Origin of the sequence: Pseudomonas sp. CIP-10, assembly GCF_020911845.1 — a bacterium.
Lineage (GTDB): Bacteria > Pseudomonadota > Gammaproteobacteria > Pseudomonadales > Pseudomonadaceae > Aquipseudomonas > Aquipseudomonas alloputida.
The window spans coordinates 1,646,539-2,107,911 of record NZ_CP087160.1; the positions used below are offsets into that span (position 1 = coordinate 1,646,539).

The following is a 461,373-nucleotide window of genomic DNA, read 5'->3' on the forward strand; positions in this document are numbered from 1 at the left end:
GCCGTGCAGGCGCCGGACGGCAGCGAAGCCTATGTGCGTACCGGTAGCCTGAACATCGATGCCCTCGGTGTGCTGCGTGCCGGCAATGGCATGCCGGTGATCGGCAACGGTGGCCCGATCGCCATCCCGCCGGAGCAGAAAGTGGAAGTGGGTGCCGACGGTACCATCAGCATCCGCTCCATGGGTGAAGACCCGCGGGTGATGGCCGAGGTCGACCGCATCAAGCTGGTCAACCCGGACACCAAAGGCCTGACAAAGGGCCTGGACGGCCTGATCCATACCGCCTCCGGTCAGCCGGCCGATGCCGACGTCAACGTGCGGGTGGTGGCTGGCTTCCTGGAGGGCAGCAATGTCAACGCTGTCGAGGAAATGACCTCGGTGCTGGCGCTGTCCCGCCAGTTCGAACTGCACGTCAAGATGATGAATACGGCCAAGGAAGGCGACGAAGCCATGGCTCGGGTTTTGCAAATCGGCTAATCACTTTTGAACGGGTGCCGTAAAACAGGCGCACGAGGAGAACTCACATGCTTCCGGCTCTTTGGGTCGCTAAAACCGGCCTGTCCGCTCAGGACACCAACCTGACGGTCATTTCCAACAACCTCGCCAACGTCTCGACCACCGGCTTCAAGCGTGATCGCGCCGAATTCGCAGACCTGCTCTACCAGATCAAGCGCCAGCCTGGCGCCCAGTCGACTCAGGACAGCGAGCTGCCCTCGGGCCTGCAGGTCGGTACCGGTGTGCGTATTGTGGGCACCCAGAAAAGCTTCGTCGCCGGCAGCCTGCAAACCACCGAAAACCCGTTGGACATGGCAGTCAACGGCCGCGGTTTCTTCCAGGTCCTGCAGCCGGACGGCACGGTGTCGTACACCCGTGACGGCACCTTCCACCTGAACTCCGATGGCCAGATCGTCACCGCCAACGGCTACGCCCTGGAACCTGCCATTGTCGTGCCTAACGACGCCCAGACCTTCACCGTTGGCCAGGACGGCACCGTGTCGATCACCACCGCCGGCAACCCGGCTGCACAGGTGATCGGCAACATCCAGACCGCCGACTTCATCAACCCGGCTGGCCTGCAGGCGATCGGCGACAACCTGTTCCTCGAGACCGCCGCCAGTGGTGCACCGCAGGTCGGCACCCCAGGCCTGAACGGTTTTGGCACCACCTTGCAGCAGACGCTGGAGAACTCCAACGTCAGCACCGTGGAAGAGCTGGTGAACATGATCACCACTCAGCGTGCCTATGAGATGAACTCCAAAGTCATTTCCACGGCCGACCAGATGCTGTCGTTCGTTACTCAACAGCTCTAAGCCCTGTCACTCAGCTGCGCCCGTGAGGTAAGTGTCATGAATCGTCTGTTGTCCGTTTTCGCCCTGGGGGGGGCGGTGTTGCTGGCAGGTTGCGTCGCACCGACGCCCAAGCCTAACGACCCGTACTATGCGCCGGTGTTGCCGCGCACCCCGTTGCCGGCAGCGGCCAACAACGGTTCGATCTACCAGGCTGGTTTCGAGCAGAACCTGTACAGCGACCGCAAGGCGTTCCGGGTGGGTGACATCATCACCATCACGCTCAATGAGCGCACGTCCGCCAGCAAGAACGCGGGCTCGCAGATCGCCAAGACCAGCAAGACCGACATTGGCCTGACTTCGCTGTTTGGTAGCACGCCCAACACCAATAATCCGTTCGGTGGCGGTGACCTTTCGCTGGAGGCCGGTTATAGCGGCGATCGCGCGACCAAGGGCGACAGCAAAGCCACCCAGGGCAACACGCTGACCGGTTCGATCACCGTCACCGTGGCCGAGGTGCTGCCCAACGGCATCATCGCCGTGCGCGGCGAGAAGTGGCTGACCCTGAACACCGGCGAAGAGCTGGTGCGCATTGCCGGCATGGTTCGCGCTGACGATATCGCCACCGACAACACCGTGCCGTCCACCCGTGTGGCCGACGCGCGCATCACCTACTCCGGTACCGGTTCGTTCGCCGATGCCAGCCAGCCCGGGTGGCTGGACCGCTTCTTCATCAGCCCGCTTTGGCCTTTCTGAGTACGGATGACCATGTTCAACGTAAGGCAGCTGATTGCCACAACCCTGCTTTTGTCCTGCGCCTTCGCTGCCCAGGCCGAGCGCCTGAAGGACATTGCCAGCATCTCTGGCGTACGTTCCAACCAGTTGATTGGTTACGGCCTGGTGGTGGGCCTCAATGGCACGGGTGACCAGACCACCCAGACGCCGTTCACCCTGCAAACCTTCAACAATATGCTGTCGCAATTCGGCATCAAGGTGCCGGCCGGTTCCGGCAACGTGCAGCTGAAGAACGTTGCCGCAGTGTCGGTGCATGCCGACCTGCCACCGTTCGCCAAGCCGGGCCAGGTGGTGGACATCACCGTGTCGTCGATCGGTAACTCGAAGAGCCTGCGCGGCGGCAGCCTGTTGATGACCCCGCTCAAGGGTATCGACGGCAATGTCTACGCCATTGCCCAGGGCAACCTGGTCGTGGGCGGCTTTGATGCCGAAGGTCGTGACGGCTCGAAGATCACTGTCAACGTGCCGTCGGCCGGTCGTATTCCGGGTGGTGCCAGTGTCGAGCGTGCGGTGCCGAGCGGCTTCAACCAGGGCAATACCCTGACCCTGAACCTCAATCGTCCCGACTTCACGACCGCCAAGCGCATCGTGGACAAGGTCAACGACCTGCTCGGCCCTGGCGTGGCCCAGGCCGTGGATGGTGGTTCGGTACGGGTCAGCGCGCCGATGGACCCAAGCCAGCGCGTGGATTATCTGTCGATCCTCGAAAACCTCGAAATCGACCCGGGCCAGGCGGTGGCCAAAGTCATCATCAACTCGCGTACCGGCACCATCGTCATCGGCCAGAACGTCAAGGTGTCGCCGGCGGCGGTGACCCACGGCAGCCTGACCGTGACCATCACCGAAGACCCGATCGTCAGCCAGCCGGGTGCCTTCTCCAATGGCCAGACTGCCGTGGTGCCACGCTCGCGGGTCAATGCCGAGCAGGAAGCCAAGCCGATGTTCAAGTTCGGCCCGGGCACCACGCTGGATGAAATCGTCCGCGCGGTGAACCAGGTGGGCGCAGCGCCCGGCGACCTGATGGCGATCCTCGAAGCCTTGAAGCAGGCCGGCGCCTTGCAGGCCGACCTGATCGTGATCTGAGGACGGCGCGGATGAATATCAAAAGCCAGGTATCCGGTAGTGCCGACAGCGGCGCCTATACCGACCTCAACCGCCTGAGTGCCCTCAAGCACGGCGACCGCGACAGCGAAGCCAATGTGCGCAAGGTGGCCCAGGAATTCGAGTCGCTGTTCATCAGCGAAATGCTCAAGGCCTCGCGCAAGGCCAGTGACGTGCTGGCCGACGACAACCCGATGAACACCGAAACGGTCAAGCAGTACCGCGACATGTACGACCAGCAGTTGGCCGTGAGCATGTCCCGCGAAGGTGGCGGCATCGGCTTGCAGGACGTGCTGGTGCGCCAGCTGACCAAGGGCCGCAGTGCGTCGATCAATACCAGCCCGTTCCCGCGCGTCGATAGCAGTGGCCCGGCATTGTGGGGCAACAAGGTGGCGGAGCCGGCGCATGCCATGGCCTCGTCCACTACGCGAAATGACGTTGCTGCACTCAACGCGCGGCGCCTGGCCCTGCCCAGCAAACTCACCGACCGCCTGTTGGCCGGTATCGTGCCGTCGGCGGAAACTGCCAATAACGCCGCCGTGCCTGCCCGTGACGGTCAGCCAGTCGCCAAGGCCTTCGCCGTGCCGGACAACGGCCTGCGCATTGTCGGCCGTGCCGTGGCCCAGCCACCGCTGGCGCCGAACAAGGCTTTCACCGACAGCGACGCCTTCGTCGCCACCATGCTGCCAATGGCCGAGCAGGCCGCCAGGCGCATTGGTGTCGACCCGCGCTACCTGGTGGCCCAGGCCGCGCTGGAAACCGGTTGGGGCAAGTCGGTGATGCGCAACAGCGACGGCAGCAGCAGCCACAACCTGTTCGGCATCAAAGCCACCGGCAACTGGCAAGGCGAGCAGGCGCGGGCGATCACCAGCGAATTCCGCGATGGCCAGTTCGTCAAGGAAACCGCGGCGTTCCGCAGCTACGACTCCTACCAGGACAGCTTCCACGATCTCGTTACCTTGCTGCAGAGCAATACTCGCTATCAAGGTGCGCTGGATGCGGCCGATAACCCTGAGCAGTTTGCAAGAGAGCTGCAAAAAGCAGGTTATGCGACCGACCCGGGCTATGCGAAGAAGATCATCAGCATCGCCCAGCAAATGCAGTCAACCCCGCAATACGCCATGGCTGGCAGAACCACGAACTTATAAAAGGACTAAATCATGTCGAGCCTGATTTCCATCGGCCTGAGTGGCCTGAGTGCCAGCCAGGCGGCCTTGTCGGTAACCAGTAACAACATCGCCAACGCCGCGACCAGTGGCTACTCGCGCCAGCAGACGGTTCAGGCGGCGGGGCCTTCGCACAACATAGGCGCAGGGTTCCTGGGTACCGGGACCACGCTGGCGGATGTGCGTCGCATCTACAGCTCCTACCTGGACAACCAGTTGCAGACGGCCACCTCGTTGCAGGCAGACTCGCTGACGTTCCAGGATCAGATCACCAGCGTCGACAAACTGCTGGCCGACCGTGACACCGGCATCAGCTCGGTCCTTACCGCCTTCTTTTCGGCCCTGCAGACTGCGGCGGCGAAACCGGGTGACGTTGCCTCGCGTCAGCTGCTGCTGACCCAGGCGCAAACCCTCAGCAACCGTTTCAACGCGGTGAGCACCCAGCTGACCCAGCAGAACGCCACGATCAACTCCCAGCTCGACACCATGGCCGGCCAGGTGAACAAGCTCACCGCCAACATTGCCGAGTACAACAAGCAGATCACCGCCGCCAGCGCCTCCGGCAACACCCCCAACAGCCTGCTGGATGCGCGCAGCGAAGCCGTGCGCCAGCTCAACGAGCTGGTAGGGGTGACGGTGCAGGAGCGTGATGGCAACTACGACGTGTACCTGGGCAGTGGCCAATCGCTGGTCACCGGAACCAAGGCCAACACCTTGTCGGTGGAGCCGGGTGTGGCCGACAAGAGCCAGGTTGCCCTGCGCATCAACTATGACTCGTTCAGCTCGGACGTGACCTCGGTGGTGTCTGGTGGCGCCATTGGTGGCCTGTTGCGTTATCGCCAGGACGTGCTGACGCCGTCGATGAACGAGCTTGGTCGCGTTGCCCTGGTCGTCGCCGACAGCATCAATAGCCAGCTGGGGCAGGGCCTGGATGCCAACGGCCAATTCGGCAGCTCGCTGTTCTCCAGCATCAACAGCGCCACCGCCATTGCCCAGCGCAGCCTGGCCTCGTCGAACAACAGTGCCGGCTCTGGCAATCTGGATGTCACCATCGCCAACAGCGGTGCGTTGACCACCTACGACTACGAGGTGAAGTTCACCAGCGCCAACCAGTACAGTGTGCGCCGCTCGGACGGCACCGACATGGGCAGCTTCGACCTGAATACCGACCCGGCACCGGTAATCGATGGTTTCAGCCTGGCGTTGAAAGGCGGCGGCCTGGCGGCCGGCGACAGCTTCAAGGTCATCCCCACCCGTGCAGCTGCCGGGAGCATTACCACGACCTTGACCGATGCCAACAAGCTGGCCTTCGCCGGCCCTGTCAGCGCGACCTCGGGCAGTGGCAACAGCGGTACTGGCACCATCACCCAGCCGACCCTGAGCGAGTCGCTGGACATCTACGGCGGTGCCGATACCGCGCTGATCCAGCAGTCGATTCGCGATTCGATGCCGGTGCGCGTGGTGTTCGATGCTGCCAGTGGCGGCTCCCAGGGCTACAAGCTGTTCGATGCCAAGGGCACCCAGATTGGTACCGGCAGCGTTGTACCCGGTACCGACAACAAACTGTCGGTGACCGTACCGATGCTCGATGCGGCCGGCGACCCGATTCTGGATGGCAGCGGTAACCCGCGCACGTTTGCCGTCGAGACCACCATCGGCGGCAGCCCTGCGGCCAATGACAGTTTTACCCTGTCGTTCAATGCCGACGGCAAGGCCGATAACCGCAACGCAACGGCACTGCTCGACCTGCAGACCAAGTCGACGGTGAACACCGGTTCCGGCGGCGGTACCAGCTTCACTTCGGCCTACGCCTCGCTGGTCGAGCGCGTGGGTGCCAAGGCGAACCAGGCGTCCATCGACAGCACTGCGACCGAGGCGGTGCTCAAGTCCGCCAGCGAAAGCCGCAGCGCGGTGTCCGGGGTCAACCTGGATGACGAAGCGGCCAGTCTGGTCAAGTTCCAGCATTACTACACGGCGTCCTCGCAGATCATCAAGGCGGCGCAAGAAACCTTCAGCACCCTGATCAACGCTTTGTAAGGAGTAGACTATCGTGCGTATTTCCACTGCTCAGTTCTATGAGGCCAGCGCCAGTAGCTACTCCAAGAACTTCTCCAGCATGAACAAGACCAACGACCAGGTGACGTCGGGTATCCGTATCCAGACCGCTGCCGATGACCCGGTCGGTGCTGCGCGCCTGCTGCTGCTGCAACAGCAGCAATCGTTGCTGGACCAGTACAGCGGCAACATCAACACCGTGAGCAACTCGTTGCTGCAGGAGGAGAGCGTGCTCTCCACCATCAACGAGGCCATGCAGCGCGCCAGCGAGTTGGCGATCCGTGCCGGTGGCGCCGGGGTGACCGATTCTGACCGCGTGGCCATCGGCACCGAACTCAAAGAGATCGAGGCCAACATCTTTGGCTTGCTCAACTCGCGCGATGCCAACGGCGATTACATGTTTGGAGGCTCCAAGAGCACCACGCCGCCCTATGTGCGTAACTCCGATGGCACCTACAGCTACCACGGCGACCAGACCCAGCTGAGCCTGCAGGTATCCGATACCCTGAGCCTGGCCACCAACGACACCGGTTTCAGCATCTTCGACTCGGCCAGCAACAAGAGCCGCACCCAGTCGACCCTGCTGGTGCCGGCGACTGACGACAGCGTGGTCGGGGTGTCGTCCGGTCTGCTGACCTCAAGCACCACCTACAACAACAGTTTCACGGCAGGCCAGCCCTACAAGCTGACCTTTACCAGCGCGACGCAGTACACCATCACTGACGCCAACGGCAATGACATCACCTCGGAAACGCCCACCAACGGTACCTTCGACAGCAAGACCGAAGGTGCCAACAAGATTGCCCTGCGTGGGGTGGAATTCGAAATAACCGTTACCCTGGAGGAGGGTGCCGATGCCGACGCCGCCGTGGGCGGGCGCGAGTTCTCCTTGGAAGCACGCCCGGACTCGTTCAATACCACCCGTAACGGCAGCAATACCTCCAGCGCTCAGGTCACCAGCAGCAGCGTCACCGACGAGGCCGCCTATCGCAGCACGTTCCCCAGTAATGGTGCGGTGATCAAGTTCACGGGGCCGGGCGCTTACGAGTTCTATGCCCAGCCGCTGACGGCCGACAGCAAGCCGGTCGCCAAAGGTACCTTTTCGGCGCCGTCGTTGACGGTGGCCGGGGTGACCTACCAGGTGTCCGGTTCGCCGGAGGCAGGCGACCAGTTTGCGGTCACGGCCAATACTCACCAGAACCAGAACGTGCTGGAAACCCTCAGCCAGCTGCGCGCGGCACTGGAAACACCGGTGACCGGCGCTGGCGCGGCGAATGCGCTGAAAGATGCGGCGGCCTCGGCCATTGCAAACCTGGCCAGTGCCCGTGAGCAGGTCGATATCACCCGTGGTTCGATCGGTGCTCGCGGCAACTCGCTTGAGATTCAACGCCAGGAGAACACCAGCCTGGGTCTGGCCAACAAGACCACCCAGAACGCCATCGGCAACACCGACATGTCGCAGGCGGCCATCACCTTGACCTTGCAGCAGGCCATGCTGGAGGCCTCGCAGCTGGCCTTCTCGCGTATTTCCCAGCTGAGCCTGTTCAACAAGCTCTGATCTGCCTGCCTGATCCTGGGGCCGCTTTGCGGCCCTTTCGCGACACAAGGCCGCTCCCACAGGTCCTCCTCTCTCCTGGAGGTGGCGTATTTGGGCTGCCCCCCAAGGGTTGGATTGATGTCCAGCTTCTTGGGGCATTCCAGGTCCTCCTTTCTTCTGAAGGTGGCGTTCGTGGGAGCGGCCTTGCGTCGCGAAAGGGCCGCTAAGCGGCCCCATCGATATCTGCTGCGAAGCTGATCATTCGGGGTCCAGTGCCCGCCCGGTCATTCCGCAAATTCCCCAGTCCCCACACCCTCGCCACGGCTTTCGTAGCATTTCAATGTGACCAATGAGTCAAAACGCTCATCTTCCCTGTATTCTATGCAGCAGCTGTTGCAGCATTTTGTTACCGGTGCGCAGGCGAGCCCTGGCTACAACCCCTGGCGGTGGCCGCTCCGGTATTTGGCGCCCTCAATTCATCGAGTGGTGGTCTTTGGCTGTTTTCATTGGGAAGCCAGAATGATTGGCATCAAAAGCATTGCGAGTTACGTGCCCACCGCTGGCCTGGACAACTATGTTCAGGGTGCGAAGTTCGGCAAGGACGAAGAGTTCATGTTCGGCAAGATCGGTGCGTCGTTCTTGCCGCGCAAGGCCGAAGAGCAAGAAACCTCCGACTTGTGCGTAGAGGCCGCCCAGGCACTGTTCGCCAGCAACCCCGACCTTGATCCGCAATCGATCGATGCGTTGATCGTGGTCACCCAGAACGGCGACGAAGAAGGCCTGCCGCACACCGCAGCCATCGTCCAGAGCAAACTTGGCCTGTCTACCCGCGTGGCGGCGTTCGACGTGTCGCTGGGCTGCTCCGGCTATGTGTATGGCCTGTATGCGATCAAAGGCTTCATGGAGGCGGCAGGCCTGAAGAACGGCCTGCTGATCACCGCCGACCCGTATTCGAAGATCGTCGACCCGGAAGATCGCAACACCACCATGCTGTTCGGCGACGCCGCCACCGCTACCTGGATGGGTGAAAACGCGGTGTGGAACCTGGGCCAGGCGCGTTTCGGCACTGATGGTTCCGGTGCCGAGCACCTGAAAGTCAGCGACGGCAAGTTCTTCATGAACGGCCGCCAGGTATTCAACTTCGCCCTGATCAAAGTGCCAGCGCACCTGCACGAGCTGCTGGACGCCAGCGGCCTGAAGTCGTCGGATATCGACGCCTTCTGCATCCACCAGGGCAGTGCGGCGATTGTCGACGCCGTGGCGCGACGCTTTGAAGAGCAACACCCGGAGAAGTTCGTCAAAGACATGCTGGAAACCGGCAATACGGTGTCCTCCAGTGTTCCGCTGCTGCTGCAGAAGCACATGCTCGATGGCAGCTGGAAGCGCGTGGCGATCAGTGGCTTTGGCGTGGGCCTGTCGTGGGGCTCGGCCATCCTGTACCGCGACTGATCCCAGTCAGCCCCTAAAAGCGCCCGGCGGCCACCGCCCGGCGCTTTTTTTCTGCCGAAAATAAACTTCTGCCTGACGCAGCCCGTCGTAGGAGCGGGTTCACCCGCGAAGAAGGCAGCTCGGTCTATGGCACCGGCTTCGCCGGTGTTCGCGGGTGAACCCGCTCCTACAGACGGGATGAGGCATTCAGCCCCAGTTCGAACAGTTTTTGACGCCAATAAACCGCCCTTAACCCCTTGATTTCTCAGGGCTGGCCCCATGCCAGTATTTTTTTTTTGAAAAAACCCTCAAGCAACCCGCGCACCCGACGATAACCATTACGAAGGTTCTCTAGGCCAATCCGGCGGTTGCCAAGGCCGGAAGCCGCAGTACCCATCCAACGAGGATTTCGTCATGGCTTTAACTGTAAACACCAACATTGCGTCGATCACCACCCAGGGCAACCTGACCAAGGCCAGCACTGCCCAGACCACTTCGATGCAGCGTCTGTCCTCGGGTCTGCGCATCAACAGCGCCAAAGATGACGCTGCTGGCCTGCAGATCAGCAACCGTCTGACCAGCCAGATCAATGGCCTGGGCCAGGCTGTGAAGAACGCCAACGACGGTATCTCGATCGCCCAGACCGCTGAAGGCGCAATGCAGGCTTCGACCGACATCCTGCAGAAAATGCGTACCCTGGCTCTGTCCTCGGCTACTGGCTCGCTGAGCGCCGACGACCGTAAGTCGAACAACGACGAATACCAGGCTCTGACCGCAGAACTGACCCGTATCTCGCAAACCACCACCTTCGGTGGCCAGAAACTGCTGGACGGCTCGTACGGCACCAAGGCCATCCAGGTCGGCGCCAATGCCAACGAAACCATCAACCTGTCGCTAGAAAACGTGGCAGCCAACAACATTGGCTCCCAGCAGATCAAGAGTGCTACCGCTACGCCAGTAGTTGGCGGCCTCGTAGGTGGTAACACAATCACCGTTACTGGTAACGGTCAGAGTGAAGACTATGCCGTTGCTGCTAAAGCCTCTGCAAAGGATATTGCCAAAGGTTTGAATGGCCTGATCGGTGGCCTGACCGCATCGGCTAGCACCGAGGTGAGTTTTGCTGTTGACGCTACCAAAGCCGCTGTATCTGCTGTCGGTTTCACTTTGGAAGTAGGTACCCAGAAGGTAGATATTCTTGGGGTTACCAGCAACTCGGGTCTGGCTGACCAGTTGAAATCCAACGCCGCGAAGCTCGGTATCAGTGTTAACTACGACGAAACTAACGACACGCTTTCGATTAAATCCGACACCGGTGAAAACGTTGCGTTCTCTGCTTCGGCGGGCGACACTACCGCTCTGGATATTGCTACTAAAGGCGCTGACGGTAAGTACAGCACCACAGCCAAGCTTGCTGATGGCTTGATTGCGAACGGTGCGGTATCGCTTGACTCTGCGAAAGGCTATGCGCTGACAGGTACCGGCGTGGCTGCGGTATTTGGTACTAGCACAACCTCTCAAAAAACCTCCATTGCACAGACTGATGTAACCGACGCGACCAACGCACAGAATGCTCTGGCCGTTATCGACAAGGCCATCGGCTCCATCGACAGCGTCCGTTCGGGCCTGGGTGCTACCCAGAACCGTCTGCAGACCACCGTCGACAACCTGCAGAACATCCAGAAGAACTCCACAGCTGCCCGCTCCACCGTGCAGGACGTGGACTTCGCTTCGGAAACTGCCGAGCTGACCAAGCAGCAGACTCTGCAGCAGGCTTCGACTGCGATCCTGTCGCAGGCTAACCAGCTGCCATCGTCGGTCCTGAAACTGCTTCAGTAATTCAGGCGCTTGAGTGAAGGGTGAAAGGGTGCGTTTACGTGCCCTTTCACCCTTTTTGACATGAGGAGTTCGAAACATGGACATGAGTGTCAAGCTGAACCAGGTGTATCCAACCGTGTTACCCCAGGTGCCAGGAGCTGATCGCGAGCGGGACCCGGCTATGCCTGCCAAGGTGCAGGAAGCCGCTGCTTCCGATAATCAGCCGCACTCGCGCGAGGACCTGGAAAAAGCGGTTGGCGAAATTCGTGATTTCGTCCAGTCGAGCCAGCGCCAGCTGGACTTTTCCATTGATGATTCCACGGGCCGGATTGTAGTCAAGGTGATTGCTACCCAGTCCGGTGAGGTAATCCGGCAACTTCCCTCGGAAGCTGCGCTGAAATTGGCGCAGAGCCTCAGTGAAGCCAGCAGCTTGCTGTTCGACGGTCAGGCATAGGCTGGCATGATTTTTGTTGCTGTCGACTATTTGATGGATTTATCCGCCAAGGATCCGGCAGCTACTGAACAAGGAGAGCAATGATGGCAGGTACAACAGTCAGCGGTATTGGCTCGGGCATCGATACCCAGGCGATCGTCGAATCCCTGGTGGCCGCGCAGAAGGCGCCGAAGCAGGCGCAGATCAATACCCAAACGCTGAAGGCAACCACCACGTTGTCCTCTATTGGCAAGATCCAGGCGGCCCTCGATGCGTTCCGCGGCGCCTTGACCAACATGACTGATTCCAACAGCTTTGGTGGCCTGAGCCTGAAGTCTTCGGATGAAAAAGTCGCGACCGTCACCATGGGGACTGGGGCGGCGAACGGCTCGTTCAAGCTGATCGTCGACAAACTGGCGACTGCGTCAAAAGTTTCGACCAAAGTGTATGCAGATGGTGCGGGATCGGTAGTCAATAGTGGCAGTACACCGACTACGCTGACCATCAGTCAGGGCGGCAAGGACTTCGATCTCAGTGTGCCCGCCGGCGCCACATTGCAGCAGGTACGCGACAGCATCAATAGCCAGTTCGGCGTGGCGGGACTTAGTGCCAACGTGCTGACGGATGCCAATGGTTCTCGCCTGATCGTCACCTCGACCAAAATGGGTGAAGGCTCCGACATTACCCTTTCGGGCAATTCGGGCATCGATACTGATTATACCGTTGTCGATGAGCCGACGGACGCCGAGTACACCCTGGACGGCATTGCCATGAAGTCCAAGTCCAATGACATCACCGATGCTGTCAGTGGTCTCAATATTAAGCTGGTGGGTGTTTCACCGATCAACGCTACCAGTAGCGAGCCTACGGCGACCATCCTCTCCCTGACAACAAGTCCCACAACTTTGAAGTCGGGCCTCAAAGGTTTCATCGATACCTATAACGCATTGTTGACGGTGATGAACGCCGAAACCAAAGTGACCAAGAATGCTGATGGCACCATGACGGCTGCGGCGCTGACGGGTGATGCCACCATGCGCACGTTGATGACCTCCATTCGTGAGGAGCTCAATGCGGTAGCGGGTAACGGCACCTTGAAATCGCTCGCTGCCTTTGGTGTCACTTCGGCCCAGGATGGTGGTGCGCTTAGCCTGGACGACAAGAAGTGGGAAAAGGTCGCCTCCACCAACGCGGCAGACCTGACCAGTATTTTCAATGGTAAGGATGGCTTGCTGGCACGCCTGCAAAAAGTCACTGATCCATTCGCCAAGGCCGCAACCGGCACCCTTGCCGAGCGCTCCAAGGTCCTGAGCGAAAGCCTGACCAAGCTCAAAACCGAGCAGGATACTCTGGATGCCCGCATGGAAGCCCTGCAGAAGAGCCTGCAGGACAAGTACAACAACATGGATACCCTGGTCACCCAGCTGCGTCAGCAGCAGAACTCAGTGCTGAGCACCCTCAACGCACTGAACAAGGCGAACAGCGAAGATTAATCCGTGATCCTTGCATGAAGTCCGTGCAAGATGCCGGGCTTCATGTCATCGGTCGGTAAAGTTTTTCGCCACCTGCCCGATATAAGGAATATCTCCCCCTTAAGCCTGCCCGTCACGAGGTCGCAAGATGAATCCCATGAGAGCCCTTCGTCAGTACCAGAAGGTCAATTCCCATGCCCAGATTTCCGAAGCCACGCCCCATCGCCTGGTGCAGATGCTGATGGAAGGCGGCCTCGATCGCATGGCGCAGGCCAAGGGGGCGATGGCGCGTGGCGACATTGCGGAAAAGGGCCTGATGCTGGGCAAGGCGATCGACATCATCATCGGCTTGCGCGATGGCTTGTCGCCTGAAAAAAGCGAAAACCCAGAGTACGTCGAAAAGCTCGACGCCCTCTATGTCTACATGACCAATCGCCTGATGCAGGCCAATGTGGACAACGATGCCAGCATTATCGACGAAGTTGCACAGCTGCTGATTACCGTGAAAAGTGGCTGGGACGGCATTGTCGACGCCCAGCCTGCCAGCTGATGGCAAGGAGATTACCGTGACCGCACTGCAACGCCTCGATGACACCTGCGATGCCCTGATCGGGGCCTTGGGTGAGCGTGACTGGGAGGCCATTGCCAAGCTGGATGTGGCGTGCCGCGCGTGCATCGACGAGGTGCTGGAAACCCATGCGATGGATCAGGCGTTGCTGCGCGAGAAGCTGGAAGGGGTGCTGCAGGTCTACCGCAACCTGATCGATGTGACAACCGGTGAACGCCAGGCAATTGCCGAAGAGATGATGCAGATCAATCAAGCGAAAAATGCATCGAAGGTTTACCATCTCTTCAGTTAAGATGCGCACAACTTAACAAAAGGCGCCATAAATTTGACTGTTAGGGCCTTTTTGACTTTACTAGTGGCTGTTTTCGAATTTCAGACGTCCGAACACTGACCATTCAGTCGGAATGATGTCGAGCACGCCCCTGCAGGGCGCCGATATGACTAGGGAAGTTGCTATTGCATGTGGCGTGAAACCAAGATTCTGCTGATCGATGACGACAGCGCGCGCCGCCGCGACCTTGCGGTGGTGCTGAACTTCCTCGGCGAAGAAAACCTCGCATGTGCCAGCCATGACTGGCAGCAGGCGGTCGAGCCATTGTCCTCGAGCCGCGAAGTGCTGTGCGTGCTCATCGGCACCGTGAATGCTCCGGGCAATCTGCTTGGGCTGCTTAAGACAGTGGCTACCTGGGATGAGTTCCTTCCGGTTCTGCTTTTAGGTGAAATTTCTTCTGCCGAGCTGCCGGAAGACCTTCGCCGCCGGGTGCTGTCCAACCTGGAAATGCCGCCAAGCTACAGCCAGCTGCTGGATTCGCTGCACCGTGCCCAGGTCTACCGCGAAATGTATGACCAGGCGCGCGAGCGCGGTCGCCAGCGCGAGCCCAATCTGTTCCGTAGCCTGGTGGGCACCAGTCGTGCCATTCAGCACGTGCGGCAAATGATGCAGCAAGTGGCGGATACCGACGCCAGCGTGCTGATCCTGGGTGAGTCAGGCACCGGCAAGGAAGTGGTGGCGCGCAACCTGCATTACCACTCCAAGCGCCGTGAAGCGCCGTTCGTGCCGGTCAACTGTGGCGCGATCCCGGCCGAGCTGCTGGAAAGCGAACTGTTCGGCCACGAGAAGGGCGCCTTTACCGGGGCCATCACCAGCCGTGCCGGGCGTTTCGAGCTGGCCAACGGCGGTACCCTGTTCCTCGACGAAATCGGCGACATGCCGTTGCCGATGCAGGTCAAGCTGCTGCGTGTGCTGCAGGAGCGTACCTTCGAGCGCGTGGGTAGCAACAAGACCCAGAGCATCGACGTGCGCATCATCGCTGCGACGCACAAGAACCTCGAAACCATGATCGAGGACGGCACCTTCCGCGAAGACCTGTACTACCGCCTAAACGTGTTCCCTATCGAAATGGCACCGTTGCGTGAGCGGGTGGAAGACATCCCGTTGCTGATGAACGAGCTGATTTCGCGCATGGAGCACGAGAAGCGCGGTTCCATTCGCTTCAATTCCGCCTCGATCATGTCGCTGTGCCGTCACGGCTGGCCGGGTAACGTGCGCGAGCTGGCCAACCTGGTCGAGCGCATGGCGATCATGCACCCGTACGGGGTCATTGGCGTGTCGGAACTGCCGAAGAAATTCCGCTATGTCGATGACGAAGACGAGCAGATGGTCGACAGCCTGCGCAGCGACCTGGAAGAGCGCGTGGCGATCAATGGCCACACACCAAACTTCAGCAACCACGCCATGCTGCCGCCCGAAGGCCTGGACCTCAAGGACTACCTGGGTAGCCTGGAGCAGGGCCTGATCCAGCAGGCGCTGGACGATGCCAACGGTATCGTTGCGCGCGCGGCTGAACGTTTGCGTATTCGCCGTACCACCCTGGTCGAGAAAATGCGCAAGTACGGCATGAGCCGCCAGGGTGGCGAGGAACAGGCCGAGGATTGACGCCTGGCGGTTGCCTGTGCCGGCTTCTTCGCGGGCACGCCCGCTCCCACAGGATCGATACACATCTTCAATTCGGTGATATCCCTGTGGGAGCGGGCGTGCCCGCGAAGAGGCAGGTACAAATCCCTATCTCCGGCACGGCTATTGCTACATCGCTGGCAACACACCGTTTTTATGACGGTCAGCCACGCGAGAGAGCACGATGCCCCAGGCCGCCCACGTATCCCGAGCCCCCGAACAGCAGGGGCAAACCCCGGTCGCGCAGGACAGCGGCCAGGGTATCGCGCAGGCCTTCGCCCTGTTCAATCAGGTGTCCAGCCAACTGAGCCAGTCCTACAGCCTGCTCGAAGCCCGGGTCAGTGAGCTCAAGGGCGAGCTGGCCGTGGTCAGCGGCCAGCGCATCGACGAACTGAGTGAAAAGGAACGTCTGGCCAACCGCCTGCAGAACCTGCTGGATTTGCTGCCCGGCGGGGTGATCGTGATCGATGGCCAGGGCCTGGTGCGCGAAGCCAACCCGGCGGCTTGCGAGTTGCTCGGCGAGCCGCTGATCGGCCAATTGTGGCGTCAGGTAATCGCCCGTAGCTTTGCCCCGCGCAAGGACGACGGCCACGAGGTCTCGCTGCGCGACGGTCGCCGCCTGTCGATCGCCACCCGCTCACTGGATGCCGAGCCTGGCCAATTGGTGCTGCTCAACGACCTGACTGAAACCCGTCGCCTCCAGGACCAGCTGGCTCGCCACGAGCGGCTGTCGTCGTTGGGGCGCATGGTTGCCTCGCTGGCCCACCAGATCCGCACGCCGCTGTCGGCAGCCATGCTGTATGCCGGCCACCTGGCCGACAACGAGCAAGCGCTGAGCGCGCAAACCCGTCAGCGCTTCGCCGCGACCTTGAAGGAGCGCCTGCACGAACTGGAACACCAGGTGCGCGACATGCTGGTGTTTGCCCGTGGCGAGTTGCCACTGGGGGACCGGGTGACCCCGAAAGCGCTGTTCCAGGCCCTGCAACAGGCGGCCCAGGCGCATGTGCAGGGGCACGCCGTGCGCTGGCAGTGCGACAGTCATCTGGGTGAGCTGCTGTGCAACCGCGACACCCTGGTCGGTGCCTTGCTCAACCTGATTGAAAATGCCCTGCAGGCCAGCGATGGCCCGGCACGGCTGAAGGTGCACCTGTACCGCCGCGAACGTAGCTTGCACCTGTGCGTCAGCGATGCCGGCAGTGGCATCGATGCAGGCTTGCTCGGCCGTTTGGGCGAGCCGTTCCTCACCACCAAGGCCACCGGCACCGGCCTGGGCCTGGCCGTGGTCAAGGCGGTGGTGCGTGCGCACCAGGGCACGATCAACCTGCGCTCGAAGGTCGGCCGTGGTACCTGCGTGCGGGTAGAGCTGCCATTGATCGACGGGCAATTGGCGGAGGGGGTGTAATGGCAATCAAGGTGCTGCTGGTCGAGGATGACCGCGTATTGCGCCAGGCGCTGGGCGATACCCTGGAAATCGGCGGTTTCGCCTACCAGGCCGTGGGCAGTGCCGAAGAAGCGCTGGAGGCCGTACTGGATGACGCGTTCAGCCTGGTGGTCAGTGACGTCAACATGCCCGGTATGGACGGGCACCAGTTGCTGAGCCAGCTGCGCCGCCAGCAGCCACAGTTGCCGGTACTGTTGATGACGGCGCACGCTGCCGTCGAGCGTGCGGTCGAGGCCATGCGCCAAGGCGCCGTCGACTACCTGGTCAAACCGTTCGAGCCCAAGGCGCTGCTCAGCCTCGTGGAGCGGCATGCCGCCGGGCGTGTGACCGGCGAAGAGGGGCCGGTGGCCTGCGAGCCGGCCAGCCGCCAATTGCTGGAACTGGCGGCCCGTGTGGCGCGCAGTGACTCGACCGTGCTGATTTCCGGCGAGTCCGGTACTGGCAAGGAAGTGCTGGCGCGCTACATTCACCAGCAGTCGCCGCGTGCGGCGCAGCCGTTCGTGGCGATCAACTGCGCGGCGATCCCCGACAACATGCTCGAGGCCACCCTGTTCGGCCACGAGAAGGGTGCCTTCACCGGTGCTATCGCGGCTCAGGCTGGCAAGTTCGAGCAGGCCGAAGGCGGCACCTTGCTGCTCGACGAAATCTCGGAAATGCCCATGGCCTTGCAGGCCAAGCTGCTGCGTGTGCTGCAGGAGCGCGAGGTGGAGCGGGTAGGCGGGCGCAAGCCGATCAGCCTGGACATTCGGGTGCTGGCCACCACCAACCGCGACCTGGCAGGCGAAGTGGCAGCCGGGCGCTTCCGCGAAGACCTGTACTACCGCCTGTCAGTGTTTCCGCTGGCCTGGCGCCCGCTGCGTGAGCGGCCGGGCGATATCCTGCAGCTGGCTGAGCGCTTGCTGGCGCGCCATGTGGCCAAGATGAAGCACGCCCCGGTGCGCCTCTCGCCAGCGGCGCGGGCCTGCCTGCAAGCCTATGCCTGGCCGGGCAACGTGCGCGAGCTGGACAACGCCCTGCAGCGGGCGTTGATTCTGCAGCAGGGTGGCGTGATCGAGGCGGCGGATTTTTGTCTGGCAGGCGCCATTCCATTGTCAGCTGGCACCGAGCCATCTCTCGAGGTGGTTGCTGATGCCGGCGGCCTGGGGGATGACATGCGTCGCCACGAGTACCAGATGATCATCGACACCCTGCGCGCCGAGCGCGGCCGCCGCAAAGAGGCGGCCGAACGCCTGGGGATCAGTCCGCGGACGTTACGCTACAAGCTGGCGCAGATGCGCGATGCCGGGTTTGACGTCGAGGCCAGCCTGTTCGGCTGACAGGCCAATCATCTGCAACTGGCGCGGACCTCCGTGGGAGCGGCCTTGCGTCGCGATAGGGCCGCAAAGCGGCCCCGGCGATCTTTGCGGCGGAGCTGAAGTCCTGGGGCCGCTTCGCGCCCCTATCGCGACGCAAGGCCGCTCCCACAGGAATTGTGTGAGCCCTGGGAAATGAGTCGCGAAGGCTGGCACCTTTGTTGCTTTAGGTAGGTCATTCGCCGCATGAGTGTCAAAAAAATGCGGCCGCAGGAGAGAGAAGGGTCATGAGCCAAGGTGTTGAATTCAATCGTCTGATGTTGGACATGCGGGCCATGCAGGCCGATGCCATGTCGCTGCCCAAGGTAACTGCCGCCCCCGAGCTGGCGCCAGGGCAAAGCACCTTCGCCGACATGCTCGGCCAGGCCATCGGCAAGGTGCATGAGACGCAGCAGGCCTCGACCCAACTGGCCAACGCGTTCGAAATCGGCAAAAGCGGCGTCGACCTGACTGACGTGATGATCGCTTCGCAAAAGGCCAGCGTGTCGATGCAAGCCATGACCCAGGTACGCAACAAGCTGGTCCAGGCGTACCAGGACATCATGCAGATGCCGGTTTGAGGACGGATGTAACCCATGGCTGAAGCAGTCGTCGAAAACGCCCCCGCCAAAGCTGGCTCGCCAGCGGCCAAGCCGCCGCTGTTTGGCATGGCGTTTCTGGAAAACATCTCGCAGATGCCCATGCTGCGTCAGATCGGCCTCATGGTCGGCCTGGCGGCCAGCGTGGCCATCGGCTTTGCCGTGGTGCTGTGGTCGCAACAACCCGATTACCGTCCGTTGTACGGCAGCCTGTCGGGCATGGACACCAAGCAGGTCATGGACACCCTGGCTGCTGCTGACATCCCCTATAACGTGGAGCCCAACTCGGGCGCCCTGCTGGTCAAGGCCGACGATCTCTCCCGTGCGCGCCTGAAACTGGCAGCCGCCGGCGTGGCGCCGAGCGATGGCAATGTCGGCTTCGAGCTGCTCGACAAGGAGCAGGGCCTGGGCACCAGCCAGTTCATGGAAGCCACCCGCTACCGCCGCAGCCTGGAAGGCGAACTGGCCCGTACCGTTTCCAGCCTCAATAACGTCAAGGCCGCGCGCGTGCATCTGGCCATCCCGAAAAGTTCGGTGTTCGTGCGTGATGAACGCAAGCCCAGCGCCTCGGTACTGGTCGAGCTGTACCCAGGCCGTGCACTGGAAGCCGGGCAGGTGATGGCCATCGTCAATCTGGTCGCCACCAGCGTGCCGGAACTGGACAAATCCCAGGTCACCGTCGTCGACCAGAAAGGCAACCTGCTGTCCGAACAGATTCAGGATTCGGCGCTGACCCAGGCCGGCAAGCAGTTCGACTACAGCCGCCGGGTGGAAGGCATGCTCACCCAGCGTGTGCACAACATTCTGCAGCCGGTGTTGGGCAATGACCGCTACAAGGCCGAAGTGTCCGCCGACCTCGACTTCAGCGCGGTCGAGTCCACCTCCGAACAGTTCAACCCCGACCAGCCGGCGTTGCGCAGCGAGCAGTCGGTCGACGAACAACGTGCCAGCAGCCAAGGCCCGCAAGGCGTGCCTGGCGCGCTGAGCAACCAGCCGCCAGGCGCCGCTTCGGCACCGCAGACCACTGGTGGCGCGGCTACCCCGGCGGCTGCCATTCAGCCTGGCCAACCGCTGGTGGATGCCAATGGTCAGCAGATCATGGACCCGGCCACCGGTCAGCCGATGCTCGCGCCGTACCCGTCAGACAAACGTCAGCAAAGCACCAAGAACTTCGAGCTGGACCGTTCCATCAGCCACACCCGCCAGCAGCAGGGGCGCATGACCCGCCTGTCGGTAGCGGTGGTGGTGGACGACCAGGTCAAGATCGACCCGGCCACTGGCGATACCACGCGGGCGCCATGGGGTGCCGAGGACCTGGCGCGCTTTACCCGCCTGGTGCAGGACGCAGTCGGCTTCGATGCCAGCCGTGGCGACAGCGTGACGGTGATCAACGTGCCGTTCGCCGCCGACCGTGGCGAGGAAATCGCCGATATCGCCTTCTACCAGCAGCCGTGGTTCTGGGATATCGTCAAACAGGTGCTGGGCGTGGTGTTCATTCTGGTGCTGGTGTTCGGCGTGCTGCGGCCAGTGCTGAACAACATTACCGGGGGCGGCAAGCAGGCTGCCCCGGACAGCGACATGGAGCTGGGCGGCATGATGGGTCTGGATGGCGAACTGGCCAACGACCGCGTCAGCCTGGGTGGCCCGACAAGCATTCTGCTGCCTAGCCCGAGCGAGGGTTACGAGGCACAGCTCAACGCAATCAAAGGCCTGGTGGCCGAAGACCCGGGCCGTGTGGCCCAGGTCGTGAAAGACTGGATCAACGCCGATGAGTGATAACCGAGCCGTTACCGCCAAGCTGAGCCGCGTCGACAAGGCGGCGATCCTCCTGCTCTCGCTGGGCGAGACCGATGCGGCCCAGGTGCTGCGGCACATGGGCCCGAAGGAAGTGCAGCGGGTGGGTGTGGCCATGGCGCAGATGGGCAATGTGCACCGTGACCAGGTCGAACAGGTGATGAGCGAGTTCGTCGACATCGTCGGCGACCAGACCAGCCTGGGCGTCGGTTCTGATGCGTACATCCGCAAGATGCTCAACCAGGCCCTGGGCGAGGACAAGGCCAACGGCCTGGTCGACCGCATCCTGCTCGGCGGCAATACCAGCGGCCTGGACAGCCTCAAGTGGATGGAACCGCGTGCCGTGGCCGACGTGATCCGCTATGAGCACCCACAGATCCAGGCCATCGTGGTCGCCTACCTCGACCCGGACCAGGCCGGTGAAGTGCTGAGCAACTTCGACCACAAGGTGCGCCTGGACATCGTCCTGCGCGTGTCATCGCTGAACACCGTGCAACCCGCGGCGCTGAAGGAGCTGAACCAGATTCTCGAGAAGCAGTTCTCGGGCAACTCCAACGCCGCGCGTACCACCCTGGGTGGCATCAAGCGGGCGGCCGACATCATGAACTTCCTCGACAGCTCGGTGGAAGGCGCACTGATGGACGCGATCCGCGAAATCGACAGCGACCTGTCGGAGCAGATCGAAGACCTGATGTTCGTCTTCAACAACCTGGCCGACGTCGACGACCGGGGCATCCAGGCGCTGTTGCGCGAAGTGTCCTCCGACGTGTTGGTGGTGTCGCTCAAGGGCGCCGACGAGCGGGTCAAGGACAAGATCTTCAAGAACATGTCCAAACGTGCTTCGGAGTTGCTGCGCGACGATCTGGAGGCCAAAGGGCCGGTACGGGTCAGCGACGTGGAAACCGCGCAGAAAGAAATCCTCACCATTGCCCGGCGTATGGCCGAGGCCGGCGAGATCGTGCTTGGCGGCAAGGGCGCCGAGGAAATGATCTAAGGTATTCGCGATCCCATGGCCGACGCCGCCTTTTGTAGGCGCGGGTTTACCCGCGAAGGCGTCGGCCCTGGCAATCGAGGTTGTCGCTGCCGACGCATTCGCGGGTGAACCCGCTCCTACAAGGGACCGTGTCGGCCGAACATGGTTTGAGAACATGACAGCATGCCCACCAAAGAACACCACCCCAGCGACCTGATCCGCGCCCGCGACCTCGAGGGCGTGGACGTGTGGACGCTGCCCAGCTTCGACCCGGAACCGGAGCCTGCGCCCGAGCCAGAGCCGGAACCCGAGGTCATCGCGGAAGAAGTCGAGGAAGTGCCGCTGGAAGAAGTCCAGCCACTGACCCTGGAAGAGCTCGAAGCCATCCGTCAGGAGGCCTACAACGAGGGCTTCGCCACCGGGGAGCGCGAGGGCTTCCACAGCACTCAGCTCAAGGTTCGCCAGGAGGCCGAAGAGGCCCTGAAGGCCAAGCTGGACAGCCTCGAGCGGCTGATGGCCAACCTGATGGAGCCGATCGCCGAGCAGGATACGCAGATCGAGAAAAGCCTGGTGCACCTGATCGCGCACATGAGCCGTCAGGTGATCGGCCGCGAGCTGCGCAACGATTCCAGCCAGATCACTCAGGTGCTGCGCGAAGCGCTCAAGCTGCTGCCCATGGGCGCGGACAATATCCGCATCCACCTCAACCCGCAGGATTTCGAGCTGGCCAAGGCCCTGCGCGAGCGCCATGAGGAGAACTGGCGGCTGCTGGAAGACAGCGCGCTGCTGCCGGGTGGTTGCCGCATCGAGACGGCCCACAGCCGTATCGATGCCACCATGGAAACGCGTATCGAAAAAGCGGTGGCGCAGCTGTTCGACCAGTTGCACGACCATTCCCTGCACCCGGCGGCGCCAGACATGACGATAGACCTGGACGCGCCGGCCGAGCGTGCCGTGGACAGCCCAGATGCACCTTGAACGCACCAGTTTCGGCAAGCGCCTCGGCTCTTACGCTGAGGCCATCGAGCTGCCTGCCCAGCCCATCGTCGAAGGCCGCTTGCTGCGTATGGTTGGCCTCACCCTGGAAGCCGAAGGCCTGCGCGCAGCAGTGGGCAGCCGCTGCCTGGTGATCAACGATGACAGTTATCACCCGGTGCAGGTCGAGGCCGAAGTCATGGGCTTTGCCGGGCCCAAGGTGTTTCTGATGCCGGTGGGCAGCATCGTCGGGATTGCCCCGGGGGCCCGGGTCGTGCCGCTGGATGACGGCGGCCGCCTGCCCATGGGCATGAGCATGCTGGGCCGGGTGCTCGACGGCGCCGGCCGTGCGCTGGATGGCAAGGGCGGGATGAAGGCCGAGGACTGGGTGCCGATGGACGGCCCGGTGATCAACCCGCTCAACCGCGACCCTATCAGCAAGCCGTTGGATGTGGGCATTCGCAGTATCAACGGCCTGCTTACCGTCGGCCGTGGTCAGCGGCTGGGCCTGTTTGCCGGTACCGGGGTGGGTAAATCGGTGCTGCTGGGCATGATGACCCGCTTCACCGAAGCCGAAATCATCGTGGTCGGCCTGATCGGTGAGCGGGGGCGCGAGGTGAAGGAGTTCATCGAGCACATCCTCGGTGAAGAGGGCCTCAAGCGCTCGGTGGTGGTGGCTTCGCCGGCCGACGATGCCCCGCTGATGCGCCTGCGCGCCGCCATGTATTGCACACGCATTGCCGAGTACTTCCGCGACAAAGGCAAGAATGTGCTGTTGCTGATGGACTCGTTGACCCGTTTCGCCCAGGCCCAGCGGGAAATTGCCCTGGCCATCGGCGAGCCACCGGCCACCCGGGGTTACCCGCCATCGGTGTTCGCCAAGCTGCCCAAGCTGGTGGAGCGGGCAGGCAATGGCGAGCCTGGCGGTGGTTCGATCACTGCGTTCTATACTGTGCTGTCTGAAGGCGACGATCAGCAAGACCCGATCGCCGACTCGGCGCGGGGCGTGCTTGACGGCCACTTTGTGCTGTCGCGTCGGCTGGCTGAGGAGGGCCATTACCCGGCCATCGACATCGAAGCGTCGATCAGCCGGGTCATGCCCCAAGTGGTCGATGCCGACCACTTGCGCCAGGCGCAGAAGTTCAAGCAACTGTGGTCGCGCCTGTCGCAAAGCCGCGACCTGATCAGCGTGGGGGCTTACGTGGCCGGCGGTGATCCGGAGACCGACCTGGCCATTGCCTTGCAATCGAAGCTGGTTGAGTTCCTGCGCCAAGGCCTGCGCGAGAATGTGGGCATGGCGCAGAGCCGCGAACAGCTGGGGGCAATTTTCACGCCCCCGGCAGGTTGATAAGCCATGGCGCTGCCCGGACGTGCCGCGCGCCTGGCGCCGGTGGTGGACATGGCCGAAGAAGCCGAGCGCAAGGCGGCTCAGCGCCTTGGTCATTTCCAGCAGCAGGTGGCCACGGCCCAAGCCAAGCTGGCCGAGCTGGAGCGCTTTCGCGAGGATTACCAGCTGCAGTGGATCAACCGCGGCGGGCAAGGGGTCAATGGCAGCTGGCTGGTCAATTATCAGCGTTTTCTGGGGCAGCTGGAAACGGCCATGACCCAGCAGCGGCAAAGCCTGGTCTGGCACCAGAACAACCTCAATAACGCCCGGGGTACCTGGCAGCAGGCCTATGCCCGGGTGGAAGGTTTGCGCAAGCTGGTACAGCGCTACCAGGACGAGGCCCGGCGCGCTGAAGACAAGCGCGAGCAGCGCTTGCTGGATGAGCTGTCGCAGCGCCTGCCGCGGCAAAACCAGCTATAGGTGTTCGCCGCAGGCCTTGCAGCGGAATAATTGGCCCGAAACGAATGAGAGGTCTTGCCCGCGAATGCGGTGGCGGCTGCGACGGTGTATGACCGGGTATATTGGCTGGCAGGTCCGGCCTATTCGCGGGTGAACCCGCTCCTACCACGGTATTGGGCGACACCACCGATTGATTGTAGGAGCGGGTTCACCCGCGAAGAGGCCGGCACAGGCCATCAACGCCCTGAGCCTGCATCCGCTTGCCTCCCCCACCATCGCCTGCTAAACCTTAGAGCAGTTGCATCCGCCATCATCGAAGGAATCGCTAGCATGGCAGTCGAGACTGATTTTTCGCAGGACGGGAAAAAGCTGACCATCAAGATCAAGGGGCGCTTCGATTTCGGCAAGCATCAGGAGTTTCGCGACGCCTACGAACGCCAGCCCAGGCGGCCGGATTCGGTGGTCGTCGACCTGAAGGACACCACCTACCTCGACAGCTCCGCGCTGGGCATGCTGCTGTTGCTGCGCGACCACGCGGGCGGCGACGAGTCGGATGTGCGGGTAGTGCATGCCAGCTCCGACGTGCGCAAGATTCTCGCTATCTCCAATTTCGAAAAACTCTTCGATATCAGTTGAGCGCCGACATGCCGGCCGAACAGGCGTTGACCGTGCTGGTCGCCGAAGACAGTGCTGTCGATCGCCTTCTGCTTGCGCAGATCGTGCGCCGCCAGGGGCATCAGGTATTCACTGCGGAGAACGGCGAGCAGGCGGTAGCGCTGTACCTCGAGCGGCGCCCGCAACTGGTGCTGCTGGACGCCTTGATGCCGGTCATGGATGGCTTCGAGGCGGCGCGGCAGATCAAGGCATTGGCTGGCGAGGCGCTGGTGCCGATCATTTTCCTGACGTCGCTGAATGAAGAAGAAGGCCTGGTGCGTTGCCTGGAGGCGGGGGGCGATGATTTCATGGCCAAGCCCTACAGTGCGGTGATCCTCGCTGCCAAGATTCGCGCCATGGACCGTCTGCGTCGCTTGCAGGCAACGGTACTGGAACAGCGTGACCAGATCACCCGGCATCACCATCACCTGCTTAACGAGCAGCGGGTCGCCAAGGCGGTGTTCGACAAGGTGGCCCACTCGGGTTGCCTTTCTGCACCCAACATTCGCTACCTGCAATCGCCTTACGCGCTGTTCAATGGCGACCTGATGCTGGCGGCATTTACCCCGGCCGGCGACATGCGTGTGCTGCTTGGCGATTTCACCGGTCATGGCCTGCCGGCGGCGGTCGGCGCCATGCCGATGGCTGAGGTGTTCTACGGCATGACCGCCAAGGGCTACGGCATGGCGCAGATCCTGCGCGAGATGAATGCCAAGCTCAAGCGCATCCTGCCGGTGGACATGTTCTGCTGTGCGCTGCTGCTCAACCTCAGCATGCAGCGCGGCTCGGTGGAGGTGTGGAATGGCGGTATGCCCGATGGTTATCGCCTGTCGGTGGATGGCCAAGTGCTGTCTGCACTGAGTTCGCGGCACCTGCCGCTGGGCATTCTGGCCGCTGAGCGCTTCGATGACAGCACAGAGGTGTTGCCGCTGGCACCGGGCGAGCGCCTGTTGCTGCTGTCAGACGGTGTGCTCGATACCGCCGACGACCAGGAGCGCCTGTTTGGCGTACAGCGCCTGCGAGCGGTGCTGGCCGACAACCACGACCCCGTGCAGTTGTTCGATGAGCTGATGCTGGCCCTGGAGCGTTTTGGTGGGCAGCCACGCGATGACATCAGCTTGTGCGACATTCGCATGTTCACTGCCGAGGAGCGGGTGCCGGCACCGATGATCTACTCTGATAGTGGCCGCTCCAGCCCGCTGGACTGGTCGCTGAGCTTCGAAGTGCGGGGCGAAAGCCTCAAGCGCTTCAACCCTGTGCCTTACCTGGTGCAGTTGTTGCAAGAAATTCATGGCCTGCGCGCGCGTACCGGCAACTTGCACAGTGTGCTTAGCGAGTTGTATGCCAATGCGCTTGAGCATGGTGTGCTGGGCCTGGACTCACAGCTCAAGCGCGATGTGCAGGGCTTTACCGACTATTACCAGGAGCGCGCCCGGCGCCTGGGCTCGCTGACCGAAGGCTTTGTAAGCATCGATTTCAAGGTTGAACCGCATGGCGGCGGTGGGCGTCTGATGATCGAGGTGCGCGACAGCGGTGCCGGCTTCGACGTGCAGCAAGTGCTTGCGCGGCCTTCGCTGGATCAGGGGCTGAGCGGTCGCGGTCTGAATCTGGTGCGGCAGTTGGCCAGTGACGCGCGCTGGAGTGAAGGCGGGCGTTGCGCGCATGTGGAGTTCGTATGGTGAGCCACGGGTTGGCTCGGGCATAATCTGGCTTGATCAAGGAGTGAACAAGTGACTGACATGCATATTGACCACAAGGTACTCAGTGACCTGCGTGAGGTCATGGAAGATGGCTACCTGCAGTTGGTGCAGACTTTTCTCGACGACTCAGAGCGGCGTCTTGGCCAGCTGCACGCGGCCAAAAGCGCCGAGGAGCTTGGCGCGGCAGCCCACAGTTTCAAGGGCAGCAGCAGCAACATGGGCGCGGTGGCCTTGGCCAGCCTGTGCCAGCAGCTCGAAGAGCGCGCACGGCGGCCTCCGTTATATGGAATTGAAGACTTGATCAGCCGCATCGACATGGAATTCGTCGTGGTGCAGCACTTTTACCGTGGTGAGCAGCAACGTATTTCCGCAGGCTGATACGCGAGTTGGCGCGAGTTTTGCCTGTCTCTGCCCCGATGATTTTTGTTTCTGGCGCGGAGACCGCTCGATGCCTGTCGCACCCAACCCTTTGTTGCAAGCCAATGCCATTGCCAAGACCTCGCGTTCGGCCACCGTGCAGGCGGACAAGCCGCTGCAGGCGCTGGGCGACAAGGGCGATGCCTTTGGCCAGGTGATGGCCAAGCAGGGCCGCGACAAGGTTACCGGGCAGGACGACAAGGTTGCTCAAGCCAAGCCCAAGGACAAACCTGATGCGGCAGCCGGCGGCAAGAAAGACCCGGCTGGCAAAGCTGCAGTTGCCGATGACGGCAACAAGTTGCCAGAAGAGGATTCGGCCCAGGCCGATACGGGTGTGCGTGATGCCAGCCTGGTGGCCGGTCAGGTCACTGATGCCCAGCCCGGCGCGCAATTGATCCAGGCTCAGGCCGAGGCGGTGGCGCCGGTGCTGCAGGCGGCCACGGCGCAAACCCAGGTCGCCGCGGCACTGCCTGAAGAGCCGTCCGCCGAGGAGGCCTTCGATCCGGATGCTGACCCCCTGGCCAATCTGCCAACCCTGCGCCTCGCGCTGGAGCACAGTGCCCAGGCCAAGGGTGGCACCTCGGCACATGCCCTTGATGCTGCCCAGGCTCAGGGCGAGGAAGGGCAGGCGGCCGTCAATACCTTGGCGAATTTGGTCGAGAATACCGATGGCGAAAGCGCCGAATCCGGTGACAAGGCCTTTGGCAGCTTGCTTGAGGACGGCCTGAAAGACACCAAGAGTGCCAGCAGCGACACCCGCATCGATGATTTTGCCAACCGCCTGGCCAGCCTGACCCAGGCGGCCACGGCCAAGACCGCCAATGCCGTGCCGGCCAATGCGAACCCGCTGCATCAGCCATTGCCAATGAACCAGAACGCTTGGGCCGAAGGCCTGGTCAACCGGGTCATGTACCTGTCCAGCCAGAACCTCAAGTCGGCTGATATCCAACTGGAGCCGGCAGAACTCGGTCGCCTCGACATTCGCGTCAATGTTGCGGCGGACCAGGCCACCCAGGTCACCTTCATCAGCGGCCACGCCGGCGTACGTGATGCCCTCGACAGCCAGGTGCATCGCCTGCGCGAACTGTTTGCCCAGCAGGGGTTGGCGCAGCCGGATGTCAACGTGGCTGACCAGTCGCGCGGGCAGCAACAACAGCAGGGGCAGGCGCAGGGCAGCAACCTTTCCGGGGTGGCGGCGCGCCGCTCCGAGCAGGGTGGGGTCGAGGCGGTCGATAGCGCCCGGCCTTTGGAGCAGCAGGTGGTTGTCGGCGACAGTGCGGTCGATTACTACGCCTGATAACGGTTGGCCTGGGCTGGCTTCTTCGCGGGCGAGCCCGCTCCCACAGGCATTTCGTTGATTTCGAACCCTGTGCGGTAGCTGTGGGAGCGGGCGTGGCCGCGAAGCAGCCAGCACCGCAAAACCTGCTGGAATCCATCCCCTGCGAAATCTGGCATAACACTTGCTCAAGCCAAGCCATCCTCCCTTGAACCCCCCGATGGACGACGGATTATTGGCATGGCGAAGAGCGAAGCAGTCAAAGACCCCGCCACTAAAGGCAAACTCAAGCTGATCCTGCTGGCCGTCGTCGGCCTGCTGCTGGCGATCGGCCTTTCGGTGGGCGCTACCTGGTTCATCATGCACAAGAGCGAGCCCGCTCCGGCCGCCGAAGCCGCTGCCAGCAACGTCAAGCCAGCGGCGATCTACGAGGCGCTGACCCCGGCCTTCGTGGTCAACTTCAACCAGAACGGCCGCCAGCGCTACATGCAGCTGAGCATCACCCTGCAGGCGCGTAACCAGGCCGACCTGGATGCCCTCAAGGTGCACATGCCGGTGATCCGCAACAACCTGGTGATGATGTTCTCCGGGCAAGGGTTCGACACCCTCGCCAGCAGCCCGGTAGGGCAGGAGATGCTGCGTCAGAAGGCCACCGCGGTGGTCCAGGAAGTGGCGCAGAAGGAAGTCGGCAAGCCGGTCATCGACCAGTTGCTGTTCACCAATTTCGTATTGCAGTAGGAGTCCGCAATGGCCGTACAGGACCTGCTGTCCCAGGATGAAATCGATGCCCTGTTGCACGGTGTCGACGACGGGCTGGTGCAGACCGAGAGTGCATCCGAGCCTGGCAGTATCAAAAGCTACGACCTGACCAGTCAGGACCGTATCGTGCGGGGTCGCATGCCGACCCTGGAAATGATCAACGAGCGCTTCGCCCGCTACACCCGTATCAGCATGTTCAACCTGCTACGCCGCTCCGCAGACGTGGCCGTGGGGGGCGTGCAGGTCATGAAGTTCGGCGAATACGTGCACTCGCTGTACGTGCCCACCAGCCTCAACCTGGTCAAGATCAAGCCGCTGCGTGGCACTTCGCTGTTCATCCTCGACGCCAAGCTGGTGTTCAAGCTGGTGGACAACTTTTTTGGCGGCGATGGCCGCCACGCCAAGATCGAAGGGCGTGAGTTCACCCCGACCGAGCTGCGTGTGGTGCGCATGGTGCTGGACCAGTGTTTCGTCGACCTCAAGGAAGCCTGGCAGGCGATCATGCCGGTCAGCTTCGAGTACATGAACTCCGAGGTCAACCCGGCCATGGCCAACATTGTCGGCCCCAGCGAGGCGGTGGTGGTGTCCACCTTCCACATCGAACTGGACGGCGGCGGGGGCGATCTGCACGTGACCATGCCGTACTCGATGATCGAGCCGGTGCGGGAAATGCTCGACGCCGGTTTCCAGTCGGACCTGGACGACCAGGACGAGCGCTGGGTCAAGGCCCTGCGCGAGGACGTGCTGGACGTGGCCGTGCCAATGACCGCCACGGTCGCCCGACGCCAGCTGAAGCTGCGCGACATCCTGCACATGCAGCCGGGTGACGTGATCCCGGTGGAGCTGCCCGAGCACCTGGTGCTGCGCGCTAACGGGGTGCCAGCGTTCAAGGCGCGGCTGGGCTCGCACAAGGGCAACCTGGCCCTGCAGATCATTGACCCGATCGAACGCCGCTGACGGTGTGCCGGTCGCTTACAACGAATTGAATGCCTGTCGAGGAAATCATGGCTAACGAAAACGAGATCACCTCCCCAGAGGACCAGGCACTGGCCGATGAGTGGGCCGCAGCGTTGGAAGAAACCGGTTCTGCCGGCCAGGCCGACATCGATGCACTGCTGGGCGGGGACACCGGCAGCAGCGGCCCGGGCCGCCTGCCGATGGAAGAATTCGCCAGCTCGCCGAAGCCGAACGAAAATGTCAGCCTCGAAGGCCCGAACCTGGACGTGATCCTGGACATCCCGGTGAACATTTCCATGGAGGTGGGCAGCACCGAGATCAACATCCGCAACCTGCTGCAGCTCAACCAGGGCTCGGTGATCGAGCTCGACCGCCTGGCCGGGGAGCCGCTCGACGTGCTGGTCAACGGTACGCTGATCGCCCATGGCGAAGTGGTCGTGGTCAACGAAAAGTTCGGCATCCGCCTGACCGACGTGATCAGCCCCAGCGAACGTATCAAGAAGCTGCGCTGAGTGAAGGGCACGATGCGCGCCATCGCCGTGGCAGCGGTGCTGTTCGCCAGCCACGCCTGCCTGGCTGCGGCCACGCCAGCGGCCACCCCGGCGGCTCAACCTGGCAGTCTCGGCGGGCAGCTGGCGCAGATGGTCTTGGGCCTGCTGCTGGTGGTGGGCCTGATCTTCTTCCTGGCCTGGCTGCTGCGGCGCCTGCAGAGCACCGCTGTGAAGGGTGGGCAGGTGATCGAGATTGTCGGCAGCCGTGCCATCGGCCCGCGTGACCGCCTGCTGCTGGTGCAGGTGGGCAAGGAGCAGATCCTGATAGGCCATACCCCCGGCACCATCGAGGCCCTGCACGTACTGGCCGAACCCGTGGAAGTGCCGGCAAGCGTCCGTCAGGCGACGCCGGAGTTTGCCCAGCGGCTGATGGAGCTGATGGGCAAGGACCCTAAGGACAACAAGTGATGAGCGGCGCGCTGCGTACGTTGTTGACTCTGGCGCTGCTGCTGGCTGCGCCGCTGGCCCTGGCCGCCGACCCGCTGTCGATCCCGGCCATCACCCTGTCCAACACCCCGGACGGGCAACAGGAATATTCGGTCAGCCTGCAGATCCTGCTGATCATGACCGCGCTGAGCTTCATCCCGGCGTTCGTCATTCTGATGACCAGCTTTACCCGCATCATCATCGTGTTTTCGATTTTGCGCCAGGCCCTGGGCTTGCAGCAGACGCCATCGAACCAGCTGTTGACCGGCATGGCGCTGTTCCTGACCATGTTCATCATGGCGCCGGTGTTCGATCGGGTGAACCAGGACGCGCTGCAGCCGTACCTGAAGGAGCAGATGACTGCCCAGCAGGCGATCGACAAGGCCCAGGGCCCGCTCAAGGACTTCATGCTGGCGCAAACCCGGCAGAGCGACCTTGACTTGTTCATGCGCCTGTCCAAGCGCACCGACATCGCCGGCCCCGACCAGGTGCCGCTGACGATCCTGGTGCCGGCATTCGTCACGTCGGAGCTCAAGACCGCGTTCCAGATCGGGTTCATGATCTTCATCCCGTTCCTGATCATCGACATGGTGGTGGCCAGTGTGCTGATGGCCATGGGTATGATGATGCTGTCGCCGCTGATCATCTCGCTGCCGTTCAAGATCATGCTGTTCGTGCTGGTCGACGGCTGGGCGCTGATCATGGGCACCCTGGCCAGCAGTTTCGGCGGCGTCTGACGCCGTCAAGGAGAGCCGCCGATGACACCTGAAGTAGCTGTCGACCTGTTCCGTGATGCCCTGTGGCTGACAACCTTGATGGTTGCCGTGCTGGTGGTGCCGAGCCTGTTGGTGGGCCTGGTGGTGGCGATGTTCCAGGCGGCCACGCAGATCAACGAACAGACCCTGAGCTTTCTGCCGCGCCTGCTGGTGATGCTGATCACGCTGATCATTGCCGGGCCGTGGCTGGTGCAGAAATTCATGGAGTACATCACCACGCTCTACACCAACATCCCGCAGCTCATAGGTTGATGCGGCGATGCTGGAACTGACCGACACGCAGATCGGCACCTGGGTCGCCACCTTCATCCTGCCGTTGTTCAGGGTGACCGCGGTGCTGATGACCATGCCGATTTTCGGTACCCGCATGTTGCCGGCGCGGGTGCGCTTGTACGTGTCCGTGGCCATCACCGTGGTAATCGTGCCGGCACTGCCGCCACTGCCTGAATTCGACCCGCTGAGCCTGCGCGGTTTGCTGCTGTGCGCCGAGCAGATCATCGTTGGCGCACTGTTTGGCCTGGCCTTGCAGTTGTTGTTCCAGGCTTTCGTGATTGCCGGGCAGATTGTTGCGGTGCAGATGGGCATGGCCTTCGCCTCGATGGTTGACCCCGCCAACGGGGTCAACGTCACGGTAATCAGCCAGTTCATGACCATGCTGGTGAGTGTGTTGTTCCTGTTGATGAACGGCCACCTGGTGGTGTTCGAGGTGCTGACCGAAAGTTTTACCACCTTGCCGGTGGGGAGTGCGCTGGTGGTCAACCACTTCTGGGAGCTGGCCGGGCGCATGGGCTGGGTGTTCGGTGCCGGCCTGCTGTTGATTCTGCCGGTGATTGCCGCGCTGCTGGTGGTGAACATCGCCTTTGGCGTAATGACCCGCGCAGCGCCACAGCTGAATATTTTCTCCATCGGCTTCCCGCTGACCTTGGTCATGGGCATGTTCGTCTTCTGGGTGGGCCTGGCCGATATACTGTCTCACTATCAGGCATTGGCCAGTGAAACGCTGCAGTGGCTGCGTGAGTTGGCGAGGGCGCGCTGAACATGGCAGAAAGCGAGAGCGGTCAGGACAAGACAGAAGACCCCACCGAAAAGCGCAAACGCGATGCCCGCGAGAAGGGCGAGGTCGCGCGCTCCAAGGAGCTGAACACGGTGGCGGTGACCCTGGCGGGCGCTGGTGGCCTGCTGGCATTCGGTGGTCACTTGGCCGAAACATTGCTGGCGTTGATGCGCATGAACTTCAGCCTGACCCGCGACATCATCGTCGATGAACGGGCCATGGGGGCCTTTCTGCTGGCCTCGGGCAAGATGGCTATCTGGGCGGTGCAGCCGGTGTTGATCCTGCTGTTCGTGATTTCCTTCGTGGCGCCCATCGCGCTTAGCGGCTTCTTGTTCTCGGGCAGCTTGCTGCAGCCCAAATTCAGCCGCATGAACCCGCTGTCGGGGATCAAGCGCATGTTCTCGATGCAGGCCTTGACTGAATTGCTCAAGGCGCTGGCCAAGTTTTTCGTGATTCTGGTGGTGGCGGTGGTGGTGCTCTCCGGTGACCGCCAGGCCTTGCTGTCGATTGCCAATGAGCCGCTGGAGCAGGCGATCATCCATAGCTTGCAGGTGGTGGGCTGGAGTGCCTTGTGGATGTCGGCCGGGCTGTTGCTGATTGCCGCGGCAGATGTGCCGTTCCAGCTGTACCAGACGCACAAGAAAATGAAGATGACCAAGCAGGAAGTGCGCGACGAGTACAAGGACAGCGAGGGCAAGCCCGAGGTCAAGCAACGTATTCGCCAACTGCAGCGCGAGGTGTCGCAGCGGCGCATGATGGCGGCGGTACCGGATGCAGATGTGATCATCACCAACCCGACGCATTATGCGGTGGCGTTGCAATACGACCCGGAGAAAGGCGGTGCGGCGCCGTTGCTGCTGGCCAAGGGTAGCGATTTCATGGCGTTGAAGATTCGTGAAATTGGCGTGGAGCACAACATCCAGATCCTCGAGTCGCCGGCGCTGGCGCGGGCGATCTATTACTCCACCGAACTTGAGCAGGAGATCCCGGCGGGGCTGTACCTGGCGGTGGCGCAGGTGCTGGCGTATGTGTTCCAGATTCGCCAATACCGCGCCGGCAAGGGCAAGCGCCCAGAGCCGCTGAAGGACGACCTGCCGATCCCGCCGGACCTGCGCCGCGACAGTTGATCTTGTGTCACGGCTTCTGGCTCTTTCGCGGGTAAACCCGCTCCCACGGTGGGCACATGTTGGTGATTGGGGCATAGGCTGTCGTAGGAGCGGGTTCACCCGCGAAAGGGCCGGGCCTGCTGGCCAATTTCCACCCGCCGCTCACCGTTGCCGCCGCTACCGTATTCGCGGGTAAACCCGCTCCTACACCTATCGGGGGTGGACACACATTGGTGTTTGGGCACAGCCCGTCGTAGGAGCGGGTTTACCCGCGAAAGGGCCGGTACCAGCAACATAAATCTCTCGCCGAGCAAAGTTGGAAAGCTTCTTGCAAAGCCACGCCCAGGCGCCCCCTGGGCGTCAAAGTTTTGCATCAAGAGGACTCGCGGTGGATCGCACTCAGTTAATCAGCAACGCCCGCAACAACCTGGCCGGGCTCGGCCGGGGCAACCTGGGTGTGCCGCTGTTGCTGCTGGTGATGTTGGCAATGATGATGTTGCCGATACCGCCGTTCCTGCTCGACGTGTTCTTCACCTTCAACATCGCCCTGTCGATCGTGGTGCTGCTGGTCTGTGTATACGCCCTGCGCCCGCTCGACTTTGCGGCGTTCCCGACCATCTTACTGGTGGCCACGTTGTTGCGCCTGGCCCTGAACGTCGCGTCCACCCGTGTGGTCATGCTGCATGGCCAGGAGGGCCATGGCGCTGCCGGTAAAGTGATCCAGGCCTTCGGTGAGGTGGTGATCGGCGGTAACTACGTGGTCGGTGCCGTGGTATTCGCCATCCTCATGATCATCAACTTCGTGGTGGTGACCAAGGGTGCCGGGCGTATCTCGGAAGTGAGTGCGCGTTTCACCCTCGACGCCATGCCTGGCAAGCAGATGGCCATCGACGCCGACCTCAATGCCGGCCTGATCGACCAGGCCCAGGCTAAGCACCGCCGTGCCGAGGTGGCGCAGGAGGCCGAGTTCTACGGTTCGATGGACGGTGCCAGCAAGTTCGTGCGCGGCGACGCCATCGCTGGCTTGCTGATCCTGTTCATCAACCTGATCGGCGGCATATTGATCGGCATGATGCAGCACGGTATGAGTTTCACGGAGGCCGGCAAGGTGTACGCCTTGTTGACCATCGGTGACGGTTTGGTGGCGCAATTGCCATCACTGCTGTTGTCCACTGCCGCCGCGATCATGGTGACCCGCGCGTCGGGTTCCGAGGACATGGGCAAGCTGATCAATCGGCAGATGTTCGATTCGCCCAAGGCCCTGGCGGTGTCTGGCGCGTTGATGATCGTCATGGGGCTGGTGCCGGGCATGCCGCACATTGCCTTCCTCAGCCTCGGCCTGATGGCTGCCGGCGGCGCCTACCTGGTGTGGAAGAAGCAGCAGCAGGCCAAGGTCAAAGCCCAGCAAGAGGCGCAGCGCCAGCAGGACCTGCTGCCCTCGCCACAGCGCGCGCTGGAAACCAAGGAGCTGGGTTGGGACGACGTCACCCCCATCGACATGATCGGCCTGGAGGTCGGCTATCGGCTGATCCCGCTGGTCGATCGCAACCAGGGCGGCCAGTTGCTGGCGCGGATCAAGGGCGTGCGCAAGAAGCTGTCGCAGGACCTGGGCTTCCTGATGCCCACCGTGCACATTCGTGACAACCTCGACCTGCAGCCCAGCGCCTATCGCCTGACCCTGATGGGGGTGATTCTGGCCGAGGCGGAGATTTACCCGGACCGCGAACTGGCAATCAACCCTGGGCAGGTGTTTGGCACCCTCAACGGTATTGCCGCGCGCGACCCGGCGTTTGGCCTGGAAGCGGTGTGGATCGACGTCGGCCAGCGCTCACAGGCGCAGTCGCTGGGTTACACCGTGGTCGATGCCAGCACCGTGGTGGCCACCCACCTCAACCAGATCCTGCAGAAACACTGCCACGAGCTGATCGGCCACGAAGAGGTTCAGCAACTGCTGCAGGTGCTGGCCAAGGCATCGCCTAAACTTGCAGAAGAGCTGGTGCCGGGTGTCATTTCCTTGTCGGGGCTGCTCAAGGTGCTGCAAGCCCTGTTGTCGGAACAGGTGCCAGTGCGCGATATTCGCAGTATTGCCGAGGCTATCGCGAACAACGCCGGCAAGAGTCAAGATACCGCCGCACTGGTGGCGGTGGTGCGCGTCGGATTGTGTCGCGCCATCGTGCAAAGCATTGTCGGCGTTGAGTCGGAGCTTCCAGTGATTACCCTGGAGCCAAGGTTGGAACAGATTTTGCTGAATAGTCTGCAAAGGGCCGGGCAGGGTCAGGAAGATGGTGTTCTTCTGGAGCCTAGCATGGCCGAGAAGCTGCAACGTTCGCTGATCGAGGCGGCCCAGCGCCAGGAAATGCAGGGTCAGCCGGCCATCCTGCTGGTCGCCGGCCCGATCCGCGCCATGTTGTCGCGTTTCGGTCGCCTGGCTGTACCGAATTTGCATGTTCTGGCGTATCAGGAAATACCGGACAACAAGCAAGTCACCATCGTTGCCACCGTGGGCCCTAACGGCTGAGGTAGGGGATAATGCAAGTTAAGCGATTTTTCGCCGCCGATATGCGTCAGGCCATGAAACTGGTCCGTGACGAGCTGGGCGCCGATGCCGCAATCATTGGCAACCGCCGCATTGCCGGTGGTGTCGAGCTGACGGCCGCGCTGGACTACAAGCTGTCCGCCCTGGCCCCGCGTGTGCCCAACGCCGAGCTGGAAGAAGAGCTGCGCAAGACCCACACGCGCATTGCCACTGCCCAGGCCGAGCTGGACCAGCGTCAGGACAGCAGCGACAACAACCGCCAATTGTTCGCCGGGCAATCTTTGACCGCTGCCGAACCATTGATCGAGCCGCACGTCGATGCCCCTGAGGCCGCTGCCGTACCGGCTGCTGCGCCGGTTGACCCGCGCCTGTTCGATGCCATGCGCTCGGAGCTGTCGGGCCTGCGCGAGCTGCTGGAAGTGCAACTCGGTTCGCTGGCCTGGAATCAGCTGCAGGGCAGCAAGCCGCAGCAGGCCAACCTTTGGCGCCGCCTGCAGCGCATCGGCCTGTCCGGGCCGATCGCCCGCGAGCTGCTGGACCTGACCGCCGAGATCGAGGAACCGCGCCAGGCCTGGCGCATGCTGCTGGCTCACTTGGCGCGGATGATCGAAGTACCTGAAATCGAGCCGATCGAAGAGGGCGGGGTGATCGCCATGGTCGGCCCGGCGGGCATGGGCAAGACCACCACCCTGGCCAAGCTGGCCGCGCGCTACGTGCTCAAGTACGGCGCGCAGAACCTGGCGCTGGTGAGCATGGACAGCTTCCGTATCGGCGCCCAGGAGCAGCTCAAGACCCTGGGCCGCATCCTCAACGTGCCGGTGACTTACGTCGACCCGGGCCAGTCGCTGGCAGCAGCGCTGGAGCCACTGCTGCGCAAGCGCGTGGTGCTGATCGATACTGCCGGCCTGCAGGCCAGCGACCCTGCGCTGCGCATGCAGCTGGAAACCTTGGCCGGGCGTGGCATTGCCGCGAAGAACTACCTGGTGCTGGCCACCACCAGCCAGAAGCAGGTGCTGACCGCCGCCTACCACAGCTACAAGCGCTGTGGCCTGGCCGGCTGCATCCTGACCAAACTCGATGAAACGGCAAGCCTTGGCGATGTGCTGAGCCTTGCCATCAGTCATGAACTGCCAGTGGCCTATCTTACCGATGGCCCACGCATTCCTGACGACCTGCACCTGCCAAGGGGCCACCAGTTAGTCACGCGGGCGGTGAATGTGCAGCAGCAGGACGAGCCCAGCGAAGAGGCCATGGCCGACATGTTCGCTGATCTCTATCACAACCCACGGCGAGCGGGTTGACCATGAAGCGTGTGCAAAGTCGCTATGCCAAGGGGCACGCAGAATTGCCCTACGTGTGGCCTGAGTCCCAGCGAGACAAGGTAAAGAACAGACATGGGTAGCATGCATCCCGTACAGGTGATCGCCGTGACCGGTGGCAAAGGTGGCGTCGGCAAGACTAACGTTTCAGTGAACTTGTCCCTGGCGCTGGCCGAGCTTGGCCGCAGGGTCATGCTGCTGGACGCCGACCTGGGCCTGGCCAATGTCGACGTATTGCTGGGCCTTACCCCCAAACGTACCCTCGCCGATGTGATTGAAGGGCGTTGCGAGCTGCGTGACGTCATGCTGCAGGGCCCCGGCGGTGTGCGCATCGTACCGGCAGCCTCGGGCACCCAGAGCATGGTGCATCTGGCCCCGGCCCAGCATGCCGGGCTGATCCAGGCGTTCAGCGAGATCGGCGACAACCTCGATGTGTTGGTGATCGATACCGCTGCGGGTATCGGTGACTCGGTGGTCAGCTTCGTTCGCGCCGCCCAGGAAGTGCTGCTGGTGGTGTGTGATGAACCTACCTCGATTACCGACGCCTACGCGTTGATCAAGCTGCTCAATCGCGACTATGGCATGAACCGTTTCCGTGTGTTGGCCAACATGGCGCAGAGCCCGCAGGAAGGGCGCAACCTGTTTGCCAAGCTGACCAAGGTCACCGACCGCTTCCTTGACGTTGCCCTGCAGTACGTGGGTGCCGTGCCGTACGACGAGTGCGTGCGCAAGGCGGTGCAGAAGCAGCGTGCCGTCTACGAAGCCTTCCCTCGCTCCAAGTGTGCGCTGGCCTTCAAGGCGATTGCCCAGAAGGTCGACAGCTGGCCGCTGCCGGCCAATCCGCGCGGCCATCTGGAGTTCTTTGTCGAGCGCTTGGTGCAACCCACCAGCGCGGGACCCGTACTATGAACGCCAGCGGCTTCAAGATGTACAGCCGGGCGGCGAAGGACGCCCAGTACGAGCTGATCGAACGCTACGCCCCGCTGGTCAAGCGCATCGCCTACCACCTGTTGGCGCGCTTGCCGGCCAACGTGCAGGTCGAGGACCTGATCCAGGCCGGCATGATCGGCCTGCTGGAAGTGGCCAACAAATACGACGCCAGCAAGGGCGCCAGCTTTGAGACCTACGCCGGCATCCGCATCCGCGGGGCCATGCTGGACGAAGTGCGCAAAGGCGATTGGGCACCGCGTTCGGTACACCGCAACACCCGTATGGTCAGTGATGCCATGCGTGCAGTTGAGGCCAGAACAGGCCGTGACGCTAAAGATCATGAAGTTGCTGCCGAACTCCAATTGAGTCTCGATGATTACTACGGGATCTTGAACGATACCCTGGGCAGCCGCCTGTTCAGCTTCGACGACCTGTTGCAGGACGGCGAGCACGAAGGGCTGCATGAGGATGGCGCCAGTGGCCAGGTCGAACCTGCGCGCGGCCTGGAGGAGGAGCGCTTCCAGGCTGCCCTGACCGAGGCTATTGCCAACCTGCCGGAGCGTGAGCGCCTGGTGCTGGCGCTGTACTACGACGAAGAGCTGAACCTCAAGGAAATCGGTGAGGTGCTGGGTGTCAGCGAGTCGCGGGTCAGCCAGTTGCACAGCCAATGTGCCGCGCGCCTGCGCAGCCGCCTGGGGGAATGGCGGGCGCGTTGAGCCCACTGTCGTTGCAGTCGTTTTCCACGTTGTACCGAATTGAATGAGTGCGTGCTCGGTAGGCCGAGCGCGTTTGAGACTGCTTGGAGGTCTAATTGGACAAGAACATGAAAATCCTCATCGTTGACGACTTTTCGACGATGCGGCGGATCATCAAGAACCTGTTGCGTGACCTGGGTTTCACCAACACCGACGAAGCCGATGACGGCACCACGGCGTTGCCGATGCTGGAAAACGGTCACTACGACTTCCTGGTGACCGACTGGAACATGCCGGGCATGTCCGGCATCGACCTGCTGCGTAAAGTGCGTGCCAGCGACAAGCTGAAAAGCATGCCGGTCTTGATGGTGACCGCTGAAGCCAAGCGCGACCAGATCATTGAAGCGGCACAGGCCGGCGTCAATGGTTACGTGGTCAAGCCGTTCACCGCTCAGGTGCTCAAAGAGAAGATCGAGAAGATCTTCGAACGCGTCAACGGCTGAGTCACGTCAGGGGGGCGCGTCATGGATTCATCACAAACGTCTTTGGGCGAGTTCGAGTCGACCCTGAAGAAGCATGCCCAGGAGTTGGTCGAAAGCCTGGAGCGGGGCCGTTTCGGCGAGGCGGTGCAGTTGATTCACGAACTGAACCAGACCCGCGACCGCGGCCTGTACCAGGAAGTCGGCAAGCTGACTCGCGAGCTGCACAGTGCCATCGTCAGTTTCCAGATCGACCCCACCATGCCGCAGGCAGAAGAGGTGTCGCAAATTACCGACGCCACCGAGCGCCTGTCGTATGTGGTCAAGCTGACCGAGGGCGCGGCCAACCGCACCATGGACCTGGTCGAGGAAAGCACACCGGTGCTCAATGAGCTGGCCAGCGAGGCCAAGGCCCTGAGCACCGACTGGCAGCGCTTTATGCGCCGCGAAGTGGCTGCGCCGGAATTCCGTGATCTGGTCAAGCGAGTCGACAGTTTCCTGACGCACAGCGCCGAGGGTAACCGCAAGGTTTCCGGGCACCTCAATGACATTTTGCTGGCCCAGGACTATCAGGACCTGACCGGCCAGGTGATCAAGCGCGTCACCGCACTGGTGACCGAGGTGGAAAGCAACCTGCTCAAGCTGGTGCTGATGGCCAGCCAGGTCGACCGCTTTGCCGGTATAAAACATGACCACGATCAATTGCGTGCAGAAAAAGATCGAGAAAAACATCCGACTCGGGGTGAAGGTCCGCAGATTCATGCCGATAAGCGTGAAGACGTCGTGTCCGGTCAGGACGATGTCGATGATCTGCTGTCCAGCCTTGGTTTTTAAGGAGCACGTTTGATGAGCTTCGGCGCCGATGAAGAAATCCTCCAGGATTTCCTGGTAGAAGCCGGCGAAATTCTTGAGCAATTGTCCGAGCAACTGGTCGAGCTGGAAAGCCGACCTGACGATGCCGACCTGCTCAATGCGATCTTTCGCGGTTTCCACACTGTAAAAGGGGGCGCCGGCTTCCTCCAGCTGAACGAGCTGGTGGAGTGCTGCCATATCGCCGAGAACGTGTTCGACGTCCTGCGCAAAGGTGAGCGCCGGGTCGATGCGGAACTGATGGATGTGGTGCTCGAGGCACTGGATACGGTCAACAGCATGTTTGGCCAGGTGCGCGAGCGTGCCGAAGTGACACCGGCCACCCCCGCACTGCTGGCGGCGTTGTCGCGCCTGGCCGAACCTGGCGCAGCCGAAACTGTTGCAGCGCCTGCACCGGCGCCGGTTGCCGACGTGTCGGTTGCCGCGCCGGCCGAGACCGAGGAGCAACACCAGGACATCACTGACAGTGAATTCGAGCAGTTGCTCGATTCGCTCGATGCGATCAAGGCGCAAGCGGCGGCCGACGAGCAGATGCAGGGCGAGACTGTCAGCGGTGCGGGTGATGAAATCACCGACGCCGAGTTCGAATCGCTGCTCGACCAGTTGCACGGCAAGGGCCAGTTCAATGCCGAGGTTGCCGCGCCGCCGGTGGCCGTCAGCAGCGAAGCGGTCAGTGATGAGATCACCGACGCCGAATTCGAATCGCTGCTCGACCAGCTGCATGGCAAGGGCACCTTCCAGGCTGGTGCCTTGCCAGCCGCCCAGGCACCAGCGCCTGCCGCACCCGACAACAGTGCCGCCAGCGATGAAATCAGCGAGCACGAGTTCGAAGCCCTGCTGGACCAGTTGCACGGCAAGGGCAAGTTCGGTGGCGATGTTGCCGCTGTTGAGGCCCCGGCTGCTGTCCAGGCGCAAGCGCCGGCTGCCGCCAAGGCCGAAAGCCCGCCAGTGACCAAGCCCGCTGCCGCGCCAGCGCCTTCGCCGGCCAGCAAACCTGCCGCGGCGCCTCGCGCGCCGGCCCCGGCCGCTGAAAAGCATGCCGCCAGCGAAGCGGAAACCACGGTACGCGTCGATACCGCGCGCCTGGACGAGATCATGAACATGGTCGGCGAACTGGTGCTGGTGCGTAACCGTCTGGTGCGCCTGGGCCTGAACAGCGGCGACGAGGCCATGTCCAAGGCCGTGTCCAACCTTGACGTGGTCACCGCCGACCTGCAGACCGCGGTGATGAAAACCCGTATGCAGCCGATCAAGAAAGTCTTCGGCCGCTTCCCGCGCCTGGTCCGCGACCTGGCGCGCCAGTTGAAGAAAGAGATCAATCTGGAGCTGGTCGGCGAAGAGACCGACCTTGACAAGAACCTCGTAGAAGCCTTGGCCGACCCGCTGGTGCACTTGGTGCGCAATGCGGTCGACCACGGTATCGAGATGCCCGAGGAGCGTGAAACGTCTGGCAAGGCACGTACCGGCCGCGTAGTGCTGTCGGCCGAACAGGAAGGCGACCACATCCTGCTGTCGATCTCGGACGACGGCAAGGGCATGGACCCGAACATCCTGCGCGCCAAGGCCGTGGAAAAGGGCCTGATGGACAAGGACGCCGCCGAGCGCCTGAGCGAGTCGGACTGCTACAACTTGATCTTCGCCCCTGGCTTCTCGACCAAGACCGAGATTTCCGATGTGTCCGGGCGTGGCGTGGGCATGGACGTGGTGAAAACCAAGATCTCCCAGCTCAACGGCTCGATCAACATTTTCTCGGCCAAGGGCCAAGGCTCCAAGATCGTCATCAAGGTGCCGCTGACCCTGGCGATCATGCCCACCCTGATGGTGATGTTGGGCAACCAGGCGTTCGCCTTCCCGCTGGTCAACGTCAACGAGATCTTCCACCTCGACCTGTCGCGCACCAACGTGGTCGATGGCCAGGAAGTGGTGATCGTGCGCGACAAGGCGCTGCCGCTGTTCTACCTCAAGCGCTGGCTGGTCCAGGGCCAGGTGCACGAAGAGCAGCACGAAGGCCACGTGGTGATTCTGTCGGTCGGCACCCAGCGCATCGGTTTTGTCGTTGACCAACTGGTGGGCCAGGAAGAAGTGGTCATCAAGCCGCTGGGCAAGATGCTGCAAGGCACCCCGGGCATGTCCGGGGCCACCATTACCGGCGACGGTCGCATCGCGTTGATTCTCGACGTCCCGAGCATGCTCAAGCGTTACGCCGCGCGGCGTATTTGATTTCGGTGGCGCGCCCTGGCGGGTTGCGCCGCCTAATGGAGTGTTTATGGCAGTCAAGGTCCTGGTGGTGGATGATTCTGGTTTCTTCCGCCGCCGTGTCTCGGAAATCCTCTCGGCGGATCCAACGATCCAGGTAGTGGGTACCGCGACCAACGGCAAGGAAGCAATCGACCAGGCGCTGGCGCTCAAGCCCGATGTGATCACCATGGACTACGAAATGCCCATGATGGATGGCATTACCGCCGTGCGGCACATCATGCAGCGCTGCCCGACGCCCGTATTGATGTTCTCGTCGCTGACCCATGAAGGCGCCCGCGTCACCCTCGACGCGCTGGATGCCGGCGCAGTGGACTACCTGCCGAAAAACTTCGAGGACATCTCGCGCAACCCTGACAAGGTCAAGCAGTTGCTGTGCGAGAAGGTGCACACCATTTCGCGCAGCAACCGCCGGATCGGCAGCTATGCCAGAACGGCGCCGGTCGCCGCGCCAGCGCCGGCCAGCACCTTCGCCAGCCAGGCGCAGACGCGCCCGGCAGCACCTGCCCGTGCTGCGGCCCCGACACCGGCGGCCTCGCAGTCGCCGGCACCCAAGCGCAAACCCTACAAACTGGTGGCCATCGGTACCTCCACGGGGGGGCCGGTGGCGCTGCAGCGGGTACTGACCCAGCTGCCGGCCAATTTCCCGGCGCCGATCGTGTTGATCCAGCACATGCCGGCGGCGTTCACCAAAGCGTTTGCCGAACGCCTGGACAAGCTGTGCCGCATCAGCGTCAAGGAAGCCGAAGACGGCGACATGCTGCGCCCGGGCCTGGCCCTGCTGGCCCCCGGTGGCAAGCAGATGATGATCGATGGCCGTGGCACAGTGAAGATCCTGCCCGGCGACGAGCGCCTGAACTACAAGCCGTGCGTGGACATCACCTTCGGTTCGGCGGCCAAGTCGTACGGCGACAAGGTGTTGTCGGTGGTGCTCACCGGCATGGGCGCCGATGGCCGCGAGGGCGCGCGCCTGCTCAAGCAGGGGGGCAGCACGGTGTGGGCCCAGGATGAAGCCAGCTGCGTGATTTATGGCATGCCCATGGCCATCGTCAAGGCCAACCTGGCGGATGCCGTGTACAGCCTGGATGAAATCGGCAAGCACCTGGTGGAGGCGTGCGTCTGATGGACGTCCTCAGCCTGATCGGTTTGATTCTGGCTTTCGTTGCCATCGTCGGTGGCAACTTCCTTGAAGGCGGTCATGTCGGTGCTCTGGTCAATGGCCCGGCGGCTCTGATCGTGCTGGGTGGCACCCTGGCGGCGGCGTTGTTGCAGTCGCCGCTGTCGTCGTTCAAGCGTGCCTTGCAGATTTTGCGTTGGATCCTGTTTCCGCCGCGGGTCGATCTGGCGGGCGGCATCGACCGTGTGGTGAACTGGAGCCTGACCGCTCGCAAAGAAGGCCTGCTGGGCCTGGAAGGGGTAGCGGACAGCGAGCCCGACCCCTATGCGCGCAAGGGCCTGCAACTGCTGGTGGATGGCGCCGAGCCGGAAGCGATCCGCAGCATCCTTGAGGTCGACTTCCTTACCCAGGAAGGCCGTGACATCCAGGCAGCCAAGGTATTCGAAAGCATGGGCGGCTATGCGCCGACCATCGGCATCATCGGGGCGGTCATGGGCCTTATCCATGTGATGGGCAATCTGGCCGACCCGTCGCAACTGGGCAATGGCATTGCCGTGGCCTTTGTCGCCACCATTTACGGTGTGGCCAGTGCCAACCTTGTGCTATTGCCGGTCGCCAGCAAGCTCAAGGCCATCGTCATGCGCCAGTCGCGCTACCGTGAAATGCTGCTCGAAGGCCTGCTGTCGATTGCCGAAGGTGAAAACCCGCGCTCGATCGAGCTGAAGCTGCAAGGCTTCATGGAGTAACCCATGCGTCGCCGTCGTCATACCGAGGAACACGAAAACCACGAGCGCTGGCTGGTGTCGTACGCCGACTTCATCACGTTGCTGTTCGCCTTCTTCGTGGTGATGTATTCCATTTCCTCGATCAACGAGGGTAAGTACAAGGTTATTTCCCAGGCTTTGCTAGGGGTATTCAACGACCCCGAGCGCAGCATGAAGCCGATCCCGATTGGCGATGAGCAGCCGCTGAGCGTTCGCCCGGCCCAACCGCTGGTCAAAGACAGCGAGCAGACCGAAGCGGGCCTGGCGGCGACCAATGTCGACCCGTTGAAAACCATCAGCGATGACGTGCGCGATGCCTTCGGCGACCTGATCAACAGCGACCAGATGACTGTGCGCGGCAACGAGCTGTGGGTGGAGATCGAGCTCAACTCATCGCTGCTGTTTGGCAGCGGTGATGCGATGCCCAGTGACAAGGCGTTTGCGATCATCGAGAAGGTGGCCAACATCCTCAAGCCGTTCGCCAACCCGGTGCACGTCGAAGGCTTCACCGACAACCTGCCGATCCGCACCGCGCAGTACCCCACCAACTGGGAGTTGTCCTCGGCGCGCGCGGCCAGCATCGTGCGGCTGCTGGCCATGGAGGGCGTCAACCCGGCACGCATGGCTTCGGTAGGCTACGGCGAGTACCAGCCGGTGGCCAGCAACGATACCGCCGAAGGGCGCGCACGCAACCGCCGGGTGGTGCTGGTGATTTCCCGTAACCTGGAAGTGCGCCGCAGCCTGACAGGCTCGGGCAGCGCCAATGCCACACCGGATGCCGCATTGCGCCGTGCTGGCACACAAAGTGCACCGGCAACACGAGCAACAGTGGCGGGGCAGTGATACGTCAATTCCCCGTCGCCGCTGTCCCCTGCAGGCGCGGGTTTACCCGCGAGCCGGGCGACGCGGTGTATGGCACCGGTTGCACCGGTGTTCGCGGGTAAACCCGCTCCTACATTGATTGCGCGAGCTTTCGAATTTTGAGCAAGGCAGTGTCCCTGCCAAATCAATAGATAGAGTTTGCTTGATGAGAGTCTGGGCAGTAGCCAATCAAAAAGGTGGTGTCGGCAAGACCACCACTACCATTGCCCTGGCCGGCCTGCTGGCCGAGGCCGGCAAGCGCGTGGTTGTCGTCGACCTCGACCCGCACGGCTCGATGACCAGCTACTTCGGGCACAACCCGGACGCCCTGGAGCACAGCTGCTACGACCTGTTCCTGCACAAGGGCACGGTGCCCGAAGGCTTGCCCGGGCAACTGCTGCTGCCCACCAGCGATGAGCGCATCTCGCTGCTGCCGTCGAGTACCGCCCTGGCGGTGCTGGAGCGCCAGTCGCCAGGGCAGAATGGCCTGGGCCTGGTAATCGCCAAGAGTCTGGCGCAGCTGTGGCAGGATTTCGACTATGCCCTGATCGACAGCCCACCCTTGCTGGGTGTGCTGATGGTCAATGCCCTGGCCGCCAGCCAGCAGCTTGTGATCCCGGTACAAACCGAGTTCCTCGCCGTGAAGGGCCTGGAGCGCATGGTCGGCACCTTGGCCATGGTCAACCGTTCGCGCAAGCAGGCGCTGCCGTACCAGATCGTACCGACCCTGTTCGACCGTCGTACCCAGGCGTCGCTGGGCACCCTCAAGTTGCTGCGTGACACCTACGGGCAGCATGTGTGGCAGGGCTACATCCCGGTGGATACCCGCCTGCGTGATGCCAGTCGCAAGGGCGTCACGCCCTCGCAGTTCGACAGCAAGAGCCGTGGGTTGATCGCCTACCGGGCGCTGCTCAAGCACCTGCTCACCTACAAGACCGCAGTGCAGGTGGCCTGATGACTCAAACCCGGCAAACCAGCACCCGGCCCCAGATGGCCCTGCAATCGTACCTGGACGGCCTGCTGCAGGAGGCCACCGAGGCCGAAGACCTGAGCGAGCAGCCGGCAGTGGCGGATGAGTTCGCCGAGGCGGTGCGCGAGGAGCAGGCACGCGATGCCCGGCAGCCAGCCCGGCCTGAGCCCGCCGAAGCCGCCGCCGCCAGCTTTGCCCCGCGGCCGTTCGCCGAACCCCGTCTGGCGGTACTGCCCAGCATGATGCCGGTGGAAGCCCCGGTGGTGACGGTGGTCGAGCAGGAGGTCGTGGCCGAAGCCAGCATCCCGGTACTGGTCGAAGAACAAACCGTGGAACCGGCTGTGCCGCTGGTCGATGTGCATCTGCCGGCACCCAACCTGCCCGTACCCCCGGCCACTGTCGACGGTCGTCCGGTGTGGGCGGCCGAGCCGTTCGAATGCCTGCTGTTCGACGTTGCCGGCCTGACCCTGGCGGTGCCGTTGGTGTGCCTGGGCTCGATCTACACCCTGGCTGGCCAGGAGCTGACGCCACTGTTCGGCCAGCCCGACTGGTTCCTCGGCATCCTGACCTGCCAGGCCGGCAACCTGAAGGTGCTGGACACTGCGCGTTGGGTAATGCCCGACCGCTACCGCGATGATTTTCGCCAGGGCCTGCAATACGTGATTTCGGTGCAGGGCTACGAATGGGGGCTGGCGGTGCATCAGGTCAGCCGCTCGCTGCGCCTGGACCCGTCGGAGATCAAGTGGCGCAGCCAGCGTGGCCAGCGCCCGTGGCTGGCCGGCACCGTAATCGAACACATGTGCGCACTGCTCGACGTCGCCGCACTGGCCGAGCTGATCGCCAGCGGTGCGGTCAAGCAGATGCACGCCAAACAGAAATGACACAGAACATACCGCCAACGGCGGATTTTGAGGGTAGGGGAATGAAAAAGTCGTCTGCACAAGGTTCCGAAGATCCGATCCTGCAGTGGGTTACCTTCCGTCTGGACAACGAGTCCTACGGCATCAATGTGATGCAGGTGCAGGAAGTCCTGCGCTACACCGAGATTGCCCCGGTGCCGGGTGCGCCGAGCTACGTGCTGGGCATCATCAACTTGCGCGGTAACGTGGTGACGGTGATCGACACGCGTCAGCGTTTTGGCCTGATGCCGACCGAAGTGACCGACAACACCCGTATCGTCATCATCGAAGCCGACAAGCAAGTGGTCGGCATTCTGGTCGACAGCGTGGCCGAAGTGGTTTACCTGCGCCAGTCCGAAATCGAGACCGCGCCGAACGTGGGTAACGAAGAGTCGGCCAAGTTCATTCAGGGCGTGTGCAACAAGAATGGCGAACTGCTGATCCTGGTCGAACTGGACAAGATGATGACCGAGGAAGAGTGGTCCGAGCTGGAGAACATCTGAGTTGATTCTACAGGTTGCTGTCATCTTCCTGGCGCTGGCCTGGGCGCTGAGCCTGTGGTTTTTCCTCAACTACAGCAAGCGCCAGCGCGAGCTGGCTGCGCAGCAGGCCGAGGGCGATGCGCTGCGTGACCAGCGCATCAAGGACTTGGCCAAGCGTCTGGATGACTACCAGAACGGCACTGTGCGCATGGGTGAGGCCATCCATGAGCTGCGTGCGACGGTGGCTACCCTGCCAGACCGGCTGGAGCGCCTCGAGCAGCGCGACCCCAGCAACGTTACCTTTAGCCAGGCGGCCAAGCTGGTGGGGATGGGGGCGAGTGTCGATGAGTTGACCCAGAGCTGCGGCCTGACCCAGGCCGAGGCGGAGTTGATGAGCAAGGTGCACCGGGCTCCTTGACGGGGGCTGACAGGTAGCCTCGTTAGCAGGCTCGTCACCTGGGACATCGAGCGGCGCCCATGCGTCGCTCGATCTGAAGGGCGCCGCCAGGCCCGTTCAGTTCCCCATGCATTTCAGTTGCGAACCCAGGAGTGATTGCCGCCGACGCCGGCAAAACGGTTCAGGGGCAGCAATTGCTTCAGGGCAGCATTGGCCTGTGAGGCGTCGATGAATGGGTAGGTGTTGACGCGTGGCATGATGTGCAAGTTGATGATCTGGCGCAGGGTCCGCAGCCCGGGTAGATGGCGATCGACCATCTCGGTGAGCAGCGCCGGGCCGGTGAGGTAGCTGAGCTTGTTGGCATAGCGGTAGAAATTGCCAGGGTCCTGTTCCAGGCTCGGTCGGCTGTCGTAAAAGTCTGCATGGGTCTGGTAGCGTGTGAGCATTTCATCGGAGATCGCATCCAGCACCGGGTTGCCTGGGTGGCTACCTATGAGGCTGGTGTTGTACAGGCAATTCATGCTCATTTTTTCGTTGCACATCGGCGGTGGCAGCAGCAGCCCATCGGGCGGGGTGTGCAGCTCGACCTGGTCGATCGTTTCGCCCTTGCCGTCCGGCAGCAGGAAATCGTCTACGTCCATGTACAGCCCACCCTCATGGTGCAGCATTCGGTAGCGCAGCACATCCGTCGCCGACGCGTAATTGGTGGCGATGCCACCGTTGCCATCCAGTGCTGCATCGTACTGTGCGTAATAGCGGCTCTGGCGGAAGGCCCGGAAGAAACCTTGCTCTTCAAGCGGCAATACCTGAAGCCCCGGCGCCCGGGCTGCCAATAGCCTTGCGTTCTGTTCGTAGGCGGTAGGCGAAGCCTTCGACAGAAACAGGCGCATGCTGTATTCACTGTCGCTCAGGCGCGCTGCGTTGGCGGCAAGGTTGGCCAGCAATGGCTCGCCAAGGACGTTGTTGCCGACCCAGAGGCTGGATATGAGTTTTGGGATAGGTGCGCTGTCCGGCGCCCGTGTCGGTATTTGCACCGGCAGGGGCAGGTCGACACCCAAGGCGCGCAAAGTGCGCGTGCGCATGGCGTCGGTTACCGGCCGAGGCATGTCGAGCGCCACCAGGTCACGGCTGCCGGGGACTGCCACGTAGGCTTGCGGATCGACCTCGTTGACGTCGTCCTTGAGGATGAACGCATTCCGCTCCATGTCATAGACCACCCGCGCGTTGTAGGTTTCGATGCTGCATTCCAGGTCGTCCAGTTCGCCATCGTAGTGGGGCAACCGTATCACCGCGCCGGCAACCTCCGGGTCGCCGTCATCAAGGGGTGCAATGGGCTCGTGGTTGTGGAAGTACTCCGCGCCTTCTGGCTCTGGAAGCCGCGGTGGGCTGGTCGGGCTCAACGGATAGCCGAGCTGCCCGTTGACCTCGCGCGGCATGACAAAACCATCGCTTTTGAACTCGAACAGGGCCTTGATGCCTGCTGTGCCCTCCGTTGCCAGCGGTACGGCGTTGAACAGCCCCCAGGCGATGTCGCCCACCCCATCCTGTTTGGCTTTCAGGCTGTGGCCGTTGATCACCTGATCCAGGCCCAGGCCCAACTGGGCAATGCCACCGAGCGCCAGCAGGGGCGCCAGCCCCGGCACCACCAGGCACAGTGGCGCTAGCAGGTTGAGCGTATTGGTGAGGTAGCCTCGCCATTTGGCTTTGGTAACCTGGCTATCGGTGGTGATGACAAAATCGGCATCGTCGTAGCTGCGCTGGCGCTGGCGCTCGGTCAGGGCTGCGAACATATCCCCGGTCAGTTTGGGGTTGTACTTGCCAGGTTTGTAGTTCACGTAGGTTCTGGGGGGCCAGACGCCATCATCGTTGAAATAACCATGTTCAGGCGGCAGCCGGTGCCGAACCGGATAGTCGCCAAGGCCCTCGAGCGCGGTGTCCAGGCCGCTGAAATCGAGGCCCTGAGGGCGGTCGGCGAGCCTGAAGTGTTGTTTGAGTGCCTCGCGTCGGGCGGGGTCCTTGCACTGATCGCCCACCCAGTCCTTGAGCAGGTTCTCGCTGGCGAATTCGAGCAAGGGCGAGCTGTTACCTGGCATGTACAGCAGGGTCAGATCGCTGTGGGGGGCATTGATGTACAGCAGGTCGGTGGCCGCATAGCCATAGATGCTCAGCGTGCTCACCCGTATCTTGAAACGCTGCGGCATCATGCCGGCGGCTTGCCATGCCAGCTCCCTGGCGGCATCGCTCAGGCGCCCCTGGCTGACCTGGGCGTTGCAGGCGGCGATGAAATTGAGCTTGCTGGCCAGGCGGTGACTGTCCTGATGCTCCTGCCAGTACGTGTCGAGCATGGCTTTGAACGGCCTGTGAAAATCCAGCGCTTCTATGAAACGCTGGAAAGCTTCAGCCGGTACCTGAACGTGGGTCGAGGCATCGTAACGGGCAGGGGACGATCGCTGGAACAGGCCGTTGTACACTTCGAAGGCTGCGCCCTGATGGCCAAAGCCCAGCGCTGGCAGGCGATCGACCAGCTTCAACGGCCCTTGGGGGAAGGTGCCTGCCCAAGGGTTGGCGAACAGTGCGCCGATGAGGTTGTTATCGGACTCCCCTTGCCAGTTGCCCAGCAGCGCCTGGGTCATGCTCTGGGTCTGCTGGACCGCTGCCACATACCCTTGGTCATCCGGCCGGTAGTGCAGGGTGACCACATCGACGCGATCGGGGTCGATATGCACACCTTGCCCGGCAAGCCACTGCCGGATCAAGCGATGGGCTTCGCGGTCCGGGCGTGGGATGTTGGCCAGATGGTCTACTACGAACTGCACGCCTTTGGCGTTGATTCTGCTGTCGATCATGACGGTCACCTTGTACGTGGGAAGCCGACAAGGTTGGGCGCATTGAGGGGGAGGGGGTGGTAGATAGTTACTGGCCAGTGCCGGGCAGCGGGGGCAATGGTGGGGTGATATCGCGTTCTGTCGGGCGCGGATCATCGAAGCCGGCGGGTACCTTGCCGCGCAGTTGCCAGGCGAAGGCGATGATTTCGGCAATGGTCAGGTACAGTGCTTCGGGTATTTGATCGCCCAGCTCCAGCCGCGCCAGCAGGCGCACCAGCTCGGCGTTTTCGTAGATCGGCACTTCGTGTTCGCGGGCGAGCGCAAGGATGGCCTCGGCCAGGTCCTCGTCGCCCTTGGCGGTGAGGGTCGGTGCCTGATGGCCGTCGTAGTTCAGCGCTATGGCTTGGCGTGGTGTCGTATCGTTCATGCGGTTTCGTCCACCCAGCGTTGTTCCATCCGTGTGCGTGGCCCCTGCGGCGGGATGCCCGGGTGGCACTCCAGGTCGCCGACTTCCAGGCCCCGGGCCACCAGGCGCGCGCGCAGCGCGCCAAGCTGGGCGTCGATCAACCGCGCGGTCTGCTCGCGCTCCGCCCATAGCTGCCCGCTCAGGCGGCCCTCGCTCAGTTGCGCCTGCACTTGCAGGGGGCCGAGCGGGGACAAGTCGAAGGCCAGCTCGATGCGCCACACGGCTTGCCGAGGGTTTTGGGCTTCATGTTGGCGGTCGGCCTGTTGTTGTGGGGTTTCTTCGCGCTGCAGTTTGACTTGCAGCGGGATGAAGTCCTGGCCGTGGCGGATCGGCACTTCGGTTTGCCAGGTGGTCTGCAGGTTGCCGTTTTCCAGCGTGCCGGTTTGTTGCAGGCTGCTCATGGCGTGGCTCTGCAAACGTGAAACAGCAGCGGCAGCCAGGCGCAGCAGCTGTTGCAGGTCGCCTTCCTCTTCCAGGGCCTTGAGCAGGCGCGACGGTAATGGGAACGCGCCCGGCTGCGGCTTGGGGCTGACCCGCTCAAGCATGCCCAGTGCGCTGCGCGCCAGTATCGGCATGGTCAGGGCCAGGTTGGCGGGGCTCAGAGTGGTGGCCCCTGCCGGGAGGGCAGGGGCCTGGGCCATCAGCCGCAGTAAATGTGCTTTGAGGTCGGTGTCAACGCTGGCGGTGGACCCACTCAGCAGCTTCGCTTCGAGAAAGCTGCCGCTGTTGTTCAAGGCCTGGGCCACTGCCTTGGCGTCGCCCAGTTGTCGGGCGTCCGGCAGGCCGGCCAGCAGGCGTTCGGCGCTGGCGCGCAGCTCGCCATCGACGCCTGGGTCGCGGGTGAGCTGTTGCAGGGTGTTGAGCAGGCCGGGCAGCGAGGCTTGACGGTTTTGCTGTGTCAGCAGCTGTTGGGCAATGCTGAGTTGGTCCTGCCTGCCGCTGAGCGGCACGAAGCGCAATGACTGATCACCCTGCACCAGGGCGCTGAGCAGGCTGCCAATGGCCAGCGGGCGCGGGCTGTCGATGCTCAGCGTGGCACCGGCCTGGGTGCTGTTGAGCAAGCTGACCAGCGCCCGGTACACGGCCGGTTGGCCGGGTGCCTGAGCCAGCGGTTGGTTGGTCAGGACCTTGCCTTGCAGCAAGGTGCCGACCGGCACCTTGCTGGTGTCCAGCTGGGTGAGGGTGGCGACCTGGCTGGCGCTGGCCTGTTGCAACATGATCGCCAGGCGATTGCTTTCGGTCTGGCTGACGGTGATCTGGCTGCCTTGGGGCAGCGGCTGGCTGGCGTTGGCCTGTAGTTGGGTCTGCACGCCGTTGGCCTGCATCAGCCTTAGCACCAGCTGAAAGTCCTGGCCCGCCTGGCGCAACGATAAAACCTCGGCTTGCGCGGTTTCGCCGGGGGCCAGCAACCCGGGCTGTGCCTGGATAAGGCGCAGCAGTTCGCCGGTCGTGCCCGCCTTCATGGCTTGGCTGTTGATCGCGGTTTGTGCGCCGAGACTATTGATTTCAGTCATGATTGTATACAACCTGTCGAGCCCGGCCTCTTGGCAGCGCGGCGGCGCGTGTAATAATGCCGAGCGCCCGTGGTTGCCAGTATAACGGCAGCGCGAGGGGCGACTTGAGACACAAGGGTTCTGGAGTGGTGTTGGCTGCTTCAAAGCCCTACTGAAGATAAGGCGAAACCGTGACCCTTCACCTCCAAGCCGCGGGCCTGGCCTGCGAGCGCGACTGGCGCCTGTTGTTCGAACAGCTCGATTTCGAGCTGGGCGCCGGTGACATGCTGCAGATCAGTGGCCCCAACGGCAGCGGCAAGACCAGCCTGTTGCGCTTGCTGGCCGGGCTGATGCAGCCGACGGCCGGGCAGATTCTGCTGGGTGGCAAGCCACTGGCAGAACAGCGTCATGCCCTGGCCAGCGCCCTGCTGTGGATTGGCCACGCCGCTGGCATCAAGGACTTGCTCACCGCCGAGGAGAATCTCACCTGGCTGTGCGCCTTGCACCAGCCGGCCAGCCGCGAGGCGATCTGGGCGGCGCTGGAGGCTGTCGGCCTGCGCGGTTTCGAAGACGTCCCCTGCCATACCCTGTCGGCCGGCCAGCAGCGCCGCGTGGCGCTGGCCCGGCTGCACCTGGCTTGCCCGCCGCTATGGATTCTCGACGAGCCGTTCACCGCGCTCGACAAGCAAGGCGTGGCGCAGCTTGAAGCGCACCTGGCAGCCCACTGCGAGCGGGGCGGCACGGTGGTGCTGACGACTCACCACACACTGGAACGCAAGCCCTCCGGTTACCGAGAACTGAACCTGGGGCAATGGGCTGCATGAGCGTATTCATTTTGCTGCTGCGCCGCGAAGCGCGCCTGCTGTTCCGTCGCCCGGCCGAACTGGCCAACCCGTTGGTGTTCTTCGCCATTGTCGTGGCCATGTTCCCGCTGGCGGTCGGCCCGGAAAGCCAATTGTTGCAAACCTTGTCGCCGGGCCTGGTCTGGGTGGCGGCGTTGCTGGCCGTGTTGTTGTCGCTGGACGGCCTGTTCCGCAGCGATTTCGAAGACGGCTCGCTGGAGCAATGGGTGCTGTCGCCGCACCCACTGGCGTTGCTGGTGCTGGCCAAGGTGCTGGCGCACTGGATCTTTTCCGGGCTGGCGCTGGTATTGTTGGCGCCACTGCTGGCACTGATGCTGGGGCTGCCAAGCCATTGCCTGCCGGTGCTCCTCGGTTCGCTGCTGCTGGGTACGCCGGTATTGAGCTTGCTGGGCGCGGTAGGTGCGGCACTGACAGTCGGCCTTAAACGCGGAGGTTTGTTACTGGCGTTGCTGATTCTGCCGTTGTATATCCCTGTATTGATCCTGGGCAGTGGTGCGTTGCAAGCGGCGTTGCAAAATATGCCGGCAACCGGCCATCTGCTCTGGCTCGCCAGCCTGACGGCCCTGGCCGTTACCCTGGCACCCTTTGCGATAGCGGCCGGCCTGAAGATCAGCGTCGGCGAATAACGAGTCCCGGGCTCTCAAGCCCGGCAAATACCCTGGATGTACCCTGATGAAAATAAGCTGGACGTGGTTCCACAAGCTGGGCTCCCCGAAATGGTTCTATGCCATCAGCGGCCGCATGCTGCCGTGGCTGGCCGGTGCTGCCGTGCTCCTGCTGCTGGTCGGCATCACCTGGGGCCTGGCCTTCGCCCCCCAGGACTACCAGCAAGGCAACAGCTTCCGCATCATCTATATCCACGTGCCGGCGGCGATGCTGGCGCAGTCCTGCTATGTGCTACTGGCGGTGGCCGGGGTGGTGGGGCTGGTGTGGAAGATGAAACTGGCCGACGTCGCCCTGCAATGTGCCGCGCCCATTGGCGCCTGGATGACCGCCGTGGCCCTGGTTACCGGCGCCATCTGGGGCAAGCCGACCTGGGGCAGCTGGTGGGTGTGGGATGCCCGCCTTACGTCCATGCTCATCCTGCTGTTCCTGTACTTCGGCATTATTGCGCTGGGCCAGGCGATCAGTAATCGTGACAGTGCAGCCAAGGCCTGTGCGGTGCTTGCGATTGTCGGTGTGGTGAATATCCCGATCATCAAGTATTCAGTGGAGTGGTGGAACACCCTGCACCAGGGCGCCACCTTCACCCTTACCGAAAAGCCGGCGATGCCGGCCGAAATGTGGTTGCCGCTGTTGTGCACGGCGCTGGGTTTCTACTGTTTCTTCGGCACCGTACTGCTGCTGCGCATGCGCCTTGAAGTGCTCAAGCGCGAAGCACGCGCCAGTTGGGTCAGGGACGAAGTATTGAACAGCCTGGGACGGAGGGCCGCACAATGAGCTTTGCCACCTTCGGTGACTTTCTCGCCATGGGCCACCATGGCCTGTACGTGTGGTCGGCCTATGGCATCTGCCTGGCGGTGCTGGCGCTGAATGTCGGTGCGCCACTGCTGGCCCGTCGTCGCTATTTGCAAGAAGAGGCGCGCCGTTTGCGCCGGGAGAACAACCAGTGAATCCGCAGCGCAAGAAACGCCTGTTGCTCATCGTCGGCCTGCTGGTCGGCGTCGGGGTTGCCGTCGGCTTTGCCTTGAGCGCATTGCAGCAGAACATCAACCTGTTCTATACACCGACCCAGATCGCCAACGGCGAAGCCCCGCTGGACACGCGCATCCGCGCCGGCGGCATGGTGGAGAAAGGCTCGGTGCTGCGTTCGGCCGACTCGCTGGACGTGCGTTTCGTGGTAACCGACTTTAACAAGTCGGTACCCATCACCTACCGCGGCATCCTCCCCGACCTGTTCCGCGAAGGGCAGGGCATCGTCGCCCTTGGCAAGCTCAATGCCGACGGTGTGGTGGTAGCCGATGAAGTGCTGGCCAAGCACGACGAGAAATACATGCCGCCCGAAGTCACCAAGGCCCTGAAGGAAAGCGGCCAGGCCGCTGCCGGCGGGGAGACGAAGCCATGAACGCAGCACTGGTAGTCCCCGAACTGGGCCAGTTGGCGATGATTCTGGCCATCTGCTTTGCCGTCGTGCAGGCCAGTGTGCCGTTGCTTGGCGCGTGGCGTGGCGACAGCCTGTGGATGAGCCTGGCGCGGCCGGCAGCGTGGGGGCAGTTCGCCTTCCTGGCGTTTGCCTTTGCCTGCCTGACCCATGCCTTCATGACAGACAATTTCTCGGTCGCCTATGTGGCCAGCAACTCCAACAGCGCCTTGCCCTGGTACTACAAGTTCAGTGCGGTGTGGGGCGCCCATGAGGGTTCGTTGCTGCTTTGGGCGCTGATCCTCGGCGGCTGGACCTTTGCCGTGTCGGTGTTCTCCCGGCAGTTGCCGCAGGTGATGCTGGCCCGCGTGCTGGCGGTAATGGGCATGATCAGCGTGGGCTTCCTGAGCTTTCTGATCATTACTTCCAACCCGTTCCAGCGCCTGCTGCCGCAGGTGCCGACCGATGGCCGTGACCTCAACCCGCTGCTGCAGGACTTTGGCCTGATCGTTCACCCACCCATGCTCTACATGGGCTATGTGGGCTTCTCGGTGGCCTTCGCGTTCGCCATTGCCGCCTTGCTCGGCGGCCGGCTGGACGCTGCCTGGGCGCGCTGGTCGCGGCCGTGGACCATCGTCGCCTGGGCTTTCCTGGGTGTTGGCATCACCTTGGGGTCGTGGTGGGCCTACTACGAACTGGGCTGGGGTGGCTGGTGGTTCTGGGACCCGGTGGAAAACGCCTCGTTCATGCCTTGGCTGGTGGGCACCGCACTGATCCACTCGCTGGCGGTGACCGAGAAACGCGGGGTATTCAAGAGCTGGACGGTGCTGCTGGCAATTGCCGCATTCTCGCTGAGCCTGCTGGGTACCTTCCTGGTGCGTTCCGGGGTGCTGACCTCGGTGCACGCGTTTGCCGCCGACCCGTCGCGGGGTATTTTCATCCTGTTTTTCCTGCTGTTCGTGGTCGGCGGGTCGCTCACCCTGTTCGCCCTGCGCGCACCGGTGGTCAAGAGCCAGGTCGGTTTCGCCCTGTGGTCGCGTGAAACGCTGCTGCTGGCCAACAACCTGGTGCTGGTGGTCGCGGCGTCGATGATTCTGCTCGGTACCCTGTACCCATTGGTGCTCGATGCCCTGACCGGGGCCAAGCTGTCGGTCGGCCCGCCCTATTTCGACGCCTTGTTCCTGCCACTGATGGCGCTGCTGATGGTGGTGCTGAGCGTGGGCGTGGTGGTGCGCTGGAAGGACACCCCGGGCAAATGGTTGGTCAGCATGATGACCCCGGTATTGATCGGCAGTGCCATCCTTGCCCCGGTTGCCGGCTTTATCGTCGACGACTTCGACTGGCCGACGCTGACGGCCTTCGCCCTGGCCGCCTGGGTAGTGCTTGGCGGGCTGCGTGACATTTTCGACAAGACCCGCCACAAGGGCCTGGTCAAAGGCCTGCCGGGCCTGGGCCGCAGCTACTGGGGCATGCAACTGGCGCACCTGGGCCTGGCGGTGTGTGCGCTGGGCGTGGTGCTGTCCAGCAACAACAGCGCCGAGCGCGACCTGCGCATGGCGCCGGGCGAAAGCGTGGAGCTGGGTGGCTACCACTTCCTGTTCCAGGGCGCCAAGCACTTCGAGGGGCCGAACTTCATCTCTGACAAGGGCACCATCGTGGTCAGCCGCGATGGCCGTGAAGTGACCACACTGTACCCGGAGAAGCGCCTGTACACCGTGCAACAGTCGATGATGACCGAAGCGGGCATCGACGCCGGCTTTACCCGCGACCTGTACGTCGCGCTTGGCGAGCCACTGGAGAATGGCGCCTGGGCTGTGCGCGTACATATTAAGCCTTACGTCCGCTGGATCTGGCTGGGCGGTCTGCTGACCGGCCTGGGCGGGTTGCTGGCGGCCCTCGACCGGCGCTACCGCGTCAAGGTCAAGACCCGGGTGCGTGATGTCCTGGGCGTGTCTGGAGCAGCTGCATGAAGCGTTGGATCATGGTAGTGCCCCTTGCAGTGTTCCTGCTGGTGGCGGTCTTCCTCTACAAGGGGCTTTTCCTCAAGCCCGACGAGCTGCCTTCGGCAATGATCGGCAAACCGTTCCCGGTGTTTTCCCTGGCGTCGACACAGGGGGACCGCACCCTGACTCAGGCCGACTTGCAGGGGCGCCCGGCACTGGTCAACGTGTGGGCCACCTGGTGCCCGTCGTGCAAGGTCGAGCACCCGTACCTGAACCAGCTGGCACAGCAGGGGGTGGTGATCCATGGGGTCAACTACAAGGATGACAACGCCGCCGCGCAGAAGTGGTTGGCCGAGTTCCACAACCCCTATCAGCTGGATATTCGTGACGAACAGGGCAGCCTGGGCCTGGACCTTGGGGTGTATGGGGCGCCGGAAACCTTCCTGATCGATGCCAAGGGCATCATCCGCTACAAGCACGTCGGCATCGTCGATGCCACGGTCTGGCGTGAACAGCTGGCGCCGTTGTACCAGGGCCTGATTGATGAGGCCAAGCCATGAGGCGTTGGCTGGCAGCTGCGGTGCTGGGCATGAGCCTGGCCGGTGTGGCCAAGGCGGCTATCGACACCTACCAGTTTCGCGACGAGGCCGAGCGCGAGCGTTACCAACAGTTGACCAAGGAACTGCGCTGCCCCAAGTGCCAGAACCAGGATATTGCCGACTCCAACGCGCCGATTGCTGCCGACCTGCGCCGAGAAATCTTCCGCATGCTCGGCGAAGGCCAGAGCAACCAGCAGATCATCGACTTCATGGTCGACCGCTATGGCGACTTCGTGCGCTACAAGCCGGCGCTCAGCGGGCGTACCTGGCTGCTGTGGTTTGGCCCGGGGATCTTGCTGGCCGGTGGCTTCGTGGTGCTGGCGGTGATCGTACGCCGGCGCCGTGCTACGGCCGTGCAGGGCGCCGATGAGTTGTCTGCCGAAGAACGCGAGCGTCTCGCCAAACTGCTGGAAAAAGAACAGACCCATGATTGAATTCTGGCTTAGCGCGGGCCTTCTGCTGCTCGCTGCCCTCAGCTTTTTGCTGCTCCCGATCTTGCGTGGCCGCCGTCGCCAGCAGGAAGAAGACCGCACGGCCTTGAACGTGGCCCTTTACCAGGAACGTGTCGCCGAGCTGGCGGCCCAACAAGCCGCCGGTGTGCTCGATGAGGCGCAGATGGCCAAGGGCCGGGACGAGGCTGCCCGCGAGCTGCTGGCCGATACCGAAGGCGCTGAGGCCCCGCGCCAGGGGCATTTGGGCAAGGCCCTGCCGCTGCTGGCTGCGGTACTGGTACCGCTGATGGCGCTGGGGCTGTACCTGCATTTCGGGGCGGCCGACAAGGTGGCGCTGACCCAGGAGTTTGCCGAGGCTCCCAAGTCGATGGAAGAAATGACCACGCGCCTTGAACGCGTGGTGCAGGCCCAGCCGGATTCGGCCGAGGCCATGTATTTCCTTGGCCGGGCCTACATGGCCGAGCAGCGCCCGGCCGACGCCGCGCGTACGTTCGAACGGGCCGTGGCCCTGGCTGGCCGCCAGCCCGAGCTGCTGGGGCAGTGGGCCCAGGCCCAGTACTTTGCCGCCAACAAGCAGTGGAGCCCGCAATTGCAGGCGCTGACTGACGAAGCGCTGAAGGCGGACCCCAACGAGGTGACCAGCCTGGGCCTGCGCGGTATTGCCGCGTTTGAAGGCGAGCGCTATCAGGAAGCGATCGACTACTGGAAGCGCTTGCTGGCGCAGTTGCCAGAAGGTGATGCATCGCGAGCGGCGTTGCAGGGGGGGATCGACCGTGCCGCCGAGCGCCTGGGTGGCGCGCCAGTGCAGGCTACTGAGCCTGCACCTGTGGCGGCTCGCCTGAAAGTGCGGGTGGAACTGGCGGCTGCCTTGAAGGACAAGGTCCAGCCGGACGACACGGTGTTTATCTTCGCTCGCGCCAGCAATGGCCCGCCGATGCCGCTGGCGGCCAAGCGGGTGACCGTGGCGCAGTTGCCGATCGAGGTGGAGTTGTCTGATGCTGATGCGATGATGCCGCAGATGAAACTGTCGCAGTATGCCGAAGTCCAACTGGTTGCACGTGTTTCACGCGCGGGTCAGCCTACCCAGGGTGAGTGGATTGGCCAGGGGGCGCCGTTGTCTAGCGCCACCCAGGCTACCCAGCGCCTGACCATCGACACTCCAGACCAGTAAGAGAGCAATGCCATGCACAGCACCGTCCGCCTGACCCTGATTACCCTGGCCCTGGGTTTGTCTGCGTGTACGGTGCATGAGCCGTACGAGCAGCCCGCGCCACCGATCGAGCGTGTGCCGCCGTCTGGGCCGGTGGTCAAGCCCTTGCCGGGCAGGCAGCCTTCCACTTCGCCGAGCAAGCCAGCGGCGATACCCAAGCCCATGCCGCGTACCTCGGCCAGCTTTGCGCCACCGCCTGGCGGGGCAAGTCACTGGGATCCCAAACTGGGTGTATATGTGTTGGAGAAGCAGCCCAATACCTTCTACCGGCAGCGTACCTACTATCGGTTTGATAACGGCTGGAGCTGGTCGTTGAGCCCGAATGGGCCTTGGCAGGAAACTGACAGCAGTGGTGTACCCGGTGGGTTAGGGCGCGCGTTCGCGCAGTAACGCTGTTTCTGTATCTGCTTATTCTGCTTCTGCTTCTGCTTCTGCTTCTGCTTTTGCTTGTAAGCGCGCGGTAGTTCAGGCGACGCAGATTGCGACTTCAGGAGGCCGAGCGCAGGGCTTGCGAAGGGAGGTGACGGGCATGGATGCCCGTCAAGCGCTGAGGCCCCATGGATGGGGCCTGCAGCGCGTACTCCCGGGAGCAAGACCGTAGCGAGGGAACCCCGGAGCGTAGCGCAGGGGCCGTATGATAGGAGCCAGCGTTTTTTGGTTACTTTTTGTCGCGTTTGACAAAAAGTGACCCGCCGTAAGGGCGGAAAGGTGACTATGCGCCACGTGCGTGAATGAATACCTACTCGATGTGAATGCCCACATCCAAGAAGCAAGAAGCAAGAAGCAAGAAGCAAATTCGTCTGTTTTGACTCAGCGAACAGTCCATTCGCGATGGCGACGCTGACTCACCTTTTCGCCCTTACGGCGAGTCACTTTTTGTCAAACGCGACAAAAAGTAACCAAAAAACGCTGCGCTCCCATCATCCGGCCCCTGCGCTGCGCTCCGGGGTCCCCTCTCTCCGGCCTCGCTCCCGGGAGGACCGCGCTGCAGGCCCCATCCTGGGGCCCAGCGCTTGACGGGCATCCATGCCCGTCACCTCCCTCCGCAAGGCCTACGTTCGGCCTCCTGAAGTCGCGAAGATCAAGATCAACAGCAACAGCAACAGCAACAGCAACAGCAACAGCAACAGCAACAGCAACAGCACAGTACAGTTTTGCCTTGTTATTTCCATTGACTGTACCGGCCGGTGACTCCGCATAATGACGCCTCGAATTCACCCGGAGGTGGCATGAGCAAGACAGTCCTGGTACTGGTGGAAACCGTCGACGATTACCTGCCCATGCTGGAGCAGGCCGGTTACCACCTGATCCGTGCCCCTTCGCCGCAACTGCGCGCCGATGCCATTCATCGCCACGCCGAAGAAATCGATGCGGTACTCACCCGTGGGCCGCTGGGGCTATCCGCCACCGAAATTGATGCATTACCCAGATTGCAGATCATCTGCGTGATCGGCGCCGGCTACGAGCAGGTCGACCTGGCCGCCGCCGCCGCACGCGGCATAACCGTCACCAATGGCGCCGGGGCCAATGCCGCAGCCGTCGCCGACCACACCCTGGCCCTGCTGCTGGCGCTGCTGCGCGACATTCCTCGTGCCGATGCCAGCACGCGGCGCGGTGAATGGAACCGGGTGATCAGCCCCTCCGTGAGTGGCAAACGCCTGGGCATTCTCGGCCTCGGCGCAGTGGGGCTGGCGATCGCCAAGCGGGCCCACTTGGGCTTCGACATGCCCGTCAGCTACCACAGCCGCACACCACGCCAGGATGTGCCCTATGCCTGGTACGACAGCCCTCGGCACTTGGCTGCAGCCGTCGACATCCTGGTGGTGGCCACCCCCGGTGGCGCCAACACCCGGCATCTGGTCGATGCCCACGTCCTTCAGGCCCTGGGCGCTGAAGGCTATCTGGTGAACATCGCCCGTGCCAGCGTGGTCGACACGCAGGCCCTGATTGCCGTATTGCAGCGTGGCCAGCTGGCTGGCGCCGCGCTGGATGTTTTCGATGACGAGCCAGCAGTGCCTGATGCACTCAAGGCCTTGCCCAACACTGTGCTCACACCCCACGTGGCTGGCCAATCGCCAGAAGCCGCGCGCGACACGGTGGCCTTGGTGCTGCGCAACCTGCAGGCGTTCTTTGCCGGTGAGCCAGTTTTGACCCCGGTACGCCCGTAGCCCTTTTCCAGATATCTGCCTGGCAGCGCCCAGGTAACAAGGAGTGTGTGCATGCAACTCGAAATCTTCCAGGTCGATGCCTTTTCCACTGAACCGTTCGGTGGCAACCCGGCCGCAGTGATCCCACTGGAAAGCTGGCTGCCGGACGATGTGCTGCAGCGCATCGCTGAAGAAAACAACCTGTCAGAAACAGCCTACTTCGTGCGCAAAGGCGAAACGTTCGACCTGCGTTGGTTCACCCCCACCGTGGAAGTCGACCTGTGCGGCCATGCTACCTTGGCCTCGGCTTACGTGCTGTTCGAGCAACTGGGTGAGCAGGCGCAAGTACTGCGCTTCAACACCCGCAGTGGCGAGCTGCGTGTCAGCCGCGGCACTGATGGCCTGCTGGCCATGGACTTCCCGGCCAAACAACCCGTAGCGGTGGACACGCCGGCGGGCCTGCTGCAGGCGCTGGGCTTGAGCCAGGCGAAGGCGGTGTACCGTAGCGACGATTATGTGGTGGTGATCGATGACGCCATGCTGCTCGAAACGTTGAAACCCGACTTTGTTGCGCTGTCGGCCTTCGACGTCCGTGGCATTGCCGTGACCGCGGCAGGGCGTGGCTTTGACTTCGTCACCCGCTGGTTCGGCCCGCGGGTTGGTGTGAATGAAGACCCGGTAACCGGCTCGGCGCACACTTCGCTGGCACCGGTATGGGCCCAGAGTCTGGGCAAGAACGTGCTGAGCTGCGAGCAGGGCGGGGCACGCAAAGGGCAGTTGCAGTGCGAAGTGCCGGGCAATGGCCGCGTAATCATCAGTGGGCGGGCGGCGTTGTACCTGCGTGGTACTGCGTACATCTAGCCGTGAGTGCGATGCCCTGTAGCAGACAGCCAGCCCTTTTGGGCTGCGCTGTCTCGCAGAGTACAAAAGCAGCAAGCAAGCGGCTTTCGCGGCGGGCTTCTATAATTGCAGGCCCATCTTTGCATTCGAGGAGCCACCCATGGCCCTGGAAAAACAAGGCACCTGCCTGTGCGGCGACACGCGGCTGACGGTCACCGTCGACAATACTCATATCAGCGCTTGTCATTGCAGCATGTGCCGCAAGTGGACCGGCGGCCCGCTGCTGGTGGTGCACTGCAGCAAGCCTCCGCTGATCGAAGGGCGTGCGCCCAGCGTCTATGATTCGTCCGACTGGGCCCAGCGTGCTTTCTGTGGCCGCTGTGGTACGCACCTGTACTACCGGCTCAAGGCCAACGACTTCCATGCCGTGCCGGTCGGCCTGCTCGATGGCGACCAAGCCTGGGATTTCGACCTGCAGATCTTCGTCGAAGAGAAACCCGCGTGGTACTGCTTCGCCAATCAGACCAAGGAGCTGTCCGGCCAAGAGGTGTTCGAGCAGAACAGCTGATTCAACGTCATGTCTGTACGGAGGCATTCCGTCGGCGAATGCCTCCGGACATTTCTGCGTGAACTTGCCAAACCGGTGCATTCCTGAGAAAAGGGCGGTTTTGTTTTTCAGCGTTTTGGAGTGTACCCGTGAGCCAAGAACTGCAGATCATCGACCTGGTCGAGGGAGACGGCAAAGCCGCCGTCAAAGGTGCCCTGATCACCACCCAGTACACCGGCTGGCTGGCCGATGGCAGCGAGTTCGACTCGTCCTGGTCGCGCGGTAAGCCGTTCCAGTGCGTGATCGGTACCGGCAGGGTAATCAAAGGCTGGGATCAAGGCCTGATGGGCATGCGCGTAGGTGGCAAGCGCAAGCTGCTGGTGCCGGCGCACCTGGGGTATGGCGAACGCAGCGTGGGGGCGATCCCGCCGAATTCGGACCTGACCTTCGAGATCGAACTGCTGGAAGTGCTCACGCGGGATGATTGAGTGGGCACGTTGCAACCCGAGGTTCTTGCACCTTACACAATTGCGCAACACCCAGCCCCTAATCTAGGCCTTGCCTAGGGAACGGCATCCACCTCCAGGGAGGAACCAAACGGGTTCGGGGCACTCTGACCCTGACGCGTTGCCAGGGATGGCATTCACTACACGGGCGCCCTGCAACTGGCCGGGCGATGTGGCGGGTAAACCCGATTTTCTCTGCCACACGAGCCTGTCTTGATGAAGTTGCCAACATTCTTCCGTCGTCGCCGCCACTTGCTGCTGAGCCTGGTGCTCACAGCCGTCGCCGTACCATTGGCCCTGGAGGCTGTCGAAAGCCGGGCACGACCGGTGGATGGCACCCAGACGCTGGTGTTTCTGCGTCATGGCGAGAAGCCGGGCGAGGGGCTCGGGCAGTTGAATTGCCAGGGCCTCAACCGTGCGCTGGACCTGGCCACTGTACTGCCCGAGCGCTTCGGCAAGGCCGACTATGTGTTTGCCGCCAACCCCACGCGGCATGTCGAGGAAGGCAGCCGGGATGAAAGCTACAGCTACATACGCCCATTGATGACCATCACCCCCAGTGCCATCCGCCTCGGCTTACCGGTGAATATCGACTACGGCGCCAACGACACCGCTGAACTGGCCGATGAGTTGCTGAGCGACAAATACCGCAATGCGACCATCTATACCGCCTGGTCCCACGGCTACCTGCCGGAACTGATCAACACGGTGGCCGGCAAGGCCTTGGGGGAGGAGCGGGTGATCACCGAGGACTGGAGCGGCGAAGACTTCGACACCCTCTACGTACTGACCCTGACCTGGCACGATGGCAAGGCCAGCCTGTTGAGCCGCAATGTGCGTCAGGGCCTGAATGACGGTGCGCATAGCTGCCCGACCTGATCCGCTGGTACTGTTTGGCAAGGAAGCCGGAACAGGGATGAGCGATGAAGCAGCGGGTAACGGTGATCGGTGGCGGAGTGGTGGGCCTGGCGACGGCTTACGCGCTGGTTCGGGAAGGGTGGTCGGTTGACCTGATCGAGGCCCGCGACAGCCTGGCGTCGGCCACCAGCTTTGCCAATGGCGGGCAATTGTCTTATCGCTATGTGGCGCCGCTGGCTGATGCCGGGGTGCCGTGGCAGGCGCTGGGCTGGCTGTTGCAGGGCGAGTCGCCATTGCGCTTGCGCTTGCGCATGGACCCGGCCCAGTGGCGCTGGCTGCTGGCATTCACCCTGGCTTGCAGGCGTAGCGTCAATCGCCGTAATGCCGGGCACTTGCTTGAGCTGGCGCTGTACAGCCAGGACGTTTTGGCGCAGTGGCGCGAACACCAGAACCTGGGGGATTTCGCCTGGCGGCGCAATGGCAAGCTGGTGGCTTTTCGCAGTGAACGGGCCTTTGCCCAAGGCCGGGAACAGTTGACGGACCCGGCCAGTCAGCAGGTGCTGGCGGCTGCCGAGCTGCGCGGGCTGGAGCCTGCCCTGGATGGCGCACCGTTTGTGGGGGGCGTGTTCACGGCGGGCGAAGAGGTTGGCGATTGCCACGTGTTTTGCTTGCGGCTGGAGGCGCTGTTGCGTGCGTCGGGCCAGTGCCGTTTCCTGCTTGGCCGGCCAGTGACGCAATTGGTTCAGCGCCAGGGCCAGGTCGTGGCACTGCAACTGGGCGATCAGCAGCTGGACGTGGAGCAGTTGGTGCTGTGTGCTGGGCATCGCGGCCCAGGCTTGGCATTACCGGGGGTGCAGATACCGGTTTACCCGCTGAAGGGCTACAGCCTGACCGCACCGATCAGCGCCGGGCACCTGCCCCCGGAGGTGAGCCTTACCGACTATGAGCGCAAAATCGTCTATGCACGCCTGGGGCAGCAGCTGCGGGTAGCGGCGATGGTGGACATTGTCGGCTTCGACGAGTCGGTGGACATGCGCCGTTTGCAGAGCATGCGGCGGCTGGCGCTGGAGACGCTGCCGAGGGCGGCGGATTATGGCCAGGCGGTGGAGTGGGCGGGGATGCGACCAGCGACACCTACCGGGGTGCCGATCATAGGTGGGACGGTGTACCGCAACCTGTGGCTGAACCTGGGGCATGGGGCGTTGGGGTTCACCTTGGCCTGTGGCAGTGCGCAGCGTTTGGCCAGGATGATGCGTTAAGCGGGCCGGCCTCTTCGCGGCTAAAGCCGCTCCTACGAGGACCCCACGGTATTCAGGCTTGCGCTGGTCCGGTAGGAGCGGCTTTAGCCGCGAAGAGGCCGGTACAGGCGAAGGATGTCTAGCGGCCGAAGCGCATCGGCCAGCCCACCACTTTCTTCGCCCGTGGCGTCGCATAGGTGCGCACTTTGGACGTGCTCAAACCCATGCGCACCAGCGATTCGGCAATGGTCACCGCTGCACTCACACCATCCACCACCGGCACGCCGGTGCGTTGGCGAATCTGCTCGTCCAGCCCGGCCATGCCGCCACAACCCAGGCAAATCACCTCGGCCTTGTCGTCACGCACGGCGCGTTCGGCCTGCTCGACAATCGCCTCCACGGCCCGCAGCGGGTCGGCTTCCAGTTCCAGCACCGCCAGTCCGCTGGCTCGCACCGAGGCGCAGCGGTCATACAGGCCCGAGAGCTTCAGGCGGTCCTCGATCAATGGCACGGTGCGGTCAAGCGTGGTTACTACGGAATAGGCGTGGCCCAGGTACATTGCCGTGCTGGCGGCGGCATCAGTAATGTCCACCACAGGCACGTTGAGCAGTTCCTGCAGGCCTTCGCGGCCATGTTCGCCATAACCGGCCTGGATCACGGCATCGTAGGGCCCTTCAAAGGCCAGGACCCGGTCCATCACCGCGATGGCCGCCAGGTAGCTCTCGAAGTTGCCCTCCACCGATTCGGCTCCGAACCAGGGCGTGAGGCCGACGATTTCGGTACCGGGTGCGGCCACCGCACGGGCCTGCTCGGCAATGGCCTGGGTAATGGCTTCGGTGGTGTTGACGTTGGCGATCAGAATACGCATGGGCAGTCCTCCTTGATTAGTGGCCGCTGTGGTCGACGGCGATGCACTCGCCGCTGACGTCGTGGTAGTGGCGGTTACGTGGCGCGATCAGCAGGTACAGGGCGGCGGCGATGCCGGCACCGATCAGCCAGGAGAACGGCGCGATACCCTGGAAGTTGGGCACCAGGGCCAGCACGATGGCCAGCAGTGCGGCCGGCACGAAGGCGGCCACGGCGCGCAGGTTGATGCCCTTGCTGTAGTGATAGGCGCCGGCCGGGTGCTCGGTATACAGCTCTGGCACGTTGATGCAGCCTTTGCGCAGCAACCAGTAGTCGGACATGATCACGCCGTACAGCGGGCCGAGCAGGGCGCCCAGGCCCGACAGGAAGTACACGATCACCAGCGGGCTGTTGTACAGGTTCCAGGGCAGGATCAGCACCGCCAGGGTGGCACTGATCAGCCCGGCACGGCGGAAGTTCAGGTGGCGCGGTGCCAGGTTGCTGAGTACGAAGGCCGGGGCGACGAAGTTGGCCATGATGTTCACCGCCACGGTGACGATCAGGAAGGCCAGGCAGCCGAGCACCAGGAATGGCGTGCTGGGTATGGCGGCGACGATCTGCGTCGGGCTGTCGATGATCTGGCCGTTGATCTGGAATTGCGCGCCGCACAGCACCACGGTGATCACGGCGAACACCAGGATGTTCACCGGCAGGCCCCAGAAGTTGCCGACGCGGATGGTCTTGCGGCAAGGCGAGGAGCGGGCGAAGTCACAGAAGTTCAGCACCAGGGTGCCGTAGATCGCCAGCCACAGTGCGCCGCCGGCGAAGATGTTACGCCACATCTCGTAGCCGGCCAGCGGGGTAGCCACCGACCAGGCAATGCGCGCGTCGGCCTTGAAGTACATGAACACCGCCAGGGCGGCGACGGTCAGCAGGATCACAGGCCCGGCAAAGGCCTCGTAACGGCGCACCATCTCCATGCCGTAGGCCAGGATCACCAGCTGCACCAGCCAGATCGACACGAAACACACCCAGCCCAGGCTCGACAGGCCGAGGATGCTGTCGTGGTCGTAGGCTGCCAGTTGCGGCCACACGGCGGTGAGCAGCACCCGCAGCACCACCGATGCCAGGTAGGTCTGGATGCCGAACCAGGCGATGGCGATGATGGCACGGATCAGCGCCGGGATCTGCGCGCCGTGGATGCCGAAGGCAATGCGGCTGATGACCGGGAACGGTACCCCGGTTTTCTGGCCCATGTAACCCGACAGGTTCATGAAGAAGTACACCAGTGCCGCGCCGATGGCCAGCGACAGCAGAATTTGCCAGCCGCCCAGGCCGAGGGCGAACAAGCCCATGGCGAACGAATAGTTGGCGATATTGTGCACATCGTTGGTCCACAGCGCGAAGATGCTGTAGCCGCCCCAGCGACGGCCTTCCATACGCGTGGGCGCCAGGTCGCGGTTATGCAGGCGCGGGCTGAGAACAAGGTCCGGCTGGTGGCCGGCAAGCGTGGACGCGGGGTGTGTGCTGGCGACGGATTGTTCAGGGGCAAGGTCGAGGCTGCTACTCATTCCGGCGGGCTCCTGATGCACATGGACTGCGATGAGCGGGCATGCGCACGGGCTCGCCATCTCGTCGGTGCAGCGTTGGCATCACAGGGTTGTGGGCGCGGCGGCCGACATTGGGTCGGCGTCGCGGATTCTTGTGTATCTATGTTTTGTTTAAGTTGTATACAAAACACGAACACACAAAAGCGAGTTCCATGCCAAGGGAAGAGCAGGTTTCAATAGCTGATCATTTCGAACTTATCTTGTTAAAAGGTAAGTTAATGAAATACAGAGAATATAAGTTGACCAAATGAACAAGTTATATTTTTTGAAAGATTGATTAGTTGATCATTTGGTCAAAATAACGGGTGGAAAGTGTGTAACGAATTGGGGCGCTACTGAAGAAAGTGCACACAAAAATGGCACCTATGGTTACGTTTTTGTGTACAAAAAATAGTCAGCTTTTCCTGTGCTGGCCTCTTCGCGGGCACGCCTGCGAAGAGTCCAGCACAGAAGCCAATCAATCCATTGGCGGCAACCGCCGCTTGACCGGGGTCTTCTTGATGATCGCGGTATTGGTCTCGGCCAGCACATTCATGAGGTCGAGCAGGGTGTCCAGCTGCTCCATCGAGCGCACATGCAGTCGGGCGACGAAGCAGTCTTCGCCAATGACCTTGTCGCATTCGGTGAATTCAGGGATGGCAATGATCTGGCGCTCCACCTCCTGCAGCTTCCCCGGTAGCGGACGGATGCGCACGATCGCCTGCAACTGGTAGCCAAAGGCGCGCGGGTCGACCTCCACGGTATAGCCGCGCAGCACGCCACGCTCTTCCAGCCGGCGCAGGCGCTCGCTGACGCTGGGTGCGGACAGCCCGCTGACCTGCGCCAGCGCCTTGAGCGAGCGGCGCGAGTCCTCCATCAGTGCGTTGATCAATAATTGGTCAATGGCATCGGTCATGCTCACCTCATCAGGTAATTCGTGTTATCTGCCTTGATAGTAAAGGCAGGTTGGCGAAAATGCCTTGGTTATCCGCTGGATGGCCAGCCTGCAGCCTTTGCATACTGTTGCCATTATCAAAGGGAGGTTTGAGATGGACAGTTCATTGCGCCGTGGCTCGCTGGAAATGGTTGCCGCCATGCTGATTTCCGGGACCATTGGCTGGTTCGTGCTGGTGTCCGGCCAGCCGGTGCTGGATGTGGTGTTCTGGCGCTGCGTGTTCGGTGCCGTGACCTTGCTGGCGATTTGCGCCGCGTTTGGCTTTCTGCGACCGGGCGTGATCAGCCGCACGGCATTTTTGCTGGCGATTGCCAGCGGGGTGGCCATTGTCGGCAACTGGCTGCTGTTGTTCGCTTCATACGCACGGGCGTCGATTGCCATCGGCACGGCGGTGTACAACGTGCAGCCGTTCATGCTGGTGGGGCTGGCGGCGCTGTTTCTGGGCGAAAAGATCACCTTAGCCAAGGTGACCTGGCTGAGTGTGGCGTTCCTCGGCATGCTGGCCATCGTCAGTGCCCATGGCGCTGGGCAAAGTAATGGCGAGGACTATCTGCTGGGGATTGCCCTGGCGCTGGGGGCGGCGTTTCTGTATGCAATCGCGGCCTTGATCATCAAGCGCCTGAGTGGCACGCCCCCGCACCTGATTGCGTTGATTCAGGTAACCACGGGTGTGTTGCTGCTGGCGCCATGGGTCACGCTTGGCGGGTTGCCGGTTGAAGTGCCGGCGTTGGCCAGCTTGTTGACACTGGGCATGGTGCACACCGGCCTGATGTATGTGCTGTTGTACAGCGCCATCCAGCGTTTGCCCACGGCGTTGACCGGTGCGCTGTCGTTCATTTACCCGATTGCGGCAATTCTGGTGGACTGGGTGGCGTTCGGGCACCGCCTGGCGCCGCTGCAGTGGCTGGGGGTGGGGTTGATCCTGCTGGCGGCGGCGGGGATGCAGCAGGGGTGGTGGTTCCGCTCGGCTCGGCATCCTGTAGGCGCGGGTTTACCCGCGAAGAGGCCCGCAAGGTAGAATGCCGCTTTTTGCCAGCCTGCGATCCGCCATGACCTCGCCCATCGACACCCTTGAGCAACACCTGCTTGCCGCCCTCGACCCTGCCCCACAGGAAACCCGCCGCCTGTTTCACGGCCGCGGCCGCTGCTGGCAGGGCCTGGAGCAGGTGACCGTCGACTGGCTGCAGGGCGTGCTGTCGGTCGCCTTGTTCCGTGAGCCGGCCGAAGGCCAGCTCGCCGAACTGGAAGCCATGCTGCGCAGCTTGGCCGAGCGCCCGCAGTGGACGGGGCAGGCGGTCATCATCCAGCACCGCTACCTGCCCGACAGCCCGGGCCAGTGGCTGCTGGGTGAGCCGTGCCAGCAACGCGAAGTGATCGAGGACGGCCTGACCTACCTGCTGGACTTGGGCGTGCGGCAAAACAATGGCCTGTTCCTCGACATGCGCTATGGCCGCCGCTGGGTGCGCGAGCAGGCGGCGGGCAAGCGCGTGCTGAACCTGTTCGCTTATACCTGCGGCTTTTCCGTGGCAGCGATTGCCGGTGGCGCTGAGCAGGTGGTGAACCTGGACATGGCCAAATCTGCCCTGTCGCGGGGCCGGGACAACCATCGCCTCAATGGCCACGATGCATCACGGGTGGCGTACCTGGGGCATGAACTGTTCAAGTCGTGGGGCAAGGTGCGCAAGTACGGGCCTTATGACCTGATCATCATCGACCCACCAACCTTCCAGCGTGGCAGCTTTGTGCTGACCCAGGATTACGCAAAGATCCTGCGGCGTTTGCCGGAGTTGTTGAATGCGGGGGGAACGGTGCTGGCGTGTGTCAACGATCCGGGCATCGGGCCGGAATTCCTGATCGAGGGGATGGCGGAGCAGGCGCCTTCGCTGGCGTTTGTCGAGCGGTTGGAAAACCCGCCGGAGTTTCCGGACGTTGACCCGGCGGGGGGCCTGAAGGCCTTGGTGTTCCGCCGGGTTTGATGTTGCTTATGCGTTACTGACCGGTATAGATCTGGTCAAAAACCCCACCGTCATTGAAGTGGGTCTTCTGCACGGTACGCCAGTCACCGAAGGTTTTCTCCACCGACAGGAAGTCCACTTTCGGGAAGCGGTCGGTGTACTTGGCCAGTACCGTTGCATCACGCGGGCGCAGGTAGTTGTTGGCGGCGATCTCCTGGGCTGCGGGTGACCACAGGTACTTCAGGTATTCCTCGGCCACGGCCTGGGTGCCTTTCCTGTCCACTACCTTGTCGACCACCGTCACCGGTGGCTCGGCTTCGGCCGATACGCTTGGGTAGACCACTTCGAACTGGTCGCGGCCGAACTCGCGGGCGATCATCTCGGCTTCGTTCTCGAAGGTGACCAGCACGTCACCGATCTGGTTGGTCATGAACGTGGTGGTGGCGGCACGGCCACCGGTGTCCAGCACGGGTGCCTGTTTGAACAGCTTGCCGACGAAGTCGCGGGCTTTGCTTTCATCGCCGCCTTGCTTGAGTACGTAGCCCCAGGCCGACAGGTAGGTATAGCGGCCATTACCCGAGGTTTTCGGGTTGGGCACGATCACCTGGACACCGTCCTTGAGCAGGTCGGGCCAGTCTTTCAGGGCTTTCGGGTTGCCCTTGCGCACGATGAACACAGTGGCCGAGGTGAACGGCGCGCTGTTGTTCGGCAGGCGGGTTACCCAGTTGTCGGGCACCAGCTTGCCGTTGTCTGCCAGGGCGTTGATGTCGGTGGCCATGTTCATGGTGATGACATCGGCCGGCAGGCCATCGATCACTGCACGTGCCTGCTTGCTCGAGCCGCCGAAGGACATCTGCACGTTGACCTTCTCATTGTGCTCGGCTTCCCAGTGCTTCTGGAAGGCCGGGTTGTAGTCCTTGTAGAAGTCGCGCATCACGTCGTAGGAAACGTTGAGCAGGGTGGGGGCGGCCTGGGCGAGGTTGCCCAGGGCCAGGCCTGCGGCGAGCAGCGAGGCGGTGAAGAGTTTTTTCACATTGCTTCCTTGTTCTTGAAGAGTGTTGGTGCAGATTGCCAGCGACTATAACGGGTGGGTTTATACGGGTTAAAGAACAAAAAATGCTTTGGTTATGCTTCTGCCTGTGCCGGCCTCTTCGCGGGTAAACCCGCTCCTACGGGGACCGCGCACGGTCCGGGCCTGTTGTAGGGGCGGGCTCACCCGCGAAGAGGCCGGCGCAGGCGCTGTCACGCTTTGGGAAACAACCCATTCCCACAGCGAGAACAGAACGCCGCCCCATGCTCGTGGGTCTTCTTGTGGCAGGTCGGGCAATCATGCTGCAGCTGCTCCCCTCGCATGGCATTGGCCAGCTCGGCGGTGAAGATGCCGGTCGGCACGGCAATGATCGAGTAACCGGTAATCATCACCAGCGACGACAGCACCTGCCCAAGCGGCGTCTTGGGCACGATGTCGCCAAAGCCCACGGTGGTCAGGGTAACGATGGCCCAGTAGATGCCTTTGGGGATGCTGGTAAAGCCATGCTCAGGCCCTTCGATCACGTACATCAGCGTGCCGAACACCGTTACCAGCGTCGATACCGTCACCAGGAACACGATGATCTTCTGCTTGCTGCCGCGTAGCGCCTCCATCAGGTAATGGGCCTGCTTGAGGTACGGGCTGAGCTTGAGTACACGGAAGATCCGCAGCATCCGGATGACCCGGATGATGAGCAGGTACTGGGCGTCGCTGTAGTACAGCGCGAGGATCCCCGGCACGATCGCCAGTAAATCGACCAGGCCGTAGAAACTGAAGGCATAGCGCAACGGCTTGGGCGAGCAGTACAGGCGGGTGATGTATTCGGCCAGGAAGATCGCGGTAAAGCCCCACTCGATGCCGGCCAGCAGGCCGGCGTAGCCTTGGTGCACTTCGTCGATGCTGTCGAGAATGACGGTGACCAGGCTGGCCAGGATGATCAGCAGGAGGATCTTGTCGAAGCGGCGGCCGGCTACGGTGTCGGTCTGGAAGACCATGATGTAGAGGCGTTCGCGTAAAGATTGCGGGGTGGACATGTGAAGGGGATTCCTTGGCCTTGATCTGCAAGCGTAGAGGGTCTTCGCCGGAGCTTGCAACGCGAAAATTCGGAGCCGACCTAATAAAAATGCCAGTTTCCTGCATCCTTCATTCGATGCAGTATGGGACTAATGGAACTACGGCTAAGGAGTTAAAATGAGATGCTTACTTGAGTTGCCCAGAGGGGCATGCGGAAGGTTGGCTTATTCAGTATATGGCTACTTGGGATGCAGTGAGCGTAGTGCTCGATTGGCATTTAATGGCCAGTTTTTGGATGGTGCAATGCGCGGGTATTTTCTGGGTAATGGGCATCGGGTTTATAGTCCGGTTCTAATGCGGTTTAATAGTCCGGATACGTTGAGTCCATTTGGAAGCGGTGGGATCAACGCTTATGCGTATTGTGGAGGTGACCCTGTCAATTTCAGCGACCCCGATGGTCAAACCCGATTTTCCAATAATCCGTCGGTGTTCGACCCGATCTTCGCGTCCATACGGAAAAAGAATTATCGTGTTCAGGGGTTTTCTTACAACCCTAAAGCACCTTCAGGTGGGCGGATCAGCCGCTTTAGGGCAAAAGATATTGATGGTGTGCCTCTTGAACGTGAAGACCCAACTGTAAGTACAAGTGGGTGGTTTTATGTGAACAAAGATCGAACTCTATTCGTCAGGGATGTGCTTGTCCCTACTGAGGGTATTGAGATGAAGTCATTGGAGGCTTTCGCCAGTGAGTTCATCAAAGCGGGTTTCACTTTGATGAAGGTTAATCCAACTCATGCGAGAATAAGCGGTAACGGTCAAGTTATGTACGATTCCGACGTGATTTTAATTAGTGAGTCAACGATGACTGATTTTTCAAAGCAGGACCTGAGTATGCCTGGGCTGGGCGCGGCAATCCGCAAGGGACGTAAGAAGTTTAGAAGTTTTTTTGAATGAATCAGTGATGTGACATCTAACTGCGCAGACTCTTGGTGTTGGAGCGTTCGCCTACCTGCTTCAAGTGGCCGCTCAGGTGCATCAGCCAGCAGGCGATGACGAAGGGCGCCGTCAGGCCAGGTATCGGAAGCAACTTGAACGGCGGTTGCAGCAGCAGGGCCAGGGCAATTGCTAGCAACGTCACCCATGGTTTTTCCCTCTGGCGGCTAAACGCCAGTGCCGCCAGCGCGGCATTGAAGCCATACAAACCCAGCCACGCTGCCTGTGCCTGGTCGGCGAGCAACGCCACCCCGCCGCCAATGGCCGAGCCGATCACCGCCCACAGCGCCGCATAGGGATTGGCGATGAACATGCCGACGATGATCAGCAGCCCGGCCAAGGGTTGATCAAGCAGGAAGATCTGGCCCACGCCGCGGGCCAACGCGTACAGCGGGTCAGCTTCGACGAAGCCGCTTGGTGAGGGGCTGACGACTAGCAGTGTGCCCCAGCCCAGCAGCACGAATGGCGCGGTATAGGCGACCAGCAACTTGCCGCCGCGCTTGCGCCACTGGTGGGTGATGATGCTGGACAGGCCGCCGGCGGCGATGATCAGGGGGGGCAATATGACCGACCAGGGCAGCACGGCGCTGATCAGAATGCCGATCAGTACGCCGTTGTAGCAGTACAGCCCGGCCTGGCGGTCGGCACGGTCATAGCCGCGTGCCTGGGCGGTGAGCAGGCCGGCCAGGGCGCCAAGCAGCGCGCCGCCGACCAGGTTGGGTGCGGTCAGCAGGATGGCCAGCAGGCAGCACAGGCCGCACAGGGGGTTGCGCAGCAGCAGCACCTGGCTGAAGCCGTTGAGTAACGCCGTGGCCCAGTCGGGGCACGGGTTGACGAAATTTTTGGTGTACATGGGGCAGTCAGTGAGGTTGATGGGGGAGCGGTGGGCCTCTTTGGGCCTCGGTTTTCCGCGGTCGGGTAGAGCGGTATTCGGGGAGGGCTTTGCCCTCCAATCGCGACACGAGGCCACTCCCACAGGGATCGCATTCCCTTGTGCCAGCGTGGCCCTGTGGGAGCGGCCTTGTGTCGCGAAAGGGGCGCAACGCGCCCCCGGCAATCTCAGATCAAAGTCTCGATCCGCAGCGTGTTAGTCGTACCCGGCTTGCCGAAAGGCACGCCAGCGGTGATCAGCAGCGTGTCGCCACGGCTGGCCATGCCTTGCGCCTGGGCAATCTCCAGGGCAGTGGAAACCACCTCGTCCACCTGACGCAGGCGGTCGTTGACCACCGAATGCACACCCCAAGCCACGCTGAGGCGGCGTGCGGTGTTCAGGTTCGGCGTCAGGTTGAGGATCGGTGCCCGTGGCCGCTCGCGTGCCGCGCGCAGGGTCGAGGCACCCGACTCGCTGTAGTTGACCAGCACCGCCACTGGCAGGATGCCGCTGATGCGGCGGATCGCGCAGCTGATGGCGTCCGACACGGTGGCCTCGGCCTTTGGCCGGCCGACGTCGAGCTGGGCCTGGTAGTCCGGGCCGTTCTCAACCTGGCGGATGATCTTGCTCATCATCTGCACGGCTTCCAGCGGGTAATCACCCGAGGCGGTTTCGGCCGACAGCATCACTGCATCGGCACCTTCGGCCACCGCGTTGGCCACGTCGGTGACTTCGGCACGGGTTGGCGCTGGCGAGAAACGCATCGACTCGAGCATCTGCGTGGCCACCACCACGGGTTTGCCCAGCTGGCGGCAGGTGCCGATGATGCGCTTCTGGATCTGCGGCACGCTCTCGGCCGGTACTTCCACGCCCAGGTCACCACGGGCCACCATGATCGCGTCTGCCAGCTCGGCGATGGCTTGCAGTTGCTCGACGGCCGATGGTTTCTCGATCTTGGCCATCAGGTAGGCGCGGTCGCCAATCAGCTGGCGCGCTTCGACGATGTCCTCAGGGCGCTGCACGAACGACAGGGCGACCCAGTCCACACCCAGCTCCAGGCCAAAGGCCAGGTCGCGGCGGTCTTTTTCGGTGAGCGGGGAGAGGTCGAGCACCGCTTGCGGTACGTTGACGCCCTTACGGTCGGAAAGCTCGCCACCGTTCAGCACCTCGGTGTCAATCGCGTCGCTGTGCTTGGCGGTCACGCGCAGGCGCAGTTTGCCGTCGTCCAGCAGCAGGTCCATGCCGGGCTCGAGGGCGGCGATGATTTCGGGGTGCGGCAGGTTGACCCGGCGGCTGTCGCCCGGGGTTTTGTCCAGGTCCAGGCGCAGGGCCTGCCCGCGTTGCAACTGCACTTTGCCTTCGGCGAAGCGGCCAACGCGCAGCTTCGGCCCTTGCAGGTCCATGAGGATGCCCAGCGGGTAGTTCAGTTGCTGCTCGACTTCGCGGATCCACTGGTAGCGCAGGGCGTGGTCGGCATGCTCGCCATGGCTGAAGTTGAGGCGAAAGATGTTCACCCCGGCTTCGACCAGCTGGCGGATATCGTCGATGCCGTTGATCGCAGGGCCAAGGGTGGCGAGGATCTTAACTTTTTTATCAGGCGTCATGATTGGGCAGTCTCGAGGATCAGGATGGCGCGGAAGTCGTTGACGTTGGTGCGGGTCGGTTCGGTGACGATCAGCGCATCCAGCGCGGCGAAGTAGCCGTAGCCGTTGTTGTTGTCCAGCTCGTCGCTGGCCGACAGGCCCAAGGCTTCGGCGCTGGCGTAGCTGGCCGGGGTCATGAAGGCGCCGGCGTTTTCTTCCGAGCCATCGATGCCGTCGGTGTCACCGGCCAGGGCGTACACGCCCGGCAGGCCTTTCAGGCTTTCGGTGAGGCTGAGCAGGAACTCGGCGTTGCGCCCGCCACGGCCATTGCCGCGCACGGTCACGGTGGTTTCGCCACCCGACAGGATCACGCAGGGCGCTTTGAGCGGCTGGCCGTGCTGAACGATTTGCCGGGCGATACCGGCATGCACCTTGGCCACTTCGCGCGATTCACCTTCCAGGTCGCCGAGGATCAGCGGGCTGAAACCGGCCTGACGGGCTTTGACCGCGGCGGCCTCGAGCGACTGCTGGGGTTTGGCGATCAACTGGAAGTGGCTGCGGGCCAGGGCCGGGTCATCGGCCTTGACGGTTTCCGAGGCCGGGTTGTTCAGCCAGTCGATGACCGCTTTGGGCGCTTCGATGTTGTAGCGTTTGAGGATGGCCAGGGCGTCGGCCGAGGTGCTCGGGTCGGCCACGGTGGGGCCGGAAGCGATGACCGTGGCGAGGTCGCCCGGTACATCGGAAATAGCATAGGTGTAGACCGTGGCCGGCCAGCAGGCCTTGGCCAGGCGCCCGCCCTTGATCGCCGAGAGGTGCTTGCGCACGCAGTTCATCTCGCCGATGGTGGCGCCGGATTTCAGCAGTGCCTTGTTGATCTGCTGCTTGTCGGCCAGGGTCAGGCCTTCGGCAGGCAGGGCCAGCAGCGCCGAGCCACCGCCAGACAGCAGGAAGATGACGCGGTCTTCTTCGTTGAGGTTGCTGACCAGTTCCAGCACGCGCTTGGCCACAGCCAGGCCGGCAGCGTCCGGGACCGGGTGGGCGGCTTCGACCACCTCGATCTTCTGGCAGTTGGCGCCGTGGCCGTAACGGGTCACGACCAGGCCGGAGACTTCGCCCTGCCAGCTTTTCTCGACCACTTCGGCCATGGCAGCTGCGGCCTTGCCGGCGCCGATGACGATAACCCGGCCGCTGCGATCGGCGGGCAGGTAGGGTTCGAGGACTTGACGGGGGTGGGCGGCGGCGATGGCTGTGTCGAACAGTTCGCGGAGAAGTTTTTGCGGATCGACCGACATGGCAGGCTCCCAATTATTGTTGTTCTGCAGAATCAAAAACGCCCCTGGAACTGCCTCCGTGCAGGCCGAACCAGGGGCGGGTGTTGCTCGATGCCACCATTGGGCCTGTGGTCGCAGGTTCAACGGCGTTGGCTTCTTCGCGGACAAGCCCCGCTCCTACATGCACAGCTCTGAGCGATTGTGCGGTCTTTGGTAGGAGCGGGTTTACCCGCGAAGAGGCTAGTGAAGGCTAAAAACGACTTATTTGTCGTCGCGGATCGAGAAGTTGGCCATGTGCTCCAGGCCTTTGATCAGCGCCGAGTGGTCCCAGTTGCCGCCGCCCAGTGCCTGGCAGGTGTTGAACACTTGCTGGGCATTGGAGGTGTTGGGCAGGTTGATGCCCAGTTCCTTGGCGCCTTGCAGGGCCAGGTTCAGGTCCTTCTGGTGCAGGTTGATGCGGAAGCCTGGGTCGAAGGTGCCCTTGATCATGCGCTCGGCGTGCACTTCGAGGATTTTCGACGAAGCAAAGCCGCCCATCAGTGCTTCACGCACCTTGGCAGGGTCGGCGCCGTTCTTGGCGGCGAACAGCAGGGCTTCGGCCACGGCCTGGATGTTCAGGGCGACAATGATCTGGTTGGCGACCTTGGCGGTCTGGCCGTCACCGTTGCCACCGACCCGGGTAATGTTCTTGCCCATGGCTTCGAACAGCGGCAGGGTGCGCTCGAAGGCTTTCGGGCAGCCACCGACCATGATGCTCAGGGTCGCGGCCTTGGCGCCGACTTCACCACCGGACACTGGCGCGTCCAGGTAGGCGGCACCGGTAGCCTTGATTTTTTCGGCGAAGGCTTTGGTAGCGGTAGGGGAGATCGAGCTCATGTCGATCACCACCTTGTTCGGGCCAACGCCTTCGGCCACGCCGTTTTCACCGAACAGGACGCTTTCGACCTGCGGGGTGTCGGGAACCATGACGATGATGAATTCGGCTTCCTGGGCAACTTCTTTCGGGTTGGCCAGGGCCACGGCACCGGCGGCGATCAGGTCGGCTGGCGCGGCGTCGTGGTGGGTGGAAACGAAGATGCTGTGACCTGCTTTTTGCAGGTTCTGGGCCATGGGCTTGCCCATGATGCCGGTGCCGATGAAACCGATTTTAGCCATGAGAGATTACCTCGTTGTATTTGTTGAATCTCGATGGAGCAGGCTGCACAGGCCCGTTGTTGGACACAGAATTCTGTGGGAGCGGGCTTACCCGCGAAAGCGGCAGTGAAGCCAACGTCGCATTCGCGGGTGAACCCGCTCCTACAGGGTCAGGCATGTGTCACAGGACCTCGATCAGCCTTAGATTGCGTTGTGGGTTTTCAGCCAGCCCAGGCCTGCTTCGGTAGTGGTCTTGGGCTTGTACTCCGCGCCCACCCAGCCCTGGTAGCCAATGCGGTCCAGGTGTTCGAACAGGAAGCGGTAGTTGATCTCGCCGGTGCCTGGTTCATTGCGGCCGGGGTTGTCGGCCAGCTGGATGTGGTTGATCAGTTTCAGGTTGGCTTCCATGGTGCGAGCCAGGTCACCTTCCATGATCTGCATGTGGTAGATGTCGTATTGCAGGAACAGGTTGTCGCTGCCCACCTCGGCCTGGATTTCCAGGGCCTGCTGGGTGGTGTTCAGGTAGAAGCCTGGGATGTCGCGGGTGTTGATCATTTCCATGACCAGGCGAATACCGGCGCCCTTGAGCTTGTCAGCGGCGTAGCGCAGGTTCTCGACGAAGGTCTTGCGCACGGTGGCGCAGTCCGGGCCTTGTGGGCGGATGCCGGCCAGGGCGTTGACCTGGGTGTTGCCCAGCACCTTGGCGTATTCGATGGCCTTGTCGACACCCGCGCGGAATTCCTCGACGCGGTCAGGGTGGCAGGTGATACCGCGCTCACCTTTGGCCCAGTCGCCGGCCGGCAGGTTGAACAGCACCTGGGTCAGGCCGTTGGCCTCCAGCTGCTGCTTGATTTCAGCTGCGCTGAAGTCATAGGGGAACAGGTATTCGACGCCGCTGAAACCAGCATCGGCGGCAGCCTTGAAGCGGGCCAGGAAGTCCTGTTCGGTGAACAGCATGGACAGGTTGGCAGCGAAGCGAGGCATGAGTTGTCTCCTTGCGATGAAGGCCCCCAGGGCGTGCCTGGGGGCGTCAGGCGATCAGTCCAGCAGCGAGATGGCGGTTGGCGCGTCGTTGCCGACCAGGGCCAGGTCTTCGAATTCGTTGACCGCGTTGATCTCGGTGCCCATGGAAATGTTGGTCACACGCTCGAGAATCACTTCAACCACCACCGGCACGCGGAACTCTTCGGCCATCTTCTGTGCCTTGATCAGGGCAGGGGCGATTTCTGCTGGCTCGAACACACGGATGGCCTTGCAACCCAGGCCTTCGACCACGGCGACGTGGTCGACACCGTAGGTGGCAGCGTCGGTCGAGTTGATGTTCTCGAACGCCAGTTGTACACAGTAATCCATGTCGAAGCCACGCTGCGCCTGGCGGATCAGGCCCAGGTAGGCGTTGTTCACCAGTACGTGAACGTACGGCAGGTTGAACTGCGCACCCACCGCCAGTTCTTCGATCATGAACTGGAAGTCGTAGTCACCCGACAGCGCCACAACCTTGCGCTTCGGATCGGCTTTGACCACGCCCAGTGCAGCAGGGATGGTCCAGCCCAGCGGGCCGGCCTGGCCGCAGTTGATCCAGTGGCGTGGCTTGTACACATGCAGGAACTGCGCGCCGGCGATCTGCGACAGGCCGATGGTGCTGACGTAGCAGGTGTCTTTGCCGAACACCTGGTTCATTTCTTCGTAGACGCGCTGCGGCTTGACCGGCACGTTGTCGAAGTGGGTCTTGCGCTGCAGGCTCGACTTGCGCTCCTGGCACTCTTCCAGCCAGGCCTTGCGGCACTTGAGCTTGCCGGCCGCTTTCCACTCGCGGGCCACTTCCAGGAACACGTCCAGTGCCTTGCCAGCATCGGAAACGATGCCCAGGTCCGGGGTGAACACGCGGCCGATCTGGGTCGGTTCGATATCGACATGCACGAACTTGCGGCCTTCGGTGTAGACATCGACGGAACCGGTGTGGCGGTTGGCCCAGCGGTTACCGATACCGAATACCAGGTCGGACTTCAGCAGGGTTGCGTTGCCATAGCGGTGCGAGGTCTGCAGGCCAACCATGCCGACCATCTGGGCGTGGTCGTCCGGGATGGTGCCCCAGCCCATCAGGGTCGGGATCACGGGTACGCCGGTCAGTTCGGCGAATTCGACCAGCTTGTCGCTGGCGTCGGCGTTGATGATGCCGCCACCGGCTACCAGCAGTGGGCGCTCGGCGTCATTGAGCAGGGCCAGGGCTTTCTCGGCCTGTACGCGGGTGGCGGATGGCTTGTTGACTGCCAGTGGTTCGTAGGCATCGATGTCGAATTCGATTTCGGCCATCTGCACGTCGAACGGCAGGTCGATCAGCACCGGGCCTGGGCGGCCGGTACGCATTTCATAGAAGGCCTTCTGGAAGGCGTAAGGCACCTGGCCTGGCTCCAGAACGGTGGTCGCCCACTTGGTCACTGGCTTGACGATGTTGGTGATGTCGACAGCCTGGAAGTCTTCCTTGTGCAGGCGGGCACGTGGCGCCTGGCCAGTGATGCACAGAATCGGGATGGAGTCGGCCGAGGCGCTGTACAGGCCGGTGACCATGTCGGTGCCGGCAGGGCCGGAAGTGCCGATGCACACACCGATGTTGCCCGGGTTGGCGCGGGTGTAGCCCTCGGCCATGTGCGAGGCACCTTCGACGTGACGAGCGAGGACGTGATCGATGCCACCGACTTTCTTCAGGGCCGAATACAACGGGTTGATGGCAGCCCCCGGGATGCCGAACGCGGTATCTACACCTTCACGGCGCATGACCAGAACGGCTGCATCGATTGCTCTCATTTTGCTCATGGTTTGTGCCTCATCGATTTTGTAATTGTATACAACTTGCTTTGCGACAGAGTGTATTCACGCCTGGCGGCTCAGGTCAATGGGTTTTCATCGGGTGGGCTCGCTTTCGTCAAAGCGGCCGTGAAAACGGCTATTTGCGCCATCGCATACGATCGTTTCAAAATATTGTATACAAAAATACATCTCGTTGTGTTCTATTTGCTCTATCGGTTTTCAACTGCCCTTAGGGCTTCTCACAACAAGAAGAGGACCTTTCCATGAACGTCTTGAACCTGAAAATCGCTGTCAGCCTGGTAAACGCCGCACTGGCGGCAGGCCGCAAGATCAACGCCGCGCCACTGACCGTTGCGGTGCTGGATGCCGGCGGGCACCTGCTGGCGTTGCAGCGTGAGGATGGCGCGAGCCTGATTCGGCCTGAAGTGGCCACTGGCAAAGCCTGGGGTGCGATTGCCTTGGGCAAGGGGTCGCGCTTGCTGGCGCTGGATGCGCAGCAGCGGCCGGCTTTTTTTGCCGCGTTGAACGGGATGGGTGAGCGGCCGGTGGTGCCGGCGCCAGGTGGGGTGCTGATTCGTGATCAGGACGGCAAGGTGCTGGGTGCCTTGGGGATCAGCGGCGATACGTCGGATATCGACGAGCAGTGTGCGATCAGTGCGATCGAGGAGGTGGGGTTGCGGGCAGATGCCGGGGTAGCGGCGTAAGGCTCAAGTCAGCTGGGGCCGCTTTGCGGCCCATTCGCGACACAAGGCCCCACAAGGACTGCGCCAGGCTTTAGATGTGTACGGCGACTTTCAGGGCTTCCAGCGCCGGCTCGACCTTGATGCCCAGCGCTGCACCCAGCTCCATTACCCAGGGTTGATGGGCGGGTTTGCGGTGATGATGTTTCTCGACACTGCGCTGGGCTGAGGCTGAACACCGGCCTGTGGGAGCGGCCTTGTGTCGCGAAAGGGCCGCGAAGCGGCCCCGGCATTATTTGCATCGACGCTGAAGCCCCGGGGCTGCTGTGCAGCCCTTTCGCGACGCAAGGCCGCTCCCACACGGATCGCGCCAGCTTTTAGAAATTGAGCAAGACGGTTGCTCCCACAGGGGCGTGCGACCCCAGTGGAATGCGGTCCCCATTGGCCATGTCAGGCCACCTCTGGCTCACAACCCTTGAGCACCATGCGGATAATGGTTTCGGCCGCCGCGTCATAATCACTGTCGGCCAGCTTGGCCTTGCCGGTCACCGCAGAAATCTGCCAGTCGAAGTCGGCATAGGTCTGGGTCGCCGCCCAGATGCTGAACATCAGGTGATGCGCGTCCACATGGGCGATCTGCCCGCGGTCGATCCAGCGCTGGATGCACTCGATGTTGTGTCGGGCCTGTTCGTTCAACTGCTCGACCTGGTTCGGAGACAGGTGCGGCGCGCCATGCATGATCTCGCTGGCGAACACCTTGGACGCATGGGGCAGGTCACGCGAAATGCGAATCTTCGAGCGAATGTACGCACTCAGCACTTCCTTCGGGTCGCCGTCTGCATTGAACGGCGTGGATGCCTGCATGATCGGCGCGATGATGCTTTCCAGGACCTCGCGGTAGAGATTGTCCTTGGACTTGAAGTAGTAATACACGTTCGGCTTGGGCAGGCCGGCCTTGGCCGCGATATCGCTGGTCTTGGTGGCGGCGAAGCCCTTGTCGGCGAATTCCTCGCTGGCCGCGCGCAGGATCAATTCCTTGTTGCGCTCGCGAATGGTGCTCATGGTCAGGGATCTTCCTCGTGTCTGGCCACCTCTAAGGGGGATCGGGCATGGTAGCACCGGGGTCGACGGGCGCTCAAGGCAGCGGCTTTGGGCTAGAATCCGGCACATTGACTTATTTGGATACAAGCAAACATGGCAGGAAGCAGTCTACTGGTACTGATCGACGACATCGCCACGCTGCTGGATGACGTCTCGCTAATGACCAAAGTCGCGGCGAAAAAGACAGCGGGTGTGCTGGGTGATGACCTGGCGCTGAATGCCCAGCAGGTCACCGGCGTGCGCGCCGATCGCGAACTTCCGGTCGTGTGGGCGGTGGCCAAGGGGTCGTTCGTCAACAAGGCGATCCTGGTTCCGGCCGCGCTGCTGATCAGTGCGTTCATACCGTGGGCGGTTACGCCGTTGTTGATGCTGGGTGGCGCGTTCCTGTGCTTTGAGGGTTTCGAGAAGCTGGCGCACAAGTTCCTGCACAGCAAGGATGAGGACGACGCGCAGCACAAGGCTCGACAGCAAGCCGTGGCGGACGCCAATGTCGACCTGGTGGCCTTCGAGAAGGCCAAGATCAAGGGCGCGGTGCGCACCGACTTCATCCTGTCGGCCGAGATCATTGCCATTACCTTGGGGATAGTGGCGGATACGCCGCTGCCGCAACAGATCATCGTGCTCTCGGGCATAGCCATTGTCATGACCATCGGGGTATACGGGCTGGTCGGCGGCATCGTCAAGCTCGACGACCTGGGGCTGTGGATGACCACGAAGGCCTCGCGTCTGGCTCAGTTGGTTGGCAACGGCATCCTCCGGGCTGCGCCCTACATGATGAAGAGCCTGTCGGTGATTGGTACTGCGGCGATGTTCCTGGTAGGGGGTGGGATCCTGGTGCATGGCATCGAGCCGCTGCATCATGCCATCGAGGCGTTCAGCGAAGGGCGTGGCGGGGCGTTGACCGGGGCGTTGCTCAACGGCGGGGCCGGAGTCATCGCAGGTGCTGTGGTGCTGGCGGTGGTAAGCGTTGCGGGGAAATTGTGGCGGGCGGTTCGGCCAGCCAATTGAGGCGTGTGGCCGGGGCTTTGCCCCGGTTCGCGGGTGAACCCGCTCCTACAGGGGATTGCTTGTTTCTGCAGGAACGGGCTTGCCCGTGAGCACCGGCAACGCCGGTGCCATCGCCGGATTGCAGGTCTACTGTTCGGCCACCGCCCCTTCCTCCTGCGGCTTCCAGGCCAGCAACCCCTTGCTGAAATCGTTGGCAGCACTTTGGTAATAGGCAATCGCCCGGCGGATCAGCGGGTTGTCACTGTCTGCACTCATTTCCCGGCTGTTGCCCAGGGCATCCTGGTGCACCCGCATGCCGCCGCGTGGGCTGAGGATCGCCAGGTCCTTGCCGTCGAACAGCCCCAGATGCTGGTAGTTGCCGATCAGTACCCGGGGTGGCAACTGGTTATTGCGCAGCAGGTCGCGGCCGAAGAAGGTCGAGGTATAGCTCAGGTTGAGCAGGCCGAGCAGGGTGGGTGCCAGGTCGATCTGGCTTGCCAGTTGCGGATCCTCGCGCGGGGCGATCAGCTTGGGTGCATAGATCCACAGCGGAATCTGGTAATTGCGCACCGGCAGGTCTTCCACCCCGGCGCTACCGGCGGTGTGGTCGGCGACAAACACGAACAGGGTATTGTCGAACCATGGCTTGCCCTTGGCTTCCTGCAGGAACTGCGCAATGGCATGGTCAGTGTATTTCACCGCACCTTCGCGGCCATCGCCCGAAGGAATGTCGATGCGGCCGTCCGGGTAGGTGTAGGGGCGGTGGTTGGAGGTGGTCATCAGTTGCAGAAAGAATGGCTGCTGCCTGGCGTGGCCGGCATCGGCCAGCCTGAGGGTCTGCCGGTACAGGTCCTCGTCGGCCATGCCCCAGGCGTTCTTGAAGCTGATTTCGTTCTCGGGGACGCTGCTCTGGTCGACGATGCGATAGCCGTTGCCGCTGAAGAACGCGTTCATGTTGTCGAAGTAGCCACGCCCGCCATAGACGAACACTGCGTCATAGCCGACAGCCTTCAACTGCTGACCAAGGCTGGCATAGCCGCTTTCGCGGCCGATGCGCTTGACGATCGAGCGGCCGGGGGTAGGGGGGATTGACAGTGTGATGGCTTCCAGGCCCCGGTCGGTACGGGTACCGGTGGCATAGAAGTTGTTGAAGTACAGGCTCTGCGTGCGCAGTACGTCCAGGTTGGGCGTGAGGTTGCGCGGGTCGCCGTTGCTGCCCATGTACTTGGCGCTGAAGCTCTCGATGGTGACCAGGATGATGTTGGGCTTGCGTGGTGCGCCGCTGGCGTTGATATGACGGCGAATGTCCTCAGGTTCGCTGGCTTTGAACTGCGTGTTGGGCTCGGCCAGCTCTTGATGCATCTGCGCTCCGACTTCGCTGGCGTTGAGGCTGGCGTAGAACTGGGTGTAGTCCAGCTCGTTGTTCCGGAACGCGGCAAAGAACTGGTACGGGCCGTTGCTTGCCAGTTCGCGCTGATAGGCGTTACCGCCCTGCCCGCGGGGGAACTGCTGGTCGATCAGGAGTACGCTGAGCCCGCCCAGCACTGCCAGCAGGGCAAGGCCGCCAAGGCGCTGGCGCAGGTTGGCGCTGGGCGCAGCGAGTGCACGGGAGAGCGGTTTGCGCAGAATCAGTGCGAGCAGCACGGCCACCAAGGCAATGCTACCCAGCAGGGTCGGTAGCGGGTACGACTCGCGTATATTGTCCAGCACTTCTTTGGAGTAGACCAGGTAGTCGACGGCGATGAAGTTGAAACGCACACCGAATTCGTCCCAGAACAGCCACTCGGCCACGGCGACGAACAGCATCACGAACAGGCTGACGATGAGTGCGCCGCCCATCAGCCTGCGATGTAAGGCCGTGCGCCACAGTGCGGTCGGGCATATCGCCAGGTACAGCCCCAACGGCAGTGCAGCGTAGGTGAGGAAGCTCAGGTCGTACACGGCACCACTCAAGAATAATGAGAAGTAGTCGCCATGTACTTCATCAAGATGGGTGACCAGTAATACCAGGCGGGTCAGCAGGAAGATGCCGAACCAGAGTGAGCAAACTAGCATAAGATACCGCCACGGGGCGGCGAGGTGGGTGCGCATTAAGTAGGCCTGTTTTCTTTTTGGAATGGTGCGAAGAAAAGCAGATTAGTTCAGGCTATGCAAAAAAAATGTCAAAAGTTTGAGCGGTGGCCATGAGGCGTTCTGCGCGTGGCCAGCAGACGCCACCACAGGGCTGCGTCGCCGCTGCCAGGCAAAACGTCGCACCAGTGGATAAATGCCTGTGAGCGTGTAAGTTAAAGCTGATTTTTTACTGCGTAACAGCGCCGCTACATAACGGCGCTGTTAACTTTTCAGTGCGTCAGAAGTGCACTTTCACCAAGAAGCTCATGGTGTTCTGGTCGGTTGTAAAGGCATCGCTGTCCTTGATACCGTACTTGTTCTTCCAATAATCGTACTCCACACCCACATACAACTGCTTTTCGCCCAGGTGCAGCGCCTTGCCCAGGTCATACTTGATCTGCGGGTTGAAGTGCAGGTTGGCCTGGTAGGTGCCGCGGCGGTTCTCGTCGTTGTCCACCACCCAGTCCATGAAGCCGTCGATCAGCACGTCGGAATCGCCGACCGGAATGGTGTACGACCACACCGGGGTGATCTGCCACACGTTGTCGCCAGCGCGGCTGCCGTCGGTGGTGCGGTTGTAGAAGTTCAGCTGGAAGTAGTCGAAGCCCGGGATGGCCAGGTCGAAGCCCGGGCCGATCAGGTAAGACTCGGTGTCACCCTCGCCAAACTCGTAGGTCATCGCCAGCAGCACGTCCTTGACCGGGCCCAACTCCAGCTTCTGGTCGAAGATCTTGCCGAACGACAGGCGTGGGCTGAACTCGCCATAGTAGGTGTTAGGGCCGTTGCTGGCGTCCTTCTTGCCTTGGTAGAAGATCTTGTCGACGAAGAAGAAGTTATCGCCGTACTTCCACGCGTCGGCGTGTTCGAAGGTGAATGTTTGCTGGGTCTCGGGGTTGACCTTGAAGTTCTTGCCCCACAGGTAGGTCAGGCTGTTGTTCTGCCATTGCAGCAGGTCGCCGCCGAAGGTGGTGCCGCAGGCCAGCAGGCCGCCGGCAAGGATCAGGCTGTTGATGGTACGCATTGCGAGTGTCGCTCCCTTGATTGATCTGTTGTCAGCGCTCGTTGTTGGCGCTTTTTTGTCTTTTAAGTCAGCTTTTTTCGATAGGCCACAGCTGTTTGGCAAGGGTCGAGCCAACTTTTCCGGGTTGGCAAAACCTTCCTGCTCGACTTCGTTCTGAACGGATGAAAAGGGTCTTTCAGGCTGGCAACACGTTGGCCAACCGCCCGTATTCATTGACTGAGCGGTCAGTAAACGCAGGCAGAATCCGTTCTGCCCTGATCGAGGGGGCGCGCAGATTACTGGCTTGCGCGCCGCGCCTCAAGTGCTCCGTCCTGGAGCGGGGTGATTCAAACTTGTGCGTTTGGTCAACTTCCTAGAAGTGCACCTTGATCAGCGCACTGGCCACGCTCTGGTTGCTGTCCAGGTTGCCGCGGCTGTCAATGCCGTACTTGTCTTTCCAGTAGCTGTATTCAAAGCCGACGTAGAGCTGCTTGGCGCCCAGGTTCAGCGCCTTGCCCAGGTCGTATTTAACCTGCGGGTTGAAGTGCAGGTTGGCGTGATAGGTGCCACGGCGGGTCTGGTCGTTGTCGGTAACCCAGTCCATGTAACCGTCGATCAGAATGTCTGACCGGCCGACAGGGAGGGTGTACGACCAGCCGGGGGTAATCTGCCAGACATTGTCACCGGGGCGGCTGCCTTCGGTGTTGCGCACGTAGAAATTGAGGGTGAAATAGTTGAAGCCGGGGATGTTCAAGTCAAAGCCTGGGCCGATCAGGTAGGCCTCGTTGTCGCCTTCACCGCGCTCGTAGGTCATGGCCAGCAGCACGTCCTTGATCGGACCGAAGGCAAGCTTGCGGTCGAAGATCTTGCCCAATGACAGGCGTGGGCTGAACTCGCCGTAGTAGGTGGTCACACCTTTGCCGGGGTCGGCCTTGCCGTTGTAGAAGATCTTGTCGACGAACATGAAGGTGTCGCCGTACTTCCATTTGTTGGCGTGCTCGAAGGTGATGGTCTGCTGGATATCAGGGTTGACCTTGAAGTCCTTGCCGTACAGGTAGGTCAGGCTTTCGCCGTGCCATTGCAGCCATTCGCCTGCGTGCGAGGGTAGGGTGGCCAGCAGGCTGCTGCCCAACAACAGGGACGTGGTGATGCGCTTCATGTTGTGATTCCCGGACTTATTGTTTTTGTTGGCGGTTTTTTTGGCGCGCAGGCGCCCCGGGCGACCCATTCCGGCGGGTCGACGGCGTAGCGGTTACTGCAGAGGTGATGAGGGGCGGTCATGCACCGCCCCTTTTGGCTCAATGCTGGTGACAGACGTCGTTGTGCATTGCGCGGTCGGCACCGCCAAGGATGTTGAACAGAACGTTCAACACCAGGGCACAGACCGTGGCCATGGCGATACCGCTGTGGGTGATGGGTTCCATCCACTGTGGCATCTGGGCAAAGAACTCCGGACGCACCACGGGGATCAACCCGAAGCCGACGCTCACGGCAACCAACAGCTGGTTGCGGCGGTCGCCGATGTCCGCCTCCTGAAGAATCTTGATCCCGGTGGCGGTGACCATGCCGAACATGGCGATGGACGCGCCGCCCAGTACCGCAGGCGGGATCGAGGCAATCAGGAAGGCCGCCTTGGGCAGCAGGCTGAGCAGGATCAGCAGTGCACCGGCCACGATGGTGACATAGCGGCAGCGCACCCCAGTCATCTGCACCAGGCCGATGTTTTGGGCGAACGAGGAGTGGGTGAAGGTGTTGAAGAAGCCCGCAATAAACGACGCACCGGCATCGCACAGCAGGCCGCGACGCAGCATGCCAGGGGTGACTTCGCGATCGGTCACCTTGCCCAGGGCCAGGAACATGCCGGTGGACTCGACGAAGATGATCACCACTACCAGGCACATGGACAGGATCGGCGCCAGGCTGAAGGTCGGCATGCCAAAGTGCAGCGGGGTGACCACCTGCAACCACGGTGCTTCATTCAGACCCGACAGGTCGACCATGCCGATGGAGCCGGCCAGGATGTAGCCAAGGCCCATGCCCACCAGTACCGACACGTTGACCCAGAAACCGCGCATGAAGCGGTTGATCAGCAGGATAACGGCCAGTACCAGGCCGGCCACCAGCAGGTAGATCGGCGAGCCGAACGTTTGAGCGTCTTGGCCGCCACCGGCCCAGTTGACGGCCACCGGGAACAGCGACAGGCCAATCGAGGTGATCACCGTACCGGTGACCAGTGGGGGGAAGAAGCGGACAACCTTGGACATGAACGGCGCGATCAGCATGCCGAAGAACCCGGCAGCGATGGTCGCGCCGAAGATCCCCTGCAGGCCCACGCCGGGCATGCCGGCCATGGCCACCATGCTGCCGACGGCAGCGAAACTGGCACCCATCATCACCGGCATGCGGATGCCCACCGGGCCGATACCGAACGACTGGATGATGGTAGCGACGCCAGCGACCAGCAGGTCGGCGTTGATCAGGAAAGCGACTTCTTCACGGGACAACCCGGCGGCCTGGCCGATGATCAACGGCACGGCGATCGCGCCACCGTACATCAGCAGAACGTGTTGCAGGCCAACCAGGAACAGTTGGAACAGGGGCAAGGGTTCTCGCGGCGGCGCAATGGGGATATACGCCTTGCGTGACTCGGACATGCAGCACCTCGAGTTTTGTTTTTATTCTCGGATCCAAGCGGCAGGCCTCATGCCTGCGCGCTCGATGCTTGCTTGTTGCGTAACACATGGAGCTTGAGGCCGGGGCTTCCGGCCTCTTCGCGGGCAAGCCCGCTCCTACAGGGGAAGGTGATTCCCTTGGGGGGGGCGGGTTGCCTGGCGAGGTGCTGTCAGTTGACCTGGGCGCCTTTGGCGATCCAGTCGCCGACGAGCTTGCGCTCTTCGGTGGTCATCTGGGTGATGTTGCCCAGCGGCATGATCTGGCTGGCAACCGCTTGCGCCTGAATGCGCGCGGCCTGGGCCTGGATCTGCTGCGGAGTGTCGAACATCACGCCGGCAGGAGCGGCGCTGAACAGTGGGCTGGTCGGCTTGGACGAGTGGCACACGGTGCAGCGTTCCTGGATGACATTGTGGATCTTGTCGAAGTCGCCACCACCGGCCTGGGCAGCGGCCTGGGCCGGTGCCTGCGCAGGTGCGGCGGGTGCTTCGGCAGCCTTGGCGGCGTCCTCGGCACGCTGCTCGGCAGCGGTCTTGCCGCCTACGGCAGTTGCCGGCAGCGGTTGGTAATCAATCTTCGCTGCGGCTTGCTCAGGGCTTACGGCCATCGGTTTCGGGCCGGTAACGTAGGCCAGGCAGATCATCGCCAAGGCGCCGACGGGCAGGGTCCAGGCGTACTTGTTGCTGTCGTGGCGGGTGTTGAAGTAGTGGCGGATCAGAACCGCGGCTACTGCGATACCGGCCAGGATCAGCCAGTTGTACTGGCTACCGTAGGTGCTCGGGAAATGGTTGCTGATCATGATGAACAGCACCGGCAGGGTGAAGTAGTTGTTGTGACGCGAGCGCAGCAGGCCCTTGGCCGGCAGTACCGGGTCGGGCGTCTGATTGTTCTCGATCGCCGCCACCAGCTGGCGTTGGGCCGGCATGATGATGCGGAACACGTTACCGACCATGATGGTGCCGATGATCGCGCCGGTGTGCAGGTAGGCACCACGGCCGCTGAACACCAGGCTGAAGCCCCAGCAGGCAGCGATGATCAGCACGAACAGCACACCACCGAGCAGCGCTGGCTTCTTGCCCAAGGGCGAGTCGCACAGGAAGTCATAGATGAACCAGCCAGCGATCAGCGAACCGATACCGATAGCCACGCCTTCGGCACCGCTCAGGGTGCTGCCAGGCGCCAGCAGGTACAGCGCCGGGTTCCAGTAGAACACCACGCACAGCAGGGCGATACCGGACATCCAGGTGAAGTAGGCTTCCCATTTGAACCAGTGCAGGTTCTCGGGCATTTTCGGGGGGGCGAGCTTGTATTTCTCCAGGTGGTAGATACCACCGCCGTGAATCGCCCAGAGATCACCCGACAACCCATCGCGCGGGTTGCTTCGGTTCAGGTGGTTCTCCAGCCAGACGAAGTAGAACGATGCACCGATCCAGGCAACGCCGGTGATCATGTGAACCCAGCGAATGCTCAGGTTCAGCCATTCGTGAAGGTGTGCTTCCACAGTATGTACCTCTGCCAGTCACCGAGAAGATGACTGACCTTTTCTTATTGGTGGGGATTGAGGATCAGCATCTGTTCCTCGGTGAAGTAATGCTCATCGCAGTTGTTGCCAGAACCACTGCGATCAACCACCAGGAAATCATCCCGCTTTTCGATCGTCAGCACCGGGTGGTGCCAGACGCCGCGATGGTAATTAACGCCCTGCCTGCCATTACTGCGGAAGGCTCGGACCAAGCCTGATACAGGTGCATCGCCAACGGGCGCGACCACGATCAGAAAGGGGTTGCCGAGCAGCGGGATAAAAGCCTGGCTGCCCAGCGGATGGCGCTCCAGCATGCGCACGGTCAGCGGCATGTCCTGCGCGTCGGCGCGGAAGATGCTGATGATCGCCTTGTCTTCAGGCTCGGCGGTTTCGACCGTGGCGAGCTTGTGAAAGCGCATGGTCGAGCCGTTGTTGATCATGAAGTGGTCGCTGCCGTCGGTTTCGATCACGTCTCCGAACTGGGCGAAGGCTTCTTTGGTCAAGGGCTCGATCATCAGGGTGCGCATGCGGTTATCTCTTCTATTGTTCGTTTTCTGAATAAGGTTCGGCTGTTGCTTACAGCTGCAGCAGGCGGAACAGGGCGATCAGGTTGATCTGCGCCAGGGCTTCCTTGAATTCGGCATCGGCATCGTTGTGGATGCGTTTTTCAAAGGCGGCGAGAATCTGGTGCCGGTTACTGCCCTTCACCGCCATGATGAACGGGAACTGGAACTTGGCCTTGTAGGCATCGTTCAGTTCGGTGAACCGGGCGAACTCTTCGGCGGTGCACTGGTGGATACCGGCACCGGCCTGCTCGTTGGTGCTCGATTCGGTCAGTTCGCCCTGGATGGCGGCCTTGCCTGCCAGGTCCGGGTGAGCATTGATCAGCGCGAGCTGGTCAGCGTGGTTGGCGCTGAGCAGGATGTCGCTCATGCGCTGGTGCAGCGCCTCGATCTCGTCCAGCTCGCCCAGTTGGCCCAGGTCATAGGCTTTTTCGGCAACCCACGGCGAGTGCTCGTAGATGTCGGCGAAGGCCTTGACGAAGGCGTCGCGGTCCAGGGCGGATGGTTTGAGGGTATTGAAGGCGGTCATCAGGCGTTCTCTTTCTTGTACGGGTGGGTGGTGTGCCAGTGGCGGGCGATATCCACGCGACGGGCGAACCAGACCTGGTCATGACTTTTTGCGTAATCGACGAAGCGCTTGAGTGCAGCCAGGCGTGCCGGGCGGCCGACCAGGCGGCAGTGCAGGCCGATGGAAAGCATTTTCGGTGCTTCGGCGCCTTCGGCGTACAGCACATCAAAGGCGTCTTTCAGGTACTGGAAGAACTGCTCGCCGCAGTTGAAGCCCTGTACCTGGGTGAAGCGCATGTCGTTGGTGTCCAGGGTGTAGGGGATCACCAGGTGCGGCTTGCCGGTGGGGTTGTTCGGCTCCCAGTAGGGCAGGTCGTCGTCGTAGGTGTCGCTGTCATAGAGGAAACCACCTTCCTCCATCACCAGGCGGCGGGTGTTCGGGCCGGTACGGCCGGTGTACCAGCCCAGCGGGCGCTCGCCGGTGAGTTCGGTGAGGATACGGATGGCTTCGAGCATGTGCTCGCGCTCCTGGGCCTCGTCCATGTTCTGGTAGTCGATCCAGCGGTAGCCGTGGCTGCAGATCTCGTGGCCGGCTTCGACCATGGCGCGGATCACGTCGGGGTGGCGCTGGGCGGCCATGGCCACGGCGAAGACGGTGAGTGGCACGCCGCTGTCCTTGAACAGCTTCAGCAGGCGCCACACACCGGCACGGCTGCCGTATTCATACAGCGACTCCATGCTCATGTTGCGCTGGCCCTGCAGGGGTTGGGCAGCGACCATCTCGGACAGGAAGGCTTCGGATTCCTTGTCACCGTGCAGGATGTTGCGTTCGCCACCTTCCTCGTAATTGAGGACGAAAGACAGCGCGATGCGGGCGTTACCCGGCCATTGCGGGTGAGGAGGGTTGTTGCCGTAACCGATCAGGTCGCGAGGGTAATCAGCGCTCACTGCAGTCTTCCTTCTTGTGCGTTAGTGCGGGGGGGTGGGCGGGCCGCGTCGGTATGTCGCACCACCGGATGGGCTGATTGTATACAACTTCTGAAATCTTTTGTAAGCCTGTTTTTCCGCATTTCTTCCCTTTTGTCGCCTGACAGCGACCTGGAAATACAGTGCAAGAAACCTGCCTGTTTGGTCAGCTAATGAGGTTGGCATCGTTATGGTGCGTGTATTTGCGACCGATGGGTCGTTTATGGGCAGCAAAGGGAGGGTGTGACAGAGGGGATCAAAAAATTGTGTACAATCCTTGGCTGGAATGTCTTAATAACGTCATTCCCGCCTGCCGCAGGCGCTAAGCTGGTGCGATGGCTGAGTATTTTTTGCCCACAGATTGAACAAGAGGCGACACGCAATGGGACGTTTGACCACACACGTACTGGATGCCGCGCATGGCTGCCCGGGTAGCTCGATCAAGGTCGAGCTGTACCGCGTCGAAGGCCAGCAGCTGGAGCTGGTGAACACCGCCCTGACCAACAGCGATGGCCGCGTCGACGCGCCGCTGTTGCAGGGGGACGATTACCGCACTGGCGTTTACCAGTTGCAGTTCAGCGCTGGGGATTACTACCGCGCCCGTGGCGTGCAATTGCCGGCCCAGGCGTTTCTGGATGTTGTCGTGCTGCGCTTTGGCATCGACGAGTCGCAGGAGCACTACCACGTGCCGCTGCTGATTTCGCCGTACAGCTATTCGACCTATCGTGGAAGCTAGTTGGTCGCTAGAAGAATCTTCGTAGGTCCTTTGGCCCGCTCTCACACTGGCGGGCTTTTTTTCGTCTGCTGTTTTTGCGTTGGCTGTGCCGGCCTCTTCGCGGGTGAGCCCGTTCCTACGACGGCCTGCGCTCAATCACCGATGTGTGTCCACCCCCGATCAGGTGTAGGAGCGGGTTTACCCGCGAATACGGTAGCGGCGGCAACGGTGAACGGCGGGTGGAGATTGGCCAGCAGGCCCGGCCCTTTCGCGGGTGAACCCGCTCCTACGGCGGGCCTGTATCCAGCTGTCCACCACCGTTGTAGCAGCGGGTTTACCCGCGAATACGGTGGTGGCAGCAATGGTGAACGGCGGATGGAGATTGGCCGGCAGGCCCGGCCCTTTCGCGGGTAAACCCGCTCCTACGGGCGACCGCGCAGGCCTTTCAAATGTTGAGCAAGGGCGCCATATCGTGGCGTCCCAACAAGGCGTTCGCGCGTCCCTCGCAGGCATTAATGGGCCGGAACAAGCGTAGGAGCGACCTTGCTCGCGATGCGCCGCGCGTGCGGCGCTCGATTTCGAAAACACTGGAAATCTAAAGCCAAGCGCCCTTGCTCAGAGGAACACGAACTTGGCAATGAAGATTGCGCACAGTACCCACAGGCTGGCCGAGATTTCCTTGTACTTGCCGGTACCTGCCTTCAACGCGACGTAGGTGATGAAACCCAGCGCGATACCATCGGCAACGGAGAAGGTCAGCGGCATCATGATGACCGTGACAATCGCCGGAATGCTGTCGGTGGCTTCGTCCCAATGGATGTGCGCCATGCTGCCCATCATCAGCATTGCCACGTAGATCAGTGCGCCTGCTGTCGCGTAGGCCGGGATCATCCCCGCCAGCGGGGCGAAGAACATCGCTGCGACGAACAGCAAGCCGACCACCACGGCCGTCAAACCGGTACGGCCACCTGCGGCGACACCTGCGGCACTCTCCACATAACTGGTCACTGGGGGCACGCCGACCACAGCACCGAATACGCTGGAAGCACTGTCGGCCTTCAAGGCGCGTGACAGGCCTTCGATACGCCCGTCCGGCGCTACCAGGTTCGCTCGCTGGGCAACCCCCATCAGCGTGCCGGCAGTGTCGAACATGTGCACGAACAGGAACGCCAGCACCACGCTGATCATGCTGACATTGAACACGCCAGCCACGTCCATGGCCATCCAGGTCGGTGCCAGGCTTGGGGGCATCGACATCACCCCGCCAAACTTGACCAGGCCCAGGCCCCAGCCCGCCAGGGTGACACCAATGATGCTGATCAGGATCGCGCCGAATACTCGCTTGTAGCTGAGGATGGCGATCAGCAGGAAGCACACGGCCGCCAGCAGCGGCCCCGGCTCATGCAACGAGCCCAGCTTGATCAGGGTGGCGGGGCTGTCGACGATGATGCCTGCGGTCTTCAGGCCGATCAGCCCGAGAAACAATCCGACGCCGGCCCCCATGGCATGGCGCAGGCTGACCGGGATGCTGTTGAGCAGCCATTCGCGCACTTTCGACAAGGTCAGGAACATGAACAACACGCCGGAGACGAATACCGCCCCCAGCGCCGTTTCCCAGTTGTAGCCCATGGTGCCGACCACGGTGTAGGTAAAGAAAGCATTGAGCCCCATGCCTGGCGCCAGGCCCACCGGCCAGTTGGCGTACAGGCCCATCAGCAGGCAGCCCAGCGCGGCGGCGATGCAGGTGGCGACAAAAGCGGCACCATGGTCGATGCCGGCGTCAGCCATGATGTTGGGGTTGACGAAAATGATGTAGGCCATGGTGATGAAGGTGGTCACCCCAGCGATCATTTCGGTTTTGACAGTGCTGCCGTGCTGCTTGAGTTTGAAAATCCGCTCCAGCCAGCTCGTTTCGAGCGGCGGAGCAAGATCCAGCGTAGGGGCTTCGGATTTGCGGCTTTCCACAGCGGGTACTCCTCAAGTCTTTCTTGTTGTTATGGAGCCAGTTTCCTGCGCAATGCACTTGGCGGCTCCGCGAGGGAAGGCAGACGTCTGACCTTTTTGTTGACTCAAGGGTCAAGAAGTTGCTCGATGGATTATGCTTTTGTGTACAAATAAAGCAAATAATGTTTTATGTTTTGTATGCGCAATGCGTCGTACAACGGCTATATAGGTAAAACGCCCCCTGCGGAATCGCCTCAGCCTGTGTACAATGGCGCCATACTTTCTCTTCGTGCCTCGAGAGCCCATGAACGAACAGCTGCAACCTCTGAAAAAACCTGCACGAGTCGGCAAGGCCGGCCGCAGCGGTACCCAGGACGACATCGTCTACGCGCATATTTTCGAGGCGATCCTCGAGCAGCGTCTGGCTCCGGGCACCAAGTTGAGCGAGGAAGCGCTGGGCGAGATCTTTGGCGTCAGCCGCACCATCATCCGCCGCGCCTTGTCGCGCCTGGCCCACGAAAGCGTGGTGCTGCTGCGGCCGAACCGCGGCGCGGTGGTGGCCAGCCCGACTGTAGAAGAGGCGCGCCAGGTGTTCTTCTCGCGGCGCATGGTCGAACGCGCCATCACCGAGCTGGCGGTGCAGCATGCCACCCCCGATCAGCTTAACGAGCTGCGGCAGATGGTGCGTGAGGAGCGCGACAGCTTTTCGCGCGGTGACCGGGGTGCCGGCATTCGCCTGTCCGGTGAGTTCCACCTCAAGCTGGCCGAAGCGGCGGGCAATGCACCGCTGGTAAGTTTCCAGCGCAGCCTGGTATCGCAGACTTCGCTGATCATTGCCCAGTACGAAAGCGGCAACCGCTCGCACTGCTCTTACGATGAGCACATGCAGCTCATCGATGCCATCGAGGCGCGCGATGCCGAGCAGGCCGTGAGCCTGATGATGCATCACATGGACCACATCGACAGCAAGCTGAACCTGGACGAGGAGAGCGCCTCGGACGATTTGCATGCGGTGTTCTCGCATTTGCTGAAAAAGCCCAAGGTTTCCGTCAAGGGTTGAACGTTTGCCGGTGTGATCGAGGGGCTGCAAATCAGCCCCTCGCCACTACTGGCCATAACCCAAAGGTCTGCTAAATTCTTGTGAGCAAACCTTCATCAAGCAGTTGGGCTTGCGCATTCGTTGCGTTCAACTTCTTGAGGAATGGGTTCATGAGCATGTCCCTCGGTAAACGCATGGGTGCCGAACTGATCGGCACCTTCTGGCTGGTCCTTGGTGGCTGTGGCAGTGCGGTACTCGCAGCCAGTTCCCCTCTCGGCATCGGTGTGCTCGGTGTCGCCTTCGCCTTCGGCCTCACCGTACTGACCATGGCCTTTGCCATCGGCCATATCTCGGGTTGCCATCTAAACCCTGCCGTGTCGTTCGGGCTGGTGGTCGGCGGGCGCTTCCCGGCCAAAGAGCTGCTGCCTTATGTGATCGCCCAGGTGATCGGTGCCATCCTGGCGGCCGGGGTGATCTACCTCATCGCCAGCGGCAAGGCCGGGTTCGAGCTGTCTTCGGGGTTGGCTTCAAACGGCTACGCCGACCATTCGCCCGGTGGCTATACGCTGGGTGCAGGCTTTGTCAGTGAAGTGGTGATGACGGCGATGTTCCTGGTGGTCATCATGGGGGCGACCGACGCCCGCGCACCGGCAGGTTTCGCACCCATCGCCATCGGCCTGGCCCTTACCCTGATCCACCTGATCTCGATCCCGATCACCAATACTTCGGTCAACCCCGCGCGTAGCACGGGGCCGGCCTTGTTCGTCGGTGGCTGGGCCCTGCAGCAGCTGTGGCTGTTCTGGGTGGCGCCGCTGATCGGTGCTGCAATCGGCGGCGCGCTGTATCGGGGCCTGGCGAAAGAACCTTAGCGCTGGTGCACGCAGCGCCCGGCGGCGTAGGTTTCACGCACGGTACGGTCATCGCCCAGGGTGGTGAGCACGAACAAGGTTTCTTCGATGCTGTTGGACTGCTGGATGCGGTAGTCCAGCAGTGGTGTGGCCTTGTAGTCCAGCACCACGAAGTCGGCATCGTTGCCTGGGCGCAGGCTACCGATACGGTCGTCCAGGCGCAGTGCGCGGGCGCCGCCGAGGGTGGCCAGGTACAGCGATTTGTACGGATGCAGGCGCGCGCCTTGCAGCTGCATCACCTTGTATGCCTCGTTCAGGGTGTTAAGCAGAGAGAAGCTGGTGCCGGCGCCAACGTCGGTACCCAGGCCCACGTTGACCTTGAACCGCTCGGCCTGGGGCAGGTTGAACAGGCCACTGCCGAGGAACAGGTTGGAGGTGGGGCAGAAGGCCACGGCCGAGCCGGTTTCGGCCAGGCGCTGGCACTCGTCGTCGCACAGGTGCACGCCATGGGCGAACACCGAGCGCTCGCCCAGCAGCTCGAAGTGGTCGTAGACGTCCAGGTAACCCTTCTGCTCGGGGAACAGCGACTTGACCCAGTCGATTTCCTTGAGGTTTTCCGACAGGTGCGTGTGCATGTACACGCCGGGGTGTTCCTTGAGCAGTTGGCCGGCCAGGGTCAACTGTTGCGGCGTGCTGGTCGGGGCGAAGCGCGGGGTGACTGCATAGTGCAGGCGGCCTTTGCCGTGCCAGCGCTCGATCAGTGCCTTGCTTTCGGCATAGCCGGACTCGGCGGTGTCGGTCAGGTAGTCTGGGGCATTGCGGTCCATCATCACTTTGCCAGCGATCAGGCGCAGGTCCAGGCGCTCGGCCTCTTCGAACAGGGCGTTGACCGATTCCGGGTGCACGCTGCCGAATACCAGCGCAGTGGTGGTCCCGTTGCGCAGCAGTTCCTTGAGGAAGATCTTCGCCACCTGGTCGGCGTGGCCTTTGTCGGCGAACTGCTTTTCGCACGGGAAGGTGTAGGTGTTCAGCCAGTCCAGCAACTGCTCGCCGTACGAACCGATCATGCCGGTCTGCGGGAAGTGGATGTGGGTATCGATGAAGCCCGGGGTGATCAGCGCGTCCTGGTAGTGCTCGACCGGGATGCCGGCATCCAGCGTCGGCAGCAGTTCACTGGCGTGCCCAACGGCGCTGATGCGGCCATCGTCGACCACCAGCAGGCCGTCTTCGTAGTATTCATGGGAAGCCTCCAGGCCCACCTCGGCCGGGTCGGCAATGCTGTGCAGGATGGCGGCACGGTAGGCTTTGCGGGTAACGGTCATAACACACTCGTCAAATGGCTTGGCTGCGGCGGGAGGGCGGCAGCAATTGGGCAATGGGGCCGGCATTGGCGGCAGCGTCGTGCTGGCCGAAGCAGGCGTTGTAAGTGGCAATGATTTCACCGGCGATAGACACGGCGATCTCGATGGGCAGCTTGCCCTTGACCTCGGCCAGGCCCATCGGGCAGCGCATGCGTGCCATGATGGCCTCGTCGAAGCCTCGCTCGCGCAGGCGGTGCTCGAACTTGACCCGTTTGGTCTTCGAGCCGATCAGGCCGAACCAGGTGAAATCGTTGCGCTTGAGAATGGCGGCGGTCAGTTCCAGGTCGAGCTGGTGGTTGTGGGTCATGACGATGCAGTAGCTGCCGGGCGGCAGGTCTGCGACTTCGTCGACCGGCTCTTCACTGACCACCTTGGTCACCCCGTTGGGGATGAGCTCGGGGAATTCCTGTTCACGCGAGTCGATCCAGCGCACCCGGCAGGGGAGCGCCGCGAGCAAGGGTACCAGAGCCCTGCCGACATGGCCCGCGCCGAACACGGCGATCTGAGCCTGCACGGCGGCCATGGGTTCGAACAGCAGCACGGTCACGCCGCCGCAGCACTGGCCCAGGCTGGCGCCGAGGCTGAAGCGCTCAAGGTGCGGCGTGGTGCGCTGCGCTTCGAGCATTTGCCGGGCGATGTGCAGCGCCTTGTATTCCAGGTGGCCGCCGCCGATGGTGTCGAACAGACCGCTGGCGCTGACCACCATCTTCGAGCCGGCATTGCGCGGTGTCGAGCCGCGTTCCTCGATGATGGTCACCAGCACGCAGGCTTCGCCACGGGACTGGTGGTCGGCGAGGGCGTTGATCCATTGGTGCATGATGCAGATCCTCTTCAGGTCAACGCGGTCCGCTTCTTTGTGGGAGCGGCCTTGTGTCGCGATAGGGGCGCGAAGCGGCCCCAGAATATTTAAAGCAACATACATATTTGGGGCTGCTGCGCAGCCCTTTCGCGACACAAGGCCGCTCCCACAGAAAAAGCGGAGCGCGGCGTTACTGGGTGACGGTTTCCAGCTCCGGTTCTGCGGACTGAGTGGCAGCCACCGCCTTGCGCATCTGCTCACAGCCCCACAGCACCCGCTCCGGTGTTGCCGGCGCGTCCACCTGTGGCTGCACGCGGTAGTTGGCGAGGCTGGCCACGGCATCCTTGATCGCGCACCAGGCGGCAATGCCCAGCATGAACGGCGGCTCGCCCACGGCCTTGGAGTGGAACACGGTGTCTTCCGGGTTCTTGCGGTTTTCCACCAGCTTCACCCGCAAGTCCAGTGGCATGTCGGCCACGGCCGGGATCTTGTAGCTGGCCGGGCCGTTGGTCATCAGCTTGCCTTTGGCGTTCCACACCAGTTCTTCGGTGGTCAGCCAGCCCATGCCCTGGATGAAACCGCCTTCCACTTGGCCGATGTCGATCGCAGGGTTCAGCGAATCGCCCACGTCGTGCAGGATGTCGGCGCGCAACATCTTGTATTCGCCGGTCAGCGTATCGACGATCACTTCCACGCAGGCAGCGCCAAAGGCGAAGTAGTAGAACGGCCGGCCGCGTGCCTGGCTGCGGTCGTAGAAGATCTTCGGCGTGCGGTAGAACCCGGTGCTGGACAGCGACACCTGAGCGAAGTAAGCCTGCTGCACCAGTTGCTCGAAGCTGACGATCTGGTCGCGCACCCGCACATGGCCGTTACGGAATTCGACGTCTTCCTCGGTCACCTGATAATGCCGTGCGGCAAACTCGGTCAGGCGTTTCTTGAGGATTTCGGCCGCGTTCTGCGCCGCCTTGCCGTTCAGGTCGGCACCACTCGACGCTGCGGTTGGCGAGGTGTTGGGTACCTTGTCGGTGTTGGTGGCAGTGATCTGGATGCGGCTGAAGTCCACCTGGAAGATCTGCGCCACCACCTGGGCCACCTTGGTGTTCAGGCCCTGGCCCATTTCGGTGCCGCCGTGGTTCAGGTGAATGCTGCCGTCGGTGTAGATATGGATGAGTGCACCGGCCTGGTTGAGGAAGGTGGCGGTGAACGAAATGCCGAACTTGACCGGTGTCAGTGCCAGGCCTTTCTTCAGGATCGGGCTGTTGGCGTTGAAGCGGCGGATCGACTCGCGGCGTTCGGCGTAGTCGCTGCTGGCTTCCAGTTCGGCGGTCATCTCCTCGAGCATGTTGTGCTCGACGGTCTGGTAGTAGTGGGTGACGTTGCGTTCGGTCTTGCCGTAGTAGTTGGCCTTGCGCACGGCCAGTGGGTCACGGCCCAGATGACGGGCGATATGGTCCATCACCTGCTCGATGGCGACCATACCCTGTGGGCCGCCAAAGCCGCGGTAGGCGGTGTTGGAGGCGGTGTTGGTCTTGCAGCGGTGGCCGTGGACGGTGGCATCGCCCAGGTAGTAAGCGTTGTCGGAGTGGAACATGGCACGGTCGACGATCGAACCGGACAGGTCGGGCGAATAGCCGCAGTTGCCGGCCAGGTCGAAATTGATACCGTGCAGCCGGCCGTTGTCGTCGAAGCCCACGTCATACTCGACGTAGAACGGGTGGCGCTTGCCGGTCATGGTCATGTCTTCGACCCGCGGCAGGCGCATCTTGGTTGGCTGGCCGGTCAGGCGCGCGACTACCGCGCACAGGCATGCCGGGCTGGCGGCCTGGGTTTCCTTGCCGCCAAAACCGCCACCCATGCGGCGCATGTCCAGCACCACCTTGTTCATCGGCACGTCGAGCACTTCGGCGACCAGTTTCTGCACTTCGGTGGGGTTCTGCGTGGAGCAGTAGACGATCATGCCGCCGTCTTCGGTGGGCATGACCGAGGAAATCTGCGTTTCCAGGTAGAAGTGCTCCTGGCCGCCGATGTGCAGGGTGCCCTGAATGCGGTGCGGGGCGCTGGCCAGGGCGGCAGCCGAATCGCCGCGCTGGTGGGTGTGGCTATCGAGCACGAAGTGCTTCTTGCGCAGCGCCTCGACCACGTCCAGCACCGGCTCCAGGTCTTCGTACTCGACGATGGCGGCCATGGCCGCTTTGCGTGCGGTTTCAAGATCGCGGGCAGCGACAGCGAGCACCGGCTGGCCGAAGAACTCGACCTTGTCGATGGCCAGCAATGGGTCGCCGGCCACCACCGGGCCGATGTCTTTCAGGCCGGGGATGTCTTCGTGGGTGATGGCAATGCGCACACCCTCGAAGGCATAGCACGGCGTGGTGTCGATGCGCAGGATGCGCGCATGGGCGCGGTCGGCGGTGCGGGCGTAGACGTGCAACTGGTTGGGGAATTCCAGGCGGTCGTCGATGTACACAGCCTCGCCGGATACATGCTTGTCGGCGCTGTCGTGCTTGACGCTGCGGCCGACCCCGGTGGTCAGGTCCTGGCTGAACAGTTCGGCCATCTCGGCCTGGCTCTTGGCTACGTGATGGTTAGACATAAGCGGTCACCCGGGTTTCGATGTGCGGCGTTTGCTGTTCGATGAAGTACTTGCGCAGCAGGTTCTGCGCGGTCAGCAGGCGGTATTCCTTGCTGGCGCGGAAGTCGCTGAGCGGGGTGAAGTCCTCGGCCAGGGCCTGGCAGGCGCGCTCGATGGCGGCCTGGTTCCACGGCTTGCCGCGCAACGCTGCCTCGCAGGCACGGGCGCGCTTGGGTATCGCCGCCATGCCGCCGAAGGCGATCCTCACACCGCTGACCACACCGTCTTCGATGCTCAGGTTGAAGGCTGCGCACACGGCCGAGATGTCGTCGTCCAGGCGTTTGGACACTTTATAGGCGCGGAACGCCCAGTCACTGGAGGCGCGCGGTACGATGATCTTCTCGATGAACTCGCTGTCCTGGCGAGCCGTGATGCGGTAGTCGATGAAGTAGTCTTCCAGTGGCATCACCCGTTGGCGTTCACCCTGGCGCAGCACCACCTGCGCGTCCAGGGCGATCAGCAGGGGTGGCGAGTCGCCGATTGGCGAGGCGTTGCCGATGTTGCCGCCGAGGGTGCCCTGGTTGCGTATCTGCAGCGAGGCAAAGCGGTGCAGCAGGGCGCCGAAGTCGGGATATTCCTCGTTAAGCGCGCCATAGCAGTCGGTGAGCGGGGTGGCGGCGCCGATTTCCAGGTGGCTGGCGGTTTTCTCGATGCGCTTGAGCTCGGCCACGTGGCCGACGTAGATCATCACGGGCAAGGTCTTGTGGAACTGGGTGACTTCCAGCGCCAGGTCGGTACCACCGGCCAGCAGCCGCGCTTCGGGGTGCGAGCTGTACAGGTCGGCCAGATCCGCCACGGTCAGCGGCACCAGGCAGCGCTTGTCGCCGCTGTTCAGCTCGCCGGTCTGCGTCGGGGCAATGGCCTTGAGGCGGCTGATGGTTTGCGCCTGCTGGGCATCGAACTGGTCGCGGCAGGGCTGGCGGCAGCTCTGCTCGGCGGCGTCGAGGATCGGCCGGTAACCGGTGCAGCGGCACAGGTTGCCAGCCAGGGCTTCCTGGGCCTGGTGCAGGTCAGGGCCGCTGCTGTTCTTTTGCAGGGCGAACAGCGACATGACAAAGCCGGGGGTGCAGAAGCCGCACTGCGATCCATGGCAATCGGCCATGGCCTGCTGCACGCTGTGCAGCTGGCCTTGGTGCTTGAGCCCCTCGACGCTGATCAGTTGCTTGCCGTGCAGCGACGACACAAAGGTCAGGCACGAATTGAGGCTGCGGTAGCGCAGGCTGTCGTTGCCTTGGTCGTCCTGGCTCAGTTCACCGACCACCACGGTGCACGCACCGCAGTCACCACTGGCGCAGCTCTCCTTTGTGCCGGGTTTGCCCAGGTGCTCGCGCAGGTACTGCAGCACTGTCATGTTAGGGTCCAGGGCGTGCTCACTACGCAGCTCCTGGTTGACGAGAAACTGGATCACGGGGATGGCCTCGCAATGGTTTTATTGTTGTTGGGCGGACTCTAAGCAAGACCTGTCTGGCAGGTCAATATTTTTCTGACTCAAAGGTCAAGAAAATGCACGTATCCATGCCCAGCCGCACACACTGCCTCTATTCCAAGCATAGATCGCGCCGGGCGCGTGGCTGTCTGAAAGGTCAAATAAACCACCTGGCCCCTCTGCGCGATTACCGCCCAAGTACGCTACAATTCGCCCCTTGTGCCCAGTTCAATGATTTTGAAGGAAAACCATGACGTTCAAGGCCCCGGACAGCCTCTCCGAGCAGATTGCCGATTACCTGGCCGAACGCATCATCCGCGGCGAGCTGGCGCCGGGCGAACGTATCCAGGAGCAGAAGGTTACCCAGGCGCTCAACGTCAGCCGCGGCTCGGTGCGCGAAGCACTGCTGATCCTCGAACGCCGCCATCTGGTGGCGATCCTGCCGCGACGTGGTGCCCATGTCACCGAACTGGACGAACGCAGCGTTCGTAGCCTGTGCTCGCTGATGGGCGAGTTCTACATCCTGCTGGGCAATGCGGTTGCGCAAAAATGGCGCACCGAAGCCGACCTGCGCCCGTTTCTGGAGATCCAGCAGCGGCTGCAGCGTGCCCATGACCAGCTCGACATCAAGACCTTCGTCGCCGACAGTTTTGCGGTCATGCGTGCGGCCTATCCGTTCGCCGACAACCCGTTCCTGCAGGAAACCGTGGAAAACCTGCAACCGGCCATGAGCCGTGCCTATTACCTGTCGCTGGACCAGCGCCAGGCCAACATGATCGACTATCTCGACCTGTTCGCCCGCCTGCTCGAAGCCGTGGTCTCCCGCGACCTGCCGCGCATTCGCGAGGTGCTCACCGCCTATGGCCAGCGCAGCTGCGAACTGGTGCTGGCGGCACTGGCCAGAGGCTGACCGATGCGCCTGAAGTGCATTCGCCTGGCCGGGTTCAAGTCGTTCGTCGATCCGACCACGGTCAACTTCCCCAGCAACATGGCGGCCGTGGTCGGCCCAAACGGCTGCGGCAAGTCCAATATCATCGACGCGGTGCGTTGGGTGATGGGCGAGAGTTCGGCGAAAAACCTGCGCGGCGAGTCGATGACCGACGTCATCTTCAACGGCTCCAGTGGCCGCAAGCCGGTCAGCCAGGCCAGTATCGAACTGGTGTTCGACAACAGCGAAACCACCCTGGTCGGCGAGTATGCCGCCTACGCCGAGATTTCGATCCGCCGCAAGGTTACCCGCGACGGGCAGAACAGCTATTACCTCAACGGCACCAAGTGCCGCCGGCGTGACATCACCGATATCTTCCTCGGGACGGGGCTGGGGCCGCGCAGCTACTCGATCATCGAGCAGGGCATGATCTCCAAGCTGATCGAGGCCAAGCCCGAGGAGCTGCGCAACTTCATCGAGGAAGCGGCGGGCATTTCCAAATACAAGGAGCGCCGCCGCGAAACCGAGAACCGCATCCGCCGCACCCAGGAAAACCTGGCGCGTCTGACCGACCTGCGCGAAGAGCTCGAGCGCCAGCTGGAGCGTCTGCATCGCCAGGCCCAGGCCGCCGAGAAGTACCGTGAGTACAAGGCTCAGGAGCGGCAGATGAAAGCGCGCCTGTCTGCCTTGCGCTGGCGAGGCCTGGACGAACAAGTCCGCCAGCGCGAATCGGTGATCGGCGACCAGGGCGTTTCTCACGAGGCGCTGGTGGCCGAGCAGCGCAATGCCGATGCCAGTATCGAACGCCTGCGCGACGGTCATCACGAACTGTCCGAACGCTTCAACCAGGTGCAGGGCCGTTTCTACTCGGTGGCCGGTGACATCGCCCGGGTCGAGCAGAGCATTCAGCACGGCCAGCAGCGCCTGCGCCAGTTGCAGGACGACTTCAAGGAAGCCGAGCGCACACGCCTGGAAACCGAATCGCACCTGGGGCACGACCGTACCTTGCTGGCAACCCTGAGCGAAGAGCTGGTCATGCTCGAACCCGAGCAGGAAATGACCCTGGCGGCTGCCGAGGAAGCCGCTGCCGCGCTTGAAGAGGCCGAGCTGGGCATGCACGGCTGGCAGGAGCAGTGGGACAGCTTCAACAGCCGCTCCGCCGAACCGCGCCGCCAGGCCGAAGTGCAGCAGGCGCGCCTGCAGCAGCTGGAAACCAGCCTTGAGCGCCAGGCCGAGCGCCAGCGCAAGTTGGTCGAGGAGCGCGAGCAACTGGGCAGCGACCCGCAGGATGCCGCCATGTTCGAACTGGCCGAGCAATTGGCCAGCAGCGAAATGCTGCTGGAAGAACTGCAGCTCTGCGAAGAGCAGGTGATCGAGCGCCTGGAAAGCGCGCGCGAGCAACTGCAGCAGGCCACCCGGGCGCAACAGCAGGCACAGGGCGACCTGCAGCGCCTGGGCGGGCGCCTGGCCTCGCTTGAAGCCTTGCAGCAGGCCGCCCTGGAGCCGGGCGCAGGTGCTGCGCAATGGCTGCACGGCCAAGGGCTGGAGCAACAGCCGCGGCTGGCCGAAGGCTTGCGGGTGGAGCCGGGTTGGGAGCTGGCGGTAGAGACGGTGCTTGGCGCCGATCTGCAGGCTGTGCTGGTGGACGATTTCAACGACCTCGATTTTGCGGGCCTGGAACAGGGTGAGCTGCGCTTGCTGCTGGCCGTCGGCGCGGGGGCGACGTTGCCCGGCAGCTTGCTGGAGAAGGTTGAGGGCCGTATCGACCTGGCGCCCTGGCTGGGCCAGGTCAGGCCTGTGGAAGACCTGGCTCAGGCACTGGAGCAGCGCGGGTCGCTCGGCGAAGGGCAGAGCCTGGTCAGTCGTGATGGCTACTGGGTCGGCCGGCACTTCCTGCGGGTACGCCGAGGTGGCGAGGCCGAAGGCGGCGTGCTGGCGCGCGGCCAGGAAATCGAACGCCTGGGCCAGGAACAACTGGAGCAGGAAGCGGCGCTGGAACAGCTCGATCAACAGTTGCAGGCGCTGCGCGAGCAGCAACTGGACCTGGAGGAGCAGCGCGAACAGTTGCGCCGCCGCACACAGGATGAAAACCGCCTGCACGGCGAGCTGAAGGCCAGTCTTTCGGCCAGCCGCGCGCGCGCCGAGCAGGTCGAGCTGCGCCGCCGCCGCCTGCACGAAGAGCTGGGCGAGCTGGAAGAGCAGCGCGCCCTGGAACACGAGCAACTGGGCGAAGCACGCCTGCTGCTGCAAGAGGCTCTGGAGCTCATGGCCCAGGACACCGAGCAGCGCGAACAGTTGATGGCCCGCCGCGACACCCTGCGCGAAAGCCTTGACCGGGTGCGTCAGGAGGCCCGCCAGCACAAGGACCACGCTCACCAGCTGGCGGTGCGCCTGGGGTCGTTGCGTGCCCAGCACGACTCCACCCGCCAGGCGCTGGAGCGTCTGGAGCAGCAAGCTGCGCGCCTGACCGAGCGCCAGGAACAACTGAGCCTGAACCTGGAGGAGGGTGAAGCCCCGCAGGAAGAACTGCGCCTGAGACTGGAGGAGCTGCTGGAGCGGCGCATGAGCGTCGACGAGGAAATGCGCCTGGCTCGCCTGCACATGGACGAAGCTGACCGCGAACTGCGCGATGCCGAAAAACGCCGTACCCAGGCCGAGCAGCAGGCCCAGCTGCTGCGTGGTCAACTGGAGCAGTTGCGCCTGGAGTGCCAGGGCCTGGATGTGCGGCGCAAGACCCTGCAAGAGCAGTTGCTGGCCGACGGCTATGACCTGCAAGGCGTGCTCGCCACCCTGGAAACCGAGGCCAGCGAGCAGGGTACCGAACAGGAACTGGAGCAGCTTGAAGCGCGCATCCAGCGCCTGGGGGCGATCAACCTGGCGGCCATCGAAGAATACGAGCAGCAATCCGAGCGCAAACGATACCTGGACGCTCAGGACGCCGACCTGGTCGAAGCGCTGGAGACCCTCGAAAACGTCATCCGCAAGATCGACAAGGAAACCCGCAACCGCTTCAAGGATACCTTTGATCAGATAAATGCCGGATTACAGGCACTTTTCCCAAAAGTTTTCGGTGGTGGCAGCGCTTATCTGGAACTGACGGGCGAAGATCTACTCGATACAGGGGTAACGATCATGGCGCGACCGCCGGGCAAGAAGAACAGCACCATCCATCTGCTGTCCGGCGGCGAGAAGGCACTGACCGCTTTGGCGCTGGTGTTTGCCATCTTCAAGTTGAACCCCGCACCGTTCTGCATGCTCGACGAGGTCGATGCGCCGCTGGACGATGCCAACGTCGGGCGCTACGCGCGTCTGGTCAAGGAAATGAGTGAAAGCGTGCAGTTCATCTACATCACCCATAACAAGATTGCCATGGAGATGGCGGACCAATTGATGGGGGTGACCATGCATGAGCCGGGATGTTCACGCCTTGTTGCAGTTGATGTGGAGGCGGCCATGGCCATGGTCGACGCTTGATGCACGACGATAGGGGCACATTCTGCAGCGAAATGCCCCGCCGTGTGCGACAGACGGTGTAAAGTTGTCTTTGGTCGTGCTAGCTTAATGTCACTCGTTTTTTGCGTGGGTAAAACGCCTGTCAGAACATAGAGTTGGCGCCACGTGTTAAAGGGCTTTGAACCCTTTGTTTTCAAGCATATTTTTATAGAGGCACGGGATTACATGGAAATCGGTCTGCGCGAGTGGCTGATCCTCATCGGCATCATTGTTATCGCCGGGATTCTTTTCGACGGCTGGCGCCGCATGCGCGGCGGGAAAGGCAAGTTGAAATTCCGTCTGGATCGCAGTTATTCCAACCTGCCGGACGAAGAGGGTGGCAGTGCCGAAGTGCTCGGCCCGTCGCGAGTGCTCGATACCCACAAGGAGCCTGAGCTGGACGAAAGCGACTTGCCGTCGCTCAGCGCGTCTGCGCGTGATCGCGAGCGTGAGCCCAAGCCGGTCAAGGCCAGCAAGCGCGGCAAGCGTGCCAGTGCGGCTGCCGATGTGCAGCAGGGTGACCTGAACCTGAGCGCCGAGCAGCGCGAGCCCGACCTGTTTGCCGACAGCGATGACGACTTTGCCGCCGACAACAACCGTAGCAGCGGCGCAGCGCCTGCCAGCAGCAGCGTCAAGGAGTTGCCACCCGCCGAAGAGGTGCTGGTCATCAGCGTGATCTCCCGCGACGAGGGTGGCTTCAAGGGCCCGGCGCTGCTGCAGAACATCTTGGAAAGCGGCTTGCGCTTCGGCGAAATGGACATCTTCCACCGCCACGAGAGCATGGCCGGTCACGGCGAGGTGCTGTTCTCGATGGCCAACGCAGTCAAGCCTGGCGTGTTCGACCTGGACGACATCGATCACTTCAGCACTCGCGCTGTGAGCTTCTTCCTCGGTTTGCCGGGCCCGCGTCATCCGAAGCAGGCTTTCGACGTGATGGTTGCCGCGGCACGCAAGCTGGCCCACGAACTGAACGGTGAGCTCAAGGATGACCAGCGCAGCGTGCTGACTGCCCAGACCATCGAGCACTACCGCCAGCGTATCGTCGAGTTCGAGCGCCGTGCGCTGACCCAGAAACGCTGACAGATCCAGACGAAAGAGCAGCCTGAGGGCGTGCTGGCCGGTTCGGGTATCGTCGTTGCCTGTGCCGGCCTCTTCGCGGGTAAACCCGCTCCTACAGGTACATCACCGCCCTAGGGCATGTGACGCCCTTGTAGGAGCGGGTTTACTCGCGAAGAGGCCGGCACAGTCAACAGACACCTGATACCCCACGCACCACCCCCAAGCTGCTCTTTTGCTTTGCAAGAGAAGACAAATCCCATGACCGCCGAAACCCGTATCCTCGAACTGCGTGCCGAGCTCGATCAGCATAACTATCGCTACTACGTGCTCGACGAGCCCAGCGTGCCTGATGCCGAATACGACCGCCTGTTCAACGAGCTCAAGGCGCTGGAAGCCGAACACCCGCACCTGGTAACCCCCGACTCGCCCACCCAGCGCGTTGGCGGCGCTGCCTTGGCTGCGTTCAGCCAGGTGCGCCACGAAGTGCCCATGCTCAGCCTGGGCAACGCCTTTGAAGAAGCCGACCTGCGTGAGTTCGGTCGCCGTGTGGTAGAAGGCCTCGATCAGCCGGGTGCGGTCGACTACAGCTGCGAACCCAAGCTCGATGGCCTGGCCGTGAGCCTGCTGTACCGCGACGGACAGTTGGTGCAGGGCGCCACCCGGGGCGACGGCACCACTGGCGAAGACATCAGCGCCAACGTACGCACCGTGCGCAACATCCCGCTCAAGTTGCAGGGTAAGGGCTGGCCGGCAGTGCTGGAGGTGCGCGGCGAGGTGTACATGAGCAAGGCCGGTTTCGACCGGCTCAATGCCGCCCAGGCCGAGGCCGGTGGCAAGACCTTCGCCAACCCGCGCAATGCCGCTGCTGGCAGCTTGCGCCAGCTGGACTCGAAAATCACCGCCAGCCGCCCACTGGAGTTCTGCTGCTATGGTGTCGGCCAGTTGTCCGAAAGCATCGGCGACAGCCACATCGGCATCCTCGAGCAACTCAAGGCCTGGGGCCTGCCGATCAGCCGCGAGCTCAAGCATGCGGCGGGCATCGAAGAATGCCTGGCCTACTACCGCGACATTGGCGAGCGGCGTAACAGCCTGCCGTATGAGATCGACGGTGTAGTGTTCAAGGTCAACAGCCTGGCCGCCCAGCGCGAGCTGGGCTTCCGCGCCCGTGAGCCGCGCTGGGCGATTGCCCACAAGTTCCCGGCCATGGAAGAGCTGACCGAGGTGCTGGACGTTGAGTTCCAGGTTGGCCGTACGGGTGCCGTAACGCCTGTGGCGCGGCTGAAGCCGGTCAAGGTGGCCGGTGTGACCGTGTCCAACGCCACCTTGCACAACATGGACGAAATCGCCCGCCTGGGCCTGCGCATCGGCGACACGGTGATCATTCGCAGGGCCGGCGACGTGATCCCGCAGGTGATGCAGGTGGTGCTGGAGCGTCGTCCGCAAGACGCCCGCCCGGTAGAAGTGCCAAGCGAGTGCCCGGTGTGTGGTTCGCAGGTCGAGCGCACCCAGCTGGTCAAACGCAGCAAGGGCAAGGAAACCACCAGCGAAGGTGCGGTGTACCGCTGCGTCGGCCGCCTGGCCTGTGGCGCGCAGCTCAAGCAGGCGATCATTCATTATGTGTCGCGCCGTGCCATGGACATCGACGGCCTGGGTGAGAAGAGTGTCGAGCAGTTGGTGGATGAAGGCCTGATCGGCTCGCCGGCTGACCTGTACAAGCTGCAGTTCGAGCAGGTCGTCGGCCTTGAAGGCTTTGCCGAGGTGTCGACCCAGAAGCTGCTGGATGCCATTGAAGCCAGCAAGCGCCCGAGCCTGGCGCGCTTCATCTACGCGCTGGGCATCCCGGATGTCGGCGAGGAGACTGCCAAGGTGCTGGCCCGCTCGCTGGGCAGCCTGGCGCGCGTGCAGCAGGCATTGCCGCAGGTGCTGACCTATTTGCCGGACATCGGTCTCGAAGTGGCCTACGAGATCCACAATTTCTTTGAAGACGAGCACAACCAGAAGGTTATCCAGCAGCTGCTCGACAGCGGTATGCAGTTGCAGGACGAAGGTGAGCTGGCTGCCGAATTTGCCGCCAGCACCACCTTGGCCGGGATGATCGCCAAGCTCGACATTGCCTCCGTCGGCCCGACCGGTGCCGAGAAGTTGGTGGCCAAGCTCGACAGCCTGGACAAGATCATCGCCGCCGACGGCATTGACCTGCGCCAGGCCCTGGCGGCCAAGCAGGCCGACGCAGTGCGTGAGTTCTTCAAGGATGAAGCAAACCAGAAACTGGCCCGGGACATCGAAGCGCAGTTGCTGGCGTTCGGCATGCACTGGAGCAGCGAGAAGAAGGTGGCCGAAGGCTTGCCGCTGGCCGGCCAGACCTGGGTGCTGACCGGTACGCTGGAGCGCATGAGCCGCGACATTGCCAAGGACAAGCTGGAAAGCCTGGGGGCCAAGGTTGCCGGTTCCGTTTCCGGCAAGACCCACTGCGTGGTGGCAGGGCCGGGGGCAGGTTCCAAGCTGGCCAAGGCTGCTGAGCTGGGTGTGAAGGTACTGGACGAAGATGCCTTCGTCACATTCCTGGCCGAACAGGGCATAGCGGTCTAGGCATCCGTGCCCCCCTGTGGGGGGCAACTGCCTTGCTCAAAACTCGAAAAGCCTGCGCGGTCCCCCGTAGGAGCGGGTTTACCCGCGAAGAGGCCCGTCCAGGCCGTCTCGCCCCTGACAAGTCATTGAGAAATGATGACTTTTTCTGCCGCAGTGGTTGTATCTGCCCCAAAGACCGGTACAATGGCGCCACTCGCTGCTCAGCGAGGCATGTAGTGGTGGCCCCATCGGTCCCCCCGCATTGATTACCCGTTAACCTGGTCAGGCCCGGAAGGGAGCAGCCATAGCGGGAACATCGAGTGCCGGGGTGTGGCTGGTGGGGCCGCCTCCATTACGCAAGTCCTTAATTCTAAAGGACTTTTCTCTCTCAAAATCTCGAAGTGGAACAGTGCTTAGGTACACCGTAGTGGTGCACGTCAGCGGTATGCTACCGTCAGCTTCATTACGATTCCAGTCTCTCCACGTACCATCCCTCCGTTGATCTAGTGCTTGCGAGAATCCACCTGTTGCCAGTGATGGCCATACGGTGGCGAGTAATCTAATATCGGCCATCCTTTTCCGTTCGCCAATGAGTACGGCATGGCTGTTAACTCGTCCGCTCAAGAAAAATTTGAAGACCATGAAATTGTCGATTCCGAACGGACAGTCGTTGGCCACATAAGGGTCAAGCCTAGCGCTGTGCTTTGGTCACCAAAGAACGGTATGGCATAGCTTGGTGTCACGCTCGCCGAGTTTGCCTTTATGGAGGCTAAGGGCGACAAGCAGCAAATATGCTTGACTGCTAGGGTAGCCCCCTGTGATTCTGCGTTTGAACCGGCATATGAACTGGTGATAATCGGCACGAAGTATCACCGGAGGACGCTAGCTCATATAGCCTGTTGCCCCGTCCCCCCTCCTTCGATAGGGTGCCAGTTGTATGAAAAATCTGCGTGTGCTTTATTGGGTTTTCAGAGCCATTTTGCTCAACATGCGAAGGGGCTGAGTCGTAAGTTTGGTGTCGAGGAATATAGAGGTAGAATAATGAAAAACAGGAAGTTGGCGGACCTGCTCGCGTTGAAAGCGAGTCTATTTGAAATGTTTGTGATGGCAGTTCTCGTTGCTTTGGGGGTCAACATACTATCCTCTGGAGTTACTGGCTATTTTAATTTGAGTTATGTTTCTTCCGTGGTGGCGGGTTGTGTGTTGATTGTTGTCGGGGTTTTGATATTAATCAGAAATCTTAGGCCTCAAAATAATGGTGTTTACAGTGTTAGTGGTGTAGTCTGCATAAATGATGAAACTTTCGAAATGATATCTATCGAAGGGTATGAAGTGTCTGAGGAGATTGATCAGGCAGTCGTGGCTTTATGCTCAGAGAATAAGGCATTCAAGAAGATTTGGTCCGAATCACCTGTTGGTAGTGAAAGTTCCTCTAGGCGAGGGGCTGTTAGAAACTCGCCTCCGAAATCCAATGCGCTACTGAGGGAGGCGATTGAGTATTATGCTCTTAATAAGCTTTCCATGCATCTTGAATCTTATTTCAATAGTCAGGCTTTTGTTTCGAATGATGAACTGGTTACGCTGGAAAGAAATGAGATTTCTCAGGTGCTACTGGATAACCGTTTTTTGGACTTGTTTTCAAGGCCAATGGAGGAGCGTGAACCATTTACGGCACACGGTTTTGACTCTACAGAAGGAAAAGTTGTTTATGCTTTTGGGCCCGGTGGGGCTATCTTTGACCATTTTGAAATAATGTTGCCGAAAGGTAGTTCTATAAGTCGTGATGATTCTGGCTTGGTTATAAAAACGCCCCGTTTTTCTTTGACGATTGAATCCAGATTCAGGGGTATGAATGCCGTTTTGCCGCGAAGATTTGAAGAGTTATATCTCGGTGCTAACTCGCGGGCGGTATCTGTATACAAGATCGGTCTTGGTCTAACTGTGAATTTCTATCCGGCATCGCTGCTCACGGCGAGGGGGTGGGATTATTACTGGTGGTTGGATTCATTCTTGAATGAGATTGAAGAGTCATTTTCAAAAGATAAGTTTCTCGCACGGATATCTTGGGAGCAAAATGCGGCACTCATACTCATGAATGAAAATGCGATGAATGATCGAGGATGTGATTTCGAACGTGCTGATGGATAAGTTTTGTCAGGGCACGGAGATTGGTAAAGGCGAGCGTAAGGCGGTCGAGGTTAAGAACTCATCCAGTGCACGGTGCAAGGTGCGGTGGCTGTTTTTAAAATATCGCAGGCAAAAAGCCCCGCTAACAGGGCTTTTTGCGAATGCGTTCTATCGATGAACGGATGGCATCGGCGGTGGCGTCAAGTGCCTGTAGCGCTGTAATCGCGTTCTGAAACGTGTTCTCTGATCCCCTGGCTCGTAACCACAAGGCGATTCCTTCAACGCTAGCCCGTATGGCTTGCTGGTTCATATGCAGCGCTTCAAGGGCGTCCGCGATTGCTTCGTTCCGGTCTTCCATGGTGTGCTTGCTCTCGAACTGATACCGCAGCGTAGTGGCTTACAGCGCCTTGTTTCACTGGTGTTGGAATGTAGCTTCCTCACTCCAGGGATACTTGTCCGGCTTTCTCCAAGGCCTCTTTCTTGTCCATCCATGACTGGTAATCCGCTTCTGTGAGGTCAGGGCCGTTAGGCATTTAAGATTGTTCAATCTTCTCATCGAGGATTTCGTTTTCCCTCCTGAACGCCTCGTGTGCCGCCTCCAGTGCGTTTAACTTAACCTTCTGCACAGTTGTGGTACTACACTTCAAGAGCTCGGCCACCTTCCGGATGCTCTTTCCGTCTGCCAGCAGTTCACTAACCCGCTTGTGCAGGTCAAGGTTAGCTGGACGGCCTTTGTAGGCTCCTTCTGCCTTGGCTGTAGCGATCCCTTGGGCCTGACGACGGCGACGGTCTTCGTAATCTTTGCGCGCTACCACGGCTAGTATGTCCAGCAACATGCCGTTCACAGCTGCAATCATCCCCTTCGTGAAGTCGTCCATTCCATCGGCGGGCTTCAAGACCGCGTGACTGGTGCTTAGGTCGAGGGACACTACAGTTACCTTCTTGGCCGCTATTCTGGCCTTCAAAAGTGCCCAATCATCCTGACTCAGCCTGGATAACCGGTCTACCCCTTCGATCAACAGCACGTCACCTTCGTGGCTGTCATCCAGAAGGCGGAACAACTGTGGGCGTTCAAGTTTGGCGCCGCTAGCGTTCTCGATGTAGAAGGCTGCGATCTTATGGCCTTGTTCAGCAGCGAAATCGATCAATGATTGCTTTGCCCGTGTCGCGTCCTGTTCGGAAGTCGATGCCCGAAGATAAGCACGGATGAACATAGTAGGTTGCTCTGTGACAGTTTGGGTGTGTCATATACTACTGTGTCACATAAGGTCGGTAAAGGTATTTAATGGCACGAATGCATGGGCGCTTTGAGCGGGTTTCCAGCCACTTCGTTTGTGGTGCATGAAGCACACCCTAAACCACACAGTGAACAGTAGGTCGTGGATGTGCTAGAACGCATCAACCTGGCAAAAGGAAAGGAAGCATTCTCATGAATGTGCATAAAGCACTTCTAGCTGTTGCCATCGCTCTACCAGGCTATGTCCACGCGGGTGGATTCAGCTCTGATCAACTCTGCAAGGCAGCGATAGCGATGGAGATGGGCCGACCAGCAGACAACATGAAAACTATGCGACGGGGTGATATGCCCGAAATAAGCTATAGGCGCCCTGATGGTGATCGTTTTCGTTACAGATGCAAGGTAGTCGGGGATCGGATCATCTGGTCAGCCTTCTTTACTGACACTGCCAGTTGGGGGCGTTGGCGTGAAGGTGAGTGGGATGCTGCGCTAACGTTCCAGGTGGCGGGTGAAACCCTCTATGTAACTTCGTCTGAAACAGGCCTTACTCAAACCTTTACCAAGACTGACTTCTGAAAGCAGCGGGTAGAGTAGCAAGTAAGTACCGCATAACCATGTTTTTTCTGTGGTTAAAGGCTAGCGGGGGCGTATGGCTAAACCCAATCCTCCGCAATGCCAATGAATTCAGGGCGTGCGATGAAAAGTGCTGGTCGTAGGGGCGCATGCTGCCAGTACCGACGGTAGTTAACTGGTAGTTACCGAATTAGTTTTTGACCGAATCACAGGCCTTTAAACAGGGCTGAAATACTCACGCCCAGGGCGTCAGCTAACACCTTGATGGCATTGATGGATGGGTTGGCACCACCCGTTTCGATGCGAGACATGTAGGTTCGGGCGAAGCCGCACCGATCTGCGAACGCTTCCTGGCTCATGCCCATAGCCATGCGGAGCACCCTGACTCGGGTGCCGAATTGCTTCTGGAGCGCTGGTGAAGGGGGAGGTGCAGGCATTCCCCAATGGTCAGCGAGTGTGCTTTAATCGTGAACACACTAATCGTGACATGCAGGTCAGTTAGGCATCCAAAGCGGTGCCCCACACGGACCCTCTAAGTCAGTCCACGGTGTACGGCGTCGATGCCCAGTCAAAGGCAGTCGTCGGGTAAGTCAGCGAGTCCAGTTAGTCGGCAAGTCCAGCGAGTTGAGCAAGTCCCGCAAGACCCAAAACCATGCTTATTCAACAAGCTGCTTAGCAGAGGACGACTCATGACTGATCAAAATGTAGCCAATGACCAAACGGTTTGTGTTCCACGATACGCATTTGAGGCATTGGCGGCGTACAGCGCCCTGAACGAGGATAAGGTGGCAGTGATGCTCCTTCTCCTGATGCGTATGGACAGTAACCGTGCGGTGAGTGTCGACACCACGCTGCTACCTGATTTTCTTACGTTCAGGGAGGAGCGGGTGCACCGTGCAATCTCAAGCCTCATCGAGTACGGCTGGGTGGAGTCGGTTGATGAAAAAGCACTGCGGCTTGGATTTCTCAAATGCGTAGTCCATTCGGCATTCACTAACTCGGATTTCCAGACTTTGAAACAAGTGCTCGCTAACAACCGGTTTTCGTTTGGGGTTTGAGAGGTGCACCCTGACTTGCCTCGGCAATATGGGGTAGCCAGATAAGCAGTATCCAGCAGTGGCTATGACGTCTCCGCAATGGAGTATTGCCAAAGCCATTGCTGGCTTAATTCCCATCCCGTGCTCACGACGAAACCGTTCCATTAGTGCCTTACGGTACGGCAGGCACGAGCGTTGGCGAGCCTTCGACAATACACAGGAAGTAAACGATGAGAGTGACGTTCCAAAGCGTGTTTGTGGTTGGTGCACTGCTGCTGTCAGGTTGTGATGATTCAACCTCCAAGGCGCGTATTGCGTTGGAGGCGCAGATGACTGACCCCCAGTCCGCTCAATACCGGAACGAGCAGGTGAAGCCATGGGGTGTTGTATGCGGTGAGGCAAACGTAAAAAACTACGCTGGCGGTTACATTGGATTTACTCCGTATATTGCGTTTCCAATGGATGGGGATGATTGGGAGGCGGTGGTTATGGATGATAAGAATTTTTATTACGTTAGTCCCCTATGTGCAAAGTCACCGATTGAGTTGTACAGGGCAGAAGTCTTGCCAGAGTCGGAGAAGGGGTGGTATGTCATGCTGCTGCCATCACCAGATGACCATGGCGTCCTGAACCTCGAGGATGTAACTAAGCTGAATAAGCTAGGCTACAAGGTCATAGTTTCGAAGGCAGGTAAGGGATACCTGGGTCCGTTCAAGGATAAGAAGTCTACTCAAGTTGTAGGTTACTCAATGGCAGTGGTGGCTGGTATAAGTTGGTTTTCCTCCCAGTGGATGTTCTAGTAGAGGATGCAGTGTAAAGTCTAAATTGAATGGTAGGGGTGGTTGGGGCACGTCCGCCCACCCTGATTGAGTTGCAACGTACCGTTGCGGGTACACATTAAGTATTAAATTAACTTTGTGTTGGAGGGTGTGGGGCAGGAGCCAAAGCCCCACCATCTTTCTGGATTGCAAATCTGAGTATGTTAATTGTGACGCAGTGCGTCACGGATCAATTTGTTCAAGTGGGTTAATCTTGAGGTGGAGGAGGGGGTATCACCCTCCTTCCCCTGCTTAATGTAACGTTATGCGATGTGCCTGCGGCACAGGTTAACTTCGTCGTGACGTGCGTCACGGTTAATACGTTAAATTGATTTTATTTTAAGGTGAGGGAGGGGTGCTGCCCTCCGTCTCCTGCTAGATATAAAGTTGTTCAACGTGCCTTCGGCACGGGTTTGTTTTATTTTGGCATGCGTGTTACATATAGTTAAATAAAGCTCGTAAGTTTCAAGGGTGAAGGGGGCACCCTCCATGCTCTGTATGACCATGTGCTGAGATGGGGGCTATAAAAATTGGATCGTGCTTGGGGTGTAACCTTTCCTAAGAAGTCTTTTAGGATATGTTACAGGTCACGCTGCTTTAAGGGCGGTTTTTATTAGAGCAATTTTTGCCCTGGAAACACCAGTTGCTTTGTTGATTGCTACGGCGCTTTCATTTAGTTCTAGACGCCTCTGAACCTCTGTTTCTTTTTTCTTGCAGAGTGTTCTCCCGTCACTTTGCATGGGTATCGAGTCTGCTAGGGACCATTCAACAGTGGCTCCTGGAAAGTAAGTGGACTTAAAGTATTCTGCAACTCGGTAATCAGGGACGTAAAAGGTGATCTCATCGGTGTTGCTCGGAATGCGTACAGCTGAGCGAGCCGCTGCTTGTAAAGCTGGCTCCAGCAGTCTGGTAGTGATAAATGCACTTTCGAACTCAATTCCGTATTTGGTTTCCAGGTATGCTATTCCTTTGCTGTCCGATGGGCTTGGATTGCCTCCGAACATGATGATTGCTTCTGTGGCATGTGTATACTGGTTCAGGCCTCTGCAATCTTTGGGCAGGTAGCAGACATCGGGTGTGTGTTCTAGTTTGGCCCATTTATTTGCTAAGAGTAACGGGGTGGACTTGACGTGTTTCATGATTAGTTTGAGTGCAATGTTTATTTTCGTCTCATCATTGTGGGGGTAAAGCATTTTGGCTTTGCTGAAAATTTCTCCCTTACGCATAATGGGGTAGATTTTAATCCTGCATTTGTAGGGCAAATGGTCGGGTGTGAGGGGTGAATCTGCAAATTCAAAGTTATTGGCCTTGGCAAGCACATGGAACTCAGTCTTCAATACATTGGCGGCAAGAATGTGACTCTCTCTAGCTGATGTGAAAATACTCCACCAGGACTTAATTTCCTCCACTGCCCGTACATGTCGCTTTTTATTGTGCTGCATCTCATCAATGAAAACTTCAACACCCATTAGTAACAGGCGGAATACTTGTGCTCCTGAGTTTCCAAGTGTCGAGCAGTCTGTGCCATTAGCGTCTGACCTGTTTGTTGCTAATTGCTTTTCCACCTTCTCCTTCTCGCCCTCTTTGATAAATAATCGTCCGCCTTTTTCGTAAAGGTAATCAAATAGGCGTTTAAGCTCTAAAGGGTCCAAGGGGTAGTCGTGGTACTCGACGACCTTTGGAAGTTCGTCAACGATAACCGTCCAGCAAGCTAGTAACTTTGGGTTCGCCTTTTTTAATGATTCTTGTGTGCATATGATAAGGTAATCGTTCTTTTCCCATAGTGCCTGCTCTAGGCAATCAACTACGCGAGTATCGCAACCATGGTAAATGGCTTGGTATGACAGCCCGGCGTTAGATGCTCGAAATGCTACTTCCTTGATTAAAGCGATGGTAGGTAGTGCGAGGACTAGCAGCTTTCCATCTAGGGTTAGTTTGGGGATGTTGTCGAGAAGTTTTTGCGTTTTGCCTGAGCCTGGTGCTGCGATAGCGGTGTAAATGATTTTTTTTACTTGCATATTGTATGGGTGCGTGTGATTTCGTGTGGTTCTGTAATCTGTTTTACGTGTTCTTTAGGTGAGGTCTTTCCGCAATGCCTGGTGGGCATGGGGTGAATAATGAATCTAAGTGTGGGGCGGGACTTAAGTGCGGTAGTCCTGTTGGCGCTGATGATACGGGTTTGGTTTTGGGCGTCAACAAGAATCTAATGGTGTAGTTGCGGCCTGAATGTGAACATGTAAAGTTATTACTTTGGTCTGGCTTTAATGTTTATATTGGTTTTCTGACGGCTGATTAGCTGCATTGGTTGTGTCATGTGATTAGATTTCTGGTGTTGTCATGGGGTGGTTTATCTCTGTCTGGTTGGGACCGGCAGCGCCGCTGTGGGCAGCCAGAAAAGCCGACGTTCTTGGTATCGGCGCCAGCGGTTTCCCATCATTTACCTAGCGGGATTCGCAGCTAGGAAGCCGCCACCGCTATGTCATACGCCAGTGAGCGTTACAAGCTGATATGCGACAACGCTTCCAGCATCGCCCTGATGGGGTTACGGCTCCCATAGACGCTGAACGTCACCGCTGCATCTTCGTGTCCAGCGATACGTTTGATTAGAGAATCCTGCACCCCGGCATCCCGTAGGTCATCGATAAGGGTATGGCGGAAGCTGTGGAACGTCTTGCGACCATCGGTGACGCCCTGTTTGGTCTTGTAACGACCAAACCACTTTGATGGGGCATGGCCCAGCTTGCCTCGAACGGCTTCCAGTTCAGGAAACACCCGATCAGCACCGGTAGCCTTGACCGATTCAATGTGCTGGAGCAGGCCCATATCTAGCAGGCTAGGGTGTAAAGGAATCACGCGACGACTGCTGGCGTTTTTGAGGTTTTGGCCCGCACCGTTGTCATCAATGCGGATGCACTGGATTCCCTGTTGTTCGATAAAGTCATCGACACGCAATTGGCAGAGTTCTTCCAATCGCGCCCCCGTGGCTCTCCCCAGCAACGGAAGCCAGTAGCGCCAAGGATTCTTGCGGGCTTCTTTTCGCAATGCCTCATGATCCAGTAGGGCTACCAGGTCGTGGCGGTCAAATGACAGGCGTGCTTCCTTTGCCGATCCCGTCATGACCTTCATGCCAGCCAGAGGGTTGTCAGTAACGTACCCGTTCGCTTTGCACCAGTTCACAAAGGCGGTGAGCTTGCGTAGTCGGTTGTTCACCGTGACGGCGGTGATGGTCTTGTAACTGCTACCCGATTCGACCACTTCTCGCAGAGTCTTCCCCTTGAACTCGGGGCGTAGCCCGAAGTATTGGGGGCACTGGCTCAGCCGCTCTTTTAGTAGGCGAGCTTGTTGTGGATCGAAGGCTGCCGCAGGCATGTCACCCATCAGCTCGAACAGGTCGGCTAGTGCACGTTCCACATCGTCGATACTGCCTTGCCGCCATGTACCACCGCGTTTGCCTTCCTCTATATAAAGCTTGGAAAGGGTTGCCAGGGTAGGACCGCTACTTGCTGGCTTCGCTGTGGGCGCCACAGCTTGCTTTGATGCAGTGCAGGGTAATGGCCTGGGGGATGAGTCGCGCCATTGCACGCAAAGCACACGCAGCGTTTCAGGAGGCGTTAGGGGGTGCTCGTTCAAGTGGCTGCTCACTCGCTGAGCCAGTGAGGTTGCAAGGTACAAAGCTGCCTGCCGCTCTCGCACTCGCAGGGAAATACGCAGGGTGTGCCGGTTGGGGAATAGGTGCTTTGGCAGTCGAAGGTTGAGGTAGTAAACGGACTGGCGGCGGACGATGTAGGCCATGAGGGAACACCAGAGTGGACCAGTAAAGTGGACCAATTGAGTGGAACAATTCTGGTCACACCCCGAGTCTTGAGCGAGCGTACTTGGTGTTTGCATGGGTAGATGGCGATCTACCTCATCAGCCTGAAACCCTTGCCCCATAAGGCTCGCATTGATTCCCGAGCATGCTTGCATGCGTACCTGGTCAGGCCCGGAAGGGAGCAGCCATAGCGGGAACATCGAGTGCCGGGGTGTGGCTGGTGGGGCCGCCTCCATTTCTGGGGTCGGAAAACCTCAATCTGTAACGAACGTCTTCGTTCTTTTCTGCTTTTCGCCCAATGCTCCTGCCGCCGACAGCTTCATCAGCTGCTGGAATTTCGGGCATGTCAGATGATCTTTCTCAGGGCATTGCGCGGCATGCCGCAACCCCTTGCTCATCGCCTGCAAGCGCTTGATCCGCGCATCCAGCTCGTCCGCCTTTGCTATCAGCATCTGCCTGTCGACCTGCAGGTCCACCAGCATCGCCCCCACTTCATCCAGCGAAAACCCCGCAGCCTGCCCCAGGGCGATCAGCGCCAGCCTGTCCGCCACATCGGCTGCAAACTGTCGACGCTGACCGTGCCCGGCAAGCGACTTGAGCAAGCCTTTCTTCTCGTAGTAACGCAGTGTCGATGCAGGTACGCCTGTGCGTTTGGCGACGTCGGCAATGTCCATTTCGGGCCCTTGACTTGAAGTTGACTTCAACTTCTATGCTGCGCGGCATGGGTAATGACCGTCAACTTTCGAGGGCTTGTTCAATGACGTTTACTGCGATGTTTTTAGCTGCATTGCCGATTGGCATAGGTGCCACTGTAGTGATGGACCTGTGGGGGCTGCTGCTGAGGCGGTTGGGTGTGGCAACGCTGAACTTTGCCATGGTCGGGCGTTGGGCGGGGCACTTGCTAGGTGGGCGTGTTTCGCACCAAGCGATTGCCAAAGCGGAACCGGTGCGAAATGAGTTGGCGTGGGGATGGGTGATTCACTACGCCACCGGCGTGCTTTTCGCGATGCTGCTGCTTGTGATCGTAGGGGAGGGCTGGTTGCGGTCGCCTACTCTTTTACCTGCAGTAGTTGTGGGTGTGGGTACAGTCGTGGCGCCGTTTTGCCTCATGCAGCCGGCGATGGGGGCAGGGTTCTTTGCGTCCAGAACGCCGACACCTGCGCGGAACTGTCTGAAGAGCCTGGCCACGCATTTTGTGTTTGGTGTGGGGTTGTTCTTGAGTGCGTATTTACGGGCTTTGGTGTGAAGACAGGGAGCCCGATAACAGTAAGCACATGATCAGAGTGCCCACTTTAAGATAGGTCTGATAACAGTCTAGGAAAGCCCCTACACGTCAGGCAGGCATAGCGAATTATCCTACGTGTTCCGTCGACTCCCGTCTGATTGTCCCGGTCAACCTCGCCCACTAGGCTTTCGCGGTCGCTGTCAGTTCAGCGATCGGGTGTGGAAGCCTGGGTGGTTTGGCGGCTGTCGATATGACGGTTGTGCGTGGGAGGCCTTCGGGCCTGCCGGGTTTGCCATACCCCTGGTCTTCCACCCCGCGTACAACTGTCACCTTAAGTGTGGAAGCGAAAGGGTGCTCTCAGCCCGGTATGGTGAACTCATGAAAAAACGGGTCCCCGATCCGCCCCACGTCTTCGATCTTCCCCAAGGCAAATCCCTTTCCCGCGCGATCAGCGAAGGCATCGTCCCGATGGAGTTCGCGTTGATGAATGTTTCCCACTACCTGATGTTCGCATACAGCGATAGCCGGCGGGCGCTTGAGCGTATTCAGGACGAAGAAACCAGGCAGTTGTTGGAGCATGGTTTGCGGGCCATGCAGATTGCCTGGGGGCAGGCGGATGCTGTGGCATTGGCGTTTGAGCGGAGAAGCCATTGATTCCGGCCTTGGAGCAAGTAGAGATTGCAGGGATAGCGAATAACCCTGTGGGAGCGGATTCACCCGCGAAGCAGGCGACGCGGTGGATGGCACCGGCTTTTAGAAATTGAGCAAGACAGTTGCTCCCACAAGGGGCGCGCAAGCTTTGCGAGGGTTTGCCTTCCATCAGGCTACTGGCTAGGGCTGGGTCAGCGACATAGAGCCGGAGTCGCTCACCCTTCCATACCGCTGCAAAATCCGCTCGATCTCCCCCGACTGCTTCATCCTTACCAACGCCCGCAACAGCCCTTGTGTCGGTATCGCCGGATCGTTGCGCACCATGCACCCCAAATCCTGTTCGTCCAGCACTGCCAGCGCTTGCAATTGCTGCTCCGCTGGCAACCCTTGGTTGAACCACTGCAACGACAACTGATTGCTCACCGCATGGCGATACCAGCCTGCCTGCAGCTTTTGCAGCACCAGCAACTGGCTGCGGCTGTCCTCACGGTGCAGCTGGCCGTGGTCCAGCAGCGGTTGCAGGGTTGAATAGGTGTAGCCAAGCACCGTGCCGATCGCCTGGGGTGGCAGTTGCTCCGGGGATATCGGGTTGCTGTCGCCGGCGCGGCCGACCAGTACGTCACGCTGATGAATCAGCGGGATACTCCACACAAAATCCCTTGGGCGGTCGTTGAGCCATTGGGTACTGACGTAGCAACGGACATCAATGTCGCCGCTGCTCATGGCCTCCTCCAGGCGCAGGCGGGCCATGACATGGAACTCGGGGCGAGCGCCCACTTGCCTGGCAACGGCTTGCATCAGGTCGTAAAGCAATCCCTCCACTGGCTGATCGCCTTCGATGCGTACCAGCGGCATGCTCCAGCTCTCGGCGACGGAAAAGCGCAGCACCGGCTGGTCAGCCAGGCTGTTTGTAGACCACAGCAGTAACAGGGCCAGCAGTCTTCGCAAAGGCAATCCTCCCTGGACAATGCGCCATTCCAAGCTTAGACGAGTTGCGCAGGGTGCAATTTTGCCCCCGCTCCGCTAGCATTAGCGATCTTCCGCTCGATCAGGCTACGATGGTTTTTCGATGAGTTATCAGGTTCTTGCACGAAAATGGCGTCCGCGCTCGTTCCGCGAAATGGTCGGCCAGACCCATGTGCTCAAGGCCTTGATCAATGCCTTGGACAACCAGCGCCTGCACCATGCCTACCTGTTCACCGGTACCCGCGGCGTGGGCAAGACCACCATCGCCCGTATTATCGCCAAGTGCCTGAACTGTGAAACCGGCATCACCTCCACGCCCTGTGGCACCTGTTCGGTGTGCCGGGAAATCGACGAAGGCCGTTTTGTCGACCTGATCGAGATTGACGCCGCCAGCCGTACCAAGGTCGAGGACACCCGCGAACTGCTCGATAACGTGCAGTACGCCCCTAGCCGTGGGCGCTTCAAGGTCTACCTGATCGACGAAGTGCACATGCTCTCGACCCACTCGTTCAACGCCTTGCTCAAGACGCTGGAAGAGCCACCGCCCTACGTCAAGTTCATCCTCGCCACCACCGACCCGCAGAAGCTGCCGGCCACTATCCTGTCGCGCTGCCTGCAGTTCTCGTTGAAGAACATGAGCCCGGAGCGGGTGGTGGAGCACCTCAGCCACGTACTGGCCGCCGAGAACGTGCCGTTCGAGGAAGATGCCCTGTGGCTGCTGGGCCGTGCGGCCGATGGTTCCATGCGTGATGCCATGAGCCTGACCGACCAGGCCATCGCCTTTGGTGAAGGCAAGGTACTGGCTGCCGATGTACGTGCCATGTTGGGTAGCCTCGACCATGGCCAGGTGTATGGGGTCTTGCAGGCACTGCTCGAAGGCGATGCCAGGGCTTTGCTGGAGGCCGTGCGTAACCTGGCCGAGCAAGGGCCGGACTGGTCGGGCGTTCTGGCCGAAATGCTCAATGTGCTGCACCGTGTAGCCATTGCCCAGGCGCTGCCCGAAGCGGTAGACAACGGCCAGGGTGATCGCGAGCGGGTATTGGCGCTGGCTTCGGCGCTGCCGGCCGAGGATGTGCAGTTCTATTATCAGATGGGCCTGATAGGCCGCCGTGACCTGCCCCTTGCGCCGGACCCGCGCGGTGGCTTCGAGATGGTGCTGCTGCGCATGCTGGCGTTCCGCCCGGCAGACACGGACGATGCACCGAAGCCGGTGCTAAAGCCAACGGGGATCAGCCAGGCCACAGCTGATCCTGCAGGGCAGGTGGCAGCCGCGGCGCCGGTCGCGCTTTCATCGCCTGTCGCGGCTGTGCCGGCGGAGCCTGTAGCGCAAGCCCCGCAGCTGGAGGTGCCTGCACCCGCGACGGCTGATCATGAGCCGGAGGCCGAGGCAGATGTTGAGCTGAAGGCCGAAGCCGAGGCCATCTCCGTACCTGAGCCTGTTGCCGAAGTGGTCGACTTGCCGTGGGAAGAGCCTGCCGTTGCGCCCGCGCCGTTAGCGGCTGAACTCGCGCCCGAACCGGCACCCGAGCCCGAGCCTGTTGCCCCGGTGGCGCCCCCACAGGCCACCCCGGCACACGACGAGCCGCCTTTCGACCCGTCTGCCTACGCTGCCGTGGGGATGGAGCGCGACGATGAGCCGCCGCTTGACGAAGACTACTACGGTGGCGAAAGCGACCCGGCAGGCTTCAGCTACCTGGACGAGCTGGCCGAGCATGTTCAGGAAGATGTGTCCAAACCGGCGGCCGAACCGTTGCCGGCAGCCAAACCAGCCACCGGTCTGGCCCTGCAATGGCTGGAATTATTCCCACAGTTGCCTGTGTCCGGGATGACAGGCAACATCGCGGCAAACTGTACGTTGATTGCCGCCGATGGCGACGACTGGTTGCTGCATCTGGACCCGGGCCAGGGTGCGTTGTTCAACGCCACCCAGCAGCGGCGCCTGAACGAAGCGCTCAACCAGCACTTGGGGCGCACGCTGAACCTGCGCATCGAGCTGATCCTGCCCGAGCAGGAAACCCCGGCTCAGGCCGCAGCGCGCAAGCGTGCCGAGCGTCAGCAGGACGCCGTCGCGTCGATCGAGCAGGATCCGTTGATCCAGCAGATGATCAAGTTGTTCGGCGCCAAGGTGCGGCAGGATACTATTGAGCCTGTAGAAGCCCTGGTCAGTCAGGGCCAGTAACGGATAACCATGCGGCTGGCCCGGTGCCGGGCCGCATCACATGACCCAATCGAGGTATACCCCATGATGAAAGGTGGCATGGCCGGCCTGATGAAGCAGGCCCAGCAGATGCAGGAAAAAATGCAGAAGATGCAGGAAGAACTGGCCAACGCCGAAGTCACCGGTCAGTCCGGTGGCGGTCTGGTGAGCGTGGTGATGACCGGTCGTCATGACGTCAAGCGCGTCAGCATCGACCAGAGTCTGATGTCGACTGATGAAGATGACAAGGAAGTACTGGAAGACCTCATTGCCGCTGCGCTGAACGACGCCGTGCGCAAGGTTGAGCAAAGCAGCCAGGAAAAGATGGGCGGCATGACCGCCGGCATGCAGCTGCCGCCAGGCTTCAAGATGCCGTTCTAAGGCATTGAGGTACTCAAAAACGCCGCTGATATCAGCGGCGTTTTTTTTTGCGTAGATTTCACCCGGCTGCGGTCTGCTCTTTATGTGGGGGCGGCCTTGTGTCGCGAAAGGGGCGCGAAGCGGCCCCCGGATTCCAGCTTTGCAGCATAGAGTGCCGGGGCTGCTTCGCAGCCCTTTCGCGACACAAGGCCGCTCCCACAAAAAAGCAGACCTTGCAGGCTTTGGGCGAGGTGATTTGACGCCACCGCCCCCGCTGGGTATAAACCGCCTCTTATTGAATTGTCAGGCCTTTCCCATGAGCTTCAGCCCCCTCATCCGCCAACTGATCGACGGCCTGCGCATCTTGCCAGGCGTTGGCCAGAAAACCGCCCAGCGCATGGCCCTGCAACTGCTCGAGCGCGACCGCAGTGGCGGGCTGCGCCTGGCTCAGGCCTTGACCCAGGCCATGGAAGGGGTAGGGCATTGCCGCCAGTGTCGCACCCTCACCGAGCAGGAGCTGTGCCCGCAGTGCGCCGACCCGCGCCGTGACGACACCCAGTTGTGCGTGGTCGAGGGGCCGACCGATGTGTATGCGGTGGAGCAGACGGGCTACCGTGGCCGTTACTTCGTGCTCAAGGGGCACCTGTCGCCGCTGGATGGCCTGGGGCCTGAGGCGATCGGTATTCCGCAGCTGATGGCGCGGATCGAAGAGCAGGGCACCTTTACCGAGGTGATCCTGGCGACCAACCCGACGGTGGAGGGGGAGGCGACGGCGCATTACATTGCCCAGTTGCTGAGCGAGAAAGGCTTGGTGGCGTCTCGGATTGCCCATGGTGTGCCGCTGGGCGGTGAGCTGGAGATGGTGGACGGTGGTACCTTGGCCCATGCCTTTGCAGGGCGCCGGCCCATTTCGCTCTGATTCATTGGGGCCGCTTGGCGGCCCATTCGCGGGTAAACCCGCGCCTACAAAAAATGCGCGGCCTTTGTAGGAGCGGGTTTACCCGCGAATGGGCTGCAAAGCAGCCCCAAAAGCCCACTCAGTACTCGCTGAGGGAAAACTCGGTCAGGCAGAAGGTAGGCACCCCGGCCGCCTGCAACCGACGCGACCCGTCCAGTTCCGGCAGGTCGATGATCGCTGCCGCCTCGAACACCTGCGCCCCAGTACGACGCACCAGGTTGGCCGCCGCCAGCAGCGTACCGCCAGTAGCAATCAGGTCATCGAAGATCAGCACCGAGTCGCCTTCACACAGGCTGTCGGCATGCACTTCCAGGAAGGCCTCGCCGTACTCGGTCTGGTAACCCTCGCTCAACACGTCGGCCGGCAGCTTGCCCTGCTTGCGGAACAGGATCAGCGGCTTGTTCAGCTGGTGGGCGATGATCGAGCCGATCAGGAAACCCCGCGCGTCCATGGCGCCGATGTGGCTGAATTCAGCCTCGACATAGCGCTCGATGAACTGGTCGGCCACATAGCGCAGCCCGCGTGGCGACTGGAACAACGGGGTAATGTCGCGGAAGATCACACCCGGTTTGGGGAAGTCCACTACCGGGCGGATCAGGGCTTTGAGGTCGAAGGCGTCGCTGTGCATTGTTGCGGGTATCCTGGGAAAACGAATGCCCAAGTATACCCGCTAAAGACCAGCGTCAGGCCTCGATTGCACCACCGGCCAGCGCGCACAGCTGGATCGGGTCGAGGATGTGCACTTCCTTGCCCTCGGCGCGCAGCAGGCCGTTCTGCTGGAAGCGGGTGAACACCCGCGACACGGTTTCTACCGCCAGGCCAAGGTAATTGCCGATTTCGTTGCGCGACATGCTCAGGCGGAACTGATTGGCCGAATAGCCGCGGGCGCGGAAGCGCGCCGACAGGTTGACCAGGAAAGTGGCAATGCGCTCGTCCGCGGTCTTTTTCGACAGCAGCAGCATCATTTGCTGGTCGTCGCGGATTTCACGGCTCATTACCCGCATCAGCTGGCGGCGTAGCTGTGGCAGTTGTACCGACAGCTCGTCCAGCCGCTCGAAGGGGATTTCACACACCGAAGTGGTTTCCTGGGCCTGGGCCGATACCGGGTAGGCTTCGGTATCCATGCCTGACAGGCCGACCAGTTCGCTGGGCAGGTGGAAGCCTGTGATCTGCTCTTCGCCGCTGTCGCTGAGGCTGAAGGTTTTCAGGGCCCCGGACCGTACTGCGTAGACCGAGCCAAAACTGTCACCCTGGCGGAACAGAAACTCGCCTTTCTTGAGCGGCCGCCCGCGTTTGACGATTTCATCCAGTGCGTCCATGTCTTCCAGGTTCAGCGAAAGAGGCAGGCACAGGGGGGCCAGGCTGCAATCCTTGCAATGGGCCTGGTTGTGTGGGCGCAGTTTGACTGGCTCGGACATTTGAATCGATCCTTGTGGGAAAGCACACATAAGTCGTAAGGGTAACTCACGACACAGGGTGTAGGCCAGTGTGCGCGGTGATGGTGCGCGCTGGCGAAACCCCGGCAGGTGGCCTGCCGGGAGTCCTTGTGTGCTCATAGTGTGCCTGACAAGGAAGCTTGTCCATGCGGTTGAACGCCTTGTTTTTCAGATCACTCGCGAGAAGCGCTGGCGGTTGTGCATCGCCAGATAGGCGTCGAACACCATGCATACCGAGCGCGCCAGCAGCCGGCCGGCGGGCAGGATGCGAATGCCCTTGTCGTCCAGGCTGATCAGGCCGTCGCGCTGCAAGGTCAGCAGCTCGGGCCAGAGGTCGTTGAAGTAACCGCGAAAATCCAGAGTGAAAGCCTGTTCGATGGGTTCGAAATCCAGCTCGAAATGGCAGATCAGTTGCTGGATCACTGCCCGGCGTATGCGGTCGTCGTGGTTGCACAGCAAGCCGCGCTGGGTGGCCAGCTGGGCGTTGGACAGGCTGTCCTGGTAGGTGTTGAGGTCACTGCTGTTCTGGCAGTACAGGTCGCCGATCTGGCTGATCGCCGACACGCCCAGGCCAATCAGGTCGCAGTGCCCGTGGGTGGTGTAGCCCTGGAAGTTGCGCTGCAAGGTGCCTTCTTCCTGGGCAATGGCCAGTTCGTCGTCGGGCAGGGCGAAGTGGTCCATGCCGATGTAGCGGTAACCGGCGGCGGTCAGTTGGTCGATGGTGGCGTGCAGCATCTCCAGCTTGGCGGCCGCGCTGGGCAGATCGTTGCTGTCAATGCGCCGTTGCGGCATGAAGCGTTCGGGAAGGTGAGCGTAGTTGAACACCGACAGGCGGTCGGGCTGCAGGCGGATCACCTCTTCGACGGTGCGGGCAAAGCCTTCCGGGATTTGCTTGGGCAGGCCGTAGATCAAGTCGAGGTTGACCGAGCGAAACTGCAGCGTGCGCGCAGCCTCGATCAAGGTGCGGGTCTGTTCCAGGCTCTGCAGGCGGTTGATCGCGCGCTGCACGGCCGGGTCGAGGTCCTGTACACCCAGGCTGACGCGGTTGAAGCCCAGTTCGCGAAGCAGGCCCATGGTCGACCAGTCGGCTTCGCGAGGGTCGATCTCGATGCCGTAGTCGCCGGAATCGTCGTCCAGCAGGTGGAAGTGCTGGCGCAGGGTGGCCATCAGCTGGCGCAGTTCCACATGGCTGAGGAAGGTCGGTGTGCCGCCGCCAAAATGCAGCTGTTCAACACGTTGTTTAGGGTCCAGGTGGCAGGCGATCAGCTGGATTTCCTGCTCCAGGCGCTGCAGGTAGGGCGCAGCGCGCGCACGGTCTTTGGTGATGACCTTGTTGCAGGCGCAGTAGTAGCAGATGTTGGCGCAGAACGGCACATGCACGTACAGCGACAGCGGGCGCACGGCCCGTCGGCTCTCGCGCAGGGCGTTGAGCAGGTCGAACGAACCCACCTCACTGTGCAGTTGCACGGCGGTTGGGTAAGAGGTGTAGCGTGGCCCGGCGAGATCGTAGCGGCGGATCAGGTCGGTATCCCAACGGAGGTCGTCGAGCATGAGGGTAGTCCCCGGAAAGAGCAGCAGTGCACCGGAGTCTATGGCCGTCTGTAGGAAACTGTGTTGATTTGTATCAAGGGCATTGGGGCTGCTTTGCAGCCCCCGTCAATGCCCCATCAGCCAGTGCTGGTGTGGGCCCGGCAGGGTCCAGACACCGAATAGCATCACCAGCACACCGCCCGCCACGCGCACGCTGCGTCGCCGCAACAGGGCGTTTACCCGTTCGGCAGCCAGCCCGGTTGCCAGCAACACCGGCCAGGTGCCCACCCCGAACGCGAGCATCAATACCGCGCTGTACCCGGCGTTGCCCTGGCTGGCGGCCCACAGCAGGGTGCTGTACACCAAACCGCACGGCAGCCAGCCCCACAAGGCGCCCAGCAGCAGCGCCCGGGGCAGGCTGGACACCGGCAGCAAGCGCGACGCCATCGGCTGGATATGCCGCCACAACCCGCGGCCCAGCGCCTCGATACGGGTCAGCCCGCTCCACCAGCCGGCCAGGTACAGGCCCATGGCAATCAGCAGCAGCGCTGCAGCCACCCGCAGCGCCAGCGCTGCCGGGCTGCTGGCCACGGCCCAGCCGGCCAGGCCCAGCAACAGGCCGGCGCAGGCATAGCTGAAAATGCGCCCCAGGTTGTACGCCAGCAACAGGCGCAGACGCTTGCCGCGTTGTTCGGGGGGGATGGCCAAGGTCAGTGCGCCCATCAGGCCACCGCACATGCCCAGGCAGTGACCGCCCCCTAGCAGGCCAAGGACCAGTGCCGAGCCCAGCAGCGGAAGCAGGTCAGGCACGGGGTGGTGGTTCCTTGTCGGTGTCGGCTGCGGCATCGTCAGGCTTCACTGCCGCCTGGTGGCGCGGGTCCTGATCGTCGAACAGGATGCTGTGGGCGGGGCCTTCAAGGTCATCGTACTGACCGCTGTCTACCGCCCAGAAGAAGATGTACACGGCCACGCCGACCAGCAGCAGCGCTGCCGGGATCATGACATAGAGGGCGGGCATGGCGACTTCCTCCCGGGTAAAGGGGCTTCGTGGGGCAGCGGGCCCGAGGCCACGGGCATCCGGGTCAGGCGCAGGGCATTGAGCACCACGATCAGCGAGCTGACCGACATGCCGATGGCGGCCCACACCGGCGTGATCCAGCCGAGCGCGGCGAACGGCAACATCAGGCCATTATACAGGGTCGCCCACAGCAGGTTCTCGAGGATGTTGCGGCGGGTGCGGCGGGCCAGCTCGAACGCCTGCACCAGCGCTTGCAGGCGGTTGGACAGCAAGACGGCGTCGGCACTGGTCTTGGCCAGGTCGGTGGCGCTGCCCATGGCGATGCTGATATCGGCGGCGGCCAGTACCGGTACATCGTTGACCCCGTCGCCGAGCATCAGCACCTTGCGCCCGTCAGCCTGCAGGGCTTTCAGGCGGTCCAGTTTGTCATCCGGGCGCAGGCCGCCTATGGCCTGCTCGATACCCAGCTGCGCGGCCACTTCGGCAACCATCGGCGAGCTGTCGCCCGACAGCAGCAGGGTGTGCCAGCCCCGCGCCTTGCAGGCAGCGAGCAGGGCCGGGGCATCGTCGCGCAGGCGGTCATCCAGGCCGAACCAGGCCATGGGGCCCTGGCGGTCGCCCAGCAGCAGCCACTGGCCGCGAGGCTCGGGCACAGCGGGGATTTCCGCACCACTCAAGGCGCAGACGAAGGTAGCCTGACCAATGCGCAGGCGCTGGCCGTCGACCAGCCCCTCCAGGCCCAGGCCGGGTACGCTCTGTACGTCATCGGCAGGCGTGGCGGTACGACCAAAGGCGCGAGCGATGGGGTGTTCGGAGCGGTTTTCCAGCGCCGCGGCCAGGGCCAGGCAGCGGTCGGCGGCCTGGCTGCCGAGCGGGCGGATGCTGCGCAAGGTCAGGCGGCCTTCGGTCAGTGTGCCGGTCTTGTCGAAAATCACCGTGTCGATGTGGTTCAGGCCTTCCAGCACGTGGCCGCGGGTGACCAGCAGGCCAAGCTTGTGCAGGGTTCCGGTGGCGGCGGTCAGTGCGGTTGGCGTAGCCAAAGACAGGGCACAAGGGCAGGTGGCCACGAGCATGGCCAGCACGATCCAGAACGCCCGTGCCGGATCCAGGTGCCACCACCACAGGCCGATGGCTACCGAGGCCAGTAGCGAGAACAGCAGGAACCACTGCGAGGCGCGATCGGCGATTTCCGCCAGGCGCGGTTTTTCAGTCTGGGCGCGTTCCAGCAGGCGGACGATGGCCGACAAGCGTGAGTCATGGCCGAGGGCTTCCACTTCCACATTCAGCGCGCTTTCGACGTTCAGCGTACCGCCAGTGACCCGCTCACCCACCCGGCGTGGTTGCGGCAGATACTCGCCGGTCAGCAGCGATTCGTCGACGCTGGAGCGGCCCTCGACGATGCGCCCGTCGGCAGGAATGACCGCGCCGGGCAGCACCTGCACGGTGTCGCCGCACTGTAACTCGCTGAGCAGGATGCGTTCGCTGCGCCCGATGGCGTCCAGGCGCAGGCATGAGGCGGGCAGCAGGTTGACCAGCTGCGCAGTGGCCGCCGCTGTGCGCTCGCGGGCGCGGCGCTCCAGGTAGCGGCCGGTCAGCAGGAACAGGGCGAACATGCCCACCGTGTCGAAATAAAGCTCGCCGCTGCCAGTGATGGCTGTCCAGATGCCGGCGCCGAACGCCAGGCCAATGGCCAGCGACACCGAAACGTCCATGGTCAGGTGGCGCGTTCGCAAGTCGCGCGCCGCGCCCTTGAAGAAGGGCGCGCAGCTGTAGAACACGATGGGAATGGTCAGGAACAGCGCCACCCAGCGCAGGATCGTGTGCAACTCGGGTGTCAGGTCGATGTTGAATTCCGGCCAAGTGGCCATGGTCGCCATCATCGCCTGGAACCACAGCAGCCCGGCCACGCCCAGGCGGCGTAGGGCGCTGCGGTTTTCCCGGGCCAATTGCTCGGCGGCCTGGTCAGGCTGGTAGGGGTGGGCGGCGTAGCCGATCTGGCGAAGTTCGGCGAGCAAGCGTGACAGCGGCAGCTGCTTGTCGTCCCAGTTCAGCGCCAGGCGGTGGTTGGACAGGTTCAACCGGGCTTCGGCGACACCGGGCAGGTTGCGCAAGTGCTTTTCGATCAGCCAGCCGCAGGCGGCGCAGCTGATGCCCTCGACAAGCAAGGTGGTTTCGGCCAGCTCGCCCTGGTGGCGGACGAAGGTTTGCTGCACGTCGCTGCGGTCGTATAGGGCCAGTTCGTCCTGCAGTTGCTTGGGCAGGGCTTCGGGGTTGGCGCTGTTGTCGCTGCGGTGCTGGTAGTAATGTTCCAGGCCACCCGCGACGATCGACTCAGCCACCGCCTGGCAACCGGGGCAGCAGAACTGCCGCGGCTGGCCGAGGACCACGGCGGTGAAGCGGCTGCCGGCCGGGACGGGCAGGGCGCAGTGGTAGCAGGGGGTGGGCTGGGTCATTTTGGAACAGTCTTATGTCGTGAGATCGCCGGGGCTGCTTCGCCGCCCTTTCGCGACGCAAGGCCGCTCCCACAGAAGCATGCGTTCTCCTGTGGGAGCGGCCTTGCGTCGCGAAAGGGGCGCAAAGCGCCCCCATTCATACCAGGAATCATTACTGGTGTTCGGCGCCTTGAAGGGCTTCGTCACCCAACTGCAAGGTCACACCATGCGCCACTTTTTCCTCTTCGAACAGGCGCCACACCTGGCCCCCTTCGCTGCCCAGCAGTTCCACAAAGCGCCGCCCGTCGACCTTGTCCTCCAGTTGTCCCACATAGCGCCCTGCTTCGACACGGCTCAGCAGCACCTTGCGGTCCTTCTCTGGCTGGGTCGGCGAAATCAGGTTCAGCTCCAGGTTTTGCGGGCCACTGCTACCGGTCAGGCGCAGGTCCACTTCGCCGGTCAGTTCGTCCAGATGCACGCTGGCTTTCAGGCCCAGCTGCTGCGCCAGCAGCTCGCGGTCCAGCGAGCGGTTGATGCCCTTGCCGGCCTCGTAGTAGTTGTCATTCACCAGGTTGTCCGGGTTGTGCACGGCGATGCTGACCATGGTCAGGCTCAGGCACACCGAGGTGGTGAGAATGCCGATGATGATCCAGGGCCAGAGGTGCTTGTACCAGGGGCTGGCGGCGGTGGCGGCAGGCATTGTGCGTTATCTCTCTTAGCGGATCTGTGGGCCGATGAAACGGCTCTTGGCTTCAACCTGGGCGTCGCTGTCGTCGGCGCTCTTGAGGATGAAGGTGATTTCGTTGGTGGTCGATGGCAGCTTCTCGGGGGCAACCGACAGCTGCACGGGAAGGCTGACGATGTCACCGGCGGCCACGCGGATCTCGCGCTGGCCTTCGAGCTTGAGGTCTGGCAGGCCGGCGGCGTCCAGCACGTAGACGTGATCGCGCTGATCCTTGTTCATTACCTTCAGGCTGTACACGTTCTCGATCCGGCCCTGGGCGTTTTCGCGGTACAGCACGCGGTCTTTGCTGACGTCGAAACCGACCAGCGAACGGGTGGCGAAGGCCGTCGCCAGCCCGATCATCATCACCAGCAGTACCACGGCATAGCCGATCAGACGCGGGCGCAGCAGGTGGGTCTTCTGCCCGGACAGGTTGTGCTCGGTGGTGTAGCTGATCAGCCCTTTGGGGTAGTTCATCTTGTCCATGATGCTGTCGCAGGCGTCGATGCAGGCTGCGCAGCCGATGCACTCGATTTGCAGGCCGTCACGGATGTCGATGCCGGTCGGGCAGACCTGCACGCACATGGTGCAGTCGATGCAGTCACCCAGGCCCTGGGCTTTGTAGTCGGTATCTTTCTTGCGCGGGCCGCGGGTTTCGCCACGGCGCGGGTCGTAGGACACGATCAGTGTGTCCTTGTCGAACATCACACTCTGGAAACGTGCATACGGGCACATGTACACACACACCTGTTCGCGCAGCCAGCCGGCGTTGCCGTAGGTGGCGAGGGTGAAGAAACCGACCCAGAAGTAGGCCCAGCCATCGGCCTGGCCCGTGAAGAATTCGACCACCAGCTCACGGATCGGCGAAAAGTAGCCGACAAAGGTCATGCCGGTGACAAAGCCGATCAGCAGCCACAGGCTGTGCTTGGTGAATTTGCGCAGGAACTTGTTGCCGCTCATGGGGGCTTTGTCGAGCTTCATGCGCTGGTTGCGGTCACCCTCGGTGACCTTTTCGCACCACATGAAAATCCAGGTCCACACGCTTTGCGGGCAGGTGTAGCCACACCACACCCGGCCGGCGAACACAGTGATGAAGAACAGGCCGAAGGCGGCGACGATGAGAATGCCCGAGAGCAGGATGAAGTCTTGCGGCCAGATGGTGGCGCCGAAGATGTAGAACTTGCGTTCGGGCAGGTTCCACCACACGGCCTGGTGCCCTCCCCAGTTCAGCCACACGGTGCCGAAGTACAGCAGGAACAGTGCGGCACCCCCAACCATGCGTAGGCGACGGAACAGGCCGGTGAAGGCGCGGGTGTAGATCTTTTCCCGGGAAGCGTAGAGGTCGACGGAATCCTTCCCTTTGCTGGCAGGCGGGGTGACATCATGTACCGGAATTTGCTTGCTCATCATCAAGTCCCACGGCAGTGGAGAAACGCCGCGGCCTGTGCGTGCGGGCCGCAGTCTCGCGCAATCTGCTAGCGCTCTGCGGTCCATGATACGCCGCTGAGGGCGGTACGGGATCGCACTGCGACCTTTAGTCGCGTTGGGTTCGTGGTATGAAACGTGTTATGGCGGGTGTCAATTGATCCAGGTCATCAGCCTGCGAGAAATGCTGTGCCAGTACCGGCCTCTTCGCGGGTAAACCCGCTCCTACAAGGATCCTGTGTAGGAGCGGGTTTACCCGCGAACAGGCCAGGCCTGCCTTACTCAGCCTTGGCCGGCTCAGCCTGGTGCGACAGGCTGTACACATAAGCCGCCAGCAAGTGCACCTTGTCGTTGCCCTGCAGCTGTTCCTGGGCCGGCATCTGCCCCTGGCGGCCATAACGGATAGTCTGCTGCAATTGGGCAAAGCTCGAGCCGTAGATGAACGCCTGCGGGTGGGTCAGGTTCGGTGCGCCCATGGCGGGCGTGCCTTTGCCTTCCGGCCCGTGGCAGGCCACGCAGTTGGCTGCGAAGATCTTCTGCCCGTTCTCCACATCGGCCTTCGCACCCTCAGGCAGTGTGCGGCCATCGAGTTTGCTGACCACGAATGCAGCCACGTCGGCCACGCCCTGGTCACCTATCACTTCGGCCCAGGCCGGCATCACGCCATGGCGACCGCCCATGATGGTGGTCTTGATGGTGTCCGGTTCGCCGCCCCAGCGCCAGTCGTTGTCGGTCAGGTTGGGGAAGCCGAAGGCGCCCTTGGCGTCGGAGCCGTGGCACACCGAACAGTTGGAGGCGAACAGCCGCGCACCCATTTTCAATGCCTGTGGGTCCTTGGCTACGTCTTCGATCGGCATCGCCGCGAACTTGGCGAAGATCGGCCCGAAACGGGCGTCGGCCTTGGCCATTTCCTTTTCCCATTCGTGCACGCCGGTCCAGCCCGGCTGGCCGTTGGAAAACTCGGTCTGCTTGTCGTTATCCAGGTACGAATAGCCCGGCAGGACGCCTTTCCAGTTGCCCAGGCCCGGGTACAGCACCAGGTAGCCGAGGGCGAAGATGATGGTGCCGACGAACAGCCAGAACCACCATTTCGGCAGCGGGTTGTCGTATTCCTCGATGCCATCGAAGGCATGCCCGACGGTTTCGTCGGTAACCTCTTCGCGCTGGCCCTTGCGGGTCGACAGCAGCAGCCAGGTCAACGAGAAGATGGTGCCCAGGGTCAGGACGGTAACGTACAGACTCCAGAAGGTTGTCATTGTTGTTTGCTCCCAGAAGCTTTTGCTTGCTCGACGTGCCGAGTGGCCTCGGGGTCATCCGCGAAGGGCAGTTGGGTCGCTTCGTCGAAGTCCTTTTTACGCCGTGGGTTGAACACCCACAGCGCCAGGCCCACGAAGGCCACCATCACCACGACGGTGCCCAGGCCGCGAATCATCCCGATATCCATCAGCGTCACCGTTTGCTCTTGATGATGGTGCCAAGACCCTGCAGGTACGCGACGATGGCGTCCATTTCGGTCTTGCCCTTGACCGCGTCACGTGCGCCAGCAATGTCGGCGTCGGTGTACGGGGTGCCGAGTGTGCGCAGCACTTCCATCTTCTTCGCGGTGTCTTTGCCGTCGAGCTTGTTCTCGACCAGCCACGGGTAGGACGGCATCTTCGATTCCGGTACCACGTTGCGCGGGTTGTACAGGTGCGCACGGTGCCAGTCATCGGAGTAGCGGCCGCCGACGCGGGCCAAGTCCGGCCCGGTACGCTTGGAGCCCCACAGGAACGGGTGATCCCACACGCTTTCACCGGCTACCGAGTAATGGCCGTACCGCTCGGTTTCGGCACGGAACGGGCGGATCATCTGCGAGTGACAGCCTACGCAGCCTTCGCGGATGTAGATATCGCGGCCTTCCAGCTCCAGCGCGGTGCGCGGCTTCATGCCCTCGACCGGCTTGTTGGTGACGTCCTGGAAAAACAGCGGGACGATCTGGGTCAGGCCACCGACGCTCACGGCGATGACCATGAAGAAGGCCAGCAGGCCTATGTTCTTCTCGACGGCTTCATGCTTCATCAGTGCGCTCCCACAACGACGATCTTGGCGGCCTCTTCAGCCTGTGCCGGGTTGGCGGCACGTACGGTACGGAACACGTTGTAGGCCATCAGCAGCATGCCGCTGGCGAAGAACGCACCGCCCAGGGCGCGGACGATGTAGCCGGGGTGGCTGGCCTGCAGGGCTTCGACGAAGGAGTAGGTGAGGGTGCCGTCATCGTTGATGGCGCGCCACATCAGGCCCTGGGTGATGCCGTTGACCCACATCGAGGCGATGTACAGTACGGTGCCGATGGTGGCCAGCCAGAAGTGCGCGTTGATCAGGCCGATGCTGTGCATCTGCTCGCGGCCGTAGAGTTTCGGGATCATGTGGTACACGGCGCCGATCGAAATCATTGCCACCCAGCCGAGGGCGCCGGCGTGGACGTGGCCGATGGTCCAGTCGGTGTAGTGCGACAGTGAGTTCACGGTCTTGATGGCCATCATCGGGCCTTCGAAGGTGGACATGCCGTAGAACGCCAGCGACACCACCAGGAAGCGCAGGATCGGGTCGGTGCGCAGTTTGTGCCAGGCGCCCGACAGGGTCATCATGCCGTTGATCATGCCGCCCCAGCTTGGCGCCAGCAGGATGATCGACATCACCATGCCCAACGACTGCGCCCAGTCAGGCAGGGCGGTGTAGTGCAGGTGGTGCGGGCCAGCCCAGATGTACAGGGTGATCAGCGCCCAGAAATGCACGATCGACAAGCGATACGAGTAGATCGGCCGCTCGGCCTGCTTGGGCACGAAGTAGTACATCATCCCCAGGAAACCGGTGGTGAGGAAGAAGCCCACGGCGTTGTGGCCGTACCACCACTGGATCATCGCGTCGGTGGCGCCGGAGTAGGCCGAGTACGACTTGAACAGGCTCACCGGCAGCGAGATGTGGTTGACGATGTGCAGCATCGCGGTGACCACGATGAATGCACCGTAGAACCAGTTGCCGACATAGATGTGCTTGGTCTTGCGCTTGACGATGGTGCCGAAGAACACCAGGCCGTAGGTAACCCAGACGATCGCCAGCAGGATCGCCAGCGGCCACTCGAGCTCGGCGTATTCCTTGGTGGTGGTGTAGCCCATCGGCAGGGTGATCAGCGCGCCGACGATCACGGCTTGCCAACCCCAGAAGGTGAAGGCGGCCATGCTGTCGGAGATCAGCCGGGTCTGGCAGGTGCGCTGCACCACGTAGTAGCTGGTGCCGAACAGCGCACAGCCCCCGAAGGCGAAGATCACCAGGTTGGTGTGCAGCGGGCGCAGGCGGCCGAAGCTGGTCCAGGGAAGGTCCAGGTTCAGCTGCGGCCACACCAGCTGCGAGGCGATGAAGACGCCGAGGCCCATGCCAAGGATCCCCCAGACCACCGTCATGATGGCGAACTGGCGGACGACCTTATAGTTATAAGCAGTCGGACTGATTGCTGTGCTCATTCTAAGGTTCCACGGTTTTGATGTTCTTGTTGGTCGAAAAATCGGCGCCAGTATTGATAACCAGCAAGGTTACCGCAACGCAACTTTGGTACGCCGACCCGTGTCCAGGTCCGATCACTGATGTCCCGCAGGGATCGGGTCTGGGCGATTGTACACAAATAAATATTTGTAATGTGTACCGTTTTTCACCTTTTTCTGATCGATCGGTCAAGCTTTTTCGGGGCGGCGTCAGGCTACGCGCCGTGTCTGCATCGGTCCTTTCGGAGCGAAGCCCACTGAGGCAACAAGCTTAGTTCTGTTCGGTGGGGGTGCAAGGGAAGGGGACTGAGGCTGGTAGTGGGCGGGGGAGTGTAAGGCTTGAGGGTTATGGGGGCGGGTTAGGAATGGGGGTGTGGTGGGGCGGGGGGGTAAGGTTTGGGTGTTGTGGTGGGGCGGGGGGTAAGGTTTGGGTGTTGTGGTGGGGCGGGGGTGTAAGGTTTGAGTGTTGTGGTGGGGCAGAAATCGAGCGCCGCCCGCGCGGCGCTTCGCGGGTAAACCCGCTCCTACGTTTGTTTCGGGCCAATCCCTCCTGTGCCAGGCGCGCGCGACCGCCTTGTTTGTAAGACGCGATATCGAGGCGTGCGCCAGGGGGCTCGCGTGCGCATCCCACAGGAATAATTGGCCTGAAACAAATGTGGGAGCGGCCTTGCGTCGCGATGCGCCGCGCGGGCGGCGCTCGATCTCACAGACGCCGAATTTCTCCCGGCGAACTCACTGGGCAGTCACAGATTCAGCAGCAGTATCTTGCGACAGGCTATACACGTAAGCCGCCAGCAGGTGCACCTTGTCATTCCCTTGGATCTCGGCCTGCGCCGGCATTTGTCCCTGACGACCATAACGAATGGTCTGCTGCAGCTGGGCAAAGCTCGAGCCATAGATGAACGCCTGCGGGTGGGTCAGGTTCGGTGCGCCCATGGCAGGCGTACCTTTACCTTCCGGCCCGTGGCAGGCCACGCAGTTGGCTGCGAAGATCTTCTGCCCGTTCTCCACATTGGCCTTCGCCCCCTCAGGCAGTGTGCGGCCATCGAGTTTGCTGACCACGAACGCAGCCACGTCGGCCACGCCCTGGTCACCGATCACTTCGGCCCAGGCCGGCATCACGCCATGGCGACCGCCCATGATGGTGGTCTTGATGGTGTCCGGTTCGCCGCCCCAGCGCCAGTCGTTGTCGGTCAGGTTGGGGAAGCCGAAGGCGCCCTTGGCGTCGGAACCGTGGCACACCGAGCAGTTGGAGGCGAACAGGCGGCTGCCCATTTTCAGCGCCTGCGGGTCCTTCGCCACTTCTTCTACGGGCATGGCGGCGTATTTGGCGAAGATCGGACCGAACCTGGCATCGGCCTTGTCCATTTCCTTCTGCCATTCGTTGGCGCCAGTCCAGCCATTTTCATAGCCCGGCAGGATGCCTTTCCAGTTGCCCAGGCCCGGGTAGAGGATCAGGTAGCCGACCGAGAACGCCAAGGTGCCCACGAACAGCCAGAACCACCACTTGGGCAGCGGGTTGTCGTACTCCTCGATGCCGTCGAAGCTGTGGCCCATGGTTTCGTCGGTGGTGTTGTTGCTCTGGCCCTTGCGCGTGGCGAGCAGTAGCCAGGTCAGGCCAATCAGGCTACCGATGGTCAGTACGCTGATGTACGTACTCCAGAAGGTGGTCATTGCCCGTTACTCCTTTTTGCAGCAGGCTCCTGCCCGGCAGGGGGCAGGCGGTCGTCGACGAAGGGCAGCAGGCGCGCTTCGGCGAAATCACGGTCGCGGCGGCGGTTGAAGACCCACAGGGTGAGGCCGATAAAGGCAATCATCACCACCAGGGTGCCCACACCGCGGATCATGCCGATGTCCAGTTCCATCGCACTCACCTCTTGTTCTTGATCGCGGTGCCGAGCACCTGCAGGTAGGCGACCAGTGCGTCCATCTCGGTCTTGCCTTTGACCGCTTCACGGGCGCCGGCAATGTCGTCGTCGGTGTACGGCACGCCCAGGGTGCGCAGGGTGCGCATCTTGACGTCGGTGTGGCTGTTGTCGACCTGCTGGGCAACCAGCCACGGGTAGGACGGCATCTTCGACTCCGGTACCACGTTGCGCGGGTTGTACAGGTGCGCACGGTGCCAGTCGTCCGAGTAGCGGCCACCGACCCGGGCCAGGTCCGGCCCGGTGCGCTTGGAGCCCCACAGGAACGGGTGGTCCCACACGCTTTCACCGGCCACTGAGTAGTGGCCGTACCGCTCGGTTTCGGCACGGAACGGGCGGATCATCTGCGAGTGGCAGCCCACGCAACCTTCGCGGATGTAGACATCGCGGCCTTCCAGTTGCAGCGCGGTATAGGGCTTCATGCCTTCGACCGGTTTGTTGGTGACGTCCTGGAAGAACAGCGGGACGATCTGGGTCAGGCCGCCGATGCTGACGGCAAATACCATCAGCAGGGCCATCAGGCCGACGTTTTTCTCGATGACTTCATGTTTCATCAGGCGTTTCTCCTCAAGCCAACTGGGCGTTCGCAGGGGCGACGTCAAGCGCTGGCGAACGCACGGTGCGCCAGGTGTTCCAGGCCATCAGGAACATGCCGCTGAGGAAGATCGCGCCGCCGACGAAGCGCACGACGAAGCCTGGGTGGCTGGCCACCAAGGTTTCCACGAACGAGTAGGTGAGCGTGCCGTCGCTGTTGACCGCGCGCCACATCAGGCCCTGGGCGATGCCGTTGACCCACATCGAGGCGATGTACAGTACGGTACCAATGGTGGCCAGCCAGAAGTGCGCATTGATCAGGCCGAGGCTGTACATGCGTTCTTTGCCGAACACTTTGGGAATGGTGTGGTACAGCGCGCCGATCGAGATCATCGCTACCCAGCCGAGGGCGCCGGCGTGGACGTGGCCGATGGTCCAGTCGGTGTAGTGAGACAGGGCGTTGACCGTCTTGATGGCCATCATTGGCCCTTCGAAGGTGGACATGCCGTAGAACGCCAGCGACACCACCAGGAAGCGCAGGATCGGGTCGCTGCGCAGTTTGTGCCAGGCGCCCGACAGGGTCATCATGCCGTTGATCATGCCGCCCCAGCTTGGCGCCAGCAGGATCAGCGACATCACCATGCCCAGCGACTGCGCCCAATCGGGCAGGGCGGTGTAGTGCAGGTGGTGCGGGCCGGCCCAGATGTACAGGGTGATCAGCGCCCAGAAGTGCACGATCGACAAGCGATACGAATACACCGGCCGTTCGGCCTGCTTGGGCACGTAGTAGTACATCATCCCCAGGAAGCCTGCGGTCAGGAAGAAGCCCACCGCGTTATGGCCGTACCACCACTGCACCATGGCATCGGTGGCGCCTGCGTAGACCGAATAGGATTTGGTCAGGCTGACCGGCAGCTCCAGGTTGTTGACGATGTGCAGCAGCGCCACGGTCAGGATGAAGGCGCCGAAGAACCAGTTGCCGACGTAGATGTGTTTGGTGTTGCGCTTCATCAGCGTGCCAAAGAACACGATGGCGTAGCCCACCCAGACGATGGTGATCAGAATGTCGATCGGCCATTCCAGTTCGGCGTATTCCTTGGAGCTGGTGTAGCCCAGCGGCAGGCTGATGGCCGCCAGCAGGATAACCAGTTGCCAGCCCCAGAACGTAAACGCGGCCAGGCCCGGTGCGAACAGGGTGGTCTGGCAGGTGCGTTGCACCGAATAATAGGAGGTGGCGAACAGTGCGCAGCCGCCGAACGCGAAGATCACCGCATTGGTATGCAGGGGGCGCAGGCGGCCGAAGCTGGTCCAGGGGAGGTCGAAGTTGAGGGACGGCCAGGCGAGCTGGGCGGCGATGAAGACGCCGAGCCCCATCCCGACGATTCCCCACACCACCGTCATGATGGCGAATTGGCGGACCACCTTGTAGTTATAGGCGGTACTGCTGGTTGTGTTCATGTATGGGTTCCCATCCACGGTTATTTGGCAGGCTTTACAGCGAGGCAAGCATGATTAATGGGCAAAGTGCCGGTATTGACGGGGATCAATGGGCGAAGGTCGCAAATGTCCCAGGCTTGCGCTGCGATCCTCCGCGGGTTGCAGGTCAGGATGACTACAAGGGGTGCCTGATTTTGGCCCATGGCGCGGGTGCGCCGATGGACAGCGGGTTCATGGACGAAATGGCGCAAAGGCTTGCGGCGCTTGGGGTAGCGGTAGTGCGCTTCGAGTTCCCGTACATGGCCGAGCGCAGGGTTACCGGTGGCAAGCGGCCGCCGAACCCGCAGAAGGTGTTGCTTGAATGCTGGCGCGAGGTGTACCGGCAGGTGCGACCTTTGGTCGCGGGCAAGCTGGCCGTGGGTGGCAAGTCCATGGGCGGGCGCATGGCGAGCCTGCTGGCCGACGAATTGGGCGCGGATGCGCTGGTGTGCCTGGGCTATCCGTTCTACGCGGTGGGTAAACCCGAGAAGCCACGGGTAGAGCACCTGGCCGAGTTGAAAACACCGACGTTGATCGTGCAGGGCGAGCGGGATGCGCTGGGTAACCGCGAGGCGGTGGCGGGGTATGCGTTGTCGCCGGCGATCGAGGTGAGCTGGCTAGTGGCGGGGGACCATGACCTGAAGCCGTTGAAGGCTTCGGGGTTCAGCCATGAGCAGCATTTGCAGGCGGCGGCTGAACGTGTTGCTGATTTCCTGAAGGATTAGTGCTGGATTCTTCGCGGGTAAACCCGCACCTACAAGGACCGCACACCATCGAAGGTCGGCTCAGCACCCTGTAGGAGCGGGTTTACCCGCGAAGAGGCCGGAACAGGCCGGCGCTTAGTCGCGGTATTCGCACAGGTAAGCGGTATCCACCTTCACCTGCAGCTGGAACTTGCTGTCAGCCGGCACGTTGAACTTGTCACCGGCGTTGAAGGTTTCCCAGTTGTCGCTACCCGGCAGTTTCACGGTCAGCGCGCCCGATACCACGTGCATGATCTCACGCTTGGCAGTGCCGAATTCGTACTCGCCCGGAGCCATGACGCCGACAGTGGCCGGGCCTTCTTCGCCCGAGAATGCGATCGACTTGACGGTGCCGTTGAAGTACTCGTTGACCTGGAACATGGGCGACTCCTGAAAAGAGGTGCTGAAAAAGGGCTGGCCAGTATGCCCAAGGCCACAGGCCTCGTCATCTGCTTTCAGGGGCTGTGGGCGGGCAGGGTCAACGGTAATAGCCGCGCCGTGTTGCGCGCATCTTCCAGGGCCCTGTGCTGTTGCCCGCAAAAGTGCATGCCGGCCAGTTGCAGGGCGCCGTTCAGGCCGGTGGGGCGCTGCAGGTGGCGGGCCTTGGCAAAGCGTTGCTTGAGGTTGATATGCGGCAATGTGCGCAGCAGGCTGTCGAGGCCGTGCTGCTGCCACTCCTGGTGCAATTGCTGGCGGTCGTAGTCGCCCCAGCTGACCCAGGCCTGAAGCTGCCCGCGGTGGTGCTCCAGCCAGCGCTCGAAGCTTGCCCACACCTCGCGAAACGGCGCGGCGTTGTCCACGTCGGCCTGGCTGATGTGGGTCAGCTCACGGCAGAACGGGGTCAGCTGCGGCCGCCGCCGTGGCTTTACAAAACGCTGGAAATGGTCGACCTCGCGGCCTTCGCGGGTCACCAGGCTTGCGCCGATTTCAATGATTTCCATCTCTGTGACCGGCCACCCACCATCGTCGGTGGTGGCTTCCAGGTCGATCACCAACCAATGGCCCATACCAGGCTCCCATGCAGATCCTGCTAGAGCGTAGCCAATGTACGGGCATACGGCATCCTATGGCATTTTGCCGCCTGCTTTGGCACAAAGAGCAGACGCCAGTAGTTGTGCCGCCCCTGGAAAACGCCTAGCTTAAGCGCATACAGGCATAAACCGTGATGAGTGTCCGTCTTGACTCCAGCGCCCGGCCTCAAGGCCTTGTCCACCCTGATGCTGCTGGCCGTGTTCTGGTTGGCGGCACCGGTATGGGCTGGCGAAGCGGTTGAAGTGAAGATTGGCGCAGCCCATTTCCCGCCTTACACAGTGCGCCCCGAGCAAGGTGCCGATACCGGTTTGCTGCCGCAGTTGGTCGATGCACTCAACCGGGCGCAGCAGCACTATCACTTCGTTCTGGTACCTACGTCTATCCAGCGGCGCTTCGGTGACTTCCAGCAAGGCCGCACCGACATGGCCATTTTCGAGAACCCACAATGGGGCTGGGAGCAGATTGCCCATCAGACCGTGGACATGGGCCTGGAAGATGCCGAAGTGTTCGTCGCCCGCAAGGAAAACGGCAGTGATCCGCGTTACTTCGACAACCTGCGCGGCAAACGCCTGGCCTTGTTCAACGGCTACCACTACGCGTTCGCCAGCTTCAACGCTGACCCCGATTACCTGCGCAAGACATACAACGCGACCCTGACCTATTCCCACGACAGCAACCTGCTGATGGTGCAGGCCGGCCGCGCCGATATCGCCCTGGTCACGCGTTCCTACCTCAGCGATTTCCTGGCACGCAACCCGGCGAGCAGGGCGCAGCTGGTGCCTTCGCAACGCATTGACCAGGTCTATCACCACTACGCCTTGCTGCGCCCGGGGGCGCCTATCGGCGAGCAGACGTTCGCTGCACTGCTGCGTGGCCTGCGTGACAGCGGTGAACTGGCGCGGATTTTCGAGCCCTACCGCATCACAGTCAGCACGCGCAGGCCTTGATCCCCGCCCGACGGCCTCGCCAATGTTCTCGAAGAATGACTCAGACCTGCCGGTTGGCGGTCTTGCGGCAATGCACCAGTGCATCGCGGATCATGAAGTTGACCAAGGTCGGCGACACCCCCAGTTCCTTGGCAATGTCCTTTTGCGGTACCCCATGCAGGCGGTACATCTCGAACGCATAGCGGGTACGTTGCGGCAGCTCGTTCAGCGCTTCGGCAATGTCGTCCAGCGCGGCAAGGTTGATATGGGTGGCTTCGGGCGAGGCGTTCTGGATAACCACCTTCAGGCCTTCCTCCTCGCTGCCGGAGTACTTCAGCTCCATCGTCTGCTTGCGGTAGTGGTCGATCGCAAGGTTGCGCACGATCTGGAACAGGTAGCTTAGTTGCGCCTTGAACGACGAAGTGATCTGCGGGGCAGCGCCGAGCCGGAAGAAGGCGTCTTGCACCACATCCTCGGCGCGGGAGCGGCAGCCAGTGATGCGGGCAGCAATCTTGACCAGGATGCTGCGGTTGTCGACGAAGGCCTGCAGTAATGGTGAATCGCACTTACTTGTGGATAGTTGTTCCGCCATGGAAATCACCTTGTCACAGAGGGGAAAGGAGGCGCCCAGGGGTGGGTCGCTTCCTACGACGTGCGACAAGCTATTCAGAATGATAATGATTGTCAAATGCGAAACTAAATTATTATTGGGTGTTTCTGTTCTAAGGGGGCATACCTCAAGGTATGCCCCCAACCTTGACGCAGCGCAAAACCCTCACCCCCGCTAATTTCTGCCCCCGTCCATCCGTTCCCCTGTGTACATCCCCGGTCGCCGCTCGCTGCCCGCCCATGTTCGCGGCGTAGCCGGCACGCCCTAACAGACACTGGCAGGAACACCCCATGACGGACGCCTTCGAACTCCCGCTCTCGCTGGTCCAGGCCCTGGCGCAACGCGCCGCGCAGACCCCGGACAGGATTGCCCTGCGCTTTCTCGCCGACACCCCCGGCGAGCAGGCCGTGCTCAGCTACCGGGACCTCGACCAGCGTGCACGCACCATCGCCGCTGCCTTGCAGGCGCGCGCCAGCTTCGGTGACCGTGCCGTGTTGCTGTTTCCTAGCGGGCCAGACTACGTGGCGGCGTTTTTTGGCTGCCTGTATGCGGGCGTGATCGCAGTGCCGGCTTACCCGCCGGAGTCCGCGCGGCAGCATCACCAGGCGCGTTTGCTGTCGATCATCGCCGATGCCGAGCCGCGCCTGCTGCTGACCGTGGCGGCACTGCACGACAACCTGAACGGCCTGGAGGCACTGGCGGCAGATAACGCGCCCGAGCTGCTTGCCGTGGATGGCCTGGACCCGTTGCTGGCCTCGAGCTGGCACGCCCCCGAGCTCCAACGCGATGACATCGCCTTCCTGCAGTACACCTCCGGCTCCACCGCGCTGCCCAAGGGGGTGCAGGTCAGCCATGGCAACCTGGTGGCCAACGAGCAGCTGATCCGCCAAGGCTTTGGCATCGACCTCAACCCCGACGATGTGATCGTCAGCTGGCTACCGCTGTACCATGACATGGGCCTGATCGGCGGCCTGCTGCAGCCAATCTTCAGTGGCGTGCCTTGCGTGCTGATGTCGCCGGGGTATTTCCTGGCCCGGCCGTTGCGCTGGTTGCAGGCCATCAGCGAATACGGTGGCACCATCAGCGGTGGCCCCGACTTCGCTTATCGCCTGTGCAGCGAGCGGGTCAGCGAGGCTTCGCTGGCCGGGCTCGACCTGAGCCGCTGGCGCGTCGCCTATTCCGGCTCCGAGCCGATCCGCCAGGACAGCCTGGCCACCTTTGCCGACAAGTTCCAGGCCTGCGGCTTCGACCCGCAGAGCTTCTTTGCCAGTTATGGCCTGGCCGAAGCCACCCTGTTCGTCAGCGGCAGCCGTCGTGGCCAGGGCATCGCTGCACTGGAGCTGGACGCCGAAGCCTTCGCTGGCAACCGTGCCGAGCCAGGCAAAGGCAGCGTGCTGATGAGCTGTGGCTACCCGCAGCCCGGGCATGCGGTACGCATTGTCGAGCCGCAGCACTTGCAGGTGCTGGGCGACAACCAGATCGGCGAAATCTGGGCCGGTGGCCCGAGCATCGCGATGGGTTACTGGCGCAACCCTGAAGCCAGCGCCCGTACGTTCGTCGAAATGGACGGCCAGACCTGGCTGCGTACCGGCGACCTGGGTTTCATGCGTGAGGGCGAGGTGTTCGTTACCGGGCGCCTGAAAGACATGCTGATCGTGCGCGGACAGAACCTGTACCCGCAGGACTTGGAAAAAGCCCTCGAGCGTGAAGTCCAGGTGCTGCGCAAAGGCCGTGTGGCAGTGTTCGCCGTCGAGCACCAAGGCGAGGAGGGCATCGGTGTCGCGGTGGAGATCAGCCGCAACGTGCAAAAGGCACTCAAGCCCCAGGACCTGATCAAGACCCTGCGCCAGGTCATTGCCGACGCCTGCCGACAGGCCCCGGCCGTGGTCCTGCTGTTGAACCCCGGCGCGCTGCCGAAGACCTCCAGCGGCAAGTTGCAGCGCTCTGCCTGCCGCCTGCGCATGGACGATGGCAGCCTGGACTGCTATGCCCGTTTCCCTGAGGTGAGCGAAGCCGGTACCCGTGCAACCGCTGGCGATGAGCTGCAAGCACGCATCGCCGCTGTGTGGCGCGACATCCTCAAGGTAGAGGCGGTGGCCGCGCACGACCACTTCCTGCTGCTGGGCGGTAACTCCATCGCCGCCACCCAGGCCACAGCGCGCCTGGCCGATGAGTTGGGTATCGACCTGAGCCTGCGTACCCTGTTCGAGGCGCCGGTACTGGCCGACTACAGCAAGGCTGTGGCACAGATCATCGCCGATGGCGCCGCAGCCACCGCAGCCATCACCACGCTGGCGCGCGCCCAGGCATTGCCCCAGTCGCTGGCGCAAAACCGCTTGTGGCTGCTGTGGCAGCTGGAACCGCAATCAGCGGCCTACAACATTCCTGCCGGCTTGCACCTGCGTGGCGAGCTGGATGTCAACGCTCTGCACGGGGCCTTCCAGGCACTGGTGGCGCGCCATGAATCGCTGCGTACCGTGTTCAGCGAAGAGAATGGCCAGGCGCTGCAGCGTATCCTGCCGCAGCAGCCATTCAGCCTGCACCGCCTGGACCTTGAAGGGCACTCGCCCGAGCAGGTTGCCGCGCAGCGTGAAACCGAGGCTCGCCAGCCGTTCGACCTCACCCAGGGGCCGCTGCTGCGGGTAACCCTGGTGCGCCTGGGCGACGAAGAGCATCAGCTGTGGGTGACCCTGCACCACATCGTTGCCGACGGCTGGTCGCTGAACATCCTGCTCGAAGAGTTCGCCAAGCTGTATGCCGCTCGCTGCCAAGGCCTGGAGGCCAACCTGGCGCCGCTGCCCCTGGGTTACGCCGACTACGGCAGCTGGCAGCGGCAATGGCTGGCTGACGGTGAAGCCGAGCGCCAGTTGCAGTACTGGAAGGCACACCTTGGTGGTGAGCTGCCGGCGCTCGACCTGTGCACTGACCACCCGCGCGCCAGCCAGCGCGAACACAGCGCCGCGCGCTTCAGCCTCAAGGTGCCAGCCAAGCTTGGCGAAGCGCTCAAGGGCCTTGCCCACCAGCAGCAGGCCAGCCTGTTCATGGTCCTGCTGGCCGGTTGGCAGGCGCTGCTGCAGCGCTACAGCGGCCAGGCCGATATCCGCGTCGGCGTGCCCAACGCCAACCGCCCACGCCTGGAAACCCAAGGCATGGTCGGTTTCTTCATCAATACGCAGGTGCTGCGCGCGCAATTCGATGGCCGTCACTCGTTTACCCAGTTGCTGACCCAGGTACGTCAGGCCACCTTGCAAGCCCAGGCTAATCAGGACCTGCCCTTCGAACAGCTTGTCGAAGCCCTGCCCGATGCGCGCGAGCAGGGCCTGTTCCAGGTCATGTTCAACCACCAGCAACGCGACCTGTCAGCCCTGCGGCGCCTGCCAGGGCTGTTGGCCGAAGAGCTGGCGTGGCACAGCCGCGAAGCCAAGTTCGACTTGCAGTTGCACAGTGAGGAGGACCATCTGGGCCGCCTGAGCCTGGCCTTCGACTATGCCGCGGAGCTGTTCGAAGCCAGCACCGTCGAACGTCTGGCCCATCACCTGCTGGCGTTGCTGGAACAGGTGTGTGCCGCGCCGCAGCAGGCGCTGGGCGACGTGCAACTGCTGGATGAGCCCGGCCGTGCGCAACTGCTGGGTTGGGGCCAGGCACCGGCCGCCGCAGCGCAGCACCTGTTGGTCGAACAACTCAATGAGCAGGCACGCCTGACGCCGCAACGCACCGCCCTGGTTTGGGACGGGGGCAGCCTGGATTACGCCGGGCTGCACCAGCAAGCCAACCGCCTGGCCCACTACTTGCGCGACAAAGGCGTCGGCCCCGATACCTGTGTGGCCATTGCCATCGAGCGCTCACCGCAATTGCTGGTCGGCCTGCTAGCCATTCTCAAGGCTGGCGGTGCCTACGTGCCGCTGGATGTCGATTACCCTGCCGAACGCCTGGCCTACATGCTGGCCGACTGCGACGCCCCTTTGCTATTGAGTCACAGCAGCCTGCTGGGCAAGCTGCCGCAGGTCGACGGTGTCAGCGCCATTGCCCTCGACCAGTTGCACCTGGACAGCTGGCCCAGCCATGCCCCCGGCCTGCACCTGCACGGCGACAACCTGGCCTACGTTATCTATACCTCCGGCTCCACCGGGCAGCCCAAGGGCGTAGGCAATACCCATGCGGCGCTGGCCGAGCGCCTGCAGTGGATGCAGACGACCTATGCGCTGAATGACAGCGACGTGCTGATGCAGAAGGCGCCGATCAGTTTCGACGTTTCGGTGTGGGAATGCTTCTGGCCGTTGGTCACCGGCTGCAAGCTGGTGCTCGCCGGCCCCGGTGAACACCGCGACCCACAGCGTATCGCTGCCCTGGTGCAGGCTTATGGGGTGACTACGCTGCACTTTGTACCGCCGCTGTTGCAGGTGTTCGTCCAGGAGCCGCAGGCAGGTGCCTGCAGTAGCTTGCGCCGGGTGTTCTCGGGTGGCGAAGCGTTGTCCGCCGCGCTGCGTGACCGCGTGCTGCAGGTGCTGCCGCAGGTGCAGCTGCACAACCGGTACGGCCCGACCGAAACCGCCATCAACGTCACCCACTGGCACTGCCAGGTGGCGGACGGCGAGCGCTCGCCCATCGGCCGCCCGCTGGGCAATGTGCTGTGCCGCGTGCTGGACGATGAGCTGGAACTGAGCGCCCCCGGTGTGCCGGGCGAGCTGTACCTCGGTGGCGCGGGCCTGTCCCGTGGTTACCTGGGCCGCCCCGGCCTCACTGCCGAGCGCTTCGTACCCCAGGCCGACGGCAAGGGTCAGCGTCTGTACCGCAGTGGCGATCGCGCCCGCTGGCAGGTTCAGCTGGAGGCCCTGGAATACCTTGGCCGCCTCGACCAGCAGGTCAAGGTGCGTGGTTTCCGCGTCGAGCCCGAGGAAGTGCAGGCCTGCCTGCTGGCACAGGCGGGTGTGGAACAGGCGCTGGTGCTGATACACAAGGACGCCGTTGGTGCGCAACTGGTCGGCTATTACAGTGGCAGCGCCCAGCCTGCCGAGGTGCTGGCCGTACTGGCTGAGCAATTGCCAGCCTACATGGTGCCGGCGCAACTCATCCCTTTGGCACAGATGCCACTGGGCCCCAGCGGCAAGGTCGACCGCAAGGCACTGCCTGCTCCAGTGTGGCAGCAGCGTGAGCATGTCGAGCCACGAACCGAGCTGCAACAACAGGTCGCGGCCATCTGGCGCGACGTGTTGAATCTGCCGCGCATTGGCCTGCAGGACGACTTCTTCGCCCTCGGTGGCCACTCGCTGCTGGCTACCCAGATCGTTTCGCGCACCCGCCAGGCCTGCGATGTCGAGCTGCCGCTCAAGGCCCTGTTCGAAACCAGCGAGCTGGGCGCCTTCTGTGCCGAAATCGCCCACCTGCGCGCGGCCGGCGAGCGCAATCTGCAGGGTGCAATCACCCGTGTCGACCGCCGTCAGGCGGTGCCGCTGTCGTACTCGCAGCAGCGAATGTGGTTCCTCTGGCAGATGGAGCCGGACAGCCCGGCGTACAACGTCGGCGGCATGGCACGCCTGCGTGGCACCCTGCATGTGGACGCCTTCGAGCGTGCGCTGCAGGCGCTGGTCGTGCGCCACGAAACCTTGCGCACCACGTTCCCCAGCATCGACGGCGTGCCGTACCAGTGCGTGGCCGAAGACAGCGGCCTGCATCTGGACTGGCAAGACTTCAGCGCTTTGTCAGACGATGCCCGCCAGCAACGTTTGCAACAACTGGCCGACGACCAGGCGCACCAGCCCTTCGACCTGGAGCGGGGTCCGCTGCTGCGCGCCTGCCTGGTCAAGGCCAACGAGCGCGAGCACTTCTTCGTGCTGACGCTGCACCACATCGTCACCGAAGGCTGGGCCATGGACATCTTCGCCCGCGAGCTGGGCGAGCTGTACGAAGCCTTTGTCGATGACCGCGAGTCGCTACTGGCGCCGCTGCCGGTGCAGTACCTGGACTACAGCGTGTGGCAACGGCAATGGCTGGAAAGCGGCGAGGGCGCTCGACAACTGGCCTACTGGAAGCACCGCCTGGGCGACGAGCACCCGGTGCTGGCGTTGCCTGCCGACCGCCCGCGTCCGGCGGTCCAGAGCCACCGTGGCGCGCTGTACCGCTTCGAACTCGATCCGGCACTGGTGGCCCGCGTGCATGCTTTCAACAGCCAGCGCGGCCTGACCCTGTTCATGACCATGACCGCCACCCTGGCCGCCTTGCTGCACCGTTACAGTGGCCAGCGCGACCTGCGTATCGGCGCGCCGGTGGCCAACCGCATCCGCCCGGAGAGCGAAGTCCTGATCGGTGCCTTCCTCAACACCCAGGTGCTGCGTTGCGAGCTGGACGGGCAGATGACCGCCAGTGAACTGCTGGAGCAGCTGCGTCAGGTTGCCATCGAAGGCCAGTCGCACCAGGACCTGCCGTTCGACCAACTGGTAGAGGCCCTGCAGCCACCGCGCAGCAGTGCCTACAACCCGTTGTTCCAGGTGATGTGCAACGTGCAGCGCTGGGCCTTCCAGCAAAGCCGCACGCTGGCCGGCATGCAGGTGGACTACCTGGTCAACGATGCCAGCGCCACCAAGTTCGACCTGTACCTGGAGGTGACCGACCTGGACGGCCGGCTGGGCTGCTGCCTGACCTACAGCCGCGACCTGTTCGACGCGCCGCGCATCGCGCGCATGGCCGAGCACTGGCAACAACTGCTGGTCGGTTTGCTCGACAACCCGCACCACCGCCTGTGCGAACTGCCGATGCTGAGCAGTGCCGAGCAACAAGTGCTTACAGGCCAATTGCAGGGCGAACACGATTTCGACCTTGGCCAGACCCTCCACGGTCTGTTCGCCGCCCAGGCCGCGCGCACGCCACAGGCGGGCGCGTTGACCTTCGCCGGCCAGCACTTGACCTACGCCGAGCTCGACCAGCAGGCCAACCGCCTGGCGCGTGCCCTGCGCGAACGGGGTGTCGGCCCGCAGGTGCGGGTGGGCCTGGCGCTGGAGCGCTCGCTGGAAATGGTCGTCGGCCTGCTGGCCATCCTCAAGGCCGGCGGCGCCTATGTACCGCTCGACCCCGAGTACCCGCTCGACCGCCTGCGCTACATGATCGAAGACAGCCGCATCGGCTTGCTGCTCAGCCAGCGTGCGCTGCTGCACACCCTGGGCGAGCTGCCTGAAGGCGTGGCCAGCTGGAGCCTGGAAGACGATGCCGCCAGCCTGGCGGCCTACAGCGATGCGCCGCTGGACAACCTCAGCCTGCCGCAGCACCAGGCTTACCTGATCTACACCTCAGGCTCTACCGGCAAACCCAAGGGCGTGGTGGTCAGCCATGGCGAGTTCGCCATGCACTGCCAGGCGGTGATCGCTGCATTCGGCATGCGCAGCGATGACTGCGAGCTGCACTTCTATTCCATCAACTTCGACGCTGCCAGCGAGCGCCTGTGGGTGCCGCTGTTGTGTGGTGCGCGCGTGGTATTGCGCGCCCAGGGGCAGTGGGGCGCCGAGGACATCTGCCAGTTGGTGCGCGAGCAGCAGGTGAGCATTCTGGGCTTTACCCCCAGCTACGGCAGCCAGCTGGCGCAGTACCTGGGCGGGCGGGGCGAACAATTGCCGGTACGCCTGGTGATTACCGGGGGCGAGGCGCTGACCGGCGAGCACCTGCAACGCATCCGCCAGGCCTTTGCACCGCAGCAGTGCTTCAATGCCTACGGCCCGACCGAAACCGTGGTCATGCCGCTGGCGTGCCTGGCCCCAGAGGCCTTGCCAGCAGACCTTGGCAGCGTACCGATCGGCCGCGTCATCGGTAGCCGTACGGCCTACATCCTCGACGAGGATCTGGCCTTGTTGCCGCAAGGCGGCATTGGCGAACTGTATGTCGGCGGCGCCGGCCTGGCCCAGGGTTACCACGACCGGCCAGGCCTCACTGCCGAGCGCTTTGTCGCCGACCCGTTCAGTGCCGAAGGCGGGCGCCTGTACCGTACCGGCGACCTGGTACGCCTGGGTACCGATGGCCTGGTGGAGTATGTCGGCCGTGCCGACCAGCAGGTGAAGATCCGCGGCTTCCGCATCGAACTGGGCGAAATCGAGAGCCGCCTGCTAGCGCACGAGGATGTCGACGAGGCCGTCGTGCTGGCGCTGGACTTGCCGGGCGGCAAGCAACTGGTGGGCTATCTGGTGTGCAGGCAGGCCACCGCCGGTAACGACGTGCAACAACTGCTGCGCGAAGCGGTGAAAGCCGATGCCCGCCAGCACCTGCCCGACTACATGGTGCCTGCGCACCTGGTGCTGCTCGATAGCCTGCCGCTGATGGGCAACGGCAAGCTCGACCGCCGTGCGCTGCCGCTGCCGGACCTTGAGCAGGCGCGGCAGCAATACCAGGCCCCTGGCAATGAGGTGGAAGCACAGTTGGCGCAGATCTGGCGCGATGTGCTCAACGTTGCCCGGGTCGGCGTGCAGGACAACTTCTTCGAGCTGGGGGGCGACTCGATCCTGTCGATTCAGGTGGTCAGCCGCGCCCGGCAGGCCGGCTTGCAATTCACCCCACGCGACCTGTTCCAGCATCAGACCATCCAGACCCTGGCAACTGTGGTTCAGCTCAGCGAAGCCGCGAGCACCGTCGAGCAAGGCCTGCGCCAGGGCCAGGCCGGGCTGACGCCGATCCAGCACTGGTTCTTCGACAGTGACGTGCCACAGCCGCAACACTGGAACCAGGCCGTGCTGCTGGAGGTGCGCCAACCCTTGGTTGAGGCCACCCTTGGACAGGCATTGGCTGCGCTGGTGCAGCACCATGACAGCCTGCGCCTGCGCTTCAGCGACGCCCAGGGCCGCTGGCAGGCCCAGTACGCGCAGCCTGGCGCCGAGCAGCTGCTGTGGAGCGCCACTGTCGCCGATTTCAATGATTGTCAGGCCCTCTACACTGACGTGCAGCGCAGCCTGGACCTGCAACAGGGGCCGCTGCTGCGCGCCTTGCTGGTGCGTGACGGGCAGGGCACCCAGCGGTTGCTGCTGGCGATTCATCACCTGGTGGTTGATGGCGTGTCCTGGCGGGTGCTGCTGGAAGACCTGCAGGCGCTGTACCGTGGCCAGCCTCTGCCGGCCAAGACCCACGCCGTCGGCGACTGGGCGGCGCGCCTGGTCAGCTACGCCGGCAGCGATTCGCTGCGTGACGAACTGGCCTGGTGGCAAGGCCAGCTGGGCGGTGTGCGTCGCGAATTGCCGTGCGACCATCCGCAGGGCGGCAATTTGCATCGCCATGCTCAAACCCTGGCCATCGGCCTGGACGTGGAGCAAACCCGGCAGCTGTTGCAACTGGCCCCGGCGGCTTACCACACCCAGGTCAACGACCTGTTGTTGACTGCACTGGCGCGGGCCTTGTGCCGGTGGAGCGGCGATGAAGAAGTGCTCGTGCAGCTCGAAGGCCATGGCCGTGACGGGTTGTTCGAAGACATGGACCTGACCCGCAGCGTCGGCTGGTTCACCAATGCCTACCCACTGAGCCTGCGTCCGCTGCCAGGTGAAGACGACGCGGCGCGGGCCGGTTCGATCAAGCGCATCAAGGAACAACTGCGCCATGTACCGCACAAGGGCCTGGGCTACGGCGTACTGCGCTACCTGGCGGATGCCGCCGGGCGCGAGCAGATGGCGGCTTTGCCGCAGGCGCGCATCACCTTCAACTACCTGGGCCAGTTCGACCAGCAGTTCGACAGTGCGGCCTTGTTCCAGCCCCTGGAAGCCCCGGCCGGGTTGGCGCATGACCTCGATGCGCCGTTGCCCAACTGGTTGAGCGTCGATGGCCAGGTGTATGGCGGTGCTCTGCAACTGCGCTGGACCTTCAGCGCCGAGCGCTACGACCAGCAGACCATCGCGGGTCTGGCTGAGGCCTATCGTCAGGAGCTGCTGGCGCTGGTCGCGCATTGCCTGGCCGATGGCAATGGCAGCTTCACCCCATCGGACTTCCCGCTGGCGCACCTGACTCAGGAGCAGATCGACGCATTGCCGGTCCCGGCCGCGCAGATCGAGGACGTTTACCCGCTGACGCCGATGCAGGAAGGCATGCTGCTGCACACCCTGCTGGAGCCGGGCACTGGCCTGTACTACATGCAGGACCGCTACCGCATCAACAGCGCCCTCGACCCCGAGCGTTTCGCCCAGGCCTGGCAGGCCGTGGTGGCGCGCCACGAAGCGTTGCGCGCCTCGTTCAGCTGGAACAGCGGCGAGGCGATGCTGCAGATCATCCACAAGCCGGGCAACCTGGCGGTGGACTACCAGGACTGGCGCGGCCTGGCCGACGATGCCCAGGAGCAGCGCCTGCAGGCCCTGCACAAGCAGGAGCGCGAGGCCGGCTTTGCCTTGCTCAGCGAGGCACCGTTCCACCTGCGCCTGGTGCGCGTGGCCGATGAACGCTACTGGTTCATGATGAGCAACCACCACATCCTTATCGATGCCTGGTGCCGCTCGCTGTTGATGAACGATTTCTTCGAGGTCTACCAGGCCCTTGGCGAAGGCCGTCAGGCCCAACTGCCGGTGCCACCGCGTTACCGCGATTACATCGGTTGGCTGCAACGCCAGGGCCTGGACGACGCACGTGCCTGGTGGCAGGCCAACCTGGCCGGCTTCGAACGTGCCACAGCCATCCCGAGCGACCGCCCGCTGCGCCATGACCACGCCGGTAGCGGCATGGTCGTCGGCGATTGTTATACCCGCCTTGAGGTGAATGATGGCGTGCGTCTGCGCGAACTGGCCCAGGCCCATCAGCTCACCGTCAACACTTTCGCCCAGGCGGCCTGGGCCCTGGTGCTGTCGCGCTACAGCGGCGACCGCGACGTGGCCTTTGGCGTAACCGTGGCCGGGCGCCCGGTGAGCATGCCGCAGATGCAGCGCACCGTCGGCCTGTTCATCAACAGCGTGGCCCTGCGCGTGCAGTTGCCCGCGGCGGGTGAGCGCTGCAGTGTGCGCCAGTGGCTGCAAGGCCTGCTGCAAAGCAACATGGAGCTGCGCGAGTACGAGTACCTGCCGCTGGTGGCGATCCAGGCGTGCAGCGAGCTGCCCAAGGGCCAGCCGCTGTTCGACAGCCTGTTCGTGTTCGAGAATGCGCCGGTTGAAACCGCCGTGCTCGATCACGCCCAGCACCTGAACGCCAGCTCCGACTCGGGCCGTACCCACACCAACTTCCCGCTGACGGCGGTGTGTTACCCGGGTGATGACCTGGGCCTGCACTTGTCGTTTGACCAGCGTTACTTCGATTACCCGACCGTCGAGCGCCTGCTGGCCGAGTTCAAGCGCCTGCTGCTGGCGCTGGTACAAGGTTTTGAAGGGGAGGTGAGCGAGCTAGCGCTGCTGAGCGCCCAGGAGCAAGGCTTCCTGCTGGAGGACTGCAACCGGACCGAGCGGGTTTATCCGCTGGAACAGAGCTACATCGCGCAGTTCGAAGCGCAGGTCGTGGCGCATCCACAGCGTACCGTGGCCCGCTGCCTGGAGGCATCCTATGATTACGCCGGGCTGAACCTGGCGGCCAACCGCCTGGGCCATGCGCTGGTGGCTGCCGGCGTCTGCGTGGACCAGCCAGTGGCACTGCTTGCCGAGCGTGGGTTGCCGCTGCTGGGCATGATTGTCGGTAGCTTCAAGGCCGGCGCCGGCTACCTGCCGCTGGACCCGGGCCTGCCGGTGGCGCGCCTGCAAAGCATCATCCAGCTCAGCCGCACGCCAGTGCTGGTGTGCAGCGCGGCCTGCGCCGAGCAGGGGCGGCAGTTGCTCGGTGAGCTGGAGGCTGCGCTGCGGCCGCAACTGCTGGTCTGGGAAGACGTCCAGGCCAACCCGATCGCAAGCCACAACCCGGGTATCCACAGTGGCCCGGACAACCTCGCCTACGTGATCTACACCTCAGGCTCGACCGGCCTGCCGAAAGGGGTGATGGTCGAGCAGCGCGGCATGCTCAACAACCAGCTGAGCAAGGTGCCTTACCTGGCGCTGAGCGAGCAGGACGTGATTGCCCAGACCGCCTCGCAAAGCTTCGACATCTCGGTCTGGCAGTTCCTGGCTGCGCCGCTGTTCGGCGCCAAGGTTGAGATCGTGCCTAACGCCATCGCCCACGACCCGCAAGGCCTGCTGGCGCACGTGCAGGCCACCGGCATCACCGTGCTGGAGAGCGTGCCGTCCCTGATCCAGGGCATGCTGGCCAGCGACCACCAGGCCCTCGACGGCCTGCGCTGGATGCTGCCGACCGGCGAGGCCATGCCACCGGAGCTGGCGGCGCAGTGGCTGCAGCGCTACCCTCAGATCGGCCTGGTCAATGCCTATGGCCCGGCGGAGTGCTCGGATGACGTGGCGTTCTTCCGCGTCGATGCCGCCTCGACCCAAGGCAGCTACCTGCCAATCGGCACTCCAACCGATAACAACCGCCTGTACTTGTTCGGCGAGGACCAGGCGCTGGTGCCGCTGGGGGCGGTGGGCGAACTGTGCGTGGCGGGTACGGGTGTAGGCCGTGGCTACGTCGGTGACCCGGTGCGCACGGCACTGGCGTTCATTCCTCACCCTTACGGGGCACCGGGAGAGCGCCTGTACCGTTCCGGTGACCTGGCGCGGCAACGCCCGGACGGCGTGCTGGAATATGTCGGGCGCATCGACCACCAGGTGAAGATTCGCGGCTATCGCATCGAACTGGGCGAAATCGAGGCCCGGCTGCATGAGCAGGCGGAAATTCGCGATGCCGCTGTGGCGGTGCAGGAGGGCGTGAACGGCAAGCATCTGGTTGGTTACCTGGTAGCGCACCAGGGCGTCAGTGCCGATGCCGCGTTGCTGGAGCAGGTCAAGCAACGACTGCGTGCCGAGTTGCCGGAGTACATGGTGCCGTTGCATTGGAGCTGGTTCGACAGCTTGCCGCACAACGCCAACGGCAAGCTCGACCGCAAGGCCCTGCCAGCCATCGACATCGGCGGCCATTACAGTCAGGCCTATCAGGCGCCACGCAACGAATTGGAGGACGTGTTGGCGGGTATTTGGGCCGATGTGCTCAAAGCCGAGCGGGTGGGGGTGCACGACAACTTCTTCGAGCTGGGCGGGCATTCGCTGCTGGCCACGCAGATCGCTTCGCGGGTGCAGAAGCAGCTACAGCTGAACGTGCCGCTGCGGGCGATGTTCGAGTGCAGCACGGTGGAGGCGTTGGCCGAGTATGTACAGGGGCTGCAGGGCAGTGCGCTGGATGATGACAAGGTCGACCGGCTCAGTGACCTGATGGCGGAACTGGAGGGGCTGTGATGGGCAGGGGCGCTTGGCGCCCCCTCTCGATGGCCACGGTACTTAGACCGAAGCATTGATAAAGGCTTCATCCAGCGATTTGGCACGGTGGCGTTCCATGAACTGTCCACCACTGTCAAACGCTTCCAGTTGTTTGTTTGCGAGCATATAAAAGCGCTGGCAGTTTTTCGTGATTTCCTCTGTGTAATGAGAAGATATCAGCACGCTCGCACCTTCCGCGCACGCGCTTTTTATACCGAGCCATATATAATGTCGAAATTCAGGGTCTACGCCAGCCGTTGGCTCGTCAAGAATGATCAAGTCACTGTTTAAAAGCAGCAAGGTCAGCGTGAAGTAGCTGCGAATTTCACCGTAGCTGCAATTGGCGGCTTTTTTCTTGGCGATTTCTGCATATCGCTTGGACAGTGATGGGGACCATTTGGCTAGTTTCGAGAGAATCTCTGTGTGATCTGGGGAAGCGTTGGGGGTTAGGCTGGTGATAAGCTTGCCCGCTTCGTTCATACGCAGTAATGGGGGCGGTGTAAGGATTTGGGTCAAATAGGCCTGACGCCTGGATAAATTGGAAATGGCACCTTTTGTCGGCTTCTTTATTTTACAGATGAGGTCGAAAAGGGTTGTCTTTCCGGCTCCGTTGTTGCCCAGAATACCGACCAGTTCCCCCGCTTTTATAGTGAGTTCAATGTCGTTCAGCAGCGGGTTTCCGGTGTATCCGAAGTGAAGGTTGTTTATAGTTAAAATGTCCATCAGTATCGGCTCCATATGGGTTGAATTCTGAAATACCTTCCAGTCAGGTATGTCGAGGCTGCAGAGGCCGAAAGTGCAATCAGAAAACTGTTGAGAAGGGGCATTTCGCCATGGAAGATCTGCGCGCTTAAAAAGAGCGGGTTGATCAGCGTTAGCGCCTGCGAAGCATCGTGCCCCATTGTGGCGCCGTTGTATCCGGAGACCAGCATGAGAAATGACATGAGCGAAAAAAGGGTGCTGGCCGTGCTGAATTTTATCGGCAGCGCAGCGATCCCCAGGCCGATACAGGTGAACATGAGGTAACTGGTGTAAAAGCATGCCATCAGATAGAGGAATTCAGGGAGTGAGTAGTGACCTCGCAAGGGTTTGGTCAAGAGGTAAAATAGTGTGGCGTAAAGTGAGCTCAATAATAAATAGCTGAGTGTATGGGCCGTCAGGAATAGCTTGATTGCACCGTGTTGGTAGATGAAGGACCGCGTGAAGCCACTTTCCCTTCTGCCGATGAGGTAGAAGCTGAATCCAAAGAACGCGAGGGTGGCAGAGATGTATGAGTAGAACCAGGCGGCTGAAGCGGTATAGGTCGAGGCTGCATGCGTTGGCTGGGTGATGATGAAGAGTATGCAAGGGGCCAGCGCTGACCAAAGAAGCGATGTGGGCTCCCTCAAGTGCTCAGTGGTCAAGATTTTTGTGATTGTCGTGATTTTTTTTGCGCTGCGGATACAGTGGTTTGGATTCATGAGTAGACCATTTTGGTGTCATGGTTGCGTGTTATTTGATTTCGCAGTGAGTGTCGAAGCCAATGCCATGAGGCTAATGCCATATTGATTTTTCATGAGTGTCTCCTGGTTTTTGGCGTGGTCTGAAATGTATGGGTATGGAGGTTTAGGCGTTCGGCTGTTTCAAGTCAATCTTTCGGTGGGGATGGCGTGGTTGGACGTGATATTGGAGTGTTCGGTTTAAAGCTATTTTTGTGGGAAAATTCTTCAGAAGGGTCTTACTTAAAACTGATAATGTTTTTTGGGGTTTATTTTTTCTTCTAATTGTGTAAGAAATTTCTGTTTTTAATGCTCGAACGCTCTGTTGTGAGCGCCCGAGTGTTCTTTGTTGTGCGTGTGTGTGGGATTTGAGTAAGGGAAGCAAGCAGACGATGTTTAACGACAGGGGGTGCCGAATAATTGTTGCTAGATTTGTTGAGTGGCAGATTGAAATCTGCGCGGGGTAGATTTGCCGGGCCGGGAGATTTACTGCTTGCGAAAGAACGGCCTGCGTCCAATCACCAATGTGTCTCCACCCCCGATCAGCGTAGGAGCGGGTTTACCCGCGAATACAGTGGCGGCGGCAACGGTGAACGGCTGGTGGAAATTGGCCAGCAGGTCCGGCCCTTTCGCGGGTAAACCCGCTCCTACGCCCGACCGCGCAGGCCTTGCGATCACATGCCTGGCGCAAAATCCAGCCGTTAGCGCGAGCCCCGTAGGAGCGGGTTCACCCGCGAACACCGGCGTAGCCGGTGCCATGCCCCGCGTCACCTGCTTCGTAGCGCTCGATCTGTGCCCCACCACATGCACTAGCGCTTGCCCAGAATCTTCCCAAGCATCTCCGGCCGTGGTGCCCCTTGCTGGCTTTGCAGGTTGCCTTGCTCATCCTGATAGAAAATGGCCGGGGTCGCCTGCAACCCCATCTCTTCCATCAACGCCATGTTCGCCGCCAGCTTCTGTTGCACAGCCTCTGGCACCTGTTCCAGCGCCTTCAGGGTGCTGGCCTTGCCGGCCTTCTCGTGCTGTTGCAGTGCCTTGGACGGGTCTTTCGCCGCCAGCAGCGCCGCCGACTTGCCCGGGCTGTCCTCACGGATGATGCCGACCATGATATGGCGCAACTGCACCTTGCCCGACTCTACCCACGGCCGCGCCTGTTCCCAGAACATGTTGCAGTACGGACAGTTCGGGTCGCTGAACAGGTACACCTTGCGCGGCGCGTCGGCCTTGCCGTCGGCGATCCACGCGGTCTTTTCCATTTTCGCCCAGATTTCCTTGCTCATCGGCGCGTATACCAGCTTTTGCAGCGGCTCGGCGCTCAGGTACTTGCCCTGCTCGTCGAACAGGCTGCCGACCAGCACGTGCTTGCCGTCGGGGGTCAGGTACAGGGCCAGGGCGTTGTTCTGGTACTCGGCGGCATAACCGCGCAGGCCGTTGGGCGCATCGAAGCTGCCCTTGATCACGGCCCCTTTGGCTTGCAGTTGCTGAACCGCCTTGGGCAGTTCTTCGGCCTGCAGGGCAGGGGCGGCCAGCAGGGCCAGGGACAGGGGCAGCAGTGCAGTCAATCGCATGTCAGTTTCCTTGTGCGGCAGGGGCGGGCGCAAGGGCCCGGTCGAAAGGTTCCAGGGCGTGGCGCAGGCTGGCCCGGGACAGCTCGCCCAGGTGGCTGCCAACCAGCCGCCCGTTGGCGTCGTAGAACAGGGTGGTGGGCAAGGCCATGGAGCCGACGCGCTGGGCCAGCAGGCCGGTGCCGTCGAACAGCACGTGGGTCAGGCTCAGGCCGGTGGTGGCGAGGAAGGTGCTGACGTTTTCCGGGGTTTCGCCCTGGTTGACGAACAGGAAGGTCACGTGCGGGTAATCGCTTTGTGCCTGTTGCAGCACGGGCATCTCACGCCGACACGGTGGGCACCAGGTGGCCCAGATGTTGATGACCAGCGGCTTGCCGCGGTAGCTGTGCAATGCCACGGCCTGGCCGCCGGCGTTGCGCAGGCTCAGGTCGGGCAACTCGGTGCCTTTGCTGTACAGGTGGCCGCCGAGGCTGGCCAGACCCCAGAACAGTGCGCCGCTGAACAGCGCCCAGCCTAGCGGGCGGCGCAGGCCGGGGTGGCGCCAGCCCTGCCACAGGGCTCCGAGCACGATGCCGGCAAGGCCCGACCAGAACAGGAAGCCGCCATCGCGAATGTCGATGATTTGCAGCGGGTCGTCCCGGTACATCGGCCAGTAGGCCAGCACGAAGCCGGCGCGGGCACACAGCAGGCCGATCAGGAACAGGTTGAACAGCGCCGATTCCGGGCTCTCGCCGCCACGTCGGGCGACCCACCAGCCGACCACGCTGGCGATCACCAGGGCGGTGAGCATCAGCAGATGGTTGAGGGCCATGGTCAGTGGCCCGAGTGTTACGGTCAGCATCAGCCTTGGCTCCTGGTCTGGCCCCAGTGTTGCTGGAACGCTGCTGCGTCCACCTCACCGGTGATGCGCCGCGCGCGGCGTTCTTCACCTTCCGGGCCGATCCAGATGATGCTGGGCGGGCCGGGTACCTGGTAGCGCTGCAGCAGGGCTTTGCTGGCCGGGCTGTCGGCGGTCACGTCCAGGCGCAGCAGGTGCACGCCGGCCAGGCCGGTCTGCACGTCGCTGCGGGCGAACACCTGTTTTTCCATGACTTTGCACGACACACACCAGTCGGCATAGTAGTCGAGCATCACCCACTGGCCGCGGGCCTTGGCCGCGTCCAGCTCACGTTGCAGGTCCTCGGGGCGGCTGACGGTGACGAAGCTGTCCTCGGCATGCTGGCCAGCGGCCGCTGTGCTGCCACCCCCGGCGAACGGGCGTAGTGGCTGCCAGAGGTCGTCGCCGCCTGCTGCCGCACCGACCAGCAACAGGCCGCCCCACAGCGCGCCCAACAGCGGTACGGCGCGCAACGCCGGCAGCCGCTGCAGGGCTGGCCAGGCAGCCCAGGCCAAGGCGATCAGCCAGGCGCCGCTCAGTGCCAGCAGCAAGGTAGCAGGCAGTAGGCTGCGCACGGTGTACAGCGCCATGGCCAGGAACACGAAACCGAACACCCCCTTGACCCGGTTCATCCACGCACCCGGGCGCGGCAGATAACGGTTGCCCAGGGTTACCAGCAACAGCAGCGGCACGCCCATGCCTAGGCCGAGGCTGAACAGCACCAGCGCGCCTTGCAGCACGTCGCCGCTCTGCGCGATGTACAGCAGCGCACCGGCCAACGGCGCAGTCATGCACGGGCCGAGTAACAGGCCGGACAACGCCCCGAGCAATGCCGCGCCATACAGGTTGCCGCCACGGGTACCTTGCCCGGCGCGGTCCAGGCGGTCGCGCAGGGCGGCAGGCAGTTGCAGTTCGAAGGCGCCGAACATCGGCAGTGCCAGCAGCACGAACAGCCCCGCCAGGCTGCCCAGCAGCCAGGGTTGCTGCAGCCAGGCCTGCAGGCTGGCACCCAGCAGGGCAGCAACCACCCCGAGCCCGGCGTACACCAGGGCCATGCTCAGCACATAGACCCCGGCCAGCAGCCAGCCGCGCCGGGCGCTGGCGCCATTGCCCAGCACCAGCCCGGCCAGGATCGGCAGCATCGGCAGCGAGCAGGGGGTAAACGCCAGCAGCAGGCCAAGGCCGAAGAACGCCAGCAGGCTCCAGGCCAGGTGGCCTTGTTGCAGGCCGCTGGCCAGGGCCTGGTCGCTGGCTTGCTCGGCGGCCGGCGTTACGCTGCCACCCAAGTCGATCGAGGTGGTTTGCGGCGGGTAGCACAGGCCGGCGTCGGCGCAGCCCTGCCAGCCCAGGCGCAACTGACCCTGGGCGTTGGCAGGCAATAGCAGTTCAAGCTGGTCGCGGTACACCGCGCTGTCGCCGAAGAACTCGTCGTGATGGTTGAGTGCCGGTGGCAGTTGCGGGTGCTGCTCGGTGGGCAGGCCATCGAACTTCAGGCGCTTCTGGTACAGGTAGTAGCCCGGCTTGATCTGGAAGTACAGGCGCATCTGGCCGTCGGCCTGGCGGTCGTGGGTGAGCACGAAGGCTTGGTCAACCGGCAGGAAGTCTGGTTTCACATCGAACGGGTTGGCTTGCAACGGGCCGGCCAGTAGGAGTGTGAGGAAGAGCAGGAGAACGCGCATGTCTTCGCCTTGGCAGATCTGGGAATGGGGCCATGCTGGCTGGGGTTGATTAAATGAAGGTTAACGCGGGTGTTGGGGGTGGGGTGGTCAGGAGTAGTAAGAGTTTGGTTCTGGATTTGCAGGGTCTTCGTTGTTGGATTTTCGAGGGGGCGGCGTTGGAATTTTGAGGTGTTTGCCGGGAGAGTTTCAGCGCCTGTGAGATCGAGCGCCGCCCGCGCGGCGCTTCGCGGGTAAACCCGCTCCTACGTTTGTTTCGGGCCAATTATTCCTGTGGGATTTGCGCGCGACCGCCTTGGCGCATGTCTCGATATCGCGTCGTACAAACAAGGCGGTCGCGCGCGACTGGTGCAGGAGGGACTGGCCCGAAACAAACGTAGGAGCGGGTTTACCCGCGAAGCGCCGCGCGGGCGGCGCTCGATCTCACAGGCGCTGAAACTCTCGCGGCGAACACCTACCAGGCGCTGAAACTCTCGCGGCGAACACCTACCAGGCGCTGAAAATCTCCCGCCAAACACCTACCCGCCAAAGCGCGAATTCCGCCTCTTGCCCTATACACACCGCGACACATTGTCGGCTTGACTTTGCCTATATCCACCCAATTGCTGTAAAGTTGACGCCAAGGTCAGCTTTTATCAAGCCAGGCCAAGAATCAAAAGAAAGGGCAGGCCCCAACTGCCCAGAGGATCAAGCATGTCCAACCGTGATATTTCCCGGCGCGCCTTCCTGCAAGGCGGCCTGATCGCTGGTGTCGGCGTGACCATGGCGCCACTTGGCAGCCAGGCCTTCGCCGCGTTGATGGAGGAGCGCGTTACCACTTCGCCGCAGAAGTGGATGAACCACGACGGCAAGGCGCGTTTCCGTAACGATGCCTTGTCCAAGGTCTGCGGCGACAAAGTGTTCGCCCGCGACATCCGCGCCAAGGACATGCCCGGGTGGCCCGCGCAGCAGGGCCATGCGCTGCTGCTCAAGGCCACCACGGTTGATCGTATCTATGCCGGGCATGACCTCAGCCTGCTCGGCACCGACCTGCAGCCGGACCGCATCGTCACCGCCGCCGACCTCGAACAGGACGGCATTGCCTGGCCCGAGGCCCATTCGCCCGACCCGCTGCTGCCGCCCGGCAAGGTGCCGATGTTCATCGGCCACCCGGTGGCGATCCTGATCTGGCACGACTTCGAGCGCTTCCGCCAGGCCAAGCGCAAGCTGCAGTTCAATCAGCAGGCGATCCGCTACGGTGCCCAGGCGCCGCTGTACCAGCGCGACCCTTATGGCAGCTTCCGCTTCGTGCGGGTGGGTGGCGCCACGCCGTTCGACGACGATGAGTTCTCCAGCCTGAAGAACGCCATGCTGTTCCCCACCATTCTCAACCGCAAGCCGGTGTGGTCGAAGCAGCCCAACCAGCACGGCGACCTGACCGAGCAGGGGTTGTTCTACGCCAAGCGCATGGCCGAGCAGCTGGACAACCCGCCCGAGGACTGGCTGGTGTTCGACGAGCGCTACAAGACGCCGTCCATCGAACCTGCCGCGCTGGAGCCGGACAACGGTAACGGCTGGTATGACCCGGCCACGGGCACGCTGCACTTCGTGGTCGCCACTCAGTGCCCGTTCGAAGTGGCGCAGGAATGCGTGCACATGATCAAGCCGTCGCGCTTTGCCCTGAACACGCTGAACATGCACCCGGGCTATACCGTGGGCTATGGCTCAAAAGACAACAACATCTTCGTCTTCTATGCCGCGGTGGCTGCGCTTTACGGCGCCGGCGTGCCGATCCGCCTGGCCAACGACCGCTACGAGCAGTTCCAGAGCGGTATCAAGCGCCATGCCTTCGATATCCGCTACCAGCTGGCGGTGGACAAGAAGGACAACAGCTTCAAGATCTTCCGCGCCGACATGAGCTGCGACGGCGGCGGGCGCATCAACTACAGCCCGTCGGTGGCAGCCGTGGGCGCCACGGCAGCGCAGTCGATCTACTACATGCCACAGAACGACCTGTCGGTGACCGCCTACTATTCCCGTGGCGTCGAGGCCGGCTCCATGCGCGGTTACGGCACCCTGCAGAGCATGGCGGCCACCGAGATGATGGTGGATGAGATCGCCGGCCGCCTGGGCGTCGATGCCATCGACCTGCGCCGCGCCAACGCGCTGAAGTCGGGCATGAAGAACACCCAGGGTGCGGTCCCGGCCGGCGCCCTGCGCCTGTACGAGATCCTCGACAAGGCCGCTGTGCACGAGTGGTGGCGCAACCGCGATGCACGCAAGCAACAGATGGACGCCAAGGACCCGGACCACTGGTACGGCGTCGGCTTCGCCATCTGCCAGAAGGACTTCGGTACAGGTTCCGAGGCGCCGATGGCCAGTGTCGAGTTCAGCGCCGATGGCCGCATCAGCCTGCGCCATATCGGCACCGAGCTGGGCACCGGCATGTCCACCTCCCAGGCTTTGGTGGTCAGCGATTTCCTCGGCCGTTCGGCCGACGAGGTGAAGACTGCAGTCACCGAATGGCCAGAGCTGCAATTGAGCACCAGCGGAAACCCGTACCTGATCAGCCAGCCGGAGCAGGACGCCGCGCTGCGCAACCCGCGCTGGGTCGGCAAGCTGGCGTCGCCATCGTCGGCGACCAACTCGGCGTTCTACTTCAGCCATGCCACCCGCGAAGCGGCGCGTGTGCTGTTCAATCATGGGTTGTGGCCGGCGGCCATGGCGATCTGGAGCCAGGGCCCGCACGGCGGCCAGGCCAACCCGTTGGTGGTGCGCCGTGAAAATGCGGTGTGGGTCAACGGTGAGCTGACCGGCAACGGCCTGGCGCCGATTCCGTTTGCCCAGCTGGCGCAGAAGGCCCACGACATGGGGCTGGTTACCGGCGTGAGCGTGCACGGCTTCAACCGCTGGAGCTGGGCCGAGGCCGACTTTGTCATTGATGGCGTGCGCGAGCGCTTCCCGCTCGATGCCATGGCGGTGAAGTACGGCGATGGTGCGGTGAATGCCAAGAAGGCGCAGATGGGCAGCCATGGCTATCACCTGCTCGACCGGCAGAATGCGGCCTACCCCGACACCCAGCTGAACAACGCCATGGTCACCTACTACAGCCCGGTGGCGACCATCGTCGAGGTCAAGGTCAACAAAGGCACCTTGGAGACGCAGGTGCTCAACCACCACAGTTGGGTCGAGTGTGGCCGGGTGCTGGTGCCGGAACTGGTCAAGGGCCAGCTCGAAGGCGGTATCGCCATGGGCATTGGCCATGCACTGACCGAAGAAATGCCGTTGTACGAGGGTGGGCCCGGGGAGGGCGACTGGAACTTCAACCGCTACCGCCTGCCGCATGCGCGCGATGTGGCGGTGTGGCAGCAGACCAGCGAAATCCTCCCGCCGCTGTCACCGACCGACCCCTCCAAGGGCATCGCCGAAGTGGTGATGATCCCGGTCGTCGGTGCCATCGGCAATGCCGTCGCGCATGCCATCGGCAAGCGCGTGCGCGATCTCCCCATCACCCCAGCCCGTATCAAGGAGGCCCTCAATGGCTAACCGTCCACTGCAACTGACGCTCAACGGTCAACCGGTCGGGCCGGTCGAGGTCCCCGCGGACCTGGCGATGATCGACTACCTGCACGAACACCAGAACCTCACCGGCTCGCGCCTGGGTTGCGGCCAGGGCATCTGCCACGCCTGCGTGGTGATCGTCGACAACCCCGACGGCACCAGCGAAGAAGTGCGCACCTGCATCACCGGTGCGCATTACTTCGAAGGCAAGAAGGTTCGCACCATCGAAGGCCATGCCAAAAAAGACGAGGCCGGCAACCTGACGCTCAACCCAATCCAGCAGAAGTTCGTCGACCTGTTCGCCTTCCAGTGCAGCTACTGCGCACCAGGCTTCGTCAACGCCGCTACCGTGCTGGTGGAAACGGCCCAGCGCCAGCCGTTGAAGAAGAGCGAAGTGGAAGACCGCATCGAGGCCAGCCTCGGTCACCACATCTGCCGCTGCACAGGCTACGTGCGTTACTACGATGCCACCCGCAAGGTGCTCAACGATCTCGGCCTGGTCAAGGAGGGTTGAACATGGGCTTCGTACGTAGCGCCTCGGCATTGGCCCTCGGGCTGGCGGTCAGTTCGTTTGCCTTGGCGGCCGACGATGCGCAGGTCAAGCGCGGTGAATACCTGGCCCGCGCGGCCGACTGCATGGCCTGCCATACCGCCGAAGGCGGCGCGCCGTATGCGGGCGGCCTGCCGATTCATTCGCCGTTCGGCACCATTTATGGCAGCAATATCACCCCGGACAAACAGTACGGCATCGGCAACTACAGCGCCGACGAGTTCTTCGCCGCAGTCACCGAGGGCAAGCGCAAGGATGGCGCCAACCTTTATCCTGCGATGCCTTACACCTCGTACCACCTGATCAAGCGTGAAGACTCAGACGCGATCCTCGCCTACCTGATGACCATACCGCCGATCAACCGCCCGGCACCGCAGACCGCGTTGCGCTTCCCGTTCAATGTGCGCATGGGGCTCAGCGGCTGGAACATGCTGTATGGCAAGAGCGTGCAACTGCAGCCGACCGAGGGTAACAGCCCGGCCTGGCAGCGCGGCCAGTACATGGTCGAGGTCATGGGCCATTGTGGCGAATGCCATACCCCGCGCAACCCGATCGGTGCGCTGCAGCAGGACCAGCGCCTGAGCGGCGGCCTGCTGGGTGGCTACCTGGCGCCAAGCCTGCTGGCCCAGGACCTGGCCGAGCGCGGCTGGACCCAGCCGGACCTGACCACCTTCCTCAAGCACGGCATCAGCGCCCAAGGCAGCATGTTCAACGAGATGTTCCCGGTGGTGCACCACAGCACCCAGCACCTTGAAGATGCAGACCTTGCGGCCATGGCCACCTACCTGCTGGGCGACCAGCCGCCGCCGGCCAAGGCTATCGAGGCCGTTGCCCTGGAGCAGATGAGCGACAGTGCCAAGCGGGGCCACCAGCAGTACCTGAACGTCTGCGCCGGCTGCCATGGTGTCGACGGCGAGGGCAAGCCGCACATCGCCGTGGCCATGCGCGGCAACACCGTGCTGCGCCAGGCCGACTCGCGCAATCTGGTCAAGGTGGTCCTCGAGGGCATCCGTGAACAGCAGTTCACCGGCTTCGAGCGCATGCAGCCGATGCCGGGCTTTGCCGACAAGCTTGATGACCAACAGGTGACGGATATGGTCAACTACCTGCGCCAGGCCTGGGGTGGATTGCCCGGCGACCTGAACGTACAGCAGCTCGCCGAGCTGAAGGCGGAGTAAAGCGTGCAGCATCTCGATCTCCAGGTGGTCCGTCAGGCTTTGCAGTGGTCCTGCAACGGCCAGCGGGTATGGTTGTGCACGGTGCTCGCCACCTACGGCTCGGCGCCGCGTGCGCCGGGTTCGCTGCTGGCGGTCAACGCCAGCGGCCAGTGGCTGGGCTCGCTGTCCGGTGGCTGTGTCGAAGACGACTTTCTCGAACGCGTGGCCCTCGGGGAATTCCCGGAGCCGGTTGCCATCGTGCGTTATGGCGACGGCAGCGACCCGCGTTCGCGCGTTCGCCTGCCGTGTGGCGGTGTGCTGGAAGTGCTGGTGGAGAACCTGCCGGTTGAATGCGAGGTGCAGGCGCATCTGCGTGAGTTGGAACGTGCGCTGCTGGGCCAGCGCCGGGTACTGCGTGAGGTGAGCCTGCCAACGGGTACCCGCCAGCTGCTCGATGACCATAGTCAGGGGCCACGGGTCGAACGGGAAAATGCCCGGGTGCGCTTGCGTGTCGGCGCCGCCCAGCGGCTGCTGCTGGCCGGCTATTCCAGCGTGGCGCATTTTTGCGCCGAATTCGGCAGGGGGCTGGGTTTTGAGGTCATCCTTTGCGAGCCGCGTGACGAAGTACTCGACGGCGTAGTGCTGAATGGCATAGAGGTGCGCCGCGAGCTGCCGTCGGAATTCATCGCCAATGGCGGTTGCCATGCCGATACGGCAGTGGTGGCATTGACCCATGATCCAAAAATCGATGACTTGGCCATGCTTGAAGCCGTGCGGACCGAAGCGTTCTACATCGGCGTGATGGGCTCCAAGGCCACCTCCGACAAGCGTCGCGAACGCTTGCAGCGAATTGGTGGCCTGGGTTGCGACGAGCTGGCGCGCATCCATGCGCCGATTGGCCTGAACTTGGGCAGCAAGACCCCGGCCGAGATCGCCCTGGCGGTACTGGCCGATATCCTTCGTGCGCGCAATGGCATCGAGCGGGCGGCGCTGTGAGCGTGGTTGCCTTGGTATTGGCGGCAGGCAGCAGTGTGCGTTTTGGCTCTGACAAGCGCCGCTCGCTGCTGGCTGACGGTCGAAGCTTGCTGGTGCACAGCGTAGAGAGCGCCTGCGCAGTGTTCGATGATGTGCGGGTGGTGTTGCGTGAGGGGGAGCGAGGTGTGGACCTGGGGTTGCCAGCGCGGTGCAGGGTAATCTCCAGTCCGGATTTCACATTGGGCATGGGCCATAGCCTGGCGGCCGGGGCCGCTTCGCTGGCTGACAGCGAGGCGCAGGCAGTAGCGATTCTGTTGGGTGATATGCCCTGGGTGGCGTCCGCGACCCTGGATTTGCTTGCACGCGAGGCCAGTGGGTCAACGATAGTCCTGCCTTGTCATGCTGGACGACAGGGCCATCCGGTGCTGTTCGGGCGTGATTTCTGGCCGGCGCTTGCCCGGCTGAAGGGTGATGAAGGGGCGCGTTCGGTGCTGAAGGCCCATGCGGACCGTTGCGTCCGGCTGGATGTCGAGGATGCCGGCGTGCTGCAGGATGTCGATAGGCCGGACGCGGTGCGCCCTTGAATGCGTTCGTCAAAGACTATTCATCTTCTTCGCCAGTGAGTTCATAGGGTTCGAGTTCGCCCAGTTGGGAAAGCAGCACCAGATGCTCCACTGCCTTCAGCTTTTCAAGACGCTCAAGGCTGTCTGGGCCTCCCAGCATCAAGGCGGGGACAAAGCCATACATTTCGTCTGAGCCCAGGGTGCCGAGCCGTTCCCTGGCAGGTTCGAACAGGTCGTCGAAGTAGACGCACTCGGTCATCAGCCACATGAGCAAACCGTGGATCCTGCTGTCCCGTTCTTCGTCGCCTGAGCTGTGAGCGCCATCGAGGTAACGGGAATGGTAGGCCGCAATGGTCAGCACCGAACCGGTTTTCTCACCCCATAGGTACAGGTCGCCAAAAGCGCTGCGGGCGATGAGGTGATAAGTGTCGCATGCTTCGAAGTGCGTACCTGCCAACCAAGAGGCCACTACACCCTGGTATTCCTGAGGATTTACAAGCCAGAACAAGCCGCCGCCGTAGCCGCACCAGCCGTGGTCTTGCCAGTATTCAAGGAGGCGATTGGGGAGTTTGCCTTGGTAATGATCGACAGCGGCAGGTGGTACGGGTTGCTGGCCGATGGGTTCGCCGAAGGTTTCCAGGAAAATGCTGAAGATGACATCCATTCGTTTAGGTCCTTTTGTGTGCTCAGAAGTCAGAGAAGCTGTAGGGTTCGAGTTCGGTGATTTGAGACAGCAAAATCAAATGCTCTATTGCTTTAAGTTTTTCCAGGTTTTTGAGGTCGGGGCGCCCTCCCAGCATCAATGCAGGAACAAATGCATATATCTCATCTTCTTTCAAGATGCCCAGCTTTTTCTTCGCGGGCTCAAAAAGGCTTTCAAAGTCGTTGTGTTCTTTTTTTCTTGATAGAAAGAAGCTTTGGACCTCTCTGGTTGCTTCAGTTTCAGTGAGTGTGCAGTTTTCACCTGTGTAACGGGACAGAAGACTTGTGATTTTTACTGAAAAGCCACTGTTCTCTCCCCAAAGATACAGGTCGCCGAAAGCGCTTCTGGCAATCAAGTGGTAAGTGTCCCGGTTTTCAAGGAGGGTGCCCTCGGTCCAGGATGAGACAACGCCCTCATACTCCTGTGGATTAACCAGCCAGAATATACCTTCGCCAAAACCACACCATCCATGCTCTTTCCAGTATGCAAGTAACAACGCTGGAAGTTTTCCGTTATAGCGATCAATGCTGGAGGGGGGCACCTCTCGACGCGAAAAAGGCGCGCCTATATTGTCAAGGAATATGGAGAATACCTCATCCATTTGCGGTGCCTCTTATCGTTAGCACTTATGAAGTCTTACATTCATGTAAGTCGAGTGGGTGCCGAATTTCGGCGATTTTTCCGCAGCCTCTTTTATGCTGGCTAGTCTGTTTCGCCATTGAGCACCAATGCTGGAGTTGACCCAGAACGGGCCGGTGCCTTCATTGCCGCAGGTGCCTTCCCAGGCGAAGCGGATGCCATCGACGTAGTACTCGCCGATACGCGGCAAGCCCTCGACGAAGAACTCGGCAATGGAAGCCAGCCCCAGCGCACCGAGGATCCAGCCGCTGACCTTGAGGCCTATGGCCGCGCCCGCGCCGGCAAACGGAATGGTTCCGGCGCCGCCAGTGAATGCGCCAACCCCCGCTCCAAGCAGGCCGCCGGTAACGGTGCTGCCGATGACGATCATCGCCATCTGCTGCACAACCCTCAGCAGTTCGTCGACGATGCTGTTGATGTCGAGGTCGGCGAAGCGCTGGCGTAGCATGTTCGCCGCCTGCCATTCAGCCTGGTAGAAGGCTGTGCGGACAGCTTCGATCCGGCGCAGGTTGAGGCCCAGTGAGGCGACCTTTTCATTGAGGCTGGTGCGGAACTGGCCACCGCTTGGGTAGCCCACCATGGCGATGACACGGGACTCGATCTCGTGCCACGAGGGCACGAGGTAATCCAGGTACATGAGGTGTCTCCCTGACAACGTGTGCAGGGGGAAATCCCATCATGGATTCGGATCAGAGGTTTCTGGGTCAGTTGTAGGAAAAGGCGACTTCGTTTCTGTTGTGTTCGAGAAGCTCGGGAATTGGGTCCCGCCGTGAGCAGGCCCTGCTCCAGGCGCTGCTGCAGACCCCTGGGCGAGTGCTGTCCAGCGAGCAACTGAAAGACTGCGTGTATGGTTTCAGCGACGAAGTCGAGAGCAACGCCCTGAACGTGCACATCCACCACCTGCGGCGCAAGCTGGGTAACGGCATTGTCGAGACCGTGCGTGGCCTTGGCTACCGGCTGGGCCCGGCGCAGGCACCGCAAGAGGCCGCATCATGAGCCTGCGGGTACGCCTGAGCCTGATCCTCGGCAGTGCCTTCGTGATCATCTGGGCGCTGGCCGCGGCGTGGATGCTGCGTGACCTGCGCCAGCAGATGATGTTTTCCCTCGACCAGCGCCTGGTGGCGTCGGCGCGTATGGTCGCCGGGCTGATCGACCAACTGCCGCAGCCGCTGACCGCCAAGGGCGGGGAGGCGCATTTTTCTGCCGACCAGTTCAGCGTACCGGATGGCATGGCCTGCCAGGTCAGCTCGCTGCGTGGCGAGATCCTCGCCAGCAACCACAAGCACGATGGCGCCATGGACGACGAGCGTAGCGGGTTCCGTGACCAGACCATCGACGATGCGCTTTGGCGCACCTTTACCTACAAGCACGGCGACGTGCGCATCACCACGGCTGACCGGCACATGGAGCGCGAGGCGCTGAACCAGTCGATTCTGCTGGCGGCATCGGTGCCGGTACTGATGGCCCAGCTCGGCAGCCTGGGGCTGTTGTGGATCGGCCTTGGCAAGGGCCTGGAGCCGCTCAACCGCATGCGTGATGCCTTGCGCCGCAGGCGCGCGGACAGTGTCGAACCGCTGCAGGTGGCGGGCATGCCCAGCGAGTTGCAGCCGTTGCTGGAAACCCAGAACCAGCTGTTCCGGCGCATTGCCCGGACCCTCGAGCGTGAGCGGCGCCTGACCGACGATGCCGCGCATGAACTGCGCAGCCCGCTGACCGCGATCAAGACCCACCTGCAGGTGGCACGCATGACCGACGGCGCGGTGCGCGAGCAAGCGCTGGAGCATGCAGGATTGGCCAGGCTGGCAGACGCGTCCAGCATCAACGCCGTGACGAAGCCGTGCATCTCATCCGCCGCTTTTCACGGCCAATACTGTGTTTAGAAGTCAGAAAAGCTATAGGGTTCGAGGGTGGAGATCTGTGCAAGTAGTATTAAGTGCTCGACAGCTTTGACTTTTTCTAGGTGAGCAAAATCGCAGGGGCCACCGAATGCCAAGGCTGGAACGAAACCATACATCTCATCATGATTGAGTTTGCCTAATTTGTTATATGCAGGCTCGAATAAATCGCCAAAGTCGTTGGACTCCCGTTCGATCAATAGAAAGAAATCTTGCACCTCCTTGTCCATGTTGCCTGCATCAAGTTCATTCACTCTGCCGGAGTATTGTGAAGTGTGGGCTACGATGTCTAATGAAAAACCGGAGTTTTCTCCGTACAGATAGAGATCACCAAAGGCGCCCCGAGCGATGACATGATAGGTATCTCGCCCTTCGAGCGCAGTGCCCTCTATGAATGAGGCGGCTACGCCCTCGTAGTCTTGCGGATTGACCGTCCAGAATATTCCATCACCATATCCGCACCATCCGTGCTCGGCCCAGTATTCCAACAGTTTCTTCGGTAATTTACCGCTGTAGCGCTCGATGCTAGAAGGTGGCACCTCCTGCCTGAAAATCGGCTCGCCCATTTCTTCTATGAAGAGGGAGAAAAATTCGTCCATTGTCGCGCTCCTTATCTTGTTAGCATTTGTGCAGTCTGACATTTAAAAAGCCTGATGCGCGGCCATCTTTGGCTTGCTCTTCGACTGATCTTGTCAGCTCTCCTACCCTGCTTCTCCATTGGGGACCTATAGTGGAATTTACTTGCCTATCCCCGAAGTCAGAGATGACATCCTTGCCGCCGGCGATTAGATCTGGATTGTGCAGCGCAGCAAGAGAGGACATCGTTTCCTTAGCCTGCATCGTTGAAATTTTTCTTGCTTCAATTGGGTTCATGTCCTTGGGCAGTTTTCTATAAGCTCTTTTCCTTAGGTCGTCATACAGTTTTTGTCTTGCTTTTCTCGCGGTTTTCGGATCTCGCTTTATGGGATTTGCAATATTTTCCAGGAACTCTTCAACCGTCAGCCGATTGAGTCCATCTTGTTGTCCCTTTAACTGCCGCTCAAACTCGCCATGCTTCGACGCTGGCAATTTATCCGCCTTGAAACACGCCACCGTATGCAACGGCATGCTACCGGGCTTCCCTGTGGGGTGCTCCTTGTCTTTTCCCGCCTGCCGATTCGGCTGAACTGGCTGCGGATCATCCATCGCCCCTTTGCGCCGCTCCGGCACCTGCAGATCCGGCCGTTTCTTCAACCCCTCTTCATGCTGGAGCATCCATTGCCCCAGCCGCGCGCCTTTGCGGCTGGCCGCCATTTCCTGGGCCAGCACCCGGGCATCGCCGCGCCCGCGGGTGAGGTACGACACGATCGCCCCCAACAACAGCACCACGACTTCCACATGGCCTTGGGCAATCTGATGCGTGGCCCGGGATATCGCATACGGGTCGTCCCGGCAGAACGGGCCGGTGCCTTCATTGCCGCAGGTGCCTTCCCAGGCGAAGCGGATGCCATCGACGTAGTACTCGCCGATACGCGGCAAGCCCTCGACGAAGAACTCGGCGATGGAAGCCAGCCCCAGCGCGCCAAGGATCCAGCCGCTGACCTTGAGGCCCATGACCGCGCCTGCACCAGCGAGCGGAATGGTTCCGGCGCCGCCGGCGAATGCGCCTACCGTCGCGCCAAGCAGGCCACCGGTAATGGTGCTGCCGGCGACGATCATCGCCATCTGCTGCACGACCCTCAGCAGTTCGTCGACGATGCTGTTGATGTCGAGGTCGGCGAAGCGCTGGCGCAGCATCTGCGCCGCCTGCCATTCAGCGTGGTAGAAGGCTGTGCGGACAGCTTCGATCCGGCGCAGGTTGAGGCCCAGTGAGGCGACCTCTTCATTGAGGCTGGTGCGGAACTGGCCACCGCTTTGATAGCCCACCATGGCGATGACACGTGACTCGATCTCGTGCCACGAGGGCGCGAGGTAATCCAGGTACATGAGGTGTCTCCCTGACAACGTGTGCAGGGGGAAATCCCATCATGGATTCGGATCAGAGGTTTCTGGGTCAGTTGTAGGAAAAGGCGACTTCGTTTCTGTTGTGTTCGAGAAGCTCGGGAATTGGGGTTGAGGCTGCGAGGGGCAGGGTGGCGACCCGCGCGGCGCTCGATCTCCCCCCAACCCTGCCCAAAAGGTCCATAATCCCCCCTTAATCCGCCCAAGGTGCAATACCAGCCACACCACTCCGGGAGCCCCACCATGCACGTTCTGCTCTGCGAGGACGACGACCTGATCGCCGCCGGCATCTGCGCCGGCCTCACCGCTCAGGGCTTGACCGTGGACCGGGTTGGCAACGCCGCCGCTGCGCGGGCGATGCTGCAGGCCGCGCAGTTCGACGTGATGATCCTCGACCTCGGCCTGCCCGACGAAGATGGCCTCAAGCTGCTGCGCCGCCTGCGCGAAAAAGGCGAGACCCTGCCGGTACTGGTGCTCACTGCCCGGGATGCCGTCACCGATCGTGTCGATGGCCTGCAGGCCGGTGCCGACGATTACCTGCTCAAGCCCTTCGATCTGCGCGAGCTGGCCGCACGCCTGCATACCTTGCTGCGGCGGGTGGCCGGGCGGGCGGTGAACGTGATCGAGCACGGCCCGCTGCGCTATGACCCGAGTAGCTGCGAGGCGACCCTGGCCGGCCAGCATGTCGACCTGTCCCGCCGTGAGCAGGCCCTGCTCCAGGCGCTGCTGCAGAACCCCGGGCGCGTGCTGTCCAGCGAGCAACTGAAGGACTGCGTATACGGCTTCAGCGACGAGGTCGAGAGCAACGCCCTGAATGTGCACATCCACCACCTGCGTCGCAAGCTGGGTAACGGCATTGTCGAGACCGTGCGTGGCCTGGGCTACCGGCTGGGCCCGGCGCAGGCACCGCAAGAGGCCGCATCATGAGCCTTCGGGTACGCCTGAGCCTGATCCTCGGCAGCGCCTTCGTGATCATCTGGGCGCTGGCCGCGGCGTGGATGCTGCGTGACCTGCGCCAGCAGATGATGTTTTCCCTCGACCAGCGCCTGGTGGCGTCGGCGCGTATGGTCGCCGGGTTGATCGACCAGTTGCCGCAGCCGCTGACCGCCAAGGGCGGGGAGGCGCATTTTTCTGCCGACCAGTTCAGCGTACCGGATGGCATGGCCTGCCAGGTCAGCTCGCTGCGTGGCGAGATCCTCGCCAGCAACCACAAGCACGATGGCGCCATGGACGACGAGCGCAGCGGGTTCCGTGACCAGACCATCGACGATGCGCTTTGGCGCACCTTTACCTACAACCACGGCGATGTGCGCATCACCACGGCCGACCGGCACATGGAGCGCGAGGCACTGAACCAGTCGATTCTGCTGGCGGCATCGGCGCCGGTATTGATGGCCCTGCTTGGCAGCCTGGGGCTGTTGTGGATCGGCCTTGGCAAGGGCCTGGAGCCGCTCAACCGCATGCGTGATGCCTTGCGCCGCAGGCGTGCGGACAGTGTCGAGCCGCTGCAGGTGGCGGGCATGCCCAGCGAGTTACAGCCGTTGCTGGAGACCCAGAACCAGCTGTTCCTGCGCATTGCTCAGACCCTCGAGCGTGAGCGGCGCCTGACCGACGATGCCGCGCATGAACTGCGCAGCCCGTTGACCGCGATCAAGACCCACCTGCAGGTGGCGCGCATGACCGACGGTGCAGTGCGCGAGCAGGCGCTGGAACATGCCGAGCAGGGCACCGACCGCATGCACCGCACGCTTGAGCAGTTGCTGATGCTGGCGCGGGTAGAAGGCAGCCTGTCGTTCGAGGATGGCGTGCAGTGCAGCGCCGAGCAGGTGGCGCGGCAGGCGATGCAGGATGCGGGCGGCGGCGACAACCGGCGTATCGTGCTGCGTCTGCCTGAGGAGGCTACGCAAATCTACCTGGGCATGCCGGCACCGTTGGCGGTGGCAGCACTGCGCAACCTGCTGGACAACGCCTTGCGTCATGGCGGTGATGAAGCTGTAGAGCTGGACGTGCAGATGGCAGACGGCCAAGTGGGCTTCATGGTGCGTGACCATGGGCCAGGGATTGCCGAAGCGGACCTGGAGCACCTGACCGAGCGCTTCTGGCGTAATGGGCAGAGTGGTGGTTGCGGATTGGGGCTGGCGATAGTGCAGGCAATCGTGCAGCGGTGTGCCGGTAGCCTGCGCTTTGACAGCCGTAGTGACGGCTTGCGGGTCTTGTTGCGGGTACCGGCGCGTCCGGTGCATTGATGTTTATTGCCTGTGCTGGCCTCTTCGCGGGTGAACCCGCTCCTACGGGGGTGCGGTCTGTGGGGCGGGTTTGTCTGTGCTGGCCTCTTCGCGGGTGAACCCGCTCTTACGGGCGGTGCGGTCCTTGTAGGAGCGGGTTTACCCGCGAAAGGGCCGGCACAGACAAAAATAAAATCCAGTAACAACCGCTAAATCCTCCCCCCACTCAAGCGTTTCCAAAGCGATAACCGCCCATCCGCTTGCTTGCGAGGATTCACCCATGTCCACCGCTTCCAGCCTTGCCCAGGTTGCACCGGCCAGCTTGCCGCAACCCTTGTACGAATTCACCGATTCGCCTTTGCTGCAACGCCAGCAACAGCAAGAGTCCAACGCCCGCAGCTACCCGCGGCGCATCCCGCTGGCGCTCAAGCGCGCCCGGGGCATCCATGTCGAAGACGTCGAAGGCCGCCAGTTCATCGACTGCCTGGCCGGCGCTGGCACCTTGGCGCTGGGTCATAATCACCCGGTCGTAGTCGAGGCAATCCAGCGCGTGCTGGCTGACGAACTGCCGCTGCATACACTCGACCTGACCACACCGGTCAAGGACCGTTTCGTCCAGGACCTGTTCGGCATCCTGCCCGAGGCGCTGCGTCGCGAGGCCAAGGTGCAGTTCTGCGGCCCAACCGGTACCGACGCCGTTGAAGCGGCGCTCAAACTGGTGCGTGGCGCAACCGGGCGCAGCACCGTGTTGGCCTTCCATGGCGCCTACCATGGCATGAGCCAGGGCGCGTTGAGTCTGATGGGTAGCCTTGGCCCCAAGCAGCCACTGGGTGCGTTGCTGAGCAGCGGCGTGCAGTTCATACCGTACCCCTACGACTACCGCTGCCCGTTCGGCCTGGGTGGTGAGGCCGGGGTCAAGGCCAACCTGCATTACCTGGAAAACCTGCTGCTCGATCCGGAAAGCGGCGTGCCGCTGCCCGCCGCCGTGATCCTCGAAGTGGTACAGGGTGAGGGCGGGGTAATTCCGGCCGACATCGAATGGCTCAAGGGCGTGCGGCGCATTACCGAGCAGGCGGGCGTGGCGTTGATCGTCGATGAGATCCAGAGCGGCTTCGCCCGTACCGGGCGCATGTTCGCCTTCGAGCACGCCGGCATCGTGCCCGATGTGGTCACCTTGTCCAAAGCCATCGGTGGCAGCCTGCCGCTGGCGGTAGTCGTCTATCGCGACTGGCTGGACACCTGGAAGCCGGGCGCCCATGCCGGTACCTTCCGTGGCAACCAGATGGCCATGGCGGCGGGTTCGGCGGTGATCCACTACCTGGTCGAGCATCGCCTGGCCGAGCATGCCGAGGCCATGGGGCTGCGCCTGCGTCAGCACTTGCAGCAATTACAACGTGACTATCCGCAATTGGGTGATGTGCGCGGGCGTGGCTTGATGCTTGGGGTCGAACTGGTGGAGCCGCAGGGCGAGCGGGATGCCTTGGGGTATCCACAGGCCAACCGAGAGCTGGCGGCCAAGGTGCAGCGCGAGTGCCTCAAGCGCGGGTTGATCCTGGAACTGGGCGGGCGGCATGGCGCGGTGGTGCGCTTCCTGCCGCCGTTGATCATCAGCGCTGAGCAGATCGATGACGTGGCGCAGCGCTTTGCAGAGGCGTTGATCGCGGCAGTCTGAACCATTGTCAGGGCCGCGTTGCGGCCCATCGCCTGCGCCAATGGCCCATCAAGACCAGGTTGCCGTCACGCCGGTTACCAGCCGCGTCCGGAGTCTACCCAGAAGTTCACGGACAGCGACGTGGACACTGACTCTACCTGGTGGAACCAGCCCTCGGGCAGGAACAGCAAGTCGCCGGCCTGCAATACCACACGCAGGAAGGGCACCTTGAGGGCTTCGGGGAAGCGCTCGTAGTCGGGGGCATCGGGGTTGAAATCGCAGCCGTCCAGGCCGCCCTTCGGGCTGGTTGACCAGGTGCCCAATGCGGCGCGATGGTGCGGTGCTGCCAGAATGAACGATTTCTGCCCCCAGACCTGGGCGAACAGGTTGTCGGTGTCATCCCGGTGCAGGGGTGTAAGGGTGCCTTTGGGACCGATCCAGATGCGCGGTGGAATGAAGCGCTGGCGATCGAAGTAGTCCGGGTAGCGGATCAGAGCCTGCAGCTTTTCCGGCACGATATTGTTGCCCATGTAGGCGGGCGGCTCGCCGGGCTTGGCCGGCTTGTCGAGCGAAGCGATGAAGTCGGCCATGGGGGTGGCGCGGAAGTCGCGGTCGGTAGAGAACGTCTTCTTCACGTAGTCACCATGCCGGGTGATGCCCTGCAGCTCGGCAAAGTGGGCCAGCGAAGCGTCACGGCCCATGGTGAACAGCGGCCAGTCGCCAAGGGCATCGCTCAGCACCACTGGCACGCCCGTTGAAAGGTGTTCATGGTGAAACCGCGACGGCGGCATTTCGGCCCGTGACAGGCGTTGTACCTCATACAGCACGGGTTGGGCTGCCGAGACCTCCTCGCTGTAGCGTCCTGGCGTGGGGTAGCGCTGGTTCATTGCTGCCTTGCTGGTGGTCGCGCCTTGCCGCGCGCTGCTGATAACCTGCGGCAGCAGGGTCGCCAGGCCCATGTTGCCGGTTATTTTCAGGCGTCCACTGGCGAAAAGCTCCTCTACGTCGACAGCGCCCGCCATGATGCCGAGGAAGTCATCTTGAGCCACTTCGATCATGACGTCCGGAGCCTCATGCCAGCCACCCCCCGTGCAGGGGTTGGCGCATACCTCGGACCAGTAGGCGAGTCCCTGGCCGAAGTCGAACTGGAACACGCCTTCGATGCCGACGGCATGGGCATTGACGAACAGTTTTTCGAGTATGCGCTGAAGGTCCACGGTAAGCCTCGTCGGTTGTCGTTGTGCAGGGTTGGCATGGGCGCGTGTGGCCGGGCCCGGGTTGTCAGGCGCGCGGGCGCTGGCGCAGTACGTCGACCAAGCGGTCGATTTCCGCTTCGGTATTCAGCAAACCCGGCGCAGTGCGCACCACTGGCCCGGCATCGCGCGAGACGGCGTCGACGATGACGCGTTGGCTAGTCAGGTACCTGGCCAGCGCGTCGGCATCCTGGCCTTTGCCGCGAAAGAAGGTGAAGCCCGCCGAATGGGTGCTGCTGCGCGGCGTCACCAGTTCGATGGCAGGCAGGCTTTCCAGCTGTTGCTTCAGGTAGTCGTTGAGGGCGTGGATGCGTGCCTGCACGGCAGCCTTGCCGGTTTGCAGGTGCAGTTCGAACGCCTTGCCCAGGGCCCAGCGGTGCTCGAAGGCGTGGTAGCCGCCCGGGCTCATGATGGTGGCGAAGTCTTCGTTTTCCGAGAAGGTGGCGATGCTCGGTTGCAGCTGCCCCAGTGCCGAGGATGCGGCGCAGATGATGCCTGTCCCGCGGGGGCCGAACATCCACTTGTGGGTCCCGGATATGAAGTAGTCGCAGTTCAGGTCGGCGAAGCGCATGTCCTCGACGCCAAAACCGTGAACCCCGTCGATGACATACAGGATATGGTCGCGTTCGTCCCTGTTCTGATTGACCTCGCGTACGAGCGCACCGATTTCGCCAACCGGCAGTTTCACCCCGCTGCCCGAATGTACCCAGGTCATGCCCAGCACGCGCGTTTGTGGGGAAATGGCGGCCCGCACGGTACCCAGCACCTGGTCGGTGCTCACCTGCCAGGGTTGCTCGAACAGGCGTAGCCTGCGTACCGGGTTGCCATCGCGGGCGCTGCGGTAGTTCATGGTCTGCCGTGCGGCGGAATGCTCGTGCACCGTGGTCAGGATTTCCTGGCCGGGCGCCAGCTTGATGCCGCCATAAATCAAACCCAGGCCCTCGGTAGTGCTGCCCGTCAGGGCAATCTGGCGTGGCGCCACCTCCAGGTAGCGTGCCGCCCATTGGCGTACCTCAGCCTCGTGCTTCCACTCCGACTGGGCATCCCAGTCGACCATCAGCGCCGGGTGACGGTCGAAACGTGCACGCAGGGCCTCGATGGCTTCGCGTACCGGCCTTGGATGAGAGGTGATCAGGAAGTTGGCGAAGTGCGCATAGTTTGGGTCGAGTTCGAACAGGCGGCGAAAATCGGCCCATCGTTGGTTGCCGGCGCTCGGTATCGGCGTGGCGGCCTCGGCAACGGGTAGCAGATGGCTGGCGAGGGGCAGGCCGGCGGCGAGGATGCCGGCCCTTTTGAGAAAATTGCGGCGGTCGTTCATAAAGGTGCCCAATGGCTTAGCGCAGTGAAGTGTCGGTACCGCGGGCGGCGCTCTGTACCTGTGCCCAGACGCGCAGGAAGTTGCCACCCCAAAGCTTGGCGATGTCGGCTTCGGAGTAGCCGCGGGTAAGGAGTTCGGCCGTTACGTTGCGTGCTTGGCTGGCGTCGTGCCAGCCGTCGATGCCGCCGCCTTCGTTGAAGTCCGAGCTGATGCCTACGTGGTCTATGCCGAGCTTGCGCACGGTGTAATCGATGGCATCACCGTAGTCCTTCAGGGTCGCTGGCGGCTCCTGTTCGAGGATTGCATAGAGTTCGTTGGCATATTGCCCGACCTTCTGCTCGGGCCAGCCGGCTATGATCGGGTCGCCAGGCATCAGCGCGTAGTTCAGGTCAGCCAGTGGCGGCAGCGCGTAGCGGGCACGCAAGGCATTGAGCTTTTCCTGGGTCTGCGCGCTGAGCGGCTTGAGGTAGCTGGAGAACGCGACCAGTTGCACGACCCCGCCGCTTTCCTTGATCAACTGCATTTCCTTGTCGGACAGGTTGCGGTTGATATCGACCATGGCCCGTGGTGCCGAGTGCGACGCCACCACCGGAGTACGGCTGAGCTGAATGACCTGGTTCAGCGCCTTGCTGGACATCTGCGAGACATCGATGATCACACCCAGGTCATTGAGCCGTTGTACGGCGCGCTTGCCGATGGGGGACAGACCCTCGAGTGCATCGACAGTGTCATTGAAGAACGGCAAGGGGCGAGACGAGTCGGCCCAGCTGTTGTTGCCGACGTAGCTGAAGCCGAACATGCGCACCCCGCGTGCCGCCCAGCGGTCGAGCTGGTCGATATCGTCCCCCAGCGCATACGCATTGAGCATGCTCAGGAACACCGCGAACTTGCCTTCGCCGTGCAAGCGCCGCATGTCCTGTGGGGTGTAGGCGATGGCGACGCGTTCGGGGAAGTCGCGCACCATTGCGGTGATGGCGTTGTAGCGCACTTCCTGGGTGTGGCGGGCGGCCTCGACGAAACCTGGCGTGGGGCGATGCGGGCTGTTTGCGCCCGTCCAGGATTCGGGCCAGGCAAAGATGGTCAGCGCCGCGCCAGACAACCGCCCTTGGGCAGCCTTGGCCAGGTCGAAGCGGCCCGGTCCGTCCTTGTCGGCTTCGCTGCCTTCGTTGCCGAAGTCCAGCGGCAAGGTGACATGGCTGTCGAACGAGATGATGCGTTCCTGCAAGTCGTTGGCTTGACGAACGACTTCCCGGGAGTAGCCGCCAGGGGCCGTGAAATGGTACCAGGCAGCCAGACCGGCACCCGCGGCGACTGCCGCAGCCAGGCTGATGTACAGGGCTTTTTTCCAGCGTGGTGTCGTCATCTTGGTCTCGGTAGGTTCGCCGTCGAGGGAGGGCACAGAGGCCGTCGCTACCTGGGGTGAACGAGTCGACACGGAGGAAATTTAGCCGCCCCGGCCGCGGCGTTAAATTTCAGTGCAGGTACAACGTTCTAGCCTTGGACGGGCCGTGCTCCATGGCCGCAATGAAGGCGCAGGTAGTTGCAATGACGATTTCTCGACGCGGGTTCATCGCTGCTGTGGCATTGACGGGCGTAGCGGTACCCGGAGCGCTGTATATGCAGCGCCAGCGGGATGCCGAGGCGTTTGCGGAAACGCCTGGCGAGGCTGTTGTCGAGTTGGCCGATACCCGCCTGCAGCAGCTGGGCGACACCCTGCGGGGCATCTGGCGCTGGACTGCACATGGCAAGGATGCCCAACTGCTGGGTTTGCCCGACGGGGAGCTGGAATTGTTTCTGGATGTCGCCAGCAATGGCCGGGGGCTGCGAGGTTACCTGGACACCGCCGAACGCCTGCGCAGTGAGCAGGAACCCCGTTATCGGGTCATGGGTGACTTGCTGACGGACAAGCCCGGGATGTTGCGCTGGCGGCTGTTTTCAACCGAGCCCGGTGCAGGGCAGGCGCGCTATGAATGCCATGTGGTGCTCGATGAGGTCTGGGGCGCCTATGGCAATGCCGGGCCGGCAACGCTCAATGGTCGTATCTCGGCCCTGGACCGCGCCCTGTCTCTGCCTGTTCTGGACAATGGCTTCCTGGCCTTGAAGCGGCCTTTCCCGGAGGCTCGCGAACGTACGCCGCTGTCGCCACAGCTGCTGGCGTGGCTCATTTCGCCGGAGCATCGGCTGTTCCACCAGCTATGGCACGCATCGCGGGACAAGTGGCACAAGCTGGAAGAGGACAAGCAATCCGCCCTGCGTGGCTTGGGCTGGCAACCCGGGCCGCGTGGCCAGGAGCGTGATGCGCGTGGCCGGCACAAGGATCGCAACGGTTCCGGAGAGGACTTCCTGTTCATGCACCGGCACATGCTCGGCAGTGCCAGGGCCCTGCAGGACCTGCCTTCGTGGACGCGGTTCCCGCTGCCTCAGCCGGAGCTCGAGCGTGACCGCATCGGTTTTGCCCGTTACTTCGACAACCACGACGGCAATGCCTTGCCACCGACCTGGCTGGCCCATGACGACCAGGAGTACACCCAGTGGGTACGCGACATCAAAAGCCCGGATACCTTCCACGGCAACTTTCAGGTCTGGGAGTCGCGCTACAGTGATCCGGAATATCTGAGCAAGCTGACCTTGGGGCAGTTCGGCTCAGAACTGGAGCTGGGCCTGCATGACTGGTTGCACATGCGTTGGGCGGCGGTGCCGCGCGACCCGTCCAACGGTATGCCGGTGCCTGCTGCACGTACCCCGGGTGATTTCGCTGAGCGCTGGTTCGAAGCACGCAACGATTTTCTCGGCGACCCGTTCTCGTCACATGTAAACCCGGTGTTCTGGCATTTTCATGGCTGGATCGACGACCGAGTCGACGATTGGTTCCGAGCCCATGAGCGGGTCCACCCGGGTGAGATCCGCCGCTTGCAGGTGAACGGCGTGCCCTGGTTCGCACCCGGGCGTTGGGTGGCGGTGGCTGACCCGTGGCTGGGTCCCGATACCCATGGCTGTTCGACGGTGCCGGGCTTGCGGCCCGGTCGAAGCGTCGAAATGGACCCGGAAACCATGAAGCTGGCGTTGCGCATCATTTATGGCAACGAAGACCTCTTTGCCCGGCTGCAACCACGGGTGCCGCAGCGCCCCTGGTATGCCCGCAATCTCAAGGTTGTACGGGCGTCGGATTGACGGTAAGCACAGCGCAGGTGTGCGTTGCTGAGAATCATTATATTTTGTAAGATCGCACGCTGATATCACTCAGTTCTGCATCTGCCCCAGCGTGGGTGTGCAGACGATTCCAGGTGTGTTTGTGGAACGTTACTATCGTGAGTTGGTGAGTTTCCTGTCCGCGCGCTTGGGTAACCGTCAGGCGGCAGAGGATGTTGCCCACGATGCCTACCTGCGGGTACTGGAGCGAACGGACAACGGGCAGATCGAGCATCCGCGCGCATTCCTGTACCGTATCGCCCTGAACCTGGTGATCGACCGTCATCGTCGCCATCTGGTGCGTCAGGCCGAACCGCTTGAGATACTCGACAGTGATGAGGGCGGGCATGTGCCGGCGCTGGCGCAGGAACTGCAGCTCAACCAACGCCTGGCCCTCATGCAGCGGGCGCTTGACGAACTGACCGGCCCCTGCCGCGAATGCTTCCTGCTGCGCAAGATCGAAGGCCTTTCACATCTGCAGATCGCCGAGCGGCTGGGCATCTCCCGCAGCCTGGTGGAAAAGCACATCGTCAATGCCATGAAGCACTGCCGGGTGCGCATGCGGCAATGGGAATCCTGATTGCCAGGTTAAAGGCAAATGCAAATTCCGTCAGTCAATCACTTGATTTATGCGGCTTTCCCGACTTCTATCAAAGAAGACCGTTGCCGGGCATGGCCTTGGCATTAGCCGTTATTGGCGCAGTATGGTCATGGAGCGTGCCCATTACCCAATGGCCTAGGTCCGACCATGGTAAACAAGACCCTGCGCATTCTCATCGCCGATACACACCCGTGCCAGCGCCTGCAGCTGGAGCGGTTGCTCAATGGTTTGGGCTATTACCGGATAGCCCCAGTGGCCAGCTTCGAGGAGCTGCAGCGCCTGGTGCAGTGCGCCTTGCAGCCCTTTCACCTGTTGCTGGGCAATATCGAGCTGGCCAGCCATTGTGGCGTCGATCTAGAGCGCTTCTGCCGTGTCAGCACACAGATCCAGCATGCACTGCTTTACCATTCCAGCCAGTTGAAAGTGCCAGCAGTGCCGCAGGCCGAGCGCCAGGCGGTCAGCCTGAGCCTGCCTCAGGCGCCCGATAACGAGGCGCTGGAGACGTTCATGGCAATCATCGACGCACCGATGGTGGTCGGCAGACTACCGCTGCCGGGCACCCTGCCGGCCAGTACAGCGCGGCCACGGCCGCGAGCCAACTTTGCGCATACGGTGTTCAACCGCTAGCGGTACCACCGGCGGGGCAATCGGGCAGCTATTTGTTATGCTCTTGCCCTTTGCCGATCTGCGGACCCTGCCATGACTGCCATCGATACCGCTCGCCCGCCCCGGTTCAGCCGCGGCGACCATCGGACCCTGGGCCTGGCGGCGCTGGGTGGCGCGCTGGAAATCTACGACTTCATCATTTTCGTGTTCTTCGCGCTGACCCTCAGCCAGCTGTTCTTCCCGCCCGAGATGCCCGAATGGCTGCGCTTGCTGCAAAGCTTCGGAATCTTCGTCACCGGCTATCTGGCGCGGCCGCTGGGCGGCATCCTGATGGCGCACTTCGCCGACCACCTGGGGCGCAAGCGGGTATTCAGCCTGAGCATCCTGATGATGGCCCTGCCGTGTCTGCTGATCGGGGTGATGCCGACCTATGCCGACATCGGCTATGCCGCCCCGCTGATCCTGTTGGCCTTGCGCATCCTCCAGGGGGCTGCCGTAGGCGGTGAAGTGCCAAGCGCCTGGACGTTCGTTGCCGAGCACGCGCCCAACGGGCGGCGCGGTTATGCCCTGGGCTTTCTGCAGGCCGGGCTGACTTTCGGCTACCTGCTGGGGGCGCTAACCGCCACCTTGCTGGCGCAACTGTTCACCCCGCAGGAAATCCTCGATTACGCCTGGCGCTACCCGTTCCTGTTGGGTGGGGTGTTCGGTGTGGTGGGTGTGTGGCTGCGCCGCTGGCTCAGTGAAACACCGGTGTTCCTCGCCCTGCGCGCGCGCCAGGAGCAACCTGTGAGTTTTCCGCTGCGGCGAGTGCTGGGTGAACACCGCCGGGCATTGATCCCTGCCGCGTTGCTGACCTGTGTGCTGACCTCGGCGGTGGTGGTGCTGGTGGTGATCACGCCGACGGTGATGCAGCAGCGCTTCGGCATGACTGCTGGGCATACCTTCGCCCTCAGCAGTGTGGGCATCGTCTTCCTCAACATGGGCTGCGTGCTGGCCGGGCTGCTGGTCGACCGTGTGGGTGCCTGGCGCGCGCTGATGCTGTATAGCCTGTTGCTGCCGCTGGGTATTGGCGCGTTGTACGCCAGCCTGGTGGGGCAGTGGGGCATGACCTGGCTGGCCTATGCGCTGGCGGGGTTGAGCTGTGGCGTGGTGGGGGTGGTGCCCTCGGTGATGGTGGGGCTGTTCCCGGCGCAGATCCGCGTATCGGGCATTTCCTTCACCTACAACGTAGCCTACGCAGTGTGGGCCAGTACCACGCCGCTGGCACTGATTGCGCTGATGCCGTGGAGCCCGTGGGTGTGTGTCGGGTTTTGTCTGATCATGGGCGCGGTGGGGCTGCTGACGGCCTTGTATTTCGGGCGTCGTGAGCCATTGGTGTTTGCGGCGGAGCCGATGCCGGTCATGTGTGGCGACAAATGATCGGGTAACGCGCATGGGGCATTGAGTCATCCTTCCGGGCGGGGGTTATTGGAATAACCTATTGGCCAGATTTAACCTGGAAGGTTAATTTCTCATGGAAAAGAGAACGCCTCACTGCCCTTTGCATCGGCTGCAAGTGCTATTGAGCCAAGGGAAGGTACGTACCACCCAGGCGGCGACCCTGGGAGCGCGGTCGCTTGGGCTAGGTCCCTATGACATGTTGGATGTTGTCCGCGGGCTATCGCCAGGTGACTTCCATAAAAGTATGACGAGCTACAACGATCATCGTATTTGGCAGGATGTCTATCGGGCGCAAACCGCCGTAGGCAGGGTTTACCTCAAGCTGACGGTGGTCGACGATCTGCTCATCCTATCTTTCAAGGAGCTTTGAAATGAAATGTCCCCTATGTGGAGGAGCGGAGTTGGTTGCGCAGTCGCGAGACATGCCGTATCGCTACAAAGGTGAGGCGACCGTCATCCCGGACATCTTTGGTGACTACTGCCCGACGTGTGGCGAGGCGGTACTGGGTATGGACGAGGCCCAGCGTATGAGTGATCTGATGACGGCGTTTGAGCGCAAGGTCAATGCCGCCGTTGTCGATCCCGGCTTCATTGCTGCCATGCGCAGAAAGTTCGACCTCGACCAGCGTGAAGCGGGGGAAATCTTCGGTGGTGGGGTCAATGCGTTCTCCCGTTATGAAAACGGCAAGACCACCCCGCCAGTGGCGTTGGTGAAACTGCTCAAGCTGCTGGATCGCCATCCAGAACTCTTTGAGGAAGTGCGTACTGATAATGGCAGCCAACAAAAAGCCCCCGGCTCATGAGAACCGGGGGCTTTTTGTTGCCGCAAGGGCAGGGGCCTTACATGTTCGGGTAGTTCGGCCCGCCAGCACCTTCAGGGGTGACCCAGGTGATGTTCTGGGCCGGGTCCTTGATGTCGCAGGTCTTGCAGTGCACGCAGTTCTGCGCGTTGATCTGGAAACGCTTGTTGCCGTCTTCCTGGGTGACCACTTCGTACACACCTGCCGGGCAGTAGCGCTGGGCAGGCTCGTCGTACAGCGGCAGGTTGCTGGCGATCGGTACGCTCGGATCGGTCAGCTTCAGGTGGCAGGGTTGTTCCTCTTCGTGGTTGGTGCTGGAGAGGAATACCGAGCTGAGCTTGTCGAAGCTGAGCTTGCCGTCCGGTTTCGGGTAGTCGATCTTTTTCGAGTCGGCGGCCAGCTTGAGGCAGGCATAGTCCGGCTTGGTGTCGTGCAGGGTGAACGGCAGCTTGCCACCGAACCAGTTCTGGTCGACATAGTTGAACGCCGCGCCCAGCAGCGGGCCGAACTTGTGCATGGCCGGGCCGAAGTTGCGGCTGGCGAACAGTTCTTCGTACAGCCAGCTGGCCTTGAAGGCGCTGACATAGCTGTTCAATTGATCGCCGCCTTCGCTACCGGCGATCAATGCGTCGGCCACTGCTTCGGCAGCAAGCATGCCGGACTTCATCGCGGTGTGGCTGCCCTTGATCTTGGCCACGTTCATGGTGCCCAGGTCGCAACCGATCAGCGCGCCACCATTGAAGACCATTTTCGGCAGCGAGTTGATGCCGCCCTTGGCCAAGGCGCGGGCGCCGTAGCTGATGCGCTTGCCGCCTTCGAGGTACTGGCTGATCACCGGGTGGTGCTTGAGGCGCTGGAATTCGTCGAACGGCGACAGGTAGGGGTTGGCGTAGGACAGGTCGACGATGAGGCCGACCACCACCTGGTTGTTTTCCAGGTGATAGAGGAACGAGCCACCGGTGTTTTCCTTGGCCACCACGTCCAGCGGCCAGCCGGCGGTGTGCACCACCAGGCCCTGTTCGTGCTTGGCCGGGTCGATTTCCCAGATTTCCTTCAGACCGATGCCGTAGTGCTGGACGTCGGACTCGCTGTCGAGGTTGAAGCGCTTGATCAGTTGCTTGCCAATATGGCCACGGCAGCCTTCGGCGAACAGGGTGTACTTGGCGCGCAGCTCCATGCCCGGGGTGTACAGGCCGTCCTTGGGGTTGCCTTCACGGTCGACACCGAGGTCGCCGGTGACGATGCCGCGGACCACGCCGTTGTCGTCGAACAGCGCTTCCTGAGCGGCGAAGCCCGGGTAGATCTCTACACCAAGGTTTTCGGCCTGCTGGGCCAGCCAGCGGCACAGGTTGCCCAGCGAGATGATGTAGTTGCCATGGTTGTGCATGGTCTTGGGCACGAACAGGTCAGGCACCTTGGTCGCGCTGCCGGCATCCTTGAGCACGTAAATGTCGTCGCGCTTCACTTCGGTGTTCAGCGGTGCACCGAGTGCTTTCCAGTCGGGGAACAGCTCGTTCAGGGCGCGGGGCTCGAACACTGCGCCAGAGAGGATGTGGGCGCCGACTTCAGAGCCTTTCTCCACCACGCAGACGCTGATTTCGCTACCGGCTTCGGCGGCCTTCTGCTTCAGGCGGCAGGCGGCGGACAGGCCCGCCGGGCCGGCGCCGACGATGACCACGTCGAATTCCATGTATTCGCGTTCCACTGGTTCTCTCCTACTCATCAAGGCTCGTGCTGTTGCTTTGTCTTATGGGTGCGGGGCATTCGCAGCGGTTCTACGCAACGGCGGAACTGTAGCTGGGCAAATGACGGACTACACCGTTTTGTCTTGGCCGCGCATTATATCTACACCACTTGGCGGGTCCAATACAAACGTTTGTTTGAATTTGCCGCAGGCCAGTAAAATCACAGGAACGCGGCTGGAGGGTGACCGATTTGCCGTATTGACCGGAATGGGTGTTACGGTCAAGATACGAGCGGTTTTACGTTCGCCGTAGGCTTGCAGCCGGGCGCAGGTACACCTCTAAAGACCAGGTGTGGAGCAGGGTTTTGCGGGCTTAGGCCGGTTTGTAGTGGAGTTTACACGCCACGACAGGAAATGACCCGTGAGGATTTGTCGCAAGAGTCCGAACAAGACTGTTTGGTCACTGTGAAGTTGCTGCCTCCCGATACGTCTTTAGAGGTGCCCTTGTACCCACGCGCATCGCTGGGCTCTGCCCCAGGCGACTATCTATTCACCGGAGAGTAACGAGGAATCCATGAAGGTTCTTGTAGCTGTCAAACGAGTGGTCGACTACAACGTCAAGGTTCGCGTCAAAGCGGACAACTCCGGCGTCGACCTTGCTAACGTCAAGATGTCCATGAACCCCTTCTGCGAAATCGCCGTGGAAGAAGCCGTACGCCTGAAGGAAAAAGGCGTTGCGACCGAGATCGTCGTGGTTTCCGTCGGCCCGACCACCGCCCAGGAGCAACTGCGTACTGCCCTGGCCCTGGGTGCCGACCGTGCCATCCTGGTAGAAGCCGCTGACGAACTGAACTCCCTGGCCGTGGCCAAGGCGCTGAAGGCCGTTGTCGACAAGGAGCAGCCGCAGCTGGTCATTCTCGGCAAGCAGGCCATCGACAGTGACAACAACCAGACCGGCCAGATGCTGGCCGCCCTGACTGGCTTCGCCCAGGGTACCTTTGCGTCCAAGGTCGAAGTCGCTGGCGACAAGCTGAATGTCACCCGTGAAATCGATGGCGGCCTGCAGACCGTTGCACTGAACCTGCCCGCGATCGTCACCACCGACCTGCGCCTGAACGAGCCACGCTACGCGTCGCTGCCGAACATCATGAAGGCCAAGAAGAAGCCGCTGGAGACCGTCAAGCCTGACGATCTGGGCGTTTCCCTCGCCTCCACCAACAAGACCCTGAAAGTCGAAGCCCCGGCTGCCCGCAGCGCAGGCATCAAGGTCAAATCGGTGGCCGAACTGGTCGAGAAGCTGAAGAACGAAGCGAAGGTAATCTAAATGACTATCCTGGTTGTCGCTGAATACGAGAACGGTGCCGTAGCCCCGGCCACCCTGAACACTGTCGCCGCAGCCGCCAAGATCGGTGGTGATGTGCACGTGCTGGTCGCAGGCCAGAACGTCGGTGGCGTTGCTGAAGCCGCTGCCAAAATCTCTGGTGTTGCCAAGGTGCTGGTGGCTGATAACGCCGCCTACGCCCACGTCCTGCCGGAAAACGTCGCGCCGCTGATCGTCGAGCTGGCCAAGGGTTACAGCCACGTGCTGGCCCCGGCTACCACCAATGGCAAGAACATCCTGCCGCGCGTTGCCGCGCTGCTGGACGTGGACCAGATCTCCGAGATCATCTCGGTCGAGTCCGCCGACACCTTCAAGCGCCCGATCTACGCGGGTAACGCCATTGCCACCGTGCAATCGAGCGCGGCCATCAAGGTGATCACCGTGCGTACCACCGGCTTCGACGCCGTGGCCGCCGAAGGTGGTTCGGCTGCCGTCGAGGCTGTTGGCGCTGCGCACAACGCCGGTATTTCGGCTTTCGTTGGCGAAGAGCTGGCCAAGTCCGACCGCCCAGAGCTGACCGCAGCCAAGATCGTCGTTTCCGGCGGCCGTGGCATGGGCAACGGTGACAACTTCAAACACCTGTACAGCCTGGCCGACAAGCTCGGCGCCGCCGTCGGTGCTTCGCGCGCCGCGGTCGACGCAGGCTTTGTGCCAAACGACATGCAGGTCGGCCAGACCGGCAAGATCGTTGCGCCACAGCTGTACATCGCCGTCGGTATCTCCGGCGCGATCCAGCACCTGGCCGGCATGAAAGACTCCAAAGTGATCGTGGCGATCAACAAGGACGAAGAAGCGCCGATCTTCCAGGTGGCCGACTACGGCCTGGTCGCTGACCTGTTCGAAGCGGTTCCGGAGCTGGAAAAGCTGGTCTGATCCGCCTGCTTCACTTATAAAGAACCCGGCCCTCGTTTTGAGGGTCGGGTTTTTTTATGGCTTGAGGGGTGAGGGATGACGTTGCGCGGAACGGGCAGGATGCTGGCATGTGTGGCGCTGTTGGTGTCACCACTGGCCATGGCCGCAGGCAAGTGCGAGCGCTTGGTGGCGACCGGCAGCCCTGATGCGCCGCCCTATTCGTGGCAAGACCCGAAAGATCCGAAGCACCTGATCGGCGCCAACGTTGACCTGTTGCGCCAGGTGGCAGGAGAGCTGGGTGTGAAGGTCGAGGTGCTGAGTGCCGGTCGCCGTGATCAGGCGCTGGAAGAGGTGCGCAGTGGGCGCATGGACCTGCTGCTCGACACCCCCATGCAGGTGGAGCAACTGACCGCGCTGGACTACATCCATCCGCCGTTGCAGCTCAATGAGTACCTGGTGTGGACCCGCCATGATGCAGCGGTGACCTTTGATGGCCCGGCCGACCTGGCCAGGTACCAGGGCAGTTTGTCCGAGCGTGCGCGCCTGACCCCGGCCTTTACTGCGTTCGCCAAGGCCCAGCTCAAGCTGGTGCCGGCGCAGAACCTGACCCAGGCGTTCCAGAAACTGGTACTCGGCCAGGTGGATTATGTGCTGGCTGGCCGTTACTCCGGTATGGCCATGGCCCAGAGCCTGGGCATGAGCAATGACCTGATAGCCCGCGGCTTGCCGGTGGACAGGCCGGGCCTGTACCTGGCGCTGTCGCACAACTCGGCGTGCAATGACAGCTGGTTGCGTGGGCAATTGGCAAAAAAACTGACAGAATTGCCGATCTCTGGTGCATCCGAAGCTGTGCTGCAACGTAATGTCGAGCGCTGGAAAGCGCAGATGCAGGTACCGGCGGACGCCCCCAAACACTAGGAAGATTGCGTGAGAACCCAACCACTAATCCTTGCCCTGGCCGTGCTCGGCCTGGCTGGCTGCGCCAATGACCCGGCCCCTGAAGAGCAGATGCGCATTTCCGAACAGGCACTGGACCAGGCCAAGGCCGTCGGCGCCACTGAGCAGGTCGAAACGCTGAAACTGGCTGAAGACAAGCTGGCCCGCGCCAAGGCCAACATGCTTACCCAGGACTACCGCGATGCGCGCATGCGCGCTGAGCAAGCCGAGCTGGATGCGCGCCTGGCCGAGGCCCAGGTGCTGAACCAGAAGAGCGAAGAGCAGCTGCAGGTGCTGCAGTCGCGGGTCAAGCGCTTGCGCAAGCAACTGGAGGTGCAGCCATGATCCGTCGTACGCCTTTGGCTGCACTGGCATTGTTGGCGCTGACGGCAGGTTTGCAAGGTTGTGCCAGCCAGCGCAGCAGTGCCGCGCTGGATGAGGCCACCGTCGCCTTCCAGGGGGTCAAAGATGATTCCGATGTGCTGCGCAGCGCGCCGCGTGACGTGATTCGGGCGGGTGAGTCGCTGGCTCGCGCCGAGCGCTTGTCCAGTTACATCGGCACCGGTTCTGATGTGCGGCATTATGCTTACCTCAGCCAGCGCTACAGCGAGATTGCCCGCGAGCATGCCAAGCTGGCGCTGAACCAGGAGCGCCAGGCCAAGCTCGACCTGGAGCGCCAGCGCCTGCAGTTGGCCTTGCGTGAGGCCAAGCTGGCCAGCGTGCAGCAGCAGGGCAAGTGGGTCGAGTCGCAGATTGCTGCGTTGGCTTCGGAGCAGACCGACCGTGGCTTGGTGATGACCTTGGGCGATGTGCTGTTCGATACCGGCAGTGCCGACCTGAAGAACTCGGCCAGCCGGACTGTGCTCAAGCTGGTGCAGTTCCTGCAGCTCAACCCGCGCCGGGTAGTGCGTATCGAGGGCTATACCGACAGTACTGGCGCGGGCGAGGAGAATCTCAAGCTGTCGCGCGACAGGGCGCAGTCCGTGGCCGACATGCTTGTGGACCTGGGCATCGATGAAAAGCGCCTGCAGGTTGAGGGCTATGGCGACCAGTACCCGATCGAGGCCAATGCTTCGGAGCGGGGCAGGGCGCAAAACCGACGAGTGGAGATCGTATTCTCCGATGACAAGGGTCGGCTCGCGCCAGCGCGCTGAGTCTTGTCGAAACGGGCCGCTTTGCGGCCCGTTTTATGTCGGTTTAATCGTTTCGATAGCGGTCACGCTGTTGTATTGTCGACTATGTTGCAATCTGTCCCAGTACACTTTGCAACTGTTACGGTATTCTCTACCGTCAGTGACCCGTACAAGAATAACGAGCATGTCGACATGACCAACCTGCTGCTGTACCAGCGTATCGCCCAGCAACTGGCCGATGATATCCGTCGCGGTGTCTACCAGCCAGGCGAGCGGGTACCTTCCGTGCGCAAGATGAGCGCCCAGCTCAACGTCAGCCATGCCACGGTGTTGCAGGCCTATGCCAATCTTGAGGACCAAGGGCTTATCCGGGCGCGGCCGCAGTCTGGCTATTACGTGCACCAGACCCCTGCCTTGACCGCGCAAACCCCGGACATCGCCCGGGTGGAACGCCCCGGCCTGGTCACGCGCGCCAGCATCATCCAGCAGGTGCTGACTGAGGCGCGCCGCGATGGTGTGTTCCCGTTTGGCGCTGCAGTGCCGCATGTCGACTACCTGCCAGTGCGCGCCCTGCATCAGCAAATCGCCAAGGTGACGCGCTTCCACAGCCCGCGCGCCTTCAGCTACATGTTCAGCCCCGGTTTCGAGCCGCTGCGCCGACAGATTGCCATACGCATGCGCGATGCCGGCGTGCTGGTCGACCCGCGCGAAGTGATCGTGACCCATGGGTGTGTCGATGCCCTGCAGATGTCTCTGCGGGTGCTCACCCGCCCAGGTGACCTGATCGCCGCTGAGTCGCCGACCTATTACGGCTTGCTGCAGCTGGCTGACCTGCTGGGTTTGAAAGTGATCGAAATCCCCAGTGACCCGTCCACCGGTATCAGCCTCGAAGCCTTGCAACTGGCGGCTAACCAATGGTCGATCAAGGCGCTGGTGCTCACTGCGCGCTTGAGCAACCCGCTGGGCGGCACCGTTCCCGAAGAGCGGCAAAAGCAATTGCTGCGCCTGGCCTCGGACTTCGATATCCAGATCATCGAGGATGACATCTACGGTGAGCTGATGTTCGAGCAGGGCAAGACCAAGGCGCTGAAGGCGTTCGACCGGCTGGACCGGGTAATCTACTGTTCGAGCTTCTCCAAGACCCTGTCCCCTGGCGTGCGGGTGGGCTGGATGATCGCCGGGCGTTACCAGGACGAGATTCAGCGCCTGCAGACGTTTACCACCCACTCGGCCTGTAGCGTGACGCAGATGGGCGTGGCAGCCTACCTGGAGAATGGCGGCTACGACCGGCATCTGCGCTACATACGCCAGGAATATCGCAAGAACCTCAGTGCCTATCAGTTGGCAGTGCAGCAGCACTTCCCCGAGGGTACCCAGATGACCCGGCCGACAGGCGGCTTCATTCTCTGGGTGAGCCTGCCGGGTCGGGTCAATACCCAGGAGCTGCATGTGCGTGCGCTGGAGCAGGGCATCAGCATTGCGCCAGGACTTATATTCAGTAACACAGAGCAGTTCAACCACTGTGTCCGACTCAACTGCGGCATACCTTGGAATAAGGAGGCCGAGCGGGCTGTGATTACGCTCGGTTTGCTGGCGCAGCAGTTGTGCAGGGAGACTGCGGTTACGCTTTTGTAAGGCTTGCAAGCTGCCTATGGAACAGGGAGCATACGCATTTTTCCTGCCAGTCTGTCCATTTGCCATGAACGTTTTGCGCTGCTTTGTTCTGATCGTGTGCCTTTTGCCGTTTTGCTGCCCGGTCGCCCCTGCCTTGGCTGCGCAACCGGCAAACGAGGTTCAGGCGGCTCAGGGTAAGCACGTGCCAAAAAAGGCGACAGCCAAGCCCGCGCACAAGCCGGTCAGCAAAGCGGTTGCCAAGCCATTGCCCAAGACAGGGCTGGACCTTAGCTTGCCCGTCGAGATGGTCAACAACCTTGAGCCGAATGTGGGCACGCTTTCCCCAATCCAGCGGCGCAAACCTTTGTTGCCGCCCATGTTCACAGAAAAGCCAGAGACCAATGACAGCCCGTTCCAGCTCAATGGCCGGCTGATCAACAACGAAATGCAGCTGCAACTGCGCAATGATAGCCGTCGTGAGGTGGAGGGCGCTGCCATCGATTTCGAGTATCGCCAATAGGCGAGAACTGACTGCTGGGTCACAGCAGATTTCATCGTGCCAGCAATTTCAAACGACTGTTTGAGCGGTTACTATCCAGGGACGTTCGTCCCGTTTTGTTCCAGGGAGTCCTGATTTTGGTGAATAGCCATGAAATGCCGTGAGGGCTGTGGTGCCTGCTGCATCGCCCCGTCCATCACTTCTGCGATGCCGCGAATGCCCAATGGCAAGCCGGCGGGTGAGCGCTGCCTGCACCTGACTGCGGCCAACCTTTGCGACCTGTTCGGCAAGCCCGAGCGGCCGGCGGTGTGCGGTGGCTTCAAGGCGGATGCCGAGGTGTGCGGCAGTGATCGTGACGAGGCAATCAGGATTCTTGGCTGGTGGGAGCAGATGACGGCGGCGTGACAGGCTGGATCTTCGACAACAAGGATAAACATGATGAGATCGTTCAAGCGTATTGCACTGCTGTGTGGCGTGGGTGTTCTGCTGTCGCCTGTGGCCTGGGCTGAAAACTGGCAAGTGGCCAAGAACGAGGACGGGATCAAGGTATCCCTCAGCGAAGTGGCCGGTTCCAAGTACAAGGCCTATCAGGGCGTTACCGTGATCAAGGCGCCGCTGGCCAAGGTGCAGGCGTTGCAGGAAGATGTGGTGGGTGCCTGCGCATGGATTCATGAGTGCAAGTTGCAGAAATTGCTCAAGCAAGAAGGTGACCAGACCTGGACCTACACCCAGTTCAATACACCCTGGCCGGTGACGCCGCGTGATTCGGTTTTGCATGTGACCACGGTCAAGGAGACGGACGGCAGCCTGGTGCGTAACCTGAAGGAAGAGCCGACCTATTTGCCGGAAGAGAAGGGCTTTGTGCGGGTGGCCAAGGTTGAGGGCTTCTGGAAGCTGGTGCCCAAGGGCGACAGCACGGAGGTGACCTACCAGGTGCACACCGAGCCGGGCGGCAGCGTGCCGGCAATGGTGGCCAACAAGTTCGTGGTGGATGCGCCGTTCAATACCCTGAAAGCTCTGCGCGAGCGGGCTGAGAAAAACTGAGGTTTAACGCGGCGCGCGGTCTCTGTGGGAGCGGCCTTGCGTCGCGAATGGGGCGCGCAGCGGCCTCCGACTCTTAGGCTTGGCGTAATATTGCGTGGGCTGCTTTGCAGCCCTTTCGCGACGCAAGGTCGCCCCCGCAAAGGCCGAACTGCGACCGGCAGGATTTACAATAAAAAAGGCTGCCCGAGGGCAGCCTTTTACGTTCAGCGATCAACGCTTACTTGCGGTCTTTCAGAGCAACGATGTCACGCTTCTGCTCACCGGTGTACAGCTGGCGCGGACGGCCGATCTTGTACGGGCTGGAGAGCATTTCTTTCCAGTGCGAGATCCAGCCCACGGTACGTGCCAGGGCGAAGATCACGGTGAACATGCTGGTCGGAATGCCGATCGCCTTGAGGATGATCCCCGAGTAGAAGTCGACGTTCGGGTACAGCGAACGCTCGATGAAGTAAGGATCGGTCAGGGCGATCTCTTCCAGGCGCATGGCCAGTTCCAGCTGCGGGTCGTTCTTGATGCCCAGCTCGCGCAGGACTTCGTCGCAGGTCTGCTTCATCACGGTGGCGCGCGGGTCGCGGTTCTTGTACACGCGGTGACCGAAGCCCATCAGCTTGAACGGGTCGTTCTTGTCCTTGGCCTTGGCGATGAATTTGTCGATGTTCGAAACATCGCCGATTTCATCCAGCATGGTCAGTACGGCTTCGTTCGCACCGCCGTGGGCCGGGCCCCACAGTGCAGCGATACCGGCGGCGATACAGGCGAACGGGTTGGCACCCGACGAGCCGGCCAGACGAACGGTGGAGGTGGAGGCGTTCTGCTCGTGGTCGGCGTGGAGGATGAAGATCCGGTCCATTGCCTTGGCCAGCACCGGGCTGATCGGTTTGATCTCGCACGGGGTGTTGAACATCATGTGCAGGAAGTTTTCCGCGTACGACAGGTCGTTGCGCGGGTACATCATCGGCTGGCCCATGGAGTACTTGTAAACCATCGCAGCCAGGGTCGGCATCTTGGCGACCAGGCGCACCGCGGAGATTTCGCGGTGTTGCGGGTTATTGATGTCCAGGGAGTCGTGATAGAACGCCGACAGGGCGCCGACCACGCCGCACATCACCGCCATCGGGTGAGCGTCGCGGCGGAAGCCGTTGAAGAAGGACTTCAGCTGCTCGTGAACCATGGTGTGGTTCTTGACGGTGCTGACGAACTGGGCCTTCTGCTCGGCATTCGGCAGTTCGCCGTTGAGCAGCAGGTAGCAGGTTTCGAGGTAGTCGGACTGTTCGGCGAGTTGCTCGATCGGGTAGCCGCGGTGCAGCAGGATACCTTTGTCGCCGTCAATATAGGTGATCTTCGACTCGCACGAGGCAGTCGCCATGAAACCTGGGTCGAAGGTGAAGTGACCAGTGGCCCCTAACCCGCGGACGTCGATTACATCAGGACCAACGGTGCCGGTTAAAATGGGCAGCTCGACGGGGGCAGCGCCCTCGATGACCAACTGCGCTTTTTTGTCAGCCATGTGGCCTCCTATTAATGCTTGAAATCATCAGACAGACCCCCCACGCAGGGCCCGCACCACTATAGAGGGATAAATTCAGATGTCAATTTGCCTAAAGGCTTGTTGAATCAGGCATTCAAGCCTGATTTTTCCCGAAATTCTCGCCCATTTACGCCTTTTGTTCATTAAAGGCAATGCGCTATTTGGGCTACCCCGTCACGTTGTCATAAGCAGCCTAACTGTCTATACTCGGCACCCGACCGCCAGGGGCTTGCAAGCCCGAACTGCTGGGGGTCGCCGTTCCCTGGGTGGTGGGTACCTGACCAGTACACTTACCAACAACTTTGCCCTGATTCGCTAGGGGCTCTTCAGTGTGAAAAAAGCCGTGAAAAGCCAACGACCTGTAAACCTAGACCTAAGGACCATCAAGCTCCCCGTCACTGCGTACACGTCCATCCTGCACCGTATCTCCGGCGTCATCCTGTTCATCGGCCTTGCCATCATGCTTTATGCACTGGGCAAGTCGCTGGGTTCCGAGGAAGGCTTCGGTGAGGTGAAGGCGTGTCTGACCAGCCCGCTGGCCAAGTTCGTGACCTGGGGTCTGCTGTCCGCCCTGCTTTATCACCTCGTGGCAGGTGTTCGTCACCTGATCATGGACATGGGTATCGGTGAGACGCTGGAAGGCGGCAAGCTGGGCTCGAAAATCGTGATCGTCATCTCCGTGGTGCTGATCGTTCTGGTGGGAGTTTGGGTATGGTAACCAATGTCACGAACCTGTCGCGTTCGGGCCTCTATGACTGGATGGCGCAGCGCGTTTCTGCGGTCGTTCTCGCGGCTTACTTCCTCTTCCTGATCGGCTACGTGGTCGCCCACCCAGGCATCGACTACACCCAGTGGCATGGTCTGTTCTCCAACAACGCGATGCGGATCTTCAGTCTGCTGGCCCTCGTTGCCCTGGGCGCTCACGCCTGGGTTGGCATGTGGACCATTGCAACCGACTACCTGACGCCTATGTCGTTCGGCAAGTCGGCAACTGCGATTCGTTTCCTGTTCCAGGCGGTATGCGGCGTTGCGATGTTCGCTTACTTCGTCTGGGGTGTGCAGATTCTCTGGGGTATCTGATCCATGGCTAGCATTCCAACCATTTCCTTCGACGCCATCATCATCGGTGGCGGCGGCGCCGGCATGCGCGCAGCGCTGCAACTGGCTCAAGGCGGCCACAAGACTGCCGTAGTCACCAAGGTCTTCCCGACCCGTTCGCACACCGTATCCGCCCAGGGCGGCATCACCTGCGCCATCGCTTCGGCCGACCCGAACGACGACTGGCGCTGGCACATGTACGATACCGTCAAGGGTTCCGACTACATCGGTGACCAGGACGCTATCGAGTACATGTGTCAGGAAGGCCCGGCTGCGGTCTTCGAACTGGACCACATGGGTCTGCCGTTCTCGCGCACCGAAACCGGCCGCATCTATCAGCGCCCGTTCGGTGGTCAGTCCAAGGACTTCGGTAAAGGTGGCCAGGCCGCCCGTACCTGTGCCGCTTCGGACCGTACCGGTCACGCGCTGCTGCACACCCTGTACCAGGGCAACCTGAAAGCGGGCACCACGTTCCTCAACGAGTACTACGCAGTTGACCTGGTGAAGAACCAGGACGGCGCATTCGTGGGTGTGATCGCCATCTGCATCGAAACCGGCGAAACCCTGTACATCAAGTCCAAGGCCACCGTACTGGCCACTGGCGGTGCAGGCCGTATCTACGCGTCCACCACCAACGCCCTGATCAATACCGGTGACGGTATCGGCATGGCCCTGCGTGCAGGCGTGCCGGTGCAGGACATTGAAATGTGGCAGTTCCACCCGACCGGTATCGCCGGCGCCGGTGTACTGGTCACCGAAGGTTGCCGTGGTGAAGGTGGCTACCTGATCAACGCCCACGGCGAGCGCTTCATGGAGCGTTACGCGCCGAACGCGAAAGACCTGGCCGGCCGCGACGTGGTTGCCCGTTCCATGGTCAAGGAAATCATCGCCGGCAATGGCGTGGGCCCGAACAAGGACCACGTACTGCTGAAGCTGGACCACCTGGGCGAGGAAGTGCTGCACAGCCGCCTGCCAGGTATCTGCGAACTGTCCAAGACCTTCGCCCACGTCGACCCTGTGGTCGCGCCGGTGCCGGTGGTTCCAACCTGCCACTACATGATGGGCGGCGTTGCCACCAACATTCATGGCCAGGCCATCACCATGGACGCCGACGGTCAGGATCACATCATCCCGGGCCTGTTCGCCGTAGGTGAAGTGGCGTGCGTATCGGTTCACGGTGCCAACCGCCTGGGCGGCAACTCGCTGCTCGACCTGGTGGTGTTCGGCCGTGCTGCCGGCCTGCACCTGGAGAAGGCGCTGAGCGAAGGCGTGGAATACCGCGACGCCAGCGACACCGACGTCGATGTTGCCCTGAACCGCCTGAACAAGCTCAACGAGCGTACCAGCGGTGAAGACGTTGCCAGCCTGAAGCGCGAGCTGCAGAGCTGCATGCAGAACTACTTCGGTGTATTCCGTACTGGCGAATACATGCAGAAGGGTATCGAGCAACTGGCCGGTCTGCGTGACCGTATCGCCAACGTCAAGATCAACGACAAGTCCCAGGCCTTCAACACCGCGCGTATCGAAGCGCTGGAGCTGCAGAACCTGCTGGAAGTTGCCGAAGCTACCGCCATCGCGGCGGAAGCCCGTAAAGAGTCCCGCGGCGCTCACGCCCGTGAAGACTTCGAAGACCGTGACGACGAAAACTGGCTGTGCCACACCCTGTACTACCCGGGTGAGAAGCGCGTTGCCAAGCGCGGCGTCAACTTTGCGCCGAAGACTGTTCCAGCCTTCGAACCAAAAGTCCGGACTTACTAAGGGTGGCTGCTATGTTGAAAGTCGAAGTTTATCGTTACAACCCGGACACCGACTCGGCGCCAAAAATGGAGTCGTTCGACGTCGATACCGGCGGCAAGGACCTGATGGTGCTGGATGTATTGGCACTGATCAAGGAAAAGGACGAGGGTTTCTCGTACCGTCGCTCCTGCCGTGAAGGCGTTTGCGGTTCCGACGGCATGAACATGAACGGCAAGAACGGCCTGGCCTGCATCACCCCGCTGTCGGCGGTGGTGAAGGGCGGCAAGCTGGTTCTGCGTCCTCTGCCAGGCCTGCCGGTCATTCGTGACCTGGTGGTCGATATGAGCATCTTCTACAAGCAGTACGAGAAGGTGAAGCCGTTCCTGCAGAACGACACCCCGGCCCCGGCCATCGAGCGCCTGCAGTCGCCGGAAGACCGTGACAAGCTGGACGGCCTGTACGAGTGCATCCTGTGCGCGTGCTGCTCGACTTCCTGCCCGTCGTTCTGGTGGAACCCGGACAAGTTCCTGGGCCCGGCAGCCTTGCTGCAAGCCTACCGCTTCCTTGCCGACAGCCGCGATACCAAGACTCAGGAGCGCCTGGCGTCCCTGGATGACCCGTTCAGCGTATTCCGCTGCCGCGGGATCATGAACTGCGTAAACGTTTGCCCGAAAGGTCTGAACCCGACCAAGGCAATCGGTCACGTACGTAACATGCTGCTGCAAAGCGGCACCTGATACAAAGCGTTGTACCTGCAGTAAGCCGAGGTGCGGGTGGTGAGCCCGCACTGAGGTAAAACCCGAACAAGGGCCCACAAAGCCCGCGTTCATTACCTATGAAGATATGAGACCAGCAGGGGCTTTCCGGGCTGGTACCCGGAAAATCAGCAGGATCCAAGTGGCGTGGTTCAGTCGCTGTTTTCGGACTTTTCCAGGTTTGCTGTGGCTCTCGCCGATCAGTCCCCTAATCGAGGGTGACCAAGCATGCAAGAAAGCGTGATGCAGCGCATGTGGGATAGCGCCCACCTTTCAGGTGGTAACGCTGCATATGTGGAAGAGCTCTACGAGCTCTACCTGCACGACCCTAACGCTGTGCCAGAAGAGTGGCGCACTTACTTCCAGAAGTTGCCAGCCGACGGCAGCACCGCTACTGATGTATCGCACTCGACAATCCGCGACCATTTCGTACTGCTGGCAAAGAACCAGCGCCGCGCCCAACCGGTTTCCGCCGGGAGCGTGAGCAGTGAACACGAGAAGAAGCAGGTTGAAGTTCTGCGACTGATCCAGGCCTATCGTATGCGCGGCCATCAGGCTGCCAAGCTCGACCCGTTGGGGTTGTGGCAGCGCCCTGCGCCCGTAGACCTGTCGATCAATCACTACGGCTTGACCAATGCCGATCTTGATACGACCTTCCGTGCCGGCGACCTGTTCATCGGCAAAGAGGAGGCGAGCCTACGCGACATCTTCGATGCACTCCAGAAGACATATTGTCGCACCATTGGCGCCGAATTCACCCACATCGTCGATTCCGAGCAGCGCAGCTGGTTCCAGCAGCGCCTGGAAAGCGTGCGCGGCCGTCCGGAGTTTTCCGCTGACGTGCAGGCCCACCTGCTCGAGCGCGTGACCGCCGGTGAGGGCCTGGAAAAGTACCTGGGCACCAAGTACCCGGGCACCAAGCGTTTCGGCCTTGAAGGCGGCGAGAGCCTGATTCCGATGCTGGATGAAATGATCCAGCGTTCCGGCTCTTACGGCGCCAAGGAGGTCGTGATCGGCATGGCCCACCGTGGCCGCCTGAACGTGCTGGTGAACACCTTCGGCAAGAACCCGCGCGAGCTGTTCGACGAGTTCGAAGGCAAGAAGATGAACGAGCTGGGCTCCGGTGACGTGAAGTATCACCAGGGCTTCTCCTCGAACGTGATGACCCCGGGTGGCGAAGTGCACCTGGCCATGGCGTTCAACCCGTCCCACCTGGAAATCGTTTCGCCGGTGGTCGAGGGTTCGGTGCGCGCCCGTCAGGACCGCCGCAACGACACCGTTGGCGACAAGGTGCTGCCGATCTCGATCCACGGCGACGCTGCGTTCGCTGGCCAGGGCGTGGTCATGGAAACCTTCCAGATGTCGCAGACCCGCGGTTTCAAGACCGGCGGTACCGTGCACATCGTGATCAACAACCAGGTTGGTTTCACCATCAGCAACCCACTGGATGCGCGCTCCACCGAGTACGCGACCGACGTTGCCAAGATGATCCAGGCACCGATCCTGCACGTGAACGGCGATGACCCGGAAGCCGTGCTGTTCGTCACCCAGCTGGCCATCGACTACCGCATGCAGTTCAAGCGTGACGTGGTCATCGACCTGGTCTGCTACCGTCGCCGTGGTCACAACGAGGCTGACGAGCCGAACGGCACCCAGCCGCTGATGTACCAGCAAATCAGCAAGCAGCGCACTACCCGTGAGCTGTATGCCGAGCAGCTGATCCAGGCCGGTCGCATCGACGCCGAGCGCGCTCAGGCCAAGATCGACGAGTACCGCAACGCGCTGGACAATGGCCTGCACGTGGTGAAAAGCCTGGTCAAGGAGCCGAACCGCGAGCTGTTCGTCGACTGGCGTCCGTACCTGGGCCATGCCTGGACCGCGCGTCACGACACCCGTTTCGACCTCAAGACCCTGCAGGATCTGTCGGCCAAGCTGCTCGAGCTGCCGGAAGGTTTCGTGGTCCAGCGTCAGGTGTCGAAGATCTACGAAGACCGTCAGAAGATGCAGGCCGGTGGCTTGCCGATCAACTGGGGTTATGCAGAGACCATGGCTTACGCCACCCTGCAGTTCGAAGGTCACCCGATTCGCATGACCGGCCAGGACATCGGCCGTGGCACCTTCTCGCACCGTCACGCGGTGCTGCACAACCAGAAGGACGCCAGCACCTACATTCCGCTGCAGAACCTGTTCCCTGGCCAGCCACGTTTCGATCTGTACGATTCGTTCCTGTCCGAGGAGGCGGTACTGGCCTTCGAATACGGCTACTCCACCACCATGCCGAACGCGCTGGTGATCTGGGAAGCCCAGTTCGGCGACTTCGCCAACGGTGCGCAAGTGGTGATCGACCAGTTCATCACCAGTGGTGAGCACAAGTGGGGCCGCCTGTGTGGCCTGACCATGCTGCTGCCACACGGCTATGAAGGGCAGGGGCCGGAGCACTCCTCCGCGCGTCTGGAGCGTTACCTGCAGCTGTGCGCCGAGCACAACATCCAGGTCTGCGTACCGACGACGCCGGCACAGATTTACCACCTGCTGCGTCGCCAGGTCATTCGCCCGCTGCGCAAGCCGCTGGTCGTCCTGACGCCGAAGTCGCTGCTGCGCCACAAGCTGGCCATCTCGACCCTGGAAGACCTGGCAGAAGGCTCGTTCCAGACCGTGATCCCGGAAATCGACGCAATCGATCCGGCCAAGGTCGAGCGTCTGGTGCTGTGCAGCGGCAAGGTCTACTACGACCTGCTGGAAAAACGCCGTGCCGAAGGCCGCGAAGACATCGCCATCCTGCGTATCGAGCAGCTGTATCCGTTCCCTGAGGACGATCTGGTCGAAATCCTCGCCCCTTACACCAACCTCAAGCATGCGGTCTGGTGTCAGGAAGAGCCGATGAACCAGGGTGCCTGGTACAGCAGCCAGCACCACATGCGCCGTATCCTGGGCCGCCACAACAAGGCACTGGTCCTGGAATACGCCGGTCGCGACGCTTCTGCCGCGCCAGCCTGTGGTTACGCTTCGAAGCACGCCGAACAGCAGGAAAAACTGCTGCAAGACGCCTTCACTGTCTAACGCCTTCGCGCACCTGAAACCGAATTTAAGGAAACACAGATAATGGCTATCGAGATCAAAGCCCCAACCTTCCCGGAATCGGTTGCCGATGGCACCGTTGCCACCTGGCACAAGAAGCCGGGCGAAGCCGTCAAGCGTGACGAGCTGATCGTCGACATCGAGACTGACAAGGTTGTCCTGGAAGTACTGGCGACTGCCGATGGCGTGCTGGGCGACATCGTCAAGGGCGAGGGCGACACCGTCCTGTCCGACGAATTGCTGGGTTCGATCGTTGAAGGCGGTGCTGCCGCCGCGCCTGCCGCGGCCGCCGCACCTGCAGCTGCTCCGGCCGCTGCCAGCGCTGACGCCGGCGAAGATGACCCGATCGCTGCCCCGGCTGCGCGCAAGCTGGCTGAAGAAAACGGCATCGACCTGGCTACCGTGGCAGGCACCGGTAAAGGCGGTCGCGTCACCAAGGAAGACGTGGTTGCTGCTGTTGCCAACAAGAAGTCGGCTCCTGCCGCTGCACCGGCTGCCAAGCCTGCCGCTGCTGCCGCTGCCCCGGTTGTCGTCGCCGCTGGCGACCGTACCGAGAAGCGCGTGCCGATGACCCGCCTGCGTGCCAAGATCGCCGAGCGTCTGGTCGAAGCCCAGTCGAACATGGCAATGCTGACCACCTTCAACGAAGTGGACATGACCGAAGTCATGGCCCTGCGTTCGAAGTACAAGGACCTGTTCGAGAAGACCCACAATGGCGTGCGCCTGGGCTTCATGTCGTTCTTCGTCAAGGCTGCCACCGAAGCGCTGAAACGCTTCCCGGCTGTCAACGCCTCGATCGACGGCAACGACATCGTCTATCACGGCTTCGCCGACGTCGGTGTTGCCGTGTCCAGCGACCGTGGCCTGGTGGTGCCGGTGCTGCGTAACGCCGAGTCGATGAGCCTGGCTGAAATCGAGAACGGCATCGCTACCTTCGGCAAGAAGGCCCGTGACGGCAAACTGTCCATCGAAGAGATGACCGGTGGTACCTTCACCATCACCAACGGTGGCACCTTCGGTTCGATGATGTCGACCCCGATCGTCAACCCGCCGCAGGCCGCCATTCTCGGCATGCACAACATCATCCAGCGCCCGATGGCCATCAATGGCCAGGTCGTGATTCGCCCGATGATGTACCTGGCGCTGTCGTACGATCACCGCCTGATCGACGGCAAGGAAGCGGTAACCTTCCTGGTCACTATCAAGAACCTGCTGGAAGATCCGTCCCGCCTGCTGCTGGACATCTAACCCTCTGGCTGCGTACCGTGCCGGGCCTGGCTTCGCGAGAAGCCATGCCGCGCGGTTCGCGGCTTGTAGCTTGTAGCTGATAAGGAATCTTTTATGACCCAGAAATTCGACGTAGTGGTAATCGGTGCAGGCCCAGGCGGCTATGTAGCTGCCATCAAGGCCGCACAACTTGGTCTGAAGACTGCCTGTATCGAGAAGTACACCGACGCCGAGGGCAAGCTGGCCCTGGGCGGCACCTGCCTGAACGTAGGTTGCATTCCTTCCAAGGCGCTGCTGGACAGCTCCTGGAAATACAAGGAAGCCAAAGAGAGCTTCAACGTCCACGGTATCTCCACTGGCGAAGTGAAGATGGACGTGGCCGCGATGGTTGGCCGCAAGGCCGGCATCGTCAAGAACCTGACCGGTGGCGTTGCCACCCTGTTCAAGGCCAACGGCGTCACTTCGATCCAGGGCCACGGCAAGCTGCTGGCCGGCAAGAAAGTCGAAGTCACCAAAGCTGACGGCACCACCGAAGTCATCGAAGCCGAGAACGTGATCCTGGCTTCCGGCTCGCGCCCGATCGACATTCCGCCGGCCCCGGTCGACCAGAACGTCATCGTCGACTCCACCGGCGCCCTGGAATTCCAGGCCGTACCGAAGCGCCTGGGCGTTATCGGTGCAGGCGTGATCGGCCTGGAGCTGGGCTCGGTATGGGCTCGCCTGGGTGCTGAAGTGACCGTCCTGGAAGCCCTGGACACCTTCCTGATGGCTGCCGACACCGCCGTGTCGAAAGAAGCCCAGAAGACCCTGACCAAGCAAGGCCTGGACATCAAGCTGGGCGCTCGCGTCACCGGCTCGAAAGTCAACGGCAATGAAGTAGAAGTGACCTACACCAACGCCGAAGGCGAGCAGAAGATCACCTTCGACAAGCTGATTGTTGCCGTCGGCCGTCGCCCGGTGACTACCGATCTGCTGGCTGCCGACAGCGGCGTGACCATCGACGAGCGTGGCTACATCTTCGTCGACGATTACTGCGCCACCAGCGTTCCTGGCGTGTACGCCATCGGTGACGTGGTACGCGGCATGATGCTGGCCCACAAGGCTTCGGAAGAGGGCATCATGGTCGTTGAGCGCATCAAGGGCCACAAGGCCCAGATGAACTACGACCTGATCCCATCGGTCATCTACACCCACCCGGAAATCGCGTGGGTCGGCAAGACCGAACAGGCCTTGAAGGCCGAGGGCGTTGAGGTTAACGTGGGCACCTTCCCGTTCGCGGCCAGCGGCCGTGCGATGGCTGCCAACGACACCGGTGGTTTCGTCAAGGTCATCGCCGATGCCAAGACCGACCGCGTTCTGGGTGTTCACGTGATTGGCCCATCGGCTGCCGAACTGGTGCAGCAGGGCGCAATCGCAATGGAATTCGGCACCAGTGCCGAGGATCTGGGCATGATGGTCTTCAGCCATCCAACCCTGTCCGAAGCGTTGCATGAAGCAGCGCTGGCGGTGAATGGCGGCGCCATTCACGTGGCCAACCGTAAGAAGCGTTAATTATAAGAAACCACGGCGGGCTGCCCGTCGTGAGTCTTGCGTGCATGACTCACCGCGGAAAGTCCGCCGGACCGGATCACACGGGAAACCCGGGGTCAACGGTCACAGGTGGTGCGGCGCCACTGATGGCGCAGCGCCGAAGCGCAGTACCTAACGAAGACGGTAAAAAGCATGAATCTTCACGAGTATCAGGGTAAGCAGCTGTTCGCTGAATACGGCCTGCCAGTTTCCAAGGGTTTCGCAGTCGACACCCCTGAGCAAGCTGCAGAAGCCTGCGACAAGATCGGCGGGAACGAGTGGGTTGTAAAAGCCCAGGTTCACGCGGGTGGTCGCGGTAAAGCGGGCGGCGTAAAGCTGGTTCGCAGCAAGGAAGACGCCAAGGCGTTCGCTGCACAGTGGTTGGGCAAGAATCTGGTTACCTACCAGACCGATGCCAACGGTCAACCCGTCTCCAAGATTCTGGTCGAATCCTGCACTGACATCGCCAAAGAGCTGTACCTGGGCGCTGTAGTCGATCGTTCGAGCCGCCGTATCGTGTTCATGGCTTCCACCGAAGGTGGCGTGGACATCGAGAAAGTCGCTCACGAAACGCCTGAGAAAATCCTCAAGGCCACCATCGACCCACTGGTCGGCGCTCAGCCGTTCCAGGGTCGCGAGCTGGCTTTCCAGCTGGGCCTGGAAGGCAAGCAAGTTCAACAGTTTGCCAAGATCTTCGTTGGCCTGGCCAAGCTGTTCAAGGATCATGACCTGGCGCTGCTGGAAGTGAACCCGCTGGTGATCAAGGCCGATGGCGACCTGCACTGCCTCGATGCCAAGATCAACATCGACGCCAACGCCATGTACCGTCAGCCGAAGCTGAAAACCTTCCACGACCCGTCGCAGGACGACGCCCGTGAAGCCCACGCTGCCAAGTTCGAACTGAACTACGTTGCCCTTGAAGGCAACATCGGCTGCATGGTCAACGGTGCCGGCCTGGCCATGGGTACCATGGACATCGTCAACCTGCACGGCGGCAAGCCGGCCAACTTCCTCGACGTTGGCGGTGGTGCTACCAAAGAGCGCGTTACCGAAGCGTTCAAGATCATTCTGTCCGACAGCAATGTCGCGGCCGTTCTGGTCAACATCTTCGGCGGCATCGTTCGCTGCGACATGATTGCCGAAGGCATCATTGGTGCAGTGAAAGAAGTCGGCGTTAAAGTTCCGGTCGTCGTTCGCCTCGAAGGCAACAACGCCGAACTGGGCGCTAAAGTACTGGCAGAAAGCGGTTTGAACATCATTGCGGCAACCAGCCTGACCGACGCTGCTCAACAAGTTGTCAAAGCTGCGGAGGGCAAGTAATGAGCGTCCTGATCAATAAAGATACCAAAGTCATCTGCCAGGGCTTCACCGGCTCGCAGGGTACTTTCCACTCCGAACAGGCCATTGCCTACGGCACCAAGATGGTCGGCGGCGTAACCCCAGGCAAGGGTGGCACCACCCACCTGGGCCTGCCGGTGTTCAACACCGTCAAGGAAGCCGTGGAAGCTACCGGCGCTGACGCTTCGGTCATCTACGTACCCGCTCCGTTCTGCAAAGACTCGATCCTGGAAGCTGCCTTTGGCGGCATCAAGCTGATCGTCTGCATCACCGAAGGCATTCCTACCCTGGACATGCTGGATGCCAAGGTCAAGTGCGACGAGCTGGGCGTGACCCTGATCGGCCCTAACTGCCCAGGTGTCATCACCCCGGGCGAGTGCAAGATCGGCATCATGCCAGGCCACATCCACTTGCCAGGCAAGGTCGGTATCGTTTCGCGTTCCGGCACCCTGACCTACGAAGCTGTGAAGCAGACCACCGACGCCGGCTTCGGCCAGTCGACCTGCGTCGGCATCGGCGGTGACCCGATCCCGGGCTCCAACTTCATCGACATCCTGAAGCTGTTCCAGGAAGACCCGAAGACCGAAGCGATCGTGATGATCGGTGAGATCGGCGGTTCGGCTGAAGAAGAAGCCGCGGCCTACATCAAGGCCCACGTGACCAAGCCTGTCGTTTCCTACATCGCCGGTGTTACCGCACCTGCGGGCAAGCGCATGGGCCACGCTGGCGCCATCATCTCCGGTGGCAAGGGTACTGCGGACGAGAAGTTCGCCGCCCTGCAGGACGCGGGTGTGAAAACCGTGCGTTCGCTGGCTGACATCGGCAAGGCCCTGGCCGAGCTGACTGGCTGGGAAGCCAAGAAGTAATACTGCTACACCCCCCACGCGCACAGAGGCCACCTTCGGGTGGCCTTTGTCGTATGTGGGGTTCGTAGGAGCGAAGAGGACGGTGCTGGCGATAGAGATTCTTCGACAGGTTTAATAGGAATTTTCACGCAGACGAATGTTTCAATCCGAGGATAATGCCTGCTGTCCTCGGTCGCGCAGACGACAAACATGTACGCACATCGGACAAGCAGCACTGTGCCAGTGCGTTTGACTGACAAAACAGTTACATTACGCGTTCACTCTGTGCCCGTACCCCAAAAGGGAACGACACGCTAAACGGGTCTGGCCTATCAAGCCGGGCAGCATTTCCCCTTACCCAAAGGGAAATCCCCTCTCGAATCCCGATTTCAGCAGTGTGGTACTACCTTAAATGAAAGTTCTCAAAGGCCAGGATATCCTGGCGCTTGGCTTTATGACGTTTGCGCTTTTCGTGGGTGCAGGCAATATCATCTTCCCGCCTATCGTCGGCCTGCAGTCTGGCCCGCATGTATGGATGGCTGCACTGGGCTTCCTGGTGACTGCCGTCGGCCTGCCGGTCATCACCGTGGTCGCCCTGGCCAAGGTCGGTGGCGGCATGGATGCCCTGAGCAGCCCGATCGGCAAGTTCTTCGGTGGCTTGCTGGCTGCTGTGTGCTACCTGTCGGTAGGCCCACTGTTCGCCACCCCGCGTACCGCGACCGTGTCGTTCGAAGTGGGCGTTGCACCGCTGACCGGTGAAAGCCCGCTGGCGCTGTTCATCTACAGCCTGGTGTACTTCATCGTCGTGCTGGCCGTGTCCATGTACCCTGGCAAGTTGCTCGACACCGTGGGCCGCTTCCTGGCACCGTTGAAGATCATTGCCCTGGCCGTACTGGGCATCGCTGCCTTCGCCTTGCCCGCCGGTACCATCGGTGACGCACAGCCTGCCTATGCCGCCGCTGCGTTCTCCAAGGGCTTCTCCGATGGCTACCTGACCATGGATACCCTGGGTGCCCTGGTGTTCGGTATCGTCATTGTCAATGCCATTCGCTCGCGCGGTGTCGAGTCGCCGAGGCTGATTACCCGCTACGCCATCATCGCCGGCCTGATCGCCGGTGTCGGGCTGGCCCTGGTTTACATCAGCCTGTTCCGCCTGGGTGCCACCAGCCACGACATCGCGGCGGACGCCACCAACGGTGCGGCGGTGCTGCATGCCTACGTACAGCACACCTTCGGCTCCCTGGGCAGCGGCTTCCTGGCCGTGCTGATCGCGCTGGCCTGCCTGGTGACCGCGGTTGGCCTGACCTGTGCCTGCGCCGAGTACTTCAGCCAGATCCTGCCGCTGTCGTACCGCGCGCTGGTGGTGATCCTCGCCGGCTTCTCGCTGCTGATTTCCAACCTTGGCCTGACCAAGCTGATCATGTTCTCGATCCCGGTGCTCACCGCCATCTATCCGCCGTGCATCGTGGTGGTTGGCCTGAGCTTCGTGAAAGACCTGTGGAACTCGCCAACGCGCATCCTGGCACCGGTGATGCTGGTATCGCTGTTGTTCGGCATGGTCGATGCGATCAAGGGCAGCAGCCTTGCCCACGTGTTGCCAGACTTCATGGCGCACCTGCCATTGAGTGATGCCGGCATGGCCTGGCTGGTACCTTCGGTGGTGACCCTGGTGGGTGCCGTGGCCTGCGACCGCATGCTCGGCAAGCCGCGCGAGGCGCTGGCCTGACCGGACAAGTCGAAGCCTGAGGGCGGCACCGGCCACAAGCCGAAGGGTGCCCGCCAAGGGTGAAAACAAGAGAGCCCCGTCTCCGAAAGGATGCGGGGCTTTTTGCTGTTTGCCTGTTTCGGCCGCTTCGCAGCAGGTAATGCATTTTTCAGTGTGCAGGTGTGCCTTTTGCCGCTTGCCAGCGTCGAAATCCGGTCCCTATCCTTTAGGCACATGGCCCTTTCGGTAACCCTGCATGAACTTCATCCAAAGCAACCTCAACAACCTGCTGGCCATCGCCTGGTTCGCCCTGTGCTGGGGTGGCTATACCCGCTATGCGATCTGGAAGGGGCGCGACACCGCGTGCCTGGCCAGTGTGCTGCACTTGTACCGCGAAGACTGGATGCGCCGCATGCTGCTGCGCGACAACCGCATCGCTGATGCCAGCGTGATCGGTAACCTGGAGCGCAACGCTTCGTTCTTTGCCTCCAGCACCCTGATCATTCTGGCTGGCATCCTCACCGTGCTCGGTGCCTCCGACCGGGCACTGTCGTTGCTGGCCGACCTGCCGCTGGTTCAGCAAACATCCCAGGGCATGTCGGAGATCAAGCTGCTGTGCCTGGCCATGGTATTTGTCTATGCCTTCTTCACGTTCAGCTGGTGCATGCGCCAATACAACTTTGCCGCCGTGCTGGTGGGGTCGGCGCCGATGATCGGCGAACGGCTGGTCAATGAGCTGGAGCGCAAGGCGTTCGCCTCCCGCGCGGCGCGGGTGCTGTCACTGGCCGCCAACCAGTTCAACTTCGGCCTGCGCTCGTATTACTTCGGCATGGCCATGCTGACCTGGTTCATCAGCCCTTGGTTATTCATGGTGGTGAGTGTGGGCGTGGTATTGATCCTGTACCGCCGTGAGTTCCATTCCGATGTACTGGAAGTGATGGTCTTCACGCCCACTGAAAGCGCCCCCACGGACGCGGGCAAGGAAAGCGCCGCTGGCAACGCTTGACCCGATCAGGGGGGCGCCGCCGGGTTGTCTAGCGGCTGCCAACCTGCGCCTGCAGCCAGGCAACTGTCGCCGGCGAGGCCTGGCTGAGGGGAATCGAAGCCTGGTGCACGCTGCCATCCCAGCCTTCCATGGTGATCCACAATTCAGCGTTGGGTCGGGTCTTGGCCGGAACCGGGACGGAAGCGCCCATGCTGTAGGGTGAACCGAAGAAGATGCTCCCGGCCGCGCGCAGGCTGCGTGGCTTACCCACCCGCAGGTAGGTGGCCTTCACTTCGCCGATACAGTGGTTGCACAGCGCCGCACTGAAACTCTTGAAATACCCGGCCGGGCCTTCCTGGCGGGGCGCCGACGCACGGAATTCGGCCAGGCGCAGGCTCCATGGGCCCACTGCGACCACACCCGCCTCACGCTCACCCAGCCCGGCTTCACCTTTGAACAACGCCTGGTCGGCAAAATACCTGGGCATGAACCCCAAGGGGATGAGTATCAGCAGGATGTTCAGGTGAAAGCGCCATTTCAGCCACAGGCGGCGTGAGGCCGAAGGTGCGTCGGTGGTGGTGGCTCGGCTCATCGGGCGGTCTCCGGCAGGTGGGCGTCTTGCGCGGCGTTGGCCGTTGGTGCGCTGCGCGGCTTGCGTTTCAGTGCGGCTGCAGTGGCCTGTGCGGTGCGCTTGCTCCAGATCAACAGGCCGCTGAGCACCATCAAGGTCAGCACCAGGCCAAAAACGAACCAGATCATCTTGACCCACAGTCCGCCGAAGTCGCCTGTGTGCAACGGGCGCATGGATTCGGTGACGAACTCCAGCGACGTGCGATCATCCAGGGTGTGCGAGGTGGCGACCACGCCTGTGTACGGGTTGATGCTGGCGCTCTGGAACATCAGCGGGTACCAGCCGCGGCCACGGATGTTGAAGGTGTCATAGGCATTGCCGGGCAGGCGCACGAAGGATGCCTCGAAGCCGGGGATCTGCGCCTTCACCGTTTCGATGGCATGCTCCAGGCTGACCAGCCGGGGCGCTTCGCCAGCCTGCAGCAGCGGTACGTCCTCGCGGGCCACCACGGCGGGGACGTCGCGGCTTGAGATCGAGATGTGGTTGTCGGCCAGCAACGCCTGGATCAGGAACCAGGTGCCGGTGATCGCGATCACGGCAATGAACCAGATCGACCAGATACCGCTCAGGCGATGGAAGTCACCCCAGAAGATGCGCGCACCTTGGCGAAAGCGCAGGGTAGGTTTCAGAAAGCCTTTCCAGAAGCGCTTGTAGACGACCAGGCCGGTGACCAGCGAGGCAAGCATCGGCAAGCCCAGCAGCGAGACCAGGTACCACCCCCACGGGTAGCCGTTGCCGAAAGGTACCAGCCACCAGCCATGCAAGGCGCGAGTGAACTGGCGGAAGTCGAAGGAAGGGCTGATGCCCTGGATCTTGCCTGTATAGGGGTTCACGTAGAGGTTCTGGGTGGTGTTGTCCGGTTGCACCACCTGCACCTGCAGCGCGAAGTGCGACTCGTCCGGGCGCATGATGTATTGCACATCCAGATCGGGGCGGGCTTCACGCAGGGCCTTGAGCACCTGGTCGTAAGTCAGCAGTGGCGCATCATCGCTCGGCTTCGCCGCGCGTATCTCCGGTTTGGCCAGCCACACCAGCTCTTGGCTGACCACTGCCAGGGTGCCGGTGAAGCAGACGATCAGCACGAAGAACCAGATGGGCAGGGCCAGCCAGCTGTGAACCAGGAACCAGAGTTTCGAGCGTGACTTTTTGGACATAGGGGCCGGTGCCTTGTGGTTTGGGGGGCTTGCGCGTCGATCCCTCGCGGTATGAGGAAAATCCCGCCGGTACCCTTATGACGCGCGAGGGCAGGCAAACCGGAAAACCGTCTGTCATGGCGAACCCCAGGCCCCCGCTGAGCCTGCCTTTGCCGGTGGCCGTGACGGGTTAATTTTCCCGGTGTTCCATCCGTTTCGTAGGGATAGCCGAGTTGTTACTCGAAACCCATGTGCACGGATGAAACCCGATGAATGTTGAGAAGTCCCTGAAGCTCGCCCGCCGTTTCATTGAGCTGCCGGTGGAAAAGCGGCGGCTGTTTCTCGAAACCCTGGCCAGCGAGGGTATCGACTTTTCACAATTCCCGATCCCTGCGGACGTCGCCGTCGACGATCGCCATGCACTGTCCTATGCCCAGCAGCGCATGTGGTTTCTGTGGCAACTGGACCCACACGGTGCCGCCTACAACCTGCCCAGTGCGGTGGTGTTGAAAGGGGCGCTGGACACCTCGGCGGTACAGCGCGCGTTCGAGCAGGTACTGCAGCGTCACCAGGCCCTGCGTACTGTGTTCCAGACCCAGGGTGACGACGTGGTGCAAGTGGTGCAGCCAGCGGCCATCGTCATTGAAGAACACGACCTTCAGGCGCTGGCCGCCGAGGCCCGCGACGCCGCCGTCGCGCAGGCGGTGCGGGACGAAGCCGGTTTGCCCTTCGACCTCCAGCAGGGCCCGCTGTTTCGCGTGCGCTTGTTGAAGCTGGCGGCACAGGAGCATGTGCTGCTGTTGACCCTGCACCATATCGTCGCCGACGGCTGGTCGATGAACGTGCTCATCCAGGAATTCGTCCACGGCTACGACGCCTTGGTTCGCGGGCAGGTGCCGGTGCTGCCTGAGTTGCCGATCCAGTACAGTGACTATGCGCTGTGGCAGCGGCGTTGGCTGGAGGCCGGGGAGCAGGCGCGACAGCTGGCTTACTGGCAGGCCAAGCTGGGCGACCAGCACCCGGTATTGCAGTTGCCTGCCGACTACCCGCGCCCGCTGCATGCCAGCCGCCAGGGCCAGCGCCTGCCCATCGCGGTGCCACAGGGCCTGAGCGAGCGCCTGGCGGGCCTGGTGCGTCAGCAAGGGGTCACCTTGTTCAGTGTGCTGTTGGCCGGTTTCAAGCTGCTTTTGCAACATTACAGTGGCCTGCAGGACATCCGTGTCGGGGTGCCGGTCGCCAACCGCAATCGCGAAGAAGTCGAGGGGCTGATTGGCGTATTCGTCAACACCCAGGTGTTGCGCACCGAGCTCGACCCGCAGATGTCCGTCGCCCAATTGCTGGCCGATATCCGCGAAACCACCCGCGCGGCCCAGAGCCACCAGGATTTGCCGTTCGAGCGTTTGGTCGAAGGCCTGCAAGTCGAGCGCAGCCTCAGCCACACGCCGTTGTTCCAGGTGTTGCACAACCATCAGGCGAACGTCGCCGACATCGGCGCCTTACGCAGCGAATCAGGCCTTGAGCTGCACGTGCTGGAGCGTCACGAGCGCAGTGTCCAGTTCGAGCTCACCCTCGATACCGTGGAGCGCGATGGCCAGGTGCAGGCCGCCTTCACCTATGCCCGCGAATTGTTCGCCCCGGCCACCATCGAACGTATGGCGAGCCATTGGCTGAACCTGTTGCAGGCCATGGCCGCCGACCCGCTGGCGGCCATCGGCGATTTGCCGCTGCTGGGTGCCGGCGAGCGGCAGCGGCTGCTGCAGGCCAGCCAACCGGCCGCCAGCGAGTTCGCCGTCGACAACATACTTGCGCTGTTCGCCGCGCAGGTGGCGCAGCAGCCGCAGGCCCCGGCACTGGTGTTCGGCGACCGGCAGCTGAGCTATGCCGAACTCGATGCCGATGCCAACCGGCTGGCACACCAACTGATTGAGTGGGGCGTCGGGCCTGAAGTACGGGTGGGTATTGCAGTCGAACGGTCGGTGGAGATGATCGTTGGCCTGCTGGCCATCCTCAAGGCCGGCGGTGCCTATGTGCCGTTCGACCCCGAATACCCGCAAGAGCGGCTTGCCTACATGCTCGACGACAGCGGTGTTCAACTGCTGCTGACCCAGCAGGCGCTGCTGCCCCGTCTACCGCAGGACACACAAGTGCGCTACCTGGTGCTCGACCAGGCAGCAGAGGAGCTGGCGCGCTTCAGTACGACGGCTCCGCCTGCACAGCTGAATGCCGATAACCTGGCCTATGTCATCTATACCTCGGGCTCTACCGGGCGTTCGAAGGGTGTCACCATCAGCCATGGCGCCCTGGCCAACTACGTGCAGGCGGCCTTGCAGCGCCTGGCGCTGGGCCGGGTCGCGAGCATGGCGGTGGTTTCCACGCTGGCGGCCGACCTTGGCCATACCACCCTGTTCGGCGCACTGTGCAGCGGCAGCTGCCTGCATGTGATTGCCCTGGACATCAGCCTGGACGCCGAGCGTTTCGCCGCCTACATGCACGCACACGCCGTGGACGTGCTGAAAATTGTCCCTTCCCACCTGCAGGCATTGCTCGATGGCCCACACCCGGCCCGGGCACTGCCGCAGCGTGCGCTGGTGCTGGGCGGCGAGGCTTGCCCCGCCGGGCTGATGGCACAACTGGCGCAGCTGGCCCCGCACTGCACGCTGTTCAACCATTACGGCCCAACCGAAACCACCGTGGGTGCGCTCGCTGATGCGGTCGAGGCGCCACCGGCGACGGGGCGTGCGCCGCTTGGGCGGCCGTTGGCCAACATGCAGGCTTATGTGCTGGACGCTTCGCTGCAACCGCTGAGCACCGGCTGCCAGGGCGAGTTGTATCTTGCCGGTGCAGGGGTGGCGCGAGGCTATCACCGCCGCGCGGCGATGACCGCCGAACGCTTCGTGCCCAACCCGTTCGGGGCCGCCGGTAGCCGCGTGTACCGAACCGGCGATCTGGCGCGGCAGTTGGCGAACGGCCAGGTCGATTACCTGGGGCGGGTCGACCATCAGGTGAAGATTCGCGGTTACCGCATCGAACTGGGTGAAATCACCGACACCCTCAAGCGCCAGCCCCGTGTGCACGACGCCGTGGCCGTTATCCACGGCACCGGCAGCGCGGCCCGTATCCTCGCCTACGTGGTGCCCGACAGCCAGGCCGACGCCCCGCAGGTGCTTGCCGACGTACAAGCGGCGCTGGCCAGGCAGTTGCCGGACTACATGCTGCCGAGCCGCTTCATGGCATTGCCCGGCATGCCACTGACACTCAACGGCAAGCTCGATTTACGCGCCTTGCCGGTGCCTGACGAAGGCCCGGCACAGGCCTACCGTGCCCCGCAGACCACCTTGCAGCAGCAGCTGGCGCTGATCTGGCAGGACGTGCTGAACGTCGCCCAGGTAGGGCTTGATGACAACTTCTTCGCCTTGGGTGGGCATTCCCTGCTGGCGACGCAGATCATCGCCCGGGTCCGGCGCATCCTGGGGCGTGACGTGCCGTTGCGCAGCCTTTTCGAAAGCAACTCGCTGCAGGGCTTTGCCGAACAGGTACTGGGCGCTGGCGCGCAGCACGTCGAGCCGATCGCAGCGGTGCCGCGTGACCAGCCCCTGGTCGCGTCGCACGCCCAGCAGCGGCAATGGCTGTTCTGGCAGATGCAGCCGCACAGCACCGCCTACCACACACCTATGGTCGTGCGCCTGCGTGGCGAACTGGATCGTGCCGCATTGACCCAGGCCTTCGCGATCCTCTGCGAACGCCATGAAGCCTTCCGCACGACGTTCGTCGAGCGCGATGGCGTGTTGCTGCAGCGCATTCAGCCTGCGGGTGAATTACCGCTAACCTGGGACCGACTGCCAGCAACGGCCGAGCTGGCACAGATACAGGCTCAGGTACTGGCCGAGACCCAGCGGCTGTTCGACCTGGGCACCGGCCCGTTGTGGCGCGCCAAGGTGCTGCAGTTGGGCGAGCAGGACCAGCTGCTTGTGGTCACCTTGCACCACATCATTTCCGATGGGGGGTCGATGAGCGTGATGGTGCGTGAGTTCGTTGCCCTGTACCAGGCCTTGCACCGGGGCGAAGCGCCGGCATTGGCCAAGCTGCCGATCCAGTACGCCGATTACGCCGCCTGGCACAAGCACTGGCTCGACCAGGGCGAGCTCCAGCGCCAGCTGGACTACTGGCGCGGGCAGCTGGGAAGCGAGCAGCCCATCCTGGAACTGCCAATCGACCACCCGCGCAGCGCGCTGAAAGACCACCGTCTGGGGCGCGTCGCGTTCGCCCTGGACAGCGAACTGGCGCAGCGCTTGCGGCAGTTGGCACGTGAGCATGAGCTGACCCTGTTCCAGCTGTTCCTCGGCGCTTTTGCCCTGTTGTTGCAACGCTACTGCGAACAGCCCGATGTACGCATCGGCATACCGGTGAGCAACCGTAGCCGGCAAGAGCTGGAAAACGTCCTGGGCTTTTTCGTCAATACCCTGGTCATGCGCGTCGAAGTCGACCCGGCCATGAGCGGCGCGGCGCTGCTCAGCCAGGTCAAGGCCACGGCGCTGGCCGGCCAGGCGCATCAGGACCTGCCGTTCGACCGCCTGGTCGAGGCCTTGAACCCGCAACGCTCGCTGGACCGCAACCCGCTGTTCCAGGTGATGTACAACCACCTCAGCATTGCCGGCCAGCAGGTGGGCAGCACCAGCCTGGCAGGTTTGCATGCCGAGGAAATGACCCTGCAGGGTGGCACCGCGCAATTCGACCTGACCCTGGAAACGCTGGAGACCGACGCGGCGATCAACGTGTCGTTCCTCTACGCTGCCGAGCTGTTCGAAGCCGCTACCCTGCAACGCATGGCTGAGCACTGGTGCAACTTGCTGCGCGGCCTGGCCGCCGACCCAGCCCAGGCTGTCGGCGAGCTGCCGTTGCTGGCGCCGCAGGAGCAGGCGGCCCTGTTGCAGGGCTGGCAACAGGCGGGGCTCGCGGCCGCGCCGGCGGCGGTTCACCAGCTGATTGCCGAGCAGGCCCGGCGCCAACCGCAAGCGGTAGCGTTGCTGATCGGCGACCAGCAACTGAGCTACGGCCAACTCGAGGCCCGGGCCAACCAGCTGGCACACCGCCTGCGGGCGCTGGGTGTCGGCCCCGACGTGCTGGTGGGCATCGCCCTGGAGCGTTCGCTCGACATGGTTGTCGGTTTGCTGGGCATTCTCAAGGCCGGGGGCGCGTTCCTGCCGCTGGACCCCCAGTACCCGGCAGAGCGCCTGGCCTACATGATGCAGGACAGCGGCATCGACCTGTTGCTCAGTCACAGCCGGGTGCTGCCGGGCCTGGACGTGCAGGCCGGCATGCGTACGCTGCTGCTCGACCAACGGGTTGAGCAGCCGGGCGCCGACCATGCGCCCACCGTGGCATTGAGCCCGCAAAACCTGGCCTACGTGATCTACACCTCGGGTTCTACCGGCCAGCCCAAAGGCGTTGCGGTCGCACACGGGCCGCTGGCCATGCACTGCCTGGCCACTGGCCAATGGTACGAAATGACCCCGGCGGACCGTGAGCTGCATTTCCTGTCGTTTGCCTTCGACGGTGCTCATGAACGCTGGCTGACCTCGCTGGTCATGGGGGGCAGCCTGCTGCTGCGCGACGATGAGCTGTGGAGCCCCGAGCGCACCTACGAGGAGATACGCCGGCATGGGGTGACCATGGCCGGATTCCCGCCGGCCTACCTGCAACAGCTGGCCGAGCATGCGGCGCATGCCGGTAACCCTCCACCGGTTCGTCTTTACAGCTTTGGCGGCGATGCCATGCCGCGGGCGACTTACGAGCGGGTGCAGCAAAGCCTGCAACCCCAGGTGATGATCAATGGGTATGGCCCCACCGAGACCGTGGTCACGCCGATGGTCTGGCGTACCCGCGCCGGGGATCATTGCGACAGCGCCTATGCGCCGATCGGCCAGCCTGTCGGCGAGCGCAGTGCGTGTGTGCTGGACGCCGCCCTGGGCCTGCTGCCAGCAGGCGTGGCCGGGCAGCTGTACCTGGGCGGTGCCGGCCTGGCCCGCGGCTACCTGGGGCGCCCGGGGCTGACGGCCGACCGCTTCGTGCCCGACCCGTTTGGCACCGAGGGTGCGCGCCTGTACCGCACCGGTGACCAGGTTCGCCTGCGCGCCGACGGGCAGTTCGATTACCTGGGGCGGATCGATAACCAGGTAAAAATCCGCGGCTTCCGTGTCGAACTGGGCGAAATCGAGGCGTGCCTGCTGGCCTGCGCCGAGGTGCGCGAGGCCGTGGTGGTAGCCGTCGACGGCCCAAGCGGCAAGCAGCTGGCGGCTTACCTGGTGCTGGCCGATAGCATTGCCGCACACGGGCCGGCCGAGCAGCGCGAGCAGCTGAAGGCGGCGCTGCGCCAGAGCCTGCCGGACTACATGCTGCCGACCCACTGGCTGGTGCTTGAGCAACTGCCGTTGCTGCCCAACGGCAAGCTCGACCGCAAAGCACTGCCGGCACCCGACTTCAGCGCCCTGCAGCAGGCCTACGTGGCGCCACGCAATGCCCTGGAGCAGCGTCTTGCCGCGTTGTGGCAGCGCGTGCTGAAGCTGCCGCAGGTGGGCGTGAGTGACAACTTCTTCGAGCTCGGGGGCGACTCGATCATCTCGATCCAGCTGGTCAGTCGGGCGCGTCAGGATGGCCTGCTGTTCAGTGCCCGTGATCTGTTCGAGCATCAGACCGTGGCCGCACTGGCCAGCGTTGCCCAGGTCGGCGCATGCGAGGTGCAAGCCGACCAGGGGCCGCTCAGTGGCGAGCAGGTGCTGCTACCGGTGCACCAGCTGTTCTTTGCCCAGGAGATCCCGGCACGTCACCACTGGAACCAGTCGATCCTGCTTGAACCACGGCAGCCTTTGAACGCTGCTGACCTGGACCAGGCCCTGCACGCCCTGGTCGAGCACCATGATGCCTTGCGCCTGAGCTTTGCGCCCGCCGATGACGGCTGGCAGGCGCGCTACCGCAGCCCTGCACAGTGCGCCCAGGCGGCACTGCTGTGGCAGGCCGCGGCGGATGATGAAGGTGGGTTGCACACTTTGCTCGAGCAAGCGCAGCGCAGCCTTGACCTGGAAAATGGGCCATTGCTGCGTGCCTTGCTGGCAACGCTGGCGGACGGCAGCCAGCGCTTGCTGTTGGTCGTTCATCACCTGGTGGTGGATGGGGTGTCATGGCGCATCCTGCTGGAGGACCTGCAACAGGCCTACGCTGCCGTGCTTGCGGGTAACCAGCCGAACCTGCCCGCCAAGAGCCATTCCATGCAGGCATGGGCCAAGCGCTTGCAGGGGCATGCAGCGCACATGCAGGGCCAGCTTGGCTACTGGTGCGAGCAGTTACAGGGGCGCGCTGCACTGCCACGTCGGCAGGTCAGCGACCTGGCCGCAGCCAATCAGCAGTGCCACGCCCACACGGTTTACAGCCGCCTGGACCGGGCATGGACCGAGCGGCTGCTGCGCGAGGCGCCGGCCGCCTACCGCACACGGGTCAACGACCTGCTGCTGGCAGCCTTGGTGCGGGTGATTGCAGGCTGGACCGGGCGCGACGAAGTGTCGGTGCTGCTGGAAGGTCATGGCCGTGAAGCACTGTTCGACGACCTGGACCTCAGCCGCACGCTCGGCTGGTTCACCACGGTGTTCCCGCTGAAGCTGGCGGTGCCCAGCGAGCGTTCCCACACCTTGAAGCAGGTCAAGCAGCACCTGCACAGCATTCCCGACAACGGCATCGGTTTCGGGGTGCTGGGCCAATGGGGCAGCGCCGAGGCGCGCCAGCAACTGGGCCATGCACCGCTGCCGGAAATCACCTTCAACTACCTGGGCCAGTTCGATGGCAGCTTCGATCAGGCCGAAGCGCTGTTCGTGCCGGCCAAGGAAGACAAGGGCGCCGATCACGACGCGCAGGCGCCGCTGGGCAACCTGTTGAGCCTCAATGGCCAGGTGTACGGCGGTGAGCTGAGCCTGGGCTGGACGTTCAGCCGCGAGCTGTTCGATAGCGCCACCCTTGAGCGCCTGGCCGCAGATTACACCCGCGAGTTGCAGGCGTTGATCGAGCACTGCTGCACACCGGGGGTGTGCGGTGTAACGCCGTCCGACTTCCCGCTGGCGCGCCTGTCGCAGGCCCAGCTGGACCAACTGCCAGTGCCCGCGGCCGAGATCGCCGACCTCTATCCGCTGGCGCCGATGCAGCAGGGCATGCTGTTCCACGCCTTGTACGAGCAGCAGGCGGGGGATTACGTGAACCAGATGCGCGTCGATGTCGACGGCCTGGATGTCGAGCGTTTCCGCCGTGCCTGGGAGGCTGTACTGCAGCGCCACGATATCTTGCGCACGCAGTTCCACTGGGAACACGAGCAGGCCCTGCAGGTGGTACGCAAACACGTTGAACTGCCGTTCGTGGTGCACGACTGGCAGGGGCGCGAAGGCCTTGAGGCTGCCCTCGAGCAACTGGCACTCGACCAGCGCCAGCAGGGCTTCGACCTCAGCCAGGCGCCGTTGCTGCGCCTGGCGCTGGTGCGCACCGGTCCGGCTCGACAGCACTTGCTCTATACCAGCCATCACATCCTCATGGACGGCTGGAGCAACTCCCAGCTGTTGGGCGAAGTGCTGCACCAGTACGCCCTGCTGGGCGACGGGCAGCCCTCGGCATTGCCACCGGTCACCAGCCGCTACAGCGATTACATCGGCTGGCTGGGCCGGCAGGACGCCGCTGCTGGTGAAGCGTTCTGGAAAGACTGCCTGCGCGACCTGCAAGGGCCCACCCGCCTGGCGCAGGCCATTGCCTACGAGGCCCAGGCCGAAGCCGGGCAGGGCTACGCCGAGCATGTGCAGGTGATCGATGCCGCCACCACCGGGCAACTGGTGGCACTGGCGCGTCAACACAAGGTCACCCTCAACACCTTGCTGCAGGGTGCCTGGCTGTTGCTGCTGCAACGCTATACCGGGCAGGACAGCGTCACGTTCGGGGCCACGGTTGCCGGGCGCCCGGCGGCGCTCAAGGGCATCGAGCAGCAGGTGGGCCTGTTCATCAACACCTTGCCGGTCACTGCCAGCCCGGCCCCGCAGCTGCCGTTCGCGCAATTCCTGCAGCAGCTGCAGGCGCAGAACGTGGCCATGCGCGAGTTCGAACACACCCCGCTGTTCGACATCCAGCGCTGGAGCGGGCAGGGCGGCGAGACCCTGTTCGACAACATCCTCGTCTTCGAGAACTACCCCGTTTCCGAAGCACTGCAGCAGGGTGCCCCGGCAGGCTTGAGCTTCGGCGAGGTCTACAGCCGCGAACAGACGCATTACCCGCTGACCTTGTCGATCAGCCAAGGGCAGACCTTGCAGTTGCACTACAGCCATGCGCTGGAGCATCTGCAGCGCCCGGCGCTGGCTGCGCTGGCGGACAACTTCCAGCATGTGCTGCAGCAGTGCCTGAGCTTGCCGCTGGACAGCTGCCTGGGCGCGTTCTGCCTGGTAGCCCCTGCCACCCGCGAAGGGCTGTTGCAGCACGTCAACCAGACGGCTGCCGAATACCCGCTGCAGCACAGTTATGCCGAGCTGTTCGAAGCGCAGGTGGCCCGTACCCCGCAGGCGGTCGTTGCGCGCTGCGGCGACCGGCAGTACAGCTACAGCGAGCTCAACCGCCGTGCCAACCGTGTGGCCCATGGGCTGATTGCGCTGGGGGTCGGGCCTGACCAGCCAGTGGCATTGCTGGCGCAGCGCAGCCTTGAGCTGCTGGGCATGATGGTGGGCACCTTCAAGGCCGCCGCCGGCTACCTGCCACTGGACCCTGGGCTGCCACAACAACGCCTGAGCCATATCGTCGCCTTGAGCCGCACCCCGGTGTTGCTCTGCACCGAGGCTTGCCAGGCGCAGGCCGAGGCCTTGCTGGACGCACTGGACGAAGCACGGCGGCCGCAGCTGCTGGTGCTGGAAACCCTCGACCGGCCTGGCAGCGCCGAGCACGATCCGCAGCGCTACAGTGGCCCGCAGCACCTGGCGTACGTGATCTACACCTCGGGCTCGACCGGGCAGCCCAAAGGGGTGATGGTCGAGCAGGCGGGCATGCTCAACAACCAACTGAGCAAGGTGCCTTACCTGGGCCTGGGGCCGGACGACGTGATCGCCCAGACTGCGTCGCAGAGCTTCGACATCTCCGTGTGGCAGTTCCTTGCAGCGCCACTGTTTGGCGGCTGTGTACAGATCGTGCCAAACGAACTGGCCCATGATCCCGAAGCCTTGCTGCAGCACGTGCGCGAGCAGCGCATCAGTGTGCTCGAGAGTGTGCCGTCGTTGATCCAGGGTATGTTCCAGGCCCCGGCCATTGCCGTGCCGTCGCTGCGCTGGATGCTGCCCACTGGCGAAGCGCTGGCGCCGGAGCTCGCTCGTCAATGGTTGCAGCGCTATCCCGATGTCGGGCTGGTCAATGCCTATGGGCCGGCCGAATGTTCCGATGACGTGGCGTTCTTCCGGGTCGACCTGGCGAGCACGCAAGGCGTGTACCTGCCCATTGGCAGCCCGACCGACAACAACCGCCTGTATGTGCTGGACGCCGCGCTGGAGCTGGCGCCGCTGGGCGTCACCGGAGAGCTGTGCGTGGCAGGAACCGGCGTGGGCCGTGGCTATGTCGGCGACCCACTGCGTACTGCCCAGGCCTTTATTCCGCACCCTTGCGGGGCGCCCGGCGAGCGCCTGTACCGCACTGGCGACCTGGCCCGGCGCCGTGCCGACGGCGTGCTGGAATACGTCGGCCGGGTCGATCACCAGGTCAAGATCCGCGGTTTCCGTATCGAGCTGGGCGAAATCGAAGCCGCGTTGCTCGACAGCGATCAGGTACGCGAGGCGGTGGTGATGGCCCAGCCCGGCGCCAACGGGCCGCAGTTGGTGGCCTATTGCGTGGCGGATGACGCTGTGGCTGCCGACGCGCTCAAGCAACAGCTCAAAGCCAGCCTGAAAGCCCGTCTGCCCGACTACATGGTACCTGTGCACTGGGTGCTGATGGCGCGTCTGCCGCTGACGCCGAACGGCAAGGTAGACCGCAAGGCGCTGCCGCTGCCGGACATGAGTCAGGCACGCCAGGCCTATGTTGCCCCGCGCAGTGAACTGGAGCAGCAGCTGGCCGCGATCTGGCAGGACGTGCTCAAGCTTGAGCAGGTGGGGCTGGACGACAACTTCTTCGAACTGGGTGGCGATTCGATCGTTTCCATCCAGGTGGTCGGGCGCGCCCGCCAGGCCGGCATCGCCTTCAGCCCCAAAGATGTTTTCGAGCAGCAGACGGTGCAGGGCCTGGCGCGTGTCGCTCGGCGGGGTGCCGCTCAGCAGCAGATCGACCAGGGCCCGGTCAGCGGTGAGCTGCACCTGCTGCCGGCCCAGGCCGAATTCTTCGCGCTGGCTATTCCCGAGCGCCATCACTGGAACCAGTCGGTACTGCTGGACGCCCTGCAGCCGCTGGATGCCGACCGGCTGGAACACGCCCTGCACCAGTTGGTGGTACACCATGACGGCTTGCGCCTGAAGTTCGACGAAAGCGAACAGGGCTGGCGCGCCAGCTTCGGCGAAGCGCACGTGCGCCACGCGCTGTTGTGGCAGCGTGACTGTGCCGATGCGCAGGCGCTGGAGGCATTGTGCGACCAGGCCCAGGCCAGCCTGTGCCTGGGCAGCGGCGACCTGGTGCGTGCGGTGCTGGTAACGCAACCGGGCGAGTGCCAGCGCTTGTTGCTGGTGATCCATCACCTGTTGGTCGACGGGGTGTCCTGGCGAATCCTGCTGGAAGACCTGCAACGCGCTTATCGTCAATGCGTGGCGGGCCAAACGGTGGTGCTGCCGGCCAAGACCAGTTCGCTCAGGGACTGGGCCGGGCAGTTGCAAGCCTATGCTGGCAGCGAAGGGCTTGGCAGCGAGCTGGCGTACTGGCAGGCGCAGTTGCAGCACGACCACGCCGAGCTGCCCTGCGACCACCCAGGTGCCGGGCAACAACGCCGACGTGCGCGCACGGTCAGCACGCAACTTGACCGCGAAGTGACCCGGCAGCTTCTGCAAGAGGCTCCGGCCACCTATCGTACGCAGGTCAACGACTTGCTGCTGACTGCGCTGGCGCGCGTGGTGGGTCGCTGGAGCGGTCAGGCCGCGACGCTGATTCAGCTGGAAGGGCATGGCCGAGAAGAACTGTCCGCCGACCTTGATCTCAGCCGAACCGTCGGCTGGTTCACCAGCCTGTACCCGGTGTGCTTGCGCGTCGAGGGCGAGCTGGGCGCGTCGATCAAGCAGGTCAAGGAGCAGTTGCGCGCCATCCCCAACAAAGGCCTGGGTTACGGTGTACTGCGTTACCTTGGCAGTGACGAGCAGCGTCAGGCCCTGCTAGGCCTGGCAACACCACGCATCACCTTCAACTACCTGGGGCAGTTCGACGCCAGCTTCGATGGCGCCGGTGATGCCTTGCTGCAACCTTCCCGGCTGGGCGTCGGCGCCGAGCAGAGCGCTGACGCGCCGCTGGAAAACTGGCTCAGCCTCAATGGCCAGGTCTATGGCGGTGAGCTGCGCATGGGCTGGACGTTCAGCCTCGACCTGTTTGACGAACAGACCGTGCAACGCCTGGCGGACGATTACGGGCGCGAGCTGCGCAGCCTGGTCGAGCATTGCCTGCAGGCCAACGAGGCCGGTGAGCAGGGCATGACACCTTCGGACTTCCCGCTGGCGGGCCTGAGCCAGGCCCAGCTCGATGCGTTGCCGGTACCGGCGGCGCAAGTCGAAGACATCTACGCGCTGTCGCCGATGCAGCAAGGCATGCTGTTCCACTCGCTGTACGAGCAGGGCAGTGGTGACTACATCAACCAGATGCGTGCCGATGTGCAGGGGCTGGATGCCGAACGGCTGCGGGCCGCCTGGCAGGCAGTCTACGACCGCCACGAGGTGCTGCGCGCCAGTGTGCTGTGGCAGGGCCAGCAGCAACCGTTGCAGGTCATTCACAAGCACCTGGCCGTGGCGCTGGTGTACCAGGATTGGCGCGAGCGGCGGGAGCTGCCCACCGCGCTCGACCAGTTGGCCAACGCCGAACGCCTGCGCGGGTTCGACCTGGGCAAGGCGCCGCTGCAGCGCATCCAGGTCATCCGCATTGGCGACGATCGCTACCACCTGATCGATACCAACCACCACATCCTCATGGACGGTTGGAGCTATTCGCAGCTGCTGGGGGAGGTACTCGAACAATACGGTGCCCAGGCCCGCGGCGAGCCTCGCCCAGCGGCGCCGGCAGGGCGTTACCGCGATTACATCGGCTGGTTGCAGCGCCAGGATGCGCAGGCCAGCGAGCAGTTCTGGAAAGCCCGCCTGGCGGACCTGGAACAGCCCACACTGCTCAGCCGCAGCCTGGCGACCGGCCAGCCATTGGCCGAAGCCGACGTGGCCGGGCAGGGGCAGGTTGTATTGCTGCGTGATCGCCAGCAAACCCGCCAGCTCAGCGATTTTGCCCGGCAGCACAAGGTCACGCTCAACACCTTGATGCAAGGGGCCTGGTTGTTGCTGTTGCAGCGTTATACCGGGCAGGCGGCGGTCGCATTCGGTGTCACCGTAGCAGGCCGTCCTGCCGAGCTGCGCGGCGTCGAAGCGCACATCGGGCTGTTCATCAACACCTTGCCGGTGGTTGCCAGCCCGCGCCCGGAACAACCCGTGGTGCAATGGCTGCAAGCGTTGCAAAGCCTCAACCTGCAATTGCGTGAACACGAACACACGCCATTGTTCGAGATCCAGCGCTGGGCCGGTCACGGCGGCGAGGGGCTGTTCGACAGCATCATGGTGTTCGAGAACTACCCGGTCTCGGAGATCCTCCAGCAAACGGCACCCGAGGGGCTGCGTTTCGATGCGGTGCACAACCATGAGCAGGCCAACTACCCATTGACCCTGGCGGTCAACCAGGGCGAGACGCTGTCGGTGACCTTCGGCTACGACCGTGGCTGCTTCGCTGCCGTGCAGGTCGAGCAACTGGCTGGGCACCTGCGACAGTTGCTGGAGCAGATTGTCGAGGCCTCGGCGCACCAGGCGCTGGGCAGCTTGACGCTGCTCGATGCGCAACAGCAGCAAGCCACCTTCGCCCAGTGGAATCCGGCCCCCGCCGAGCACCCGGCCAACCAGGCCCTGCACAGCCGGATCGAGGCCCAGGTGCAGCGCACCCCCGATGCCATCGCCGTCACCTGCGAGGGCCAGGCCCTGAGCTATGCCCAGCTCAACCAGCGTGCCAACGCCCTGGCCCGGCGCCTGGTCGACGACGGGGTCGGGCCTGACGTGCTGGTCGGCCTGGCTGCCGAGCGCTCGCTGGACATGGTTGTTGGCATCTTCGCCATCCTCAAGGCTGGCGGTGCCTATGTGCCGCTGGACCCGGCCTACCCGGCCGACCGTTTGGCCTACATGATCGAAGACAGCGGCCTGCAGCGCGTGCTGGCCCAGCCCCAGGTGCTGGCCAGCCTGCCGGTGCCGGCAGGCGTGCGCGTGCTCAGCCTGGCAAGCAACGATGACAGCACCCAGGCCGACCCGCTGGCCTGCTCGCCGGTCACGGTCAGCCCGGACAACCTCGCCTACGTGATCTACACCTCCGGTTCCACCGGCAAGCCCAAGGGCGTGCTGCTGCCGCAGCGCAACGTGCTGCGCCTGTTCACGGCCACCGGCGCCGACTTCCGCTTCGGCAGCGACGACGTGTGGAGCCTGTTCCACTCCTATGCCTTCGACTTCTCGGTGTGGGAAATCTTCGGCGCCCTGCTGTACGGCGGGCGCCTGGTGATCGTGCCGCAGCACACCAGCCGCTCGCCCGAGGCCTTCTACCAGCTGCTGGCCGATGAACAGGTCACGGTGCTGAACCAGACCCCGTCGGCGTTCAAGCAATTGATGGCGGTGGCCACCACGGCCGAGCCGCAGCGGCCACTGGCACTGCGCAGCGTGGTGTTCGGGGGCGAGGCGCTGGACGTCAACAGCCTGGCACCGTGGTTCGAACGCTTCGGCGACCGCCAGCCGCAGCTGGTGAACATGTACGGCATCACCGAAACCACCGTGCATGTCAGCTACCGGCCGCTGTCGCGGGCTGACCTGGGCAAGGCGGCCAGCAGCCCGATGGGCGTGCCGATCCCCGACCTGTCCTGGTATGTGCTCGACGGCGACCTGAACCCGGTAGCCAAAGGCTGCATCGGCGAGCTGTACGTGGGCCGCGCCGGCCTGGCGCGCGGCTACCTCAAGCGCAGCGACCTGAGCGCCACGCGCTTCGTGCCGGACCCGTTCGGTGCCCCTGGCGGGCGCCTGTACCGCACCGGTGACCTGGCGCGCTACCACGCCGACGGGGTGATCGAGTATGTGGGACGCATCGACCACCAGGTGAAGATCCGCGGCTTCCGCATCGAGCTGGGGGAAATCGAAGCCCGCTTGCAGGCGCAGCCACAGGTGCGCGAGGCCCTGGTGCTGGCCCAGGAAGGCGCGACCGGCCAGCAGCTGGTGGCCTACCTGATCCCCGCTGCCGAGGTAGCGCTGGAGCAGCAGGCCGGGCTGCGCGCGCAACTGCGCGAACAGTTGAAGGAAGCGCTGCCGGACTACATGGTCCCGGCGCACCTGCTGCTGCTCGACCGGTGGCCGCTGACAGCCAACGGCAAGCTCGACCGCAAGGCCCTGCCCAAGGCCGATGCCAGCCTGTTGCAGCAAGGTTATCGCGCCCCAGGCAGTGAGCTGGAACAGCAGCTGGCAGCCATCTGGCAGGACGTGCTCAAGCTTGAGCAAGTGGGCCTGGACGACCACTTCTTCGAACTGGGCGGCCATTCATTGCTGGCCGTGAGCGTGGTATCGCGGGTGCAACTGGAACTCGGCCTGAGCCTGACCCCGCAACTGATTTTCCAGCACCCGACCCTGGCGAGCTTCGCCGAACAGCTGGCCCAGGCATCTGCGCCGGCGGACACACAAACACTCAGCAAGCTGTCGGCTCTGCTGGACGAAATGGAGGAGGTGTGATGGACACCGCAGTCGCCACGAAAATTGCTCAGCGCTTCATCAATCTGCCGCTGGAAAAGCGTCGCCAATACCTGCAGAAAATGCTTGAAGAGGGCGTGTCCCCGGCCAACCTGCCCATTCCGCTGGTGCGCGACGACACCACCGTGGTGCCGTTGTCGTTTGCCCAGGAGCGCCAATGGTTCCTGTGGCAGATGGAGCCTCAGGGCACTGCCTACAACATCGGGGTCAGCCTGCGCCTGCATGGCCCGCTGAACCTGCAGGCCTTGCAAGGCAGTTTCGATGCGCTGCTGGCGCGGCACGAGAGCTTGCGCACCACGTTCACCCATGACAGCCGCGACGGTGGCCCACGCCAGCAAATCGCCCCACAGCTGACGGTAGCGATCGAATGCCGTGAGCGCGGTGTGGGCGATGAGCAGGCGCAGATTCAGGCCTTTGTCGAAGCCCACCGGGAGCAGCCGTTCGACCTGCAACATGGCCCCGTGTTGCGCGTGGCGTTGCTGCGCCTGGCGGCCGAGGACCATGTGTTCAGCCTGGTGGTGCACCACATCGCCGCTGACGGCTGGTCGCTGAAGGTCATGGTCGATGAACTGCTGCAGGGTTACAGTGCCTGCTGCCAAGGGCATGCCGTGGCTGTTCGTCCGCTGCCCATCCAGTACGCCGACTATGCCATCTGGCAACGGCGCTGGATGGAGGCCGGTGAACGCGAGCGGCAGCTGGCCTATTGGCAAGCGCAGTTGGGTGGCCAGCAGCCGGTGCTGGAACTGCCCACCGATCGGCCCCGCCCGGGGCTGATGAGCTACCGCGGCGCACGGCACGACTTCAGCTTGCCGGCCGAACTGTGCCAACGCCTGCAAGACCTGGCCCGCCACGAAGGGGTGACCTTGTTCGTGCTGTTGCTGGCCGCGTTCCAGGCCTTGCTGCAGCGCTACAGCGGGCAGCAGGACATTCGCGTGGGTGTGCCCATCGCCAACCGCAACCGGGTAGAAACCGAAGGGTTGATCGGGTTTTTCGTCAACACCCAGGTGCTGCGCGCGCAAATCGAGCCGCAGCAGACCTTCCGCGCGCTGTTGCAGCAAGCCCGCCAGGCCGCCAGCGACGCCCAGGCCCATCAAGAGCTGCCGTTCGAACAACTGGTCGAAGCCTTGCAGCCGGGGCGCAGCCTGAGCCACAGCCCGTTGTTCCAGGTCATGTTCAACCACCAGCGCCAGGGCGATGGCCAGCAGGCCGCCAGCGACACAGCGCTGCGTATCGAGGCTTTGCCTGGCGAAACGCGCACCGCGCCGTTTGACCTCACCCTGGAAACCTTCGAAGCGCCAGGGCAGATCGGCGCTTCTTTCAACTACGCCACCGATCTGTTCGATGCCACCACCATAGCGCGAATGGCCGGGCACTGGCTGCAATTGCTGGACGGCATCGTGGCCGACGCGGGCCAGCGAATCGCTGCGTTGCCACTGCTCAGCGACAGCGAGCTGGACGTGATCGGCCAGGCCTGGAATGACACGGCGGTGCCGGTTGCCGACGCCTGTATCCAGCACCTGATCGAGCAGCGTGCCCATGCCACACCGCATGCACCGGCCGTGCAGTTCGAAGACCAGACGCTGAGCTACCAGCAACTCAACGAACACGCCAACCGCCTGGCCTGGCGCCTGATCGAAGGCGGCGTGGGGCCGGACGTCAAAGTCGGGGTGGCCCTCGAACGCTCGCCACAGATGCTCGTCGCCTTGCTGGCCGTGCTCAAGGCCGGGGGTGCCTATGTACCGCTGGACCCCCACTACCCGGACGAGCGGCTGGCCTACATGATGGAGGACAGCGGCATCAGGCTGCTGCTGACCCAGCCGTCGCTCCAGGCACGCCTGCCGATACCGGCCACGGTCCAGTGCCTGTTGCTGGCGCCCGAGCACCCGCTGGGCAGTGGCTGCAACGTGGCAGCCTACGGTGTGCACAACCCGCAGCCGCAGCTGTCGGCCGAGCACCTTGCCTACATGATCTACACCTCGGGCTCCACCGGCAGGCCAAAAGGGGTGATGGTGCCCCACGGCGCGCTGGTCAACTTCATCGCCAGCATGGCCAAGGCGCCGGGGCTGGCCACCGGCGACCGCCTGTTGTCGTTGACCACGTTCTCGTTCGATATCTTCGGGCTGGAATTGTACCTGCCGCTGGTGCAGGGCGCCTGCATGGTCCTGGCCGGTCCGGATACCGCACAGGACCCGCAGCGGGTGCTGGAGCTGGTAGCGCAGCAGTCAGTGACCGTGCTGCAGGCCACCCCTTCGACCTGGCGCATGCTGTTAGACAGCGGCCGCGGCGAGGTGCTGGCGGGTTGCACGAAGTTGTGTGGCGGCGAAGCGCTGAGCGATGACCTGGCCCAGCGGCTGCTGGCCCTGGGCGGGCCGTTGTGGAACCTGTACGGGCCGACCGAAACCACCATCTGGTCGGCGCTGCACCGCTTGCAGCCCGCCAGGCCGCAGGCGTTGCTAGGCAGGCCGTTGGACAATACCCGGCTCTACCTGCTGGGTGAGGACCTGGCGCCAGTCCCTGTTGGTGTTGCCGGCGAGCTGCTGATTGGCGGGGCGGGGCTGGCGCGCGGGTATTACCAGCGGCCAGGGCTGACCGCCGAGCGTTTCGTCCCCGACCCGTTCGCCGGGAACGGTGAGCGGCTGTACCGCACCGGCGACCTGGCGCGTTACCGGGCCGAGGGTGTGGTGGAATACCTTGGGCGAATCGACCAGCAAGTGAAGATGCGTGGCTATCGTATCGAACTCGGTGAAATCGAGGCACAACTGGCGCGTCATCCCGCCATTCGCGAAGCGGCGGTAGTCGCCCGGCCGGGGCCTGGTGGCCAGCAGCTGGTGGCTTACCTGGTGCCGCAGGACGTGGCCGTGGTCGACGATGCGCAAACGCGGGAGGCACTGGGCGAGGCGCTGAAGCGGCAACTGCGCAGCGTGTTGCCGGAGTACATGGTGCCGACCTGGACGACGTTCGTCGCAACCTTCCCCCACACCCCCAATGGCAAGCTTGACCGCAACCGGCTGCCTGCCCCTGACCTGAGTGTCGCCCGGGTGGCCTACCTGGCACCGCAGAGTGAGCTGCAGCAGCAAGTGGCGAAGATCTGGCAGGAGGTGCTGCACGTCGATCAGGTCGGCCTTGCCGACAACTTCTTCGACCTCGGCGGGCATTCGCTGCTGGCCACCCAGGTCACCGTGCGCCTGCGTGAGCAGTTGAAGCTGGAAACAGCGGTCAAGGCGCTGTTCACCACCCACGACCTGCAAACCTACTGCGCCGAGATCGCTGGTGCTCAGCCGCACACCCAGGCGGTCAACGATGCCTTGGCTAAATCCTTGGAGGCCCTCAAACGTCTATCAGCCGAAGATCTGGAAAATCTGATCTCTTGACAGGGGAAGGGCGTGCAAAAGTTAATCGAATCGGTAGCAACACTGTCGGCAAAGCAACGCAAGGCGCTGGCGGTGCTGCTCAAGCAGCAAGGTGTCGATCTGTACAGCGTGGCACCTGTTTTTCGACGCGATCCGACCGAGCCGCTTTCGCTGTCCTTCGCCCAGGAGCGGCAGCTGTTTCTTTGGCACCTTGAGCCAGACAGCGCCGCCTATCACCTGCCCAGTGCGCTGAACCTGCGCGGCGCACTGGACCTGGCTGCCCTGCAGCAAAGCTTCGATGCGCTGGTGGCGCGCCACGAGTCGCTGCGCACCACCTTCGCCACTGACGGTGAGCGCACCACACCAGTGATCCATGCTCCCGCGCCGGTGAGCATTGCCAGGCATACCCTGGCCCTGGCGCCCGACGAGGACCGGGCGGCGCGGCTGCGCACCTGTATCACCGAAGAAATCCGCCAGCCGTTCGACCTGGCCCAGGGCCCGCTGCTGAGGGCCAGCCTGCTGTGCCTGGGGCCGGACGATCATGTGTTGCTGATCACCCAGCACCACATTGTCTCGGATGGCTGGTCGCTGGCGCTGATGGTGCAGGAGCTGGTGCACCTGTATCGCGCGTACAGCAGCGGCCAGCCTGCCAGCCTGCCGGCGTTGCCGATCCAGTACGCCGACTATGCCGCCTGGCAGCGTCAATGGATGGATGGCGGCGAACGGCAGCGCCAGCTAGCCTACTGGACCGCCCAGCTGGGCGGTGAGCAGCCTGTGCTGGCGCTGCCCGCTGATCGCCCGCGGCCGTTGCACAGCAGCTACCGTGGCGCCCGCATCGACCTGCCACTGAACCCGGCACTGGCCGATGGCCTGCGGCAACTGGCACGGCGCGAAGGGGTGACCCTGTTCATGCTGTTGTTGGCGACCTTCCAGTGCCTGTTGCACCGCTACACCGGGCAGTCGGACATCCGCGTCGGCGTGCCGGTCGCCAACCGCACGCGCAAGGAAACCGAAGGCCTGATCGGCTTCTTCGTCAATACCCAGGTGCACAAGGCCGACATCGATACGCACCAACCGTTCGTCCGCCTGTTGCAGCAGGTCAAGGCCACTGCGCTGGAGGCCCAGGCGCACCAGGACTTGCCCTTCGAGCAGTTGGTGGATGCCCTGCAGGTCGAACGGAGCCTGAACCGCAGCCCGTTGTTCCAGGTCATGTTCAACCATCGCAGCGCCGAGCGCCGGCTGCCAGGGGCCACACAGCTGCCAGGCTTGAGCGTGGAAGTGCTGGCGTGGGAAGAAGTGAACGCCCAGTTCGACCTGACCCTGGACACGGTCGAGACCGCGGATGGCCTGTGGGCATCGCTGACCTACGCCACCGACCTGTTCGACGCGCCAAGCGTCGAGCGCATGGCGCAGCATTGGCAGCACCTGTTGCACAGTGTGGTAGCCCAGCCGCAACAGCCGGTGGGCGAGTTGCCGATGCTGAGCCCGCAGCAGACGCAAGCGGTGCTGCACGACCTTAACGACACCGCCACCGACTACCCCGGCGACTGGCGCGTGCACCAACTGTTCGAGGCGCAGGCGCGTCGCCAGCCAGACGCCACGGCACTGCTGTTCGGCGACCAGCGCATGAGCTATCGGGCGTTGAGCGAGCTATCCAGCCAGTGGGCGCACAAGCTGATCGAACAGGGTGTCGGCCCGGAAAGCCTGGTGGGTATCGCCGCCGAGCGCTCGCTGGAAATGGTCGTTGGCCTGCTGGCGATCCTTAAAGCCGGCGCCGCCTATGTACCGCTGGACCCGGACTACCCGGCCGAGCGGCTGGCCTACATGTTCGAAGACAGCGGCATCGAACTGCTGCTGACCCAGGCGCACTTGCGCGAGCAGCTGCCGGCGTTTGCCGGGCAGGTCCTGTTGCTGGACCAGCCCGGCGAACTGGGCGGGTACTCGCGGCAGGTGCCGGCGTGCCGGCTGCACCCCGAGAACCTGGCCTACGTCATCTACACCTCCGGCTCGACCGGGCGGCCGAAAGGCGCCGGCAACCGCCACCTGGCGTTGTATAACCGGCTGGCGTGGATGCAGCAGGCGTATGCGCTGGACGGCGCCGACACGGTGTTGCAGAAAACCCCGTTCAGTTTTGACGTGTCGGTGTGGGAGTTCTTCTGGCCGCTGATGACCGGTGCACGGCTGGCCCTCGCGGCGCCGGGCGAGCATCGCGAGCCGGAGCGGCTGATCGACACCATCGAGCGCCACCAAGTCACCACCTTGCATTTCGTGCCGTCGATGCTGCAGGTGTTCGTCCGTGAACCGGGCCTGCAGCGCTGCCACAGCGTGCGGCAGGTGATCTGCAGCGGCGAGGCGCTGGCGGTGGACACCCAGCAGCAGGTGTTCAGCCACCTGCCCGGTGCCCGCCTGCACAACCTGTACGGGCCGACCGAGGCAGCGATCGACGTCACCCACTGGACCTGTGTCGACGAAGGGCGTGACAGCGTGCCGATCGGCCAGCCGATCGCCAACCTGTACACGCACATCCTTGGCCCGGCGTTCGAAGCCTTGCCCCAGGTGGCCATGGGCGAGCTGATGCTCGGTGGCCAGGGCCTGGCGCGTGGTTACCATCGTCGCCCGTCGCTGACGGCCGAGCGTTTCGTGCCCGACCCGTTCGGCAGCCACGGCCAGCGGCTGTACCGCACCGGCGACCTGGCGCGCTACCGCGACAGCGGGGTGATCGAGTACTGCGGGCGCATCGACCATCAGGTGAAGGTGCGCGGGCTGCGTATCGAACTGGGTGAAATCGAGGCACGGGTGCTGGAGCACCCGCAGGTGCGTGAGGCGGTGGTGCTGGCCCAGGACAGCGGGCATGGCCAGCAGCTGGTGGCCTACGTACTGGCCGAAGAGCAGGGCATGGCAGTGGACGCCGCCGAACTGCGCGACAGCCTTCGCGAACAGCTCAAGGGCAGCCTGCCGGACTACATGGTGCCGACGCACATCCTGCAGGTGCAGGCCTGGCCGGTGACGGCCAACGGCAAGCTCGACCGCAAGGCTTTGCCCAAGCCCGACAACAGCGCCCTGCAGCAGGCCTACAGTGCGCCGCAAGGTCCCCTGGAACAGCAGATCGCGGCGATCTGGCAGGACCTGCTCAAGCTGGAGCGGGTCGGCCGCAGCGACAACTTCTTCACCCTCGGTGGCGACTCGATCGTCTCGATCCAGGTGGTCAGCCGCGCCCGCCAGGCGGGCATCCGCTTCACCACCAAGGACCTGTTCCAGCACCAGACGGTACAAGACCTGGCCGCAGTCGCCCAGGTGGGGTGTGCGGCACAGGCCGACCAGCGCCCATTGCACGGGCCAACCCCGATGCTGGCGGTGCAGCATGCCTTCTTCGACACAGCCATTGCCGAACGCCAGCAGTGGAACCAGTCGGTGCTGTTCCGCCCGCTGCAGGCGCTTGATGCACAGGCACTGGAGCAGGCGCTGCAGGCCCTGGTCACGCACCACGACAGCCTGCGCCTGAGCTTCGTCGAGGTTGATGGGCAGTGGCAGGCCAGCTACCGGCCTGCCGGGCAGGTACAGCCACCTTTGCTATGGTGCGCGACACTGGCCGATGCCGGTGAGCTGCAGGCATTGGGCACCGAGGCCCAGTGCAGCCTCAACCTGGCCGATGGGCCGATGCTGCGCGCGGTGCTGGCAACCTTGGCGGACGGCAGTCAGCGCCTGTTGCTGGCGATCCACCATCTGGTCGTCGATGGGGTGTCCTGGCGTATTCTGCTGGAGGACTTGCACCGGGCCTACCAACAATGTGCGGCCGGGCAGGCGCCACAGTTGCCCGCTAAGACCAGTGCCTTCAGGGCCTGGGCCGAACAGCTGCAGGCCTACGCCGGCAGCGACACGTTGCAGGCCGAACTGGGCTATTGGCAGGCGCAGTTGAGCCATGCCAGCGGCAGCCTGCCGCAGGACAACAGCGCTGGCGCCCTGAGCAACCGGTACGCCCACACGGTCTACAGCCACCTGGACGGGGCGCTGACCCGGCAGCTGTTGCAGCAGGCCCCGGCCGCTTACCGCACCCAGGTCAACGACCTGCTGCTGACTGCGCTTGCGCGGGTAATCTGCCGCTGGAGCGGCGAACCCTCGACCCTGATCGAGCTGGAAGGGCACGGGCGCGAAGCGCTGTTCGACAACCTCGACCTGGGCCGCACGGTCGGCTGGTTCACCAGCCTGTTCCCGCTGCGGCTGAGCCCGGCGGCAACGCTGGATGGGTCGATCAAGCAGGTCAAGGAACAGCTGCGCGCCGTGCCCGAAAAGGGCATTGGTTATGGTGTGCTGCGCTACTTGGCGGACGCTGCCAGCCGTGAGTGCCTGCGTGCCTTGCCGGTGCCGCGCATCACCTTCAACTATCTGGGCCAGCTGGATGGCCACCTGGCGACCGATGAGCAGGCACTGCTGGTGCCCTGCGCAGACCCCAAAGGCGATGAGCAAAGCCTGGACGCGCCATTGGGTAACTGGCTGACGCTCAATGGCCAGGTCTACGCCGGTGAGCTGAGCCTGGGCTGGACCTTCAGCAGCGACATGTTCGAAGTCGCCACCGTACAGCGCCTGGCCGATGAATACAGCCATGAGCTGCGCGCCCTGGTCGAACACTGCTGCCAGCGCGAACACGCCGGCATGACCCCGTCGGACTTTCCGCTGGCCGGCCTGACCCAGGCCCAGCTCGACAGCCTGCCGCTGCCGCCAGCGATGGTCGAAGACATCTTCCCGCTTTCACCCATGCAGCAAGGCATGATGTTCCATACGCTGCTGCAGCAGGGCGGGGATTACATCAACCAGCTGCGGGTCGATGTGACTGGCGTGGATCCCGAGCGCTTCCGTGCTGCCTGGCAAGCGGCGGTCGACTGCCATGACCTGCTGCGTGGCAGCTTCATCTGGGGTGAGCTGGCCAGCCCGTTGCAGATCATTCAGCGTGAGGCGCAGTTGCCGTTCGCGGTGCATGACTGGCGTGGCCGTGACGACCTTGCCGATGCGCTGGAGGCGTTCGCTGCTGCAGACCGCGCGGCCGGCTTCGACCTGGTCCGGCCGCCGCTGTTGCGCCTGACCCTGATTCGCCTGGACGCGCAGCGTTATCACCTGATCTACACCAGCCACCACATCCTGATGGACGGCTGGAGCAATACCCGGCTGCTGGGCGAGGTGCTGCAGCGCTACCACGGCAGCGTGCCGGAGCAAGGGCCGGGGCGCTTCCGTGACTACATTGCCTGGCTGCAGCGCCAGGATGGCGCAGCCCGCCAGGCGTTCTGGACCCGCCAGTTGCAAGACCTGGATGCACCCACCTTGCTGGCCAGGGCCACGGACTGGGCAGCCGGTAGTGAAGGGCAGGGGCAGGTCGAGCGGGTACAGCAACTGGATGCCCGGCAGACCGCCCGCCTGGACGCCTTTGCCCGTGAGCGCAGGGTCACCGTCAATACCGTGGTGCAAGCGGCCTGGCTGCTGGTGCTGCAGCGCTATACCGGCCAGGCCTGCGTCGCCTTTGGTGCGACCACGGCTGGGCGGCCGGCCGAACTCAAGGGCATCGAGCAGCAGATCGGCCTGTTCATCAACACCTTGCCGGTCATTGCCAGCCCACGCCCGGAGCAAGCGCTGGGTGACTGGCTGGACGCCGTGCAGGCGCTGAACATCGCCCTGCGTGAGTACGATCACACGCCATTGTTCGATATCCAGCGCTGGGCCGGGCAGGGCGGCGAAGCGCTGTTCGACAGCATCCTGGTGTTCGAGAACTACCCGGTGTCCGAAGCGCTGCAGGCCGATACCACCAGTAGCCTGGTGTTTGGTGAGGTGGCGAACCACGAACAGACCAACTACCCGCTGACGCTGGTGGTTAACCTGGGTACGCACCTGTCGCTGCAGTTGAAAGCCGATCGGGCACGGTTCAGTGCCCGGTTGGCCGAGCAACTTGGCGAGCACCTGTTGCAGGTGTTGCAGCAGATGCTTGAGAGCAGCGCCGAAACGGCGTTGGGCGAGTTGCCGATGCTGAGCCCGCAGCAGACGCAAGCGGTGCTGCACGACCTTAACTACACCGCCACCGACTACCCCGGCGACTGGCGCGTGCACCAACTGTTCGAGGCGCAGGCGCGTCGCCAGCCAGACGCCACGGCACTGCTGTTCGGCGACCAGCGCATGAGCTATCGGGCGTTGAGCGAGCTATCCAGCCAGTGGGCGCACAAGCTGATCGAACAGGGTGTCGGCCCGGAAAGCCTGGTGGGTATCGCCGCCGAGCGCTCGCTGGAAATGGTCGTTGGCCTGCTGGCGATCCTTAAAGCCGGCGCCGCCTATGTACCGCTGGACCCGGACTACCCGGCCGAGCGGCTGGCCTACATGTTCGAAGACAGCGGCATCGAACTGCTGCTGACCCAGGCGCACTTGCGCGAGCAGCTGCCGGCGTTTGCCGGGCAGGTCCTGTTGCTGGACCAGCCCGGCGAACTGGGCGGGTACTCGCGGCAGGTGCCGGCGTGCCGGCTGCACCCCGAGAACCTGGCCTACGTCATCTACACCTCCGGCTCGACCGGGCGGCCGAAAGGCGCCGGCAACCGCCACCTGGCGTTGTATAACCGGCTGGCGTGGATGCAGCAGGCGTATGCGCTGGACGGCGCCGACACGGTGTTGCAGAAAACCCCGTTCAGTTTTGACGTGTCGGTGTGGGAGTTCTTCTGGCCGCTGATGACCGGTGCACGGCTGGCCCTGGCGGCGCCGGGCGAGCATCGCGAGCCGGAGCGGCTGATCGACACCATCGAGCGCCACCAGGTGACCACTTTGCATTTCGTGCCGTCGATGCTGCAGGTGTTCGTCCGCGAGCCGGGCCTGCAGCGCTGCCACAGCGTGCGGCAGGTGATCTGCAGCGGCGAGGCGCTGGCGGTGGACACCCAGCAGCAGGTGTTCAGCCACCTGCCCGGTGCCCGCCTGCACAACCTGTACGGGCCGACCGAGGCAGCGATCGACGTCACCCACTGGACCTGTGTCGACGAAGGGCGTGACAGCGTGCCGATCGGCCAGCCGATCGCCAACCTGTACATGCACATCCTTGGCCCGGCGTTCGAAGCCCTGCCGCAGGTGGCCATGGGCGAGCTGATGCTCGGTGGCCAGGGCCTGGCGCGTGGTTACCATCGTCGCCCGTCGCTGACGGCCGAGCGTTTCGTGCCCGACCCGTTCGGCAGCCACGGCCAGCGGCTGTACCGCACTGGGGATTTGGCGCGCTACCGCGACAGCGGGGTGATCGAGTACTGCGGGCGCATCGACCATCAGGTGAAGGTGCGCGGGCTGCGTATCGAGCTGGGTGAAATCGAGGCACGGGTGCTGGAGCACCCGCAGGTGCGCGAGGCGGTGGTGCTGGCCCAGGACAGCGGGCATGGCCAGCAGCTGGTGGCCTACGTACTGGCCGAGGAGCAGGGCATGGCAGTGGACGCTGCCGAACTGCGCGACAGCCTTCGCGAGCAGCTCAAGGGCAGCCTGCCGGACTACATGGTGCCGACGCACATCCTGCAGGTGCAGGCCTGGCCGGTGACGGCCAACGGCAAGCTCGACCGCAAGGCTTTGCCCAAGCCCGACAACAGCGCCCTGCAGCAGGCCTACCGGGCGCCGCAAACCCCGCTCGAGCAGCACGTTGCGGGTATCTGGCAGGAGGTGCTCGGCCTTGAGCGGGTGGGCCTTGGCGACCACTTCTTCGAGCTGGGTGGTCACTCGTTGCTGGCGACCCAGGCGGTATCGCGGATGCGCAAGCTGCCGGGTGTGCAAGTGACGTTGCGTGACCTGTTCGATCACCCGGTGCTGGAGCGCCTGCTGGCAGCGCTCGGCGGCGCTGGCAAGGCTGCGACCGCGCATGGTGTCGAGCTATTGGCCCATGGAGAAAAAGCCACCGCACCGTTGTCGTTGATGCAGCGGCGCTTGTGGGTTGCCGAACAATTGTCCGGGGGCAGCGCTGCTTACGGCATGCCATTGGCCCTGCGCCTGCAAGGGCCGCTGCAGGTCGAGGTGTTGCGCAACAGCCTGAACGCGCTGGCGCAGCGACATGAAGTGTTGCGTACGGCCTACGTGCAGGACGACGAGGGTGATCCGCTGGCGCTGATTGCCGACCGGATCGAGGTGGATATCACCCTCGACGACTGGTCCGGGTTCAGCCCGCAGGAGCAGCAACGGTGCATTGCCGAAGCCACCCTGGCCAACGCCAGCACCCCGATTGCAATGGAGCATGCACCGTTGTTGCGCTGCCGTCTGGCACGCCTGGCAGACCAGGAGCATGTGCTGTTCTTCGCCATGCACCACATCATCTCCGATGGCTGGTCGATGGGCGTGCTGGTCCGCGACCTGGTTGAAATCTACCGTCACAGCGCCCCAGGGCAGACCCACCTTCTGGCGCCGTTACCGCTGCAGTATTCAGACTTTGCCTTGTGGCAGCAGGCCCTCGAGCAGGCGGGTGAGCTGCAGCGCCAGGCAAGCTACTGGCAACAGGCCTTGGCGGGCCATACCGGCCGCCTTGAGCTGCCACTGGAACAGCCGCGCAGCGAGCAGGCCTCCCATGCCGGCGGTGCGGTGGACTTTAGCCTGTCGCCAGCATTGACCGATGCGCTTGGCCAGTTCGCGGCCAAGGCCGGGGTGACCCTGTACAGCACGCTGCTGGCGGCGTTCCAGTGGTTGATGCACCAGACCAGCGGTGCCCACGACGTACTGGTCGGGGCCGACACCGCAGGCCGCCAGCACAGCGAACTGGAAGGCCTGATCGGCTTCTTCGTCAATGTATTGCCGCTGCGTTCCAGGGTGAGCGATGGGCTGGCCTTCGGTGACTTCGTGCAGGGCACCCAGCGCACCTTGCTCGCGGCCCTGGAGCATCAGGACCTGCCGTTCGACATGATCGTCGAGGCCCATGGCGCCCCGCGGGTGCGCGGCATGAACCCGCTGGTGCAGGTGCTGTTCGTGATGAACAACCTGCCCGTACGCAGCGAAGCCCTGGCCGACATTACCGTGCAGGCGCTGCCCGCCCCGGCGCTGTATTCGAAGTTCGACATGGCCCTGTTCATCGAACAGGAGGCCGGGCAGCTCAGTGGCAACTGGCAGTTTGCGACAACGCTTTTCAGGCAAGAGCATATCCAGCGACTCGTCAGCGCATGGATCGCGATGCTCGAACAGATCGTCAGTGTTCAGGATATGAGGTGGCAAGCGATGAACGTTCCATTACAGGGTGGCGCCCTGGCTGGCAGCACACCGGTAAGCGCCCCGGCCAGCAAGGCCGACAAGCTGGGCAAATTCCTCAAGCGCTCTGCCGGCGCCACTGCAGTTGCACCGCCACGGGCGGCGGTGCGCGAGTCGCTGCTGGTACCAGGCCAGCTGTTCCCGTTGCTCGTCGAGCCTGGCGACGCATCGATCGACCTGATCGAGTGGGTGCGCAACAACCGGCCGCTGGTCGAGCGCAAGCTGGGCGAGCATGCGGGGATCCTGTTCCGCGGCTTTGCCCTGGAGGGTATCCAGGGGTTTGAAGCATTCGCCGAAGCTGTACAGCCGGGGCTTTACGGTCAATACGGTGACCTGCCGAAGAAGGAGGGGGGCAAGAACACCTACCGCTCCACGCCGTACCCGGAAACCAAAATGATCTTGTTCCATAACGAGAGTGCGCACCAGGACAGCTGGCCGCGCAAGCAGATGTTCTATTGCGAGCAGCCTTCGCCGGTCGGCGGTGCCACGCCGGTGGTCGACTGCCGCCTGATGTACGAAAAGCTGCCGCAGGCACTGCGGCAAACCCTCGAGGACAAAGGGCTGCTGTATGTGCGCACGTTCGCCGACAAGCTCGACGTGCCATGGCAGCATTTCTTCCGCACCGATGACCGCGCCGAGGTCGAGGCCCGTTGCCGTGCCGCTGGCATCGAATGGCGCTGGCTGGACAACGACGAGTTGCAGACCCGCACCCGCTGCCCGGCAATCATCACGCACCCGATCACCGGCGCACGCTCGTTCTTCAATCAGGTGCAGCTGCACCACATCTATTGGCTGGAGCCGGATGCGCGTGAAGACCTGCTGGCCATGTTCGGCCTGGAGCGCATGCCACGGCATGTGTACTTCGGCGATGGTTCGCCGATCCCCGATCAGGACATGCAACTGATCGGCGAGCTGTATGAAGCCTGTGCCGTGCGGTTCCAATGGCAGAAAGGCGACGTGATCCTGGTCGACAACATGCTGGCGGCGCATGCCCGTGACCCGTACGAGGGGCCGCGCAAGATCGTCGTGGCGATGGGCGACATGTTCGACCGGGCCGCGCTGGAGGCGGCTGCGGCCATGCAGGTGATGGCGACCGAGGAGGCCCAGGAATGAACAGTTACGTAGACCAGGCCGAGGACATCGGTTTTGCCCTGACCGTCGACCAGCAACACTGGCTCGATGCCTTGCCCGCTTGCCCGGACTGGTCACAGGCCGCGACGCTGCTGAAGATCAGCGTTCAGGGCCGGCCGGACCCGGCGCGCCTGAGCCAGGCGCTTGAACGCTTGGTCGAGCGCCACCCGATATTGGCCGGGCGCCTGGGCACTGCCCCGGGATACCGCGGCATGCGCCAGTTCATCGGCGCCCGGCGGCCAGCCCTGACGCTGGCAGTGCAGGCCGAGGCAGGTGCGCCGGCACTGCTCGAGCCTTGGTTGCAGCAGCGCTTCGAAATCGACCAGCTGCCAGCCGCCCAGGCCTTGCTGGTACCGGCCGCCGATGCCGGGCAATGGCATCTATGGCTTGGGGTGGCGGGCTTTGCCTGCGACGCGGCTGGCATGGCCATGCTGTACCGTGACCTGGCGGCGTTGTATGACACGCCAGCCGTGCCGGATGAAGACCTGCCTGAAGCCTTCGGGCAGTATCTGGAGTGGCGTGCCGAAGTGACCCAGGATGAGGATGCAGCGGCAGCCCGTGGCTACTGGCAAGGGCACCTGATGCCAACGGAGCAGGGCATGAGCGCGCCTTGGCCAGCCTATCGCCAGGACCAACCAGCGACGCATCAGGCACACCATCAGGTGAATCTGCCGCTGGCCTTGCAGGGGCAGTTGCAACGCCTGGCCGACGCCCGTCAGGCCAGCCTGGACACGCTGCTGCAGGCGGCCTGGTGGGCCTTGCTGGGCCGGCTTGGCGACAGCAACCGGTTGTTGGGCGCCTGGCAGCACGATGCGCGACAGGATTATGACTACTTCGCGAACAGTGCGGGGTCGTTCAGCAAGTTATTGCCGTTGTGCCTGCAGTGGGCTGACGAAACCCGTTTCGGCGAGCACCTTGCAGCGCTCGGCGCCGCGCTGGAGCAGCATGTGGCGTGGCAGGAGTACTGGGTACCGGAATGGGTGCCCACAGCCGTGCCGACCGTGGCGTTTTCCACTACGCCGGCGCTCGCGCCGCAGGTTGCCGGCGGTCTGTGCTGGCAGGGCGAGCTACTGGCGCCACGCCTGCCGACGGGCATCGAGCTGCAGCTGCGCATTTGCCCAGCAGCGGGTGCTGACCAACCGATTACCGTGAGCCTGGATTACCTGGCCGGGCGCTACAGTGCGCGCGGCATGCAAGGCCTGCTGGAGCAGTACATTGAATTGCTGCGCAGCATCGTCCAGGCGCCGGACCGCCCGCTGCGGCAGTTGAACCTGCTGGGTGAAGCCGAGCGCCAGCGCCTGCTGTCGATCAACCCCGCGCCGCAACCACTGGCCGCGACATCACTGGCGGCACAGATCAGCCAGTGGGCAATCGACACCCCCGACGCGCTGGCACTGGTCGCAGGTGACGCGGGCCTGAGTTACGCCCAACTGGAGTTGGCAGTGCAGCGCCTGGCGCTGGCGCTGCAGCAGGCTGGCGTGCAACCCGGGGCGGTGCTGGCACTGGCGCTGCCGCGTTCGCTGGACTGGGTCGTGGCGATGTTGGCCAGTTGGCGTGTCGGCGCGGCCTACCTTGCGCTGGAGCCGCACTGGCCCGTTGCCCGGCAGGTGCGCCTGATGACACAGGCCGGCGCCACGCAGGTGCTGGTCGAACCGGCAGCGGTGGCCAGCCTGCGTGAGCAGGGCATAGAGGCGCTGAGCCTCGACAGCCTGTACCCGCTGGCGGTTGACACTGCACGGCTGCAACCGCACGCCGCCAGCGCCAGCGATGCCGCCTATGTCCTGTTCACCTCGGGCTCGACAGGCACCCCCAAAGGCGTGGTGGTCGAGCACCGGCAACTGCTGAACTACACCGCAGGCGTGTGCCACACGCTGGCGCTGGAGGGCTGTCGTCACTTCGCATTCGGCTCGACGGTGTCGGCCGACCTTGGCCATACGACGCTGTTCGCAGCCTTGTATGTGGGTGCGACACTGCACGTGGCCGCCGACGAGGTGATGAAGGATGCTGAACTGTTTGCTGCGTACCTCGAGCAGCAGGCAATCGACTGCCTGAAGATCGTGCCGTCGCACCTTGGCGCGCTGCTGGAGTCGAAGGCACCGGCAGTACCGGCCACCGTCATCCTGGGCGGGGAAGCCCCGAGCGCGGCGTTGCTGCAGCGCCTGTTGCAGATACGTCCGGACTGCAAGCTGTTCAACCATTACGGCCCGACCGAAACCACGGTTGGGGTCATGGTGCACCCGGTTCGGGCGGTACCGACCGGCACCCTCGGGTTGTCGCAGGTGTTGCCCAACAACCAGATCTATGTGCTGGATCAGCACTTGCAGTTGGCGGTCACCGGCGTGCTGGGCGAACTGTATGTCGGTGGGCAGCAGGTGTGTCGCGGCTACCTGCAAGACGTGCAGAGTGACCCGCCGGCGTTCGTCGAGAGCCCGTTCGTGGCGGGCGAGCGGCTTTACCGCACCGGCGACCTGGCCCGCTATCGCCCGGACGGTGCTATCGAGCTGCAAGGCCGGCGCGACCATCAGGTGAAGATACGCGGCTTCCGCATCGAGCTGGCGGAGATCGAGGCACAGCTGTCGGGTGCACCGCAGGTGGTCGAGGCGGCGGTGTTGTGTGATGGAGAAGCGCTGAGCGCGTATGTCAGCTTGCGCGACGAGGCCACGGTGGCTGCCCTGGACGCGGTCCGCGAGTACCTTGCCCGGCAACTGCCGGCGGTGATGCTGCCGCGTACCCTGCAGGCATTGCCGCGGTTGCCGCGCCTGGGCAACGGCAAGCTCGACCGGCAAGCGTTGCGGCAGGTGGGCAATGAACCTGCGGCGGGTCTGCTGGCCCCGCGTGATGCACTGGAAACCGTGATTGCGCAGCGCATGGCGCAACTGCTGGGGCTGGAGCAAGTGGGCATCGAGCAGGACTTTTTTGCACTGGGCGGGCATTCGCTGCTGGTCATCAAGCTGGCGGCAGGTATTCGCAAGTTGCTGCAGTGCGACATCAATCCAGGCGTCATCTTCGACCACGCTACGGTTGCCACCCTTGCCCAGGCGCTGCGCGAGCGCGAAGCCAACCCTGGCCAGTTGCTCAAGCTGGCCCAGGCCCGTCTGCGGCTCGACAGCATGAGCCCTGAAGAAAAAGCCCGGCTGCTGGAAAAGAGCCGCTGAGCCTCACCACGCCCAGGGGCGGGCAACCCGCCCCTGGGGTCTTTTGCATTGCCTCCCCCGTACTGCCGTGCCGATTGCGTGGAAGGATGCCGGCGAGATACTAATGCAAAAAATTCTCATTCTGGATTTTCCAGGGTGATGCGTCTTATGTAGGAGCGCGCTGAAAGCCACACGTGGCAAGCCGTTTTGACTTGCGTGTCAGGCGTCTGTCGCGGGATCTGCCCGGGGGAGGATGGGCAGCTCGGCCGTTTGGGGGCCGTTGGCGGGCGCGGGACGATTTCATTACACGATATAAATAGAGAAATACCATGCCAGCAGGATTTTTCGAGTTCAAACCATTGGTCAAGGCGCTTTGCATGTCCCGCTCGATCAGCGCCCGCTCATCCCGGGCGTTGTTCGGCAAAGGGGTGCTGGGCGCCGCATTGATGCTGCCCATGGCCGCCCAGGTCTGGGCTCAGGGGGTCAACTTCGACATCGCTGCCCAGTCGCTGCCCAACGCCCTGCGTGCGCTTGGCGAGCAGGCCGATGTGCAGTTCATCTACAACGCCTCGGAAATGGCCGACCTGCGTGGCAATGAAGTGCGTGGCAGCTACACCGTCGACGCGGCAGTGGCCAAGCTGTTGCGCGGCTTGCCGGTCAGCTACAGCCTGGAGGGCGATACCCTGACCCTGGTGCGGCGTGAGCGCGCTGCGTCCTCGGCGCTGGAGCTGGGCACCACCAGCATCACGGGCAACACGTTGGGCGTGACCACCGAAGGCAGCAACTCGTATACCACCGGTGGCGTCACCATCGGCAAGAGCGAACACAAGCTCAAGGACATTCCGCAGAGCGTGTCGGTGATGACCCGCAAGCGCATGGATGACCAGAACATCACCGACCTGACGGAACTGTTGGCCAACGCCCCGGGCATGACCTTCGCCAAAAGCCCGGGTACCGGCGGCTTCATCACCTCGCGCGGTTTCGAAATCGACTCGCTGCAGTACGATGGCGTGCCCATGACCCGTGGCATCTACGCGCTGGGCAGCTACCTGACGGAACCGACGGCATTCTATGACCGTGTCGAACTGCTGCGTGGCGGCGCGGCGCTGCTGCAAGGGGCCAACAGCCCCGGTGGCGCGATCAACTTCGTGCGCAAGCGCGGCCAGGCCAAGCCGACAGTCACCCTGACCGCCCAGGCCGGTTCCTGGGACCACTATGCCACCCAGGTTGACGTTGGCGGCCCGCTGAACGAGGCGGGCAACATCCGTGGGCGTGCCGTGGTCGACTACGATACGCGCAACTCGTTCATCGATTATGTGGGCGGCTGGGAGCAGAAGGTCTACGGTGCGCTGGACTTCGACCTGTCTGAAGACACCACCCTCGGTGTCGGCATCAGCGATCGCAAGACGCGTTTCACGCCTATGGTCGCCGGTTTGCCGCGCTTCAGTGACGGCCGGGACGTAGGCTTGTCGCGCTCGACCTTCACCGGCTCCGACTGGAACCGCGGCATGACCGAGCAGCTGGCGTTGTATGTCGACCTCGAGCACCGCTTCAACGACCACTGGAAGTTCAAGACCGCGGCGGTGGCGATCAACGAGCGCAACGAAATGACCTACGCCTACGTGGTAGCGCCGACCGGCCTGGCCAACGATGGGTCTGGGTTGTTCGACTGGCGCTATGCCACTGATTTCAACTCCCACAGCCGTGGCCTGGACATGTTCGTCGATGGCGACTTCAACGGTTTTGGCTTCGACCAGGAAGTGGTGTTCGGCGGTAACTACTCACGCTTCACCAGCGACAACACCATGGCGGTGGTGCGCAGCGCCGGGGCGAACATTTTCGATCTCGACAACCACTTGCCCTTCGAGAACTACGACAGCCTGGCGGCCCGTGGCACGCGTACCGACAGCCAGTACAAGATCGTGCAGAAAGGTATCTACGGTACCTGGCGCGTCAAGCTGACCGACCCGCTGACCTTGATCCTGGGCGGGCGTACCAGCTGGTACTCCTATGATTACGATTCCCAGGTCTATCAGGCCGGCGTCCATCAATACGACAGCCCGGCCTCCAAGGCCAACAACGGTGTTGTCACCCCCTACGCGGGCCTGGTTTACGAATTGACGCCGCAATGGTCGGCCTACGCCAGCTATGCCGACGTCTTCATCCCGCAGAGTGCCATTGGCGTGGGTGGTTCCACGATCGAGCCGATCACAGGTAGCAACTACGAGCTGGGCTTGAAGGGCGAGCTCAACGACGGCCAGGTCAATACCAGCGTCGCGCTGTTCCGCTATGACCATGAAAACCGCGCGGTGCCGATTCTGAACACCGAATCGTTGTGTGGCGGCTCCAACTGCGCGGCAGCGTCTGGCAAAGTGCGTAGCCAAGGCCTTGAAGCCGAGATCAACGGTGAGGTGCTGCCAGGCCTGCAAGCGTCGGCCAGTTACGTCTACAACACCACCAAGTACCTCAAGGACAACACGTACGAAGACAAGATTTTCTCCACCTGGACGCCGAAACACTCGGTGAAGGTGTGGACGGACTACACCCTGCCTGGTGACTTCAGCCGCTTCAGTGTCGGCGGCGGTTTCAACAGCCAGAGCAGCACCGTTGCCTACGACCGCAAATTCGATTCGCCCGGCTTCACCATCTGGAATGCGCGCCTTGGTTACAAGGTCAGCGATGAAGTCAGCCTGGCGGTCAACTTCAACAACATCTTCGACAAGGTGTACTACATCCCGTCGTATGCTGCGGTCAGTGCCAACAACTACTACGGCGACCCTCGCAACTTCATGTTCTCGGTCAAATACACCCCACAGTTCTGAACCTGGGGCCACGCAGGCCATCTTGGCGGGTACCCCGCCCAGATGGCCTGCGCCAGGTCACAGCTCCCGCGCTACACGAAAGCCCAGGAAGTCGCCACGTACCGTGCGTTCGCGATCATTGCGATTGCCCGAACGCGAGAAGATCGGCGCTTCACCCCAGTCATTCCCGCGCATGTGCGCCGCCTGGCAAAGCCCGCCGTCGGCCTCCATCCAGGCGCTGCCATCGCTGGGCGCGCCGACGTAGTCCTTGTGGTAGCAGTCGGCGACCCATTCATACACGTTACCGTGCATGTCATAGACGCCAAAGGCATTGGGCGGGTAGCTGCCTACCGGTGAGGTGTAGCTGTAGCCGTCCTTGGGGCCGTAGGTATTGGCGTGCTTGCTGATCTGGTAGTCGCCTTCTTCATCGAACGGGAACGGGAACGGCCCGGTGGAGCCGGCCCGTGCCGCGTACTCGCGTTCGGCCTCGCTGAGCATGCGGTAAGTGTGGCCAGTTTTCTTGCTCAGCCACTGCGCATAGGCCTGCACATCGTAGTAATCGACGCACACTGCCGGCTGGCGCGGCCCTTGCTGGTAGCGAGGCTTGCTGGCCTGGCACAGGCGCCCTGGGCGTTTGTCACCGTCCTTGATGACCACGCCGGTTTCCTTGATATAGGCATCCAGCTCGCCAGCGGTGACCTGGAAACGGCTGATGGCGAAGGGTTTGGCGAAGGTCACGGTATGTTGCGGGCCTTCGTCGGGCTGCTTGCCCGGTTCGTCATCCGGCGTGCCCATGACGAAACTGCCCGCAGGCAGCACGACCATTTCCGGGCAGCCGGCCTTGCAATCCTGGAAGACCTCGCCCGGGGTCTTGCTGACAGCCTGGGCGAGTAGCGGGCAGGCCGCCATGGCCAGGGCAAGGGCCAGGCCGGTGACGGTGTAGGGGGCGCACTTCATGGCGAACGTTTCCTTTTTGGCAGGTGTGACGGGGTATTCAGGGTGCCGGGCAGCTACGGCCGAACGCCTCGATGAACGAGTCGATCAGGGGCTGCTCCAGCATCATGGTTTCGTGTGGGTAGGGTGAGTGCAGCGAAACGTCCAGCTCACCCCCTGCGCAGAACTGGCGGATGACCTGCTCGGCGGCGTGAATGTGTGCTGCGCTCTTGTGCACCTGCGACCACCAGCAACTGGGCTTGACCCTGAGCGGAGTGAGGGTGAAATCGGCGAAGCTCGCTTCCAGCTGATCGTGGATGTCGAACGCCTGGGCATTCATGATCTGGGCCTTGGCACTGGCCAGCACGCCCTGGACATCGCTGCCAGCGTCAGCCAGGTGCGCCGTGGCCCACTGGTAGAACGCCTTGACGTCCTGAGTAGGGTTGGCGTGCAGCTGCTCGGCGGCGGCCTGTTTGGCCTGCGGGAACAACAGCCCGAACAGCTCGACGGTGTCTTGCAGCTCGCGCTGGCCCGGCGTATCGCTGTGGCGGGCTGGGCGAGGGGTGTGAGGGGGGAACGCGGCGCGGCTTAACTGCGCCTCGGGCAGGGTGCTGTCGACCAGCCCCAGGAATGCGACCTCGCAGCCGGCCTGTTCCAGCTGCCGGGCGATGTCCCAGGCAATGCTGCCGCCCAGGGACCAGCCCATCAGGCGGTATGGCCCGGACGGTTGTGCCTGGCGGATCTGTGCGGTGTAGTCGGCGATCATCGCTTGCCAGCCTTGCCGTTCGGCCGGCGCCGGGCTGCCGCCCCGGTGCTGCACGCCGTAGACGCAAGCCTGCGGTTCCAGGCACCTGGCCAGCGGCTGATAGCTGAAGACCATGCCGCCGCTGGGGTGGATACAGAACAATGCAGGCAGCGGTGTGGCCGGGCGGTTGAGGGGCACGATGCACGGGTTCGCACAGGCATGCTCACGGCCCAGATGTGCAGCCAGCAGGTCGATGCGGGGGTAGGCGAGCAGGTCCTGGATACGCACTGCCAGGCCCAGTGCCTGCTTGATGCTGGCCAGCAGCTGGATGGCCAGCAACGAGTGGCCACCCAGTTCGAAGAAGTGATCGTCGCGGCTGATACGTTCGACGTTGAGCGCGGTTTGCCACAACGTGGCCAAGGCCTGTTCCAGCGCGCCCTGGGGAGCGTTGTAGGCTTGCTGCAGCAGGCTGGCATCGGCCTTGGGCAAGGCCTTGCGGTCGAGCTTGCCGTTGGCTGTCAGCGGCCACCGGTCGAGCAGCAGCAGGTGCGCCGGGACCATGTAGTCCGGCAGCGCTTCCTTCAACTGTTCGCGCAGCTGCGCGCGCAGCCCGGCCTGTTGCTCCAGCGCTACCTCGGCAGCGGGGATCAGGTAGGCCACCAGCTGCTGGCCGGTCGCGCCTTCCTGGGCCAGCACCAGGGCCTCGCGCACCTGTGGCTGCGCCTGCAGGCGGGCTTCGATCTCACCCAGCTCGATGCGGAAGCCGCGGATCTTCACCTGGTGGTCGATCCGCCCGGCGTATTCGATCACCCCGTCGGCGTGGTAGCGCGCCAGGTCACCGGTGCGGTACAGGCGCCCGCCAGGGGCACCGAACGGGTCCGGCACGAAGCGCGTGGCGCTCAGGTCGCTGCGCTTGAGGTAGCCGCGCGCCAGGCCGGCGCGGCCGACGTACAGCTCGCCGATGCAGCCTTTGGCTACCGGGTTCAGGTCGCCGTCGAGCACATACCAGGACAGGTCGGGGATCGGCACGCCCATCGGGCTGCTGGCCGCCTTGCCCAGGTCGGCCAGCGACAGCGGCCGGTAGCTGACATGCACGGTGGTTTCGGTGATGCCGTACATGTTCACCAGCTGCGGCTGGCGGTCGCCGAAGCGTTCGAACCACGGTGCCAGGCTGTTGACGTCCAGCGCCTCGCCCCCGAACACCACGCTGCGCAGTGCCAGTGGCCGCTGCGGCTCAGCCGTGGTGGCCACCGCCATCAGTTGCTTGAATGCCGACGGGGTCTGGTTCAGCACCGTGACCTGTTCATCGGCCAGCAGCTGGTAGAAGGCCTCGGGTGAGCGGCTGGTGTGCTGCGGCACGATCACCAGGCGCCCGCCGTACAGCAGGGCGCCGAAGATTTCCCACACCGAGAAGTCGAAGGCATAGGAGTGGAACAGGCTCCACACGTCGTCGCTGCCGAAGCGGAAGTCGGCGTCGGTGGCCGTGAACAGGCGCAGCACGTTGCGCTGCGGCAGCAGCACGCCCTTGGGCTTGCCGGTGGAACCGGAGGTGTAGATCACGTAGGCGAGGTTGTCCGGGCTGACCGTGACCGGCGAGCAGGCCAGCGGGTCGGCCTGGCTGCTGTCATCATTGCTTTCAAGGCTGAGCACGCGCACGCCTGCCGGCACTGGCAGGCTGGCCAGCACCTGGGGCTGGGCCAGCACGCGCTGCAGGCCGCTGTCTTCGATCATGTAGGCCAAACGGTCGGCCGGGTAGGCCGGGTCCAGCGGCACGTAGGCACCGCCAGCCTTGAGGATGGCGAAGATGCCAACGACCATGTCCAGCGAGCGCTCGGCAGCCAGGCCGACCAGCACGTCGGGCCCGACCCCGTCGTCGACCAGGCGCAGGGCCAGGGCGTTGGCGCGCTGGTTGAGCTGGGCATAGCTCAGGGCCTGGCCCTCGCAGGTGACAGCGATGGCATCGGGGGTGCGCTGCACCTGGGCCTCGATCCGGCTGTGCAGGGCCTGGTCGGCCGGGTGCTCGGCGGGGGCCGGGTTCCACTGGGCGAAGGTGGCCTGCTGTTCCGGGGTGCCCAGCATGTCGAGCTCGCCCAGCCGTTGCTCGGGCCCCCGGGCCATGGCCAGCAGCAGGTTCTGCCAGTGCCGGGCCATGCGTTGCACGGTGCCGTGGCTGAACTGGCTGCAGTCGTATTCCAGGCTGAAGCCAAGGCCGTCGGCTGCGTATTCAAGGTCGATGCCGATCAGGCATTTGGCCTGGGCGCTGGCGGTATCGAGGAAGTCCAGCTGCAGTGGGCCCAGGGCCAGCGGGCCGCTGGCAGTCCCGGCCACGCGCCAGTTGAACAGCGCCTGGAACAACTGGGTGGGTAGCACCTGGCCGTTGTGCTGCAGCGTCTCCAGGTACAGCTCCATCGGGTAGTCGCTGTGGCTCAGGGCCGCAATAGACTGCTCCCGCAGGTTTTGCAGCAGGGTCTGCACGGATTGCTGCGGGTCGAGTTCGGCGCGGTAGATCTGGGTGCTGACGAAAAAACCTACCAGCTGCTGGGTTTCGCTGCGGTTGCGCCCGGCGCTGGGCACGCCGAGGGTGAATTGCCGCTGGCCACTGTAGCGGCCCAGCAGCACCTGCCAGGCGGCCAGGGCGATGACGAAGGGTTGCACGCCCTGCTGCCGGCTGAGCTGCAGCAGGGCTTGGAACACCTCGGCGTCCAGTTGCAGGCCATGGTAGCGGGCACTGGTGCCCTCAGGCGGTGCGCCAGCGCAGCGCGGGTCGAGGTCACCCGGCAACATCAACGGCTGCAGTTCGTCACCCAGTCGGGTATGCCAGTAGCGGGCAGACGCTTGGCACGCATCGCTTTGCAGGTAAGCCTGGCGTTGCCAGATGGCGTAATCGGCATACTGGATGGCGGGCCGTTGCAGCTTGCAGGCTCCCTGGGCGGCTGCCTGCGAATAGGCGCCCAGCAGGTCCTGCAGCAGGATCGGATTGGACCAGGCGTCTGAAACGATGTGGTGCATGTTCAGCAGCAACACATGCTCGTCACCTTGTACTTTCACCAGCCGGGCCCGGATCAGGGGCGCCTTGCCGAGGTCGAACGGTGCCAGCGCATCCGCTTCGATGAGCCGCTGCAATGCATGAGGGCGTTGCGTGGCGGGCATGGCGGTCAGGTCTTCGCAGGGCATTTCGAGGCGTGCGTCGGCTTCGACGAACTGCTGCGGTATGCCCTCGACCTCGGCGAACCTGCTGCGCAGGATGTCATGGCGGTCGACCACCGCCTGCAAGGCCATGGCCAGCTGCTGGCCATGCAGTTCACCCTTCAGTGACAGTGCCCGTGGCAGGTTGTACGCCGCGCTCTGCGGGTTGAACTGCTGCAGGTACCACAGGCGCTGCTGGGCGAAGGAGAGGGGGGCCGGCCCGGTGCTCTCGCGTGGTGCTATCCGGTCGGGTTCAGGCAGCTCATCCTGGAGGAGGGCGAGCAAGGCGTCGTCCAGCAAGTCTTCAGCGAGCGAGTCGGCATCCAGTGATTCGTGCATGGCGGTCCCTGTGGCAGTCGAGGCGAAGGACAGCAGCATGGGGGCCGGCCTTGCCGGCGAATGGCCGCTGTCCTCTGGAGAGGTGTATGGCCAGTAAACGAGCCGCCGCACGGCAAATTTACCGGCGGGCGTGTGGGTGACGGGGCGGGTGGGCAGGCCCCGGCCAGGGTTGTAGCCGACCTGGTCGGGGCGAGGGATGCAGCCGGTCAGGCCGGCTGGGCTGCGGTGCGAACCTTGCCGCTGTCCATGTGTACCAACTGGTCGGCAATATCGAAGTAGCGGTCATCGTGGGAGATGACAATGATGGTCTTGCCCAGGCGCTTGAGGTCCGGCAGCAGCTCTGTGTAGAAGATGCGGCGGAAGGTTGGGTCCTGATCGGCTGCCCACTCGTCGAACACCAGTACCGGGCGCTGCTCCAGCCAGGCGCTGATCAGGGCCAGGCGCTTGCGTTGCCCAGTGGACAGGTCGGTGGTGGTGAAGGCGCCGTCACGTACGCTGACCTTGTGCGCGATCTCCAGGCGTTGCAGGTATTGGGTCGCATCGTCGGGAATCTGCTGGTCACCCTGGACCACGTCGTCGAACAGGTAGTAGTCGGCGAAAATGGTGGTGAACAGTTGTCGGTAGTCATCCCGGTCAAGCACCGAGACCGGCTGACCATCCAGCAGGATGTCACCACTGTGCGGCGCATACAGGCCAAGCAGCAGCTTGATCAGCGTGGTCTTGCCACAACCGTTCTCGCCGACGATGAACACGATGTCGCCCTGGTTGATCGTGAGGTTCACCGGGCCCAGGCGAAACGGCGTGCTGCCCTCGACGGCCGGAAATGCATACTGCACATTGCGCAGTTCCAGGCTGGTGATGGTTTGGCGCGGTGCGCCTTGGCCGTCGAGCAGCAGGTTCGGTTCGGGCGAGGAAAACTGCTCTGACAGCTCGGCAATGCGCTGGAATGCCACCTGTGCCTTGCTGACCAGCGGCAGTACGCTGACCAGATGGTCCAGTGGGCCTTTCATGTACAGCAGCACCAGCACGAAGCCGGTCATTGCCGCCTGATCGACGCTTGTCCAGGTGCTCTGCAGGGCCAGGGCCAGGCCGATGACGATGAAGAACAGCGTTGAGCCGAACGTCTTGGCCAGGATGTAGGTATTGACTGCCTTGATCTGGATGGCGCTGATCCGCTCGCTGATCCCCTGGATGTGCCGGGTGAACATGCGATACCGGCGCGGCCGGTGTATGCGCAGCTCCTTGGCGCCCTGGGCAATGGCGTTGTAATGCTTCTGCAGGTCGTCCTCGGCCTCGCGGGCGCTATTGAACCCCTTGATGCCGCGCGTGCGGGCGATGACCTGGGCGGTGATGCCGGCGCCCAATGCCAGCAGCATCAGCAGGAACAGCGGGCCGGACAATGTTGCCAGGTAGCCCATGCAGCCCAGCGTCACCGTCAGCGAAATGGTCAGGGGGGCGAAGGCGAACGAGAAATCGCTGATGGTATCGATATCGTGGGTCAGCACCGGTATCAGGCGGTGGCTGCGATAGCGCTCGATCTGCTCGATGGGCGCCGAAAGCACTTTTTCGCCCAGCTCCTTGCGCAGTTTGGCAATGATCTTCTGGCCAACGAAATTGGTGCCCATGTCGGAGAAGATGCTGCTGAGCAAGGTCAGCACGCAGAGGCCGGCAAACAACCACAGCACGGCGTGGGTCAGCCCTGCTTCGCTGTTGAGGGCGCGGTTGATGGTGGCCAGCAGCGTGGTGACGCTGAAGCCGCCGAGGATGCCCAACAGTATGGAAACCAGCACGATGGGCCAGAACGGCTTGAGCAACTGGGCAAGCTCGCGGGTCGCGCTGAGCGGTTTGCGAATCATGGGGAAGTCTTCTCCAGGCGGATCAAAGGACGTGGTCATCAAAGAAGGCTTCGCGCTCCAGACGCAGCAGAGCGGCTTTCTTGTGGGCCAGTTGAATGTCCTTCAGGTGGCCGAAGCCCTGGGACTTGAGGAAGTCGATCTGGCGCGTATGGTCGATGCGCGGCTCGCCGAGAATCCGCTGGGTGCGTGGGTCATCGAGGAACATGTAATGCATCAGCGAGCGGAACCAGCCGCGCAGTTTGCCGATGCCCTGGTGCTTGGGTTCGCCGATCACCACATGCCAGCCACGGTCGTAATCGGCGACGTCGTAGTAGGGGGCGATGCGGTCTTCCTTGCACCAGTACACTTCAAAGTAGGCGAAGGGTTCGTCGTCGAAGCAGCCGATCAGCGGGTGTACGCGCGGGTCGTCGAGCATTTCGCGAATGTATTGCGCATGTTCTTCCGGGGTGCCGGTCTGCTCCCAGAAGAACGCGACTTGCTCCAGGTTCATCCAGCGGTTGAAGGCTGCAAGGTCCTTCACCGGGTCGATGGTGCGCAGTGAAAAGGTGGCGTTCAGCTTCGGCAGATGGCGTCGATAGACTTCGCCCGCCGGTTTGGGCGGGCGTTGCGGGTGGCGTTTCTCGCCGCTGAAGCAATAACGCGGGGCCGTGTGCACGCTGGCCGGCTCGCGAAGCCATGGCAGGGGTTGCTGCCAGAAGGTCTGGCGGGTACAGCGCAGGGCAAGCCTGCCTTGGTCGTCGACCTGCCAGTGATCGAAAATGCCTTCGCGTACCGCACGCACGGCAAATTCCCGGTCGCCAGGGACCTGCACATTCACCTCGTTGCATTGTTTGCGGTGGCAGAAACGGGTCGCCAGCACTGCCAGCATCGCGCTGGCCGGAAATGCTGGCGGAAGTTGCTCGAAGACGATGCGGTTGTCGACCTCCCGGTAGGGGATGGCGGCGCTGCTGTCGAGGCGCAGGCTACCGCTCTCTGGCGTTTCATCCTGGGCACTGGCTTTGCGGCCATCGGCCAGGATCAGACTGAAAGAGGGTGCGTTCATAGGGCTTCCTGTGAGGGGGCGAGTGCGACGTGTCGGGTGCTGTCCATGGATAAAGACGAACCGCACCTGCCGATGTTTAAGCGCCAGGTGCGGCACCCGGTTCAGCGCCAGCGACCTGCCAGCCGCCGCCCAGGGCCTTGTACAGGGCGATGCTGCCCATGACCCGCTTGAGGCGCAGTTGCACATCCTCGTCCTGAGCCTGGTACAGGGTGCGTTGGGTTTGCAGGACGGTCAGCAGGTCCTCGGCGCCCGCCTGGTAGCGGCTTTCGGCGATGTCGAAGGCTTTACGCGCCTGTTGCAGTTCGAACGCCTGCCAATGCAGTTGCCGGTCGATACCGTCCAGGGTATTGAGGGCCTTTTCCACATCGCCGAAACCGGCCAGGATGGCGCCGCGGTAGTTCTGCAGCAGTTCCTCCTGGCTTGCTACCGCCTTGTCGCGTTCAGCGCGCAGGCGGCCGTTGTTGAACACCGGCGTGACCAGGCCTGCGGCGAGGCTGGTGAAGGGGTTGCGCAAGACGTCCGGGAAGTGATCGGCGCCGCTGCCGACGATCAGCGTCAGGTTGAGTTTGGGCAGCATCGCCGCGCGGGCTACGCGCACATTGGCCTGAGCCGCCGCCAGCTTGGCCTCGGCATTGGCGATGTCCGGCCGACGGCTGATCAGTTCGCTGGGCAGGCCCGCATCGATCGAGGGCCAGTTGAGCTGTTCAAAACGCGTGTGGCCCAGTTGCAGGTCCTGCACTGGCTGCCCGACCAGGGTCGCCAGGGTGATCAGGGCCTCCCGGGCCTGTTGCTGGTAAAGCGGGCGTTGCCGTTGCTGGGTGGCGACCAGGCTTTGTTGCTGGGCCAGTTCCAGTGCTGTGGCCGAGCCTGCATCGAAGCGGGTTTGCACCAGTTGCAGGACACGCTCGGCATTGGCCAGGTTAAGGTCGGCAATCCGCCCCTGCTGCTGGAAGGCCAGCGCCTGCATGTAGCTGTCGGCAACCTTGCCGAGCAAGGTCAGTTCAACGGTCGCGCGGTCGAACTCACTGGCTTGCAGGCCGCGCAGGGCACTCTCGCGGGCTGCCGCGTTGCCGCCCCAGAAGTCCACCTCATAGCTGGCCTTCAGGGCCACATCCAGGTAATGAGTGGTGCGCTGGGTCGGGCTGGAATTCAGTTGGCTGTAGCCGTTGCCGTGCTGCAGGCGCTCGCGGTTGGCATTGGCTGCCCCGGTCACCTCGGGCAGCAAGGGGCCGCCGGCAATGACCGCATCAGCCTGTGCCTGGCGAACCCGGGCCATGGCCGCGCCGATTTCGAAGCTGTCGGTGCGGGCTTGCTCCACCAGCTGGTTCAGTGCCGGGCTGCCGAACGACTGCCACCAGCCGGTCAAGTGGCGTGGTGTGCACTGAGGCGCGGCCGCCTGCCAGCGGGCCGGGGTATGCACACCGTGTTGCGGCGGCGTTGCAGGGGTGGCGCAGGCGCTCAGCAGCAGGCAGGCGCCGAGCAGGGGCAAGGGTTTGATCAACGTTGGGGTACTCATACGCTGGTAAGGGCGGCCACCGGGTCGAGCCGTGCAGCCTTGCGGGCGGGCATGAAGCCGAACGCGATACCGGTGACCACCGCGCAGGCGAAGGCACCGATGGCGGCAGGCAGCGAGAAGGCGACGGTGACCTGGCCCAGGCTCAGGGCGCCGCCGATCAGTAATGCCAGGGCGATGCCGCTGACGCCGCCGACCATCGTCAGCATCACGGCTTCAGTAAGGAACTGGCGCAGGATGTCGCGCTGGCGCGCGCCGGTGGCCATGCGGATACCAATTTCCCGTGTGCGCTCGCGCACAGTCATCAGCATGATGTTCATCACCCCGATGCCGCCCACCAGCAGCGAAATGGCGGCAATGGCGCCCAGCATCAGCGACAGCGCGTTCTGCGTTTTGGCTTCGGCCTGGATCATCGCCGCATTGTTGGTCAGTTCGAAGTCGGTTACGCCGTTGTGCAGTTTCAGCAGCAACTGGTCGATGACCTGCTCGGTCTGCTTCACCTGGCGCGCATCTGCGGCGGCGATCACCACGTATTCCGGGGCCTGGTTGCCGAACAGGCGCACGCTGGCGGTGGTGTAGGGCACCATCACTCGGGCGTCGGCATCCTGGTCGCCAGAGCTGGCGCCCTTGCCGGCCAGCACCCCGATGACCTGGAACGGTGCGTTCTCGATGAGAATGTACTGGCCCACCGGGTTGCGGTCGGCAAACAGTTTTTCCCGGGTCTTTTCGCCAATCACTGCCACTGCCGCGCCGGCGGCTTCGTCGGCCTCGGTGAAGAAACTGCCCTGCGCCACTGGCCAGTTGAATATCTGCGGGAAGTAGGTGTTGGAGCCGCCGACATAGAGCTTCAGGTCCTGGTTGCCATAGCGCACACCGGCCTTGCCGCCATTGACGGGCATGATCATGCGCACCTGGGGCAGGGTGGCGATGGCGCGGGTGTCATCCAGGGTGATGATGCCTTCCGGCGCCCTGGGGGCGGGTGGCTTGCCGTTGAGGTAGATGATGTTGGAGCCGAAGGCGCCCATCTGCGCCATGACCTGGCGCTTGCTGCCTTCACCCACTGCCAGCATGACCACCACCGACGCCACGCCGATGATGATGCCCAGCAACGTCAGTGCGGTGCGGAAGCGGTTGATCCACATCACCCTCCACGCCGCCTTGACGGCGTCCAGCAGTTCGCCTTTCCAGGCACCGTTGTGCTCGCTGCCGTCGTTCAGGCGCTGGCGCAGGTCGACGGCCTGCAGCACGTCGACCTCAGGGTGCGCAGCGGGCAGTGGCTCAGGCTGGGCCTGGTCGCTGATGATCTGGCCATCGCGGATTTCGATGATGCGCTTGGCCCGTGCGGCGACTTCCCGGTCGTGGGTGATGAGGATCACCACATGGCCCTGGCTGGCCAGTTCGTCGAGCAGGGCCATGACTTCGGTACCGCTGCGGCTGTCGAGGGCGCCGGTGGGTTCGTCTGCCAGAATGATGTGGCCACCGTTCATCAGCGCGCGGGCTATCGATACGCGTTGTTGCTGGCCGCCGGACAACTGGTGCGGGCGATTACCGGTACGTTCGGCCAGGCCCAGGCGGGTCAGCAGGGCATGGGCGCGTGCGTGGCGCTCGGCGGCAGGCGTGCCGGCATAGATCGCCGGCATTTCGACATTTTCCTGGGCGGTGCCGGAGGCAATCAGGTGATAGCCCTGGAACACGAAACCGAAGGCTTCACGCCGCAGCCAGGCGAGTGCGTCACTGTCCAGGCTGGCCACCTGTTCACCCGCGAACAGGTAGTCGCCACTGGAGGGGCGGTCCAGGCAGCCGAGGATGTTCATCAGCGTAGACTTGCCTGAGCCGGAGGTACCGACAATGGCGACGAATTCACCGGCGTGAATGCTCAGGTTGATACCGCGCAAGACCTCGATTTGCGGTGTATCGACGCCGCCATAGCATTTGCGGATATCGCGCAGCTCAATCAGTGGGACTGGCATTTACCCTCCTGCACTGAGCAAGGGGCTGATCAGCAGGCGATCACCTTCTTCCAGCCCTTCGAGAATCTGCACGCGCAGGCGGTCGCTGATGCCGGTACGCACTTCGCGATTTTCAATGGCGCCGTGTTTCGTCAGTACCTGTGCCAGCCTGCGATCGGGCTGCTTGCCCGGGTTGAGCGCGGAAATCGGGGCGGTCAGCACATTGTGCGCACGGTCAGCGACGAAGAACACCTGGGTGGTCATTTCTGCCATCAGGGCGCCGTCGGCGTTATCGACGTCCAGCAACACCGTATACAACACCACCCGGCCATTGCTTTTGCTGGCCGGGCTGCCGCTGCCCTGGTTGGCATGCTCCAGCGGCTTGGGCGGCACCGGCAGGATCTGCCGTACAGTGCTGTTCCAGCGCCGGGTGCCACCGCTGAGGGTGGTGAAATAGGCGTGCATGCCGGGTTTGACGTGGCCAATGTCCGCTTCCGACACTTCCGCCCAGACTGTCATCGGTGACAATTTGGCGATGCGCAGGATCAGCGGGGTCTGCTGCTGGGCGTTAAGCGTCTGCCCCTCGCGGGCATCCAGTGCGACCACGGTGCCACTCATGGGGGCATAGATGCGGGTGTAACCCAGTTCGGCCTGGTCGCTGCGCAGGCTGGCCTGGGCCTGGCGAATCTGCGCCTGGATCATGTCGATGCGCGCCTGGGTGGCCTTGAGCTCGGCGCGCGCCGTTTGCACATCCTCTTCGCGCGTGGCGCCGCCTGCCGCCAGGCTCTGCTGGCGCTCGGCCTTCTGCCGGGCCAGCTCATGCTGGGCACGTTGCTCTTGCAACTGTGCCTGCAGGTTCTCGACCGAGTAGCGTCCCGCGTCCAGCTTGGCCTGTTGCGTGGAAGGGTCGATCTCGACCAGCAACTGGCCTTCTTGCACCGCGTCGCCGACCTCGACCTTGATGGCACGGATCTGCCCGGATGCCTGGGCGCCGACGTCAACATAACGGCGTGGCTGCAAGGTGCCGATAGCGGTAACGCTGCTCTCGATATCACCCCGGCTGACAGTGACGGTATTCAGGCCATCATGGCGGGGTGGCATGATTTGCCAGGCACTTACGGCCAGCAATGTCGCCAGGCCAACTAAGGTGATCAGGGCCCGGCGGGCCAAGGGGGGACGTTTCATGCAGGGTTCCGGCCAAAGTAAGTTCCTCCGAGACACGTCGCGGGGTTGTACTTTGAACGAGAACCCGCCCGCAAAATTTACTGCGCGGCACGCGGCGGGTGCTGATAAATGCCGGCGGCGAGTGAACTATTGGGTTAAACGTTTAAGCTGCAACTTGCAAACACAAAAAAACCCGACAGTTGTCGGGTTTTTTTGTTGACGCGAGTTACTGCTTGGCAGGTTCTGCCGGCGTAGCTGGAGCCGGAGTAGCCGGAGCGGCTTCTTCGGCAGCCTTCTGCTCGGCTTCGGCCTGATCTTTGGCAGCTTCGGCGTTTTCCTTGGCGGCTTCGTTCATCTTATCCTGAGCTTCACCCATTTTTTCCTGGGCTTGCTCGGCGTGTTGCTGTGCGTCCTGGGCTTTGTCTTCGCTCGCTTTATCGCAAGCAGCCAGGCCCATGGCAGCGGCCAGCATCAGAGCAAAAGCAAAAGGTTTACGCATGGGGGTGTTTCTCCTTGGTGGAATAAGTGACTTGTTCCTTCGAGTGCAACTACGCGGAATAAGTTCCACGAAGATTACAGATATATAACGCCCCGTTCTACATAGACTTTTTAACGAATTTATGCCGCTGCCCTGCGGCCGGTGGGAACAGCCGATGAACGATTCAACCTTGATGGCAATGGCCGAACGCTTTCTCTCGGCGTTAAAACATTGTCAGCTGTTGCAGATGCGCGTGGCGCAGGCTGATGGTGATGGCATGACCCTGGTCCTGCCATGGTCGCCAGCGATTGTCGGCAACCCGCAAACCGGTGCCGTGCACGGCGGTGCGCTGACCACGCTGATGGACACCACCTGTGGCATGGCCACGTTGTGTGTGCTGCCGCGCTTCGAAGTGTGCCCGACGTTGGACCTGCGCATCGACTACATGCACCCGGCTGAGGCTGGCAAGGACATCTACGGCCACGCCCAGTGCTACCGTGTTACCCGCGACGTGATCTTTACCCGTGGCACCGCCTACCAGGACGACCCCGACCAGCCCATCTGCCAGGTGGTGGGCACGTTCATGCGCCTGGGCCAGGACATCAAGGGCGGCATCCGTTTCGGCGACAGTCTGAAGGAGGGCAAGGCATGATTCCGCACGCGGTGCGCCAGCAGCTCAACGCCGCCCATGCGGTGGGCGACTATCGACCATTGCTGGCGCTGATTCCCTATGCCGGGCTGATCGGCATCGAATGCGAACGTCAGGGCGATGATGTGTTGTTCCGCCTGCCGGCAAGCCCGGACAATATCGGCAACCCACTGCTACCGGCCATTCATGGCGGCGTGATCGCCGGCTTCATGGAGCTGTCGGCAGCGCTGTACCTGCTGATCTACAGCGAGAGCGCAAGCATTCCGAAGATCATCGACTTTTCTATCGACTACCTGCGCGCCGGGCATTTTCGCGATACCTACGCCCAGTGCCAGCTGTGGCGTCAGGGCCGGCGGGTGACCAACGTGGCCATCACCGCCTGGCAGGGCGACAGGCAGTCGCCGATTGCCACGGCCCGTGCGCATTTCAAGATCGAACCGGAAAAGCCCTTGAAATCATCCGGGCAGCCCCCATCTGCATGACATCCGCCGTTAACGCTGGCCGAACCGGCCGCCAGGCGTCACCGCCATCAGATCGGAGTTTCGAAGACCATGACTGTGGAAACACAAAAGGAAACGTTGGGCTTCCAGACCGAGGTGAAGCAACTGCTGCACCTCATGATTCACTCGCTGTACTCGAACAAGGAAATCTTCCTGCGGGAGCTGATTTCCAATGCTTCCGACGCCGCCGACAAGCTGCGTTTCGAAGCCCTGGCCAAGCCAGAGCTGCTCGAAGGCGATGCTGACCTGAAGATTCGCCTGAGCTTCGACAAGGACGCCGGTACCGTGACCCTCGAGGACAACGGCATCGGCATGAGCCGCGAAGACGTCATTGCCCACCTGGGCACCATCGCCAAGTCCGGCACTGCCGACTTCATGAAGAACCTCACCGGTGACCAGAAGAAGGACTCGCACCTGATCGGTCAGTTCGGCGTGGGCTTCTACTCCGCGTTCATCGTTGCCGACAAGGTCGACGTGTACAGCCGCCGTGCGGGCCAGCCCGCGGCCGAAGGTGTGCACTGGTCGTCGAAAGGCGAGGGCGAATTCGAAGTCGCCACCATCGACAAACCACAGCGCGGTACCCGTATCGTCCTGCACCTGAAGAAGGACGAGCAGGAGTTCGCCGATGGCTGGCGCCTGCGCAACGTGGTCAAGAAATACTCCGACCACATCGCCCTGCCGATTCAACTGCCGAAAGAGCAGGCCGCCGCTGAAGGTGAAGAGCAGCCGGCCGAAGAGTGGGAAACCGTCAACCGTGCCAGCGCCCTGTGGACCCGTTCGCGCACCGAGGTGAAGGACGAGGAATACCAGGAGTTCTACAAGCACATCGGCCATGACTTCGAAAACCCGCTGGCCTGGAGCCACAACAAGGTCGAAGGCAAGCTTGAATACAACTCGCTGCTGTACGTGCCGGCCCGTGCGCCGTTCGACCTGTACCAGCGCGAAGCACCGCGCGGCCTGAAGCTGTACGTGCAGCGTGTGTTCATCATGGACCAGGCCGAGTCGTTCCTGCCGCTGTACCTGCGCTTCATCAAGGGTGTGGTTGATTCCAACGACCTGTCGCTGAACGTGTCGCGTGAAATCCTGCAGAAAGACCCGATCATCGATTCGATGAAGACCGCGCTGACCAAGCGTGTGCTGGACATGCTGGAGAAGCTGGCGAAGAACGAACCCGAGCAATACAAGGGCTTCTGGAAAAACTTCGGTCAGGTGCTGAAAGAGGGCCCGGCCGAAGATTTTGCCAACAAGGAGAAAATCGCCGGCCTGCTGCGCTTTGCTTCCACCCAGGACGACAGCGGCGAGCAGAGCGTCGCCCTGGCCGACTACCTGGCCCGCGCCAAGGAAGGTCAGGACAAGATCTATTACCTCACCGGCGAGTCGTACGCGCAGGTCAAGAACAGCCCGCACCTGGAAGTCTTCCGCAAGAAAGGCATCGAAGTGCTGCTGCTCACTGACCGCATCGACGAGTGGCTGATGAGCTACCTCAACGAATTCGACGGCAAGGCCTTTGTCGATATTGCCCGTGGTGACCTGGACCTGGGCAAGCTGGATTCGGAAGAAGACAAGAAAGCCCAGGAAGAAGTCGCCAAGGACAAGGAAGGTTTGGTCGAGCGACTGAAAGGTGCGCTGGGTGACAGCGTGGCCGAAGTGCGCGTCTCGCACCGCCTGACCGATTCGCCGGCGATCCTGGCCATCGGCGAGCAGGACTTGGGCCTGCAGATGCGCCAGATCCTGGAAGCCAGCGGGCAGAAAGTGCCGGAGTCCAAGCCGATCTTCGAGTTCAACCCGAGCCACCCGCTGATCGAGAAGCTGGACCACGAGCAGAGCGAAGACCGTTTCGCCGAGCTGTCACACATCCTGTTCGATCAGGCGGCCCTGGCGGCCGGTGACAGCCTGAAGGACCCGGCGGCATACGTTCGTCGCCTGAACAAGCTACTGGTCGAGCTGTCTGCTTGAGTTGATGCACAGCAAAGCCCGCTTCGGCGGGCTTTTTTATGACGAGTGCCAAAGGAGTGCTTGATGAGCAAAGTAATCGTCGAATCGCTGGTTTATCACCTGTCTGGCAAGGCCTTCGAAAGCCGTTTGGTCTATGAGCCGGGTGCGCTGGGCCGCCCAGGGCTGGTGATGGCGCCGAACTGGATGGGCATTGGTGAAGGTGCCGAGCGCATTGCCAAGGAAGTGGCCGAGAAGGGCTATGTGGTGCTGATCGCCGACCTGTACGGGCAATCGGTGCGCCCGTCCAATGCCGATGAAGCAGGCGTGGCGATGATGCCGCTGAAGAATGACCGTGGCGAACTGCGCAAGCGCATGCAGGAAGCCCTGGCGCAATTGCTGGGGCAGTCGAAGGCGCTGCTGGAGCCTGGCAAGGTGGCCACCTTCGGCTTCTGCTTCGGTGGCTGCTGTGCGTTGGAACTGGCCCGTAGCGGCGCCGACCTGCGTGCGGCCGTGTCGTTCCACGGCACCCTGGACACGCCGGACCCTGAAGATGCCAAGCACATCAAGGGCTCGGTGCTGGTGTTGCACGGTGCCTCCGACCCATTGGTGCCTAAGGAGCAGTTGCCAGCATTCGAGGACGAGATGAACGCGGCCAAGGTGGACTGGCAGTTGCTCAGTTATGGCGGCGCGGTGCACTCGTTTACCGACCCGAATGCCAATGTGCCGGGCAAGATGCAGTATAACCGGCGCACTTCCGAGCGAGCGTTTCGTTCGATGCATAATCTGCTGAGTGAAGTATTCCAGCGCTGAGATTGCAGGGGGCTGCTTTGCAGCCCTTCGCGGGTAAACCCGCGCCTACACGACGGCCTGCGCCCAATCACCGACCTGTGTCCACCCCCGATCAGGTGTAGGAGCGGGTTTACCCGCGAAGGGCCGCAAAGCGGCCCCGATCACCGAGGCAACTCGATCCTCGAATGTTCCCCCGGCACCTCCGGCCAATCCCCCGCAGCCCATCTGGCCCGGGCCCGCTCGATCAGCTCCGGGTCGCTGGCGACGAAGTTCCAGTTCATCCGACGCGGCCCATCCAGCGGTGCGCCGCCAATCAGTACCAGTTGGCATTCACCCTCGGCATACAATGTCACCTCTTCGCCCTGCGGCAACACCACCAGGGTGCACGGCTCCACGTCTTCATCGTTCATCATCAACTCACCATCGAGCACGTACAGCGCCCGCTGCACATGCTCGGTCGGTACCAGCAAGGTGGTCGCCGGTTGCATCCGGACATGCGCATAAAGGGTAGGGGACAGCACCGGCACCGGTGACGCCAGGCAGAACCCGCTGCCCGCAATCATGCAGATACGTACACCCAGGCTGTCACTGACGGGCAGGCTCTCGGCGGGGTGATGGCTGTAACTTGCCGGGCCTTGCTCAAACGCGCGTGGCGACGCCAGCCATACCTGCAGCCCATGCAGGCGCGAACCATGGGCCAGGGCATCTTCCGGGGTGCGCTCGACATGGGCGACGCCGCTGCCCGCAGTCATCCAGCTGACATCACCAGGCAGCACCCGCTGCGCCGAGCCGAGGCTGTCCTTGTGCAGGATTGCGCCTTCGAACAGGTAGGTCAGGGTGGACAGGCCGATATGCGGGTGCTGGCGGATGTCCATGCCATGCCCCGGGGCATAGTCTGTTTCGAGCATGTGGTCGAAGAACACGAACGGGCCGACGCTGCGGCACTGGGCTGATGGCAGCGGGCGCAGGATCGGCTGGCCCTCGACCGTCTCGGCTCGGGGGTGGATGACCAGTGGGCTGCTCATGGGGAAGGCTCCAGGCACGGTGGAAGTGCCTCAAGCATAGCGGTTTGCCCGCCGTGGCTGAACCGTCTTGGCGGCCGCCTGGTCTACTGGGTTCGTACTTGCATGAGGAAGATGACCATGACCGCCAGAGCGCTGGCTTGTGTGCTGTTGTTCGGCTGGCTGTGCCAGGCGGCCCAGGCGCGCGAGTACCGCTACAGTGATGCCCACTTGCACTACGTGGACTTCTTCCAGGAAAGTGAAGGCATGCCGGCGCTGATCAAGGCCATGGATGCCGCAGGGGTTGAGCAGTCGATGATTTCAGGCATACCCGTGGCCAAGAAATGGCACGAAGACGAGCCCAAGCGCCCGCGCTACTACGCCGGTGATGACGCCGACGCCTATTGGTACAGCGCCACCGACACTTACGTGGCGGCGGCGCTGCAGCAATTGCCAAGTGAGCAGCGCAAGCGGTTCCACCCGTTCCTCAGTGGTTTCAACCCGGTGGACAAGAATGCTGTCAGCCATATCGAGCGCATGCTCGATATGTACCCGGGGCTGTGGCAGGGCATCGGCGAGGTGTTCACCCGACATGATGACCTGACAGCGCTGACCAGTGGCGACACGCCACGTGCCAATAATGAAGCCATGACGCGTATCTACCACCTGGCGGCCGAGCGCGACCTGCCCGTGCTGCTGCATTCCAACATCACCTCCAAGCGCGAGCGCAACCCGCTGTACCTGGCGGAGATCGAAGAGCCGCTGCGCAACCATCCGCACACGCGATTCATCTGGGCGCATGCGGGCAGCAGCATGGAGATACACCGCCACCAGACGCAGATGGACTTTCTACTGCCGGTGCTGACGCGATTGCTGGAGGACTACCCGAACCTGTATGTCGATTTGTCGTGGAGTGTGCTGCAGCCGTATTTGCTGGATGAGCAGGGCGTGCCGCGCAAGGCATGGTTGGCGCTGGTCGAGAAGTACCCGGAGCGGTTCATGCTGGGGTCGGATGTGGTGGGGCGGTTCGGCAGCCTGGGGGAGCAGATGCACGGGTTCAAGCCGTTTCTGGATGCCTTGCCGGAGGCGGTGGCGCACAAGGTGGCCCGGGAGAATTTTCTGGCGGTGTTGCCCAAGGTACAGCAGTGACCTGTGCGGGCCTCTTCGCGGGTAAACCCGCTCCTACAGGGTGGGCACAGCGCTGAAGGCTTGTGTGGTGGGTTTACCCGCGAAGAGGCCCGCACAGGCAATACAAACAAAAACGCCCCGAACCAGTCGGGGCGTTTTCATTGACAGCAGCAGCGTCTTACTTGCCTTCCCAGCGCTTGAGCACCAGGGTGGCGTTGGTGCCGCCGAAGCCGAAGCTGTTGCTCATGACCGTGTCGATCTTGGCGTTTTCTTCGGTTTTACGCAGGATTGGCAAGTCGGCGACTTCCGGATCCAGCTCGTCGATGTTGGCAGAGCCGGCGATGAAGTTGTTTTCCATCATCAGCAGGCAGTAGATCGCCTCGTGCACGCCGGCAGCGCCCAGCGAGTGACCCGACAGGCTCTTGGTAGAGCTGATCTTCGGCGCCTTGTCGCCGAACACGGCACGCACGCCCTTGATCTCGGCCACGTCACCGACCGGGGTCGAGGTACCGTGGGTGTTCAGGTAGTCGATCGGGGTGTCGACAGTGGACAGCGCCTGCTGCATGCAGCGGATGGCGCCTTCGCCGCTCGGTGCAACCATGTCGTAGCCGTCGGAAGTCGCACCGTAGCCAACGATTTCGGCGTAGATCTTGGCGCCGCGGGCCAGGGCGTGTTCCAGTTCCTCGACCACGACCATGCCGCCACCGCCAGCGATGACGAAACCATCACGGTCAGCGTCGTAGGCGCGCGAGGCCAGTTCCGGGGTTTCGTTGCGCTTGGTCGACAGGGCGCCCATGGCATCGAACAGGAACGACTGGCTCCAGTGCTCTTCTTCACCACCACCGGCGAAGACGATGTCCTGCTTGCCCCACTGGATCTGCTCCAGTGCGGTACCGATGCAGTGAGCCGAAGTGGCGCAGGCCGACGAGATCGAGTAGTTGATGCCCTTGATCTTGAACGGGGTGGCCAGGCATGCCGACACGGTGCTGCCCATGGTGCGGGTAACGCGGTATGGGCCGACGCGCTTGACGCCTTTCTCACGCAGGGTGTCCAGCGCTTCCATCTGGTTCAGGGTCGAGGCGCCGCCGGAACCGGCCACCAGGCCGGTACGCGGGTTGGAAACCTGCTCTTCGGTCAGGCCGGCGTCCTTGATCGCGTCCTGCATGGCCAGGTAGGCGTAGGCAGCCGCATGGCCGACGAAGCGGTAAACCTTGCGGTCGATCAGTTCTTCGAGGTTGAGGTCGATGGAACCGGAAACCTGGCTACGCAGCCCCATTTCCTTGTATTCCGGGTTGAAACGGATACCCGGACGGCTGTTGCGCAGGTTTTCGGTGACGGTAGCTTTGTCATTGCCCAGGCACGATACGATGCCCAGACCAGTGATAACGACGCGGCGCATGCGAATAACCCTTAGAAATTGTCAGTGGAGGTGAACACGCCGACCCGCAGGCCTTCGGCAGTGTAGATCTCGCGGCCGTCGACGCTGACCGAGCCATCGGCGATGGCCATGTTCAGCTTGCCCTTCAGGACGCGCTTGATGTGAATGTTGTACGTGACTTTCTTGGCTTCAGGCAGTACCTGGCCAAAGAATTTCACCTCGCCCGAACCCAGGGCGCGGCCACGGCCTGGCAGGCCCTGCCAGCCGAGGAAGAAGCCAACCAGCTGCCACATGGCGTCGAGGCCCAGGCAGCCCGGCATGACCGGATCGCCTTCGAAATGGCAGGCGAAGAACCACAGGTCCGGGTTGATATCCAGCTCGGCGACCAACTCACCTTTGCCGTACTTGCCGCCTTCTTCGCTGATATGGGTGATGCGATCGACCATCAGCATGTTCGGCGCGGGCAGTTGCGCATTACCTGGGCCGAACAGCTCACCGCGACTGCAGCGCAGCAGGTCTTCCCGAGTAAAGGCGTGTTGTTTGGTCATGCGAGCTCCTCAATAACCCCCTGCGGCAGGGGATGAATCTTCCCGGCCGGCCCGAAAACCAAGCGCTTCGAGACGGCAGCCTACAGGTAGACTATTGCGTTGTGGTGAAAGTCACAGCGCACCTGGTGAAAGAAGTACAGGTGTGCACTGAAACGTCTATTTTCAGGTCCGATGAAGGTCCTGTCCAGTGTTTAAGACTGCCGCACTTTAGCATTTATCGCCAGTCGCGGTTGTCTGACCGGGTAACCAGCGCTGCAGCACCTGCTGCAATTCGGTACGGCGCAAGGGTTTGCTCAGGTAATCGTCCATACCAGCGGCCATGCAACGTTCGCGGTCGCCCTGCAACGCGTTGGCGGTCAGGGCGATGATCGGTAGCCCAGCGCCGTTGGGCAACTGGCGGATGCGTCGGGTGGCTTCATAGCCGTCCAGGTGCGGCAGGCGGCAATCCATCAGCACGGCAGCAAAGCGCTGCTGGCCGACCCGCTCGACGGCTTCAAGGCCATCTTCTGCCGTGCATACTGCCAGCCCCAGGCTGCGCAGCATGGCTTCCACGACACTGCGGTTGACCGGATTGTCCTCCACCAGCAGTACCTGATCATTGTCCGGCACCGTCGTTCGTGCAGCCGTTGGCGGCGTCAGCGGGATGGGGGCAGGGGTGGCGAGTGCCAGCGGCATCTCCAGGGTAAAGGTCGAACCCAGGCCCTCACGGCTTTCACCGCGGAGCTTGCCGCCCATGCGCTCGGCCAAGGTACGAGCGATCGACAGCCCCAGCCCGGTACCGCCATAACGACGGGAAATCGAGCTGTCGGCCTGCTGGAAGGCGACGAACATCATTTCCAGGCGGTCGCTGTCGATGCCGATGCCGGTGTCGCGCACGCTGCAGGTCAGCCAGATCAGCTGCCGGTCGAGCACCTGCCAGCGTGCGTCAACTTGCACCTGGCCACGTTCGGTGAACTTCAGGGCGTTGCCCACCAGGTTCAGCAGGATCTGGCGGATGCGCGTGGGGTCGCCGTTCACCTGCAACTGCTCGATGCCGGCCGGCAGTTGCAGGTGCAGGCCCAGGCCGCGTTGCTGGGCGCTGTGCTGGAACGACTGGACACTGCTGGTGATCAGCTCGCCCAGGTTGAAGTCGATGTGCTCCAGCTGCAGCGCGGCGCGTTCGATGCGCGAAAAATCGAGGATGTCGTTGATGACCTTCAGCAAGTGCCCGGTGGACTCGCTGGCCACTGCCGTGTAATCGGCCTGTTCATTGCTCAGCGGCGTGGTTTCCAGCAGTTGCAGCATGCCCAGCACGCCATTCATCGGGGTGCGCAACTCATGGCTCATCATCGCCAGGAAATCCGATTTGGCGCGGTTGGCCTGTTCGGCCTCCTCGCGGGCCTGTATCAGTTCGGCAATGGCCTGCTTCTGTTCGGCACTGGCCTGTTCCAGGGCGCTGGCCAGGTTGTTGATGTGGCGGGCCAAGTGGCCCAGCTCGCTGTCGTCGACGACCGGCAAGGGGGTGTTGTACTTGCCTTGCTGAATTGCCTTGACCGCATGGCCCATGTCGCTGATCGGCTTGGCCAGGCTCAGGGCCAGGCGGCGTGCCAGCAAGAAGGTGAACAGCAGGGCGAACAACGCCAGGATCCCGGCCTTGATCACGATTTCCTGCTGGCGCTGACTGAAGGCGTCATCGGACATGCCGACGATCACGCGGCCCAGGTAGTCGTCACCGATGGCCGGGGTGGTGGCTTTGCCCTGTTGCAGGAAGTCGTTGTCCAGGCGGATTTGCTGCAGGCGAATGGGCGCCTGGAACACTTCGACCCGTTGCGCGCGGTTGGCACTTTCGTCGGACTGCTCGACGTACACCAGGATGTGGTTGCGGCTGTCCTGCACTTCCAGAAAGCGCACGTGCGGGATGCTGAGGGTGGCACGCATCAGCCCTTCAAGCACTTCGTTGTTGCCCGAAATCACCCCATACTCCGACGCCGGTGCCAACTGGTTGGCGATCAGTTGCCCGGTGTGGTTGAGTTCCTGGCGCAGGTCCTGGATGCGTACGAAGGTGAAGAAACTGATCAGGAGCAAGGTCAGTAGCAGGGCGGGGCCGAGACTGATGATCTGCGTGCGGGTATGAATGTCCCAGCTCAAGCGTTTGCTCATGGGGTGGGTTCTCCCTCGGCCAGGGCCTTGACGGCGGCGTTCTGATCGATCGGTTCAAGGCCCAGGGCCCGGGCCACCTGCTGGTTGCCACTGACCCCGTAGCGCATTGGGTACAGGCTGCGCGGCCAGCGTGTCGGCGGCTGGTCGAGCAACTGGTCGAGCACCCACAGCCAGTCGTCCTGGTCGCTGTAGGTACTGGCCAGGGCGCCGGCGCGAACGAAGCCGGCGTTCGGGCCGATCAGTGCCATCTGCCGGCCATAACTGCTCAACAGCAGGTTCTTTGCGGTCTTGGAGTTGTACAAGTCAGGGTCGTCCAGGCCCAGTAGCACATCGCTGTTGCCCAGCAGGTGCTGCAGCGGCCGGTTGTCACGCGGGTCGGACCAGTCCTGGGCCACGATCTCCAGGCCTAGCGGCCGTGCAGCATGGCGCAGTTCGTCCAGCAGAAAGCTGCTGTGCTCGCCGTACAGCACGCCAACGCGCCTGGCCTGCGGCAACAAGTAGCGTGCCAGGCGCAGTTGCCGTCCCAACGGTGCGTCGCTCCACAACAGTGTGAGGAACGCGGGGCGCGACTTTCCCAGGCGCTGTTCAGCCTGTACCCGGCTGACCCGCATGACCAGCGCCGGCGGGCCGGCGGTTTCGCCCAGGCGCCATTCCAGTGCTGCGTTGTCGAGCAGGATCAGGCGTTGGTCGGCTTTGAGCTTGCCCGGGCGCGGCAGTTCGGTGGTGGTGCGAAACTGCACATGATCGTGTGGCCGGCGGCTTTCCAGTGCGGCGATGAAGCTGCGTACACCGGGCTGGTCCTCAGCCCCAACCAGCAGGACTTCGCTGGCGGACAAAGGCCCCAACGGCCACAGGCAGAGCAGCAACAGGCGCAGCAGCAGGGCCATCAGAACTCCAGCTCCGCGCTCACGCTCAGGCGGTGACGGCTGTCGTAGCGGTTCTGCAGGGCCGAGGTCGGTTCATCGTCCAGGCGCTGCTGCCACAGCGCCGCCAGCTCCAGGTTGCTGCCATACACCCGAAAACGCTTGGCCAGGCGCAGGTCCAGACGCTCGTAGCGGTACTGGTTGAGGGCATCGTCACCGTAATAGAACAGCGCGCTCGACCAGCCGGCACCCCATTCGCGCATCCACCCGGCCGAGCCGCTGTTGCGGGCGCTAAGGCGACGGTCGTCGGGGTTACTGGCCCAGGCATCGACGTAGGCATAGGTCAGACGCAGGCGGTCGCGCAGGGTGGGGCGCCAGTCCATTTGCGCCTCACTGCCGCTGAAACGGGCCTTGTTGGCGTTGCTGGCGATGTACTGGTTGTTCCTCAGCGGCTCGCTGATCATGCCGGTGATCTCGTCGTAGAACAGCTTTACATCCAGGCTCAGGTCGATGTCGCTGAAAAAGCCGTTGTAGCCCAGCTCGCGCGAGCGCATGCGCTCCTGTTCAAGGTCGCCAGGGCCACGGGTCTTGACGAAGTATTCGCCGTTTTGCAGCTTGAATGCATTAGGGGTTGGGGTCAGGTTCTTGACCGTGTAACTCCAGTTGACGTTGTTCTCGAACATGTCTGGCGAGCGCACAGCCTCGGAATACACCGCACGCAGGCCATGGCGCGGGGTGATCAGGTAGTTGATCGCCACCCGCGGGGTCAGCGAGCTGCCGGACAGGCGGGAGTCCTCGAGCATGGCGCCGCCCTGCAGGATCCAGTGCTCGTCGGCGCGCCATTCCAGCTGGCCGAACAGGCGCCAGGTCTGGTCGTCGATGCTGCCGTTGAAGTAGGTCTGCGAGTCGGCGCGATCATAGCGGTAGTTCATGCCGCTGAGCAGGCGCAGGCTGTCGGTCAGGCTCAGGGTGTCCTGGATTTCCAGGTCGTAGCGGGTTTCGCGGGTGCTCTGGTCGACGTCGCCGCAGACCTGCTGATCTCCACCTTCCTTCCATTGCTGTTTCACCTTTTCCAGGAGCTCACTCAGGACAGGGTCGCTGGTCGAAAGTGGTGTTCCTCCAGCGATTCCGCGCGCTACTTTCTCGGCAAAATCGGGATTGATTTGCCAGATCTGAGTCAATTCGGGGCTGAATGATTGCAAGGCATCGCAAGCGCGCCAGACTTGCTGGCGGTCAAAATGCTGGGCTGAGCCCTGGATATAAAGGCTGTGTTCAGCGCTGAAGTCTTTGGTCCAGCGCAACGAGCCCGCATAGTCCTTGGCGTTGACGTCGGCATTGTTCCCGGACTCGTACTGCTGGAACACCGGCTGGTAGGTGTAGGGCCGCTGATTGCTGCCTTCCTTGGCCGCCAGTTGCCACTCCAGGGTCTGGTCGACCGCCAGGTTGTGGTTGGCGCTGAGGTTGAAGCGGGTCAGGCGGCGGCTGTCGCGGTAGTCCTGGCCGAACTGGTTCTCATCGAAGCCGTCGTCCTGTTGGCCCGACAGCGACAGGCGCATGTCGCCACCGTCCCAACCGAAGCCGTGGCTGGCATAGAAGTCGTTGATGCCGTCCTGGCCGCGCGTCACTTTCAGCCGTGTACCATGGCTGTCGGCGGGGTTGCGGGTGAGGATGTTGACCACTGCCATCAGCGCGTTGGCGCCATAGCTGACGGTGTTCGGGCCGCGGAACACCTCGATGCGCTCGATGTCCTCCATGGCCAAGGGGATGTCGCTCCAGTCCACCGTGGCCAGGCCTGCGCGGTACACCGAACGGCCATCGATCAGTACCTGCATGCGCCGTGCGTCGTTGACGTTGCTGCCGTGGTAGTTGACCGTGGGTTGATTGCCGGCACCGTAGCCGATCATCATGCCCGGTACCAGGCGCAGCAGTTCGGGGATGTCACGGGCACCGCTGGCGCGAATCAGTTCGCTGTCGAGTACGGTCATGCTGCCCGGGACAGCGGCGGGGGATTGTTTCAGGCGTGTGGCGGTCAGAACCTGTGGCAGGTCGGGGGTGTCGATGAACAGGTCGTCGGCCGCAGCCTGGCCGCCGAGCAGGGCGGTCAATAACAGCAGGCGCGGGTACGGTGGCGTGCCAGGGAACACGGAGCGGCCTTTGTTTCAGGATTGAAACAGGCATGGTAACTGACCTTGGCGTATTTTCCAGTGATCTGCAGCGGTTTTGCAGCGTGCCTGTCTTGACGCTTTCGTGGGGGCGGAAATCGAGCGCCGCCGGTGCGGCGCATCGCCAGCAAGCTCGCGCCTGCATTTGTTGCAACGTGGCCATGACAGTGTGATCTGCGTTGCTGACCTTGGCGCATGGCAGGCGAGCCGTATAATGGCGGGGTCGCCACTTAACTTTTGGCTTTAATGGATTGGATATGACTGAACAGCAACCTGTTGCGGTTCTGGGCGGCGGTAGCTTCGGCACCGCCGTGGCGAACCTGCTGGCGGAAAACGGTGTGCCGGTGCGTCAATGGATGCGCGACCCGGCGCAGGCCGAGGCCATGCGTGTGAATCGCGAGAATCCGCGCTACCTCAAGGGTATCCGCCTGCACGATGGGGTTGAGCCGGTCAACGACTTGCTGGCCACCCTGCAGGCCAGCGAGCTGATCTTCGTTGCCCTGCCATCGAGTGCCTTGCGCAGCGTGCTGGCCCCGCATGCCGAGCTGCTGCGCGGCAAAGGCCTGGTCAGCCTGACCAAGGGCATCGAAGCGCAAAGCTTCAAGCTGATGAGCCAGATCCTCGAAGAAATCGCCCCCGAGGCGCGCATCGGCGTTTTGTCAGGGCCCAACCTGGCGCGCGAAATCGCCGAACATGCACTGACTGCCACAGTAGTGGCCAGTGAGCACGAAGATCTGTGCCAGGAGGTACAGGCCGTGCTGCACGGGCGTACCTTCCGCGTCTACGCCAGTGCCGACCGTTTCGGCGTCGAACTGGGCGGTGCATTGAAGAACGTCTACGCGATCATCGCCGGCATGGCTGTGGCCTTGGGGATGGGCGAGAACACCAAGAGCATGCTGATTACCCGGGCCTTGGCCGAGATGACCCGTTTCGCCGTCAGCCAGGGCGCCAACCCCATGACCTTCCTCGGCCTGGCCGGTGTCGGTGACCTGATCGTCACCTGCTCCTCGCCCAAGAGCCGCAACTATCAGGTTGGCTACGCACTGGGGCAGGGTCAAAGCCTGGAAGAGGCAGTCAACCGCCTGGGCGAAGTGGCCGAGGGGGTCAACACGCTCAAGGTGCTCAAGACCAAGGCCCAGCAAGTGCAGGTGTACATGCCGCTGGTGGCCGGCCTGCATGCCATCCTGTTCGAAGGCCGCACGCTGAACCAGGTGATCGAGCACCTGATGCGCGCCGAGCCCAAGACCGATGTCGATTTCATTTCCATCAGCGGTTTCAACTGAGCCCTTGGCGGCTCTGACACGAGCAAGGAGCAACACATGAACGATACGCCCGAACGCGCCCAGCGCGAGTCGATCATCCTGCGGGTGCTGTGGATGCTGGTGTTCCTGGTGGTCTGGCAACTGGCCGAGTTGCTGTTGGGTGGCCTGGTGCTGGTACAGCTGATCTACCGACTGGTGTATGGCGCGCCCAGCGCCAGCCTGATGAACTTCGGCGACAGCCTGAGCCAGTACCTGGCACAGATCGGTCGCTTCGGCAGTTTCCACAGCGACCAGAAGCCATGGCCGTTCGCAGACTGGCCGGCCCCGCGTGCGCCGGAAGGTGAAGCCGCGCACGCCGTGGCACCGGCCGCGCATCCGGTGCGTGACGAGGAACCCAAGCTGTGAAGCTGTGGGTGCTGCGCCACGGTGAAGCTGAGCCGCGGGCCAAGACAGATGCCGAGCGCCGGTTGACGGCCCATGGTCGCGAGCAGGTGCTGCACAGTGCGGCTTGCCTGATCGGGCAGCCATTGCAGGCGATTGTCGCCAGCCCTTACGTACGCGCCCAGCAGACCGCTGCGCTGGTGCATGACACCCTGGGTTTCGCCGAACCGGTGCGCACCGTGCCCTGGCTGACGCCCGAGGGTGATGTACAGCAGGTCATCGGCGAAATCGAGCGCCTGGGGCTTGAGCATGTGCTGCTGGTCAGCCACCAGCCGCTGGTAGGCACCTTGGTCGGTGCGCTGGAGCACGGCCACAGGCAACAGCCGGCAGCCATGAGCACTGCCAGCCTGGCAGAACTGGAAGGGGAGTGGCCGCTGGCCGGGTTGATGACGCTTCGGGCCATCCACTCACCCGCGTGAGCCTCCCATGGCTTGTGCAGGCCACTGTTTCGCTCGCGTCTGAATGCTGGCATGGGTAAAGAGCGATAAGGCAACTGGCATTTTTGTCAGTTGTCGCACTTCACCACCGCTTGTTAGCGTTGCCACATGGCAAACATCAGGGAACGGCGAATGAGGGGTGAAATGCTGGAGCTGTTGCGCTCCCTGGACCTGCAACCCACCCTGGAACAGGTTGACCAAGGTACTTCGCTGGATTTCGCCCAATACAGCCTGCTGCGTGAATCGGCCGATGCCAAGCTTTACCACCTGATGCGCAAGGTGAACGACAACCCCGGGCTGGACCCTGTTGCGAGGCAACAATGCGAGCAGGACCTGCGGACGCTGCAGGACGCCTGCCTGCGGGTCTCGCACCTGCTGCAAACCAGTTGTCTGGCCTTGCGCCGCCTGCAACTGGACTACCAGGACCAGCGTCTGGCCCGCGAGGCGCTGGAGAGCCAAGTGGCCTACATGCAGGCCTGCCTGCGTCGGTCGCTGAGCAGTTTCGACCGCTCGGCATGACCTGATCCCCCTCGCCGATGACCTTTATGGACATTGCCGAACCGCCCCGCGATGCAGACAATGGGCCATCATTCCGGTCCGGACCAGGCGCCATGTCGCAGCAGATCTTCTTCGCCCATGCCAACGGTTTCCCATCGGCCACCTACGGCAAGCTGTTTGCAGCGCTGGCGCCGGACTATCAGGTGCAGCACCTGGCCCAGCACGCGCATGACCCGCGCTTTCCCGTGGACGAAAACTGGCAAAGCCTGGTCGATGAATTGTTGCATCACCTGGCGCAGCAGGACCAGCCGGTCTGGGGCGTCGGCCATTCGCTGGGTGGCGTGTTGCACCTGCACGCGGCATTGCGCTGCCCCGAGTACTACCGGGGGCTGGTGATGCTCGACTCCCCGGTGCTCACCCGCGCTGATCAATGGCTGCTGCGCACAGCCAAGCGCTTTGGTTTCATCGACCGCATCACACCGGCCGGGCGCACCCTGGGGCGTCGCGAAACGTTCAATGACCGCGACAGCGCCCGGGACTATTTCGCTGGCAAATCACTGTTCCGCCATTTCGATCCCGATTGCCTCGACGCTTATGTAGAACATGGCCTGCAGGTGGTGGAGCAAGGGCTACAGTTGCGCTTCGACCCTGCTACTGAAATCAGCATCTACCGCAGCATCCCGCACACCAGCCCCGCCCCCGCGCGCCAGTTGCAGGTGCCGCTGGCCATGGTGCGCGGCAACCGGAGCAACGTCATTCGTCGCCACCACACCTTGGCTGTGCGCAGTATGCCCAAAGGTGAATACCACAGTGTACCGGGTGGGCACATGTTCCCGCTGGAGCGCCCGGCCGACACTGCCAGCCTGATCAAGGGCCTGTTCGACCGCTGGAGCCAGGCATGAGCGCACACGTTGAGGAAATTCGTCTGAGCCTGGGCCATATCGAACTGGCTGCACACCTGTTCGGCCCCGAAGACGGGCTGCCGGTGATTGCCCTGCATGGCTGGCTGGACAATGCCAACAGCTTTGCCCGCCTGGCACCGCAACTGAAAGGTCTGCGCCTCGTCGCCCTGGACCTGGCCGGCCATGGTTATTCGGAGCACCGCCCGCCTGGCGCCGGTTATGCCCTGGCCGACTATGCCCATGACGTGCTGCGCGTGGCCGAGCAACTGGGTTGGCCGCGTTTCGCCCTGCTGGGGCATTCGCTGGGCGCGATCATTTCGGTGCAACTGGCCGGCGCATTGCCCGATCGGGTCAGTCACCTGGCGCTAATCGACGGCGTGATCCCGCCGACTGGCGCCGAGCAGGACGCAGGTGAGCGCTTAGGGATGGCACTGCAAGCCCAGTTGCGGCTGGATGGCAAGCGCAAGTCGGTGTATGCGACATTGGAAGCAGGGGTGCAAGCCCGGATGAAAGGCATGGTCGCGGTCAGCCGTGAAGCGGCCGAGCTGCTGGCTCAACGTGGCCTGATGCCGGTGCCCGGTGGCTACAGCTGGCGCAGCGACAGCCGGCTGACCCTGCCCTCGCCGGTGCGCCTGAGCGAGGCCCAGGCCATGGCCTATGTGCGGCGGGTGAGTTGCCCGGCGCTCTTGGTGGTGGCCGCCGACGGTATGCTGGCGCGCCACACCGGGTTGCTGGAGCAGCTACCCTTTGAACAGGTGACACTACCCGGCGGCCATCACCTGCACCTGAACGATGCGCAGGGCGCGGCCCTTGTTGCAGACTGTATCAATCGCTTCTTTGGCTTTGCTTGACTTGCACCGGACAAGTGTCGAGGCTTGGCGGGTTGAACAGGGAGACAACCATGCAACTGCCAGACATCCTGGAGCTTCAATTCGGCGCTGAGCGCCGCCTGGTTCGCCAATGAGCGTACCCGTTTCCATTCGCACTGCCTTGGCTGCCTGTCTGGTGCTCGCCACCCCCGTGTCGTGGGCCGGCGTCCTGCCGGTCCCGCAGGACGCCAAGGTGGTCGATCAACGCCCGGCGACGGAACAGGAGCGGGTCTACCCGATGGGCCCGCTACGCAAGATCAGTGGCCGCCTGCGGGTCGATGACAAAGTCGAAAGCCGCGGTCAGGTCAGCTCGGTAACCTACGAATTGCCCGTCGAGCGGACTGCACGCGAGGCCTTCACCAGTGCCCGCGAAGCACTTGTGCGCGACGGTGGCTACCCGTTGTTCTGGTGTCAGGGGCGTGATTGCGGTGAGGCCAGCCTGTGGGCCAATGATGTGTTCGCCAATGCCCGCCTCAACGGAGGCGACGAGCAGCAGGCGTTCATCCTGCTACGCCGCTCGGCAGACGAGGCCGACACCCTGGTCGCGCTGTACAGCGTTACCCGTGGCAACCGCCGTGCCTATCTGCATGTGGAAGAGTTCATCGCAGGCAGCCCGCTGGGCGAGCTGCTGCCAACCGCTGCCACGGTGCTGCGCGAAATGCGTGACACCGGCAAGCTCGACTACCCTGACCTTGCTGCGCCGCAAGACGCCTGGGTAAACCTGCTGGCCCGCAGCCTGAACCTTGACAGCACCTTGCGTGTCAGCCTCAGTGGCGCCCAGGCTGAGGCCTGGCGCGAGGCGCTGGTCAAGGCCGGGGTGCGCAATCGCCGTCTTGAAGTCGGCAGTGCGCCTACAGACGGCCTGCACCTTGAACTGATCCCTTGAACGAGCACCCTCATGGTTAACAATGATCGCCTGCTGGTCCAGATTCTGCTGGTGGCGTTGCTAGGTGCCGGCCTGTGGGTGATGGCACCGTTCATATCGGCATTGTTGTGGGGGGCCATCCTGGCCTTTGCCAGCTGGCCGTTGATGCGCTTCCTTACGCGCCTGCTGGGCGGTCGTGAGACGCTGGCAGCCGGCCTGCTGACCATGGCCTGGATCCTGATCGTGGCACTGCCGCTGGTGTGGCTGGGGTTCAACCTGGCCGATCACATTCGCGACGCTACGGCGTTTGTGCGTGACGTGCAGGTCGACGGCCTGCCCGATGCACCGGCCTGGTTGGGTGGCATTCCATTCGTTGGCGAGCGTCTGGTCAACGGTTGGCAATCGCTGGACCAGCAAGGCGCAGCCTTGCTTACCTCGATCAAGCCTTACTTTGGGCAGGTGGGCAACTGGTTGCTGGCGCGCAGCGCGCAGATCGGCAGCGGCGTGCTGGAACTGACCCTGAGCCTGGTGTTCGTGTTCTTCTTCTACCGCGACGGGCCACGCTTGGCGGCATTCGTGCTGCGCTTGCTGCACCGGCTGGTGGGCGAACGCGCCGAGTATTACCTGGACCTGGTAGCCGCTACCGTGCAGCGGGTGGTCAACGGGGTGATCGGCACGGCGGCCGCGCAGGCCCTGCTGGCGCTGATCGGCTTCCTGATCGCGGGGGTGCCTGGGGCGATCGTGCTGGGGTTGGTGACCTTCATGCTCAGCCTGATCCCCATGGGGCCGCCACTGGCCTGGATCCCGGCCACCGCTTGGCTGGTGTGGAAGGGCGAATACGGCATGGCGGTGTTCCTGGGCGTCTGGGGCACCTTCGTCATCAGCGGCGTGGACAACGTGCTCAAACCCTACCTGATCAGCCGTGGTGGCAACCTGCCGCTGGTGATCGTGCTGCTGGGCGTGTTCGGCGGCTTGCTTGCCTTCGGCTTCATTGGCCTGTTCATCGGGCCGACCTTGCTGGCGGTGGGCTACAGCCTGCTGCTGGACTGGAGCCGTAACGCGGCGCAGCAGCCGCCACAACAATAAGCCTGTAACGGCCCTTTTGCGGGTTTGCCCGCTTCCACAGCTACCACACAGGCCTTGAAGGCTGTGCAGTACCTGTGGGAGCGAGCGAGCCCGCGAAGAGGCCGTTACAGGCAAACCACAACGCTGATCTTTACGCATTCTTTATCCCCACCCCCATCCCCCGATCTCGCCCCTTTACGCCCCTCCCTCGGACAATTTCCCCAAAGCGGCCCAAGCCGTAACACGGGGAGAACCACACATGAACATGCTCGACGGGCTGTCACTGCTGCTGGCAGTGGCATTGGCGTTTTATCTGCTGGTGGCGCTGCTGCGCGCCGATCGCAGCTAGGGAGCGGCCATGCACAGTTACGATTTCGCCTTGCTCTTGGCATTCTTTGTCATCGTGCTGCTACCGGCACCCTGGCTCGGGCGGTTCTACTACAAGGTCATGGAAGGCCAGCGTACCTGGCTGACGCCTGTGCTGGGGCCGGTCGAGCAGGGCTGTTACCGGCTGGCGGGTGTGAACGCCAGCCAGGAGCAGAACTGGCGGCAATACACCCTGGCCCTGCTGGCGTTCAACCTGGTCGGCTTCCTGCTGCTGTTCAGCGTGCTGCTGTTGCAGGGCCACCTGCCACTCAACCCACAGCACCTGCCTGGCCAGGAATGGTCGCTGGCGTTCAACACCGCCGTCAGTTTCGTTACCAACACCAACTGGCAGGCCTACAGCGGTGAGGCGTCGGTCAGCTACCTGAGCCAGATGCTTGGCCTGACCGTGCAGAACTTTGTCAGCCCTGCCACCGGCCTGGCCGTGCTGGTTGCCCTGTGCCGCGGTATCGCCCGGCGCAGCGCGACGACGCTGGGCAACTTCTGGGTCGACATGACCCGTGCCACCCTCTACGGCCTGTTGCCGCTGTGCTTGCTGCTGGCGCTGTTGCTGGTATGGCAGGGCGTACCGCAGACCTTTGCCGACTACGCCCACGCGCTGACCTTGCAAGGTGCCGACCAGACCATTCCGCTGGGGCCGGCCGCCAGCCAGATCGCCATCAAGCAATTGGGTACCAATGGCGGTGGCTTCTTCGGCGTCAACTCGGCGCACCCGTTCGAAAACCCAACGGCCTGGAGCAACCTGTTCGAGGTGGCATCGATCATCCTCATTCCGGTGGCGTTGGTGTTCACCTTCGGTCACTACGTGAAGGACCTGCGTCAGAGCCGCGCCATCCTCGCCTGCATGCTTGCCCTGTTCCTGATCGGCGGTAGCACGGCGCTGTGGTCCGAACACCAGCCAAACCCGGCCCTGGAAAGCACGCAGGTGCAGCAGACCGCCCCCCTGGAGGGCAAGGAAAGCCGCTTCGGCACCACCGGTTCGGTGCTGTGGACGGTCACCACCACCGCCGCCTCCAACGGTTCGGTCAACGCCATGCACGACAGCCTGAACCCGCTGACCGGTATGGTGGCGATGGTCAACATGATGGTCGGCGAGGTGATATTCGGCGGCGTCGGCGCGGGCCTCTACGGCATGCTGCTGTTCGTCCTTATCGCGGTGTTCCTGGCCGGGCTGATGATTGGCCGTACCCCGGAATACCTGGGCAAGAAGCTGCAGGCCCGTGAAGTGCAGCTTCTGGTGGCAACCCTGCTGGTGATGCCGGTCGGCGTGCTGGTACTTGGCGCCATCGCCGCCAGCCTGCCCGGCCCGGCCGGGGCGGTCACCAACCCGGGGGCGCATGGTTTCAGCCAGTTGCTGTACGCCTATACCTCGGGCTCGGCCAACAACGGCTCGGCCTTTGCCGGGTTTGGCGCCAACACCGTGTACCACAACCTGATGATCGGCCTGGCCATGCTCATCGGCCGCTTCGGCTACATCCTGCCGATACTGGCGTTGGCCGGCAGCCTGGCGGCGAAAAAAAGCGCGCCGCTGGGGCAGAACAGCTTCCCGACTCACGGCCCGCTGTTCACCGGCTTGCTGCTGGTGACCATCCTGCTTGTCGGTGGCCTGACCTTCCTGCCGACCCTGGCCCTTGGGCCAATCGCCGAACACCTTAGCCTGGGTTTTTGAGGACCGATCATGAACATGCCCATTCCTGAAGTGAATAGCCGGCACAATGCCAAGGACCAGACCCGCTTCGCCGCGCTGTGGCGCCCGGCGCTGGTGCAGGCGTTCGTCAAGCTCGACCCGCGTCAGCTCAAGCGCTCCCCGGTAATGCTGGTGGTGGCCCTGACCGCGGTGCTGACCACCGTGCTGTGTTTTGCCCCCGGCGGCGGCGTGAGCACCGGCGTTGCGGTGCAGATTGCCCTGTGGCTGTGGTTCACCGTGTTGTTCGCCAACTTCGCCGAGGCGTTGGCCGAGGGCCGTGGCAAGGCCCGCGCCGACAGCCTCAAGGCCGGCAGCCAGGGCCTGACCGCCCAGCGTCGTCTGCGTGATGGCAGCTACGAGACGGTAGCTGCCAGCGCGCTGCGCAAGGACGACGTGGTACGCGTGGTCGCCGGCGAAATGATCCCCGGCGACGGCGAGGTGATTGAAGGCATTGCGGCCGTCAACGAGGCCGCCATTACCGGCGAGTCCGCGCCGGTAATACGCGAATCAGGTGGCGACCGCTCGGCGGTGACCGGCAATACGCGGCTGGTCTCCGACTGGCTGCTTGTCCGCATCACCAGCAACCCGGGCGAGTCGACCCTGGACCGCATGATCGCCCTGGTTGAAGGGGCCAAGCGGCAGAAGACCCCGAACGAAATCGCCCTCGACATCCTGCTGATCGGCCTGACCCTGATTTTCCTGATCGTGGTGGTGACCTTGCAGCCGTTCGCCCACTTCGTGGGTGGCAGCCTGCCGCTGATCTTCCTGGCCGCGCTGCTGGTGACGCTGATCCCGACCACCATCGGCGGCCTGCTGTCGGCCATCGGTATCGCCGGCATGGACAGGCTGGTACGGCTGAATGTCATTGCCCGCTCGGGCCGCGCCGTCGAGGCGGCCGGGGACGTGCATACGCTGATGCTCGACAAGACCGGCACCATCACCTTCGGTAACCGCCGCTGCAGCGCACTGCATGCTGCACCGGGCATTACCGCCAAGGAGCTGGGGGAGGGCGCCTTGCTGGCCTCGCTGGCCGACGACACCGCTGAAGGCAAATCGATTGTCGAATACCTGCGCCAGTTGCACGACTTTGTCGACCCGCCTGCCGGGCAGTTCGACGCGGTGGCTTTCAGCGCCGAGACACGCCTGTCGGGCATCGACTTCCAGCAGCACCGGTACCGCAAGGGCGCCGTCGATGCGGTGCTGGCCTTCGTCGGTATGCAACGCCTGGAAATGCCGGCGGCGCTGGCCCGTGAAGTCGAACGCATCGCGCAGAGTGGCGGCACCCCGTTGCTGGTGTGCGTCGACAAGCGTTTGCTGGGTGTGATCCACCTCAAGGACGTGGTCAAGCCTGGCATCCGCGAGCGCTTCGCCGAGCTGCGCAAGCTGGGCATCCGCACGGTGATGGTAACCGGCGACAACCCGTTGACTGCGGCCGCCATCGCCGCCGAAGCGGGGGTAGATGACGTGCTGGCCGAAGCCACGCCCGAGAAGAAGCTGGCGCGCATTCGCCAGGAGCAGAATGACGGCCGCCTGGTTGCCATGTGTGGCGACGGTGCCAACGACGCCCCGGCACTGGCCCAGGCTGACGTAGGCATGGCCATGAACGACGGCACTCAGGCTGCGCGGGAGGCCGCCAACATGGTCGACCTGGACAGCGACCCGACCAAGCTGCTGGACGTAGTCCAGGTCGGCAAGGAGCTGCTGGTCACCCGCGGTGCGTTGACAACGTTCTCCATTGCCAACGACGTGGCCAAATACTTCGCCATCCTGCCGGCGCTGTTCGCTGCCATCTACCCGCAACTGGGTGTGCTCAACCTGATGCAACTGGCCAGCCCGCAGAGCGCCATCCTGTCGGCGATCGTGTTCAACGCGCTGATCATCATCGTGCTGATCCCGCTGGCGCTGCGTGGGGTGCGCGTGCAGGCGGCCAGTGCGGCGCACCTGTTGCGGCGCAACCTGCTGATCTACGGGCTGGGCGGCATTGTGGTGCCGTTTGCCGGGATCAAGCTGATCGACCTGCTGCTCAACGCCCTGAACCTGGTCTGAGGAGGCCGCCATGACTGCTTATCTACGCCCGGCATTGAGCCTGGCTTTGTTGATGACCCTGGTGACGGGCGCCCTGTATCCGCTGGCGGTGACCGGTATTGCCCAAGTCGCTTTCCCGAACCAGGCCAACGGTAGCCTGGTACGCGATGCGCAAGGCCAGGTGCGGGGTTCGGCATTGATCGCCCAGGACTTCCAGGGCGATGGCTGGTTCCACTCGCGGCCCTCGGCAGGTGCCTACGCGACCGTGGCCAGCGGCGCCAGCAACCTGTCGCCGAGCAACCCGGCGCTGGCTGAGCGGGTAAAGGGCGATGCGGCTGCGTTGTATCAGGCGCAGCAGGGGCCAGTGCCGCAGGCGCTGCTGACCACCTCGGGCAGCGGCCTGGACCCGCACTTGCCACCGGAGGCCTTGGCCTATCAGATCCCGCGGGTGGCGGCGGCACGGCAGCTGCCGGTCGAGCGCTTGCAAGCCTTGCTGGAACAGGCCACCCTCCACCCATTGATCGGCCCGCCGGTGGTCAACGTGCTGGCGTTGAACCAGGCCTTGGAAAAGCTTGCCATTGTCAGGTAATCGAAGCGCTGGCAGGAAGCCTGTAGGAGCGGGTTCACCCGCGAATGCGGTGGTGGTGCCACTGACGTATTCGCGGGTAAACCCGCTCCTACACGTTAAGGGGGCTTTCCCTGAAGTGGCCGACTGCTGGAAAAAGCAAAGGATGAAACATGAGTGACTCCGCCCGCGCCGATGCGCTGTTGGCCAACCTCCCACGCACCGGCCGGGGCCGGCTGAAGGTGTTCCTCGGCGCTGCCCCCGGCGTCGGCAAGACCTTCGCCATGCTCCAGGCTGCACACGCCCAGCAACGCCAGGGCGTGCAGGTGTTGGCCGGGGTGGTCGAAACCCATGGCCGCGCCGAAACCGAAGCGTTGCTCGGAGGGCTGCATCAGCAGCCCTTGCTGCGCAGCCAGTACCGTGGCGTCACCCTCGAGGAAATGGACCTTGACGGCCTGCTGCGTGCCGCGCCGGCGTTGGCCCTGGTGGACGAACTGGCCCACACGAACGCCCCCGGCAGCCGCCACGCCAAACGCTGGCAGGACGTACAAGAACTCTTGGCCGCGGGCATCGACGTGTACACCACGGTCAACGTCCAGCACCTGGAAAGCCTCAACGACAAGGTCCGTGATATTACCGGCGTGCAAGTGCGCGAGACCCTGCCGGACTGGGTGCTGCAGGAGGCGTTCGAGCTGGTGCTGATCGACCTGCCTCCGCGAGAGCTGCTCGAACGCCTGCGTGAAGGCAAGGTGTACGTGCCCGAGCAAGCTCGGGCGGCCATCGATGCGTACTTTTCGCAAACCAACCTCACCGCCCTGCGCGAGCTGGCCATGCAGACCGCCGCTGCTCAGGTCGATGCCGACCTGGCCCACGGCTATCGTCAGCGCGGCCAGGAGGCGCCGGCCTTGCGCGGCCGGTTGCTGGTGGGCATAGACGGTGACGACCAGGCCGAACGCCTGGTGCGCCATGCCAGCCGCGTGGCCCAGCGCCGCCACCTGCCCTGGAGCCTGGTGCATGTGGACAACGGCCGCCTGCGTGACGAAACCGCACGGCATCGTTTGCAAGCCGCGCAGCAACTGGCCGAGCGACTGGGCGGGGAGGTGGTGCTGCTGCGGGCTGGGGAAGTGGCCCGCACGCTGATCCAGCATGCTGTCGAGCGGCGGGCCAGCCTGGTGCTGGTCGGGCAGTCCCGCAACCGCCTGCATCGGCGTTTGTTCGGCGCGGGTGTGGCGGCGCGGCTGCTGCGCGAAAGCCGTGGCCTGGAAATCAACGTGCTGGACCGCGACGTGCAGCCGCCAGCGCCGCGTTCAGCTGTGCGGCGGGTGTGGGTGTGGCGTCATTACCTGCTGGCGCTGCTGGCCACCGTGATGGCTGCGGGTCTGGCCTGGGCGGTGTCCAGTGTGCTGGCGCTGCCCAATATCTCGCTGGTGTTCCTGGCGGCGGTGTTGCTGGTCGCAGTGCGCAGTAGCCTGGGACCTGCGCTGGCTTGCGCCGCGCTGTCGTTCCTGGCCTATGACTTCCTGTTCATACCGCCCAACTTCTCGTTCACCATCCAGCGCGAAGAAGACGTGCTGACCCTGGTGTTCTTTCTGTTGATGGCTGCGCTCACCGGCAACCTGGCCGCGCGCCAGCGTCGCCAGTTGCAGGCGCTGCGCGAGACCCAGGCGCAGACCAGCCAGTTGCTCGACCTGTCTCGCCGCTTGACGGTAGCCACCGACCGCCAAGCCATATTCAAGGCTGCCGGCCAGCACCTGGACGGCTGGCAGGACACCCAGGTGTGCTTGCTGGAGCGCAACGCCGAAGGCCAGTTGCAAGTGGCCAGCGGGGAAGCCTGCACCTTCAGCGACACCGAACGGGCGGCTGCCGATTGGGCCTGGCAGCACGGGCAGGCCGCCGGCCACGGCAGCGATACCCTGCCTAATGGCCGCTGGTGGTGGTGGCCATTGGCGGTGGACGATCAGCCGCTGGCGCTGCTGGGCGTGCGCCCGCGCAACGGGCAGCCGCTCAGCGACCCACGGCGGCGCCTGCTCACCGCCCTGGGCCAGCCCCTGGCCCAGGCCCTGGCCCGCGCACGCCTGGCCGAACAGCTGGAAGCCGCACGCCTGCACGGCGAAACCGAGCAACTGCGCAGCGCCCTGCTGGCTTCCGTATCCCATGACTTGCGCACGCCGTTGACCGCCATGCGTGGCAGCATCGACAGCCTGCTGGCGTTGGGCGACGCGATCCCGGCCGAAGACCGTCGCGAGCTGCTGGAGGGCACCCGCAACGAGGCCGAACGCCTCGATCGCTACATCCAGAACCTGCTGGACATGACCCGCCTGGGCCATGGCGGCCTCAAGCTGGCCCGCGACTGGGTGGCTCCGGCGGATATCGTCGGCAGTGCGCTTAACCGCCTGCGGGTGGTGCTGGCGCCGCTGCGTGTGCACACGGACGTGCCGGCCGAGCTGCCATTGCTGTTCGTGCATGCGGCGTTGATCGAGCAGGCACTGGTCAACGTGCTGGAAAACGCCGCACGCTTTTCGCCGGTCAATGGTCGGCTTGAGCTGCAGGTGGCCGTGCATGACGACCAGCTGCGCTTGACCGTCAGCGACCAGGGCCCCGGCATTCCCGTAGCCGACCGCGAGAAAATCTTCGACATGTTCTACACCGCCGCCCGTGGCGATCGCGGCGGGCAGGGTACCGGGCTGGGCCTGGCTATCTGCCAGGGCATGATCGGTGCCCATGGCGGGCAGATTCTGGTGGGCGAAGGCATTGATGGCCAAGGCACCAGCATCACTCTATGCTTGCCGCTGCCTCCTCAACCTGAAGCCGAAAGCGAAACCCCATGAGCCACTCCGCCACCCTGTTGGTCATCGACGATGAACCGCAGATCCGCAAGTTCCTGCGTATCAGCCTGGCCTCGCAAGGCTACAAGGTGCTGGAGGCCGCCACCGGTGCCGAAGGGTTGGCCCAGGCGGCACTGGGCAAGCCGGACCTGGTGGTGCTCGACCTGGGGCTGCCGGACATGGACGGCCAGCAGGTACTGCGTGAGTTGCGCGAATGGAGTGCAGTGCCGGTGATGGTGTTGTCGGTGCGTGCCAGTGAAGTGCAGAAGGTCGATGCGCTGGATGGTGGCGCCAATGACTATGTGACCAAGCCGTTTGGTATCCAGGAGTTTCTCGCGCGCGTGCGGGCGTTGCTGCGCCAGGTGCCACAAGCCGGCGGCTCGGAAGTGGCGGCCAGCTTTGGGCCGCTGACGGTGGATTTTGCCTTCCGCCGGGTGACGCTCGACGGCGTGGAGGTGGCATTGACACGCAAGGAGTATGCTTTGCTGGCGCTATTGGCCGGGCACCCTGGGCGGGTGATTACCCAGCAGCAGTTGCTCAAGGATATCTGGGGGCCGACCCATGCGGAGGATACCCACTACCTGCGCATCGTGGTCGGGCATCTGCGACAGAAGCTGGGCGATGACCCCACGGCGCCGCGGTTCATCATTACCGAGGCGGGGGTTGGCTACAGGCTGGTAGCGCCGACAGCATAACCCGCAGCCCAAAGGGCTGGGCGAACGCCTGCAGGGCCTGGATTCGCGCAAGGGGGTCAGGCCCTGGGTGGCTCCTTCTCGAACAGCTGGCGCATGACTTCCAGGTAGCGTCGCGCGCCCAGGCCCAACGGGCGCGACTTGATCCAGATGATGTCTACCCACAAGCGCAGGCGGCTGGCCATGTTGTCGAAGCGCACCTCGGCCAGTGCGCCCGAGGCAATCAGCGGTTCGACCAATGGCTGCGGCAGGTAGGCCCAGCCCAGCCCGGACTGCACCAGGTCCAGCGTGGCCAGGTAGCTGTCGGTCAGCCAGATGCGCCGGGACAGCACCATGCGCGGGTCCGATCCGGTGGCCTTGCCCGAAGCCACGATGATCTGCCGTTGTTCGGCAAAGGCCTCTTCAGGCAATGGCGTACCGCTGTTCTGCCCGGCCGGATGGCGTGGTGAGGCAACGGCCACCAGCAGTTGGCTGCCGGCTTCGAGGAAGGATTCGCGCTCATCGATGCCGGGCCGTTCGAACACCAATGCCAATTGCACACTGCCGTCATGCAGCAGGCGAATGGCTTCGGTCTGGGTGGCCGAACGTACCTCGACTTCCAGGCTGGGAAATGCCTGGGCGAGGATTTCCAGCGGCTGGCTCCAGCGGCCGGTCTGTAACTCGGGCGCCATGGCGATGGTCAGGCGCTTTTCCAGGCCTTTGTGCAATTGCAAGGCCTGGGCATCCAGCAGGTTGAGTTGGCAGATGACCTGCCTGGCCTGGGGCTCCAGCGCCAGGGCGGCGTTGGTGGGCAAGGCTTTGCGCGTGGCCCGGTCGAACAGGGGCAGGTCCAGTTCCGCTTCCAGTTGGGCGATTGCCATGCTCACGGCTGAGGGCACACGGCCCAGCTTGCGGGCGGCGGCGGAGAACGAGCCGGCATCGAGCACCGCGAGGAAAATCGCCAGGGAGTCGCTGGTAAAGGCCATTGTCAGTAAACCTGATGATGATCATCTTTTATGGCTAAAAATTATGAACATTAATGCACCTGCAGGACAGCCCCCTCAATGGAGAAAAGCGTGCACAGACCAACCGCGTGGCATGTCACCCACTGGAGTAGCGACCCGTTCAGCCTTGGTGCCTACAGTGCCTTGCTGCCTGGAGGGTCGCCGTTGCATCGAAGCGCCCTGGGCCAAGTGCTGCATGGGCGCTTGGTCATCGCTGGAGAAGCTTGTAATGCCAGCGCTCCGGCAATGACTCATGGTGCGTGGAATGATGGGCTGCGTGCCGCCGAGGCAGCCGTGAGTGCCGGTGCGAGCAAGGTGATCGTGATCGGTGCGGGGTGTGCAGGCCTGGCTGCCGCTCAACGCTTGCGGGAAAGGGGTGTCGATTGCACGGTGCTGGAGGCGCGTGGGCGAACGGGTGGGCGCACGCACACTGTCGAGTTGGGCGGCGTGAAAGCAGATGAAGGTGCGGCATGGCTTCAGCATTTTGCCGAGAACCCATTGGCCACTGTTGCACTTCAACATGGCTTGGCTTGCGTCGAGACCGATTTCAGTTGCCCGCTTGCAGCAGCGCGCGGCGGGGCGTTGCCGGATATCGACGCCGCCTGGGATGCCTTGACCAGGCGTCTCGATCGGCAACAGCCTTTGCCTGACGCGATCGATGGCTACATGGCCACACTCGACCCCGCGCTCGCGCGTGCCACGCAGTTCGCCATCGACGCCAACCTTGTACTGGAAGCGTGTTTGCCCGTCGAGCAACTGTCGGTCTGTGCCTTGGATGAAGCGGGGGTCGGGCATGGTGATCGTGTGCTGCCAGGCGGCTACAGCGAGCTTGTCGGCTTGCTGTCGAAGCACCTGGATATCCGCCTGAACAGTCCTGTCACCCACATCGACTGGTCGAGCGCGCGCGTCAGGGTGAATGAAGAGGTGTGCGACTTCTGCATTTGCACAGTCCCGGTGGGGGTTCTGAAAACGTTGCACTTTACCCCTGCGTTACCTGAAACACAGCAGGGAGCGTTGGCGCATCTGGGGATGGGCAAGCTGGAGAAAGTGATTCTGCAGTTCGATGAGCGATGGTGGCCGTGCTCACCCTCAGGCTACCTGCGCTGGTACGACGTACCCGCCAGTTGGGGGGAATGGCTGGACCTGACCGATGCTGTCGGCAAGCCCACCATTGCCGGGCTGATTGCCGCCGATGCGATCGAGCGGCAGTTCACCGGGCGCACCGATGAACAGGTGGCCATGGCCGCGTGTGAGGCATTACAGGCGTGGGCCGCAGCCGTCGGGCCCACGCGTTGACACTTACAGGCCTTCGTCCAGCACCCGGTCAATGCTGTCGACAAAGTAGTCCACGCTGGCCCGGCTGGTGCACATCGGTGGCTTGATCTTGAGGATGTTCAGGTAGTCGCCGGTCGGCTGCATGAAGATGCCCAGGTCACGCAGGCGATCGCACAGCATCATGGTTTCTTCGGTGGCCGGCTCCAGGGTGGTGCGGTCGCGCACCAGTTCCAGCCCCAGGTAGAAGCCCGAGCCATGTGCCGCGCCGGCCAGCGGGTGCTTGTCGACCAGCGCCTGCAGGCGTGCCTTGAAGTAGCGCCCGGTGTCACGGGCGTTGTCCCACAGGCCTTCCTCCTGCATGACATCCAGCACCGCCATGCCGATGCGGCAACTGACCGGGCTGCCACCGGCCGAGGAGAAGAAGTAGCCCTCGGCCTCCAGCGCCTCGGCGATTTCGCGACGGGTGATGACCACGCCCAGTGGCTGGCCGTTACCCATGCCCTTGGCCATGGTAATGATGTCCGGCACCACGCCTTGTTCCTCGAAGCCCCAGAAGTACTCCCCCAGGCGGCCATAACCCACCTGCACTTCGTCGGCGATGCACACCCCGCCGCGCGCGCGGACCTTGGCATAGGCTGCGCGCAGGTAGCCTGCGGGCAGCGAGATACCGCCGGCATTGCCGTACACCGGTTCGCAGATGATGCCCGCCAGCTGACGGCCACGGGCGTCGAGGTCAGCCAGCTTGGCGTCGACGTCTTGCAGGTAGTCGGCGGCGCTGTCGGCCCCGCGGAAGCGGCCGCGGAAGGTGTTCGGCGCTTCGACTGGGTGTACCCAGTCCGGGCGGGTTTCCAGGGCTTGCGGGTTGTCGGCGATCGACGTGGAGATGGCATCGGTGGCCACTGACCAGCCGTGGTAGGCCTCCAGCACACTGAGCAGATCGCGCCCGCCACTGTAGGCCCAGGCCAGGCGAATCGCCAGGTCGTTGGCCTCGGTGCCGCTGTTGACCATGAACACCCGGTCGAAACCTTCGGGGGCCAGCTCCAGCAGGCGCTCGGAGAATTCGGTGATTGCTGCGTAATGGAAGCGCGAGTTGGTGTTCAGCAGCGACCACTGCCGCGCCGACTCGGCAACCATGCGTGGATGGCCATGGCCCAGCACCGCGACGTTGTTGAGCATGTCCAGATAGGAACGGCCTTGCATGTCGATCAGGTAGTTGCGCCAGCCACGTTCAATGTGCGGCGGTTGCGCGTAGTAGTGCTTCTGCGAGCGGGCGAAGCTGGCATCGCGGCGGGCCAGCAGCGCTTGCGGATCGGGTAGCGGCTCGGCATCGCAATCGAAGCCCAGCAGGGCGGCCGGTGACGGGCACAGGGCCAGCCAGGCGGCGGCTTGTGACGGCGTGGCGAAGCGCGGCGGCTGGGTGCCATTGTCCAGGCATACCTGCACGCTGAGGAAGCCGCAGCTGCTGCCCAGGGGCTGGCCTTTCTCCACGGCCTGGCCGTCTGCCGGTGCGTCTTCCAGGCCTTGCAGCCACAAAGCCCAATGCGGGGTGCTCAGGCAGCCCCGGCCGTCGCCGCGGTGCTGCCAGGTGCCGGCTGCCGGCGCTTGCACCGGGCTGCCGTTGGGCACATGCAGCTCGACGAAAAGGGCGCAGGTGGCGGGCTCTTCGGGGCGATCGATATGGGTTTGCGACAGGCGGTACTGCCCGTGCAGGCTGCAGGCCGGGGCGGCTTGCGACGTCAGCAGATGCAGGTCGTAACCGGGTTGCTCCCAGTTGCCGGCCTCGAAGTGTTTGCTCAGGACTCCCAGGTCCACCCGTGTGACAGCCTGCCCGGCCAGCTCGGGGAGCAGGGGGGCGCAGTCGCTCCAGTCCGGCGCCGTGGGTTGCAGGCCCGCAGCCTGCAGAATGGCCACCTCCATCAGGGCGAAAGGCACGGCGGTGGCCGTGTCGAAAATTTCCCATTCGTGGGCAATGTTATCGCGGGTGTACTGGTTGCCCGGGTCGACGGTTAGCTGTTGTTCGCTGCTCAGCACCAGCACGGCAGCGCGGTTCACCACCAGCGGCCACAAGGCGCGCAGTTCGGCCTCGGTCAGCGGGTTGAGCGCCTGGTAGGCCTGCACGGCGGGCAGGATGCGCAGTGGGTCGCCCTCGGCGTGGTGCAACAGCGCAGCGCAGGTCACCGACAGGTCGGCGATACGCCAGGTGCGCAGCAGGTCGCCGAAATCGATCACGCCTTGCAGTTGCCACTGACGCTGGGCATCACGGGCCCACACGGTGTTGTCGTCGGTGATGTCCAGGTGCACGGCCTGACTGGGCAGTTGATCGACCAGCGGCAACAGGCGCTCGTTGGCCTGTCGCGTGGCGTGTTCGATGCGGGCGCGCTGCCCGCTGTCCTGCAGCACCGGTAGCAGGTGATCGATCAGTGCTCCGGCATGCTGCGGGTCCCATTGCAAGGTACGCGCAAGGCCCGGGTGATCGAAATGGGCAAGCGCCTTGTCCAGCTTTGCACAGAGCCCGCCCAGTTCAGCCATCAGGCGCGGCTCCATGTGCTTGAGGCGGGTCAGCGGTTGGCCCTCGATGTAGTCGAGCAGGCGCAGGCGCAGTGGTTGCGCGTCGATGTGCAGTTCCAGCAACCCCATGCCGTTGTGGGCTGAGCGCACGGCGGGTACCGGCAAACCTTGATCGCGCAGGAAGGCCAGGGCGGCGTGCTGGGCTTCAAGCTCCAGCTGGGCGTAGCTGCCGTGGCAGGCCTTCAGCACATAGCCACCCTGCGGTGTGACCACGCGAAAGTTCAGGTCTTGCTGGCTGCCCAGTACCGAAAGGTTGCCGGCAAGGCCATAGTGGGCCTGCAGCACGGCGTGTGCCTGGGCTTCGCTCAGCGTTGGGCTGGGCAGGCCGGAGCGCTGGATCAGGGTGGCCAGGGCAGGGGAAGCGGGCTGGTGTTGTGGACTGGACATGGGCTCTACCGTGGGTACTGGGAGTTGACGGCGGAGAATTTATGCCCGATTCGGCTGATGATGGAAGACGATTATTGTCAGAAAAATTGATCACCGCTGCTTGATTCTGTTGGCGTGGTAACGAGCGAGGCTTTTCATAGGCTTGGTTTTACGTGCATGGCTGATCAATCCCGGATGATTGCCTTGCTGCCAAAGAAAGTCTGCTGGACATACTCAGAGGAGGAACTTGAATGCTGAAAGCAGTTTCACTGTCTCGGGAAGCTTCTGCTGAAGCAGCCTGTCGAGATACTGCTGTACGTTGTGCGGTGGGTTCTTCAGCGATATTCGCTGCCGCTGGGCAGCTTCGAGGACTGCTGCCTTGTCCAGGTCCCAAAGGTCAGCGATGAAGTCGTCCGGATGCAAGGGTTCAATATCGAAGGCACCAAGAACCGCCTTGGGAAAATCCTTCAAATTGAAGGTGACGATGACCGAAGCGTTGCACTTGATTGCAGCTGCGAGAACATGTCGATCATCCCGATCTGGCAAGTCCAGCCCTTCGACCAGTGAATCGTAGTCAGTGACGAGTGCATCAGGCACCGTAGCATCCATTAGCGATGACGTGCGATCCAAATGTTCAGGCGTGAGGTCAGGTCGGTTGAGTAGCAGATTGCGCTTCCACTCGTCATGAATGCTCGCTGACCAACGTGCCCGGTAGATGCCCGTCAGCGCTAGGTTCATCAGGAAATCACGCAGTGGGGCAGGGTAAAGTACATTCGCGTCGTATATGGCCGTGAAGGGCGAGTGCTTCATTCGTACCCCATCTTCAATTCCTGAGCTTGGGCTGCTAGCGCATCCATCGCAGTCCGGCTCACCCCATCACGTTTGTCCTTGTAGGCAACCAGGTCGGAGAATTTGACACGACGATGGCGGCCTGTCTTGGTGTGCGGAATCACCGCTTCGTCGAGCAGCTTTACCAAGTGCGGCCGGGAGACGTTAAGCAGGTCTGCTGCTTCCTGGGTAGTTAGTTCGGCGTGGATTGGAACGACTTTGACTGAGTTACCCAGGGCCAGTTCGCTGAGAATCTCGCCGAATAGGCGTAGGGCGAAAGTAGGTACTTCAACAACCTGGCGCTGATTTTCCTCGTTGAGCAGTTCGATCCGTTGGGTATCTGATTTTGTCGAGAGGAACGCTGCCAGCGTGCGGCTTGACTCGACTGCCACGGCAATTTCTTTCTCATCAGGAAGCACATGGCGAGAGAGGTTGGCGGTGGTCATGGGCATCTCCAGGGGGGTATCGATTGCGGGGCTGTGGCAACGATGCAACAGCCTGAGTTCGAGTTATATTCGAAATATTCGAAAATCGCAATAAACGAAACGACCGATCAAAGGATGATTGCTTGGCGCACACGCCCCCTTTCCCTACGAACCCCCAACCTCCAAAAACGCCGCCTCCAGCAACTGCCGGGTATACGGATGCTGCGGCGCATGGAAGATCGCCTGCGCGTCCCCTTGCTCCACCACATGCCCATGCTTGATCACCATCAACTGGTGACTCAACGCCTTCACCACCGCCAGGTCATGGCTGATGAACAGGTAGGTCAGGTTGTACTTTTGCTGCAGGTTACGCAGCAATTCCACCACCTGCCGCTGTACGGTGCGGTCCAGTGCGGACGTGGGTTCATCCAGCAGAATCAGTGCTGGCTTCAACACCAGCGCCCGGGCAATGGCAATGCGCTGGCGCTGCCCGCCGGAAAACTCATGGGGGTAGCGATGGCGCGTGCGCGGGTCCAGGCCTACTTCCTCCAGGGCCGCGATAATCGCCGCTTCCTGTTCCTGCGCGGTGCCAATGCCGTGGATGCGCAGCCCTTCGCCGACAATGTCCGCCACGCACATGCGCGGGCTCAGGCTGCCAAACGGGTCCTGGAACACCACCTGCATTTCCCGCCGCAGGGGGCGCACGGCTTTCTGGTTCAGCCCTTCGAGGTTCTGCCCATGAAAGCGAATGCCGCCCTGGCTGGAAATCAGCCGCAAGATCGCCAGGCCCAATGTGGACTTGCCCGACCCGGATTCGCCAACAATGCCCAGCGTCTGGCCCTGGGGCAAGCTGAAGTTGACCCCGTCCACCGCCTTCACATGGTCGACCGTGCGCTGCAGAAAGCCCTTCTTGATCGGGAACCACACCTTGAGGTCATCCACCTCCAACAACGGCGCGCCCACCGGATTGTGCGCAGGCAGCCCGCTGGGCTCGGCATTGATCAGCATCTGGGTGTAGTGATGCTGTGGCGAGCTGAACAGCGTGGCGCATTCGGCTTGCTCGACAATTTGCCCGCGCTGCATCACGCACACACGATGGGCGATGCGGCGCACCAGGTTCAGGTCATGGCTGATCAGCAGCAGGGCCATACCCATCCGCGCCTGCAATTCCTTGAGCAGCTCGAGGATCTTCAGCTGCACGGTCACATCCAGCGCCGTGGTCGGCTCGTCGGCAATCAGCAGCTCGGGCTCGTTGGCCAGCGCCATGGCAATCATTACCCGCTGGCGCTGGCCGCCCGACAATTCGTGGGGCAGGGCCTTGAGGCGCTTGCGCGGCTCTGGAATGCCGACCATATCCAGCAACTCCAGGGTGCGCGCAGTCGCTTCCTTGCCCGTCAGGCCCTTGTGCAGCAGGAGGATTTCGTTGATCTGCTTCTCGATGCAATGCAGCGGGTTGAGCGAGGTCATCGGCTCCTGGAAGATCATCGCAATGCGGTTGCCGCGAATGCGCTGCAGGGTCTTCTCGCTCTGCTGCAGCAGGTCCTTGCCTTCGTAGCGGATGCTGCCGCTGGGGTGCCGGGCCAGGGGATAGGGCAGCAGGCGCAGGATCGAGTGCGCGGTGACCGATTTGCCCGAGCCACTTTCGCCCACCAGGGCCAGTGTCTCGCCTTTGCGAATATCGAAGCTGACGCCGTCCACCACCCGGTTGACCTGGTCCCCGGTCACGAACTCCACGGCCAGGTCCCGCACTTCGATCAGGTTCTGTTCACTCATGTCACTTCCTCGGGTCGAAGGCGTCGCGGGCGGATTCGCCGATGAACACCAGCAGGCTCAGCATCAGCGCCAGCACGGCAAAGGCGCTGATGCCCAGCCATGGCGCTTGCAGGTTGGACTTGCCCTGCGCCACCAGTTCGCCCAGCGAGGGCGAACCGGCGGGCAGGCCGAAGCCGAGGAAGTCCAGGGCGGTGAGGGTGCCGATGGCGCCGGTGAGAATGAATGGCATGAAGGTCATGGTCGAGATCATGGCGTTGGGCAGGATGTGCCGGTACATGATCGCGCCGTTGCGCATGCCCAGGGCGCGCGCGGCGCGCACGTATTCCAGGTTGCGCCCGCGCAGGAACTCGGCGCGTACCACGTCCACCAGGCTCATCCACGAGAACAGCAGCATGATCCCCAGCAGCCACCAGAAGTTGGGCTGCACGAAGCTCGCCAGGATGATCAGCAGGTACAACACAGGCAGGCCGGACCAGATTTCCAGAAAGCGTTGCCCGGCCAGGTCGACCCAGCCACCGTAGAACCCCTGCAGGGCGCCTGCGATGACGCCGACAATGGAGCTGGCCACGGTCAAGGTGAGGGCAAACAGAACCGAAATGCGGAAGCCGTAGATCACCCGCGCCAGCACGTCGCGGCCCTGGTCGTCGGTGCCCAGCCAGTTGTCCGCCGAAGGTGGGGCGGGGGCGGGGACGCGCAGGTCATAGTTGATGCTCTGGTAGCTGAACGGTATGGGTGCCCACAGCACGAAGCTGTCTTTCTTCGCCAGCAGCTCGCGGATGTAGGGGCTCTTGTAGTTGGCTTCCAGCGGGAATTCCCCGCCGAAGGTGGTTTCCGGGTAGCGCTTGAACGCCGGGAAGTACCATTGGCCGTCGTAACGTACGGCGATCGGTTTGTCGTTGGCGATCAGTTCGGCGCCCAGGCTCAGCCCGAACAGAATCAGGAACAGCCACAGCGACCACCAGCCACGGCGGTTGGCCTTGAAGCGCTCGAAGCGCCGGCGGTTGAGGGGGGACAAGGCCATGTCAGTGCTCCCGGCTGGCAAAGTCGATGCGCGGATCGACCAAGGTGTAGGTCAGGTCGCCGATCAGTTTCACCACCAGCCCTAGCAGGGTGAAGATGAACAGGGTGCCGAAGACCACCGGGTAGTCGCGGTTGATGGCCGCTTCGAAACTCATCAGGCCCAGGCCGTCGAGGCTGAAGATCACCTCGATCAGCAAGGAGCCTGTGAAGAAGATGCCGATGAACGCCGAAGGGAAACCGGCGATCACCAGCAGCATGGCGTTGCGGAACACATGACCGTACAGCACCCGTGATCGGCTCAGGCCCTTGGCTTTGGCGGTGACCACGTATTGTTTGTTGATCTCGTCGAGGAAGCTGTTCTTGGTCAGCAGGGTCATGGTGGCGAAGTTGCCGATGACCAGCGCGGTGATCGGCAGCACCAGGTGCCAGAAGTAGTCCAGCACCTTGCCGGTGGTGCTCAGTTCGTCGAAGTTGTTGGAGGTGAGGCCACGCAGGGGGAACCAGTCGAAGTAGCTGCCACCGGCGAACAGCACGATCAGCAGGATGGCGAACAGGAAGGCCGGGATGGCGTAGCCGACGATGATCGCCGAACTGGTCCACACGTCGAAGTGGCTGCCGTGGCGCACCGCCTTGGCGATCCCCAGCGGGATCGACACCAGGTACATGATCAGCGTGCTCCACAGCCCCAGCGAGATCGAAACCGGCATCTTCTCGGCGATCAGGTCGATGACCTTGGCGTCGCGGAAGAAGCTGTCGCCGAAGTCCAGCCGGGCGTAGTTCTTGACCATGATCCACAGGCGCTCGGGCGGCGACTTGTCGAAGCCATACATGCGCTCGATTTCAGCGATCAGGGCCGGGTCCAGGCCCTGGGCGCCGCGGTAGTTGGAGCCGGCCACGGAAACCTCGGCGCCGCCACCTGCAATGCGGCTGGTGGCGCCTTCGAAGCCTTCGAGCTTGGCGATCATTTGCTCGACCGGGCCACCGGGGGCGGCCTGGACGATGATGAAGTTGATGATGAGGATGCCGAACAGGGTCGGAATGATCAGCAGCAGGCGGCGCAGGATGTAGGCCAGCATCTTAATTGGCCTCGTCCGCAGGCGCTTCGCTGACCGCCGGGGTTACACCGGGCTTGATCCACCAGGTGTCGATGCCGATGTCGTACTTGGGCGACACGCTCGGGTGGCCGATGTGGTTCCAGTAGGCCACACGCCAGGTCTTGATGTGCCAGTTGGGGATCACGTAGTAGCCCCACAGCAACACGCGGTCGAGGGCGCGGCAGTGGTCGATCAGGCTCTGGCGCGAGTCGGCGTTGATCAACTGGTCCACCAGTTGGTCGATGGCCGGGTCGCGCAGGCCGATGAAGTTGCGGCTGCCGGGGTTGTCGGCGGCGGCGCTGGACCAGAACTCGCGCTGCTCGTTGCCTGGCGAGTTGGATTGCGGGTAGCCGCCAACGATCATGTCGTAGTCACGCGAGCGCAGGCGGGTGATGTACTGCGAAACGTCGACGCGGCGAATGTTCAGCTCGATACCGAGGTCGGCAAGGTTGCGCTTGAACGGCAGCAGAATGCGTTCAAACTCGGTCTGCGCCAGCAGGAACTCGATGCTTGCCGGCTTGCCTTGGGCGTCGACCATCTTGTCGTCGACGATTTTCCAGCCGGCTTCCTGCAACAGCTTGTAGGCCTGGCGCTGTTGCTCGCGGATCATGCCGCTGCCGTCACTGACCGGGTTGTGGAAGACCTCGGTAAATACTTGCTCGGGCACTTTGCCGCGCAGTGGTTCGAGGATTTTCAGCTCGTTGGGGCTGGGTAGGCCGTGGGCGGCCATTTCCGAGTTGTCGAAGTAGCTGCCGGTACGGGTGTAGGCGCCGTTGAACAGCTGCTTGTTGGTCCACTCGTAGTCCAGCAGCAGGCTCAGGGCCTGGCGCACACGCACATCCTGGAACACCGGGCGGCGGATGTTGAAGATGAAGCCCTGCATGCCGGTGGGGTTGCCGTTGGGCAGCTCTTCCTTGATCAGCCGGCCGTCGCGCACGGCGGGCACGTTGTAAGCGGTGGCCCAGTTCTTAGCACTGACTTCCAGGCCATAGTCGAATGCCCCGGCCTTGAGGGCCTCCAGGGCGACGGTGGTGTCGCGGTAGGCGTCGAACGTCATGGCATCGAAGTTGTAGAAGCCGCGGTTGATGGGCAGGTCCTTTGCCCAGTAGTCCTTGACCCGCTCGTAGCGCACCGAGCGCCCGGCCTTGACCTCGGCGACCTTGTACGGGCCGCTGCCCAACGGGATTTCCAGGTTGCCGCGGTTGAACTCGCGGTTTTCGTACCAGTGCTTGGGCAGTACCGGCAGCTGGCCGAGAATCAATGGCAGCTCGCGGTTGTTCTTGTGCTTGAACTTGAACAGCACCTTGAGTGGATCTTCGGCGACCACTTCGGCGACGTCGGCGTAGTACTGGCGGTACAGCGGGGCGCCGTCCTTGATCAGGGCGTTGAACGTGAACACCACGTCGTCGGCGCGCATCGGATGGCCGTCATGGAAGCGCGCTTCGGGGCGCAGGTAGAAGCGTACCCAGCTGTTGTCCGGGGCCTTTTCGATCTTGCCGGCCACCAGGCCGTATTCGGTGAACGGTTCATCCTGGCTCTGGCGCATCAGGGTGTCATAGATAATGCCGATGTTCTCGGCCGCCACGCCTTTGTTGATGAACGGGTTGAGGCTGTCGAAGCCGCCGAAGCTGGACTGGCGGAAGGTGCCGCCCTTGGGCGCATCCGGGTTGACGTAGTCGAAGTGCTTGAAGTCGGCGGGGTACTTGGGTGGCTCGTCGTAAAGGGTGAGCGCGTGCTGCGGTGCGGCCAGCGCGGGAAGGCTCAGGCAGGCGAGCAACAGGCTGCCTGCCAGCCGGCGCAGACGGTGCGTTGGCGTCATTGGGCTTTCTCCGAAGTCTTGATCCACCAGCTGTTCAGCCCAAGGGTGTAGGGCGGCGTGGTGACGAAGGCGAACCGGTTGCGGTAGGCCAGGCGATGGTTGTCGAGGTACCAGTTGGGGATCATGTAGTAGTGCCATGAGAGCACGCGGTCCAGGGCGCGGGCAGCGGCGATCTGGTCATCGCGGGTGCGGGCGGCGAGCAGGGTGTCGAGCAGGTGGTCGACCACCGGGTCCTTGACCCCAGCATAGTTCTTGCTGCCCTTTGTCGCGGCCTGGCTGGAATGGAAGTACAGCCACTGTTCGAGGCCGGGGCTGAGGGTCTGGTTCAGGGTCATCAGAATCATGTCGAAATCGAACTGGTCCAGGCGTTGTTTGTACTGGGCACGGTCCACGGTGCGCAAGCGTGCATCGATGCCGATGCTGGACAGGTTTTCGACATAAGGTTGCAGGATGCGTTCAAGGTTGGGGTTTACCAACAGCAGCTCCATGCGCAGCTGCTGGCCCTTGCTGTCGACCAGGCGCTGGCCGTTCAGCTTCCACCCGGCTTCAGCGAGCAGGCCTAAGGCCTGGCGCAGGGTATGACGGCTGATGCCACGGCCATCGGTGTGGCTGACCTTGTACGGTTCGCTGAACAGCTTGGCGGGCAACTGGTCTCGGAACGGCGCCAGCAGCAGCCACTCCTTGCCGGTGGGCAGGCCGCTGGCGGCGAACTCGCTGTTGGGGTAGTAGCTGGTCGAGCGGCGGTAGGCGCTGCTGAACAGCGCGCGGTTGGTCCACTCGAAGTCCAGCATCAGCCCCAGCGCCTGGCGTACCCGCGGGTCACTGAACGCGGCCCGGCGGCTGTTCATGAACAGGCCCTGTGTTTGCGTGGGAATGCTGTGCGGGATTTGTGCCTTGATCACTTCACCGCGGCGCACGGCAGGGAAGTTGTAACCGTTGGCCCAGTTTTTTGCCTGGTGCTCGATATAGATGTCGAACTCGCCGGCCTTGAAGGCTTCGAAGGCCACCGTCGCGTCGCGATAGAACTCGTATTCGACCCGATTGAAATTGTACTTGCCACGGTTGACCGCCAGGTCTTTGCCCCAGTAGTTCTTCACCCGTTCAAACACCAGGCGTCGTCCGGGTTGTACCTGGGTGATGCGGTAGGGGCCGCTGCCCAAGGGGGGCTCGAAGGTGGTGGCCTTGAAGTCGCGCTTCTGCCAGTAGTGTTTGGGCAGCACCGGCATTTCGCCCAGACGCAGGATCAGCAGCGGGTTGCCGGCGCGTTTGAACACGAAGCGGATGCGCAGCGGGCCGAGGATGTCTACCCGCTGCACTTCCTGCAGGTTGGTGCGGTAGATCGGGTGGCCATCCTTGAGCAGCGTACGGTACGAGAAGGCCACGTCAGCCGAGGTGATGGGCTGGCCGTCATGCCAGCGGGCTTCGGGGCGCAGGTTGAACACCACCCAGCTGCGGTCCTCGCTGTACTCCACCGAGCGGGCGATCAGGCCGTAGCTGGAGGTTGGCTCGTCACCGGACGGGTCGTACTGGCCCGTGCCGACCATCAGTGGCTCGTTCAGCTCACTGATGCCGTACTGCTGGAAATTGGGCGTGGTAATCGGGCTCGACCCTTTGAAGGTGTAGGGGTTGAGCGTGTCGAAGGTACCAAAAGCCATGGCCCGCAACGTGCCGCCCTTGGGCGCTTGCGGGTTGACCCAGTCGAAGTGGGTGAAGGTGGCCGGGTACTTGAGCGTGCCGAACTGCGCGTATCCGTGGCTTTCGCTCACCATCGCGGCTGCGGGAAAGCTCAAGGCCAGGCTGAGTGACAGCAGGAGGGGACGTATCAAGTCGGCATCCGATCCAGAGGCGTTGGGCTTTGATCGAGTACAGTAACAGCTTGGTGGGGTTGGAAAAAGAGAGGTTTTGAAGGTGCGGGCCCCAAGCCGGGGGCAACAGGTGCCACGGTACCTGTGGGAGCGGCCTTGTGTCGCGAAAGGGCTGCGCAGCAGCCCCGGCAGTTTATGCTGAAAAGTTGAAATACTGGGGCCGCTCCGCGCCCCTATCGCGACACCAGGCCGCTCTCACAAGGCCGCGTGAGGGCCCTGGTTGCGGGATCAATGCCCGAGGTAGACGGTCAGGGTCTGGCCTGGCTTGAGGGCATGGCCGCTGCGTGGGTTCCAGCGCTTGAGGTGCTTCATTTCCACATTGAAGCGCTTGGCCACCAGGTACAGGGAATCGCCCTTGCGGACCTTGTATTGCGTGGAGCGCTTTCCGGAGGCGGCAACCCGGTTGCCGGCGGCGCTCGGTGCACTGCCACCGCGCAGGGCCAGAACCTGGCCAGCACGCAGACTGTTGCCGGACAAACGGTTCCAGCGCTTGATGTCCTTGACCGACACACGGTTGATCTTGGCGATGGCGCTCAGGTTATCGCCACGCTTGACCCGGTAGCTACGCGCCCCCACCGGTGCCTTGGCTTCGGCCACAGCCCGGGCAAACGCTGCTTTCGGCGGTTGCAGGCTGACCAGTTGCTCCGGGTTGAGGTTGGACAGGCTGGCACTGAGCAACTGCGCCTTGGCGGTGGGCACCAGCAGCTGTTTGGGGCCATCGACGGTCATGCGCTTCTTGAATGCCGGGTTGAGCTGGATCAGCTCGTCCTCGTCGATGTTGGCAAAGGCCGCGACCCGGGTAAGGTCCAGGCGGTCATTGATCGCCACCGCTTCGAAGTACGGTTCGTTGGCGATCGGGGTGAGATTGACACCATAGGCTTCTGGCGTGGACACCACCTGCGACAGTGCCAGCAACTTGGGTACGTAGTCGCGGGTTTCCTGTGGCAGCGGCAGGTTCCAGTAGTCGGTCGGCAGGCCGAGCCTTTCGTTGCGCTCGATGGCTCGGCTGACGGTGCCTTCGCCGGCATTGTAGGCCGCCAGGGCCAACAGCCAGTCGCCGTTGAACATGTCGTGCAGGCGGGTCAGGTAGTCCAGCGCGGCGTTGGTCGACGCGGTGACATCGCGGCGGCCGTCATAGAAGTTGGTCTGGCGCAGGTTGAAGTGGCGACCGGTAGCCGGCATGAACTGCCACATGCCGGCAGCGCTGGCGCGTGAGTAGGCCATGGGGTTGTAGGCACTTTCGATGGCTGGCAGCAGGGCCAGTTCCAGCGGCATGTCGCGTTCTTCAAGGCGCTCGACGATGTAGTGCAGGTAGAGGCTGCCACGTTCCCCGGCGCTTTCGATGAAGGTCGGGTTGCTGGCGAACCACAAGCGCTGCTGTTCGATGCGCGGGTTGACGTCGATGCTGTCCTGCAGGGCGAAGCCCTGGCGCATGCGCTCCCAGACATCCTGCGGCGCCTGCTCGGCCGGCTTGACCAGCAGCGGAGAAGGCTTGTGCTTGATCCGCGCCTGGTAGTTGTGCGCGCGAACGCTATCGGATTCGTCGAGCTGACGGGTGCTCTGGCAGCCCACCAAGGTGGCGGCCAGGGCCAGCGCACTGATTTGGGCCAGGCGCGTCAGGGCGACGGAATGAGAGGTTCTGCGGCTACGGGAAGACATCGGCTGATACAGGTATCCGGGCGAAAAAGTTCGGCGATTCTAGAAACCGCTCCGGGCCTGGTCAACCTTTGACCATCACTTGCGATATATCTTGCGGTTATCAGAAGGTGTCCTTCCAAGACCTCAAGGCAGCAAAAACAGCGACATGCGTGGTGTTTGAATGTCCCTTCCATTCGTCTGCTTTTTGTTTAACTAATGTTTCAGAGGTACGCAGAAAGGGGTTGGTCAGGCGCTCCAGGCCGATCGTTGATGGCAAACTGATGCGATTTTCGGCGCGCAAACGGCTAACGTCCTCGAACCGTTGTTGAACGTGCGGGTTGGTCGGTTCCACCGCCTTGGCGAAACGCAGGTTGCTGAGGGTGTACTCATGGGCGCAGTACACTGCTGTCTGCTCTGGCAGGGCCGCCAGGCGGGCGAGGGCCGGCTGCATCTGTTCGGGTGTACCTTCGAACATGCGCCCGCAACCGGCGGCGAACAGGGTATCGCCACTGAACAGGATGGGTGTTGCTGGCTGGTCGCTGAAGAAGGCGATATGCCCCAGGGTGTGGCCGGGTACCGCCAGCACCTGGAAAGTTACACCCAGCACGTCCACCCTGTCGCCTTCGTCCAGTGCCAGGTCGCGGCCGGGAATGCGTTCGTTGGCGGGGCCACAGACCCGTGCGCCGGTCAATTGCCTGAGCCGCTCCACACCGCCGACATGGTCATTGTGGTGGTGGGTGACGAGGATGTCGCTCAGCACCCATTCGGGGTTGGCAGCCAGCCAGCGCTCCACCGGGCCGGCATCGCCCGGGTCGACCACCGCACAACGGCGTTTGGCAGTATCCTGTAACAACCAGATGTAGTTGTCGGAGAAAGCGGGGAGAGCATCGATCTGTATCATGGTGCGGATCCGATTCGCCTAGCGTGGCACATGAGGGCATCTTAGCCGCGATGGCGCGGTGGGAGAACCTTCGAGGGAGAGCGCAATGACCGACCAAGCTTTTGCACAGGCCGACCCGGACTGGGTCGAGCTGATCAGCCTGGCCCGTGAGTGGTTCAACGGCCCACTTGGGCAACTGATGCTCAAGGAGGAGGACAAACTGCTGGAAGAAGAGCTCGGGCGCTTCTTTGGCGGCTATCTCGTGCATTACGGGCCCTGCGCCGAGCCACCGCCCAGAGCCCCCCAGGTGCAGCGTAACGTGCGCCTTGGTGCGCCCTTGCCGGGTGTGGAGATTGTCTGCGAAGAACAGGCCTGGCCGTTGAGCGAGCACGCTGCCGATGTGGTGGTGCTGCAGCATGGCCTGGACTTCTGCCTGTCGCCCCATGGCCTGCTGCGCGAGGCCGCCAGTGCCGTCCGCCCGGGCGGGCACCTGCTGATCGTGGGGATCAACCCCTGGAGCAGCTGGGGCATGCGCCATTTCTTCAGTCACGGTGCTCTGCGCAAGGCGCGCTGCATCTCGCCGTCCCGGGTGGGCGACTGGCTCAACCTGCTGGGCTTCGCGCTGGAGAAACGCCGCTTCGGGTGCTATCGTCCGCCGCTTGCCTCACCTGCCTGGCAGCAACGCCTGGAGGGCTGGGAGCGACTGGCCGGCGGCTGGCAGGGCTCCGGTGGCGGGGTGTACCTGCTGGTGGCGCGCAAGATGGTGGTAGGCCTGCGGCCTTTGCGGCCGGAACGCCGCGAGCCAATGGGCAAGCTGCTGCCGCTGCCACTGGCGAAAGTCAACCGCACCGCAGCCAACCCCGAAACTGACAAGCACTGAATTCAAGAGTGGTACATGAGCGATAGCGTCGAGATGTTTACTGATGGTGCCTGCAAGGGCAACCCTGGCCCGGGTGGCTGGGGCGTGCTGATGATCTATAAGGGCGTCGAGAAGGAACTGTGGGGCGGCGAACGTGAGACCACCAACAACCGCATGGAGCTGATGGCCGCGATCCAGGGCCTGATGTCGCTCAAACGTGAATGCGAGGTGGTGCTGACCACCGACTCGCAGTACGTGATGAAGGGCATCAACGAATGGATGGTCAACTGGAAGAAGCGCGGCTGGAAGACCGCCGCCAAGGAGCCGGTGAAGAACGCTGACTTGTGGCAGCAGCTCGATGAGCAGGTCAACCGCCACAAGGTGACCTGGAAGTGGGTACGCGGCCATATCGGCCACCCCGGCAACGAACGCGCCGACCAGCTGGCCAACCGTGGGGTCGATGAGGTGCGCGCCCAGCGTTGAGCTGGGGTACAATCGCGACCTTTGTAACGGATGCAAGTTGGAGCGCCCGCGTGGAGCAGCAGCAAGATAAACGGTTCGTCATTCTCGATACCGAAACCACGGGTATGCCGGTTGGCGAAGGCCACCGGATCATCGAGATCGGCTGTGTCGAGGTCATCGGCCGGCGCCTGACCGGGCGGCACTTCCACGTCTACCTGCAGCCCGACCGCGAGAGTGACGAGGGCGCGATCAACGTTCACGGCATCACGGATGCCTTCCTGGTCGGCAAGCCCCGCTTTGGCGATGTCGCCGAGGAGTTCTTCCAGTTCATCCAGGGTGCCACGCTGGTCATCCACAACGCGGCGTTCGACGTTGGCTTCATCAACAACGAATTCGCCTTGCTGGGCCAGCAGGACCGTGCTGACATTTCGCAGCACTGCACCATTCTGGACACCCTGTTGCTGGCACGTTCGCGCCACCCGGGGCAGCGCAACAGCCTGGATGCGCTGTGCAAACGCTACGACATCGACAACTCGGGCCGTGAGTTGCACGGCGCACTGCTCGACTCGGAACTGCTGGCCGACGTTTACCTGGCAATGACCGGTGGCCAGACCAGCCTGTCGTTGGCTGGGAATGGCGCAGATGCCGAAGAGGACGGGCAGGGCGCTGGCGGCAGCGAGATCCGCCGGATTGTCGGGCGTGCGCCAGGGCGGGTGATCATGGCCAGCGCTGAAGAGCTGGAGGCGCATGCCGAGCGGCTGGCGGCCATTGCCAAGTCGGCGGGTGGGCCTTCGCTGTGGCAGGCCCTGACTGAGACGCCAGCCGGCTGATCTTTCGCCCTGCAACAGAAGTGGAGATCGTTGTAGGCGCGGGTTTACCTGCCGAATACGGTGGCGGCTGCGGCGGTGAATGGCGGGGGCAGATTGGCCAGCAGGCCCGGCCCTTTCGCGGGTAAACCCGCTCCTACTGGGCACCGGTCGGTGATTGGACACAGGCCGTCGTAGGAGCGGGTTTACCCGCGAAAGGGCCAGTACAGGCAATACAAGGCTCAACTACCCTGAAATGGACGCCATGTCCTTCGGAGGTAGCCACCTGATGTACAAGGACCTCAAGTTCCCGATCCTCATCGTCCACCGCGCCATCAAGGCCGACAGTGTTGCTGGCGAACGTGTGCGCGGCATCGCCGAGGAATTGCGCCAGGATGGCTTTGCCATTCTCGCCGCCGCTGACCACGCCGAAGCGCGCCTGGTCGCTGCCACCCACCACGGCCTGGCCTGCATGCTCATTGCGGCCGAAGGCGCTGGCGAGAACACCCATCTGCTGCAGAACATGGCCGAGCTGATTGGCCTGGCCCGCCTGCGTGCACCCAACCTGCCGATCTTCGCCCTGGGCGAGCAGGTGACCCTGGAAAATGCTCCCGCCGAAGCCATGAGCGAGCTCAACCAGTTGCGTGGCATCCTTTACCTGTTCGAAGACACCGTGCCGTTTCTCGCCCGCCAGGTGGCGCGTGCTGCACACACCTACCTCGACGGCCTGCTGCCGCCGTTCTTCAAGGCGCTGGTGCAGCACACTGCGCAGTCCAACTACTCCTGGCACACCCCGGGCCATGGTGGCGGTGTGGCCTATCATAAAAGCCCGGTAGGCCAAGCCTTTCACCAGTTCTTCGGGGAAAACACCCTGCGCTCGGACCTGTCCGTTTCCGTGCCGGAGCTGGGTTCGCTGCTCGACCACACAGGCCCGCTGGCCGAAGCCGAGGCCAGGGCGGCGCGCAACTTCGGCGCCGACCACACCTTCTTCGTCATCAACGGTACCTCCACGGCCAACAAGATCGTCTGGCACGCCATGGTCGGTCGTGACGACCTGGTGCTGGTGGACCGCAACTGCCACAAGTCGGTGGTGCACGCGATCATCATGACGGGTGCCATCCCGCTGTACCTGTGCCCGGAGCGCAACGAGCTGGGCATCATCGGCCCGATCCCGCTCAGCGAGTTCAGCCCCGAGGCGATCGCCGCTAAGATTCAGGCCAACCCCCTTGCCCGTGATCGTGGGCAGCGTATCAAGCTGGCGGTAGTGACCAACTCCACCTACGACGGGCTGTGTTACCACGCCGGGCTGATCAAGCAGGCCCTGGGTGCCAGTGTCGAGGTGCTGCACTTCGACGAGGCCTGGTTTGCCTATGCTGCGTTCCACGACTTTTTCACCGGGCGCTACGCCATGGGCACCGCCTGCGCGGCAGACAGCCCGCTGGTGTTCAGTACCCATTCCACCCACAAGCTGCTCGCGGCGTTCAGCCAGGCTTCGATGATTCATGTGCAGGACGGGGCCAGGCGGCAGTTGGACCGGGACCGTTTCAACGAAGCGTTCATGATGCACATCTCTACCTCGCCGCAGTACAGCATTCTCGCCTCGCTGGATGTGGCTTCGGCCATGATGGAAGGGCCGGCCGGGCGCTCGCTGCTGCAGGAGATGTTCGACGAGGCGTTGAGTTTTCGTCGTGCCCTGGCCAACCTGCGTGAGCACATTGCCGCAGAGGACTGGTGGTTCAGCATCTGGCAGCCGCCAAGTGCCGAGGGCATCCCCCGTCTGGCCGCGCAGGACTGGTTGTTGCAGCCGGGGGCGCAATGGCATGGTTTTGGTGAAGTGGCGGCCGACTATGTGCTGCTCGACCCGCTGAAAGTGACTTTGGTGATGCCGGGCCTGAGCGCTGATGGTGTGCTGGGCGCGCACGGCATCCCGGCGGCAGTAGTCAGCAAGTTTCTCTGGGAGCGCGGGCTGGTGGTGGAAAAAACCGGCCTGTACAGCTTTCTGGTGCTGTTTTCCATGGGCATCACCAAGGGCAAGTGGAGCACCTTGCTCACCGAACTGCTGGAGTTCAAGCGCCACTATGACGGCAACACCCCGCTCAGCAATTGCCTGCCGAGTGTGGGGGCTGCCGACGCCCTCCGCTACCAGGGCATAGGCCTGCGCGACCTGTGCGACCAGTTACATGACTGCTACCGCGTCAATGCCACGGCCAAGCAGCTGAAGCGGCTGTTCACTCGTTTGCCGGAGGTGGCCGTAAGCCCGGCCCAGGCCTATGACAAGATGGTGCGTGGCGAGGTGGAGGCGGTACCGATCGAGGCGCTGCTGGGGCGTGTGGCGGCAGTGATGCTGGTGCCGTACCCGCCTGGCATTCCGTTGATCATGCCGGGTGAGCGGTTCACCGAGGCGACCCGCTCGATCCTGGACTACTTGGCATTCGCCCGAGCATTCAACCAGGGCTTTCCCGGGTTTGTCGCCGATGTGCACGGCCTGCAGCACGAAGGGGGCCGCTACACGGTGGATTGCATCACGGAATGCGCGTGATCTCGACGCCGGAGCGTGCCAGTTCGAAACGGTTATCACCCAGGTGGTTGACCTTGTCGCCGATGGCCAGGCGGTAGGTGGTGATGGGGGCGCCCAGCGTGCTGCCGTCGAGTTGCAGGGTGGATTCCTGAAACTCGTGCACGGGGTAGATGCGGCCTTCGGCGTCACGGGCGTGGAATTGGCCGACCATTACTGCTGCCATTTGGGTGGAAACCTCTGAATTACGTAGGAAATGTATGAAGGCATAGACCGTGAAACAGACGCGGAAGTTTTCGCCTTGCGGAAAAAAAACTTAGGCACTGGAGAACGGTCATCTATAACTACAACGTCTATTTAACCCGCAAAGGTTGGAATTGCCATGAGCCAGGTGTATTCGGTAGCAGTCGTCGTGGGCAGCTTGCGCAAGGAGTCCTACAACCGCAAGGTCGCCCGCGCACTTTCGGAGCTGGCGCCGTCCAGCCTTGCGCTGAAGATCGTCGAGATTGGCGACCTGCCGCTGTACAACGAAGATATCGAAGCCGAGGCACCGCCGGAAACCTGGAAGCGTTTTCGCGATGAAATCCGCCGCAGTGATGCGGTGTTGTTCGTCACCCCGGAATACAACCGCTCGGTGCCAGGCTGCCTGAAAAATGCCATCGATGTGGGTTCGCGTCCTTACGGGCAAAGTGCCTGGAGCGGCAAGCCGACGGCGGTGGTGAGTGTGTCGCCGGGGGCGATTGGTGGCTTTGGCGCCAACCATGCGGTGCGCCAGTCGCTGGTGTTTCTCGACATGCCCTGCATGCAGATGCCCGAGGCTTACCTTGGCGGTGCGGCGAGCTTGTTCGAGGATTCGGGCAAGCTCAACGACAAGACGCGACCGTTCTTGCAGGCGTTTGTCGACAGGTTTGCTTCATGGGTGAAGTTGAACAGGGCGGTCTGAGCCCCGAATGATGCTGTGCAGCGCCCCTGTGTAGGCGCGGGTTTACCCGCGAATGCGGCATTGAATTTGCCGACGCATTCGCAGGTAAATCCGCGCCTACCCGTCAGCGGAAGCTGTAGGAAACCCCGGCATATACGCCAAATCCTTCGCCCGGTGTCGAACGGGCATTGTCCTTGCCAGCGTCGTTGTAGGCCGGCGTCACGGTCGCTGCATAGCGCTGGTTGGTCAGGTTGCGCAGGTCCAGCCAGGTCTGCCAGTCCTGTTTCGGTGAGTCCCAGCCAACGCGTGCGCCGAGCAAGGCATATTCATCGGCGTGGTAGCTATTGGCGTAGTCCACCTGCACCTTCGAAGCCATTTGTGTGTTGACCCCGGCATAGAAGCCGCTCGGCCAGTCATAGCGCAGCTCGGCCTGGTAGTAGTGCATGGGGATGCCGGGCAGACGGTTGTCGCCAAACGTGTCGTCATCACGGTAGTGGAAGTCGCTGAAGGTGTAGGCCTGGCGCAAGCTCAGCTTGCCAGTGCCCGCGCGTTCCCACAGGGTGCTGTCGAGGCCGGCTTCCACGCCTTGGTGCACGGTAGCGCTGGCGTTGAATTCCTTGGCCGGGGCGCCTTGCACGATTTCCACCGCCAGCAATTCATGGCGAACCTGCGAGTAGTACCACGCTAGGTCCCAATGCCCCAATGCCGATTCGCCGCGTGTGCCCAATTCCAGTGTGGTGGCGGTCTGGTTTTGCATTTCGATCGGTTGGTTCGCTGTGGGCGCACTCCAGATCAGGGCCCAGGGATGGGGCGGCTCTACCGAGCGGCTCAGGTTGCCGTACACCTGCAAGTCCGGGCGGATGTCGTAGCGCAGCCCCAGGCGGGGTGCATAGTCCCAGTCATGCATGCTCACCTTGCCGCCTTCAGCGGGGTAGGTCACGTCACTTTCGCGGCGTGTGTAGATCATGGCCAGGCCGGTGCTCAGCCACAGGTTGGGGACCAGTTCCAGATCGTTGCCAACATGCAGCACGGTGTCCGAGCCCTGGTAGGTGAAGTCACGGGTGCGCTCGCCGAACACATCGCCATTGCGGGTAAATTGCGAAGCGCCGCTGTTTGGCAGGTGCTTGGTGGTACGCCAACCGACGGTGGTCTTGCTCTCGCGCCCGAACAGTGTGTCGCGGCGGAAATAGTTCAGCGTACCGCTGACATCGGTATAGGCGACCTTCAGGCGCATGGGGCCTTCGCGCAGGTCCATCGGGTAGTCGTGATAGACCAGGCCGGCTTCCAGGCGCGCCTCGTCGTCGAGGTAGAAGGTGGTCTTGTTGCCCACCCAGGTGCTGCCTGGTTGCGGGCGGCTGTCGTCGCGTGCCAGATAGTTGGGGTTGGCCGCGCGTGGGTGGTGCTTGATCTGGTCTTTGGTCAGGCGCCCAGGCAGTTCGTTTTCAGTTTCCCGGTAGCGCAGGTAGAAGCGGGTTTCCAGGTCGGGGTTGAAGCGGTAACCGACATTGGCGGCAATGCCCTTGGCGCTGCCGCTGCTGTGCGCCTGGTAGCCGTCATATTCCGAGTCGGTCAGGGCCACGTAATAGTCGAGATTGCCCAGCACCTGGCCCGAACTGATGTGCCGATGCTGGTAGCCGCGGCTACCGACCTCGTAGCGTACTTGCAGTGCAGGCGCGTCGTAGCCGGTGTGGGTGACGTAGTTGATGGCACCGCCCAAGGCCAGGGAGCCTTGGTCAAAGCCATTGGCGCCACGCAGCACTTCGGCACGGCTCAGCCACAGCGGTTCGAACAATTCGTAAGGCGTGCCGCCCGGGCCGGTCAGCGGCAGGCCGTCGAACATCGTGTAAACGCCGGAACCGTGCGCCCCCGGCGCGCGGTTGAGGCCCGAGCCGCGTATCGACAGCTTGATGCCGTCGTTGCCTGCCGATTGGGCGAACACCCCAGGCTGGTAGGCCAGCACGTCCTGGTTGCTGGCCACTCGGCCTTGCCCCACGCGCTGCATGTCCACCAGGTTGCTGGCTCCCGGTATTTCACGCAGGCGCTCGCTGGCTGCCGTCAGCTCGTTCTGCTCCTCATCGGTGATCAGCACTCGGCCCAATTCGACCGAGGATGCCCCCAGAGCGGGCTGAGTAGCAGCCAAGGCCGCCAGCAGACCGAGGCAGGACGAGAGGGGTAAATCGGAACGCATTGTACGACTCCAGGCGAAAGGCGAATGGACAACGGCGTTGAGACGAGCGAAATGCGGCTTGGAGCACGCAGAAAGTCAGCAAATCGTGCGTAACCTTCGTCATACGGTCTTGTACGAAAGTTCTTTACAAACCACGGCGGTGGAGGTGGGTGGCCTGTGCTTCGTAAGGTGACTGCAGGTAGGCAGTAATGCCTCGCTCAATCACCCGTGGAGTTCAAACATGACTGACAACGCTCGACACTCGCAGCAACCCTTGGCGGACGCCCCGGTTCGCCTGACGCCACGTGAACAGCAAGTGCTGTTGTGGTGTGCTTATGGCAAGAGCTCGTGGGAGATCGGCCAGATCCTTGAATGCAAGGAGTCGACGGTGAACTTTCACGTGTCCAACATCCTGCGCAAATTTGAAGTGCCTACCCGGGTGGCAGCTGTGATCAAGGCCATTCGCTACGGCATGCTGGCCGAGCAGTAAGGGGGGTAGAGCATGAGCAACGATCCTCGGCTACCGCGCTTTGTCGATTGCCATGACCCGTTCTGGCCGCGAGTGGATTTGGGCAGTTTGCGTGAGCATCTGCAACTGCCGCGGGCTGTCAGTGATGCTGCTTTGGAAGTGGCCGCGCGCTGCGCTGCTATCGAGGCAGCACGCGAATTCGCCCGCTGGCGGTCAGTGCTGCGAGAGCGGGGCTACAAGCGCCTCGAGGATGTGGCCGGGCATGATCATGGGCGTGCCTTGCGGGTGTGCTACATCCGTTTTGTCGAAGCGGCGGTCATGTATAGCTTGGGGGCAACCGCCTGCCTGCCTGTTCCGCGCGGAGGGCAAGCCCATGCCTGAGCGACCTGTTTTAGACAGTTTGACCTCGGCATTGGTGGCGTTCCTGGGGGTGGATGGCGATGTGTTGTTCGCCGCGTTGCTGGGGGCATTGCTGGTGAGCGCGGCACGCGATCGATTGATCACCAATGAGACCAGGCGCCTGACACTGGCCAAGAAACTCCTGCTGGTATTCGTGACCGTGGGCGTGGGCCATTTGTTTGAGCCACTGGTTTCGTCATTGGTGCCTTTGCTGACTCGGGGCATGTCGGCATTCGTGGCCGCTGTGGTGGTGATCCCCATCAGCCTCAAGGTCATGGTCTGGCTGGATACACTCGACCCGCGCGAGCTTATCCAGCGCTGGCGCCGTCGGGGTTAGCCATTGGTTGCGACGCCGAGCTCACTCAGTTGCTGTTCCAACTGCTGGATGCGCTGCTTGTCCTTGATGAACAGCAGGATGGCCTGGCGATCGCTGTGCGAGAGCGTGCGCAGCCGTTCGAGCATGTCGCACTCCCAACCCGCATCACTTGGTGCGGCGTTGTGCTCGGCATGGCCCAGCAATAGCCAGTCCAGTGAGCATGCATGCTTTTTGGCGATGTCTATGCAAAGTGAGTAAGGGATGCTTTCGCGAACCTTCCAGCTGCTCAGCGTTTGCGGGCTGACCGACAGTGCACGTGACAGCTCGGCATCTGTGTTTGCGCCAGTGAGAAGCTTAAGGCGGGTGAGCACCTCAGCAAGTATGTGAGTACTCATAACAAATATCCATGACTGGTTTAATGATATTCCATGGGCTTAAACTACTCGTTATGAATACAGCCCTGCGTTTTAAGGAGCACTTCTGCAATGAGAACCATCAAATTGAAGAATACACCCACAGTTGCAGCCAATACTGATACACAGGCTAGCCTGGGCAATGCTAGCAGGTACTTGCCGTGAGTACTTACAAGCTGGTTTGCCCGCATTGCCACAGCCGGATGCGCATACGTACTAGCGAAGGGCGCCATATTTTCCTGCGAATCGCTTATTTGCAATGCACCACCGAGGCGTGTGGCTGGTCAGTGCGCGCCGAATTCGAAATGACCCATGAACTCTCCCCCAGCGGCATGCCCAATCCGGAAGTGTACCTGCCTTCGGCCAATGGTGATTTGCGCAAGGCCGCCTTGCCGGGCGCAGGCCAGGGCTGCCCGAGTGAGTGAGGCACCATTGGGCGCAGGTAGCAAAACGTGCAGATAAAAAAACACCCCGCCTAGGCGGGGTGTTTTCTGTTACCGGGGCTGCCGGGGTGATCAACCGATCAGTTGCAGGCCCGCTTGCTGAACCAGTTCCAGCAGGGGCTGCGGGTACACGCCCAGTACGAAAGCGAGAATGGCGATAGCCAGCAGCATGACGCCGCCGGTGCGCTGTTCCCACTTCAGCGGGGCGTCGTGACGACGCAGATTCGGCTCGACCAGGTACAGGGTAACCATGACGCGCAGGTAATAGTACACGCCGATGGCGCTACCGATCACCAGTGCACCGACCAACCACCACAGGTGCGATTCGACGCCGGTAGCGATGATGTAGAACTTGCCGATGAAGCCGGCGGTCAGCGGGATACCCGCCAGCGACAGCATCATCACGGTCAGTACCGCTGTCAGGTACGGGCGGCGCCAGAACAGGCCGCGGTACTCGTACAGTGCATCGGCGTCACGGCCGCCGTATGGCGAGGACATCAGGGTGATGACGCCGAAGGCGCCCAGGCTGGTGATCACGTAGGTGACCAGGTAAACGCCCATGGCTTCCAGGGCCAGGCCCTTGCTGGCGACCAACGCGATGACCAGGTAACCGAAGTGGGCGATGGACGAGTAACCCAGCAGACGCTTGAGGTTGCTCTGGGTCAGCGCCAGCAGGTTACCAATCAGGATCGAGGCTACGGCAATCACCGCCAGTACGGTGCTGAGCACGCCGCTGCTGGCAGCAGGGGAGAGCATGAACAGGCGTACGACAACGGCGAATACTGCCACCTTGCTGGCGGTTGCCAGGAACGCGGCGACCGGCGCCGGAGCGCCTTCGTACACGTCCGGGGTCCACAGATGGAACGGCACCAGCGACAGCTTGAAGGCCAGGCCGACCAGCATCATGCCCAGGCCCAGCTGGGCCACCAGGCTTGGCATGCTGGTGGTAGCCAGGGCTTTGCCGATCTGGTCGAAGCTCAGGCTGCCGGCGTCGGCGTACAGCAGGGCCATGCCGAACAGCAGGAAAGCCGAGCCTGCGGCCGACAGCACCATGTACTTGATGCCGGCTTCCAGCGATCGCTTGTTGAAGAAGGCATACGCCACCAGGCCGTAGACCGGTACCGACAGCAGCTCCAGGCCGATGAACAAGCCGGCCAGGTGGTTGGCGCTGACCAGCACCAGGCCACCGAGGGCCGACATCAGCAGCAACAGGTACAGTTCTTCACGGTTGCCCGGGAAACCCTTGGAACCCTCGCCGAGGTAGGCGTGGGCAAGGGTGACGCAGGCCAGCGTCGCGATGAGGATGATCGCCATGTACAGGCAGGCGAATTTGTCGATGGTGATCAGCGAGGTGACCGCCAGCGGCGCGACCTTAAGCGCCGGCAGGAGCGACAGCAGGGCCAGGTTCAGGCCCACGGTGGACAGCAGGAAGGTCTGCGAGTGGTTGCGCTTCCAGGCGATCGCCAGCATCACCACCACCGTGGTGATGGTGGTGATCAGCATCGGCGCCAATGCGATGAAGTGTTGAGTGGTGAATTCCATAGCGCTCTTACCGGGCCGAAGCGAGTTGAGTGAAAGCGGATCCGAGCCACTGCTGCACACCACTCATGGTGGCGGCAGAGGTGTCGAGGAACGGCTGCGGATACACGCCCAGCAGGATCAGCAATACCGCCAGACCCAGAACCATGATCAGTTCGCGACCGTCCATGCCGGCCAGCACGGTGTCGGTCTTGGCCGGGCCGAAGTAGGCGCGGTGGATCATGATCAGCGAGTACACCGAACCGAACACCAGGCCGGTGGTGGCAATCACGGTGATCCACGGTACATGCACGAAGCTGCCGATCAGGATCAGGAACTCGCCGACGAAGTTGCCGGTGCCTGGCAGGCCCAGCGATGCCGCTGCGAAGAACAGGCTGATGGCCGGCAGGTAAGCGATGCGGTGCCACAGGCCACCCATCTGGCGCATGTCACGGGTGTGCAGGCGCTCGTACAGCTGGCCAGACAGGATGAACAGTGCCGCAGCCGACAGGCCGTGGGCCAGCATCTGGATCACCGCACCTTGCAGGGCCTGCTGGCTGCCGGAGTAGATACCGATCAGCACGAAGCCCATGTGCGAGACGCTGGAGAAGGCGATCAGGCGCTTGATGTCGGTTTGTGCGAAGGCCAGGAAGGCACCGTAGAAGATACCGATCAGGCCCAGGGTCATGGCGATCGGCGCGAACTCGGCCGAGGCGTTCGGGAACAGCGGCAGGGCGAAGCGCAGCAGGCCGTAGGCCGCGGTCTTCAGCAAGATACCCGCCAGGTCCACCGAGCCTGCGGTCGGTGCCTGGGCGTGAGCGTCAGGCAGCCAGGAGTGGAACGGCACCACCGGCAGCTTCACCGCGAAGGCGATGAAGAAGCCCAGCATCAGCACGTACTCGACACCGGCAGGCAACTCGGCCTTGAGCAGGTCGCTGTAGTTGAAGGTGAGCACGCCAGTGGTGTTGTAGTTGACCAGCACCAGGCCCAGGATCGCCACCAGCATGATCAGGCCGCTGGCCTGGGTGAAGATGAAGAACTTGGTCGCCGCGTAGATCCGGGTCTTCTTGCCGTCTGCCGAGCTGTGACCCCAGAGCGCGATGAGGAAGTACATCGGCACCAGCATCATTTCCCAGAAGAAGAAGAACAGGAACAGGTCCAGGGCCAGGAACACACCGACCACGCCGCCGAGGATCCACATCAGGTTGAGGTGGAAGAAGCCGACGTGGCGCTGGATCTCTTTCCAGGAACACAGTACCGACAGCACACCGAGCAGGCCGGTGAGCAGGATCATCAGCAGCGAAAGGCCATCAAGGGCCAGGTGGATGCTGATGCCGAAGCGCTGGATCCACTGGACTTTGTATTCCAGGGCCCAGGCCGGTTCGGCGCCCGGGGCGGGAGCAAGGGTGTAGTCGCCGGTACCCCACAGCCACAGGCCGATGCCAAGCAGCAGGGACATGGTAAGCAGCGCGATCCAGCGCGGCAGGGTGGCGCCGAAGCGCTCACCCAGCCAGCACAGGAAGCCGCCGATGAAGGGGATCAGGATCAGCCAAGGCAAAATCATGACGGGTTGGTTTCCTTTGGCAAAGTCGCAAGATTCATAGTCATACCGCAGCCACTACCACGGCACCGAGCACCAGCACGGCACCCACGGCGATAGAGGCGGTGTACCAGCGCAGTTGGCCAGTCTCGGTCTTGCTCATGGCCACGTGGCCACCACGCGCCATCCGAGGAATCAGGCCGATGGTGCGGTCAACCGGGTCCTTGCGCAGGATGTGGCTGATCAGCAGGTACGGTTTGACGAAAAGCTTGTCGTAGATCCAGTCGAAGCCCCAGGCAGCGAACCACCAGGCCGACAGGACGCGACCGATGCCACTGTTGGCGACGGCGCTGACGAAGCGACGCTTGCCCAAGAACAGCAGGGCGGCCAGCAGGATACCGGCGATGGCGATGGCACCCGAGGTGATCTCCAGCGCGTGCTTGGCTTCGCCACCGGCATGGCCGGCGCTTTCTGGCAGCACACCGGCCAGCGGCGGGGTGATCCAGGCGCCGACGAAGGTCGACAGCACGATCAGCACGCCCAGCGGCAGCCAGTGGCTGATGCCGTGGCCCGCGTGGGCTTCGGTCTTGGCTTCGCCGTGGAAGGCGATGAAGATCAGGCGGAAGGTGTACAGCGAGGTCATGAACGCGCCTACCAGGCCGGCATACAGCAGGCCGGTGTTGCCGCTGGCGAAGGCTTCCCAGAGGATCTCGTCCTTGGAGTAGAAGCCCACGGTCACGATCGGCAGGGCCGCCAGTGCCGCACCACCGACCACGAAGCTGGCGTAGGCCAGCGGCAGCTTCTTCCACAGGCCGCCCATCTTGAAGATGTTCTGCTCGTGGTGGCAGGCAACGATCACCGCACCGGAGGCAAGGAACAGCAGGGCCTTGAAGAAGGCGTGGGTCATCAGGTGGAAGATCGCCGCGTCCCAGGCACCCACGCCCAGGGCCAGGAACATGTAGCCGATCTGGCTCATGGTCGAGTAGGCGAGGATACGCTTGATATCGGTCTGTACCAGCGCAGCGAAGCCTGCCAGTACCAGGGTCACGCCACCGACCACACCAACAAGGTGCAGGATGTCCGGCGCCAGCAGGAACAGGCCGTTGGTACGGGCGATCAGGTACACGCCCGCGGTCACCATGGTTGCGGCGTGGATCAGTGCCGAAACCGGAGTCGGGCCCGCCATGGCGTCGGCCAGCCAGGTCTGCAGTGGCAGCTGTGCCGATTTACCGACCGCACCACCCAGCAGCATCAGCGTGGCCAGCACCATCCAGGTGTCGCCAGCCTGGAACTTCTGCGGTGCCAGCACCAGCAGTTCCTGCACGTTCAGGGTGCCCAGCTGGGCGAACAGGATGAACAGGCCGATGGCCATGAACACGTCGCCGATACGGGTGACGATGAATGCCTTGAGTGCCGCGTTACCGTTGTTGCGGTTGCTGTAGTAGAAACCGATCAACAGGTACGAGCACAGGCCCACGCCTTCCCAGCCGAAGTAGATGAACAGCAGGTTATCGCCAAGGATCAGGAACAGCATGCTGGCGATGAACAGGTTGGTGTACGAGAAGAAGCGCGAGTAGCCGGCTTCGCCACGCATGTACCAGGATGCGAACAGGTGGATCAGGAAGCCGACACCGGTCACCACACCGAGCATGGTGACCGACAGGCCGTCCAGGTACAGGGTGAAGTTCGGCGCGAAGCCGTCCACCGACATCCACTGCCACAGCAGCTGGCTGTACGCGCCGCCCTCAGGCGGGGCGACGTTGAACTGCCAGATGACGTAAGCGGCCGTGGCGGCCGACAGGCCTACCGAGCCGACGCCGATCAGGGCGGACAGGTTCTCCGAGAACCGTCCGCGCGAGAACGACAGCAGCAGGAAGCCGATGAGGGGAAAGACGAAAGTCAGGAAGAGAAGGTTCATCCGCGCATCTCACTGGCAGCATCGATGTCGAGAGTGTGGAAGCGGCGATACAGCTGCAGCAGGATGGCCAGGCCAATGCTGGCCTCGGCGGCTGCCAGGCTGATCACCAGAATGAACATCACCTGGCCGTCGGGCTGGACCCAACGGGCACCGGCGACGACGAACGCCAGGGCAGAGGCGTTCATCATGACTTCCAGGCTCATGAGCACGAAGAGGATGTTGCGGCGGACCATCAGGCCAACCAGACCTAAGCAGAACAGGATGCCGGCGACCGCCAGACCATGCTCGAGAGGGATAGCACCCATGATTTACTCCTTCGCCTCGTTGCGGCCCAGGTGGAAGGCGGTGACGGCTGCAGCCAGCAGCAGCATCGACGCCAGTTCGACCACCAGCAGGTACGGGCCGAACAGGCTGATGCCCACGGCTTTCGGGCCCACGGTGGTACCGCTGATGCCGGCGCCGCTCGGGGCGACGAACAGGACGTACAGCAGCTCCGCCAGCAGCAGGGTGCCGAGGATCACCGGCCCTGCCCAGATACCGGGCTTGAGCCAGCCCCGTTCCTGGGCGACCGAAGCCGGCCCGAGGTTGAGCATCATCACCACGAACACGAACAGCACCATGATGGCGCCGGCGTAGGCGATCACTTCCAGGGCGCCGGCAAACGGCGCACCCAGGGCGAAGAAGATCATGGCCACGGAAATCAGCGAAATGATCAGGTAAAGCAAGGCGTGCACGGGGTTGGTGCCAGTTACCACCCGAAGGGTGGAGACCACGGCGATCCCGGATGCGAAGTAGAAAGCGAATTCCATCTTTCTGTCCTTATGGGAGCAAGCTCTTCACGTTGATCGGCTCGGCTTCGTTCTGTGCAGAGCCCTTCGGCTTGCCAGCGATTGCCATACCCGCAACACGGTAGAAGTTGTAGTCAGGGTTCTTGCCGGGGCCGGAGATCAGCAGATCTTCTTTCTCGTACACCAGGTCCTGACGCTTGAACTCGGCCATTTCGAAATCCGGAGTCAGCTGGATCGCGGTGGTCGGGCACGCTTCTTCACACAGGCCGCAGAAAATGCAACGCGAGAAGTTGATGCGGAAGAACTCCGGGTACCAGCGGCCGTCCTCTGTCTCGGCCTTCTGCAGCGAAATGCAGCCAACCGGGCAGGCCACCGCGCAGAGGTTGCACGCTACGCAGCGCTCCTCGCCATCGGGGTCGCGGGTGAGGACGATGCGGCCGCGGTAGCGCGGCGGCAGGTACACGGGTTCTTCGGGGTACTGCAGGGTGTCGCGCTTGCGGAACCCGTGGGAGAACACCATTGCCAGGCTGCGCAGCTGGGTGCCGGTGCCCTTAACGATGTCGCCGATATACTTGAACATGGGTCAAATCCTCACTGGGCCGCGACGGCTGGCGTGTTGTAGAGCACGATCGCAGCGGTCACCAGCAAATTGATCAGGGTCAGCGGCAGGCAGAACTTCCAGCTGAAGTCCATCACCTGGTCATAGCGTGGGCGCGGGATCGAGGCGCGCAGCAGGATGAACAGCATGATGAAGAACGCGGTCTTCAGGGCGAACCACAGGAACGACAGTTGCGGCAGGATGCCGAACGGGCCGTGCCAGCCGCCGAAGAACAGGGTTACCAGCAGCGCCGAGATGAGGATGATGCCGATGTACTCACCGACGAAGAACATGCCCCACTTCATGCCGGCATACTCGATGTGGTAGCCGTCGGCCAGTTCCTGTTCTGCTTCCGGCTGGTCGAACGGGTGACGGTGAGTCACGGCGACGCCAGCGATGAAGAAGGTGCAGAAGCCGAAGAACTGCGGAATGATGAACCACAGGTTCTGCGCCTGGTACTCAACGATGTCGCGCATGTTGAACGAGCCCACCTGCACCACCACGCCCATCAGCGCCAGGCCCAGGAACACCTCGTACGACACGGTCTGTGCCGAAGCACGCAAGCTGCCCAGCAGAGCGTACTTGTTGTTCGACGACCAGCCGGCGAACAGCACCGCGTAGACCGACAGGCCGGCCATGGCGAAGAAGAACAGCAGGCCGATGTTCAGGTCGGCAACGCCCCAGGTCGGGGTGATCGGGATGACCACGAAGGCGATCAGCAGGGCGCTCATGGCCACTACCGGTGCCAGGGTGAAGATCACGCGGTCGACGAAGGGTGGGTTCCAGTCTTCCTTGAAGAACATCTTCAGCATGTCGGCAGCGATCTGGAACATGCCGAACGGGCCGACGCGGTTCGGACCGTAGCGGTCCTGCCACCAGCCCAGCAGGCGGCGCTCGACGAAGCTGAGCAGCGCACCGCAGACCACCACGGCCAGCAGGACCACGATGGCCCGCAGCACGGTGAGGATCACATCGATCACTTCGGGGGTGAACCAGCTCATTGTGCTGCCTCCTGCAGACCTTCGACGGATGCACCGAAGATGGCAGGCGGAATGCCAGCCAGGCCTTTCGGCAGTGCGACCAGGCCAGCGCCCAGCTCTTCATTGATACGCAGCGGCAGGCGCAGGGCCACACCGGCGACGTTCAGGCTCAGCAGGGCACCCTCGTTGACGCCCAGGCGGTCGGCTTCGGACTTGGCCAGGGCTACGTAGGCAGCCGGGATGCGTTCTTGAACCGGAGCGGCGCGCGAGGAGCTTTCTTCGCTGCCGAACAGGTGGAAGAACGGTACGGCAGTCCAGGTGCCACGGGCCGGGTTGAAGGCCCCCGGAATGGTGTTGAACCAGTTCAGGCGGTCGCCTTGCGATTCGATCAGGCGCACGCCCGGGTCACCGGCACGCAGGTGGCCACCGACCTCGTCCTGAAACTTGTTCCAGGCTTGTGGGGAGTTCCAGCCCGGCGACCAGGCGAACGGCACCTGCTGGCGCGGTTCGGCCGAACCCGAGTAGCCTTCCATGGAGAAGGCGAACGCGGTGTCCTTGTCTTGCGGGGTGCGCGGCTCGTGCACGCTGATGTTGGCACGCATGGCGGTACGGCCGGAGTAGCGCAGCGGCTCACGGGCCAGCTTCATGCCCTTGATGCGGAACGCAGCGCTTGGCGCGGCGTTGACGATGCCGGCCAGTTGCGGGGCGGCTTCGGCGCAGGCGCTGGTGACGTGGTCCAGCTGGGTCCAGTCGACCGGCTTGTTCAGCAGGGTGGCACGCAGGGCGTGCATCCAGCGCCAGCCTTCGTGGATCTGGATGCTGCTGTCCAGGTACTGCGGGTCGAACACCTGGAAGAAGCGCTGGGCACGGCCTTCCTGGCTGACCAGGGTACCGTCACCCTCGGCGAACGAGGCGGCCGGCAGCACCAGGTGGGCGCGGTCGACGGTGGCAGTTCTGGAGTGGTCGGCAACGATCACCACCTTGGCCGCAGCCAGGGCTGCATCGACCTTGGCGGCCGGTACGCGGGCGTACAGGTCGTTTTCCAGCACGACGATGGCGTCTGCTTTGCCGCTGATGACCGCGTCCAGCGCGGCATCGACCGACTCGCCACCGAGCATGGCCAGGCCAAGGCTGTTGGCCTCAGGTACCACCAGGCTCAGCGAGCCGTTTTTCTCGCGCAGTTTCAGGGCTTTGGCGATGTTAGCGGCGGCTTCGATCAGCGCTGGGTCGGCCAGCGACGTACCGGCAACGACCAGTGGGCGCTTGGCGGCGACCAGGGCGTCGGCGATGCGCTGGGCCAGGGCCTTGGCTTCGTCGTCCAGGCCGGCGACGGCAGGGGCGCTCGGGTCGATGGCGTGGGCCACGGCGAAACCGATGCGGGCCAGGTCGGCCGGCGCGGCGTGTACGCACTCTTCGGCGACGTCGTCCAGCTTGGTTTCAGCCAGGGACGCGATGAACAGCGGGTACAGCGCGTGCTGGCCGATGTTCTTCACGGCAGCGTCGAGCCAAGGCTGCACTTTCATTGCTTCGGCCATGGCCTCGGCCTTGCCTTTGGTGGCCTGGCGCACGGCCAGGGCAACGCGGGCAGCGGTCTGGGTCAGGTCTTCACCGAGCACGAACACGGCGTCGTGGTCTTCGATGTCGCGCAGGGTCGGCACGGGCAGCGGGCTGTTGTTCAGCACGTTCAGGGCCAGGCGTACGCGGGCCAGTTCGCCCGCTTCCATGCCCGAGTAGAAGTACTCGGCGCCGACCAGCTCACGCAGGCCGTAGTTGCTTTCGAGGCTGGCGCGTGGCGAGCCGATACCGACGATGGTACGGCCGCGCAGCAGGTCGGCGGCCTTGTCCAGGGCGGCGTCCAGGCCTAGCTTGGTACCGTCGGCCAGTTGTGGCTGGCGTGGGCGGTCCTTGCGGTTGACGTAGCCGTAGCCGAAGCGGCCGCGGTCGCACAGGAAGTACTGGTTGACCGAACCGTTGAAGCGGTTTTCGATACGGCGCAGTTCGCCGTAGCGCTCGCCCGGGCTGATGTTGCAGCCGCTGGAGCAGCCATGGCAGATGCTCGGGGCAAACTGCATGTCCCACTTGCGGTTGTAGCGCTCGGAGTGGGTCTTGTCGGTAAATACGCCGGTCGGGCAGACCTCGGTCAGGTTGCCGGAGAACTCGCTTTCCAGCACACCGTCTTCGACGCGGCCGAAGTACACGTTGTCGTGGGCGCCGTAGACGCCCAGGTCGGTACCACCGGCGTAGTCCTTGTAATAGCGCACGCAGCGGTAGCAGGCGATGCAGCGGTTCATCTCATGGGCGATGAACGGGCCGAGGTCCTGGTTCTGGTGGGTACGCTTGGTGAAACGGTAGCGGCGCTCGTTGTGGCCGGTCATTACCGTCATGTCCTGCAGGTGGCAGTGACCGCCTTCCTCGCACACCGGGCAGTCGTGCGGGTGGTTGGTCATCAGCCATTCGACGACGCTGGCGCGGAACGCCTTCGACTCTTCATCGTCGATGGAAATCCAGGTGCCGTCGGAAGCAGGGGTCATGCAGGACATGACGATACGACCACGGGTGTCGTTCTCGTCGGTGTACTGCTTGACTGCGCACTGCCGGCAGGCGCCAACGCTACCAAGCGCCGGGTGCCAGCAGAAATAAGGGATGTCGAGGCCGAGCGACAGACATGCCTGTAACAGGTTGTCTGCACCGTTGACTTCGAGCGCTTTGCCGTCTACGTGGATAGTGGCCATTGTTCAAAGTTCTTCGTTGGCCCGCGTGAGCGGGCGTGGCTAATGGAAATCGGTGAGCTTGCGACACGCCTCGATTGCTCGGGCCTGCCGGTAAGCTGGCGAGTGGCACGGACCACCCGCCTAATCATCTTGTTATGCGCCGACCACGATCGGCTTCGCCAGGTCGGGGCGCAGGGTGGCAGCGCTTTCTGGCGCCACACCGGCCTCGAACTCCGAGCGGAAGTATTTGATGGCACTGCCCAGCGGCTCGACGGCACCTGGTGCGTGAGCACAGAAGGTACGGCCCGGGCCGAGGAAGTTGACCAGTCCCAGCAGCGTCTCGATGTCCTCGGCGCGGCCTTGGCCGTTTTCCAGTGCGCGCAGCATCTTCACGCTCCACGGCAGGCCGTCACGGCATGGGGTGCACCAGCCGCACGATTCGCGGGCGAAGAACTCTTCCATGTTGCGCAGCAGCGACACCATGTTGATGCTGTCGTCGACCGCCATGGCCAAGCCAGTACCCATACGGGTGCCGACCTTGGCGATGCCACCGGCGTACATTTGTGCATCAAGGTGCTCGGGCAGCAGGAAGCCGGTACCGGCGCCGCCTGGCTGCCAGCACTTGAGCTTGAAGCCATCACGCATGCCACCGGCGTAGTCTTCGAACAATTCGCGTGCGGTAACGCCAAATGGCAGTTCCCACAGGCCTGGGTTCTTCACCTTGCCGGAGAAGCCCATCAGCTTGGTGCCGTGGTCCTCGCTGCCTTCGCGGGCCAGCGACTTGTACCAGTCGTTGCCGTTGGCGACGATGGCCGGGACGTTGCACAGGGTTTCGACGTTGTTCACGCATGTCGGCTTGCCCCACACGCCAACGGCGGCAGGGAAGGGCGGCTTGGAGCGCGGGTTGGCGCGGCGGCCTTCCAGCGAGTTGATCAGCGCGGTTTCTTCACCGCAGATGTAGCGGCCGGCACCGGTGTGCACGAACAGCTCGAAATCGAAACCGCTGCCCAGGATGTTCTTGCCCAGCAGGCCGGCGGCCTTGGCTTCATCGATGGCACGGTTGAGGTTTTTCGCTGCGGTGGTGTACTCGCCACGCAGGAAGATGTAACCGCGGTAGGCCTTCAGGGCGCGGGCGCTGATCAGCATGCCCTCGACCAGCAGATGGGGCTGTTGCTCCATCAGCATGCGGTCCTTCCAGGTGTTCGGCTCCATTTCGTCCGCGTTGCACAGCAGGTAGCGGATGTTCATGGATTCGTCTTTGGGCATCAGGCCCCACTTCACGCCAGTGGGGAAGCCTGCGCCGCCACGGCCTTTGAGGCCGGAGTCCTTGACGCTCTGCACGATGTCGTCGGCGGACATTTGCGCCAGCGCCTTGCGGGCTGCGGCGTAGCCGTTCTTCGATTCGTACTCGGCCAGCCAGACCGGCTCGCCGTCGTCGCGCAGGCGCCAGGTCAGTGGGTGGGTTTCGGCCGAGCGCGCGATGCGGTTGGCCGGGCCGAAGGAAGTAATGGTCATACGTAACCCTCCAGCAGTTTGGAAACGCCAGCCGGCTGCACGTCACCGAAGGTGTCGTCGTCGATCATCAGTGCCGGGGCCTTGTCGCAGTTGCCCAGGCAGCACACGGGCAGCAGGGTGAAACGGCCGTCGGCGGTGGTCTGGCCGAGGCCGATGCCCAGCTCGCTCTGGATCTGGCTGACCACCGACTCATGGCCGCCGATGTAGCAGACCATGCTGTCGCACACGCGGATGATGTGGCGGCCGACCGGTTGGCGGAAGATCTGGCTGTAGAAGGTGGCGACACCCTCGACGTCGCTGGCCGGAATGCCCAGCACTTCGCCGATGGCGTGAATGGCGCCGTCCGGCACCCAGCCACGCTCCTTCTGGACGATCTTCAGGGCTTCGATGGACGCCGCGCGCGGGTCCTCGTAGTGATGCATTTCGTGCTCGATGGCCGAGCGCTCGGTTTCGCTCAGGGCGAAACGGTCTGTCTGGATAAGCGTGCTGTTCATGCTTAGCGGTCCACGTCAGCCATAACGAAGTCGATACTGCCCAGGTACGCAATGAGGTCGGCAACCATGCTGCCTTTGATCACCGAAGGGATCTGCTGCAGGTGCGGGTAGCTCGGGGTGCGGATCCGGGTGCGGTAGCTCATGGTGCCGCCATCGCTCGTCAGGTAGTAACTGTTGATGCCCTTGGTCGCTTCGATCATCTGGAACGACTCGTTGGCCGGCATGACCGGGCCCCACGAGACTTGCAGGAAGTGCGTGATCAGGGTTTCGATGTGCTGCAGGGTGCGCTCTTTCGGCGGCGGCGTGGTCAGCGGGTGATCCGCCTTGTACGGGCCTTCCGGCATGTTGCGCAGGCACTGGTCGATGATGCGGATACTCTGACGCATCTCCTCGACACGGACCATGCAGCGATCGTAGGCATCGCCGTTGTGGGCCAGCGGTACTTCGAACTCGAAGTTTTCGTAGCCGGAGTAAGGACGGGCTTTACGCAGGTCGAAGTTGCAACCGGTGGCACGCAAGCCGGCACCGGTGGTGCCCCATTCCAGCGCTTCCTTGGTGTTGTACGCGGCAACGCCGATGGTACGGCCCTTGAGGATGCTGTTTTGCAGGGCGGCCTTGGTGTATTCGTCGAGGCGCTTGGGCAGCCACTCGACAAAGTCCTTGACCAGCTTGTCCCAGCCACGTGGCAGGTCGTGGGCGACGCCACCGATGCGGTACCAGGCCGGGTGCAGGCGGAAACCGGTGATCGCTTCGATCACGGTGTAGGCGCGCTGGCGGTCGGTGAAGGTGAAGAACACCGGGGTCATGGCGCCGACGTCCTGGATGTAGGTACCCAGGAACAGCAGGTGGCTGGTGATGCGGAAGAACTCGGCCAGCATGATGCGAATCACGTCGACCTTCTGCGGCACCTTGATGCCGGCCAGCTTCTCTACCGCAAGCACGTACGGCAGGTTGTTCATCACCCCGCCGAGGTAATCGATACGGTCGGTATAGGGGATGAAGCTGTGCCAGGACTGGCGCTCGGCCATTTTTTCGGCACCACGGTGGTGGTAGCCGATGTCCGGTACGCAGTCGACGATTTCTTCACCGTCCAGCTGCAGGACGATACGGAACGCACCGTGCGCCGAAGGGTGGTTGGGGCCGAGGTTGAGGAACATGTAGTCCTCGTTGGCGCCCTGACGTTTCATGCCCCAGGCTTCCGGGTTGAAGCGTGCCGATTCCTCTTCAAGCTGCTGCTTGGCCAGGGTCAGGCTGTAGGGGTCGAACTCGGTCGCACGGGCAGGGTAGTCCTTGCGCAGCGGGTGACCTTCCCAGGTCGGCGGCATCATGATGCGGCTGAGGTGCGGGTGGCCGGCAAAGTCGATGCCGAACATGTCCCAGACTTCGCGCTCGTACCAGTTGGCGTTTGGCCAGATGCCCGTCACGGTCGGCAGGTTCAGGTCGCCTTCGCTGAGCGACACCTTGATCATCACATCGCTGTTACGCTCGATCGACAACAGGTGGTAGAACACACTGAAATCGGCGGCTGGGAGGCCACGGCGCTGGGTGCGCAGGCGCTCGTCGACGCCATGCAGGTCGTACAGCATGCTGTAAGGCTTGGCGACGCCGCGCAGGAAGCTGAGCACCTCTTTGAGCTGGGCGCGTTTTACCCACAGCACGGGCATGCCGGTGCGGGTCTCCTGGGCGACGAATGCTTCGGCGCCAAAACGGTTGTTCAGTTCGACGACCACATCCTGGTCGTCAGCCTTGTAGGGCGGAATGAAAATAGCGTTGTCCGCTGTCATGGTCTCGGTCGCTTTGGGTCAACGTTAAGAATGAAGCCAGGCCGCCGGCTCCTTCGGGAGCGGGCGGCAGGTCGCTGGATCAGACTTCGTCGGGGCTGCGCAGGTTGGTTACTGCAATGCGCTGCTCACGACGCAGGTCTTTCTGGGCTGGCATCTCGGCACGGTAAATACCTTGATCACCAACAACCCAGGAAAGCGGGCGTCGTTCTTGGCCGATCGACTCCTGCAACAGCATCAAGCCTTGCAGGAAAGCCTCAGGGCGTGGCGGGCAGCCAGGCACATAGACGTCCACGGGGAGGAACTTGTCGACCCCCTGAACGACCGAGTAGATGTCGTACATGCCACCGGAGTTGGCGCACGAACCCATGGAAATGACCCATTTTGGTTCGAGCATCTGCTCGTACAGGCGCTGGATGATCGGTGCCATCTTCACGAAGCAGGTACCGGCAATGACCATGAAGTCGGCCTGACGCGGCGAGGCCCGGATGACTTCGGCGCCGAAGCGGGCGATGTCGTGGGGTGCCGTGAAGGCCGTGGTCATTTCCACGTAGCAGCAGGACAGGCCGAAGTTGTACGGCCAGAGGGAGTTCTTGCGGCCCCAATTGACCGCGCCACGCAGCACATCTTCAAGTTTGCCCATGAAGATGTTCTTGTGGACCTGGTCCTCTAGCAGTTGATCGGTGACGGTTTCCCGTTCACCGACCGGGTACTGCTCGTTGGGCGCATCCGGATCGATTCTGGTGAGATTGTATTGCATGCCAAAGCCTCATTGTTTCAGCTTCGCTTGCCGCTTGCGGCGACCTTCGGGAGCCCAATCAAGTGCCCCGACGCGCCATAGGTAGACAAGACCTGCCAACAGAATTGCTATGAAAACGAGTGCTTCGACGAATCCGGTCCAGCCGCTTTCGCGGACGGACACAGACCATGCAAAGAGAAAGAGGGCTTCGATATCGAAGATCACGAACAGCATCGCGACCAGATAGAATTTGGCGGACAGGCGCAGGCGAGCGCTGCCGACGGGCAGCATGCCGGATTCGAAGGGTTCGTTCTTGGCGCGGCCCCAAGCCTTGCTACCGAGCAGGCTGGACAGGCCGAGCATGAAGGCGCACAGGCCGACGACACCCAGGAGGAAGATGGCAAAGCCCCAGTTGTGGGCGATGAGTCCTGCCGAATCGGACATGCTAGAAATCCTTATACAGAGACCCAGCTCTGCAGTCTGAAATAAGTGTAGAGCGGCGACTTGGCGTCGCACATGCAGTGACCAAATGTCGCAGCCGAATCAATCGCGCTGATTTTATGGGTAAACCTGGTGCAAGTAAAATTTCTGTCGCAAATTTATTCGTAGGATTAAGTACAAAAACCGTTCGTAACTGGCTGAGAGCCTTGAAATTCGGGCATTAGGCGCGGTTTTGTTAATTATGTTTCTTGCTGCAGGTAACGAATTGCAAGTCCTGTAATGATAATTAATATCATTTGAGCTGCTGCCGTTGAATTTGGCTCTTCTGTGCCTTGTAAAGTTCATCTGGCGATTCCCCCTACTTGCAATTGCAAAAAACCCTTGTTCTAGCAGCTCTCGGTCCTGCGCGCACCGCTCTGGGTCAATACTTTATCGGTTAAGCGATGACCGACTGATGAAGCGATGGCCCATTGGCCGAGCCAGTAGGCGAGGATGATCAGGTACGGTGCGGCGGCGAACGGGCTGACGAAGCGGTCGATGCCGATCAGGCTGTCGGAGAACACGAACAGGCCGGCACCGAGCGCTGCCAATCCCCCGCAGGCCAGTGCGCGCCAGAGCATGGCGCTGATAGCCAGGGCGTAGAGCGCTACCGGGATCAGCAACGGGCCGAGGCCGTGGCTGGCCAGTACGCCGAGCAGCGCGATGCCCGTGATTGCGCTGAAGATCAGTGCGGGCAGGGCGGGGCGCAGGGTAATGCCGCAATAGCCGCGCAGGTAAGCAAGGTGAGCGCAAAGGAAGGCGGCCAAACCGAACACGAACAGGTCGGCGGGGATGGCCAGCAGGATGTCACCGAGTACCGAGAAGCCCAGGCCGATCGAGATCCACGTGCGATAAGGTGAAACCGGGGTGCTGCGCAGCCAGGCAATTAAGGCCAGCACCGGGATGGGTTTGGCCATGAGGGCGAGCAGGGTGTTGTCGCTGGCCAGTGCATATATATAGAGGGCAGCGGCGGTCAGGGCGAGAATCATCAGGTGGCTTGGACGAGGCATGGGCGGTCCTTGCTGCTGGGCTGCCACAAGCATAGCCCTGATCCGGGGTTTTGCTGCGGCCTGTGCCGGCCCTTTCGCGGGTAAACCCGTTCCTGCAGCGGCCTGTGCCCAATCGCCGATGTGTGTGTCTTCCCGATCAGTGTAGGAGCGGGTTTACCCGCGAATACGGTAGCGGCGGCAACGGTGAACGGCTGGTAAAAATTGGCCAGCAGGCCCGGCCCTTTCGCGGGTAAAAACAAAGGCCCGGAGCTTTCACAAGCCCCGGGCCTTTGTTCAACCGCAACCCACTATCAGTGGAACTGCTCTTCCTCGGTCGAACCGGTCAGTGCAGTCACCGACGAAGCGCCACCCTGGATCACGGTGGTCATGTCGTCGAAGTAGCCAGTGCCCACTTCCTGCTGGTGCGCCACGAAGGTGTAGCCCTTGCTGGCGTCAGCGAATTCCTGCTCCTGCAGCTTCACGTAGGCGGTCATGTCGTTGCGGGCGTAGTCGTGCGCCAGGTTGAACATGCCGTGCCACATGTTGTGGATGCCAGCCAGGGTGATGAACTGATGCTTGTAACCCATGGCCGACAATTCGCGCTGGAACTTGGCGATGGTGGCGTCGTCCAGGTTTTTCTTCCAGTTGAAGGAAGGCGAGCAGTTGTACGACAGGATCTGGTCCGGGTACTCCTTCTTGATCGCCTCGGCGAAGCGACGGGCTTCGTCCAGGTCCGGCTTGGCGGTTTCACACCAGATCAGGTCGGCGTACGGGGCGTAGGCCAGGCCGCGGGCAATGGCCTGATCGAGTCCGGCACGGACCTTGTAGAAGCCTTCGCGGGTGCGCTCGCCAACCACGAACGGCTGGTCGTACGGGTCGCAGTCGCTGGTCAGCAGGTCGGCGGCGTTGGCATCGGTGCGGGCCAGGATGATGGTCGGTACACCCGACACGTCAGCGGCCAGGCGCGCGGCTACCAGCTTCTGTACGGCTTCCTGGGTCGGTACCAGCACCTTGCCGCCCATGTGGCCGCATTTTTTAACCGAGGCCAGCTGGTCTTCGAAGTGCACGCCGGCGGCGCCTGCTTCGATCATGTTCTTCATCAGCTCGTAGGCGTTCAGTACGCCACCGAAACCGGCTTCGGCGTCGGCCACGATGGGCGCGAAGTAGTCGATGTAGCCGTCGTCGCCCGGGTTCTTGCCGGCTTTCCACTGGATCTGGTCGGCGCGGCGGAACGCGTTGTTGATGCGTTTGACCACGGTCGGTACCGAGTCGACCGGGTACAGCGACTGGTCAGGGTACATCGACTCGGCCGAGTTGTTGTCGGCGGCAACCTGCCAGCCGGACAGGTAGATGGCCTGGATGCCGGCCTTGACCTGTTGTACAGCCTGGCCGCCCGTCAGGGCGCCCATGCAGTTGACGAAATCTTTTTCGGGGCGGAAGGACGGGTGGGCACCTTCGGTGACCAGCTTCCACAGTTTTTCTGCGCCCTGACGCGCAAAGGTGTGCTCAGGTTGCACGGAGCCACGCAGGCGAACGACATCAGCGGCGGTGTAGGTACGGGTCACGCCTTTCCAGCGCGGGTTTTCGGCCCAGTCTTTCTCGAGGGCTGCAATTTGCTGTTCGCGTGTCAGTGCCATGGAAATAAACCTCGTCGCATCGATCTTGGGTTAATTGTGCTGATGCTCGGAGCAGATCAGGTGCCTGGCGGCTGTCCTGTTCGCAGGAATGCGGCGGCGAACGCGAAGGCTCGAAGGGGAAGGGTGGGCAGACCAGGCGAAGGTGTGCTCCGGCAGGTCGGCTCGTGGTTGCCTTGCTGCGGTGCGACGCGATTGCCAGTACTGCGGTGATGCGCTTCCGTCCCTCGGGACAACTTCTTCGTTGCAGTCGCAATCCCGTCGAACCGCCTTGTGGGCCGTATAGACACGAGGCGCCTCCAGGGGTGGGAGGAGTACGCCTCGAAGGCCCTTGCCAGGGCCCCTGATTAGCGGGAGCGAGGCCATCATGCCCTTGGGAAAAAGACCCTGTCAAATGTTTTGTAGTGCTTTTTTGTACTTACTACATCTTTGGTCTAATGCGACTTGGCAGTCAGTTTCAAGGCCTTTGGTCGAAGCCTTGAATTGCCTGGTATCAGTCGACAAGGTCGACTTTGACCCGCAATGTCATGTTTTCACCCCGTTGGGTGCTGTACGTATGGCTTGATGCGCTGCGATCGGCTTGGCTCTGCTGGTTGAACCCCGCCAGGGTGATCCACTCGCCGAGCTTGCCCGTGACTGTCGTGTCGGTACTTTGTACTTTCACTACATCTGCACGTTCGTGGCTGATGCGGTCATTATTACTGCTTATTTGCAGGCGAACCGTTTCGCCGCTCAGGCTGGGGGTCACGTAGAAGCCTTGGGTCACGTTGCGGTATTCGGTGTTGCTCTGAATGCGCCCATAGCCGTCTGTGCTGGTGCTGGTAATGGGGATGCTCTGGCCCACCTGGATCAGTGCCGGTTGCCCTTCGCTGGCTTGTACCTGCTGCATGCCGCCGTCGCGGTTGCTGGTGCCGTAGTGAATGACGCGTGCGTTGCCGCGGTTGTCCTGGAAGTTGCTGTCGTTGTTGTCGACGCTGATCAGCAGGCGCTTGGGCGCGGTATCCAGCTGTTGCAGCAGGGCGCGCAGGTCGTCGATGCGCTCGGGGCTGGCGTTGACGATCAGTTTGTTCTCGAAGGCGCTGACCGTGCCGTCCTTGCCGATGAACGCCTGCAGGGCGGGCAGCAGTTCGGCGCTGCTGCGATGCTGAAGTGGCACCACCTCGGTGGCGGCATGGGCGGTGAGGCTGGCGACCAGCAACAGGGAGGTGAAAAGGGGGCGTAGCGGCATGTCCATGATCTCCGCAGGTGGAATCAACATGATGGCAAATTTGCTGACTTTTTGCCGGATCTGGATCACGCCGGCCCTGTTGCGGACGGTCGTATTATCCTGGTTTATCTTGTAGGCTATAAATTATAGTAGGCAAGATAATTGAGGTTAATTGCATGTCTCCCGTTCGCCCGCTCCTACGCCGTCATCAGTTGGCCACCGCACTGGCCCAAGACCTGGCCGGCGAGTCGTTGGTCGATTACAGCTCGGGCATGTTCCTGGCCGCGCCCCGGCGTACGGGCAAGAGCACCTTCCTCAACAACGACTTCATACCGGAATGCGTACAGCGCGGCTGGCTACCGGTTTACGTCGACCTGTGGTCGGATCGCGACGCCGCCCCTGCGCAGCTCATCAGCGGCGCCATCGGTACTGCGCTGGCCAGATTCGAAGGTGCGCTGGCCAGGACGGCGAAAAAGGCCGGTGTCGACAAGATCAACCTGCTGCGCACCCTGAGCTGGGATTTCACCCGCCCGCAACTGCCTGCGGGTACTACCCTGGCCCAGGCGCTTGCCGTGTTGCATCAAGTGTCAGGGCAGTTGGTAGTACTGATCATCGACGAGGCTCAGCACGCCCTTAACAGCGAAGATGGCCTCAATGCGATGTTCGCGCTGAAAGCCGCGCGTGACCACCTTAACCGTGGCGACCGTCCGGACGGCTTGCGCCTGGTGTTCACGGGCTCTAGTCGCGACAAGCTGGCCAACCTGGTACTCAAGAGCAAGCAGCCATTCTTTGGTGCCAGCATCACGCCTTTTCCGTTGCTGGGGCGTGAATATGTCGAATTCATCACCGCCTTGTGGAACCGTCGCCTGGCCGACAGTAACCAGTTCAAGGTAGAGGACCTGGCATACGCGTTCGAATTGGTCGGCCGGCGCCCGGAAATGCTCAACAAACTGTTGGCCGAAGTCAGTGTCGGCCTGGGGGAGGCGGGCAACCTGGGTGAACTGCTGCGCAATGGGGCGCTGAACCATCAAGCCGGGGTGTGGAGCGACTACGAAAGCGCTTGGAACGAACTTACGCCGTTGCAGCAGGCCGTGCTAGAGGTCATGGCTGAGCGCACGCTGGGTCGGCAGCCGTTTTCCCCGTTTACCGAGCAAACCCTGGTTGAGGTCAGCCGCAAGCTGGAGCAGGCCCAGGCGGTAGCCAACGTCAACACGGCAAACGTACAGAAGGCCCTCGATGCCCTGCGCGACAAGGAGCTGGTATGGAAGGCCAATCGTGGCGAGTACGCGTTGGAGGATACTGCCATGGCCGAATGGCTCGCCCGCGACCAGGCAGTCGCCGGCCACAGGTGAACCTTTGAGGTGCCCCGTAAGTCGCACTCACAGGGAGCGCGTGGGGTGATTGCATGAAGGGTGTCCTGATCTTGCTGTTATGGCTTTGCAGTCTTGGTGCACAGGCTGCAGCGGACACGCTGCGCATCAAGCAGCTGCAGCGTTGCGGCGACTTGTTCAGCGATAGCCAGCAGCGATGGTGCCTGCGTGCCGAAGGGCTCCGGGCAAATCTGCCAACGGTATGGCTCGGCGGTACGCGGCTGTCAGAAGCCGATATCGAGCGCCAAGGTGACCGGCTAACGCTGAAACTGGCGAGACAAGCCCAGCGCAGTGCCCCGCTCTGGCTGGCCGATGGCGGCCGCACCAGCAACCCGGTATGGCTGAGCCGCCAACGCAGTCATGTGATCGCCGCAGGGCCCGATGAAGTGGCGAAGAACATGGATGGCCTGATCACCTATGTCGATCTGGTCAGCCTGTTGATCGAAGAAAAATACGACGGCCTCGACGAGGCCCGGCGCATCGCCGGCAAATACGGCGCCCAGGTTGTCGGTGCCATACCGCCGCTGAATGTCTACCAGTTGCGCTTGCCGGTAGATGACCTGGTGCAGCGCGATGCGATGGTCCTGCGCATGGGCAGTGAAGTCAGCGTGGATGCCGTGATTGTCGAAGAGTCCGGCCCCGAGCGCGGGGAGGAGGGCAATGGGCGCAGCACCCGGGCCATCGACCAGGCGGACGAATGGGCCGCCAACCGCTTCATGGACGCGCTGTATTTCTACCGGCGCCGGATTGCCGCATCTCGCTTGCCGGTGAAGCCCGTGCGGGTCGGGGTAATCGAGCGCGAAGTGGACTTTGACGCCCCAGGGTTCACCCATTATCGAGGGGGCTGCGAACAAGGCCAGACATGCCTCTACGCGCGCGACGGTGATCGCCCGGCAGGCCACGGCAGCCATGTCGCAGGCATTCTCGCTGCGCAGGGTGAGGGCTTTTTGCCAGGGCTGGGCAAGCACAGCCCTGGCTTCGAGGTGGTGGTAGAGCGCAACTCGGATGCCGGTATCACCGCCAACATCGCTGCCTCGGTGAACCTGGTCGAAGATGGCGTGCGGGTGCTGAACTGGAGCTGGGGCATTCACCGGGTCGGGGCACGCAATGTGAAGGGTGATGAGGTCGATTCGCTGGTGCGCTCCGGGCTGGCAATGAGTGGCTACGAGGAGTTACTTGAGGAGTTCTTCCTCTGGCTGCGCAAGGAGCACCCTGATGTGGTGGTGGTGAATTCGGCGGGCAATGGTGCGTCCTGGTCGGGGACCGATGAATATCGCCTGCCTTCGTCGTTTATCACCGAGCAATTGCTGGTGGTGGGCGGGCATCAGCGCAGTGACAAGGCTACGGCAGTTGAAGCCCACGATCACGTGCGCAAGCGTCACAGTTCCAATATCGACATGCGCGTGGACGTCAGTGCTGCTGCCTGCATACGCCCAGTGTCTGCCGAGGCTGCGCATTGCGGCACGTCGTACGCAACACCCTTGGTGACTGCCACTGTGGCGACGATGCTGTCGATCAACCCGGCACTTACCCCGGAACAGGTGCGCATGCTGTTGCGGCGCAGTGCCTTGACCCTGGGCGCCGAACAGGATTTTGAAGCGATGGATGCCGAAGACCTGACGGCGCCGATCCTGCCCTCAGAGCGTGGTGGCCGCCTGAACGACCCGGACCTGGGCCGTTCGGCGCGCCTGGACATGCAGCGTGCGCTGGACCTGGCCGTGCAGAGCCTGGAACGGGTGCGTTGAGCGGTGGCCGCTGTCAGACAAATTCCGTAACATCGCGCCCCTCGTTTTTCTATCGTCCGTCAGGACTGCACCACAGGAAGCCCATGAAGCCCGCCCGACTACGCGCCGACCTGCTCGCCGGCCTCACTACCTCGTTTGCCTTGGTCCCCGAGTGCATCGCCTTTGCTCTGGTGGCCCATCTCAACCCGCTGATGGGCCTGTATGGCGCGTTCATCATTTGTACCCTGACGGCGCTGTTCGGCGGGCGGCCGGGGATGATCTCAGGCGCTGCCGGCTCGATGGCGGTGGTGATCGTCGCCTTGGTGGTGCAGCACGGCGTGCAGTACCTGCTGGCCACGGTGCTGCTGGGCGGTGTGGTGATGATCCTGTTCGGCCTGCTGCGTCTGGGCAAACTGGTGCGCCTGGTGCCATACCCGGTCATGCTTGGCTTCGTGAACGGCCTGGCCATCGTCATCGCCATGGCTCAGCTGGAGCATTTCAAGGACGGCGAACACTGGCTCAGTGGCACGCCGCTGTACCTGATGATCGGCCTGGTCGCGCTGACCATGGCGGTGGTTTATGTGCTGCCGAAACTGACCCGTGCGGTGCCACCGGCCCTGGTGGCGATCCTCGGTGTTGGCCTGCTGGTGTACGTGCTCGGGCTGCCTACCCGCACCCTGGGCGACATGGCGCATATCGCCGGTGGCCTACCGGGGCTGGCACTGCCGGATGTGCCCTGGAATCTGGAGACCCTGAAGATCATCGCCCCCTACGCGGTGCTGATGGCCATGGTCGGCCTGCTGGAAACCCTGCTCACCCTCAACCTGACCGATGAGATCACCGAGAGCCGTGGCTTCCCGGACCGCGAGTGTGTGGCATTGGGCGCTGCGAACATGGTGTCGGGCCTGTGCGGCGGCATGGGCGGCTGCGCGATGATCGGGCAGACGGTGATCAACCTCAGCTCCAATGGCCGGGGCCGGTTGTCGGGGGTAGTGGCCGGGGTGATGATTCTGCTGTTTGTGCTGTTCCTGTCGCCGCTGATCGAGCGCATTCCCCTGGCGGCGCTGGTTGGGGTGATGTTCGTGGTGGCCCAGCAGACCTTTGCCTGGGCGTCGTTGCGGGTGTTGCACAAGGTGCCGGTGAATGATGTGCTGGCGATCGTTGCGGTGACTGTGGTCACGGTGCTCACCGACCTGGCCATGGCGGTGCTGTTCGGTATCATCATCGCTGCGCTCAACTTTGCCTGGCAGCATGCGCGGGAGCTGTATGCCGACACCCATGAGGACGCGGAGGGCGGCAAGCGTTATCAACTGCATGGCACGCTGTTCTTTGCCTCGACCACCTCGTTCCTCAACCAGTTCGACACGGCCGGGGACCCGGCCCAGGTCACGCTGGATTGCCAGCATTTGAGCTTTGTCGACTATTCGGCGGTTGCGGCGCTGAAAACCCTGCGCGAGCGCTATGCCAAGGCGGGCAAGCATTTGCGCGTGGTGCATTTGTCCGAGCGGTGCAAGAAGCTGTTGAAGCGGGCGGGCGAGCAGCACTGAAAACGGTTGGTGTCTGTGTCGGTTTCTTCGCGGGTAAACCCGCGCCTACGGGGGATCGCATACCCCTGTAGGCGCGGGTTTACCCGCGAAGAGGCCGGCACAGGAGAACCACTTACTCTCCGCGGCTCTTCTTGACGATGCCATCGGCAATGCTCGCCGGGGCCTCGGCATAGCGGGTGAACTCCATCGAGAAGCTGGCCCGGCCCTGGGTCATCGAGCGCATCGAGGTGGCGTAGCCGAACATTTCACCCAGCGGCACTTCGGCACGTATCACCTTGCCTGCCGGTGTTTCATCACCGTCCTGGATCATGCCGCGACGTCGGCTCAAGTCGCCGAGGATGTCGCCCTGATATTCCTCGGGCGTCACCACCTCTACCTTCATCACCGGCTCCAGCAACACTGCGCCGCCTTTCTGCGACAACTGCTTGGTGGCCATTGACGCGGCGATCTTGTAGGCCATCTCGTTGGAGTCGACATCGTGGTACGAGCCATCGAACACGGCGGCCTTGAGGTTGATCAGGGGGTAGCCGGCAAGCACGCCGTTCTTCATTTGCTCTTCGATACCCTTCTGGATTGCCGGGATGTACTCGCGGGGTACCACGCCGCCGACGATCTCGTTGATGAACTCCAGGCCTTCTTTGCCTTCATCACCGGGGGCGAACCGGATCCAGCAATGGCCGTATTGGCCACGGCCACCGGACTGGCGCACGAAACGCCCCTCGATCTCGCAGGTATTGCGGATTTTTTCCCGGTAGGCCACCTGCGGCTTGCCGATGTTGGCCTCGACGTTGAACTCGCGGCGCATGCGGTCGACGATGATATCCAGGTGCAGCTCGCCCATGCCCGAGATGATGGTCTGGCCAGTCTCTTCATCGGTACGCACGCGGAATGAGGGGTCTTCCTGGGCCAGCTTGCCCAGCGCGATACCCATTTTTTCCTGGTCGGCCTTGGTTTTCGGCTCTACTGCGACGGAAATCACCGGGTCGGGGAAGTCCATGCGTTCGAGGATGATCGGTTTGTCCATGTCGCACAGGGTGTCACCGGTGGTCACGTCTTTCATGCCGATCAGCGCGGCGATATCGCCGGCACACACGTCCTTGATTTCTGCGCGCTGGTTGGCGTGCATCTGCACCATGCGGCCGATGCGTTCCTTCTTGCCTTTGACCGAGTTGAGTACCGCATTGCCTGAACTGAGCACGCCAGAATAAACGCGGGCGAAGGTGAGGGTGCCGACGAACGGGTCGGTGGCGATCTTGAAAGCCAGTGCCGAGAACGGCTCTTTGTCGTCGGCGTGCCGTTCCAGGTGCTTTTCTTCATCGTCCGGGTCGGTGCCGCGGATGGCAGGAATTTCCGAGGGGGCGGGCAGGTAATCGATTACCGCATCGAGCATCAGCGGCACGCCCTTGTTCTTGAAAGAGGAGCCGAGGATGGTCGGCACGATTTCGTTAGCGATGGTGCGTTTGCGCAATCCGGCCTTGATTTCGTCGACGCTCAGCTCTTCGCCTTCGAGGAACTTGTTGAGCAGTTCGTCATTGGCCTCGGCGGCTGCTTCAATCATGTGCGCGCGCCATTCGTCGGCAAGCGCCTGCAGATCGGCGGGGATTTCTTCTTCGCGGTAGCTGGTGCCCTGGTCGGCATCGTTCCAGTAGATGGCCTTCATCTTCACCAGGTCGATCTGGCCCATGAAGTTTTCTTCGCTGCCGATGGCCAGCTGGATGGGCACCGGGTGGTGCCCCAGGCGTTGATCGATCTGCTTGACCACGCGCAGGAAGTCGGCCCCTTGGCGGTCCATCTTGTTGATGTAGGCCAAGCGTGGCACGTGGTACTTGTTGGCCTGGCGCCAGACTGTCTCGGACTGCGGCTCGACGCCGTCCGCGCCGCTGAATACCACGACCGCGCCATCGAGCACGCGCAATGAGCGCTCCACCTCGATGGTGAAATCGACGTGGCCTGGGGTGTCGATGATGTTGAAACGGTACTTGTGGGCGAACTGCTTGGTCGAGCCTTGCCAGAACGCTGTGGTCGCCGCCGAGGTGATGGTGATGCCGCGTTCCTGCTCCTGGGCCATCCAGTCCATGGTCGCCGCGCCATCGTGCACTTCGCCCATCTTGTGGTTGACCCCGGTGTAGAACAGGATCCGCTCGGTGGTCGTGGTCTTGCCGGCATCCACGTGGGCGACGATGCCGATATTGCGGTACAGCTCGATGGGCGTTGTGCGGGCCATGGCGGACTACCTGTGGGTGGACGGATTCCACCAAGTTAGCAGACCGGTGGAATCCTGCCCTGCCACCGGGCCGTCAGTCGGCCTGGGCTTGCAGCATCCACTGGCCATCTACTTCACGGGCCAGGCCGCTGGCCGGCAGCAAGGCCAGCAGGCGCGTGTGCAGGGCGGCCTCGGTGAAGGTCTTGAGGGTGGTCAGGTCCAGCGCGCCGACCAGGTTGAGATCAGCCTTGGTGTACGACAGCCAGGCTTTTTTCAACACCTGGGCGACGTCGCTGCCGGCGGTGGTGGCGAACCGGCGGTGCCACTGGCGGCCTTCGAAGGTGAAGTTGTGCGCGTGGCTGTAGGTGCTTTGGTCGGCGCCTTCTACGCAGCGGTGGCAGCGGCATGGGCCCTCGCCGAAGGCATTGCGCAGGTAGCTGTTGAAGTCCACGACGGGCTTGAGGGACAGGCGTTTGTCGACTTCGAACAGGTCGGCGATCAGGGGTTCTTCGGCGCTCACTCGGGATCCTCGTGTGGTGTGGCGTGCATCGGCGGGCACCCTAACAGATCGGGGCATTCAGATCACCTGTCGCAGGTGCCCTGCATACCCTGAGCAACATGCGATCCCTGTGGGAGCGGGCGTGCCCGCGAAAAGGCCAGTAGAGACAACAGAGACAGCCTGCCGTACTCTACGCGCCCGTACGCCTATACACCCACCGAGGTAACCCCGTTTGAGCATCAAGTACCCGTACATCGCCACCGTGACCATCAGCGCTGAAGACCGTGGCGGAGATACCGAGGCTTCGGAAAACCCCAAGATGCGCGTGGGCCTGGAAGCGGTGACCGAAACCCTGAAGAAGGTGCATTTCGTCGGTACGCTCGCGGCCCCTGAGAAACCGGCCACGCACATTTGCGTGACCCTGGAGAACGGCCTGACCTATTACGGCCCGATCGTCAACGGCCATGCCGAACTGGAAGGCGGCTGGATCGCCTTCGAGTCCGACATGCTTACCCCGGAAGAACTCGGCCTGTAAGCCTCAGTTCAGTTCTGCCAGGCACTGCTCGAGGATATCCAGCCCTTCCTCGAGCACCTCGGCCTCGATGGTCAACGGCGCCAGCAGGCGAATGATGTGCCGCGCCTTGCCGCTGGGCATCAGCAGCAGGCCCTTGGCGCGGGCCGCTTCCATCACCTTGGCCAGTTGTGCCGGTGCCGGGCTGCCATCGGCATTGGCGAACTCGATCCCTCGCATGGCGCCCACGCCGGTCAGGCGGCCGATGTACGGGCTCAGGCCCGAAGCCTTCCAGCGCTCATAACGGCTGACGATGGCCTGTTCCTGCCGTTCACCCCAGGTTGCAACGTTTTCGTCGGTCATCTGCGCCAGGCTGGCCAAGGCCGCCGCACAGGCAATCGGGTTGCCCGAATAGGTGCCACCCAGGCCGCCCTTGGGCAGCGCCGCCATCAATTCCTTGCGCCCGACCACTGCACCCAGCGGCATACCGCCAGCGATGCTCTTGGCCAGCAGCAGCAGGTCGGGCTCGATACCCAGGCGCGGAAACGCGAAGCGCTGGCCGGTGCGGCCGAAGCCCGACTGGATCTCGTCGATGATGATCAGGATGCCACGCTCGTCGCAGAAGCGGCGCAGGGCCTGGGCGAAGGCCGGGTCCAGGGCAAGGAAGCCGCCTTCACCCTGCACCGGCTCGAAGATGAACGCCGCGACGTCCTCCACGGCCAGCTCGACGCTGAACAGGCGATCCATGGCCTTGAGCGCTTGCTCGCAGGTAACTCCGGTATCCGCGCCAGGGTAGGGCAGGTGATACACCGGCCCGGGCAGTTCGCCGACCCGCTGCTTGTAGGGGGCGACCTTGCCATTGAGGTTCAGGGTGGCCAGGGTGCGGCCATGGAAGCCGCCGTCGAACGCGATGATGGCGCGTTTGCCGGTGGCGCCGCGGGCCACTTTCAGGGCGTTTTCCGCCGCTTCCGCGCCGCTGTTGGTGAGCATGCCGGCCAGTGGGTAGCTGACTGGCACAAACTGGCTCAGTTGCTCCATCAGGGCCAGGTACGGGCCGTGAGGGGCCGCGTTGAAGGCGTAGTGGGTCAGGCGGGTGGCCTGAGCCTGGATGGCCTCGACCACAGCGGGGTTGCAGTGGCCCAGGTTGAGCACGCCGATACCGCCGACGAAGTCGATGTAACGTTTGCCGTCAGTGTCCCAGACTTCGGCGTTACGGCCATGGGAAAGTGTGATCGGGTGAACGATGGCAATGGATTGGCTGATACTTTCCTGGTTCATGGGGGCACGCGGACCTTGTTCGAGTTTCTTATTATCCAAGCGTGTCGGCGGGTTATTCCGCAAACGAATTATTCGATTGCGATCATTCCATGGATTCGTGATCTGGCCGGTTTTTTGGGTTGGCTGTGCCGGCCTCTTCGCGGGCAAGCCCGCTCCTACCAGAGGCCACGGCAGGTCAAATCAATCGCCTTCAGCCACCCGCTCCCGGATCCACTGCACGAAGGCCCTGATCTTGGGCACTTCGGCCGCATGCTCGGCATGCGCAATGAAGTGCCTCCCGTTGCTTGCCACAGGGTGGTCCCAGGCCACCACCAGCTTGCCTTCGCTCAGCTCTTCGGCCACCAGATAGCGGGGAATCAGGGCTATGCCGCAGCCGGAGATGGCCGCGCGGATACACAGGTAGAACGTGTCGAAGCGCGGCCCGTGGTAGCTGTTCTGGCTATGCAAGCCAAGCCCCAGGAACCACTCATGCCAGGCCTCCGGCCGTGACACGCATTGCAACAGGCGGTGCTCAGTCAATGCCTGGGCGCTGTCGAAACGGTGGCTGGCCAGCAGCTGCGGGCTGCACACCGGCACCACTTCTTCGCTGAACAACTCGATGCAGGTCGCCCCGGGCCAGGTGCCCTGGCCGAAGAAAAAGGCGACGTCAGCCTTGGCCTGTACCAGGTCGAATGGCTCCAGCTCGTTGCGCACATCCAGGTGAATGCGTGGGTAGCGGTCACCAAAACCCTTGAGCCGGGGCACCAGCCAGCGGGCGCCGAAGGTCGGCTGGGTGGCGATGCGCAGCACTTCGGTTTCGTCGCCGTAGCTGAGGATGTAGCGGCTGGATATGTCGATCTGGGTGAGGATCTTGTTCACTTCGGTGAGGTACAGCGCGCCGGCCGGGGTCAGGTGCAGGCGCCGGCGAATGCGCTGGAACAGCGAGTGCGAGAGCATGTCTTCAAGCTGCGCGACCTGCTTGCTGACGGCGCTCTGGGTCAGGTGCAGTTCCTGGGCCGCGCGGGTGAAGCTGAGGTGGCGAGCGGCCGCTTCGAAGCACTGAAGGGCGGTGGTCGAAGGCATCAGGCGTTTGGACATGACGGGTGAATACCGAGCAAAAAAGGAAGGAGTTCATTCCATAAAGGAATTATGTGGTTCGAAAAGGTCGTTTGTTGACCCCGGCCTATAGATTAATACTGACCTGGATCAACGATTACAACCGGTCATGCGAAGAGGAGGTCAATACCCGCTTCGGTCATCTGCAAAAAACAACAACAACACACATCAGAAATTTATAAGAATTCTGCTCAGACCTTCAGCCGCTTTGCTGCGGCCGACCCATTCGAGGGTTCTTCATGGCTTCGCAAGACAACAAGAAACAGCGCTCACTGCAGCACGGCCTGACTTCCCGTCAGGTTTCCATGATCTCCATTGCCGGCATCATCGGCGCCGGGCTGTTCATCGGGTCCTCCAACGCCATTGCCACCGCCGGCCCGGCCATCCTCATCTCCTACGCCATGACTGGCCTGCTGGTCTTGCTGGTGATGCGCATGCTGGGTGAAATGGCCATCGCAAACCCCAACAGCGGCTCTTTTTCCACCTACGCCTCGGAGGCCATCGGGCCTTGGGCGGGCTTTACCATTGGCTGGCTGTACTGGTGGTTCTGGGTGTTGATCATTCCGGTGGAAGCCATTGCCGGTGCTGACATCCTGCATGCCTACTTCCCTGGCGTGCCGTCCTGGCTGTTCGCCTTCCTGATCATGCTGGTGCTGTCGGGCACCAACCTGGTCAGCGTGAAGAACTTCGGTGCTTTCGAGTACTGGTTCGCGTTGGTCAAGGTGGTCGCGATCATTGGCTTCATCGGGGTGTGCACCTTGGCGGTGTTCGGTTTCTGGCCGCTGGCCGAGGTCTCCGGGGTCAGCCGACTGTGGGACAGCGGTGGTTTCATGCCCAATGGGTTCGGGACGGTGCTTGGGGGCGTGCTGATCACCATCTTCTCGTTCTTCGGTGCCGAAATTGTCACCATCGCGGCGGACGAAACCGCCAACCCGAAAGACAAGATTCGCCGCGCCACCAACCTGGTGGTGTACCGCATCGCCATTTTCTACCTGGCGTCGATCTTCCTGGTGGTGTCGCTGGTGGCCTGGAACGACCCCGGGCTGAAAGCAGTAGGGTCGTTCCAGCGTGTACTGGAAGTGCTGAACGTGCCGGGCGCCAAGTTGCTGGTTGACCTGGTGGTGCTGGTGGCGGTGACAAGTTGCATGAACTCGGGGCTGTACACGGCGTCGCGCATGCTCTATTCGCTTGGCGCGCGTGGCCAGGCGCTGAGCGTGACCAAGCGCATCTCCGGTTCCGGCGTGCCGACCGTGGCAGTGATCTTCTCGACCCTGGCGGGTTTCGCTGGCTGCCTCGTCAACTATGTGTTCCCGGGCAAGGTGTTTGGCTTCCTGCTGTCGACCACTGGCGCCATCGCTTTGCTGGTGTACCTGGTCATTGCCGTGTCGCAGCTGCGCATGCGTGCCCGTGCCGAGCGTGAAGGGCGCCCGCTGGAACTGAAGATGTGGCTGTTCCCATGGCTGACCTGGCTGGTGATCGGCACCATCGTCATGGTGCTGGGCTACATGCTGTTCAGCGATGCCTACCGCTATGAGACGCTGATGACTGCCGGGGTGACCGCGTTCATCCTGCTGGTTTCGCTGACCCAGCGACGTACGAAGATGGTTGCCCAGACGGTCTGATGTTTCTGCTTTAATGGGGGCGTTGCGCGCCCCCATTCCAACAAGCACAGGAAGCGTATGACTGATCACACACTTTCCCTTCAAGCCCTCGCGGCCCCTGAGGGTACTTGCTATGGCTGCGGCTGTTCCCACCCCAGCGGCCTGCACCTGCAAAGCCACTGGGACGCCGACGGTGTTCACCTGGTGTGCCGGCACTCGCCCGACAGCACCTTCATTGGCTGGCCTGGCCTGGTTTACGGTGGCCTGCTGGCGATGCTGGTCGACTGCCACTCCAACTGGACGGCGATGGCCTACCACTACCGTAACGAAGGCCGAGAACCGGGCAGCCTGCCGCGTATCGACTGCGTTACCGGCACGCTCAACCTGACCTACCTGAAACCTACGCCGATGGGCGTCGAGCTGTTGCTCAAGGCGCGTGTCGAAGGCGAAGTGGGGCGCAAGAGCCGGGTCATCTGCGAAGTCTGGGCAGAGGATGTACTGACGGTGACGGCCGACTCCGTGTTTGTCCGCGTCGATACCGAAAAGCTCAAGCTCAAGGCCCACGGCCAGGCCTGAGCTGCCAACGCTGATGAGTGGTCGGTGATGGTCAGCGGCTGGGGATGTCTCTAGAGTGACAGGCTCATTCCCTTGGCAAGGTTGATCATGACCGAACTCAGTGCTTTCCCCATTACCCGCAAATGGCCCGCCAAACATCCCGAACGCCTGCAGTTGTACTCGCTGCCGACGCCCAACGGGGTGAAGGTGTCGATCATGCTCGAAGAGATTGGCTTGGCTTACGAGGCGCACAAGGTCAGCTTCGACAACGATGACCAATTGAGCCCCGAGTTCATCTCGCTCAGCGCGAACAACAAGATCCCCGCCATCCTCGACCCGAACGGGCCGGGCGGTCAGCCGCTGCCGCTGTTCGAGTCGGGGGCGATCTTGCAGTACCTGGCGGAGAAGAGCGGCCAGCTGCTCAGCCAGGACCCCGCCCAGCGCTACCAGACCCTGCAGTGGCTGATGTTCCAGATGGGCGGCATCGGGCCGATGTTCGGCCAGGTCGGGTTCTTCCATTTCTTTGCGGGCAAGGAATATGAAGACAAGCGCCCGCGCGACCGCTATGTCAACGAGTCCAAGCGGCTGCTGGGCGTGCTGGATCGGCATTTGAAAGGTCGGCAGTGGATGGCTGAGGAATACAGCATTGCCGACATAGCCATCTTCCCTTGGGTGCGCAACCTGGTGGAGCGCTACAACGCCCGTGACCTGGTGGGCTTCGACCAGTTCAAGGAAGTGCAGCGCGTGCTGGCGAATTTCCTCGAGCGGCCAGCCGTGCAGCGTGGCCTGAAAATCCCGGGCTGATCAACCTGTGTAGGGACAACTGCCTTGTGCAAACGTTGAAAGGCCTGCGCGGTCGCCCGTAGGCGCGGGTTCGCCCGCGAAAGGGCCGGGCCTGCTGGCCAATCTCCACCCGCCGTTCACCGTTGCCGCCGCTACCGTATTCGCGGGTAAACCCGCTCCTACCACGTTGGTGGACGCATGCCGGAGATTGGGCGCAGGCCGTCGTGTAGGAGCGGGTTTACCCGCGAAAGGGCCGGGCCTGCTGGCCAATCTCCACCCGCTGTTCACGGTTGCCGCGGCTACCGTATTCGCGGGTAAACCCGCTCCTACCAAGGTGGTGGACACATGCCGGAGATTGGGCGAGTCCATCGATTACATCCGACGGCGTACAGGTTCAGAAGATGTGGTTCAGCAGCCAGTACAGGCTGCCAGCCAACAGCATTGCCGCTGGCAGGGTCAGCACCCAGGCCATCAGCAGATTGAACAACGTGCGTTTCTGAATCCCCGACCCATTGGCGACCATGGCGCCGGCCACCCCCGAACTCAGCACATGCGTGGTCGACACCGGCAACCCGAACATATCCGCCGCGCCAATGGTGCACATCGCCACCACTTCAGCCGATGCGCCTTGGGCATAGCTGAGGTGGGTCTTGCCGATCTTCTCGCCAACGGTGACCACAATACGCCGCCAGCCAACCATGGTCCCCAGCCCGAGCGCGATGGCTACAGCCACCTTCACCCACAACGGAATATAGCGGGTGGCGTCGTCCAGCTGGGCCTTGAACAACAGCACTTGGCTGCGGGTGTCGGCATCGAATGTCACCAGGTGGTTTTTCTCCATGAGGCGGATGGCTTCACTGGTCAGGTACATGTCGTTGCGCACGTTGGCCATGGCTTCAGCCGGTACGCGGTTGAGCGAGCCATAGCCTTTGACCTCTTCGCCGATCATCCCGGTCAGCGCCGCCAATGCCGGTACCAGGTGCGGGCTGGCCTTGGGCTCGGCAATGAACAGGGTAAGCACCTGGCGCGAGTCAGCCGGGGCCGCTTGCGGGTTGCTGCGCACCAGTGCCTGGCGGGTCACCTCGGCGACGGCGGAAAACTGCAGGGCCTGCGCGTTGGGCATGGTCTTGTTCAGCGCATAGGCCATCGGCAGGGTGCCGACCAGAATCAGCATGATCAGCCCCATGCCTTTCTGGCCATCGTTGGAGCCGTGGGCAAAAGAGACCCCGGTGCAGGTCAGAATCAGTAGGCTGCGGATCCACCACGGTGGCGGTGTTTGGCCTTCCGGTGCCTGGTAAAGCGCCTTGCGTTTGACCAGCGCGCGCAGGGCCAGCAGCAGCAGGGCTGCACAAGCAAAACCGATCAGCGGTGAGAACAGCAGGGCATAACCCACCTTGCTGGCCTGGGCCCAGTCCACGCCGCTGGTGCCGTCACGCCCATGCATCAGCGCATTGGCCACGCCCACGCCGATGATCGAGCCAATCAGGGTGTGCGAGGACGATGCCGGCAGGCCCAGCCACCAGGTGCCAAGGTTCCAGATGATCGCCGCCAGCAGCAGGGCGAAGACCATGGCGAAGCCGGCCGAAGAACCCACCTGCAGAATCAGTTCTACCGGTAGCAAGGCGATGATGCCGAAAGCCACCGCGCCACTGGAAAAAAGCACGCCCAGGAAATTGCACAGCCCAGACCACACCACCGCTACCGGCGCCGGCAATGAATGGGTGTATATCACGGTGGCTACCGCGTTGGCGGTGTCGTGGAAGCCGTTGACGAACTCGAAGCCCAGGGCAATCACCAGCGCCAGGCCCAGCAGAAGGAACGGTGTGGCCGTGGTGATGACCGTACCGCTTGCGGTCACATCCTGCTTGAGGCTCCAGGCGGTGTAGGCGATACCCGCCAGCAGCAGGCTGAAGAACAACGTTAAGGTGGCACGCCCAGGTTTGTGGGAGAGCTGCGGGCGAGCGTCGTGTTTGGCCAGTAGTGGGCTGCTGGCCACTGACGGGGTTGCCATGGGGGCTCCGGTTGGCGTTGGGCGAAAGTGCCGAAGGCCTTGAGCATAGAAACAATTCGTAACCCGGCCGTGACCTCGATCAATGAATTATCTAGGCTCAAGACGGACGGTAATGGCAGGAGACGCCCATGATTCGCTGCAAACGTGTCTATGATGCGGTTGAGGATGAAGATGGCCAGCGTGTGCTGGTCGACCGCCTTTGGCCGCGCAACAAACGCAAGGAAGACCTCCATGGGCAGTGGTTGCGCGAAGTGGCACCTTCGAATGAATTGCGTAAGGCGTTCCATCAGGGTGAAGTGGATTTCGCCGGTTTTACCCAGCGGTACCAGCAAGCGCTGGCGGCCCACCCCGAACACTGGTACCCGCTGCTGGACATGGCCAGGAAGGGGACGCTGACATTGCTTTATGCCGGCAAGGACAGCGAGCACAACAATGCCCGGGTGCTGGCCGACTGGTTGGAAAACGAACTGGACAGGTGTGGCCCTGGCAGTTCGCCAGTGTGTTATGCCCAATGAGCGCGATGCGATGCCCTTACAGTTGATTCCCGCCCAAGATATCCACTGCACCTTCGCCCGCGACCTTACGCGCCGCGCCATGTTGCCCTACTACCGTGAATTCGACCTGCTGTGGATCGAGGACGCCTTCGACGCAGCCTGGGGCTGGCGCGAGCAGTGGCTGGTGATAGAAGGCGACACGCTGTTGGGTTTTTGCAGCCTCAGCCAGGACCGCCAGGCGCTGTTCATCCGCGAGTTGCACCTGTTGCCTGAGTACCGTGGGCGAGGGGTCGGTAGCTGGGTGCTGGAAGAGCTGGCGCTGTGGGCCAGGCAGCGGCGCCTTCCCCTGTTGCGGCTGATGGTGTTCCGCAGCAACCCGGCCCGCCTGCTGTACCAGCGTCACGGCTTCGTCGAAATGGGTGAAGACGAATGCTTTGTGCGGATGCAGCGGGATATCAACGTAGTAGCTAAATGATGGCTTGTCGCGACCGCAGAGCATGGGCATAGTGGATCCGCACCTTTACGGCTGCCTGCAGGCGGGCAGGCGGTACTTGAGAGGATAAGGGAAAAGGAGAAGCCCCTATGAACGGAATCGGTCCACGGCTGCGGGAAGAGCGTGAGCGGCTGGGTATGACCCAGCGTGTATTTGGCGATATCGGTGGCGTCGAGCCCAACGCTCAGGGCAAGTACGAAAGCGGTGAGCGCACGCCGCGGCTAGATTACCTGGCGGCATTGGCGACCCGGGGCGTGGATGCGTTGTATGTCCTCAGCGGCCTGCGCACCCCGGCAGCGCACGAAGGTTTGAACACGGATGAGTCCGGTTTGCTGGGGGCTTTTCGGAAATTGCGGTCGGATGATCAGGCGGCGCTCTTGCACCTTTTGGGGCGGTTGGCCAACGACGCCACGCCCCGGCAAATAGTGAGGCCTCTCACAGTCCAACGTCAGTCGTTTCTGACGGAAGCAATGCGTTAGGCCCACCGTGAAAAATTTTGTTAAGGTGGCGGGATCCAATCGCCCTGCTGACGAGGTGTGTGCTTGATTAGGGTCTTAGTGGTCGATGATCACGATCTGGTACGAACCGGTATTACACGCATGTTGGCCGACATCGACGGCCTGCAGGTGGTGGGTGAGGGAGATTCCGGCGAGTCGGCGCTGAAACTGGCCCGGGAGCTGAAACCGGACGTTGTGCTGATGGATGTGAAAATGCCCGGCATCGGCGGCCTGGAGGCCACCCGCAAGCTGCTGCGCAGCCACCCTGACATCAAGGTAGTGGCGGTGACGGTGTGCGAGGAAGACCCGTTCCCCACACGCTTGTTGCAGGCCGGCGCTGCCGGCTACCTGACCAAGGGTGCAGGCCTTGACGAAATGGTTCAGGCCATTCGTCTGGCCTTTGCCGGCCAGCGCTATATCAGCCCACAGATCGCCCAGCAGTTGGCGCTGAAACCGTTCCAGCCGCAGGGCTCGCCGTTCGACGCGCTGTCCGAGCGGGAAATCCAGATTGCCCTGATGATTGTCGGCTGCCAGAAAGTGCAGATCATCTCCGACAAGTTGTGCCTCTCGCCCAAGACCGTCAATACTTACCGTTATCGGATCTTTGAAAAACTCTCGGTCACCAGCGACGTCGAATTGACCTTGCTGGCCGTTCGCCACGGTATGGTTGACGCAAGCCTGTAAAACCTCATGTCCCAAGTCTTTGATGCCAGCGCATTCCTGGCGACCTGCAGCGGTCGCCCGGGCGTTTACCGGATGTTCGACGGCGAAGCCCGGCTGCTTTACGTGGGCAAGGCCAAGAACCTGAAGAAACGCCTGGCCAGCTATTTCCGCAAGGCTGGCCTTGCGCCCAAGACCGCCGCGCTGGTTGCGCGCATCGCCCAGGTTGAAACCACCATCACCGCCAACGAAACCGAGGCGTTGCTGCTGGAGCAGAACCTGATCAAGGAGTGGCGGCCGCCTTACAACATCCTGCTGCGCGACGATAAGTCCTACCCCTACGTGTTTCTGTCCGATGGCGAGTTCCCGCGCCTGGGCATTCACCGTGGGGCGAAAAAGGCCAAGGGCCGTTACTTTGGCCCGTACCCCAGCGCCGGGGCCATTCGCGAAAGCCTCAGCCTGCTGCAAAAGGCCTTTTCTGTGCGTCAGTGCGAAGACAGCTACTACGCCAACCGCACCCGGCCATGCCTGCAGTACCAGATAAAGCGCTGCAAAGGGCCCTGCACCGACCTGGTGACTGCCGAGGAATACGCAGAAGACGTGCGCCATTCGGTGATGTTTCTGGAAGGGCGTAGCCAGCAACTGGGCAATGAGTTGAACGCCGAGATGGAGAAGGCCGCCATGGCCCTCGATTTCGAAAAAGCCGCCGAGCTGCGCGACCAGATCGCCTTGTTGCGCCGCGTGCAGGACCAGCAGTACATCGAGGGCGGCAGCGGCGATGTCGACGTCATCGCCGCCTTCGTCAACCCGGGTGGTGCCTGTGTGCACCTGATCAGCGTGCGCGGCGGGCGAGTACTGGGCAGCAAGAACTTCTTCCCGCAGGTGGGCATCGAGGAGGAGGTGGCCGAGGTCATGGCCGCATTCCTGTCCCAGTACTATCTGGGCAACGCAGAGCGCGAGCTGCCCGGTGAGTTGATCGTCAACGTTGTTCACGAAGACTTCAACGCCATCACCGAAGCGTTGCACACGCTGCGTGGCCGCGAACTGACCATCAGCCACCGGGTGCGCGGCACCCGCGCCCGCTGGCAGCAACTGGCCGTGACCAATGCCGAGCAGGCGCTGAATGCCCGCCTGGCCAACCGCCAGCACATGGCTGCGCGCTTCGAAGCCCTGGCCGAAGTGCTGGGCCTGGACGAAGTGCCGCAACGCCTGGAATGCTACGACATCAGCCACTCCAGTGGTGAAGCGACCGTGGCCAGTTGCGTGGTGTTCGGCCCCGAAGGGCCGATCAAGTCCGACTACCGCCGCTTCAACATCGAAGGTGTCACTGCAGGTGACGATTACGCAGCCATGCATCAGGCCCTGACCCGTCGCTATGGGCGCATCAAGGACGGCGAGGGCAAGCTGCCCGACGTGCTGCTGGTGGACGGCGGCAAGGGCCAGCTGAACATGGCCCGCGATGTGATGCAGGCGCTGGGCTTCACCGACCTCACCCTGCTGGGTGTGGCCAAGGGCGTTACACGCAAGGCGGGTTTCGAAACCCTGTACCTGAACGATGTGCATCACGAATTTACCCTCAAGGGCGATTCATCGGCGTTGCACCTGATCCAACAGATCCGCGACGAAGCCCACCGCTTCGCTATCACCGGCCACCGCGCCCGCCGTGGCAAGGCCCGTCGAGTCTCCAGCCTTGAAGATGTGGCCGGGGTAGGGCCCAAGCGCCGCCGCGACCTGCTGAAACATTTCGGCGGCCTGCAGGAGCTCAACCGCGCCAGTATCGATGAAATCGCCAAAGCCCCCGGCATCAGTAAAAAGCTTGCCGAGTCGATTTATGCCAGCCTGCATAGCGAGTAGAATGCCGGGCTCAACTTGCAGCCAGTCGTACCGATGAATATTCCAAACCTGCTCACCGTTCTACGCGTCCTGCTCATTCCGTGCTTCATTCTGCTGTTCTACATGCCCTATCAGTGGAGTTACATGGCCGCCAGCAGCGTATTCGCCGTAGCCGCCGCCACCGATTGGCTGGACGGCTACCTGGCGCGTCGACTGCAGCAGAGCACGCCGTTCGGCGCCTTCCTCGACCCGGTGGCCGACAAGCTGATGGTGGCAGTGGCCCTGGTGCTGCTGGTGCAGACCCACGCCAACTTCTGGCTGACCCTGCCCGCCGCGGTCATCATCGGCCGCGAGATCGTGGTGTCTGCGCTGCGCGAGTGGATGGCTGAGCTAGGCGCGCGGGCGCATGTGGCGGTGTCCAACCTCGGTAAGTGGAAGACTGCGGCGCAGATGCTGGCGCTGGTGATCCTGCTGGGCAACCCACCGGCGGTGACCTTCTGGGTGATCCTGGGCTACGGGCTGCTGCTGGTGGCAGCGGGGCTGACGCTGTGGTCGATGGTGCACTACCTGCTGGCCGCCTGGCCGCACCTGCGCGAAGGCTCGGAAAAAAAATAAAAGTTTTTTGAATCAAGGGGTTGACGCTGTTTTAGAAATCGCTAGAATGGCACCCATCACGACGCGGGAATAGCTCAGTTGGTAGAGCACGACCTTGCCAAGGTCGGGGTCGCGAGTTCGAGTCTCGTTTCCCGCTCCAAATAAAGATCTACAGGTTTCAGTCGAAGTCTGTAAGTCGTTGAAAAAAGGCCCTTCGGGGCCTTTTTTCGTTCGAATGCATTCTGCCTCAATCCCCTCCCTCCACGAAATTCAAGTACAAACACCACAACGCGGCGCCCTGGCCGTGACGCCGTGGGCTACCTGGACATATCGCTGATCACGTCAGCGGGCATTTCAAAGATCTCGGCTGCGCTCAACAGGTCCACTGCGGACAGCAAGGCATCGGGATCGATTGGGTCTTCCAGGATCAGGGTGTGCTGGGTGTGATTGTCGGTCAGGCGCAGCGTGGGGGTGGCGTTGAATCCGTTCTCCAAGGTTTGCGCTTTTTGCGTGTCCACGACTTGGGCAGCCCGTTCGCCGGCCAGGCAGCGTTGCAGGGACGGGCCGATGTCCGGATAGTCGTGTCCAGCAGCCAACCCACGGCCGTTGCCTTGAGTATGCAGGTAGACCCAGAGCACCGTCCCCCAAACGCCTTCGCGCCCCTCACGCTGGCCCATGCATTCGATCAGTCGCGCTTCCCGACTGGCGGCCGGTTCATGCTGGGGGAGGGGCAGGTGATGCCAGGCCAGGTTGACGTGATCGTTGGTGACGATCCAGCGCTGCAATTGCGGCAGGTAGGCCTGGCAGTGCGGGCATTCGAGGTCGGCGTAGAGGGTGAGGGTGAAGCGCGCTTCGGGGTTGCCGTAGATCCGCGGCGGGCCATCATCGGCGGTGGAACGAAAAGGTAGCGGCAGCCACCAGCACAATGCCAAAACCGCGGCTGCGAGCCAGCCGCAGGCCCACTTTAGGTTGGTTGCACTCATCCGTTTGCGCATGTTGTTGCTCTTGGCAATTCCAGATCGAACGGCTCGAAACCGGTGCGCCGTTTCCATCCTGAGTCATGCGGAGGGCGGCATCGAGTCCACTGATGCCGAGTTGCTGCATGAGGCTATGACGCTGGCTTCCTCTACAGGTTCCGTCATCGCCAGTGCCAGATATGAACGGGTGGCACGGTGCGGAACAACGGCTACTCCTTTGTTTCAACGATGGACGCTGTGGGGTTGAACGCTTTCGATAGAAGTGGCGCCGCGGCGGTGTGGAAGTAAATTCACACAATGTCCCTCTACCCCTTGAAACGCATGGCCTGCAGGCAGCATGCGTCAGCGCAGGTGCAAGGCTGAACCTGGAAGCCCTGCTCAATCAGCCTGCTTTTCTGAGCTTCGGTTTTGCTGGCGAGGGGATTCGCGGTTTGATTCCTCAGGTAGGCCAAGGCGAATCGGGCAAGCGGCTGAAGCGTTACTCTCTGGTCCTGTTGCCTTGTCTTGCGTATCTGGATTGACGCACGAATCAACGGATTTTCCAGGCGATGACGGCGAGCAGATGATTGTGCAGGTTCTTAAGGAGCATGGCATTCTCGCTGATGTTTGCCATTTCCACTTTGGACCGCCCCCCTATCCTGAACGAGTTTACTCGATGCAGTACGGAGAGTCCGACTTGCCTAAGCGCTGATCAAGCCCAGAACCCAACCAGCACCAACGCCGCCACACCCAGCCCGACCGCAACCGAGCAGCTGCCCAGCGACAGCGCCGCCCGGCCTTGCCGATACCAGCCGTCATGGCCCAGTTGCCGTGCCGGCACCAGCAGGCTGCGCCACCGCAGTTCCGTATCGTGAAACGCTTGCAAGTTTGCCGTATCGGCATCCAGCCAGCGGCGGAAGTCGATACGCTCGCACGCCGTCACCTGCGGGCTCTGCAAGCGCACATACCATTGCCCGGCCACGCTCGCCAGCACATCCCGGCGCGAGCGGCCAGCCTGCAGCGCCTGGCCCATGTTGCGCTCGATACTCGCCAGTGGCAGGTCAAGGCGCGCAGCGATGCTGGCGAAGTCCAGCTGATCGAGGCGGTTGAGCAGGAATACTTGCTGTACGCGCCGTGGTAGCCGCTTCAGTGCGTGCAGCAGTGCATCGTCGGCGTCATGCTCGGCAACAGGATTGGGGTGCTCAAGGGGCAGCAGCAGACGGGTCATGGACAGCTCCTTGCTCTATAAAGGGGGAGGGAGGGGGCATCTTCCTTGATGCTGAACCAGCGTAGGTGAAACGAGATTGATTCTCAAGTGCTGATTCCGCAAAGTTTTGTAACGAGCGTTCACGCCCTGAAACACCTTTGCTATCATGCGCGCCATCACGATCTTCATTAGCCTGAAGAGCCAAAAAAAAGACCCGGCAAAAAGCCGGGTCAAAAACCGTGATTAGCCTGATGAGGAGATAATCTGAGAGCGACCTAAGCTTTCAGGTTATCCAGCGGATCTCGCGATCAGCTGAGTGCAATAATAATCGTTATCATTTGCCAGTCAAATGAATTTTCGCTAATCCGGTAAAAAAGTTTTACCGGCGCGCTTCCTTGTCCCGGCAATCGGGGCCTTTGCCGTTACCTGGCCATCACGTTCTCTCCCTTCTTTTTTGTCTATAAACCCGCTCACTCGGTGCGTTTGTGCTCCAGCAGTGCGCGAGCCATGTCCATCATGTGCATCAACGCGAACGTCAGTTCTCGCTGGCTGCCGTGCTGGTGAGTGGCGGTTTCCTGGGCGGTGGCTGCAGCGCAGCGCAGCAGGGCGATGGCGTGTTCCTGGGCCTGGTCGCCGGTTACGCCTTCGTGCAGGGTCCAGATTCTGTTGTCCAGGGTGGGCCGCGGTGGGTTGGGGTTGAGGTAATAGTCGAGCGCGCGGCGTGCGGCTTCGCTGTCGAGATCTGTTTCGTCGTTTTTCGATGGTTTCATGGCAATACCTGCTGATTTCCCTTCAAGCACACTGGAATCACAGAATAGGTCAAGCTGTACTATGTAGTGCCAAATAAATAATTCAGATTGTGTATTGCAGCGGTTAATACAGTCCGTATTGTTGCCGCTCATGGAAAACTGGAACGCATTTCTCAAGCGCTACAAGCGCGAACATAACCTCAGTCAGCTCCAACTGGCCGAGCGCCTGGGCATGACGCAGGGGGGCGTGGGGCATTGGCTGCGTGGCACGCGTCGGCCGACGCTGGAAACCATCAATGAAAAGCTGGAGAAGCTTGGGCTGGTGTTTCTGGAAGCCCAGGTCATGGTGGTCGAGCGCGACATCGTGCGTGAAGCGCAAGGGCTCTATACGGCCGAGCAGCCGGTTTCAGCCGAGGCGCTGCTCTATGCCAGCTTCCGCTTCCCGGTGCTGAGTTGGGCTGACCTGCAGGGGCCATTGCCTGAAACGAGCACGTCCCATGAGCAGACGGACTATATGCCCGCCGGCAATGCGTTCTGGCTGGTGGTGGAAAACGACTCGATGAACGCGGCCAGTGGTAAGAGCGTGCCCGAGGGCATGCGCGTGCTGGTGGATACCGGGCTGGAGGCACAGCCCGGCAGGTTGGTCATTGCACGGCAGCCGGGGCGCCCGGCGGTATTGCGGCAGTTGGTCGAAGAGGGTGGAGACAAGATGCTCAGGCCACTGAATACGCGCTATCCGACGGTTTTGTGTGAAGAAGGCTGCGCGTTTCTGGGAGTGGTGGTGCGGGTACATGGGGCCTTCTAGGCTGCCGGGTTGCTGCGAAGCTGTGTCACGCCACAAGGCCGCTATACGTGAGGGGCATGCCAGCCATGAACATGGATAAGTGGATTGCCCTCGTTCGCGACCGGATGGAGGAATTAGGGCTTACCCAAGAGCAGCTTGCCGAGCGCGTAGGCGTGTCGCAAGGCAGTGTAGGACATTGGGTGAACAAGCGGCGCCAACCGAAGCTCGAGTCGATGAACCGCACTTTGGTTGAGATTGGCATGCCCCACTACTGCGTCCGCTTGCAATTGCGTATTCACGGGCAGGCTGATGGCGAACGTTGTGTTTCTGGGGTGGATGACGATGATGACGAACCCGACCTCATGCGATACATCGTCTGCTTCCGTTACCCGGTGCTGGGTTGGAGTGAGTTAGAGGCTGCAACGGCTGTAGAGCCTGCTGTTTTCGAGCAGACTGACTACCTGGCACAGGGCAAGGCGTTCTGGCTAACCGTGGAAAACGATGCCATGAGCGCTGTCAGTGGCCGCAGTGTGCCGCAGGGCATGCGGATGCTGGTGGACCCAGGTGTAGAGGCTGAGGCGGGGCGTTTGGTTATCGCTCGTCAGCCCGGCAAACCGGCGATTTTCCGCGAGCTGGCCGAGGAAGGTGGGCAGCGTTATCTGAAGGCATTGAACAGTAACTACCCGGCGCTGTTGTGCGAAGAGGGTTGCGAATTTCTTGGGGTGGTCGTGCGGGTGCATGGGGCCTTTTGAAAGGGTTTGAGTAGCGGCGGCAACGGTGAACGGCGGATGGAGATTGGCCAGCAGTCACGGCCTCTTCGCGGGTGAACCCGCTCCTACAGGACGGGCTGTGTCCAACCTCCGGTGTGTGTCCACCACCAATCTGCGTAGGAGCGGGTTTACCCGCGAATACGGTAGCGGCGGCAACCGTGAACGGCGGGTGGAAATTGGCCAGCAGGCACGGCCTCTTCGCGGGTGAACCCGCTCCTACGGGCTGTTGCAGGGGCGGCCTTGTGTTGCGTTAGGGCCGCAAAGCGGCCCTCCGGCACCGTTATTCCACCAGTTCGACCAGCACAGTCCCTTCGCTGACCATGTCCCCCTCCAGGCAGAACAGCGCCTTCACTGTGCCGGCATGCGGCGCACGAATGCTGTGCTCCATCTTCATGGCCTCCAGTACCACCAGCGCAGTACCGGCTTCCACCACCTGCCCAGGTTCGACCAGCACCCGCACGATACTGCCGTTCATGGGCGCACCCAGCCCACCCTGATGGCTGTGGCTGGCTTCGGCCTCGGCAATCGGGTCGAAGGCTTCGATGGCATGCATTTCGCCATCCCAGTGCAGGTACAGCGTGCCACCCCGACGGATTGCCAGATGCTGGCGACGCACGCCGTTCTGGTCATGCACCAACTGCTCACCTTGCAGCTGCCAGGTAGAAGCAGCGCTGCGTTCCAGGGCCACTGCCTGATCGTGCCCAGCACTCACCAGATGCAAGCTGCTGCGTGCCGGCAGGCCCAAGCGCAGTCCATTACGCCCGCTCCACGGCGAATGGCGATCGTCTTCGCGCTGATGCCCCGCCTGGCCCTGCAGCCAGGCTTCGGCTGCCGCCTCCCAAAAGCCGGCCGGCAGCGCACGTGGCGCCGGCAGCAGCACATCCTGGTGGCGGGGAATGAAGCCGGTGTCCAGCTCTGCCGCCGCGAACGCAGGGTGCGCGAGAATGCGGCGCAGGAAGGCGATGTTGGTCTTCAATCCGCCAATGGCAAACTCGTCGAGCATGGCCAGCAAGCGCAGGCGTGCCTGTTCGCGGTTTTCACCCCAGGCGATCAGCTTGCCCAGCATCGGGTCGTAGAACGGCGACACCACATCGCCTTCGCTGACCCCACTGTCCACCCGCCGGCCTTCGCCAGGTGCCGATTCACGGTACAGCGCCAATTTGCCGGTCGCGGGTAAAAAATCGTTGGCCGGGTCTTCGGCATACAGGCGCACTTCGATGGCATGGCCGATCAGCGGCACCTGTTCCTGTGTGATCGGCAGGGCTTCGCCGCAGGCCACGCGAATTTGCCAGGCAACAAGGTCCAGGCCGGTGATGGCCTCGGTGACCGGGTGTTCCACCTGCAGGCGGGTGTTCATCTCCATGAAGAAGAATTCGCCACGTGCATCAAGCAGAAACTCCACGGTGCCAGCACCCACGTAACCGATAGCCTGGGCGGCACGCACCGCCGCTTCGCCCATGGCCCGGCGCAGTTCGGGCGACAGGCCGGGGGCAGGGGCCTCTTCCACCACCTTCTGATGGCGACGCTGAATGGAACAGTCGCGTTCGTTAAGGTACAGGCAGTTACCGTGCTGGTCGGCAAACACCTGGATTTCGACATGGCGCGGCTTGAGCACGTACTTTTCCACCAGCATGCGCGCATCGCCGAACGACGACTGTGCCTCACGCTGGGCCGACGCCAGGGCGTCGGCCAACTGGCTTTCTTCCTCGACCACTTTCATGCCCTTGCCACCGCCGCCAGCGCTGGCCTTGAGCAGCACCGGGTAGCCGATGCGTTCGGCCGCGGCGCGGAAGGTGTCCAGGTCCTGGGCCTCGCCGTGGTAGCCCGGAACCAACGGCACGCCGGCGGCCTCCATCAGCGCCTTGGCTGCCGATTTGCTGCCCATGGCGTCGATGGCGCTGGCCGGTGGGCCGAGGAATATCAGCCCGGCCTGCTCGATGGCGCGGGCGAAACCTGCGTTCTCGGACAGAAAGCCATAACCTGGGTGGATGGCCTGGGCGCCGCTGGCCTTGGCGGCGGCCAGCAGCTTGTCGACCAGCAGGTAGCTTTCGGCAGCCTTGGTGCCGCCCAGGTCGACGCGGATGTCGGCTTCGCGGCTGTGACGGGCGTCACGGTCGGTGGCGCTGTGCACGGCGACAGTGGTCAGGCCCATGGCCTTGGCGGTGCGCATCACCCGGCAAGCGATTTCGCCGCGGTTGGCGACCAGCAGGGTGGTCAAAGCGGGGCGGCTCATGGGCGCGGCTCCTTCTTGTCAACGGTTTGCCAGGCAGGGCGGCGTTTTTCCAGGAAAGCGCGCAGGCCCTCCTGGCCTTCGGCGCTGACGCGGATACGGGCGATGGTGTTTTCGCAGTAACGGCGCAGGGCCGGGCTGAGTTCGCCGTCGTCCACTTCGCGCAGCAAGTCCTTGGTGGCGCGCAATGCTTGTGGGCTGTTCTGCAGCAGGTTGCTTACCCAGGCTTCGACGTGGTCGTCCAGTTCGCTGGCCGGGTACACCTCGGCCAGCAGGCCCAGCTCGCGGGCGCGCACGCCAGTGAAACGCTCGGCGGTGAGGGCGTAGCGGCGCGCGGCGCGTTCGCCAATGGCCTTGACCACGAACGGGCTGATGACCGCCGGGGCCAGGCCGATGCGTACTTCCGACAGGCACAGCTGGGCGTCTTCGGCGCCGATGGCCATGTCGCAGCAGCTGATCAGGCCCAGCGCGCCGCCAAAGGCTGCGCCTTGCACCACGGCCAGGGTCGGGGCCTTGAGGCGATGCAGGGCGTACATCAGCTCGCCCAGTTCGTGGGCATCATCCAGGTTGGTGTTGAAGTCCAGTTGCGCCGACTGCTGCATCCAGGCCAGGTCGGCACCGGCGCTGAAATGCCGGCCACGGCCACGCAGCAGCACAAAGCGCAGGCTGGCGTCTTCGGCCAACTGGTCGATGGCCACGATCAGCTCGCGGATCATCTGCGCGTTGAAGGCGTTGTTCTTGTCCTCGCGGCTTAACCACAGGGTGGCAAAGCCGCGCGGGTCGCGGATCACTTCAAGGGTGCTGAAATCGCTCATGGGTCACATCCGGAAAATGCCGAAGCGGCTCTGTTCGATCGGCGCGTTCAGCGCGGCAGACAACGCCAGGCCGAGGACGTCGCGGGTCTGTGCCGGGTCGATGACGCCGTCGTCCCACAGGCGGGCGCTGGAATAATAGGGGTGGCCCTGACGCTCGTACTGGTCGAGGATCGGCTGCTTGAGCCTGGCTTCGTCTTCGGCACTGAATGGCTGGCCGCTGCGTTCGCTCTGCTCGCGCTTGACCTGGGCCAGCACCCCGGCGGCCTGTTCGGCGCCCATCACGCCAATCCGTGCGTTGGGCCACATCCACAGGAAGCGCGGGTCGTAGGCGCGGCCGCACATGCCGTAGTTGCCGGCACCAAAGCTGCCGCCGATGATCACCGTGAACTTCGGCACCTGGGCGCAGGCCACGGCGGTGACCAGCTTGGCGCCGTGCTTGGCGATGCCGCCTTCTTCGTACTTCTTGCCCACCATGAAACCGGTGATGTTCTGCAGGAACAGCAGCGGGATGCCGCGCTGGCAGGCCAGTTCGATGAAGTGCGCACCTTTTTGCGCGGCCTCGGCGAACAGGATGCCGTTGTTGGCCAGGATCGCCACCGGGTAGCCATGCAGGTGGGCGAAACCGCACACCAGCGTGGTACCGAACAGCGCCTTGAACTCATCGAACACCGAGCCATCGACCAGGCGGGCGATCACCTCGCGCACGTCGAACGGTTGCTTGGCATCGGCCGGCACCACGCCGTACAGCTCATCGGCCGCATACAGCGGTGCCACCGGTGCCAGGCGTTGTAGCTTGCCCTGCTTGTGCCAGTTGAGGTTGGCCACGCTGCGCCGGGCCAGGGCCAGGGCATGTTCGTCGTTGTCGGCATAGTGGTCGGCCACGCCGCTGGTGCGGCAATGCACATCGGCGCCCCCCAAGTCTTCGGCGCTCACCACTTCACCGGTGGCGGCTTTTACCAACGGCGGCCCGGCGAGGAAGATGGTCGCCTGCTGGCGCACCATGATCGCTTCGTCGGCCATGGCCGGCACGTAGGCGCCGCCAGCGGTGCACGAGCCCATCACCACGGCGATCTGCGGGATGCCTTGCGCGCTCATGTTGGCCTGGTTGAAGAAGATGCGCCCGAAATGCTCGCGGTCGGGGAACACTTCGTCCTGGCGTGGCAAGTTGGCGCCGCCGGAGTCCACCAGATAGATGCACGGCAGGCGGTTCTGCAGGGCGATGGTTTGTGCACGCAGGTGCTTCTTCACCGTCAGCGGGTAGTACGAACCGCCTTTTACCGTGGCGTCGTTGGCCACGATCATGCATTCCACGCCTTCCACGCGGCCGATGCCGGCAATCACGCCCGCCGCTGGCACGTCTTCGCCGTACACCTCATGGGCGGCCAACTGGCCGATTTCGAGGAACGGCGAGCCCGGGTCCAGCAGGCGGTCGATACGCTCGCGCGGCAGCAGTTTGCCACGCGAGGTATGCCGTTCCTGGGCCTTGGGCCCGCCGCCCTGGGCAACCTGGGCGAGCAAGCCGCGCAGGGCCTGGACCTGTTCGAGCATGGCCGCGCTGTTGACGGCAAATTCTGCCGAACGCGGGTTGATCTGGGTGTGCAAGGTAGCCATGTGCGCCCGTCCCTTATGTTCAGCGGGTTTCGTTGAACAGTTCGCGGCCGATCAGCATCCGGCGGATTTCGCTGGTGCCGGCACCGATTTCGTACAGTTTGGCGTCGCGCAACAGGCGCCCAGCCGGGAATTCGTTGATATAGCCGTTGCCGCCAAGAATCTGGATCGCCTCCAGGGCCATTTGCGTGGCGCGCTCGGCGGTGTACAGGATCACCCCGGCAGCATCCTTGCGGGTGGTCTCGCCACGGTCGCAGGCCTGGGCCACGGCATACAGGTAGGCGCGGCTGGCGTTCAGCTGGGTGTACATGTCGGCAATCTTGCCCTGGATCAGCTGGAACTCGCCGATGCTCTGGCCGAATTGCTTGCGGTCGTGGATATACGGCACCACCAGGTCCATGCAGCTTTGCATGATGCCGGTCGGGCCGCCGGACAGCACCACACGTTCGTAGTCCAGGCCGCTCATCAGGACGCGCACGCCGCCGTTAAGCTGGCCCAGAATGTTCTCTGCCGGCACTTCCACGCCGTCGAAGAACAGCTCGCAGGTGTTGGACCCACGCATGCCCAGCTTGTCGAACTTGTTGCTGCGGCTGAAGCCCTTCCAGTCACGCTCGACGATGAACGCGGTGATGCCGTGCGCACCCTTGTCCAGGTCGGTCTTGGCGTAAATCACGTAGGTGTTGGCGTCTGGACCGTTGGTGATCCAGGTCTTGCTGCCGTTGAGCACGTAGTGATCGCCGCGTTTTTCTGCGCGCAGTTTCATCGACACCACGTCGGAGCCGGCATTGGGCTCGCTCATGGCCAAGGCGCCGATGTGCTCGCCGCTGATCAGCTTGGGCAGGTACTTGAGCTTCTGCTCATGGGTGCCGTTGCGGTTGATCTGGTTGACGCACAGGTTGGAATGGGCGCCGTAGGACAGCGCCACCGAGGCGGAGCCACGGCTGATTTCTTCCATCGACACCACATGGGCCAGGTAGCCCAGGCCAGCGCCACCGTACTCTTCCGGTACGGTGATGCCCAGCAGGCCCATGTCACCGAACTTGCGCCACATGTCGGCGGGGAACAGGTTGTCGTGGTCGATCTGCGCGGCCCTTGGGGCCAGTTCAGCGGCGACGAAGGTGCGCACCTGGTCGCGGAGCATGTCGATGGTCTCGCCCAGGGCGAAGTTCAGGGAGGGGTAATGCATGCTGGGGCACCTTCTTGTTCTTGGAAATTGGGTAACACCGTAGCTCAAAGCCTAACCGCCGACCCCTGTAGGAGCGGGCTTGCCCGCGAATGCGTCAGCAGGACCACCGTCATTGCCTGGGTGATCGCATTCGCGGGCAAGCCCGCTCCTGCAAGGGTCGGCGTCATGCCGGAGGTTCCGGTATCGTTCATCACCTTTACGTTAACGTAAACCTGCGGGGAGGCACTGTCAATCCACTCGTCACCTTTACGTAAACGTAAATCTGCGCCAGAGTATTCCCGCTTGCTTCAGCCGTGCCCAAAACAACCACAAGAAGGGACACCCATGAGTCAACCGAGCTATACCCGCGGTCGCCAGGACCGACCCTTGCTGACCCAGACCATCGGCCAGGCCTTCGATGCCACCGTGGCCCGCTGTTGCGACAGCGAGGCCCTGGTGTCCCGCCACCAGGGCCTGCGTTACAGCTGGCGGCAGTTGGCCGAACAGGTCGAAATATATGCCCGCGCCCTGATCGCACTGGGCGTGAACACTGGCGATCGTGTTGGCATCTGGTCGCCCAACTGCGCCCAGTGGTGCATCTTGCAGCTGGCCAGTGCCAAGGTCGGTGCCATCCTGGTCAACATCAACCCGGCCTACCGTGTGGGCGAACTGGAATACGTGTTGCGTCAGTCCGGCTGCCGCTGGCTGGTCTGCGCTGAAACCTTCAAGACGTCTGATTACCACGCCATGGTGCAGGCGCTGATACCTGAGCTTACCAGCGCCCGGCCTGGTGAGCTGGCCAGTGAATGCCTGCCCCAGTTGCGTGGCGTCATCAGCCTGGCCGCCAACCCGCCTGCCGGTTTCCTGCCCTGGCACGCACTGGCCGAGCGGGCAGGGCAGACGTCTGCCGAAGCCTTCACCGCCCGTCAGCAAAGCCTGCAATTCGACCAGCCGGTGAACATCCAGTACACCTCAGGCACCACCGGTGCGCCCAAAGGTGCCACGCTCAGTCACTACAACATCCTCAACAACGGTTTCATGGTGGGTGAAAGCCTAGGCCTGACGGCCCGCGACCGTATGGTGATCCCGGTGCCGCTGTACCATTGCTTCGGCATGGTCATGGCCAACCTCGGCTGCATCACCCACGGCAGCACCATGATCTACCCCAACGACGCCTTCGACGCCGAGCTCACCCTGCGCGCCGTGGCCGAGGAGCGTGCCAGTATCCTGTACGGCGTACCGACCATGTTCATCGCCATGCTCGACCACCCGTCGCGCGCGCAGATGGACCTGTCCACCCTGCGCAGCGGCATCATGGCCGGCGCCACCTGCCCGATCGAGGTGATGCGCCGGGTCATCGACCAGATGCACATGGCTGAAGTGCAGATCGCCTACGGCATGACCGAAACCAGCCCGGTGTCACTGCAGACCGGCCCGGACGATGACCTGGAGCTGCGCGTGACCACCGTCGGCCGCACCCAGCCTCAGCTGGAAAACAAACTGGTGGACACTGATGGCTGCATCGTCGCCCGCGGCGAGATTGGCGAGCTGTGCACCCGCGGCTACAGCGTGATGCTGGGCTACTGGGACAACCCCCAGGCCACGGCGGATGCCATCGACCCGGCCGGCTGGATGCATTCGGGTGACCTGGCGGTGATGGATGAGCAGGGCTATGTGCGCATCGTCGGGCGCAACAAGGACATGATCATTCGCGGCGGCGAGAACATTTACCCGCGTGAGCTGGAAGAGTTTTTCTACACCCACCCGGCGGTGGCCGATGCGCAGGTGATCGGCATTCCGTGCAGCCGCTATGGCGAAGAGATCGTCGCCTGGATCAAGCTGCACCCAGGGCACAGCGCCACGGCCGAGGAGCTGCAGGGCTGGTGCAAGGCGCGCATTGCCCACTTCAAGGTGCCGCGGTATATCCGTTTCGTTGACGAATACCCGATGACAGTGACGGGCAAGGTGCAGAAGTTCCGGATGCGGGAGATCAGTGTCGCAGAAATTTCGGCTGTTTCTGCAGGTTGATGCACTGGGTTATCCGGCCTCTTCGCGGGTGAACCCACGATGAGGCCAAGCCATGCCAGCATGAGATTTCGGATCTACCCTTACATCGGCTCGATAGTAAGGTCACTGCATACCAGGAAGAGTTGCATTCCTCAGCTTTCCACGTCGCTCGTCGTGGTCAAAGACAGAGGTCACCCTTTGGCAAGCGCACTCACCTTCGAACTGCTAAGGAATGGAAACTATCATCGCCATTGAGAAAGGATTCAGCATCTCTTATTCCCCATTGTGCCGATGACAGGTCTCTATGCTCGAGCCACCCAGTATTGTACCTCCAGCTATGCTCTTCCCGGAACGGCGCGTAGGCGTTTATCAAGCTTTCATCTAAGAGGGTTAAGTAGTTAATGTGCCTATCGGTTAAAATAACATCATTAGCATACCGTTGCGTGCGGCCGCCTAATATATTCTTCGTGTGCTCTGAAAACGCCTTGTTACTAGCCTTGATGAGCTTTTCCCGGACGAAGGGGTTTTTACGAACGGCGGTATTATCCAATTTTTTCAGATCCTTTGTCACGGCATTGAATAGATCAACTTCATGATCTAAGAGGTCCAGAGCGATATCGACTCCCTGCACCTTCTCATTCTCCCGCATTGCGTTCCTATAGGATTTTACTTGATGCGATGTGTTGCCAATACCAAATTGCCCTTTCGCGGTGACCCTCCCAGAACGAGGGGTGTTCCCAGTCCGCCCAATCGGCACCCCGGCTGTGCCCTGGGGGTCGCCGTAGTTAACAGGGTCGCCATTACAATAGGCATACGCGTTCAGTCCACCGAGCCCAAACGGGCTCAGGCTATCGGGGCTGGAGAATCGCATTAACCCAGGAAAGAATGCCCGATAGCCCTGGCCTAAGTGGTAGCAATTGGCGTGAATATCAAACGGAACACCATTGAAACCAGTGGCGATGGCCGCGTCGCCGATCCCCCCCCTGTGGCCATAGGGGGTAAAGCATATCGGCTGAGGGCTTTGAGTGTGTGGCGTTGATGGGGGCATTCATGACTCCTTTGCTTCGCGCAGTTGTCGGCTTGCTTCTTGAAAGTGCTGTGATTTCGCCTCGGTCTATGTACGGCCAAGCCAAGCCGCTTTTAGTAGGGTAATCACGGGAAGCATGCTCTAAAGTAGAGCACCTGTGCTACTGGCAGAAATGTCAGTTGTATTGAACTCTGTGTAAATCCTAGGCTAATGGATTTAATAGCTTTCGCGACTCAGTGATCCAGTAACGGTCAGTCCTAGCGGCGAGCACAGTTAAACCGCGTCAACATGAATGATGTGCTGGGCTGTCCGGCCCCTATTTCGCGGTTAAACGTGCACACAATGATCGCGCTCGACCCAGGCCACCGCGGACGCTATCGACCCGGCCGGCTGGATGCATTCGGGTGACTTGGCGGTGATGGACGAGCAGGGCTATGTGCGCATCGTCGGGCGCAACAAGGACATGATCATTCGCGGCGGCGAGAACATTTACCCGCGTGAGCTGGAAGAGTTTTTCTACACCCACCCGGCGGTGGCCGATGCGCAGGTGATCGGCATTCCGTGCAGCCGCTATGGCGAAGAGATCGTCGCCTGGATCAAGCTGCACCCGGGGCACAGCGCCACGGCCGAGGAGCTGCAGGGCTGGTGCAAGGCGCGCATTGCCCACTTCAAGGTGCCGCGGTATATCCGCTTCGTCGACGAGTACCCGATGACGGTGACGGGGAAGGTGCAAAAGTTCCGGATGCGTGAGATCAGTGTGGCGGAGATTGCGGCTGCATCTGCGGGTTGATGTGCTGGCGCGGCCGGCCTCTTCGCGGGTAAACCCGCTCCTACACCGACCGCGCCGCATTCAAGGCCGGCACGGTCCCTCGTAGGAGCGGGTTTACCCGCGAAGAGGCCGGCCCGATCAATGCAAGATCTTCACCTTGCCAAGCACCTGGTCATCCTCAACCTCTCAACGGAGCAGTGGAGATCGCTGTTCATGCCGGTGCCGTGGTCTACCCTTAAGCCTTCACCGGTGGCTCCTGGCTCGGCGGGTCGCCCACTGTCGGCGGCACGGTCGGCTTGATCGGCAGCTCGTCCGGGTCTTCTTCCGGTACGGGTGGCGGCAAGCTTGGGTCGTCGATGTTGGGATCGGGGGTTTCCGGTGGAATGGGAATGTTCATGGCCTGACCTCGCGTGGGTGGGTGAAGAGGTGCTGTAGGCTCTGACCGCTGGCAGCTGCCGTTCGCTCAATTATTTTGAACCCCCCGCCTGTGCCCGGCTCTGAACCCTTACCGCCACCAGCCTGAGGGAGCAAGGTCGATGTCACGAAACGAGCCCTTTGAAAGCGTGCCCATGGCGAACGATCACCCGGACCAGGCCATTAGCCTGGCCCAGGCGCTGTTGGCGCCACGCATCGTGATCGAAGACACCCAACCTGTGCTCGACGCTGGCAGCTTCGCCGCCAAGGCCGTCAGCGGCCAGCCCGTGACAGTCAGCACCAAGGCCTACAGCGACGGCCACGACCGCCTGGCGGTGATGCTCAACTGGCGCCAGGCGCACAGCAGGCGCTGGCATTGCGTGTCGATGCAGGCGGCGGGCAACGACCTGTGGCTGGCCGAATTCACCCCCACCGAGCTGGGCCCGCACTTGTTCAGTATCGAGGCCTGGATCGACCCGTTTGCCACCTATTGCCACGACCTGGAGAAGAAGTACCACGCCGGCGTCGAGGTAAAACTGGAATTGGAAGAAGGCCGTTTGATGCTGGGCAAAGGCATCGAGCTGTGCAGCGGCGCCCTGCGCGAAGAGCTCGAGGCCGTGCAACACCGCCTGGCCACCCTCAGTACCGATGACCAGGTAGCCGTCTTTCTCGACCCGACCACCGCCCGCCTGATGGGCGAAGCCGAACACCGCAGCTACCTGACCCGCAGCCCTGAGTTTCCCCTTGATGTCGACCGCCCGGCCGCCCTGTTCGCCAGCTGGTACGAGCTGTTCCCGCGCTCGATGACCGACGACCCGCAGCGCCACGGCACCTTCAACGACGTGCACGAACGGCTGCCGATGATCCGCGACATGGGCTTCGACGTCCTGTACTTCCCGCCCATCCACCCCATCGGCATGCAACATCGCAAGGGCCGCAACAACGCCCTCAAGGCCGAGCCGGGCGACCCGGGCAGCCCTTATGCCATCGGCAGCCCGGAAGGCGGCCACGAGGCTATTCACCCGCAACTGGGCAGCCGCGATGACTTCCGCCGTCTGGTGGCGGCGGCGGCGGAACACGGCCTGGAAATTGCCCTCGATTTCGCCATCCAGTGCTCCCAGGACCACCCCTGGCTCAAGGAGCACCCGGGCTGGTTCAGCTGGCGCCCGGACGGCACCATCCGCTACGCTGAAAACCCGCCGAAAAAGTACCAGGACATCGTCAACGTCGATTTCTATGCGCCGGAGGCCGTGCCCTCGCTGTGGCTGGCCCTGCGCGATGTGGTGGTCGGCTGGGTCGAGGAGGGCGTAAAGACGTTCCGCGTCGACAACCCGCACACCAAGCCGCTGCCGTTCTGGCAATGGCTCATCGCCAATGTGCGCAGCCAGCACCCCGACGTCATCTTCCTTGCCGAAGCCTTTACCAAACCGGCGATGATGGCGCGCCTGGGCAAGGTCGGCTACGCACAGAGCTATACCTACTTCACCTGGCGCAACCACAAGCAGGAGCTGCGCGAATATTTCGAGCAGCTCAACCAGCCGCCGTGGAGCCAGTGCTACCGGCCCAACTTCTTCGTCAACACGCCGGACATCAACCCGTTCTTCCTGCACACCTCCGGCCGCGCAGGTTTCCTTATCCGTGCCGCGCTGGCGACCATGGGCTCAGGCTTGTGGGGCATGTATTCGGGCTTCGAGCTGTGCGAGGGCACGCCGTTGCCGGGCAAGGAGGAGTACCTGGATTCGGAGAAGTACGAAATCCGCCCACGCGACTTCACCCAGCCCGGCAACATCATCGCCGAGATCGCCCAGCTCAACCGCATCCGCCGGCAGAACCGCGCCTTGCAAACCCACCTGGGTGTGGCCTTCTTCAATTGCTGGAACGACAACATCCTGTACTTCGCCAAGCGTACGCCCGAGCGTGACAACTACATCCTGGTGGCCGTCAGCCTCGACCCGCACAACGCCCAGGAGGCGCATTTCGAGTTGCCACTGTGGGAGCTGGGGCTGGACGACAACGCCGAAACCCAGGGTGAAGACCTGATGAACGGCCACCGCTGGTCGTGGTACGGCAAGACCCAATGGATGCGCATAGAGCCCTGGCACCTGCCGTTCGGCATCTGGCGCATCGAGAAAGCCCGTTAACAAGGCTCAGACTGTGCCCCTGTAGGAGCGGGTTTACCCGCGAAGATGACACCGCGGTGCCGCGGTGCATGGCACCGGCTTCGCCGGTGTTCGCGGGTAAACCCGCTCCTACGGGGGATCGAGCAAGCTCGGATGTCTGTGCATGCAATTGAAAGGAGTCGCACATGGCCAAGCGTTCCCGCCCGGCAGCCTTCATCGACGACCCGCTTTGGTACAAGGACGCTGTCATCTATCAGCTGCACATCAAGTCATTCTTCGACTCGAACAACGATGGCATCGGTGATTTCGCCGGCCTGATCAGCAAGCTCGACTATATCGCCGAGCTGGGCGTCAACACCCTGTGGCTGCTGCCGTTCTATCCCTCGCCACGCCGTGACGACGGCTACGACATCGCCGAATACAAGGCCGTGCACCCGGACTACGGCAGCATGGCCGACGCCCGCCGTTTCATCGCCGAGGCCCACAAGCGCGGCCTGCGGGTGATCACCGAGCTGGTCATCAACCACACCAGCGACCAGCACCCGTGGTTCCAGCGCGCCCGCCACGCCAAGCGCGGCAGCAAGGCGCGTGAGTTCTACGTGTGGTCGGACGATGACCAGAAGTATGACGGTACGCGCATCATCTTCCTCGACACCGAAAAGTCCAACTGGACCTGGGACCCGGTCGCCGGCCAGTACTTCTGGCACCGGTTCTATTCCCACCAGCCGGACCTCAATTTCGACAACCCGCAGGTGCTCAAGGCGGTGATCGGCGTCATGCGCTTCTGGCTCGACCTGGGTGTAGATGGCCTGCGGTTGGACGCGATCCCTTACCTGATCGAGCGCGACGGCACCAACAACGAAAACCTCGCCGAAACCCACGACGTGCTCAAGGCGATCCGCGCCGAGATCGACGCCAACTACCCCGATCGCATGCTGCTGGCCGAAGCCAACCAGTGGCCGGAAGACACGCGCCCGTACTTCGGCGAAGGCGACGGCGACGAGTGCCATATGGCTTTCCACTTTCCGTTGATGCCGCGCATGTACATGGCCCTGGCCATGGAAGACCGCTTCCCGATCACCGATATCCTGCGCCAGACCCCGGAAATCCCGGCCAACTGCCAGTGGGCGATCTTTTTGCGCAACCATGATGAACTGACCCTGGAAATGGTCACCGACCGCGAGCGCGACTACCTGTGGAACTACTACGCCGAAGACCGCCGCGCGCGCATCAACCTGGGCATTCGCCGGCGCCTGGCGCCCCTGCTGCAGCGTGACCGTCGGCGCATAGAGCTGCTGACCAGTCTGCTATTGTCGATGCCGGGTACGCCAACCCTGTATTACGGCGACGAACTGGGTATGGGCGACAATATCTATCTGGGTGACCGCGATGGTGTTCGCACACCCATGCAGTGGTCGCCAGACCGCAACGGCGGTTTTTCTCGCGCCGACCCGCAGCGCCTGGTGCTGCCGCCGATCATGGACCCGCTCTACGGTTACCAGACCGTCAACGTCGAGGCGCAAAGCCACGACCCGCATTCGCTGCTGAACTGGACCCGGCGCATGCTGGCGGTGCGCAAGCAGCAGAAGGCCTTTGGCCGCGGCAGCCTGCGTACCCTCACGCCCAGCAACCGGCGCATCCTTGCCTATATCCGCGAGTACACCGACGCCGACGGCAATACCGAGGTCATCCTCTGCGTGGCCAACGTGTCCCGCGCCGCCCAGGCTGCCGAACTCGAATTGTCACAATACGCCGACAAAGTACCGGTGGAGATGCTGGGCGGCAGCGCGTTCCCGCCAATCGGCCAACTGCCGTTTCTGCTGACCTTGCCACCTTATGCCTTCTACTGGTTCCTGCTGGCCAGCCGCGATCGCATGCCCAGCTGGCACATCCAGGCCACCGAGGGGTTACCCGAATTGACCACATTGGTACTGCGCAAGCGCATGGAAGAACTGCTGCAAGCCCCCGCAAGCGATACGCTGCAAAGCACCATCCTGCCGCAATACCTGCCCAAACGCCGCTGGTTCGCCGGCAAGGAAGGGCCGATCGACGCCGTGCGCCTGTGTTACGGCGTGCGTTTCGGCACCGCCAACACGCCGGTGCTGCTCAGCGAAATCGAAGTACTCAGCGACGGCACGGCTACCCGCTACCAGCTGCCGTTCGGCCTGCTGCGTGAGGAACAGATCCACACCGCACTGCCGCAGCAGCTGGCGTTGTCGCGGGTGCGCCGTACCCACCAGGTTGGCTTGATCACAGACGCCTTCGTCCTCGAGCCGTTCATTCACGCTGTGATGCAAGCCTGCCAGGATGGCCTGCGTCTGCCGTGTGGCGACAGTGAGGGTGAATTGCGCTTTGAATGCACAGAGCAGTTGGCCGGCCTGGCGCTCGACGACGAGAGCGAAGTGCGCTACCTCAGTGCCGAGCAGTCCAACAGTTCGGTGGTCATCGGCGACCGCGTGGTGCTCAAGTTGATCCGCCGGGTCAACCCGGGCATCCATCCAGAGCTGGAAATGAGTGCCTACCTGACCGCCGCCGGCTTTGCCAATATCTCGCCGCTGCTGGCCTGGGTCAGCCGGGTGGACGAGCAACACGCGCCGCACCTGCTGATGATTGCCCAGGGTTACTTGAGCAACCAGGGCGATGCCTGGGGTTGGACCCAGAACACGCTGGAACGGGCCATCCGCGACCAGATGGAGCCCACCCGCAACGACGCCGAAGCGCACACTGACGCGTTGGCCGAACTCAGCGGCTTTGCGGCCTTGCTTGGCCAGCGTCTGGGCGAGATGCACCTGCTGCTGGCCGCCCCCACCGAAGACCCGGCCTTCCAGCCGCGCCCCAGCGATGCGCGGGACAGCGAGCGCTGGCGTGCACAGATCAGCACCGAACTGACCCACGCCCTCGACCTGCTGGCGCAGCATCGCGACACGCTGGACAGCGACAGCCAGTCCTTGGTCGACGACCTGCAGCAACAGCGTGACGGCCTGGCCCAGCACATCGACACCCTGAGCAAGCAGGCTCAGGGTGGCCTGCTGATGCGTGTGCACGGCGACCTGCACCTGGGCCAGGTGCTCGTGGTGCAGGGTGATGCCTACCTCATCGATTTTGAAGGTGAACCCGCCCGGCCCCTTGAAGAGCGCCGGGCAAAACACAGCCCCTACAAGGATGTCAGCGGCGTGCTGCGTTCCTTCGACTATGCTGCTGCGATGATCTTGCGCAGCGCGTCTGCGGTGGACCTTTCCGAGCCGGCGCGGCAAGCCCGGCAGCGGGTTGCCCGGCAGTACCTGCACCAGTCCCGGCATGCCTTTGTCGAAGCCTATGGGCTGGCCACCGCCGCCATGCCTCACGCCTGGCAGCACGCCGAGGGCGAGCGCGCGGCGCTGGAACTGTTCTGCCTGGAAAAAGCCGCCTACGAGATTACATACGAAGCCGAAAACCGTCCGAGCTGGCTGGCCGTGCCTTTGCATGGTCTGCATGGACTGATCAGTACCTGGGGAGAGTCAGAATGAACGTTACAACGCGTGAAAACGGTGGCCTTCGGCAACGGGACCTCGACGCCCTGGCCCGCGCCGAACACGCCGATCCTTTTGCGGTACTCGGCCCCCACGGCGACGGCGCAGGCGGGCAGGTGGTCCGCGCCTTTCTGCCCAATGCCCTGAAAGTGCGCGTTCAGGCCCGGGATGACGGGCGGGTCCTTGCCGAAATGGAGCAGGGCAGCCTGCCTGGGTTGTTCAGTGCGCACCTCGATGAGGCACAGCCCTACCAGTTTCATATCGTCTGGGCCGGTGGCGAACAGGTTACCGAAGACCCCTACAGCTTCGGCCCGCAACTGGGTGACATGGACCTTCACTTGTTCGCGGAAGGCAATCACCGCGATTTGTCCGGGCGCTTCGGTGCCCAGCCGACTCAGGTCGATGGCATCGACGGCGTGTGTTTCTCGGTCTGGGCGCCGAATGCCCGGCGGGTGTCGGTGGTGGGTGATTTCAACAACTGGGATGGCCGCCGCCACCCCATGCGCCTGCGGCATGGCGCGGGGGTGTGGGAGCTGTTCATTCCGCGCCTGGGCGTGGGCGAAACCTACAAGTTCGAAGTGCTTGGCAAGGACGGCATACTGCCGCTGAAGGCCGATCCGCTGGCCCGTGCCACCGAGCTGCCGCCGAGCACGGCGTCCAAGGTAGCCGGTGAACTCAGCCACGCCTGGCAGGATCATGACTGGATGGCGCAACGCGCCCAGCGCCATGCCTACAACGCGCCGTTGTCGATCTACGAGCTGCACCCAGGGTCATGGCGCTGCGAGCTGGACGAAGCGGGCGAAGTCGGGCGTTTCTACAACTGGCGCGAGCTGGCCGAACGGCTGGTGCCCTATGTGCAGGAACTAGGCTTTACCCACATCGAACTGCTGCCGATCATGGAACACCCGTTCGGCGGCTCCTGGGGCTATCAACCACTGTCGATGTTCGCGCCCACCTCGCGCTATGGCAGTGCCGAGGATTTCGCCGCGTTCATCGACGCCTGCCACCAGGGAGGCATTGGTGTGCTGCTGGACTGGGTGCCGGCGCATTTTCCCACCGACGAACATGGCCTGGCGCGCTTCGATGGCACTGCGCTGTACGAATACGATAACCCCCTGGAGGGCTACCACCAGGACTGGAACACGCTGATCTACAACCTCGGCCGCAATGAAGTGCGCGGCTTCATGATGGCTTCGGCGCTGCACTGGTTGAAGCATTTCCACATCGACGGCCTGCGCGTCGATGCGGTGGCCTCGATGCTGTACCGCGACTACTCGCGCAAGGCTGGCGAATGGGTACCCAACCGTCACGGCGGGCGCGAGAACCTGGAAGCCATCGACTTCATCCGCCACCTTAACGGCGTCGCTGCCCACGAGGCCCCGGGTGCGCTGATCATCGCCGAAGAGTCCACCGCCTGGCCTGGGGTCAGCCAGCCTACCCAACAGGGCGGCCTGGGTTTTGCCTACAAGTGGAACATGGGCTGGATGCACGACACCCTGCACTACATCCAGAACGACCCGGTGCACCGCACCTACCACCACAACGAGATGAGTTTCGGGCTGATCTATGCCTATTCCGAGCACTTCATCCTGCCCATTTCCCATGATGAGGTGGTGCACGGCAAGCATTCGCTGATCGACAAGATGCCCGGCGACCGCTGGCAGAAGTTCGCCAACCTGCGCGCCTACCTCACCTTCATGTGGGCACACCCGGGCAAGAAGCTGCTGTTCATGGGTTGCGAGTTCGGCCAGTGGCGTGAGTGGAACCACGACAGCGAACTGGACTGGTACCTGCTGCAGTATCCCGAGCACCAGGGCGTGCAGCGCCTGGTGGGTGACCTCAACCGCCTGTACCGCGAAATGCCGGCGCTGCACGAGCAGGATTGCCAGCCGCAGGGCTTCCAGTGGCTGATCGGTGACGACGCGCAAAACAGCGTGTACGCCTGGCTGCGCTGGAGCAGCAGCGGCGAGCCGGTGCTGGTGGTGGCCAACTTCACCCCGGTACCGCGTGAGGGTTACCGCATTGGCGTGCCGTTCGGCGAGCGTTGGCAGGAGCTGCTGAACAGCGATGCCGAGCTGTATGCCGGGTCGAACGTGGGTAATCTGGGGGCGGTGGCCAGTGAGGCAGTGGCCAGCCACGGGCAGCCATTATCGCTGGCCCTGAACCTGCCGCCGCTGGGGGTGTTGATCATGAAGCCCGCCTGACCGGTTGACCGCACTGGCCCTTTCGCCTGTAGGAGCGGGTTTACCCGCGAATCCGGTAGCGGCGGCAACCGTGAATGGCCTTTGGAAATTAGCCGGCAGGCCCGGCCCTTTCGCGGGTGAACCCGCTCCTACAACGGCCTGTGCCGAGCCACCGATGCGTGTGGCCCCAATCAGTGTGTAGGAGCGGGTTTACCCGCGAAGAGGCCGGCCCTGCCTACCACCGCATCCGCACCCCAAGGCTGCCAATCAACCCGTTCAGGTCATTGTCATCCACATCGCTGCTGTAATCGGCGCTGACGAACATGGCCACCGAAGGCGTCACCCGCGCCACCAACCCCAACCCTAACTCCACGGTAGTCGAGTAGCGCGAGCTGGAAATCTTGTCGACCTGGTCCAGCTTCACCTCATCGGCATTGCTGAAGTCATACCACACGTTGGTCCGCACATAGGGTTCGATGGGCATGCCGCGCACTTCGTAGCGCCCGGACAACTTGGCACCGACCCGGCCGCTCCAGCTCGGCTGGCTGTCGAAGGCTTGCAAGGTCTCCTCCTGCACCTGGTTGCCAGGGAAGAACTGCTGGTTGATCAACTGTGCCTGGGGTTCGATGACCCAGTTGCCACCCAGGCGGATCGGGTAACCGCCCTCTACCGAGAAGGTCATTGCATGGCCACTGTCGTCCAGGCGCTGGCCGTTTTCGCCACGGCCCATCACGTCGATCCGCGAGCCCATGGCCACGGCATCCAGGTGCCAACCCTGTTCGTGGGTCATGCTCCAGTACACCCCCAGGCTTTCACCGCTCAAGTTCACCGCTTTGCGCTGCTTGTCGCCCAGCAGAGGGCGCGCGCCTTTGAAGCTGCTTTGCAGGTTGTTGTGCCCCACGAAAATCCCTGCGCGGTGCACATCGCCCGCTGCAGTTTCACGCACGAACAGGTCCGGGCCGATCATCAGTTGCTGGCTGGGCGCCTCCAGCTGTGCTGGGGGCAGCGCGCGACCGCGCGCACGGGTGGGGAAGAACTGCGCCCATTGACTGGCAATCAGGTCGGGTGGCGCCTGCCGGTGGCGTTCGCTCATTTGCTGCGAAAACGCATTGAGGGTTTCGAGACTCAACCCACTGGCACTGAGCGGGTCGAGCGACAGTTGCGCCGCCACGGGTTGCTGCAGAAAGCCGGGGGAGGTGGGGTCACCCTGCAGTTCGTACGCGATCGTTTCCACCGGGGTTGCCAGAAGCAGCGACGTGGAAACCGCGTAGAAAATGCTGTCGAAGCGCAAGGGGTTCGAGGTGCTTTTCATGGCGGATCTCCTTTGTTTTGGTGGTGCAGCCCGAGAAAACTGGCCTGTTGTCACGAGCTGTACGGCAAAAACAGTGGGCGACCCAAACCAGTACGCCAGTTATCGCAAGCGCGCACGAAGGCGCGAGCTAGAGGCCCGGCGCAAGTTTTTTACAGCTTGGTATCGTTCAGCTAAGGAGAGGTCACCGCTTGCGTCAAGAAAGCGTGAAGGAAGTGTTCAAGGTATGTCGTAACGCTCAACCTGTTGTTTTATTGGTAAAAACAGCAGGGTATAGCGGGGATCGCTATTTGCCGTGCCGTGGCTATGAAGAATGATTGCTAAAGGCGCACTTCCACTGCCAGCGGCAGATGATCTGACAGGTGCGACCAAGGTTTGTGCCCCAGAATCCGCGGCCCATGGCTTTCGGCATTACGCAGGTAAATGCGGTCCAGTCGCAGCAGTGGCAGGCGGGCAGGATAGGTGCGGGCGAGGTGGCCGTGGTGGCGTTCGAAGGCTTCGTGCAAGTCGCGTTGCAGGCCAAGGGTGCGGTTGCCGTGGCTTTTCCAGTCGTTGAAGTCGCCGGCGATGATCACCGGGGCGTTGGCCGGCAGGGCGTCCAGCAGTTTACGCAGCAACTGCAGCTGCTTTTGCCGATGGCTTTCCAGCAGCGACAGGTGCACGCAGACCGCATGCACCTGGCCTTGCCCCGGCACCTCCAGCACGCAGTGCAACAGGCCGCGGCGTTCGGGGCCGGTGATCGACACGTCCAGGTTGCGGTGCTCGACGATCGGGTATTTGGACAGCAGCGCATTGCCGTGGTGGCCGTCAGGGTAGACTGCATTGCGGCCGTAGGCAAAGTCGCTCCACATGCTGTCGGCGAGGAATTCGTACTGCGAGGTCTGTGGCCAGCCGGGGTAGCGCGCGGCGTGGCGGTCGTGGCTGCCGAGCACTTCCTGAAGGAAGACAATGTCGGCCTGGGTGCTGCGCACGGCCTCGCGCAGCTCTGGCAAGATAAAGCGCCGGTTGAAGGCGGTGAAGCCCTTGTGGGTGTTCACCGTCAGTACCCGCAGGCGTTTCACGGCTGGGGCCTGGCTGACGCTGGCGAAACCATTACTGCCGGCTTCGAGGCTCACAAATCCTCCTGAAGTTAACCCTGCCTTACTGTCGCCGCTAAAACCTGTGGCAGCGGGCAAACCCGCTCTCACAGGTATGGCGTAGCGATCAAAACGTAAGACCTGCCTGGGTTATCACGGTTCACTCCTCGTCGCGCTGCAACACCATCAGCAGCATCGACCGGCCCTTCACCTCGAAGGTACTGTCGAACTGCAGGTGCTGCCCCTTGCGCAACTCCGGCCGGTCGGTATCGACCAGGCAGCTCCAGTAATCGCCTTCGGGCACGGCCGGCAGCTTGAATGGCACCACGTCATGGTGGGCATTGACGATCAGCAGCACGGTGGCCTCGGCACCCGGCCGGGCGATACCGCTGACCTGTGCCCGGCCATCTATCAGCATGCCCAGGCAACGCCCGTGTGGGTCTTCCCATTGCTCAACACTCATCTCGTTGCCATCGGGTGCCAGCCAGGTCACGTCCTTGACCCCAATTGCCTCATTGTAGTCACCCACCAGGAAGCGTGAGCGGCGCAGCACCGGGTAGGCCAGGCGCAGACGCGTCAGGCGCTTGACGAAGGCCAGCAGCTCCTGGCCTTCCTCGTCCAGGTCCCAGTTCACCCAGCCGATCTCGCTGTCCTGGCAGTAGGCATTGTTGTTGCCGTGCTGGGTGCGGCTGAACTCGTCGCCGGCAACGATCATTGGCGTGCCCTGGGCCAGCAGCAGGGTGGCGAAGTAGTTGCGCATCTGGCGCATGCGCAGGGCATTGATCCCCGGGTCGTCGGTCGGCCCTTCGACGCCGCAGTTCCACGACAGGTTGTTGTCCGTGCCGTCCTGGTTGTTTTCGTCGTTGTCTTCGTTGTGCTTGTGGTTGTAAGACACCAGGTCGCGCAGGGTGAAACCGTCGTGGGCGGTGATGAAGTTGACCGAGGAATAGGGCCGGCGCCCGCGGTTGTTGAACATGTCGCCCGAGGCGGTCAAGCGGGCGGCAAAATCGGCCAACTGGCCTTCGTCGCCTTTCCAGAAGGCGCGTGCGGTATCACGGAAGCGGTCGTTCCATTCCGCCCAGCCCGGGGCGAAGTTGCCCACCTGGTAGCCGCCGGGGCCGCAATCCCATGGTTCGGCAATCAGCTTGACCTGGCTCAGCATCGGGTCCTGGCGGCAGGCGACCAGGAAGCCATGACGCTCGCTGTAGCCATCGTGGTAACGGCCAAGGATGGTCGCCAGGTCAAAGCGAAAGCCATCCACGTGCATTTCGCCGGCCCAGTAGCGAAGCGAGTCGGTGACCAACTGCAGGACGCAGGGGTGGCTCAGGTCCAGGGTGTTGCCGGTGCCGGAGTCGTTGATGTAGAAGCGCTTGTCGTCCGGCATCAGGCGGTAGTACGAGGCGTTGTCGATGCCGCGCATCGACAGGGTCGGGCCGCGCTCGTTGCCTTCGGCGGTGTGGTTGTAGACCACGTCCAGGATCACCTCGAGCCCAGCGTCGTGCAGGTGCGCGACCATCTCCTTGAACTCGGCGATCTTGCCGCTGGCCAGGTAGCGCGGGTGCGGGGCGAAAAACGCGATGCTGTTGTAGCCCCAGTAGTTGTTCAGCCCTTTGTCCAGCAGGTGCTGGTCGTTGACGAAGGCGTGAATCGGCAGCAGCTCGATGCTCGACACGCCAAGGTCCTTGATGTGCTTGAGCAACTCGTCGTTGGCCAGGCCGGCGAAGGTGCCGCGCAGTTCTTCAGGCACAGCCGGGTGGCGCATGCTGATGCCGCGGGCATGCGCTTCATAAATGATCGTGCGCTCCCATGGGATCTGCACGCGCTGGTCGCGGCCCCAGGTGAACGCTGGGTCGATGACCTTGCATTTGGGCACGAAAGGCGCGCTGTCGCGCTCGTCGAACGACAGGTCACCGTCCGGGTGGCCGATGGTGTAGCCGAACAGGGCCTCGGACCATTTCAGGCTGCCGACCAGTTGCTTGGCATACGGGTCGATCAGCAGTTTGTTGGGGTTGAAGCGGTGGCCGTTTTCCGGCTCGTAGGGGCCGTACACCCGGTAGCCATAGACCAGGCCGGGGTGAGCGTCGGGGAGGTAGCCATGGTAGATCTCATCGGTGTATTCGGGCAGCTCTATGCGCTCGATTTCCTGCTCGCCAGTGGAGTCGAACAGGCACAGCTCGACCTTGGTGGCGTTGGCCGAGAAGAGGGCGAAGTTGACCCCAAGGCCATCCCAGGTGGCGCCGAGGGGGAAGGGCATGCCTTCGCGGATGCGCGATGGTGCGACCGAGCGGGTTTTCTTTGGGGTGCGGGGGCTCATGACGATCCTCGAGTGGCCGTGATGGAAGGGGAATTGTGCTGTCCTGCATTGGCCACTTCGCGGGTAAACCCGCTCCTACATGCGCCTGTGATGAACCTGTAGGAGCGGGTTTACCCGCGAAGAGGCGCGGACAGGCTTAACCGGCAGTAGGCTTTTTCACCGCCCGGGGCTTTTTCACCGCAGCGGGTTTAACCCCCGGCAGGGCAGCCGCCTTGGGTTCTGCAGGCGCCTTCGGTTTGGCCGCTGCTTTCTTGCGCGGGGCTGCCTTGGGCGCCAGTGCTTCGGCCTCGGCCAGCTTGCGGGCCATTTCCCAGTGGCGTTCTTCCTCTCCTGCGGGCTTACCTTCGGATTCCCAGATCTGGTAGGCAAATTCGCGAATACGCTTTTCATCGACACTCATCATGACGCTCCTGATGCTCAAGATTGTTGTATCAACACGTTGACCGGAAACTCCGCCAGCACGGCGCTCAACGGCAACTCCTTTGAAGAGCTGACCGCCGCACAGGCGAAAAGTCCCGTCGAGTTGGCAGGTGACAAGGCAAACGGCAATACCAGCCGGGTGTCGTCCCAGTTCTGCGCCGGGATCAACGGTGTAGCGGCACCTCCGAGCAGGCTGCTGGCCAGGCGCGGGGCGACGACGATGGCGTGCTCGCCTTCCCCCAGGCGAGCAAAGGCAATGACCTTGTCAGCGTGCCGGCCCTGTACGGTCAGTGGCAGGTAGGCACCGCGGCGGAACAGCTCGGCGTGGGCCTGGCGGCAGTCCAGCACCCGGGCGATCAAGGCCTGTTTGACGCGGCCGTCGCGCCAGTGCGCCAGCAGCTCGGCTGCCGGCGTGGCGTCGTCCAGCGTGCGACGCCTCGACGCGTAGTCCACGGCGCGGCGGTTGTCCGGGTCGACCTGGCTGAAGTCCCAGTATTCGTTGCCCTGGTAGAGGTCGGGCACACCGGGTGTGGTCATGCGCAACAGGGCCTGGACCAAGCCATTGAGTGCGCCGGGGCAGGCCAGCAGCTGCGCCGCGTCGGCCAGCGACTTGCGCAGTTGCTGGTTCTCGCTGTCCAGCAGCAGGCCGTCGAGGTAATGAGCACAGGCGCCTTCGTAGGCCTCGTTCGGTGCGCTCCAGCTACTGCGCAGCTTGCCCTCGCGCAGGGCCTTCTGCTGCCACTGGCGAACACGCTCGGCGTATTGGCGCAGGGCATTGTCGTCGTTCAGGTCGAGGTCCAAGGGCCAACTGCCGAGCAGGGTTTGTAGCAGCATCAACTCGTCGCCGGGGCTGGGTGCCAGCCCGTCGTCCAACTGCGCGCGCAGGGGGGCGGCCAGCTCACGCCAGTGCTCCACCCGGCTGGCCAGCCACGTGCCGCGCTCGCTGAGTACGGCCAGGCGTGCACGCGTGTCTTCGCCGCGCTTGTGGTCGTGGGTGGCGGTGGTCAGCAGGTTGTCGGGGAAATCGCGCAGGCGCCGCTGGGCCTCGTTGTGGAAATGCATGGGTGCGGCGCTGAAGCGCTCGGCGTCGAAACCCACGTCGTTGCGCGACAGCAGCCGCGCGCTGCGATAAAAGGCGGTGTCTTCCACGGCTTTGGCGGCGCTGGGGGCAGTGAGCTGCTGGAAGCGCACGCAGGCGTGGCGCAGTTGCTTGCGGGCGCGCCCGGGTGGCAGGTGCCGCCAGGCTTGCCCGCCCAGCCACCGTTCAAGTTGGTCCAGTAGCGGCCAGTCAGCTTCGGCAAGGTCTTGCCGGGCGTTGGTCAGGGCCTGCTGGAAGAACGCTTCGTCCTGCGCCGGGCGCCCGCAGGCATTGAAGTAGGTTCGGTAAACCGGGTAATGCGCCACCAACGCCTGCAAGGCCCGGCGAATCGCGCCCAGGGTCAGGTCACGGGTCATCAGGTCGTTGCGCGCCACCTGCAACAGTGCCTGGGCCACCGACTCGCAGTCACCGGCCAGGCTGGCGTTGAGCACCAGGTGACGGGCCTGGCGCACTTCTTCGGTGAACGCCGGGCGCTCGCTGACGTTGCTCCACAGTTCGCTCAGCGGCGCTTCGCCGGCCGGATCATGCTGCAGCAGCGACACCTGGTTCATGAACTCGTAGCCGGTGGTGCCGTCGGTAAGCCAGTCGCGGTGCAGGTGCTCGTCGGCACCCAGGATCTTTTCCACGTACAGGGGGAAGTGCTCCAGCCCTGCATTCAGCGGCCGCCGCGCCAGCAGGCCATCAACCCGCCGGCGCAGTTTGCGGCAATAGCCACGCGGGTCGGCAAGGCCGTCGATATGGTCGATGCGCAGGCCGTCCACCAGGCCACGTTCGATCAGTTCGAACAGCTTGGCATGGGTGGCTTCGAACACCACGGCGCGCTCCACGCGCAGGCCGCCCAGCTCGTTGATGTCGAAGAAGCGCCGCCAGTTGATGTCGTCGGCGGCGGTGCGCCAGCTGGCCAGGCGGTAGGTCTGGCGCTCCAGCAGCAGGTGCAGGCGCTTGAAACCGGCCTCGCTGCGGCTGTCGAAGGCCACCAGGGCCGATTCGAGGTCGGCACCTTCGCGCACCAGGCGTGCCAGTTCGGCTTGTAGCGGCAGGCTATCGGCCAGCGGGGTGGCCGAGTCGCCCAAAGCAGTGAAGCGTTCGGCCAGAGCCTTTAGCGCAGGCTCTGGGCTGAGCGCGAGAATCCAACCGTAATCGACCGGGCAGATCGGGAAACGATGCGCGTAATGGGCCACTTGCAGCAGCCCCTGCTGTTTGTCGAACTGCAGCGGTATCTCACCCTTCTTGAGCGCCACGCCGTAGTCGCTGCCGAGGAACGGCAACAGCAGTTGCCCGGCCAGCAGTGGGTCGCTGGAGTGCCACTGGATGTCGAAGAACGCTGCATACGGGCTGCGCCGTCCCCAGGCCAGCAGGCTTTGCCACCAGGGGTTGTCGGCACCGCCCACGGCCATGTGGTTGGACACCGTGTCGAGGATCAGCCCCATGCCATGCTGGCGCAGGGCGGCGACCAGGCGCTCCAGCGCGGCCTCGCCGCCCAGCTCCGGGTTGACGCAGGTAGGATCGACCACGTCGTAGCCATGGCGCGAGCCAGCGCGGGCCTTGAGGATGGGCGAGGCATACAGGTGGCTGATGCCCAGCTGGGCGAAATACGGCACCAGCGGTACAGCGTGATCGAGGGTGAAGTCGCTGTGAAATTGCAGGCGCAGGGTCGCGGTCAGTGGCTTCATCGGTCACGCTCCCACGCCTGTTCGCGGGCCTGGGCCAGCAGCTCCAGGCGCCGTGCGGCGTCCTCATCGTCGAGCAGTTCGCGTACTGGAAGGGTAAAGCGCCGCCGCCAGTTGGGATGGCCATTGGTGGTGCCCGGCAGGTTGGGTTGCTCGTCGCAGCCCAGCAGGTCTTCCAGCGGTACCAGCACCAGCGGCGCACGGGTATGGCCAACGAAGCGGATGGCCGCATCGATCAGCGCGTCGTTGTCCTTCAGTTCGCCGTAGTTGGCCTCCAGGATGCGGCGCAGGCCGTCGCGTTCTTTCTGACGCTCGTGTCGCCAGTGCAATTCGGCAGCAGCATCAATCAGTTGCAAGCGGTGTCTCCAGTCGATGTCGCGGCTTGCCAGCCAGCCGGCCAGTGGCGCCAGGTCGTGGGTGCCGGTTGTGGCCAGGGCGTTGTCTGGCCAGTCGAGAATAGGCTTGAACTGGCCCGGCTGGGTCTGCTCGAACGGCAGCACGCGCATGCCCAGCACCGCCTTCTCGGCCAGCTTTTCACGCAGGCTGTCGGGCACGGTGCCCAGGTCTTCGCCGAGGATGATCGCCTGGTGACGCACCGACTCCAGCGCCAGCAGGCGCAACAGGTCGTCTAACGGGTAGTCGAGGTAGGCGCCTTCGCTGGGTTTGGCCCCCTGTGGGATCAGCCATAGCCGGCGCAGGCCCATCACATGGTCGATGCGCAGGCCGCCAGCGTGGGCGAGGTTGGCCCGCAGCATCTCGATGAAGGCGCGATAGCCATTGCGCTTGAGGCCTTCGGGCGAGAAGGCGCAAATGCCCCAGTCTTGCCCGACTTGGTTGAGGATGTCGGGCGGCGCACCCACGCTCAGGCCGGCCAGCAGTTCGTCCTGGCGGCTCCAGGCCTGGCTGCCGGCACCGTCGGCGCCCACCGCCAGGTCGGCGATCAGGCCCACGGCCATGCCATTGCTGCGGGCCGCTTCGTGGGCACGTTGCAGGCCACGTTCGGTCAGCCACTGGCAGAACGCGTGGAACTCGACCTTGGCCGGGTAGGCATTGGCTAAAGCCTCCACTTCCGGGTGGTAGGGGTCATGCCAGGCTTTGGGCCAGTTGCGCCAGTCGGCACCGAGGCCGTGCTCCACCGCCTGGGCCTGCAGCACCTCGAAGCGGCAGTGGTGCTCCAGCGTCTGGCCGCCGGCTTCGCGGAAGCTGTCAAAATCAGTGCGTAGTGGGTGGTCGCCTTGGCTGAAGCCTTGATAAAGCGCTTCAAGCAAACGCAGCCGGGCGCTGGCGGCGCGTGGCCAGTCGACCAGAGGGCGCTGCTCCAGCTCTTCGAGTTGTTGCTCCAGCCCGCAGGCTTCGATGGCCATGCGCACCTCCCGTTCACCCAGCAGGGCTGCGGGGCTGGTGTACAGGGTGTTGAGCAGCAGGCGACTGGAAGGTGAGTAGGGGCTGTAGTGTTCCTGGTCGATGGCCGACAGGGCGTGAATCGGGCTGATAGCCAAGGCATCGGCGCCGCGCTCGGCGGCCGAGCGGGCCAACTGCTCCAGCGCCAGGCAGTCGCCGAAGCCACCATCGCCGGGGCGGCGCAGGCTGTACAGCTGCACTGCCAGGCCCCAGTAGCGTGGTGGCGGCTGTTGCACCTTGTCTTCCAGGCTGTGGCAGCGTGTTGGCGCCACCGCAACGGTGAAGCGGCGGCTGTCGATTTCCACCTGGTGATAGCCGATGGGCAGCTCGCCGGGCAGGCGCGCCTGGTCATCGAGGCTGAGGGTGACCGAGGTGTGATCTTCCAGGGTGCAGTGGGCCACGCTGGCGGCACTGAAGTAGCGCGCCAGCGCTAGCGGCTGGCCTAGGTCGGCGGTCAGCAAAGGCGGCAGGTGTTCGCTGTCTTCGGCGGTTTCCACCGCACGCAGGCTGGCGGCAACGGCCGCGTCATCGCCGGCCGGGTGGCCAAGGCCTTCGAGGACGTTGCGCAGCACGTCGTCGCTGACACGCTGGGGCCTGGCATTGGCGTCAATCCAGTCGCGGTTCAGCCCGACGCTGGTTGCCAGACGGTGCAGGGCGGTTTCGCTCATGGGCGCTCCTGGGCAGGGGGAAGCAGGCTGACCACGCAGCTGTAGGCAGCCAGGTGGGTATCCGGGTGGCGGGTGTCGCTGCTGTCGAACAGCCGTGTGGATGGCGCGGGCAGTTCGACCGCCTGCGGGGTGTCGGCCAGGTTCAGGTCGATGCGCAGAGTGTTGCCGTTGCCCAGCTGCCAGCGCGCGGTCAGCGCTTTGTCAGCGTGCACCTCGGCGCCCAGCGCACGGCTGCCGGGCAAGTGCGGGATGATGTGGCGGCGGCGCAGGTCGAGCAGTTGCTGGTAAAGGCCGTGCCAGCCGGCGATCACCGCTTTGTTCTGCGGGCGTGAGGACGCGAACGTCTGTTCGGCGTTGGGGTCGGGAATGTGCTCACGCTGCTCGGGGTCGGCGAACGCGGCGAAGTGGGCGAACTCGCCACGACGGCCTTCGCGGACGGCGTCGGCCAACGCGTCATGGAAGTCGGTAAAAAACAGGAACGGCTGGCAGCTGCCGGCTTCGTCGCCCATGAACAGCAGCGGAATCATGGGGGCCAGCAGCAACAGGCCGGTGGCTGCACGCAAAGCTGGCGCGGGGCATAGGCGGGTCAGGCGCTCACCCAGCGCGCGGTTGCCGACCTGGTCGTGGTTCTGCAGGAACAACACGAAGGCACTGGGCGGCAAATGCCCGCTGGGTTCGCCGCGTGGTTTGCCATGCCGGTTGGCCTGGCCCTGGAACACGAAACCTTCGCCAAGGCACCGGGCCAGTTGGTCGATGGGGCGATGCTGGTAGTCGGCGTAGTAACCTTCGGTTTCACCAGTCAGCAGCACGTGCAGGGCATTGTGGCCGTCGTCGTTCCACTGGGCATCGTAACCCTGTTCCAGCAGGCCTGCCTGGTTGTGCTCGTTCTCCAGCACCAGCCACACGTGCCGGCCCGGTTCTACGGCGGCGCGTACCCGTTGGGCCAACTCGATCAGGAAATCGGGCTGGTCGATGGCATGCACGGCATCCAGGCGCAGGCCGTCGCAGCGGTAGTCGCACAGCCACATCAGGGCATTCTGGATAAAGTACTCGCGCACCTGCGGGCGGCGAAAATCGATGGCCGCGCCCCACGGTGTCTGCCGGTCTTCACGGAAGAACGGGCTGGCGTACTGGTGCAGGTAATTGCCGTCAGGTCCGAAGTGGTTGTACACCACATCGACCAGCACCATCAGCCCGTGGCCGTGGGCCTGATCGATCAGTGCGCACAGCTGCTCGGGGCTGCCGTAGGTGTTCTGTGGGGCGTAAGGCAGTACGCCGTCGTAGCCCCAGTTGCGTTCGCCGGGGAACTGCCCCAGCGGCATCAATTCGATCGCGCTGATGCCCAGTTCGGCCAGGCGCGGCAGTTGCCGGGCAACCCCGGCATACCCCCCGAGCAGGCCGACATGCACCTCCTGGATCACGGCCTCATGCCAAGGCCGGCCCTGCCACGGGTGCTGCCAGGCATAACCGGCCACATCCACTACCTGGCTTGGCCCCTGTACGCCGTCGGGCTGGTAGCGCGAGGCTGGGTCGGCCACCTGCAGCTCGCCGTCGATACGGTAGTGGTAACGGTCACCGGCCTTGCATGGCACTACGCCGCTGTACCAACCCTCATCATCCGGCAGCAGTTCGATGGCCGGCTGCTGCTCCAGTTCCACGCTCACGCTGCGCGCATCCGGCGCCCAGAGGGCGAAGCGCGCCGACGTGGCGTCCAGCAAGTGTGCGCCATGTCTGTGCATCTTCTGACCCCCGCTCAGTAGTGGCTCAGTTGTGTCTGCTTGACCAGGTCCTCGTACAGGCGGGCATAGGGTTCAACCGCCTGGCACCAGTTGAACGGCTGGGTCATCGACAGGCAGCGCATGGCGTTCAGCAGGTCCTTCTTGCCGTAAACATAGAAGGCGCGGCTGAGTGCCTCGCGGTAGCTCTCGACGGTGGACTCGTTGAACAGGAAGCCCGTCACGCCGCACTCGATGGTGTCGGCCAGGCCACCGGTATTGCGTGCTACCGGCAGCGAGCCGAAGCGTTGCGCGTACATCTGGCTAAGGCCGCACGGCTCATACCGAGACGGCATCAGCAGGAAATCGCTGCCGGCGAACATGCGCCGGGCATCGGTTTCATTGAAACCAATACGCACACCGATGCGGCCCGGGTGACGCAGCGCCAGCTCGCGCATGGCCTGCTCTTCTTCCGGCTCGCCGCGGCCGATGATCGCGATCTGCCCGCCTTGCTCGACGATGTAGTCGGCCACGCCCAGGGTCAGGTCCAGGCCCTTTTGATAGACCAGCCGGGACACCACGGCGAATAGTGGGCCTTCGGAATCTTCCAGGCCGAACAGCTCGCGCACCTCCTGGGTGTTACGCGCTTTGCCCTCCCAGTCATTGATGCTGAAGTTATGTTGCAGGTGCTTGTCGGTAGCCGAGTCCCAGCTTTCGTCGATGCCGTTGGGGATGCCACCGAGCAGGCCTTGCTGGGCCTTGCTGGCGAGGAAACCGTCCAGGCCGCAGCCGAATTCCGGGGTGGTGATTTCCCGGGCATAGGTGGCGCTGACTGTGGTGATGTGGCTAGAGTAGGCCAGGCCGGCCTTGAGGAACGACAGCTTGCCGTAGAACTCCATGCCTTCTTGCTGCATGGCATGTTCGGGTATCGCCAGCTCCGGGCTGCAACCGCGGCTGTACACACCTTGGTAAGCCAGGTTGTGGATGGTGAACAGCGTGGGCGTATTCAGGCCGCGCCAGTGCATGTAGGCGGGGGCCAGGCCGGCGGGCCAGTCATGCGCGTGCACCACTTCCGGCGTCCAGTGGATCTTGCCTTCGCCGGCAGCGATTTCGGCGGCAGCCAGGCCCAGGCGGGCGAAGCGGATGTGGTTGTCGGGCCAGTCGCGGCCATTGTTGGCACCATAGGGTGTGCCGTCGCGCTGGTACAGTTCGGGGCAGATCAACACATAGATGACCAGGCCGTCGGCCATGTCCATGCGCCCGATCTTGCAGGGCGGCAGGGCCGCGTGACCACCCAGTTCACCCACGATATGTATAGGGTTGTCGCTTTCCATCACCTGGCGGTAGCCGGGGATAAGTACCCGCACATCGTGCAGGTGCGCCAGGGCACGGGGCAGGGCAGCGGACACGTCACCCAGGCCGCCGGTTTTCACCAGATCAGCGATTTCCGAGGTCACGAACAGAATCTTGCGCATGTTCGGGTTTTGCTGGCGCTGGGCGCCGGGTGCCTTGCCTGTCGTGGCGAAGTCCGGGGTGAGCGGCTCGCGGTTATCCGGTTTGAAAGCGTCTACGTGAGGCTCGACAGCGGCACTGATCATACTTCTCTCCGTCCCTATGCTTGGTCGGGTGCTGGCACCCGTGGCGATGTTTCGTGCTGGTTCTCTCTAGTTTGAATCTGCTTAGTGCGTTCCATGCCCCAGGGTCGTGCGCGCAGGCACTACGCGATCAGCATTCCGGCCGAAAGCGCTTGGACTGGTTGGGGTGTGTGGGCCGAGGATCGGGAATAGCCCAATGCGTCTGGCCTACTTATGTTCATGACCTGCCGGGTTTCCTGAAAGTTCGACTTTTTTGGGGTCACTCTTCCATTGAGCAAATGGCGGGCCGAAAACTGAGTGTAGGAGAGAAAGTGCTAAAAAGGTGACCCACTGGTCACTATTGTTATGTGCGCAATAGACGCAAACGTTGGCGTTTGTGACGGGTTGCGAAAAGGGGTGGGCGAGTGTGGGGCAGAGGGGTTTCGAGCTGCGCCAAATTGTGGCTCGTTACGCGCAATGCACCGTTTGGGTGCGTAGGCGTAAGCGTGGCTTTAGGCTGCGAAGAGGCGGGTATGGGCGCAGGATTCTGCTTCAGTGCCGGCCCTTTTTGGGCACAAAGCCGCTTCGGTTGCCAGATAGGGTTCAAAGACGGTGACTGGATTCAGGATCGGGTGGGAGCCATGCAGCCCCCACAGGCGAAAAAGGAATCGATCAGAGGCTGACCGCTTTATCGCCAGCGCGCTGTTGCGCCAACAGCAGGTTCAACTGGGCAACCTGCTGACGCAGCTGGTCACGTTCGTCTTTAAGTTTACGCAGCTCATCACGGCGCACGGAGACATAGAGGGTCTGGGGTGGGGTTGCTGGCATCAATGTACCCATGAGCACACCTCGCGGTTTTGGCTGGTGACAAGTCAAAGCGTAGACGCTTCACGCGGGGCGCATTCTGAATTCTTTCACCGGGCTTGGGAACTTTTTTGTTTATTGTGGTCTTGCCGTTCGTCGCTGAACCCTCGGGCGGCATGCTGGACTAATCTGAAAAGCTGGACTGTCGTCATCCATTTCGAAAAGGGAGCATTGGCTCATGCAACTGGGAATCATCGGGCTGGGCCGTATGGGCGGCAATATCGCAAGGCGCCTGATGCGCGCCGGTCACCGCACCGTGGTGCACGACCGCAACCGTGAAGCCATCACCGGCCTGGAGGGCGAAGGCGCCCAGGGCGCGCATGACCTCGGTGCACTGGTGCAAAAGCTGAAAGCGCCGCGCGCGGTCTGGGTGATGCTGCCGGCTGGCGACGCCACCGAGCAGACCATCGCCCAGCTGGCCGAATTACTGGAACCGGGCGATGCGATCATCGACGGTGGCAACACCTTCTACAAGGACGACATGCGCCGCGCCGCCGAACTGGCCAAGCGCGGCCTGCATTATCTGGACGTCGGGACTTCCGGCGGCGTGTGGGGCCTGGACCGCGGCTACTGCATGATGATCGGTGGCGAAAAGGACGTGTTCGAGCGCCTGGAACCGCTGTTCAAGGCGCTGGCGCCGGGCGTGGGCGACATCCCGCGTACCCATGGCCGCAGCGGCGAGCACCAGCGTGCCGAGCACGGCTACATCCATGCCGGCCCACCGGGCGCCGGGCACTACGTGAAAATGGTGCATAACGGCATCGAGTACGGCCTGATGCAGGCCTATGCCGAAGGCTTCGACCTGCTGCGCAGCAAAGGCGGCAACGAGCTGCCCGAAGACCAGCGCTTCGACCTGAACGTGGCCGAAATTGCCGAAGTGTGGCGACGCGGCAGCGTGGTGACCTCGTGGCTGCTCGACCTCACCGCCGATGCACTGGTGGCCGACCCTCAGCTGTCGCAATTCAGTGGCTCGGTGTCCGACAGTGGCGAAGGCCGCTGGACCATCGACGCCGCCGTCGAGCAGGCGGTGCCGGTGCCGGTGTTGTCCAGCGCACTGTTCGCGCGCTTCCGTTCGCGCCAGCAACAGGGCACCTACGGTGACAAGATCCTCTCGGCCATGCGCCTGGGCTTCGGTGGCCACGTCGAGAAGAAAGGCGAATGACTAAACAGACCCTTGCGGCCGCCCCCCCTTGTACCCTGTTCCTGTTCGGCGCCAATGGCGACCTGGTCAAGCGCCTGCTGATGCCCGCGCTGTACAACCTCAGCCGCGACGGTTTGCTGGACCGTAACCTGCGCATCGTCGGCGTCGACCATAACCCGGCCAGCGCCGAGGATTTCGCCGCGCGCCTGCACGCGTTCATGGTCGAGCGTGACAAAGGAAGCGAGGGCAGCGCCAAGTGCCTGGACGAGAAACTATGGGCCCGCCTGGCCAAGCGCCTGGATTATCAGACGGGCGACTTTCTCGATCCGGCCACCTACCAGGCCCTGGCCAGGCGCATCGACAAGACCCGCCACGGCAATGCCATTTTCTATCTGGCCACGTCGCCGCGCTTCTTCCCCGAGGTGGCGCAGCGCCTGGGGCAGGCCGGCCTGCTGGACGAGTCTGCCGGCGGCTTTCGCCGGGTGGTGGTTGAAAAACCGTTCGGCACCGATCTGGCCAGCGCCGAGGCGCTCAACGCCTGCCTGCTAAAGGTGATGGGCGAGCGGCAGATCTACCGCATCGACCATTACCTGGGCAAAGAGACGGTGCAGAATATTCTGGTCAGCCGCTTTTCCAACGGCTTGTTCGAATCGTTCTGGAACAACCACTACATCGACCACGTGCAGATCACCGCAGCGGAAACCGTCGGTGTCGAGACCCGTGGTGCGTTCTATGACAGCACCGGCGCCCTGCGCGACATGGTGCCCAACCACCTGTTCCAGTTGCTGGCGATGGTGGCCATGGAGCCGCCGGCCGCGTTCGGCGCCGATGCGGTGCGCGGTGAAAAGGCCAAGGTGGTCGGTGCTATTCGCCCATGGTCGGCAAAAATGGCCCTGAAGAACTCCGTGCGAGGCCAGTACAGCGCTGGCAAGCAGGGGCGCAAGCCGTTGCCAGGCTACCGTCAGGAGGCCAACGTCGCGCCGGATAGCCAGACCGAGACCTACGTGGCGCTGAAGGTGATGATCGACAACTGGCGCTGGGCCGGCGTGCCGTTCTACCTGCGCACCGGCAAGCGCATGAGTGTGCGTGACACCGAGATTGCCATCTGCTTCAAGCCCGCACCGTATGCGCAGTTTCGTGAGTCGGAACTGGAACGGCCCAAGCCCAACTACTTGAAAATCCAGATCCAGCCCAATGAAGGCATGTGGTTCGACCTGCAAGCCAAACGGCCCGGGCCAGAGCTGGTGATGGAGAATGTCGAGTTGGGTTTTGCCTACAAGGACTTCTTCAAGATGACCCCGGCCACTGGCTACGAGACGCTGATCTATGACTGTCTGACCGGTGACCAGACCCTGTTCCAGCGGGCTGACAACATCGAAAACGGCTGGCGAGCGGTGCAGCCGTTTCTCGATGCCTGGGCCCAGGGCGGCGAAGTGCATGAGTACTCGGCTGGCGAAGATGGGCCTGAGGCCGGCAATGAATTGCTGACCCGCGACAAGCGGGAGTGGCACCGGTTGGGGTGAGAGGTTTCAAGCCTGTGCCGGCCCTTTCGCGGGCAAGCCCGCGCCTGCAGGGCATTCCATTCCCTCAGGCACCTGCGAAGCGGGCAGCACAGGCAACCACACAAAGGAGACTCAATGCCTGCCCACATCGAAGACTACGCCCTGCTGGGCAACTGCCGCAGTGCGGCGCTGGTCAGTCGCGATGGCGCGCTGGACTGGCTGTGCCTGCCACGCTTCGACGCCCCCGCCGTGTTCGCGGCCCTGCTGGGCAACGAAGAAAATGGCCGCTGGCGCCTGGCCCCTTGCGACCCGGTAACGCACAGCAGCCGCCAATACCTGGGCGACACCCTGGTGCTGGAAACCACCTGGGTCACCGCCAGCGGTCGTGCCCGGGTGCTCGACTTCATGCCCCTGGGCGAAGTCAATTCGGTGGTGCGCATCGTCGAAGGCTTGTCTGGCGAAACCCATTTCGAAATGGACCTGGTCATGCGCTTCGACTACGGCCGCAGCGTGCCCTGGGTGGAACGGCTCGACCCACTGACCCTCAGTGCCGTCGCCGGCCCTGACCGGTTGATCCTGTGCAGCACCGTGCCCCCGCAAGCCCGCGACCATCATACCGGCTGCCGCTTTCGCGTCAGCACGGGCCAGCGCCAGGTCTTCAGCCTGCGTCACCAGCCCTCGCACTTGCCGGTGCAGCCTGACTGCAACATCGACCATGCCCTGGCAAACACCTGCGAGCAATGGCAAGCCTTCGCCGACCGCTGCCCGCAGGTAGGGCCATATACCGCCCTGGTGCGTCGTTCGCTGCTCACCCTCAAGGCCATGACCTACGCCCCCACCGGCGGTATTGTCGCTGCCGTCACCACTTCGTTGCCTGAGCGTGTGGGGGGCGAGCGCAATTGGGACTACCGCTTCTGTTGGCTGCGCGACGCGACCATGACCCTGCTGGCCTTCATGAACCTTGGCTACTTCGACGAGGCCCAGGCCTGGCGCGAGTGGCTGCTGCGCTCGGTGGCCGGCAACCCTGAGCAGATGCAGATCATGTATGGCCTGGCTGGCGAGCGTGACCTGCAGGAGTACACCTTGCCGTGGTTGGCCGGTTATGAACATTCACAGCCGGTGCGGGTGGGCAACGCCGCCTCGGCGCAGACACAACTGGACATCTATGGCGAACTGGCCGATGCGATGACTCAGGCGATCAGGGGCGGGTTGCCCCGTCACCCGCGCAGCGCCGCCATTTCGCGCCTGATATTGCCTTATGTCGAACGCATCTGGCGCGAGCCGGACGAGGGCATCTGGGAAGTGCGTGGCGGCCGGCAGCAGTTCGTGCACTCCAAGGTGATGGCCTGGGTCGCCTTCGACCGCGCCGCAGGGCTGGCCGACACCACAGAAGAAGGCCGCGAGCGCGGGCAGCATTATCGCCAGGTGGCGGACGAAATTCACCGCGACGTGTGCGAGCACGGCCTGGACCCCAGCGGCCGGTTCTTCGTCCAGGCCTATGGTTCGACCGAAATGGACGCCAGCCTGTTGCAGATCGCCCTGACCGGCTTCCTGCCGGCGGATGACCCACGCTTCATGCGCACCCTGGAACAGATCGAACAGCGTCTGATGAAGAACGGCCTGTTGCTGCGCTATGACAGTGACAGCTGCAGCGACGGCCTGACGCCGGGAGAGGGCACCTTCCTGGTGTGTTCGTTCTGGCTGGCTGACGTTTATGTATTGCTGGGGCGCCAGGCCAAAGCCGAAGCGCTGTACCAACACCTGACCGGCCTGTGCAACGACCTCGGCCTGCTGGCCGAACAGTACGACTCGGCCAGCCAGCGCATGCTCGGCAATTTCCCCCAGGCCTTCAGCCAGATAGGCATCATCAACACTGCGCTGAATCTGCACCGCGCACAGTGCCCGGCGCGCGACCGGGCGCGTTGTGGGTAGCGAATGAGTAGGGCGACTGCCTTGACCGGAGTAGACTAGGCCAAACCCTTTCGGCACGGAGCATACATGGGCATTCGCGGTACTGACCGGCAGATCGACAACATCGAGTTCAATGTCAGCGACATCTCACGGAGCAAGGCCTTCTATGGCAGTGTATTCGGCTGGGCGTTCACCGACTACGGGCCGACCTACACCGAGTTCAGCGATGGCCGGTTGACGGGTGGCTTCACCACGGGTGAGCCGGTGCGCCCGGGCGGGCCGCTGGTCATCCTGTACGCTGACGACCTGGAGGCCACGCAGCAGCGGATCGAAGCTGCTGGGGCGAAAATCAGCCGGGCGACCTTTGCCTTCCCCGGCGGGCGGCGCTTTCATTTCATCGACCCGGACGGTTATGAGCTGGCGGTGTGGACGGCCCAAGCCTGATGGCCAATCACAAGATCGAAATCCGCCGACGCAATATCGAAAAAATCCTGCAAGCGGCGGAAAAGGTGTTTGCCGAGAAGGGCTACGGCGCCACCTCCATGGGGGATATCGCCGAACAGGCGGCGTTGCCACGCTCCAACCTGCATTATTACTTCAGCACCAAGGACGAGCTGTTCCGCGCGGTGCTGCAGGACCTGCTGGATGTGTGGAAGCAGGACGCCCTGTGCTTCGAGAACTTCGACGACCCGCGTGTGGTGCTGACCAGCTACATCCGGGCAAAGATGGGCCATTCGCGCTCGCGGCCGCTGGGCTCGAAAATCTGGGCCGAAGAGATGCTGCACGGGGCGCCGGTGCTGGGGGTGAACCTCGACGAAAGCCTGGTGCCCTGGGCGAAGATGAAAGAAGCCAAGATCCGCTGCTGGGTGGAAGAGGGGCGTATTCTGCCGGTAGAGCCTTCGGCGTTGCTGTACATGATCTGGGCGTCTACCCAGCACTATGCTGACTTTGGTTACCAGGTGCAGTTGCTCAACGGCGGCGAGGCGCTGTCTGACATGGCCTTCGAGAATGCGGTGCAGACGGTGACCAGCGTGATCTTGCGGGGAATAGGGCTGGAGCCGTGATCCGGCATTCCAGGTGGACGTGGTCTTTTTGTGGGAGCGGCCTTGTGTCGCGATTGGGCCGCGAAGCGGCCCCTCGATGTCTGTATCGCGGCAAAGACTGCTGGGGCCGCTGTGCGGCCCAATCGCGACACAAGGCCGCTCCCACAGGGGCCGCGTCAGCTGTTCAGGCGGTGACCCGCTTCAACTGGCCTCACGGTAGGGGTTACGCGGATCCTGCGTCCAGTTCAGGTACGGCTTGCCGGTGTCCTGCGCCTCCATTTCGATGCAGTTTTCCACCGGGCAGGTGATCTGGCACAGGTTGCAGCCTACGCATTCCTCTTCGATCACACTGTAGGCATGCGTGCCGTCAGCCTTCAGCGTGCTGGCAATCGCCTGGTGCGAGGTATCCTCGCACGCAATGTGGCAGCGCCCGCAGCCAATGCACGCCTCCTGGTCAATGTGCGCGACCGACTTGTAGTTGATGTCCAGGTATTTCCAGTCGGTGGTATGCCCCACCGCCTGCCCGCGGAACGCTTCGACAGTGGAATGCCCATGCTGGTCCATCCAGCGTGCCAGGCCGTCCTGCATGTCCTCGACGATACGGAAGCCATGCAGCATCGCCGCCGTGCACACCTGCACGGCGCCACTGCCCAGGGCCATGAACTCGGCGGCGTCACGCCAGTTGCCGATGCCGCCAATGCCACAAATCGGCAAGCCCCGCGTTTCCGGGTCGCGGGCGATTTCCGCCACCATGTTCAAGGCGATCGGCTTCACTGCCGAACCGCAGTAACCGCCATGGGTACTCTGGTCCCCGACAATCGGGTGGGCCACCATGCGGTCCAGGTCGACGCTGGTGATCGAGTTGATGGTGTTGATCAACGACACCGCATCGGCCCCGCCTCGGTGCGCGGCACGGGCCGACTGGCGGATATCGGTGATGTTCGGCGTAAGCTTCACGATCACCGGCAGCGCGCAGTACGTCTTGCACCAGCGGGTGACCATTTCCACATATTCCGGCACCTGGCCGACGGCCGCCCCCATGCCGCGTTCCGGCATACCGTGCGGGCAACCGAAGTTCAGCTCGATGCCATCGGCACCGGTGGCTTCCACCAGCGGCAGGATGAACTTCCACGACTCCTCTATGCACGGCACCATCAGCGAGACGATCAATGCGCGGTCGGGCCAGTCCTTCTTCACCTGGGTAATTTCACGCAGGTTGATGTCCAGTGAGCGGTCGGTGATCAACTCGATATTGTTGATCCCCTGTACCTGACGGTTGGGGCCATAGTGCGCCGAGTAGCGCGACGACACGTTGACCGCCGCAGGGTCTTCGCCCAGGGTCTTCCAGACCACGCCGCCCCAGCCGGCCTCGAAGGCGCGGACCACGTTGTAGGCCTTGTCGGTTGGCGGTGCTGAGGCCAGCCAGAAGGGGTTGGGTGCCTTGATGCCGGCAAATACGATAGACAAGTCGGCCATTTACGCTGCCTCCACGTTGAGCATGAGTTGGGCATGGATGGCTTCAGCGGCCAGCTTGCCGTGTTGCACGGCCTGCACGGTAAGGTCCTGCCCCAGCGCGGTGCAGTCGCCGCCTGCGTACACGCCCGGCAGGCTGGTCTGCAGGTTTTCGTCCACGCGGATGCGCTCACCCTCGCGGGCCAGTTGCGCAGCCACCGGGTCGCCGAGGCTGGCATCGTCAAAGCGTTGGCCAATGGCCTTGAAAATGGCGTCCGCAGCCAGCTCGAAGGTTTCGCCGGTATCGCGCAGGCGGCCTTCCGCCAGCTCGGTGCGGGCAAAGCGCATGCCGCGGACCCTGCCGGCGTCATCCAGCAGCACGGCATCAGGGCGGGCCCAAGTGTGCAGGCGCACCTGGTTGGCTTTGGCAATGTCCTGCTCGTGCCCGGTAGCGCCCATGTCGGCGTGGCCACGGCGGTACACCAGGTTGACGTCGCGGGCCCCCAGACGGCTCATCTGCACAGCCATGTCGATGGCTGTGTTGCCAGCACCGATCACCAGGCAGCGGTCGGCCAACGGTAGCTGGCTCAGGTCATCGGCCTGGCGTAGCTCACGGATGTACTCGGTGGCGGCGAGCACGCCGGGTGCTTCCTCGTCGGGCAGCCCTAGCTGGCGCACGGCATTCAGGCCGAGGCCCAGGAACACCGCGTCGTACTGATCGCGCAGTTCGCCCAGGCTTAGGTTGCCACCCAGGCGCTGGCCATGGCGGACTTCGATACCGCCAATGCCCAACAAGAAATCCACTTCACGTTGGGCATAGTCGTCTACCAGCTTGTAGCGGGCGATGCCGTACTCGTTGAGGCCACCGGCCTTGTCGCAGGCCTCGAAAACCACCACGTCATGGCCGTGCATGGCCAGGCGGTGGGCGCAGGACAGCCCAGCCGGGCCGGCGCCGACCACGGCGATACGCTTGCCGGTGGCTGCCGAGCGCTTGAATGGGTGTGCGCTGAACTGGGCGTTGTCCAGGGCGTAACGCTGCAACTGGCCGATCAGCACCGGCGCGCATTCCTGGGCGTTGTTGCGCACGCAGGCTTGCTGGCAGAGGATTTCGGTGGGGCACACGCGGGCGCAACTACCGCCAAGGATGTTGGCCGAAAGAATGCGCTCGGCGGCGCCTTGCAGGTTTTCGTCACTGATGCGATGTATGAACGAGGGGATGTCGATCTCGCTGGGGCAAGCGTTGACGCAGGGGGCGTCGTAGCAGTACAGGCAGCGTGCACTTTCCAGGGCGGCCTGGCGCGCGGTGAGGGGTGGGGCCAGGTCGCTGAAGCGCTCGGCCAACTGGTCGGCGCCGGCCCGGGGGCGCGGCAAATGGGTCAGGGCGTTGGTCACGGTTGTAGCCTCTCTATTTTTTTTGGTGCAGGCGACAGGTATTGCGGTCGATTCTGGGGCCGCTCCCACAGGCGATCGCGGTCCTTGTGGGAGCAACTGTCTTGCTCAATTTCTAAAAGCTGGCGCGATCCCTGTGGGAGCGGCCTTGCGTCGCGATGGGCTGCACAGCAGCCCCAATGGCTTCAGCGCTGAACAGGCATCGGCCGCTGATGCTCGGCCCGGCGCCCCAGCACCTCATACACCGACGGGTACGCCGGCCGTTCCACATACCGCCCCGCGCCCGGCTCGGCGCGCAGGTCGCCATCGGCCCAGAGCACCTTGCCCTGGCTGATGGCGTGGCTTGGGATGCCGCGCACGGTGCGGCCTTCGAAGATGTTGAAGTCCACCTGCTGGTGGTGGGTTTTGGCGGAGATGGTGCGGGTGCCCTGCGGGTCCCACAGCACCAGGTCGGCATCGGCACCCACGCGGATAGCGCCCTTGCGCGGGAACAGGTTGAAGATTTTCGCCGTGTTGGTAGAGGTCAGCGCGACGAATTCGTGCATCGACAGACGCCCGCTGTTGACCCCGGCATCCCACAGTACTGCCATGCGGTCTTCGATGCCGGCGGTGCCGTTGGGGATGCGGCTGAAGTCGTCGCGGCCCATGGCTTTCTGCTCGGCGCAGAAGCAGCAGTGGTCGGTGGCAGTGGTGTGCAGGTTGCCTGACTGCAAGCCGCGCCACAGCGCCTCCTGGTGCTCGCGTGGGCGGAACGGCGGGCTCATCACATAACCGGCGGCGGTGGCCCAGTCCGGGTCACGGTAGACACTGTCGTCCAGCAGCAGGTGCCCGGGCAGCACCTCGCCATACACCGGCTGGCCCTTGCCCCGGGCATAGGTGATTTCATCCAGTGCCTCGCGGCTGGAAATGTGCACCAGGTACAACGGTGTGCCGAGGGTTTCGGCAATGCGGATGGCGCGGCTGGCCGCTTCACCTTCAACCTGCGAGGGGCGCGACAGCGGGTGGGCTTCCGGCCCGGTCATGCCCTGGGCGAGCAGTTTTTTCTGCAGGTGGTACACCAGCTCGCCGTTTTCGGCATGCACGGTGGGCACCGCACCCAGTTGCAGGCAACGCTCGAAGCTGGCCACCAGGGTATCGTCGGCGGCCATGATTGCATTTTTGTAGGCCATGAAATGCTTGAAGCTGTTCACCCCGTGCTTGGCCACCAGCTCGCCCATCTCTTCGGCCACCTGCTCGCTCCACCAGGTGATGGCGACGTGGAAGCCATAGTCGCTGGCGCTTTTCTGCGCCCAGCCACGCCAGGTGTGGAAGGCCTCCAGCAACGACTGCTGCGGGTTGGGAATGACGAAGTCGATGATCGAGGTGGTGCCGCCAGCCAGGCCTGCAGCGGTGCCGCTGAAGAAGTCCTCGCTGGCCACCGTGCCCATGAACGGCAACTGCATGTGGGTGTGTGGGTCGATGCCGCCGGGCATCAGGTACTGGCCGCTGCCGTCGAGGATCTCGCAGTCGGTGGGCGGTTCGAGGTTTTGCCCGATGGCACGGATCAGGCCATCGGCACACAGGACATCGGCGGGGTAACGCTCTTCGTGGGTAACCACGGTGGCGCCACGGATCAACAGGGACATGCCGTTTTCCTCGCAGGCTGACCGGTCTTGGCCGGTTCTTTGCATTGTCATGGATGCCAGGGCGGGCAGGGCGGTCAATCCTGTCAGGCCTGACAAGATTCGAGGCTAGATGCTGATTCTGGATTCAGCAAGAAAATTTTCCCATTAAATTTGTGGTTTTTAAGTTGTTGATATCAATAGGAAAAAATTAACGCGCGAATGGGTGACGGGGTTTTCAGGGTATTTGACTAACTTGACAAGATGAAAATCTGGTCGAGATTTCTAAGCACAATTCCGCGTGCGAACTCCGGTCATCGAATCAGCCTGATGAGCGAAAAAATAGAAGAAAAAACTGGAGAAGGGCCTATGCAACAGAGCAGATCGGAAGTGGTCGAGCAAGATGGCCTGTTCGAGCTGTCCGAGGGCAGCGATGTTCTCGACAGCCCGCGCTACAACCCCGACATAGCACCGACCAAGGTGCACCAGCGCACCTGGAACAAATGGCACATCACCGCCCTGTGGGTGGGGATGTCCATCTGCGTACCCACCTACACCCTCGGCGGTGTCCTTACCGCCTACTTCGGCCTCAGTGTTGGCGAAGCGCTGCTGGCGATCCTGCTGGCCAACGTTATCGTGCTGATACCGCTTACCCTCAATGCCTTTCCCGGTACCAAGTACGGCATCCCGTTTCCGGTGCTGCTGCGTTCGTCGTTCGGCATTCTTGGCTCCAACGTACCGTGCCTGATCCGCGCGGTGGTTGCCTGTGGGTGGTTCGGTATTCAGACCATGTTCGGCGGGCTGGCCATTCACCTGTTCCTGGGGTCGGTGTTCGACGGTTGGAAGGCGCTGGGCGGGACAGGCGAGGTGATTGGCTTCATGATCTTCTGGTGCCTGAACCTGTGGGTGGTGCTGCGCGGCGCCGAGTCGATCAAGTGGCTGGAAACGCTGTCGGCACCGCTGCTGGTGGCGGTGGGCGTCGGTCTGCTGTTCTGGGCCTTGCCGCACATGTCGATGACCGAACTGTTGGCACAGCCGCCCAAGCGCCCAGAAGGGGCGAGCGTGGTCAGTTACTTCTGCGCCGGGCTTACGGCCATGGTCGGCTTCTGGGCCACACTGTCGCTGAACATTCCCGACTTCAGCCGCTACGCCCGCAGCCAGAAGGACCAGATTCTCGGGCAGATCTTCGGCCTGCCGCTGACCATGTTCCTGTTTGCTGCGCTGGGTGTGGTGCTGACCGCCGCTTCAGCGTCGCTGGTGGGCGAGACGGTGTCCGACCCGGTCACCCTGATCGGCAAGATTCAAAGCCCGTTCTGGGTGGCCCTGGCCATGGCGCTGATCGTGATTGCCACGCTGTCGACCAACACCGCGGCGAACATCGTGTCGCCCACCAATGACTTCCAGAACATTGCCCCACGCCTGATCGGCCGAAGCCGCGCGGTATGGCTGACCGGCTTTATCGGCCTGGCGCTGATGGGGCATGAACTGCTGAAGAAACTGGGCCTGATTGTCTCCGACCTTAGCCTGGAGAGCGTGTATTCCAACTGGCTGCTGGGCTATTCCAGCTTGTTGGGGCCCATTGCCGGCATCATGGTGGTGGACTACTTCCTGATCCGGCGGCAGAAGCTGGACCTGGCCGGGCTATACCGCGACGACGTGTATCCCGCGTGGAACTGGGCCGGTTTTGCCGCCTTCGCCTTGCCAGTAGGGCTGACGGTAATGGCGATTGGCAACAGCAGTTTCAGCTGGTTCTACGACTATGGCTGGTTCACCGGCTCGTTGCTGGGCGGTGCACTGTACGCCGCGCTTGGCGGTTTGGCGGCACGCAACCCGGTGCGGTTGGTCAAACCCTTGCCTTAAGGCCTCGAAGAGGCCCGTACAAACAATAAGAAGCCTGAAGGAGAAGCCCGTGACCCCCGTCAAAGAGATCCTGAAGACCAACGCCCGTCACGTCGACAGCACCCGCCTGTGGCAGTCGCTGATGGACCTGGCCCGGCTCGGCGCCACTGCCAAGGGCGGTGTCTGCCGCCTGGCCTTGACCGACCTCGACCGCCAGGCCCGCGATCTGTTCGTGCAGTGGTGCGAGGCGGCCGGTTGCTCGGTCAGCATCGACGCTGTCGGCAACATATTCGCCCGCCGTCCGGGCCGTGACCCCAAGCTGCCGCCGGTGATGACCGGCAGCCATATCGACACCCAGCCCACCGGCGGCAAGTTCGATGGCTGCTTCGGGGTGATGGCCGGGCTGGAGGTGATCCGTACCCTCAACGACCTGGGCGTGGAAACCGACGCGCCGCTCGAAGTGGTGGTGTGGACCAACGAAGAAGGTTCGCGTTTTGCGCCGTGCATGATGGGTTCAGGGGTGTTCGCCGGCAAGTTCACCCTGGAAGACACCCTGGCCAAGCGCGATGCCCAGGGTGTCAGCGTTGGCGAAGCGTTGAACACCATTGGCTACGCCGGTCCGCGTGCCGTGTCGGGGCACCCGGTGGGGGCGTATTTCGAAGCGCATATCGAGCAGGGTCCTATCCTTGAGGACCAGGCCAAGACCATCGGCGTGGTCCTCGGCGCCCTGGGCCAGAAGTGGTTCGACCTGACCCTGCGCGGTGTTGAAGCCCATGCCGGCCCTACGCCGATGCACCTGCGCAAGGACGCCCTGGTGGGGGCAGCCGCTGTGGTAGAGGCGGTCAACCGCACGGCGCTTGCCCACCAGCCCCACGCCTGCGGCACGGTGGGTTGCCTTCAGGCGTACCCGGGCTCGCGTAACGTGATCCCGGGCGAAGTGCGCATGACCCTCGACTTCCGCCACCTGGAGGGCGAGCAGCTGAATGCGATGATTGCCGATGTGCGCGGGGTGATCGAGGCGACCTGTGCCAAGCATGGCCTGAGCCATGAGCTGGTGCCCACGGCAGACTTCCCGGCACTTTACTTCGACAAAGGCTGTGTCGACGCCGTGCGCGAGTCGGCCAAGGCGCTGGGCCTGCCGCACATGGACATCGTCAGTGGCGCGGGGCATGACGCGATCTTTCTGGCCGAGCTGGGGCCGGCGGGGATGATTTTCGTGCCGTGCGAAAACGGCATCAGCCATAACGAGATCGAGAACGCCACGCCCGATGACCTGGCGGCGGGCTGCGCAGTGTTGTTGCGGGCGATGCTGGCGGCGTCGGAGGCAATTGCCAGCGGGCGGCTGGCGGCCTAGGCACTGGCCTCAAGAAGGCCGTTACGGCCAAGGTGATAGCGCTGCAGGTCCTGCGCCAGGGTCAACTGCCCGCTGTAATGGGCGAGGGCCTCGTCGCGCACGGTGTCGATGTGCGGGCTGCGCCGTGGGTCGTTCTGGTAGCGGGCGCTGAAATGCGTCAGTACCAGGTTGCGCACGCCAGCGGCCTCGGCAAAGCGTGCCACCTCAGCGGCGGTGCTGTGGCCGAACGTGCCCCCGGTGCGTTCGACCACCGCCTGGGTGAAGGTGGCTTCGTGCACCAGTACATCCGCACCCCTGGCGACGGCTGCCAGCAGCGCTGGTTTGTCGTTGTCCCCGCACACGATCACCCGCTGGGGCGGACGCGAAGGGCGCAGGTAGTCGTTGCCGTTCAGCAGTTGCCCATTGAACGTCACGGTCAACCCCTTGGCCAGCTCGCCCCACAGCGGACCACGCGGTATGCCCTCGGCGTCCAGGCGCTGGATGTCCAGGCGTGGCTCAGGGTTGATTTCGGTGAATACGAAACCCACGCTGGGCACCCGGTGCGACAGTTGCACGGTGGTCACCTGCAGGGTCTCGCTGCGCCATGCGATCAGCGCTTCCACGGGCAACAGGCGTAGCTCGAACGGCAGGAAGGTGTCGCTGGCAACCAGGCCTTGGCGTACCCAATCGTGCAGTACGGCGGGCAGGATCACTTCCAGCGGCTGGGTGCGCCCGCTCATGCCCGCGCTGGCCAGCAGGCCGGGCAGGCCGAAGCAATGGTCACCATGCACGTGGGTGATGAAGATCGCGCGCAGGTCGCGGATCGAAAGCGGGGTGTGCAGCAGGCGGTGCTGGGTGCCTTCGCCGCAATCGACCAGATACCAGTGGCTGCCACTGGCTTCGATCACGGCTGTGGCGCTGACATTGCGTGCCTTGGTGGGCACCCCGGCGGAGGTGCCGAGGAACAGCAGGTCCATGCTCAGGCTCCTGTTTCAGGCCAGAAGCGGCCAAGGTGATACGGGGCGCACACCTTAGCCGGATTGCCACCCGCCGTCGACGGCCCGCTAGTTATCCTGTCGCCAGATGAGCTTGCTGGTGTCATACCCTTGCTCTCGGGCGATTGTCAGCAGTTGCTCGCGCTGCTGGTCGGTGACCGCTGGCGTGCGCGAAAGCAGCCACAGGTACTCGCGGTTGGGGTGGCCGACCAGTGCCACGCGGTAGTCCTTGTCGTGGTACAGCACCCAGTACTCGCCCTTGGTCAGGCCCGGTGCCAGGCGGCTGAACCAGTTGTCGAAGCGCACCCACAGCTTGTCGGTACTGCCCGGTTGCTGAGCCTCGGCGATGCCCTTGGCTTCATTCCACTGGCCGTCCTTTTCCTGGCAGCGGTTGGTTACATCGATACGGCCGTCCTCGCGCAAGCCATAGCGCGCCTCGGACTTCACGCAGTTACGCTGGAAGAACATCGGCAGTCGCGCCAGTTCATACCAAGTGCCCTGGTAGCGTTGCAAGTCGACCTGCTGGGTGCGCGGCGGTGCCGGGTGATCGTTGCCGGCGCAGCCGAGCAGGGCCAGGGTCATGCAGGAAAGCAGCAGTGTAGTGCGCAGCGCCATGGGTGACCTCCTTGGAGCGGATGGGGCGTACCTGTGTTTCGACGCCTGTGCGGGGAAAAAGTTGTAGGCGATATTGCCTGCGGGTAAACCCGTGCAGGAGCGGGTTTACCCGCGAAAGGGCCCGCACAGGTCCGCACAGGCCTGCCTCACAGCCAGTACGTCACCGCCCACCATCCCAACCCGCCCATCACCACGGTATAGGGCAGCGCCATCCACACCATCCGCCCATACGACAGCCGGATCAGCGGCGCAATGGCCGAGGTCAGCAGGAACAGGAACGCCGCCTGCCCGTTCGGCGTCGCCACGCTTGGCAGGTTGGTGCCGGTGTTGATCGCCACCGCCAGTGTTTCGAAATGCTCGCGGCTCATGCTGCCGTTGAGAAATGCCTGCTTCACTTCGGTGATGTAGATGGTGGCAACGAACACATTGTCGCTGATCGCCGACAGCAAACCGTTGGCCAGATACAGCATGCCCGGTTGCTGTTCGGCCGGCAGCGTCAGCACCCAGCTGATCAATGGGCTGAACAATTGTTGCTGATGAATCACCGCGACCACGGCAAAGAACACCACCAACAGCGAAGTGAATGGCATGGCGTCCTGGAAGGCACGGCCCAGGCGGTGCTCGTCGGTGATGCCGGTGAAGGCCGTGATCAGTACGATCACCATCAGGCCGATCAGGCCGACCTCGGCCACATGCAGCCCCAGGCAGATGATCAGGATCAAGGCAGCAAGCCCTTGTACCCACAGCGCGATGCGCTGGGCCTGGGTACGTGCGGCATCGTCCTCGGCGGCATAGGCAGCCAGTACCTGGCGCACTGTCTCAGGCATCAGCGTGCCGTAGCCGAACAGGCGCAGCTTCTCCAGCAACACGCAGGTCAGCAGGCCGGCACCCAGCACCGGTATCGACACGGGCGCCACCTTGAGGAAGAAGTCAGCGAAGTGCCAGCCCATCTCGTGGCCGATCAGCAGGTTCTGCGGCTCGCCCACCAGCGTGCACACGCCACCCAAGGCGGTACCCACTGCGCCGTGCATCAGCAAGCTGCGCAGGAACGCGCGGAACTGGTTCAGGTCGTCACGGTGTAACTGCGCCACTTGCTGGTCGCTGTCCAGTGCGCTGTCTTCACGCGGGTTGGCGCCGGACGCCACGCGATGGTAGACCGCATAAAAGCCGACCGCGGCGCTGATGATCACGGCCGTCACCGTCAGCGCATCGAGAAACGCCGAAAGGAATGCCGACAGTACGCAGAACAGTAGCGACAGCATGGCTTTTGAACGCACACCCAACAGAATGCGCGAGAACAGGAACAGCAGCAGTTCCTTCATGAAATGGATACCGGCGACCATGAACATCAGCAGCAGGATTACCGGGAAGTTGTGCTGCAGTTCTTCGTACAGTGCCTGCGGCGTGGTCATCTGCAACAGCAGGGCTTCGATCAGCAACAATCCCCCGGGCATCAGCGGGTAGCACTTCAGCGCCATGCCCAGGGTGAAGATGAACTCGATTACCAGCGCCCACCCGGCTGCAGCCGGGCCAATGGTTGCCAGTAGAAGCGGATTGAGCACCAGGAACAGGCAGATGACCGCTTTGTACCAAAGCGGCGACTGGCCCAGGAAACCGTGAGCGAGGGCGCCGGTCAGGGAGCGCGACATGAATATGTATCCTTATGATTCAGCGATGGCGCACGGTGCCGGATCATTGCGCCTTAGGCAAGGCATACAGTCCCGTTTTTGGCACAAGTACGGTCATCGGCATGAGTTAACATCCGGGCCATGAACCTTTCACCCTCAGGAGTGCCGCCCGTGACCGAGTACAGTGCATTCAAGGTCGAACTGACCGACAGCGTCGCCCATGTTCAGATCAATCGCCCAGAGAAGGTCAACGCGATGAATGCGGCCTTCTGGGAGGAAATCGTCGACATCTTCCAGTGGATCGATGACACCGATGCCGTGCGCGTGGTGGTGGTCAGTGGCGCTGGCAAGCATTTTTCCGCCGGTATCGACCTGATGATGCTGGCCTCGCTGGCCGGGCAGATGGGCAAGGACGTGGGCCGCAATGCACGCTTCCTGCGCAAGACCATCCAGCGGTTGCAGGCCTCGTTCACCGCAGTGGACACGTGCCGCAAGCCGGTACTGGCGGCGGTTCAAGGCTACTGCATCGGCGGCGCCATCGACCTCATCTCGGCGTGCGACATGCGCTACTGCAGCAGTGACGCGCAGTTCTCGATCAAGGAAATCGACATGGGTATGGCGGCCGATGTTGGCACATTGCAACGTTTGCCACGCATCATTGGCGACGGCATCATGCGGGAGCTGGCGTTTACCGGGCGCAATGTCGAGGCCGACGAGGCGCTGCGCATCGGCCTGGTCAACCGAGTCTATGATGATCAGGCCGCACTGATGGACGGCGTCTTTGCCATCGCCCGCGAGATTGCCGCAAAATCGCCGATCGCTGTGGCCGGCACCAAGGAAATGCTCAGCTACATGCGTGACCATCGCATCGACGATGGCCTGGACTACATTGCCACCTGGAACGCCGCAATGCTGCAGTCCGAAGACCTGCGCGTGGCTGTGGCGGCGCACATGAGCAAACAGAAACCGACGTTCGCCGACTGATCGGGCCGGGGGACGCGCAGTAAAGGAACCCCCGACATGTCAGCACGCTGGACTACTGCAGTACTCGACCCACAGATGACCGGGGGGCTGGCCGTGGCCCGCAGCCCTGAAGGGTTTCTGGTGGACGCCAACGGCGCGCTGTTCCCCCGCGACTGGCTCAAGCGCCAGGACCTCGACGTGCTGTGCGAGCACGGCATCGGTCACTTTGACGGCCAGCCGGTGTTCCTGCTGGAACTGCGCAGCGCCACTGATGTGCCTGGCTGCAGCTGGCGCGGCCTGCGTGCGTTTATGCTCGAAGGCGACTTCGACACCTACAAGGTGCTGGGCTATGCCGCACAAATCGGTACCTGGGCGCGCGAGCATCGCTTCTGCGGCAGTTGCGGCCAGGCGATGACGCAAATTCGCTGGGAGCGGGCGATGTACTGCCAGCCCTGCGACCTGCGCAGCTATCCGCGCATTTCACCCAGCATGATCGTGCTGGTGACCCGCGGTGATGAAATCCTGCTGGCGCGTTCGCCACGCTTCGTTACCGGGGTGTACAGCACCTTGGCAGGTTTTGCCGAGCCGGGTGAATCGGCCGAAGACTGCCTGGTGCGCGAAGTGCGCGAAGAAGTGGCGGTGGAGGTGCGGAACATCCAGTACGTCGGCAGCCAGTGCTGGCCGTTCCCGCATTCGATGATGCTGGGTTTCCATGCCGAGTATGCCGGGGGCGAGATTGTCATGCAGCCGGACGAGATCGAGGACGCCAAGTGGTTCAGCGTCCACGACCTGCCGCCGCTGCCGGCCGGGCGGTCCATCGCCCGGTACCTGATCGACCTGTATGTTGCGCGGCGCCTGGGCCTTGATATCCCTGCTTTCCCGTCCTAGCTGCAGTGAGAAGTGTTCTCCGACCCTCACCGACAGGCCCTTGCACAGGCCGACGATGTAGTCCACCTGCCCGGAAATGATGAACACCGTCAGCGCCGAAATGTTGCTGACAAAGTTCATGCTACGCGCCACGTCGTTGGCGCGTACCAGGTCGATAGGTATTCAGGAAATCGTTATTCTGATAACTGGTATATGCGCGGGAAATTTGCTGTCGCTTGGGGGGAACCCCCTGCGGCACCTCTGATATTAATTGTTGGCCAAAAAGGGTTGGGGAGACCTAAGCTATCTGGGCTAGTTTCGGAATACGGCGGTGGTGGAAGACCTTGATTTTGTGAAAGAGCAGCAGCTAATTCGTGCGGGGTCAATCCAGACTGTAGTTCTGAAAGCCTGCTGCCAGTGGCTTCGATCTTAGCGGTGACATACTGTAATCGCTTTACCAGCTTTGGGAGGAGGTTATGCGATCGAAGTTGTGCTGCTTCTGGTATGTCGCGCTCAAGCTGAGCCTTTTCTGCCAGTCGTTTTGGTAGCTTTTTCGCCATTTTAACATCCCAGCCAGTTGCCTTGCTGCTGAAACGCCACCCCGAGTACTTTTGCAGTTCTGGATGGTCGTGAGCGGCTATTATCTCTGTCATCGTATAAGCAGGTTCGGGGCGACTGAACAGTTTCTTGATCCAATTCTGGCCTGAATGATCTAGCCTGTTTATTGGGTCGGCAGAGCAATAGGCGTAGGCGTTTATGCCTCCTTTGCTAAAAGGGCTTAGGCTGTCGGGCGAGAGGAACCTCATCAAATTCGGGTTATAAGTACGCTTGCCGTTTCCCAGTAGGTAGCAGCCTGTCCATAGGTCGCGAGGTGCTCCCGTGAAACCCAGTACGTAAATATTCCCTGGCTTAGCTGAGGCTCCATAGCAGGTATATTGGAAGGAAATAACCTTGCTTTGCATTTAGATATTTCCGTTGATGAGAGGCGTCATATATTTACAATTCCTTGCGCCCCCCCTCAACTGGCATAAATGATAGTACGGCTGATGGGCCTCATGATCGGGTACAAAGGTTCAGGCCTGCCCGAACCAGTGTTGCCACGCTAGGCGCACGGTCAACGCCAGCACCACGGTGATGAACACCGGGCGGATGAACTTGCTGCCGCCGCTGATCGCCGTGCGTGCGCCGAAAAAGGCGCCGACCATGACCGACAGGCCCATGCACAGGCCGACGATGTAGTCCACCTGCCCGGAAATGATGAACACCGTCAGCGCCGCGATGTTGCTGACGAAGTTCATGCTGCGCGCCACGCCGCTGGCGCGTACCAGGTCGATGGGGTACAGCAGCAGGGTACTGACCGTCCAGAACGCACCGGTACCCGGGCCAGCTACGCCGTCGTAGAAGCCCAGGGTGAAGCCTTGCGGCACTTGCCACTTTTTCTTGATCGGTGCATCGGCATCCAGCGGCGCCTTGGGCGTGCCGCCGAACAACAGGTAGATGCCACAGGCGAAGACGATCACTGGCAGCATCTTGTTCAGCCATTCGGCTGGCATGTAATGGGCGATGACGGCGCCGAGCAACGCCCCGGTCAAGGTGGCGAACAACGCCGGGCGCCACTGCGCCGGGTGGAACAGTTTGCGTTTGTAGTAAGTGAAACCTGCAGTGGCCGAGCCGAAGGTGGAACTGAGCTTGTTGGTGCCCAGTACCAGGTGCGGTGGCATGCCGGCAGTGAGCAGGGCCGGGGTGGTGAGCAGGCCCCCGCCACCGGCGATGGCGTCGATGAAACCGGCGACGAAAGCGACCAGCGCCAGGATGAGTAGGGTTAGGGGTTCTACGGTGAGTTCGAAGGGCATGGGTTTTTGGCAGGCGGGGAGGCAAGGAGGCGGCAAAGTGCTGCACTAGAAGGGACACATGGTAATCCTGGGGAAGGTGTGTTGCCAGTGCCGGCCCTTTCGCGGGCAAGCCCGCGTAATCCCGTAGGAGCGGGTTTACCCGCGAAAGGGCCGGTACTGGCGAAAACATCAACTACGGATAAACGCCAGCAAATCCGCATTGATCACATCGGCATGGGTGGTGGGCATGCCATGCGGGTAGCCTTTGTAGGTTTTCAGCGTGCCATTGGGCAGCAGCCTGGCCGACAGTACCCCGGAATTTTCGTATGGCACGATCTGGTCATCGTCGCCGTGCATCACCAGCACCGGCTGCTGGATGCCCTTCAGGTCCTCGGTGAAATCGGTCTGGGAAAACGCCACGATGCCATCGTAATGGGCCTTTGCACTGCCGATCATGCCTTGGCGCCACCAGTTGCCGATGATGCCTTCGCTGGCTTCGACCCCTGGGCGGTTGTAGCCGTAGAACGGCCCTGTTGGCACATCCCGGTAGAACTGCGCCCGGTTGCTGGCAACCTGGGCCTGGAAACCGTCGAATACCGACTTGGGCAGGCCACCGGGGTTGCCGGGGGTTTGTACCATCAAGGGGGGGACGGCCGCGATCAGCACGGCCTTGGCCACCTTGTCTTCAGGGTGCCGGGCCATGTAGCGCACCACCTCGCCGCCGCCGGTCGAGTGGCCGACATGCACGGCGCCCTGGGTGCCCAGGTGGGCGACCACGGCGGCTACGTCGTCGGCATAGTGGTCCATGTCGTGGCCGTCCCATACCTGGCTGGAGCGGCCATGGCCCCGCCGGTCGTGGGCGACCACGCGGTAACCCTGGGCGAGGAAGAACAGCATCTGCGCGTCCCAGTCATCGGCACTGAGCGGCCAGCCGTGGTGGAAGTGGATCACCGGTGCATCGCGCGGGCCCCAGTCCTTGTAGAAAATCTGTACGCCGTCCTTCGTGGTTACATAGCTCATGGTCGTGTCTCCTGAGTGCAGGAAGCGAAGGGAGCTATTGAGAATAGGAAGAATTTTGGCGGGTATCAGGAAGTTGTGTTGCCTGTGTGGGCCTCTTCGCGGGTGAACCCGCTCCTACACTGTGAGGTCCCTTTCACCCGCGAAGAGGCCCGCACAGGCAATACTGATGCCCTTCAGACACGGTCGCGCATGCGGTACCAGGCCTTTGCCGCCGCTTCCAATGGCGCAGCCAGCAGGTCGCCACCGGGGAAGCGGCCGTTGTCGATGCCTTGGTACAGCGCCAACAGGTCTTCATCGCCGAGAATGGCATCACTCACCGCCCGCGCCGCCGCCAGGGTCGGCAGTACACCATGACCGGAGAAGCCCTGCAGCCAGTAGCGCTGGCCCTCGCGGCCGACGTCCGGGGTGCGTTGCATGCTGCAATCAATATGGCCACCCCAGGCATAGTCGATGGCTACCCCGGCCAGTTGCGGGAATACCCGCTCCAGGTACGGGCGGGTAGCGCTGGCGACGTCCTTGGGAATGCCGCCCAGGTATGTGCAGCCGCCACCGAACAGCAGGCGGTGGTCTGGGGTGAGGCGGAAGTAGTCGGGTACGAACTGGTTGTCGATCACGCAACTGTTGCGAGGTAGTAACGAATGGGCCAAGTCGGCATCCAGAGGCGCAGTGGCGACCTGGTAGGAACCGACTGGCAACAGGCGACGCGACAGGCTGCGGTCAAGGCGGTCGATGTAGGCGTTGCAGGCCAGCACCAATACCTGGCAGCGAACTTCGCCACGGTCGGTACGGGCGACATAGCCGTCGCGAGCCTGCTGGTAGCTGAGCACCTGGCTCTGTTCGTAGATTTGCCCGCCGGCAGCCTCGATGGTACTGGCCAGGCCCTGTGCCAGTTTCAGCGGGTTGAGGTGGGCACCTTTGGCGTCGTACAGCGCGGCCTGGTAGCGCGGGCTGTCGATCCATTGCGGCAACTCGTCACGGCCGATCAGGCGCAGGGCGTCGTAACCCCATTTATGCTCGGCATCATGCAGGGCCTCTTCGAGCATTTTTACCCGGCGCGGCAATACCGCAGTCCACAGGCTGCCCGGCCGGTAGTCGATGTCGAAGCCGTGGCGCTGGGGCAGTTCGCGCATCTCGTCGGCGGCCCAGCACATGCTGGCCCATAGCCGTTGGGTGCGTTCGATGCCAAGGGCCTGCTCCAGCGGCGGCATGTCGCACGACCAGCCCAGCAGCGCCTGGCCACCGTTGCGTCCGGAGGCCGCCCAGGCAACCCGGCTGGCTTCCAGCAGCGTTACGCGTTTGCCGGCCTGGGTCAGGCGCAGGGCAGTGTGCAGGCCGCTGAAACCGGCGCCGATGATCAGCACATCGGTGTCCTGAGTGCCTTGCAGGGTAGGGCGTAATGGGATGTTGGCGGGGTAGGTCTGGGCGTAGTAACTGGCGACGTGCTGGGCGGATTGTTTGAACATGCGGGATTTCCGTGAAAATTATTATGTTTATTTTCATGAAAAGTTAGCAGTTAAATTTCACGTTGCCAATGTGTTGGTCGGGGTTTGTGGTTTGCCTGTGGTTAATGTGTTGCCTGGGCTGGCCTCTTCGCGGGTGAACCCGCTCCTACAGGGGGGCTCGCTTTTTCCGCGCCTGACGTGGCTTGCTCGGAGTTGCCTTGCTTCCGGCCGCTTTGCTTTTGCCACCTCCACCGCGACGTTTCTTCTTCCAGGGGGGGGCCGCTCCGGCCGCTGGCCCGCTGATGGTCATGCGCATGCCGCTGCAACGCTCGACCAGCTTGCCCATCCACGCCGACTGCCGGGCAACGAACTCTTCCAGGGTCATCTCGCCGCTTTGCACCATGTCCAGCGCCTGCTCCCAGATTGCCGTGGTGCCGGGGTCGGCAATGGCGCGGGGAACGGCGTCGATCAGGCTGAAGGCCGCAGGTGTGGCCGACAGCGCCTTGCCGTTCTTTACCAAGTAACCGCGGTCGAGCAGACCCTGGATAATGCTGGCGCGGGTGGCCTCGGTGCCGATGCCGGTGGTTTCCTTGAGTTTCTGCTTCAGCCGAGGGTCATCCACCAGCTTGGCCACGTTTTTCATCGCCTTGATCAGGTCGCCTTCGGTAAACGGTTTGGGTGGCTGGGTCCACAGGTCTTTCAGTTGCAGGCCGTGTACCTTGCAGTCCTGGCCTTCGCGAAGCGCCGGCAGCACCTGGGCCGGTGGTGCCTCGCGGCCTTTGGCCGGGGTGAGCGCCTCGGGCAAGGCGCGGCGCCAGCCCGGCTCGACGATCTGCTTGCCCACAGCACGCAGCGCATGACCGGCGCAGTCGAAGTCGGCCTGGGTGCGGTCGTACTCATGGTTGGGCAGGAACTGCGCCAGATAGCGGGCGCGGATCAGGGTATACACGGCCTTGTGCTTGGCCGGCAGGCTCGAGGGGTCGCTGGCGGCGGCGGTGGGGATGATGCCATGGTGAGCGCTGACTTTGGCGTCGTTCCACGCCCGCGAGCGGCGTTGCGGCTCCAGGTAGGGCTGCAGCGGTGCCAGGCTGGCATCGGCCCGTTGCAGGGCGGCGAGGATGGCGGGTGCCTCGGCGTGCTGGCTTTGTGGCAAATAGCCGCAATCGCTGCGCGGGTAGGTGATCAGCTTGTGTGTTTCGTACAATGCCTGGGCAATGTCGAGGGTTTCCTGGGCGCCGAGGCCGAACTTTTTCGAGCACAGCTCCTGCAGGGTGCCAAGGTCGAAGGGCAGCGGTGCTGCTTCGCGCACACGCTCGGTCGCTACCTTTACCGCTCGGGCAGTGCCGGCATGGCCGATGTCGGTGGCGGCCCGCTGTGCCAGGTCTTGCTTCAGGCAGCGGCCTTGGTCATCACAGGCGTCTTCGGGGGCGCGCCATTGGGCATTGAAGCGTTGGCCGGCGTGTTCCAGCTGGACGTCGATGGCCCAGAACGGCACCGGTACGAAGTTGGCGATGCTGCGGTCGCGGTCGACCACCAGGCGCAAGGTCGGCGTTTGCACGCGGCCTACCGGCAGCACACCCTGGTAGCCGGATTGGCGGCCCAGCAAGGTGAACAGCCGGCTCATGTTCATGCCGATCAGCCAGTCGGCGCGCGAGCGGCCCAGCGCCGAGTGGTACAGGTTGAACGTCTCGTGGCCTGGCAGCAGGCGCGCCAGGGCCTTGCGGATGGAGGCGTCATCCAGCGCCGACAGCCACAGGCGCTGCACCGGGCCTCGGTAGCGGCAGTGCTCGACCAGCTCGCGGGCAATCATTTCGCCTTCGCGGTCGGCGTCGGTGGCAATCACCAGCTCCCGCGCTTCACCGAGCAGGCGTTTGACTGCCTTGAACTGGCTGGCGGTCTTGGGCTTTACCAGCATCTTCCACTTGTCTGGAATGATCGGCAGGTCGGCCAGGTTCCAGCGCTTGTAACGTTCGTCGTAGCTGTCGGGCGGGGCGGTTTCCAGCAGGTGGCCAATGCACCAGGTGACGCAGATATCGGTGCCTTGCCAGCAGCCGTCGCCTTTGCGGTTGGCGCCGAGCACTTTGGCAATGTCTTTTGCCTGGGAGGGTTTTTCACAGAGGAACAGGCGCATGGCCGGGACGCTTCATCGGGGTGGTGGGCCATAGGATGCGCAAGCGGGGGCGCAGAGGCAAGTTTTATCTGGATGGATGTACAGGTTTTTTGTCAGCGGGGATGTATATCGCCTGAGCCGGCCTCTTCGCGGGTAAACCCGCTCCTACAGGGACGCGTGGTGCTTGTAGGAGCGGGTTTACCCGCGAAGCGGCCGGCACAGGTGATGGATCAGGCGCGCGAGTCGCGCACCATGTCGACATGCGGGATGCCAGCTTCGAGGAATTCCTCGCTGACTACGCGAAAGCCCAGCCGCTCATAGAACGGCGTGGCGTGTACCTGGGCGCTGAGCATCTGCTGTTTCAGGTCGCGGTTCTGCGCTTCGACGATGACCGCATTGACCAAAGCATCGCCTACCTTCAGGCCGCGCCAGTCCTTGAGCACCGAGATGCGCCCGATGGTGCCGTCGGCCAGCAGGCGCGCAGTACCGATTGGATAGTCGCCTTCCAGGGCCAGGAAGTGCAGGGCGTCCTGGTCTTCCGAATCGAACTCCAGCTCTGGTGGAATGTGCTGCTCGGCGACGAACACGGCTTCACGGATACGGCGGATGTCGGCGTTGTCTTTGTGCCAATCGGCGAGGCGAACGCTGATCTTATTCATTGGCGAATCCCAGGCTCCCTTGTTTGACCAGCTGCTGTACCAGCATAAGGCCATCTTCGTCCTGCAGCCACTCGGCCAGGTTGTCGATGTGCAAGGCGTCGGCGGCACATACCAGCTTCAGCAGCTCTCGCAGTTTGCCGGGCAGTGGGCAACTACGGCCGCTGGCGAACAGCAGCAGGTCGTCTTCGAATTCCGACCAGGCCAGGCGTGCGCTGGGGTTGCGGATCAGGATGGCGCCCTGCTCAAGGGCGTCGATCAGCTCTTCCTCGCTCAGCTCTTCGCCAACGATCTGCTCGGGGTAGCGCGGCTCGGTCATGAACTGGCCGAACCAGGTCAGCAGCAGGTCCTTGTCGCCCATGTGCTTGTCGAGCAGCGCCTTGAGGCGGTCGAGGGCATCGTGCTGGATCTGGTGCGGGTCGCTGACCGGCTGGGCGTCGGCGTCGCTGTAGCGCTCTTCGTCGGGCAGGAACTGGCCGAGGAAGTCGGTGAAGTGGGTCAGCACTTCGGCAGCGCTCGGTGCGCGGAAGCCGACCGAGTAGGTCAGGCAGTCATCCACGGCCACACCGTAGTGGGCCAGGCGCGGTGGCAGGTAGAGCATGTCGCCGGGCTCCAGGGTCCACTCTTCACTCTGCTCGAACTCGGCCAGGATACGCAGGTCGGCGTGCTCCAGCAGCGGGCTGTCACTGCTGCACATCTGGCCGATCTTCCAGTTGCGCTGGCCGTGGCCCTGCAGCAGGAACACGTCGTAGTTGTCGAAGTGCGGGCCGACGCTGCCACCCGGGGCGGCGAAGCTGATCATCACGTCATCGATACGCCAGCTGGGCAGGAAGCGGAAGTTTTCCAGCAGTTCGGCCACTTCCGGAACGAACTGGTCAACGGCCTGTACCAGCAGGGTCCAGTCTTTTTCCGGCAGTTCGGCGAAGGTGTCTTCGCTGAACGGGCCGCGGCGCAGTTCCCACGGGTGCGCGCCGTGCTCCAGCACGATACGCGACTCGACCTCGTCTTCCAGGGCCAGGCCGGCGAGCTCGTCGGGGTCGATCGGGCTGATGAAGTCCGGGAAGGCCTGGCGTACCAGCAGCGGCTTCTTCTGCCAGTAGTCGCGCATGAATTCGCGGGCCGAGATGCCGCCGAGCAGCTGCAGTGGAGTATCAGGATTCATGTTCAACCTATTGAAAAAACGTAATTTTCGTACGGGAATAAAAACGCCCGGCCAGGCCGGGCGTTGTACGCGACGCTCAGCTTAGATGCGTTTGGCCTGGGCCGCCGCGTTACCGATGTAGGTAGCGGGGGTCAGCTGCTTGAGCTCGGCCTTGGCTTCGGCTGGCATGTCCAGGCCGTCGATGAAGGTCAGCAGCGCTTCTGGGGTGATGCCCTTGCCACGGGTCAGCTCTTTGAGCTTCTCGTAGGGGTTTTCGATGTTGAAGCGGCGCATCACGGTCTGGATCGGCTCGGCCAGCACTTCCCAGCAGGCGTCCAGATCGGCGGCGATGCGAGCTTCGTTGACTTCCAGCTTGCCGATGCCTTTCAGGCTGGCCTCGAAGGCGATCACGCTGTGGGCAAAGCCCACGCCCAGGTTGCGCAGCACGGTGGAGTCGGTCAGGTCACGCTGCCAGCGCGAGATCGGCAGCTTGCTGGCCAGGTGCTGGAACAGCGCGTTGGCGATACCCAGGTTGCCTTCGGAGTTTTCGAAGTCGATCGGGTTGACCTTGTGCGGCATCGTCGACGAACCGATTTCGCCGGCAACGGTCTTCTGCTTGAAGTAACCCAGCGAAATGTAGCCCCACACATCACGGTCGAAGTCGATCAGGATGGTGTTGAAGCGGGCGATGGCGTCGAACAGCTCGGCGATGTAGTCGTGCGGCTCGATCTGGGTGGTGTACGGGTTGAACTGCAGGCCCAGTTCGTCTTCGATGAAGGCGCGGGCGTTCTCTTCCCAGTCGATCTGCGAGTAGGCCGACAGGTGGGCGTTGTAGTTGCCCACGGCGCCGTTGATCTTGCCCAGCAGTGGCACGGCGGCAACCTGGGCGATCTGGCGCTCCAGGCGGTACACGACGTTGGCCAGTTCTTTACCCAGGGTGGTCGGCGAAGCCGGCTGACCATGGGTACGCGACAGCATTGGCACTTCGGCGTGGGCGTGAGCCAGGGCGCGGATGGCGTCGGCGACCTGGCGCATCAGCGGCAACAGCACTTCGTCACGGCCAGCGCGCAGCATCAGGGCGTGGGACAGGTTGTTGATGTCCTCGCTGGTGCAGGCGAAGTGGATGAACTCGCTGACCTTGGCCAGCTCAGGCAGCTTGGCGGCCTGCTCCTTGAGGAGGTATTCAATGGCCTTGACGTCGTGGTTGGTGGTGCGCTCGATTTCCTTGACGCGCTCGGCGTGCTCCAGCTTGAAATCGTTGGCCAGGCTGTCCAGCAGGGCGTTGGCTTCGGCGGAGAACGCCGGCACTTCGCCGATTTGCGGGTGGGCGGCCAGGCGCTGCAGCCAGCGCACTTCGACCAGGGCGCGGAAACGGATCAGGCCGAATTCGCTGAAAATGGGGCGCAAGGCCTGGGTTTTGCCGGCATAACGGCCGTCTACAGGGGAAACCGCAGTGAGCGAAGAAAGCTGCATGGGGTGTTCTCGGACAGTCAGGCTTTTGGAAGGGCGCATATCATACATGAAAATTGCGCCTGGGTCGGGTGGCTGACCAAAGGTCGGCCCAATTTGGATCTGGTGGCAGCCCCTGTGGGAGCAGGCGTGCCCGCGAACACCGGCGTAGCCGGTGCCATACACCGCGTCGCCTGCTTCGCGGGCACGCCCGCTCCCACAAAGGGCAGCCCAGCCCGTCAGGTGGGGCTGCGCATCATGTCGTACAGTTCGTTCAGCAACTTGCGCCGGCTAAACACCAGCTGCCAGCGGTGCCCGCCCAGCTGCCGCCACAGTCGCGCGGCGCGGATGCCGGCCAGCAGCAAGGCGCGGATCTTCGAGGCGTTGTTGGGCTGCTGCAGGAAGCGCATGTCGCCGTGCACCTGAATGCGCTGGCGCAAGGTGCTCAGGGTGTCTTGATACAAGGCTCCACTGGAAGCGATGACGTTTTCGTGAACCAGGCCGAAATGCTCGGCCTGCGACTGGATTTGCGGCAGTCGGTTGCCGATGGTGTCCAGCAGGTCACCACGCTTGTTCAGCTGGCGTTCCAGGCCCAGCATCGACAGGGCGTAGCGCAGTGGCTCGCGCTGCAGGCTGTTGGGGTCGCGCTCGAGGGCGCCGATCAGCGCTCGGTAGCCGTCGCGCAGGTTCAGGTCGTCACCGCCGAACACCTCCAGGGTGTCCTTGGGGTCACGCACCAGCAGGCTGCCCAGCATGCAGCCGATATTGGCTTCACTGGCCTGGCCGGTGCGGGCGATGCGGTCGACAAGCACGGCGGCCTGGAACACACCGCCCAATGCGATCAGCTGCTCCTGCAGGTTGCTCATGCGCGCGGGCTCCACGGCTCGGCAGCCTCGATCACGCCACCGCCCAGGCACACTTCGCCGTCATAGAACACCACCGACTGGCCCGGCGTTACGGCGCGCTGAGGCTCGTCGAACACGGCGCGGTAGCCGCTGGCGGTGCGTTCCAGGGTGCATCGCTGGTCGCTCTGGCGGTAGCGCACCTTGGCAGTCAACTGGCGTGGGCTGCCGAGGTCGACCGGGTTGACCCAGAAAATGTCCGAGGCCAGCAGGGCGCGGGAGAACAGCCATGGGTGCTCGTTGCCCTGGCCGACCACTAGCACGTTGCGGGCCAGGTCCTTGTGCAGCACGTACCACGGCTCGTCACTGGCATCTTTCAGGCCGCCAATGCCCAGGCCCTGGCGCTGGCCGATAGTGTGGTACATCAGGCCATGGTGGCGGCCGATCACTTCACCTTCGGTGGTTTCAATGTCGCCCGGCTGGGCCGGCAGGTACTGCTTGAGGAAGTCGCTGAAGCGGCGCTCGCCAATGAAGCAGATGCCGGTGGAATCTTTCTTCTTGGCGGTGGCCAGGCCGTGCTTTTCGGCGATGGCGCGTACTTCGGGCTTTTCCAGTTCGCCGACCGGGAACAGCGTGCGGGCGATTTCCTGGCCGCCGACGGCGTGCAGGAAGTAGCTCTGGTCCTTGTTCGGGTCCAGGCCCTTGAGCAGTTCGGTGAGCGCGCCAGTATCGCGGCGGCGCACATAGTGGCCGGTGGCGATCAGGTCGGCACCCAGCGACAGGGCGTAGTCGAGGAACGCCTTGAACTTGATTTCGCGGTTGCAGAGGATGTCGGGGTTGGGTGTGCGGCCGGCCTTGTATTCTTCAAGGAAGTGCTCGAACACGTTGTCCCAGTATTCGGCGGCGAAGTTGGCGGTGTGCAGCTTGATGCCGATACGGTCGCACACGGCCTGGGCGTCGGCCAGGTCTTCACGGGCGGTGCAGTATTCGGTGCCGTCGTCCTCTTCCCAGTTCTTCATGAACAGCCCTTCCACCTGGTAGCCCTGCTCGATGAGCAGAAGGGCTGAGACGGAAGAGTCCACGCCGCCGGACATGCCGACGATGACGCGGGTCTTGGCGGGGTCTTTAAGTGCTGGGCTGGTCATGGGTACCGGTGTGTATCAAGGGGGAAAAACGCCGATTCTATCAAAACCGCGGCGCTGCGTCAGTCGCGTAGCAGGTCGAGGCTGTGCAGCGGGCCTTTGAGGTAGTCATCCAGGCAGCGCGGCACCAGCTCGCTGCGCCAGCGAGTGGGGTCGGCCAGCAGTTCGTCGCGGGTCAGCCACACGGCGCGGACGATGTCGCTGTCCAGTGCCAGGTCGGCGTGATGGCGCACGGGGCGGGCGGCGAAGCAGATGCGCTGGTAGGTCACGCCGTTGCTGGGGGCGGTGTACAGGTAGATGCCGACCACGCCGGTCAGCTCGACTTCCCAGGCGGTTTCCTCCAGGGTTTCGCGCAGGGCGGCCTGGGGCAGGGTCTCGTTGGGCTCGAGGTGGCCGGCCGGCTGGTTGAAGACGTGCTGGTTGGCTTTGAATTCCTCGACGAAGAGGAACTTGCCTTCGTGCTCGACGATGGTCGCTACGGTGATGTGGGGTTGCCAGGTCATGAGCATCTCCTCAACGGTCTGCAGGGCCCTGTAGAAGCGGGTTAACCCGCGAATGGGGCAGTGGTTTCACCACCGTATTCGCGGGTAAACCCGCTCCTACAGGGACCGCGCTTGTTTTCCAGAAAGCACAAACCCCGGTGCGTGGCCGGGGTTTGTGCTGTTACTTCAAGCGAACCTTACAGGGCAGCGATGGCGCTGTTCAGGGTCTGGCTTGGGCGCATCACCTTGGCGGTCAGCTCGGCATCCGGGGCGTAGTAGCCGCCGATGTCGGCTGGCTTGCCCTGAACGGCGTTGAGCTCGGCGACGATGGTCGCTTCGTTCTCGGCCAGGGTTTTTGCCAGTGGTGCGAAGCGTGCCTGCAGGGCAGCGTCGTCCGTCTGAGCGGCCAGGGCCTCGGCCCAGTACAGGGTCAGGTAGAAGTGGCTGCCGCGGTTGTCGATACCGCCGACTTTGCGCGACGGCGACTTGTTGGTGTCGAGGAACTTGCCGGTAGCCTGGTCCAGGGTGTTGGCCAGAACCTTGGCGCGCGGGTTGTCGTAGGTGTTGCCCAGGTGCTCCAGGGAAGCGGCCAGGGCCAGGAATTCACCCAGCGAATCCCAACGCAGGAAGTTCTCTTCAACCAGCTGCTGCACGTGCTTCGGAGCCGAACCGCCGGCGCCGGTTTCGAACAGGCCACCGCCGCTCATCAGCGGTACGATCGACAGCATCTTGGCGCTGGTGCCCAGCTCCATGATCGGGAACAGGTCGGTCAGGTAGTCACGCAGCACGTTGCCGGTCACCGAGATGGTGTCCTTGCCTTCGCGGATGCGGGCCAGGGAGAACTTGATGGCGTCGACCGGTGCCAGGATGCGGATGTCCAGGCCGGTGGTGTCGTGATCTTTCAGGTACTTCTGCACCTTCTCGATCATGACGCCGTCGTGGGCGCGAGCCGGGTCCAGCCAGAACACCGCCGGGGTGTTGCTCAGGCGGGCACGGTTGACGGCCAGCTTGACCCAGTCCTGGATCGGCGCGTCTTTGGTCTGGCACATACGGAAGATGTCACCGGCTTCGACGTTCTGCTCCAGCACCACGTTGCCCTTGCCATCGACTACACGAACCACGCCGTCAGCCTTGACCTGGAAGGTCTTGTCGTGGGAGCCATACTCTTCGGCCTTTTGCGCCATCAGGCCAACGTTCGGCACGCTGCCCATGGTGGTCGGGTCGAAGGCACCGTTGACCTTGCAGTCTTCGATGGTGGCCTGGTAGATGCCGGCGTAGCAGCGGTCCGGGATCACGGCCTTGGCGTCTTGCAGTTCGCCTGCGGTGTTCCACATCTTGCCCGAGTCACGGATCATGGCCGGCATCGAGGCGTCGACGATCACGTCGCTCGGCACGTGCAGGTTGGTGATGCCTTTGTCGGAGTTGACCATGGCCAGGGCCGGGCGCTCGGCGTACAGGGCCTGGATGTCGGCTTCGATCTCGGCCTGCTTGTCAGCTGGCAGGTCCTTGATGCGGGCGTACAGGTCGCCGATACCGTTGTTGGCGTTGAAGCCTACTTCGGCCAGGGCAGCGGCGTGCTTGGTCAGCACGTCGTTGTAGAACTCTTCGACGATGACGCCGAACATGATCGGGTCGGAGACCTTCATCATGGTGGCTTTCAGGTGCACCGACAGCAGCACGCCGGCGGCCTTGGCATCGGCGATCTGCTCGGCGATGAAGGCTTTCAGGGCCTTGCGGCTCAGGGTGGCGCAGTCGATGACTTCAGCGGCTTTGACGGCGGTTTTTTCTTTCAGCACGGTGGTGCTGCCGTCTTTGCCGACCAGCTCGATGCGCAGGCTGTCGTCAGCTTCGATCAGCGCGGCTTTTTCGCTGCCGTAGAAGTCGCCTTGAGTCATGTGGGCAACGTGCGACTTGGAGTCGGCGGCCCAGGCACCCATCTTGTGTGGGTGCTTGCGGGCGTAGTTCTTGACCGACAGCGGCGCGCGGCGGTCGGAGTTGCCTTCGCGCAGCACCGGGTTCACGGCGGAACCCTTGATGCGGTCGTAGCGGGCACGGGATTCTTTTTCTTCCGCGGTGGCCGGCTCGTCGGCGTAGTCAGGGATGTTGAAGCCCTTGCCTTGCAGTTCCTTGATCGCGGCTTTGAGCTGCGGTACCGAGGCGCTGATGTTCGGCAGCTTGATGATGTTGGCTTCAGGGGTGGTAGCCAGCTGGCCCAGTTCCGCCAGGTGATCGCCTACTTGCTTCTCTGCGCCCAGTTGCTCCGGGAAGGCGGCAAGGATACGGCCAGCCAGGGAGATGTCGCGAGTTTCGACAGCGATGTCAGCCGAAGCGGTGAACGCTTCGATGATCGGCAGCAGCGAGTAAGTGGCGAGGGCGGGGGCTTCGTCGGTGAAGGTATAGATGATCTTGGAACGGGTGGGCATGCGGGTTAACTCTCTGTGTGCTGAGCGTGCTCGAGTCTCGTGGTGCGCAGGGTAGGCGCATCGCCCTGGCAGCGCCATGAGCGGAAAGTCGAGAGGCTGCGAGCGGTGATGGTGGATGCATCAGTCGAGCGTCAAGTGCTGAGCTGCGGTAACAACCCAGGCTTTATGGCCATTCATGGCCTAGGGCGGTCCGCATTTTCCTGGGATTCGCCCCGATGACCCTTCGGTCGCGGCGGAGTATACCAAACCATTCGGGCTAATCAGCAAGGCCAAGTGATATCGGCCCATTTATAAGACCAAAGACTAAGCGGCAATGCGGCGGGTTGTCGCATGCCTTGCAGGTCGGCAGATGTGGTTTAGGCTCAGTGGATCGCACGATGTCCAAACCACACCCGACAGCGGAGTAGTGCAAGCATGGGATACCAGAAAATCAAGGTTCCGACCGACGGCAGCAAGATCACCGTCAATGCAGATCATTCGCTCAACGTGCCTGATCATCCGATCATTCCTTACATTGAAGGCGACGGGATCGGCGTCGATGTTTCGCCGGTAATGATCAAGGTGGTCGATGCCGCCGTGGAGAAGGCCTACGGCGGCAAGCGCAAGATCGCCTGGATGGAGGTATACGCTGGCGAGAAAGCCACCCAAAAGTATGACCAGGATACTTGGTTGCCGCAGGAAACCCTCGATGCCGTGCGTGATTACGTGGTGTCGATCAAGGGCCCGCTGACCACCCCGGTCGGTGGCGGCATCCGCTCGCTCAACGTGGCCCTGCGCCAACAACTGGACCTGTATGTATGCCTGCGGCCGGTGCTGTGGTTCCAGGGTGTACCGAGCCCGGTGAAAAAGCCGGGCGACGTCGACATGGTGATCTTCCGCGAGAACTCCGAAGACATCTATGCCGGCATCGAGTGGAAGGCCGGGTCGCCCGAGGCGAACAAGGTGATCAAGTTTCTCAAGGAGGAAATGGGGGTCACCAAGATCCGCTTCGACCAGGATTGCGGCATTGGCATCAAGCCGGTGTCTAAGGAGGGTACCAAGCGTCTGGTGCGCAAGGCCCTGCAATACGTGGTGGATAACGACCGCGAATCGCTGACCCTGGTGCACAAGGGCAACATCATGAAGTTCACCGAGGGCGCGTTCAAGGACTGGGGGTACGAGGTGGCGCGTGACGAGTTCGGCGCTGAACTGCTCGATGGTGGCCCATGGATGAAATTCAAGAACCCCAAGACCGGTCGCGAGGTCATCGTCAAGGACGCCATTGCCGACGCCATGCTGCAGCAGATCCTGCTACGCCCGGCCGAATACGACGTGATCGCCACCCTCAACCTCAACGGTGACTACCTGTCCGATGCCCTGGCGGCGGAAGTGGGCGGTATCGGCATTGCCCCGGGCGCCAACCTGTCCGACACCGTGGCCATGTTCGAGGCCACTCACGGCACGGCGCCCAAGTATGCCGGGCAGGACAAGGTCAACCCGGGCTCGGTGATCCTCTCGGCAGAGATGATGCTGCGCCACATGGGTTGGACCGAGGCCGCCGACCTGATCATCAAAGGCACCAATGGTGCCATTGCGGCCAAGACCGTGACCTACGATTTCGAGCGGTTGATGGAAGGCGCCAAGCTGGTAAGCAGCTCAGGCTTTGGCGATGAAATGATCAAACACATGTAAGGCAACAGAAAACCGGCCGCCTCCTGTAAAGAAGCGGCCGGTTTTTTCGTCTATCGGCACAGCGCAGGCAGTCAGGCTTTTGCAGTTTCGCTTTGCGGCTCACCCAGGGGTCTGGCAGCCTCTGCCGCGGCGGCCGCAGCATCTTTGATTTCAACGGCGTGCAAGCCTTTGGGGCCCTGGACGATGTCGAATACCACGGCCTGGCCAGCCTTCAGGGTCTTGTATCCGTCCATTCGGATGGCGGAATAATGGGCGAACAGGTCATCGGATTTACCTTCCTCATTGATGAATCCATAGCCCTTGGCATTGTTGAACCACTTGACTTTACCGCTTGCCATCCCTATGTCCCTCTGCAAAGGACTCCATCACTGGAGTATCATCCACTTCATCCGCATACGAACCTTGCGAAAAATCTGGTTGACTGCGCGGATCTTTATCGACCACGGTGGGTTCTTATTGGTTGTAACACCGTTTTGCCGATAGTCAAGGTCACGCGGCGCCTGCGCCGGCGGTGGCCTGTGCAGTCAACCCGCAACCTTAACCTGACGCTCATGATGAAATTCTTTCCATGCATGCACCTAGTGAGATTCGACTAACATTCAATCAGGATCGCCCGCAATCGAATGAGGACGACGGCTCAGGTCTTGCAGTTCAGGAAGCCAAGCCGATCCTGCAGGCGCCACCGATGTACAAGGTGGTTTTGTTCAACGATGACTACACACCAATGGATTTCGTCGTCGAAGTGCTCGAGACGTTCTTCAGTCTGAACCGCGAGCTGGCGACCAAGATCATGCTGACCGTCCATACCGAGGGGCGGGCAGTGTGCGGATTGTTTACCCGTGACATCGCCGAAACAAAGGCCATGCAGGTCAACCAATACGCCAGGGAAAGCCAGCATCCGCTACTCTGTGAAATCGAGAAGGACGGTTAATCGCCGACCACTTGGGTATGAGGTGAAGCTATGTTAAACCGCGAGCTCGAAGTCACCCTCAATCTTGCCTTCAAGGAGGCTCGTTCGAAGCGTCATGAGTTCATGACCGTCGAGCATCTGCTGCTGGCACTCCTTGACAATGAGGCTGCCGCGACCGTTCTGCGCGCCTGTGGCGCCAATCTCGACAAGCTCAAGCATGACCTGCAAGAGTTCATCGACTCCACCACGCCGTTGATCCCTGTCAACGACGAAGACCGTGAAACCCAGCCAACCCTGGGCTTCCAGCGCGTGCTGCAGCGTGCCGTGTTCCACGTGCAAAGCTCTGGCAAGCGCGAAGTGACCGGCGCCAACGTGCTGGTGGCGATCTTCAGCGAACAGGAAAGCCAGGCCGTGTTCCTGCTCAAGCAGCAGAGCGTGGCCCGTATCGACGTGGTCAACTACATCGCCCATGGCATCTCCAAGGTGCCAGGGCATGGTGCGCAGTCTGAAAGCGAGCAGGACATGCAGGACGAAGAGGGCGGCGAAACCTCCTCTTCGAGTAACCCGCTGGACGCCTACGCCAGCAACTTGAACGAGCTGGCCCGTGCCGGCCGTATCGACCCGCTGGTAGGTCGTGAGCAGGAAGTGGAACGCGTGGCGCAAATCCTGGCCCGTCGGCGCAAGAACAACCCGCTGCTGGTGGGTGAGGCTGGCGTGGGTAAGACGGCCATCGCCGAAGGCCTGGCCAAGCGCATCGTCGATGGTCAGGTGCCTGACCTGCTGGCACAGAGCGTGGTCTACTCACTCGATCTGGGTGCCTTGCTGGCCGGTACCAAATACCGTGGTGACTTCGAGAAGCGCTTCAAGGCGCTGCTCGGTGAGCTGCGCAAGCGTCCGCAGGCCATCCTGTTCATCGACGAAATTCACACCATCATCGGCGCCGGTGCGGCGTCGGGCGGGGTGATGGATGCCTCCAACCTGCTCAAGCCGCTGCTATCGTCGGGTGAAATCCGTTGCATCGGTTCGACCACGTTCCAGGAGTTTCGCGGCATCTTCGAGAAGGACCGTGCCCTGGCGCGGCGCTTCCAGAAGGTGGATGTCAGCGAGCCATCGGTCGAAGACACCGTGGGCATTCTGCGCGGCCTGAAAGGGCGTTTCGAAAGCCACCACAACATCGAGTACAGCGACGAAGCCCTGCGCGCCGCCGCCGAACTGGCTTCACGCTACATCAACGACCGGCACATGCCTGACAAGGCCATTGATGTGATCGACGAGGCTGGGGCCTACCAGCGCCTGCAGCCAGAGGCCAATCGCGTCAAGCGCATTGATGTGCCGCAAGTGGAGGACATCGTCGCCAAGATTGCGCGAATTCCGCCGAAGCACGTCACCAGTTCCGACAAGGAGCTGCTGCGTAACCTTGAGCGCGACCTGAAACTGACCGTGTTTGGCCAGGACCAGGCAATCGACTCGCTGGCCACCGCGATCAAGCTGTCCCGTGCCGGCCTCAAGTCGCCAGACAAGCCGGTGGGTTCGTTCCTGTTCGCCGGCCCTACCGGCGTCGGCAAGACCGAAGCGGCGCGGCAACTGGCCAAGGCGCTGGGTGTGGAGTTGGTGCGTTTCGACATGTCTGAGTACATGGAGCGTCACACCGTGTCGCGTTTGATTGGTGCGCCGCCGGGTTATGTTGGTTTTGACCAGGGTGGCTTGTTGACCGAGGCGATCACCAAACAGCCGCACTGCGTATTGTTGCTCGATGAAATCGAGAAGGCCCACCCGGAAGTCTTCAATCTGCTGCTGCAGGTGATGGACCACGGTACCTTGACCGACAACAACGGGCGCAAGGCCGACTTCCGTAACGTGATCCTGATCATGACCACCAACGCCGGTGCAGAAACCGCGGCGCGGGCGTCGATCGGCTTCACTCATCAGGACCACGCGTCCGATGCCATGGAAGTGATCCGCAAGAGCTTCACGCCAGAGTTCCGCAACCGTCTGGATACCATCATCCAGTTTGGCCGCCTGAGCACGGAGACGATCAAAAGCATCGTCGACAAGTTCCTTATCGAATTGCAGGCGCAACTGGAAGACAAGCGTGTGCTGCTGGAAGTCAGCGATGAAGCGCGCGGTTGGCTGGCGGTTTCGGGCTATGACGTGCAGATGGGCGCGCGGCCAATGGCGCGGCTGATCCAGGACAAGATCAAGCGGCCGCTGGCCGAGGAGATCCTGTTTGGCGAGCTGGCCGAGCATGGTGGCGTGGTGCATGTCGACCTGCGCGATGGCGAACTGGTGTTCGACTTCGAAACCACCGCTGAGGTCGCGTGATGTGCAGGGGCTGCCTTGCAGCCCCTGCAGTTTCAAAAGGCACAAAAAAGCCCGGCACCTGGCCGGGCTTTTTCATGGCTTGAGTTTAGCGCGCACGGTAGGTGATGCGGCCCTTGCTCAGGTCGTACGGCGTCAGCTCGACGCGGACCTTGTCGCCAGTGAGAATACGGATGTAGTTCTTGCGCATCTTTCCGGAGATGTGCGCGGTTACGACGTGCCCGTTTTCCAACTCCACGCGGAACATGGTGTTGGGCAGGGTGTCGACGACAGTACCTTCCATTTCGAAGCTGTCTTCTTTCGACATGCAGTTGAGCCCTCGGATCCAGTGTTAGCCCGACGCATATCCGCACCGGGCAAAAAAGTGGCGTGGATTATGCCGGAAAACTGCGTGTCAAGCCAATGCTTTCAGTTGAGGGTGACCCAGCGCTGGTTTATCAGCAGCTCGATAGGTCGGTACTGCGTCTTGTAGTTCATCTTCTTGCAGTTCTTGATCCAGTAGCCCAGGTAAACCGCCTCCAGGTTCTGGCGCAGCGCTTCGGTGATCTGCCAGAGAATGGCGAAACGGCCGAGGCTGCGGCGCTCCTCGTCCGGCTCGTAGAAGGTGTACACCGCTGACAGGCCATTGGGCAGCAGGTCGCACACTGCCACCGCCATCAACCGGCCTTCCAGGCGAAATTCGTAGAACCAGCAGAACGGCAGGTCGCGTACCAGGAAGGTGGAAAACTGATCGCGGCTGGGCGGGTACATGTCGCCATCGGCGTGGCGCGTTTCGATATAGCGCCGGTACAGCTCGAAGTACTCTTCCTTGAACGCCGGGCGCGCTGCGGTTACGGTCAGGTCGGCGTTACGTTTGAGTATGCGACGCTGCTGGCGGTTGGGGATGAAACGCGCCGCCGGGATGCGCGCCGGCACGCAGGCGTTGCAGTTCTGGCAGTGTGGGCGGTACAGGTGGTCGCCACTGCGGCGAAAGCCCATTTCCGACAAATCGGCGTACACGTGCACGTCCATCGGCTGGCTGGGGTCGAGGAACAGCGTGGTCGCCTGCTCCTCCGGCAGGTAGCTGCAGGAGTGGGGCTGAGTGGCATAGAACTTCAACCGCGCCAACTCTGTCATGATCAACCCCTTCGGTGAGACTTTGTTTTAAGTGTAAGCCAGCTACGGGAACTCGCCTAGGCAACCCATGAAGCACTGTTGGGTTGGTCAAGGTGGCGTGCCAGGTAGCTGGCGAACTCGGCACGGCTGATGGCGTGGGCGCCCAGGCTGTGCAGGTGGTTGGTCGGCATCTGGCAGTCGATAAGCACGAAGCCGGCGTCTCGCAGGTGGTTGACCAAGGTCACGAAGCCGACCTTGGAGGCGTTGTCGGCGCGGCTGAACATCGATTCGCCAAAGAACAGCTGGCCCATGGCGAGGCCGTACAGGCCCCCGACCAGTTCGCCGTCCTGGCGAACTTCGACCGAATGGGCGATGCCGCGGCGGTGCAGCTCGCAGTAGGCGTTGCGCATGGTGTCGGTGATCCAGGTGCCGTCAGCGTAGTCGCGAGGCGCGGCGCAGGCGGCGATCACGGCCGGGAAGTCGGTGTCGAAGCTGACCTGGTAGCGGCCTTGGCGCATCAGCTTGGCCAGCGAGCGTGACACATGCAACTGGTCAGGCAACAACACCGTGCGCGGGTCGGGTGACCACCACAGGATCGGTTGGCCGTCCTGGTACCACGGGAAGCAGCCATGGCGATACGCCTGCATCAGGCGCTCGGGGCTCAGGTCACCGCCTGCGGCCAGTAGGCCGTTGGGGTCGTGCAGCGCCTTTTCCAGGGGCGGGAAGGTCAGCGAGTCGCGGGTCAGCCAGGTGAGCATGGTCTATCGTGCGGTGGGGGAGGGGAGAGGGCAGCATGGCTTGGGTCAAAAGCGGGGTCAATCTCTTTGGGTGCCTCAAAGCCAGCGCGGTAACCTGCACAAGCTACCCCCTACAGGGAGGTGAGGCCGTTTTGCGGCAATTCAGGGCAATTTCCTACACATTCATCAAACCGCAGGCACCATCCGCTACATTTGCTGTCACACCTGTGCAAAAACACAGCATAAGCCTTTGTCACAAAAGAAAATGCATGCTCAAATTGCAGCTATATGAATTCGCCCCCGGCCAAACCCCCATACGGCGTGCCGCCATGGCGGCTGGCGGGCAGTAATGTTAAAAGTAGTGGTTCGTTGGTCGCGCAGCGGCCGATCACTATTGGACGCGCACCACGCGCAGGAATAGACGCGTTTTGAAGAAATCCACCGCAACTCCAGCTCCATTGCCTGTGCCACTGTGGCGGCAGCAGCTGCATTATCGCCTCAAGGAAGGTGCGTTGATCGCTGTCGGCGCGCTGTGCCTGTACCTGTGGATGGCGCTGCTGACCTACGATACGTCGGACCCGGGCTTCAGCCACACCAGCAACGTCGACCAGGTGCAGAATGCGGCCGGGCGTGCCGGTGCCTACTTCGCCGACATCCTGTTCATGGTGCTGGGTTACTTCGCCTATATTTTCCCGCTGCTGTTGGCGGTCAAGACCTTGCAGATTTTCCGCGAACGCCACCAGCCGTGGGATTGGAGCGGCTGGCTGTTCTCCTGGCGGCTGATTGGCCTGGTGTTCCTGGTGCTGTCGGGGGCAGCGCTGGCGCATATCCACTTCCACCCGCCCGCCAGCCTGCCGTTCTCCGCCGGTGGTGCACTGGGCGAAAGCCTGGGCGACCTGGCGCGCAACCTGCTGAACGTGCAGGGCAGCACGCTGATGTTCATTGCCCTGTTCCTGTTCGGCCTGACCGTCTTCACCGACCTGTCGTGGTTCAAGGTGATGGACCTGACCGGCAAGATCACCCTCGACCTGTTCGAACTGGTGCAAGGGGCTGCCACCCGCTGGTGGGAAGCGCGCAACGAACGCAAGCGCCTTGAGGCACAGCTGCGCGAGGACGAACCGGTGTTCAAGGCCGCGCCGATGGCTGCCGAGAAGCGCGAGCCGGCCAAACCGTCACTGCGCGAGCGCATCCTCAAGCGTGAAGAGCCACCCGCTCAGCCGGTCGAGCCACGTGAGCCAACCCTTGCACGCGAACCGATTGTGCCGCCACGTGAAACGGCGCCTGAGGCATTGGCGCCGCGTGAAACCGTGGTGCCCCGCCAGCAGCACGCAGCGCCCACCATTGTGCCGCCGTCAGCCGCCAAGGCGCCGGAGCCGAGCAAGCGGGCGATGAAGGAAAAGCAGGCGCCGCTGTTCGTCGACAGCGCCGTGGAAGGCACCTTGCCCTCGATTTCCATCCTCGACCCGGCCGAACAGAAAAAGATCGAGTATTCGCCAGAATCCCTGGCCGGCGTCGGCCAGTTGCTGGAAATCAAGCTCAAGGAATTCGGTGTGGAAGTGGCGGTGGATTCGATCCACCCCGGCCCGGTGATTACCCGTTACGAAATCCAGCCGGCCGCCGGCGTGAAGGTCAGCCGCATCGCCAACCTGGCCAAGGACCTGGCGCGTTCGCTGGCCGTGACCAGTGTGCGAGTGGTCGAGGTCATCCCTGGCAAGACCACGGTGGGTATCGAGATACCCAACGAAAACCGCCAGATGGTGCGCTTCTCCGAAGTGCTGGCCACGCCGCAGTACGACGAGCAGAAATCGCCCGTCACGCTGGCGCTGGGCCACGACATTGGCGGCAAGCCGGTGATCACCGACCTGGCCAAGATGCCGCACCTGTTGGTGGCCGGTACTACCGGCTCCGGTAAGTCGGTGGGTGTGAACGCGATGATTTTGTCGATCCTGTTCAAGTCCAGCCCGGAAGACGCGCGGCTGATCATGATCGACCCGAAAATGCTTGAACTGTCGATCTACGAAGGCATCCCGCACCTGCTGTGCCCGGTGGTCACCGACATGAAGGACGCCGCCAACGCCCTGCGCTGGAGCGTGGCCGAAATGGAGCGGCGCTACAAACTGATGGCGGCCATGGGCGTGCGTAACCTGGCCGGTTTCAACCGCAAGATCAAGGACGCCCAGGAAGCGGGCGAAATCATCCATGACCCGCTGTATCGCCGTGAGAGCATGGACGATGAGCCGCCTGCGCTGAAAACCCTGCCGACCATCGTGGTGGTGGTGGACGAATTCGCCGACATGATGATGATTGTCGGCAAGAAGGTCGAAGAGCTGATCGCCCGTATCGCGCAGAAGGCACGGGCGGCCGGTATTCACCTGATCCTCGCCACCCAGCGCCCGTCGGTGGACGTGATCACCGGCCTGATCAAGGCCAACATCCCGACCCGTATGGCGTTCCAGGTGTCGAGCAAGATCGACTCGCGTACCATCATCGACCAGGGCGGTGCCGAACAGCTGCTGGGCCATGGCGACATGCTGTACATGCCGCCGGGCACCAGCCTGCCGATCCGGGTGCACGGCGCATTCGTGTCCGACGACGAAGTGCACCGCACGGTCGAGGCGTGGAAGCTGCGTGGCGCCCCGGACTACAACGACGACATCCTCAACGGCGTCGAAGAAGCCGGTAGCGGCTTTGACGGCGGCGGCGGCGGTGGCGAGGGTGACGATGCCGAAACCGACGCCCTGTATGATGAGGCGGTGCAATTCGTGCTTGAGAGCCGTCGCGCCTCCATTTCTGCCGTGCAACGCAAGCTGAAGATCGGCTACAACCGTGCCGCGCGCATGATCGAGTCGATGGAGATGGCCGGCGTTGTCACCCCGATGAACAGCAACGGCTCGCGGGAAGTGATAGCCCCGGGCGGCCCGCGCGACTGATGAACACCCTGCCGGGCGCCAACGGTGGCGCCCGGCCTTTTCAACGCTCAATGAGGATTCCCATGCGCGCGATTCGCATGCTGTTGGTTTCTGCCCTTACCCTGGGCTCGGTTACTGCTTATGCCGGTGAGCAAGACGTACAACGCCTGACCCAGTTGCTGGAAAAGTCGCAGACCATCGAGGCCAACTTCTCCCAGCTGACCCTGGGCGCCGATGGCACCAGCCTGCAGGAAACCTCGGGCAAGATGACGGTCAAGCGCCCGGGCCTGTTCTACTGGCACACCGATGCACCGCAGGAGCAGGTGGTGGTGTCGGACGGCAAGAACGTCACCCTGTGGGACCCGGACCTGGAACAGGCCACCATCAAGAAGCTCGACGTGCGCCTGAACCAGACCCCGGCGCTGCTGCTGTCGGGTGATGTGTCGAAGATCAGCCAAAGCTTCGACATCGCCTCGAAGGAGCAGGGTGAAGTGATGGACTTCACCCTCAAGCCAAAGACCAAGGACACCCTGTTCGACTCGCTGCGCGTGTCGTTCCGCAAAGGCCTGATCAATGACATGCAGCTGATCGACAGCGTCGGCCAGCGCACCAATATCCTGTTCAATGGCGTCAAGGCCAACCAGGCGGTGCCGGACAGCAAGTTCAAGTTCGACATCCCCAAGGGCGCGGACGTGATCAAGGAGTAACCAGAGCTCGCCATGGACCTGTTTCGAAGCGAACCTGTCGCCCAGCCCCTGGCCGCCCGTCTGCGCCCGTCCAGCCTGGATGAGTACGTCGGCCAGGAGCACCTGCTGGCGCGCGGTAAACCGCTGCGCGAAGCGCTGGAACAAGGTGCGCTGCACTCGATGATCTTCTGGGGGCCGCCCGGGGTCGGCAAGACCACGCTGGCGCGGTTGCTGGCGCAATTTTGCGATGCGCACTTCGAAACGGTGTCGGCGGTGCTGGCCGGGGTGAAAGAGATCCGCCAGGCGGTGGAGGTGGCCAAACAGCAGGCTGGCCAATATGGCCGTCGCACCATCCTGTTCGTTGACGAGGTGCACCGCTTCAACAAGTCGCAGCAGGACGCCTTTTTGCCCTATGTCGAGGACGGCACCCTGCTGTTCATCGGTGCCACCACCGAAAACCCGTCGTTCGAGCTGAACAACGCGCTGCTGTCGCGGGCGCGGGTGTATGTGCTCAAGAGCCTGGACGAAGCGGCCCTGCGCAAGCTGGTCAACCGTGCGCTGACGGAAGCGCGTGGCCTGGGCAAGCGCAACCTGCGGGTGGGCGACGACGCCTTCAAGATGCTGATGGCCGCCGCCGACGGCGATGGCCGGCGCATGCTCAACTTCCTTGAGAACGCCTCGGACCTGGCTGAAGACGGCAGCGAGATCGACGTCGAGATGCTACAGAGCCTGCTGGGTGACAGTCGCCGCCGCTTCGACAAGGGCGGCGAGGCGTTTTACGACCAGATATCCGCACTGCACAAGTCGGTGCGCGGCTCCAACCCCGATGGCGCCCTGTACTGGTTTGCACGCATGCTCGACGGCGGCTGCGATCCGTTGTACATCGCCCGTCGCGTGGTGCGCATGGCCAGCGAGGACATCGGCAACGCCGACCCGCGTGCGCTTAGCCTGTGCCTGGCAGCCTGGGATGTGCAGGAGCGCCTTGGCAGCCCCGAGGGCGAGTTGGCGGTGGCACAGGCCATCACCTACCTGGCCTGTGCACCCAAGAGCAACGCGGTGTACGTGGGGTTCAAGACCGCCCTGCGCGAAGCGGCCGAGCATGGTTCGCTGGAGGTGCCGTTGCACCTGCGCAATGCCCCGACCAAGCTGATGAAGCAGTTGGGCTATGGCGACGAGTACCGCTACGCCCACGATGAGCCTGACGCCTACGCCGCCGGTGAGGATTACTTCCCCGACGAGCTGGAACCGCGCCAGTACTATCAGCCGGTGCCCCGTGGCCTGGAACTGAAAATTGGCGAGAAGCTGCGCCATCTGGCCGACCTCGACCGCAACAGCCCCCGCCAGCGGAGAAAACCGTGATTGCACTCATCGCCGCAGTCAGCGCGGGTGGTATTGTCGGCACCTTGTTGCGCTTTGCTACCACCAACTGGGTAGCGGCCCACTGGCCACGGCACTTCTATGCCGGTACGCTGGCGGTCAACCTGGTTGGCTGTCTGCTGATCGGCTTGCTCTATGGCTTGTTCTTGCACAAGCCGCTGGCGCCGGTCGAACTGCGCGCCGGCCTGATTGTCGGCTTCCTCGGGGGCCTGACGACCTTTTCCTCCTTCTCGCTCGATACCGTGCGCCTGATGGAAAGCGGGCAAGTGCCCCTTGCCTTGGGCTATACCAGTATCAGCGTAGTGGGCGGGCTGCTCGCAACCTGGGCTGGCCTGTCCCTGACCCGATTCTGAACCAACACCTACACATAACGAGAGAACGATATGCTCGATTCCAAACTGTTACGCGGCCAACTTCAGGAAGTGGCGGATCGCCTGGCCTCCCGTGGCTTCAGCCTGGATGTCGCGCGCATCGAATCACTGGAAGAGCGCCGCAAGGCGGTGCAGACCCGCACCGAACAGCTGCAGGCTGAGCGTAACGCCCGTTCCAAGTCCATCGGCCAGGCCAAGGCCAAGGGTGAAGACATCGCCCCGCTGATGGCGGACGTCGAGCGCATGGCCAACGAACTGGCTGCCGGCAAGGCTGAGCTGGACGCCATTCAGGCCGAGCTGGATAGCATCTTGCTGACCATTCCCAACCTGCCGGACGCCAGCGTGCCGGTCGGCGCCAGTGAAGACGACAACGTCGAAGTGCGCCGTTGGGGCACGCCGAAGGCGTTCGACTTCGAAATCAAGGACCATGTGGCCCTCGGTGAAATCAGCGGTGGCCTGGACTTCGAAGCGGCTGCCAAGCTGTCCGGTGCCCGTTTTGCTGTGCTGCGTGGTCCGGTTGCCCGTCTGCACCGCGCCCTGGCGCAGTTCATGATCAACCTGCACACCGGCGAACATGGCTACGAGGAACACTACACCCCGTACATGGTGCAGGCGCCGGCGCTGCAGGGCACTGGCCAGTTGCCGAAGTTCGAGGAAGACCTGTTCAAGATCACCCGCGAAGGTGAGGCAGACTTCTACCTGATCCCGACCGCCGAAGTGTCGCTGACCAACCTGGTGGCGGGTGAAATCCTCGACGCCAAGCAGCTGCCGCTCAAACTGGTTGCCCACACCCCTTGCTTCCGCAGCGAAGCTGGCGCTTCTGGCCGTGACACCCGCGGCATGATCCGCCAGCACCAGTTCGACAAAGTCGAGATGGTGCAGGTGGTAGAGCCGTCCAAGTCGATGGAAGCCCTGGAAGGCCTGACCGCCAACGCCGAGCGCGTGCTGCAGTTGCTTGAGCTGCCATACCGCGTGCTGGCCCTGTGCACTGGCGACATGGGCTTTGGTGCGGTGAAAACCTACGACCTGGAAGTGTGGGTGCCGAGCCAGGACAAGTACCGCGAAATCAGCTCGTGCTCCAACTGTGGTGACTTCCAGGCGCGCCGCATGCAGGCTCGCTGGCGCAACCCGGAAACCGGCAAGCCAGAGCTGGTGCACACGCTCAACGGCTCCGGTCTGGCCGTAGGCCGTACCCTGGTTGCTGTGCTGGAAAACTACCAGCAGGCCGACGGTTCGATCCTGGTGCCGGAAGTGCTGAAGCCTTACATGGGCGGCGTCGAGGTAATCCGCTAAATGGATTACCTGCCGCTGTTCCACAAGCTGCAGGGCGGCCGCGTGCTGGTCGTCGGTGGCGGTGAGATCGCCTTGCGCAAGGCACGCCTGCTGGCCGATGCCGGCGGTGTGCTGCGCGTGGTGGCGCCGGACGTCGACGGCCAGTTGGCGGCGTTGGCCCGGGAAGGTGGCGGTGAGGTGCTGGTGCGTGGCTATCAGGCAGCCGACCTGGTCGGTTGCCGGTTGGTGATCGCGGCGACCGACGACCCTGGGCTGAATGCCCAGGTGTCGGCTGATGCGCAGGCGCTTAGCGTGCCGGTCAATGTGGTGGATGCGCCGGCCCTGTGCACGGTGATCTTCCCGGCGATCGTAGACCGCTCGCCGCTGGTTATTGCTGTTTCCAGCGGCGGTGACGCCCCGGTACTGGCACGCCTGATTCGCGCCAAGCTCGAGGCATGGATCCCTTCGGCCTATGGTGAACTGGCCGGGCTGGCGGCACGCTTCCGGCACAAGGTCAAATCCCTGTACCCGGACGTCAACCAGCGTCGTGGCTTCTGGGAAACCGTGTTCCAGGGGCCGATCGCCGAGCGTCAGCTGGCCGGGCAGGGCGCGGAAGCCGAACGTCTGTTGCAGGCGATGGTAGACGGCGCACCGGTGCAGCAGGGCGGTGAGGTGTACTTGGTTGGTGCCGGCCCGGGTGATCCGGACTTGCTGACCTTCCGTGCCTTGCGCCTGATGCAGCAGGCCGACGTGGTGCTGTACGACCGCCTGGTCGCACCCGCCATCATCGATATGTGTCGCCGTGATGCCGAGCGTATCTATGTAGGCAAGCGCCGCGCTGATCATTCAGTGCCGCAGGACCAGATCAACCGCCTGTTGGTCGATCTGGCTCGGCAGGGTAAGCGGGTGCTGCGCCTGAAGGGTGGCGACCCGTTCATCTTCGGCCGGGGCGGCGAAGAGATCGAAGAGCTGGCCGAGCATGGCATTCCGTTCCAGGTGGTGCCGGGCATTACCGCGGCCAGCGGCTGCTCGGCGTATGGCGGCATTCCGCTGACTCACCGCGACTATGCCCAGTCGGTGCGCTTCGTTACCGGGCACCTCAAGGACGGCACAAGCAACCTGCCGTGGACTGACCTGGTGGCGCCGGCGCAGACCTTGGTGTTCTACATGGGGTTGGTGGGCTTGCCGACCATCTGTGCCGAGCTGATTCGCCACGGGCGTGCCGCGAGTACCCCGGCGGCGTTGGTGCAGCAGGGGACCACGCGTAATCAGCGCGTGTTCACCGGCACCTTGGCGGACTTGCCGGACCTGGTGGCCCAGCACGAGGTGCATGCGCCGACCCTGGTGATTGTGGGGGAGGTGGTGCAGTTGCGTGACAAGCTGGCCTGGTTCGAAGGTTCGCAGAACAGCTGAAATCGTGGGGGCCGCTTTGTGGCCCATCGCACATGCCCCAGGCATTGCAAGGCCCTTGTGGGAGCAACTGTCTTGCTCAATTTCTAAAAGCTGGCGCGATCCGTGTGGGAGCGGCCTTGCGTCGCGAAAGGGCTGCACAGCAGCCCCGGGATTTCAGCGTCGATGCAAATAATGCCGGGGCCGCTTCGCGGCCCTTTCGCGACACAAGGCCGCTCCCACAGGCCGGTGTTCAGCCTCAGCCCAGCGCGGTATCGAGAAACATCATCACCGCAAACCCGCCCATCAACCCTGGGTAATGGAGCTGGGTGCAGCGCTGGGCATCAAGGTCTAGCCGGCGCTGGAAGCCCTGAAGGTCGCCGTACACATCTGAAGCCTGGCGCAGTCCTTGTGTGTGGCCTTGTGTCGCGATGGGCTGCAAAGCAGCCCCGGCTTTCTCAAGCCTGCCAAATCCCTTTGCCCACCAACCGCTCTCGATCATGCGGCAAGCCAAAGTCCTGCAAAGGCCCTTTAGGCACAATCCCGTTCGGGTTGATGGTCTTGTGGCTCATGTAATAGTGCTTCTGGATATGCTCCATGTTCACCGTACCCGCCACCCCAGGCCACTGGTACAGCTCACGCAGCCAGTTCGACAGGTTGTGGTAGTCGCTCAGGCGGCGCAGGTTGCACTTGAAGTGCCCGTGGTACACCGCATCGAAGCGCACCAGTGTAGTGAACAGGCGTACATCAGCCTCGGTCAGGTACTCACCCGCCAGGTAGCGATTGCGGCCTAGCAAGGCTTCCAGGTAATCCAGCTCGTTGAACACGTCGTCGAAGGCAGCCTCGTAAGCGTCTTGCGTGGTAGCAAAGCCTGCGCGGTACACGCCGTTGTTCACCGCGGGGTAGATACGCGCGTTCAGTGCTTCGATGGTCGGGCGCAGCGATGCGGGGTAAAGGTCCAGGGTATTGCCGGTCAGCTCGTTGAATGCGCTGTTGAAAATGCGGATGATTTCTGCCGACTCATTGTTGACGATGCGCTTCTCTTTCTTGTCCCACAGTACAGGCACCGTCACGCGTCCTGTGTAGTGCGGGTCATCCTGGGTGTAGCGCTGGTGCAGGTACTGCAGGGCGTCTAGGTGGTCCCCGCTGGAGCCTTGCTGCTGATCGAAGGTCCAGCCATGGTCCTGCATCAGCCAGCTGACCACCGACACGTCGATCAACGGCTCCAGGCCTTTCAGCGCGCGAAAGATCAGGGTGCGGTGGGCCCACGGGCAGGCCAGCGACACATACAGGTGGTAGCGGCCGGCCTCGGGGGCGGGCAGCTGATTGCGGCGCTGGGCATTCTCACGCTTGAACGTGCCATCCTTGCCGTTTTCATACCACTGGTCGTGCCAGCGGCCGTCGATCAATAGGCCCATTGTGAGCTCCTGAAACAAAGTTGTTTGTCGTTGGAGCCCAGTCTAGGCCAAATCGTTCGAAGAAATAGCGCAAAGATCGGGGTTCTATTATCGGCTAAATCGATCTATTTCGAGTGTCCCAGTAGCCTTGCGCTGTTACGAACGCCTGCTCGCGGTGCTGTCCCAAGCCACGCAGGGCCAGCGCCATGGTCGCAATCAGGGCCTTCTCGCCATAACTGTCTTCCACTTCGCCACGCCAGAACGCCAGCAAGTGCTCTGCCTGCAGGCTGGGCGGCTTGACATGGCGACGTTCGCTCAGCGCTGGCCACTCTTCATCCCACGCCTCACCCGCCGTGGTGCCGTAGAGATGGCTGATGACATCGGGATTGACCTCGATTTCGCCGCCATCACCCTTGATCACCACGGCATGGTCGCCCAGCAAACGGCTGGCCTCGCGGTGCACGGCCTGGTAACCGGGGTGAAAGATGCTCTGCAATCCACAGCGAGCGCCCAGCGGGTTGAGCACTCGCGCCAGCGAGTGGATGGGCGAGCGCAGGCCCAGGGTATTGCGCAGGTCGATCATGCGTTGCAGCTGCGGCGCCCAGTCGTGCAGTGGAAAGAATGCCAGTTGATGCTGGTCCAGCGCGTTGCCGACGGCGCCCCAGTCGCGGCACAGCGGAATCTGCAGCAGGTCGAGCAGTTGCTCTGTATACATACGCCCGGCAGTGTGTGCGCCGCCGCCGTGCATCAGAATGCGCACGCCATTGTTGGCCAGGCACTTGGCGGCCAGCAGGTACCAGGGCAGGTGACGCTTCTTGCCGGCGTACGTGGGCCAGTCCAGGTCAACGGCGATGCGCGGCGCCTGCAGGTGGGCGCGCAAGGCCTCGGTGAAGCCGGCCAGCTCTTCGGCGCTTTCTTCCTTGTGCCGCAGCAGCATGAGGAAGGCACCGAGCTGGGTGTCTTCAACCTTGCCTTCCAGCAGCAGGGTCATGGCTGCACGGGCCTCCTCGCGGGTCAGGCCACGCGCGCCGCGCTTGCCTTTGCCGAGAATACGCACGAATTCGGCGAACGGGTGTTCGGCGGGGGGTTCCAGGGTGAGCGGACGAGGTTCGGTCATATGCAGTTGGTCGGCTTGGGCAGGCCCGCCAGCTTGGCGGCAAGTTTGGCGGGGGTGCCGTTGAACAGGCGGTTAAGGTGCGGGCTGTTGCCCTTTTCAGGGCCCAGCTTGAGCGCTGTGTACTTGATCAGCGGGCGGGTGGCCGGAGATAGCTGGTATTCCTGGTAGAACTGACGGAGCAGTTCGAGGATTTCCCAGTGGTCCGCCGTCAACGGGATACCCTCGCGCTTGGCCAACGCCTCGGCGGCGTCGTGGGACCAGTCTTGCAGGTCGACCAGGAAGCCATCCTTGTCCAGGGCGATCGCCTGATCGCCAACGGTGAGCGTATTCATAGCCAGCTGTTGACCTTATCGTATTGCAGCGACAGTTCGACGAACCCGGCGTAGTCCACGGCCTTTGCCAGGTCGTTGCCGACCGCGCGGGCCTGTACATCTTCGTTTAGGGCGAACAGGCGTTGGGCCAGGCCGGCGGCTTGCAGATGGCCGTGCGGCTCGCTGCCGCTGCGCAGGGCATACACGGCATCGCCGCACAGCAGCAGGGCATCTTCGGCACCGAGCAGGCGCAGGCAACTGGCCAGGCGCTCGTCGCCAAACGGGGAATGGGCAATTACATGCAGGGTTTTCATCAGAGCGTTATCACCTGGTCGAAACGGGCTATCAGGGCGGTCAGCGCTGCGTCATCGAGCACTTGCACCGGCAGCGCCAGGGTCTCGGCTGCCAGGCCACGGCGGGCCAGGCTGTGGTTGCAGGCGAACAGTTCTTCGACACCGAACATCGGCAGCGCCTGCAGGTTGGCGGCCAGGTTCTTCTGTTGCACGGCGGCGGGTTGCTGGTCCGGCGCGAGCTGGAACACACCATCGTCGAGGAACAGCATGCCCAACGGCAGGTCGAACGCGCCGCCGGCAAGGGCGATGTCCAGCGCCTCGCGGGCAGAGGGGCCATTCCACGGTGCCTGACGGCTGATGATCAACAAGGACTTGGCCATATCAGTCGCCTCCGAAGCAGACAAGACGATCGGCCACTTGCGCGGCCTCGTGCAGTTGGCCCAGCCCCGACAGTTCCCAGGGCTTGGGCAGGTTCACGGCCGGGCGCTGGTAGCGGTTGGCCTCGGCTTCGTCGAGCACGCCACGGCGCAGGGCGGCGGCGATACACACCACGGCGTCCAGCTGATGGGTCTGTATGAGCGTGCGCCACTGGCCAGCCACGTCCAGTTCGTCCTGGGGGGCGACGACGTTGGCCGAGGCACTGTGCACCCCGTCCTGATAGAAGAACAGTCGGGCAATCTCATGCCCGCCGGCCAGCACCGCCTCGGCGAAGCGCAGGGCGCGTCGCGAAGAGGGCGCATGGGCCGGGGAGAACACCGCGATAGCGAATTTCATGGCTAACTCATGCAAAGGAATGGTGCCATGATAAAGCAAAAAAGCCCGCACCCGCTTGTGCAAGCGGGCGCGGGCTTATCATTCACTCTCCAGGTTCAAGCCTGCTCCTTGCCCTCCGGCAAGAACCAGTTCAGCACCAGCGCACAAATCCCCCCGGTAGCCACACCCGACTCCAGCACGTTGCGAATCGCCGCCGGCATGTGCGCCAGGAATTCCGGCACCTGCGCCACGCCCAGCCCCAGCGCCAACGACACCGCAATAATCAGCAGCGCCCGACGGTCCAGCCGGGTGCTGGCCAGAATATTGATACCCGACGCCGCAACCGCGCCAAACATGACCATCGCCGCGCCGCCCAGCACTGGCTCCGGCACGGCCTGAATCACCCCGGCAACACTCGGGAACAGACCCAGCAACACCAGCATTACGGCAATCCACATACCGATATGACGGCTGGCAATACCGGTCAGCTGAATCACCCCGTTGTTCTGGGCAAAGATCGAGCTAGGGAAGGTGTTGAACAGACCGGCCAGCAGCGAGTTGGCGCCGTTGACCAGCACGCCCCCCTTGATCCGCTGCATCCACACCGGCCCTTCGACCGGCTGGCGCGACACCTTGCTGGTGGCGGTAACGTCACCGATGGCTTCCAGCGAAGTGACCAGGTAGATCACCAGCATCGGAATGAACAGCGCCCACGAGAAGCCCAGGCCAAAGTGCAGTGGTGTCGGCACCTGGAACAGCGCGGCCTCGTGCATGCCGGTAAAGTCCAGGCGGCCCAGGAAACCGGCCAGCGCATAGCCGACCGCGAGGGCGATGACGATGGCGCAGCTGCGCATCCACACCACCGGGATACGGTTGAGAACGACGATGATCGCCAGTACCACGCCCGACATCAGCAGGTTTTCGCCATTGGCAAAGGTGCCATTGGCCATGGCACCAAAGCCGCCTCCCATGCTGATCAGGCCGACCTTGATCAGTGTCAGGCCGATCATCAACACCACGATGCCAGTCACCAGCGGGGTGATCAGGCGTTTGACGAAGGGCAGGATGCGCGACACGCCCATCTCGACGAACGAGCCTGCGATTACTACGCCAAAAATGGCTGCCATTACGCCCTCGACCGGCGTGCCTTGCTTGACCATCAGCGCACCGCCGGCAATCAGCGGGCCGACGAAGTTGAAGCTGGTGCCCTGAACGATCAGCAGCCCCGCGCCAAATGGGCCGAAGCGTTTGCACTGGACGAAGGTGGCGATACCCGAGATCACCAGCGACATCGAAACGATCAGATTGGTATCACGTGCAGATACACCCAATGCCTGGCAGATCAGCAGGCCAGGGGTGACGATAGGTACGATGATCGCCAGCAGGTGCTGCAGGGCTGCCAACAGGCCGATCAACAGCCGTGGCTTGTCCTCCAGACCAAGCACCAGTTCATTGGCAGGCGCCGCTGCGCCTGGGCTGTGTTCGTGTGAGCTCATTGCTGAAAGCCGCCCCGGAAGAAAAAAGGAGCGCATTTTACGGGGTGATGAAAGATAGCGGTAGAGAAAAGCAGGATGGCGACATGATCGGCGACCATTTGCCTGGTTATCTGACTTTTTGGTCAGTTATTGCGGTTGCCGGCATAATTGGCTCGAAACTGATGTAGGAGCGAGCTTGCTCGCGATGCGCTGCGCGGGCGCCGCTCGATCTATCAGGCGCTGAACCTCTTCCGACGAACATCCCGCAGCCCGCCCCATTTCCAGCGCCTACAAAAAAGCCCGCCTAAGCGGGCTTGTTGCGGCACAGCAATCAATCAGTCATCACGACCCATGATGCCAAACAACTGCAGCAGGCTGACAAACAGGTTGTAGATCGACACATACAGGCTGATGGTCGCCATGATGTAGTTACGCTCACCACCGTGAATGATCGCGCTGGTCTGGAACAGGATGCAGACCGACGAGAACAGCACGAAGCCAGCGCTGATTGCCAGTTGCAGGCCGCTGATCTGGAAGAAGAAGCTGGCAACGACAGCACCCAGCAGAACGAAGAAACCTGCAGTGATGAAGCCGCTGAGGAAGCTCATGTCCTTGCGGGTGATCAGCACGTAGGCCGACAGACCACCAAATACCAGCGCAGTCATGGCGAACGCGGAGCTCACTACCTCGGCGCCACCGGCCATGCCCAGGTAACGGTTGAGGATCGGGCCGAGGATGAAGCCCATGAAGCCGGTAAGCGCGAAGGTGGACACCAGGCCCCAGGCCGAATCACGCAGTTTGTTGGTAAGGAAGAACAGCCCGTAGAAGCCGATCAGCACCACGAACACGTTCGGGTAGCCGACGCGCATCTGCTGGGCAACGAAAGCCATGACACCGCTGAAGGCGAGAGTAAGCGCCAGCAGGCTGTACGTGTTGCGCAGGACCTTGCTGATCTCCTGCTGCTCGACCTGCTGGCCGTGGTGGACGGCGTAATCCTGTTCGCGCATGGCGACACTCCTTGGTAAACCTGTGGTTTCGGACGTTCAGATGCTAGGAGTCTACCATTGCTCCTGCAACCCGCGACACAGAGAGTTTGACAGCGTGTTTCATTAAGGTATTATGGCGGCCGCAAAACGAGCTGGAAGCGTGGCCGAGTGGTTTAAGGCAACGGTCTTGAAAACCGTCGATGGGCAACTATCCTAGAGTTCGAATCTCTACGCTTCCGCCATATTCAAAGCCCTGATTATTCAGGGCTTTTTGCGTTTTTGGGGCTTGGAAAACCTAGCCGTGGGAACGGCCTTGGGAAGGGTATCGGTGCAACGGTGTTAGGACGCGTCCTAAAACTTTGCTCATTTGGTCGGCTTGGCGAGCGCCCCGACGCGTCGGTAAACCCTTTCGGTAATGTCTCCTTTCGTATGGCCCAGCAGCAGGCTAGCGTGGTCGACATCGGCGATTTCCGATGCCGCCTTGGGGCGAATGTCGCGGAACTGGAACTGACTGATCCGGCTGGCCAGCACCTGGTCACCGGCAGCGGTCGCTTCCTTCACCGCTTCCTCCCGAGCATCATCCCAGCGGTGCCGCAGCATCGCCGCAGTAACCCGTTTCCCCGCATCGGTCAGTATCAAGTAAGGCGAACCGTGCGCCGCGTTGCGTTTCAAGATCGCTTCGATGAGGACGCCCAGGCCACTGGCCATCCCGTCCACCTCCAGCAGGATCCGCAGCTTCTTGTGGGTCTTCTTCTGTTTCACGCCGAGGGCCTTGTCCTCGATGTCGTCCTTCCTCATCACCAGCACGTCCGCAGGGCGCTGGCCTGTCAAGTACGCCAAGTCCATGGCGACCTTCAACTCTTCAACCGCTTTTGCGTAAACCGCCTTCCATACCGCGTCATTGGCGTAGAAGTCTCGGGGCATTTCCTTGTTCTTGCGCACGCCCTGGCAAGGGTTTTCCTTTGTCGTGAGGCCCCATTCACGGGCCAGGTTGTAGACGTGTGACAGGAGCGCGATCTCCCTGTTTGCCCGGACAGGCGCTGACCGGGCGTCCCGGTACTGAGCAACCAACGCCGGTGTAATTGCATCAATGGGGGCTTCTTCGAAGAACGGGCGCAGCTGGCGCAGTTCGGCGAGGTTGTCCTTCTGGGTGCGGGGGGCCTTCTTGGGAATGATGTCCCGCTCATATCGATCGAAGATCGCCTTCATGAGCAGCAGATCTCGCGGTTTGTCCTTTGCTTCCAGCTCGGCCCACTTCAACCTAGCCACGTTCAGGTCTGGCCCCAGTGCGATTTCTTTGCCCGATTTGTCGAGGTAGTAGTAGCTAATCCAGACCTTGCCGCTTTTGCGCTTTCGCTTGCGTTCGTAAAGCCGGGGAGGAAGGTGGCGGTTTTCAGACTTGCGTGGGCGCATATCACCTCACCTTTGAAAAATCCGGCGTCCAAGCCGGCACCGACGGTGGGGGTGGCGGCGCCAGTGGCACTACCTCAAGGGTTACGCCCAGCTTCATGCGGGCGTATTGGCGGCCAACCAAGGGCCGTCCGCCGCGGCTCTCGACGAAGTGCCAGCCGCGTTCGTTGAGCCAACGGCGCTGCCAGCCCCTTGCCTTGTAGCCGGTAAGGTCGGCCAGCTCTTCGTCTGAAAGGATCTCGTTTTCCATGGGATGGTCTCCACGCCCGTAGTGGCGGCTGGTTGGCGGTCGCTCGCTTTTGCTGCAACTTGAGCTAACGTTGGAGTTGCTGTGGTAATGGGCTTGAACATGAGGCCTGTGTGTTTTAGTGCCGGGATTGTCTAATCTGCGTACGCAGTGGCATTGATGGAATTACGACGGCAGGCTGCTAATGTGAAGGGGACAGCTCGGTTAGTTTGCAGGGCTGATAAGGAAAGCAGGAGTACTTATGAAACCAGACTTAGTAGATTCAGAGCTTCGCGCAGCAATTTTCGCTATCGATCAGGAGCAGCTTTATATCCACACGGCATGGTGTGTCTGGCATGAGGAAGTGCAGTTGTTTGATGACTCTTTTCCTGGTGGGCAAATGCCACTCAACGGAGAGAAGGGAATTAGGAGTTTATGCGTAGAAAAACAAGGGCATAATGACTATGCACGCAACTTGATCGAAAGCTCATCTAATAATGAGCTGCAGGCGGTGCTGTCTCGAATTCCGCAACGTGTTGAAAGCGAGCGTCAATTGTCAACCCATTTCCGGTGGGTTGCATATCACGAAAGTCAGCGGCGAAAAATTCTTGATTTGGCGGATCAGGGGGATTTTGTTGGGGTCAGAAATTTGTACCGTGCTTTTCAAAGCCACAATCCAAACGCCCGAGGTCTTTTGTCATGTATAAGCAACTACCAATTAAAGCTATTGATAGATGCTATATGATGATTAAGACCGCCCCTTCTAGGGCGTTCGTCTAGCGACAAAGCGTCAGCTTCACGGGACAAGTACCTTTGGCACCTGGACGGTATCGCCGAGCTTGGCTTTGACCAGGCCTCGGCAGAAGGCAATTAGCGCGGTCGGGCCGTAGCACCAAAACCCGGTCCTGCCCGGTCCAGAGCTGTAGCGAAAGTTTGCATCAACCAGATGGGCTTCGTAGTGGAGGCCGCCGTGATGCTTGTCTACCAGCGGACCGCCCTGGCTCCAGTCCGTGGATGGTCGGTAGCCGAATCCATTCTCCGCACCTCGCACGCTAACACTGGTGAACACGCCCGTCGGGCTGATGACGGTCAATCCATCGCCTTCGAGCTGCTCGCTGTCCGGCCTGTAGCCCTCGGCCATGGCCACCGCCCAGTCCAGCGCCGCGCCGACCAAGTTGGATGCCCTAACTTCGATCATGTCGGTCATCGCTGCACCGCCTGCCAGAAAGATCCCTTGTTGGTCACCAAGCCTTTCCGCTTCAGGCGCTGACATGCCTTGCTGATTTCTTCGCGGGATTCTCGGACAGCGCCGCGCATGGCATGAGCAGTCGATCCTTCGATGCCAATCAAATGCCCCAGCACGCGCTCGTCAGTCCCACCGGTGAGCATGCCCTGGCCATACTTGGCAGCTACTGTTGCAACTGCCAAGCGCAGGGCCTTCATCCGGTCGCCGGGTTCGTCTGCATGCGGCACCTCACTTTGCTTGAATCCCACGTACGGCACATGGGTTGTAGCGCGTGCCAGGTGGTGCAGGCAGCAGATATCCATCCTCAGCTTTGCGATGATGAGCATTGTCTGCCGATCATCATGCATGGGTAGCCAAACCTCACGCCCGGTTTCTTGATCGTCGTAGTAGAAGGCGTCACTGCTGCGCCGGTAATCCAGCTCAAGGCCGAGGGCCTTGGCCGAAAACTTGATGATGTCTTCTTCTGTCACAGCTGATACCTCTCATCAATCCAGCGCCCAGGCGCCAGTGCGGGTGTAGGTTCGGGTTGGGTTTCGTGCGGAGAGAGCTGGCGCTCGTTGCCGGCCTGCAGCTGGCTGTCTGGGATGCAGCTGATGCCGCCGCGCCAGTCGAAACCGAAGGTCCAGCAGGTTGCGCCGCGCTCGTCGTCGTGGAAGACGTCCACACCTTTCGGCAATTGGTCTGCGCTGGCGCCGGTGGCCAGCAGCAGGAGGCAGAGGGCGAAGCGGGTCATGACTTGGTCGCCTCCATGCCCAGGTCGATCGCGCGGTCTAGAGCGTCGTTGGCAAGAATGTCCTCATGTTCGGCGTAACCGCAGATTATGGGAGGCATGTTGTATTCGCTGCTGAGATCTTTCTGGCCGTCCGGGTCGCGCAACCAGCGGTACCGCTCCGCGTCAGCTCGAAGGGCGCGGACCTCTGCAATCAGGGCCAGCACAGTTTCAGGGTTGGCGCTCGATATGAATTCGGCGTCGGGGTTCTGTGGGATTCCGCAAAGACCCGTTCCCCACCAGCAGACCACCTGACCGTCTGCGGTGTCGATTCCGGGGTTCGTAGAGCGATCTGAGCTACCAAACTCCATGCCGTCGGCATGAACAACCCATGGACCTGGGCTGGCTGCACGGGCTTTCTGCTCAAGGCTTTCAAGATCGATACGCGTTTCTTCAGGCACGGGGATTCCTTGGCCGCCATATCGCGGCAGTGAATAGAGGGGAGAGGGGGTACGGCGGGGTGAAAACAGAATCGCTTCATGTCCCATGCGCGTCGCCTTCGGCATGGAAGCGTCACCCGTAGACATTCGTGATGTCGTTTTGATAGCGTTTACTGCTCGGATATTCACACACGGAGCGTTCGAAAATGGGTGCAGCACTTTTTGTAGATGGCGGTTACGCCATCAAAGCATGGGCTACCGTTGCTGACGGTGCCAAGATGGATTACCTCAAGTTTCGAACGTTCATCGAAGATGAAGCTGGGGTGCCCCTTGGGGATGCCTATTACTTTAACTGTGATAACGACCCGCCAAGCGCTGCACAGAATGGCTTCCACAACTTTCTGCGTTCTGCGCCGCCGCGCGGTGCTGGTATGCGGGTGAAGTTGTACTGGCTTCAGACCAAGCATCATGAATGGCCAACCCGTATGGGTGGAGGTCCTATTGTTCACCCTGACTCCGGTGAGCAATATGTGACTAAAGCTCAGAAAGCGGTTGATGTTGGTCTAGCGTTTCATTTGATGAGGTCGTTCAACAAAATGAAATGGGATCGACTCTATTTGGTAGCTGGGGACGGTGACTTCAGTGAAGTCATCCAGCATCTGGTCGAGAATGAAGGGGTGCACGTAACCCTCATTGGCAATTCCGGCTCTATCAGCAGTGAATTGGCTCCATTCGTCCAGATAATCGAATTTGAAACGATTATTGACAAGGTTGGAAGGGTCTAAGTCTTCCTGCTCACCGTCGCCGGCACTCCAGTTACCGAGGCCGGCGAACAGGTTCGCTACGATGGCGAGCTGATCTCGTGTTTGGCAATTTGGTTAACTGGGGCAAATGCTATCGCGGGCCTTTGTGGTTCCAAGGAAAAGGGGGATGTTGGAATGGGTGAGCGAAACCAGCACGGGCTTGGTCGTTACGTGCCGCAAGAGGTTCGTCGTAAGATTCGAAGTCGCTGTGGCTTTGGATGTGTAATCTGCGGGCTAGCATATTATGACTACGAACATTTTAATCCTGACTTCAAGGACGCAAAAGAACATAATCCAGTCGGAATGACGTTGTTATGTATGCAATGCAACCAGAAACGAGCTCGTGGCACACTATCCGCCGCCACTGTTGCTAGAGCGAACGATAATCCGAAGTGCAAGCAACAGGGCTTTGCTTCTGAACTTTTTGATTTTGGTCCAGGCCCTATCGAGGTTAGGTTTGCTGGCGTAAGCTTTATCGATTGCGAGACGCTTATTCAAATCCGGGGCGTGAACCTTTTGTCGTTTCGCCCTCCAGAAGAACCAGGTGCTCCACTACTCCTTTCGGGGTTTTTTCCTGACGTCACGGGCGCAACCACTTTGAAAATCGTTGATAACGAATGGTCTGCTGGCGACGACAACTGGGATGTTGAAGTGGAGGGCCCTCGTATCACTATTCGTCGCGGACTTGGTGACGTAGCGCTTCAGATTCGAGTTCACCCCCCGCATGCGTTAGCAGTTGAGAAGATTGATATGGAATTCGAAGGCTATTTCTTAAAGGGCAACGAAGAAACACTTTCCTATTCAATGGACGGAAAGTCTTGGTCAAAGCTAACTTCCGTTGGCATTCGAGGCTGTAAAGTGGGAATCATGTTCGCGTAGCGCGTTCCCTAAATTAACTACATTCTCAACGGGGAGGCGTTGTCGTTGAATAGGAGAAGGCGCCGCAGTGGCGCGCTTTGTTCTAGTGAGCTATCAATTCATGGTCGACTCGGCCTAGTGGAGGTCGCCATGACACTGAAAAGCGATACCGAGGCCCTTACCTCGATCGAGGAAGAAGCCCAGGCAATGCTGAAAAAGATCGGGTTGCCGGATGACCACCTCAAGAAGGACATGGTCATCTGCCTGCGGCAGATCATTGCGATTGCGCGCTACCGGAAAGGCCTGGGCGCCAACCCTGTCGTTGAATAGGGGAGGGCGCTGGCGGGCAGCGCAGGAGGGTCAGGCTCGATTCAGGAATTCCTGGCACCTGCAGTTGAGGTTCGAGCAGTGGCTTGGGCCAACCCAGTCAGGCATTCGGTCGCCTTTATATCGCACCTGCGTGGAGTGGATGAATCTGCTTCGATGCACATCCCTGATGAATCTCTGGCGATCAGCCTGGTTGTCCGAGCGCTCAGGCTGATCCCATCTGCTCATAACGATGCGTCCGCACCCTGTCTTTCCGTGGTCCATGCAGCCCATTGGGGTCTGGTTATCGTTCATGGTTTTCTCCATGCATGCACCGGCTTGGCCGGTGTTGTGCCTGATAGTGGCAATTTAATGGCATTTGGGTTATTGATTGTAATACCAGTCAACGAGATGAATACCCGATGGACCGCGAGCCAACAAACCAGGAAATCGCAGCAGCTCTCGGCATTGATGAGGATCAGGTTGATAAGTACCGTCAGGAGGCTGTGCTGCTGGGCGACGGATCTTGGCTTGTCCACTTTTCCTACGACATGCCGAGAGAGCTTCGGCACAGCTTCACCGGTAGCTTTACGGCGATTGTTGCGTGTGTTGAATCTTGTGTTGACGGGCGCTCAGTCGACTGAGGCTGTCAGCCAGCACCGTAAGTTCAGGCAGCTTTCCGTGCGTTGAGAACGCGCTGGCGGGCTGTTTCGTACTCGCTGCTGAGGATCTCAACCAGGCCGTCTACATCGCCATGAGCAGCCTTGCTGCCCAGGTTCAGGTACACGGTGTCGCCGTAGGTGAAGCACACCCCGCCACTGAGCCAGATGCCGCCACGCTCGACGCCAATGGCCTCCCACATTTCGTCCCGGTCGATATCGTCCGGGCAATGTGCTTTCCAGAGTTCTTCCAGGCGCTGGTGCTCAGCTTTCTCGGCAGCGCGCGCCTCTTTGTCTATGCCCTTGGCATGCTTGGGCGCTCGGCGCAGCGAACGGTAGCCGTATTCGTCAGGCCGGCACCAGTGCACATCTAGGTCGCGGCTGGCGCTGAGCTTGATGCCACCGACGTAGTTCCGGGAGCCGCTGTACATCGGCGAGGCATCGGCGCCGAAGGCCTCACCTAGCTTCTTGCGCTGAGCGTCCCAGGCCGTTTTCTTTTCGTCCCAAGCGCGCACGGCGGCCAGGACCTTTGTCGATTCGGTCTTGTAGAAGTAGCTCATGGCTTTCTCCATGCATGCGCCTCTCTCCGTGGCCGGAGTCGGCGGTCTATTTTAAGAGGAACGCGTCAGCTAATGGCGCTTGGAGAGGAGGCAAGATTTCGATAGCCTACTGCCAGCATTGGCCGATGTTGGTTGGTGCCTCTATCAAGGATGTTCGGTGATGAGTAAGACCCAAAGTAAAGGCACCCTTATTGCAGTGCTAGGAACGGCAGTTTTAGCCTTGGGTGGTGTAGGATTTGCCAGCTGGTTCCAGTCGAAACAGAAGTCTGAGGCGCTTGCCGAGTCTCGAAACAACTCCTGTTTCAACGAAGTAAAGAGGAATTTTCGTTATCCATCTAAAGCGGTATTGCTTGGCATGGTCGAAATATCACCTACCACATTGAGTGGAAGGGGAGAGTTTATGAATGGCTTCGGTGCCATGATTCCTTACAGATTCGAGTGCGAGTTTTACTCCGCCACATCGGACGCAGTGAAGGGCAAACCAAGGATCACCGAAGGCGGTTGAAGCCCCCTTGCTATGGCACGTTTCCATGCATATGCCGCCCTCTGTGACCGGATGCGGCATGGTGTTGGTATGAGAGTTGCTCTACCCCTCAAACACTAAGAATTTGGGGGAATGCCGTAATGACCCAGGGCGATTTTCGCTACATAGTCTTCGTGGTAGTAGCTGTGGTGGTGCTTACGATTGTGGGGGCATGGGTGTTTCTTGAATCCATTAGCTGAGCCCACTGTCGGGTCATGCCAACCCCTGAGTTGGGCCTGCTCGCATGGTAGCAATTTGGTTTTGGATGGGGTATTACGGGTGACCGGCATTGGGCCGGCCAATGGGAGGCCAGCGTGGCTATCGACTTCAGCAAAGGGCGTTACGAAGTTTTCAAGGGGCGGGTGCCTGGTCAGCTGCCGATTGGTCGAATTGATGACGATGAGTATGTCCGCTCGCCATCTAACGAGCTTCTGTATCGCGTGGAAGGGGATCAGTTCTACGACCTCAAAGGGAATTATCTGGGGGAGATTGTCGAATCTGGCCCCGGGCGCGCGATGGTTGTGGACAGCAATCACTACTGCCTATTCGTGATCGCACCCGAGTAGGATCTGGTCGCGATCCAAGCGAAGCGCTTGTGCAGCACTGAACTGCTGAAGCTTCCGCGCCACAGCTGGCGAAACCGTGATTTCGTGGCGCGGAGGTTCAAGCAGTGGCAGCGCACCACCCGGGCCCAGCCCATGCAGGTGATGAATCATCAGCGTCATCGCCTCGCCCTGCTCCTCGATCCCGGCCCACTCCATCAGCTCCAGCAGGGCCTGTTTAGTCCCTGGTCGAACCTTCAAGCGCAGGTCTTCTTCCTGTAACCGTGCGGCTTTGGCGCGGCGCTTCTCGTCGCGCTCCTTGGGTGACATCGCCATACGGTACCTCCTTGATTCCGCTGGGCGGGATGTGTACATGCAGCTGGCGGCGACGCTGCTGCGTGAGCTTCTGGATGCGTCTCATGGTTGGCACACCTCAATGGGCGTTTTCTTCGTCGAGCCAGACGGCATAACCACCAGTAGACGCTTGTTTCCTCGGTATACGCCCCAAGGCTGACCAGTGGATCTGGCCATGGCCGCCGCGTACTTCACGGCTGGCACAGGCTGAGACATGGTGGCGATCATGCGCCCGCCAGGTGGTGGAGCGGGGCGAAAGGTATGTCGTCGTCGAAGCTGTCGTGATCAGGCGGCGCGGCCTGCTGGATCTGCTGCTGGGGCGCGGCCGGCGTTGTCGAGGTTGACGATCCGGCACTTGACCCGGCTGTTGACCCTGCGGCCGGCTGCCGAGCAGCTGCATCGTGCCGTTGATGTCCACGATGATTTCCGTGGTGTAGCGCTTGATGCCGTCCTTCTCCCACTCGCGGGTCTGCAGCTTGCCCTCGATGTAGCATTGGGACCCCTTGCGTAGGTACTCGCCGGCAATCTCCGCGACCTTGCCGAACAGCGACACGCGGTGCCATTCGGTGCGTTCGACCTTCTGGCCTAACTGCTTGTCCGTCCACTGCTCGCTGGTGGCCAGGCTAAGGTTTGTGACTGCATTGCCGTTGGGCAGGTAGCGCACTTCCGGGTCCTGGCCGCAGGTGCCGACCAGGATGACCTTGTTTACCCCGCGGCTCATGAAGACGCCGCCCCGGCCAACAAGACCAGTGCCAGAGCAAACAGAGAAACCCAGCGCGTGGCGCTTTCACCGACCTGGCGGACCTTCACGGCAGCCACCACCGGGAGGGTTTTTGCGTCGATTGCGCGCTCTAGGCTCTCCGCATAGCGTACGGCCTGCGGGTAGCTGGTGTTGCGGCCGTACACGCGGTTGTTGCTGGCCGATACGACAGCCCAGCCGTTGCCGCTTGGGGTGACAAAGAAGCGCGATTTGGCGCGGAAGGCCTCGGTGGCCGTGATCACTTCCTGGCGCAGGGCTTCGAGCTTGTCCTGGCTGTGTTGGATGGCTGCTTGCATGGGTTGGTCCTCAGTGGGTCAGGCGTGGAGCTCGAAGGCCTCGGCCTTGCGAACGATTCGAACTTGGGCGGTGCGGCGCTCCGGGGCGCGGCGATCGCGGCGCATTGGGTCGCTGTCGTCGATCACCGCATGCATGGCGATGAGGCCGGCGAGGGCGATGCAGAGCGGGCTGATGATCTGTTGGCGCATGGCCTTGGTG

The 461,373-nt window shown here is 62.6% G+C and carries 379 protein-coding genes, 2 tRNA genes, 2 other RNA genes and 7 pseudogenes (2 of these 390 cut by a window edge); 209 read left to right on the plus strand and 181 right to left on the minus strand.

The annotated features are described in order from the left end of the window. The 48 genes from flgF to LMH93_RS07720 form a co-directional block, all read left to right on the plus strand. Window positions 1–477: the 3' portion of a flagellar basal-body rod protein FlgF gene (gene flgF / locus LMH93_RS07485; RefSeq protein ID WP_003254463.1), read on the plus strand. 264 nt of this gene lie to the left of the window's left edge; only the last 477 of its 741 coding nucleotides appear in the window; its start codon lies beyond the left edge, outside the window; it ends in the stop codon at window positions 475–477. Window positions 478–524: 47 nt separating this feature from the next. Beyond that, a complete protein-coding gene (gene flgG / locus LMH93_RS07490) occupies window positions 525–1,310 on the plus strand; it encodes a flagellar basal-body rod protein FlgG (RefSeq protein ID WP_003254462.1) in 786 nt (261 codons plus the stop codon). Between the two features lie 36 nt (window positions 1,311–1,346). After that, on the plus strand, window positions 1,347–2,042 hold the full coding sequence (gene flgH, locus LMH93_RS07495; protein ID WP_003254461.1) for a flagellar basal body L-ring protein FlgH: 696 nt from the start codon (window positions 1,347–1,349) through the stop codon (window positions 2,040–2,042). Window positions 2,043–2,054: 12 nt separating this feature from the next. After that, window positions 2,055–3,164 carry a flagellar basal body P-ring protein FlgI gene (locus tag LMH93_RS07500; RefSeq protein WP_004575771.1) on the plus strand — a complete coding sequence of 370 codons (1,110 nt, stop codon included), beginning with the start codon at window positions 2,055–2,057 and terminating at the stop codon, window positions 3,162–3,164. A gap of 11 nt (window positions 3,165–3,175) precedes the next feature. After that, window positions 3,176–4,330 (plus strand): flagellar assembly peptidoglycan hydrolase FlgJ, encoded by a 1,155-nt coding sequence (flgJ, locus tag LMH93_RS07505; protein WP_230064960.1) that lies wholly within the window; start codon window positions 3,176–3,178, stop codon window positions 4,328–4,330. Window positions 4,331–4,342: 12 nt separating this feature from the next. Next, entirely contained in the window at window positions 4,343–6,385 is a 2,043-nt protein-coding gene (gene flgK, locus LMH93_RS07510; protein WP_182374776.1) for a flagellar hook-associated protein FlgK, read from the plus strand. Between the two features lie 13 nt (window positions 6,386–6,398). Next, complete coding sequence (locus LMH93_RS07515) at window positions 6,399–7,961, plus strand: flagellar hook-associated protein 3 (protein WP_230064961.1); 1,563 nt, start codon at window positions 6,399–6,401, stop codon at window positions 7,959–7,961. A 498-nt stretch (window positions 7,962–8,459) separates the two neighbouring features. Further along, window positions 8,460–9,389, plus strand: coding sequence for a ketoacyl-ACP synthase III (locus LMH93_RS07520; protein WP_003254453.1), 930 nt, complete (start codon window positions 8,460–8,462; stop codon window positions 9,387–9,389). Window positions 9,390–9,782: 393 nt separating this feature from the next. Next, window positions 9,783–11,204, plus strand: coding sequence for a flagellin N-terminal helical domain-containing protein (locus tag LMH93_RS07525; RefSeq protein ID WP_060545058.1), 1,422 nt, complete (start codon window positions 9,783–9,785; stop codon window positions 11,202–11,204). A gap of 76 nt (window positions 11,205–11,280) precedes the next feature. After that, window positions 11,281–11,637 carry a flagellar protein FlaG gene (locus tag LMH93_RS07530; protein ID WP_060545056.1) on the plus strand — a complete coding sequence of 119 codons (357 nt, stop codon included), beginning with the start codon at window positions 11,281–11,283 and terminating at the stop codon, window positions 11,635–11,637. Window positions 11,638–11,720: 83 nt separating this feature from the next. Continuing rightward, a complete protein-coding gene (gene fliD / locus LMH93_RS07535) occupies window positions 11,721–13,109 on the plus strand; it encodes a flagellar filament capping protein FliD (protein WP_185280390.1) in 1,389 nt (462 codons plus the stop codon). Between the two features lie 127 nt (window positions 13,110–13,236). After that, the gene (gene fliS / locus LMH93_RS07540) at window positions 13,237–13,638 is read left to right on the plus strand and encodes a flagellar export chaperone FliS (protein WP_060538979.1); all 402 of its coding nucleotides are present in this window, start codon (window positions 13,237–13,239) and stop codon (window positions 13,636–13,638) included. 16 nt (window positions 13,639–13,654) lie between these two features. Beyond that, window positions 13,655–13,948, plus strand: coding sequence for a hypothetical protein (locus LMH93_RS07545; RefSeq protein ID WP_060538980.1), 294 nt, complete (start codon window positions 13,655–13,657; stop codon window positions 13,946–13,948). Window positions 13,949–14,116: 168 nt separating this feature from the next. Beyond that, window positions 14,117–15,592: a transcriptional regulator FleQ gene (fleQ, locus tag LMH93_RS07550; protein ID WP_003254443.1), complete on the plus strand. Its 1,476-nt coding sequence runs from the start codon at window positions 14,117–14,119 to the stop codon at window positions 15,590–15,592. Window positions 15,593–15,794: 202 nt separating this feature from the next. Continuing rightward, entirely contained in the window at window positions 15,795–17,012 is a 1,218-nt protein-coding gene (locus LMH93_RS07555; RefSeq protein WP_108190572.1) for a sensor histidine kinase, read from the plus strand. Then, window positions 17,012–18,367 (plus strand): sigma-54-dependent transcriptional regulator, encoded by a 1,356-nt coding sequence (locus LMH93_RS07560; RefSeq protein WP_003254440.1) that lies wholly within the window; start codon window positions 17,012–17,014, stop codon window positions 18,365–18,367. The genes LMH93_RS07555 and LMH93_RS07560 overlap by 1 nt, the downstream gene beginning before the upstream one ends. A 263-nt stretch (window positions 18,368–18,630) precedes the next feature. Next, a complete protein-coding gene (gene fliE, locus LMH93_RS07565) occupies window positions 18,631–18,963 on the plus strand; it encodes a flagellar hook-basal body complex protein FliE (RefSeq protein WP_003254438.1) in 333 nt (110 codons plus the stop codon). A gap of 15 nt (window positions 18,964–18,978) precedes the next feature. Continuing rightward, entirely contained in the window at window positions 18,979–20,757 is a 1,779-nt protein-coding gene (gene fliF, locus LMH93_RS07570) for a flagellar basal-body MS-ring/collar protein FliF (RefSeq protein ID WP_004577671.1), read from the plus strand. Further along, window positions 20,750–21,769: a flagellar motor switch protein FliG gene (gene fliG, locus LMH93_RS07575; protein ID WP_003254434.1), complete on the plus strand. Its 1,020-nt coding sequence runs from the start codon at window positions 20,750–20,752 to the stop codon at window positions 21,767–21,769. Before fliF ends, fliG begins: the two co-directional genes overlap by 8 nt. A 162-nt stretch (window positions 21,770–21,931) precedes the next feature. Next, on the plus strand, window positions 21,932–22,726 hold the full coding sequence (fliH, locus tag LMH93_RS07580; RefSeq protein WP_003254431.1) for a flagellar assembly protein FliH: 795 nt from the start codon (window positions 21,932–21,934) through the stop codon (window positions 22,724–22,726). Then, the gene (gene fliI / locus LMH93_RS07585) at window positions 22,716–24,071 is read left to right on the plus strand and encodes a flagellar protein export ATPase FliI (protein ID WP_054889680.1); all 1,356 of its coding nucleotides are present in this window, start codon (window positions 22,716–22,718) and stop codon (window positions 24,069–24,071) included. Before fliH ends, fliI begins: the two co-directional genes overlap by 11 nt. A gap of 6 nt (window positions 24,072–24,077) precedes the next feature. Beyond that, window positions 24,078–24,530 carry a flagellar export protein FliJ gene (gene fliJ / locus LMH93_RS07590; RefSeq protein ID WP_020192694.1) on the plus strand — a complete coding sequence of 151 codons (453 nt, stop codon included), beginning with the start codon at window positions 24,078–24,080 and terminating at the stop codon, window positions 24,528–24,530. 309 nt (window positions 24,531–24,839) lie between these two features. Continuing rightward, complete coding sequence (locus LMH93_RS07595; RefSeq protein ID WP_003254426.1) at window positions 24,840–25,145, plus strand: STAS domain-containing protein; 306 nt, start codon at window positions 24,840–24,842, stop codon at window positions 25,143–25,145. An 8-nt stretch (window positions 25,146–25,153) separates the two neighbouring features. Beyond that, window positions 25,154–26,845 carry a fused response regulator/phosphatase gene (locus LMH93_RS07600; RefSeq protein WP_070096696.1) on the plus strand — a complete coding sequence of 564 codons (1,692 nt, stop codon included), beginning with the start codon at window positions 25,154–25,156 and terminating at the stop codon, window positions 26,843–26,845. Between the two features lie 48 nt (window positions 26,846–26,893). Next, a complete protein-coding gene (locus LMH93_RS07605; protein WP_004577674.1) occupies window positions 26,894–27,241 on the plus strand; it encodes an Hpt domain-containing protein in 348 nt (115 codons plus the stop codon). A 70-nt stretch (window positions 27,242–27,311) separates the two neighbouring features. Beyond that, a complete protein-coding gene (locus LMH93_RS07610) occupies window positions 27,312–28,577 on the plus strand; it encodes a flagellar hook-length control protein FliK (RefSeq protein ID WP_003254420.1) in 1,266 nt (421 codons plus the stop codon). Window positions 28,578–28,796: 219 nt separating this feature from the next. Then, window positions 28,797–29,294: a flagellar basal body-associated protein FliL gene (gene fliL, locus LMH93_RS07615; protein ID WP_003254419.1), complete on the plus strand. Its 498-nt coding sequence runs from the start codon at window positions 28,797–28,799 to the stop codon at window positions 29,292–29,294. Window positions 29,295–29,303: 9 nt separating this feature from the next. Then, complete coding sequence (gene fliM, locus LMH93_RS07620; protein WP_003254418.1) at window positions 29,304–30,272, plus strand: flagellar motor switch protein FliM; 969 nt, start codon at window positions 29,304–29,306, stop codon at window positions 30,270–30,272. Window positions 30,273–30,319: 47 nt separating this feature from the next. Beyond that, window positions 30,320–30,784, plus strand: coding sequence for a flagellar motor switch protein FliN (gene fliN, locus LMH93_RS07625; protein WP_003254417.1), 465 nt, complete (start codon window positions 30,320–30,322; stop codon window positions 30,782–30,784). Between the two features lie 12 nt (window positions 30,785–30,796). Next, window positions 30,797–31,231, plus strand: coding sequence for a flagellar biosynthetic protein FliO (gene fliO, locus LMH93_RS07630; RefSeq protein WP_014860286.1), 435 nt, complete (start codon window positions 30,797–30,799; stop codon window positions 31,229–31,231). Next, window positions 31,231–31,986 (plus strand): flagellar type III secretion system pore protein FliP, encoded by a 756-nt coding sequence (fliP, locus tag LMH93_RS07635; protein ID WP_003254415.1) that lies wholly within the window; start codon window positions 31,231–31,233, stop codon window positions 31,984–31,986. Before fliO ends, fliP begins: the two co-directional genes overlap by 1 nt. A gap of 21 nt (window positions 31,987–32,007) precedes the next feature. Beyond that, the gene (fliQ, locus tag LMH93_RS07640; RefSeq protein WP_003254414.1) at window positions 32,008–32,277 is read left to right on the plus strand and encodes a flagellar biosynthesis protein FliQ; all 270 of its coding nucleotides are present in this window, start codon (window positions 32,008–32,010) and stop codon (window positions 32,275–32,277) included. A 7-nt stretch (window positions 32,278–32,284) separates the two neighbouring features. Next, window positions 32,285–33,061: a flagellar biosynthetic protein FliR gene (fliR, locus tag LMH93_RS07645; RefSeq protein WP_003254413.1), complete on the plus strand. Its 777-nt coding sequence runs from the start codon at window positions 32,285–32,287 to the stop codon at window positions 33,059–33,061. Between the two features lie 2 nt (window positions 33,062–33,063). Beyond that, complete coding sequence (flhB, locus tag LMH93_RS07650) at window positions 33,064–34,206, plus strand: flagellar biosynthesis protein FlhB (protein ID WP_004577675.1); 1,143 nt, start codon at window positions 33,064–33,066, stop codon at window positions 34,204–34,206. Window positions 34,207–34,573: 367 nt separating this feature from the next. Further along, window positions 34,574–36,703, plus strand: a complete 2,130-nt coding sequence (gene flhA / locus LMH93_RS07655; protein WP_104961056.1) for a flagellar biosynthesis protein FlhA — start codon at window positions 34,574–34,576, stop codon at window positions 36,701–36,703. Window positions 36,704–36,714: 11 nt separating this feature from the next. Beyond that, on the plus strand, window positions 36,715–38,022 hold the full coding sequence (gene flhF / locus LMH93_RS07660; protein ID WP_003254409.1) for a flagellar biosynthesis protein FlhF: 1,308 nt from the start codon (window positions 36,715–36,717) through the stop codon (window positions 38,020–38,022). Window positions 38,023–38,115: 93 nt separating this feature from the next. Then, complete coding sequence (gene fleN / locus LMH93_RS07665; protein ID WP_003254408.1) at window positions 38,116–38,949, plus strand: flagellar synthesis regulator FleN; 834 nt, start codon at window positions 38,116–38,118, stop codon at window positions 38,947–38,949. After that, a complete protein-coding gene (gene fliA, locus LMH93_RS07670) occupies window positions 38,946–39,686 on the plus strand; it encodes an RNA polymerase sigma factor FliA (RefSeq protein ID WP_003254406.1) in 741 nt (246 codons plus the stop codon). The genes fleN and fliA overlap by 4 nt, the downstream gene beginning before the upstream one ends. A gap of 107 nt (window positions 39,687–39,793) precedes the next feature. Next, window positions 39,794–40,168 carry a chemotaxis response regulator CheY gene (locus LMH93_RS07675; protein ID WP_010955070.1) on the plus strand — a complete coding sequence of 125 codons (375 nt, stop codon included), beginning with the start codon at window positions 39,794–39,796 and terminating at the stop codon, window positions 40,166–40,168. A 21-nt stretch (window positions 40,169–40,189) separates the two neighbouring features. Beyond that, window positions 40,190–40,978, plus strand: a complete 789-nt coding sequence (locus LMH93_RS07680) for a protein phosphatase CheZ (protein ID WP_003254403.1) — start codon at window positions 40,190–40,192, stop codon at window positions 40,976–40,978. Window positions 40,979–40,990: 12 nt separating this feature from the next. Next, window positions 40,991–43,234, plus strand: coding sequence for a chemotaxis protein CheA (locus LMH93_RS07685; RefSeq protein WP_230064962.1), 2,244 nt, complete (start codon window positions 40,991–40,993; stop codon window positions 43,232–43,234). Window positions 43,235–43,280: 46 nt separating this feature from the next. Continuing rightward, entirely contained in the window at window positions 43,281–44,393 is a 1,113-nt protein-coding gene (locus tag LMH93_RS07690) for a protein-glutamate methylesterase/protein-glutamine glutaminase (protein ID WP_003254400.1), read from the plus strand. Next, window positions 44,393–45,133, plus strand: a complete 741-nt coding sequence (locus LMH93_RS07695) for a flagellar motor protein (protein ID WP_003254399.1) — start codon at window positions 44,393–44,395, stop codon at window positions 45,131–45,133. Before LMH93_RS07690 ends, LMH93_RS07695 begins: the two co-directional genes overlap by 1 nt. Window positions 45,134–45,136: 3 nt before the next feature. Further along, window positions 45,137–45,994 (plus strand): flagellar motor protein MotD, encoded by an 858-nt coding sequence (gene motD / locus LMH93_RS07700; RefSeq protein ID WP_003254397.1) that lies wholly within the window; start codon window positions 45,137–45,139, stop codon window positions 45,992–45,994. A 184-nt stretch (window positions 45,995–46,178) separates the two neighbouring features. Further along, window positions 46,179–46,967, plus strand: coding sequence for a ParA family protein (locus LMH93_RS07705; RefSeq protein ID WP_003254396.1), 789 nt, complete (start codon window positions 46,179–46,181; stop codon window positions 46,965–46,967). Then, window positions 46,967–47,863 carry a CheW domain-containing protein gene (locus LMH93_RS07710; protein WP_230064963.1) on the plus strand — a complete coding sequence of 299 codons (897 nt, stop codon included), beginning with the start codon at window positions 46,967–46,969 and terminating at the stop codon, window positions 47,861–47,863. Before LMH93_RS07705 ends, LMH93_RS07710 begins: the two co-directional genes overlap by 1 nt. A 41-nt stretch (window positions 47,864–47,904) precedes the next feature. After that, a complete protein-coding gene (locus LMH93_RS07715; RefSeq protein ID WP_003254393.1) occupies window positions 47,905–48,384 on the plus strand; it encodes a chemotaxis protein CheW in 480 nt (159 codons plus the stop codon). Window position 48,385: 1 nt separating this feature from the next. Next, window positions 48,386–48,781 carry a DUF2802 domain-containing protein gene (locus tag LMH93_RS07720; protein ID WP_054889626.1) on the plus strand — a complete coding sequence of 132 codons (396 nt, stop codon included), beginning with the start codon at window positions 48,386–48,388 and terminating at the stop codon, window positions 48,779–48,781. Window positions 48,782–48,894: 113 nt separating this feature from the next. On the opposite strand, the gene LMH93_RS07725 is transcribed toward LMH93_RS07720, so the two are convergent. The 3 genes from LMH93_RS07725 to fliK form a co-directional block, all read right to left on the minus strand. Beyond that, window positions 48,895–51,606: a dermonecrotic toxin domain-containing protein gene (locus LMH93_RS07725; protein ID WP_230064964.1), complete on the minus strand. Its 2,712-nt coding sequence runs from the start codon at window positions 51,604–51,606 to the stop codon at window positions 48,895–48,897. Between the two features lie 67 nt (window positions 51,607–51,673). Then, the gene (locus tag LMH93_RS07730) at window positions 51,674–52,012 is read right to left on the minus strand and encodes an EscU/YscU/HrcU family type III secretion system export apparatus switch protein (RefSeq protein ID WP_004577455.1); all 339 of its coding nucleotides are present in this window, start codon (window positions 52,010–52,012) and stop codon (window positions 51,674–51,676) included. Then, window positions 52,009–53,565 carry a flagellar hook-length control protein FliK gene (gene fliK / locus LMH93_RS07735; protein WP_230064965.1) on the minus strand — a complete coding sequence of 519 codons (1,557 nt, stop codon included), beginning with the start codon at window positions 53,563–53,565 and terminating at the stop codon, window positions 52,009–52,011. Before fliK ends, LMH93_RS07730 begins: the two co-directional genes overlap by 4 nt. A 170-nt stretch (window positions 53,566–53,735) precedes the next feature. Here fliK and ccmA point away from each other — a divergent pair, with 170 nt between their 5' ends. The 16 genes from ccmA (at window position 53,736) to LMH93_RS07815 (ending at window position 66,848) form a co-directional block, all read left to right on the plus strand. Next, window positions 53,736–54,368, plus strand: a complete 633-nt coding sequence (gene ccmA / locus LMH93_RS07740) for a cytochrome c biogenesis heme-transporting ATPase CcmA (protein WP_004577457.1) — start codon at window positions 53,736–53,738, stop codon at window positions 54,366–54,368. After that, a complete protein-coding gene (ccmB, locus tag LMH93_RS07745) occupies window positions 54,365–55,033 on the plus strand; it encodes a heme exporter protein CcmB (protein WP_012051653.1) in 669 nt (222 codons plus the stop codon). Before ccmA ends, ccmB begins: the two co-directional genes overlap by 4 nt. 46 nt (window positions 55,034–55,079) lie before the next feature. Next, window positions 55,080–55,847 carry a heme ABC transporter permease gene (locus tag LMH93_RS07750; RefSeq protein ID WP_003254381.1) on the plus strand — a complete coding sequence of 256 codons (768 nt, stop codon included), beginning with the start codon at window positions 55,080–55,082 and terminating at the stop codon, window positions 55,845–55,847. Continuing rightward, the gene (gene ccmD / locus LMH93_RS07755; protein WP_003254380.1) at window positions 55,844–56,020 is read left to right on the plus strand and encodes a heme exporter protein CcmD; all 177 of its coding nucleotides are present in this window, start codon (window positions 55,844–55,846) and stop codon (window positions 56,018–56,020) included. Before LMH93_RS07750 ends, ccmD begins: the two co-directional genes overlap by 4 nt. After that, on the plus strand, window positions 56,017–56,472 hold the full coding sequence (ccmE, locus tag LMH93_RS07760; RefSeq protein WP_230064966.1) for a cytochrome c maturation protein CcmE: 456 nt from the start codon (window positions 56,017–56,019) through the stop codon (window positions 56,470–56,472). The genes ccmD and ccmE overlap by 4 nt, the downstream gene beginning before the upstream one ends. Then, a complete protein-coding gene (locus tag LMH93_RS07765; protein WP_003254378.1) occupies window positions 56,469–58,457 on the plus strand; it encodes a heme lyase CcmF/NrfE family subunit in 1,989 nt (662 codons plus the stop codon). Before ccmE ends, LMH93_RS07765 begins: the two co-directional genes overlap by 4 nt. Beyond that, window positions 58,454–58,990, plus strand: coding sequence for a DsbE family thiol:disulfide interchange protein (locus LMH93_RS07770; protein ID WP_003254377.1), 537 nt, complete (start codon window positions 58,454–58,456; stop codon window positions 58,988–58,990). Before LMH93_RS07765 ends, LMH93_RS07770 begins: the two co-directional genes overlap by 4 nt. After that, a complete protein-coding gene (locus LMH93_RS07775; protein ID WP_003254376.1) occupies window positions 58,987–59,463 on the plus strand; it encodes a cytochrome c-type biogenesis protein in 477 nt (158 codons plus the stop codon). Before LMH93_RS07770 ends, LMH93_RS07775 begins: the two co-directional genes overlap by 4 nt. Next, the gene (gene ccmI, locus LMH93_RS07780) at window positions 59,456–60,652 is read left to right on the plus strand and encodes a c-type cytochrome biogenesis protein CcmI (protein WP_003254375.1); all 1,197 of its coding nucleotides are present in this window, start codon (window positions 59,456–59,458) and stop codon (window positions 60,650–60,652) included. The genes LMH93_RS07775 and ccmI overlap by 8 nt, the downstream gene beginning before the upstream one ends. Window positions 60,653–60,664: 12 nt before the next feature. Further along, window positions 60,665–61,081: a hypothetical protein gene (locus LMH93_RS07785; protein WP_017148176.1), complete on the plus strand. Its 417-nt coding sequence runs from the start codon at window positions 60,665–60,667 to the stop codon at window positions 61,079–61,081. An 839-nt stretch (window positions 61,082–61,920) separates the two neighbouring features. Continuing rightward, entirely contained in the window at window positions 61,921–62,859 is a 939-nt protein-coding gene (locus LMH93_RS07790; RefSeq protein ID WP_070096741.1) for a 2-hydroxyacid dehydrogenase, read from the plus strand. A 51-nt stretch (window positions 62,860–62,910) separates the two neighbouring features. Continuing rightward, window positions 62,911–63,699: a PhzF family phenazine biosynthesis protein gene (locus LMH93_RS07795; RefSeq protein ID WP_003254369.1), complete on the plus strand. Its 789-nt coding sequence runs from the start codon at window positions 62,911–62,913 to the stop codon at window positions 63,697–63,699. A 139-nt stretch (window positions 63,700–63,838) separates the two neighbouring features. Next, window positions 63,839–64,246, plus strand: a complete 408-nt coding sequence (locus LMH93_RS07800; protein ID WP_014860679.1) for a GFA family protein — start codon at window positions 63,839–63,841, stop codon at window positions 64,244–64,246. Window positions 64,247–64,374: 128 nt separating this feature from the next. Next, complete coding sequence (locus LMH93_RS07805) at window positions 64,375–64,713, plus strand: FKBP-type peptidyl-prolyl cis-trans isomerase (RefSeq protein WP_003254365.1); 339 nt, start codon at window positions 64,375–64,377, stop codon at window positions 64,711–64,713. Window positions 64,714–64,947: 234 nt separating this feature from the next. After that, window positions 64,948–65,610 carry a histidine phosphatase family protein gene (locus LMH93_RS07810; RefSeq protein ID WP_004577112.1) on the plus strand — a complete coding sequence of 221 codons (663 nt, stop codon included), beginning with the start codon at window positions 64,948–64,950 and terminating at the stop codon, window positions 65,608–65,610. Window positions 65,611–65,654: 44 nt separating this feature from the next. Continuing rightward, window positions 65,655–66,848, plus strand: a complete 1,194-nt coding sequence (locus LMH93_RS07815) for a D-amino acid dehydrogenase (RefSeq protein WP_230064967.1) — start codon at window positions 65,655–65,657, stop codon at window positions 66,846–66,848. A 118-nt stretch (window positions 66,849–66,966) separates the two neighbouring features. On the opposite strand, the gene LMH93_RS07820 is transcribed toward LMH93_RS07815, so the two are convergent. The 3 genes from LMH93_RS07820 to LMH93_RS07830 all read right to left on the minus strand — a co-directional run bounded on the left by LMH93_RS07820 (window position 66,967) and on the right by LMH93_RS07830 (window position 70,178). Next, a complete protein-coding gene (locus LMH93_RS07820) occupies window positions 66,967–67,695 on the minus strand; it encodes an aspartate/glutamate racemase family protein (RefSeq protein ID WP_003254359.1) in 729 nt (242 codons plus the stop codon). 16 nt (window positions 67,696–67,711) lie between these two features. Continuing rightward, window positions 67,712–69,244 carry an NCS1 family nucleobase:cation symporter-1 gene (locus LMH93_RS07825; RefSeq protein ID WP_230064968.1) on the minus strand — a complete coding sequence of 511 codons (1,533 nt, stop codon included), beginning with the start codon at window positions 69,242–69,244 and terminating at the stop codon, window positions 67,712–67,714. A gap of 496 nt (window positions 69,245–69,740) precedes the next feature. Further along, window positions 69,741–70,178, minus strand: coding sequence for an Lrp/AsnC family transcriptional regulator (locus LMH93_RS07830; RefSeq protein WP_003254357.1), 438 nt, complete (start codon window positions 70,176–70,178; stop codon window positions 69,741–69,743). 133 nt (window positions 70,179–70,311) lie between these two features. Here LMH93_RS07830 and LMH93_RS07835 point away from each other — a divergent pair, with 133 nt between their 5' ends. Next, complete coding sequence (locus LMH93_RS07835; protein ID WP_010955046.1) at window positions 70,312–71,235, plus strand: DMT family transporter; 924 nt, start codon at window positions 70,312–70,314, stop codon at window positions 71,233–71,235. 31 nt (window positions 71,236–71,266) lie between these two features. Continuing rightward, window positions 71,267–72,193 carry a class I SAM-dependent methyltransferase gene (locus LMH93_RS07840; protein ID WP_373408654.1) on the plus strand — a complete coding sequence of 309 codons (927 nt, stop codon included), beginning with the start codon at window positions 71,267–71,269 and terminating at the stop codon, window positions 72,191–72,193. A 13-nt stretch (window positions 72,194–72,206) separates the two neighbouring features. On the opposite strand, the gene LMH93_RS07845 is transcribed toward LMH93_RS07840, so the two are convergent. Together LMH93_RS07845 and LMH93_RS07850 are read right to left on the minus strand one after the other, a co-directional pair. After that, entirely contained in the window at window positions 72,207–73,205 is a 999-nt protein-coding gene (locus tag LMH93_RS07845; protein ID WP_003254353.1) for a sulfate ABC transporter substrate-binding protein, read from the minus strand. Window positions 73,206–73,414: 209 nt separating this feature from the next. Beyond that, a complete protein-coding gene (locus tag LMH93_RS07850; protein WP_003254352.1) occupies window positions 73,415–74,236 on the minus strand; it encodes an ion transporter in 822 nt (273 codons plus the stop codon). A 157-nt stretch (window positions 74,237–74,393) separates the two neighbouring features. Here LMH93_RS07850 and LMH93_RS29830 point away from each other — a divergent pair, with 157 nt between their 5' ends. Then, the gene (locus LMH93_RS29830; RefSeq protein WP_442800194.1) at window positions 74,394–75,170 is read left to right on the plus strand and encodes an RHS repeat-associated core domain-containing protein; all 777 of its coding nucleotides are present in this window, start codon (window positions 74,394–74,396) and stop codon (window positions 75,168–75,170) included. Window positions 75,171–75,186: 16 nt separating this feature from the next. Here the strand turns inward: LMH93_RS29830 and LMH93_RS07860 are convergent, their stop codons facing one another. From LMH93_RS07860 to gcl, 6 genes are all read right to left on the minus strand, one after another. Further along, window positions 75,187–76,062 (minus strand): urea transporter, encoded by an 876-nt coding sequence (locus LMH93_RS07860; protein ID WP_003254350.1) that lies wholly within the window; start codon window positions 76,060–76,062, stop codon window positions 75,187–75,189. A 206-nt stretch (window positions 76,063–76,268) separates the two neighbouring features. Then, window positions 76,269–77,684: a pyruvate kinase gene (gene pyk / locus LMH93_RS07865; RefSeq protein WP_003254349.1), complete on the minus strand. Its 1,416-nt coding sequence runs from the start codon at window positions 77,682–77,684 to the stop codon at window positions 76,269–76,271. Beyond that, the gene (locus LMH93_RS07870) at window positions 77,681–78,955 is read right to left on the minus strand and encodes a glycerate kinase type-2 family protein (protein WP_003254348.1); all 1,275 of its coding nucleotides are present in this window, start codon (window positions 78,953–78,955) and stop codon (window positions 77,681–77,683) included. Before LMH93_RS07870 ends, pyk begins: the two co-directional genes overlap by 4 nt. A gap of 240 nt (window positions 78,956–79,195) precedes the next feature. After that, entirely contained in the window at window positions 79,196–80,089 is an 894-nt protein-coding gene (locus LMH93_RS07875; RefSeq protein WP_003254347.1) for a 2-hydroxy-3-oxopropionate reductase, read from the minus strand. Window positions 80,090–80,269: 180 nt separating this feature from the next. Continuing rightward, window positions 80,270–81,052: a hydroxypyruvate isomerase gene (gene hyi, locus LMH93_RS07880; protein ID WP_003254346.1), complete on the minus strand. Its 783-nt coding sequence runs from the start codon at window positions 81,050–81,052 to the stop codon at window positions 80,270–80,272. A gap of 54 nt (window positions 81,053–81,106) precedes the next feature. After that, window positions 81,107–82,882, minus strand: a complete 1,776-nt coding sequence (gcl, locus tag LMH93_RS07885) for a glyoxylate carboligase (protein ID WP_003254345.1) — start codon at window positions 82,880–82,882, stop codon at window positions 81,107–81,109. Window positions 82,883–83,139: 257 nt separating this feature from the next. Between gcl and LMH93_RS07890 the strand changes: the two genes are divergently transcribed. Beyond that, complete coding sequence (locus LMH93_RS07890; protein ID WP_230064969.1) at window positions 83,140–83,580, plus strand: GlcG/HbpS family heme-binding protein; 441 nt, start codon at window positions 83,140–83,142, stop codon at window positions 83,578–83,580. 76 nt (window positions 83,581–83,656) lie between these two features. Continuing rightward, complete coding sequence (locus LMH93_RS29645) at window positions 83,657–83,785, plus strand: hypothetical protein (protein ID WP_014754328.1); 129 nt, start codon at window positions 83,657–83,659, stop codon at window positions 83,783–83,785. 221 nt (window positions 83,786–84,006) lie between these two features. Here LMH93_RS29645 and LMH93_RS07895 read toward each other — a convergent pair whose 3' ends face one another. Next, the gene (locus LMH93_RS07895; protein WP_014590197.1) at window positions 84,007–84,618 is read right to left on the minus strand and encodes a TetR/AcrR family transcriptional regulator; all 612 of its coding nucleotides are present in this window, start codon (window positions 84,616–84,618) and stop codon (window positions 84,007–84,009) included. 132 nt (window positions 84,619–84,750) lie between these two features. Between LMH93_RS07895 and LMH93_RS07900 the strand changes: the two genes are divergently transcribed. Next, window positions 84,751–85,665, plus strand: a complete 915-nt coding sequence (locus tag LMH93_RS07900) for a DUF808 domain-containing protein (RefSeq protein WP_004576920.1) — start codon at window positions 84,751–84,753, stop codon at window positions 85,663–85,665. Window positions 85,666–85,791: 126 nt separating this feature from the next. On the opposite strand, the gene LMH93_RS07905 is transcribed toward LMH93_RS07900, so the two are convergent. The 8 genes from LMH93_RS07905 to puuE form a co-directional block, all read right to left on the minus strand. Further along, window positions 85,792–87,699 carry an LTA synthase family protein gene (locus LMH93_RS07905; RefSeq protein ID WP_230064970.1) on the minus strand — a complete coding sequence of 636 codons (1,908 nt, stop codon included), beginning with the start codon at window positions 87,697–87,699 and terminating at the stop codon, window positions 85,792–85,794. Window positions 87,700–87,994: 295 nt separating this feature from the next. After that, complete coding sequence (locus LMH93_RS07910) at window positions 87,995–88,777, minus strand: outer membrane protein OmpK (protein WP_004576922.1); 783 nt, start codon at window positions 88,775–88,777, stop codon at window positions 87,995–87,997. Between the two features lie 352 nt (window positions 88,778–89,129). Further along, a complete protein-coding gene (locus LMH93_RS07915) occupies window positions 89,130–89,915 on the minus strand; it encodes an outer membrane protein OmpK (protein ID WP_003254337.1) in 786 nt (261 codons plus the stop codon). 139 nt (window positions 89,916–90,054) lie between these two features. Then, on the minus strand, window positions 90,055–91,410 hold the full coding sequence (locus tag LMH93_RS07920) for a nucleobase:cation symporter-2 family protein (protein ID WP_003254336.1): 1,356 nt from the start codon (window positions 91,408–91,410) through the stop codon (window positions 90,055–90,057). Between the two features lie 188 nt (window positions 91,411–91,598). Continuing rightward, on the minus strand, window positions 91,599–92,927 hold the full coding sequence (locus tag LMH93_RS07925; RefSeq protein WP_102885747.1) for a urate hydroxylase PuuD: 1,329 nt from the start codon (window positions 92,925–92,927) through the stop codon (window positions 91,599–91,601). 44 nt (window positions 92,928–92,971) lie between these two features. Next, entirely contained in the window at window positions 92,972–93,475 is a 504-nt protein-coding gene (locus tag LMH93_RS07930; protein WP_003254333.1) for an ureidoglycolate lyase, read from the minus strand. A gap of 49 nt (window positions 93,476–93,524) precedes the next feature. After that, window positions 93,525–94,040, minus strand: coding sequence for a 2-oxo-4-hydroxy-4-carboxy-5-ureidoimidazoline decarboxylase (gene uraD, locus LMH93_RS07935; RefSeq protein ID WP_004576924.1), 516 nt, complete (start codon window positions 94,038–94,040; stop codon window positions 93,525–93,527). After that, entirely contained in the window at window positions 94,040–94,966 is a 927-nt protein-coding gene (gene puuE, locus LMH93_RS07940; protein ID WP_003254330.1) for an allantoinase PuuE, read from the minus strand. Before puuE ends, uraD begins: the two co-directional genes overlap by 1 nt. A 400-nt stretch (window positions 94,967–95,366) precedes the next feature. Here puuE and uraH point away from each other — a divergent pair, with 400 nt between their 5' ends. Continuing rightward, entirely contained in the window at window positions 95,367–95,720 is a 354-nt protein-coding gene (gene uraH, locus LMH93_RS07945; protein WP_003254328.1) for a hydroxyisourate hydrolase, read from the plus strand. A 594-nt stretch (window positions 95,721–96,314) separates the two neighbouring features. Here uraH and LMH93_RS07950 read toward each other — a convergent pair. Next, window positions 96,315–97,664, minus strand: a complete 1,350-nt coding sequence (locus tag LMH93_RS07950) for an NCS2 family permease (protein ID WP_004577064.1) — start codon at window positions 97,662–97,664, stop codon at window positions 96,315–96,317. Between the two features lie 283 nt (window positions 97,665–97,947). On the opposite strand from LMH93_RS07950, the gene LMH93_RS07955 reads away from it, so the two are divergent. Together LMH93_RS07955 and aqpZ are read left to right on the plus strand one after the other, a co-directional pair. Further along, the gene (locus LMH93_RS07955) at window positions 97,948–98,703 is read left to right on the plus strand and encodes a GntR family transcriptional regulator (protein ID WP_004577063.1); all 756 of its coding nucleotides are present in this window, start codon (window positions 97,948–97,950) and stop codon (window positions 98,701–98,703) included. Between the two features lie 149 nt (window positions 98,704–98,852). Then, a complete protein-coding gene (gene aqpZ, locus LMH93_RS07960; RefSeq protein WP_033725980.1) occupies window positions 98,853–99,551 on the plus strand; it encodes an aquaporin Z in 699 nt (232 codons plus the stop codon). Here the strand turns inward: aqpZ and guaD are convergent. The 4 genes from guaD to xdhA form a co-directional block, all read right to left on the minus strand. Continuing rightward, a complete protein-coding gene (gene guaD / locus LMH93_RS07965) occupies window positions 99,548–100,852 on the minus strand; it encodes a guanine deaminase (protein WP_003254322.1) in 1,305 nt (434 codons plus the stop codon). The two genes, aqpZ and guaD, sit on opposite strands and share 4 nt — an antisense overlap. 10 nt (window positions 100,853–100,862) lie before the next feature. Beyond that, window positions 100,863–101,708: a xanthine dehydrogenase accessory protein XdhC gene (gene xdhC / locus LMH93_RS07970; RefSeq protein WP_070096716.1), complete on the minus strand. Its 846-nt coding sequence runs from the start codon at window positions 101,706–101,708 to the stop codon at window positions 100,863–100,865. A gap of 172 nt (window positions 101,709–101,880) precedes the next feature. Further along, entirely contained in the window at window positions 101,881–104,280 is a 2,400-nt protein-coding gene (gene xdhB, locus LMH93_RS07975) for a xanthine dehydrogenase molybdopterin binding subunit (protein WP_230064971.1), read from the minus strand. Further along, a complete protein-coding gene (gene xdhA / locus LMH93_RS07980; RefSeq protein ID WP_230064972.1) occupies window positions 104,273–105,727 on the minus strand; it encodes a xanthine dehydrogenase small subunit in 1,455 nt (484 codons plus the stop codon). Before xdhA ends, xdhB begins: the two co-directional genes overlap by 8 nt. A 268-nt stretch (window positions 105,728–105,995) precedes the next feature. Between xdhA and LMH93_RS07985 the strand changes: the two genes are divergently transcribed. The 6 genes from LMH93_RS07985 (at window position 105,996) to LMH93_RS08010 (ending at window position 115,940) form a co-directional block, all read left to right on the plus strand. Beyond that, complete coding sequence (locus LMH93_RS07985) at window positions 105,996–106,655, plus strand: GntR family transcriptional regulator (protein WP_003254317.1); 660 nt, start codon at window positions 105,996–105,998, stop codon at window positions 106,653–106,655. A 3-nt stretch (window positions 106,656–106,658) separates the two neighbouring features. Beyond that, the gene (gene smc / locus LMH93_RS07990) at window positions 106,659–110,147 is read left to right on the plus strand and encodes a chromosome segregation protein SMC (protein ID WP_054889503.1); all 3,489 of its coding nucleotides are present in this window, start codon (window positions 106,659–106,661) and stop codon (window positions 110,145–110,147) included. A gap of 204 nt (window positions 110,148–110,351) precedes the next feature. Further along, on the plus strand, window positions 110,352–111,245 hold the full coding sequence (gene zipA, locus LMH93_RS07995; protein WP_003254313.1) for a cell division protein ZipA: 894 nt from the start codon (window positions 110,352–110,354) through the stop codon (window positions 111,243–111,245). 237 nt (window positions 111,246–111,482) lie between these two features. Continuing rightward, the gene (gene ligA / locus LMH93_RS08000) at window positions 111,483–113,813 is read left to right on the plus strand and encodes an NAD-dependent DNA ligase LigA (protein WP_003254312.1); all 2,331 of its coding nucleotides are present in this window, start codon (window positions 111,483–111,485) and stop codon (window positions 113,811–113,813) included. Between the two features lie 225 nt (window positions 113,814–114,038). Further along, an RNA gene (gene ffs, locus LMH93_RS08005) (signal recognition particle sRNA small type) lies at window positions 114,039–114,135 on the plus strand. Window positions 114,136–114,833: 698 nt separating this feature from the next. Further along, window positions 114,834–115,940, plus strand: a complete 1,107-nt coding sequence (locus tag LMH93_RS08010) for a hypothetical protein (protein WP_230064973.1) — start codon at window positions 114,834–114,836, stop codon at window positions 115,938–115,940. A 512-nt stretch (window positions 115,941–116,452) separates the two neighbouring features. On the opposite strand, the gene LMH93_RS08015 is transcribed toward LMH93_RS08010, so the two are convergent. Beyond that, window positions 116,453–117,133, minus strand: a complete 681-nt coding sequence (locus tag LMH93_RS08015) for a recombinase family protein (RefSeq protein WP_230064974.1) — start codon at window positions 117,131–117,133, stop codon at window positions 116,453–116,455. Between the two features lie 215 nt (window positions 117,134–117,348). Between LMH93_RS08015 and LMH93_RS08020 the strand changes: the two genes are divergently transcribed. Continuing rightward, entirely contained in the window at window positions 117,349–117,732 is a 384-nt protein-coding gene (locus tag LMH93_RS08020; RefSeq protein ID WP_230064975.1) for a hypothetical protein, read from the plus strand. Window positions 117,733–117,935: 203 nt separating this feature from the next. Here the strand turns inward: LMH93_RS08020 and LMH93_RS08025 are convergent, their stop codons facing one another. Next, complete coding sequence (locus LMH93_RS08025) at window positions 117,936–118,166, minus strand: helix-turn-helix domain-containing protein (RefSeq protein WP_268256901.1); 231 nt, start codon at window positions 118,164–118,166, stop codon at window positions 117,936–117,938. Between the two features lie 252 nt (window positions 118,167–118,418). Here LMH93_RS08025 and LMH93_RS08030 point away from each other — a divergent pair, with 252 nt between their 5' ends. Next, entirely contained in the window at window positions 118,419–118,787 is a 369-nt protein-coding gene (locus LMH93_RS08030; RefSeq protein ID WP_230064977.1) for a hypothetical protein, read from the plus strand. A 209-nt stretch (window positions 118,788–118,996) separates the two neighbouring features. Beyond that, window positions 118,997–119,566, plus strand: a complete 570-nt coding sequence (locus LMH93_RS08035; protein WP_230064978.1) for a hypothetical protein — start codon at window positions 118,997–118,999, stop codon at window positions 119,564–119,566. Window positions 119,567–120,171: 605 nt separating this feature from the next. On the opposite strand, the gene LMH93_RS08040 is transcribed toward LMH93_RS08035, so the two are convergent. Together LMH93_RS08040 and LMH93_RS08045 are read right to left on the minus strand one after the other, a co-directional pair. After that, the gene (locus LMH93_RS08040) at window positions 120,172–121,602 is read right to left on the minus strand and encodes a hypothetical protein (RefSeq protein WP_230064979.1); all 1,431 of its coding nucleotides are present in this window, start codon (window positions 121,600–121,602) and stop codon (window positions 120,172–120,174) included. Window positions 121,603–122,080: 478 nt separating this feature from the next. Beyond that, window positions 122,081–123,376 (minus strand): site-specific integrase, encoded by a 1,296-nt coding sequence (locus LMH93_RS08045; RefSeq protein ID WP_230064980.1) that lies wholly within the window; start codon window positions 123,374–123,376, stop codon window positions 122,081–122,083. Between the two features lie 152 nt (window positions 123,377–123,528). On the opposite strand from LMH93_RS08045, the gene ffs (LMH93_RS08050) reads away from it, so the two are divergent. Then, window positions 123,529–123,614: signal recognition particle sRNA small type (gene ffs, locus LMH93_RS08050), an RNA gene on the plus strand. A gap of 35 nt (window positions 123,615–123,649) precedes the next feature. Here ffs (LMH93_RS08050) and LMH93_RS08055 read toward each other — a convergent pair. After that, window positions 123,650–124,069, minus strand: coding sequence for a helix-turn-helix domain-containing protein (locus LMH93_RS08055; RefSeq protein ID WP_003254311.1), 420 nt, complete (start codon window positions 124,067–124,069; stop codon window positions 123,650–123,652). An 83-nt stretch (window positions 124,070–124,152) separates the two neighbouring features. On the opposite strand from LMH93_RS08055, the gene LMH93_RS08060 reads away from it, so the two are divergent. Both LMH93_RS08060 and LMH93_RS08065 read left to right on the plus strand, forming a co-directional pair. Then, window positions 124,153–124,641, plus strand: a complete 489-nt coding sequence (locus LMH93_RS08060) for a DUF2938 domain-containing protein (RefSeq protein WP_004577058.1) — start codon at window positions 124,153–124,155, stop codon at window positions 124,639–124,641. A 357-nt stretch (window positions 124,642–124,998) separates the two neighbouring features. Beyond that, window positions 124,999–125,274: a hypothetical protein gene (locus LMH93_RS08065; RefSeq protein WP_033725979.1), complete on the plus strand. Its 276-nt coding sequence runs from the start codon at window positions 124,999–125,001 to the stop codon at window positions 125,272–125,274. A 177-nt stretch (window positions 125,275–125,451) separates the two neighbouring features. On the opposite strand, the gene LMH93_RS08070 is transcribed toward LMH93_RS08065, so the two are convergent. Next, window positions 125,452–126,219 carry a substrate-binding periplasmic protein gene (locus tag LMH93_RS08070; protein ID WP_230064981.1) on the minus strand — a complete coding sequence of 256 codons (768 nt, stop codon included), beginning with the start codon at window positions 126,217–126,219 and terminating at the stop codon, window positions 125,452–125,454. 121 nt (window positions 126,220–126,340) lie between these two features. Between LMH93_RS08070 and dnaX the strand changes: the two genes are divergently transcribed. From dnaX to recR, 3 genes are all read left to right on the plus strand, one after another. Further along, on the plus strand, window positions 126,341–128,416 hold the full coding sequence (dnaX, locus tag LMH93_RS08075; RefSeq protein WP_064614933.1) for a DNA polymerase III subunit gamma/tau: 2,076 nt from the start codon (window positions 126,341–126,343) through the stop codon (window positions 128,414–128,416). Between the two features lie 63 nt (window positions 128,417–128,479). Next, window positions 128,480–128,815: a YbaB/EbfC family nucleoid-associated protein gene (locus tag LMH93_RS08080; protein WP_003254305.1), complete on the plus strand. Its 336-nt coding sequence runs from the start codon at window positions 128,480–128,482 to the stop codon at window positions 128,813–128,815. Between the two features lie 295 nt (window positions 128,816–129,110). Then, the gene (gene recR, locus LMH93_RS08085) at window positions 129,111–129,713 is read left to right on the plus strand and encodes a recombination mediator RecR (RefSeq protein ID WP_003254304.1); all 603 of its coding nucleotides are present in this window, start codon (window positions 129,111–129,113) and stop codon (window positions 129,711–129,713) included. A 118-nt stretch (window positions 129,714–129,831) separates the two neighbouring features. Here recR and LMH93_RS08090 read toward each other — a convergent pair whose 3' ends face one another. From LMH93_RS08090 to ccoN (LMH93_RS08165), 16 genes are all read right to left on the minus strand, one after another. Then, window positions 129,832–130,380, minus strand: a complete 549-nt coding sequence (locus LMH93_RS08090; protein WP_009683910.1) for an adenine phosphoribosyltransferase — start codon at window positions 130,378–130,380, stop codon at window positions 129,832–129,834. 55 nt (window positions 130,381–130,435) lie between these two features. Continuing rightward, window positions 130,436–131,170, minus strand: a complete 735-nt coding sequence (gene fnrA, locus LMH93_RS08095; protein WP_003254301.1) for a Crp/Fnr family transcriptional regulator FnrA — start codon at window positions 131,168–131,170, stop codon at window positions 130,436–130,438. Window positions 131,171–131,356: 186 nt separating this feature from the next. After that, entirely contained in the window at window positions 131,357–132,739 is a 1,383-nt protein-coding gene (gene hemN / locus LMH93_RS08100) for an oxygen-independent coproporphyrinogen III oxidase (RefSeq protein ID WP_230064982.1), read from the minus strand. Window positions 132,740–132,844: 105 nt separating this feature from the next. Continuing rightward, window positions 132,845–133,528 (minus strand): sulfite exporter TauE/SafE family protein, encoded by a 684-nt coding sequence (locus tag LMH93_RS08105; protein WP_230064983.1) that lies wholly within the window; start codon window positions 133,526–133,528, stop codon window positions 132,845–132,847. Then, window positions 133,521–133,736, minus strand: a complete 216-nt coding sequence (gene ccoS / locus LMH93_RS08110) for a cbb3-type cytochrome oxidase assembly protein CcoS (protein WP_010955011.1) — start codon at window positions 133,734–133,736, stop codon at window positions 133,521–133,523. Before ccoS ends, LMH93_RS08105 begins: the two co-directional genes overlap by 8 nt. Then, entirely contained in the window at window positions 133,715–136,189 is a 2,475-nt protein-coding gene (locus LMH93_RS08115) for a heavy metal translocating P-type ATPase (RefSeq protein WP_087535591.1), read from the minus strand. Before LMH93_RS08115 ends, ccoS begins: the two co-directional genes overlap by 22 nt. Before the next feature lie 151 nt (window positions 136,190–136,340). After that, complete coding sequence (locus LMH93_RS08120; protein ID WP_003254292.1) at window positions 136,341–136,868, minus strand: FixH family protein; 528 nt, start codon at window positions 136,866–136,868, stop codon at window positions 136,341–136,343. A gap of 15 nt (window positions 136,869–136,883) precedes the next feature. Next, the gene (gene ccoG, locus LMH93_RS08125; protein WP_004577070.1) at window positions 136,884–138,299 is read right to left on the minus strand and encodes a cytochrome c oxidase accessory protein CcoG; all 1,416 of its coding nucleotides are present in this window, start codon (window positions 138,297–138,299) and stop codon (window positions 136,884–136,886) included. Between the two features lie 296 nt (window positions 138,300–138,595). Further along, window positions 138,596–139,573, minus strand: coding sequence for a cytochrome-c oxidase, cbb3-type subunit III (gene ccoP, locus LMH93_RS08130; protein ID WP_003254289.1), 978 nt, complete (start codon window positions 139,571–139,573; stop codon window positions 138,596–138,598). Continuing rightward, on the minus strand, window positions 139,570–139,761 hold the full coding sequence (locus tag LMH93_RS08135) for a CcoQ/FixQ family Cbb3-type cytochrome c oxidase assembly chaperone (RefSeq protein ID WP_003254287.1): 192 nt from the start codon (window positions 139,759–139,761) through the stop codon (window positions 139,570–139,572). The genes ccoP (LMH93_RS08130) and LMH93_RS08135 overlap by 4 nt, the downstream gene beginning before the upstream one ends. 5 nt (window positions 139,762–139,766) lie before the next feature. Continuing rightward, window positions 139,767–140,375 carry a cytochrome-c oxidase, cbb3-type subunit II gene (gene ccoO / locus LMH93_RS08140; protein WP_003254286.1) on the minus strand — a complete coding sequence of 203 codons (609 nt, stop codon included), beginning with the start codon at window positions 140,373–140,375 and terminating at the stop codon, window positions 139,767–139,769. Continuing rightward, the gene (gene ccoN / locus LMH93_RS08145; RefSeq protein ID WP_003254284.1) at window positions 140,375–141,817 is read right to left on the minus strand and encodes a cytochrome-c oxidase, cbb3-type subunit I; all 1,443 of its coding nucleotides are present in this window, start codon (window positions 141,815–141,817) and stop codon (window positions 140,375–140,377) included. Before ccoN (LMH93_RS08145) ends, ccoO (LMH93_RS08140) begins: the two co-directional genes overlap by 1 nt. 750 nt (window positions 141,818–142,567) lie before the next feature. After that, the gene (ccoP, locus tag LMH93_RS08150) at window positions 142,568–143,509 is read right to left on the minus strand and encodes a cytochrome-c oxidase, cbb3-type subunit III (protein ID WP_230064984.1); all 942 of its coding nucleotides are present in this window, start codon (window positions 143,507–143,509) and stop codon (window positions 142,568–142,570) included. Next, window positions 143,506–143,700 (minus strand): cbb3-type cytochrome oxidase subunit 3, encoded by a 195-nt coding sequence (locus LMH93_RS08155; protein WP_054889247.1) that lies wholly within the window; start codon window positions 143,698–143,700, stop codon window positions 143,506–143,508. The genes ccoP (LMH93_RS08150) and LMH93_RS08155 overlap by 4 nt, the downstream gene beginning before the upstream one ends. Window positions 143,701–143,705: 5 nt before the next feature. Beyond that, window positions 143,706–144,314, minus strand: a complete 609-nt coding sequence (ccoO, locus tag LMH93_RS08160; RefSeq protein WP_003254281.1) for a cytochrome-c oxidase, cbb3-type subunit II — start codon at window positions 144,312–144,314, stop codon at window positions 143,706–143,708. A gap of 13 nt (window positions 144,315–144,327) precedes the next feature. After that, window positions 144,328–145,752, minus strand: coding sequence for a cytochrome-c oxidase, cbb3-type subunit I (ccoN, locus tag LMH93_RS08165; protein WP_003254280.1), 1,425 nt, complete (start codon window positions 145,750–145,752; stop codon window positions 144,328–144,330). A gap of 50 nt (window positions 145,753–145,802) precedes the next feature. Between ccoN (LMH93_RS08165) and LMH93_RS08170 the strand changes: the two genes are divergently transcribed. After that, window positions 145,803–146,495, plus strand: coding sequence for an alpha/beta family hydrolase (locus LMH93_RS08170; RefSeq protein ID WP_010955001.1), 693 nt, complete (start codon window positions 145,803–145,805; stop codon window positions 146,493–146,495). 114 nt (window positions 146,496–146,609) lie between these two features. Here LMH93_RS08170 and ppnP read toward each other — a convergent pair whose 3' ends face one another. Next, window positions 146,610–146,894, minus strand: a complete 285-nt coding sequence (gene ppnP / locus LMH93_RS08175; RefSeq protein ID WP_003254278.1) for a pyrimidine/purine nucleoside phosphorylase — start codon at window positions 146,892–146,894, stop codon at window positions 146,610–146,612. Window positions 146,895–146,968: 74 nt separating this feature from the next. Next, window positions 146,969–147,520: an exonuclease domain-containing protein gene (locus tag LMH93_RS08180; protein WP_230064985.1), complete on the minus strand. Its 552-nt coding sequence runs from the start codon at window positions 147,518–147,520 to the stop codon at window positions 146,969–146,971. Between the two features lie 171 nt (window positions 147,521–147,691). On the opposite strand from LMH93_RS08180, the gene LMH93_RS08185 reads away from it, so the two are divergent. After that, complete coding sequence (locus tag LMH93_RS08185) at window positions 147,692–148,492, plus strand: substrate-binding periplasmic protein (RefSeq protein ID WP_230064986.1); 801 nt, start codon at window positions 147,692–147,694, stop codon at window positions 148,490–148,492. A gap of 40 nt (window positions 148,493–148,532) precedes the next feature. On the opposite strand, the gene LMH93_RS08190 is transcribed toward LMH93_RS08185, so the two are convergent. Beyond that, window positions 148,533–149,063: an RNA polymerase factor sigma-70 gene (locus LMH93_RS08190; RefSeq protein ID WP_230064987.1), complete on the minus strand. Its 531-nt coding sequence runs from the start codon at window positions 149,061–149,063 to the stop codon at window positions 148,533–148,535. Between the two features lie 308 nt (window positions 149,064–149,371). Between LMH93_RS08190 and LMH93_RS08195 the strand changes: the two genes are divergently transcribed. Beyond that, entirely contained in the window at window positions 149,372–162,325 is a 12,954-nt protein-coding gene (locus tag LMH93_RS08195; protein ID WP_230064988.1) for a non-ribosomal peptide synthetase, read from the plus strand. Between the two features lie 42 nt (window positions 162,326–162,367). Here LMH93_RS08195 and LMH93_RS08200 read toward each other — a convergent pair whose 3' ends face one another. The 5 genes from LMH93_RS08200 to dsbD all read right to left on the minus strand — a co-directional run bounded on the left by LMH93_RS08200 (window position 162,368) and on the right by dsbD (window position 167,945). Next, window positions 162,368–163,069 carry an ATP-binding cassette domain-containing protein gene (locus LMH93_RS08200; RefSeq protein ID WP_230064989.1) on the minus strand — a complete coding sequence of 234 codons (702 nt, stop codon included), beginning with the start codon at window positions 163,067–163,069 and terminating at the stop codon, window positions 162,368–162,370. Next, window positions 163,069–163,806: a hypothetical protein gene (locus tag LMH93_RS08205; RefSeq protein WP_230064990.1), complete on the minus strand. Its 738-nt coding sequence runs from the start codon at window positions 163,804–163,806 to the stop codon at window positions 163,069–163,071. The genes LMH93_RS08200 and LMH93_RS08205 overlap by 1 nt, the downstream gene beginning before the upstream one ends. An 827-nt stretch (window positions 163,807–164,633) precedes the next feature. Continuing rightward, a complete protein-coding gene (gene dsbG / locus LMH93_RS08210; RefSeq protein WP_230064991.1) occupies window positions 164,634–165,392 on the minus strand; it encodes a thiol:disulfide interchange protein DsbG in 759 nt (252 codons plus the stop codon). 1 nt (window position 165,393) lies between these two features. Further along, entirely contained in the window at window positions 165,394–166,230 is an 837-nt protein-coding gene (locus tag LMH93_RS08215; RefSeq protein ID WP_230064992.1) for a TlpA disulfide reductase family protein, read from the minus strand. Beyond that, window positions 166,230–167,945: a protein-disulfide reductase DsbD gene (dsbD, locus tag LMH93_RS08220; RefSeq protein WP_230064993.1), complete on the minus strand. Its 1,716-nt coding sequence runs from the start codon at window positions 167,943–167,945 to the stop codon at window positions 166,230–166,232. The genes LMH93_RS08215 and dsbD overlap by 1 nt, the downstream gene beginning before the upstream one ends. A gap of 690 nt (window positions 167,946–168,635) precedes the next feature. Between dsbD and LMH93_RS08225 the strand changes: the two genes are divergently transcribed. From LMH93_RS08225 to LMH93_RS08245, 5 genes are read left to right on the plus strand one after another with little or no spacing between them, the layout of a single operon-like run. Next, window positions 168,636–171,467: a xanthine dehydrogenase family protein molybdopterin-binding subunit gene (locus LMH93_RS08225; protein WP_014859280.1), complete on the plus strand. Its 2,832-nt coding sequence runs from the start codon at window positions 168,636–168,638 to the stop codon at window positions 171,465–171,467. Further along, window positions 171,460–171,996 carry a (2Fe-2S)-binding protein gene (locus LMH93_RS08230; RefSeq protein ID WP_003254265.1) on the plus strand — a complete coding sequence of 179 codons (537 nt, stop codon included), beginning with the start codon at window positions 171,460–171,462 and terminating at the stop codon, window positions 171,994–171,996. Before LMH93_RS08225 ends, LMH93_RS08230 begins: the two co-directional genes overlap by 8 nt. Before the next feature lie 2 nt (window positions 171,997–171,998). Continuing rightward, window positions 171,999–173,210: a cytochrome c gene (locus LMH93_RS08235; RefSeq protein WP_230064994.1), complete on the plus strand. Its 1,212-nt coding sequence runs from the start codon at window positions 171,999–172,001 to the stop codon at window positions 173,208–173,210. 3 nt (window positions 173,211–173,213) lie between these two features. After that, window positions 173,214–174,185: an XdhC family protein gene (locus LMH93_RS08240; RefSeq protein ID WP_019750821.1), complete on the plus strand. Its 972-nt coding sequence runs from the start codon at window positions 173,214–173,216 to the stop codon at window positions 174,183–174,185. Next, on the plus strand, window positions 174,182–174,748 hold the full coding sequence (locus tag LMH93_RS08245; protein ID WP_230064995.1) for a nucleotidyltransferase family protein: 567 nt from the start codon (window positions 174,182–174,184) through the stop codon (window positions 174,746–174,748). The genes LMH93_RS08240 and LMH93_RS08245 overlap by 4 nt, the downstream gene beginning before the upstream one ends. A gap of 16 nt (window positions 174,749–174,764) precedes the next feature. Here LMH93_RS08245 and LMH93_RS08250 read toward each other — a convergent pair whose 3' ends face one another. From LMH93_RS08250 to LMH93_RS08265, 4 genes and pseudogenes are all read right to left on the minus strand, one after another. Further along, a complete protein-coding gene (locus LMH93_RS08250; RefSeq protein ID WP_230064996.1) occupies window positions 174,765–175,391 on the minus strand; it encodes a GAD-like domain-containing protein in 627 nt (208 codons plus the stop codon). Window positions 175,392–175,413: 22 nt separating this feature from the next. Next, window positions 175,414–176,031: a GAD-like domain-containing protein gene (locus LMH93_RS08255; RefSeq protein WP_230064997.1), complete on the minus strand. Its 618-nt coding sequence runs from the start codon at window positions 176,029–176,031 to the stop codon at window positions 175,414–175,416. A gap of 18 nt (window positions 176,032–176,049) precedes the next feature. After that, window positions 176,050–176,172, minus strand: a pseudogene (locus LMH93_RS29835) (polymorphic toxin type 15 domain-containing protein); the annotation flags it as partial. Further along, window positions 176,173–176,706: pseudogene (locus LMH93_RS08265) on the minus strand (DUF6861 domain-containing protein); the annotation flags it as partial. A 125-nt stretch (window positions 176,707–176,831) separates the two neighbouring features. On the opposite strand from LMH93_RS08265, the pseudogene LMH93_RS08270 reads away from it, so the two are divergent. Then, a pseudogene (locus tag LMH93_RS08270) lies at window positions 176,832–177,065 on the plus strand (winged helix-turn-helix domain-containing protein); the annotation flags it as partial. After that, window positions 177,062–177,856 (plus strand): annotated as a pseudogene (locus LMH93_RS08275) (sensor histidine kinase N-terminal domain-containing protein); the annotation flags it as partial. The pseudogenes LMH93_RS08270 and LMH93_RS08275, both read left to right, overlap by 4 nt. An 89-nt stretch (window positions 177,857–177,945) precedes the next feature. Here LMH93_RS08275 and LMH93_RS08280 read toward each other — a convergent pair. Together LMH93_RS08280 and LMH93_RS08285 are read right to left on the minus strand one after the other, a co-directional pair. Then, complete coding sequence (locus LMH93_RS08280) at window positions 177,946–178,563, minus strand: GAD-like domain-containing protein (protein WP_230064998.1); 618 nt, start codon at window positions 178,561–178,563, stop codon at window positions 177,946–177,948. A gap of 19 nt (window positions 178,564–178,582) precedes the next feature. Continuing rightward, on the minus strand, window positions 178,583–179,929 hold the full coding sequence (locus LMH93_RS08285; protein ID WP_230064999.1) for a DUF6861 domain-containing protein: 1,347 nt from the start codon (window positions 179,927–179,929) through the stop codon (window positions 178,583–178,585). 258 nt (window positions 179,930–180,187) lie between these two features. Between LMH93_RS08285 and LMH93_RS08290 the strand changes: the two genes are divergently transcribed. From LMH93_RS08290 to LMH93_RS08300, 3 genes are all read left to right on the plus strand, one after another. Beyond that, window positions 180,188–180,871: a response regulator gene (locus tag LMH93_RS08290; protein WP_004576176.1), complete on the plus strand. Its 684-nt coding sequence runs from the start codon at window positions 180,188–180,190 to the stop codon at window positions 180,869–180,871. Continuing rightward, the gene (locus LMH93_RS08295) at window positions 180,868–182,190 is read left to right on the plus strand and encodes an ATP-binding protein (protein ID WP_003254253.1); all 1,323 of its coding nucleotides are present in this window, start codon (window positions 180,868–180,870) and stop codon (window positions 182,188–182,190) included. Before LMH93_RS08290 ends, LMH93_RS08295 begins: the two co-directional genes overlap by 4 nt. A 259-nt stretch (window positions 182,191–182,449) precedes the next feature. Then, complete coding sequence (locus LMH93_RS08300) at window positions 182,450–183,841, plus strand: aspartate aminotransferase family protein (protein WP_230065000.1); 1,392 nt, start codon at window positions 182,450–182,452, stop codon at window positions 183,839–183,841. A gap of 74 nt (window positions 183,842–183,915) precedes the next feature. Here the strand turns inward: LMH93_RS08300 and LMH93_RS08305 are convergent, their stop codons facing one another. The 3 genes from LMH93_RS08305 to LMH93_RS08315 form a co-directional block, all read right to left on the minus strand. Then, complete coding sequence (locus LMH93_RS08305; RefSeq protein WP_230065001.1) at window positions 183,916–185,037, minus strand: cupin-like domain-containing protein; 1,122 nt, start codon at window positions 185,035–185,037, stop codon at window positions 183,916–183,918. A 64-nt stretch (window positions 185,038–185,101) separates the two neighbouring features. Continuing rightward, entirely contained in the window at window positions 185,102–186,391 is a 1,290-nt protein-coding gene (gene pvdN, locus LMH93_RS08310) for a pyoverdine-tailoring periplasmic protein PvdN (RefSeq protein WP_230065002.1), read from the minus strand. Window positions 186,392–186,407: 16 nt separating this feature from the next. Continuing rightward, the gene (locus LMH93_RS08315) at window positions 186,408–187,754 is read right to left on the minus strand and encodes a dipeptidase (RefSeq protein ID WP_230065003.1); all 1,347 of its coding nucleotides are present in this window, start codon (window positions 187,752–187,754) and stop codon (window positions 186,408–186,410) included. Window positions 187,755–187,936: 182 nt separating this feature from the next. Here LMH93_RS08315 and pvdP point away from each other — a divergent pair, with 182 nt between their 5' ends. The 6 genes from pvdP (at window position 187,937) to LMH93_RS08345 (ending at window position 193,030) form a co-directional block, all read left to right on the plus strand. Next, entirely contained in the window at window positions 187,937–189,562 is a 1,626-nt protein-coding gene (pvdP, locus tag LMH93_RS08320; protein WP_230065004.1) for a pyoverdine maturation tyrosinase PvdP, read from the plus strand. Window positions 189,563–189,683: 121 nt separating this feature from the next. Then, window positions 189,684–190,160 (plus strand): sigma-70 family RNA polymerase sigma factor, encoded by a 477-nt coding sequence (locus LMH93_RS08325; RefSeq protein WP_003254241.1) that lies wholly within the window; start codon window positions 189,684–189,686, stop codon window positions 190,158–190,160. 168 nt (window positions 190,161–190,328) lie between these two features. Further along, on the plus strand, window positions 190,329–190,808 hold the full coding sequence (locus tag LMH93_RS08330) for a hypothetical protein (protein WP_012051716.1): 480 nt from the start codon (window positions 190,329–190,331) through the stop codon (window positions 190,806–190,808). Between the two features lie 72 nt (window positions 190,809–190,880). Beyond that, a complete protein-coding gene (locus LMH93_RS08335) occupies window positions 190,881–192,206 on the plus strand; it encodes an MFS transporter (RefSeq protein ID WP_004573659.1) in 1,326 nt (441 codons plus the stop codon). A gap of 94 nt (window positions 192,207–192,300) precedes the next feature. Continuing rightward, window positions 192,301–192,597 carry a type II toxin-antitoxin system MqsR family toxin gene (locus LMH93_RS08340; RefSeq protein WP_019750831.1) on the plus strand — a complete coding sequence of 99 codons (297 nt, stop codon included), beginning with the start codon at window positions 192,301–192,303 and terminating at the stop codon, window positions 192,595–192,597. A gap of 1 nt (window position 192,598) precedes the next feature. Continuing rightward, window positions 192,599–193,030 carry a type II TA system antitoxin MqsA family protein gene (locus LMH93_RS08345; protein WP_230065005.1) on the plus strand — a complete coding sequence of 144 codons (432 nt, stop codon included), beginning with the start codon at window positions 192,599–192,601 and terminating at the stop codon, window positions 193,028–193,030. Window positions 193,031–193,067: 37 nt separating this feature from the next. Here LMH93_RS08345 and LMH93_RS08350 read toward each other — a convergent pair whose 3' ends face one another. Next, window positions 193,068–194,750 (minus strand): electron transfer flavoprotein-ubiquinone oxidoreductase, encoded by a 1,683-nt coding sequence (locus LMH93_RS08350; protein ID WP_023389616.1) that lies wholly within the window; start codon window positions 194,748–194,750, stop codon window positions 193,068–193,070. Window positions 194,751–195,285: 535 nt separating this feature from the next. Here LMH93_RS08350 and LMH93_RS08355 point away from each other — a divergent pair. The 9 genes from LMH93_RS08355 (at window position 195,286) to LMH93_RS08395 (ending at window position 202,170) form a co-directional block, all read left to right on the plus strand. Beyond that, complete coding sequence (locus LMH93_RS08355) at window positions 195,286–196,035, plus strand: electron transfer flavoprotein subunit beta/FixA family protein (RefSeq protein WP_110745644.1); 750 nt, start codon at window positions 195,286–195,288, stop codon at window positions 196,033–196,035. Continuing rightward, on the plus strand, window positions 196,036–196,965 hold the full coding sequence (locus LMH93_RS08360) for an electron transfer flavoprotein subunit alpha/FixB family protein (RefSeq protein ID WP_003254230.1): 930 nt from the start codon (window positions 196,036–196,038) through the stop codon (window positions 196,963–196,965). 75 nt (window positions 196,966–197,040) lie between these two features. Continuing rightward, window positions 197,041–197,862 (plus strand): substrate-binding periplasmic protein, encoded by an 822-nt coding sequence (locus tag LMH93_RS08365; protein WP_230065006.1) that lies wholly within the window; start codon window positions 197,041–197,043, stop codon window positions 197,860–197,862. A 9-nt stretch (window positions 197,863–197,871) separates the two neighbouring features. After that, window positions 197,872–198,225 carry a DUF4398 domain-containing protein gene (locus LMH93_RS08370; RefSeq protein WP_014859265.1) on the plus strand — a complete coding sequence of 118 codons (354 nt, stop codon included), beginning with the start codon at window positions 197,872–197,874 and terminating at the stop codon, window positions 198,223–198,225. Beyond that, window positions 198,222–199,034: an OmpA family protein gene (locus tag LMH93_RS08375; RefSeq protein WP_003254225.1), complete on the plus strand. Its 813-nt coding sequence runs from the start codon at window positions 198,222–198,224 to the stop codon at window positions 199,032–199,034. The genes LMH93_RS08370 and LMH93_RS08375 overlap by 4 nt, the downstream gene beginning before the upstream one ends. 171 nt (window positions 199,035–199,205) lie before the next feature. Further along, complete coding sequence (locus LMH93_RS08380; RefSeq protein ID WP_003254223.1) at window positions 199,206–200,648, plus strand: aminotransferase-like domain-containing protein; 1,443 nt, start codon at window positions 199,206–199,208, stop codon at window positions 200,646–200,648. Between the two features lie 64 nt (window positions 200,649–200,712). Next, a complete protein-coding gene (locus LMH93_RS08385; RefSeq protein ID WP_088513741.1) occupies window positions 200,713–201,147 on the plus strand; it encodes a hypothetical protein in 435 nt (144 codons plus the stop codon). A gap of 129 nt (window positions 201,148–201,276) precedes the next feature. Then, a complete protein-coding gene (locus LMH93_RS08390; RefSeq protein WP_003254220.1) occupies window positions 201,277–201,531 on the plus strand; it encodes a YkgJ family cysteine cluster protein in 255 nt (84 codons plus the stop codon). Window positions 201,532–201,564: 33 nt separating this feature from the next. Continuing rightward, window positions 201,565–202,170, plus strand: coding sequence for an START domain-containing protein (locus LMH93_RS08395; RefSeq protein WP_047604107.1), 606 nt, complete (start codon window positions 201,565–201,567; stop codon window positions 202,168–202,170). A 217-nt stretch (window positions 202,171–202,387) separates the two neighbouring features. Here the strand turns inward: LMH93_RS08395 and gltA are convergent, their stop codons facing one another. Then, window positions 202,388–203,677 carry a citrate synthase gene (gene gltA, locus LMH93_RS08400; RefSeq protein ID WP_003254218.1) on the minus strand — a complete coding sequence of 430 codons (1,290 nt, stop codon included), beginning with the start codon at window positions 203,675–203,677 and terminating at the stop codon, window positions 202,388–202,390. Window positions 203,678–204,029: 352 nt separating this feature from the next. Here gltA and sdhC point away from each other — a divergent pair, with 352 nt between their 5' ends. From sdhC to LMH93_RS08455, 11 genes are all read left to right on the plus strand, one after another. Continuing rightward, a complete protein-coding gene (gene sdhC, locus LMH93_RS08405; protein ID WP_008091902.1) occupies window positions 204,030–204,416 on the plus strand; it encodes a succinate dehydrogenase, cytochrome b556 subunit in 387 nt (128 codons plus the stop codon). Further along, window positions 204,410–204,778 carry a succinate dehydrogenase, hydrophobic membrane anchor protein gene (gene sdhD / locus LMH93_RS08410; RefSeq protein WP_003254214.1) on the plus strand — a complete coding sequence of 123 codons (369 nt, stop codon included), beginning with the start codon at window positions 204,410–204,412 and terminating at the stop codon, window positions 204,776–204,778. Before sdhC ends, sdhD begins: the two co-directional genes overlap by 7 nt. A gap of 3 nt (window positions 204,779–204,781) precedes the next feature. Beyond that, complete coding sequence (gene sdhA, locus LMH93_RS08415; RefSeq protein ID WP_003254213.1) at window positions 204,782–206,554, plus strand: succinate dehydrogenase flavoprotein subunit; 1,773 nt, start codon at window positions 204,782–204,784, stop codon at window positions 206,552–206,554. Between the two features lie 11 nt (window positions 206,555–206,565). After that, window positions 206,566–207,270 carry a succinate dehydrogenase iron-sulfur subunit gene (locus LMH93_RS08420; RefSeq protein WP_003254212.1) on the plus strand — a complete coding sequence of 235 codons (705 nt, stop codon included), beginning with the start codon at window positions 206,566–206,568 and terminating at the stop codon, window positions 207,268–207,270. Between the two features lie 246 nt (window positions 207,271–207,516). After that, the gene (locus LMH93_RS08425) at window positions 207,517–210,348 is read left to right on the plus strand and encodes a 2-oxoglutarate dehydrogenase E1 component (RefSeq protein ID WP_003254210.1); all 2,832 of its coding nucleotides are present in this window, start codon (window positions 207,517–207,519) and stop codon (window positions 210,346–210,348) included. A gap of 42 nt (window positions 210,349–210,390) precedes the next feature. Next, window positions 210,391–211,614, plus strand: a complete 1,224-nt coding sequence (gene odhB, locus LMH93_RS08430) for a 2-oxoglutarate dehydrogenase complex dihydrolipoyllysine-residue succinyltransferase (RefSeq protein WP_003254209.1) — start codon at window positions 210,391–210,393, stop codon at window positions 211,612–211,614. Window positions 211,615–211,707: 93 nt separating this feature from the next. After that, entirely contained in the window at window positions 211,708–213,144 is a 1,437-nt protein-coding gene (gene lpdA, locus LMH93_RS08435; RefSeq protein ID WP_003254207.1) for a dihydrolipoyl dehydrogenase, read from the plus strand. Between the two features lie 171 nt (window positions 213,145–213,315). Next, on the plus strand, window positions 213,316–214,482 hold the full coding sequence (gene sucC / locus LMH93_RS08440) for an ADP-forming succinate--CoA ligase subunit beta (protein WP_003254205.1): 1,167 nt from the start codon (window positions 213,316–213,318) through the stop codon (window positions 214,480–214,482). Next, the gene (sucD, locus tag LMH93_RS08445; RefSeq protein ID WP_003254203.1) at window positions 214,482–215,366 is read left to right on the plus strand and encodes a succinate--CoA ligase subunit alpha; all 885 of its coding nucleotides are present in this window, start codon (window positions 214,482–214,484) and stop codon (window positions 215,364–215,366) included. The genes sucC and sucD overlap by 1 nt, the downstream gene beginning before the upstream one ends. Window positions 215,367–215,757: 391 nt before the next feature. Then, window positions 215,758–217,071 (plus strand): branched-chain amino acid transport system II carrier protein, encoded by a 1,314-nt coding sequence (gene brnQ / locus LMH93_RS08450; protein WP_003254201.1) that lies wholly within the window; start codon window positions 215,758–215,760, stop codon window positions 217,069–217,071. Window positions 217,072–217,306: 235 nt separating this feature from the next. After that, the gene (locus LMH93_RS08455; RefSeq protein WP_003254200.1) at window positions 217,307–218,056 is read left to right on the plus strand and encodes a DUF599 domain-containing protein; all 750 of its coding nucleotides are present in this window, start codon (window positions 217,307–217,309) and stop codon (window positions 218,054–218,056) included. 28 nt (window positions 218,057–218,084) lie between these two features. On the opposite strand, the gene LMH93_RS08460 is transcribed toward LMH93_RS08455, so the two are convergent. Both LMH93_RS08460 and LMH93_RS08465 read right to left on the minus strand, forming a co-directional pair. Beyond that, window positions 218,085–218,627, minus strand: a complete 543-nt coding sequence (locus LMH93_RS08460; protein ID WP_004573639.1) for a hypothetical protein — start codon at window positions 218,625–218,627, stop codon at window positions 218,085–218,087. Continuing rightward, the gene (locus LMH93_RS08465) at window positions 218,624–219,820 is read right to left on the minus strand and encodes a PepSY-associated TM helix domain-containing protein (RefSeq protein ID WP_003254197.1); all 1,197 of its coding nucleotides are present in this window, start codon (window positions 219,818–219,820) and stop codon (window positions 218,624–218,626) included. Before LMH93_RS08465 ends, LMH93_RS08460 begins: the two co-directional genes overlap by 4 nt. Before the next feature lie 248 nt (window positions 219,821–220,068). On the opposite strand from LMH93_RS08465, the gene LMH93_RS08470 reads away from it, so the two are divergent. The 5 genes from LMH93_RS08470 to LMH93_RS08490 all read left to right on the plus strand — a co-directional run bounded on the left by LMH93_RS08470 (window position 220,069) and on the right by LMH93_RS08490 (window position 255,435). Next, complete coding sequence (locus LMH93_RS08470; RefSeq protein ID WP_230065007.1) at window positions 220,069–235,761, plus strand: non-ribosomal peptide synthase/polyketide synthase; 15,693 nt, start codon at window positions 220,069–220,071, stop codon at window positions 235,759–235,761. Further along, on the plus strand, window positions 235,761–239,150 hold the full coding sequence (locus LMH93_RS08475) for a non-ribosomal peptide synthetase (protein ID WP_230065008.1): 3,390 nt from the start codon (window positions 235,761–235,763) through the stop codon (window positions 239,148–239,150). The genes LMH93_RS08470 and LMH93_RS08475 overlap by 1 nt, the downstream gene beginning before the upstream one ends. A gap of 12 nt (window positions 239,151–239,162) precedes the next feature. Then, window positions 239,163–249,461 (plus strand): non-ribosomal peptide synthetase, encoded by a 10,299-nt coding sequence (locus tag LMH93_RS08480; RefSeq protein WP_230065009.1) that lies wholly within the window; start codon window positions 239,163–239,165, stop codon window positions 249,459–249,461. After that, window positions 249,458–252,634 carry a non-ribosomal peptide synthetase gene (locus LMH93_RS08485; protein ID WP_230065010.1) on the plus strand — a complete coding sequence of 1,059 codons (3,177 nt, stop codon included), beginning with the start codon at window positions 249,458–249,460 and terminating at the stop codon, window positions 252,632–252,634. The genes LMH93_RS08480 and LMH93_RS08485 overlap by 4 nt, the downstream gene beginning before the upstream one ends. 308 nt (window positions 252,635–252,942) lie before the next feature. Further along, complete coding sequence (locus tag LMH93_RS08490) at window positions 252,943–255,435, plus strand: TonB-dependent siderophore receptor (RefSeq protein ID WP_230065011.1); 2,493 nt, start codon at window positions 252,943–252,945, stop codon at window positions 255,433–255,435. Between the two features lie 57 nt (window positions 255,436–255,492). Here LMH93_RS08490 and pvdO read toward each other — a convergent pair whose 3' ends face one another. The 8 genes from pvdO to LMH93_RS08530 all read right to left on the minus strand — a co-directional run bounded on the left by pvdO (window position 255,493) and on the right by LMH93_RS08530 (window position 268,640). After that, the gene (pvdO, locus tag LMH93_RS08495; RefSeq protein ID WP_442800195.1) at window positions 255,493–256,371 is read right to left on the minus strand and encodes a dihydropyoverdine dehydrogenase; all 879 of its coding nucleotides are present in this window, start codon (window positions 256,369–256,371) and stop codon (window positions 255,493–255,495) included. 37 nt (window positions 256,372–256,408) lie between these two features. Next, entirely contained in the window at window positions 256,409–260,656 is a 4,248-nt protein-coding gene (locus LMH93_RS08500; RefSeq protein ID WP_230065012.1) for an amino acid adenylation domain-containing protein, read from the minus strand. A gap of 167 nt (window positions 260,657–260,823) precedes the next feature. After that, a complete protein-coding gene (locus LMH93_RS08505) occupies window positions 260,824–262,473 on the minus strand; it encodes a cyclic peptide export ABC transporter (protein WP_003251534.1) in 1,650 nt (549 codons plus the stop codon). A gap of 22 nt (window positions 262,474–262,495) precedes the next feature. Further along, a complete protein-coding gene (locus LMH93_RS08510; RefSeq protein WP_003251532.1) occupies window positions 262,496–263,515 on the minus strand; it encodes a GNAT family N-acetyltransferase in 1,020 nt (339 codons plus the stop codon). 76 nt (window positions 263,516–263,591) lie between these two features. Continuing rightward, window positions 263,592–265,031, minus strand: coding sequence for an efflux transporter outer membrane subunit (locus LMH93_RS08515; RefSeq protein WP_070095857.1), 1,440 nt, complete (start codon window positions 265,029–265,031; stop codon window positions 263,592–263,594). Continuing rightward, a complete protein-coding gene (locus tag LMH93_RS08520) occupies window positions 265,028–266,998 on the minus strand; it encodes a MacB family efflux pump subunit (RefSeq protein ID WP_230065013.1) in 1,971 nt (656 codons plus the stop codon). Before LMH93_RS08520 ends, LMH93_RS08515 begins: the two co-directional genes overlap by 4 nt. Continuing rightward, complete coding sequence (locus tag LMH93_RS08525) at window positions 266,999–268,162, minus strand: efflux RND transporter periplasmic adaptor subunit (protein ID WP_019750845.1); 1,164 nt, start codon at window positions 268,160–268,162, stop codon at window positions 266,999–267,001. A gap of 205 nt (window positions 268,163–268,367) precedes the next feature. Beyond that, window positions 268,368–268,640, minus strand: coding sequence for a hypothetical protein (locus tag LMH93_RS08530; RefSeq protein WP_003251523.1), 273 nt, complete (start codon window positions 268,638–268,640; stop codon window positions 268,368–268,370). A 154-nt stretch (window positions 268,641–268,794) separates the two neighbouring features. Between LMH93_RS08530 and LMH93_RS08535 the strand changes: the two genes are divergently transcribed. The 4 genes from LMH93_RS08535 to LMH93_RS08550 all read left to right on the plus strand — a co-directional run bounded on the left by LMH93_RS08535 (window position 268,795) and on the right by LMH93_RS08550 (window position 272,513). Beyond that, window positions 268,795–269,271: a PaaI family thioesterase gene (locus tag LMH93_RS08535; protein ID WP_003251521.1), complete on the plus strand. Its 477-nt coding sequence runs from the start codon at window positions 268,795–268,797 to the stop codon at window positions 269,269–269,271. Next, window positions 269,268–269,750, plus strand: a complete 483-nt coding sequence (locus tag LMH93_RS08540) for a PaaI family thioesterase (RefSeq protein WP_003251519.1) — start codon at window positions 269,268–269,270, stop codon at window positions 269,748–269,750. Before LMH93_RS08535 ends, LMH93_RS08540 begins: the two co-directional genes overlap by 4 nt. Before the next feature lie 69 nt (window positions 269,751–269,819). Then, complete coding sequence (htpG, locus tag LMH93_RS08545) at window positions 269,820–271,724, plus strand: molecular chaperone HtpG (RefSeq protein ID WP_012051738.1); 1,905 nt, start codon at window positions 269,820–269,822, stop codon at window positions 271,722–271,724. A gap of 63 nt (window positions 271,725–271,787) precedes the next feature. After that, window positions 271,788–272,513 (plus strand): dienelactone hydrolase family protein, encoded by a 726-nt coding sequence (locus tag LMH93_RS08550; RefSeq protein WP_003251516.1) that lies wholly within the window; start codon window positions 271,788–271,790, stop codon window positions 272,511–272,513. Window positions 272,514–272,653: 140 nt separating this feature from the next. Here the strand turns inward: LMH93_RS08550 and LMH93_RS08555 are convergent, their stop codons facing one another. Further along, entirely contained in the window at window positions 272,654–273,517 is an 864-nt protein-coding gene (locus LMH93_RS08555; protein ID WP_003251514.1) for a pirin family protein, read from the minus strand. A 117-nt stretch (window positions 273,518–273,634) separates the two neighbouring features. Here LMH93_RS08555 and LMH93_RS08560 point away from each other — a divergent pair, with 117 nt between their 5' ends. Continuing rightward, a complete protein-coding gene (locus LMH93_RS08560; RefSeq protein ID WP_003251513.1) occupies window positions 273,635–274,642 on the plus strand; it encodes an amidohydrolase family protein in 1,008 nt (335 codons plus the stop codon). Window positions 274,643–274,799: 157 nt separating this feature from the next. Here LMH93_RS08560 and fabB read toward each other — a convergent pair whose 3' ends face one another. The 5 genes from fabB to LMH93_RS08585 all read right to left on the minus strand — a co-directional run bounded on the left by fabB (window position 274,800) and on the right by LMH93_RS08585 (window position 281,693). Further along, the gene (gene fabB / locus LMH93_RS08565) at window positions 274,800–276,020 is read right to left on the minus strand and encodes a beta-ketoacyl-ACP synthase I (RefSeq protein ID WP_003251511.1); all 1,221 of its coding nucleotides are present in this window, start codon (window positions 276,018–276,020) and stop codon (window positions 274,800–274,802) included. A gap of 11 nt (window positions 276,021–276,031) precedes the next feature. Next, the gene (gene fabA, locus LMH93_RS08570) at window positions 276,032–276,547 is read right to left on the minus strand and encodes a 3-hydroxyacyl-[acyl-carrier-protein] dehydratase FabA (RefSeq protein ID WP_003251509.1); all 516 of its coding nucleotides are present in this window, start codon (window positions 276,545–276,547) and stop codon (window positions 276,032–276,034) included. A 207-nt stretch (window positions 276,548–276,754) separates the two neighbouring features. Beyond that, complete coding sequence (locus LMH93_RS08575) at window positions 276,755–278,686, minus strand: ATP-binding protein (protein ID WP_004576958.1); 1,932 nt, start codon at window positions 278,684–278,686, stop codon at window positions 276,755–276,757. Beyond that, on the minus strand, window positions 278,683–279,573 hold the full coding sequence (locus LMH93_RS08580; protein ID WP_003251504.1) for an ABC transporter substrate-binding protein: 891 nt from the start codon (window positions 279,571–279,573) through the stop codon (window positions 278,683–278,685). The genes LMH93_RS08575 and LMH93_RS08580 overlap by 4 nt, the downstream gene beginning before the upstream one ends. After that, on the minus strand, window positions 279,573–281,693 hold the full coding sequence (locus LMH93_RS08585) for a TonB-dependent receptor plug domain-containing protein (protein WP_230065014.1): 2,121 nt from the start codon (window positions 281,691–281,693) through the stop codon (window positions 279,573–279,575). The genes LMH93_RS08580 and LMH93_RS08585 overlap by 1 nt, the downstream gene beginning before the upstream one ends. Window positions 281,694–281,968: 275 nt before the next feature. Between LMH93_RS08585 and LMH93_RS08590 the strand changes: the two genes are divergently transcribed. The 14 genes from LMH93_RS08590 to LMH93_RS08655 all read left to right on the plus strand — a co-directional run bounded on the left by LMH93_RS08590 (window position 281,969) and on the right by LMH93_RS08655 (window position 296,231). Continuing rightward, window positions 281,969–282,994, plus strand: coding sequence for an NAD(P)H-dependent glycerol-3-phosphate dehydrogenase (locus LMH93_RS08590; RefSeq protein WP_100774338.1), 1,026 nt, complete (start codon window positions 281,969–281,971; stop codon window positions 282,992–282,994). Window positions 282,995–283,030: 36 nt separating this feature from the next. Next, window positions 283,031–283,378, plus strand: coding sequence for a DUF4389 domain-containing protein (locus tag LMH93_RS08595; protein WP_003251499.1), 348 nt, complete (start codon window positions 283,031–283,033; stop codon window positions 283,376–283,378). Further along, complete coding sequence (gene sixA, locus LMH93_RS08600; protein WP_003251497.1) at window positions 283,375–283,833, plus strand: phosphohistidine phosphatase SixA; 459 nt, start codon at window positions 283,375–283,377, stop codon at window positions 283,831–283,833. Before LMH93_RS08595 ends, sixA begins: the two co-directional genes overlap by 4 nt. A 162-nt stretch (window positions 283,834–283,995) precedes the next feature. Continuing rightward, window positions 283,996–284,370 carry a hypothetical protein gene (locus LMH93_RS08605; protein ID WP_017148204.1) on the plus strand — a complete coding sequence of 125 codons (375 nt, stop codon included), beginning with the start codon at window positions 283,996–283,998 and terminating at the stop codon, window positions 284,368–284,370. A gap of 92 nt (window positions 284,371–284,462) precedes the next feature. After that, complete coding sequence (locus LMH93_RS08610) at window positions 284,463–285,251, plus strand: alpha/beta fold hydrolase (protein WP_003251493.1); 789 nt, start codon at window positions 284,463–284,465, stop codon at window positions 285,249–285,251. Next, entirely contained in the window at window positions 285,248–286,102 is an 855-nt protein-coding gene (locus tag LMH93_RS08615; RefSeq protein ID WP_012051749.1) for an alpha/beta hydrolase, read from the plus strand. The genes LMH93_RS08610 and LMH93_RS08615 overlap by 4 nt, the downstream gene beginning before the upstream one ends. A 109-nt stretch (window positions 286,103–286,211) precedes the next feature. After that, entirely contained in the window at window positions 286,212–287,006 is a 795-nt protein-coding gene (locus tag LMH93_RS08620; protein WP_003251489.1) for a DUF4892 domain-containing protein, read from the plus strand. Window positions 287,007–287,018: 12 nt separating this feature from the next. Next, complete coding sequence (locus LMH93_RS08625; RefSeq protein WP_019750854.1) at window positions 287,019–288,071, plus strand: AI-2E family transporter; 1,053 nt, start codon at window positions 287,019–287,021, stop codon at window positions 288,069–288,071. Window positions 288,072–288,309: 238 nt separating this feature from the next. Further along, window positions 288,310–288,399, plus strand: coding sequence for a K(+)-transporting ATPase subunit F (kdpF, locus tag LMH93_RS08630; RefSeq protein WP_003251485.1), 90 nt, complete (start codon window positions 288,310–288,312; stop codon window positions 288,397–288,399). A gap of 9 nt (window positions 288,400–288,408) precedes the next feature. Then, window positions 288,409–290,103, plus strand: coding sequence for a potassium-transporting ATPase subunit KdpA (gene kdpA, locus LMH93_RS08635; protein ID WP_230065015.1), 1,695 nt, complete (start codon window positions 288,409–288,411; stop codon window positions 290,101–290,103). Between the two features lie 9 nt (window positions 290,104–290,112). Beyond that, window positions 290,113–292,167, plus strand: coding sequence for a potassium-transporting ATPase subunit KdpB (gene kdpB / locus LMH93_RS08640; RefSeq protein WP_173879708.1), 2,055 nt, complete (start codon window positions 290,113–290,115; stop codon window positions 292,165–292,167). Window positions 292,168–292,177: 10 nt separating this feature from the next. Next, a complete protein-coding gene (gene kdpC, locus LMH93_RS08645) occupies window positions 292,178–292,735 on the plus strand; it encodes a potassium-transporting ATPase subunit KdpC (RefSeq protein ID WP_019750856.1) in 558 nt (185 codons plus the stop codon). 149 nt (window positions 292,736–292,884) lie between these two features. Further along, on the plus strand, window positions 292,885–295,539 hold the full coding sequence (locus tag LMH93_RS08650) for a sensor histidine kinase (RefSeq protein ID WP_003251477.1): 2,655 nt from the start codon (window positions 292,885–292,887) through the stop codon (window positions 295,537–295,539). Beyond that, on the plus strand, window positions 295,536–296,231 hold the full coding sequence (locus LMH93_RS08655) for a response regulator (protein WP_003251475.1): 696 nt from the start codon (window positions 295,536–295,538) through the stop codon (window positions 296,229–296,231). The genes LMH93_RS08650 and LMH93_RS08655 overlap by 4 nt, the downstream gene beginning before the upstream one ends. A 56-nt stretch (window positions 296,232–296,287) precedes the next feature. On the opposite strand, the gene LMH93_RS08660 is transcribed toward LMH93_RS08655, so the two are convergent. Continuing rightward, complete coding sequence (locus LMH93_RS08660) at window positions 296,288–297,193, minus strand: LysR family transcriptional regulator (protein ID WP_012051754.1); 906 nt, start codon at window positions 297,191–297,193, stop codon at window positions 296,288–296,290. Between the two features lie 78 nt (window positions 297,194–297,271). Between LMH93_RS08660 and LMH93_RS08665 the strand changes: the two genes are divergently transcribed. Then, entirely contained in the window at window positions 297,272–298,507 is a 1,236-nt protein-coding gene (locus LMH93_RS08665; protein ID WP_230065016.1) for a flavin monoamine oxidase family protein, read from the plus strand. 3 nt (window positions 298,508–298,510) lie between these two features. On the opposite strand, the gene LMH93_RS08670 is transcribed toward LMH93_RS08665, so the two are convergent. The 10 genes from LMH93_RS08670 to gloB all read right to left on the minus strand — a co-directional run bounded on the left by LMH93_RS08670 (window position 298,511) and on the right by gloB (window position 312,783). Then, window positions 298,511–301,441 carry an aminotransferase gene (locus tag LMH93_RS08670; RefSeq protein WP_102885721.1) on the minus strand — a complete coding sequence of 977 codons (2,931 nt, stop codon included), beginning with the start codon at window positions 301,439–301,441 and terminating at the stop codon, window positions 298,511–298,513. Window positions 301,442–301,654: 213 nt separating this feature from the next. Next, on the minus strand, window positions 301,655–302,230 hold the full coding sequence (locus LMH93_RS08675; protein WP_230065017.1) for a PIN domain-containing protein: 576 nt from the start codon (window positions 302,228–302,230) through the stop codon (window positions 301,655–301,657). Continuing rightward, entirely contained in the window at window positions 302,227–302,694 is a 468-nt protein-coding gene (locus LMH93_RS08680) for a helix-turn-helix domain-containing protein (protein WP_003251469.1), read from the minus strand. The genes LMH93_RS08675 and LMH93_RS08680 overlap by 4 nt, the downstream gene beginning before the upstream one ends. Before the next feature lie 144 nt (window positions 302,695–302,838). Continuing rightward, the gene (locus tag LMH93_RS08685; protein ID WP_003251468.1) at window positions 302,839–304,446 is read right to left on the minus strand and encodes an ABC transporter ATP-binding protein; all 1,608 of its coding nucleotides are present in this window, start codon (window positions 304,444–304,446) and stop codon (window positions 302,839–302,841) included. 1 nt (window position 304,447) lies between these two features. Further along, window positions 304,448–305,467, minus strand: a complete 1,020-nt coding sequence (locus LMH93_RS08690; RefSeq protein ID WP_010954919.1) for an ABC transporter permease — start codon at window positions 305,465–305,467, stop codon at window positions 304,448–304,450. Window position 305,468: 1 nt separating this feature from the next. Then, window positions 305,469–306,542, minus strand: coding sequence for a microcin C ABC transporter permease YejB (locus tag LMH93_RS08695; protein ID WP_003251466.1), 1,074 nt, complete (start codon window positions 306,540–306,542; stop codon window positions 305,469–305,471). Between the two features lies 1 nt (window position 306,543). Next, on the minus strand, window positions 306,544–308,379 hold the full coding sequence (locus LMH93_RS08700) for an extracellular solute-binding protein (protein WP_070095847.1): 1,836 nt from the start codon (window positions 308,377–308,379) through the stop codon (window positions 306,544–306,546). Next, entirely contained in the window at window positions 308,376–310,205 is a 1,830-nt protein-coding gene (locus LMH93_RS08705) for an extracellular solute-binding protein (RefSeq protein ID WP_033725687.1), read from the minus strand. Before LMH93_RS08705 ends, LMH93_RS08700 begins: the two co-directional genes overlap by 4 nt. Window positions 310,206–310,472: 267 nt before the next feature. After that, entirely contained in the window at window positions 310,473–311,903 is a 1,431-nt protein-coding gene (locus LMH93_RS08710; protein ID WP_004576948.1) for a lytic transglycosylase domain-containing protein, read from the minus strand. 100 nt (window positions 311,904–312,003) lie between these two features. After that, window positions 312,004–312,783, minus strand: a complete 780-nt coding sequence (gene gloB / locus LMH93_RS08715) for a hydroxyacylglutathione hydrolase (RefSeq protein WP_004576947.1) — start codon at window positions 312,781–312,783, stop codon at window positions 312,004–312,006. 85 nt (window positions 312,784–312,868) lie between these two features. On the opposite strand from gloB, the gene LMH93_RS08720 reads away from it, so the two are divergent. The 4 genes from LMH93_RS08720 (at window position 312,869) to LMH93_RS08735 (ending at window position 317,428) form a co-directional block, all read left to right on the plus strand. Beyond that, entirely contained in the window at window positions 312,869–313,642 is a 774-nt protein-coding gene (locus LMH93_RS08720) for a class I SAM-dependent methyltransferase (protein ID WP_003251461.1), read from the plus strand. 15 nt (window positions 313,643–313,657) lie between these two features. Then, complete coding sequence (rnhA, locus tag LMH93_RS08725) at window positions 313,658–314,104, plus strand: ribonuclease HI (protein WP_003251460.1); 447 nt, start codon at window positions 313,658–313,660, stop codon at window positions 314,102–314,104. Between the two features lie 50 nt (window positions 314,105–314,154). After that, window positions 314,155–314,913 carry a DNA polymerase III subunit epsilon gene (gene dnaQ / locus LMH93_RS08730; RefSeq protein WP_003251459.1) on the plus strand — a complete coding sequence of 253 codons (759 nt, stop codon included), beginning with the start codon at window positions 314,155–314,157 and terminating at the stop codon, window positions 314,911–314,913. Between the two features lie 265 nt (window positions 314,914–315,178). Continuing rightward, a complete protein-coding gene (locus LMH93_RS08735; RefSeq protein WP_098091332.1) occupies window positions 315,179–317,428 on the plus strand; it encodes an Orn/Lys/Arg decarboxylase N-terminal domain-containing protein in 2,250 nt (749 codons plus the stop codon). Here LMH93_RS08735 and LMH93_RS08740 read toward each other — a convergent pair. Continuing rightward, window positions 317,412–317,630, minus strand: coding sequence for a hypothetical protein (locus LMH93_RS08740; RefSeq protein ID WP_003251457.1), 219 nt, complete (start codon window positions 317,628–317,630; stop codon window positions 317,412–317,414). The two genes, LMH93_RS08735 and LMH93_RS08740, sit on opposite strands and share 17 nt — an antisense overlap. A 156-nt stretch (window positions 317,631–317,786) precedes the next feature. Here LMH93_RS08740 and chrR point away from each other — a divergent pair, with 156 nt between their 5' ends. Beyond that, window positions 317,787–318,347 carry a class I chromate reductase ChrR gene (gene chrR / locus LMH93_RS08745; protein WP_003251456.1) on the plus strand — a complete coding sequence of 187 codons (561 nt, stop codon included), beginning with the start codon at window positions 317,787–317,789 and terminating at the stop codon, window positions 318,345–318,347. Window positions 318,348–318,450: 103 nt separating this feature from the next. On the opposite strand, the gene LMH93_RS08750 is transcribed toward chrR, so the two are convergent. Next, window positions 318,451–320,514 carry a TonB-dependent receptor family protein gene (locus tag LMH93_RS08750; protein ID WP_070095842.1) on the minus strand — a complete coding sequence of 688 codons (2,064 nt, stop codon included), beginning with the start codon at window positions 320,512–320,514 and terminating at the stop codon, window positions 318,451–318,453. A gap of 220 nt (window positions 320,515–320,734) precedes the next feature. On the opposite strand from LMH93_RS08750, the gene LMH93_RS08755 reads away from it, so the two are divergent. Genes LMH93_RS08755 through LMH93_RS08765 form a run of 3 tightly spaced genes read left to right on the plus strand, consistent with a single transcriptional unit; the run spans window position 320,735 to window position 321,698 of the window. Then, window positions 320,735–320,983: a helix-turn-helix domain-containing protein gene (locus tag LMH93_RS08755; RefSeq protein ID WP_003251454.1), complete on the plus strand. Its 249-nt coding sequence runs from the start codon at window positions 320,735–320,737 to the stop codon at window positions 320,981–320,983. Window positions 320,984–320,995: 12 nt separating this feature from the next. After that, window positions 320,996–321,343, plus strand: coding sequence for a head completion/stabilization protein (locus LMH93_RS08760; protein ID WP_070095841.1), 348 nt, complete (start codon window positions 320,996–320,998; stop codon window positions 321,341–321,343). Further along, window positions 321,336–321,698 carry a hypothetical protein gene (locus tag LMH93_RS08765; RefSeq protein WP_004576943.1) on the plus strand — a complete coding sequence of 121 codons (363 nt, stop codon included), beginning with the start codon at window positions 321,336–321,338 and terminating at the stop codon, window positions 321,696–321,698. Before LMH93_RS08760 ends, LMH93_RS08765 begins: the two co-directional genes overlap by 8 nt. On the opposite strand, the gene LMH93_RS08770 is transcribed toward LMH93_RS08765, so the two are convergent. After that, complete coding sequence (locus tag LMH93_RS08770; protein ID WP_012051766.1) at window positions 321,695–322,072, minus strand: helix-turn-helix domain-containing protein; 378 nt, start codon at window positions 322,070–322,072, stop codon at window positions 321,695–321,697. The two genes, LMH93_RS08765 and LMH93_RS08770, sit on opposite strands and share 4 nt — an antisense overlap. Before the next feature lie 179 nt (window positions 322,073–322,251). Between LMH93_RS08770 and LMH93_RS08775 the strand changes: the two genes are divergently transcribed. Next, window positions 322,252–322,515, plus strand: coding sequence for an ogr/Delta-like zinc finger family protein (locus LMH93_RS08775; protein ID WP_004576942.1), 264 nt, complete (start codon window positions 322,252–322,254; stop codon window positions 322,513–322,515). A 90-nt stretch (window positions 322,516–322,605) separates the two neighbouring features. On the opposite strand, the gene nuoN is transcribed toward LMH93_RS08775, so the two are convergent. The 16 genes from nuoN to LMH93_RS08855 all read right to left on the minus strand — a co-directional run bounded on the left by nuoN (window position 322,606) and on the right by LMH93_RS08855 (window position 341,476). Further along, window positions 322,606–324,075: an NADH-quinone oxidoreductase subunit NuoN gene (gene nuoN / locus LMH93_RS08780; RefSeq protein ID WP_003251449.1), complete on the minus strand. Its 1,470-nt coding sequence runs from the start codon at window positions 324,073–324,075 to the stop codon at window positions 322,606–322,608. Between the two features lie 7 nt (window positions 324,076–324,082). Then, a complete protein-coding gene (nuoM, locus tag LMH93_RS08785; protein WP_003251448.1) occupies window positions 324,083–325,615 on the minus strand; it encodes an NADH-quinone oxidoreductase subunit M in 1,533 nt (510 codons plus the stop codon). A 40-nt stretch (window positions 325,616–325,655) separates the two neighbouring features. Beyond that, the gene (gene nuoL / locus LMH93_RS08790; RefSeq protein ID WP_003251447.1) at window positions 325,656–327,509 is read right to left on the minus strand and encodes an NADH-quinone oxidoreductase subunit L; all 1,854 of its coding nucleotides are present in this window, start codon (window positions 327,507–327,509) and stop codon (window positions 325,656–325,658) included. Further along, window positions 327,506–327,814, minus strand: coding sequence for an NADH-quinone oxidoreductase subunit NuoK (gene nuoK, locus LMH93_RS08795; protein ID WP_003251446.1), 309 nt, complete (start codon window positions 327,812–327,814; stop codon window positions 327,506–327,508). The genes nuoL and nuoK overlap by 4 nt, the downstream gene beginning before the upstream one ends. Before the next feature lie 3 nt (window positions 327,815–327,817). Then, window positions 327,818–328,318, minus strand: coding sequence for an NADH-quinone oxidoreductase subunit J (nuoJ, locus tag LMH93_RS08800; protein WP_003251444.1), 501 nt, complete (start codon window positions 328,316–328,318; stop codon window positions 327,818–327,820). Window positions 328,319–328,328: 10 nt separating this feature from the next. Beyond that, window positions 328,329–328,877 (minus strand): NADH-quinone oxidoreductase subunit NuoI, encoded by a 549-nt coding sequence (nuoI, locus tag LMH93_RS08805; RefSeq protein WP_003251442.1) that lies wholly within the window; start codon window positions 328,875–328,877, stop codon window positions 328,329–328,331. 11 nt (window positions 328,878–328,888) lie between these two features. Next, window positions 328,889–329,896 (minus strand): NADH-quinone oxidoreductase subunit NuoH, encoded by a 1,008-nt coding sequence (gene nuoH / locus LMH93_RS08810; protein ID WP_003251440.1) that lies wholly within the window; start codon window positions 329,894–329,896, stop codon window positions 328,889–328,891. Then, window positions 329,893–332,607 (minus strand): NADH-quinone oxidoreductase subunit NuoG, encoded by a 2,715-nt coding sequence (nuoG, locus tag LMH93_RS08815; RefSeq protein WP_060545937.1) that lies wholly within the window; start codon window positions 332,605–332,607, stop codon window positions 329,893–329,895. The genes nuoH and nuoG overlap by 4 nt, the downstream gene beginning before the upstream one ends. Before the next feature lie 132 nt (window positions 332,608–332,739). Continuing rightward, window positions 332,740–334,101, minus strand: a complete 1,362-nt coding sequence (gene nuoF / locus LMH93_RS08820) for an NADH-quinone oxidoreductase subunit NuoF (protein ID WP_010954901.1) — start codon at window positions 334,099–334,101, stop codon at window positions 332,740–332,742. Then, window positions 334,098–334,595 (minus strand): NADH-quinone oxidoreductase subunit NuoE, encoded by a 498-nt coding sequence (gene nuoE / locus LMH93_RS08825; RefSeq protein ID WP_003251433.1) that lies wholly within the window; start codon window positions 334,593–334,595, stop codon window positions 334,098–334,100. Before nuoE ends, nuoF begins: the two co-directional genes overlap by 4 nt. Window positions 334,596–334,597: 2 nt before the next feature. Further along, window positions 334,598–336,379: an NADH-quinone oxidoreductase subunit C/D gene (gene nuoC / locus LMH93_RS08830; protein ID WP_003251431.1), complete on the minus strand. Its 1,782-nt coding sequence runs from the start codon at window positions 336,377–336,379 to the stop codon at window positions 334,598–334,600. A 79-nt stretch (window positions 336,380–336,458) separates the two neighbouring features. Continuing rightward, a complete protein-coding gene (locus LMH93_RS08835; RefSeq protein WP_003251429.1) occupies window positions 336,459–337,136 on the minus strand; it encodes a NuoB/complex I 20 kDa subunit family protein in 678 nt (225 codons plus the stop codon). A gap of 9 nt (window positions 337,137–337,145) precedes the next feature. Continuing rightward, entirely contained in the window at window positions 337,146–337,559 is a 414-nt protein-coding gene (locus LMH93_RS08840; protein WP_003251427.1) for an NADH-quinone oxidoreductase subunit A, read from the minus strand. Between the two features lie 383 nt (window positions 337,560–337,942). After that, entirely contained in the window at window positions 337,943–338,605 is a 663-nt protein-coding gene (locus LMH93_RS08845; protein ID WP_185279587.1) for a lysoplasmalogenase, read from the minus strand. Window positions 338,606–338,895: 290 nt separating this feature from the next. Continuing rightward, the gene (aceA, locus tag LMH93_RS08850; protein ID WP_003251416.1) at window positions 338,896–340,221 is read right to left on the minus strand and encodes an isocitrate lyase; all 1,326 of its coding nucleotides are present in this window, start codon (window positions 340,219–340,221) and stop codon (window positions 338,896–338,898) included. Window positions 340,222–340,711: 490 nt separating this feature from the next. After that, window positions 340,712–341,476: a secretin N-terminal domain-containing protein gene (locus tag LMH93_RS08855; RefSeq protein ID WP_173879731.1), complete on the minus strand. Its 765-nt coding sequence runs from the start codon at window positions 341,474–341,476 to the stop codon at window positions 340,712–340,714. 125 nt (window positions 341,477–341,601) lie between these two features. On the opposite strand from LMH93_RS08855, the gene LMH93_RS08860 reads away from it, so the two are divergent. The 3 genes from LMH93_RS08860 to LMH93_RS08870 all read left to right on the plus strand — a co-directional run bounded on the left by LMH93_RS08860 (window position 341,602) and on the right by LMH93_RS08870 (window position 346,066). Continuing rightward, a complete protein-coding gene (locus LMH93_RS08860; RefSeq protein WP_003251412.1) occupies window positions 341,602–342,777 on the plus strand; it encodes a hypothetical protein in 1,176 nt (391 codons plus the stop codon). A 53-nt stretch (window positions 342,778–342,830) separates the two neighbouring features. Continuing rightward, window positions 342,831–344,540: a S8/S53 family peptidase gene (locus tag LMH93_RS08865; protein WP_230065018.1), complete on the plus strand. Its 1,710-nt coding sequence runs from the start codon at window positions 342,831–342,833 to the stop codon at window positions 344,538–344,540. 83 nt (window positions 344,541–344,623) lie between these two features. Further along, on the plus strand, window positions 344,624–346,066 hold the full coding sequence (locus LMH93_RS08870; RefSeq protein WP_020191995.1) for a SulP family inorganic anion transporter: 1,443 nt from the start codon (window positions 344,624–344,626) through the stop codon (window positions 346,064–346,066). A gap of 112 nt (window positions 346,067–346,178) precedes the next feature. Here the strand turns inward: LMH93_RS08870 and fusA are convergent, their stop codons facing one another. Together fusA and LMH93_RS08880 are read right to left on the minus strand one after the other, a co-directional pair. After that, the gene (gene fusA, locus LMH93_RS08875; protein WP_004576937.1) at window positions 346,179–348,290 is read right to left on the minus strand and encodes an elongation factor G; all 2,112 of its coding nucleotides are present in this window, start codon (window positions 348,288–348,290) and stop codon (window positions 346,179–346,181) included. Between the two features lie 73 nt (window positions 348,291–348,363). After that, window positions 348,364–348,789, minus strand: a complete 426-nt coding sequence (locus LMH93_RS08880) for a hypothetical protein (protein ID WP_014755923.1) — start codon at window positions 348,787–348,789, stop codon at window positions 348,364–348,366. Between the two features lie 211 nt (window positions 348,790–349,000). Between LMH93_RS08880 and LMH93_RS08885 the strand changes: the two genes are divergently transcribed. Beyond that, on the plus strand, window positions 349,001–349,303 hold the full coding sequence (locus LMH93_RS08885) for a hypothetical protein (RefSeq protein WP_014590324.1): 303 nt from the start codon (window positions 349,001–349,003) through the stop codon (window positions 349,301–349,303). A 3-nt stretch (window positions 349,304–349,306) separates the two neighbouring features. Here the strand turns inward: LMH93_RS08885 and LMH93_RS08890 are convergent, their stop codons facing one another. Both LMH93_RS08890 and gcvA read right to left on the minus strand, forming a co-directional pair. Beyond that, window positions 349,307–350,557: a 2-aminoadipate transaminase gene (locus tag LMH93_RS08890; protein ID WP_003251401.1), complete on the minus strand. Its 1,251-nt coding sequence runs from the start codon at window positions 350,555–350,557 to the stop codon at window positions 349,307–349,309. Between the two features lie 180 nt (window positions 350,558–350,737). Continuing rightward, a complete protein-coding gene (gene gcvA, locus LMH93_RS08895; protein ID WP_003251398.1) occupies window positions 350,738–351,634 on the minus strand; it encodes a transcriptional regulator GcvA in 897 nt (298 codons plus the stop codon). A gap of 257 nt (window positions 351,635–351,891) precedes the next feature. Between gcvA and LMH93_RS08900 the strand changes: the two genes are divergently transcribed. From LMH93_RS08900 to LMH93_RS08910, 3 genes are all read left to right on the plus strand, one after another. Continuing rightward, window positions 351,892–353,274, plus strand: a complete 1,383-nt coding sequence (locus LMH93_RS08900; RefSeq protein WP_003251396.1) for an amino acid permease — start codon at window positions 351,892–351,894, stop codon at window positions 353,272–353,274. A 57-nt stretch (window positions 353,275–353,331) separates the two neighbouring features. After that, entirely contained in the window at window positions 353,332–353,829 is a 498-nt protein-coding gene (locus LMH93_RS08905) for a PaaI family thioesterase (protein ID WP_003251394.1), read from the plus strand. Window positions 353,830–353,916: 87 nt separating this feature from the next. After that, on the plus strand, window positions 353,917–354,612 hold the full coding sequence (locus LMH93_RS08910) for a glutathione S-transferase N-terminal domain-containing protein (RefSeq protein WP_003251392.1): 696 nt from the start codon (window positions 353,917–353,919) through the stop codon (window positions 354,610–354,612). Window positions 354,613–354,985: 373 nt separating this feature from the next. Here the strand turns inward: LMH93_RS08910 and LMH93_RS08915 are convergent, their stop codons facing one another. After that, the gene (locus LMH93_RS08915) at window positions 354,986–356,602 is read right to left on the minus strand and encodes an inorganic phosphate transporter (protein WP_230065019.1); all 1,617 of its coding nucleotides are present in this window, start codon (window positions 356,600–356,602) and stop codon (window positions 354,986–354,988) included. Between the two features lie 128 nt (window positions 356,603–356,730). On the opposite strand from LMH93_RS08915, the gene LMH93_RS08920 reads away from it, so the two are divergent. The 7 genes from LMH93_RS08920 to LMH93_RS08950 all read left to right on the plus strand — a co-directional run bounded on the left by LMH93_RS08920 (window position 356,731) and on the right by LMH93_RS08950 (window position 361,333). Next, window positions 356,731–357,117, plus strand: a complete 387-nt coding sequence (locus LMH93_RS08920; RefSeq protein WP_003251388.1) for a DUF488 domain-containing protein — start codon at window positions 356,731–356,733, stop codon at window positions 357,115–357,117. 10 nt (window positions 357,118–357,127) lie between these two features. After that, window positions 357,128–357,571, plus strand: coding sequence for a GNAT family N-acetyltransferase (locus LMH93_RS08925; protein WP_019750877.1), 444 nt, complete (start codon window positions 357,128–357,130; stop codon window positions 357,569–357,571). Window positions 357,572–357,678: 107 nt separating this feature from the next. Further along, on the plus strand, window positions 357,679–358,068 hold the full coding sequence (locus LMH93_RS08930; protein WP_003251382.1) for a helix-turn-helix domain-containing protein: 390 nt from the start codon (window positions 357,679–357,681) through the stop codon (window positions 358,066–358,068). Between the two features lie 63 nt (window positions 358,069–358,131). Then, complete coding sequence (gacA, locus tag LMH93_RS08935; protein WP_003251380.1) at window positions 358,132–358,770, plus strand: response regulator transcription factor GacA; 639 nt, start codon at window positions 358,132–358,134, stop codon at window positions 358,768–358,770. Window positions 358,771–358,776: 6 nt separating this feature from the next. Continuing rightward, window positions 358,777–360,600, plus strand: coding sequence for an excinuclease ABC subunit UvrC (gene uvrC, locus LMH93_RS08940; protein WP_003251376.1), 1,824 nt, complete (start codon window positions 358,777–358,779; stop codon window positions 360,598–360,600). A 33-nt stretch (window positions 360,601–360,633) separates the two neighbouring features. Then, window positions 360,634–361,194: a CDP-diacylglycerol--glycerol-3-phosphate 3-phosphatidyltransferase gene (gene pgsA / locus LMH93_RS08945; protein ID WP_003251374.1), complete on the plus strand. Its 561-nt coding sequence runs from the start codon at window positions 360,634–360,636 to the stop codon at window positions 361,192–361,194. A gap of 63 nt (window positions 361,195–361,257) precedes the next feature. After that, window positions 361,258–361,333 (plus strand) — tRNA-Gly (locus tag LMH93_RS08950). 157 nt (window positions 361,334–361,490) lie between these two features. Here LMH93_RS08950 and LMH93_RS08955 read toward each other — a convergent pair. The 3 genes from LMH93_RS08955 to LMH93_RS08965 all read right to left on the minus strand — a co-directional run bounded on the left by LMH93_RS08955 (window position 361,491) and on the right by LMH93_RS08965 (window position 364,106). Further along, complete coding sequence (locus tag LMH93_RS08955) at window positions 361,491–362,168, minus strand: DsbA family protein (RefSeq protein ID WP_185279584.1); 678 nt, start codon at window positions 362,166–362,168, stop codon at window positions 361,491–361,493. A gap of 673 nt (window positions 362,169–362,841) precedes the next feature. Then, entirely contained in the window at window positions 362,842–363,357 is a 516-nt protein-coding gene (locus LMH93_RS08960) for a DUF4880 domain-containing protein (RefSeq protein ID WP_230065020.1), read from the minus strand. 449 nt (window positions 363,358–363,806) lie between these two features. Further along, window positions 363,807–364,106: a DUF6124 family protein gene (locus tag LMH93_RS08965; protein WP_003251328.1), complete on the minus strand. Its 300-nt coding sequence runs from the start codon at window positions 364,104–364,106 to the stop codon at window positions 363,807–363,809. A 130-nt stretch (window positions 364,107–364,236) separates the two neighbouring features. Here LMH93_RS08965 and LMH93_RS08970 point away from each other — a divergent pair, with 130 nt between their 5' ends. Further along, complete coding sequence (locus tag LMH93_RS08970) at window positions 364,237–364,890, plus strand: LexA family protein (RefSeq protein WP_003251326.1); 654 nt, start codon at window positions 364,237–364,239, stop codon at window positions 364,888–364,890. 65 nt (window positions 364,891–364,955) lie between these two features. Next, window positions 364,956–365,621: a LexA family transcriptional regulator gene (locus tag LMH93_RS08975; RefSeq protein ID WP_014755936.1), complete on the plus strand. Its 666-nt coding sequence runs from the start codon at window positions 364,956–364,958 to the stop codon at window positions 365,619–365,621. 298 nt (window positions 365,622–365,919) lie between these two features. Here LMH93_RS08975 and LMH93_RS08980 read toward each other — a convergent pair whose 3' ends face one another. The 4 genes from LMH93_RS08980 to LMH93_RS08995 are packed head-to-tail and all read right to left on the minus strand — an operon-like array spanning window position 365,920 to window position 371,478. Then, window positions 365,920–367,872 (minus strand): acetyl/propionyl/methylcrotonyl-CoA carboxylase subunit alpha, encoded by a 1,953-nt coding sequence (locus LMH93_RS08980; protein ID WP_004576463.1) that lies wholly within the window; start codon window positions 367,870–367,872, stop codon window positions 365,920–365,922. Continuing rightward, window positions 367,869–368,684: a gamma-carboxygeranoyl-CoA hydratase gene (locus LMH93_RS08985; protein ID WP_003251320.1), complete on the minus strand. Its 816-nt coding sequence runs from the start codon at window positions 368,682–368,684 to the stop codon at window positions 367,869–367,871. Before LMH93_RS08985 ends, LMH93_RS08980 begins: the two co-directional genes overlap by 4 nt. A 3-nt stretch (window positions 368,685–368,687) precedes the next feature. Beyond that, window positions 368,688–370,295 carry a carboxyl transferase domain-containing protein gene (locus LMH93_RS08990; RefSeq protein WP_004576464.1) on the minus strand — a complete coding sequence of 536 codons (1,608 nt, stop codon included), beginning with the start codon at window positions 370,293–370,295 and terminating at the stop codon, window positions 368,688–368,690. Between the two features lie 19 nt (window positions 370,296–370,314). Beyond that, window positions 370,315–371,478 (minus strand): isovaleryl-CoA dehydrogenase, encoded by a 1,164-nt coding sequence (locus tag LMH93_RS08995; protein WP_003251317.1) that lies wholly within the window; start codon window positions 371,476–371,478, stop codon window positions 370,315–370,317. A 324-nt stretch (window positions 371,479–371,802) separates the two neighbouring features. On the opposite strand from LMH93_RS08995, the gene LMH93_RS09000 reads away from it, so the two are divergent. Further along, on the plus strand, window positions 371,803–373,485 hold the full coding sequence (locus LMH93_RS09000) for an AMP-binding protein (protein WP_230065021.1): 1,683 nt from the start codon (window positions 371,803–371,805) through the stop codon (window positions 373,483–373,485). 190 nt (window positions 373,486–373,675) lie between these two features. On the opposite strand, the gene LMH93_RS09005 is transcribed toward LMH93_RS09000, so the two are convergent. Next, window positions 373,676–374,512 carry an RHS repeat-associated core domain-containing protein gene (locus LMH93_RS09005; protein WP_070095825.1) on the minus strand — a complete coding sequence of 279 codons (837 nt, stop codon included), beginning with the start codon at window positions 374,510–374,512 and terminating at the stop codon, window positions 373,676–373,678. A 337-nt stretch (window positions 374,513–374,849) separates the two neighbouring features. On the opposite strand from LMH93_RS09005, the pseudogene LMH93_RS09010 reads away from it, so the two are divergent. Then, a pseudogene (locus LMH93_RS09010) lies at window positions 374,850–375,281 on the plus strand (AMP-binding enzyme); the annotation flags it as partial. Between the two features lie 214 nt (window positions 375,282–375,495). Here the strand turns inward: LMH93_RS09010 and LMH93_RS09015 are convergent. Next, window positions 375,496–375,657, minus strand: a complete 162-nt coding sequence (locus LMH93_RS09015) for a hypothetical protein (protein ID WP_003251307.1) — start codon at window positions 375,655–375,657, stop codon at window positions 375,496–375,498. Between the two features lie 139 nt (window positions 375,658–375,796). On the opposite strand from LMH93_RS09015, the gene LMH93_RS09020 reads away from it, so the two are divergent. The 3 genes from LMH93_RS09020 to glgB all read left to right on the plus strand — a co-directional run bounded on the left by LMH93_RS09020 (window position 375,797) and on the right by glgB (window position 383,507). Then, window positions 375,797–377,815 (plus strand): alpha-1,4-glucan--maltose-1-phosphate maltosyltransferase, encoded by a 2,019-nt coding sequence (locus LMH93_RS09020; protein ID WP_230065022.1) that lies wholly within the window; start codon window positions 375,797–375,799, stop codon window positions 377,813–377,815. Between the two features lie 164 nt (window positions 377,816–377,979). After that, window positions 377,980–381,300 (plus strand): maltose alpha-D-glucosyltransferase, encoded by a 3,321-nt coding sequence (gene treS, locus LMH93_RS09025; RefSeq protein WP_230065023.1) that lies wholly within the window; start codon window positions 377,980–377,982, stop codon window positions 381,298–381,300. Beyond that, on the plus strand, window positions 381,297–383,507 hold the full coding sequence (glgB, locus tag LMH93_RS09030; RefSeq protein WP_230065024.1) for a 1,4-alpha-glucan branching protein GlgB: 2,211 nt from the start codon (window positions 381,297–381,299) through the stop codon (window positions 383,505–383,507). The genes treS and glgB overlap by 4 nt, the downstream gene beginning before the upstream one ends. 214 nt (window positions 383,508–383,721) lie before the next feature. Here the strand turns inward: glgB and LMH93_RS09035 are convergent, their stop codons facing one another. From LMH93_RS09035 to LMH93_RS09075, 9 genes are all read right to left on the minus strand, one after another. Next, window positions 383,722–384,798: an autotransporter domain-containing protein gene (locus tag LMH93_RS09035; protein ID WP_230065025.1), complete on the minus strand. Its 1,077-nt coding sequence runs from the start codon at window positions 384,796–384,798 to the stop codon at window positions 383,722–383,724. A 317-nt stretch (window positions 384,799–385,115) separates the two neighbouring features. Further along, window positions 385,116–385,910, minus strand: coding sequence for an endonuclease/exonuclease/phosphatase family protein (locus LMH93_RS09040; protein WP_014860821.1), 795 nt, complete (start codon window positions 385,908–385,910; stop codon window positions 385,116–385,118). Between the two features lie 121 nt (window positions 385,911–386,031). Then, window positions 386,032–388,185 carry a glycogen debranching protein GlgX gene (gene glgX / locus LMH93_RS09045; RefSeq protein WP_185279577.1) on the minus strand — a complete coding sequence of 718 codons (2,154 nt, stop codon included), beginning with the start codon at window positions 388,183–388,185 and terminating at the stop codon, window positions 386,032–386,034. 136 nt (window positions 388,186–388,321) lie between these two features. Then, window positions 388,322–388,588 (minus strand): DUF2934 domain-containing protein, encoded by a 267-nt coding sequence (locus LMH93_RS09050; RefSeq protein WP_019750900.1) that lies wholly within the window; start codon window positions 388,586–388,588, stop codon window positions 388,322–388,324. A 14-nt stretch (window positions 388,589–388,602) separates the two neighbouring features. Beyond that, the gene (locus LMH93_RS09055) at window positions 388,603–391,377 is read right to left on the minus strand and encodes a malto-oligosyltrehalose synthase (protein ID WP_230065026.1); all 2,775 of its coding nucleotides are present in this window, start codon (window positions 391,375–391,377) and stop codon (window positions 388,603–388,605) included. Further along, window positions 391,374–393,443 (minus strand): 4-alpha-glucanotransferase, encoded by a 2,070-nt coding sequence (gene malQ / locus LMH93_RS09060; RefSeq protein ID WP_230065027.1) that lies wholly within the window; start codon window positions 393,441–393,443, stop codon window positions 391,374–391,376. Before malQ ends, LMH93_RS09055 begins: the two co-directional genes overlap by 4 nt. Next, complete coding sequence (treZ, locus tag LMH93_RS09065) at window positions 393,440–395,182, minus strand: malto-oligosyltrehalose trehalohydrolase (protein WP_100774393.1); 1,743 nt, start codon at window positions 395,180–395,182, stop codon at window positions 393,440–393,442. Before treZ ends, malQ begins: the two co-directional genes overlap by 4 nt. 14 nt (window positions 395,183–395,196) lie before the next feature. Beyond that, on the minus strand, window positions 395,197–396,756 hold the full coding sequence (glgA, locus tag LMH93_RS09070) for a glycogen synthase GlgA (RefSeq protein WP_003251283.1): 1,560 nt from the start codon (window positions 396,754–396,756) through the stop codon (window positions 395,197–395,199). Window positions 396,757–397,404: 648 nt separating this feature from the next. Further along, entirely contained in the window at window positions 397,405–397,572 is a 168-nt protein-coding gene (locus LMH93_RS09075) for a DUF6026 family protein (protein WP_003251280.1), read from the minus strand. Window positions 397,573–397,774: 202 nt separating this feature from the next. Between LMH93_RS09075 and gnd the strand changes: the two genes are divergently transcribed. From gnd to LMH93_RS09100, 5 genes are all read left to right on the plus strand, one after another. Next, complete coding sequence (gnd, locus tag LMH93_RS09080) at window positions 397,775–398,758, plus strand: phosphogluconate dehydrogenase (NAD(+)-dependent, decarboxylating) (protein ID WP_003251278.1); 984 nt, start codon at window positions 397,775–397,777, stop codon at window positions 398,756–398,758. Then, window positions 398,755–400,260: a glucose-6-phosphate dehydrogenase gene (gene zwf / locus LMH93_RS09085; RefSeq protein ID WP_012051802.1), complete on the plus strand. Its 1,506-nt coding sequence runs from the start codon at window positions 398,755–398,757 to the stop codon at window positions 400,258–400,260. Before gnd ends, zwf begins: the two co-directional genes overlap by 4 nt. A 114-nt stretch (window positions 400,261–400,374) precedes the next feature. After that, window positions 400,375–402,171, plus strand: coding sequence for a glycoside hydrolase family 15 protein (locus LMH93_RS09090; RefSeq protein ID WP_070096757.1), 1,797 nt, complete (start codon window positions 400,375–400,377; stop codon window positions 402,169–402,171). A gap of 66 nt (window positions 402,172–402,237) precedes the next feature. Further along, window positions 402,238–402,594 (plus strand): VOC family protein, encoded by a 357-nt coding sequence (locus tag LMH93_RS09095; RefSeq protein ID WP_003251273.1) that lies wholly within the window; start codon window positions 402,238–402,240, stop codon window positions 402,592–402,594. Further along, a complete protein-coding gene (locus LMH93_RS09100) occupies window positions 402,594–403,214 on the plus strand; it encodes a TetR/AcrR family transcriptional regulator (RefSeq protein ID WP_070096764.1) in 621 nt (206 codons plus the stop codon). Before LMH93_RS09095 ends, LMH93_RS09100 begins: the two co-directional genes overlap by 1 nt. A 180-nt stretch (window positions 403,215–403,394) precedes the next feature. Here LMH93_RS09100 and preA read toward each other — a convergent pair whose 3' ends face one another. The 3 genes from preA to hydA all read right to left on the minus strand — a co-directional run bounded on the left by preA (window position 403,395) and on the right by hydA (window position 407,659). Next, window positions 403,395–404,669, minus strand: coding sequence for an NAD-dependent dihydropyrimidine dehydrogenase subunit PreA (preA, locus tag LMH93_RS09105; RefSeq protein WP_108079091.1), 1,275 nt, complete (start codon window positions 404,667–404,669; stop codon window positions 403,395–403,397). Continuing rightward, complete coding sequence (locus tag LMH93_RS09110) at window positions 404,670–406,037, minus strand: NAD(P)-dependent oxidoreductase (protein WP_212628391.1); 1,368 nt, start codon at window positions 406,035–406,037, stop codon at window positions 404,670–404,672. A 182-nt stretch (window positions 406,038–406,219) separates the two neighbouring features. Next, window positions 406,220–407,659, minus strand: coding sequence for a dihydropyrimidinase (gene hydA, locus LMH93_RS09115; RefSeq protein ID WP_100774386.1), 1,440 nt, complete (start codon window positions 407,657–407,659; stop codon window positions 406,220–406,222). 345 nt (window positions 407,660–408,004) lie between these two features. Between hydA and LMH93_RS09120 the strand changes: the two genes are divergently transcribed. Together LMH93_RS09120 and LMH93_RS09125 are read left to right on the plus strand one after the other, a co-directional pair. Then, window positions 408,005–409,495 carry an NCS1 family nucleobase:cation symporter-1 gene (locus tag LMH93_RS09120; RefSeq protein WP_047604814.1) on the plus strand — a complete coding sequence of 497 codons (1,491 nt, stop codon included), beginning with the start codon at window positions 408,005–408,007 and terminating at the stop codon, window positions 409,493–409,495. A 49-nt stretch (window positions 409,496–409,544) separates the two neighbouring features. Beyond that, complete coding sequence (locus LMH93_RS09125) at window positions 409,545–410,828, plus strand: Zn-dependent hydrolase (RefSeq protein ID WP_054888873.1); 1,284 nt, start codon at window positions 409,545–409,547, stop codon at window positions 410,826–410,828. On the opposite strand, the gene LMH93_RS09130 is transcribed toward LMH93_RS09125, so the two are convergent. The 3 genes from LMH93_RS09130 to nhaB form a co-directional block, all read right to left on the minus strand. Further along, a complete protein-coding gene (locus LMH93_RS09130) occupies window positions 410,825–411,784 on the minus strand; it encodes a ribonuclease Z (RefSeq protein ID WP_003251258.1) in 960 nt (319 codons plus the stop codon). The two genes, LMH93_RS09125 and LMH93_RS09130, sit on opposite strands and share 4 nt — an antisense overlap. 87 nt (window positions 411,785–411,871) lie before the next feature. Beyond that, complete coding sequence (locus tag LMH93_RS09135) at window positions 411,872–412,417, minus strand: lipocalin family protein (protein ID WP_003251256.1); 546 nt, start codon at window positions 412,415–412,417, stop codon at window positions 411,872–411,874. 146 nt (window positions 412,418–412,563) lie between these two features. Next, window positions 412,564–414,066 carry a sodium/proton antiporter NhaB gene (gene nhaB, locus LMH93_RS09140; protein ID WP_003251254.1) on the minus strand — a complete coding sequence of 501 codons (1,503 nt, stop codon included), beginning with the start codon at window positions 414,064–414,066 and terminating at the stop codon, window positions 412,564–412,566. Window positions 414,067–414,216: 150 nt separating this feature from the next. Here nhaB and LMH93_RS09145 point away from each other — a divergent pair, with 150 nt between their 5' ends. Together LMH93_RS09145 and nudC are read left to right on the plus strand one after the other, a co-directional pair. Then, a complete protein-coding gene (locus LMH93_RS09145) occupies window positions 414,217–415,029 on the plus strand; it encodes a crotonase/enoyl-CoA hydratase family protein (protein ID WP_003251252.1) in 813 nt (270 codons plus the stop codon). 36 nt (window positions 415,030–415,065) lie between these two features. Then, window positions 415,066–415,896 carry an NAD(+) diphosphatase gene (gene nudC, locus LMH93_RS09150; RefSeq protein ID WP_003251250.1) on the plus strand — a complete coding sequence of 277 codons (831 nt, stop codon included), beginning with the start codon at window positions 415,066–415,068 and terminating at the stop codon, window positions 415,894–415,896. 9 nt (window positions 415,897–415,905) lie between these two features. Here nudC and LMH93_RS29840 read toward each other — a convergent pair. The 13 genes and pseudogenes from LMH93_RS29840 to LMH93_RS09210 all read right to left on the minus strand — a co-directional run. Continuing rightward, window positions 415,906–416,055: pseudogene (locus tag LMH93_RS29840) on the minus strand (TSUP family transporter); the annotation flags it as partial. Window positions 416,056–416,069: 14 nt separating this feature from the next. Next, the gene (locus LMH93_RS09155) at window positions 416,070–416,837 is read right to left on the minus strand and encodes an RHS repeat-associated core domain-containing protein (protein ID WP_003251246.1); all 768 of its coding nucleotides are present in this window, start codon (window positions 416,835–416,837) and stop codon (window positions 416,070–416,072) included. A 111-nt stretch (window positions 416,838–416,948) separates the two neighbouring features. Continuing rightward, entirely contained in the window at window positions 416,949–417,728 is a 780-nt protein-coding gene (locus LMH93_RS09160) for a TSUP family transporter (RefSeq protein ID WP_003251244.1), read from the minus strand. A gap of 168 nt (window positions 417,729–417,896) precedes the next feature. Further along, window positions 417,897–418,727: an alpha/beta fold hydrolase gene (locus tag LMH93_RS09165; protein ID WP_003251242.1), complete on the minus strand. Its 831-nt coding sequence runs from the start codon at window positions 418,725–418,727 to the stop codon at window positions 417,897–417,899. A gap of 173 nt (window positions 418,728–418,900) precedes the next feature. Next, entirely contained in the window at window positions 418,901–420,190 is a 1,290-nt protein-coding gene (locus LMH93_RS09170; RefSeq protein WP_060546242.1) for an NAD(P)/FAD-dependent oxidoreductase, read from the minus strand. A gap of 145 nt (window positions 420,191–420,335) precedes the next feature. Further along, window positions 420,336–422,300 carry a DNA topoisomerase III gene (locus LMH93_RS09175; RefSeq protein ID WP_230065028.1) on the minus strand — a complete coding sequence of 655 codons (1,965 nt, stop codon included), beginning with the start codon at window positions 422,298–422,300 and terminating at the stop codon, window positions 420,336–420,338. Between the two features lie 209 nt (window positions 422,301–422,509). Next, entirely contained in the window at window positions 422,510–422,938 is a 429-nt protein-coding gene (locus tag LMH93_RS09180) for a GNAT family N-acetyltransferase (protein ID WP_003251237.1), read from the minus strand. After that, the gene (locus LMH93_RS09185; RefSeq protein ID WP_012051819.1) at window positions 422,931–424,097 is read right to left on the minus strand and encodes a ribosomal protein uL16 3-hydroxylase; all 1,167 of its coding nucleotides are present in this window, start codon (window positions 424,095–424,097) and stop codon (window positions 422,931–422,933) included. Before LMH93_RS09185 ends, LMH93_RS09180 begins: the two co-directional genes overlap by 8 nt. Window positions 424,098–424,178: 81 nt before the next feature. Continuing rightward, on the minus strand, window positions 424,179–425,549 hold the full coding sequence (gene purB, locus LMH93_RS09190) for an adenylosuccinate lyase (RefSeq protein WP_003251234.1): 1,371 nt from the start codon (window positions 425,547–425,549) through the stop codon (window positions 424,179–424,181). Window positions 425,550–425,764: 215 nt separating this feature from the next. After that, a complete protein-coding gene (hflD, locus tag LMH93_RS09195; protein ID WP_003251232.1) occupies window positions 425,765–426,391 on the minus strand; it encodes a high frequency lysogenization protein HflD in 627 nt (208 codons plus the stop codon). Then, window positions 426,388–427,512 carry a tRNA 2-thiouridine(34) synthase MnmA gene (mnmA, locus tag LMH93_RS09200; protein WP_003251230.1) on the minus strand — a complete coding sequence of 375 codons (1,125 nt, stop codon included), beginning with the start codon at window positions 427,510–427,512 and terminating at the stop codon, window positions 426,388–426,390. Before mnmA ends, hflD begins: the two co-directional genes overlap by 4 nt. A 59-nt stretch (window positions 427,513–427,571) precedes the next feature. Further along, on the minus strand, window positions 427,572–428,012 hold the full coding sequence (locus LMH93_RS09205; protein WP_003251227.1) for an NUDIX hydrolase: 441 nt from the start codon (window positions 428,010–428,012) through the stop codon (window positions 427,572–427,574). 176 nt (window positions 428,013–428,188) lie between these two features. After that, window positions 428,189–430,414 carry an NADP-dependent isocitrate dehydrogenase gene (locus tag LMH93_RS09210; RefSeq protein WP_098091028.1) on the minus strand — a complete coding sequence of 742 codons (2,226 nt, stop codon included), beginning with the start codon at window positions 430,412–430,414 and terminating at the stop codon, window positions 428,189–428,191. A gap of 414 nt (window positions 430,415–430,828) precedes the next feature. Between LMH93_RS09210 and icd the strand changes: the two genes are divergently transcribed. After that, window positions 430,829–432,085, plus strand: coding sequence for an NADP-dependent isocitrate dehydrogenase (gene icd / locus LMH93_RS09215; RefSeq protein WP_014859314.1), 1,257 nt, complete (start codon window positions 430,829–430,831; stop codon window positions 432,083–432,085). Window positions 432,086–432,156: 71 nt separating this feature from the next. Here the strand turns inward: icd and cspD are convergent, their stop codons facing one another. After that, the gene (gene cspD / locus LMH93_RS09220; RefSeq protein WP_003251222.1) at window positions 432,157–432,423 is read right to left on the minus strand and encodes a cold shock domain-containing protein CspD; all 267 of its coding nucleotides are present in this window, start codon (window positions 432,421–432,423) and stop codon (window positions 432,157–432,159) included. Window positions 432,424–432,653: 230 nt separating this feature from the next. On the opposite strand from cspD, the gene clpS reads away from it, so the two are divergent. Together clpS and clpA are read left to right on the plus strand one after the other, a co-directional pair. Then, window positions 432,654–433,016, plus strand: coding sequence for an ATP-dependent Clp protease adapter ClpS (gene clpS / locus LMH93_RS09225; protein ID WP_003251220.1), 363 nt, complete (start codon window positions 432,654–432,656; stop codon window positions 433,014–433,016). 30 nt (window positions 433,017–433,046) lie between these two features. After that, window positions 433,047–435,317: an ATP-dependent Clp protease ATP-binding subunit ClpA gene (gene clpA, locus LMH93_RS09230; protein ID WP_003251217.1), complete on the plus strand. Its 2,271-nt coding sequence runs from the start codon at window positions 433,047–433,049 to the stop codon at window positions 435,315–435,317. An 85-nt stretch (window positions 435,318–435,402) separates the two neighbouring features. Here clpA and infA read toward each other — a convergent pair whose 3' ends face one another. The 3 genes from infA to aat form a co-directional block, all read right to left on the minus strand. Then, entirely contained in the window at window positions 435,403–435,621 is a 219-nt protein-coding gene (infA, locus tag LMH93_RS09235) for a translation initiation factor IF-1 (RefSeq protein WP_002553999.1), read from the minus strand. 101 nt (window positions 435,622–435,722) lie between these two features. After that, a complete protein-coding gene (locus tag LMH93_RS09240; protein WP_003251215.1) occupies window positions 435,723–436,430 on the minus strand; it encodes an arginyltransferase in 708 nt (235 codons plus the stop codon). Window positions 436,431–436,486: 56 nt separating this feature from the next. Continuing rightward, window positions 436,487–437,167 carry a leucyl/phenylalanyl-tRNA--protein transferase gene (aat, locus tag LMH93_RS09245; RefSeq protein WP_230065029.1) on the minus strand — a complete coding sequence of 227 codons (681 nt, stop codon included), beginning with the start codon at window positions 437,165–437,167 and terminating at the stop codon, window positions 436,487–436,489. A gap of 407 nt (window positions 437,168–437,574) precedes the next feature. Here aat and LMH93_RS09250 point away from each other — a divergent pair, with 407 nt between their 5' ends. The 6 genes from LMH93_RS09250 to cysG all read left to right on the plus strand — a co-directional run bounded on the left by LMH93_RS09250 (window position 437,575) and on the right by cysG (window position 445,174). Then, on the plus strand, window positions 437,575–440,076 hold the full coding sequence (locus LMH93_RS09250; protein WP_185279568.1) for a DNA translocase FtsK: 2,502 nt from the start codon (window positions 437,575–437,577) through the stop codon (window positions 440,074–440,076). A 62-nt stretch (window positions 440,077–440,138) separates the two neighbouring features. Continuing rightward, entirely contained in the window at window positions 440,139–440,762 is a 624-nt protein-coding gene (gene lolA, locus LMH93_RS09255) for an outer membrane lipoprotein chaperone LolA (protein ID WP_003251209.1), read from the plus strand. Window positions 440,763–440,774: 12 nt separating this feature from the next. Next, on the plus strand, window positions 440,775–442,100 hold the full coding sequence (locus LMH93_RS09260; RefSeq protein ID WP_003251207.1) for a replication-associated recombination protein A: 1,326 nt from the start codon (window positions 440,775–440,777) through the stop codon (window positions 442,098–442,100). Beyond that, window positions 442,097–442,471: a fluoride efflux transporter CrcB gene (gene crcB / locus LMH93_RS09265; protein WP_230065030.1), complete on the plus strand. Its 375-nt coding sequence runs from the start codon at window positions 442,097–442,099 to the stop codon at window positions 442,469–442,471. The genes LMH93_RS09260 and crcB overlap by 4 nt, the downstream gene beginning before the upstream one ends. A gap of 30 nt (window positions 442,472–442,501) precedes the next feature. Then, window positions 442,502–443,782, plus strand: a complete 1,281-nt coding sequence (gene serS, locus LMH93_RS09270; RefSeq protein ID WP_003251204.1) for a serine--tRNA ligase — start codon at window positions 442,502–442,504, stop codon at window positions 443,780–443,782. After that, entirely contained in the window at window positions 443,783–445,174 is a 1,392-nt protein-coding gene (cysG, locus tag LMH93_RS09275; RefSeq protein WP_012051830.1) for a siroheme synthase CysG, read from the plus strand. 235 nt (window positions 445,175–445,409) lie between these two features. Here cysG and LMH93_RS29650 read toward each other — a convergent pair whose 3' ends face one another. The 8 genes from LMH93_RS29650 to LMH93_RS09310 all read right to left on the minus strand — a co-directional run bounded on the left by LMH93_RS29650 (window position 445,410) and on the right by LMH93_RS09310 (window position 450,517). Next, window positions 445,410–445,538, minus strand: coding sequence for a hypothetical protein (locus LMH93_RS29650; RefSeq protein ID WP_019750923.1), 129 nt, complete (start codon window positions 445,536–445,538; stop codon window positions 445,410–445,412). 70 nt (window positions 445,539–445,608) lie between these two features. Then, window positions 445,609–446,568, minus strand: a complete 960-nt coding sequence (locus tag LMH93_RS09280; protein WP_004576098.1) for a glutathione S-transferase family protein — start codon at window positions 446,566–446,568, stop codon at window positions 445,609–445,611. Window positions 446,569–446,662: 94 nt separating this feature from the next. Then, window positions 446,663–447,664, minus strand: a complete 1,002-nt coding sequence (locus tag LMH93_RS09285) for a glycosyl transferase family protein (protein WP_230065031.1) — start codon at window positions 447,662–447,664, stop codon at window positions 446,663–446,665. Beyond that, window positions 447,661–447,996, minus strand: coding sequence for a TusE/DsrC/DsvC family sulfur relay protein (locus LMH93_RS09290; RefSeq protein WP_003251195.1), 336 nt, complete (start codon window positions 447,994–447,996; stop codon window positions 447,661–447,663). The genes LMH93_RS09285 and LMH93_RS09290 overlap by 4 nt, the downstream gene beginning before the upstream one ends. Beyond that, window positions 447,993–448,289, minus strand: a complete 297-nt coding sequence (gene tusB, locus LMH93_RS09295) for a sulfurtransferase complex subunit TusB (protein ID WP_176682286.1) — start codon at window positions 448,287–448,289, stop codon at window positions 447,993–447,995. Before tusB ends, LMH93_RS09290 begins: the two co-directional genes overlap by 4 nt. Then, window positions 448,289–448,648, minus strand: a complete 360-nt coding sequence (gene tusC / locus LMH93_RS09300; protein ID WP_010954803.1) for a sulfurtransferase complex subunit TusC — start codon at window positions 448,646–448,648, stop codon at window positions 448,289–448,291. The genes tusB and tusC overlap by 1 nt, the downstream gene beginning before the upstream one ends. Window position 448,649: 1 nt before the next feature. After that, window positions 448,650–449,042 (minus strand): sulfurtransferase complex subunit TusD, encoded by a 393-nt coding sequence (gene tusD / locus LMH93_RS09305; protein WP_185279565.1) that lies wholly within the window; start codon window positions 449,040–449,042, stop codon window positions 448,650–448,652. Between the two features lie 95 nt (window positions 449,043–449,137). Further along, window positions 449,138–450,517 carry a nucleobase:cation symporter-2 family protein gene (locus tag LMH93_RS09310; RefSeq protein WP_003251186.1) on the minus strand — a complete coding sequence of 460 codons (1,380 nt, stop codon included), beginning with the start codon at window positions 450,515–450,517 and terminating at the stop codon, window positions 449,138–449,140. Between LMH93_RS09310 and LMH93_RS09315 the strand changes: the two genes are divergently transcribed. Beyond that, window positions 450,517–450,684: a hypothetical protein gene (locus LMH93_RS09315; protein WP_185968715.1), complete on the plus strand. Its 168-nt coding sequence runs from the start codon at window positions 450,517–450,519 to the stop codon at window positions 450,682–450,684. The genes LMH93_RS09310 and LMH93_RS09315 overlap by 1 nt on opposite strands. A gap of 147 nt (window positions 450,685–450,831) precedes the next feature. On the opposite strand, the gene LMH93_RS09320 is transcribed toward LMH93_RS09315, so the two are convergent. After that, on the minus strand, window positions 450,832–451,503 hold the full coding sequence (locus LMH93_RS09320; RefSeq protein ID WP_003251184.1) for a Bax inhibitor-1/YccA family protein: 672 nt from the start codon (window positions 451,501–451,503) through the stop codon (window positions 450,832–450,834). Window positions 451,504–451,636: 133 nt separating this feature from the next. On the opposite strand from LMH93_RS09320, the gene LMH93_RS09325 reads away from it, so the two are divergent. Further along, window positions 451,637–451,724, plus strand: a tRNA-Ser gene (locus LMH93_RS09325). A gap of 121 nt (window positions 451,725–451,845) precedes the next feature. Here the strand turns inward: LMH93_RS09325 and LMH93_RS09330 are convergent. Then, window positions 451,846–452,895, minus strand: a complete 1,050-nt coding sequence (locus LMH93_RS09330; RefSeq protein ID WP_230065032.1) for a tyrosine-type recombinase/integrase — start codon at window positions 452,893–452,895, stop codon at window positions 451,846–451,848. A gap of 1 nt (window position 452,896) precedes the next feature. After that, window positions 452,897–453,142, minus strand: a complete 246-nt coding sequence (locus LMH93_RS09335) for a DUF4224 domain-containing protein (protein ID WP_230065033.1) — start codon at window positions 453,140–453,142, stop codon at window positions 452,897–452,899. Between the two features lie 238 nt (window positions 453,143–453,380). On the opposite strand from LMH93_RS09335, the gene LMH93_RS09340 reads away from it, so the two are divergent. Continuing rightward, entirely contained in the window at window positions 453,381–453,863 is a 483-nt protein-coding gene (locus tag LMH93_RS09340; protein WP_230065034.1) for a hypothetical protein, read from the plus strand. A gap of 51 nt (window positions 453,864–453,914) precedes the next feature. Here the strand turns inward: LMH93_RS09340 and LMH93_RS09345 are convergent, their stop codons facing one another. From LMH93_RS09345 to LMH93_RS09360, 4 genes are read right to left on the minus strand one after another with little or no spacing between them, the layout of a single operon-like run. Continuing rightward, window positions 453,915–454,325, minus strand: a complete 411-nt coding sequence (locus tag LMH93_RS09345) for a phage protein NinX family protein (protein WP_230065035.1) — start codon at window positions 454,323–454,325, stop codon at window positions 453,915–453,917. Further along, a complete protein-coding gene (locus LMH93_RS09350; protein WP_230065036.1) occupies window positions 454,322–454,834 on the minus strand; it encodes a hypothetical protein in 513 nt (170 codons plus the stop codon). Before LMH93_RS09350 ends, LMH93_RS09345 begins: the two co-directional genes overlap by 4 nt. Further along, a complete protein-coding gene (locus LMH93_RS09355; RefSeq protein ID WP_230065037.1) occupies window positions 454,831–455,097 on the minus strand; it encodes a hypothetical protein in 267 nt (88 codons plus the stop codon). Before LMH93_RS09355 ends, LMH93_RS09350 begins: the two co-directional genes overlap by 4 nt. Next, on the minus strand, window positions 455,094–455,534 hold the full coding sequence (locus LMH93_RS09360) for a hypothetical protein (protein ID WP_230065038.1): 441 nt from the start codon (window positions 455,532–455,534) through the stop codon (window positions 455,094–455,096). The genes LMH93_RS09355 and LMH93_RS09360 overlap by 4 nt, the downstream gene beginning before the upstream one ends. 185 nt (window positions 455,535–455,719) lie before the next feature. Here LMH93_RS09360 and LMH93_RS09365 point away from each other — a divergent pair, with 185 nt between their 5' ends. From LMH93_RS09365 to LMH93_RS09380, 4 genes are all read left to right on the plus strand, one after another. Continuing rightward, a complete protein-coding gene (locus LMH93_RS09365) occupies window positions 455,720–456,298 on the plus strand; it encodes an NYN domain-containing protein (protein WP_014756066.1) in 579 nt (192 codons plus the stop codon). Window positions 456,299–456,451: 153 nt separating this feature from the next. Beyond that, window positions 456,452–457,195, plus strand: a complete 744-nt coding sequence (locus LMH93_RS09370) for a hypothetical protein (RefSeq protein WP_230065039.1) — start codon at window positions 456,452–456,454, stop codon at window positions 457,193–457,195. 129 nt (window positions 457,196–457,324) lie between these two features. After that, complete coding sequence (locus LMH93_RS09375; protein ID WP_230065040.1) at window positions 457,325–457,504, plus strand: hypothetical protein; 180 nt, start codon at window positions 457,325–457,327, stop codon at window positions 457,502–457,504. Window positions 457,505–457,902: 398 nt separating this feature from the next. Beyond that, entirely contained in the window at window positions 457,903–458,124 is a 222-nt protein-coding gene (locus LMH93_RS09380) for a sigma-70 domain-containing protein (protein WP_230065041.1), read from the plus strand. Window positions 458,125–458,147: 23 nt separating this feature from the next. Here LMH93_RS09380 and LMH93_RS09385 read toward each other — a convergent pair whose 3' ends face one another. After that, window positions 458,148–458,699: a hypothetical protein gene (locus tag LMH93_RS09385; RefSeq protein WP_230065042.1), complete on the minus strand. Its 552-nt coding sequence runs from the start codon at window positions 458,697–458,699 to the stop codon at window positions 458,148–458,150. Window positions 458,700–458,859: 160 nt separating this feature from the next. Here LMH93_RS09385 and LMH93_RS09390 point away from each other — a divergent pair, with 160 nt between their 5' ends. Both LMH93_RS09390 and LMH93_RS09395 read left to right on the plus strand, forming a co-directional pair. Then, window positions 458,860–459,204, plus strand: a complete 345-nt coding sequence (locus LMH93_RS09390) for a hypothetical protein (protein ID WP_230065043.1) — start codon at window positions 458,860–458,862, stop codon at window positions 459,202–459,204. 332 nt (window positions 459,205–459,536) lie between these two features. After that, window positions 459,537–459,788, plus strand: coding sequence for a hypothetical protein (locus tag LMH93_RS09395; protein ID WP_230065044.1), 252 nt, complete (start codon window positions 459,537–459,539; stop codon window positions 459,786–459,788). On the opposite strand, the gene LMH93_RS09400 is transcribed toward LMH93_RS09395, so the two are convergent. From LMH93_RS09400 to LMH93_RS09415, 4 genes and pseudogenes are all read right to left on the minus strand, one after another. Then, window positions 459,765–460,100 (minus strand): hypothetical protein, encoded by a 336-nt coding sequence (locus tag LMH93_RS09400; protein WP_230065045.1) that lies wholly within the window; start codon window positions 460,098–460,100, stop codon window positions 459,765–459,767. The two genes, LMH93_RS09395 and LMH93_RS09400, sit on opposite strands and share 24 nt — an antisense overlap. Before the next feature lie 242 nt (window positions 460,101–460,342). Further along, window positions 460,343–460,839: pseudogene (locus tag LMH93_RS09405) on the minus strand (single-stranded DNA-binding protein). Further along, window positions 460,836–461,174, minus strand: a complete 339-nt coding sequence (locus tag LMH93_RS09410) for a hypothetical protein (RefSeq protein WP_230065047.1) — start codon at window positions 461,172–461,174, stop codon at window positions 460,836–460,838. The pseudogene LMH93_RS09405 and the gene LMH93_RS09410 overlap by 4 nt, the downstream one beginning before the upstream one ends. Window positions 461,175–461,192: 18 nt before the next feature. Further along, a protein-coding gene (locus LMH93_RS09415) for a response regulator transcription factor (RefSeq protein ID WP_230065048.1) crosses the window boundary here: on the minus strand, window positions 461,193–461,373 show its end. 203 nt of this gene lie beyond the right edge of the window; 181 of the gene's 384 nt are visible here — the last part of the coding sequence; its start codon lies off the right edge, out of view — the gene reads right to left on this strand; its stop codon occupies window positions 461,193–461,195.

Bases quoted from the DNA above. Each gene is read 5' to 3' on its own strand.
- flgG (WP_003254462.1), top strand. From the start codon at position 525: ATGCTTCCGGCTCTTTGGGTCGCTAAAACCGGCCTGTCCGCTCAGGAC.
- flgH (WP_003254461.1), top strand. From the start codon at position 1,347: ATGAATCGTCTGTTGTCCGTTTTCGCCCTGGGGGGGGCGGTGTTGCTG.
- LMH93_RS07500 (WP_004575771.1), top strand. From the start codon at position 2,055: ATGTTCAACGTAAGGCAGCTGATTGCCACAACCCTGCTTTTGTCCTGC.
- flgJ (WP_230064960.1), top strand. From the start codon at position 3,176: ATGAATATCAAAAGCCAGGTATCCGGTAGTGCCGACAGCGGCGCCTAT.
- flgK (WP_182374776.1), top strand. From the start codon at position 4,343: ATGTCGAGCCTGATTTCCATCGGCCTGAGTGGCCTGAGTGCCAGCCAG.
- LMH93_RS07520 (WP_003254453.1), top strand. From the start codon at position 8,460: ATGATTGGCATCAAAAGCATTGCGAGTTACGTGCCCACCGCTGGCCTG.
- LMH93_RS07525 (WP_060545058.1), top strand. From the start codon at position 9,783: ATGGCTTTAACTGTAAACACCAACATTGCGTCGATCACCACCCAGGGC.
- LMH93_RS07530 (WP_060545056.1), top strand. From the start codon at position 11,281: ATGGACATGAGTGTCAAGCTGAACCAGGTGTATCCAACCGTGTTACCC.
- fliD (WP_185280390.1), top strand. From the start codon at position 11,721: ATGGCAGGTACAACAGTCAGCGGTATTGGCTCGGGCATCGATACCCAG.
- fliS (WP_060538979.1), top strand. From the start codon at position 13,237: ATGAATCCCATGAGAGCCCTTCGTCAGTACCAGAAGGTCAATTCCCAT.
- fleQ (WP_003254443.1), top strand. From the start codon at position 14,117: ATGTGGCGTGAAACCAAGATTCTGCTGATCGATGACGACAGCGCGCGC.
- LMH93_RS07555 (WP_108190572.1), top strand. From the start codon at position 15,795: ATGCCCCAGGCCGCCCACGTATCCCGAGCCCCCGAACAGCAGGGGCAA.
- LMH93_RS07560 (WP_003254440.1), top strand. From the start codon at position 17,012: ATGGCAATCAAGGTGCTGCTGGTCGAGGATGACCGCGTATTGCGCCAG.
- fliE (WP_003254438.1), top strand. From the start codon at position 18,631: ATGAGCCAAGGTGTTGAATTCAATCGTCTGATGTTGGACATGCGGGCC.
- fliF (WP_004577671.1), top strand. From the start codon at position 18,979: ATGGCTGAAGCAGTCGTCGAAAACGCCCCCGCCAAAGCTGGCTCGCCA.
- fliG (WP_003254434.1), top strand. From the start codon at position 20,750: ATGAGTGATAACCGAGCCGTTACCGCCAAGCTGAGCCGCGTCGACAAG.
- fliH (WP_003254431.1), top strand. From the start codon at position 21,932: ATGCCCACCAAAGAACACCACCCCAGCGACCTGATCCGCGCCCGCGAC.
- fliI (WP_054889680.1), top strand. From the start codon at position 22,716: ATGCACCTTGAACGCACCAGTTTCGGCAAGCGCCTCGGCTCTTACGCT.
- fliJ (WP_020192694.1), top strand. From the start codon at position 24,078: ATGGCGCTGCCCGGACGTGCCGCGCGCCTGGCGCCGGTGGTGGACATG.
- LMH93_RS07595 (WP_003254426.1), top strand. From the start codon at position 24,840: ATGGCAGTCGAGACTGATTTTTCGCAGGACGGGAAAAAGCTGACCATC.
- LMH93_RS07600 (WP_070096696.1), top strand. From the start codon at position 25,154: ATGCCGGCCGAACAGGCGTTGACCGTGCTGGTCGCCGAAGACAGTGCT.
- LMH93_RS07610 (WP_003254420.1), top strand. From the start codon at position 27,312: ATGCCTGTCGCACCCAACCCTTTGTTGCAAGCCAATGCCATTGCCAAG.
- fliL (WP_003254419.1), top strand. From the start codon at position 28,797: ATGGCGAAGAGCGAAGCAGTCAAAGACCCCGCCACTAAAGGCAAACTC.
- fliM (WP_003254418.1), top strand. From the start codon at position 29,304: ATGGCCGTACAGGACCTGCTGTCCCAGGATGAAATCGATGCCCTGTTG.
- fliN (WP_003254417.1), top strand. From the start codon at position 30,320: ATGGCTAACGAAAACGAGATCACCTCCCCAGAGGACCAGGCACTGGCC.
- fliO (WP_014860286.1), top strand. From the start codon at position 30,797: ATGCGCGCCATCGCCGTGGCAGCGGTGCTGTTCGCCAGCCACGCCTGC.
- fliP (WP_003254415.1), top strand. From the start codon at position 31,231: ATGAGCGGCGCGCTGCGTACGTTGTTGACTCTGGCGCTGCTGCTGGCT.
- fliQ (WP_003254414.1), top strand. From the start codon at position 32,008: ATGACACCTGAAGTAGCTGTCGACCTGTTCCGTGATGCCCTGTGGCTG.
- fliR (WP_003254413.1), top strand. From the start codon at position 32,285: ATGCTGGAACTGACCGACACGCAGATCGGCACCTGGGTCGCCACCTTC.
- flhB (WP_004577675.1), top strand. From the start codon at position 33,064: ATGGCAGAAAGCGAGAGCGGTCAGGACAAGACAGAAGACCCCACCGAA.
- flhF (WP_003254409.1), top strand. From the start codon at position 36,715: ATGCAAGTTAAGCGATTTTTCGCCGCCGATATGCGTCAGGCCATGAAA.
- fleN (WP_003254408.1), top strand. From the start codon at position 38,116: ATGGGTAGCATGCATCCCGTACAGGTGATCGCCGTGACCGGTGGCAAA.
- fliA (WP_003254406.1), top strand. From the start codon at position 38,946: ATGAACGCCAGCGGCTTCAAGATGTACAGCCGGGCGGCGAAGGACGCC.
- LMH93_RS07675 (WP_010955070.1), top strand. From the start codon at position 39,794: ATGAAAATCCTCATCGTTGACGACTTTTCGACGATGCGGCGGATCATC.
- LMH93_RS07680 (WP_003254403.1), top strand. From the start codon at position 40,190: ATGGATTCATCACAAACGTCTTTGGGCGAGTTCGAGTCGACCCTGAAG.
- LMH93_RS07685 (WP_230064962.1), top strand. From the start codon at position 40,991: ATGAGCTTCGGCGCCGATGAAGAAATCCTCCAGGATTTCCTGGTAGAA.
- LMH93_RS07690 (WP_003254400.1), top strand. From the start codon at position 43,281: ATGGCAGTCAAGGTCCTGGTGGTGGATGATTCTGGTTTCTTCCGCCGC.
- LMH93_RS07695 (WP_003254399.1), top strand. From the start codon at position 44,393: ATGGACGTCCTCAGCCTGATCGGTTTGATTCTGGCTTTCGTTGCCATC.
- motD (WP_003254397.1), top strand. From the start codon at position 45,137: ATGCGTCGCCGTCGTCATACCGAGGAACACGAAAACCACGAGCGCTGG.
- LMH93_RS07705 (WP_003254396.1), top strand. From the start codon at position 46,179: ATGAGAGTCTGGGCAGTAGCCAATCAAAAAGGTGGTGTCGGCAAGACC.
- LMH93_RS07710 (WP_230064963.1), top strand. From the start codon at position 46,967: ATGACTCAAACCCGGCAAACCAGCACCCGGCCCCAGATGGCCCTGCAA.
- LMH93_RS07715 (WP_003254393.1), top strand. From the start codon at position 47,905: ATGAAAAAGTCGTCTGCACAAGGTTCCGAAGATCCGATCCTGCAGTGG.
- LMH93_RS07725 (WP_230064964.1), bottom strand. From the start codon at position 51,606: ATGATCGACAGCAGAATCAACGCCAAAGGCGTGCAGTTCGTAGTAGAC.
- LMH93_RS07730 (WP_004577455.1), bottom strand. From the start codon at position 52,012: ATGAACGATACGACACCACGCCAAGCCATAGCGCTGAACTACGACGGC.
- fliK (WP_230064965.1), bottom strand. From the start codon at position 53,565: ATGACTGAAATCAATAGTCTCGGCGCACAAACCGCGATCAACAGCCAA.
- ccmB (WP_012051653.1), top strand. From the start codon at position 54,365: ATGAGCGTATTCATTTTGCTGCTGCGCCGCGAAGCGCGCCTGCTGTTC.
- LMH93_RS07750 (WP_003254381.1), top strand. From the start codon at position 55,080: ATGAAAATAAGCTGGACGTGGTTCCACAAGCTGGGCTCCCCGAAATGG.
- ccmD (WP_003254380.1), top strand. From the start codon at position 55,844: ATGAGCTTTGCCACCTTCGGTGACTTTCTCGCCATGGGCCACCATGGC.
- LMH93_RS07765 (WP_003254378.1), top strand. From the start codon at position 56,469: ATGAACGCAGCACTGGTAGTCCCCGAACTGGGCCAGTTGGCGATGATT.
- LMH93_RS07770 (WP_003254377.1), top strand. From the start codon at position 58,454: ATGAAGCGTTGGATCATGGTAGTGCCCCTTGCAGTGTTCCTGCTGGTG.
- LMH93_RS07775 (WP_003254376.1), top strand. From the start codon at position 58,987: ATGAGGCGTTGGCTGGCAGCTGCGGTGCTGGGCATGAGCCTGGCCGGT.
- ccmI (WP_003254375.1), top strand. From the start codon at position 59,456: ATGATTGAATTCTGGCTTAGCGCGGGCCTTCTGCTGCTCGCTGCCCTC.
- LMH93_RS07785 (WP_017148176.1), top strand. From the start codon at position 60,665: ATGCACAGCACCGTCCGCCTGACCCTGATTACCCTGGCCCTGGGTTTG.
- LMH93_RS07790 (WP_070096741.1), top strand. From the start codon at position 61,921: ATGAGCAAGACAGTCCTGGTACTGGTGGAAACCGTCGACGATTACCTG.
- LMH93_RS07795 (WP_003254369.1), top strand. From the start codon at position 62,911: ATGCAACTCGAAATCTTCCAGGTCGATGCCTTTTCCACTGAACCGTTC.
- LMH93_RS07800 (WP_014860679.1), top strand. From the start codon at position 63,839: ATGGCCCTGGAAAAACAAGGCACCTGCCTGTGCGGCGACACGCGGCTG.
- LMH93_RS07810 (WP_004577112.1), top strand. From the start codon at position 64,948: ATGAAGTTGCCAACATTCTTCCGTCGTCGCCGCCACTTGCTGCTGAGC.
- LMH93_RS07815 (WP_230064967.1), top strand. From the start codon at position 65,655: ATGAAGCAGCGGGTAACGGTGATCGGTGGCGGAGTGGTGGGCCTGGCG.
- LMH93_RS07820 (WP_003254359.1), bottom strand. From the start codon at position 67,695: ATGCGTATTCTGATCGCCAACGTCAACACCACCGAAGCCATTACCCAG.
- LMH93_RS07825 (WP_230064968.1), bottom strand. From the start codon at position 69,244: ATGAGTAGCAGCCTCGACCTTGCCCCTGAACAATCCGTCGCCAGCACA.
- LMH93_RS07830 (WP_003254357.1), bottom strand. From the start codon at position 70,178: ATGACCGATGCCATTGACCAATTATTGATCAACGCACTGATGGAGGAC.
- LMH93_RS07835 (WP_010955046.1), top strand. From the start codon at position 70,312: ATGGACAGTTCATTGCGCCGTGGCTCGCTGGAAATGGTTGCCGCCATG.
- LMH93_RS07840 (WP_373408654.1), top strand. From the start codon at position 71,267: ATGACCTCGCCCATCGACACCCTTGAGCAACACCTGCTTGCCGCCCTC.
- LMH93_RS07850 (WP_003254352.1), bottom strand. From the start codon at position 74,236: ATGTCCACCCCGCAATCTTTACGCGAACGCCTCTACATCATGGTCTTC.
- LMH93_RS29830 (WP_442800194.1), top strand. From the start codon at position 74,394: ATGAGATGCTTACTTGAGTTGCCCAGAGGGGCATGCGGAAGGTTGGCT.
- LMH93_RS07860 (WP_003254350.1), bottom strand. From the start codon at position 76,062: ATGTACACCAAAAATTTCGTCAACCCGTGCCCCGACTGGGCCACGGCG.
- pyk (WP_003254349.1), bottom strand. From the start codon at position 77,684: ATGACGCCTGATAAAAAAGTTAAGATCCTCGCCACCCTTGGCCCTGCG.
- LMH93_RS07870 (WP_003254348.1), bottom strand. From the start codon at position 78,955: ATGTCGGTCGATCCGCAAAAACTTCTCCGCGAACTGTTCGACACAGCC.
- LMH93_RS07875 (WP_003254347.1), bottom strand. From the start codon at position 80,089: ATGGCTAAAATCGGTTTCATCGGCACCGGCATCATGGGCAAGCCCATG.
- hyi (WP_003254346.1), bottom strand. From the start codon at position 81,052: ATGCCTCGCTTCGCTGCCAACCTGTCCATGCTGTTCACCGAACAGGAC.
- gcl (WP_003254345.1), bottom strand. From the start codon at position 82,882: ATGAGCAAAATGAGAGCAATCGATGCAGCCGTTCTGGTCATGCGCCGT.
- LMH93_RS07890 (WP_230064969.1), top strand. From the start codon at position 83,140: ATGAACGTCTTGAACCTGAAAATCGCTGTCAGCCTGGTAAACGCCGCA.
- LMH93_RS07895 (WP_014590197.1), bottom strand. From the start codon at position 84,618: ATGAGCACCATTCGCGAGCGCAACAAGGAATTGATCCTGCGCGCGGCC.
- LMH93_RS07900 (WP_004576920.1), top strand. From the start codon at position 84,751: ATGGCAGGAAGCAGTCTACTGGTACTGATCGACGACATCGCCACGCTG.
- LMH93_RS07905 (WP_230064970.1), bottom strand. From the start codon at position 87,699: ATGCTAGTTTGCTCACTCTGGTTCGGCATCTTCCTGCTGACCCGCCTG.
- LMH93_RS07910 (WP_004576922.1), bottom strand. From the start codon at position 88,777: ATGCGTACCATCAACAGCCTGATCCTTGCCGGCGGCCTGCTGGCCTGC.
- LMH93_RS07915 (WP_003254337.1), bottom strand. From the start codon at position 89,915: ATGAAGCGCATCACCACGTCCCTGTTGTTGGGCAGCAGCCTGCTGGCC.
- LMH93_RS07920 (WP_003254336.1), bottom strand. From the start codon at position 91,410: ATGTCCGAGTCACGCAAGGCGTATATCCCCATTGCGCCGCCGCGAGAA.
- LMH93_RS07930 (WP_003254333.1), bottom strand. From the start codon at position 93,475: ATGCGCACCCTGATGATCGAGCCCTTGACCAAAGAAGCCTTCGCCCAG.
- uraD (WP_004576924.1), bottom strand. From the start codon at position 94,040: ATGACCGCCTTCAATACCCTCAAACCATCCGCCCTGGACCGCGACGCC.
- uraH (WP_003254328.1), top strand. From the start codon at position 95,367: ATGGGACGTTTGACCACACACGTACTGGATGCCGCGCATGGCTGCCCG.
- LMH93_RS07955 (WP_004577063.1), top strand. From the start codon at position 97,948: ATGAACGAACAGCTGCAACCTCTGAAAAAACCTGCACGAGTCGGCAAG.
- aqpZ (WP_033725980.1), top strand. From the start codon at position 98,853: ATGAGCATGTCCCTCGGTAAACGCATGGGTGCCGAACTGATCGGCACC.
- guaD (WP_003254322.1), bottom strand. From the start codon at position 100,852: ATGACCGTTACCCGCAAAGCCTACCGTGCCGCCATCCTGCACAGCATT.
- xdhC (WP_070096716.1), bottom strand. From the start codon at position 101,708: ATGCACCAATGGATCAACGCCCTCGCCGACCACCAGTCCCGTGGCGAA.
- xdhB (WP_230064971.1), bottom strand. From the start codon at position 104,280: ATGTCTAACCATCACGTAGCCAAGAGCCAGGCCGAGATGGCCGAACTG.
- LMH93_RS07985 (WP_003254317.1), top strand. From the start codon at position 105,996: ATGACGTTCAAGGCCCCGGACAGCCTCTCCGAGCAGATTGCCGATTAC.
- smc (WP_054889503.1), top strand. From the start codon at position 106,659: ATGCGCCTGAAGTGCATTCGCCTGGCCGGGTTCAAGTCGTTCGTCGAT.
- zipA (WP_003254313.1), top strand. From the start codon at position 110,352: ATGGAAATCGGTCTGCGCGAGTGGCTGATCCTCATCGGCATCATTGTT.
- ligA (WP_003254312.1), top strand. From the start codon at position 111,483: ATGACCGCCGAAACCCGTATCCTCGAACTGCGTGCCGAGCTCGATCAG.
- LMH93_RS08010 (WP_230064973.1), top strand. From the start codon at position 114,834: ATGAAAAACAGGAAGTTGGCGGACCTGCTCGCGTTGAAAGCGAGTCTA.
- LMH93_RS08015 (WP_230064974.1), bottom strand. From the start codon at position 117,133: ATGTTCATCCGTGCTTATCTTCGGGCATCGACTTCCGAACAGGACGCG.
- LMH93_RS08020 (WP_230064975.1), top strand. From the start codon at position 117,349: ATGAATGTGCATAAAGCACTTCTAGCTGTTGCCATCGCTCTACCAGGC.
- LMH93_RS08025 (WP_268256901.1), bottom strand. From the start codon at position 118,166: ATGCCTGCACCTCCCCCTTCACCAGCGCTCCAGAAGCAATTCGGCACC.
- LMH93_RS08030 (WP_230064977.1), top strand. From the start codon at position 118,419: ATGACTGATCAAAATGTAGCCAATGACCAAACGGTTTGTGTTCCACGA.
- LMH93_RS08035 (WP_230064978.1), top strand. From the start codon at position 118,997: ATGAGAGTGACGTTCCAAAGCGTGTTTGTGGTTGGTGCACTGCTGCTG.
- LMH93_RS08040 (WP_230064979.1), bottom strand. From the start codon at position 121,602: ATGCAAGTAAAAAAAATCATTTACACCGCTATCGCAGCACCAGGCTCA.
- LMH93_RS08045 (WP_230064980.1), bottom strand. From the start codon at position 123,376: ATGGCCTACATCGTCCGCCGCCAGTCCGTTTACTACCTCAACCTTCGA.
- LMH93_RS08055 (WP_003254311.1), bottom strand. From the start codon at position 124,069: ATGGACATTGCCGACGTCGCCAAACGCACAGGCGTACCTGCATCGACA.
- LMH93_RS08060 (WP_004577058.1), top strand. From the start codon at position 124,153: ATGACGTTTACTGCGATGTTTTTAGCTGCATTGCCGATTGGCATAGGT.
- LMH93_RS08065 (WP_033725979.1), top strand. From the start codon at position 124,999: ATGAAAAAACGGGTCCCCGATCCGCCCCACGTCTTCGATCTTCCCCAA.
- dnaX (WP_064614933.1), top strand. From the start codon at position 126,341: ATGAGTTATCAGGTTCTTGCACGAAAATGGCGTCCGCGCTCGTTCCGC.
- LMH93_RS08080 (WP_003254305.1), top strand. From the start codon at position 128,480: ATGATGAAAGGTGGCATGGCCGGCCTGATGAAGCAGGCCCAGCAGATG.
- recR (WP_003254304.1), top strand. From the start codon at position 129,111: ATGAGCTTCAGCCCCCTCATCCGCCAACTGATCGACGGCCTGCGCATC.
- LMH93_RS08090 (WP_009683910.1), bottom strand. From the start codon at position 130,380: ATGCACAGCGACGCCTTCGACCTCAAAGCCCTGATCCGCCCGGTAGTG.
- fnrA (WP_003254301.1), bottom strand. From the start codon at position 131,170: ATGTCCGAGCCAGTCAAACTGCGCCCACACAACCAGGCCCATTGCAAG.
- hemN (WP_230064982.1), bottom strand. From the start codon at position 132,739: ATGCTCGACGACCTCCGTTGGGATACCGACCTGATCCGCCGCTACGAT.
- ccoS (WP_010955011.1), bottom strand. From the start codon at position 133,736: ATGCCCGCCCTCTATGTCATGATCCCGGCAGCGCTGCTGCTGGTCGGC.
- LMH93_RS08115 (WP_087535591.1), bottom strand. From the start codon at position 136,189: ATGACCCAGCCCACCCCCTGCTACCACTGCGCCCTGCCCGTCCCGGCC.
- LMH93_RS08120 (WP_003254292.1), bottom strand. From the start codon at position 136,868: ATGCCTGCCGCCACCGCCGCCAGCCCCTGGTACAAGCACCTCTGGCCC.
- ccoG (WP_004577070.1), bottom strand. From the start codon at position 138,299: ATGAGCAAGCAAATTCCGGTACATGATGTCACCCCGCCTGCCAGCAAA.
- ccoP (WP_003254289.1), bottom strand. From the start codon at position 139,573: ATGACAACCTTCTGGAGTCTGTACGTTACCGTCCTGACCCTGGGCACC.
- LMH93_RS08135 (WP_003254287.1), bottom strand. From the start codon at position 139,761: ATGGATATCGGGATGATTCGCGGCCTGGGCACCGTCGTGGTGATGGTG.
- ccoO (WP_003254286.1), bottom strand. From the start codon at position 140,375: ATGAAGCATGAAGCCGTCGAGAAGAACATAGGCCTGCTGGCCTTCTTC.
- ccoN (WP_003254284.1), bottom strand. From the start codon at position 141,817: ATGAGCACAGCAATCAGTCCGACTGCTTATAACTATAAGGTCGTCCGC.
- ccoP (WP_230064984.1), bottom strand. From the start codon at position 143,509: ATGACCACCTTCTGGAGTACGTACATCAGCGTACTGACCATCGGTAGC.
- LMH93_RS08155 (WP_054889247.1), bottom strand. From the start codon at position 143,700: ATGGAACTGGACATCGGCATGATCCGCGGTGTGGGCACCCTGGTGGTG.
- ccoO (WP_003254281.1), bottom strand. From the start codon at position 144,314: ATGAAACATGAAGTCATCGAGAAAAACGTCGGCCTGATGGCCCTGCTG.
- ccoN (WP_003254280.1), bottom strand. From the start codon at position 145,752: ATGAACACAACCAGCAGTACCGCCTATAACTACAAGGTGGTCCGCCAA.
- LMH93_RS08170 (WP_010955001.1), top strand. From the start codon at position 145,803: ATGATTAATGGGCAAAGTGCCGGTATTGACGGGGATCAATGGGCGAAG.
- ppnP (WP_003254278.1), bottom strand. From the start codon at position 146,894: ATGTTCCAGGTCAACGAGTACTTCAACGGCACCGTCAAGTCGATCGCA.
- LMH93_RS08180 (WP_230064985.1), bottom strand. From the start codon at position 147,520: ATGGGCCATTGGTTGGTGATCGACCTGGAAGCCACCACCGACGATGGT.
- LMH93_RS08190 (WP_230064987.1), bottom strand. From the start codon at position 149,063: ATGGCGGAACAACTATCCACAAGTAAGTGCGATTCACCATTACTGCAG.
- LMH93_RS08195 (WP_230064988.1), top strand. From the start codon at position 149,372: ATGACGGACGCCTTCGAACTCCCGCTCTCGCTGGTCCAGGCCCTGGCG.
- LMH93_RS08200 (WP_230064989.1), bottom strand. From the start codon at position 163,069: ATGGACATTTTAACTATAAACAACCTTCACTTCGGATACACCGGAAAC.
- LMH93_RS08205 (WP_230064990.1), bottom strand. From the start codon at position 163,806: ATGAATCCAAACCACTGTATCCGCAGCGCAAAAAAAATCACGACAATC.
- dsbG (WP_230064991.1), bottom strand. From the start codon at position 165,392: ATGCGATTGACTGCACTGCTGCCCCTGTCCCTGGCCCTGCTGGCCGCC.
- LMH93_RS08215 (WP_230064992.1), bottom strand. From the start codon at position 166,230: ATGCTGACCGTAACACTCGGGCCACTGACCATGGCCCTCAACCATCTG.
- dsbD (WP_230064993.1), bottom strand. From the start codon at position 167,945: ATGCGCGTTCTCCTGCTCTTCCTCACACTCCTACTGGCCGGCCCGTTG.
- LMH93_RS08225 (WP_014859280.1), top strand. From the start codon at position 168,636: ATGTCCAACCGTGATATTTCCCGGCGCGCCTTCCTGCAAGGCGGCCTG.
- LMH93_RS08230 (WP_003254265.1), top strand. From the start codon at position 171,460: ATGGCTAACCGTCCACTGCAACTGACGCTCAACGGTCAACCGGTCGGG.
- LMH93_RS08235 (WP_230064994.1), top strand. From the start codon at position 171,999: ATGGGCTTCGTACGTAGCGCCTCGGCATTGGCCCTCGGGCTGGCGGTC.
- LMH93_RS08250 (WP_230064996.1), bottom strand. From the start codon at position 175,391: ATGGATGTCATCTTCAGCATTTTCCTGGAAACCTTCGGCGAACCCATC.
- LMH93_RS08255 (WP_230064997.1), bottom strand. From the start codon at position 176,031: ATGGATGAGGTATTCTCCATATTCCTTGACAATATAGGCGCGCCTTTT.
- LMH93_RS08280 (WP_230064998.1), bottom strand. From the start codon at position 178,563: ATGGACGAATTTTTCTCCCTCTTCATAGAAGAAATGGGCGAGCCGATT.
- LMH93_RS08285 (WP_230064999.1), bottom strand. From the start codon at position 179,929: ATGTACCTGGATTACCTCGCGCCCTCGTGGCACGAGATCGAGTCACGT.
- LMH93_RS08290 (WP_004576176.1), top strand. From the start codon at position 180,188: ATGCACGTTCTGCTCTGCGAGGACGACGACCTGATCGCCGCCGGCATC.
- LMH93_RS08295 (WP_003254253.1), top strand. From the start codon at position 180,868: ATGAGCCTTCGGGTACGCCTGAGCCTGATCCTCGGCAGCGCCTTCGTG.
- LMH93_RS08300 (WP_230065000.1), top strand. From the start codon at position 182,450: ATGTCCACCGCTTCCAGCCTTGCCCAGGTTGCACCGGCCAGCTTGCCG.
- pvdN (WP_230065002.1), bottom strand. From the start codon at position 186,391: ATGAACGACCGCCGCAATTTTCTCAAAAGGGCCGGCATCCTCGCCGCC.
- LMH93_RS08315 (WP_230065003.1), bottom strand. From the start codon at position 187,754: ATGACGACACCACGCTGGAAAAAAGCCCTGTACATCAGCCTGGCTGCG.
- pvdP (WP_230065004.1), top strand. From the start codon at position 187,937: ATGACGATTTCTCGACGCGGGTTCATCGCTGCTGTGGCATTGACGGGC.
- LMH93_RS08330 (WP_012051716.1), top strand. From the start codon at position 190,329: ATGGTAAACAAGACCCTGCGCATTCTCATCGCCGATACACACCCGTGC.
- LMH93_RS08335 (WP_004573659.1), top strand. From the start codon at position 190,881: ATGACTGCCATCGATACCGCTCGCCCGCCCCGGTTCAGCCGCGGCGAC.
- LMH93_RS08340 (WP_019750831.1), top strand. From the start codon at position 192,301: ATGGAAAAGAGAACGCCTCACTGCCCTTTGCATCGGCTGCAAGTGCTA.
- LMH93_RS08345 (WP_230065005.1), top strand. From the start codon at position 192,599: ATGAAATGTCCCCTATGTGGAGGAGCGGAGTTGGTTGCGCAGTCGCGA.
- LMH93_RS08350 (WP_023389616.1), bottom strand. From the start codon at position 194,750: ATGAGTAGGAGAGAACCAGTGGAACGCGAATACATGGAATTCGACGTG.
- LMH93_RS08355 (WP_110745644.1), top strand. From the start codon at position 195,286: ATGAAGGTTCTTGTAGCTGTCAAACGAGTGGTCGACTACAACGTCAAG.
- LMH93_RS08360 (WP_003254230.1), top strand. From the start codon at position 196,036: ATGACTATCCTGGTTGTCGCTGAATACGAGAACGGTGCCGTAGCCCCG.
- LMH93_RS08365 (WP_230065006.1), top strand. From the start codon at position 197,041: ATGACGTTGCGCGGAACGGGCAGGATGCTGGCATGTGTGGCGCTGTTG.
- LMH93_RS08375 (WP_003254225.1), top strand. From the start codon at position 198,222: ATGATCCGTCGTACGCCTTTGGCTGCACTGGCATTGTTGGCGCTGACG.
- LMH93_RS08380 (WP_003254223.1), top strand. From the start codon at position 199,206: ATGACCAACCTGCTGCTGTACCAGCGTATCGCCCAGCAACTGGCCGAT.
- LMH93_RS08385 (WP_088513741.1), top strand. From the start codon at position 200,713: ATGAACGTTTTGCGCTGCTTTGTTCTGATCGTGTGCCTTTTGCCGTTT.
- LMH93_RS08390 (WP_003254220.1), top strand. From the start codon at position 201,277: ATGAAATGCCGTGAGGGCTGTGGTGCCTGCTGCATCGCCCCGTCCATC.
- LMH93_RS08395 (WP_047604107.1), top strand. From the start codon at position 201,565: ATGAGATCGTTCAAGCGTATTGCACTGCTGTGTGGCGTGGGTGTTCTG.
- gltA (WP_003254218.1), bottom strand. From the start codon at position 203,677: ATGGCTGACAAAAAAGCGCAGTTGGTCATCGAGGGCGCTGCCCCCGTC.
- sdhD (WP_003254214.1), top strand. From the start codon at position 204,410: ATGGTAACCAATGTCACGAACCTGTCGCGTTCGGGCCTCTATGACTGG.
- sdhA (WP_003254213.1), top strand. From the start codon at position 204,782: ATGGCTAGCATTCCAACCATTTCCTTCGACGCCATCATCATCGGTGGC.
- LMH93_RS08420 (WP_003254212.1), top strand. From the start codon at position 206,566: ATGTTGAAAGTCGAAGTTTATCGTTACAACCCGGACACCGACTCGGCG.
- LMH93_RS08425 (WP_003254210.1), top strand. From the start codon at position 207,517: ATGCAAGAAAGCGTGATGCAGCGCATGTGGGATAGCGCCCACCTTTCA.
- odhB (WP_003254209.1), top strand. From the start codon at position 210,391: ATGGCTATCGAGATCAAAGCCCCAACCTTCCCGGAATCGGTTGCCGAT.
- lpdA (WP_003254207.1), top strand. From the start codon at position 211,708: ATGACCCAGAAATTCGACGTAGTGGTAATCGGTGCAGGCCCAGGCGGC.
- sucC (WP_003254205.1), top strand. From the start codon at position 213,316: ATGAATCTTCACGAGTATCAGGGTAAGCAGCTGTTCGCTGAATACGGC.
- sucD (WP_003254203.1), top strand. From the start codon at position 214,482: ATGAGCGTCCTGATCAATAAAGATACCAAAGTCATCTGCCAGGGCTTC.
- brnQ (WP_003254201.1), top strand. From the start codon at position 215,758: ATGAAAGTTCTCAAAGGCCAGGATATCCTGGCGCTTGGCTTTATGACG.
- LMH93_RS08455 (WP_003254200.1), top strand. From the start codon at position 217,307: ATGAACTTCATCCAAAGCAACCTCAACAACCTGCTGGCCATCGCCTGG.
- LMH93_RS08460 (WP_004573639.1), bottom strand. From the start codon at position 218,627: ATGAGCCGAGCCACCACCACCGACGCACCTTCGGCCTCACGCCGCCTG.
- LMH93_RS08465 (WP_003254197.1), bottom strand. From the start codon at position 219,820: ATGTCCAAAAAGTCACGCTCGAAACTCTGGTTCCTGGTTCACAGCTGG.
- LMH93_RS08470 (WP_230065007.1), top strand. From the start codon at position 220,069: ATGAATGTTGAGAAGTCCCTGAAGCTCGCCCGCCGTTTCATTGAGCTG.
- LMH93_RS08475 (WP_230065008.1), top strand. From the start codon at position 235,761: ATGGACACCGCAGTCGCCACGAAAATTGCTCAGCGCTTCATCAATCTG.
- LMH93_RS08485 (WP_230065010.1), top strand. From the start codon at position 249,458: ATGAACAGTTACGTAGACCAGGCCGAGGACATCGGTTTTGCCCTGACC.
- LMH93_RS08490 (WP_230065011.1), top strand. From the start codon at position 252,943: ATGCCAGCAGGATTTTTCGAGTTCAAACCATTGGTCAAGGCGCTTTGC.
- pvdO (WP_442800195.1), bottom strand. From the start codon at position 256,371: ATGAAGTGCGCCCCCTACACCGTCACCGGCCTGGCCCTTGCCCTGGCC.
- LMH93_RS08500 (WP_230065012.1), bottom strand. From the start codon at position 260,656: ATGCTGCTGTCCTTCGCCTCGACTGCCACAGGGACCGCCATGCACGAA.
- LMH93_RS08505 (WP_003251534.1), bottom strand. From the start codon at position 262,473: ATGATTCGCAAACCGCTCAGCGCGACCCGCGAGCTTGCCCAGTTGCTC.
- LMH93_RS08510 (WP_003251532.1), bottom strand. From the start codon at position 263,515: ATGAACGCACCCTCTTTCAGTCTGATCCTGGCCGATGGCCGCAAAGCC.
- LMH93_RS08515 (WP_070095857.1), bottom strand. From the start codon at position 265,031: ATGAGTACCCCAACGTTGATCAAACCCTTGCCCCTGCTCGGCGCCTGC.
- LMH93_RS08520 (WP_230065013.1), bottom strand. From the start codon at position 266,998: ATGCCAGTCCCACTGATTGAGCTGCGCGATATCCGCAAATGCTATGGC.
- LMH93_RS08525 (WP_019750845.1), bottom strand. From the start codon at position 268,162: ATGAAACGTCCCCCCTTGGCCCGCCGGGCCCTGATCACCTTAGTTGGC.
- LMH93_RS08530 (WP_003251523.1), bottom strand. From the start codon at position 268,640: ATGCGTAAACCTTTTGCTTTTGCTCTGATGCTGGCCGCTGCCATGGGC.
- LMH93_RS08535 (WP_003251521.1), top strand. From the start codon at position 268,795: ATGAACGATTCAACCTTGATGGCAATGGCCGAACGCTTTCTCTCGGCG.
- LMH93_RS08540 (WP_003251519.1), top strand. From the start codon at position 269,268: ATGATTCCGCACGCGGTGCGCCAGCAGCTCAACGCCGCCCATGCGGTG.
- htpG (WP_012051738.1), top strand. From the start codon at position 269,820: ATGACTGTGGAAACACAAAAGGAAACGTTGGGCTTCCAGACCGAGGTG.
- LMH93_RS08550 (WP_003251516.1), top strand. From the start codon at position 271,788: ATGAGCAAAGTAATCGTCGAATCGCTGGTTTATCACCTGTCTGGCAAG.
- LMH93_RS08555 (WP_003251514.1), bottom strand. From the start codon at position 273,517: ATGAGCAGCCCACTGGTCATCCACCCCCGAGCCGAGACGGTCGAGGGC.
- LMH93_RS08560 (WP_003251513.1), top strand. From the start codon at position 273,635: ATGACCGCCAGAGCGCTGGCTTGTGTGCTGTTGTTCGGCTGGCTGTGC.
- fabB (WP_003251511.1), bottom strand. From the start codon at position 276,020: ATGCGCCGCGTCGTTATCACTGGTCTGGGCATCGTATCGTGCCTGGGC.
- fabA (WP_003251509.1), bottom strand. From the start codon at position 276,547: ATGACCAAACAACACGCCTTTACTCGGGAAGACCTGCTGCGCTGCAGT.
- LMH93_RS08575 (WP_004576958.1), bottom strand. From the start codon at position 278,686: ATGAGCAAACGCTTGAGCTGGGACATTCATACCCGCACGCAGATCATC.
- LMH93_RS08580 (WP_003251504.1), bottom strand. From the start codon at position 279,573: ATGGCCCTGCTGCTGCGCCTGTTGCTGCTCTGCCTGTGGCCGTTGGGG.
- LMH93_RS08590 (WP_100774338.1), top strand. From the start codon at position 281,969: ATGACTGAACAGCAACCTGTTGCGGTTCTGGGCGGCGGTAGCTTCGGC.
- LMH93_RS08595 (WP_003251499.1), top strand. From the start codon at position 283,031: ATGAACGATACGCCCGAACGCGCCCAGCGCGAGTCGATCATCCTGCGG.
- LMH93_RS08605 (WP_017148204.1), top strand. From the start codon at position 283,996: ATGCTGGAGCTGTTGCGCTCCCTGGACCTGCAACCCACCCTGGAACAG.
- LMH93_RS08610 (WP_003251493.1), top strand. From the start codon at position 284,463: ATGTCGCAGCAGATCTTCTTCGCCCATGCCAACGGTTTCCCATCGGCC.
- LMH93_RS08615 (WP_012051749.1), top strand. From the start codon at position 285,248: ATGAGCGCACACGTTGAGGAAATTCGTCTGAGCCTGGGCCATATCGAA.
- LMH93_RS08620 (WP_003251489.1), top strand. From the start codon at position 286,212: ATGAGCGTACCCGTTTCCATTCGCACTGCCTTGGCTGCCTGTCTGGTG.
- LMH93_RS08625 (WP_019750854.1), top strand. From the start codon at position 287,019: ATGGTTAACAATGATCGCCTGCTGGTCCAGATTCTGCTGGTGGCGTTG.
- kdpF (WP_003251485.1), top strand. From the start codon at position 288,310: ATGAACATGCTCGACGGGCTGTCACTGCTGCTGGCAGTGGCATTGGCG.
- kdpA (WP_230065015.1), top strand. From the start codon at position 288,409: ATGCACAGTTACGATTTCGCCTTGCTCTTGGCATTCTTTGTCATCGTG.
- kdpB (WP_173879708.1), top strand. From the start codon at position 290,113: ATGAACATGCCCATTCCTGAAGTGAATAGCCGGCACAATGCCAAGGAC.
- kdpC (WP_019750856.1), top strand. From the start codon at position 292,178: ATGACTGCTTATCTACGCCCGGCATTGAGCCTGGCTTTGTTGATGACC.
- LMH93_RS08650 (WP_003251477.1), top strand. From the start codon at position 292,885: ATGAGTGACTCCGCCCGCGCCGATGCGCTGTTGGCCAACCTCCCACGC.
- LMH93_RS08655 (WP_003251475.1), top strand. From the start codon at position 295,536: ATGAGCCACTCCGCCACCCTGTTGGTCATCGACGATGAACCGCAGATC.
- LMH93_RS08660 (WP_012051754.1), bottom strand. From the start codon at position 297,193: ATGGCCTTTACCAGCGACTCCCTGGCGATTTTCCTCGCGGTGCTCGAT.
- LMH93_RS08665 (WP_230065016.1), top strand. From the start codon at position 297,272: ATGGAGAAAAGCGTGCACAGACCAACCGCGTGGCATGTCACCCACTGG.
- LMH93_RS08670 (WP_102885721.1), bottom strand. From the start codon at position 301,441: ATGTCCAGTCCACAACACCAGCCCGCTTCCCCTGCCCTGGCCACCCTG.
- LMH93_RS08675 (WP_230065017.1), bottom strand. From the start codon at position 302,230: ATGAAGCACTCGCCCTTCACGGCCATATACGACGCGAATGTACTTTAC.
- LMH93_RS08680 (WP_003251469.1), bottom strand. From the start codon at position 302,694: ATGACCACCGCCAACCTCTCTCGCCATGTGCTTCCTGATGAGAAAGAA.
- LMH93_RS08685 (WP_003251468.1), bottom strand. From the start codon at position 304,446: ATGAGTGAACAGAACCTGATCGAAGTGCGGGACCTGGCCGTGGAGTTC.
- LMH93_RS08690 (WP_010954919.1), bottom strand. From the start codon at position 305,467: ATGGCCTTGTCCCCCCTCAACCGCCGGCGCTTCGAGCGCTTCAAGGCC.
- LMH93_RS08695 (WP_003251466.1), bottom strand. From the start codon at position 306,542: ATGCTGGCCTACATCCTGCGCCGCCTGCTGCTGATCATTCCGACCCTG.
- LMH93_RS08700 (WP_070095847.1), bottom strand. From the start codon at position 308,379: ATGACGCCAACGCACCGTCTGCGCCGGCTGGCAGGCAGCCTGTTGCTC.
- LMH93_RS08710 (WP_004576948.1), bottom strand. From the start codon at position 311,903: ATGTCTTCCCGTAGCCGCAGAACCTCTCATTCCGTCGCCCTGACGCGC.
- gloB (WP_004576947.1), bottom strand. From the start codon at position 312,783: ATGATACAGATCGATGCTCTCCCCGCTTTCTCCGACAACTACATCTGG.
- LMH93_RS08720 (WP_003251461.1), top strand. From the start codon at position 312,869: ATGACCGACCAAGCTTTTGCACAGGCCGACCCGGACTGGGTCGAGCTG.
- rnhA (WP_003251460.1), top strand. From the start codon at position 313,658: ATGAGCGATAGCGTCGAGATGTTTACTGATGGTGCCTGCAAGGGCAAC.
- LMH93_RS08735 (WP_098091332.1), top strand. From the start codon at position 315,179: ATGTACAAGGACCTCAAGTTCCCGATCCTCATCGTCCACCGCGCCATC.
- LMH93_RS08740 (WP_003251457.1), bottom strand. From the start codon at position 317,630: ATGGCAGCAGTAATGGTCGGCCAATTCCACGCCCGTGACGCCGAAGGC.
- chrR (WP_003251456.1), top strand. From the start codon at position 317,787: ATGAGCCAGGTGTATTCGGTAGCAGTCGTCGTGGGCAGCTTGCGCAAG.
- LMH93_RS08750 (WP_070095842.1), bottom strand. From the start codon at position 320,514: ATGCGTTCCGATTTACCCCTCTCGTCCTGCCTCGGTCTGCTGGCGGCC.
- LMH93_RS08755 (WP_003251454.1), top strand. From the start codon at position 320,735: ATGACTGACAACGCTCGACACTCGCAGCAACCCTTGGCGGACGCCCCG.
- LMH93_RS08760 (WP_070095841.1), top strand. From the start codon at position 320,996: ATGAGCAACGATCCTCGGCTACCGCGCTTTGTCGATTGCCATGACCCG.
- LMH93_RS08765 (WP_004576943.1), top strand. From the start codon at position 321,336: ATGCCTGAGCGACCTGTTTTAGACAGTTTGACCTCGGCATTGGTGGCG.
- LMH93_RS08770 (WP_012051766.1), bottom strand. From the start codon at position 322,072: ATGAGTACTCACATACTTGCTGAGGTGCTCACCCGCCTTAAGCTTCTC.
- nuoN (WP_003251449.1), bottom strand. From the start codon at position 324,075: ATGGAATTCACCACTCAACACTTCATCGCATTGGCGCCGATGCTGATC.
- nuoM (WP_003251448.1), bottom strand. From the start codon at position 325,615: ATGATTTTGCCTTGGCTGATCCTGATCCCCTTCATCGGCGGCTTCCTG.
- nuoL (WP_003251447.1), bottom strand. From the start codon at position 327,509: ATGAACCTTCTCTTCCTGACTTTCGTCTTTCCCCTCATCGGCTTCCTG.
- nuoK (WP_003251446.1), bottom strand. From the start codon at position 327,814: ATGGGTGCTATCCCTCTCGAGCATGGTCTGGCGGTCGCCGGCATCCTG.
- nuoJ (WP_003251444.1), bottom strand. From the start codon at position 328,318: ATGGAATTCGCTTTCTACTTCGCATCCGGGATCGCCGTGGTCTCCACC.
- nuoI (WP_003251442.1), bottom strand. From the start codon at position 328,877: ATGTTCAAGTATATCGGCGACATCGTTAAGGGCACCGGCACCCAGCTG.
- nuoH (WP_003251440.1), bottom strand. From the start codon at position 329,896: ATGAGCTGGTTCACCCCCGAAGTGATCGATGTGATCCTCACCGTGCTG.
- nuoG (WP_060545937.1), bottom strand. From the start codon at position 332,607: ATGGCCACTATCCACGTAGACGGCAAAGCGCTCGAAGTCAACGGTGCA.
- nuoF (WP_010954901.1), bottom strand. From the start codon at position 334,101: ATGACCATTACTTCCTTCGGCCCGGCCAACCGCATCGCGCGCTCGGCC.
- nuoE (WP_003251433.1), bottom strand. From the start codon at position 334,595: ATGAACAGCACGCTTATCCAGACAGACCGTTTCGCCCTGAGCGAAACC.
- nuoC (WP_003251431.1), bottom strand. From the start codon at position 336,379: ATGACAGCGGACAACGCTATTTTCATTCCGCCCTACAAGGCTGACGAC.
- LMH93_RS08835 (WP_003251429.1), bottom strand. From the start codon at position 337,136: ATGCAATACAATCTCACCAGAATCGATCCGGATGCGCCCAACGAGCAG.
- LMH93_RS08840 (WP_003251427.1), bottom strand. From the start codon at position 337,559: ATGTCCGATTCGGCAGGACTCATCGCCCACAACTGGGGCTTTGCCATC.
- LMH93_RS08845 (WP_185279587.1), bottom strand. From the start codon at position 338,605: ATGCCTCGTCCAAGCCACCTGATGATTCTCGCCCTGACCGCCGCTGCC.
- aceA (WP_003251416.1), bottom strand. From the start codon at position 340,221: ATGGCACTGACACGCGAACAGCAAATTGCAGCCCTCGAGAAAGACTGG.
- LMH93_RS08855 (WP_173879731.1), bottom strand. From the start codon at position 341,476: ATGTTGATTCCACCTGCGGAGATCATGGACATGCCGCTACGCCCCCTT.
- LMH93_RS08860 (WP_003251412.1), top strand. From the start codon at position 341,602: ATGTCTCCCGTTCGCCCGCTCCTACGCCGTCATCAGTTGGCCACCGCA.
- LMH93_RS08865 (WP_230065018.1), top strand. From the start codon at position 342,831: ATGAAGGGTGTCCTGATCTTGCTGTTATGGCTTTGCAGTCTTGGTGCA.
- LMH93_RS08870 (WP_020191995.1), top strand. From the start codon at position 344,624: ATGAAGCCCGCCCGACTACGCGCCGACCTGCTCGCCGGCCTCACTACC.
- fusA (WP_004576937.1), bottom strand. From the start codon at position 348,290: ATGGCCCGCACAACGCCCATCGAGCTGTACCGCAATATCGGCATCGTC.
- LMH93_RS08890 (WP_003251401.1), bottom strand. From the start codon at position 350,557: ATGAACCAGGAAAGTATCAGCCAATCCATTGCCATCGTTCACCCGATC.
- gcvA (WP_003251398.1), bottom strand. From the start codon at position 351,634: ATGTCCAAACGCCTGATGCCTTCGACCACCGCCCTTCAGTGCTTCGAA.
- LMH93_RS08900 (WP_003251396.1), top strand. From the start codon at position 351,892: ATGGCTTCGCAAGACAACAAGAAACAGCGCTCACTGCAGCACGGCCTG.
- LMH93_RS08905 (WP_003251394.1), top strand. From the start codon at position 353,332: ATGACTGATCACACACTTTCCCTTCAAGCCCTCGCGGCCCCTGAGGGT.
- LMH93_RS08910 (WP_003251392.1), top strand. From the start codon at position 353,917: ATGACCGAACTCAGTGCTTTCCCCATTACCCGCAAATGGCCCGCCAAA.
- LMH93_RS08915 (WP_230065019.1), bottom strand. From the start codon at position 356,602: ATGGCAACCCCGTCAGTGGCCAGCAGCCCACTACTGGCCAAACACGAC.
- LMH93_RS08920 (WP_003251388.1), top strand. From the start codon at position 356,731: ATGATTCGCTGCAAACGTGTCTATGATGCGGTTGAGGATGAAGATGGC.
- LMH93_RS08925 (WP_019750877.1), top strand. From the start codon at position 357,128: ATGCCCTTACAGTTGATTCCCGCCCAAGATATCCACTGCACCTTCGCC.
- LMH93_RS08930 (WP_003251382.1), top strand. From the start codon at position 357,679: ATGAACGGAATCGGTCCACGGCTGCGGGAAGAGCGTGAGCGGCTGGGT.
- uvrC (WP_003251376.1), top strand. From the start codon at position 358,777: ATGTCCCAAGTCTTTGATGCCAGCGCATTCCTGGCGACCTGCAGCGGT.
- pgsA (WP_003251374.1), top strand. From the start codon at position 360,634: ATGAATATTCCAAACCTGCTCACCGTTCTACGCGTCCTGCTCATTCCG.
- LMH93_RS08955 (WP_185279584.1), bottom strand. From the start codon at position 362,168: ATGCGCAAACGGATGAGTGCAACCAACCTAAAGTGGGCCTGCGGCTGG.
- LMH93_RS08960 (WP_230065020.1), bottom strand. From the start codon at position 363,357: ATGACCCGTCTGCTGCTGCCCCTTGAGCACCCCAATCCTGTTGCCGAG.
- LMH93_RS08965 (WP_003251328.1), bottom strand. From the start codon at position 364,106: ATGAAACCATCGAAAAACGACGAAACAGATCTCGACAGCGAAGCCGCA.
- LMH93_RS08970 (WP_003251326.1), top strand. From the start codon at position 364,237: ATGGAAAACTGGAACGCATTTCTCAAGCGCTACAAGCGCGAACATAAC.
- LMH93_RS08975 (WP_014755936.1), top strand. From the start codon at position 364,956: ATGAACATGGATAAGTGGATTGCCCTCGTTCGCGACCGGATGGAGGAA.
- LMH93_RS08980 (WP_004576463.1), bottom strand. From the start codon at position 367,872: ATGAGCCGCCCCGCTTTGACCACCCTGCTGGTCGCCAACCGCGGCGAA.
- LMH93_RS08985 (WP_003251320.1), bottom strand. From the start codon at position 368,684: ATGAGCGATTTCAGCACCCTTGAAGTGATCCGCGACCCGCGCGGCTTT.
- LMH93_RS08990 (WP_004576464.1), bottom strand. From the start codon at position 370,295: ATGGCTACCTTGCACACCCAGATCAACCCGCGTTCGGCAGAATTTGCC.
- LMH93_RS08995 (WP_003251317.1), bottom strand. From the start codon at position 371,478: ATGCATTACCCCTCCCTGAACTTCGCCCTGGGCGAGACCATCGACATG.
- LMH93_RS09000 (WP_230065021.1), top strand. From the start codon at position 371,803: ATGAGTCAACCGAGCTATACCCGCGGTCGCCAGGACCGACCCTTGCTG.
- LMH93_RS09005 (WP_070095825.1), bottom strand. From the start codon at position 374,512: ATGCCCCCATCAACGCCACACACTCAAAGCCCTCAGCCGATATGCTTT.
- LMH93_RS09015 (WP_003251307.1), bottom strand. From the start codon at position 375,657: ATGAACATTCCCATTCCACCGGAAACCCCCGATCCCAACATCGACGAC.
- LMH93_RS09020 (WP_230065022.1), top strand. From the start codon at position 375,797: ATGTCACGAAACGAGCCCTTTGAAAGCGTGCCCATGGCGAACGATCAC.
- treS (WP_230065023.1), top strand. From the start codon at position 377,980: ATGGCCAAGCGTTCCCGCCCGGCAGCCTTCATCGACGACCCGCTTTGG.
- glgB (WP_230065024.1), top strand. From the start codon at position 381,297: ATGAACGTTACAACGCGTGAAAACGGTGGCCTTCGGCAACGGGACCTC.
- LMH93_RS09035 (WP_230065025.1), bottom strand. From the start codon at position 384,798: ATGAAAAGCACCTCGAACCCCTTGCGCTTCGACAGCATTTTCTACGCG.
- glgX (WP_185279577.1), bottom strand. From the start codon at position 388,185: ATGAGCCCCCGCACCCCAAAGAAAACCCGCTCGGTCGCACCATCGCGC.
- LMH93_RS09050 (WP_019750900.1), bottom strand. From the start codon at position 388,588: ATGATGAGTGTCGATGAAAAGCGTATTCGCGAATTTGCCTACCAGATC.
- LMH93_RS09055 (WP_230065026.1), bottom strand. From the start codon at position 391,377: ATGAAGCCACTGACCGCGACCCTGCGCCTGCAATTTCACAGCGACTTC.
- malQ (WP_230065027.1), bottom strand. From the start codon at position 393,443: ATGAGCGAAACCGCCCTGCACCGTCTGGCAACCAGCGTCGGGCTGAAC.
- treZ (WP_100774393.1), bottom strand. From the start codon at position 395,182: ATGCACAGACATGGCGCACACTTGCTGGACGCCACGTCGGCGCGCTTC.
- glgA (WP_003251283.1), bottom strand. From the start codon at position 396,756: ATGATCAGTGCCGCTGTCGAGCCTCACGTAGACGCTTTCAAACCGGAT.
- LMH93_RS09075 (WP_003251280.1), bottom strand. From the start codon at position 397,572: ATGGGTACATTGATGCCAGCAACCCCACCCCAGACCCTCTATGTCTCC.
- gnd (WP_003251278.1), top strand. From the start codon at position 397,775: ATGCAACTGGGAATCATCGGGCTGGGCCGTATGGGCGGCAATATCGCA.
- zwf (WP_012051802.1), top strand. From the start codon at position 398,755: ATGACTAAACAGACCCTTGCGGCCGCCCCCCCTTGTACCCTGTTCCTG.
- LMH93_RS09090 (WP_070096757.1), top strand. From the start codon at position 400,375: ATGCCTGCCCACATCGAAGACTACGCCCTGCTGGGCAACTGCCGCAGT.
- LMH93_RS09095 (WP_003251273.1), top strand. From the start codon at position 402,238: ATGGGCATTCGCGGTACTGACCGGCAGATCGACAACATCGAGTTCAAT.
- LMH93_RS09100 (WP_070096764.1), top strand. From the start codon at position 402,594: ATGGCCAATCACAAGATCGAAATCCGCCGACGCAATATCGAAAAAATC.
- preA (WP_108079091.1), bottom strand. From the start codon at position 404,669: ATGGCCGACTTGTCTATCGTATTTGCCGGCATCAAGGCACCCAACCCC.
- hydA (WP_100774386.1), bottom strand. From the start codon at position 407,659: ATGTCCCTGTTGATCCGTGGCGCCACCGTGGTTACCCACGAAGAGCGT.
- LMH93_RS09120 (WP_047604814.1), top strand. From the start codon at position 408,005: ATGCAACAGAGCAGATCGGAAGTGGTCGAGCAAGATGGCCTGTTCGAG.
- LMH93_RS09130 (WP_003251258.1), bottom strand. From the start codon at position 411,784: ATGGACCTGCTGTTCCTCGGCACCTCCGCCGGGGTGCCCACCAAGGCA.
- LMH93_RS09135 (WP_003251256.1), bottom strand. From the start codon at position 412,417: ATGGCGCTGCGCACTACACTGCTGCTTTCCTGCATGACCCTGGCCCTG.
- nhaB (WP_003251254.1), bottom strand. From the start codon at position 414,066: ATGTCGCGCTCCCTGACCGGCGCCCTCGCTCACGGTTTCCTGGGCCAG.
- nudC (WP_003251250.1), top strand. From the start codon at position 415,066: ATGTCAGCACGCTGGACTACTGCAGTACTCGACCCACAGATGACCGGG.
- LMH93_RS09155 (WP_003251246.1), bottom strand. From the start codon at position 416,837: ATGCAAAGCAAGGTTATTTCCTTCCAATATACCTGCTATGGAGCCTCA.
- LMH93_RS09160 (WP_003251244.1), bottom strand. From the start codon at position 417,728: ATGCCCTTCGAACTCACCGTAGAACCCCTAACCCTACTCATCCTGGCG.
- LMH93_RS09165 (WP_003251242.1), bottom strand. From the start codon at position 418,727: ATGAGCTATGTAACCACGAAGGACGGCGTACAGATTTTCTACAAGGAC.
- LMH93_RS09170 (WP_060546242.1), bottom strand. From the start codon at position 420,190: ATGTTCAAACAATCCGCCCAGCACGTCGCCAGTTACTACGCCCAGACC.
- LMH93_RS09175 (WP_230065028.1), bottom strand. From the start codon at position 422,300: ATGCGCCTGTTCCTCTGTGAAAAACCCTCCCAGGCAAAAGACATTGCC.
- LMH93_RS09180 (WP_003251237.1), bottom strand. From the start codon at position 422,938: ATGAATAAGATCAGCGTTCGCCTCGCCGATTGGCACAAAGACAACGCC.
- LMH93_RS09185 (WP_012051819.1), bottom strand. From the start codon at position 424,097: ATGAATCCTGATACTCCACTGCAGCTGCTCGGCGGCATCTCGGCCCGC.
- purB (WP_003251234.1), bottom strand. From the start codon at position 425,549: ATGCAGCTTTCTTCGCTCACTGCGGTTTCCCCTGTAGACGGCCGTTAT.
- hflD (WP_003251232.1), bottom strand. From the start codon at position 426,391: ATGAGCAACCTGCAGGAGCAGCTGATCGCATTGGGCGGTGTGTTCCAG.
- mnmA (WP_003251230.1), bottom strand. From the start codon at position 427,512: ATGACCAGCCCAGCACTTAAAGACCCCGCCAAGACCCGCGTCATCGTC.
- LMH93_RS09205 (WP_003251227.1), bottom strand. From the start codon at position 428,012: ATGACCTGGCAACCCCACATCACCGTAGCGACCATCGTCGAGCACGAA.
- LMH93_RS09210 (WP_098091028.1), bottom strand. From the start codon at position 430,414: ATGCCCACCCGTTCCAAGATCATCTATACCTTCACCGACGAAGCCCCC.
- icd (WP_014859314.1), top strand. From the start codon at position 430,829: ATGGGATACCAGAAAATCAAGGTTCCGACCGACGGCAGCAAGATCACC.
- cspD (WP_003251222.1), bottom strand. From the start codon at position 432,423: ATGGCAAGCGGTAAAGTCAAGTGGTTCAACAATGCCAAGGGCTATGGA.
- clpS (WP_003251220.1), top strand. From the start codon at position 432,654: ATGCATGCACCTAGTGAGATTCGACTAACATTCAATCAGGATCGCCCG.
- clpA (WP_003251217.1), top strand. From the start codon at position 433,047: ATGTTAAACCGCGAGCTCGAAGTCACCCTCAATCTTGCCTTCAAGGAG.
- infA (WP_002553999.1), bottom strand. From the start codon at position 435,621: ATGTCGAAAGAAGACAGCTTCGAAATGGAAGGTACTGTCGTCGACACC.
- LMH93_RS09240 (WP_003251215.1), bottom strand. From the start codon at position 436,430: ATGACAGAGTTGGCGCGGTTGAAGTTCTATGCCACTCAGCCCCACTCC.
- aat (WP_230065029.1), bottom strand. From the start codon at position 437,167: ATGCTCACCTGGCTGACCCGCGACTCGCTGACCTTCCCGCCCCTGGAA.
- lolA (WP_003251209.1), top strand. From the start codon at position 440,139: ATGCGCGCGATTCGCATGCTGTTGGTTTCTGCCCTTACCCTGGGCTCG.
- LMH93_RS09260 (WP_003251207.1), top strand. From the start codon at position 440,775: ATGGACCTGTTTCGAAGCGAACCTGTCGCCCAGCCCCTGGCCGCCCGT.
- serS (WP_003251204.1), top strand. From the start codon at position 442,502: ATGCTCGATTCCAAACTGTTACGCGGCCAACTTCAGGAAGTGGCGGAT.
- cysG (WP_012051830.1), top strand. From the start codon at position 443,783: ATGGATTACCTGCCGCTGTTCCACAAGCTGCAGGGCGGCCGCGTGCTG.
- LMH93_RS09280 (WP_004576098.1), bottom strand. From the start codon at position 446,568: ATGGGCCTATTGATCGACGGCCGCTGGCACGACCAGTGGTATGAAAAC.
- LMH93_RS09285 (WP_230065031.1), bottom strand. From the start codon at position 447,664: ATGACCGAACCTCGTCCGCTCACCCTGGAACCCCCCGCCGAACACCCG.
- LMH93_RS09290 (WP_003251195.1), bottom strand. From the start codon at position 447,996: ATGAATACGCTCACCGTTGGCGATCAGGCGATCGCCCTGGACAAGGAT.
- tusB (WP_176682286.1), bottom strand. From the start codon at position 448,289: ATGAAAACCCTGCATGTAATTGCCCATTCCCCGTTTGGCGACGAGCGC.
- tusC (WP_010954803.1), bottom strand. From the start codon at position 448,648: ATGGCCAAGTCCTTGTTGATCATCAGCCGTCAGGCACCGTGGAATGGC.
- tusD (WP_185279565.1), bottom strand. From the start codon at position 449,042: ATGAAATTCGCTATCGCGGTGTTCTCCCCGGCCCATGCGCCCTCTTCG.
- LMH93_RS09310 (WP_003251186.1), bottom strand. From the start codon at position 450,517: ATGAGCTCACACGAACACAGCCCAGGCGCAGCGGCGCCTGCCAATGAA.
- LMH93_RS09320 (WP_003251184.1), bottom strand. From the start codon at position 451,503: ATGCGCGAACAGGATTACGCCGTCCACCACGGCCAGCAGGTCGAGCAG.
- LMH93_RS09330 (WP_230065032.1), bottom strand. From the start codon at position 452,895: ATGCGCCCACGCAAGTCTGAAAACCGCCACCTTCCTCCCCGGCTTTAC.
- LMH93_RS09335 (WP_230065033.1), bottom strand. From the start codon at position 453,142: ATGGAAAACGAGATCCTTTCAGACGAAGAGCTGGCCGACCTTACCGGC.
- LMH93_RS09340 (WP_230065034.1), top strand. From the start codon at position 453,381: ATGAAACCAGACTTAGTAGATTCAGAGCTTCGCGCAGCAATTTTCGCT.
- LMH93_RS09345 (WP_230065035.1), bottom strand. From the start codon at position 454,325: ATGACCGACATGATCGAAGTTAGGGCATCCAACTTGGTCGGCGCGGCG.
- LMH93_RS09355 (WP_230065037.1), bottom strand. From the start codon at position 455,097: ATGACCCGCTTCGCCCTCTGCCTCCTGCTGCTGGCCACCGGCGCCAGC.
- LMH93_RS09365 (WP_014756066.1), top strand. From the start codon at position 455,720: ATGGGTGCAGCACTTTTTGTAGATGGCGGTTACGCCATCAAAGCATGG.
- LMH93_RS09370 (WP_230065039.1), top strand. From the start codon at position 456,452: ATGGGTGAGCGAAACCAGCACGGGCTTGGTCGTTACGTGCCGCAAGAG.
- LMH93_RS09375 (WP_230065040.1), top strand. From the start codon at position 457,325: ATGACACTGAAAAGCGATACCGAGGCCCTTACCTCGATCGAGGAAGAA.
- LMH93_RS09380 (WP_230065041.1), top strand. From the start codon at position 457,903: ATGGACCGCGAGCCAACAAACCAGGAAATCGCAGCAGCTCTCGGCATT.
- LMH93_RS09385 (WP_230065042.1), bottom strand. From the start codon at position 458,699: ATGAGCTACTTCTACAAGACCGAATCGACAAAGGTCCTGGCCGCCGTG.
- LMH93_RS09390 (WP_230065043.1), top strand. From the start codon at position 458,860: ATGAGTAAGACCCAAAGTAAAGGCACCCTTATTGCAGTGCTAGGAACG.
- LMH93_RS09400 (WP_230065045.1), bottom strand. From the start codon at position 460,100: ATGGCGATGTCACCCAAGGAGCGCGACGAGAAGCGCCGCGCCAAAGCC.
- LMH93_RS09410 (WP_230065047.1), bottom strand. From the start codon at position 461,174: ATGCAAGCAGCCATCCAACACAGCCAGGACAAGCTCGAAGCCCTGCGC.